The sequence below is a fragment of the Solibacillus sp. FSL W8-0372 genome (assembly GCF_037969735.1).
GTDB classification, from domain to species: domain Bacteria; phylum Bacillota; class Bacilli; order Bacillales_A; family Planococcaceae; genus Solibacillus; species Solibacillus faecavium.
Genome location: NZ_CP150204.1, coordinates 1,250,583 through 1,711,955, shown reverse-complemented (window position 1 = coordinate 1,711,955; position 461,373 = coordinate 1,250,583). Strand labels below are relative to the sequence as shown.

General features: G+C 36.9%; 468 protein-coding genes, 1 other RNA gene, 3 pseudogenes, 5 riboswitches and 3 other annotated features (2 of these 480 running past the window's edge). Of the genes and pseudogenes, 123 read left to right on the top strand and 349 right to left on the bottom strand.

All coding sequences use genetic code 11. From position 1 onward, the window contains the following. The 5 genes from MKY13_RS08435 to MKY13_RS08415 form a co-directional block, all read right to left on the bottom strand. On the bottom strand, positions 1 to 138 hold the beginning of the coding sequence (locus MKY13_RS08435; RefSeq protein ID WP_191699071.1) for a 5'-nucleotidase C-terminal domain-containing protein. Its footprint begins 2,028 nt before the window's first position; 138 of the gene's 2,166 nt are visible here — the first part of the coding sequence; it begins with the start codon at positions 136 to 138; its stop codon lies beyond the left edge, outside the window. A gap of 470 nt (positions 139 to 608) precedes the next feature. Further along, positions 609 to 3,305 carry an aconitate hydratase AcnA gene (acnA, locus tag MKY13_RS08430; RefSeq protein ID WP_191699072.1) on the bottom strand — a complete coding sequence of 899 codons (2,697 nt, stop codon included), beginning with the start codon at positions 3,303 to 3,305 and terminating at the stop codon, positions 609 to 611. 312 nt (positions 3,306 to 3,617) lie between these two features. Next, positions 3,618 to 4,448: a DUF2785 domain-containing protein gene (locus tag MKY13_RS08425; protein WP_318245184.1), complete on the bottom strand. Its 831-nt coding sequence runs from the start codon at positions 4,446 to 4,448 to the stop codon at positions 3,618 to 3,620. A gap of 127 nt (positions 4,449 to 4,575) precedes the next feature. Continuing rightward, positions 4,576 to 5,925, bottom strand: coding sequence for a VWA domain-containing protein (locus MKY13_RS08420; protein ID WP_191699074.1), 1,350 nt, complete (start codon positions 5,923 to 5,925; stop codon positions 4,576 to 4,578). 27 nt (positions 5,926 to 5,952) lie between these two features. Further along, positions 5,953 to 7,071, bottom strand: a complete 1,119-nt coding sequence (locus tag MKY13_RS08415; RefSeq protein ID WP_339216470.1) for an AAA family ATPase — start codon at positions 7,069 to 7,071, stop codon at positions 5,953 to 5,955. A gap of 278 nt (positions 7,072 to 7,349) precedes the next feature. On the opposite strand from MKY13_RS08415, the gene MKY13_RS08410 reads away from it, so the two are divergent. The 4 genes from MKY13_RS08410 (at position 7,350) to MKY13_RS08395 (ending at position 12,644) form a co-directional block, all read left to right on the top strand. Further along, complete coding sequence (locus tag MKY13_RS08410) at positions 7,350 to 9,284, top strand: right-handed parallel beta-helix repeat-containing protein (RefSeq protein WP_191699076.1); 1,935 nt, start codon at positions 7,350 to 7,352, stop codon at positions 9,282 to 9,284. Between the two features lie 161 nt (positions 9,285 to 9,445). Then, positions 9,446 to 10,561 carry a radical SAM/CxCxxxxC motif protein YfkAB gene (yfkAB, locus tag MKY13_RS08405; RefSeq protein WP_191699077.1) on the top strand — a complete coding sequence of 372 codons (1,116 nt, stop codon included), beginning with the start codon at positions 9,446 to 9,448 and terminating at the stop codon, positions 10,559 to 10,561. A gap of 219 nt (positions 10,562 to 10,780) precedes the next feature. Continuing rightward, a complete protein-coding gene (locus MKY13_RS08400) occupies positions 10,781 to 12,214 on the top strand; it encodes a SulP family inorganic anion transporter (protein ID WP_339216468.1) in 1,434 nt (477 codons plus the stop codon). 10 nt (positions 12,215 to 12,224) lie between these two features. Further along, positions 12,225 to 12,644, top strand: a complete 420-nt coding sequence (locus tag MKY13_RS08395) for a universal stress protein (RefSeq protein ID WP_191699079.1) — start codon at positions 12,225 to 12,227, stop codon at positions 12,642 to 12,644. 321 nt (positions 12,645 to 12,965) lie between these two features. Here the strand turns inward: MKY13_RS08395 and MKY13_RS08390 are convergent, their stop codons facing one another. Both MKY13_RS08390 and MKY13_RS08385 read right to left on the bottom strand, forming a co-directional pair. Then, positions 12,966 to 13,355, bottom strand: a complete 390-nt coding sequence (locus MKY13_RS08390) for a hypothetical protein (RefSeq protein ID WP_225231130.1) — start codon at positions 13,353 to 13,355, stop codon at positions 12,966 to 12,968. Beyond that, complete coding sequence (locus MKY13_RS08385) at positions 13,312 to 13,875, bottom strand: DNA-3-methyladenine glycosylase I (RefSeq protein ID WP_191699080.1); 564 nt, start codon at positions 13,873 to 13,875, stop codon at positions 13,312 to 13,314. The genes MKY13_RS08390 and MKY13_RS08385 overlap by 44 nt, the downstream gene beginning before the upstream one ends. A gap of 217 nt (positions 13,876 to 14,092) precedes the next feature. Here MKY13_RS08385 and MKY13_RS08380 point away from each other — a divergent pair, with 217 nt between their 5' ends. The 3 genes from MKY13_RS08380 (at position 14,093) to MKY13_RS08370 (ending at position 16,758) form a co-directional block, all read left to right on the top strand. Then, the gene (locus MKY13_RS08380) at positions 14,093 to 15,064 is read left to right on the top strand and encodes a TDT family transporter (RefSeq protein WP_339216465.1); all 972 of its coding nucleotides are present in this window, start codon (positions 14,093 to 14,095) and stop codon (positions 15,062 to 15,064) included. Between the two features lie 65 nt (positions 15,065 to 15,129). After that, on the top strand, positions 15,130 to 15,702 hold the full coding sequence (locus tag MKY13_RS08375) for a YdcF family protein (RefSeq protein WP_191699082.1): 573 nt from the start codon (positions 15,130 to 15,132) through the stop codon (positions 15,700 to 15,702). A gap of 60 nt (positions 15,703 to 15,762) precedes the next feature. After that, positions 15,763 to 16,758, top strand: a complete 996-nt coding sequence (locus MKY13_RS08370) for an LLM class flavin-dependent oxidoreductase (RefSeq protein WP_339216462.1) — start codon at positions 15,763 to 15,765, stop codon at positions 16,756 to 16,758. A 48-nt stretch (positions 16,759 to 16,806) separates the two neighbouring features. Here the strand turns inward: MKY13_RS08370 and MKY13_RS08365 are convergent, their stop codons facing one another. Both MKY13_RS08365 and guaC read right to left on the bottom strand, forming a co-directional pair. Further along, a complete protein-coding gene (locus tag MKY13_RS08365; protein ID WP_191699084.1) occupies positions 16,807 to 18,396 on the bottom strand; it encodes a 2-isopropylmalate synthase in 1,590 nt (529 codons plus the stop codon). 83 nt (positions 18,397 to 18,479) lie between these two features. Beyond that, positions 18,480 to 18,711: a binding site (T-box leader), on the bottom strand. Positions 18,712 to 18,780: 69 nt separating this feature from the next. Beyond that, complete coding sequence (gene guaC, locus MKY13_RS08360) at positions 18,781 to 19,764, bottom strand: GMP reductase (protein WP_339216460.1); 984 nt, start codon at positions 19,762 to 19,764, stop codon at positions 18,781 to 18,783. A gap of 347 nt (positions 19,765 to 20,111) precedes the next feature. Here guaC and MKY13_RS08355 point away from each other — a divergent pair, with 347 nt between their 5' ends. Next, positions 20,112 to 20,891: a class I SAM-dependent methyltransferase gene (locus tag MKY13_RS08355; protein ID WP_339216458.1), complete on the top strand. Its 780-nt coding sequence runs from the start codon at positions 20,112 to 20,114 to the stop codon at positions 20,889 to 20,891. A 280-nt stretch (positions 20,892 to 21,171) separates the two neighbouring features. On the opposite strand, the gene MKY13_RS08350 is transcribed toward MKY13_RS08355, so the two are convergent. The 19 genes from MKY13_RS08350 to MKY13_RS08260 all read right to left on the bottom strand — a co-directional run bounded on the left by MKY13_RS08350 (position 21,172) and on the right by MKY13_RS08260 (position 41,779). Next, positions 21,172 to 21,897 carry an NAD-dependent deacylase gene (locus tag MKY13_RS08350; protein ID WP_339216456.1) on the bottom strand — a complete coding sequence of 242 codons (726 nt, stop codon included), beginning with the start codon at positions 21,895 to 21,897 and terminating at the stop codon, positions 21,172 to 21,174. Then, positions 21,894 to 22,796, bottom strand: a complete 903-nt coding sequence (locus MKY13_RS08345) for an acetamidase/formamidase family protein (RefSeq protein WP_339216455.1) — start codon at positions 22,794 to 22,796, stop codon at positions 21,894 to 21,896. Before MKY13_RS08345 ends, MKY13_RS08350 begins: the two co-directional genes overlap by 4 nt. Before the next feature lie 109 nt (positions 22,797 to 22,905). Continuing rightward, complete coding sequence (locus MKY13_RS08340; RefSeq protein ID WP_339216453.1) at positions 22,906 to 24,033, bottom strand: M20 family metallopeptidase; 1,128 nt, start codon at positions 24,031 to 24,033, stop codon at positions 22,906 to 22,908. Positions 24,034 to 24,087: 54 nt separating this feature from the next. After that, the gene (locus MKY13_RS08335) at positions 24,088 to 24,999 is read right to left on the bottom strand and encodes an EamA family transporter (protein ID WP_339216451.1); all 912 of its coding nucleotides are present in this window, start codon (positions 24,997 to 24,999) and stop codon (positions 24,088 to 24,090) included. A gap of 74 nt (positions 25,000 to 25,073) precedes the next feature. Continuing rightward, a complete protein-coding gene (locus tag MKY13_RS08330; protein WP_191699091.1) occupies positions 25,074 to 25,370 on the bottom strand; it encodes a cytosine deaminase in 297 nt (98 codons plus the stop codon). 218 nt (positions 25,371 to 25,588) lie between these two features. Continuing rightward, positions 25,589 to 25,969 carry a hypothetical protein gene (locus MKY13_RS08325; protein WP_191699092.1) on the bottom strand — a complete coding sequence of 127 codons (381 nt, stop codon included), beginning with the start codon at positions 25,967 to 25,969 and terminating at the stop codon, positions 25,589 to 25,591. A 10-nt stretch (positions 25,970 to 25,979) separates the two neighbouring features. After that, on the bottom strand, positions 25,980 to 26,909 hold the full coding sequence (locus MKY13_RS08320) for an alpha/beta hydrolase (RefSeq protein ID WP_191699093.1): 930 nt from the start codon (positions 26,907 to 26,909) through the stop codon (positions 25,980 to 25,982). Positions 26,910 to 27,054: 145 nt separating this feature from the next. Continuing rightward, the gene (locus MKY13_RS08315; RefSeq protein WP_339216884.1) at positions 27,055 to 28,206 is read right to left on the bottom strand and encodes a toxic anion resistance protein; all 1,152 of its coding nucleotides are present in this window, start codon (positions 28,204 to 28,206) and stop codon (positions 27,055 to 27,057) included. Positions 28,207 to 28,482: 276 nt separating this feature from the next. Then, a complete protein-coding gene (locus MKY13_RS08310) occupies positions 28,483 to 30,102 on the bottom strand; it encodes an MFS transporter (protein WP_339216447.1) in 1,620 nt (539 codons plus the stop codon). An 80-nt stretch (positions 30,103 to 30,182) separates the two neighbouring features. Then, positions 30,183 to 31,148: an oligopeptide/dipeptide ABC transporter ATP-binding protein gene (locus MKY13_RS08305; protein WP_191699096.1), complete on the bottom strand. Its 966-nt coding sequence runs from the start codon at positions 31,146 to 31,148 to the stop codon at positions 30,183 to 30,185. Positions 31,149 to 31,308: 160 nt separating this feature from the next. Further along, positions 31,309 to 32,232, bottom strand: a complete 924-nt coding sequence (locus MKY13_RS08300; protein ID WP_339216444.1) for an LD-carboxypeptidase — start codon at positions 32,230 to 32,232, stop codon at positions 31,309 to 31,311. 120 nt (positions 32,233 to 32,352) lie between these two features. Continuing rightward, positions 32,353 to 33,999: a peptide ABC transporter substrate-binding protein gene (locus tag MKY13_RS08295; RefSeq protein WP_339216442.1), complete on the bottom strand. Its 1,647-nt coding sequence runs from the start codon at positions 33,997 to 33,999 to the stop codon at positions 32,353 to 32,355. Positions 34,000 to 34,073: 74 nt separating this feature from the next. Then, positions 34,074 to 35,054: an ABC transporter ATP-binding protein gene (locus MKY13_RS08290; protein WP_339216882.1), complete on the bottom strand. Its 981-nt coding sequence runs from the start codon at positions 35,052 to 35,054 to the stop codon at positions 34,074 to 34,076. A gap of 75 nt (positions 35,055 to 35,129) precedes the next feature. After that, the gene (locus MKY13_RS08285; RefSeq protein WP_191699099.1) at positions 35,130 to 36,059 is read right to left on the bottom strand and encodes an ABC transporter permease; all 930 of its coding nucleotides are present in this window, start codon (positions 36,057 to 36,059) and stop codon (positions 35,130 to 35,132) included. Next, positions 36,059 to 36,994: an ABC transporter permease gene (locus MKY13_RS08280; protein WP_191699100.1), complete on the bottom strand. Its 936-nt coding sequence runs from the start codon at positions 36,992 to 36,994 to the stop codon at positions 36,059 to 36,061. Before MKY13_RS08280 ends, MKY13_RS08285 begins: the two co-directional genes overlap by 1 nt. Positions 36,995 to 37,353: 359 nt before the next feature. Beyond that, positions 37,354 to 38,727: an argininosuccinate lyase gene (gene argH, locus MKY13_RS08275; protein ID WP_191699101.1), complete on the bottom strand. Its 1,374-nt coding sequence runs from the start codon at positions 38,725 to 38,727 to the stop codon at positions 37,354 to 37,356. 149 nt (positions 38,728 to 38,876) lie between these two features. Then, the gene (locus MKY13_RS08270) at positions 38,877 to 40,088 is read right to left on the bottom strand and encodes an argininosuccinate synthase (RefSeq protein ID WP_191699102.1); all 1,212 of its coding nucleotides are present in this window, start codon (positions 40,086 to 40,088) and stop codon (positions 38,877 to 38,879) included. A 443-nt stretch (positions 40,089 to 40,531) separates the two neighbouring features. Then, complete coding sequence (locus MKY13_RS08265) at positions 40,532 to 41,278, bottom strand: SDR family NAD(P)-dependent oxidoreductase (RefSeq protein WP_339216439.1); 747 nt, start codon at positions 41,276 to 41,278, stop codon at positions 40,532 to 40,534. Between the two features lie 51 nt (positions 41,279 to 41,329). Then, positions 41,330 to 41,779: an Rrf2 family transcriptional regulator gene (locus MKY13_RS08260; protein ID WP_339216437.1), complete on the bottom strand. Its 450-nt coding sequence runs from the start codon at positions 41,777 to 41,779 to the stop codon at positions 41,330 to 41,332. Between the two features lie 206 nt (positions 41,780 to 41,985). On the opposite strand from MKY13_RS08260, the gene hmpA reads away from it, so the two are divergent. Continuing rightward, positions 41,986 to 43,146, top strand: coding sequence for an NO-inducible flavohemoprotein (gene hmpA / locus MKY13_RS08255; protein ID WP_339216435.1), 1,161 nt, complete (start codon positions 41,986 to 41,988; stop codon positions 43,144 to 43,146). 642 nt (positions 43,147 to 43,788) lie between these two features. Here the strand turns inward: hmpA and MKY13_RS08250 are convergent. After that, a complete protein-coding gene (locus MKY13_RS08250) occupies positions 43,789 to 43,950 on the bottom strand; it encodes a hypothetical protein (protein WP_339216433.1) in 162 nt (53 codons plus the stop codon). A 516-nt stretch (positions 43,951 to 44,466) separates the two neighbouring features. On the opposite strand from MKY13_RS08250, the gene MKY13_RS08245 reads away from it, so the two are divergent. Both MKY13_RS08245 and MKY13_RS08240 read left to right on the top strand, forming a co-directional pair. Next, positions 44,467 to 44,610 (top strand): hypothetical protein, encoded by a 144-nt coding sequence (locus MKY13_RS08245; protein WP_339216431.1) that lies wholly within the window; start codon positions 44,467 to 44,469, stop codon positions 44,608 to 44,610. A gap of 563 nt (positions 44,611 to 45,173) precedes the next feature. Then, positions 45,174 to 46,229: an NERD domain-containing protein gene (locus MKY13_RS08240; protein ID WP_339216429.1), complete on the top strand. Its 1,056-nt coding sequence runs from the start codon at positions 45,174 to 45,176 to the stop codon at positions 46,227 to 46,229. 173 nt (positions 46,230 to 46,402) lie between these two features. Here MKY13_RS08240 and MKY13_RS08235 read toward each other — a convergent pair whose 3' ends face one another. The 5 genes and pseudogenes from MKY13_RS08235 to MKY13_RS08215 all read right to left on the bottom strand — a co-directional run bounded on the left by MKY13_RS08235 (position 46,403) and on the right by MKY13_RS08215 (position 51,700). Continuing rightward, complete coding sequence (locus tag MKY13_RS08235) at positions 46,403 to 46,714, bottom strand: YkgJ family cysteine cluster protein (RefSeq protein WP_191699429.1); 312 nt, start codon at positions 46,712 to 46,714, stop codon at positions 46,403 to 46,405. Next, the gene (locus MKY13_RS08230) at positions 46,714 to 48,072 is read right to left on the bottom strand and encodes a hypothetical protein (RefSeq protein ID WP_191699110.1); all 1,359 of its coding nucleotides are present in this window, start codon (positions 48,070 to 48,072) and stop codon (positions 46,714 to 46,716) included. The genes MKY13_RS08235 and MKY13_RS08230 overlap by 1 nt, the downstream gene beginning before the upstream one ends. Before the next feature lie 12 nt (positions 48,073 to 48,084). Further along, positions 48,085 to 49,095, bottom strand: a complete 1,011-nt coding sequence (locus tag MKY13_RS08225) for a hypothetical protein (RefSeq protein ID WP_191699111.1) — start codon at positions 49,093 to 49,095, stop codon at positions 48,085 to 48,087. Between the two features lie 426 nt (positions 49,096 to 49,521). After that, positions 49,522 to 50,234: pseudogene (locus MKY13_RS08220) on the bottom strand (EAL domain-containing protein). A gap of 524 nt (positions 50,235 to 50,758) precedes the next feature. Next, positions 50,759 to 51,700, bottom strand: a complete 942-nt coding sequence (locus MKY13_RS08215; RefSeq protein WP_191699113.1) for an MBL fold metallo-hydrolase — start codon at positions 51,698 to 51,700, stop codon at positions 50,759 to 50,761. A gap of 128 nt (positions 51,701 to 51,828) precedes the next feature. Then, positions 51,829 to 52,040, top strand: a binding site (T-box leader). Positions 52,041 to 52,130: 90 nt separating this feature from the next. Between MKY13_RS08215 and proC the strand changes: the two genes are divergently transcribed. Continuing rightward, positions 52,131 to 52,937, top strand: coding sequence for a pyrroline-5-carboxylate reductase (gene proC, locus MKY13_RS08210; protein ID WP_191699114.1), 807 nt, complete (start codon positions 52,131 to 52,133; stop codon positions 52,935 to 52,937). Between the two features lie 146 nt (positions 52,938 to 53,083). On the opposite strand, the gene MKY13_RS08205 is transcribed toward proC, so the two are convergent. Beyond that, positions 53,084 to 53,905: an SDR family oxidoreductase gene (locus MKY13_RS08205; RefSeq protein WP_191699115.1), complete on the bottom strand. Its 822-nt coding sequence runs from the start codon at positions 53,903 to 53,905 to the stop codon at positions 53,084 to 53,086. Positions 53,906 to 54,002: 97 nt separating this feature from the next. Between MKY13_RS08205 and MKY13_RS08200 the strand changes: the two genes are divergently transcribed. Beyond that, positions 54,003 to 54,509, top strand: a complete 507-nt coding sequence (locus tag MKY13_RS08200; RefSeq protein ID WP_191699116.1) for a TetR/AcrR family transcriptional regulator — start codon at positions 54,003 to 54,005, stop codon at positions 54,507 to 54,509. 119 nt (positions 54,510 to 54,628) lie between these two features. On the opposite strand, the gene MKY13_RS08195 is transcribed toward MKY13_RS08200, so the two are convergent. The 7 genes from MKY13_RS08195 to MKY13_RS08165 form a co-directional block, all read right to left on the bottom strand. Next, positions 54,629 to 54,859 (bottom strand): acyl-phosphate glycerol 3-phosphate acyltransferase, encoded by a 231-nt coding sequence (locus MKY13_RS08195; RefSeq protein ID WP_191699117.1) that lies wholly within the window; start codon positions 54,857 to 54,859, stop codon positions 54,629 to 54,631. 124 nt (positions 54,860 to 54,983) lie between these two features. Further along, positions 54,984 to 55,925 carry a ribonuclease Z gene (gene rnz / locus MKY13_RS08190; RefSeq protein ID WP_191699118.1) on the bottom strand — a complete coding sequence of 314 codons (942 nt, stop codon included), beginning with the start codon at positions 55,923 to 55,925 and terminating at the stop codon, positions 54,984 to 54,986. 351 nt (positions 55,926 to 56,276) lie between these two features. Further along, positions 56,277 to 56,738, bottom strand: coding sequence for a hypothetical protein (locus MKY13_RS08185; RefSeq protein WP_339216421.1), 462 nt, complete (start codon positions 56,736 to 56,738; stop codon positions 56,277 to 56,279). Between the two features lie 170 nt (positions 56,739 to 56,908). After that, the gene (locus MKY13_RS08180; RefSeq protein ID WP_339216419.1) at positions 56,909 to 57,514 is read right to left on the bottom strand and encodes an alpha/beta hydrolase; all 606 of its coding nucleotides are present in this window, start codon (positions 57,512 to 57,514) and stop codon (positions 56,909 to 56,911) included. Between the two features lie 29 nt (positions 57,515 to 57,543). Next, positions 57,544 to 58,527, bottom strand: a complete 984-nt coding sequence (locus MKY13_RS08175; protein WP_339216417.1) for a ring-cleaving dioxygenase — start codon at positions 58,525 to 58,527, stop codon at positions 57,544 to 57,546. Positions 58,528 to 58,568: 41 nt separating this feature from the next. After that, positions 58,569 to 59,003, bottom strand: coding sequence for a MarR family transcriptional regulator (locus MKY13_RS08170; protein ID WP_191699122.1), 435 nt, complete (start codon positions 59,001 to 59,003; stop codon positions 58,569 to 58,571). 475 nt (positions 59,004 to 59,478) lie between these two features. Continuing rightward, positions 59,479 to 60,036: a hypothetical protein gene (locus MKY13_RS08165; protein WP_339216415.1), complete on the bottom strand. Its 558-nt coding sequence runs from the start codon at positions 60,034 to 60,036 to the stop codon at positions 59,479 to 59,481. A 371-nt stretch (positions 60,037 to 60,407) separates the two neighbouring features. On the opposite strand from MKY13_RS08165, the gene MKY13_RS08160 reads away from it, so the two are divergent. Together MKY13_RS08160 and MKY13_RS08155 are read left to right on the top strand one after the other, a co-directional pair. Continuing rightward, positions 60,408 to 60,560 carry a YjcZ family sporulation protein gene (locus tag MKY13_RS08160; RefSeq protein WP_339216413.1) on the top strand — a complete coding sequence of 51 codons (153 nt, stop codon included), beginning with the start codon at positions 60,408 to 60,410 and terminating at the stop codon, positions 60,558 to 60,560. Positions 60,561 to 60,819: 259 nt separating this feature from the next. Continuing rightward, positions 60,820 to 61,137 carry a hydrolase gene (locus MKY13_RS08155; protein WP_339216411.1) on the top strand — a complete coding sequence of 106 codons (318 nt, stop codon included), beginning with the start codon at positions 60,820 to 60,822 and terminating at the stop codon, positions 61,135 to 61,137. A gap of 978 nt (positions 61,138 to 62,115) precedes the next feature. Here MKY13_RS08155 and MKY13_RS08150 read toward each other — a convergent pair. From MKY13_RS08150 to MKY13_RS08135, 4 genes are all read right to left on the bottom strand, one after another. Beyond that, positions 62,116 to 63,054 carry a methyltransferase domain-containing protein gene (locus MKY13_RS08150; RefSeq protein WP_191699126.1) on the bottom strand — a complete coding sequence of 313 codons (939 nt, stop codon included), beginning with the start codon at positions 63,052 to 63,054 and terminating at the stop codon, positions 62,116 to 62,118. Continuing rightward, complete coding sequence (locus tag MKY13_RS08145) at positions 63,055 to 63,504, bottom strand: protoporphyrinogen oxidase (protein ID WP_191699127.1); 450 nt, start codon at positions 63,502 to 63,504, stop codon at positions 63,055 to 63,057. Between the two features lie 122 nt (positions 63,505 to 63,626). Next, positions 63,627 to 65,111, bottom strand: coding sequence for an MFS transporter (locus MKY13_RS08140; RefSeq protein WP_339216408.1), 1,485 nt, complete (start codon positions 65,109 to 65,111; stop codon positions 63,627 to 63,629). Between the two features lie 487 nt (positions 65,112 to 65,598). Beyond that, on the bottom strand, positions 65,599 to 66,663 hold the full coding sequence (locus MKY13_RS08135) for an aldo/keto reductase (RefSeq protein ID WP_339216406.1): 1,065 nt from the start codon (positions 66,661 to 66,663) through the stop codon (positions 65,599 to 65,601). Positions 66,664 to 66,889: 226 nt separating this feature from the next. Here MKY13_RS08135 and MKY13_RS08130 point away from each other — a divergent pair, with 226 nt between their 5' ends. Beyond that, positions 66,890 to 67,408 carry a nucleoside-diphosphate sugar epimerase gene (locus tag MKY13_RS08130; protein ID WP_339216404.1) on the top strand — a complete coding sequence of 173 codons (519 nt, stop codon included), beginning with the start codon at positions 66,890 to 66,892 and terminating at the stop codon, positions 67,406 to 67,408. 250 nt (positions 67,409 to 67,658) lie between these two features. Here the strand turns inward: MKY13_RS08130 and MKY13_RS08125 are convergent, their stop codons facing one another. From MKY13_RS08125 to MKY13_RS08070, 12 genes are all read right to left on the bottom strand, one after another. Beyond that, the gene (locus tag MKY13_RS08125; protein ID WP_339216402.1) at positions 67,659 to 68,891 is read right to left on the bottom strand and encodes a DNA polymerase IV; all 1,233 of its coding nucleotides are present in this window, start codon (positions 68,889 to 68,891) and stop codon (positions 67,659 to 67,661) included. Between the two features lie 20 nt (positions 68,892 to 68,911). After that, the gene (locus MKY13_RS08120) at positions 68,912 to 71,725 is read right to left on the bottom strand and encodes an ATP-binding protein (protein WP_339216400.1); all 2,814 of its coding nucleotides are present in this window, start codon (positions 71,723 to 71,725) and stop codon (positions 68,912 to 68,914) included. Then, positions 71,718 to 72,080 (bottom strand): response regulator, encoded by a 363-nt coding sequence (locus MKY13_RS08115; protein WP_339216398.1) that lies wholly within the window; start codon positions 72,078 to 72,080, stop codon positions 71,718 to 71,720. The genes MKY13_RS08120 and MKY13_RS08115 overlap by 8 nt, the downstream gene beginning before the upstream one ends. Positions 72,081 to 72,092: 12 nt before the next feature. Beyond that, positions 72,093 to 73,733: a diguanylate cyclase gene (locus MKY13_RS08110; RefSeq protein ID WP_339216396.1), complete on the bottom strand. Its 1,641-nt coding sequence runs from the start codon at positions 73,731 to 73,733 to the stop codon at positions 72,093 to 72,095. A 266-nt stretch (positions 73,734 to 73,999) separates the two neighbouring features. Beyond that, positions 74,000 to 74,956 carry an NAD-dependent epimerase/dehydratase family protein gene (locus MKY13_RS08105; protein WP_339216394.1) on the bottom strand — a complete coding sequence of 319 codons (957 nt, stop codon included), beginning with the start codon at positions 74,954 to 74,956 and terminating at the stop codon, positions 74,000 to 74,002. Continuing rightward, positions 74,953 to 75,882 carry a bile acid:sodium symporter family protein gene (locus MKY13_RS08100; RefSeq protein WP_339216392.1) on the bottom strand — a complete coding sequence of 310 codons (930 nt, stop codon included), beginning with the start codon at positions 75,880 to 75,882 and terminating at the stop codon, positions 74,953 to 74,955. The genes MKY13_RS08105 and MKY13_RS08100 overlap by 4 nt, the downstream gene beginning before the upstream one ends. A gap of 3 nt (positions 75,883 to 75,885) precedes the next feature. Next, a complete protein-coding gene (locus MKY13_RS08095) occupies positions 75,886 to 77,640 on the bottom strand; it encodes a thiamine pyrophosphate-binding protein (RefSeq protein WP_339216390.1) in 1,755 nt (584 codons plus the stop codon). Further along, positions 77,637 to 78,776 carry an iron-containing alcohol dehydrogenase gene (locus tag MKY13_RS08090; protein ID WP_339216388.1) on the bottom strand — a complete coding sequence of 380 codons (1,140 nt, stop codon included), beginning with the start codon at positions 78,774 to 78,776 and terminating at the stop codon, positions 77,637 to 77,639. Before MKY13_RS08090 ends, MKY13_RS08095 begins: the two co-directional genes overlap by 4 nt. Then, a complete protein-coding gene (locus tag MKY13_RS08085; protein ID WP_339216386.1) occupies positions 78,776 to 79,504 on the bottom strand; it encodes a GntR family transcriptional regulator in 729 nt (242 codons plus the stop codon). The genes MKY13_RS08090 and MKY13_RS08085 overlap by 1 nt, the downstream gene beginning before the upstream one ends. A gap of 251 nt (positions 79,505 to 79,755) precedes the next feature. Continuing rightward, entirely contained in the window at positions 79,756 to 80,694 is a 939-nt protein-coding gene (locus MKY13_RS08080; protein WP_339216384.1) for an ABC transporter permease, read from the bottom strand. Beyond that, a complete protein-coding gene (locus tag MKY13_RS08075) occupies positions 80,681 to 81,586 on the bottom strand; it encodes an ABC transporter ATP-binding protein (protein WP_339216382.1) in 906 nt (301 codons plus the stop codon). Before MKY13_RS08075 ends, MKY13_RS08080 begins: the two co-directional genes overlap by 14 nt. Before the next feature lie 138 nt (positions 81,587 to 81,724). Further along, positions 81,725 to 82,276: a GNAT family protein gene (locus MKY13_RS08070; RefSeq protein ID WP_339216380.1), complete on the bottom strand. Its 552-nt coding sequence runs from the start codon at positions 82,274 to 82,276 to the stop codon at positions 81,725 to 81,727. 217 nt (positions 82,277 to 82,493) lie between these two features. On the opposite strand from MKY13_RS08070, the gene MKY13_RS08065 reads away from it, so the two are divergent. The 3 genes from MKY13_RS08065 to MKY13_RS08055 are packed head-to-tail and all read left to right on the top strand — an operon-like array spanning position 82,494 to position 85,156. Further along, complete coding sequence (locus tag MKY13_RS08065; protein WP_339216378.1) at positions 82,494 to 83,765, top strand: helix-turn-helix transcriptional regulator; 1,272 nt, start codon at positions 82,494 to 82,496, stop codon at positions 83,763 to 83,765. A gap of 12 nt (positions 83,766 to 83,777) precedes the next feature. Next, positions 83,778 to 84,986, top strand: coding sequence for an MFS transporter (locus tag MKY13_RS08060; RefSeq protein ID WP_339216376.1), 1,209 nt, complete (start codon positions 83,778 to 83,780; stop codon positions 84,984 to 84,986). Next, positions 84,983 to 85,156 carry a hypothetical protein gene (locus tag MKY13_RS08055; RefSeq protein WP_191699148.1) on the top strand — a complete coding sequence of 58 codons (174 nt, stop codon included), beginning with the start codon at positions 84,983 to 84,985 and terminating at the stop codon, positions 85,154 to 85,156. The genes MKY13_RS08060 and MKY13_RS08055 overlap by 4 nt, the downstream gene beginning before the upstream one ends. Before the next feature lie 190 nt (positions 85,157 to 85,346). Here the strand turns inward: MKY13_RS08055 and MKY13_RS08050 are convergent, their stop codons facing one another. Next, positions 85,347 to 86,684 carry an amino acid permease gene (locus MKY13_RS08050; RefSeq protein WP_339216373.1) on the bottom strand — a complete coding sequence of 446 codons (1,338 nt, stop codon included), beginning with the start codon at positions 86,682 to 86,684 and terminating at the stop codon, positions 85,347 to 85,349. Between the two features lie 159 nt (positions 86,685 to 86,843). Then, a riboswitch (glycine riboswitch) is annotated at positions 86,844 to 86,922 on the bottom strand. A 533-nt stretch (positions 86,923 to 87,455) separates the two neighbouring features. On the opposite strand from MKY13_RS08050, the gene MKY13_RS08045 reads away from it, so the two are divergent. Then, complete coding sequence (locus MKY13_RS08045; RefSeq protein WP_339216371.1) at positions 87,456 to 88,652, top strand: MFS transporter; 1,197 nt, start codon at positions 87,456 to 87,458, stop codon at positions 88,650 to 88,652. Between the two features lie 820 nt (positions 88,653 to 89,472). Further along, positions 89,473 to 89,859 (top strand): DUF3997 domain-containing protein, encoded by a 387-nt coding sequence (locus MKY13_RS08040; protein ID WP_339216369.1) that lies wholly within the window; start codon positions 89,473 to 89,475, stop codon positions 89,857 to 89,859. An 86-nt stretch (positions 89,860 to 89,945) separates the two neighbouring features. On the opposite strand, the gene MKY13_RS08035 is transcribed toward MKY13_RS08040, so the two are convergent. Continuing rightward, complete coding sequence (locus tag MKY13_RS08035; RefSeq protein WP_339216367.1) at positions 89,946 to 90,359, bottom strand: tetratricopeptide repeat protein; 414 nt, start codon at positions 90,357 to 90,359, stop codon at positions 89,946 to 89,948. 118 nt (positions 90,360 to 90,477) lie between these two features. Here MKY13_RS08035 and MKY13_RS08030 point away from each other — a divergent pair. Further along, positions 90,478 to 91,607, top strand: a protein-coding gene (locus MKY13_RS08030) for an IS3 family transposase (protein ID WP_339212252.1) whose coding sequence is annotated in 2 segments (ribosomal slippage) — positions 90,478 to 90,724 and positions 90,724 to 91,607 — 1,131 coding nt in all. Because the reading frame shifts where the segments join, the coding sequence is not laid out codon by codon here. Positions 91,608 to 91,880: 273 nt separating this feature from the next. Here the strand turns inward: MKY13_RS08030 and lepB are convergent. Next, the gene (gene lepB, locus MKY13_RS08025; RefSeq protein ID WP_339216365.1) at positions 91,881 to 92,561 is read right to left on the bottom strand and encodes a signal peptidase I; all 681 of its coding nucleotides are present in this window, start codon (positions 92,559 to 92,561) and stop codon (positions 91,881 to 91,883) included. Between the two features lie 62 nt (positions 92,562 to 92,623). Next, on the bottom strand, positions 92,624 to 92,803 hold the full coding sequence (locus MKY13_RS08020; protein WP_191699157.1) for a hypothetical protein: 180 nt from the start codon (positions 92,801 to 92,803) through the stop codon (positions 92,624 to 92,626). 169 nt (positions 92,804 to 92,972) lie between these two features. Here MKY13_RS08020 and MKY13_RS08015 point away from each other — a divergent pair, with 169 nt between their 5' ends. Together MKY13_RS08015 and MKY13_RS08010 are read left to right on the top strand one after the other, a co-directional pair. Continuing rightward, positions 92,973 to 93,422, top strand: coding sequence for a hypothetical protein (locus tag MKY13_RS08015; protein WP_191699158.1), 450 nt, complete (start codon positions 92,973 to 92,975; stop codon positions 93,420 to 93,422). 170 nt (positions 93,423 to 93,592) lie between these two features. Continuing rightward, positions 93,593 to 94,162 carry a hypothetical protein gene (locus MKY13_RS08010; protein ID WP_191699159.1) on the top strand — a complete coding sequence of 190 codons (570 nt, stop codon included), beginning with the start codon at positions 93,593 to 93,595 and terminating at the stop codon, positions 94,160 to 94,162. 519 nt (positions 94,163 to 94,681) lie between these two features. Here MKY13_RS08010 and MKY13_RS08005 read toward each other — a convergent pair. After that, entirely contained in the window at positions 94,682 to 95,026 is a 345-nt protein-coding gene (locus tag MKY13_RS08005) for an NIPSNAP family protein (protein ID WP_339216363.1), read from the bottom strand. Positions 95,027 to 95,095: 69 nt separating this feature from the next. Further along, positions 95,096 to 95,884, bottom strand: a complete 789-nt coding sequence (locus MKY13_RS08000; protein WP_339216361.1) for a lipid II flippase Amj family protein — start codon at positions 95,882 to 95,884, stop codon at positions 95,096 to 95,098. 407 nt (positions 95,885 to 96,291) lie between these two features. Between MKY13_RS08000 and MKY13_RS07995 the strand changes: the two genes are divergently transcribed. Both MKY13_RS07995 and MKY13_RS07990 read left to right on the top strand, forming a co-directional pair. Then, positions 96,292 to 96,768 (top strand): hypothetical protein, encoded by a 477-nt coding sequence (locus MKY13_RS07995; RefSeq protein WP_339216359.1) that lies wholly within the window; start codon positions 96,292 to 96,294, stop codon positions 96,766 to 96,768. A 2-nt stretch (positions 96,769 to 96,770) separates the two neighbouring features. Next, positions 96,771 to 97,304 (top strand): GrpB family protein, encoded by a 534-nt coding sequence (locus MKY13_RS07990; RefSeq protein ID WP_339216357.1) that lies wholly within the window; start codon positions 96,771 to 96,773, stop codon positions 97,302 to 97,304. Between the two features lie 87 nt (positions 97,305 to 97,391). Here MKY13_RS07990 and nadD read toward each other — a convergent pair whose 3' ends face one another. From nadD to MKY13_RS07960, 6 genes are all read right to left on the bottom strand, one after another. Further along, positions 97,392 to 98,027, bottom strand: coding sequence for a nicotinate (nicotinamide) nucleotide adenylyltransferase (gene nadD / locus MKY13_RS07985; RefSeq protein WP_339216355.1), 636 nt, complete (start codon positions 98,025 to 98,027; stop codon positions 97,392 to 97,394). Between the two features lie 55 nt (positions 98,028 to 98,082). After that, positions 98,083 to 99,546, bottom strand: coding sequence for a nicotinate phosphoribosyltransferase (locus MKY13_RS07980; protein WP_339216353.1), 1,464 nt, complete (start codon positions 99,544 to 99,546; stop codon positions 98,083 to 98,085). 54 nt (positions 99,547 to 99,600) lie between these two features. Beyond that, positions 99,601 to 100,509: a hypothetical protein gene (locus MKY13_RS07975; RefSeq protein WP_339216351.1), complete on the bottom strand. Its 909-nt coding sequence runs from the start codon at positions 100,507 to 100,509 to the stop codon at positions 99,601 to 99,603. Between the two features lie 112 nt (positions 100,510 to 100,621). After that, entirely contained in the window at positions 100,622 to 101,440 is an 819-nt protein-coding gene (locus MKY13_RS07970) for an NUDIX hydrolase (protein WP_339216349.1), read from the bottom strand. Positions 101,441 to 101,744: 304 nt separating this feature from the next. Further along, on the bottom strand, positions 101,745 to 102,215 hold the full coding sequence (locus MKY13_RS07965) for a hypothetical protein (protein WP_339216348.1): 471 nt from the start codon (positions 102,213 to 102,215) through the stop codon (positions 101,745 to 101,747). Between the two features lie 195 nt (positions 102,216 to 102,410). Beyond that, positions 102,411 to 102,935, bottom strand: a complete 525-nt coding sequence (locus MKY13_RS07960; RefSeq protein ID WP_339216346.1) for a dehydrogenase — start codon at positions 102,933 to 102,935, stop codon at positions 102,411 to 102,413. A gap of 222 nt (positions 102,936 to 103,157) precedes the next feature. Here MKY13_RS07960 and aspA point away from each other — a divergent pair, with 222 nt between their 5' ends. Then, positions 103,158 to 104,582 carry an aspartate ammonia-lyase gene (aspA, locus tag MKY13_RS07955; protein WP_339216344.1) on the top strand — a complete coding sequence of 475 codons (1,425 nt, stop codon included), beginning with the start codon at positions 103,158 to 103,160 and terminating at the stop codon, positions 104,580 to 104,582. A gap of 51 nt (positions 104,583 to 104,633) precedes the next feature. Here aspA and MKY13_RS07950 read toward each other — a convergent pair whose 3' ends face one another. From MKY13_RS07950 to MKY13_RS07940, 3 genes are read right to left on the bottom strand one after another with little or no spacing between them, the layout of a single operon-like run. Continuing rightward, positions 104,634 to 104,930, bottom strand: a complete 297-nt coding sequence (locus MKY13_RS07950; protein WP_339216342.1) for a DNA primase — start codon at positions 104,928 to 104,930, stop codon at positions 104,634 to 104,636. Further along, on the bottom strand, positions 104,927 to 105,613 hold the full coding sequence (locus MKY13_RS07945; protein ID WP_339216340.1) for a reverse transcriptase-like protein: 687 nt from the start codon (positions 105,611 to 105,613) through the stop codon (positions 104,927 to 104,929). The genes MKY13_RS07950 and MKY13_RS07945 overlap by 4 nt, the downstream gene beginning before the upstream one ends. Beyond that, on the bottom strand, positions 105,597 to 106,025 hold the full coding sequence (locus tag MKY13_RS07940; protein WP_339216338.1) for an ATPase: 429 nt from the start codon (positions 106,023 to 106,025) through the stop codon (positions 105,597 to 105,599). Before MKY13_RS07940 ends, MKY13_RS07945 begins: the two co-directional genes overlap by 17 nt. A gap of 88 nt (positions 106,026 to 106,113) precedes the next feature. Here MKY13_RS07940 and pgeF point away from each other — a divergent pair, with 88 nt between their 5' ends. Continuing rightward, entirely contained in the window at positions 106,114 to 106,875 is a 762-nt protein-coding gene (gene pgeF, locus MKY13_RS07935) for a peptidoglycan editing factor PgeF (protein ID WP_339216336.1), read from the top strand. A 127-nt stretch (positions 106,876 to 107,002) separates the two neighbouring features. Here the strand turns inward: pgeF and MKY13_RS07930 are convergent, their stop codons facing one another. From MKY13_RS07930 to MKY13_RS07915, 4 genes are read right to left on the bottom strand one after another with little or no spacing between them, the layout of a single operon-like run. Next, positions 107,003 to 108,157, bottom strand: coding sequence for a hypothetical protein (locus MKY13_RS07930; RefSeq protein ID WP_339216335.1), 1,155 nt, complete (start codon positions 108,155 to 108,157; stop codon positions 107,003 to 107,005). Beyond that, positions 108,154 to 109,026 (bottom strand): ABC transporter ATP-binding protein, encoded by an 873-nt coding sequence (locus MKY13_RS07925; RefSeq protein ID WP_339216334.1) that lies wholly within the window; start codon positions 109,024 to 109,026, stop codon positions 108,154 to 108,156. The genes MKY13_RS07930 and MKY13_RS07925 overlap by 4 nt, the downstream gene beginning before the upstream one ends. After that, positions 109,011 to 109,781: a hypothetical protein gene (locus tag MKY13_RS07920; RefSeq protein WP_339216332.1), complete on the bottom strand. Its 771-nt coding sequence runs from the start codon at positions 109,779 to 109,781 to the stop codon at positions 109,011 to 109,013. The genes MKY13_RS07925 and MKY13_RS07920 overlap by 16 nt, the downstream gene beginning before the upstream one ends. Then, the gene (locus MKY13_RS07915; protein WP_339216330.1) at positions 109,778 to 110,302 is read right to left on the bottom strand and encodes an RNA polymerase sigma factor; all 525 of its coding nucleotides are present in this window, start codon (positions 110,300 to 110,302) and stop codon (positions 109,778 to 109,780) included. Before MKY13_RS07915 ends, MKY13_RS07920 begins: the two co-directional genes overlap by 4 nt. A gap of 213 nt (positions 110,303 to 110,515) precedes the next feature. Between MKY13_RS07915 and MKY13_RS07910 the strand changes: the two genes are divergently transcribed. After that, a complete protein-coding gene (locus MKY13_RS07910; RefSeq protein ID WP_339216328.1) occupies positions 110,516 to 110,875 on the top strand; it encodes a hypothetical protein in 360 nt (119 codons plus the stop codon). Positions 110,876 to 111,156: 281 nt separating this feature from the next. On the opposite strand, the gene MKY13_RS07905 is transcribed toward MKY13_RS07910, so the two are convergent. The 49 genes from MKY13_RS07905 to MKY13_RS07665 form a co-directional block, all read right to left on the bottom strand. Continuing rightward, complete coding sequence (locus tag MKY13_RS07905; protein WP_339216326.1) at positions 111,157 to 111,963, bottom strand: aldo/keto reductase; 807 nt, start codon at positions 111,961 to 111,963, stop codon at positions 111,157 to 111,159. A gap of 159 nt (positions 111,964 to 112,122) precedes the next feature. Further along, entirely contained in the window at positions 112,123 to 113,121 is a 999-nt protein-coding gene (locus tag MKY13_RS07900; RefSeq protein ID WP_339216325.1) for an NAD(P)/FAD-dependent oxidoreductase, read from the bottom strand. Between the two features lie 197 nt (positions 113,122 to 113,318). Further along, complete coding sequence (locus MKY13_RS07895) at positions 113,319 to 115,712, bottom strand: heavy metal translocating P-type ATPase (protein ID WP_339216323.1); 2,394 nt, start codon at positions 115,710 to 115,712, stop codon at positions 113,319 to 113,321. Between the two features lie 84 nt (positions 115,713 to 115,796). Next, positions 115,797 to 116,003 carry a copper chaperone CopZ gene (copZ, locus tag MKY13_RS07890; protein WP_191699178.1) on the bottom strand — a complete coding sequence of 69 codons (207 nt, stop codon included), beginning with the start codon at positions 116,001 to 116,003 and terminating at the stop codon, positions 115,797 to 115,799. Positions 116,004 to 116,016: 13 nt separating this feature from the next. Continuing rightward, positions 116,017 to 116,343 carry a metal-sensitive transcriptional regulator gene (locus MKY13_RS07885; protein ID WP_339216320.1) on the bottom strand — a complete coding sequence of 109 codons (327 nt, stop codon included), beginning with the start codon at positions 116,341 to 116,343 and terminating at the stop codon, positions 116,017 to 116,019. 148 nt (positions 116,344 to 116,491) lie between these two features. After that, positions 116,492 to 117,277 carry a class I SAM-dependent methyltransferase gene (locus tag MKY13_RS07880; RefSeq protein WP_339216318.1) on the bottom strand — a complete coding sequence of 262 codons (786 nt, stop codon included), beginning with the start codon at positions 117,275 to 117,277 and terminating at the stop codon, positions 116,492 to 116,494. Then, on the bottom strand, positions 117,265 to 117,696 hold the full coding sequence (locus MKY13_RS07875; protein WP_339216316.1) for a BrxA/BrxB family bacilliredoxin: 432 nt from the start codon (positions 117,694 to 117,696) through the stop codon (positions 117,265 to 117,267). The genes MKY13_RS07880 and MKY13_RS07875 overlap by 13 nt, the downstream gene beginning before the upstream one ends. Positions 117,697 to 117,985: 289 nt before the next feature. Further along, on the bottom strand, positions 117,986 to 118,378 hold the full coding sequence (locus MKY13_RS07870; protein ID WP_339216314.1) for a hypothetical protein: 393 nt from the start codon (positions 118,376 to 118,378) through the stop codon (positions 117,986 to 117,988). Positions 118,379 to 118,410: 32 nt separating this feature from the next. Further along, positions 118,411 to 118,794, bottom strand: a complete 384-nt coding sequence (locus MKY13_RS07865; protein ID WP_339216312.1) for a hypothetical protein — start codon at positions 118,792 to 118,794, stop codon at positions 118,411 to 118,413. A 22-nt stretch (positions 118,795 to 118,816) separates the two neighbouring features. Next, positions 118,817 to 119,776: a hypothetical protein gene (locus MKY13_RS07860; protein WP_339216310.1), complete on the bottom strand. Its 960-nt coding sequence runs from the start codon at positions 119,774 to 119,776 to the stop codon at positions 118,817 to 118,819. Between the two features lie 269 nt (positions 119,777 to 120,045). Continuing rightward, complete coding sequence (locus MKY13_RS07855) at positions 120,046 to 120,855, bottom strand: N-acetylmuramoyl-L-alanine amidase (protein ID WP_339216308.1); 810 nt, start codon at positions 120,853 to 120,855, stop codon at positions 120,046 to 120,048. 105 nt (positions 120,856 to 120,960) lie between these two features. Beyond that, a complete protein-coding gene (locus MKY13_RS07850) occupies positions 120,961 to 121,419 on the bottom strand; it encodes a phage holin family protein (RefSeq protein WP_339216306.1) in 459 nt (152 codons plus the stop codon). A gap of 61 nt (positions 121,420 to 121,480) precedes the next feature. Then, complete coding sequence (locus MKY13_RS07845; RefSeq protein ID WP_339216304.1) at positions 121,481 to 121,705, bottom strand: hypothetical protein; 225 nt, start codon at positions 121,703 to 121,705, stop codon at positions 121,481 to 121,483. Between the two features lie 101 nt (positions 121,706 to 121,806). Then, the gene (locus MKY13_RS07840; RefSeq protein ID WP_339216880.1) at positions 121,807 to 121,944 is read right to left on the bottom strand and encodes an XkdX family protein; all 138 of its coding nucleotides are present in this window, start codon (positions 121,942 to 121,944) and stop codon (positions 121,807 to 121,809) included. Then, positions 121,944 to 122,159: a hypothetical protein gene (locus tag MKY13_RS07835; protein WP_339216302.1), complete on the bottom strand. Its 216-nt coding sequence runs from the start codon at positions 122,157 to 122,159 to the stop codon at positions 121,944 to 121,946. The genes MKY13_RS07840 and MKY13_RS07835 overlap by 1 nt, the downstream gene beginning before the upstream one ends. Further along, the gene (locus MKY13_RS07830; protein ID WP_339216301.1) at positions 122,159 to 124,051 is read right to left on the bottom strand and encodes an Ig-like domain-containing protein; all 1,893 of its coding nucleotides are present in this window, start codon (positions 124,049 to 124,051) and stop codon (positions 122,159 to 122,161) included. The genes MKY13_RS07835 and MKY13_RS07830 overlap by 1 nt, the downstream gene beginning before the upstream one ends. Positions 124,052 to 124,053: 2 nt before the next feature. Then, the gene (locus MKY13_RS07825; RefSeq protein WP_339216300.1) at positions 124,054 to 124,698 is read right to left on the bottom strand and encodes a hypothetical protein; all 645 of its coding nucleotides are present in this window, start codon (positions 124,696 to 124,698) and stop codon (positions 124,054 to 124,056) included. Then, complete coding sequence (locus tag MKY13_RS07820; protein WP_339216298.1) at positions 124,695 to 124,997, bottom strand: hypothetical protein; 303 nt, start codon at positions 124,995 to 124,997, stop codon at positions 124,695 to 124,697. Before MKY13_RS07820 ends, MKY13_RS07825 begins: the two co-directional genes overlap by 4 nt. Further along, the gene (locus tag MKY13_RS07815; protein WP_339216294.1) at positions 124,991 to 125,677 is read right to left on the bottom strand and encodes a phage tail protein I; all 687 of its coding nucleotides are present in this window, start codon (positions 125,675 to 125,677) and stop codon (positions 124,991 to 124,993) included. Before MKY13_RS07815 ends, MKY13_RS07820 begins: the two co-directional genes overlap by 7 nt. Next, positions 125,670 to 126,794 carry a baseplate J/gp47 family protein gene (locus MKY13_RS07810; protein ID WP_339216293.1) on the bottom strand — a complete coding sequence of 375 codons (1,125 nt, stop codon included), beginning with the start codon at positions 126,792 to 126,794 and terminating at the stop codon, positions 125,670 to 125,672. Before MKY13_RS07810 ends, MKY13_RS07815 begins: the two co-directional genes overlap by 8 nt. After that, the gene (locus MKY13_RS07805) at positions 126,778 to 127,092 is read right to left on the bottom strand and encodes a GPW/gp25 family protein (RefSeq protein WP_339216291.1); all 315 of its coding nucleotides are present in this window, start codon (positions 127,090 to 127,092) and stop codon (positions 126,778 to 126,780) included. Before MKY13_RS07805 ends, MKY13_RS07810 begins: the two co-directional genes overlap by 17 nt. 3 nt (positions 127,093 to 127,095) lie before the next feature. Beyond that, a complete protein-coding gene (locus MKY13_RS07800) occupies positions 127,096 to 127,728 on the bottom strand; it encodes a phage tail protein (RefSeq protein WP_339216878.1) in 633 nt (210 codons plus the stop codon). 23 nt (positions 127,729 to 127,751) lie between these two features. Then, a complete protein-coding gene (locus tag MKY13_RS07795) occupies positions 127,752 to 128,147 on the bottom strand; it encodes a phage baseplate assembly protein V (protein ID WP_339216289.1) in 396 nt (131 codons plus the stop codon). Then, positions 128,147 to 129,175 (bottom strand): contractile injection system protein, VgrG/Pvc8 family, encoded by a 1,029-nt coding sequence (locus MKY13_RS07790; protein WP_339216287.1) that lies wholly within the window; start codon positions 129,173 to 129,175, stop codon positions 128,147 to 128,149. The genes MKY13_RS07795 and MKY13_RS07790 overlap by 1 nt, the downstream gene beginning before the upstream one ends. Beyond that, a complete protein-coding gene (locus MKY13_RS07785) occupies positions 129,172 to 129,387 on the bottom strand; it encodes a tail protein X (protein ID WP_339216285.1) in 216 nt (71 codons plus the stop codon). Before MKY13_RS07785 ends, MKY13_RS07790 begins: the two co-directional genes overlap by 4 nt. Then, complete coding sequence (locus MKY13_RS07780) at positions 129,380 to 132,052, bottom strand: phage tail tape measure protein (RefSeq protein ID WP_339216284.1); 2,673 nt, start codon at positions 132,050 to 132,052, stop codon at positions 129,380 to 129,382. Before MKY13_RS07780 ends, MKY13_RS07785 begins: the two co-directional genes overlap by 8 nt. Continuing rightward, positions 132,052 to 132,210: a hypothetical protein gene (locus MKY13_RS07775; protein ID WP_339216282.1), complete on the bottom strand. Its 159-nt coding sequence runs from the start codon at positions 132,208 to 132,210 to the stop codon at positions 132,052 to 132,054. The genes MKY13_RS07780 and MKY13_RS07775 overlap by 1 nt, the downstream gene beginning before the upstream one ends. Beyond that, on the bottom strand, positions 132,204 to 132,518 hold the full coding sequence (locus MKY13_RS07770; RefSeq protein WP_339216280.1) for a phage tail assembly protein: 315 nt from the start codon (positions 132,516 to 132,518) through the stop codon (positions 132,204 to 132,206). The genes MKY13_RS07775 and MKY13_RS07770 overlap by 7 nt, the downstream gene beginning before the upstream one ends. An 18-nt stretch (positions 132,519 to 132,536) precedes the next feature. Next, a complete protein-coding gene (locus MKY13_RS07765; RefSeq protein ID WP_339216278.1) occupies positions 132,537 to 133,058 on the bottom strand; it encodes a phage major tail tube protein in 522 nt (173 codons plus the stop codon). A 19-nt stretch (positions 133,059 to 133,077) separates the two neighbouring features. Continuing rightward, the gene (locus MKY13_RS07760; protein ID WP_339216276.1) at positions 133,078 to 134,511 is read right to left on the bottom strand and encodes a phage tail sheath family protein; all 1,434 of its coding nucleotides are present in this window, start codon (positions 134,509 to 134,511) and stop codon (positions 133,078 to 133,080) included. Between the two features lie 2 nt (positions 134,512 to 134,513). Further along, the gene (locus MKY13_RS07755; protein WP_339216274.1) at positions 134,514 to 134,849 is read right to left on the bottom strand and encodes a hypothetical protein; all 336 of its coding nucleotides are present in this window, start codon (positions 134,847 to 134,849) and stop codon (positions 134,514 to 134,516) included. Further along, a complete protein-coding gene (locus MKY13_RS07750; RefSeq protein ID WP_339216272.1) occupies positions 134,836 to 135,333 on the bottom strand; it encodes a hypothetical protein in 498 nt (165 codons plus the stop codon). The genes MKY13_RS07755 and MKY13_RS07750 overlap by 14 nt, the downstream gene beginning before the upstream one ends. Beyond that, entirely contained in the window at positions 135,333 to 135,890 is a 558-nt protein-coding gene (locus MKY13_RS07745; RefSeq protein ID WP_339216270.1) for a phage tail protein, read from the bottom strand. Before MKY13_RS07745 ends, MKY13_RS07750 begins: the two co-directional genes overlap by 1 nt. A gap of 11 nt (positions 135,891 to 135,901) precedes the next feature. Further along, the gene (locus MKY13_RS07740) at positions 135,902 to 136,246 is read right to left on the bottom strand and encodes a hypothetical protein (protein WP_339216268.1); all 345 of its coding nucleotides are present in this window, start codon (positions 136,244 to 136,246) and stop codon (positions 135,902 to 135,904) included. Beyond that, positions 136,233 to 136,619, bottom strand: coding sequence for a hypothetical protein (locus MKY13_RS07735; RefSeq protein WP_339216266.1), 387 nt, complete (start codon positions 136,617 to 136,619; stop codon positions 136,233 to 136,235). Before MKY13_RS07735 ends, MKY13_RS07740 begins: the two co-directional genes overlap by 14 nt. A 12-nt stretch (positions 136,620 to 136,631) precedes the next feature. Continuing rightward, a complete protein-coding gene (locus tag MKY13_RS07730) occupies positions 136,632 to 137,657 on the bottom strand; it encodes a major capsid protein (protein WP_339216264.1) in 1,026 nt (341 codons plus the stop codon). A gap of 3 nt (positions 137,658 to 137,660) precedes the next feature. Further along, entirely contained in the window at positions 137,661 to 138,026 is a 366-nt protein-coding gene (locus MKY13_RS07725; RefSeq protein WP_339216262.1) for a head decoration protein, read from the bottom strand. A gap of 13 nt (positions 138,027 to 138,039) precedes the next feature. Beyond that, positions 138,040 to 139,104, bottom strand: coding sequence for a head maturation protease, ClpP-related (locus tag MKY13_RS07720; RefSeq protein WP_339216260.1), 1,065 nt, complete (start codon positions 139,102 to 139,104; stop codon positions 138,040 to 138,042). Next, a complete protein-coding gene (locus MKY13_RS07715; RefSeq protein ID WP_339216258.1) occupies positions 139,091 to 140,665 on the bottom strand; it encodes a phage portal protein in 1,575 nt (524 codons plus the stop codon). Before MKY13_RS07715 ends, MKY13_RS07720 begins: the two co-directional genes overlap by 14 nt. Positions 140,666 to 140,683: 18 nt before the next feature. Continuing rightward, positions 140,684 to 140,917: a DUF6148 family protein gene (locus MKY13_RS07710; RefSeq protein ID WP_339216256.1), complete on the bottom strand. Its 234-nt coding sequence runs from the start codon at positions 140,915 to 140,917 to the stop codon at positions 140,684 to 140,686. Positions 140,918 to 140,920: 3 nt separating this feature from the next. Further along, complete coding sequence (locus tag MKY13_RS07705) at positions 140,921 to 142,729, bottom strand: phage terminase large subunit family protein (protein WP_339216254.1); 1,809 nt, start codon at positions 142,727 to 142,729, stop codon at positions 140,921 to 140,923. Beyond that, positions 142,695 to 143,276 carry a hypothetical protein gene (locus MKY13_RS07700; RefSeq protein WP_339216252.1) on the bottom strand — a complete coding sequence of 194 codons (582 nt, stop codon included), beginning with the start codon at positions 143,274 to 143,276 and terminating at the stop codon, positions 142,695 to 142,697. Before MKY13_RS07700 ends, MKY13_RS07705 begins: the two co-directional genes overlap by 35 nt. A 293-nt stretch (positions 143,277 to 143,569) precedes the next feature. Then, positions 143,570 to 144,025: a hypothetical protein gene (locus MKY13_RS07695; protein WP_339216250.1), complete on the bottom strand. Its 456-nt coding sequence runs from the start codon at positions 144,023 to 144,025 to the stop codon at positions 143,570 to 143,572. Positions 144,026 to 144,353: 328 nt separating this feature from the next. After that, positions 144,354 to 144,914, bottom strand: a complete 561-nt coding sequence (locus MKY13_RS07690) for a hypothetical protein (RefSeq protein ID WP_339216248.1) — start codon at positions 144,912 to 144,914, stop codon at positions 144,354 to 144,356. A 196-nt stretch (positions 144,915 to 145,110) separates the two neighbouring features. Beyond that, positions 145,111 to 145,695, bottom strand: coding sequence for a site-specific integrase (locus tag MKY13_RS07685; RefSeq protein WP_339216247.1), 585 nt, complete (start codon positions 145,693 to 145,695; stop codon positions 145,111 to 145,113). Next, positions 145,692 to 146,138 carry an ArpU family phage packaging/lysis transcriptional regulator gene (locus MKY13_RS07680; protein ID WP_339216245.1) on the bottom strand — a complete coding sequence of 149 codons (447 nt, stop codon included), beginning with the start codon at positions 146,136 to 146,138 and terminating at the stop codon, positions 145,692 to 145,694. The genes MKY13_RS07685 and MKY13_RS07680 overlap by 4 nt, the downstream gene beginning before the upstream one ends. An 11-nt stretch (positions 146,139 to 146,149) precedes the next feature. Continuing rightward, positions 146,150 to 146,317: a hypothetical protein gene (locus tag MKY13_RS07675; RefSeq protein WP_339216243.1), complete on the bottom strand. Its 168-nt coding sequence runs from the start codon at positions 146,315 to 146,317 to the stop codon at positions 146,150 to 146,152. Positions 146,318 to 146,462: 145 nt separating this feature from the next. Continuing rightward, on the bottom strand, positions 146,463 to 146,642 hold the full coding sequence (locus MKY13_RS07670) for a hypothetical protein (protein ID WP_339216241.1): 180 nt from the start codon (positions 146,640 to 146,642) through the stop codon (positions 146,463 to 146,465). Positions 146,643 to 146,908: 266 nt separating this feature from the next. After that, complete coding sequence (locus MKY13_RS07665; protein WP_339216239.1) at positions 146,909 to 147,055, bottom strand: hypothetical protein; 147 nt, start codon at positions 147,053 to 147,055, stop codon at positions 146,909 to 146,911. A gap of 437 nt (positions 147,056 to 147,492) precedes the next feature. On the opposite strand from MKY13_RS07665, the gene MKY13_RS07660 reads away from it, so the two are divergent. Further along, positions 147,493 to 147,741 carry a hypothetical protein gene (locus tag MKY13_RS07660; RefSeq protein WP_339216237.1) on the top strand — a complete coding sequence of 83 codons (249 nt, stop codon included), beginning with the start codon at positions 147,493 to 147,495 and terminating at the stop codon, positions 147,739 to 147,741. 280 nt (positions 147,742 to 148,021) lie between these two features. Here the strand turns inward: MKY13_RS07660 and MKY13_RS07655 are convergent, their stop codons facing one another. The 12 genes from MKY13_RS07655 to MKY13_RS07600 all read right to left on the bottom strand — a co-directional run bounded on the left by MKY13_RS07655 (position 148,022) and on the right by MKY13_RS07600 (position 153,569). After that, on the bottom strand, positions 148,022 to 148,261 hold the full coding sequence (locus MKY13_RS07655; protein WP_339216235.1) for a hypothetical protein: 240 nt from the start codon (positions 148,259 to 148,261) through the stop codon (positions 148,022 to 148,024). Continuing rightward, the gene (locus MKY13_RS07650; RefSeq protein ID WP_339216233.1) at positions 148,258 to 148,503 is read right to left on the bottom strand and encodes a hypothetical protein; all 246 of its coding nucleotides are present in this window, start codon (positions 148,501 to 148,503) and stop codon (positions 148,258 to 148,260) included. Before MKY13_RS07650 ends, MKY13_RS07655 begins: the two co-directional genes overlap by 4 nt. 53 nt (positions 148,504 to 148,556) lie before the next feature. Beyond that, entirely contained in the window at positions 148,557 to 148,679 is a 123-nt protein-coding gene (locus MKY13_RS07645; protein ID WP_339216231.1) for a hypothetical protein, read from the bottom strand. Next, on the bottom strand, positions 148,672 to 149,169 hold the full coding sequence (locus tag MKY13_RS07640; RefSeq protein ID WP_339216229.1) for a hypothetical protein: 498 nt from the start codon (positions 149,167 to 149,169) through the stop codon (positions 148,672 to 148,674). Before MKY13_RS07640 ends, MKY13_RS07645 begins: the two co-directional genes overlap by 8 nt. Then, positions 149,166 to 150,446 (bottom strand): replicative DNA helicase, encoded by a 1,281-nt coding sequence (locus MKY13_RS07635; protein WP_339216227.1) that lies wholly within the window; start codon positions 150,444 to 150,446, stop codon positions 149,166 to 149,168. Before MKY13_RS07635 ends, MKY13_RS07640 begins: the two co-directional genes overlap by 4 nt. Further along, positions 150,443 to 151,231: a conserved phage C-terminal domain-containing protein gene (locus MKY13_RS07630; RefSeq protein ID WP_339216225.1), complete on the bottom strand. Its 789-nt coding sequence runs from the start codon at positions 151,229 to 151,231 to the stop codon at positions 150,443 to 150,445. Before MKY13_RS07630 ends, MKY13_RS07635 begins: the two co-directional genes overlap by 4 nt. Beyond that, positions 151,228 to 151,872, bottom strand: a complete 645-nt coding sequence (locus MKY13_RS07625) for an ORF6N domain-containing protein (protein ID WP_339216223.1) — start codon at positions 151,870 to 151,872, stop codon at positions 151,228 to 151,230. Before MKY13_RS07625 ends, MKY13_RS07630 begins: the two co-directional genes overlap by 4 nt. Positions 151,873 to 151,925: 53 nt before the next feature. Further along, complete coding sequence (locus tag MKY13_RS07620) at positions 151,926 to 152,096, bottom strand: hypothetical protein (protein ID WP_339216221.1); 171 nt, start codon at positions 152,094 to 152,096, stop codon at positions 151,926 to 151,928. Positions 152,097 to 152,184: 88 nt separating this feature from the next. After that, positions 152,185 to 152,565, bottom strand: a complete 381-nt coding sequence (locus MKY13_RS07615; protein ID WP_339216219.1) for a hypothetical protein — start codon at positions 152,563 to 152,565, stop codon at positions 152,185 to 152,187. A 15-nt stretch (positions 152,566 to 152,580) separates the two neighbouring features. Then, positions 152,581 to 152,859, bottom strand: coding sequence for a helix-turn-helix transcriptional regulator (locus tag MKY13_RS07610; protein ID WP_339216217.1), 279 nt, complete (start codon positions 152,857 to 152,859; stop codon positions 152,581 to 152,583). A gap of 156 nt (positions 152,860 to 153,015) precedes the next feature. Continuing rightward, complete coding sequence (locus MKY13_RS07605; protein ID WP_339216215.1) at positions 153,016 to 153,312, bottom strand: DNA-binding protein; 297 nt, start codon at positions 153,310 to 153,312, stop codon at positions 153,016 to 153,018. Positions 153,313 to 153,383: 71 nt separating this feature from the next. Next, on the bottom strand, positions 153,384 to 153,569 hold the full coding sequence (locus MKY13_RS07600) for a helix-turn-helix domain-containing protein (protein ID WP_339216213.1): 186 nt from the start codon (positions 153,567 to 153,569) through the stop codon (positions 153,384 to 153,386). A gap of 153 nt (positions 153,570 to 153,722) precedes the next feature. Here MKY13_RS07600 and MKY13_RS07595 point away from each other — a divergent pair, with 153 nt between their 5' ends. The 7 genes from MKY13_RS07595 to MKY13_RS07565 all read left to right on the top strand — a co-directional run bounded on the left by MKY13_RS07595 (position 153,723) and on the right by MKY13_RS07565 (position 159,522). Next, positions 153,723 to 154,079 carry a helix-turn-helix domain-containing protein gene (locus MKY13_RS07595; protein WP_339216211.1) on the top strand — a complete coding sequence of 119 codons (357 nt, stop codon included), beginning with the start codon at positions 153,723 to 153,725 and terminating at the stop codon, positions 154,077 to 154,079. A 292-nt stretch (positions 154,080 to 154,371) separates the two neighbouring features. Further along, positions 154,372 to 154,935: a hypothetical protein gene (locus tag MKY13_RS07590; protein ID WP_339216209.1), complete on the top strand. Its 564-nt coding sequence runs from the start codon at positions 154,372 to 154,374 to the stop codon at positions 154,933 to 154,935. Positions 154,936 to 155,132: 197 nt separating this feature from the next. Then, on the top strand, positions 155,133 to 157,112 hold the full coding sequence (locus MKY13_RS07585) for a DEAD/DEAH box helicase family protein (protein ID WP_339216207.1): 1,980 nt from the start codon (positions 155,133 to 155,135) through the stop codon (positions 157,110 to 157,112). Positions 157,113 to 157,116: 4 nt separating this feature from the next. Further along, positions 157,117 to 157,371: a hypothetical protein gene (locus MKY13_RS07580; protein ID WP_339216205.1), complete on the top strand. Its 255-nt coding sequence runs from the start codon at positions 157,117 to 157,119 to the stop codon at positions 157,369 to 157,371. 87 nt (positions 157,372 to 157,458) lie between these two features. Next, complete coding sequence (locus tag MKY13_RS07575; protein WP_339216203.1) at positions 157,459 to 157,962, top strand: ImmA/IrrE family metallo-endopeptidase; 504 nt, start codon at positions 157,459 to 157,461, stop codon at positions 157,960 to 157,962. Between the two features lie 41 nt (positions 157,963 to 158,003). Further along, positions 158,004 to 158,384: a helix-turn-helix transcriptional regulator gene (locus MKY13_RS07570; protein ID WP_339216201.1), complete on the top strand. Its 381-nt coding sequence runs from the start codon at positions 158,004 to 158,006 to the stop codon at positions 158,382 to 158,384. Further along, positions 158,374 to 159,522 carry a site-specific integrase gene (locus MKY13_RS07565; protein ID WP_339216199.1) on the top strand — a complete coding sequence of 383 codons (1,149 nt, stop codon included), beginning with the start codon at positions 158,374 to 158,376 and terminating at the stop codon, positions 159,520 to 159,522. The genes MKY13_RS07570 and MKY13_RS07565 overlap by 11 nt, the downstream gene beginning before the upstream one ends. 63 nt (positions 159,523 to 159,585) lie before the next feature. Here the strand turns inward: MKY13_RS07565 and MKY13_RS07560 are convergent, their stop codons facing one another. Further along, complete coding sequence (locus MKY13_RS07560) at positions 159,586 to 161,703, bottom strand: hypothetical protein (protein WP_339216197.1); 2,118 nt, start codon at positions 161,701 to 161,703, stop codon at positions 159,586 to 159,588. Between the two features lie 560 nt (positions 161,704 to 162,263). Here MKY13_RS07560 and MKY13_RS07555 point away from each other — a divergent pair. The 3 genes from MKY13_RS07555 to MKY13_RS07545 all read left to right on the top strand — a co-directional run bounded on the left by MKY13_RS07555 (position 162,264) and on the right by MKY13_RS07545 (position 165,202). Then, positions 162,264 to 162,431 carry an aspartyl-phosphate phosphatase Spo0E family protein gene (locus MKY13_RS07555; protein ID WP_339216195.1) on the top strand — a complete coding sequence of 56 codons (168 nt, stop codon included), beginning with the start codon at positions 162,264 to 162,266 and terminating at the stop codon, positions 162,429 to 162,431. 344 nt (positions 162,432 to 162,775) lie between these two features. Further along, positions 162,776 to 163,309 (top strand): GNAT family N-acetyltransferase, encoded by a 534-nt coding sequence (locus tag MKY13_RS07550; protein WP_339216193.1) that lies wholly within the window; start codon positions 162,776 to 162,778, stop codon positions 163,307 to 163,309. 375 nt (positions 163,310 to 163,684) lie between these two features. Beyond that, on the top strand, positions 163,685 to 165,202 hold the full coding sequence (locus MKY13_RS07545; protein ID WP_339216191.1) for an AbgT family transporter: 1,518 nt from the start codon (positions 163,685 to 163,687) through the stop codon (positions 165,200 to 165,202). 75 nt (positions 165,203 to 165,277) lie between these two features. On the opposite strand, the gene MKY13_RS07540 is transcribed toward MKY13_RS07545, so the two are convergent. The 8 genes from MKY13_RS07540 to MKY13_RS07505 form a co-directional block, all read right to left on the bottom strand. After that, positions 165,278 to 166,183 carry a cation diffusion facilitator family transporter gene (locus MKY13_RS07540; RefSeq protein ID WP_191699185.1) on the bottom strand — a complete coding sequence of 302 codons (906 nt, stop codon included), beginning with the start codon at positions 166,181 to 166,183 and terminating at the stop codon, positions 165,278 to 165,280. 135 nt (positions 166,184 to 166,318) lie between these two features. Beyond that, positions 166,319 to 167,044: a metallophosphoesterase family protein gene (locus MKY13_RS07535; RefSeq protein WP_339216189.1), complete on the bottom strand. Its 726-nt coding sequence runs from the start codon at positions 167,042 to 167,044 to the stop codon at positions 166,319 to 166,321. Between the two features lie 102 nt (positions 167,045 to 167,146). Next, a complete protein-coding gene (locus MKY13_RS07530; protein WP_339216187.1) occupies positions 167,147 to 167,701 on the bottom strand; it encodes a histidine phosphatase family protein in 555 nt (184 codons plus the stop codon). 58 nt (positions 167,702 to 167,759) lie between these two features. After that, complete coding sequence (locus MKY13_RS07525; RefSeq protein WP_339216185.1) at positions 167,760 to 168,647, bottom strand: alpha/beta hydrolase; 888 nt, start codon at positions 168,645 to 168,647, stop codon at positions 167,760 to 167,762. A 101-nt stretch (positions 168,648 to 168,748) separates the two neighbouring features. Then, positions 168,749 to 169,291: a membrane lipoprotein lipid attachment site-containing protein gene (locus tag MKY13_RS07520; protein WP_339216183.1), complete on the bottom strand. Its 543-nt coding sequence runs from the start codon at positions 169,289 to 169,291 to the stop codon at positions 168,749 to 168,751. 32 nt (positions 169,292 to 169,323) lie between these two features. Continuing rightward, positions 169,324 to 169,557, bottom strand: coding sequence for a hypothetical protein (locus tag MKY13_RS07515; RefSeq protein WP_339216181.1), 234 nt, complete (start codon positions 169,555 to 169,557; stop codon positions 169,324 to 169,326). 4 nt (positions 169,558 to 169,561) lie between these two features. Continuing rightward, a complete protein-coding gene (locus tag MKY13_RS07510) occupies positions 169,562 to 170,104 on the bottom strand; it encodes a DUF2812 domain-containing protein (RefSeq protein WP_191699191.1) in 543 nt (180 codons plus the stop codon). Between the two features lies 1 nt (position 170,105). Beyond that, entirely contained in the window at positions 170,106 to 170,417 is a 312-nt protein-coding gene (locus tag MKY13_RS07505; protein WP_191699192.1) for a PadR family transcriptional regulator, read from the bottom strand. Between the two features lie 215 nt (positions 170,418 to 170,632). Here MKY13_RS07505 and MKY13_RS07500 point away from each other — a divergent pair, with 215 nt between their 5' ends. From MKY13_RS07500 to nrdF, 6 genes and pseudogenes are all read left to right on the top strand, one after another. Beyond that, positions 170,633 to 170,956: an ATPase gene (locus MKY13_RS07500; protein WP_339216178.1), complete on the top strand. Its 324-nt coding sequence runs from the start codon at positions 170,633 to 170,635 to the stop codon at positions 170,954 to 170,956. Between the two features lie 173 nt (positions 170,957 to 171,129). Continuing rightward, positions 171,130 to 171,316, top strand: a riboswitch (cobalamin riboswitch). A 145-nt stretch (positions 171,317 to 171,461) separates the two neighbouring features. Further along, positions 171,462 to 171,686, top strand: coding sequence for a glutaredoxin (locus MKY13_RS07495; RefSeq protein ID WP_339216176.1), 225 nt, complete (start codon positions 171,462 to 171,464; stop codon positions 171,684 to 171,686). Continuing rightward, positions 171,683 to 172,045, top strand: a complete 363-nt coding sequence (gene nrdI, locus MKY13_RS07490) for a class Ib ribonucleoside-diphosphate reductase assembly flavoprotein NrdI (protein WP_339216174.1) — start codon at positions 171,683 to 171,685, stop codon at positions 172,043 to 172,045. Before MKY13_RS07495 ends, nrdI begins: the two co-directional genes overlap by 4 nt. Before the next feature lie 2 nt (positions 172,046 to 172,047). Next, a pseudogene (locus MKY13_RS07485) lies at positions 172,048 to 172,758 on the top strand (ribonucleotide reductase N-terminal alpha domain-containing protein); the annotation flags it as partial. A gap of 325 nt (positions 172,759 to 173,083) precedes the next feature. Next, complete coding sequence (locus MKY13_RS07480) at positions 173,084 to 174,469, top strand: ribonucleoside-diphosphate reductase subunit alpha (RefSeq protein WP_339216172.1); 1,386 nt, start codon at positions 173,084 to 173,086, stop codon at positions 174,467 to 174,469. Next, positions 174,457 to 175,419 carry a class 1b ribonucleoside-diphosphate reductase subunit beta gene (gene nrdF, locus MKY13_RS07475; protein WP_339216170.1) on the top strand — a complete coding sequence of 321 codons (963 nt, stop codon included), beginning with the start codon at positions 174,457 to 174,459 and terminating at the stop codon, positions 175,417 to 175,419. The genes MKY13_RS07480 and nrdF overlap by 13 nt, the downstream gene beginning before the upstream one ends. Positions 175,420 to 175,470: 51 nt before the next feature. On the opposite strand, the gene MKY13_RS07470 is transcribed toward nrdF, so the two are convergent. The 6 genes from MKY13_RS07470 to MKY13_RS07445 form a co-directional block, all read right to left on the bottom strand. Beyond that, positions 175,471 to 176,352, bottom strand: a complete 882-nt coding sequence (locus tag MKY13_RS07470) for an NAD(P)/FAD-dependent oxidoreductase (protein WP_339216168.1) — start codon at positions 176,350 to 176,352, stop codon at positions 175,471 to 175,473. Positions 176,353 to 176,394: 42 nt separating this feature from the next. After that, positions 176,395 to 176,931 carry a histidine phosphatase family protein gene (locus tag MKY13_RS07465; protein WP_339216166.1) on the bottom strand — a complete coding sequence of 179 codons (537 nt, stop codon included), beginning with the start codon at positions 176,929 to 176,931 and terminating at the stop codon, positions 176,395 to 176,397. Beyond that, on the bottom strand, positions 176,915 to 177,982 hold the full coding sequence (locus MKY13_RS07460) for an aminotransferase class I/II-fold pyridoxal phosphate-dependent enzyme (RefSeq protein ID WP_339216164.1): 1,068 nt from the start codon (positions 177,980 to 177,982) through the stop codon (positions 176,915 to 176,917). Before MKY13_RS07460 ends, MKY13_RS07465 begins: the two co-directional genes overlap by 17 nt. After that, on the bottom strand, positions 177,957 to 178,913 hold the full coding sequence (gene cbiB, locus MKY13_RS07455) for an adenosylcobinamide-phosphate synthase CbiB (RefSeq protein ID WP_339216162.1): 957 nt from the start codon (positions 178,911 to 178,913) through the stop codon (positions 177,957 to 177,959). Before cbiB ends, MKY13_RS07460 begins: the two co-directional genes overlap by 26 nt. 40 nt (positions 178,914 to 178,953) lie before the next feature. Next, complete coding sequence (locus tag MKY13_RS07450; protein ID WP_339216160.1) at positions 178,954 to 180,447, bottom strand: cobyric acid synthase; 1,494 nt, start codon at positions 180,445 to 180,447, stop codon at positions 178,954 to 178,956. Positions 180,448 to 180,604: 157 nt separating this feature from the next. Next, a riboswitch (cobalamin riboswitch) is annotated at positions 180,605 to 180,792 on the bottom strand. A 125-nt stretch (positions 180,793 to 180,917) separates the two neighbouring features. Beyond that, positions 180,918 to 181,124: a S16 family serine protease gene (locus tag MKY13_RS07445; RefSeq protein ID WP_339216876.1), complete on the bottom strand. Its 207-nt coding sequence runs from the start codon at positions 181,122 to 181,124 to the stop codon at positions 180,918 to 180,920. 151 nt (positions 181,125 to 181,275) lie between these two features. Here MKY13_RS07445 and MKY13_RS07440 point away from each other — a divergent pair, with 151 nt between their 5' ends. Continuing rightward, entirely contained in the window at positions 181,276 to 181,788 is a 513-nt protein-coding gene (locus tag MKY13_RS07440; protein WP_339216158.1) for a YusW family protein, read from the top strand. Positions 181,789 to 181,901: 113 nt separating this feature from the next. Here the strand turns inward: MKY13_RS07440 and MKY13_RS07435 are convergent, their stop codons facing one another. The 9 genes from MKY13_RS07435 to MKY13_RS07395 form a co-directional block, all read right to left on the bottom strand. Then, complete coding sequence (locus tag MKY13_RS07435) at positions 181,902 to 182,174, bottom strand: translation initiation factor 2 (protein ID WP_191699204.1); 273 nt, start codon at positions 182,172 to 182,174, stop codon at positions 181,902 to 181,904. A 244-nt stretch (positions 182,175 to 182,418) separates the two neighbouring features. Beyond that, positions 182,419 to 183,078, bottom strand: a complete 660-nt coding sequence (locus MKY13_RS07430; RefSeq protein ID WP_339216156.1) for a S16 family serine protease — start codon at positions 183,076 to 183,078, stop codon at positions 182,419 to 182,421. Between the two features lie 228 nt (positions 183,079 to 183,306). Continuing rightward, positions 183,307 to 184,095 (bottom strand): DUF2785 domain-containing protein, encoded by a 789-nt coding sequence (locus MKY13_RS07425; RefSeq protein ID WP_339216154.1) that lies wholly within the window; start codon positions 184,093 to 184,095, stop codon positions 183,307 to 183,309. 11 nt (positions 184,096 to 184,106) lie between these two features. Then, a complete protein-coding gene (locus MKY13_RS07420; protein WP_339216152.1) occupies positions 184,107 to 184,556 on the bottom strand; it encodes a GNAT family N-acetyltransferase in 450 nt (149 codons plus the stop codon). 18 nt (positions 184,557 to 184,574) lie between these two features. After that, entirely contained in the window at positions 184,575 to 184,982 is a 408-nt protein-coding gene (locus tag MKY13_RS07415) for a thioesterase family protein (RefSeq protein WP_339216150.1), read from the bottom strand. Positions 184,983 to 184,996: 14 nt separating this feature from the next. Continuing rightward, positions 184,997 to 185,800 carry a GNAT family N-acetyltransferase gene (locus tag MKY13_RS07410; protein ID WP_339216148.1) on the bottom strand — a complete coding sequence of 268 codons (804 nt, stop codon included), beginning with the start codon at positions 185,798 to 185,800 and terminating at the stop codon, positions 184,997 to 184,999. Between the two features lie 20 nt (positions 185,801 to 185,820). Continuing rightward, the gene (locus MKY13_RS07405) at positions 185,821 to 186,576 is read right to left on the bottom strand and encodes a class I SAM-dependent methyltransferase (protein ID WP_339216146.1); all 756 of its coding nucleotides are present in this window, start codon (positions 186,574 to 186,576) and stop codon (positions 185,821 to 185,823) included. A gap of 187 nt (positions 186,577 to 186,763) precedes the next feature. After that, positions 186,764 to 187,414, bottom strand: coding sequence for a hypothetical protein (locus tag MKY13_RS07400; protein WP_339216144.1), 651 nt, complete (start codon positions 187,412 to 187,414; stop codon positions 186,764 to 186,766). Positions 187,415 to 187,430: 16 nt separating this feature from the next. Then, complete coding sequence (locus MKY13_RS07395) at positions 187,431 to 187,871, bottom strand: GNAT family N-acetyltransferase (protein ID WP_339216142.1); 441 nt, start codon at positions 187,869 to 187,871, stop codon at positions 187,431 to 187,433. A 153-nt stretch (positions 187,872 to 188,024) separates the two neighbouring features. Between MKY13_RS07395 and MKY13_RS07390 the strand changes: the two genes are divergently transcribed. Then, complete coding sequence (locus tag MKY13_RS07390) at positions 188,025 to 188,588, top strand: DUF4256 domain-containing protein (protein ID WP_339216140.1); 564 nt, start codon at positions 188,025 to 188,027, stop codon at positions 188,586 to 188,588. Between the two features lie 210 nt (positions 188,589 to 188,798). On the opposite strand, the gene MKY13_RS07385 is transcribed toward MKY13_RS07390, so the two are convergent. The 21 genes from MKY13_RS07385 to MKY13_RS07285 all read right to left on the bottom strand — a co-directional run bounded on the left by MKY13_RS07385 (position 188,799) and on the right by MKY13_RS07285 (position 209,098). Further along, a complete protein-coding gene (locus tag MKY13_RS07385; protein WP_339216139.1) occupies positions 188,799 to 189,062 on the bottom strand; it encodes a hypothetical protein in 264 nt (87 codons plus the stop codon). A gap of 341 nt (positions 189,063 to 189,403) precedes the next feature. Beyond that, the gene (locus tag MKY13_RS07380; protein ID WP_339216137.1) at positions 189,404 to 190,189 is read right to left on the bottom strand and encodes an urease accessory protein UreD; all 786 of its coding nucleotides are present in this window, start codon (positions 190,187 to 190,189) and stop codon (positions 189,404 to 189,406) included. After that, positions 190,186 to 190,809 (bottom strand): urease accessory protein UreG, encoded by a 624-nt coding sequence (ureG, locus tag MKY13_RS07375; RefSeq protein WP_339216135.1) that lies wholly within the window; start codon positions 190,807 to 190,809, stop codon positions 190,186 to 190,188. Before ureG ends, MKY13_RS07380 begins: the two co-directional genes overlap by 4 nt. Before the next feature lie 12 nt (positions 190,810 to 190,821). Then, the gene (locus MKY13_RS07370; protein WP_339216133.1) at positions 190,822 to 191,502 is read right to left on the bottom strand and encodes an urease accessory protein UreF; all 681 of its coding nucleotides are present in this window, start codon (positions 191,500 to 191,502) and stop codon (positions 190,822 to 190,824) included. 1 nt (position 191,503) lies between these two features. Beyond that, a complete protein-coding gene (gene ureE, locus MKY13_RS07365) occupies positions 191,504 to 191,941 on the bottom strand; it encodes an urease accessory protein UreE (RefSeq protein WP_339216131.1) in 438 nt (145 codons plus the stop codon). A gap of 14 nt (positions 191,942 to 191,955) precedes the next feature. Beyond that, complete coding sequence (gene ureC / locus MKY13_RS07360) at positions 191,956 to 193,662, bottom strand: urease subunit alpha (protein ID WP_339216129.1); 1,707 nt, start codon at positions 193,660 to 193,662, stop codon at positions 191,956 to 191,958. After that, positions 193,662 to 193,979, bottom strand: a complete 318-nt coding sequence (locus tag MKY13_RS07355) for an urease subunit beta (RefSeq protein WP_339216127.1) — start codon at positions 193,977 to 193,979, stop codon at positions 193,662 to 193,664. The genes ureC and MKY13_RS07355 overlap by 1 nt, the downstream gene beginning before the upstream one ends. Before the next feature lie 12 nt (positions 193,980 to 193,991). After that, a complete protein-coding gene (locus tag MKY13_RS07350; RefSeq protein WP_339216125.1) occupies positions 193,992 to 194,294 on the bottom strand; it encodes an urease subunit gamma in 303 nt (100 codons plus the stop codon). Beyond that, entirely contained in the window at positions 194,278 to 194,682 is a 405-nt protein-coding gene (locus MKY13_RS07345; RefSeq protein WP_339216123.1) for a hypothetical protein, read from the bottom strand. Before MKY13_RS07345 ends, MKY13_RS07350 begins: the two co-directional genes overlap by 17 nt. After that, positions 194,675 to 196,234, bottom strand: coding sequence for an ABC transporter substrate-binding protein (locus tag MKY13_RS07340; RefSeq protein WP_339216121.1), 1,560 nt, complete (start codon positions 196,232 to 196,234; stop codon positions 194,675 to 194,677). The genes MKY13_RS07345 and MKY13_RS07340 overlap by 8 nt, the downstream gene beginning before the upstream one ends. Next, entirely contained in the window at positions 196,182 to 197,519 is a 1,338-nt protein-coding gene (locus MKY13_RS07335; protein ID WP_339216119.1) for an ATP-binding cassette domain-containing protein, read from the bottom strand. Before MKY13_RS07335 ends, MKY13_RS07340 begins: the two co-directional genes overlap by 53 nt. Then, positions 197,401 to 198,273, bottom strand: coding sequence for an ABC transporter permease (locus MKY13_RS07330; protein WP_339216116.1), 873 nt, complete (start codon positions 198,271 to 198,273; stop codon positions 197,401 to 197,403). Before MKY13_RS07330 ends, MKY13_RS07335 begins: the two co-directional genes overlap by 119 nt. A 7-nt stretch (positions 198,274 to 198,280) precedes the next feature. After that, positions 198,281 to 199,234, bottom strand: coding sequence for an ABC transporter permease (locus MKY13_RS07325; RefSeq protein WP_339216114.1), 954 nt, complete (start codon positions 199,232 to 199,234; stop codon positions 198,281 to 198,283). Positions 199,235 to 199,314: 80 nt separating this feature from the next. Continuing rightward, positions 199,315 to 200,016 (bottom strand): urea ABC transporter ATP-binding subunit UrtE, encoded by a 702-nt coding sequence (urtE, locus tag MKY13_RS07320; protein ID WP_339216112.1) that lies wholly within the window; start codon positions 200,014 to 200,016, stop codon positions 199,315 to 199,317. Continuing rightward, positions 200,009 to 200,764, bottom strand: coding sequence for an urea ABC transporter ATP-binding protein UrtD (gene urtD / locus MKY13_RS07315; protein ID WP_339216110.1), 756 nt, complete (start codon positions 200,762 to 200,764; stop codon positions 200,009 to 200,011). The genes urtE and urtD overlap by 8 nt, the downstream gene beginning before the upstream one ends. Beyond that, complete coding sequence (gene urtC, locus MKY13_RS07310; protein ID WP_339216108.1) at positions 200,739 to 201,815, bottom strand: urea ABC transporter permease subunit UrtC; 1,077 nt, start codon at positions 201,813 to 201,815, stop codon at positions 200,739 to 200,741. Before urtC ends, urtD begins: the two co-directional genes overlap by 26 nt. 12 nt (positions 201,816 to 201,827) lie before the next feature. Beyond that, a complete protein-coding gene (gene urtB, locus MKY13_RS07305; protein ID WP_339216106.1) occupies positions 201,828 to 202,730 on the bottom strand; it encodes an urea ABC transporter permease subunit UrtB in 903 nt (300 codons plus the stop codon). Positions 202,731 to 202,911: 181 nt separating this feature from the next. After that, positions 202,912 to 204,189, bottom strand: coding sequence for an urea ABC transporter substrate-binding protein (urtA, locus tag MKY13_RS07300; protein WP_339216104.1), 1,278 nt, complete (start codon positions 204,187 to 204,189; stop codon positions 202,912 to 202,914). Positions 204,190 to 204,692: 503 nt separating this feature from the next. After that, the gene (locus MKY13_RS07295; protein ID WP_339216102.1) at positions 204,693 to 205,559 is read right to left on the bottom strand and encodes an ABC transporter ATP-binding protein; all 867 of its coding nucleotides are present in this window, start codon (positions 205,557 to 205,559) and stop codon (positions 204,693 to 204,695) included. After that, positions 205,559 to 208,042, bottom strand: a complete 2,484-nt coding sequence (locus MKY13_RS07290) for a hypothetical protein (protein WP_339216100.1) — start codon at positions 208,040 to 208,042, stop codon at positions 205,559 to 205,561. The genes MKY13_RS07295 and MKY13_RS07290 overlap by 1 nt, the downstream gene beginning before the upstream one ends. Before the next feature lie 456 nt (positions 208,043 to 208,498). Beyond that, positions 208,499 to 209,098: a DedA family protein gene (locus MKY13_RS07285; RefSeq protein WP_191699434.1), complete on the bottom strand. Its 600-nt coding sequence runs from the start codon at positions 209,096 to 209,098 to the stop codon at positions 208,499 to 208,501. A 401-nt stretch (positions 209,099 to 209,499) separates the two neighbouring features. On the opposite strand from MKY13_RS07285, the gene MKY13_RS07280 reads away from it, so the two are divergent. Further along, a complete protein-coding gene (locus MKY13_RS07280) occupies positions 209,500 to 209,928 on the top strand; it encodes a hypothetical protein (RefSeq protein ID WP_339216098.1) in 429 nt (142 codons plus the stop codon). A 128-nt stretch (positions 209,929 to 210,056) separates the two neighbouring features. Here MKY13_RS07280 and MKY13_RS07275 read toward each other — a convergent pair whose 3' ends face one another. The 3 genes from MKY13_RS07275 to MKY13_RS07265 are packed head-to-tail and all read right to left on the bottom strand — an operon-like array spanning position 210,057 to position 213,060. Then, positions 210,057 to 210,866 (bottom strand): carbohydrate ABC transporter permease, encoded by an 810-nt coding sequence (locus tag MKY13_RS07275; RefSeq protein ID WP_191699220.1) that lies wholly within the window; start codon positions 210,864 to 210,866, stop codon positions 210,057 to 210,059. 11 nt (positions 210,867 to 210,877) lie between these two features. Next, on the bottom strand, positions 210,878 to 211,759 hold the full coding sequence (locus MKY13_RS07270) for a sugar ABC transporter permease (RefSeq protein WP_339216095.1): 882 nt from the start codon (positions 211,757 to 211,759) through the stop codon (positions 210,878 to 210,880). Positions 211,760 to 211,809: 50 nt separating this feature from the next. Then, positions 211,810 to 213,060, bottom strand: coding sequence for an ABC transporter substrate-binding protein (locus MKY13_RS07265; protein WP_339216093.1), 1,251 nt, complete (start codon positions 213,058 to 213,060; stop codon positions 211,810 to 211,812). A gap of 487 nt (positions 213,061 to 213,547) precedes the next feature. Here MKY13_RS07265 and MKY13_RS07260 point away from each other — a divergent pair, with 487 nt between their 5' ends. The 3 genes from MKY13_RS07260 to MKY13_RS07250 all read left to right on the top strand — a co-directional run bounded on the left by MKY13_RS07260 (position 213,548) and on the right by MKY13_RS07250 (position 216,432). Then, a complete protein-coding gene (locus tag MKY13_RS07260) occupies positions 213,548 to 214,492 on the top strand; it encodes a bile acid:sodium symporter family protein (protein WP_339216091.1) in 945 nt (314 codons plus the stop codon). A 628-nt stretch (positions 214,493 to 215,120) separates the two neighbouring features. Beyond that, a complete protein-coding gene (locus tag MKY13_RS07255; RefSeq protein WP_339216089.1) occupies positions 215,121 to 215,831 on the top strand; it encodes a hypothetical protein in 711 nt (236 codons plus the stop codon). Positions 215,832 to 215,904: 73 nt separating this feature from the next. Further along, positions 215,905 to 216,432: a hypothetical protein gene (locus MKY13_RS07250; RefSeq protein ID WP_339216087.1), complete on the top strand. Its 528-nt coding sequence runs from the start codon at positions 215,905 to 215,907 to the stop codon at positions 216,430 to 216,432. 371 nt (positions 216,433 to 216,803) lie between these two features. Here MKY13_RS07250 and MKY13_RS07245 read toward each other — a convergent pair whose 3' ends face one another. Next, positions 216,804 to 219,029 carry an S-layer homology domain-containing protein gene (locus MKY13_RS07245; RefSeq protein WP_339216085.1) on the bottom strand — a complete coding sequence of 742 codons (2,226 nt, stop codon included), beginning with the start codon at positions 219,027 to 219,029 and terminating at the stop codon, positions 216,804 to 216,806. Between the two features lie 187 nt (positions 219,030 to 219,216). After that, positions 219,217 to 220,446: a dicarboxylate/amino acid:cation symporter gene (locus MKY13_RS07240; protein ID WP_339216083.1), complete on the bottom strand. Its 1,230-nt coding sequence runs from the start codon at positions 220,444 to 220,446 to the stop codon at positions 219,217 to 219,219. Between the two features lie 701 nt (positions 220,447 to 221,147). Between MKY13_RS07240 and MKY13_RS07235 the strand changes: the two genes are divergently transcribed. The 5 genes from MKY13_RS07235 (at position 221,148) to MKY13_RS07215 (ending at position 224,739) form a co-directional block, all read left to right on the top strand. After that, complete coding sequence (locus MKY13_RS07235; RefSeq protein ID WP_339216080.1) at positions 221,148 to 221,930, top strand: helix-turn-helix domain-containing protein; 783 nt, start codon at positions 221,148 to 221,150, stop codon at positions 221,928 to 221,930. A gap of 161 nt (positions 221,931 to 222,091) precedes the next feature. Then, positions 222,092 to 222,544: a LytTR family DNA-binding domain-containing protein gene (locus MKY13_RS07230; RefSeq protein WP_339216078.1), complete on the top strand. Its 453-nt coding sequence runs from the start codon at positions 222,092 to 222,094 to the stop codon at positions 222,542 to 222,544. Beyond that, positions 222,541 to 222,951 carry a DUF3021 domain-containing protein gene (locus tag MKY13_RS07225; RefSeq protein WP_339216076.1) on the top strand — a complete coding sequence of 137 codons (411 nt, stop codon included), beginning with the start codon at positions 222,541 to 222,543 and terminating at the stop codon, positions 222,949 to 222,951. The genes MKY13_RS07230 and MKY13_RS07225 overlap by 4 nt, the downstream gene beginning before the upstream one ends. Positions 222,952 to 222,953: 2 nt before the next feature. Beyond that, complete coding sequence (locus tag MKY13_RS07220) at positions 222,954 to 223,883, top strand: ATP-binding cassette domain-containing protein (protein WP_339216074.1); 930 nt, start codon at positions 222,954 to 222,956, stop codon at positions 223,881 to 223,883. After that, positions 223,873 to 224,739, top strand: coding sequence for an ABC transporter permease (locus MKY13_RS07215; RefSeq protein ID WP_339216071.1), 867 nt, complete (start codon positions 223,873 to 223,875; stop codon positions 224,737 to 224,739). The genes MKY13_RS07220 and MKY13_RS07215 overlap by 11 nt, the downstream gene beginning before the upstream one ends. 41 nt (positions 224,740 to 224,780) lie before the next feature. On the opposite strand, the gene MKY13_RS07210 is transcribed toward MKY13_RS07215, so the two are convergent. The 4 genes from MKY13_RS07210 to MKY13_RS07195 form a co-directional block, all read right to left on the bottom strand. Continuing rightward, positions 224,781 to 225,326 carry a hypothetical protein gene (locus tag MKY13_RS07210; RefSeq protein ID WP_339216069.1) on the bottom strand — a complete coding sequence of 182 codons (546 nt, stop codon included), beginning with the start codon at positions 225,324 to 225,326 and terminating at the stop codon, positions 224,781 to 224,783. Positions 225,327 to 225,352: 26 nt separating this feature from the next. Beyond that, positions 225,353 to 226,009 (bottom strand): hypothetical protein, encoded by a 657-nt coding sequence (locus tag MKY13_RS07205; RefSeq protein ID WP_339216067.1) that lies wholly within the window; start codon positions 226,007 to 226,009, stop codon positions 225,353 to 225,355. Between the two features lie 581 nt (positions 226,010 to 226,590). Beyond that, positions 226,591 to 228,420: a hypothetical protein gene (locus MKY13_RS07200; RefSeq protein ID WP_339216065.1), complete on the bottom strand. Its 1,830-nt coding sequence runs from the start codon at positions 228,418 to 228,420 to the stop codon at positions 226,591 to 226,593. A 370-nt stretch (positions 228,421 to 228,790) separates the two neighbouring features. Next, positions 228,791 to 229,777, bottom strand: a complete 987-nt coding sequence (locus MKY13_RS07195) for an NADPH:quinone reductase (protein WP_339216063.1) — start codon at positions 229,775 to 229,777, stop codon at positions 228,791 to 228,793. Between the two features lie 294 nt (positions 229,778 to 230,071). Here MKY13_RS07195 and MKY13_RS07190 point away from each other — a divergent pair, with 294 nt between their 5' ends. Continuing rightward, a complete protein-coding gene (locus tag MKY13_RS07190) occupies positions 230,072 to 230,941 on the top strand; it encodes a cation diffusion facilitator family transporter (RefSeq protein WP_339216062.1) in 870 nt (289 codons plus the stop codon). A 170-nt stretch (positions 230,942 to 231,111) separates the two neighbouring features. Here MKY13_RS07190 and MKY13_RS07185 read toward each other — a convergent pair whose 3' ends face one another. The 4 genes from MKY13_RS07185 to MKY13_RS07170 all read right to left on the bottom strand — a co-directional run bounded on the left by MKY13_RS07185 (position 231,112) and on the right by MKY13_RS07170 (position 234,496). Beyond that, entirely contained in the window at positions 231,112 to 232,971 is a 1,860-nt protein-coding gene (locus MKY13_RS07185) for a hypothetical protein (RefSeq protein ID WP_339216060.1), read from the bottom strand. A 613-nt stretch (positions 232,972 to 233,584) separates the two neighbouring features. Then, positions 233,585 to 233,770 carry a hypothetical protein gene (locus MKY13_RS07180; protein WP_191699239.1) on the bottom strand — a complete coding sequence of 62 codons (186 nt, stop codon included), beginning with the start codon at positions 233,768 to 233,770 and terminating at the stop codon, positions 233,585 to 233,587. A gap of 14 nt (positions 233,771 to 233,784) precedes the next feature. Beyond that, on the bottom strand, positions 233,785 to 233,952 hold the full coding sequence (locus tag MKY13_RS07175) for a YvrJ family protein (RefSeq protein WP_191699240.1): 168 nt from the start codon (positions 233,950 to 233,952) through the stop codon (positions 233,785 to 233,787). Next, entirely contained in the window at positions 233,945 to 234,496 is a 552-nt protein-coding gene (locus MKY13_RS07170; RefSeq protein ID WP_191699241.1) for a sigma factor-like helix-turn-helix DNA-binding protein, read from the bottom strand. The genes MKY13_RS07175 and MKY13_RS07170 overlap by 8 nt, the downstream gene beginning before the upstream one ends. A gap of 488 nt (positions 234,497 to 234,984) precedes the next feature. On the opposite strand from MKY13_RS07170, the gene MKY13_RS07165 reads away from it, so the two are divergent. After that, a complete protein-coding gene (locus MKY13_RS07165; RefSeq protein WP_191699242.1) occupies positions 234,985 to 235,842 on the top strand; it encodes an XRE family transcriptional regulator in 858 nt (285 codons plus the stop codon). 59 nt (positions 235,843 to 235,901) lie between these two features. Here MKY13_RS07165 and MKY13_RS07160 read toward each other — a convergent pair whose 3' ends face one another. From MKY13_RS07160 to MKY13_RS07065, 20 genes are all read right to left on the bottom strand, one after another. Further along, the gene (locus MKY13_RS07160; protein ID WP_339216057.1) at positions 235,902 to 236,576 is read right to left on the bottom strand and encodes a metal-dependent hydrolase; all 675 of its coding nucleotides are present in this window, start codon (positions 236,574 to 236,576) and stop codon (positions 235,902 to 235,904) included. 606 nt (positions 236,577 to 237,182) lie between these two features. After that, positions 237,183 to 237,710, bottom strand: coding sequence for a TlpA disulfide reductase family protein (locus tag MKY13_RS07155; RefSeq protein ID WP_339216055.1), 528 nt, complete (start codon positions 237,708 to 237,710; stop codon positions 237,183 to 237,185). Continuing rightward, on the bottom strand, positions 237,707 to 238,396 hold the full coding sequence (locus tag MKY13_RS07150; protein WP_339216053.1) for an ABC transporter ATP-binding protein: 690 nt from the start codon (positions 238,394 to 238,396) through the stop codon (positions 237,707 to 237,709). The genes MKY13_RS07155 and MKY13_RS07150 overlap by 4 nt, the downstream gene beginning before the upstream one ends. A 7-nt stretch (positions 238,397 to 238,403) precedes the next feature. Beyond that, positions 238,404 to 239,222 carry an ABC transporter permease subunit gene (locus MKY13_RS07145; RefSeq protein WP_339216051.1) on the bottom strand — a complete coding sequence of 273 codons (819 nt, stop codon included), beginning with the start codon at positions 239,220 to 239,222 and terminating at the stop codon, positions 238,404 to 238,406. Then, positions 239,198 to 239,659: a nitrous oxide reductase accessory protein NosL gene (locus MKY13_RS07140; protein WP_339216049.1), complete on the bottom strand. Its 462-nt coding sequence runs from the start codon at positions 239,657 to 239,659 to the stop codon at positions 239,198 to 239,200. Before MKY13_RS07140 ends, MKY13_RS07145 begins: the two co-directional genes overlap by 25 nt. Further along, on the bottom strand, positions 239,656 to 240,930 hold the full coding sequence (locus tag MKY13_RS07135; protein ID WP_339216048.1) for a NosD domain-containing protein: 1,275 nt from the start codon (positions 240,928 to 240,930) through the stop codon (positions 239,656 to 239,658). The genes MKY13_RS07140 and MKY13_RS07135 overlap by 4 nt, the downstream gene beginning before the upstream one ends. 69 nt (positions 240,931 to 240,999) lie before the next feature. Further along, a complete protein-coding gene (locus MKY13_RS07130) occupies positions 241,000 to 241,620 on the bottom strand; it encodes a nitrous oxide reductase accessory protein NosL (protein WP_339216046.1) in 621 nt (206 codons plus the stop codon). Between the two features lie 253 nt (positions 241,621 to 241,873). Beyond that, positions 241,874 to 242,920, bottom strand: a complete 1,047-nt coding sequence (locus MKY13_RS07125; RefSeq protein WP_339216044.1) for a TlpA disulfide reductase family protein — start codon at positions 242,918 to 242,920, stop codon at positions 241,874 to 241,876. Between the two features lie 37 nt (positions 242,921 to 242,957). Next, positions 242,958 to 244,649: an FAD-dependent oxidoreductase gene (locus MKY13_RS07120; RefSeq protein WP_339216042.1), complete on the bottom strand. Its 1,692-nt coding sequence runs from the start codon at positions 244,647 to 244,649 to the stop codon at positions 242,958 to 242,960. A 327-nt stretch (positions 244,650 to 244,976) separates the two neighbouring features. Beyond that, the gene (locus MKY13_RS07115) at positions 244,977 to 246,515 is read right to left on the bottom strand and encodes an acyl-CoA carboxylase subunit beta (protein ID WP_339216040.1); all 1,539 of its coding nucleotides are present in this window, start codon (positions 246,513 to 246,515) and stop codon (positions 244,977 to 244,979) included. A 16-nt stretch (positions 246,516 to 246,531) separates the two neighbouring features. Next, complete coding sequence (locus MKY13_RS07110) at positions 246,532 to 247,311, bottom strand: enoyl-CoA hydratase (RefSeq protein ID WP_339216038.1); 780 nt, start codon at positions 247,309 to 247,311, stop codon at positions 246,532 to 246,534. Continuing rightward, positions 247,296 to 248,216, bottom strand: a complete 921-nt coding sequence (locus MKY13_RS07105; protein ID WP_339216036.1) for a hydroxymethylglutaryl-CoA lyase — start codon at positions 248,214 to 248,216, stop codon at positions 247,296 to 247,298. The genes MKY13_RS07110 and MKY13_RS07105 overlap by 16 nt, the downstream gene beginning before the upstream one ends. Positions 248,217 to 248,229: 13 nt before the next feature. Then, positions 248,230 to 248,442, bottom strand: a complete 213-nt coding sequence (locus MKY13_RS07100) for an acetyl-CoA carboxylase biotin carboxyl carrier protein subunit (RefSeq protein ID WP_191699255.1) — start codon at positions 248,440 to 248,442, stop codon at positions 248,230 to 248,232. A gap of 92 nt (positions 248,443 to 248,534) precedes the next feature. Beyond that, a complete protein-coding gene (locus MKY13_RS07095) occupies positions 248,535 to 249,896 on the bottom strand; it encodes an acetyl-CoA carboxylase biotin carboxylase subunit (RefSeq protein ID WP_339216033.1) in 1,362 nt (453 codons plus the stop codon). Positions 249,897 to 249,908: 12 nt separating this feature from the next. Beyond that, positions 249,909 to 251,552: an AMP-binding protein gene (locus MKY13_RS07090; RefSeq protein ID WP_339216031.1), complete on the bottom strand. Its 1,644-nt coding sequence runs from the start codon at positions 251,550 to 251,552 to the stop codon at positions 249,909 to 249,911. Positions 251,553 to 251,578: 26 nt separating this feature from the next. Continuing rightward, on the bottom strand, positions 251,579 to 252,721 hold the full coding sequence (locus MKY13_RS07085) for an acyl-CoA dehydrogenase family protein (RefSeq protein WP_339216029.1): 1,143 nt from the start codon (positions 252,719 to 252,721) through the stop codon (positions 251,579 to 251,581). Positions 252,722 to 252,818: 97 nt separating this feature from the next. Next, positions 252,819 to 253,430, bottom strand: a complete 612-nt coding sequence (locus tag MKY13_RS07080; protein ID WP_339216873.1) for a TetR/AcrR family transcriptional regulator — start codon at positions 253,428 to 253,430, stop codon at positions 252,819 to 252,821. Positions 253,431 to 253,602: 172 nt separating this feature from the next. Then, positions 253,603 to 254,253 carry a CoA transferase subunit B gene (locus tag MKY13_RS07075; protein WP_339216027.1) on the bottom strand — a complete coding sequence of 217 codons (651 nt, stop codon included), beginning with the start codon at positions 254,251 to 254,253 and terminating at the stop codon, positions 253,603 to 253,605. Then, positions 254,250 to 254,957 (bottom strand): CoA transferase subunit A, encoded by a 708-nt coding sequence (locus MKY13_RS07070; protein ID WP_339216025.1) that lies wholly within the window; start codon positions 254,955 to 254,957, stop codon positions 254,250 to 254,252. The genes MKY13_RS07075 and MKY13_RS07070 overlap by 4 nt, the downstream gene beginning before the upstream one ends. A 556-nt stretch (positions 254,958 to 255,513) precedes the next feature. Beyond that, the gene (locus MKY13_RS07065) at positions 255,514 to 256,686 is read right to left on the bottom strand and encodes an MFS transporter (protein ID WP_191703063.1); all 1,173 of its coding nucleotides are present in this window, start codon (positions 256,684 to 256,686) and stop codon (positions 255,514 to 255,516) included. Between the two features lie 150 nt (positions 256,687 to 256,836). On the opposite strand from MKY13_RS07065, the gene MKY13_RS07060 reads away from it, so the two are divergent. From MKY13_RS07060 to MKY13_RS07050, 3 genes are all read left to right on the top strand, one after another. Then, positions 256,837 to 258,084: an MFS transporter gene (locus MKY13_RS07060; RefSeq protein WP_191703062.1), complete on the top strand. Its 1,248-nt coding sequence runs from the start codon at positions 256,837 to 256,839 to the stop codon at positions 258,082 to 258,084. Positions 258,085 to 258,088: 4 nt separating this feature from the next. Then, positions 258,089 to 259,372: an alkaline phosphatase family protein gene (locus MKY13_RS07055; RefSeq protein ID WP_339216023.1), complete on the top strand. Its 1,284-nt coding sequence runs from the start codon at positions 258,089 to 258,091 to the stop codon at positions 259,370 to 259,372. Positions 259,373 to 259,447: 75 nt separating this feature from the next. Beyond that, positions 259,448 to 260,203, top strand: a complete 756-nt coding sequence (locus MKY13_RS07050) for a class I SAM-dependent methyltransferase (RefSeq protein WP_339216021.1) — start codon at positions 259,448 to 259,450, stop codon at positions 260,201 to 260,203. Between the two features lie 220 nt (positions 260,204 to 260,423). Here MKY13_RS07050 and MKY13_RS07045 read toward each other — a convergent pair whose 3' ends face one another. The 4 genes from MKY13_RS07045 to MKY13_RS07030 form a co-directional block, all read right to left on the bottom strand. Beyond that, the gene (locus MKY13_RS07045) at positions 260,424 to 260,858 is read right to left on the bottom strand and encodes a hypothetical protein (protein ID WP_191703059.1); all 435 of its coding nucleotides are present in this window, start codon (positions 260,856 to 260,858) and stop codon (positions 260,424 to 260,426) included. Positions 260,859 to 261,108: 250 nt separating this feature from the next. Next, positions 261,109 to 261,606, bottom strand: a complete 498-nt coding sequence (locus MKY13_RS07040) for a hypothetical protein (RefSeq protein WP_339216019.1) — start codon at positions 261,604 to 261,606, stop codon at positions 261,109 to 261,111. Positions 261,607 to 261,690: 84 nt separating this feature from the next. Further along, positions 261,691 to 262,107 carry a DUF6188 family protein gene (locus MKY13_RS07035; protein WP_191703056.1) on the bottom strand — a complete coding sequence of 139 codons (417 nt, stop codon included), beginning with the start codon at positions 262,105 to 262,107 and terminating at the stop codon, positions 261,691 to 261,693. A gap of 480 nt (positions 262,108 to 262,587) precedes the next feature. Continuing rightward, the gene (locus tag MKY13_RS07030) at positions 262,588 to 263,475 is read right to left on the bottom strand and encodes a LysR family transcriptional regulator (protein WP_191703055.1); all 888 of its coding nucleotides are present in this window, start codon (positions 263,473 to 263,475) and stop codon (positions 262,588 to 262,590) included. Between the two features lie 112 nt (positions 263,476 to 263,587). Here MKY13_RS07030 and MKY13_RS07025 point away from each other — a divergent pair, with 112 nt between their 5' ends. After that, entirely contained in the window at positions 263,588 to 264,601 is a 1,014-nt protein-coding gene (locus MKY13_RS07025) for a DUF2332 domain-containing protein (RefSeq protein WP_339216016.1), read from the top strand. 141 nt (positions 264,602 to 264,742) lie between these two features. Then, positions 264,743 to 265,288, top strand: coding sequence for a TetR/AcrR family transcriptional regulator (locus MKY13_RS07020; RefSeq protein ID WP_191703053.1), 546 nt, complete (start codon positions 264,743 to 264,745; stop codon positions 265,286 to 265,288). A 45-nt stretch (positions 265,289 to 265,333) separates the two neighbouring features. Here the strand turns inward: MKY13_RS07020 and MKY13_RS07015 are convergent, their stop codons facing one another. After that, positions 265,334 to 266,803 (bottom strand): AMP-binding protein, encoded by a 1,470-nt coding sequence (locus MKY13_RS07015; RefSeq protein WP_339216013.1) that lies wholly within the window; start codon positions 266,801 to 266,803, stop codon positions 265,334 to 265,336. Between the two features lie 17 nt (positions 266,804 to 266,820). Next, the gene (locus MKY13_RS07010; protein ID WP_339216011.1) at positions 266,821 to 268,386 is read right to left on the bottom strand and encodes an acyl-CoA dehydrogenase family protein; all 1,566 of its coding nucleotides are present in this window, start codon (positions 268,384 to 268,386) and stop codon (positions 266,821 to 266,823) included. 210 nt (positions 268,387 to 268,596) lie between these two features. On the opposite strand from MKY13_RS07010, the gene MKY13_RS07005 reads away from it, so the two are divergent. Further along, positions 268,597 to 269,475, top strand: a complete 879-nt coding sequence (locus MKY13_RS07005) for an AraC family transcriptional regulator (RefSeq protein WP_339216009.1) — start codon at positions 268,597 to 268,599, stop codon at positions 269,473 to 269,475. Positions 269,476 to 269,643: 168 nt separating this feature from the next. Here MKY13_RS07005 and MKY13_RS07000 read toward each other — a convergent pair whose 3' ends face one another. Then, positions 269,644 to 270,276, bottom strand: coding sequence for a hypothetical protein (locus MKY13_RS07000; RefSeq protein WP_339216007.1), 633 nt, complete (start codon positions 270,274 to 270,276; stop codon positions 269,644 to 269,646). Between the two features lie 337 nt (positions 270,277 to 270,613). Here MKY13_RS07000 and MKY13_RS06995 point away from each other — a divergent pair, with 337 nt between their 5' ends. Together MKY13_RS06995 and MKY13_RS06990 are read left to right on the top strand one after the other, a co-directional pair. Continuing rightward, positions 270,614 to 271,054, top strand: coding sequence for a DUF4275 family protein (locus MKY13_RS06995; protein WP_339216005.1), 441 nt, complete (start codon positions 270,614 to 270,616; stop codon positions 271,052 to 271,054). 67 nt (positions 271,055 to 271,121) lie between these two features. Further along, a complete protein-coding gene (locus MKY13_RS06990) occupies positions 271,122 to 271,583 on the top strand; it encodes a DUF2691 family protein (protein WP_191703047.1) in 462 nt (153 codons plus the stop codon). A gap of 85 nt (positions 271,584 to 271,668) precedes the next feature. Here the strand turns inward: MKY13_RS06990 and MKY13_RS06985 are convergent, their stop codons facing one another. Genes MKY13_RS06985 through MKY13_RS06975 form a run of 3 tightly spaced genes read right to left on the bottom strand, consistent with a single transcriptional unit; the run spans position 271,669 to position 275,139 of the window. Further along, the gene (locus MKY13_RS06985; RefSeq protein WP_339216002.1) at positions 271,669 to 273,690 is read right to left on the bottom strand and encodes a TRAP transporter permease; all 2,022 of its coding nucleotides are present in this window, start codon (positions 273,688 to 273,690) and stop codon (positions 271,669 to 271,671) included. Continuing rightward, positions 273,687 to 274,178 carry a DUF1850 domain-containing protein gene (locus MKY13_RS06980; protein ID WP_339216000.1) on the bottom strand — a complete coding sequence of 164 codons (492 nt, stop codon included), beginning with the start codon at positions 274,176 to 274,178 and terminating at the stop codon, positions 273,687 to 273,689. Before MKY13_RS06980 ends, MKY13_RS06985 begins: the two co-directional genes overlap by 4 nt. After that, the gene (locus MKY13_RS06975) at positions 274,159 to 275,139 is read right to left on the bottom strand and encodes a TAXI family TRAP transporter solute-binding subunit (RefSeq protein ID WP_339215998.1); all 981 of its coding nucleotides are present in this window, start codon (positions 275,137 to 275,139) and stop codon (positions 274,159 to 274,161) included. Before MKY13_RS06975 ends, MKY13_RS06980 begins: the two co-directional genes overlap by 20 nt. Positions 275,140 to 275,464: 325 nt before the next feature. Here MKY13_RS06975 and MKY13_RS06970 point away from each other — a divergent pair, with 325 nt between their 5' ends. Together MKY13_RS06970 and MKY13_RS06965 are read left to right on the top strand one after the other, a co-directional pair. Beyond that, positions 275,465 to 275,836, top strand: a complete 372-nt coding sequence (locus MKY13_RS06970) for a hypothetical protein (protein ID WP_339215996.1) — start codon at positions 275,465 to 275,467, stop codon at positions 275,834 to 275,836. A 172-nt stretch (positions 275,837 to 276,008) separates the two neighbouring features. Next, positions 276,009 to 276,542 carry a hypothetical protein gene (locus MKY13_RS06965; protein ID WP_339215994.1) on the top strand — a complete coding sequence of 178 codons (534 nt, stop codon included), beginning with the start codon at positions 276,009 to 276,011 and terminating at the stop codon, positions 276,540 to 276,542. Between the two features lie 220 nt (positions 276,543 to 276,762). Here the strand turns inward: MKY13_RS06965 and MKY13_RS06960 are convergent, their stop codons facing one another. The 4 genes from MKY13_RS06960 to MKY13_RS06945 are packed head-to-tail and all read right to left on the bottom strand — an operon-like array spanning position 276,763 to position 278,909. Further along, positions 276,763 to 277,035: a YfzA family protein gene (locus tag MKY13_RS06960; RefSeq protein ID WP_339215992.1), complete on the bottom strand. Its 273-nt coding sequence runs from the start codon at positions 277,033 to 277,035 to the stop codon at positions 276,763 to 276,765. A gap of 23 nt (positions 277,036 to 277,058) precedes the next feature. Continuing rightward, entirely contained in the window at positions 277,059 to 277,667 is a 609-nt protein-coding gene (locus tag MKY13_RS06955; protein WP_339215990.1) for an ABC-2 transporter permease, read from the bottom strand. Further along, positions 277,651 to 278,532 carry an ABC transporter ATP-binding protein gene (locus tag MKY13_RS06950; RefSeq protein WP_339215988.1) on the bottom strand — a complete coding sequence of 294 codons (882 nt, stop codon included), beginning with the start codon at positions 278,530 to 278,532 and terminating at the stop codon, positions 277,651 to 277,653. The genes MKY13_RS06955 and MKY13_RS06950 overlap by 17 nt, the downstream gene beginning before the upstream one ends. Further along, on the bottom strand, positions 278,532 to 278,909 hold the full coding sequence (locus MKY13_RS06945) for a GntR family transcriptional regulator (protein ID WP_191703040.1): 378 nt from the start codon (positions 278,907 to 278,909) through the stop codon (positions 278,532 to 278,534). Before MKY13_RS06945 ends, MKY13_RS06950 begins: the two co-directional genes overlap by 1 nt. Before the next feature lie 413 nt (positions 278,910 to 279,322). On the opposite strand from MKY13_RS06945, the gene MKY13_RS06940 reads away from it, so the two are divergent. Genes MKY13_RS06940 through MKY13_RS06930 form a run of 3 tightly spaced genes read left to right on the top strand, consistent with a single transcriptional unit; the run spans position 279,323 to position 282,369 of the window. Then, positions 279,323 to 280,210 carry a DoxX-like family protein gene (locus tag MKY13_RS06940; protein ID WP_339215984.1) on the top strand — a complete coding sequence of 296 codons (888 nt, stop codon included), beginning with the start codon at positions 279,323 to 279,325 and terminating at the stop codon, positions 280,208 to 280,210. Position 280,211: 1 nt separating this feature from the next. Then, complete coding sequence (locus tag MKY13_RS06935) at positions 280,212 to 280,820, top strand: DUF4166 domain-containing protein (protein WP_339215982.1); 609 nt, start codon at positions 280,212 to 280,214, stop codon at positions 280,818 to 280,820. Beyond that, positions 280,789 to 282,369: a YndJ family protein gene (locus MKY13_RS06930; RefSeq protein ID WP_339215980.1), complete on the top strand. Its 1,581-nt coding sequence runs from the start codon at positions 280,789 to 280,791 to the stop codon at positions 282,367 to 282,369. The genes MKY13_RS06935 and MKY13_RS06930 overlap by 32 nt, the downstream gene beginning before the upstream one ends. A 226-nt stretch (positions 282,370 to 282,595) precedes the next feature. Here the strand turns inward: MKY13_RS06930 and MKY13_RS06925 are convergent, their stop codons facing one another. Both MKY13_RS06925 and MKY13_RS06920 read right to left on the bottom strand, forming a co-directional pair. Beyond that, positions 282,596 to 283,651, bottom strand: coding sequence for a hypothetical protein (locus MKY13_RS06925; RefSeq protein WP_339215978.1), 1,056 nt, complete (start codon positions 283,649 to 283,651; stop codon positions 282,596 to 282,598). 868 nt (positions 283,652 to 284,519) lie between these two features. Then, positions 284,520 to 286,517: a catalase gene (locus tag MKY13_RS06920; RefSeq protein ID WP_339215976.1), complete on the bottom strand. Its 1,998-nt coding sequence runs from the start codon at positions 286,515 to 286,517 to the stop codon at positions 284,520 to 284,522. 673 nt (positions 286,518 to 287,190) lie between these two features. Here MKY13_RS06920 and MKY13_RS06915 point away from each other — a divergent pair. From MKY13_RS06915 to MKY13_RS06890, 6 genes are all read left to right on the top strand, one after another. Further along, complete coding sequence (locus MKY13_RS06915) at positions 287,191 to 287,907, top strand: ABC transporter ATP-binding protein (protein WP_339215974.1); 717 nt, start codon at positions 287,191 to 287,193, stop codon at positions 287,905 to 287,907. Beyond that, positions 287,904 to 288,662 (top strand): ABC transporter permease, encoded by a 759-nt coding sequence (locus tag MKY13_RS06910; RefSeq protein ID WP_339215973.1) that lies wholly within the window; start codon positions 287,904 to 287,906, stop codon positions 288,660 to 288,662. The genes MKY13_RS06915 and MKY13_RS06910 overlap by 4 nt, the downstream gene beginning before the upstream one ends. Positions 288,663 to 288,667: 5 nt before the next feature. Further along, positions 288,668 to 289,051: a group-specific protein gene (locus tag MKY13_RS06905; protein WP_339215971.1), complete on the top strand. Its 384-nt coding sequence runs from the start codon at positions 288,668 to 288,670 to the stop codon at positions 289,049 to 289,051. Then, complete coding sequence (locus MKY13_RS06900) at positions 289,035 to 289,574, top strand: RNA polymerase sigma factor (RefSeq protein WP_339215969.1); 540 nt, start codon at positions 289,035 to 289,037, stop codon at positions 289,572 to 289,574. The genes MKY13_RS06905 and MKY13_RS06900 overlap by 17 nt, the downstream gene beginning before the upstream one ends. After that, positions 289,558 to 289,806 carry a hypothetical protein gene (locus MKY13_RS06895; RefSeq protein WP_339215967.1) on the top strand — a complete coding sequence of 83 codons (249 nt, stop codon included), beginning with the start codon at positions 289,558 to 289,560 and terminating at the stop codon, positions 289,804 to 289,806. The genes MKY13_RS06900 and MKY13_RS06895 overlap by 17 nt, the downstream gene beginning before the upstream one ends. Before the next feature lie 448 nt (positions 289,807 to 290,254). Next, entirely contained in the window at positions 290,255 to 291,112 is an 858-nt protein-coding gene (locus MKY13_RS06890) for a manganese catalase family protein (RefSeq protein WP_339215965.1), read from the top strand. A 45-nt stretch (positions 291,113 to 291,157) separates the two neighbouring features. Here MKY13_RS06890 and MKY13_RS06885 read toward each other — a convergent pair whose 3' ends face one another. From MKY13_RS06885 to MKY13_RS06870, 4 genes are read right to left on the bottom strand one after another with little or no spacing between them, the layout of a single operon-like run. Further along, a complete protein-coding gene (locus tag MKY13_RS06885; RefSeq protein WP_339215963.1) occupies positions 291,158 to 292,015 on the bottom strand; it encodes an MBL fold metallo-hydrolase in 858 nt (285 codons plus the stop codon). A 21-nt stretch (positions 292,016 to 292,036) separates the two neighbouring features. Next, positions 292,037 to 293,071 carry a Ger(x)C family spore germination protein gene (locus tag MKY13_RS06880; RefSeq protein ID WP_339216871.1) on the bottom strand — a complete coding sequence of 345 codons (1,035 nt, stop codon included), beginning with the start codon at positions 293,069 to 293,071 and terminating at the stop codon, positions 292,037 to 292,039. Positions 293,072 to 293,073: 2 nt separating this feature from the next. Continuing rightward, positions 293,074 to 294,126: a GerAB/ArcD/ProY family transporter gene (locus MKY13_RS06875; RefSeq protein ID WP_339215961.1), complete on the bottom strand. Its 1,053-nt coding sequence runs from the start codon at positions 294,124 to 294,126 to the stop codon at positions 293,074 to 293,076. Further along, a complete protein-coding gene (locus MKY13_RS06870; RefSeq protein WP_339215959.1) occupies positions 294,123 to 295,643 on the bottom strand; it encodes a spore germination protein in 1,521 nt (506 codons plus the stop codon). Before MKY13_RS06870 ends, MKY13_RS06875 begins: the two co-directional genes overlap by 4 nt. A gap of 193 nt (positions 295,644 to 295,836) precedes the next feature. On the opposite strand from MKY13_RS06870, the gene MKY13_RS06865 reads away from it, so the two are divergent. Further along, positions 295,837 to 297,366 carry a BCCT family transporter gene (locus MKY13_RS06865; RefSeq protein ID WP_339215957.1) on the top strand — a complete coding sequence of 510 codons (1,530 nt, stop codon included), beginning with the start codon at positions 295,837 to 295,839 and terminating at the stop codon, positions 297,364 to 297,366. A gap of 71 nt (positions 297,367 to 297,437) precedes the next feature. Here the strand turns inward: MKY13_RS06865 and MKY13_RS06860 are convergent, their stop codons facing one another. The 3 genes from MKY13_RS06860 to MKY13_RS06850 form a co-directional block, all read right to left on the bottom strand. Next, positions 297,438 to 298,262, bottom strand: coding sequence for a cytochrome c oxidase assembly protein (locus tag MKY13_RS06860; RefSeq protein ID WP_339215956.1), 825 nt, complete (start codon positions 298,260 to 298,262; stop codon positions 297,438 to 297,440). Beyond that, positions 298,255 to 298,734, bottom strand: a complete 480-nt coding sequence (locus MKY13_RS06855) for a DUF2243 domain-containing protein (protein ID WP_339215954.1) — start codon at positions 298,732 to 298,734, stop codon at positions 298,255 to 298,257. The genes MKY13_RS06860 and MKY13_RS06855 overlap by 8 nt, the downstream gene beginning before the upstream one ends. 183 nt (positions 298,735 to 298,917) lie before the next feature. Further along, on the bottom strand, positions 298,918 to 300,243 hold the full coding sequence (locus MKY13_RS06850; protein ID WP_339215952.1) for an amidohydrolase family protein: 1,326 nt from the start codon (positions 300,241 to 300,243) through the stop codon (positions 298,918 to 298,920). Between the two features lie 465 nt (positions 300,244 to 300,708). On the opposite strand from MKY13_RS06850, the gene MKY13_RS06845 reads away from it, so the two are divergent. Further along, positions 300,709 to 301,206, top strand: a complete 498-nt coding sequence (locus MKY13_RS06845) for a GNAT family N-acetyltransferase (RefSeq protein WP_339215950.1) — start codon at positions 300,709 to 300,711, stop codon at positions 301,204 to 301,206. A gap of 71 nt (positions 301,207 to 301,277) precedes the next feature. Here the strand turns inward: MKY13_RS06845 and MKY13_RS06840 are convergent, their stop codons facing one another. From MKY13_RS06840 to MKY13_RS06830, 3 genes are all read right to left on the bottom strand, one after another. Next, positions 301,278 to 301,820: an NADPH-dependent FMN reductase gene (locus tag MKY13_RS06840; RefSeq protein WP_339215948.1), complete on the bottom strand. Its 543-nt coding sequence runs from the start codon at positions 301,818 to 301,820 to the stop codon at positions 301,278 to 301,280. Positions 301,821 to 301,923: 103 nt separating this feature from the next. Further along, positions 301,924 to 302,451, bottom strand: coding sequence for a YceI family protein (locus MKY13_RS06835; protein WP_339215946.1), 528 nt, complete (start codon positions 302,449 to 302,451; stop codon positions 301,924 to 301,926). Between the two features lie 211 nt (positions 302,452 to 302,662). Beyond that, on the bottom strand, positions 302,663 to 302,995 hold the full coding sequence (locus MKY13_RS06830) for a DUF2500 domain-containing protein (RefSeq protein ID WP_339215944.1): 333 nt from the start codon (positions 302,993 to 302,995) through the stop codon (positions 302,663 to 302,665). Between the two features lie 177 nt (positions 302,996 to 303,172). On the opposite strand from MKY13_RS06830, the gene MKY13_RS06825 reads away from it, so the two are divergent. After that, positions 303,173 to 303,880, top strand: a complete 708-nt coding sequence (locus MKY13_RS06825; RefSeq protein WP_339215942.1) for a metal-binding protein ZinT — start codon at positions 303,173 to 303,175, stop codon at positions 303,878 to 303,880. Between the two features lie 117 nt (positions 303,881 to 303,997). On the opposite strand, the gene MKY13_RS06820 is transcribed toward MKY13_RS06825, so the two are convergent. After that, entirely contained in the window at positions 303,998 to 304,522 is a 525-nt protein-coding gene (locus MKY13_RS06820) for an AAA family ATPase (protein WP_339215940.1), read from the bottom strand. A gap of 194 nt (positions 304,523 to 304,716) precedes the next feature. Between MKY13_RS06820 and MKY13_RS06815 the strand changes: the two genes are divergently transcribed. Continuing rightward, entirely contained in the window at positions 304,717 to 305,391 is a 675-nt protein-coding gene (locus MKY13_RS06815) for a VOC family protein (RefSeq protein ID WP_339215937.1), read from the top strand. 454 nt (positions 305,392 to 305,845) lie between these two features. On the opposite strand, the gene MKY13_RS06810 is transcribed toward MKY13_RS06815, so the two are convergent. The 8 genes and pseudogenes from MKY13_RS06810 to MKY13_RS06775 form a co-directional block, all read right to left on the bottom strand. Continuing rightward, entirely contained in the window at positions 305,846 to 307,027 is a 1,182-nt protein-coding gene (locus MKY13_RS06810; protein WP_339215935.1) for an MFS transporter, read from the bottom strand. A gap of 227 nt (positions 307,028 to 307,254) precedes the next feature. Then, positions 307,255 to 307,848, bottom strand: a complete 594-nt coding sequence (locus MKY13_RS06805; protein ID WP_339215933.1) for a hypothetical protein — start codon at positions 307,846 to 307,848, stop codon at positions 307,255 to 307,257. A gap of 266 nt (positions 307,849 to 308,114) precedes the next feature. Beyond that, the gene (locus MKY13_RS06800) at positions 308,115 to 309,464 is read right to left on the bottom strand and encodes an IS1182 family transposase (protein ID WP_191701905.1); all 1,350 of its coding nucleotides are present in this window, start codon (positions 309,462 to 309,464) and stop codon (positions 308,115 to 308,117) included. 500 nt (positions 309,465 to 309,964) lie between these two features. Beyond that, the gene (locus MKY13_RS06795; protein ID WP_339215931.1) at positions 309,965 to 310,558 is read right to left on the bottom strand and encodes an aspartyl-tRNA synthetase; all 594 of its coding nucleotides are present in this window, start codon (positions 310,556 to 310,558) and stop codon (positions 309,965 to 309,967) included. Positions 310,559 to 310,773: 215 nt separating this feature from the next. Next, positions 310,774 to 310,908 (bottom strand): hypothetical protein, encoded by a 135-nt coding sequence (locus MKY13_RS06790; RefSeq protein ID WP_339215929.1) that lies wholly within the window; start codon positions 310,906 to 310,908, stop codon positions 310,774 to 310,776. Between the two features lie 167 nt (positions 310,909 to 311,075). Further along, a complete protein-coding gene (locus tag MKY13_RS06785) occupies positions 311,076 to 311,510 on the bottom strand; it encodes a hypothetical protein (protein ID WP_339215927.1) in 435 nt (144 codons plus the stop codon). Between the two features lie 309 nt (positions 311,511 to 311,819). Next, a complete protein-coding gene (gene epsC / locus MKY13_RS06780; RefSeq protein ID WP_191699316.1) occupies positions 311,820 to 312,749 on the bottom strand; it encodes a serine O-acetyltransferase EpsC in 930 nt (309 codons plus the stop codon). 104 nt (positions 312,750 to 312,853) lie between these two features. Beyond that, positions 312,854 to 313,816 (bottom strand): annotated as a pseudogene (locus MKY13_RS06775) (arsenic resistance protein). Positions 313,817 to 313,951: 135 nt separating this feature from the next. On the opposite strand from MKY13_RS06775, the gene MKY13_RS06770 reads away from it, so the two are divergent. After that, positions 313,952 to 314,677 (top strand): MerR family transcriptional regulator, encoded by a 726-nt coding sequence (locus tag MKY13_RS06770; protein ID WP_339215925.1) that lies wholly within the window; start codon positions 313,952 to 313,954, stop codon positions 314,675 to 314,677. Between the two features lie 492 nt (positions 314,678 to 315,169). Here the strand turns inward: MKY13_RS06770 and MKY13_RS06765 are convergent, their stop codons facing one another. The 3 genes from MKY13_RS06765 to MKY13_RS06755 form a co-directional block, all read right to left on the bottom strand. Beyond that, positions 315,170 to 315,583, bottom strand: a complete 414-nt coding sequence (locus MKY13_RS06765) for a protein-disulfide isomerase (protein ID WP_339215923.1) — start codon at positions 315,581 to 315,583, stop codon at positions 315,170 to 315,172. Between the two features lie 83 nt (positions 315,584 to 315,666). Then, complete coding sequence (locus MKY13_RS06760) at positions 315,667 to 317,700, bottom strand: ATP-binding domain-containing protein (RefSeq protein ID WP_339215921.1); 2,034 nt, start codon at positions 317,698 to 317,700, stop codon at positions 315,667 to 315,669. Between the two features lie 346 nt (positions 317,701 to 318,046). Further along, positions 318,047 to 319,297 (bottom strand): helix-turn-helix transcriptional regulator, encoded by a 1,251-nt coding sequence (locus MKY13_RS06755; protein WP_339215919.1) that lies wholly within the window; start codon positions 319,295 to 319,297, stop codon positions 318,047 to 318,049. Positions 319,298 to 319,490: 193 nt separating this feature from the next. Between MKY13_RS06755 and MKY13_RS06750 the strand changes: the two genes are divergently transcribed. The 3 genes from MKY13_RS06750 to MKY13_RS06740 all read left to right on the top strand — a co-directional run bounded on the left by MKY13_RS06750 (position 319,491) and on the right by MKY13_RS06740 (position 322,726). Continuing rightward, positions 319,491 to 320,786, top strand: a complete 1,296-nt coding sequence (locus MKY13_RS06750) for an MFS transporter (protein WP_339215917.1) — start codon at positions 319,491 to 319,493, stop codon at positions 320,784 to 320,786. A gap of 199 nt (positions 320,787 to 320,985) precedes the next feature. After that, on the top strand, positions 320,986 to 321,561 hold the full coding sequence (locus MKY13_RS06745; RefSeq protein ID WP_191699323.1) for a hypothetical protein: 576 nt from the start codon (positions 320,986 to 320,988) through the stop codon (positions 321,559 to 321,561). Between the two features lies 1 nt (position 321,562). Beyond that, positions 321,563 to 322,726, top strand: coding sequence for a hypothetical protein (locus MKY13_RS06740; RefSeq protein WP_339215915.1), 1,164 nt, complete (start codon positions 321,563 to 321,565; stop codon positions 322,724 to 322,726). A gap of 411 nt (positions 322,727 to 323,137) precedes the next feature. Here MKY13_RS06740 and MKY13_RS06735 read toward each other — a convergent pair whose 3' ends face one another. From MKY13_RS06735 to MKY13_RS06725, 3 genes are all read right to left on the bottom strand, one after another. Beyond that, positions 323,138 to 323,347, bottom strand: a complete 210-nt coding sequence (locus MKY13_RS06735; protein ID WP_191699325.1) for a hypothetical protein — start codon at positions 323,345 to 323,347, stop codon at positions 323,138 to 323,140. 52 nt (positions 323,348 to 323,399) lie between these two features. After that, a complete protein-coding gene (locus MKY13_RS06730; protein WP_191699326.1) occupies positions 323,400 to 323,732 on the bottom strand; it encodes a redox protein in 333 nt (110 codons plus the stop codon). A gap of 318 nt (positions 323,733 to 324,050) precedes the next feature. Then, positions 324,051 to 324,623 (bottom strand): 3D domain-containing protein, encoded by a 573-nt coding sequence (locus tag MKY13_RS06725; protein WP_191699327.1) that lies wholly within the window; start codon positions 324,621 to 324,623, stop codon positions 324,051 to 324,053. Between the two features lie 427 nt (positions 324,624 to 325,050). Here MKY13_RS06725 and MKY13_RS06720 point away from each other — a divergent pair, with 427 nt between their 5' ends. Next, entirely contained in the window at positions 325,051 to 326,442 is a 1,392-nt protein-coding gene (locus tag MKY13_RS06720; RefSeq protein WP_191699328.1) for an MATE family efflux transporter, read from the top strand. Between the two features lie 111 nt (positions 326,443 to 326,553). On the opposite strand, the gene MKY13_RS06715 is transcribed toward MKY13_RS06720, so the two are convergent. Together MKY13_RS06715 and MKY13_RS06710 are read right to left on the bottom strand one after the other, a co-directional pair. Continuing rightward, positions 326,554 to 327,006 carry a homoserine dehydrogenase gene (locus MKY13_RS06715; protein WP_225231143.1) on the bottom strand — a complete coding sequence of 151 codons (453 nt, stop codon included), beginning with the start codon at positions 327,004 to 327,006 and terminating at the stop codon, positions 326,554 to 326,556. Between the two features lie 215 nt (positions 327,007 to 327,221). Beyond that, positions 327,222 to 329,444, bottom strand: a complete 2,223-nt coding sequence (locus MKY13_RS06710; RefSeq protein ID WP_191699329.1) for a YcdB/YcdC domain-containing protein — start codon at positions 329,442 to 329,444, stop codon at positions 327,222 to 327,224. Between the two features lie 161 nt (positions 329,445 to 329,605). Here MKY13_RS06710 and MKY13_RS06705 point away from each other — a divergent pair, with 161 nt between their 5' ends. Beyond that, positions 329,606 to 329,797, top strand: a complete 192-nt coding sequence (locus tag MKY13_RS06705; protein ID WP_191699330.1) for a hypothetical protein — start codon at positions 329,606 to 329,608, stop codon at positions 329,795 to 329,797. A gap of 39 nt (positions 329,798 to 329,836) precedes the next feature. Here the strand turns inward: MKY13_RS06705 and MKY13_RS06700 are convergent, their stop codons facing one another. From MKY13_RS06700 to MKY13_RS06670, 7 genes are all read right to left on the bottom strand, one after another. Further along, the gene (locus MKY13_RS06700; RefSeq protein WP_339215911.1) at positions 329,837 to 331,408 is read right to left on the bottom strand and encodes a Na/Pi symporter; all 1,572 of its coding nucleotides are present in this window, start codon (positions 331,406 to 331,408) and stop codon (positions 329,837 to 329,839) included. Between the two features lie 123 nt (positions 331,409 to 331,531). Beyond that, the gene (locus MKY13_RS06695; RefSeq protein ID WP_318245182.1) at positions 331,532 to 331,786 is read right to left on the bottom strand and encodes a hypothetical protein; all 255 of its coding nucleotides are present in this window, start codon (positions 331,784 to 331,786) and stop codon (positions 331,532 to 331,534) included. Between the two features lie 70 nt (positions 331,787 to 331,856). Then, on the bottom strand, positions 331,857 to 332,114 hold the full coding sequence (locus MKY13_RS06690) for a thymidylate synthase (RefSeq protein ID WP_191699333.1): 258 nt from the start codon (positions 332,112 to 332,114) through the stop codon (positions 331,857 to 331,859). Positions 332,115 to 332,126: 12 nt separating this feature from the next. Further along, entirely contained in the window at positions 332,127 to 332,657 is a 531-nt protein-coding gene (locus MKY13_RS06685; protein WP_191699334.1) for a peptide ABC transporter ATPase, read from the bottom strand. A gap of 10 nt (positions 332,658 to 332,667) precedes the next feature. After that, on the bottom strand, positions 332,668 to 334,446 hold the full coding sequence (locus MKY13_RS06680; protein WP_191699335.1) for a glycerophosphodiester phosphodiesterase: 1,779 nt from the start codon (positions 334,444 to 334,446) through the stop codon (positions 332,668 to 332,670). 102 nt (positions 334,447 to 334,548) lie between these two features. Next, positions 334,549 to 335,187 carry a DsbA family oxidoreductase gene (locus tag MKY13_RS06675; protein ID WP_191699336.1) on the bottom strand — a complete coding sequence of 213 codons (639 nt, stop codon included), beginning with the start codon at positions 335,185 to 335,187 and terminating at the stop codon, positions 334,549 to 334,551. Between the two features lie 95 nt (positions 335,188 to 335,282). Then, the gene (locus MKY13_RS06670; RefSeq protein ID WP_191699337.1) at positions 335,283 to 336,644 is read right to left on the bottom strand and encodes an aspartate kinase; all 1,362 of its coding nucleotides are present in this window, start codon (positions 336,642 to 336,644) and stop codon (positions 335,283 to 335,285) included. A 436-nt stretch (positions 336,645 to 337,080) separates the two neighbouring features. On the opposite strand from MKY13_RS06670, the gene MKY13_RS06665 reads away from it, so the two are divergent. Then, positions 337,081 to 339,261, top strand: coding sequence for a DNA topoisomerase III (locus tag MKY13_RS06665; RefSeq protein WP_191699338.1), 2,181 nt, complete (start codon positions 337,081 to 337,083; stop codon positions 339,259 to 339,261). 52 nt (positions 339,262 to 339,313) lie between these two features. Here the strand turns inward: MKY13_RS06665 and crcB are convergent, their stop codons facing one another. Further along, complete coding sequence (gene crcB, locus MKY13_RS06660) at positions 339,314 to 339,676, bottom strand: fluoride efflux transporter CrcB (RefSeq protein ID WP_191699440.1); 363 nt, start codon at positions 339,674 to 339,676, stop codon at positions 339,314 to 339,316. A gap of 9 nt (positions 339,677 to 339,685) precedes the next feature. Further along, positions 339,686 to 340,048, bottom strand: a complete 363-nt coding sequence (locus MKY13_RS06655; RefSeq protein ID WP_339215906.1) for a CrcB family protein — start codon at positions 340,046 to 340,048, stop codon at positions 339,686 to 339,688. Positions 340,049 to 340,825: 777 nt separating this feature from the next. Between MKY13_RS06655 and MKY13_RS06650 the strand changes: the two genes are divergently transcribed. Together MKY13_RS06650 and MKY13_RS06645 are read left to right on the top strand one after the other, a co-directional pair. Next, the gene (locus tag MKY13_RS06650) at positions 340,826 to 341,668 is read left to right on the top strand and encodes a DegV family protein (protein WP_191699340.1); all 843 of its coding nucleotides are present in this window, start codon (positions 340,826 to 340,828) and stop codon (positions 341,666 to 341,668) included. Between the two features lie 572 nt (positions 341,669 to 342,240). Then, positions 342,241 to 342,633 carry a glucosamine 6-phosphate synthetase gene (locus MKY13_RS06645; RefSeq protein WP_339215904.1) on the top strand — a complete coding sequence of 131 codons (393 nt, stop codon included), beginning with the start codon at positions 342,241 to 342,243 and terminating at the stop codon, positions 342,631 to 342,633. Between the two features lie 45 nt (positions 342,634 to 342,678). On the opposite strand, the gene MKY13_RS06640 is transcribed toward MKY13_RS06645, so the two are convergent. Beyond that, positions 342,679 to 343,161, bottom strand: coding sequence for a sigma-70 family RNA polymerase sigma factor (locus MKY13_RS06640; RefSeq protein ID WP_191699342.1), 483 nt, complete (start codon positions 343,159 to 343,161; stop codon positions 342,679 to 342,681). 507 nt (positions 343,162 to 343,668) lie between these two features. On the opposite strand from MKY13_RS06640, the gene proB reads away from it, so the two are divergent. From proB to MKY13_RS06625, 3 genes are read left to right on the top strand one after another with little or no spacing between them, the layout of a single operon-like run. Beyond that, the gene (gene proB, locus MKY13_RS06635) at positions 343,669 to 344,751 is read left to right on the top strand and encodes a glutamate 5-kinase (RefSeq protein WP_191699343.1); all 1,083 of its coding nucleotides are present in this window, start codon (positions 343,669 to 343,671) and stop codon (positions 344,749 to 344,751) included. 12 nt (positions 344,752 to 344,763) lie between these two features. After that, complete coding sequence (locus MKY13_RS06630) at positions 344,764 to 346,029, top strand: glutamate-5-semialdehyde dehydrogenase (protein WP_339215902.1); 1,266 nt, start codon at positions 344,764 to 344,766, stop codon at positions 346,027 to 346,029. Between the two features lie 30 nt (positions 346,030 to 346,059). After that, positions 346,060 to 346,950, top strand: coding sequence for a DMT family transporter (locus MKY13_RS06625; RefSeq protein WP_339215900.1), 891 nt, complete (start codon positions 346,060 to 346,062; stop codon positions 346,948 to 346,950). Between the two features lie 56 nt (positions 346,951 to 347,006). Here the strand turns inward: MKY13_RS06625 and MKY13_RS06620 are convergent, their stop codons facing one another. The 4 genes from MKY13_RS06620 to MKY13_RS06605 all read right to left on the bottom strand — a co-directional run bounded on the left by MKY13_RS06620 (position 347,007) and on the right by MKY13_RS06605 (position 352,051). Continuing rightward, entirely contained in the window at positions 347,007 to 348,203 is a 1,197-nt protein-coding gene (locus MKY13_RS06620; protein WP_339215899.1) for an aldehyde dehydrogenase, read from the bottom strand. 200 nt (positions 348,204 to 348,403) lie between these two features. After that, complete coding sequence (locus MKY13_RS06615; protein WP_339215897.1) at positions 348,404 to 349,525, bottom strand: virulence factor; 1,122 nt, start codon at positions 349,523 to 349,525, stop codon at positions 348,404 to 348,406. Positions 349,526 to 349,535: 10 nt separating this feature from the next. Next, complete coding sequence (locus MKY13_RS06610) at positions 349,536 to 351,422, bottom strand: ABC-F family ATP-binding cassette domain-containing protein (RefSeq protein WP_339215895.1); 1,887 nt, start codon at positions 351,420 to 351,422, stop codon at positions 349,536 to 349,538. Further along, the gene (locus MKY13_RS06605) at positions 351,419 to 352,051 is read right to left on the bottom strand and encodes an HD domain-containing protein (protein ID WP_339215893.1); all 633 of its coding nucleotides are present in this window, start codon (positions 352,049 to 352,051) and stop codon (positions 351,419 to 351,421) included. The genes MKY13_RS06610 and MKY13_RS06605 overlap by 4 nt, the downstream gene beginning before the upstream one ends. Positions 352,052 to 352,289: 238 nt before the next feature. Between MKY13_RS06605 and MKY13_RS06600 the strand changes: the two genes are divergently transcribed. Continuing rightward, the gene (locus tag MKY13_RS06600) at positions 352,290 to 352,442 is read left to right on the top strand and encodes a hypothetical protein (protein ID WP_191699349.1); all 153 of its coding nucleotides are present in this window, start codon (positions 352,290 to 352,292) and stop codon (positions 352,440 to 352,442) included. A 93-nt stretch (positions 352,443 to 352,535) separates the two neighbouring features. Here the strand turns inward: MKY13_RS06600 and MKY13_RS06595 are convergent, their stop codons facing one another. Continuing rightward, positions 352,536 to 354,215: a formate--tetrahydrofolate ligase gene (locus MKY13_RS06595; protein ID WP_339215890.1), complete on the bottom strand. Its 1,680-nt coding sequence runs from the start codon at positions 354,213 to 354,215 to the stop codon at positions 352,536 to 352,538. 191 nt (positions 354,216 to 354,406) lie between these two features. On the opposite strand from MKY13_RS06595, the gene MKY13_RS06590 reads away from it, so the two are divergent. Further along, positions 354,407 to 354,607, top strand: a complete 201-nt coding sequence (locus tag MKY13_RS06590) for a cold-shock protein (protein ID WP_191699351.1) — start codon at positions 354,407 to 354,409, stop codon at positions 354,605 to 354,607. A 45-nt stretch (positions 354,608 to 354,652) separates the two neighbouring features. Here the strand turns inward: MKY13_RS06590 and MKY13_RS06585 are convergent, their stop codons facing one another. The 3 genes from MKY13_RS06585 to MKY13_RS06575 form a co-directional block, all read right to left on the bottom strand. Further along, entirely contained in the window at positions 354,653 to 355,465 is an 813-nt protein-coding gene (locus MKY13_RS06585) for a VOC family protein (protein ID WP_339215888.1), read from the bottom strand. 81 nt (positions 355,466 to 355,546) lie between these two features. Further along, on the bottom strand, positions 355,547 to 356,209 hold the full coding sequence (locus MKY13_RS06580; RefSeq protein ID WP_191699353.1) for a phosphopantothenoylcysteine decarboxylase: 663 nt from the start codon (positions 356,207 to 356,209) through the stop codon (positions 355,547 to 355,549). Continuing rightward, positions 356,203 to 357,093 (bottom strand): LysR family transcriptional regulator, encoded by an 891-nt coding sequence (locus MKY13_RS06575; RefSeq protein ID WP_191699354.1) that lies wholly within the window; start codon positions 357,091 to 357,093, stop codon positions 356,203 to 356,205. The genes MKY13_RS06580 and MKY13_RS06575 overlap by 7 nt, the downstream gene beginning before the upstream one ends. A gap of 144 nt (positions 357,094 to 357,237) precedes the next feature. On the opposite strand from MKY13_RS06575, the gene MKY13_RS06570 reads away from it, so the two are divergent. After that, positions 357,238 to 358,137, top strand: coding sequence for a DMT family transporter (locus tag MKY13_RS06570; RefSeq protein WP_339215886.1), 900 nt, complete (start codon positions 357,238 to 357,240; stop codon positions 358,135 to 358,137). A gap of 223 nt (positions 358,138 to 358,360) precedes the next feature. After that, complete coding sequence (locus tag MKY13_RS06565; protein WP_339215884.1) at positions 358,361 to 359,344, top strand: SEC-C metal-binding domain-containing protein; 984 nt, start codon at positions 358,361 to 358,363, stop codon at positions 359,342 to 359,344. A gap of 710 nt (positions 359,345 to 360,054) precedes the next feature. Here the strand turns inward: MKY13_RS06565 and MKY13_RS06560 are convergent. Beyond that, positions 360,055 to 360,246, bottom strand: a complete 192-nt coding sequence (locus MKY13_RS06560) for a zinc-finger domain-containing protein (protein ID WP_191699357.1) — start codon at positions 360,244 to 360,246, stop codon at positions 360,055 to 360,057. Between the two features lie 113 nt (positions 360,247 to 360,359). On the opposite strand from MKY13_RS06560, the gene MKY13_RS06555 reads away from it, so the two are divergent. Further along, positions 360,360 to 360,755, top strand: a complete 396-nt coding sequence (locus MKY13_RS06555) for a ribonuclease HI family protein (RefSeq protein WP_191699358.1) — start codon at positions 360,360 to 360,362, stop codon at positions 360,753 to 360,755. 49 nt (positions 360,756 to 360,804) lie between these two features. Here MKY13_RS06555 and MKY13_RS06550 read toward each other — a convergent pair whose 3' ends face one another. The 26 genes from MKY13_RS06550 to MKY13_RS06425 form a co-directional block, all read right to left on the bottom strand. After that, on the bottom strand, positions 360,805 to 361,992 hold the full coding sequence (locus MKY13_RS06550) for an MFS transporter (RefSeq protein WP_191699359.1): 1,188 nt from the start codon (positions 361,990 to 361,992) through the stop codon (positions 360,805 to 360,807). 5 nt (positions 361,993 to 361,997) lie between these two features. Beyond that, on the bottom strand, positions 361,998 to 362,378 hold the full coding sequence (locus MKY13_RS06545; protein ID WP_339215879.1) for a MarR family transcriptional regulator: 381 nt from the start codon (positions 362,376 to 362,378) through the stop codon (positions 361,998 to 362,000). Positions 362,379 to 362,522: 144 nt separating this feature from the next. Then, positions 362,523 to 363,359: a type II pantothenate kinase gene (coaW, locus tag MKY13_RS06540; protein ID WP_191699361.1), complete on the bottom strand. Its 837-nt coding sequence runs from the start codon at positions 363,357 to 363,359 to the stop codon at positions 362,523 to 362,525. 103 nt (positions 363,360 to 363,462) lie between these two features. Beyond that, positions 363,463 to 364,533 (bottom strand): 3'-5' exonuclease, encoded by a 1,071-nt coding sequence (locus tag MKY13_RS06535; protein ID WP_339215877.1) that lies wholly within the window; start codon positions 364,531 to 364,533, stop codon positions 363,463 to 363,465. A 192-nt stretch (positions 364,534 to 364,725) separates the two neighbouring features. Next, positions 364,726 to 365,307: a GNAT family protein gene (locus MKY13_RS06530; RefSeq protein ID WP_191699363.1), complete on the bottom strand. Its 582-nt coding sequence runs from the start codon at positions 365,305 to 365,307 to the stop codon at positions 364,726 to 364,728. Between the two features lie 25 nt (positions 365,308 to 365,332). After that, on the bottom strand, positions 365,333 to 366,094 hold the full coding sequence (locus MKY13_RS06525; protein WP_191699364.1) for a hypothetical protein: 762 nt from the start codon (positions 366,092 to 366,094) through the stop codon (positions 365,333 to 365,335). 245 nt (positions 366,095 to 366,339) lie between these two features. After that, a complete protein-coding gene (argS, locus tag MKY13_RS06520) occupies positions 366,340 to 368,016 on the bottom strand; it encodes an arginine--tRNA ligase (RefSeq protein WP_191699365.1) in 1,677 nt (558 codons plus the stop codon). A 40-nt stretch (positions 368,017 to 368,056) separates the two neighbouring features. After that, positions 368,057 to 368,274, bottom strand: a binding site (T-box leader). Positions 368,275 to 368,345: 71 nt separating this feature from the next. Then, positions 368,346 to 368,639, bottom strand: a complete 294-nt coding sequence (locus MKY13_RS06515) for a hypothetical protein (RefSeq protein WP_191699366.1) — start codon at positions 368,637 to 368,639, stop codon at positions 368,346 to 368,348. Further along, complete coding sequence (locus MKY13_RS06510) at positions 368,621 to 369,610, bottom strand: anti-sigma factor (RefSeq protein WP_191699367.1); 990 nt, start codon at positions 369,608 to 369,610, stop codon at positions 368,621 to 368,623. Before MKY13_RS06510 ends, MKY13_RS06515 begins: the two co-directional genes overlap by 19 nt. After that, complete coding sequence (locus MKY13_RS06505; protein ID WP_191699368.1) at positions 369,603 to 370,091, bottom strand: sigma-70 family RNA polymerase sigma factor; 489 nt, start codon at positions 370,089 to 370,091, stop codon at positions 369,603 to 369,605. Before MKY13_RS06505 ends, MKY13_RS06510 begins: the two co-directional genes overlap by 8 nt. A 742-nt stretch (positions 370,092 to 370,833) precedes the next feature. Beyond that, on the bottom strand, positions 370,834 to 371,937 hold the full coding sequence (locus MKY13_RS06500; protein ID WP_339215872.1) for a CaiB/BaiF CoA-transferase family protein: 1,104 nt from the start codon (positions 371,935 to 371,937) through the stop codon (positions 370,834 to 370,836). Positions 371,938 to 372,038: 101 nt separating this feature from the next. Next, a complete protein-coding gene (locus MKY13_RS06495) occupies positions 372,039 to 372,833 on the bottom strand; it encodes an enoyl-CoA hydratase/isomerase family protein (protein ID WP_339215870.1) in 795 nt (264 codons plus the stop codon). 12 nt (positions 372,834 to 372,845) lie between these two features. Then, positions 372,846 to 373,607 (bottom strand): 3-hydroxyacyl-CoA dehydrogenase, encoded by a 762-nt coding sequence (locus MKY13_RS06490; protein ID WP_339215868.1) that lies wholly within the window; start codon positions 373,605 to 373,607, stop codon positions 372,846 to 372,848. 151 nt (positions 373,608 to 373,758) lie between these two features. Next, positions 373,759 to 375,282, bottom strand: coding sequence for a long-chain-fatty-acid--CoA ligase (locus MKY13_RS06485; RefSeq protein WP_339215867.1), 1,524 nt, complete (start codon positions 375,280 to 375,282; stop codon positions 373,759 to 373,761). 78 nt (positions 375,283 to 375,360) lie between these two features. Beyond that, positions 375,361 to 376,563, bottom strand: coding sequence for an iron-containing alcohol dehydrogenase (locus MKY13_RS06480; RefSeq protein WP_191699373.1), 1,203 nt, complete (start codon positions 376,561 to 376,563; stop codon positions 375,361 to 375,363). 50 nt (positions 376,564 to 376,613) lie between these two features. Further along, the gene (locus MKY13_RS06475; RefSeq protein WP_191699374.1) at positions 376,614 to 378,131 is read right to left on the bottom strand and encodes an aldehyde dehydrogenase family protein; all 1,518 of its coding nucleotides are present in this window, start codon (positions 378,129 to 378,131) and stop codon (positions 376,614 to 376,616) included. A gap of 57 nt (positions 378,132 to 378,188) precedes the next feature. Further along, entirely contained in the window at positions 378,189 to 379,073 is an 885-nt protein-coding gene (locus MKY13_RS06470) for a R2-like ligand-binding oxidase (RefSeq protein WP_191699375.1), read from the bottom strand. A gap of 147 nt (positions 379,074 to 379,220) precedes the next feature. Beyond that, on the bottom strand, positions 379,221 to 379,601 hold the full coding sequence (locus tag MKY13_RS06465) for a MaoC/PaaZ C-terminal domain-containing protein (RefSeq protein ID WP_339215863.1): 381 nt from the start codon (positions 379,599 to 379,601) through the stop codon (positions 379,221 to 379,223). A gap of 10 nt (positions 379,602 to 379,611) precedes the next feature. Beyond that, the gene (locus MKY13_RS06460) at positions 379,612 to 380,019 is read right to left on the bottom strand and encodes a MaoC family dehydratase N-terminal domain-containing protein (RefSeq protein WP_191699377.1); all 408 of its coding nucleotides are present in this window, start codon (positions 380,017 to 380,019) and stop codon (positions 379,612 to 379,614) included. Between the two features lie 46 nt (positions 380,020 to 380,065). After that, positions 380,066 to 381,241, bottom strand: coding sequence for an acyl-CoA dehydrogenase family protein (locus tag MKY13_RS06455; protein ID WP_191699378.1), 1,176 nt, complete (start codon positions 381,239 to 381,241; stop codon positions 380,066 to 380,068). Between the two features lie 35 nt (positions 381,242 to 381,276). Further along, the gene (locus MKY13_RS06450; RefSeq protein WP_339215860.1) at positions 381,277 to 382,167 is read right to left on the bottom strand and encodes an SDR family NAD(P)-dependent oxidoreductase; all 891 of its coding nucleotides are present in this window, start codon (positions 382,165 to 382,167) and stop codon (positions 381,277 to 381,279) included. Positions 382,168 to 382,231: 64 nt separating this feature from the next. Continuing rightward, a complete protein-coding gene (locus MKY13_RS06445) occupies positions 382,232 to 383,521 on the bottom strand; it encodes an acetyl-CoA hydrolase/transferase family protein (protein WP_191699380.1) in 1,290 nt (429 codons plus the stop codon). 21 nt (positions 383,522 to 383,542) lie between these two features. Next, positions 383,543 to 384,736 carry a thiolase family protein gene (locus MKY13_RS06440; RefSeq protein ID WP_191699381.1) on the bottom strand — a complete coding sequence of 398 codons (1,194 nt, stop codon included), beginning with the start codon at positions 384,734 to 384,736 and terminating at the stop codon, positions 383,543 to 383,545. Positions 384,737 to 384,774: 38 nt separating this feature from the next. Further along, entirely contained in the window at positions 384,775 to 385,950 is a 1,176-nt protein-coding gene (locus tag MKY13_RS06435; RefSeq protein ID WP_191699382.1) for an acyl-CoA dehydrogenase family protein, read from the bottom strand. A 133-nt stretch (positions 385,951 to 386,083) separates the two neighbouring features. Beyond that, positions 386,084 to 387,202 (bottom strand): thiolase family protein, encoded by a 1,119-nt coding sequence (locus MKY13_RS06430; protein ID WP_339215857.1) that lies wholly within the window; start codon positions 387,200 to 387,202, stop codon positions 386,084 to 386,086. 559 nt (positions 387,203 to 387,761) lie between these two features. Next, positions 387,762 to 388,202 carry an ASCH domain-containing protein gene (locus MKY13_RS06425; RefSeq protein ID WP_339215855.1) on the bottom strand — a complete coding sequence of 147 codons (441 nt, stop codon included), beginning with the start codon at positions 388,200 to 388,202 and terminating at the stop codon, positions 387,762 to 387,764. A gap of 154 nt (positions 388,203 to 388,356) precedes the next feature. On the opposite strand from MKY13_RS06425, the gene MKY13_RS06420 reads away from it, so the two are divergent. After that, positions 388,357 to 388,800 (top strand): NUDIX hydrolase, encoded by a 444-nt coding sequence (locus MKY13_RS06420; RefSeq protein WP_191699385.1) that lies wholly within the window; start codon positions 388,357 to 388,359, stop codon positions 388,798 to 388,800. Between the two features lie 25 nt (positions 388,801 to 388,825). Here the strand turns inward: MKY13_RS06420 and MKY13_RS06415 are convergent, their stop codons facing one another. Continuing rightward, positions 388,826 to 389,044 carry a hypothetical protein gene (locus tag MKY13_RS06415; protein WP_339215853.1) on the bottom strand — a complete coding sequence of 73 codons (219 nt, stop codon included), beginning with the start codon at positions 389,042 to 389,044 and terminating at the stop codon, positions 388,826 to 388,828. A gap of 62 nt (positions 389,045 to 389,106) precedes the next feature. Between MKY13_RS06415 and MKY13_RS06410 the strand changes: the two genes are divergently transcribed. Next, entirely contained in the window at positions 389,107 to 389,448 is a 342-nt protein-coding gene (locus MKY13_RS06410; RefSeq protein WP_339215851.1) for a hypothetical protein, read from the top strand. Between the two features lie 623 nt (positions 389,449 to 390,071). Then, entirely contained in the window at positions 390,072 to 390,893 is an 822-nt protein-coding gene (locus tag MKY13_RS06405; protein WP_191699386.1) for a phytoene/squalene synthase family protein, read from the top strand. Positions 390,894 to 391,495: 602 nt separating this feature from the next. On the opposite strand, the gene MKY13_RS06400 is transcribed toward MKY13_RS06405, so the two are convergent. Genes MKY13_RS06400 through MKY13_RS06390 form a run of 3 tightly spaced genes read right to left on the bottom strand, consistent with a single transcriptional unit; the run spans position 391,496 to position 393,649 of the window. Then, positions 391,496 to 391,846: a DUF4181 domain-containing protein gene (locus tag MKY13_RS06400; protein WP_191699387.1), complete on the bottom strand. Its 351-nt coding sequence runs from the start codon at positions 391,844 to 391,846 to the stop codon at positions 391,496 to 391,498. A gap of 14 nt (positions 391,847 to 391,860) precedes the next feature. Beyond that, positions 391,861 to 393,189 carry a D-serine ammonia-lyase gene (locus MKY13_RS06395; RefSeq protein ID WP_191699388.1) on the bottom strand — a complete coding sequence of 443 codons (1,329 nt, stop codon included), beginning with the start codon at positions 393,187 to 393,189 and terminating at the stop codon, positions 391,861 to 391,863. A gap of 4 nt (positions 393,190 to 393,193) precedes the next feature. Then, entirely contained in the window at positions 393,194 to 393,649 is a 456-nt protein-coding gene (locus MKY13_RS06390; protein WP_339216868.1) for a YaiI/YqxD family protein, read from the bottom strand. A gap of 171 nt (positions 393,650 to 393,820) precedes the next feature. Between MKY13_RS06390 and gdhA the strand changes: the two genes are divergently transcribed. After that, the gene (gdhA, locus tag MKY13_RS06385) at positions 393,821 to 395,188 is read left to right on the top strand and encodes an NADP-specific glutamate dehydrogenase (RefSeq protein ID WP_339215848.1); all 1,368 of its coding nucleotides are present in this window, start codon (positions 393,821 to 393,823) and stop codon (positions 395,186 to 395,188) included. Between the two features lie 49 nt (positions 395,189 to 395,237). On the opposite strand, the gene MKY13_RS06380 is transcribed toward gdhA, so the two are convergent. Then, complete coding sequence (locus MKY13_RS06380) at positions 395,238 to 395,660, bottom strand: universal stress protein (protein WP_339215847.1); 423 nt, start codon at positions 395,658 to 395,660, stop codon at positions 395,238 to 395,240. A gap of 178 nt (positions 395,661 to 395,838) precedes the next feature. Here MKY13_RS06380 and MKY13_RS06375 point away from each other — a divergent pair, with 178 nt between their 5' ends. The 4 genes from MKY13_RS06375 to MKY13_RS06360 all read left to right on the top strand — a co-directional run bounded on the left by MKY13_RS06375 (position 395,839) and on the right by MKY13_RS06360 (position 398,857). After that, positions 395,839 to 396,525: a phosphoribosylaminoimidazolesuccinocarboxamide synthase gene (locus MKY13_RS06375; protein WP_191699391.1), complete on the top strand. Its 687-nt coding sequence runs from the start codon at positions 395,839 to 395,841 to the stop codon at positions 396,523 to 396,525. A 138-nt stretch (positions 396,526 to 396,663) separates the two neighbouring features. After that, positions 396,664 to 398,040 (top strand): Na+/H+ antiporter NhaC, encoded by a 1,377-nt coding sequence (nhaC, locus tag MKY13_RS06370; protein WP_339215845.1) that lies wholly within the window; start codon positions 396,664 to 396,666, stop codon positions 398,038 to 398,040. 199 nt (positions 398,041 to 398,239) lie between these two features. Then, positions 398,240 to 398,440, top strand: a complete 201-nt coding sequence (locus MKY13_RS06365) for an alpha/beta-type small acid-soluble spore protein (protein ID WP_191699393.1) — start codon at positions 398,240 to 398,242, stop codon at positions 398,438 to 398,440. 210 nt (positions 398,441 to 398,650) lie between these two features. Beyond that, entirely contained in the window at positions 398,651 to 398,857 is a 207-nt protein-coding gene (locus tag MKY13_RS06360) for an alpha/beta-type small acid-soluble spore protein (RefSeq protein WP_339215843.1), read from the top strand. Positions 398,858 to 399,084: 227 nt separating this feature from the next. On the opposite strand, the gene MKY13_RS06355 is transcribed toward MKY13_RS06360, so the two are convergent. The 3 genes from MKY13_RS06355 to MKY13_RS06345 are packed head-to-tail and all read right to left on the bottom strand — an operon-like array spanning position 399,085 to position 401,245. Further along, positions 399,085 to 399,405 carry a hypothetical protein gene (locus MKY13_RS06355; RefSeq protein ID WP_339215841.1) on the bottom strand — a complete coding sequence of 107 codons (321 nt, stop codon included), beginning with the start codon at positions 399,403 to 399,405 and terminating at the stop codon, positions 399,085 to 399,087. 22 nt (positions 399,406 to 399,427) lie between these two features. After that, complete coding sequence (locus MKY13_RS06350; protein ID WP_339215840.1) at positions 399,428 to 400,351, bottom strand: phosphotransferase; 924 nt, start codon at positions 400,349 to 400,351, stop codon at positions 399,428 to 399,430. A 15-nt stretch (positions 400,352 to 400,366) separates the two neighbouring features. Beyond that, entirely contained in the window at positions 400,367 to 401,245 is an 879-nt protein-coding gene (locus MKY13_RS06345; RefSeq protein WP_339215838.1) for a patatin family protein, read from the bottom strand. 131 nt (positions 401,246 to 401,376) lie between these two features. Here MKY13_RS06345 and pepF point away from each other — a divergent pair, with 131 nt between their 5' ends. Next, on the top strand, positions 401,377 to 403,182 hold the full coding sequence (pepF, locus tag MKY13_RS06340; RefSeq protein WP_339215836.1) for an oligoendopeptidase F: 1,806 nt from the start codon (positions 401,377 to 401,379) through the stop codon (positions 403,180 to 403,182). A gap of 68 nt (positions 403,183 to 403,250) precedes the next feature. Here pepF and MKY13_RS06335 read toward each other — a convergent pair whose 3' ends face one another. Further along, positions 403,251 to 404,465, bottom strand: coding sequence for a malic enzyme-like NAD(P)-binding protein (locus tag MKY13_RS06335; RefSeq protein ID WP_339215834.1), 1,215 nt, complete (start codon positions 404,463 to 404,465; stop codon positions 403,251 to 403,253). Between the two features lie 389 nt (positions 404,466 to 404,854). On the opposite strand from MKY13_RS06335, the gene MKY13_RS06330 reads away from it, so the two are divergent. Beyond that, complete coding sequence (locus MKY13_RS06330; RefSeq protein ID WP_191699400.1) at positions 404,855 to 405,670, top strand: serine protease; 816 nt, start codon at positions 404,855 to 404,857, stop codon at positions 405,668 to 405,670. A gap of 273 nt (positions 405,671 to 405,943) precedes the next feature. Here the strand turns inward: MKY13_RS06330 and MKY13_RS06325 are convergent, their stop codons facing one another. The 5 genes from MKY13_RS06325 to MKY13_RS06305 all read right to left on the bottom strand — a co-directional run bounded on the left by MKY13_RS06325 (position 405,944) and on the right by MKY13_RS06305 (position 413,366). Further along, positions 405,944 to 406,960, bottom strand: coding sequence for an inorganic phosphate transporter (locus MKY13_RS06325; protein WP_191699401.1), 1,017 nt, complete (start codon positions 406,958 to 406,960; stop codon positions 405,944 to 405,946). An 18-nt stretch (positions 406,961 to 406,978) separates the two neighbouring features. Further along, the gene (locus MKY13_RS06320) at positions 406,979 to 407,599 is read right to left on the bottom strand and encodes a DUF47 family protein (protein WP_191699402.1); all 621 of its coding nucleotides are present in this window, start codon (positions 407,597 to 407,599) and stop codon (positions 406,979 to 406,981) included. Between the two features lie 378 nt (positions 407,600 to 407,977). Then, positions 407,978 to 408,751: an MBL fold metallo-hydrolase gene (locus tag MKY13_RS06315; protein WP_339215831.1), complete on the bottom strand. Its 774-nt coding sequence runs from the start codon at positions 408,749 to 408,751 to the stop codon at positions 407,978 to 407,980. Between the two features lie 186 nt (positions 408,752 to 408,937). Then, positions 408,938 to 409,741 (bottom strand): sulfurtransferase, encoded by an 804-nt coding sequence (locus MKY13_RS06310; protein WP_339215829.1) that lies wholly within the window; start codon positions 409,739 to 409,741, stop codon positions 408,938 to 408,940. Between the two features lie 13 nt (positions 409,742 to 409,754). Beyond that, positions 409,755 to 413,366, bottom strand: a complete 3,612-nt coding sequence (locus MKY13_RS06305; protein WP_191698092.1) for a dynamin family protein — start codon at positions 413,364 to 413,366, stop codon at positions 409,755 to 409,757. A gap of 448 nt (positions 413,367 to 413,814) precedes the next feature. Between MKY13_RS06305 and MKY13_RS06300 the strand changes: the two genes are divergently transcribed. The 6 genes from MKY13_RS06300 to MKY13_RS06275 all read left to right on the top strand — a co-directional run bounded on the left by MKY13_RS06300 (position 413,815) and on the right by MKY13_RS06275 (position 418,566). Then, the gene (locus MKY13_RS06300; protein WP_191698093.1) at positions 413,815 to 414,345 is read left to right on the top strand and encodes a PadR family transcriptional regulator; all 531 of its coding nucleotides are present in this window, start codon (positions 413,815 to 413,817) and stop codon (positions 414,343 to 414,345) included. Positions 414,346 to 414,433: 88 nt separating this feature from the next. Beyond that, entirely contained in the window at positions 414,434 to 415,183 is a 750-nt protein-coding gene (locus MKY13_RS06295; RefSeq protein WP_191698094.1) for a hypothetical protein, read from the top strand. A 97-nt stretch (positions 415,184 to 415,280) separates the two neighbouring features. Beyond that, the gene (locus MKY13_RS06290; protein WP_191698095.1) at positions 415,281 to 416,264 is read left to right on the top strand and encodes an alpha/beta hydrolase; all 984 of its coding nucleotides are present in this window, start codon (positions 415,281 to 415,283) and stop codon (positions 416,262 to 416,264) included. Between the two features lie 87 nt (positions 416,265 to 416,351). Beyond that, positions 416,352 to 416,810 carry a hypothetical protein gene (locus tag MKY13_RS06285; protein ID WP_339215824.1) on the top strand — a complete coding sequence of 153 codons (459 nt, stop codon included), beginning with the start codon at positions 416,352 to 416,354 and terminating at the stop codon, positions 416,808 to 416,810. Positions 416,811 to 416,881: 71 nt separating this feature from the next. Next, positions 416,882 to 417,349, top strand: coding sequence for a site-2 protease family protein (locus tag MKY13_RS06280; RefSeq protein ID WP_339215822.1), 468 nt, complete (start codon positions 416,882 to 416,884; stop codon positions 417,347 to 417,349). 23 nt (positions 417,350 to 417,372) lie between these two features. Then, complete coding sequence (locus MKY13_RS06275; protein WP_339215820.1) at positions 417,373 to 418,566, top strand: hypothetical protein; 1,194 nt, start codon at positions 417,373 to 417,375, stop codon at positions 418,564 to 418,566. 338 nt (positions 418,567 to 418,904) lie between these two features. Here the strand turns inward: MKY13_RS06275 and MKY13_RS06270 are convergent, their stop codons facing one another. Continuing rightward, complete coding sequence (locus MKY13_RS06270) at positions 418,905 to 419,129, bottom strand: sulfurtransferase TusA family protein (protein WP_191698098.1); 225 nt, start codon at positions 419,127 to 419,129, stop codon at positions 418,905 to 418,907. 13 nt (positions 419,130 to 419,142) lie between these two features. Continuing rightward, entirely contained in the window at positions 419,143 to 420,192 is a 1,050-nt protein-coding gene (locus MKY13_RS06265) for a YeeE/YedE family protein (protein ID WP_191698099.1), read from the bottom strand. A gap of 293 nt (positions 420,193 to 420,485) precedes the next feature. Between MKY13_RS06265 and MKY13_RS06260 the strand changes: the two genes are divergently transcribed. After that, positions 420,486 to 421,190 (top strand): class I SAM-dependent methyltransferase, encoded by a 705-nt coding sequence (locus MKY13_RS06260; RefSeq protein WP_191698100.1) that lies wholly within the window; start codon positions 420,486 to 420,488, stop codon positions 421,188 to 421,190. 187 nt (positions 421,191 to 421,377) lie between these two features. Here the strand turns inward: MKY13_RS06260 and MKY13_RS06255 are convergent, their stop codons facing one another. Then, positions 421,378 to 421,725 carry a DUF6176 family protein gene (locus tag MKY13_RS06255; RefSeq protein ID WP_191698101.1) on the bottom strand — a complete coding sequence of 116 codons (348 nt, stop codon included), beginning with the start codon at positions 421,723 to 421,725 and terminating at the stop codon, positions 421,378 to 421,380. Between the two features lie 13 nt (positions 421,726 to 421,738). After that, entirely contained in the window at positions 421,739 to 422,476 is a 738-nt protein-coding gene (locus MKY13_RS06250; RefSeq protein WP_318245170.1) for a DUF2087 domain-containing protein, read from the bottom strand. 227 nt (positions 422,477 to 422,703) lie between these two features. Next, positions 422,704 to 422,885: riboswitch (cobalamin riboswitch) on the top strand. Positions 422,886 to 423,042: 157 nt separating this feature from the next. On the opposite strand from MKY13_RS06250, the gene metE reads away from it, so the two are divergent. From metE to MKY13_RS06235, 3 genes are all read left to right on the top strand, one after another. Next, positions 423,043 to 425,331: a 5-methyltetrahydropteroyltriglutamate--homocysteine S-methyltransferase gene (gene metE, locus MKY13_RS06245; RefSeq protein ID WP_339215816.1), complete on the top strand. Its 2,289-nt coding sequence runs from the start codon at positions 423,043 to 423,045 to the stop codon at positions 425,329 to 425,331. A 333-nt stretch (positions 425,332 to 425,664) separates the two neighbouring features. Further along, positions 425,665 to 425,847, top strand: a riboswitch (cobalamin riboswitch). Between the two features lie 193 nt (positions 425,848 to 426,040). Next, complete coding sequence (locus MKY13_RS06240; RefSeq protein WP_339215814.1) at positions 426,041 to 426,406, top strand: hypothetical protein; 366 nt, start codon at positions 426,041 to 426,043, stop codon at positions 426,404 to 426,406. A gap of 202 nt (positions 426,407 to 426,608) precedes the next feature. Next, complete coding sequence (locus MKY13_RS06235) at positions 426,609 to 427,142, top strand: hypothetical protein (RefSeq protein ID WP_339215812.1); 534 nt, start codon at positions 426,609 to 426,611, stop codon at positions 427,140 to 427,142. 109 nt (positions 427,143 to 427,251) lie between these two features. Here the strand turns inward: MKY13_RS06235 and glsA are convergent, their stop codons facing one another. After that, positions 427,252 to 428,172, bottom strand: coding sequence for a glutaminase A (gene glsA / locus MKY13_RS06230; RefSeq protein WP_339215810.1), 921 nt, complete (start codon positions 428,170 to 428,172; stop codon positions 427,252 to 427,254). Between the two features lie 154 nt (positions 428,173 to 428,326). Here glsA and MKY13_RS06225 point away from each other — a divergent pair, with 154 nt between their 5' ends. Both MKY13_RS06225 and MKY13_RS06220 read left to right on the top strand, forming a co-directional pair. Further along, entirely contained in the window at positions 428,327 to 429,322 is a 996-nt protein-coding gene (locus MKY13_RS06225; protein WP_339216866.1) for a S66 peptidase family protein, read from the top strand. A 407-nt stretch (positions 429,323 to 429,729) separates the two neighbouring features. Then, positions 429,730 to 430,197 carry a chemotaxis protein CheX gene (locus tag MKY13_RS06220; protein WP_339215808.1) on the top strand — a complete coding sequence of 156 codons (468 nt, stop codon included), beginning with the start codon at positions 429,730 to 429,732 and terminating at the stop codon, positions 430,195 to 430,197. Between the two features lie 34 nt (positions 430,198 to 430,231). Here MKY13_RS06220 and MKY13_RS06215 read toward each other — a convergent pair whose 3' ends face one another. The 11 genes from MKY13_RS06215 to MKY13_RS06165 all read right to left on the bottom strand — a co-directional run bounded on the left by MKY13_RS06215 (position 430,232) and on the right by MKY13_RS06165 (position 442,177). Then, positions 430,232 to 431,143, bottom strand: coding sequence for a hypothetical protein (locus MKY13_RS06215; RefSeq protein ID WP_339215806.1), 912 nt, complete (start codon positions 431,141 to 431,143; stop codon positions 430,232 to 430,234). Then, the gene (locus MKY13_RS06210; protein WP_339215805.1) at positions 431,136 to 431,657 is read right to left on the bottom strand and encodes an RNA polymerase sigma factor; all 522 of its coding nucleotides are present in this window, start codon (positions 431,655 to 431,657) and stop codon (positions 431,136 to 431,138) included. The genes MKY13_RS06215 and MKY13_RS06210 overlap by 8 nt, the downstream gene beginning before the upstream one ends. 340 nt (positions 431,658 to 431,997) lie before the next feature. Continuing rightward, entirely contained in the window at positions 431,998 to 433,899 is a 1,902-nt protein-coding gene (locus tag MKY13_RS06205; protein ID WP_339215803.1) for an ATP-dependent DNA helicase, read from the bottom strand. 182 nt (positions 433,900 to 434,081) lie between these two features. Beyond that, positions 434,082 to 435,221, bottom strand: a complete 1,140-nt coding sequence (locus tag MKY13_RS06200) for a class I SAM-dependent RNA methyltransferase (RefSeq protein WP_339215802.1) — start codon at positions 435,219 to 435,221, stop codon at positions 434,082 to 434,084. A 4-nt stretch (positions 435,222 to 435,225) separates the two neighbouring features. Then, positions 435,226 to 436,968 (bottom strand): EAL domain-containing protein, encoded by a 1,743-nt coding sequence (locus tag MKY13_RS06195; protein ID WP_339215801.1) that lies wholly within the window; start codon positions 436,966 to 436,968, stop codon positions 435,226 to 435,228. Positions 436,969 to 437,169: 201 nt separating this feature from the next. Next, an RNA gene (gene rnpB / locus MKY13_RS06190) (RNase P RNA component class B) lies at positions 437,170 to 437,551 on the bottom strand. A gap of 63 nt (positions 437,552 to 437,614) precedes the next feature. Continuing rightward, entirely contained in the window at positions 437,615 to 437,917 is a 303-nt protein-coding gene (gene gpsB / locus MKY13_RS06185; RefSeq protein WP_191698114.1) for a cell division regulator GpsB, read from the bottom strand. Between the two features lie 97 nt (positions 437,918 to 438,014). Continuing rightward, the gene (locus MKY13_RS06180) at positions 438,015 to 439,286 is read right to left on the bottom strand and encodes a ribonuclease H-like domain-containing protein (protein ID WP_339215798.1); all 1,272 of its coding nucleotides are present in this window, start codon (positions 439,284 to 439,286) and stop codon (positions 438,015 to 438,017) included. 4 nt (positions 439,287 to 439,290) lie between these two features. Beyond that, a complete protein-coding gene (locus tag MKY13_RS06175; protein WP_339215796.1) occupies positions 439,291 to 441,567 on the bottom strand; it encodes a DEAD/DEAH box helicase in 2,277 nt (758 codons plus the stop codon). Beyond that, the gene (locus MKY13_RS06170) at positions 441,557 to 441,928 is read right to left on the bottom strand and encodes a YppE family protein (RefSeq protein WP_339215794.1); all 372 of its coding nucleotides are present in this window, start codon (positions 441,926 to 441,928) and stop codon (positions 441,557 to 441,559) included. Before MKY13_RS06170 ends, MKY13_RS06175 begins: the two co-directional genes overlap by 11 nt. Positions 441,929 to 441,964: 36 nt before the next feature. After that, positions 441,965 to 442,177 carry a molecular chaperone gene (locus tag MKY13_RS06165; protein ID WP_339215792.1) on the bottom strand — a complete coding sequence of 71 codons (213 nt, stop codon included), beginning with the start codon at positions 442,175 to 442,177 and terminating at the stop codon, positions 441,965 to 441,967. A 182-nt stretch (positions 442,178 to 442,359) separates the two neighbouring features. Between MKY13_RS06165 and recU the strand changes: the two genes are divergently transcribed. Both recU and MKY13_RS06155 read left to right on the top strand, forming a co-directional pair. Further along, positions 442,360 to 443,028, top strand: coding sequence for a Holliday junction resolvase RecU (gene recU / locus MKY13_RS06160; RefSeq protein ID WP_339215790.1), 669 nt, complete (start codon positions 442,360 to 442,362; stop codon positions 443,026 to 443,028). Position 443,029: 1 nt separating this feature from the next. Continuing rightward, complete coding sequence (locus MKY13_RS06155; protein ID WP_339215788.1) at positions 443,030 to 445,696, top strand: PBP1A family penicillin-binding protein; 2,667 nt, start codon at positions 443,030 to 443,032, stop codon at positions 445,694 to 445,696. 147 nt (positions 445,697 to 445,843) lie between these two features. On the opposite strand, the gene MKY13_RS06150 is transcribed toward MKY13_RS06155, so the two are convergent. The 15 genes from MKY13_RS06150 to MKY13_RS06080 form a co-directional block, all read right to left on the bottom strand. After that, positions 445,844 to 446,197: a YpoC family protein gene (locus tag MKY13_RS06150; RefSeq protein ID WP_339215786.1), complete on the bottom strand. Its 354-nt coding sequence runs from the start codon at positions 446,195 to 446,197 to the stop codon at positions 445,844 to 445,846. Further along, positions 446,194 to 446,853 carry an endonuclease III gene (nth, locus tag MKY13_RS06145; RefSeq protein ID WP_339215784.1) on the bottom strand — a complete coding sequence of 220 codons (660 nt, stop codon included), beginning with the start codon at positions 446,851 to 446,853 and terminating at the stop codon, positions 446,194 to 446,196. The genes MKY13_RS06150 and nth overlap by 4 nt, the downstream gene beginning before the upstream one ends. An 18-nt stretch (positions 446,854 to 446,871) precedes the next feature. After that, positions 446,872 to 447,600 carry a DnaD domain-containing protein gene (locus MKY13_RS06140; protein ID WP_339215782.1) on the bottom strand — a complete coding sequence of 243 codons (729 nt, stop codon included), beginning with the start codon at positions 447,598 to 447,600 and terminating at the stop codon, positions 446,872 to 446,874. An 85-nt stretch (positions 447,601 to 447,685) separates the two neighbouring features. After that, positions 447,686 to 448,981, bottom strand: a complete 1,296-nt coding sequence (gene asnS / locus MKY13_RS06135; protein WP_191698124.1) for an asparagine--tRNA ligase — start codon at positions 448,979 to 448,981, stop codon at positions 447,686 to 447,688. Positions 448,982 to 449,013: 32 nt separating this feature from the next. Then, positions 449,014 to 450,207: a pyridoxal phosphate-dependent aminotransferase gene (locus MKY13_RS06130; RefSeq protein ID WP_191698125.1), complete on the bottom strand. Its 1,194-nt coding sequence runs from the start codon at positions 450,205 to 450,207 to the stop codon at positions 449,014 to 449,016. A 13-nt stretch (positions 450,208 to 450,220) separates the two neighbouring features. After that, positions 450,221 to 450,703, bottom strand: coding sequence for a DUF5590 domain-containing protein (locus tag MKY13_RS06125; protein ID WP_191698126.1), 483 nt, complete (start codon positions 450,701 to 450,703; stop codon positions 450,221 to 450,223). A 97-nt stretch (positions 450,704 to 450,800) separates the two neighbouring features. After that, positions 450,801 to 453,587 carry an ATP-dependent DNA helicase DinG gene (gene dinG, locus MKY13_RS06120; protein WP_339215779.1) on the bottom strand — a complete coding sequence of 929 codons (2,787 nt, stop codon included), beginning with the start codon at positions 453,585 to 453,587 and terminating at the stop codon, positions 450,801 to 450,803. Between the two features lie 561 nt (positions 453,588 to 454,148). Next, on the bottom strand, positions 454,149 to 455,297 hold the full coding sequence (locus tag MKY13_RS06115; protein ID WP_191698128.1) for a cation:proton antiporter: 1,149 nt from the start codon (positions 455,295 to 455,297) through the stop codon (positions 454,149 to 454,151). Positions 455,298 to 455,450: 153 nt separating this feature from the next. Next, positions 455,451 to 455,789 (bottom strand): transketolase, encoded by a 339-nt coding sequence (locus MKY13_RS06110; protein WP_191698129.1) that lies wholly within the window; start codon positions 455,787 to 455,789, stop codon positions 455,451 to 455,453. A 111-nt stretch (positions 455,790 to 455,900) separates the two neighbouring features. Continuing rightward, positions 455,901 to 457,238, bottom strand: a complete 1,338-nt coding sequence (lpdA, locus tag MKY13_RS06105) for a dihydrolipoyl dehydrogenase (RefSeq protein ID WP_339215776.1) — start codon at positions 457,236 to 457,238, stop codon at positions 455,901 to 455,903. 209 nt (positions 457,239 to 457,447) lie between these two features. After that, positions 457,448 to 458,038, bottom strand: a complete 591-nt coding sequence (locus MKY13_RS06100; protein ID WP_339215774.1) for a 3D domain-containing protein — start codon at positions 458,036 to 458,038, stop codon at positions 457,448 to 457,450. A gap of 183 nt (positions 458,039 to 458,221) precedes the next feature. After that, complete coding sequence (gene panD / locus MKY13_RS06095) at positions 458,222 to 458,605, bottom strand: aspartate 1-decarboxylase (protein ID WP_339215772.1); 384 nt, start codon at positions 458,603 to 458,605, stop codon at positions 458,222 to 458,224. Next, a complete protein-coding gene (panC, locus tag MKY13_RS06090) occupies positions 458,598 to 459,461 on the bottom strand; it encodes a pantoate--beta-alanine ligase (RefSeq protein ID WP_339215770.1) in 864 nt (287 codons plus the stop codon). The genes panD and panC overlap by 8 nt, the downstream gene beginning before the upstream one ends. Next, positions 459,461 to 460,297, bottom strand: coding sequence for a 3-methyl-2-oxobutanoate hydroxymethyltransferase (gene panB, locus MKY13_RS06085; protein WP_339215768.1), 837 nt, complete (start codon positions 460,295 to 460,297; stop codon positions 459,461 to 459,463). Before panB ends, panC begins: the two co-directional genes overlap by 1 nt. A 281-nt stretch (positions 460,298 to 460,578) precedes the next feature. Further along, a protein-coding gene (locus tag MKY13_RS06080; protein ID WP_339215766.1) for a biotin--[acetyl-CoA-carboxylase] ligase crosses the window boundary here: on the bottom strand, positions 460,579 to 461,373 show its 3' portion. 189 nt of this gene lie beyond the right edge of the window; 795 of the gene's 984 nt are visible here — the last part of the coding sequence; the start codon falls outside the window, past its right edge; its stop codon occupies positions 460,579 to 460,581.

Sequence of the window (461,373 nt, the reverse complement as noted above, 5' to 3'; positions counted from 1 at the left end):
ATTAATTCCATCCGCATATGGATGGTTAGCACTTACATCTGTAAAAATTGCTTCTTCTGCTAAAACACCTGTTGCGCCAACAGCTACTGCAGTAAATGCTGCTAAAGCTGTTGCTGAATACATTCTCTTTTTCTTCATAAAAAAACCCCCAATAATATTTTTACCTACCTTTTTGATAGTAGCTGAATATTATAGAAATTTCCACATTTTCTGAAAAATTAATGTAAAATTAACAAAATATTGCGTTCTTTATGTATATTGAGGTTTGGGTTTATACGAACAAAATCGGATTATTTTAAGCGTTTATACGAATCTACTGATTCGAGAGAATTTTAATCAACGCTAGTATTTTTATCTTGAGAAATTTTATTCGACAATATTTTTTGATAATAGACACTTCATTCCATTTATTCGCCACTTTGCCAAACTTAATCGTCAATCCACTTAACATATTCGTCACTTGGCACCTTATTTTCGTCACTTCTATTTTTATTCGCCACTTAAGCGAACTTATTCGACAGTTTCTCTCCGATATTCGACACAACTTCAAACATAAAAAAAGTAGCACAAACCAAATACATGGTTTGTGCTACTTATGTTAAACAGTATTATTGTTGTGCAGCTTTAGCACGTAATACCATTTGTAGGATACCACCGTGACGGTAGTAGTCTACTTCTACTTCTGAGTCGAAACGAGCTAATGCTTTGAACTCAGTTACTTTACCTTCTGGAGAAGTTGCAGTAACTGTTAGGATATCACGTGGTTTAACATCATCAGTTAAGTTAACGTCGATTGTTTCGTCACCTTTTAATCCTAATGAATCAGCAGATTCGCCAGCCATAAATTGTAATGGTAATACGCCCATCATTACTAGGTTAGAACGGTGAATACGCTCATAAGATTGTGCGATTACAGTTTTAACGCCTAATAAGAATGTACCTTTAGCAGCCCAGTCACGAGATGAACCCATACCGTAGTCGTTACCAGCTAATACTACTAAGCCAGTACCTTGTTCTTGGTACTTCATGCAAGCATCGTAAATGTACTCAACTTCGCCTGTTGGCCAGTAAGTAGTGAAACCACCTTCTGTACCTGGAGCGATTTGGTTACGGATACGGATGTTCGCGAATGTACCACGCATCATTACTTCGTGGTTACCACGACGAGATCCGTAAGAGTTGAAGTCACGGATAGCAACACCGTTTTCGATTAAATACTTACCAGCTGGTGTATCTTTACCGATCGCACCTGCAGGAGAGATATGGTCAGTAGTGATAGAGTCACCGAACTTAGCCATTACACGCATTCCAGCTAATGTTTGGATAGCACCTGGCTCTTTAGAAAGACCAGTGAAGAATGGTGGGTTTTGGATGTAAGTTGATTTTTCATCGAAAGTATATAAGTTTTCAGTTGAAGTTTCGATTGCATTCCAAGCTTCGTTAGCAGTGAATACTGTTTCGTATTCTTTTTGGAATAATTCACGAGTAACAACTTTATTTAATACTTCATTAACTTCTTCAGTTGATGGCCAGATGTCAGCGAAGAATACATCTTTACCGTCTGGAGTTTGTGCGATAGCGTCTTTTTGTAAGTCGATATCTACAGTACCAGCTAAAGCGTAAGCAACAACTAATGGTGGTGAAGCTAAGAAGTTAGCTTTTACTAATGGGTGTACACGGCCTTCGAAGTTACGGTTACCTGATAATACAGAAGTTACGAATAAATCGTTTGATTTGATTGCTTCTTCTAATTCTGGTAATAACGGACCTGAGTTACCGATACATGTTGTACAACCGTAACCTACAGTGTTGAAACCGATTTGGTCGAAGTAGTCTTGTAAACCTGACTCTTCTAGGTAACCAGTTACTACTTTAGAACCTGGTGCTAAAGAAGTTTTAACCCACTTAGCAGGTTTGATTCCTAACTCAACCGCTTTTTTAGCAACTAAACCAGCAGCTAATAATACGTATGGGTTAGAAGTGTTTGTACAAGAAGTGATTGCAGCGATTGCTACAGCACCTGCTGGAATTTCTACGTCACCTTCTGCAAATTTAGCAGTAGATGTTTTAGAGAATTCTTCTTCAGTTAAACCGAAACCTTGAGTACCTTGTGGAGCTACTACTGATTCACGGTAAACACGTTTCATTTCAGTTAAAGGAATTAAATCTTGTGGACGTTTAGGACCAGAAAGGTTAGCTTCGATATCCCCAAGGTTAATTTCTAATACGTCTGTGTATACTGGCTCTAAGTCAGCATCAAAGAACATGTCGTTAGCTTTTAAGTAAGCTTCAACAACAGCAATGTGCTCTTCGTCACGGCCAGTTAAACGCATGTAGTTTAATGATTCTTCGTCAACTGCGAAGAAACCACAAGTAGCACCATATTCCGGAGCCATGTTAGAGATTGTTGCACGGTCAGCAAGTGGTAAAGCAGGTACGCCAGGTCCGAAGAACTCAACGAATTTGTTTACTACACCACGAGCACGTAATACTTGTGTTACTTTTAATGCTAAGTCAGTTGCAGTTGTACCGTTTGGTAATTCGCCAACTAATTTAACACCGATAACATCAGGAATTGGGAAGTAAGATGGTTGACCTAACATACCAGCTTCAGCTTCGATACCACCAACACCCCAACCTAGAACACCGATACCGTTGATCATAGTTGTGTGAGAGTCAGTACCTACTACTGAGTCAGGGAATGCGATTAAACCGTCTTCTGTTTCGTTAACGTGTACGATTGGAGCTAAATACTCTAAGTTAACTTGGTGTACGATACCTGTTGCAGGTGGTACAGCACGGAAGTTATCATAAGCAGTTTGAGCCCATTTTAAGAAGTTATAACGTTCAGCGTTACGTTCGAACTCTAAATCCATGTTCGCTTGTAAAGCTGCAGCGTTACCGTATTTGTCTACTTGTACTGAGTGGTCAATTACAAGGTCAACTGGGATAGCTGGGTTGATTTTAGCTGGGTCTCCACCCATTTCTTTCATTGCAGAACGTAATGAAGCTAAGTCAACTACTACTGGTACACCAGTGAAATCTTGTAATACAACGCGTGAAGGCTTGAATGGTACTTCAGCTTCTTTGTTGTGAGAACCGAATTTTGCTAATTCGTTTACGTGCTCTTCTTTAATTACATAGTTGTCATATTGACGTAATACTGATTCTAATAATACTTTAATTGAGTAAGGTAGGCGTGAAATTTTTGCGATACCAGCTTCTTCAAGAGCAGCTAAACGGTAGTAGTTGTAAGTCTTACCGTTCACTTCAAATGAAGCACGACTGTTGTGTAAGTTTGCCATTTTTGTGTTCCCCCTAGTTTTTTCATAATCGAAAAGGTTATAAAGCTCTTTTCTCCACATTCAATAATAACGCATTATTATACATAAGTAAATTGCATTATTATTATCTTTTACAATAAGTTTTAATTATGACCTATCGGAAATACATATTTATTCTACAATATTATTTAGAATTCCTACGTCGTTAAAAAGTTAGCCTCACACTATACTTACCAACAATTTCCTTATTCAAATTAAATGCTATTTAGATGGAGAGTTTTCATTGCTTCATAACATTTTTCCACAAAATTCATTATAGCAGTAAAACAAAAGTTAACCTAACTTTATCCACCGCTGTATGAATATTGATACGGTACTCCGTAACTTTTCATGTCGATTTGCAAATTTCAAATAGAAGTAAAGTGTTTTGCTTAAATTTAATTGATTAGTTCTTGCTTTATACCAAAGTGCACTATACCCCTGCGCGTAAGCAGATGCTTCTAGCTGGTCAAAAAGCTGTTCAAACCATTCAATGAATAAATCTTCCTCAATACCCTTTACTATCAAGGCGTTAATGACATTGCAAAAACGTTCGTCTTCATCATCAATGAATACATAGTCTTTCCATAGATTTGCACGGATCGCCTGCAAAATTTGGAAAGTAAAGCGAATTGAATACTCGGGGTGTTCGATAATTGCACATAAGAGCTCACACGCATTTGCAACACTATGCGCCCAACCGGATTGGATATTAACATAGCTGCGTAAATCCTGTTCCTTTGTTAATAAATCAATCGCATTTTGTGTAATCTGTTCCAATTGTTCCTTATTTAAATAGGAAAGTTGTCTATCAGCATTTACAATTGCCGCCAAATACAGGGCAGAATATGACCGTTGAAAAACCGCGCCTGTCCCACTTTCACCAATATTGGCAAGTAGACCTTTATCCGCAAAAAGATGATCGACAAATTGATTAATCACCATTTCGCTTAGCGCATTTTCCGTTAAAAGTTGGATAAACAAACGATAATTGTACTGGTCTCGAATGGCAGCATCTTCCTCGCCAACTCCGTCCAGTAAATTTTCCACAATGGTAGGATTCAACTGAATATAATGTTTTCGTTCATCTACCGACATTTCAAATAATTCATCATAATCTTCCACTAACAAAAAAACGCCCCCTAAATCATATACCCATTATTATCTATACCATTGTAAGAGACGGTAAGCTTTTTGACTAGGAGAACGTACGCAAAATTGGAAAGGGATGATTTTCAATACCAATTTGCACCTATAGAACGAACGCATCACCAGCTTCAAATAGTTCATTTACTTCAATGACACGATCTGAAAATTTCTGGACGACATTTAAATCAATTGCATTAAATAAATTTGTTAAAACAACAGCTGTACATTCGAATTGTTTTTTCTTTTTTAAGTGATTAAATTCTTCGACAAATCTTGTTGGCAAAAAACTCGAACCATCCGTAACAAACAATAGATCCGCTTTATTGAACTCACTTTTCAATAAAATATTTAACGATTCACGAAGAGGTAACTCGTAATTCGTACCGCCACCTAAGAAGCTATTGCTGAATTGGATTAAATCGTCGGTAGTCGCTTGACCTTTTCTAAAAAAGACAACTTCTCCTATATTTGTAGCAAATGGAACAATGGCAAAATCTCTCTTTTGCTTTTTAGCGATTGTTAACAGCGCAATACAAAATGCTTTGCTCTGCTCTTTTATCGCTGTCATGGAACTGCTTTCATCAATACAGACAATAATGGGTCCCTTCCCTTTACGTGCTTTCCCTTTCGTACCAAATACGAAGGTCTGCTGTTCACTTAGTCGTTTTAAAAAATCCAGCTTACTTGGCCTCATCATATAATTGGCTAATTCGAGTGGTAGTATTCGCGACACTTCATGCCCGGTTGAAATATTTCGAAATTCCATATTTCGCTGATTTTTCATCTTTTGTTTTTTCATGGCGATTTTTTTAAAACGACCAACTAAGTCTGCAATGCGTTGCAGTTCCTTTCTCTGACCGATGACTGAAGCGAGTTTAAATTGATCTGACAACGGAATATTTTCAATTTTTTTGCCATCCATTGTACCAACTGTTCGAACAGCTTTTTTCGTATTGCGGATTTTCTTTTTATTTTCTTGGAGCATCATACTAATTGAGGTTTCTCCAAGCTGTCGAATATGTGCTTTCATTTGTGCTGTACTGGCACCAAGTTCCTGACCGGAATTTACAGCATACGTATCATTATTTAACAGCTCTAAATTTTGAAGCAGCTGTTCCGCAATACTGATTGATGTAAGGACACTTAATAAATCATCGCCCTGTGTTAAGGAGTGCCATTGAACGTATTCCTCATTTTTCAGTAAATGACGGATAAATTCGTATTGTGTATCATCAACACGATTGATATTTCCTTTTAAGATTGGCTCGTTATGATAAAAGGCATACCAACAATCCCCAATTAAATTAGTAAAGCCGGCAACTTTTCTTTCTCCTGCTAAACAGCTGTCTTTTAACCTTGCCGCCATTTTTAAAAGCTCGTTGAAACGTTCTTTATAAGTCGCGCTGATGTCGAAAACAGATCGACTATAAAATACAAGTACGTTATCTCTCAAGCATCGTTCACCACCTTAAAGCATAATTTAAAACCCGATAACATCCGACGTAATCCGTAGCAACTGTTTATGCATTTCAGTTTTTAAACTTTGTAATTCGGGCCGATTAGGTATTTGGCGATTCATGTTTTGTACTTCCATAAACAATGATTTCCCCTGCATTAATAATTGGCTAAGTTCTGTTCGTGCTATAGGTGTCCTATGAAGTAATGTAGTTTGTGCAGTCAGCATAATCGTTTCGAATTCAGCTGTCGTACGGTGAATAAACGCATCTACTGTATCAAAGGCAATCTCATGAATAATTTCTTTCGCCGTGCTTTTTTGATCGCTTGTTTCCCATAAAACATTCGCCATAATCGCTAAATCTTCTCGGATAACTTCTGTTCTTCCAGCTAAGTAAGCTTTCGCCCTTAAGATGGACAGGGACTGTTTAAACCGGCGATCAGAAGGTCTTATTCCCTCGTCTTTTAGTGCTTGACGAATTTTAGCAATCATTTTAAGAATGCCGTCCGAAACGTCAATATTCGCTACTTGTTGCTGGTGTTCATAAAGCTCTTCCAGTGATATTTTTGTAACATTTTTTTCATTTTGATCCTTCAACATGGAGATGAAAGAGTCCTCATTACGAATATAATCGACTTCATAGCGAAGCAGGAATCGATCAAATAACGCTTCCAGACCTTCTCCTTCTTCTATATATTCATTGGAGGAGCCTACAATTGTTAAAAGCGGTGAAGGAATTGGAACTCCATTGTTATAATAAACACGCTCATTAATTAGTGTAAGCAACGAATTTAATATAGCTGAATTTGCTTTAAAAATTTCGTCGATAAATGCAAAATGCGCTTCCGGTAGCATATTGGTTACATTCCGTCTATAAATTCCCTGTTCCAAATCCTTCAATGACAGCACGCCAAATAACTCTTCAGGTGTACTGAAAGGTGTCAGCAAATGCTGAAAGTAACAGCTTCCATCGACAATGGAGCCAAGCATTGACGATAGCACACTCTTACCTGTACCCGCTGGACCTATAAATAACACATGTTGTTTAGATAAAAGTGCAATTAATAATGCCTCGACTTCTTCTTCCCGATCATAAAAACATTCATTTAATTGTTGTTGGACAATTTGTAGTTGTTTTACCATATTACACTCCCTTTTCTTCTACTAAGAAATCTGCAATGTATGGAATTTATGTATGATGTATTTCTCTTCCTATAAATTTTCACTTCCTAAGTGATTTTTAAACCTATTTCTTGTATTTGACAGGTCTTTCATTTAATTAGAGGAATAATTCAAGCCGTTTTATACTATTTTAAATAGTAGCAACTCAAAATTTTTTTATGTAATTTTTAAATTAAATGATTATTTTCATTATTTTACGTGAACATATTACATATAGCATGTTTTGCAGGAGGAATCGTATGGTGATAGTAAAAGTGTCTACTTCATTTTTTTCAACGGTGAAAACAATCAGCCGAGCTGTTCAAAAGGCAACAAATGACGACATAATCGTCGTAAATGCCGGCAAATATAAAGAGACGTTAGCTTTCCTAGATAGCAGAACAATCACTGCTAAAAATGCAGGAACCGTTGTCGTAGAAGGGGCGATACTTATCGCTAAATCGGCTGTTGTTACTTTTGAAAACATGACCATTCAACCTACGTCGCAAATTTTTGTGGAAGGTCAATTAATTTTAAAGAACTGTGTTATTCAGGGTGGTCTAACAAACGTCCTAATCGCTATGAAGGGCGGCTATGCACATTGTGAGAAAACTCATTTCAGAGATGCCCCGGATATTGGCATAACCCTCATTTCCAACAGTAAAGCACATTTCGAATACTGCCATTTTGAACAAAACAAAAAAGTGCATATACTCTTGGAAAACTCCACTGCCCATCTGGAAAATTGTGAGCTTTCAAAAGGAAATCAAGCTATATGGGCTAAAACGAATTCAAAGACCTATTTAAATAATGTAAAAGTCCATCACCATTCAGGTACACAAATAGTCATACAGGACCATTCGCTATTGGATATAAAAGAAAGTGAAATTAAGCAAGGCGAAGGTAACGGGATATATGCATCCGAAAATTCGATAATTCATCTCGCTCAAACTACAGTTCATCATCATACCCTTCCCCAATTATGGATTCAAAAAAGTTCCTTGAACATTAGCGAGTGTCAAATACAACATGGAAGTGAATCGGGTATTATGTTGCGGGAATATGCGGAAGCAACGATTTCCGATACGCTGCTTTCATTTCATAAAATAGCCAATGTGCAACTGACATTCGAATCTTTGTTGAATATGACAAATAGCGAAGTACTCAATAGTCAGGGAGTTGGAATTCAATTAAAGGAAAAATCAATTGCCAACTTTACCGATACGTTATTTGCACATAATGTCCTACCGCAACTTTTCATCACGGAAAATTCGATCTGTACATTAAAAAGTGTAACGATTGAGGATGGAAAGCAAATTGGAGTCTTTGCGGAGAAAGGGTCTTCTTGTTCCATTGTATCCAGTACGATTACAGGCCATAAAAATGCGGCACTTACGGTAATCGAAGCAGAAATGTTTCTGTTGAATACAACAATTCACCATAATAATGGGAATGGGTTATTTGCCGTTAATAATGCCAAGGCGACGTTGGATAACTGCCAATTTAATCATAACGATTTGGCGCATATTGCCGGGAAAAACGACAGCACGATTCATATTAGTCACAGTGAATTAACGGGTGGAAAAAGTATTTTTGTTATTGACCATTGCCAATTGGACATTATCGATTCTGTCATTAAGGATGGAACCGGAGCCCAAATAGAAATGATTGATCATATTAATGCCACTATCCAAAACTCCAAAATCATTGACGGGCAAACGAACGGAATAATAGCGATGAAAGATACATCGGTGAATATTATTGAAAGTCAAATTTCCTCGCATAAAATGCCACAGGTAATTGTCAATGATAGTTCGATTATTTTCAAAAATAGTGAACTGCTCGAAGGCGATCGGAATGGCTTTATTATTAAAAATCATGCCGAGGCATTGATTCAGGATTCATTCATTTCCAATCATGGTTATCCGCAAATATGGATTGACTCGGAATCTACCGTTGAACTGAAAGCAACACAACTAACTGAAGGTCGTGAATCGGATATTTATGTGCAAAACAACTCCGTATTGCATGCTTCAAACTGCATCATTCAAAATGCAAAGTTCAACTTTAATATTCAGGCAGTTAACTTTTCTAAAATTTATCTCGCTGAAACAATGGTAGACAATTCGTTTGGTTCGAAATTTTACAGTGAGAACAACAGTCAAATTACTTACAACATGGATGAGATAAGCTAAATATTATGCTACCTGTATGTTAATAAACGTCAGGTAGTTTTTTGTTGATGCTTTTTAGGTGCTCGATCTTTCAGAATAAATCCAAGTTAAATAAGGTTTTAGGTTGCATCTCAAATAATTTATGAGAAAATAAATTGTTGGAAAGGAAGTATCGAACTAAAATGACTACATTAGAAAAACAAAGTATTACGACAAGCTACGACCCATGGGAAGCCTATATGGATATCGAAAAACATGGTAAGTTGACTTTATCGAATATTGAATTCACTACCACTACATTATGCAACATGCGCTGTGCACACTGCGCAGTCGGCTATACATTGCAGACTAAAGATCCCGATGCTTTACCAATCGATTTAATTTTAAAGCGTTTAGATGAGATTCCTCATCTTCAAACAATCTCAATCACAGGCGGAGAACCAATGATGTCACGTAAATCTGTACGTGAGTATGTTTTACCGCTTTTAAAATATGCGCATAGCCGCGGTGTCCGTACACAAATGAACTCCAATTTAACCATTGATGGTGAGCGTTACCTGGAAATTGCACCATATCTGGATGTACTACATATTTCGCATAACTGGGGTACAATTGAGGAATTCGTTGAAACTGGCTTTGCCATGATGGAACGGAAACCAACATTTGATCAGCGTGCTGCTTTATTTCAGCGTATGATTGATAACTCTAAAATGCTTGCTGAAAATGGGGTCATGGTATCGGCTGAAACGATGTTGAACAAAAAAACATTGCCTTACTTAGACCATATCCACAAGCAAATTGTAGAGGAAATGAAATGTGCGCGTCATGAAATCCACCCAATGTATCCATCAGATTTCGCCAGTGCCTTAACTTCATTATCACTTGAGGAAACGCGTGAAGCGATTCATCATTTACTAGATATTCGCGATGAAAATACTTGGATGCTGTTTGGAACTCTTCCCTTTTACCCTTGCAGTAAAACCGAGGAAGACCAAAAATTACTGGACCGTTTACGCAACACTCCAAATGTAACAATGCGTAATGACCCGGACGGACGTTCTCGTTTAAATATTAATATTTTCACAGGTGACGTTATCGTAACAGACTTTGGAGATACACCGGCATTAGGCAATATTACGTCCGATTCGTTACCGGTAATTTTTGATAAATGGCTTGAAACAGATTTGGCGAAAAGCCTTAACTGCCACTGCCCTGCTGTAAAATGCCTCGGCCCTAATGTGCTCGTTAAAAACATGTATTATCAGGACGAACAATTTATTAGTGGTTCAGTAAAATAACAGAGTCGTAATTTAGATAAATATTTTATTGAATAGCGAAAGAACCCTTATATAAATCAATTTGGGATAAGCAGAAAACTATCTATTTCATCTTTCGGAAATAGATAGTTTTCGTTGTGTCCAAATACTTATTAACTTAGATGAACTTATAAAAGCTATCGCAACATCTTGGTCACATGATATTATAGTAGAAGATTATTTAAAGGAGCTATACCTTATATGGACAATTTACGTGAGCAATGGTTTGGAAATATACGTGCGGATGTACTAGCAGGTTTAGTTGTTGCATTGGCACTCATTCCAGAAGCAATTGCTTTTTCTATTTTAGCAGGAGTAGATCCGATGGTCGGATTGTATGCCTCCTTTGTTATCGCTGTCACAATCAGCTTTGTTGGCGGACGCCCAGCAATGATCTCTGCTGCAACGGGTGCGATGGCGCTTGTTATCGTGTCACTTGTAAAGGACCACGGATTACAGTATTTATTAGCCGCAACGATCCTAACAGGAATTATCCAAATTATTTTTGGCGCTTTAAAAATTGCTAGACTAATGAAGTTTATTCCGAATGCGGTCATGATTGGCTTTGTAAACTCACTAGCCATTTTAGTCTTTATCGCTCAAACGCCCCACTTTATTGGCGGAAGCCTCATGACATGGTTATTTTTACTTGGAACAATAGCGCTCATTTACTTAATTCCTCTTTTTATAAAAGGAATTCCGGCACCTTTAATTGCTGTTATCATCTTAACAGTAGTAGCCATTTATTCTGGTTTTAATTTAAACACAGTTGGAGATATGGGGACAATTACACAATCCCTACCTTCTTTTTTCATTCCTGATATTCCGTTTACTTTTGAAACATTGATGATTATTTTACCTTATTCTTTAGCTTTAGCTGTTGTCGGTTTGGTGGAATCTTTATTAACGGCTTCGATTCTGGATGATATGACCGTATCAGAAAGCGACAAAAATAAAGAGGCCCGTGGACAGGGAATTGCCAATGTCATCAATGGATTTTTCGGAGGTATGGCCGGCTGTGCCATGATTGGACAATCTGTCATTAATGTAAAGTCCGGTGCAAGAGGCCGTTTATCCACATTTGTGGCTGGTATATTTTTAATGTTTTTAATATTGGTTTTAGGGGATTATGTCGTGCAGATTCCAATGCCAGTACTCGCTGGTGTTATGGTTGTTGTGTGTATTACACAATTTGACTGGCATTCATTTAAATATGCGGCGACAGCACCAAAGAAGGATGTTTTTGTTATGCTGCTTACCATTGGTGTTGTACTGTATACGCACAATCTAGCACTCGGTGTTGTGGCAGGTATTGTTGTAAGTGCCCTATTCTTTGTGAATGAAATTTCCCGTGTTTCGATTTCTCAGCAAGGCACTACTTATTTCGTAAAAGGTCAATTATTCTTTGCTTCAACGGAAAGCTTTATGGACTATTTCAAATCAATTTCAATGGACCAATCTTCCATCCAAATTGACTTTGCACAATGTAAAGTATGGGATGATTCAGCAATTGGAGCTTTAATGAAGGTAAAAGACCAACTGAAGGCGAAAAACATAGTAGTAACATTCTTAAATATTGATGAATCGAGCAAAAAGCTCATGAAAAAATTAACAGGTACTACATTAACTGATTAGGAGTGGATTTATGTATCAACATATATTACTTGCCGCTGATGGTTCCGAAAACGCGTTTCGGGCAGCAAAGGAAGCTGTAAAAATAGCGAAGATAAATCCCGAAACAATGGTAACCATTATTTTTGTCATTGATATGGTCAAAGTGAAAACCGAAGTATTGCATGCGAGTTCCAATGAAGGTCTTTATATGGAACGTCGTCAAAAGATTGTACCGATTGAACAATTATTCCAAGATGAGCAAATCAAATGCAAGGTAGAAATGATTCACGGATCACCCGCTCCGGAGATTATTAAATATGCCAATACACAAAATATAGATTTAGTCGTAATCGGCAGCCGTGGCTTAAACAGTTTGCAGGAAATGGTTTTAGGAAGTGTATCGCATAAAGTGATGAAACGTGTTCAATGTCCGGCAATGATTGTCAAATAAAGCATAAGAGGCTGGGACAAAATCCCCCTCAAAAATAAAGCCGTTCAAACTTTACTCATCGTAAAATTTGAACAGCTTTATTTTTGTGTCTGCCCTGTAGCCGTTGTTCTCCGTTACAGCGGACGCTTTCCTGGGGGCACGGCTCGAGCCTGTAGTCTCTCCCACGTGCTCCTGCGATTACTCGTCGCAAAATAAATTTTGCTTGTCCCCAAGGAGTCGCCGCCTTCACTACGAACAACTAATTTTTCTTCTATATCAAAAAAATCTCTGCATAATTTCAAGCATGAAAAAGGACATTCTGTAAAAGAATGCTTGCAACTGCTATCTCTCCATAATATCTATTACTTTATGGTAGGAAGCCAAATTGATGGTATGATTTCCTTTTGTATATAATACGTTAGCCCCTTCTCGTTCTCCTTTTTTCCAACCATTTAATTTCAGAACAATTTCATAATCAAGTGGTATCCCATTTTCCTCGGAAGCCCTTGACCAATTATAACTTTTCACTCGTTCACTCTCTTGAACTAATTCCGCTTTTATTGGAATAGGGAAACCGTATAAATCTTCGGTTATTTCATAATTAAAATTAGAAGAAACTAAAATAATCCCTATTAAAATGACTATTATAGCAATTGCCCATCCAACTTTTTTCTTTATTGCACTCACCTCATCGTAAATTTTTATAACAATGGCAATTAACTGTATGATCATTTACCATCCCGACCGCCTGCATATAAGAATAGCAAATGATACTTCCGACAAACTTAAATCCATCTTTTTTTAACTGTTTACTCATTTGATCACTAATCTCTGTAGTGATCGGAACTTCGTGATGGCTTTCCCATGCATTTACTATCGGCTCTCCCCCTACAAAAGACCAAATATAATTTGAAAAAGAGCCATATTTCTTTTGAATCGCAAGGAAACTTTTCGCGTTTGTAACAACACTATTGATTTTCAGTTGATTGCGTATAATACGCTCGTCGTTTTTTAATGCCGTTAATTTGTCTTCGTCGTACTGTACGATCTTATTCGCATCAAATTGATCAAATGCTTTTATGTATCCTTCTCTGCGCTTTAAAATCGTCAGCCAGCTCAATCCTGCCTGTGCGCCTTCGAGACAGAGCATTTCAAACAATTTCCGGTCATCATAAACCGGTACTCCCCATTCCTCGTCATGGTATTTCACATACACCGGCTCATCCAACTTCACCCAACTACAACGCTCCATGTTATCACCGCAATCTTGTTTTATTTTCAACTGTAAGGGATTTTCGGAAACTATGTCAAATAAACGGTAAGCTCGAAGTATTATATTAATTTCGTCTATTGCTTTTGCGGTTGTAGGATTAAAAATTACGCAGTAAAATAGATTATACTGAACAAATGTGTATGATTTCCGTCAAATTTCATCGAGCGTACACACACATTTATATTGGAGGAACATCGTGAGAAATTTATTGCAGGTTATCCCTATTCCGATTAGCGGCCTTATGCTCGCTTTCATTTCATTGGGAAATTTATTATTAAGTATGAATCAGTCAGTAACTGGGCATTTTTTCTTTTTAATTGGCATACTACTGTTTATTTTAATCGTGGGGAAAATTCTTTTTGCTTTTTCTTCTGTAGTTAAGGAAATGCAAAACCCGATTATTGCATCTGTTTCCCCTACTTTTACAATGGGGACTTTATCAATTAGTAATGGGTTGCACTATTACGGTATTCCGGAAGCTGTAATACATCTTTTATGGAGTGCTGCTGCCGTTTTACAAATTGCTATTATTATATACTTCATCAAAACCTTTGTTTGGAAAAATAAAATCACGATCTCAAATATTTTTCCAAGCTGGCTCATTTTATTTGTAGGTACGGCTGTAATGCCTTTAACAGCAGGTAATTTATCAGGAATGTTCACGAAGAGTATTTTGATTTTTGCTGTTTGCGCATTTATTATTTTAGTGCCAATTATTATTTTACGTGGCTTTATTCGCAAAGATCTGCCTGAACCGACTATTCCGATGCTGACGATTTTAACTGCTCCGGTATCGCTTTGTTTGGCAGCCTACTTTAAGCAGTTTGAAGCGCAATTATTTATTGTCGTCACTTTCTATATTGTCGCTCAGCTTTTGTATCTTTTAGTATTAATGAAATTGCCAAGTGCTCTTAAGCTCCCATTTTATCCGAGCTATGCTGCATTCACATTCCCATTGGTCATTTCTGCAACAGCGACAAATGTCGTTATTCATTTCTTAGACCTAAGCGCAACAGCAAGTGTTTGGTTAACTGCCTATTTTTATTTCCAGCTAATCTTTTCATCTGTGATGGTGCTTTATGTTTTTGTACGCTATATTAATTATTTATCAGTACAGCTACGTCAAAAGCGGGCAATTGTTACTGATAAAAAAGAGGCAATTTCTTAATAATATTAAAATATTGAAACATTCCCCCTTTAGACGTCGTATTATACATAAAAGGGGGGATTTTTTTGAAAAGAGTCATTTTTGCACTTTTAATCATTATTTTAATATTAATACTCATTTATTTCTGGCTTGGTAAGGAAATGGATGCAGTACTAAAAAACGAGGCAGACGGTACCAATGAGTATGTCGTAATATTAGGCGCAAAAGTTAAACCCGGTGGTATCCCTTCCCTCTCTTTAAAAAACCGGTTGGATGTGGCATTGGACTATTTACGAAAACATCCTTCTGTTAAAGCAATTGTTACAGGGGGTCAAGGTGCAGATGAAGATCGAACCGAAGCATCTGTCATGGCCGCTTATTTAATAGAACACGGTATTGATCAAAATAGAATTATGCTGGAAGATCAGTCCACCTCTACCTACGAAAACTTATTATTTGCTAAAGAACTATTGCCTGAAGACGTAACAAACATTACGATCATCTCCAATGATTTCCACTTAAAACGAGCTGTCATACTTGCAAATAAAGTTGGCCTGCAAGCGGATGTTTTGGCAGCGCCTACGCCTAAATCAGTCAACACTAAATCTCGTATACGGGAGCGTTTAGCATTAATAAAAGCTTATGTAAAAGGTCAATAATTTTACATTCCGACTCTATTTCGTTATCGTAAATAGTAACGAATAGTAGAGGTGAACTAAATGAAACTTAGTATATTAGATCAAGTACCTATATCAAAAGGGATGTCTTCCACAGAAGCCCTAGCAAATGCCGTAAAACTTGCTCAGCTTGGCGATGAGCTAGGCTATGAGCGAATTTGGTTTGCTGAACATCACAATACAACATCGCTTGCAAGTTCTGCTCCTGAGGTAACAGCTGCATATGTGGCTGCCAAAACAGATCGTATTCGCGTTGGAACAGGCGGCATTATGATGATGCATTATTCACCTTTTAAGGTGGCAGAAGTGTTTAAAACATTGGCTGCTTTAGCTCCTGGCCGAATTGATTTTGGTGCAGGACGCGCACCTGGTGGGGATATGCCTGCTATGACTGCTCTTGCTAGCGGACGGAGACCAGATGTGACGGAGCAATATGATAAGCTTGAAATTATTTTACGCTTAATGAATGAACAACGGACTGGTGAAGTCATTTACGATAATGTTGTCGCCGTTCCATTTAAAGTAGAGCTTCCTCAAGGTTGGCTGCTCGGCTCCAGCGGACAAAGTGCAAGACAGGCCGGTGAAGCAGGAGTTGGCTATTCTTTTGCCCAGTTTTTCAATGGACAAATGTCTAAGTCTATTTTTGATGCTTATCGAAATAGTTTCCAACCTTCATATTTTATGGAGCAGCCGAAAATTATTACGACATATGCGGTAAGTGTTGCCGAAACAACAGAAGAAGCAGAATACTTATCGATGCCTATGCAAATTACGCGATTGAATTTAATGCGTGGTAAGCTTCTGAATGTACTGTCTCCTGAAGAAGCGAATGACTACCCATTAACGGAAATGGACAAAATGATTTTACAGCAAAACCGTCCGCTTATGTTAATCGGGTCAGCGAAGGAAGTTGTCAACCAGATGAAAGAGGAGCAGGAGTACTTCGGCTTTGATGAAGCGATGATTAACTGTAATCTCTATACAATTGACCAACGATTAAACAGCTATCGTCTATTGGCGGAAGAGCTTAATAAATAAAAAAAAGTGCTAACAACGTCGTGAATTTGAACGTTGTTAGCATTTTTTTTATACCGTCGCGATTGTCATTACAGGCTGCGGTGCTATTTTTGCTACGATGATACTATTAATCGCATTAATATAGGCTAATGCTGAGGCTTTTAGTATATCGGTATCTGCCGCTTTAGCAATGTATTTTTCATCATTGTGTTCGACAATGATTTTTACTTTTCCTAAAGCCTCCTGTCCACGGGAAACGGAGCTGATATTGTATTCAATAAGCTTTACTTTAATCCCTGTGACATCTGCGATTGCAGAGTACAGTGCATCAACCGGTCCTGAACCTACTGCGCTTGATTTAAATACATCTTCCCCACGGCGGATTTTTACGCTGGCAGATGGGAATGTCGAATTTGAAATAATCTGCAGATCTTCAATATCATAAAATTGATCTGAGAATGTTTCTTTACTTGGATTATTCTTTTCCGATTTCTCATAGTAATTTTCAACAATGACATATAAATCATGATCATACACTTCTTTTTTCGAGTCAGCCAGCTTTAGGAAATCAGCAAAAACCCCTTCAAATTCTTCGTCAGTAAAATCGTTAAACCCTAATTTGGAAAGTGAATTTTTAACTGCATGACGACCTGATCTAGCTGTTAGTATTAACTCCATATCTTCCAGCCCTACATCTTCCGGATGCACGATTTCATACGCATCACGGGATTTTAACAGCCCATCCTGGTGAATACCGGAAGAATGTGCAAATGCATTGTCTCCCGTAATTGCTTTGTTAACTTGCACATCAAGACCCATAAAGCTTGAAACTAGACGCGAAGTATTCATAATTTCTTTCGTATTAATATCGGTAAATACATCATAAACATCCCCGCGCGTTTTAATGGCCATTACGACTTCTTCCAGTGCCGCATTACCTGCGCGTTCCCCAATACCATTCATCGTTACTTCCACTTTATCCGCACCATTTTTAATAGCCGCTAATGTATTGGCTGTAGCCATCCCAAGGTCATTATGACAGTGAACAGAAAGCAATACCGAGTCGTCTAAATTTTTCATGCGGTAATTTAATTTCGCAATCATTTCACCCCATTGTTCCGGCTCTGCATAACCGACTGTATCGGGAACATTAATCATCGTCGCCCCAGCTTTCATGACGGCTTCAATCGTCTTCCAAAGGTATTCAAAATCCGAACGCGAAGCATCTTCTGTCGAATATTGAACTTGTGGTAAAAGTGTTTTCGCATATTTTACTGCATCTATTCCTATTTGCAGAATTTGATCTTTTGATTTACTGAATTTTTTTTCTACGTGAATATCCGATGTGCCAAGTACCATATGAATCATCGGATTATGTGCATATTTTACCGCATTATAAACTGAATCAATATCATCTTTTACAGCTCGTGCCAATGCCGTAATCATGATGTCTGAACTGTTTCCTACTTTTTTTGCAACTGCCTGCACTGCATCAAAATCTCCTTGTGAAGATGCAGGGAAACCGGCTTCAATAATATCAACACCAAGCTTTTTTAATTGCTGGGCAATCTCAACTTTTTCATATAAATTCAGTTTCGCCCCAGGCACTTGCTCGCCATCACGTAATGTCGTATCAAAAACCCAAATTTTTCTACTCATTTTCATTTCCCCTTTTCATCTTATATTCATTTCAATGCAACAAACAGGAGCTCAAAATAAAAAACCCCGCCTCTATCCACTACGATAGAGACGAGGTTGAACTCGCGGTACCACTCTAAATTGAACGCTCATTGCTGAAACGTTCCACTTAACGACAATTGATGTCTAGTCTTTTAACGGAGACTGCCGACTTCCCTACTTATTTTCAGGTCGTAGCTCATGGACGAGTTCAATAGTTGTATCTGCCAGTTTCCACCACACACTGGCTCTCTATAAGTATACAGGCTATTTACTATTTCCATTCATTGCTTAACTATTGTCTTGAAATGTAGTTTATCGACAATTTCCAAAGAAGTCAATAGTTATCTGAAAATTTAATTAATATTAAATGCGGTCGCCATTAAAAATAGAGTTTTTAACAACTGCATAATCAACTGTACGAATTGCGGCCAATGTTTTCCCACCTGAATAAGAGATGGAAGACTGCAGATCCTGCTCCATTTCTATTAATGTATCGAAAATAGACCCTTTAGAATCAACATACATTTTCTTGCCTTCTACATTTTTGCGCTCGCCTTTTTGGAACTCCGATGCAGAACCGAAATATTCTTTCATTTGCTTGCCATCAATTTCAACCGTTTGACCTGGTGATTCCTCGTGACCTGCAAACAGTGAACCAATCATAACCATTGATGCACCGAAACGTATCGATTTTGCGATATCACCATGTGTACGAATTCCGCCGTCAGCAATAATCGGTTTCGTAGCAGCTTTTGAACACCAACGAAGTGCAGCTAATTGCCAACCACCTGTACCAAATCCCGTTTTAATCTTTGTAATACAAACTTTACCTGGTCCAATACCTACCTTAGTTGCATCCGCGCCTGCATTTTCAAGCTCACGAACAGCTTCAGGCGTCCCAACATTCCCTGCAATAACAAAGCTATTCGGTAAATGCTTTTTAATATGACCGATCATTTCGATTACTTGATTTGAATGACCGTGGGCAATATCAATCGTAATGTATTCCGGAACAAGCTGGGCATCTTTCAATTCTTCAATAAATGTATATTCTTCATCTTTTACACCAACCGAAATCGAAGCAATATAGCCTTGCTTCTGCATGCGGCGAACAAATTCTGCACGCTTTTCCGGCTGGAAGCGGTGCATTATGTAAAAATAACCTTCAGCAGCAAGCTTCTCAGCTAATGATTCATCAATAATCGTCTGCATATTTGCAGGTACAACTGGAATTTTAAATGTATGATTTCCTAATGTAATAGCAGTATCACACTCTGTGCGACTTTTTACTATACACTTTGCTGGTATTAATTGAATATCCTCATAATCGAAAACTGTATCTACCATTTTCAACACTCCTAAACACGAACGTTTTTATTTTTTTTTACATAATCATTCGTCATTTGTTACTTTACAAAATAATGAAAGCGATGTCAACTAAAAACGAATTATTTTTTAATGTTTATCAGAATCGTTCGGCTTTATGTGTTTTTTCGCTGATTTTTTACTCACTTCAAATAATCATTGCTCCAATAGACAAGAAAATGATTTAATGAATAGAGGAAAAGGAGTCGATGAATTGATGGTAGTCAAGTTTATGAAAGTTACCGTACTTCAATATTGAGCTTTCAACTACTAGCTCAATATCATAAAAGATAATTGGAGCTGAAAAAATGGAACATATACTAAACTGCATGAAAATTATTGGAGACGATACAATTCAACGGACGCAATTAACACATCGTCTTGAACTTGTACGTGCTTTTCAATTGGAAAAAGGTATGAGGGTATTAGAAATCGGATGTGGTCAAGGGGATACAACCGTTGTACTGGCTGATGCTGTTGGACCTGCCGGGCAAGTTACAGCCATTGATATTGCAACTAAAGAATACGGTGCTCCTATTACATTAGGGGAAGCATCGGAAACGATTGCAAAATCTCCATTAGGGCAAATTATTGATTTTCATTACGAAACGGAATTTTTACAGTTTCCTATCGAGGAACCATTTGATGTCGTCGTGTTATCCCATTGTTCTTGGTATTTTCAAAATGCTGAACTATTGGAAGCTTACATGCAGAAAATACGGGCTGTAGCGAATCGAGTATGTTTTGCTGAGTGGGACATTGATTATACGCTGCCTAGTCAGCGCGCACATTTCTGCGCTGCTAATATTTTGGCATTATATACAGCGTTTATTGAAGATGATGGCAATATCCAGAATCTATTTCATAAATCACTTATCAAAAAAATACTAGAAAATACAGGGTTCACAATTACCAATGAACAAACGGTTGAGGCAAGCTACTTGCAAGATGGTCAATGGGAAGTGGATTATAGCAATTACCTACTCAATGAATTTCCGCAAGTTCCTGCAAAAATTCAAACATTAGTAGAAAGCTTTGCCTACTTAATGAATGAGCAGCAAGAAGCTGTATTATCATTAAATAGCTTTGTATTATGTGCAGATGCTTAATCTAATTTATTACAAAAAAATATAGAGGCTGGGACTAAAACCACCTCAATATTAAAAGCCGGTCATATTTTTCTTATCGTAAAATATGACCAGCTCTATTTTTGTGTCTACTTTGAATACGTTGTTCTCCGTTACGGCGGACGCTTTCCTGGGGGTACGGGTCGAGCCTATAGTCTCTCCCACGTACTTATCCCCTAGGAGTCGCCGCCTTCACTACAAACAACTAATTTCCCCTTCATTATCAATTAAATCTATAAAATAATTATATCAACTCTCTATTTTACCCCTTCGAATAACCTTCCAATGCTTCATCCAATTCCGCCAAAATATCTCCCGCTGTACCTTCAAGCACTAAATCAAACTGTCCACTGTCTGAGGATTGATCCAAGTTAATATACACAAGCCTTCCTTTAGCCATCTGTGGTAACTGATTAACAGGGTATACTTCTAAGCTTGTCCCGATTACAATGACTAGGTCGGCATTTTGAATTTCGTTTAATGAGCGATTCCATGCCTCCATCGGCAATGTTTCCCCAAACAACACGACATTCGGACGCAATTTATCTGAGCAATACGTGCAAATCGCGTTATTTAAAAACTGCTCTTTAACATGTGGCTTGTTGCACTTCTGGCAACGTGCCGTCATGATATTTCCGTGCAGTTCCGCTACTTTTTTACTCCCCGCTTGCTGATGGAGCTGGTCCACATTTTGTGTAGCGATGAGTGAAATAAGACCGCGCTTTTCTAAATCGGCTAAAATATGGTGTCCTTTATGCGGGGCACATTTTTTCAACGCCTGAATCCTCATTTGATAAAATTCCCGGAACATTGCGTAATTTTTTTGCAGACTGTCTGTAGTAGCAACTGTACGAGGATCAATATTTTGCCACCAGCCCGATTGCGAACGGAAATCCGGAATACCCGACTCCGTAGACATCCCCGCTCCAGTGAGCACAACCGTTGTTTTCGATTGCTTCATCCACTGCGCTAATAATTCAACCGTCATAGCCATTCCTCGGTGTTAAGCGCTGCTAAATAGCGGATAGGTAACTCCATACGAGCCGTTTTATTTGGATCCACAATTTGACTGATTTTTAAATTGCCTGCTAATGATAGTAAATGGATCGCTTCATCTTTTTTCAACGAAGTATAGGTTAAGACAGTCTTTACCATATTTTTTGTTGCATCGACTGTTGCTTCATCCAATGTAGGCTTCGATGCGATTGTCGATAAATGCCCGTCCCGAATTAAAAATGGTGTCGGAACTGGACAGTTTTTTAACACACGTACATGGACCGTTACTTCTGCCGGTACTTCTCCACCACAAACCGACACTTCTCCATCTCCCATCGCCGCATGACAGTCTCCAAGAGCTAACAATGCCCCCTCTACATTGACAGGTAAATACAGGGTCGTACCTTCCGTAATAGCGGTCGTATCCATATTCCCGCCATGTAAATCAGGAACACCGCAACTGATTGCTTCGCCAATAGGTGCTGTACCAATCACACCAATCATTTTGTTTAAAGGAATCTCAATGTTTTCTGAAAATTGAATTAGATTATTCTGAATTTTCGCTCGTTTAATCGATATTTCCGTTAGCTCATCACCTAAAACACCGAGTTCCGGACCCGTCATTAATGTAACGGTATCACCGATATCGATTTTTTCGATGAACACCTCCAGCACATCACCAGGCTTTGCGTCTTCTACATAGACGGGACCTGTTGCGGGATTAATTTGATTCCAGTCGAGTTTACTGACCGGCTGTTTTTCACTTCGGATTTGATTTGTAAAGCAGTCATATGTTTCAAACACGATACGGTCCCCACTGTTAACACTAGCAGCTGGCGTATTGTTTTTATCCATTGCATAAATTGCCTGTTCTTTTTTGATATAATGCATGAATATCCCCCTTTACTAAGTATAAAAAATGCAAAAGCCTATATTTTATAAACTTCTGCCTCTATTTATAGCTTATCAAATCCGCTTATTACAGACTACATATTTCCAGTTATTCATTTACTACTTCTAGTAAAGTGTTTGTTAACAATGCAAACCGTTCAACAATCTGATCCTTTAAAATGTGTTCATGCTCTGCGTGAATGCCGTCTCCAACAAGTCCAAGACCATCCAGAGTTGGGGTGTGAATAGATGTGAAATTCCCATCGCTGGCACCACCAACTTCTGCGTCTTCCACTTCAAATCCAAGCTCCTCTGCCTCGCCTTGCGCAATTTCAAAAAGCTCTTCACTTTCCTCATCCCGTTCCATTGGCGGACGGTTAATGCCCCCGTCGATGTCAATCTTTGTCCGGCTATTAAATGGCTTTAATTTTTCAAAATAATCATCTATTCGCTCTTGTTCGGTTTTTGTACCAGATCGAACATCCACTCCAAGATGTGCTTCATCTGGAATGACATTTAATTTCCCTCCACCTTGCACCATGCCGACATTTAATGTCGTTCCTTTTTCAAAATCATTTAAAGCCTCAATATTTAAAATTTGGCGTGCCGCTTCAGTAATGGCACTTACCCCATCACGAGGGTTGTTCCCGGCATGTGATGCAAGACCTTTAATGTTCAGTAAATATCTTGATGTTCCTTTACGTGCAATTTTTAACTCACCGGACACTGTAACTGCAGGCTCTAGAATAAATGCTGCGACAGACTTTTTTGCTTCCTCTTCAATTAAAGCTCTTGAAGTAGGGCTCCCAATTTCTTCATCACTATTCAGGAAAAATACGACACGACGCTTTAACGGAAGATTCATTTGTTGAACATATTTAAAAAACCAAATCGCACTTACTAAGCCTGATTTCATATCCAAAATCCCAGGTCCGAAAATTTTATTTTCTTCCTCACGATATGGTAAGGCTCCAGCATCCCATACCGTATCATAATGACCAATCATTAAAATTTGCTCTGTCCCTTCGCCCATTTCAAAGCGCAAATGATTCCCATTATGCTCCATTGCAAATTCAGTGGCTTTCCGATGAAAATAATCAAAAAATATCGATTGAATCACTTCCTTGTAAATATCCAAAAGCTCTTTATTTTGAGAGGGTGAATCAGCCAATACTAAGCGTTTAATATCATCCTTAATATCCTGTTCGTGCAGGCTAAAATAGTCCTTCGCTTCCATAAATACACCTCACATTTCCTTCCCTATACCCAAAAATGCCTAAGCGCTATACACTTAGACATTCGTGGAATTTGATTTTTTTGTCCCTGCAATGGATAAATAGGTAATAAATAGGAGCATCAATAAAATTCCAAAATACTGCCACTTATATAAAATAGAGCCAAGCCAGACAACGGAAATAGCCATCGTTGTTAAAGGTTCCAAACTGGATAAAATACTCGTTTCTACAGGCGTTATGTATTTTAGACTTGTTAAAAATAAAATATAGGCTAACGATCCAAAAATACTCATGGCAATAATCAGTAAGACGAGATTAGGATCCAATAATAAAACCCATTCATCACTTTTCCAAAGCTTTGCCTTTACGGTAAAAATTAGACCGCTCACTATCATTCCCCATCCAATAATGACAATAACGCCAACTTCAGCCATTAACCTCGCTGGATATAGTGTATAAAATGCATAAGTAAAACCTAAAAACAAGCCCCATATGAGCGCTTCCCCACTAACGAGCAAACTCGACACAGATCCGTTAGTAAGCAGTAAGAATAAGCCAAATAATGTACCCGCTATGCCGATTACCTGGCTACGTGCAGGAAGTGCTTTAAATATAATTGAGGTATACACAATAATGAAAATTGGGGCTAAAAATTGTAGCAACGTAGCAATAATCGCATTGCTCACTTCAATGGATTTGACGAAAGTATATTGTAGCCCCGCCATGCCTACTATACTGAAAATGATTAGCTGTGTTGACCAGTATTTACTTTTCCATATCGAAAAAATTGATTTTTTTTGCAAAGCTATGATACTTAAGATAAAAATGCCGGCTATTATTAACCGAATGGCCAGCATAAAATCAGCAGTCATGGCCGTTTCATCCAGCATCCATTCCATCATCGGACCTGTTGCTCCCCAAAACATTGATCCGAAAATAATCATAGCTATGCCTTTCAATCGTTCCAAAATAAAACCTTCTTTCCTTAAACCTTGCATAAGGAAATTTTATCATTATAAAAGTTATATGAATATAAGAATTATTATTTAATTAGCTCAATCCAGCCGCTTTCCTTGATTGTTACTCGGGGTGAATAGTATTTTGGGGGTTCATAGGAAAATACAGTTTTTTCATAATCATCTTTTACGACAAATACATTTAAAAATTGTATTTCATTTATCAATTTCCGAATATGCATCTTATCCGCTAACTCGGTTTTTTCGTTTAATAAAATTAGCAGTTCATTTTTTATACTTAATACGTCCCTCTCATTCGCTCTACGTATAACACTTTTTGGCATTTTTAGAAACTCGTCAATTTTCATTAAGTTTAATTCCATTTTCGTCTTCCTTTCCATCAAACCAATACTTACAGTTCTTTAAAATTTAGCAGTTCCACTTCTTACAGTATTGAGTATTTTATTATGTTATTTACCCAATTTCACCAAATTAACCCCTTATTAATCAAGTTCAGAAAATTAAAAAAGGGGTATGTCAAAGTTTCAAAAACCTTTCACATACCCTACGACAATTGAATAGTTACTTCATATCGTATCTATTAACTTTTAAAAATATATTTTTCAAAAATAATATGAATTCCACAAAATAAAGCAGCTCCGATTGCACCGATGATGGAGTAAAGGAACAGATCGGCTCCTTCAAAAAGATAAAGCGCATACGGCATGGAAAAAGCAGCTCCGACAACGATATAACTGAACCATTTCATTTTTAGTGAGCGGATAAACTTTTCAAAAACGAATGATGTCATTACACCAATGAGCAAAAACATCGGTGCACTTAACACGATAAAAGTAAGTAGTAGCGTACTAAATGATAACTTATTTTCTGCAGCTGTCATAAAATTGACAATCGTTAATGCAAAGCTGAATAAAAATGTTGTGATGAGTGCAACGGTAAATTTGCGACTTAAAGCTTGCACAGTATTCCCCCTATAAATCATTCAAAAAGGCTTCTATATGCTGAATTGTACTTTCAATTTCTTCATGAAAAACATGATTTTGTGTGAAATAGCTATGAACAATTCCTTCCATGACAATACTTTTCGTAGGTGTTCCCATTTCCGATAACTTTTCACCAAATAGTAGCGCTTCATCACGAAGAACATCATATTCAGCAGCCATAATTAAAGTCGGAGGAAAATTCGAAAACTCCTTTAATCGTAATGGTGCAGCCAGTGGATTTTGGGCATCATGAATGGTTGATATGTAATGACGGCTAAACCATTTCATCACATCTTTATCAAGACCAAATCCTTTCTCAAACAGTTTATAGGAGTTCGAATGAAAGCTCAAGTCAGTAACGGGATATAATAAAATTTGTGATTGGATAGGAGGAAGCTCGCCGTATTGGACAGCTAATTGACAAACAGCAATTGCTAAATTCCCCCCGGCACTATCCCCTGCCACCGAGATTTTCTGCGGATTGCCATTTAAAGATTCAGCATGCTGTACTGCCCATAAATAACTATCAAATGCATCATTAACTGGTATCGGGAATGGATGCTCAGGTGCTAATCGATATTCTATTGAAACGACAATGTGCCCGGTCGAAAAAGCTAAACGGGAACAACTTTCATGACACGTATCCAAGTCATTTAAAACCCATCCGCCGCCATGATAATACAAGATTATATTAAACGGTCCTTTTCCGTGTGGTGTATAAATACGTATGCCAATTTTTTCACCATCACGCATCGTTATGGAACGATCTTCAATTTTGGCTACATCGGCAAGTTGCACTTCTCTTTTTGGCAAATTCGCGCGCATTTCCCTTGCCTCTTTATACGTCATCGATGCTAAAGACGGTAATTCCTTCAGATGATTCAAATATTGTTTCGTATGTTCGTATAAAGCATTCATTTTCCCCATCCCCTTAAATACTTTTTATTCCTATAAGTTTACTATGTTATAAGAATAATCTAATTTCTAATATTTTGCAAATGGTGGCGATAAAAAAATCGGTTACTCTGCATGAAAGCAAAATAACCGATTTGTAAATGCACTACTAAATATTTTTTAAATTTTCATATTCAAGTTGCAGCTGCTCGATACGTTTGCGGCCTTCTTCACGATTACGAACAGTTTCTGCTTGAATTTGCTTCGTTTCTTCAATTCCTGCAATAATCGTACGCCATGTTGTTTCGATTGTTTCAACTTTAATGCTCGGGCTTCCGGCTTGTCTGGCAATGTTCACTGAATTTTGACGAACATTTTCCGCATTTCGAACGAGCATTTCGTTTGTACGGCGGTCTAATTCAGCCATCGAATCGGATACAAGCTTTTGGCGCTGCATTGTCACAGCATGGATAAGCCCTTGCTTAAAAATTGGAATCGTTGTGACGAACGCCGAGTTGATCTTACCGATAAGGTGATTGTTCCCTTGTTGCATAAGACGAATTTGCGGAGCTGATTGGAACGATACTTGCTGTGCCATTTCCAAATCATAGCCGCGCTGCTCTAATAGCTCTATACCGCGCGTAACTGTTTCTAACTCCATAATGGCTTCATGATCCCCTGCACCCGCTTTAGCCGATAAAGCAGGCACTTGCTGGCGTAAATCATTGACTTTAATATCAATAGCAGCAATATGCTCACTTAAAGAATGGAAATAATTCAGGTTTTCATCATACATTTGCTCAAGCTGAATCGTATTGCGCTTCATTTCAACTTCGTATTTTTGAATTTCGTTGTAGACAACATCCACTTCTTTATTCATCGTATCGTATTTCGATAGAATGCGTTCTAGTTGCTCTTTACTTTTTGAAAACAGTTTTTTTAGGAAGCCTTTTTTCTGTTCTTCCTGGAAATCCTGCGGGTCAAAGCGGTCCATAATTTTATTTAAATTATTCAGTAATGTCGTTGATTTTTCTAAATTACTTTGTTTAATCGTTGCAAGCATACGGTCCGAAAACTTAGAAATACCCTGTGCTGTTTCTTTCCCGAATTCCAACACTGCAATTTGATTTTTTACATCAATTTTTTGAGCTAGCTGTTGAACTTGCGGCTGTTGCTTTAAATGCTCCTGACGCTGGCGGATTTGTGAAAGCTCCTGTTCGGATACAAGCTGTTTTTGCGGTTGTTCAACTAAATCCGTTGTTTGCGTTGTGTCCTGCTCTGTACGCTTGTTTAAATCTTCAAATAATGGATTTTCGTTCATCATTAATTCCCCCGTTCTATGTACTATTAGTATTTACGTTAAAACAAGTGAAAAGTTTCATCCTCTTACTGGTAATTATAACTGAAACGAACTTTTATTATCTATAATATAGCAGCGATTTTAGCACCCCTACTTAAAATGACGAAAAAAATGCCCTTTTATACAAAAAGGACATTTTTTCAAGTCTACTATTGGGGGAGAGACTTCACACCCATACAGGCTTTGCATGAGTCTATAATTAAATTACCCCAAAGTCATTAATGTAAACCCATTATTTTAAAGTTGTAAAGATTTATTTCGTATCGGCTTTAAAATTAGACCCGTTACAAAAATACATATTGCAATGACAACGGCCGAATAAAACAGCCCACTATAACCGCTCTGCGCAGCCATTGTAGTCACTTCATTCACTGAGTTTAAAACCGCATTTTTTAAATTTGGATCCTGAATATTTTGTACAATGCCCATCATCTGCTGTTCAGAAAACTCTGCACCACCTGCAAACTGGCTGCCAATTTGCGCAAGTTCGGCTGTCGCTTCCTCGGTTAAATTAGCATCTTGAACATTATTTTGTAAAATCGACTGGAAATCGGATTTAAATATTGCTGGGGTTTCACTAAACCCACGGGCAATGAAGCCTGCATAAATCGTTGGAGCAATCGTCATCCCAATTGTTCGGATTAATGATAACGATGCCAGTGCAGTCCCCTTATTTGTTTGCAATTTCTCAGTCGCCAAAATATTTAAAGGTGCACCTAATAGAACCCCCATACCTACACCGCCTATGATCGATGCAATGACAAACTGCCACTTTGCATCAATCCATGCCGGGAACAGGAAGAACCCTATTGCGGCAACAATTCCTGAAAATAATACAGCTAAAATCGGACCGCGTTTATCGACTAATATACCTCCAACTGCCGCTCCAATACCTGCTGCTATTGCGAGTGGTGTCATCCAATAACCGGCATGCTCGGATTTAATGCCCATAACCTGCTCTGAGAATGCGGGAATGAAGATCATCGCAGCAAGCATTGCTCCTGATAAAAGCCCAAGTAATAATGTTAGTAAATACGTTGGCTGACGCATTAATGACACCGGTAATATCGGGTCGCCACCTTTTCGTTCCAAACGGGTTTCATAGAAATAAAGAATAATTAATAAAATAATTCCAGCTAATAAAAACGGATATACGTCTGTCGCCAATAACGATTTAAAGAAATTAAGCCCTGTAATATTTGTTAGCCCGTACATGATTCCTAAAATAGCAATCGATAATAATACAGTTCCAGTCATATCGAGTTTCCCTGGAGTTGGATCTTTTATTTCCTCCAACTTGGTCATTCCCATAAATACGAGGAAAATGGCAATCGGAACATTGATTAAAAATAACCAGTGCCAGCTGCCTGTTAAATCCAAAATAACACTTCCGATATTCGGTCCTAAAACGGCAGCAATACCATTCATTCCTCCAAGCATACCGAGTGCTTTCCCCTGTTTTTCAGCAGGCAATGTACTAACAACATAAGAGGTACCGATAATGAAAATACCACCGCCGCCCATAGCCTGAATAAATCGGGCAATTAAATAAAAAGTAAAGTTAGGACTAAGCGCTACAAGTAACGAACCGAGACCAAATAGTGCAATCTCCACGATAAATAACTTTTTCCGACCGTAACGATCTGAAAGCTTACCTACAATTGGTACACTAATTGCCAAGCCGAGTGTATATAGCGTTACCCCCCATGCTCCCCAGTTTGCTTCCACATTGAAAGACTGATTAATTGTCGTTAAAGCCGCACTAATTATTCCATTATCAAGTGCGGCCATAAAGACGCCTATGGCAAACAGTGTGATTGCCCAGGTTTGAGATGATTTAGAATTGGTCACTTTCATTTTCCTTTCTTGTTAAGATGACTAATATTATAGCTCAAAAAAAACCTACTTTCTAAAAAAAATTAAAGTAGGTTGAAAATCTAATTTGAATATAAATGACAAGCAACAAAATGCCCTTTTTCATACTCTTTCAATTGAGGTACTTGCTGAGAACAATGTGGCATTGCCTTTGGACAACGCGAATGGAACACACACCCTGTTGGTGGATTAATCGGACTCGGAATTTCACCTTCCAGTATAATACGCTTTCTGGATTCTTCAATATCCGGATCTGGTATTGGAATGGCAGATAATAAGGCTTCCGTATATGGATGAAGCGGCTTTTCATAAAGCGCCTCACTCGTTGTCAGTTCAACCATATTCCCTAAATACATTACTGCAATACGGCTTGAAATATACTTAACCATCGATAAATCATGTGCGATAAACAAATAGGTAAGCCCTTTTTCTTTTTGTAATTTTTGCAAAAGCATAACAACTGAAGCTTGAACAGAAACATCAAGTGCTGAAATCGGCTCATCTGCAATGATAAAATCAGGATCTAGCGCTAAAGCCCGCGCGATACCGATACGCTGTCTTTGCCCTCCTGAAAACTCGTGCGGGTAGCGGTTTGCATGATCTCTATTTAACCCCACACTTTCTAATAGTTCTATGACTCTATTACGTAATTGTGCTTTATCTTTATATATACCATGTACTTCTAAAGGTTCAGAAATAATTTCTAAAACGGTCGAACGTGGATTTAATGAAGCATATGGATCTTGGAAAATCATTTGCATACTTCGAATAATTGCCTCTTTTTCTTCACCCTTAGCGGTATGCACATTTTTCCCTTTAAATACTACTTCGCCTTCAGTTGCATTATACAACCCCATAATCGTACGGCCTGCTGTTGATTTGCCGCAACCTGATTCACCAACTAAACCGAAAGTTTCTCCTTTAAATATATCAAATGAAATACCGTCTACTGCTTTTAACGTTGTACCTTTACCTAAATCAAAATGGCGTTTTAGATTTTGAACAGATAATAGTTTTTCTTGCTGCATTATATAGCCCCCTTGATATAGTGTCTAATCTATATTATTTCTTTGTTTATATGATGAACCAACAATTTTTAAACATCATTTACTCTTTGTTAAAGCAGGTATCTTGTGCCACTTTAAAGCGATTAATTCAGGTGACTGACCAAGATGGATAATGTACCCTTTATTGCACCCCAGGCATAATACGTAAAGTCTTATCCTCAGTATTTAATGTGGCTTCTACACCTAATGGAATAGCAAAGTGCGGTTGACAATGCCCTATTTTAAAGCCCTTCATAACAGGATAAGGTTTTTTGCAAAAGTAATCATCAAATACCTCATCCAGCGTTAATGTAGGTTTATCACCAGTTGACGCAGCATCGGCAAAGTCGCCAATGACAACACCCGCGAGATGATCCAGTTTCTTCGCCTGACGTAACTGATTCAGCATACAATCAACACGGTAAGGCTCTTCGCCAATATCTTCAATAAATAATAGTTTTCCTGTAGTATCAATCTCAAATGCTGTACCAAGTGAATTTGTTAATAATGAAAGATTCCCACCGATAATTTCAGCAGTGGCTATACCTTCACAGAGAATATGTAGCTGACTGATTGATTCCTCGTATATAAGCTCTGTTGGCTCAAATAACTGCTCAAACATTTTCGCGGATAATGGTGCAAAATCCTCTCCTGCCACATCAGAAGCAAGCATTGGTCCGTGAAATGTTACTATGTTGTTTTTTTGACCGATTGCTGTATGTAAAAAAGTAATATCCGAATAGCCCCATAAAATTTTCGGGTTATTATTCAGTAATTCAAAGTCGATTTTGTCGGTTATACGTGCCGCACCATAACCGCCTCGAGCACAAATAATGCCAGCAATATCAGGATCCGAAAACATTGTATGTAAATCGCTTAGACGTTCTTCATCCGACCCTGCTAAATAACCCCACCTTTTGTCGCAATTTTCACCGAGTTTATAGTTCAGCCCTAGACTTTCCAAAAAGGGCAGTGCTTTTTCTAACTGACCGTCACGATAAGGTCCTGAAGGTGAAATAATGCCTACTGTATCCCCTTTTTTCAGCCGTTTTGGTTTTTGTCTCATTTATTATTTCCCCTTTCGTATTTTCACACATAAATGAATGCCATTCATTCACTTATGTGTGAAAACAAGATTCCTATAAAGGAATCGCGACGCCGTTATGACGTCGCAATTTCAATATTATTACTTTTTGTCTGCATATTTCAGTTCAATAGAACCTACTGCTGGACGAACGATATCTGTTACATTTGATTTTTGTAGTACAGAACCGTTATAGAAGTAAAGTGGTACTAATGGTGCGTCTTCAATTAAGATTTTTTCTGCATCTAATAAATAGTTCCAACGAGTTTGTGCATCAACTTCAGCACGTGCTTTTTTGATTAGCTCGTCGAATTGCGGATTTTTCCATCCTGTTCTGTTCATAGCGTCATTATCAGATGTAAAGTTTTCTAAAGCATTAATCGGGTCTGCGTAGTCATGACCAAAAGTAGAACGTGAGAATTGCAGATTTAATGCAACCTGCTCTTCACGGAATACTGCCCACTCAGAATTTTGAATCGATACATCGACACCTAATACTTGTTTTAACTGGCTTTGCATTGTTTCAGCGACTGATTTCAATACGTCACTCGTATTATATGAAAGCTCAACAGCAGGTAAAGTATCCCAGCCCTCTTCAGCCATACCTTCTTCTAATAATTGTTTTGCTTTATCAGCGTCAAAGCCAATTAAAGAACCTTGAGTTTCACGGAAGTCTTTACCGTCCGGACCTTTGAAGCCATAAGCAACAAAGCCATCAGCTACTTTATTTCCTGTTTTTACTACATAGTCTACGATTTCCTGTGCATTAATAGCATAAGAGAATGCTTGACGGATTTTTTTGTTTGTAAATGGTTCTTTTGTTACGTTGAATCGGTAGAAATGTGTGCCGGCCATGTCATAGACAATAGCTTCCGGATCATCTAGTAATGTATCCGCTAAATTTGACGGAATTCCTGTTACATCTAACTCACCTGTTTGGTACATTTGGTAAGATGTATTCGTATCATTAACCATTGCCCATTCAACACGGTCCAGTTTAACGGAATCTTTATCCCAGTAAGTGTCGTTTTTAACGAATGTCATTTTTTCTTCATGGCTCCACGTATCTAATTTAAATGGACCATTTCCTACAAATGTATCCGCATTAGCGAACCAGTCAGGTGTAGCTGTTGCTACTTTTTCATTTACAGGGAAGAAAGTAGGTAATGTAATCATCGCTAAGAAACCATCAAATGGTGAAATTAATTTCACTTCGAATGTCTTCTCATCAATAGCCTTAATGGCAACCCCTGAAGCATCACCAGTACCTTCGTTGTAAGCTTGAGCACCTTCAATATAACCTGTTCCTAAGAAAGCAGAATAAGAAGCTGTTTCTGGATTTAACATATGTAACCATCCATAAACAAAGTCTCCTGCCGTTACAGGATCACCATTCGTCCACTCAGCATCACGTAATGTGAATGTATACGTTAATCCATCTTCTGAAATCTCGTATTTTTCTGCCATTGCTTCCTTAGGTTCAAGATTTTTGTCCAGACGGACTAAACCTTCCATTAAGTTATTTAATGGATCCCAAGAAACGGAATCAAATCCGATTGACGGGTCAAATGATGTTGGTTCATTTGCATTATTTAAATAAAGTACTTTTTCTTCATCAGTAGACTCCGTGTCTGCGTTTTCAGCTGGTTTTTCTTCGGAATCTTTGCTTTCTGTTTCTTCATTTGCTGTACATGCTACTAAAACAATTGTTAGTAATGACAATAGCAATAGCGATAACCATTTTTTCATTAAAATCCCCCTCTGTTTATCTTTATCCTTTTTGTTGTGAAATGTTTATATAAAGCATTTTCATGCCATTCACCCTATTGTTTTACACGCGGATCCTGAAGCCAGCAGCTTACTTGATGAAATTCATTTATTACCGTTGTATCAGGTTCAACTTTATTACACACAATCATTGCTTTTGGACATCTTGCTGCAAACGCACATCCCGGCGGTGGTGCAAATAAATCAGGGGGTGTGCCATCAATTGGCTTAAGCTCCTCTTCCAGTAAATCAAGGCGAGGTACCGAATTTAATAATCCTTGTGTATATGGATGCTGAGGGTTATAAAAAATATCTCGTTTCGTACCGATTTCAATCACTTGACCTGCATACATAACCGCAATTCGGTCAGCAATTTTTGCTACAACACCAAGATCATGTGTAATTAAAATGATCGAAACACCAGTACGCTGCTGGATCTCAGCAAATAGTTCTAATATTTGGGCTTGAATGGTTACATCAAGTGCAGTTGTAGGTTCATCTGCTATTAGTAGTTCCGGTTCGCAAATTAAGGCGATCGCAATTACGATACGTTGTCGCATCCCACCTGAAAACTGATGGGGATATTGTTTTAACCGATCTTCCGGATTAGATAGCCCTACTAATTTCAGCATTTCAATTGCCTTTTTCTTTGCATCGGCGGAACTTATTTTTTTATGTGTCTTTAAACCTTCTGTTAGCTGCTCGCCAATTGTTAATGTTGGATTCAAAGCGGTCATCGGGTCCTGGAAAATCATTGAAATGTCTTTACCTTGAATTTCACGGAATTGCTTTTTTGTAAATGTCGATAAATCTTTATCTTTAAACATGATCTTCTCTGCTTTAACAGTACCGGGCGGATTTGGTATTAAGCCCATAATCGCATTCGACGTAACACTTTTACCACAGCCGGATTCTCCAACGATCGCTAATGTTTCCCCTTTAAATAGCTGAAATGAAGCACCACGTACGGCCTGAACCGATCCTCCGTATGTTTTAAATTCAACCTTTAAATTTTCGATAGTGAGAACTGCTTCCAGATCCTGTTCCATCACAATTGGATGGATATAAGTTTTTTCGGTCAGATTGTTGTCGATTGTTGCCTTCATGAATGTTTACCTCCTTAACTTTGGATCAAGAGCATCCTGTAATCCATCACCTAATGTGTTAAATGCAAACATCGTCAGTGAAATAAAAGCGGCTGGGAAAAATAATCTCCACCAATGCCCTGTTGAAATTACTGATAATGCATCGTTCGCCATTACTCCCCATGAAGCATAAGGAGCTGAAATTCCAAGTCCTAAAAAGCTTAAAAAGGCTTCAGCAAATATTGCGGTTGGAACAGTTAATGTCATTTGTACAATAATTGGTCCCATAGAGTTTGGTAGCAAATTTTTACGAATGATACGCATCGTGCCAGCACCAAACGATTTAGAAGCTGTTACAAATTCATAATTTTTCAGCTGTAAAACCTGCCCCCGAACAATACGCGCCATGCCAATCCAGCCCGTAACCGTAAGTGCGATAATAATTGTCGTCATCCCTGGACCCATAACGACCATTAATAAAATAACAACAATTAAATTCGGTAAGCCGTATAGTATCTCAACGAAACGCATCATAATTGAATCTGTTCGTCCGCCTTTATATCCAGCAATACCACCATAAATAACGCCAACTAAAAAGTCGATCGTCGCTGCAGCAATACCTACAAACAATGAAATACGAGCGCCGTACCATGTTCTAGTAAATACATCACGTCCTAGCTCATCCGTTCCAAACCAATGTGTAGCGTTCGGCGCTAAATTTTGATTTGGTAAGTTAATATCCGTTACGGAATGTGGTGAGATAATCGGGACTATGATGGCAAAAACCGATAATAAGAATAAAAATACAAGACTAAATAATGCTAAATAATTTTTACGTAAACGGCGCCATGCATCCGCCCAATAGGATAATGCAGGACGTACAACCTGTTCTTTGCTTTCCGCATCTTTTGGAGCAGGTGCAAACCATTCTTCTGGAATTACTTTTGTCTGTGCCATTAAGCATCCCCCTCCTTTTTATGTAACTTAATGCGGGGGTCTAAGAATCCATAAACAATATCTACTAAAAACAGCATAAACACTAAAAATGCACTGTAAAACACCGTTGTCCCCATGATGAGTGGATAATCTCGATTGTTAATACTTTCAACGAAGTATTTCCCCATGCCAGGAATTCCAAATATTTTCTCGATTACAAATGTACCAGTCAAAATTCCAGCTAACATTGTGCCTAAAATTGTAACAACTGGCATTAGTGCATTACGAAGTGCGTGTCTTACAACGATTCTCCAAGGTTTTAACCCTTTTGCACGTGCCATCTTAATATAATCCTGCGTTAATACTTCCAGCATACTGGCACGAGTTAAACGTGCGATAATGGCCATTGGACCAGTTGCCAAAGCAAGTATAGGGAGCACCATATGTTTCGTACTTGACCAAGTCGCAGCAGGTAGCCAGCCCAAATTTACAGCGAATACCTGAATAAGTAGTGTTGCTAAAATAAAGTTCGGTAAAGATATACCAATTACCGCAATCGTCATCGCAGTATAATCTATGACTCCATTATGTCTAAGGGCAGCTATTGTCCCAAGAAGAATCCCGGAAATAAGCGCGACGATTATCGTAGCTATACCAAGTTCAAACGATATCGGAAAGCCTCGTTCCAATAATCCATTGACCGTTTCAGTCGGTTTTTTAATGGAAGGTCCGAAATCGAAAGTAATGATCCGTTCTAAATATGTAAAATACTGAATATAGAGTGGTTTATCTAAGTTATAATAGCTTTCTAAGTTTGCTTGAATTGTCGGGTTAGTTGTGCGATCTGAATCGAACGGTGAACCAGGTATTTGGAACATTAAGAAAAATGTTAGTGATGCAATTATCAATATTGTCATTATCATCATAATAAAACGCTTTACTATATAACCTAACATGTTAGCAGTGCCCCCCTTTTCTAAGTTAGCCTTTTTCTCTTTGTCTAATGAGTACACTATTCGAATGGCATGATTCTATTAAATTGTTAATAGATATGTTCTTATAACTCACTTTAAAAAGAGTATTTTATATTTCTAGTTATTACCCCTTTCAAATATATCGACTGAATTGTCTAAATATTTTTTATTTTATTACAATTTATCATATATACATTTATTTGAAAAGATAGAATTTTCTTTTTAATAATACTGATATAATTTCACTCTATTTGGTTGAAATCTCTTAATATATAGTAAAAAAATTAGAAATAAAAAAAGATGCTCTGTAATAACTATGATTACAGAGCATCTTTTATGCATTATTTTAAGTGTGTTTTCGCAATTTCAATTTGATTTGCAACTTGCTCAAAGCCTGTGCCACCGAGGGAATTACGACGGCGTACTGCTGCTTCTGGAGCTAGCACTTCATAAATATCTTCATCTATTAAAGCGGATTCCTTTTGCATTTCAGTTAAAGGTAAATCTAATAGATAAATACCTTGTTGGATGCATGTAAATACTAGTTTCCCTGTTACTTCATGCGCTTCACGGAACGGCATTCCTTTTGTCGCTAAGTAATCAGCAAGCTCTGTCGCATTGGAGAAGTCTGAATGAACTGCACTATGAAGACGTGGTTTATTCACGACCATTGTGCGTACCATTCCTTCAAAGATTTTAAGAGAGCCAAGTACCGTTTCCATCGTATCAAACATGCCTTCTTTATCTTCCTGCATGTCTTTGTTATACGTTAATGGCGTGCCTTTTAAAACCGTTAAAAGACCTACTAAATTACCGAATGCACGGCCCGCTTTACCACGGATTAATTCTGCCATATCCGGGTTTTTCTTTTGAGGCATAATCGATGAACCTGTTGAAAATGCATCATCCAGTTCAATGAATTTAAATTCATCTGTCGACCAAATTATAATTTCCTCAGCAAAACGGGATAAGTGTGTCATTAATAATGCCGAATTTGATAAAAACTCCACGATGAAATCACGGTCACTTACCGCATCCATTGAGTTGGCATAAACTTGAGAAAAGCCTAGTAGTTCCGCTGATTTAAGCCGATCGATTGGGAAAGTTGTACCTGCCATCGCACCGGCACCTAATGGTAAAATATCAATGCGCTTCATCGATTCGATAAAGCGTTCTTTATCACGCTCTATTTGCCAGAAATATACCATTAAATGATGTGCAAAGCTTATTGGCTGTGCACGTTGTAAATGCGTATAACCTGGTGCAATTGTCTCGATATTGTCCTCTGCTTGCGCAATGATTGTTTTTTGGAAATTCTCTATTAACCCAACTACTTCAGGCACACGTTTCTTTAAGAATAAATGCATATCTGTTGCTACTTGATCATTTCGAGAACGTCCAGTATGTAGTTTTCCTCCTACTGGTCCGATTAAATCGATTAGCATTTTTTCCAAATTCAAATGAATATCTTCATTTGCAACTAAAAATTCCAACTCCCCAGCTTCCGCCTTAACCTTTAATTGCGCTAAGCCGTCTATAATTTTCGCTACATCTTCAGCTGGTAATATACTTTGTGCACCTAGCATTGTTACGTGTGCAACAGATCCTTCAATATCTTCCAATACTAATTGTTGATCAAAGCCAATTGATGCTCCGAATTCGTCGACCCAGCTTTCCGCTGATTTTTGGAAACGACCGCCCCATAATTTTGCCATAATGATTTCTCTCCTTATCCGTTTTGCCTCGGCAGCTTTGTGTCTGAAAGAGGCTTTAACTTCGATTAATGAGCATAACCGTACCTAATAATTGAAGTTAAAAGAAGAAGCGACTCGGGAACCGAATCGCTCACTTCACTATATTTTAATTATTTTACTGTTTGTTTCGTATTTTTTGCAATTTCAGAAGCAACAACAGTTGGCATACCCCATAGTTCGATGAAACCAACAGCTGATGCATGGTTGAACTTGTCATGCTTAGAATACGTAGCTAATTCTTCAGAGTATAAAGAATTTGCTGATTTACGGCCTTCTACAATCGCATGGCCTTTGTATAATTTCACACGTACTGTACCGTTTACATACTTTTGCGTTTCTTTTAAGAATGCTTCTAATGCAGTACGGATCGGGTTGAACCAAAGACCGTTATAGATGATCTCAGATAATTTATGCTCAATGATTGGTTTGAAATGTGCAAGCTCTTTCACTAATGTGATATCTTCCAATTCTTTATGCGCAGTAAGTAACACTTTCGCCCCTGGAATTTCGTATACTTCACGAGATTTAATACCAACTAAACGGTTTTCAACGTGGTCGATACGGCCAACACCATGTTTACCTGCTACTTTATTCAATTCTTCAATTAAATCTGCAAGTTTCATTTCATTACCATTAATAGAAACTGGTTTACCTTCAACGAACTCGATTTCCACATATTCAGCAGTATCCGGTGCATTTTCTACTGATACTGTTAAGCCATATGCTTCTTCAGGTGGTGCTACCCAAGGATCTTCCATTACGCCAGCTTCGTTCGCACGGCCCCATAAGTTTTGGTCGATTGAGAATGGTGAATCGATTGTTGCCGGGATTGGCACACCGTGTTTTGCAGCGTATTCGATTTCCTCATCACGGCTCCAGCCCCACTCACGTACAGGTGCTAACACTTCTAAATCAGGATTTAACGCTTTAATTGATACTTCAAAACGAACTTGGTCGTTCCCTTTACCTGTGCAACCGTGTGCAACAGCATCAGCGTTTGTTTCGTTTGCAATTTCAACTAATTTTTTTGAAATTAATGGACGAGATAATGCAGATACTAATGGATACTTTTGCTCGTACCATGTATGCCCTTGTAATGAGATAAGTGCATATTCTTCCGCAAATTCGTCTTTTGCATCGATCATATATGATTCAATGGCACCTACTTGAAGTGCCTTGTTTTTAATAAATTCAAGGTCTTTTCCTTCACCCACATCTAGACATACTGCAATTACGTCCCAACCTTGTTCTTTTAACCATGGAATTGCTACTGATGTATCAAGACCACCTGAATATGCTAATACGACTTTCTTATTTGCCATGTTAATTGCCCCCAAATGATGTATGTTTATACAATGTAATAAAAGTTTATACACGAATAGTACCATGTTATAAAAATAAACGCAACTGCATTTATATAAAATTTTAGAGTTTTTTGTACTATCTAAAAACATTTATTTTGATGGTTTCAGTACTTACTCGTTTTTGCATAAAAATGCTAATATTTGCATGAATTTAAAAATTGGCTAGAAAACGAAAAACCAATTTTCTCTGTGAAAAAATTGGTTTTTCTGCTCTACCAGAATTGATTTCCGTTACGGGGACGCTTTCCACGGGTGTGGCCTGAGCCTGTAGTCTCAGGCTCACGCTATTCCCGTTGGAGTCGCCCCTTCACTCCAATCAATTCATATACTTTCTGTTTTATAATATTGGTTAATCCGTTATACCATGAAATCTATATATAATATGTTCCTCAATAACTTCCTTATTTCTTATTAAAGAATCCTTTTCCTAAAAATTCGACCAGTACAGGTGCGACTGCATATAGTTTACTTGTCACACTCATAATACGAGGTAAGTTCACTTCACGCGGCTTCTTTTCGATAGCTCGTATTACTTCGGTTGCAACTTTTTCCGGTTGGATTAAAAACTTTCCGATAGCTTCTCGGTAAACGTTTGATGCATCCGCTTTACTTAAAAAAGGTGTATCGATGGGACCAGGATAAATTCCTGTTACAAAGATATTGTAATCGCTGAGCTCCATTCGAAGACCGTTTACAAAACCTGTTATGGCATGTTTACTCGCTGCATATACACTCGCTTTTTTTGTTGCGACCTTCCCTGCCTGTGAGCCAACGAAAATAAAATGACCACCATTTTTTGCAATCATTGCAGGAGCAAGCCTTTTCGTTAAATAAATCGGGGCACGAACATTTACATCCAGCATAGTATCGATTTCCTGATCGGATAAATTAACCGCGCTCTCAAAATAGCCGAGTCCCGCATTTAATATCGCGACATCAATTGGCGGTAATTGAGATACGACATCCTCTATATCAGCAGTTACTCGTAAATCCGCTTTAATGGCAATAGCACCAATACTTTTTAAATAGTTCAATGCACTTTCATTTCGTCCGGTTGCATAGACTGTATGCCCCGCCTTTACAAGCATTTCCGTTGTAATCCGTCCGATGCCGCTTGTAGCACCCGTGATAAAGATTGTTTTTTTCATAATTTCCCCTTTTTACCATTGTTTTTTTTATATTAAAAAACTAGTAAACAGTTATTTACTAGTTTCGTTTATACCAAATAATTCACTTAAAATGTCTGTCGATACGAGAACATCTGCCAATGTATAGGAATCAAGTACAGCTAAATAAGCTTTTAATGCTTCAGCCAATGCAAATTTTAGCCTGCACTCGGGTGATATTTTACAAAGATTGCTTTCAGGATTAAAACACTCAACTATGTGAAAATCCTCTTCCGTTTTACGGACTACCTCACCGATATTAATTTGTGTTGGATCTAGTGCCAGACGAATCCCGCCTCCACGTCCACGGATTGTTTCAATATATCCGTGCTGTCCTAAATCATAAGTGACTTTCATTAAATGATTTTTGGAAATTTGATACGCATTTGCGATTTCCTGGATTGTTACTAAATGTTCTCTACCACATACACCTAAATACATGAGCGTACGTAAAGAATAATCTGTATATACTGTTAAGCGCACGCTGTTCACCATCTTTCTTCCCTTTCAGTATAACATTTTCTAAGGTTTGGTCGACTAGAACGACTTAATTTTAAAAGATGTATTTTTGATATATGTTTGTGACAGATTTGTTAAAGATGTATTTTTCATATTGCTTTAAATTTTACTGAGCAGTATATTGAGTGTGCAAGAAATAATCTAACCAACTTTGAGGGGACGTGCAATATATGTTAGCACAACAAACAATTGATACAATTAAAGCTACGGTACCGGTATTAGAAGTACACGGACTAGCTATTACAAAAACTTTCTATTCAAACCTTTTTAAAGATAATCCGGCACTATTAAACATCTTTAATCATACAAACCAAAAGAAAGACCGCCAGCAAACGGCTTTAGCAAACACAGTGTATGCAGCAGCAGTTCATATCGACAAACTGGAGGCAATCGTTCCGGCTGTTGTTCAAATTGCGCATAAGCATGTAAGTTTAGGTATTTTACCAGAGCATTATCCGATTGTAGGTAAATATTTATTAGCAGCGATTAAAGAAGTACTTGGAGACGCAGCTACTGATGAAATTATCGATGCTTGGGGTAAAGCTTACGGCGTCATTGCGGATGTATTCATTTCAGTGGAAGAAGATTTATACAAAGCAGCAGAAAATGCTGGAGGCTGGCGCGCATTCAAGGAATTTACGATTGAAGAAGTGGTTGAAGAAAGCGAAGCAGTAAAATCATTCTATTTAAAACCTGCAGATGGAGCGAAATTACCTGCATTTAAAGCCGGTCAATTCATCACATTACGTACACAAGTACCTGGTGAAGAGTTCTTAATGAACCGTCAATACACAATAACAGACGGAACGGAAGACTATTTCCGCATTTCTGTTAAACGTGAAGATGATGTAACACCAAACGGCATTGTTTCAAACTTCCTGCACAACGCAGAAATCGGCACGAAAGTCGATGTTAGTGCTCCAGCAGGTGTGTTCACATTAGTGGAAAATGACAGCCCTGTTCTATTTATTAGCGGGGGTGTTGGTGTAACACCATTACAAGGCATGCTTAAAACTATGGAAGGCCGCCAAGCATCATTCATCCAATGTGCCCGAAACGAAAATGTAGCGGCGTTTAAAGAAACAATCGAACAAAATGTAGCCGCAACAGACGGCAAATACAAAGCAGTTTATTCAGATCTGGACGGCTATATAACAAAAGCCCAAATCGAGGAATTCCTAGTTCCAGGTATGGAAGTGTATGTATGTGGCCCAACTGCATTCATGGAAACTGTCATTCAATACTTAGTTGAGCTAGGTGTACCAGCTGAGAAGATTCATTATGAGTTCTTTGGTGCAGCGATGGCGTTGCAGATTAAGAAGACGGCTTAATTATTAGATTCAATTAAATAAGAAGAAAAACCAGTTTCCGGTTGTTTACCGGGGACTGGTTTTTTAAGTGGATTAGCAAAGTGTTATCAAGTTCACCTAATAATTTACGTTTGTTCAATGCTACTATAATAAATTTATCATTTTAAAAATTCCATAATCACTAATTTATTCCTATCTAAAACTCTTCATAAATGATAGTGATTTTTTGTATTTTTTACCTATTTTAAAATTGGTCACAAAATTAAAAACCATTGAGTGTACAAGGGTTTTAGAAATGATAGAAATCCGTTGTTTCTATAATATATTTAACTTAGTAGAAAAAAGATTCCGTAAGAAATTCATTTTTCTTTCGATTTCCATCAGTGTTCTGACTATTACTGAATCTATTAATGTCTGATACTTTGAGATCCTTATTAAAATTAATTAAATTGCCCTTTTTATATACCATTTTTAAACAATATATCAAAATTTGTACACCCATTGTTATCTGCTTTTCTCCATTAGAGTATTAATTATTTATTCGAGTAACTAGTTTTTGTTTATTACAAAATGACAAATAATCTTTCACATAACTGCATGTACAATTTTCAATGTATAAGAAAAGACACCCACGTAAATGAGTGCCTTGATGAGAATTTAAATTTAATGTGCACAGCCCTTGCCCTTAATACAATATGGCGGTTCTTTCCAACCACCGCCTCCTCCTACATCTTCATCCATAGCACTTGCTCCCGTACCAAATGACAAACTCATAAGCAGAAGAGCCCCAGCAACAACTGACCATAACGATTTTTTCTTTTTCATCAATAATCTCCTCCTCTATTCAATAATTCATCTTACAACCACTTAATTCTCCATTATTTGTTAAATACCCTTTTAATTACCAATTTTTTTAATTCTGTTGTATGATGAGTTTAGATGGACTAAAAGGGAAAACTTAAAAATAACCTTGCTAAATCCCATATATTAAGTTTTATATACAAAAAAGCACCCCAAATGAGTTGCTTTGAGATATTCTATCCTATGTTTTCGATTTTAAAAATTCCAACAAGTTTTCCTATTACCTGGAAACTTGTTCATTTAATTCTGTTATTTCTGCATCATTCAGTTTCTACACTATATATCTCTTTCATATTAATGAAAGTAAAATATTCTACTATTTATAGTCCAAGACGGTTTCACCTCTTTTTCTAGGGAAGAAGGTGTATTGAATCGACTTTTCTATGTCGAACATAGTTGTAAAAATATCCCTATTTTACCATTTATTAAACATTTATTACATGGTAGTATTTATTTAAACAATTAGAAAGGAGGAAGAATATGAAAAAAACTTTTAAAATTATCGTCTCCGCTCTATGTCTTTCAGCAATATTAGTAGGTGGAACTACATTATCTGCTAGTGCCAATGATAATGGCGGTGGTGGTGGTACTCCAGTTACTAAACCTCATCAAGAAAGACCTTAGTATTGTTTATATTTAATAACCAAGCAGTTCTGACAGCCAATGAAATTTTGGCTGTTTTTTCTATTAGTTAATAGAACATACACCCTTCGTCTTCCACAGTTAAATCATAGGAAGATGAACCAGAATCAGATAAAGAACTACGATCGTATGAACATGATGATGAACTGCCGTAAGAATTAGAATTTTATCTGTTGTATGAATTATCTACAGGTGAAGTAATCCATTTTCTTTGCGATGAAGCATCGAGTGGCAATATGGGCAAACAAGTATTAAATCTTTTATTGAATCTACGATATAGCCCTTTTTCATCTCACGAAGCGGCTTAAGAAGTAGCCGGGATATAATTATTTCAGTTAAGATAAAAAGTGAAAATGCACCATGCAATCCCCCTTTTTATCTATTTTTTTGAGAAATCTGTGAAGAGACCCTCCTCACCCTCCTGAAAACAGAGAAAGCCTTAAAATTTACTGTTGATTTCTATGCCCCTAATATAAATTGAATATTTGTGATAAAATGTAAATTATATACATTTTATCGTAGCAATAATAGGAGGTTTAAATTACATGGAATTCAAACAGGTTGGCTTTCTTAAAAGAATGGCAAATGCTTTAACAGACAAAGAAAAATTAAAAACACCTATCCTTGTCAAAGAATCGACAGAAAGTGTTCAGCTAATTGACCAATATAAAAGAGAATTAGAATATACACAAGATGTGAATATACAAAAAAGCATTAATGAAAAAATAAAGCTAATAGAATTAGGGTTAAAAGGTGAAAACAGTGTCCTTTTTGAATTACAAAATTCTTTTTTACCATTACATATACTGCACGATGTTCGAGTCTTTCATAATGATTTAAAAGCTCAAATTGACTTTGTAGTTCTTACAAGGAAGTTTCTATTGATAATTGAAGTGAAAAATTACTATGGCAATATTTTAGTCAATGAAAAAGATGAATTCATTCGCCAAGCTTATAAGGGCAACAAATTAACATTTCAGGAAGGATTCTATAGTCCCGTTCGCCAAGTGGAAAGACAAGTAGAAATATTTGAATCGTATATGAAGGATATGGGGGCAGTGAATCGAACACCGATTAAAAGTGTCGTTGTTTTTACAAATAACAGAACCGTTATTAATACAAAAAAAGCTAGTAAACATGTAAAGGATAAAATACTGCGCGTAGATGGCTTAGTTGAGTTTATAAAAAGAGAACTAAAAAAGCCTTCTCCAGTTCACTTTATGGATAACCGTATGGAAGAAATGAGCGAATATATTAAAGCCTCACATCTTAAATATACGACTAATGAGGAAGATATGGACACAGTGGAGCTCAGACTTTTAGAAGAAACAATAAATAATCCAAGTGAAAGTAGCGTAACAATTACACCTGTCGAACCAAATCATACAGAATTAGAAGAAGCCTTAAAAAAGTTCCGTATGAAATTAGCTACGGAAAAAAACATGAAAGCATTTCACATCTTTAATAATAAAACATTAGACGATTTATTACTAAAGCAACCAAGAAGCTTAGACGAATTAAAAACAGTTACCGGACTTGGTGAAATGAAAATAAATTCTTTTGGGGCGGGGATAATTGAAATTATACAAGACCATCAGTAACAAATTGAGTCCTGTGTATATCCAACAAAGGGGTCCTTTTCATATAGCACAAATCACCTTTCTATTGCTTATTTCTCGATAATACAAGTATAGAATAAAGAGTGATTTTGTGCTTTTTTAATTTTAAAATTGTTTGGATACCTCATATAGAACCATAATTTAAAAGCTTCGAATTAGATTAGTCTAATCGAAGCTTTCAGCGAATCAATATCAATTCTGAACTTTTTATCTATATTTTTGGCTACTTGAAGTTCGTTGCAAGCTAATGCGTTCGCTAAATAGTATGCCTCTCGCGTCATATTCTTTGAAAAAATCTCATCAAAAGCAGCGTCTACTCTGCACAGTAAAGGACGGCTCTCATAAATGGTACATCGATTATTTACTAAATTAACACATACACCATCCCGATTGTATTCAGTTAAAAACTCTATATTATTTATACTGCTGCAGCATGCACCACACTCGGTACAAGGGAATGAATACATCATAACTTTAAAATATCATCGCTGAGCATAAAGTCTGTAAATTCTTCCAACGTGTTGTACTCAAATTTTATGTTTAACCCGTCCGCTAACGCAATGATTGCTTTTTCAGTATAGGATTCATCTATGCCCGCCATATCAACAACGACTTTTAACTCTTTTAACGTTTGAGTATATTCATTATAGTAATTGACTAATAGCTGTTCCTCTTGCTTTACTTGTTCTATTACAGCTGCCGCCATCTGCTCGGCTAAAACTCTTGTCTCTTTCGCTAAAGCAAGGTCATTGTGTGCCGCTTGAAACACTTTATATAACTGTTTCATACCAATTAAAGCTACCGAACCTGCAACAGCGGCGCCAATCGGTCCGAATAATGCTGCACCTGCCGCTGTCATTAAAATACCGGAGAAACAGCTTACCGCGTTCGATCCAAGCCCTTGTACATAAGCATCAATAGAAATTTTACCCGATAAAAACTTATAAGTTAACTCTGTCATATTAACAGCTGAGCTCGCTAATGCAGAAGCAATATTACCGTTCATAATCGGGTTGTTTTTCCCTAGAAATTTAATTCCGTAAGACACGCCACCAATCACCGCACTTCGAGACCCGCTATTTAACGCAGCCTTTCCCGTTTCCTTCACGCTAAACTCTTTATTGTATCCATTGGCAACCATGCTTACTGTCCCACCAATAAATGCGCCCGCTAAAGCGCCACAAAGCATCGCATTAGAAGCACCTGAGATAAACTCCACACGGTTCAATTTTTTCGCAAACTGCTCTGTATTTTTGGCTGCTTCAAGCGATTGATCATATGTTGTACCACCACTTGTAATATTTTCATAGGAAGTTTTCCCAGTCACAACCCCTTGTGCATCCCTATAATCCTGCGCATAAATTCCGTTTGAATTCATACGCTTTTCTATTAATTCCTTCACGTGGCCTTCCTTTTCCACATTAACGAGACGTTCCATACCATTATATTTTGCATCTGCTACAGCCCTTGCCGTCGTTGCAATTGAATTATAGGATTTCGCCTGAATCTCCTTTAACACCTCGCCCTTTGCATCACGAATGAAAATATCCGCAGCAGCATGTGGCTCTCCTAACTGCTCCGTCGTAACCGCACGCAATAAACTCCCAGCTTTTGCTGCCGCTGCATTAAATTTTGTCGTTTCGATAATTTCAAACATACGCCCTTGCGTTATATTAGGAGCACAATTGATATACTGCTTGGCTACATCCTTTAAACGGTCCATTCCTGCAACAGTTTCAATTAATGCATTGCCCTGTTTCTCAATTGTTTCACTAACAACTTGTCCGGCTATAAAATCCATCTCAGTTTGCCTTAATGCAACCATCAGAGCGCCTCCTTATAATGCTTGAATTTTTCTTTTTTCTGTAGTAATCACCTGCTGTAAATTTGGCACTAAATCACCTTTATCCGTTAAAATCGAGATATTTAAAATATCACGTGTAATAACTGCTAGCTTGTAATTTTTATGAATTGTTTGCTGATCTTCCTTTGTGTATTTGCGGAAATCTAAGCCCTTTTCACTTAAAATGAGGTCCATACTTTTAATTTCACGGTCGAATACTTTCTTTACACCATCCGCTAAATCATACATATTTTTTGTAGCCATTTCAATTCTCGTTAATACTGCTGAAGCAGACGTTAACTTTTGCACCTCAGCATTTACTTCAGCTTTTTTCTCATACATTTTCTCAAGCTTCTTTTCAGTCGTCGCAGCGAAAATTAAGCTTCCTAGTGCTAAGGCTGGAGCTAACGCAATACCTCCAAGTACCATCGTTCCACCAGCAATGCCTAAGCCCCCTGTCGCAAGTGAGCCCCCTCCTAGGAATGCTAATGTAGCATTTTGTGCTGCAATTCCACTTAATGATGCGATAGCCGTACCCGTTGAAGCAGCAGCAAATGTAGTTGTCGCACCTACAGCTCCCATAGCTGCTAAGCCACCACCTGCTAACGATGCCACACCCGCAGTCAGTACTTGACCTGCCTTTACAACTTGCTTTTCAATCGTAACCACAAGTTGGTCTACATCTGCACTATTAACTAGGCTTTCAATTTCAGACTCATTTTTAAACTCAATATGTTTAATTTGTTTGAAAGATTTAATGAAATGCTTCATCGTTTCATTTAAAATATCCAGCTTTAGCTTTCCATAATGCTCGAATTGTTCATTCGTTTGTTCTTTCATGCTATCAAAGGCATCGTACGCAGTTGTATACTTTTTATGTAATTCCTCTGCTAGCTCCTTCGTTTCTTTCATATTTTTATAAGAATCGTATCCTTTTTTACTTGCTACAGCTGTCGAAGCCGCCACTGCACCTGCAATTACTAGCGGAATAAATGGTAATGGCATAATAAAACCTCCAATTTCTAATTACACTTAATATTACCAAATAATGTAACATAGTAGTATATTTTATATAATTTTATTTTACTAAGACACATAATTTTAAAATTTTCATTTATATCGAATGAATGATAGAAGTTTTAGTGATGGGTGGGAAATACTCTCCTATAACACAAAAAGATCGAAAACCCTTATTTATCTAGGGTTTCGATCTTTTTATATGGAGACGGCGGGATTTGAACCCGCGTCCAGAATGTCCATTCACAGCTTTCCTCATAATAAAACAAAGCGAATAAATTATTATCGTTTTTTGTAATAATTAATCCCATTCGCTACCCGATACACCAAATAATGGAATCACCCCGATGTCTCACTCAGTATCCTCCTAGGTAACCTGGCACTCCATCCCCTTTATTCTATTAATTCCACTATTTATCTTTTAGGCTCAATGCTAGGTTTTCCAAATAGGTACCCTTGGAATAGTTGATAACCACATTGCTTTAACCATTCAAAATCTTCTCTGCTTTCAATTCCCTCTGCTAATGGTGTAGCGCTAACTTCAATTGCTTTTTCTAAGAACATTTGAGCAATTTTTTGTTTTTCGTGATCGGCACTTACACCTTGTACATACTTCATATCCAATTTCATATAATGAGGTTGAATATCTTTTAGCATTTCCAAAGTGCTGTAACCTTCACCGACATCATCTAAAGCATACTGGAAACCTTTTTCTTTATAGTAATTTAAAATAGACTTTAAATGTTCTATGTCATCTACTTGCTCAGATTCAACTACTTCAAATACAAGTTGATTTGGATCAATTCCTAATGAATTAGCTAGTTTAACCGTTGACTGTAAGCAAAACTCAGGTGAGTAGATTGAAGTCGGAATAAAATTAATAAAAGTCTTTTTTTCAAAATTGCTGAGTAGCTAACAGCGGCCATTCGACATAAACGATCTAAAGCATATAAACGTCCACGGCTTTTGGCGGCAGTAAAAACTTCATTTGGATAGATAAGGGTTCCATCTTCACGTGTAAATCGAGATAACACCTCATATGCGTAAATTACCTCATTTGAATTGACAATAGGCTGCGAATAGCTAACAATGGATTTTCTATGTATTACCTCATCAATCCACTTCATGTCTAAAATGTTTTCTATTTCCTTAATAGGTTTCCAATCATTCTCCTCAAAACGAAAATAGAGATTTTCTATATCCATAAAGTGTTCACTAAAATCTAAAAGTTCTCTTACACCAGATTCATTAATGATTACCTGATTATCTTTGACTTTTATCATTAAATCTCTTCTTTGAAAGTGGTTGACTAATACAGGTATCATCGATAAATTTTTTGATTCCTTTAACAAAATATCAAACTGTAATTCCAAAACCAAACAACTTTTACAAGGCATTATTATTCCCCTTACACACAATATTTTTTAGTTTCGTTACATTTAGTCGCTATTTGATTTCTATCATTCGGAATCCAGCGATCACTAAGCATGAAGGGACATCCTTTCGATAAACTCGTAACTGAAGTGGCATTTAAGTAATGTAAGGAATTCGCTAATCAAGCTCATTTCACCTCTCTGAAGCGGTAGTCACCCCCGCGTCCAGAATGTCCATTCACAGCTTCCCTCATCATAAAAACAAAATAAATAAATTTTTAACGTTTTTTGTAATACTGAACCCCATCCTGCTCCTCAATCTCAACCATCCCTTGATCCACTAAATAATCAAATTGCCCCAATGTCTCTGATAGCGTCAGGCCTAATTGCTGTTGATAAATACGTTCGAATAATTGCGTTGTCATTTCAAAGTTGGTTTGCGGCTTATCTAGTAGACCGTAGACTTTAAATGCACGTTGTCTTTGTTTTTCCAAACGCTCATCGATAAGTGGTTCAATTTGTGTTAGTTCCCCGCCGTGACCTGAGTACACTTTTGAAATTCCTAAGTTTTTCAGGCGTTTTAGTGATTCATTATACTGCAAGAGTGATTTAGGTCGTTCCATCGATAAATCAATTGGTGGCTCTACTAATGGATTGGAAGATGTGCGTTCCAATAGTAAATCTCCGCCGATACATTCTCTCGTTTGCTCATTAACGAAAATTAAATGGCTTTGCGCATGACCTGGTGTTTCGTATACTTTCATCCCTGGGTGGCCTGGCACTTCATCGCCTTCTTTTAAATAACCCGTCAATGGAATCGTGCCGAATAGCTCGATTTCCCCTTTTACGTGTAAGATTCGGTTTACATATTTATCAGGTACACCTTGCTCTTTTAATAGCTTTTTAAAAAACTGCTCGTGATACTGTAGAAATGATGGTTCTTTTTTCATCCAGTAATCGACATATTCATGGCCTAACAATTCCGCACCTGGAAATGCATCGATCCACCCTGCATGATCCGGGTGATGATGAGTTAATACGACTTGTTCCACGTCTTTCAAATCATAACCTGCACTGCGCAGACCCCATTTGATCGCTTCATACGCTTCTTCCGTTTTCGGTCCTGCATCGAATAAAGTAAGTGCATCTCCTTTTACTAGAAAAGCATTTACATCTCCCACTGCATATGGTGTTGGTATAACAATTTTATGTACTTCCATGTTTTAATCCCCTTTGGCTTGCTCGTTCTGAATGACTATTCATTTATTTTAACTCTTTTTTTCTAATTCGTCACGTTAAAGGTTGACAGTATTTCAATACACCACTATAATTTTTGATAATTCTAAATTTACAGGCAATGAGAAAGCCAAGTACATTATTTTAAGGTTTTAGAGAGTGCCGTCTTTGCTGAAATCGGCATAACCCGCTGAAATAATCGAACCTCCTTTTGAGCCGTTATGACAACATAACCGTACCCTTTGCGATAAAAAGGCTGAAGCTGCACACATTATGTGTGAATAAAGGTGGTACCGCGGAAATCAATGCATTTTCGTCCTTACTGATTGTAGGGATGAAAATGCTTTTTTATGTTCTTAAAACAAAAATCTTAACATTAACAGGAATCGGAATTAAAAATCGGAGGGATAGAATATGCAAAAGATTATATTTATCGGCGCTGGGTCCATGGCAGAAGCGCTCATTCATGGGTGGATAAAAAAGAGTGTCGTTAACCCAAAGGCTTTGTTCATATCCAATCGGTCCAATAAAGAACGCTTACAGGAACTTGTTGAAGCCTATGATGTCAACCTAATGGGGGATACTTCGCAGTTGCACGATGCGGATCTGGTTATTTTAGCAATGAAGCCAAAAGATGCCCGCGCTGCAATGGAGGTAATTGCACCTCATTTAGGTACTGATACCGCGATTTTATCGGTACTGGCAGGTGTTAGCATTGAGACGATCGAGCAGTATCTTGGAAGCCGACCAATTGCCCGTGTCATGCCAAACACTTCCGCTACAATCGGGATGTCTGCTTCAGGTATTGCATTCAATAAACATGTAACAAAAGTTCAACATGCACTTTATATTCAAATGCTTGAAGCGGTTGGCACTGTCATTGAAGTCGAGGAGGAAAAACTCCATGCGGTAACAGCTCTATCCGGCAGTGGCCCTGCTTACTTATATTATTTAGTTGAAGCGTTTGAAAATGCCGGAGCTGAATTCGGTTTATCAAAGGAAGTCGTACGGGAGCTAATGGTTCAGACGATTGCAGGATCTGCGGAAATGCTGAAATCCGGTAATGTCGAGCCGCAAACACTGCGCAAAAAGGTAACGAGTCCAGGAGGAACGACAGAGGCTGGGATTAAAGCATTGGAATCCATGTCCTTTAACGAGACAATTGCAAACTGCGTCAGAAGCGCAGAAAACCGGTCCAGAGAACTGGCACGCGGGGAGTAAAAAACTTAATTCGACCGTTTGATAAATCACATGCTAAACAAAATCGTATCGGAAATGGCAAGTAATATAATAACAAATGAAAATAGTATGTATGCAAAAGAGCTTGGGGTATTTTTGCACCCAAGCTCTTCTATTAAGAAAATATATTATCGTTGGGCTGCTTGTACTTTACGTAAGTTTGGCACTGTTCCCCCATCTACACGTAAATCGATACCTGTAATGTAAGAAGCTGCATCGCTCAATAAGAATTCAACAGCCGTTGCAATTTCACGTGCTTCCCCTTCTCTTTTTAAAGGTGTAATCGCAAGTAATTGTGCCATTTGCTCAGACTGCTTTGCCTCTTGGCGACCCATTGATGTATTGATCGTCCCTGGAGAAAGTGAATTAATACGTGCGCCTTTTTCACCCCAATGCCAAGCCTGATCTTCAGCAATTACTTGTACAGCTAATTTAGAAAACGTATATGCCGCGCCAGAATTCCCTTGAGAAAATTGCTCTAGCGTTTCGACAGTATTTTCACCAAATGGATTGCGGATTACTTCCATATGAGGTCCTTGTGGGGGTACCATATAGCCACTCATAGATGAAATAATAACTGCAGATGTACCTTCAGTTGCTAGCGGATAAAATGCATTTAATACATTAATTGTTCCTGTTAGGTTAACATCTAAAATTTTCTTTGCATCACCCATAGTTGGAGAAATCCCTGCTGTATGTACTAAACCTTTTAATGTACCTAGTTGTTTCGTTTTTGCTGCTAAAGCATCTACATTTTCTTTAGAAGTAATATCAACTGTTTGATAATGAACGTCCGTAATCCCTTTTGTAGCTAACTCCTGTTTTGTTGCTTCTAAACGCTCCTCAGAAATATCTGCAAGTAATACTGTACCGTATTTCCCTACGAGTTCAGCAGTCGCTTTACCCATTCCACCAGAACCACCTGTAATCACATAAACTTGATTTGTCATTTGACATACCTCCAATATTTTTATAATTTAATTGTAACCGCATTCATTAAATATAATTCAGACATTTTGAATGAAAATGTCCGAGGAGTTGTCACATTTGAAATCATTAAAAAACGCGTTTCAGGAAGCTTATTTGCAACTCCTTCATCAACATCCACCTACCCAAGTATCAGTAAAACAAATTGTTCTAGTTGCTAATACATCACGCTCTTCCTTTTACACTCATTTCGCCAATCGAGAGCAGCTCCATTTGTATGTAAAACAGCAGATTCACAGGGAATTTTTCATGCATTATGAAATAAAAAATCCTCATGAATTCAGTAGTACAACTACGCTCAACCTGTGTCAACACATTATTAAATACCGCTCTTATTATCAACATGCATTGCAAAATACACTCGATTTTCATCATCTTGCCATTGAACTGAGCAACTATTTAATGTACGTTTATAACGATTTAGATTATGCCATTTTTGCAAGTTTCGGCACAATTGGCTTCTTAAAAAATTGGGTAGAACATGACTTCCTCATTAGTCCAAGTGAAGCTGCCGAAAAATTAATGAAAATCGGTTTCACAAATTGGGCTTCAAAAGTAAATATTTAATAGATTGACTCACCAGTTTAAGCTAAATATTAAAAACACTCAGTTTAAATAATGACTGAGTGTTTAGAAATATGATTAATAATTTAATTGTTTTCATTCCTTATGCGAACCGGAACCTTTTACAACATTCCATTCTTAATTCGCTTCACAATACTAAATGTCGTATACAAAGAAATCGGACCTAGTACTGCGGCTATAATCAGCCACATAGTTAAACTATCTGTTGCCTTTAACATATCTAGGTTGGTACGTATGTAGACGACTACTCCAAATAATAAAATATAGCTCATGACATTTGGAAAAATAACTAGCAATCGTAATAGTTTCGGTGAAATTGTCGGTTGCTGCATCATTCATCCCCCTTTTCTCCATTATAGCGAAAACTTTCTGCAAATGACTATATTTTTCTTAAATAAGTAAAGAGGGGTATAGTAAATATTCTAGCATTTACTATACTCCTCAATTTAAATTCGCTTATTCAATTTCAATCAATTCATTTTTCCGCCACTCATATTGGCTAAAATCATTCGTTAAATAGCTGTTTTCGAAAATCGCTTTAGCTTCTTCCAAAAACGGGATTAAATCATGTTTCAGGAAACGGGCGCTTATATGATTCAACAGCAGATGTTTTGCTTGTGCCTGTTTCGCAATTTGAGCTGCTTCTGTATTTGTCGCATGTCCATACTGGGCCGCAAGTTCGATTGTCGAATGGTCAAATGTTGCTTCATGTATCATAACATCCGCATTCTGTGCTAACTGGATACTGTTTTCGCAATACTTTGTATCCCCTAAAATCGCCACGGTAAATCCTGGCTGTGGGGGTGACGTCACATCACTGCTTTCCACAATCGTTCCATCCTCTAATTGTACAGAATGACCTGCTTTTAATCTTCCTAATAACGGTCCTTTTGGTACACCATACGCTAACGCCTTTTCAATTAACAGCTCGCCCTGCATTGGCTTTTGTTCAATCCGGTAGCCGAAGCATGGAACGACGTGCTGAAGCGGCATCGCATAGACAATAAACTTCTCATCTTCAAATACGATTCCCTCTGTTACTTCTACAAATTCGATTGGATAGGTTAAATGAGTTTTCGATAATTGTAATGTTTGTTCAATCCATTGTTTTAAACCAACTGGCCCGTAAATCGTTAATACACTCTCCCCACCTAAAAAGGATCGGGAACTTAAAAAACCAGGCAGTCCAAATATATGGTCACCGTGTAAATGCGTAATGAAGATTTTATCAATTTTCCGCGGTTTAATTGATGTATGCAAAATTTGGTGCTGTGTCGCTTCCCCACAGTCAAACAACCAAATTGATCCTCGTTCTTCCAAAAGTTTGAATGCAATGGAACTCGTATTGCGTTCTTTTGACGGCATTCCTGCACCAGTACCTAAAAACTGTATTTGCATGTCATTTCCTCCTAACACGAGTATAGTTTGCCTCATGTAGAAGCTTTTACTATCGTTGTTTTAATTATAGGTTGCAAATAAATTTATGCAAAGGATAAATTGGCGTCGCTAATAGATCAATCGAGCGTTCGGCAATAGAGGTAAAAATTCCGCTTATTTTGAAAATCACTAAAAAATCCGGCTAAATAGAGGGAGAATTTCCGCTTATTTCACTAAAAAGCAGCAAAATATCAGGGTTCACAGGCATATAAGCGGAATTTTTACCCTTATTTTCATGAAAATCTAAGAAATTCATATAATAAACGGAATTTCTCCGCTTATTAATTGGGTACTCCCCCTTTCTCTCTCTCGTCAATCATTTTTAAATTCTATATCTTTCGGTATTTTCAAAAACAAAATTCCTTCCTCCCAACTGTATAATTCTAATTTGAGAGTAGTGCCTAGGTTACCGGCGAATTGATTTTTAGTGAAAATCTCTTCAATACGTATCAGTTTTCCGTTCGGTTTATAATAAGGTATTGACTTTTGATAATACCAACCTCTATCTGAGAGTGATTTAGATATATTATTGCCCAAATAAAAAGCACCCTTACTAACATACCAATCAAAATCATTTTCAGTAGCGATTTTCATAAACTCGCGCTCAGAACCCTCTTCCTCTACAATACGAATAACCTCTTTTGCAGTGAGTGAATCGATCGGTGGAGATGGATAATGCCAGTAATTACTGAAAAAGATCCAAATAAAAATTAATAAACCAATAGCTAAAATAAATGCTTTTCTATCCTCAATTATTTTTAATTTCTTTTGCAATCGTTCATCCCCCCTGTTCCGTAAAACCGTTAGAAAAAACTTCCATCCTATTAAAATATAGTATAGATACCAAATTATGTAATTAAAATACCTTTTATTAATGGAATAAACATCTCCTACACAACAATTAAAACCCTTCCTGAAAAATCTATCAGAAAGGGTCCATAATTTTATCGGAAATTCGCTTCATACCAAGCTTTCGCCTTTTGTACTTCACCCATCGTAAGCTGATGCCCGTTTGATTCCCATTCCAACGTCACCTTTGCACCTGCACCCAACAAATAACGTTCTAAATCGGTTGCTTCCTGCTGTGGGCAAATTGGGTCATTAACACCAGCTGCGATAAAGACAGCTGTCCCTCCCTGTTTGGCAACCGTCGTTTCACGGTTTGGCACCATTGGATGATGCAGGATCGCACCTTTTAATGCATTTTTATATTCAAATAACAAGTTAGCAGCAATATTGGCACCGTTTGAATAACCGATTGCAATGATATTGTTGCGATCAAACTCGTATTCTACCGCTTTGTCATCTAAAAATTCATAGAGTTCCTTCGTACGCAGTGCTAAATCTTCCATATCAAAAACACCTTCTGCTAAACGGCGGAAAAATCGTGGCATTCCCTGTTCCAGCACATTGCCTCGTACACTTAAAACAGATGCTTCCGGATCAATGATTTCTGCCAGTGCAAGTAGGCTGTTTTCATCTCCTCCTGTGCCGTGCAGCAGTAACAATACAGGCTTATCACTTTTTCCTTTATTAAAAATATAGTTCATAGTCATTCTCCGTTCTTATATAGTAGAAACTATTCATATTCTTTTTCAATTGTTTTTGTTGAACGTACTGTATCAATTGGACGAACAACGCTTTCAATATATTCACGTTTGCTTTCTAAAAACGGTGGTAATGATAGCGATTCTCCCACTGTTTCATGTGGCTCATCTCCCATAAATCCTGGTCCGTCAGTAGCCCACTCAAATAGTATGCCAGGTGCTACACGGGCATAAAGCGACTCAAAGAAGAAACGATCAACATAACCTGATGTACCGAAACCAAAACCTTCCAAACGTTTTGTCCATTCATGCAGTACTTCCGTATTTTCTAATCGGAATGCCGCATGATGAACCGTACCAAAGCCTTGACGTCCCGGTGCTAGCTCTGTATTGTGCTCGACGATAACAGATGCCCCGTTGCCACCTTCACCAACTTCAAATAAGTGCAATGAACCGTCCTGCTGAACTTCACGCATCACCATTACTTTTTCAAGTACCTCTTTGAAATAATCAAATTGTGAAACGCGGATATGAATTGGTCCTAAGCCAGTGATTGCAAACTCCAATGGAATCGGCCCTTTTTGCCATGGCGTACCTGATGCAATGCCCTCATTATTTTCATCCGAAATAAGCATGTACTGCTGATCATCGAAATCAACAAATGATAATACTTGTTTGCCAAATAGCGTACTAATGCCTTCATGCTTTACGTTTAAACGGTCAAAGCGTTTCACCCAATAATCCAGTGCTGCATCATTTGGGACACGGAATGCTGTTTTGTATATTTCATCTGTACCATGTGTGCCTTTTGGGATTCCCGGGAAATCAAAAAATGTCATATCTGTTCCGGCAGAGCCTTTATCATCCGCGAAAAACAGGTGATATGTTTTAATATCATCCTGATTTACCGTTTTCTTCACAAGACGCATACCTAATGTATAAGTAAAGAATTCGTAATTTTTTTCTGCACTGCTTGTAATGGCTGTTACGTGGTGTATTCCTTTAATGTGGTTCATGTGTATTCCTCCGTTTTCTTTTTCAATATAAAAATTATCGTTTATAAAGTATTCGCATGATGACCGACCCGTTTTAAATAATCGGTTAACGCTAGTAATTCTTCCTCTGACAAAACGTCAAATATAGCCGCAATCTTTTTCTCATGCGTTGGAAATATGGATTCGATCATTGCAGATCCTTCGTCCGTCAGCGATACAAATGTCACACGGCGGTCAGTTGGACATGCAACTCGTTTGATTAGATTTTTCTTCTCCAATTTATCGACTACATACGTTATACTGCTGCTTGCAATTAATACCTTTTTTCCGATGACTTGGATAGGTTGATCACCTTTATGATAAAGCAGTTCCATTACAGCAAACTCCGTTAAATTTAAATCACTTTGCTGAATATCCTTCTTTGTTGCTTCATGTACGGCAGTCGTTGCTCGGTGTAATACAGTAAATGCTTTTAGCTGTTTATCAAATTCACTCATAAAGTTTCACTCCTTCTTTATCACGAATTCATTTATCTTTAATTCGAGATAAATATATCATTGATTCCTTACACTGTCAAACAATTGTATTTATCAATGTCCCCCTATTACTTAAATAAACCGGATAGTATTCTTACCCAACCAAAAATAGATGTCCATAATATGATGCTTAAAATTAAGCCGTTAAATAGTCCAATGAAAAAACGATTCTCCATCTTTACCACTCCTTAAATTAAAGGATTGGCAAATGGCAAATGAATTAAGCGCTGTTTTGTTTAATGAAAGTTTTACTTCTAATGGAATTATTTGTTGTATAAGGAGTAGCCCGCATCAGAACATACTCGCTATAATAGACTTGGGATTTGGGGGTAAAAATACTTTTTAATAATTAATTGGCAAATAAAAACGCACAGAAATAACTCTGAACGTTTTAAGTGCTTCTTTAACAATATTCCCCTCAAATTTTATTGTTAAATTAATATTTAATAGATAGACGGTAATTGATTCTTTCTACCATTTCGTGATCTTTATCGTGCATTGCATCATATGCGGATTGATAATCGTACCCAACAATATCTCTAAAATCCTTAGCAATGAAACGACTTGCCTGGAGAATTTGATATAAGTCGGCAGCTTCATCTTTTGTAAGTGGAAGTTCTTTGCCATAAAACGGTAGATTCCATTTTGCTTGTGATAATTCATTATGCCATTTTGAATGTATCGTTGTACTTTCTTCTGAATATATTAACGGATGATTATAAAAGAGGTTGTTTAATATAGTGTCTAGATCTCGGGAAAGTACGTCAATTACTTTTCCGTTTTCTTCGGTTATAGGCAGATTCAAATCATATTCCAGGAGTTGTTCAGCCGTTCTTTCCAATGAATCGAAGTCGTTTAAATAATGACGCCCAATTTGCTCTTCAAGAACACTGATTTTTGCTTCTAATTGAGCATTCGTAGGACGAATAAACCAAACTGCAGTACATAAAGCTATTACTATTAATAATCCAATAACATACTTCAACCAATTCACTCTATCACTCTCCAATATTTTTTGTACATCTAAGCTTCCATACTTCTTCTATAAGAGAATGCAGAATACTCCATTGCACAGTATAATATTAACATATAATTTCCATTTTTATTTATTTTATCCAAATTGCACATTAAACAATGACTAACAATTAGTGACACTATTCAGACTTTCCCTGTATCACAATTCATAGGGCAAATGAATGAAGCGCTGTTTTGTATGAAAGTTTTACAGCTAATGTAATTACTTGCTATATAATGAAGAGCCTGTTTAAGAGTCATAACTATATCTACACCACAAACTTATTCCTGTACTTTTGCCCTATTTTCTCATCCTTTTAAGAATAATATAAGACGGAAGGAGGGATTTTAATGGACTATTCAGGATATGGTAATTGCTATGGTGGTTATGGTGGATACAATAGTTATAGCAATAACAATAGTTTAACGTTCGTTTTAATCGTCGTACTTTTCATACTTTTAGTTCTTGTCGGTGCTACTTTCCTACCAAACAAAAAATGCTAACAAAAAGTAGTAAGTGTTAGGGATGAGAGTCAATTAAGAATAACTTGTCATCTTTTTAATGTATTTTTTAACTTGGATCACTTCCCCGCTACCCGAGAGTGATCCTTTTATCGTTCCACCCTCGCATACATATTTAGTTCGAACCTTACTAATGCATACTTTAGTTCTGTTACCTACTAATTCTTTATCAATTATTCTATATTCTCTGTAGTTGCGTTACCTAGCTCTTTTTATTTTCAAATCATAGTCTATTAATGTAATGCTAGCCTTACAAAAACAGACAAGAAAAGGGGTGTTACAAATGGGTTGTAATTGTAGTAAATGTAGAAGTGAATCAAGTTCTAGTAATAATAAAGGTCGTTGCAATGGTTGTATCTGTGACCTATTAAGAGAATTAAGAAAAGGTACAGAAGTTGACGTTTTCTTATCCGGAGGAAAAATATTAGAAGATGTCGTTTTTAAAAGATTTGATCATAATAATTGCTGTGCATTCTTTATTGATACAGCAATAGAACGTGGTTCAACTCTTATCGTAGACTGTCAAAAAATTGATGCTCTACGAATTGAAGTAGACTAAGTTTCAGTAGGCCACTTTCTTAAAAAAGTGGTCTTTCTTCTGATTGACACTTTAATTCTGATTACCTTATAAAAAAAAGGCAGTGTTATAAGTCTAACGGGTTCGGTTGATGGGGAAAAAAATGCTAATAACATTCTAATTAGCATCATACTATACCCGCAAATTGGCAATATAAACGAGGAGTAAAAACGCTCAGATTTCTGAGCGTTTTTTGATGTAATATTTAACTAACCTAATTGAACTAAAGCCCTCCGTTACTGTAAGTGTATTTCCTCACAATCTCTCTTTGTATCGGACAACATATGGCGAGAGTAAAAAACCGATCATTGCGATAAGAGCTGCTCCACAAATGGTTAAAAATATATTATCGGAAGGAATAAGAAAAAATTGAGCTATCAGAAATGGTAACATCGTCAGGAATGTAACCGTAAATCTCCCAAAAATGGTTATCTTATGTATAGTTCCACAATTGTCACATTCAAGTGGTTCATATGTCCACTTATAAGATTTAAAGATTTTTCTCCAACCAAATTGACTATTGCATTTTATACATTTTTGCAAAAACTACGCCCCCCTTTCCGCTATTGACCTAAACTGCCCAGTTTGATTAAGTACATTACTTCACAATATATAAATTCATTTTAGCATAAAATTTCCATTTCCCTTTCAAAAGAAAGAATTTCGTTCGATTTATGCGAACATTTAGCACAAGTTTTGACATCGATTTTAACAAGCCCACATAAATTTATGCGGTGTTGCTGATTATGTTGCGAATTGAGGTATTAAAGACATTCCCTGAAGATATAAACACTGATACAACAGCAAAAAAGGAAGTGCGAATTAGTTTGCTAATTGCACTTCCAAAACCATTGTTATTTACTGTTTTCTCCCCAATATCCGAACCCGGTATTATCAGTCCTTTGACTTTTAACACTGCCTTGTTCGTAATAAGTAAGGAAAGTAACGGCTCCTGCCTACTTATTCACATATTAAAACTTGGCGCTCGAACTTGCCTTTTTTCAATACAGCCCGGTCTTTAATCGTTAAATTGGCGTGATGAATTTTATCATCCATCGTTTCGATGGTTACGATGACGACGCGTTTTGCGATTCTACGTGCATTCGTAATTATGCTCTGCTGCAATTCACTCGATATATGTGTAAATAAATTGTACGGCATATCAATAATTGCGACGTCATAACCTTCATCCGCTTCTTCAATTGGTCCGATCTCTACATTCGGTTCATATCCAAAGTGGCGTAAATTAATACGTGAACCCCATACGACACGCTTATTCATATCTCGTCCTTCAATATGAATGCCCATGCTCATTGCCTCAACTAAGACAGTACCAATTCCGCAGCATGGATCAATAATTTTCAATCCATCCGGATATGGAGCTGCAATATTCACAATAGCCCGCGCATCACGCGTACTAAGCGCAGTGGAGTACATTTCGGGCTTTTGCATATGCTTCAGCCATACAGACTCCCCGGCAACAAGCTCCCCTAAATAAAAGGTACCATCATGAATAGCTAACCCCAGTACTATATCAGGCTGTTCTAAATCCGGTTCAGCTTCTATCGCATAGCTAAGCTGTAGCATATACTCATTTCGAATCGTACGGTTTAAAGCTGGCTCGATCGCATCTCTACTATTATTTAAACAATGAATTTTAAAAGTCCGTTCTCCTAACTGTAGCTGTTTAGCAGTTTCTACAAGTTGTTCAAATGTATTTCCTTCAAGTAGTATATCAAGTCTTAGTCGCATATAAGGGCTTCGACTTGGTTCTACTTTTTTCTGGCTCATTAAAACATTACCTTCTACATGAAAATTAAAAAATGTGCGCATTTCCAGTCGTGAAAGTTCATATTCATCTTTTTGCCAGGCAAAACTGTATAAATACATTTCTGTCATTTATTTTTCGACAGTCTTTATTAATTGCGCAACAAATTCATAAAGTAGTTCACATACTTGTTCAATTGATAACTGATCATTAAAGCCCTCTATACAATCCACTGCAATATTCAGTTCCCAAAGCCCTTCTTGACCGGAAAAGGCTGCACTGCTGCTACCTAAAGCAGATTTTACATGCTCCTTTAAATAGCTGCGGATTGCTTCACTATGCTTCTTTTGTAGTTTTAATCCGAACAAAGCCGTATATAAATTAAATGCATCATCAAATTCAAGTGCAACGGCATCGATACGGATTTCATTAAATTGTGCACATTCAACATAGATAAATTCGCCCTGATTTTCCTTCAAATATTGAATAGGCGTCGATGCAAATGCACTACTTTCTGCAGTAATTGTATCTTCTGTTTCTTTACTGCATCGTTCTAATACTTCTAAATTTAATTTCATCATGTTTTAAATCCTTTCAAATATAATTCGCTCGTAAATTTCACCTTGTTTAGTATACATGACTATCGAATAATGCGCATTAGAAAGTATTTAATCGAAATTTGACGTACTTTGGCGCATCAGCTTTATGATTGATGTAAATTTTCTTTACGGCTCACTTTCAGTAACGAGCTATTTGATTTAATTAATGAAATGATGATAACAAGACAGAACGTAAACAAAATCCCCCCTGTAAATACAAATCCGGGTGTCCCTACTAAATTAAGTGCACCTAGAACCGATGATCCGGCAACTACACCAATAGAGAAAAACGCATAAAAATAACCATAAGCTTTGCCGCGAATTTCCTGCGTCGTAGCTTCGATTAAAAGGGCATTAATGGAAGGGAATAAAAAGGCAAACCCGATTCCGTATAGTGCTAGAATGCCATAAAGCATTGTCATTTCAGATGTCAGTCCAATGCCAATTTGGGCAATCCCCATTAATAGAACACCGATTAACAAAGTGTATTGGGCATTAAAATAATCAAATATTTTGTTCGTTGGTAAAATAAAAATCAATACAGCTACGATACCGAATACACTCAGTAATGTCCCGGCTACTCTGGAGCCATACCCTAAATCCTGCACATAAATCGGCAATAAGTACGCCAGCACCCCTTGAGAAAACATGAGGAAAAAGGCTCCACCATATGCTTTTAGCAAATTACTGTTCCAATGCAGCGTTTCGGAAGTCTTTTTCTTTTCACGTTTAGGCAACTGTGTGTTACGTAAAAATAGAAGTAGGCCGATCAATAGTACAAGCCCATATAACGCAACAAGGCTAAATACATTCGCCACAGATATTTTACTTGCTAAAATACCGCTCGAAGCTGGTCCAACAATTGCGGCGATCCCAACAAACGAGCCCGTAAACGCACTCCCACTGCCTTGTTCATTTGCTGCCCGCATATTCGCAAGCAGTGTAAATGCGGCCGGTGTTATAAATCCGCTACTGAAACCGTGAACACAACGTACAATTAATAGTACCGTCGTATTATCGACAAGCTGGTAGCATAGCAGTGATGCTACAGAAACAAATAGTCCAAAGACCAAAATTCGAAATGCTCCAATTTTGTCCGTATAAATGCCTGAAAATATATTCCCGAACGTATTCATAAATGAGTACAGTCCCACAACTATCCCAGCAATAAACGTAGAGGCACCAACAGATAGAGCATATGTACTCATAATCGGCAGCTGTACGAACAGGTCAAAGAAAGAAAAGAAAATAATAGCATAAACAAGCCATTGCTTAGGAAATGGCTTTATATGTAATAACGGCTGCATTTTTTTTAATTTAGAATCGAAAACAAAATTACCAAAAGGTATAAATGCGACAAAAATGGCTAAAAAGGACCAGCCGATATTCCATTGAATGCGTAATTGAACAATAGCAATTGCTAGTAAATAAAGTATAAATATGCCACCATGAATACTGCCATTTATCGTCACGAACTGCGGTAAATCAGCAAAGTATTTTAATGGCATGGAAATAAATAATAACGTAATGAGCGATAAACCATCAAGTAAGCCCATTATTCGTAAAAAACGTATCGGATGTATTCCCATTATGTCCTCCTGAAGAATGAAATCCCTCCTATTATAACATGGGTATTTCGATGTTACCTAACTAAATGAAAATTATTCTCATATAAATGTCAAATTTTAGAATTTTATAGGATATACATATTTACAGTTATTTAAAATATAAAATAAACTTAGTAATCAGAAGTAGAGTTTCAATGAATTAGGTGACTATAAAAGATAAGGATTATTATTATCTGTCTACTTTGTAGCCGTTGTTCTCCGTTACGGCGGACGCTTTCCTGGGGCACGGCTCGAGCCTGTAGTCTCTCCCACGTGCTTATCCCCTGGGAGTCGCCGCCTTCACTCCGAACAACTAATTTTCTCTCGAAACCGTCAAGCACAAACCAATGCCCCCCCTCTTCAGATCGTTCATACTAATTTTTTCCCTTATGTACATAAATTTCAGTATTTTGAAAAACGAACAATCACGATATTTTAAGCAATTCGTGATTGTTCGTCTTAAATATTTTTAGATTTTGCTTTCAATTAACTTATGGAATTCTTCTAAATATACCTTTTCTGCATCAGAAGCTCTATCTAATGAATTGATTGCACGATGCCATAATGGATAAATCGGTTCAAGTGCTGAGACACTATTAATTTGTGAAATATCCTCGTTAGTTAATTTCAGACTGTAAGATGCAATGTTTTCATGCAACTGTTCTTTCGTTCTTGCCGACAAGACAATTGAATCAACATTTGGTCGATCACGTAACCATGCTAGAACAACTTGTGCTACTGTCGCCTTATGTTTTGAAGCCACATCTTGCAATACATCGATTAAATTATAAAATAAATCCGGGTTTTTAATATATGTTTCCGGCCAACCATTACCTTGCCTTGTAGCAAGTTCCGCTTTATTATTTCTTGTATATTTACCAGTGAGCAGCCCTTCACCTAGTGGAGATCTAATACTATTAGCAATCCCGAATTCTTTACCGGCCGGCAAAATTTCGTACTCTGCCTCACGTGATTCTGGTGTGTAATAGATTTGCTGTGCAATTGGCGGGATCATATTATTTTCTACTGCCCACGTATGTGTCTTCGCAAGCGCCCAGCCGCTATAGTTAGATACCCCCCAATGACGAATTTTCCCTTTCTTAATGAGGTCATTCATCATTTCGACAGTTTCGCTTACCGGTACTTGCCCATCCCAGGAATGTACATAATATAAATCCAGATAGTCCGTACCAAGTCTTTTTAAGAGTATATCAATAGATGAATCAACGTTCAGTATAGCGCCTGTATCCGTGGGTTTATCTATCAGTTGAAATCCTGTTTTACTGCTGATAATCATATCTTGGCGCTTATTTCTTATCGCATTGCCAAAAATAACCTCTGCATCACCCTTCGTGTACATATTCGCTGTATCGAAATGGTTGATGCCATGATCTAGTGCATAATCCACCATATAGTTTGCCGTTGCCTGATCCATCGCCCCTGCTTCTTCAAGTCCATTTGTACTGAACATTACCGTACCCAAAGCATATTTAGAAACATTCAAACCGGATTTGCCAAATAAATTATAATCCATCATCATCCCTCCTATGCATGGGTTTTTCCACGTTCCGCATTAAATAAAACATTCTCTCATCAAGAACTTTGCCTTTTCTTGAAATAAGTCAAAACATTCCTTATAAAAAGCCTCCTTGTCGTGTCAGGGAGGGAAAAAAGGTTGAATAGCACAATATTTCGGGTATGAAAATATAGGCGAGTTGCTGCACAATGGTGCAACACCGAATGAACATTAAAATCAATCGATGGAAGGAGTGTTTCAGATGAGTAAAAAGAAAGAAATTAAAAAATTAAAGGACCATGCATTTGCAGATCTTTACTTAGTTGAAAAGGAATTTCAGCAAGTTGTAAAAAATACTTCGAATCAATCAGGTACTTTTAAATGGGTGGAGCTATTAAGCAATTATGAATTGGACGAATTTTATGGAAGGCGCAGAGATCGAAAATATGCAACGCTCACAGTAGAGCTGTATTCATTAACTGAACAACTATTAAAAGACATTTATAAAGTTATTTTTAAACATAAATATAAAAATACATCCGATAAAAATATCATTCTTGATTTAGAAGAGAAATTGGGAGATCATTTAAATTTTAAAAATAATACAAAATTATTAGCAAATCTTAGAAGCTGTATTGTTCATGAAGAATTCTCTTTAAAATCCGCAAGAAAAAAAATCAATATTAAAAAGAAAAACCGCGTCTTATTCAAACAATTAATGAAAGATGTTGATCTGTATATAGAGAATATAAAGGTAAAATAACGGGGCTTTCTAATTTGAATTTGATTTTTCTCTATTTGAAATTGCCGAGGGGTTCTGTGTAATATGGGGTTATTAATTTCAATAAAATCAAGATGCAGAGACTTACTTGATGAAGAGGGAAAAATAGTTGTTCGTAGTGAAGGCGGCGACTCCCAGGGGACAAGCACGAGGGAGAGACTACAGGCTCGAGCCGTGCCCCCAGGAAAGCGTCCGCCGTAACGGAGAACAACGACTACAGACGGCAAAAATATCATTTCATATGATCATCCAAAAAGTCCTTGCTAAAGCTTGTTTTAGAGGCATAACTTTTGGATTTTACCCGGACACCGCGCTTAATTGCCCCTTTTCCGAATTTCGTTTCAATTAAATCGACTAATTGCACAATCGGCTCGTCTTTAATATGTTGCTCGAAATTGAACAAATTCAGCTGCTGTGTCAGTTCTGATTGATCCACCACATTCGAAACAGTAACACCCAATAAACGGACAGGTGTTTCATCCCAGTAATCTGTGAACAGCTTCCAGGCGATTTCAAAAATTTCATCTGCCTGATGAACTGCATTACGAACCGTTTTACTACGTGATGAATTTTGCCAATCATAATTCCGAATTTGAATCGTTATGGTTGTTCCTGCTAAATACTTTACCTTTAACCGTTCCGCAACACTCTTACTTAACTTCTCAAACGTTTCCTTTAAAATGTAATACTCACTTTCATCCCTCGGCAGTGTCGTTGAATTACCTACACTTTTCGTATCGAATATCGAGTTTGGATCGACCGCTCGATTATCAATCCCATTCGCCCGCTTAATCAGGCGTACACCATTTTTGCCAAGCTCACTGTATAAAGTCCGTTCATTGGCATTGGCTAAATCACCGATTGTGAAAATTTGAATGGAATTTAATTTTTTCGCTGTTTTCTCCCCGACTCCGTGCATTGATACAACAGGTAGCGGCCAGAGTAGCTCTTTTAATTCCCTAATTCTTAAAACCGTTATACCCATTGGCTTTTTCATATTCGAAGCCGTTTTCGCTAAAAATTTATTCGGAGCTATACCAATCGAACATGGTAAATCGAGCTCATGTAATATACGTTGCTGAATTTCCTCCGCTATTTGTAACGGGTGACGCGTTTTTGAAAGCTCCGTTACATCCATATAACCTTCATCAATGGATACCGGCTCGACTATTTCAGTATAGCTTCGTAATATCGAAAAAATCGCTGCACTGGCTGCTCGATACTTCGGAAAGTCCGGTGGTAATAATAGCAGCTCAGGACATAACCGTTTTGCTTCTGCTACATTCATCGTCGTATAAATGCCTTTTGCTCGCGCTTCATAAGAGCTTGTCACAATAATGCCGCGACGTTCTTTTACATTTCCGGCTACAGCTATTGGTTTTCCTTTTAAACTTGGATCATGCGCCTGTTCGACAGATGCGTAAAAGCTATTCATATCTAAATGAAAGATAATGTTGGCTGCCATTTTCCCACCTCCTATCCATTTTATTTTTCTTCGATTATAGTTAATAACAGTGTAGACAGTTCATCAGGTGGATATGGCTTTGTAAAGTATTTTTCCACGTTGTATTTTTCCACATCAACCATCGACTTATCTAATGCAGACGAAATAATAATCGGTATGTCTTTTGTCTTTTCATTCGTACGTAAAAACTCGACTAAATCCATTCCGCTTAGATTCTCTCCAAACTTCAAATCCATAACGATTCCTACTAACGGCACTTGCTGGGCATCGTCCATTGCTCGCTCGATATCTTCATGATATAAAATCGAAAATCCTTTGCTTTTTAGCTCCTCCGATAATAACAGCGCCTGGCTAAAATCATCCTCTACAATCATAACCGTTGGATTGGCACTTGACCTATGCCCAGATAAGTCCTCCCTATTTACAATATTGGCTTGTTCAAACAATGGTAATGTAAAGTACACCGTTGTGCCAACATTCTCCTGAGATTCTATCCAAATTTCCCCATTATGATTTAAAACGATTTCCTTACTTAAAGCGAGCCCTAATCCAGTACCCCCTATTTTCCGTCGGGAGCTATTATCGATGCGCTTAAATTTCTGGAACAATGTCGGAATTTCACTTTCCGGTATACCGATCCCACTATCCTGAATCGATACTTTGACACAGTTATCAATTTTCTCAGCACGAATAATAATATCGCCGCCATTAGGAGAAAACTTAACCGCATTCCCGATTAAATTGATTAATAACTGTACTAGACGCTCTTCATCTGCCTTCACAAATGAACTTTCGGATAAGTCCTCAAATTGAACTTTATATTGCGAATTAAAGTCGAATTTATTCAATACTTCTTGAACTACTTCATTAAACGCTACTTTCTCCATGACATACACTTGTCTTCCTGACTCCATACGTTGAAGATCCAAAAAGTCGTTAATTAAGTTCGTTAAACGTCTTGCTTCTTTATGAATCGTCTCGATATAACGTTTTTGGCGTTCTGGCTGCATTTCTTTCGTCAATAGTAGTTCCGTAAAGCCTAAAACACTCGATAGTGGTGTACGTAGTTCATGACTTACTGTACTCACAAGCTCTGACTTCATCTGATCCACTTCGTATTCACTCGTAATATCACGGTGAACAAACATTGTGCCTACCTTTTCATCACCTTCAAATACGCTTGTCGCATAAACCTCTATAAATGACGTGATGTCATCGTTTATCGAATATCGCATTGTTCTCGTATTCGTAAATTGTTCAATAATGGCATTCTTTAAGAAAGAAATCAGCTCTTCCGGTTCGCCCACCATCCTTTGGAAATGCTTCATCCAAACTTCCTGCGGGACTTTTTCCTTAATTCCATAATGCGGATAGCGAATAATATTAAAGAGCGCTTCGTTTAAAAGCAATACCTCTCCGTAAATCGAGACGAATTGAATTCCTTCATTTGTTGTATCGATAATGCTTTGGTTTAGTTTTCTTGCACGTTCTACTTCCTCATACATAAATATCCGTTCAAAGGCAATCGAGGCCTGATTCATATGACCATTGATATCTGAATAGTCTGTTGCAGTGAACTTTCTTCCCTCGCGTGTTGCCAATAGAATGGCGACTAACTTTTTTTCGGAATTTAGTATACATGAATATAAGTCGTATGCATAATAGGTTGCGTCCGCTATATGTTGATGAGAGGGATTTACTTCCCGACAAATGACAAACGTCTTTTCTTCTTCCAGTCTAGCAATTTTATCAATATCGAGACTTTTGATTAACCGTTCAGTCGTCTCCTTTGCCAGCCCTTTCGATACATATTCATCGCTCCCTACTAAATATAGGAGGCTCGTATCAAACCCGTAAATACTGCGCAAATAGGCATGCAAATCCTGGAGCAACTTACCTTTGTCCAATGTGAAAGTCAATACGTGATTCAGCTCACTATATTGCTGCAGCTGATTCAATGATTGTTTCAGCTGTTCCTGGTTCCCCTGAAGCTCATCCTGCTGTGCCATTAATTCTTCGTTTTGAGTCGTTAATACTTCTTCCTTATCCTGTATGGAAAGCGTCATATTATAAAAGGAAGTAGCCAATAAACCTAGCTCATCCTCTTTCTTCTTAAGTGGAGTTATATCTACATAGATGCCACTAGCAAAGGCATCTGTTGCCGTTGTTAACTTTTCAATCGGCGAGATTAAATTTTGAATAACCTTCCGCAATATGATTCCGATAATGACTACGACAATCATGCCAAATAAAATATATAAAACCGTCAAAAGCTGCACTTGCTCTAGTGTTCGATTAAATAAATCCCTTACGATTAAATCCGTTTCAGCAGTGTATGTTTTCGTATACGAAATGAAATTGTTTACCAAATCATTTGTTCCGCTACTCGACAATTCACGCAGCGCTTCGTAATTATCCTCCTCGACATAGCCCATTGCTTTTGGCAGAATTTCATTTCGGTAAACAATTATAAAGTCACTTAATTCCTCATATAAAAGTCTTTCTTCATTAGAAAGCGGCAAATTTCCAAACTCTTCTAGATGCAATTCAAACCTATTCATTTCATCGTAAAGAGCATTTAATTCATTGGTCGCTTTAAAGGCATAATATCCTCTTGAGCGAAAGAAAATCCCATTGAAGCTTTCATCCAACTTCCTGACGAGCTGAGCCTTTTCATTGATGTCGTCGCGTTCTTCTATCAATCTTTCATTCGTTAAGCTTGTGTAAACAAAAAATGCCCCCACAAATAATATAAATAAAAATAACATCGACAGAAGCATCCGAACAAACTGATTTCGGACACTCTTTTTTACTGTGGGAATTAATTTAGGCATTACTTAACTCCTCTACAAAGGAAATTAATTTTATCGGGCTGAATGGTTTTGAGATGAAATATTTAGCGCCCTTTTCCATTGCAATTTGACGGTCCGATTCCTGCGCTTTCGCAGTCAGCATCACAATCGGCGTATTTTCTTTATACTCCGGAGAAAGCTTTTCGATTACTTCTATACCGGTTAAATCCGGCATCATATAATCGAGAAAAACTAAATCATAGCTGTTTTGCTGCATCTTGTTCAATGCATCCAAGCCATTGTCCGCTTCATCAATGATAAAATTAAAATCTTCCAGCGTGTCGCAAATAAGCATTCTTAATATTTCTTCATCATCTACGATTAAAATTCTATTCACTATTCCCGCCCCCTATTGACGAACTTTTACAAATAACTGATTGGCCAACTGCAAAATCCGGTTCGAAACATCCGCTATATTAAAAGGCTTCACTATGAAGTCATCCGCGCCATTAGCGAATGCTTCCAGTACATATTCCTCGTCATTACGACCGGTTAACATTGAAACAATCACATCGTTTGAAGAATGCTTTTTACGGATTTCCTTTAATACTTCCAAACCATCCATATGCGGCATAATGCCATCTAGCAAAATAATATATTTCGTGTTTTTGTCGTACCAATTGGAGTTTAAAAACTTTACGCCGTCTTCAAATGTAATGATTTCCAGTATATAATCCTCCGGTAACTTAATCTCAGCGAAATGATTTGTAATAAATTTACGAATAATCGAAACATCGTCTATAACGATTAATGTCACCTTTTGGATAATGCTATATGTTTCCTCCTCTGTGAACACAACGGATTGATTACGACCTGATACTTTTGCTTTATATAGTGCTCGATCTGCCTGTTCCAGCAACATTTTTGGATGTTTATTAGTTTCATCAATTTCAGTTATTCCAAAGGAAGCAGTAATTTCAAATACATTTTCGTTGCCTATATAGTGCTGTTCACTGACTAATTTCCTCATCCGCTCTACAACCCTGTAAGCTGCTTCTTTTGTAGTATTTGGCATAATGAGGACAAATTCCTCTCCGCCGTAGCGACAGAAAATATCTTCATTGCGCTTTGCAGCCATCACGGTCTTAGCAAAACCTCTTAATACTTCATCACCTTTAATATGGCCGTATGTATCGTTGACCTTTTTGAAGTAGTCAATGTCTGCAATCGCGACAGAAAATCCTTTTCGATCTTTTTCATATTGCTCCGTTAACATACTTAATTGATAGTTCATATATTTCCGGTTAAATACTTGTGTCAACTCATCAGTAACGATGGAAAGTTCAAGTGCCTGTTTAAATGATAAGCGGTTTCTTACATAGGCAGCTAAAATATTTCCATCGAGTGGCTTTTTAATAAAGTCCATTGCACCTAAATCATAAGCCTTTATCCGATTTTCCTTACTGTCATCCACGCTCATTATCGTAACGAACATATGATTGGAGCTGACTTTGTTAATGTTTTCCAAAATAGAAAACCCATTAATATCCGGTAATTTGATATCTAAAAAGACAAGTGCCGGGTTTAGCTCATAGATCAGCTCCAAACCACGCTGACCATTATGTGCAACAATTACTATAAAGCCTTTCGACTCCAAAATGTTCTTAATAAACGAGACAAATACCATATCATCGTCGATCACTAATATAAAGTTTTTATTAAATTGTTCATTTATATAGCGGGTTTCATTTATATCTGCATTACTGCGTTGCAGGTTTGTGTCGAAGAAGCTTACAACTTCCTCAATCTGCACTGTTAAACCTTTCCAGTCTTCTTTAGTCCATGTTTTTTTACTATTTTCCTCTAGTAAATCAAGCTTCTGGCCGGAAATTTCCGATAAATCTTCCATACCGATTGAGCCCGCAGTACCTTTTAAATTATGTAGGAAAGTGTATAAATCATGCTCCTGGATCGTTGGTTGTTGTTCCCATGATTGTATTGTGGCATTAATTCGATCACACATCATGATTTGATATTTGTCTTTAATCATCTACTCATCCCCTAAAATAGATTACCATTTCTCAAGTATAAAGCTGCATTTTTAATTACTATATCATTTATCAATGTATCTTGTATAATTTGTAAAATTAACGAGACTTTTTTAAAAAATTTGTCGCAAAATGATATTTTAACCGACTTTTCGAACACCCCCTATTTACCATTATCCACAAACGACGAATTACACAGTCATAAAGACCTACAAATAAAATAAAAAAAACGGATTCGATAAATTACTCGAAAATCCGTTTTTCCCCATTATTTACTTTGCGCTTTCATACGACTCTTCATATAATATTCAAATACTTCGATGGAAGATTTTTTGGGGATATATTGAAAACTTTCCTTAAGCTTTTGATTACTAAGCACTGGCCGATAGCGTAGAAAATCAACTTGTTCCTCACCGTATTGGCTCAAATTCAGCCTTTTTAAAATAAACAAACTGCCCTTTATCACATTCGAAGGTATTTTGATCACTTTTTTATTCAATAAAGCCCCAATTTCATCGATTGTGACAGCACCATCGCCAGCTAAATTGAAAATGCCAGTTGTTTCACTATCAATAGCCTGTGCAAAACAAGCTACAACATCCTGATCCCAAATAAAGACAAACGGACTTTTGGATTTCGACACACCGACCAACATTTTTTGTTCAAATAAATTCGTAATTTGATTGCGTACATTTTCCCCTAATATCGTTCCGATTCTAAAAATTGTCTGTTCAAGCTCTGGGTGCTGTAATCGGTATTGCTCAAGCATTTCTTCTACTAACCGCTTATGGTAGGAGTATGCAAATGCTTCATTACCGCGAATCGGATCGGTTTCCTCAATCCAATCGGCATTATCCGCATAATACCCATACGAGGCACCACTTGATGAAACAATAATACGCTTCACATTCGTCTGCACACATGCCTCTAAAATATTTTTTGTTCCTAAAACATCAACTGAATATTCAAATTCACGATTACTTTTCTTTCCTGGCGTCACAATAGAAGCTAAATGAACGACTACATTGACATCATATTGTTCAAAGTACCTCTGTGCTTCGTTGGACCTTACATCCAAAACGATATAGTGCAGATTGTCGTGTGCTTCAAACGGTGATGTTTCCCTAATATCTGCAGCGATAATCGTATGGCTTGTCGTTTCTAATAAATGGTGGACGAGCTGCTGACCTAAATAGCCGCCCGCACCTGTTATGAGAACATTCATGTATGGACCTCCTGATGAACGATAACGGTATTATCTGGAGCACGTCTTGACCAGTAAGTCGCAATGATTAGTCCTGAAATGATGTGCCAAATACCCCAAAATGCTGCGACAAGAGCCATTCCACCAAGTCCTCCAAAAAAGTTAAAAATTAATACTAAGCCAAGACCTGAATTTTGAATACCAACTTCAATGGCAATGGCACGCCGATCCCGATCGACAACCTTTAATGCTCGTGATGCAAAGTAACCTATGCATATAGCTAGTGCATTTTGAATAATGACCACCCATACAACTGCACCTACATTATCAATAAATGCTTCGAAATTGTTCGCTACCATAACGATGACAAATAAAACGAAAATAACAATAGATAGCTTCATCATAATTTGATTGAATCGTGCCGCAAATTTTGGCATGATCTTTCGGATATACATCCCAACAATAAGAGGCAATCCCAACATAAAGAAAATGGTCGTAAACATATCCACTACATTAATACTGAACGATGTCATAATTTCCTTTGTCGGTCCGTACATCGATGCCCAAAACATCGTATTCAACGGTGTCATTACGATTGCAATTACCGTAGAAATAGCTGACATGCTTATTGAAAGGGGGGTATTACCCTTTGCGTAATGTGTTAAGAAATTCGATAAATTCCCGCCAGGACAAGATGCGACTAAAAACAGACCTAGCGCAATGCTTGGAATAGGCTGGATGATACTGACGAGCACAAATGTAATCGCCGGTAATAGGAAAAATTGACAAGCAAGGCCGATTAAAGCAGGCTTCGGTGTTTTTAACGATCTCTTAAAATCCGAAACTTGTAAATCAAGCGCTACGCCAAACATAATAAAACCAATCACGATATTCATAATTAATAACGCAGTTTCATTAAAGTTGATTTGAATAGAATCGATTCCCATACATTATTTTCCTTTCGGTTCGGCATGCATATCTTTGAAATAACGAAGTCCCGGTGCCCACATATGCTTAACAGGGTCAACTTCAGTGTGAATAACTGTACATTTCCCTACTGATATCGATGTGCGTAGTGCGTTCTCAAGCTGTTCAATACTATCTACAAATTCACCATGTGCCCCCATCGCTTCTGCGACTTTATCAAAACGTATTTCACCTAAATCTGCATTAATGCTTTCATGTGGATCGAGTGTTTTCTTCCACATTGTTTTTAACGGTCTTAATGCGAAGTGCTGATTCATCTTTACCATGCCCCATTGTTTATCACACAGTACGATGAAAACGACATGTAGATTATTGCGGATCGCCGTTTCGATTTCCTGCGGATGGAAGCCCATTGCGCCGTCACCGATAATACATAGCACCGGCTGTTCCGGCTTTGCGACTGCTGCCCCTAACGCCTGACCTAGCCCAGCACCGAGCATTCCAAATTTAAACGTGGATAATAACGGCATTTCATCATTTACTTCATAATAGAAATTCGTCCAAATTGCTGTATTACCGCCATCTATAACGAGCGGTGTATTTTTTGGGAATATTTTATTAGCTAAATGCGGAATTTGTGCTGGATTTAATGGGCTATTTTTATCCGCAATATGTTCATTTAATTTTTTACGATGCTGTTTTTTACTCTCCAGATGCTTTTCAATTAATTGTTGGCGGTTTGTATCGACCGGCTGATCAAAGTCATTATTATTAAGCGCTACTAAAAGGTCCTGTAAAAACGCTTTAATATCTGCCTGAATTAAAAGTTCGGCAGGCTTATTCGCTCCTAAAATGGACGGCTCTAAATCTACTTGGATAACCGTTTGATTGGCGTTCCAATACGGTGCTTTCCCCCACCAGTCCGTTTCGCCTAAGCGGGAACCTAATACGAGAACAACATCCGCATCGTTTCTTACATTATTATTCGCTTCAATATGCACCATTGGCATCATTAGCGGATTTTCCTCACTCATCGCTCCGCGCCCCGCCCAACTTGTCGTGACCATCGCCTGCAATTTTTCCGCTACTTCTGATAGCTCACTTTTTGCTCCTGCATGAATCACTCCGCTACCTGCATGAATAATCGGGAAAGTAGCAGATTTTAAAAGCTGTGCTGTACGTTCGATTTGATAATTCGAAGCTTTCGGCAGCTCCAGCATACGATACTCGGATGGCTCCCAAAAATGAATGTCACAATTTACTTTTGTGTTCATTATATTTTCCGGAATGTCCAGATGGACGACACCCGGGCGCCCTTCATAGCATTTACGTAAAGCCATCCGCAGCATTTCAGGAATACGGTCAAAAGAAGGCACCGCTTCACTCCATTTTGCAAACTGTTTAATCGTAGCCGTCTGATCGAAGCATTGATACGTTCCCCCACGATCCGGGTACATGATGCCTGTGCGTCTTGCGCTCGTAATACAAAGAACCCGATTTCCTTCTGCTTCTTCTACAACAAGACCCGGTAAAATATTCGCTACCCCTGGACCATTACTTGCCATACAAACACCTAGACGATTTGTCACTCGTGCATAGGCACCCGCCATATGAGCGGCACTCGTTTCATGACGCGGGGAAATTAGTTCGATACCGTGCTTCTGTAAATTTGAATAAAATCCAAAATACGTACCATCTATAATTCCGAATACGTTGTCTACCCCTTCTTTTGCCAACATTTTCGCTACAACTTCTCCACCCGTCATCAATACCATCATTCATTTCCCCCTTTATTTTGTAAACGCTTTCTTAACGCTTTAAATATAGACTCCACATCTTCTTTTGTTGGAACTTGTCGGTTTGTCACTATTCCGTTTCCAGTAAGAGCTTGGTTCGCTAAATATTCAATTACTTCATCGGTTAGTAATGGTGCTAAAAAATGTGCACTTTCCCAAACTTGTTGCTCTGTATTTAGTTTGTCTAAATACGTACTTAACTCCATTTGATCAGATAGACCAATTATTTTTGCAATATCCTTATAACGTTCGGATGCACTTTCCATTGAAAAATCAATTATGAACGGATGCATCAGTGCGACACATTGACCATGCGGCATATGGAATTTTGCACCTAATGCCCGACCTGTTGCATGCGCAAGATTAGTAGATGCATTGGAAAAGGCAATCCCTGCATAAAAGCTTCCGATGAGCAGCTCCTGACGTACATTAATATTAGTAGGCTCTTTGAATACTTTTTCTATATTTTTCAGTAGTCGAATAGCTTCTAATGCATACAAATCGCTCATGTCATTTGCCTTTGTCGAAACATAAGCTTCTATTGCATGTGTCATTGCATCCAAAGCCGTAAAGCTCGTAATGTGCTGCGGCAAATCCACCGTAAACGATGCATCTAAGATGACCACATCCGGGATTAAGCTTGGATGTGCAGGATTGAGCTTTGTTTGCAGTGTTTCATCAGTAATTACCGTTATTTTTGTTGCCTCAGAACCAGTACCTGCTGTTGTAGGCACTGCAATTAACGGGAGTCGGTTTAAGAAAGGCTTATTTGGAATATCAGTTAAGGCTAATGTCGGGTTTATCGTACATACAGCGACCGCTTTTGCTAAATCAATGACACTCCCACCACCAATTGCAATCACACAATCACTTTGCCCTCTGTTCAATTCATCGACGGCTCGCTTTAGTTCAGATTTGGTAGGTTCGCCTTTTGAGATTTCAAAAAAGCTTGCTTGCTTCCACTTTAGCTTCATCGTATCAAGCTGTTCAGAAAGCGCACTCGCACTATAGATGATAAAAGGGGCTACCCAATTTTTTTGTTCGGCAATGTGCTGCAGTTGCTTAAATGAGCCAATCCCACTTACGACATGCTTTGGTAAAAATAATTCATTATTCATTAGCCAACCCCCTGTACCGCTCGTTTCGTTTTCAGTTTTAACATATATAATTCCGGATGAAATAAGCTGCTGTAGTATTCAATTACTTCACCTTGTGCTCCTAAAAGTATTCTTTCTACACAGAGGACATTAATATTAGGCGGAAGGTTTAATAGTTTCGCATCTTCCAGACTTATAGGATGACATCTTACAGTTTGTTCCGCTTCAATAATGGCGATATTAAGTTCTTTCTCAAGAACATCATAAATTGTCGCCGTGTTTAAATCGTAGTCAGATATTTGCTGGCCTAAATGCGGATTATAGTAATGCCGTTCGATCGCAATGGGCTGGTCATCAGCAGTTCGTAATCGTGCAATTGAAAATAATGTAGAATGCTTCAGCAAATCTTTCAGCTCCGGGAAATTGTCGATCATCTTCGCATGCAGTAGCTTAGCGCCTGGCTTCATCCCCATATTTCGCACTGTATCTGTAAAGCTGTTCAATGTATTTAACCAGTCATGTACCGTTTTGTTTTTTGTAATATACGTGCCCTTCCCGTGTATTTTTTTCAAGACGCCTTCATTTACAAGATGACTTACTGCTTCTCTTACTGTCGAACGACTTATCGTAAAACGCTCCATTAATTCTCGTTCACTCGGTATTTTTTCAACATGCTTTCCATCAAAAATTTCAGTTTTTAACAAATCTTTCAGCTGAATATGTAATGGAATATGGCTCTCAAAGTTCATCCATCGTCCACCTCCATTGGTCCGAACATCATAACGTCCGTACCAGTTAACTTTGTTAAAACTGATTATATGGTTGAAACTGGATAATTACAATATATTTTTCTGAATATTCTGAAATACAATGTTAAAATAATATTGTAAACTATTATTTTGAAATTTTATCCAAATAAAAAACCTCATTCTTATTATCCTGATAGATAAAAGATGAGGTTTTTTTGTTTTATTACTATATGTTTTTTTCTAAAACTATTTTACGCAGTTACATCACGCTTTATAAAGTAAATGAATGTAATTGCCAAAAAGACGATGGCATATACGATATTTACGATTAATGAGAATGTAAATGTTAACCCTTCAATTAGCGGCATGCTGCCAGGTGCATAAAATGATAAATCATTTGCAAACCAAACATATTTAGCAAAGTCATATTTTGCAATAAACATCGTCGCTGTTGAGCCCATTAACAGGATGAACAATGATAAACTTACTGCCAATGTACTTGAACCGAATATTGTTCCAATCATAAATGCAAATAAAATTGTCATAAGGATTGAGCCAACTGAATATAAAATCATTTCCATAAACGGCGTATTAACTGTTTCCTCAATTACTTGACCGTTCATAACCGATAAAGTTACGGCTGAATCCGTATTAAATAATATAATACCTAGTATATAGGAGAAAATTAAGCCACTTGCCAATAATGTTGCTCCGTAAAGAATCGATGTAACTAGTTTGGATAATAAGATTTTCCAGCGTGATACAGGACGCGTTAAGAGCATTTTAATTGTCCCTGTCCCAAACTCAGAGGAAACAATACCAGCTGCAATTACCACGGTAAAAATACCGATGATCATAATTGTTATGGAAATCGACAATTCCATATGATCAGAAAAAGACATTGCATCAAACGAAGGTAAATCCTGTGCGATTCGATATTCAGTCATCGCGATTTCATCGTTGTAATATTGCTTATCTTCATCTGCTAAACCTTCTTCGTTTAACATTTCATTATAATGGGCTATCCATTTCTCATTCGCTTCAATACGGTCTTCTTTAGTAGCGGAATCAACGCTGTAATATTTGTTCATACCAGTAACAAATGCAAGCAATGCGAGTAAAATTCCTAGCATGATCCAAGCATTTTTTTGTGACCACATTTTGATCCATTCATTTTTAACGTATTGCATCGATTGCACCTCCACCTGTCATCTCGATAAATTGATCCTCAAGATTTTTTTGAATTGGTTGAATTGTGTATAGATCAATTCCGGATTCAACTAACTTGCGGACGAATGCAGGGACTTCTTCTTTTGTTAAATTAACAACGTAGCCACCGTTTACTTTATCCAATGGTTCCTCAAATAATCCAAGAAGCTGCTCTGGCTGTCCAACTTCAATATAATATTGCGCAGGAGCTTGTTGCTGAAGCTCGCGAATATCAATTAGCTCACCGTTTTGAATGATGGCGATACGGTCTACCATCAGTTCAATCTCCGATAAAAGGTGACTCGATACAACAATTGCGACATTATCTTCTGTAGCAATTTTCCGTAAATACATACGGAACTCTCGAATACCTGCCGGGTCCAAGCCATTTGTAGGCTCATCCAATATTAAAAATTTCGGACGATGCAGCATAGCCTGTGCCAACCCTAGTCGCTGACGCATCCCTAATGAATACGTCTTTACTTTCTCATGGATCCGATTTTGCAATCCTACTTGAACCACCACTTCATCGATACGCTCTTTCGTTACACCTTTATGCATGCGCGCAAAGTGCTGAAGGTTTTTGTAGCCGGACATAAATTTGTACATTTCCGGATTTTCAACGATAACACCTATTTTACTAATGGCCTTTTCATAGTCTTTCGATAATGTATGACCATCAATAATTACCTCACCTTCTGATGGGTACATTAAGCCTGTCATCATTCGAATCGTTGTCGTTTTACCTGCCCCGTTTGGACCTAAAAATCCTGTTATTTGCCCCGGATGAAAATCCAGGTTCAAGTTTTTAATAATATGCTTCCCTTTGATCTTTTTGTTCAAATTCTTAATTTCAACAATGGGTTTCGTCAATTGCCCACACCTGCTTTCCTCTTAACTATGTAAGTATTTATAAAAAAGATAACAGTTACTATACTTCTTAAATTCCAAATAAGTTTCATTTTTCCATAAAAAAAACCCCACCACATAAATGTTGAGGTCCCTTCTTCATTATTTATCCTCGCCTACCCAATCTTCTACCATCAAACCATACACTGCATGATCGACATAATGATCGTACAGCCATTCCGCCTGACGAATCGTTCCTTCATGCATAAAACTTAAACGTTCTGCAATGTGGCGGCTTTTCTTATTATCGACTGCCGCATGAATTTCTACCTTCTGAAGCTTATATTCATGGAAGGCAATATCAATAATACCTTTCACAGCGCGTGTCATAATGCCTTCACCTTGAAATCCTTCATCTAAAAAATAACCAATCTCGCATTTTTTTAGCGACCAGTTAATCGTATTTATTGAAATTTTCCCGACAAATTGCCCTTTATAAAAAATTGCTGTGTCCAGAGCTTCACGCTTTGCAAACTTTTCCAAATTCATTGCCGCAAAGGCACGCGTATCTTCCACAGTTTTTGTATTGTCTACCCAACCAAGCCACTCACGCAAATAATTGCGGGAACGGTCAATGAATGCAAAAATTTCCTCTGCATCATTTTGCGTAATTAACTTTAATTGTATTTCATTATCCACTTCATAATAAAACATACGATCGCTCCTATCTAATCTCCCAATAAAAAACAAAACTATCTTTTTTATTTCCTTATCATATAAGAGCAAGGTTATATTATGCAATTAAATTACGCATTATTTTACACAATTGTGTAAGTCGGACCATTTATTGTTGTTCACAATGAATATTAATCCAAAAATTCACAATATTTCGTAACGTTATTTTGATAAAATAGAGTAAGAGGTGTTCCATATGGAAAAACGACAACAATCATGGGGTAAGCTTTTAAAATACTACAGACAGAAAAAGAAACTAAAACAGGATGAAGTGGCTGCAGGATTATGTACACCTTCCTACTTAAGCCGCATTGAAAATGGCATTGTCATTGCAGAATATGCCTTGTATGAACAGTTATTTGCAAAATTAAACATAGATTTTTCTAGCCTTCAGCACGATATTTCCGAGCATACAGCCTTTATGGAATCTGTGTACGAAAAGCTTTTATCAAATGTTACTGTTGCAGAAAGTGACATAGAGCTATTAACAACGCTCATGCAAAATGAGTATTCCGTTGAACTTCAAGTCACTGCCAAGCTTATTTACAGTCGATATTTGTATTCCATAAAAGAAGATATTGATGCAAGAAAGCTTTTGGATGAAATCGAACCAGTTATCAGTTGGAAAAAAGATCGTATTACTGAATTATTTGTATCCATTACAACGTTTGGACATTTATCCTTTATGGAATTTGACCTTTTAGCTAAAAAAGAACAGCAGGAGCAGCATGTGCAATATTTATCCAACGCACATCCTTTTGAGCTTGCCAATTATCATTATCATATTGCCTTTGCGAACCACCGTAGTTATCAGTTTCAAAAGGCTCTGCAGCATATCGAGCTTGCAGTACACTATTACACACATCAGTTTAAACCATTATTTCAACTAAAGCTGTACTCGATGAAGGGCGTTATTTATAATGATCTCCACCGTTTCCGCGATGCATTACAGGAATATGAGGCAGGTATTGAGCTACTGAAAAATGTTGAATCGATTCAAACACCGATGCAGTGGAGCTCGCTTCATAATAATATTGCCTACTGTTACGAATGCCAACAGGATTTCCAACAAGCCAGTAAGCATTATGAGACCGCTAATGAGTATGATGAAGATCTGCATTCCGTTATTAACTGGATGCGCACCTGTTATCAACATAAAGATTTCTCGCAATTAGAAATGCTCTTCCACCGTTATGAGGACCAGCGGTTTTCAATCCAGCACCACATTTATCAGCGAAAGCTTTTACAGTATGCAGTTCAGCAGGAGCAAACCATTCACGGCTTAAAAGAGCTGGAAGAACAGGCTTTTTCGCATTTTAATGAAGAGCAGTACTATGCGTTAATCCTTTTTTATGCCCCTTTATGGGGACAGTTTTACGAACAGCTCCATGCCTATAAGCATGCTAGCCAATGCTATAAACAAGCTTTATTTGCAAGTGAAAAAGTACGACAACGAATGAGCAGCTAAGAGGGTGAATGTATGGAGTTAAGAAAAGAGTATTTTTATTTATGGTTTGGATTTGGTGTATCCAAGTTAGGGAGCTGGATTTATTTAATCGCACTTAATCTAACTGTATGGCATTTAACAGAGTCGCCTGCAGCCGTTGCAGGTATTTATATCATTGGTCCAATTGCCCGAATTATTTGCAGCTTTTTTGCCGGCTCTATTGTAGACCGGTCCAATAAAAGGACGATTCTTATATTTAGTGATTTATCCCGCGCAGGCATTGTTTGTTTGATGCCGCTGCTTACGGACATTTGGCTAATTTACTGCTTCATATTCCTCGCCAATATTGCAGTATGTTTCTCCAATCCGAGCACTACCTATATGATTACAAAGCTTGTACAACCAAATGACCGTCTACGCTTCAACTCTATTAATGCTATGCTAGGCTCCGGAAGTTTTATGGTTGGCCCTGCGTTAAGTGGAGCCATCATTGCCTTTAGCAGTACATCAACTGCGATGTGGGTAAACACATGCATGCTTCTTTTTAGTGCATGGATGATGTACTTACTGCCAAATGTTCAAGGCGAAATGACGAAACTGTCAAAGACGATTACCCCTGCCATGATTCGGGATGACTTTTATGTCGTCTGGAAATTTATTCGTGAGAAAAAAGCAATTTTATACTTTTTTGTTTTATATTCAACTGCTCTCATGATCTGTTATTCACTTGATTCACAGGAAATGTCGTTTTTAAAGGATTTTCATAAAGTGTCGGATACTGCATACGGCATCATTGTTGGATTGACTGGAATTGGTGCCATCGTTGGTGGATTTATGGCTGCTAAATATGTAGAAAAATTATCGCTCATTTCATATATTGGAGCAGGGTTTTCTTTAACTTTAGTATGCTATTTTGTATTTTACTTTTCATCGAATCTAATTTTGGCCATCACTTCGTTTATTTTGCTTGGGCTGTTCATGGCGTTTAGTAATGCGGGCTATGCAACTTTTTATCAGCAGACGATTCCTACTGAAATTATGGGCCGGTTTGGCAGTACGTTAGGGTTAATCGAAAGTGTGATGCAAATCGTGTTGACACTGCTCATTGGTGTTTTAGCCGAAATCTATTCCATACAGTTGATTACGAGCCTATTTGCTTTTATCGGTGTCCTCATCGCCTGCCTTGTATATGTTTATTTACTAAGAAATTCAATGTTATTCTTACAGGAGGAATTAAAATGATTACTTATGAAGCGGTTTGTTTTTGCTGTAAACAGCCTTTTTTATTGGTGGAAGGGACAACAAAATACCAAAAGTATAAACGGAATATGCGTGGCAAGTTTTCCTGTGATAGCTGCGACGATAAAATCCATATGGAGGCACGGAAAAATTTATTGGGGAAACTGCGGTAGGTGAGATATTAGCCAGTTTTATTGGGTTATTCGCCACTTTTATGCAGATAATCGTCACTTCTGATTATATATTCGTCACTTTTTCTGTCTTAATCGTCACTCTTCATTTGATATTCGCCACTTTGACCCCGATATTCGTCAATTAATATAAAAGAAGGCGCCTCGCACATGCGGAGCGCCTTCCTTATATTTACTTTTTCCGAACTGCATATAAAACAAATAGCATAATAAACCATAATGGCGTCAGCATAAGAGCTGTTCTTGTAGCCTCTGAAATCGCCATAATAATTAATAGAAACACGAAAAATGCTAAAACCGCATAGTTCACAAACGGCGTTAATGGTGCTTTAAATATCGATTTCGCATGCAAATCTGGGTGGCGCTTTTTGTAAATGATATGCGAGATTAAAATAATGCTCCACACCCAAATAAAGCAAATCGCGCTGATTGTTGTTACAATACTAAAGGCATCATCCGGCATCAGGTAGCTGAGCAGTGCACCGATCGATACGATGATTGCAGAAAATAATAACCCGTTTTGCGGAACGGCATTTTTATTTAGTTTACCGAACGATTTAGGCGCCTGTTCCCCTTTACTTAAACTAAACAGCATCCGGCTCGTTGAGAACATCCCACTATTTCCTGCTGATGCAGCTGATGTTAATACGACAAAATTAATAAGCCCTGCCGCAATCGGAATACCGACTAAAGCAAATACTTGAACGAACGGTGAGCTTGTCGCACTTAACGTATCCCAAGGGTTAATCGTTAAAATAACAAATAGCGCACCTACGTAAAACAGTAATATACGGATCGGTATTTTATTAATGGCTGATGGTATATTTTTTTGCGGATTTTCCGTTTCAGCAGCTGCTACCCCGACTAATTCCACTCCAACAAATGCAAAGACAACCATTTGGAAAGCCATAAGGAAGCCAAATGCTCCGTTCGGGAATAAACCGCCATGCTCCCAAAGATTAGATACGGCAACCTTCCCGGCATCTGTTTCAAATCCAATGATGAGTAATACAAGCCCGATTGCAATAAGTGCAATGATCGTAATAATTTTTATAAGAGCAAACCAAAATTCCAGTTCACCGAATAATTTTACAGTCAGTAAATTTAAGATAAGTAAGACTACTAAACAGGCAATGGCCGGCACCCATTGAGGGATATCAAACCAATATTGGGTATACATCCCGACCGCTATAATATCTGCCATAGCCGTCATAATCCAGCAGAACCAATATGTCCAGCCAGTAACGTACCCTGCCCAATCTCCTAAATATTCTGTAGCGAACTCTGTAAATGAAGCATAGCCCCCTTTTGATAATAGGAGCTCTCCAAGTGCCCGCATGACGAAAAATAAAGCTATCCCTACGATTAAATACCCGATGATTATTGATGGTCCTGCAAGTGAGATCGCTTTTCCTGACCCTAAAAATAGCCCTGTACCGATTGTTCCGCCAATCGCAATTAGTTGTACATGCCGATTTTTAAGATCGCGCTTGAGTTCATGTTGTTCCAAAACGAATTCCTCCATAGGATAAGTATTTTGTCTGCCACAAGGACAGCGCAAAATAATAGGTAAATGTTCGCGGTTCATCCAATCATGTTTTCTGAAAATTAAAAAAGGAACTGATAATTCACCAGTTCCTGTAGATAAGAATAATAACGTCCCTTATTATTCCTGTCTTCTGTCCTTTTGCCTGAGATAATGAACCCTTCGGCGACGCGGTACACGCGCTCTCTCCAGAAACTGCTCCCGTCAGTAGTGCTATCCACGACGATCTTCGCTTGATATGTATGTAATTAATCCCTATTTGTTGTCGGCAACCTCCAACTCCAAACAGGTCGCTCACGATACTATTATTGTACAATAATTAATACTAACAACTATTTTGCATGGACACAATGGTTAGAAAATAAAAGTAAATCGAAACAAGCAATTTATCAATGTTTCCACTAATATGTAAACCTGTTGCAGAATTTTCATTCTAAAAAAAGTATCCCACTGAAGATAATGAATATTTCATTTTCAGTGGGATACTTTTAGGATTTGTAGCTCTAAAATGTAAAAAAACCACTCTACTAATCGATTTAAATAGTCGATTAGTAGAGTGGTTTAACTTATTATAATAGGAATATACGTTCTATTTATAGTGCTCGTGAAATAAAAGTAGTATTTACTCGTTTTTCATATTATTAGTATATCAAATTTTTTAATTAAAGTCTATATTTTCCATATTTTTAAATCTAAAATAAACCCATCGGCCGAAATAAATCAATGAGGTATTGTATGTATAAAAAAAATATATGGACACGCAATTTAAAGGTACGACTTTGTGGAGAAACAATCTTTAATTTATTTTATTGGATGTATTTCCCCTTCATTGCGATTTACTTTAGTCAATCATTGGGATTGGCTTTGGCAGGTGCACTGATGATGGTTCCACCAGTTCTCAGCCTAATTACCGGACTCATAGGAGGTTCATTTGCAGATAGATTTGGACGAAAAAGAGTAATGCTCTGGGGTGTTGGTATTCAGTTTACTATGTTTATTCTATTTGCTACGTCTAGTATAATTTGGCTCGATTATTTTGCTTTTTTAGGAATTACAATAGGAAAGGGTCTATATAAACCGGCAAGTGATGCCATGGTTGCAGATACAGTTTCAGCAGAATATAGAAAAGAAGTATTTGCCACATTTTTAACAGGAAGTAATTTAGGGGCAGTTATAGGACCTATCTTAGGTGCATGGTTATTTTTTGATTACCGTGATTTGCTGCTATGGAGCTGCGCTATTGTACTGATGATTTTCTTTTTATTTATCTATTTTTGGTTAGAAGAAACGCTAACTTGGACTTCAAATGAAGGTTTATTTTCACCAATAAAACAATTAAAAGACTACATTATCATACTAAAGGACAATAAATTTGCTTATTATTTATTGGCAGGAATTTTCTCTGTTATTGCGATTATGCAATTAGATTTATACTTATCCGTTTATATTTACGATTACGTACCAAATCAGACAATCGTTTCATTTATAAACTTCGAGCTTTCCAGTAAAGACGTATTAGGTTATATGTTAGGACTGAATGGTATTTTATTTGTACTATTTGTTCTACCTATTACCAAATGGTTAAAAGGTTGGAGCGATAAGCATGTGTTTATTTTAAGCTGTCTATTAGCAGGCTTTGGTATGTTTGCAGTTGGTTTTACAACAAATATATGGATGTTGTTATTTCTAACGATTATATTTACTTTTGGTGAAATTGTAAGAGCGCCTGTTCTATACAATTTTGTGAGTGAATATGCCCCCGAAAATGCAAGAGGACAGTATATGGCTGCATCTAACATGCAATTTACAATTGGACGTTTGTTGGCACCATTCACAGTTATTTTAGCAGCCTTTTTTGGACCACTAATAATTTTCAGTATTATTTTACTATGTGCGTTTATTAGTCTAGTTTTTTATATCAAGCTTTATTGAAGAGAGAGATTAACAATCCCTTTGAAATATTGATGTGTTATTCTTTTGGGAGTTATACTTTTAAATTAATTATAAAGAAATGAGATTTGGATAAGATTTTCACCCATAGAAAAAAAACTCTCACCTAACGAAATAAAATTCATTTCCTCTCAAATTTTTGTTTTTATATTAATATTTAGTTTAATCGCCATAACATAGGGTTGATTTTCTAATAATTTTCCAATTGATTCGTGGGCTATGAAAAGACAGTGCTAAAGCCGCGTAACGCGTTTATTGCCGTATGTGAGGCCTATCAATCCGGAAAATTTAATCTTGAAGCGTCCGTCCAACTTCGAGTTAAGTGCCTTATTTAAAATTTTCAGTGCCCCCCTAAAATAAGGGTAAATTTTTCCCTTATTTAAAGTATATAGCTCATTTAGGGGTAAATAAGGGAACGTTTTACCGTTATTTTAAATAAAATTCTGAAATTTCATGTTTTTTAAGTCAATAACGGACTTTTTTCCCTTATTTTTACTATTTTTTATGTCATTTTCGAAATAACGGAAATTCCTTCCGCTATTTATCTCATTACGCAATTCAATTTACAAAAGCTTTGTAGTCACGTCGCCCGGAATGTAGTACAACGGACAGCTTCAACGCGTTTTCACGTAGCAAATCTTATTTTTTCAATTTTGTCATCCCCAACTTATGGTGATTTAACTTATTTATTTGGGGTAGGATGAAAATTTTAGCGATTTCTTCAAGTTTTACGGAAGGAACTTATTCCCATTTTATACGTATTAAAATAAAGGACGAAACGCTTTTTAATGGAGGGACAACTTTGAAACAATTAATTTTATTGATCGGATCTTGTTTGATTTTATCAGGATGCGCAGGATTAGCAGATTATACAATTTCATTGGAGAATGGTTATCGAATTGATAGACTTTCAGCTCATCAAATTCAAATATACGGAGAAGAACCAGTAAATGATGGAAAGGAAAATACAATAAACTATTTGTATGTACCAGCTGAAGTGACTGCTGTATGGTGTAATGAACAGTATATTATCGCAAAACAATTGCACTTAAAGTCAAACGGACGAGGGATAGAAGAACCTCCAAAAAAACCTAGTGATGCCGAGTATTCTTATTGGATAATTGAAATGAATAAAAACGAAGTAAAGGGTCCCCTATCATTAAAAGAATTGAAAGGGAACAATAATTAAATAAGATTGTGAACAACCGACTGAAATTTTTATTATTCTAGAGCTTTATTTAAGCACGCTTTTGTATAAGTACAAATTTTTACAACCTATTTCCATATTTCATCTAATTTATCAGCATAGAAATTGATAGCTTTTTTATAACTCAGTATTTCAGAGTCTGCAGTGGTATCTAGCAGGCATTTCAATAAAATTTCCATCGCTTTTCTATGATCGTTTAAATTATACAGAGTCATAGAATAAAACACTTGAATTGCTCTGTTATTTGGAAATAATTCGATTCCTTTTAGAAATGTATTTTTTGATTTTTCGTATTCCCCTAATGTTCTATATGTACTTCCAAGTCCCAATATTGCTCCTTCTAGATCTTTACCAGATAACCCTAACTTAATAGCCCTTTCATAAAAGGGAACTGCTTTTGATTCTTCTCCTAAAATATCAAAACTCCAAGCACATTGATAGTTAACCAATGCATTATCAGGGTATTCCTCAACTATTTTCAAAAGTAATTGATTAGATTCTTTCTTTTTATTATCTTTTCGTTGAATAGGCTACACTAAGTTGGACAGATAAAATAAGGGATTGTAAACTTAGACTATCAATTAAAGGGAGCGTGCTATTATGACACGTCAACGTCGAACATTTACACCCGAATTTAAACTGCAATTAGTGAAGCTTTATGAAAACGGTAAGTCTCGTGCAGACATTGCCCGAGAATATGATATTACGCCTTCTGCGTTAGATCGCTGGATTAAGAATCACCAGGAAACAGGTTCGTTTTCAGCGAAGGATAATCGAACAGAAGAAGAAAATGAAATGGCTCGATTACGCAAGGAAAACCAACGTTTATTAATGGAGAACGATATTTTAAAGCAAGCGGCGCTGATCATGGGACGAAAATAAATGTGATTCGTAATAACACTCACAAGTATTCGGTATCAGCAATGTGTGCCGTCCTAGATATTCCAACAAGCACGTATTATTACCATGCCGACCTTTCTGGGAAGCGTGAAAAGAAAGTTGAAGAAATAGCACTTACAAAGGAAATCGCAAGTATCTTTAAAGAAAGCCGCAATAATTACGGTACACGTAAAATCAAGAAAGAATTAATGAGATTATCTAAACCAAAACAGGTTTCCCGTCGTCGAATTGGACGGATTATGAATGAACTAGGGCTTGTTTCAAACTATACTGTAGCTCAATTTAAGCCATATAAATCAAGCTGTAACGAAGCACCTGTTAAGAACGAATTGAAACGCGAATTCAATCAAGAAGAACAGTTAGCTGTCATTGTCAGCGATTTAACATATGTCCGTGTCGGAAAAAAGTGGCACTATGTATGCCTATTTGTCGACCTGTTTAATCGTGAAATCATAGGTTACAGTGCTGGTAAAAATAAATCAGCAGAGCTTGTATATCAAGCAATCTCGAGCATTCAGGCCAACCTGCATGACGTCAAAATGTTTCATACGGATCGTGGAAAAGAGTTCGATAACAAACTAATTTCAGAGGCACTTGAAACGTTTGGAATCCAGCGATCACTGAGCATGAAGGGATGTCCTTATGATAACGCCGTGGCTGAAGCAACATTCAAGGTATTTAAAACAGAATTCGCTAATCAAGCCCACTTCACCTCTCTTGAACAGCTCGCTCTTGAACTTGGAGATTACGTCCATTGGTTTAACAACTTACGAATTCACGGAACACTTGGCTATTTAACGCCTGTGGAATTCAAGCTGCAACCCTTATAATTTTTGTCCAGTTTAGTGTTGACATTCCACGTAATTCAAGTGCTCTTATAAGCTTTTCTTCTTTCAATGTAAATAACCTCTTTTCATACTTCTTTCACTAAAACTAAACTACACAGTTATTAGAATTATAACCTTCCCATAGCCTCATTGGGTACTTACTGTTCATAAGCAACCAACACACCCCCTATTCTATTGAACGGGGGGTGTTGGTTTCCTAACTTTTCATTTGGGAAAGTTATTTAATATTAAGATTTATCTATTCAATTTTAGAATTTACTTTTTATAGCCTAACACTTTACCTTGAATATTTTCTTCGGGTAATAAACCGAAATCTTTACTGTCCGTTCCTCTCCACCACATATCAACTAACACAAAAACAGTATTTTCCTTAACCTTAATTGGTTCCATTGATGTATTAAAGTAGTGCTCCATTTCTTCTTTGTTAATATTCTTTAAATCAACTGTTTCAAAATATTCTTCTTTTGTTAATCCTAAGCTCATTGCCACACCATAGAAAGTATCTAATTTTTCGTCATTAATATAAACTTGCCCACCTTTAATCTTTACGATTTCATTGGGCAATCCGACAACTCTTCCTAAATACATTTTTGGGAGATTCTCATTCTTTTCAAGTTCGGAATCAAGCATCTGATAATAAATGACATCACCTCTTTGCAGTTTTTCACTGTAAGGCTCCACAACAAGTTCAGAATGTGACATTGTATTAAAGTCGTGATTTCCTCTATCCATAGCATCCAAATTCCATTCAACTAATAATTGTGATTCTTGAGGTGTCACAGTTCCCAATACTTCAGAAGTATTCTTATCAGTAATTGTATTTGTAGTTGCCACATTTCCTTGACTACAACCAACTAAAATAAAGATTGGTAATAGCACAGTTAAAAGTCTTATCTTAAGCACTCCTTCTTTGAAAGTGTTATTTAAATTATTCACTAAAACTGCCTATATCTTTTTTAACTTTAAACATTCCCAAAGCGATTTTGAAGTCACCCCTATTAGTTAGACGCATTTTTATCTCTACGACTTAATCCAAAAACTGCACATGCATAAATGAAGATGCCACTACATAACCACATCATTAATCCATCATATTCACCGTTTAAAAAAGTTACGTTTATTAATATAAATAACTGCATTAAACAAATTGAAATAAATAAATATAAAGAATTTTTCATACTAGGTACCTCCAAATTAATTTTATTTTAATTATGCCTGCAAATGTCTAAATATTTCCTGTCCCTAATATAACGTTAATAAATGACCAAGTTTTACTGAATGGAGACTTTTAGTTGATTTATAATTTAATTTAACCATATAATTACATAAATTGCAGGGGGTGTAATTTTGAAAAGGAAACACATTTTAATAGTTATTATCGTTATTTTAGTCGGTGTTTTGGGGTTGAAATTTATGATTGATAACAAAACATATTCAGCTAATAAAATTTTAGGAAATCCTGACTTTAGTGCAGTTAATCGAGAGATGGAAGTTATAAAAATTAAACATAATCCCCTTGAATTAATAACTATAGAAATTCCAGCAGAACAGCAAAAATTGCTTATTGAAAGCTTTAAAAATCTATCATTTAAAAAAAATAAAGATTCTCAAATAGAATACCATTATCGTATTAATTTCTCTTTAAACTCAAATTTTGCTTTTTATATAGATGTAGATAAGGGGATAATAGTGCTTTCTGATAAAAACCAAAAATTTGGGATTATAAATGATGTAAATTTCTTAGAAAATTTTAAAGAAATAATAGAAAATGAAAAAGAAGTAATTAATAGTAATTGAATCTTTGTATTTATGAAGCCAGTCATTTTCCTTCAGGGTGATGACTGGCTTTCTCTTATATTGTCACATAAGATTTAAGATAACTTTAAATTAACATATTTTACCTATAATTAACGTTTCCATCCCCCCTTCGAACTAATTTGGTATTATTAATCGAAGGGGGATGAGCTATGAAGAAAGCAAGTTTAGGCTTTGCACTAATAGTTATATGTATCGTCTTTTTTATTTTTGGTGGATATCGATTTACACCTTTGGCAGCCGCAAAAGCAAATTCATTTGTAACGAAGAATTTTGAACTTATTGGCGAATATAAAAATGACTCAAATAGTTTTTATTTATTTAAAAGCGACAGTAAACAACAATATAGAACCGTTTATGTGAATCAAAACAACTTAATTTACCATAGCAATAGTTCAACAGTAATTCCTTATAGTAAAGATAGTTTACAGACCATTGGTGGAATGAGTATTCAGTATGAAGACGAAACAGCGACGATCTTTATAGTTCATTCTCTTGATGAGAAAGTGGCTTCAATTAGCTTAGATACAGAATTTGGAATTGAAAGTAAAAAAATTACGAAGGATGAAATCGTATATTTTCTATTACCCTTTACAAAGCAAATTGACCAGCTCAATGCAGTAGCTTTAGATAAAAACGGCAATAAATTATATGAATACGGATACGAAAGTGATAACTTAATCAATGATTTAAAGTGGAATTACAGTACCCGCCTAAAATAAGGGTAAATTTTTCCGTTATTTAAAGGATGAAGCGTATTTTGGGGAAAATAAGGGAACGATTTACCGTTATTTTATATAAAAACCTGAAATTTCATGTTTTTTAAGTCAATAACGGAAATTTCTTCCCTTATTTCGTCTATTTTTTATGTCATTTTCAAAATAGCGGAAATTCCTTCCGCTATTTATATCATTACGCAATACAATTTACAAAAGCTTTGTAGTCACGTCGCCCGGAATGTAGTACAACGGACAGCTTCAACGCGTTTCTCCGTAGCAATTCTTATTTTTTCAATTTTGTCATCCCCAACTTATGGTGATGAACTATAATTCATCCCTGGCAATGGTTTGAGGATATTTTTGGAATACTGTGTCATTTTAATCGCCATTTATCTAGAGAGTTTACTGTCTAAATATAATGCTGCTTAGCGTGTCATTTACACTGTTTTTAATAAGGGTCTTTTCCTTATCCGTTTCTAATTTTCAAGGGAGTTTTATCTTAATCGTTATAAGTAGTAATCATCAAGACATAGTTACCGTAGAAATCAATTCTTCATTTTTAACTTGTAATATGTATTTCGATAAAACGTGATCTCTCCCACCATTTTCTTCATACCATTTTTTTATTTTATTTACGTGATTGAGATCTGCTTTTATTTTGGTTTCAATTTCAATATAAGCCTCATAGTTATCATATTCCCAAATAGCAAAAATTTCTTTAGTATGATCATCATTCGGTTTCATCCACCTGCCAATTAGCCGACTACCATGGCTCAATTGATTAGGTAAATTGGTTTCATTAAAGTGATGATAAAATCGGTCTACAAATTCATTTTTTACAACGTAATATTTTCTACGATAGAACATTTTTATAACCTCCATCTAAAAATTAAATTTAACCCCATTTTTTCTTAAAAGCGTTTCTATTTGAAAAAACTATGCAATGAATTTTGCAAACCAGGCAACATAATGTGCTCCTGGAATAAATAAAATTTGGGCTAATAATGTTCCTAAAAATCTTGAGCTCATCATCATAACAGAAGCTCTTTTTAATTCAGAATAATTTCCTTTTTTATTAATTACATCATCAGCCAAAATAGATATTTTAGGATCAATAAATATAATTAATAACATTGTGGCTATACCATTTATCAAACCCGAAGCCATAATTGCAGTTGTTTGGTATTCAGGAACCAATAAGCTAGCATACAAGGCCGATAACACCCCTATTGTATAAACAGCAGTAATAACAATATTAATGATAAATAGCTTTATTGGAATATCACGTATCCCTATTCCTCGTAAATATGACAGGCTTGGCTTGTGTAAATGTTTGAATCCCCTACTTATATAGTCGAATGTAAAACCTTTTTTCAATAAAGCTGGGATTGAACCCCTTTCATCAGCTAAATGAATAATCGCTCTAGAAAAAATGGCTACAAAGGTCGGTAAACAAATAATACCAAGCAACGTACCGAGTGAAGCTGAGGCTATAAGAAATCGGAATTGATGCTCGACAAATTGTAAAGCATGATCGGCAGGTGCATTATCGATCAAGCTCCCTGTAAATGGCTGCTGCATCATGTTAGATAATCTTGAAACCATCACCATTACATTAAAAAGTGATAAAGCTGATGCTAATAAGCGAACACGAGAGCCAGAAAGTCGCACTGCGTACGCTAATGTTTCTATTGAGTGAATGATTAATATAAATAAAGCAATCATTATGAGTTTTTCTGTTAAAAGTTCTATTGCCCCCACCTACCATATCCTAATTTTTACATTTCGACGTTTTAATTGTAAACTAGTTGCATCGCTTTCATACATTCGCATTTAGAAAGAGAGGATTAAATTGTAGAAATATATCAATAAAGAAAATGAAGTACAGTTTTATTATTCATTTATTTATATTGGCTTTTTTCAAGCGCTTCTTACAGGAATTGTAGTCATTCGCTATATTAGTTTCTTCTCGGCAGGTTTAGTTACATCAATATGGATAGGAATTAACTCATTAATTAAATACAAAAAGAAAAAATTTGAATGATCCACCGACACAGTGGTAACTTTTCAGATGATTTACACTAGTATTAAAGTTAGAATAATAGATAGTCACCTGGGATGGAGGGGAATTTATGCGTGTTTTCTTTATAATCAGTGTTTTCTTGTCAGGCTTAGTTACACTTGGCGCAATATGGACTGTGCATCAAATGACTGCAAATTTCAATCCTGATGGTAGTAATCCAATGTGGAGTAATGGAAATCCTGGTTTGTTTTTTATGCTGTGGCCTATGCCGTTTGTTTTCTATTTTTTATTTACAATGCTATTCGTATTTGAGGAGTTTCATAATAAATATAAAGCGAAAAAGAAACGTTTTATTACGGGCTATACATTACTATTTATAGCTCTCGTTAGTTTCACTTTATATCAAATAATAGATTTTAATAGAGTGGCTCAACCTTATTTTGAATATGAAATCGGCTACCTTAATCCATATACAAATAATTTATTTTTCAATGTATGGACGTTATTAGCGGCACTATGTATTCCGGCTATCTTATCTTTTTATTTAGAAGGGCGTAATAAAAATATTATGGATGCGAGGGGTTAAGTATGAAGTTAGGCTTGAAAAATAACGAGGTGGTCATTGTTCCGTATGCTCCTGAATGGAAAGATGAATTTAACAAAGCAAAAACGGAAATTCTTCAAATTACTCATTTAAAACCGAACCAAATTGAGCACATTGGAAGTACTTCTATCGAGGGGATTCGGGCTAAGCCGATTATTGATCTTTTAATAGGTGTCGAAAGTCTGGCAGCACTTGATAAAACATTTTTCAAAAACCTTCAAAATGCAGGATTTTACAGGTTGCAGGTGGAAAGACCAAACGAAATTGTTTGTGCCAAGTTTACAGATGATACATTTGAAACAAAAACACACTTTATTCATATTGTTGAGATAGAGAAGGAAAAATGGAATCAAATGCTATTCTTCAGAGATTATTTAAATACTCATCAAGATATTAAAAAGCAGTATGAAAATCTAAAAGAATCCTTCTTTAGTACAGAACTAAAAGGCATTCAATCCTATACAGATTATAAAGAGCAATTTGTACAATCTGTCTTTGAGAAGATGAAAAGTAAGTAACTCCAATATAAAAGCATTAATCCAGAATCACTTGAATTAATGCTTATTGTAGGATATGATTTCCTACAAACACTATTCGTGATATGGTTAATCCTTTTCCGGAACGAATCCGTATAATTGATGTTCTTCGATGTATTTGTACACTTTTTCAGGCATATAGAATTTTGGATGATGCCCGATTTCAAACTCATCACGAATATAAGAAGAACTGATATTGTTGTCTACTTGCCAATAAATGAAGTCAAAGTGGTCTTCGTATTTTCGAAGTAGTTTATCTTTCGCAATGGTTTCATGCATATCAATGTTTTCTCTTCGAATCACAACGAATTTATTTTCTTTTAAAAGGTCCTCTTTGTGTGACCACTTTTCGCCACTCGCAATGTCGCGAAGCAAGTCTGCTCCCATTAAGAAATACAAGTCATGTCCTTTGTATTTTTCCATTTCTCGTAATTTTCGCATTGTGTTATATGTTTGTATATCCCACGGAGGTTGGTGCAATTCGATATCTTCGATTTCAAACTTGCTATGTCCCTCGATGGCTAATTTAAGCATATTTACACGATGTTCATCGCTGACGTGCATATCTTTATCTTTTCGGTGATTATTCGAAGGCATTAAAAAGATTTTATCAAACCCTTTTCGTTCCAACATTTCTTGAATAGTATTTAAATGCCCTGTTGTAATAGGGTCAAATGCACTTCCTAAAAATCCATATTTCGCCATGTCTTTTCCTCTTTTCTTTTTTAAAAAACTTGGAAGGAGGGTTATCCCCCCTTAGTTAATCAATCATTTCTTGCACTTTCGCTTTAACTTCTTCGATTTTTTTCATTTTGTTATCCCAACATTTTTGACTTAAATCAACAGGGTATTCTTCTGGATGTAATGTTCGTGTGTACTCATCCCAAAGTAATGTAAGGTTTTCTTTTGCATACACTTTGATTTTTTCAATGTTAGGGATTGCGTATACAAGTTCTCCCGCAACGAAGATATCTTCGTGGAGTTTTTTTGCTTTAAAACCCGTTACGAATTTTGAAATATAGGTATGAACGGGATGGAACATTTTTAATCGTTCTTCTTGTTCTGGGTTTTCTGTATCGAGCGCGATATAATCACCTTCGCTTTTCCCACTTGCTACATTAATAATGCGATAAGGTGTTTTTAATCCCGGTGTTGATACTTTTTCAGGGTTTCCTGAAATTTTAATAGTATCTTCAAATTCCCCTTGGTCATTTTCAATCGCAACCATTTTGTACACCGCGCCAAGTGCGGGTTGGTCATAAGCTGTAATTAATTTTGTTCCAATTCCCCATGTATCAATTTTAGCCCCTTGTGCTTTTAAGTTGATGATTGTATATTCATCTAAATCGTTTGAAGCGGTGATTTTTGCCTTTTTGTAACCCGCTTTATCCAACATTTTTCTTGCTTCTTTTGATAAGTAAGCTAGGTCTCCGCTATCTAAGCGAATTCCAACGAAATTGATTTTATCGCCCATTTCTTTAGCTACACGAATAGCATTTGGTACACCTGAACGAAGCGTGTCATACGTATCCACTAAGAACACACAATTTTTATGTGTTTCCGCATACTTTTTGAATGAAGTATAATCATCTTGATAAGTTTGTACCAATGCATGGGCGTGAGTGCCAACAGCAGGAATGCCGAACTTTTTACTTGCGCGAACATTACTCGTACCTTCAAACCCGCCTATATAAGCTGCTCTTGTACCCCAAATAGCCGCATCTAATTCTTGCGCTCTACGTGTACCGAATTCGAACGCAACGTCTTCACCAACCACTTGTTTAATACGAGCCGCTTTTGTCGCAATGAGTGTTTGATAATTGACAATGTTCAAAATTGCTGTTTCGATGATTTGAGCTTGAGCAAGTGGCGCTTCTACTCGAATTAGTGGTTCGTTCGCAAAAGCCAATTCCCCTTCTTTCATCGCACGGATATCCCCTGTAAAACGCATGTTTGCTAGATAGTCTAAAAATTCTTTATCATAACCACCTTCTTCACGAAGATAGTCGATATCGCTTTCTGAGAATTTAAACCCCTTTAAGTATTGAATTACACGTTCTAAGCCCGCAAAAATTGTATAACCATTTCCGAACGGTAATTTTCTGAAATACACTTCAAAGATTGCCTTTTTTTCTGCAATACCGTCTTTAAAGTATGTTTCCGCCATGTTAATTTGGTAAAGGTCTGTGTGAAGCGTTAAGCTATCGTCTTGATATTTTTTCATTATAATTTCCTCCTAAGGTTTGTAATCATTAGGAGCGAGAAAACCCGCCCCCTGTTAAAGTGTCACTTCCGTAGATAACACACGTTGAATGCCATATTTTTTTTCTAATTCTTGAAATGCTTGTTCAGTTGTTTCTTCATATCCAGCAATAGGACTCGTACAGTCTTCTAATAAATAGATATTTTTCGTAAGTTCTTTGTTATGGTCATAAAATTCAACGATTTGACGAACCGATTCTAATACACAATGCGATTTCGCTTCTCCTGCGATAAAGATTTTATCGTAATTTTTAAGAGATAATAAGAACTCAGTATTTTCGCCTTCTGCATAAAGAGAATATTCCGGTTTGATAATACCGTACATTTCGCTTAACGGGTCTTTTCCTTTGGTTATTTTTTGAACCGGTGTTTTTCGTGCAATCGAATGGAAATGGATCATATTTGAGAATTGCCCTTCTAAAGCTGCACCGAATGTACCTTCAATACAGTGATATGTCCAAATACATAATTGCTTTTTACCGATTTTTTCAAGGTTCTCTACGTAATCAGCACTTGCTTTTTCGTAATTAATAGCTTTCCATTTACCGGTTTTTACATTTTCTGCTGTGATAATCGTAAATGGATTTGGGTGATTCCCCTGTTCATCCACCCACCAGCAAGGATGGAAAATTTGGTGTAATTCATGCGTATCAAGAGATACTGCAATGTCGGTGATTTTTTCTAAATTCCGATAGAGGAAATGTGTTGTATTTTCAATATCCTTATGGGAATTTGGTACACCGAGTTCTCCGTTTTCCATGAAATCGTTTTGAAAATCGATACCGATAAATAACACCTTTTCCTTATCTTCAACAGAAGGTTTGAATTTTTCTTGTTTTGCTGATGTTAGCAAATCGTTAAGCTTCGCTGTATTCGCTTTTCCTATTTCCTCAATATGAACAATCTTTTCAAAATTTGTTTTCATATAATCCACTCCTTTTTTATTAATAACAATTCAGCAATTGTTAATTATTTTTTATAAAAAATAATCGTTTTTAAATGCTAAAAATTGAAATTTGAAATTTTTGTCATCGAACTTAATTCCAAATGGACGGTACAGGCTCAACTTCTTCGAATTTGTACAATTTTGAAGGTCGTTTATTTTTACCTGTTGGTTCGGTTACTTTCGGATTCCCTTGTACGTCTTTTGCTTCTTCAATGAAATCAAGTGATGGTGCTTTTCGGAAAAAGGCAGATTTTGTGTTTACCACGTTGTCATCAATCACCGCTAATAATACTTGTCGTAATTCTTCTAACTTGAATTCTTCTGGTAAGAAGTTTTTTGCTACTGTTGTTTGTTGCATATCTTTTTTAACTGATGAAATTGCATCTTCGATAATTTGACGATGGTCGAAAGCAATGTCCAATTTAAACACTTCATCAATCGTGAATAATTGCACTTCCGCTGCATCATCTGCTGCTCTTCGGTCTTGTATATGTTGTTCAGGTACAATCGCATAATGAGCGTTTGAAATAATCCAACCTCTCTTATCACGACCAAATGTATCGTACACGCCGAAATGTTTAATATGAACACCTTTAATACTTGTTTCTTCTAATAACTCTCTTTTCGCTGATTCAAATGCACTCCCCTTATCCCCTTCGATTTGTGTGAAGCCGCCGGGTAATGCCCACTTGTTGCCTTCAATATTCGGTTCGCCCTCTGCGTCAAGTTCAGCTCGTTTAATCAACATTAAAGCTAAGCAATATCTCGAACTTTTTTCATCTTTTGCTGTGTAATGTTCGTTTGGTAAAAGTGTAAAGATGGCGATATCTGATGTGTAACCATCGGGTGTGCGGTATTTACTTGTGTCATAATTTTTTAATGCTTCTTTTTCTGAATGATACTTTGCCATTTTAATTCCTCCTAAGTGAGAATATTCATACTTGATATTACAAATCCGTTCTAAAGAATAAGAATAAGTGTATGTTTTTTATTAACAATTAACAATTTGTTAATTTAAATATATACGATGATTTAATGAATTGCAAGAAAAAAATAAAGTTTTTTCTTATGGGTACATTTAAGGAGTGAAAATATGGAAAACAATAATCGTTTTTACTTCAGAGATGTTCCATTTATTATTTGTAGTGCTCATCAAAATTCCCCCTAAATAAAAAATCATTGTGTTTATTTATGTATCGATAGTTGAAGAATACTCAATCCTCCACTACTTCAATCAAATCCGAATAGATCTCAACAAAATATGTTTCCAATAACTCTCGCAACTCATCATTAAGCTTGTAATAATCATCTGTCGCTTTTTCCACAATACTATAAAATTCGTCTTCTTCAATTTCATCATTTTCTAAGGCAACGTACAAGCTCCATAACTTTTTACCATACTGCTTCTCAATCAACGCATAATTGTGAGCACCGATTTCTTCAAGGGCGCCAATTAGTTTATTCAAGTAATTCTCTATTCCCATCTCATTAATTTCCTGCCCAAACCATCTGAATAAACTTTCATGGCCTCCACTTTCGAGTTCAGAATAGTAATGATAGACAATGGTTGCATTATTTAAAATAGGGTCTTCTGATGACAAACTTGATTCACTTAAAACAGCCATTACAGCATTCGTGATATCTGTCTTACTCAATAAATCTTTTCTTTGTATTTTTGGTTTCATAGCATTCCCTCCAATTGATCTTGTACAAGTTCAATGTTGCCTTAAATGTTGCCTTAATTGAAGTATACCTTTCCAAACGATAATTTGTTAACTTATCCCCCGTACAATTCTGCTCCCAAACTTCAAGGGGCACTTCAATTTGTGCTTACGTTATAGATTCGCACAATACTGAAGAACCCCCGAAACAAACGCATTCTATTGCAATTTTTCCTGTATGATCGCATCATCTTCATGAATGGTACGGTTAATATCAATTAATTTTCCTTTTGTCGTGTTCGTCTTTTCCATCTTTATGACATACGTATTTGGTAGTGCGATTTCCGTACATACAATATCTTTTTCTTTACGAATATCTTCAGGGTAATTTAACTTTAAAATTAATGATTCCCCTTCTTTTTTAACACTCTCGAATACTCTGCCACAGCCATTTGAATAGGCCGTTACAAAAAGAACTTCCTCTGAATCAAAGTCTATTGCATGGACTGGATCAAACTCGAATATTTCAGCCCATTTTAAATATAGTTTTTCTTCCTGTACGATTGAAATGCTTGAACCGATTTCTGGAGGCATGTAGTCTAAATGGTGCAGCAATTCGAAGTCAATATTATCTTTCGCTGCGTCTTCCCCACTGTTTTCACCCGAATTCCCTGTCTGCTCACCTGTATTACAGGCAGCCAATAACATAATTAGTACAAACATGTATGGTAACCATTTTTTCATTGTATTCCACCTCATTTCTTTCTTAATTAGTCGCATGAAGCAGAAAAAAGTTTCGTAATTAACTAGAATGCATTTATACTGAACTTCGGCAATAGCTTTTTAAAGTTCACATGAACACGTCAAATAATCTAATTATTCAGCAAGTAAGCTTTTAAGTTTTTTTGACGTATAATGTAATTGTTTATCCAACTATTACACCATTCTCTTGGAGGGTTCGTACAAATGAGTACACGTATTGAAAAAGACTTTTTAGGCACATTAGAAATTCCAAAGGACGCATATTACGGCGTTCAGACAACTCGTGCAATAGAAAACTTCCCCATCACAAAAATGACTATGCATCCGGAATTGATCCGTGCATTTGCCATTGTGAAAAAAAGCTCAGCACTTGCGAATGCAGCGATCGGTAAATTAGACGCAACAATTGCTAATGCGATTGCGCAAGCATCTGATGACATTATTAAAGGGCATTTACACGATCAATTCGTTGTAGATCCAATTCAAGGCGGCGCAGGTACTTCAATGAACATGAATGCCAATGAAGTCATTGCTAACCGTGCGTTAGAAATATTAGGGGAAGAAAAAGGTACTTATTCAATCATCAGTCCTAACAGCCATGTCAATATGGCTCAATCAACAAATGATGCATTCCCATCTGCTATTCATATCGCAACAGTAGCAACTTTAGATAAGTTAATTATGGCGATGGAAGTAATGCGTGACAGTTTCATTCAAAAATCAGTAGAATTTGATTCCATTGTAAAAATGGGTCGTACTCATTTACAAGATGCAGTACCAATCCGTTTAGGTCAAGAATTTGGTGCATACGCGGCAGTAGTAGCACGTGATATTGCCCGTATTAAAAAAGCTCAGCAAACAATGCTGCAAATCAATATCGGTGCAACTGCTATCGGTACTGGTTTAAATGCAGATACACAATATATGAAATTAGCTGTAGAAAACATTGCTGCTTATAGTGGATTCCCATTCATTAAAGTAGATAATTTAATCGATGGTACACAAAATACAGATACGTATGCAGAAGTTTCATCAATGTTAAAAATCGCGATGATGAATATGTCGAAAATCGCTAATGATTTACGCTTAATGGCATCAGGTCCAAAAGCCGGTTTTGCAGAAATCCGTTTACCGGAACGCCAGCCGGGTTCATCGATTATGCCTGGTAAAGTCAATCCAGTTATGCCTGAAGTGATTAACCAAATTGCCTTCCAAGTAATCGGGAATGATGTCACAATCTCTCTTGCTTCTGAAGCAGGACAATTCGAATTGAATGTAATGGAACCGGTATTAGTATTCAACCTGTTACAATCAATTGAAATTATGACAAACGGTTTTACAGTATTCACTAAGTACTGCTTAGATCATATCGAAGCAAATGAAGCACGTTTACATGATTTTGTAGAACAATCAATCGGTGTCGTAACAGCTTTAGCTCCTCATTTAGGGTATGAGCGTTCAAGCCAAATTGCCCGTGAAGCACTTCACAGTGGTAAATCTGTACGTGAACTTTGCCTACAATATAATTATTTCACAATCGAACAATTGGATATTATTTTAAATCCATTTGAATTAACACAACCAGGTATTGCTGGGGAACGTGCTTTTGAGAAAAAAGTAATTCTATAATTATTAAAGAAAGCTCCACTGAGAAAATTTATTTCACAGTGGAGCTATTTTTTAACTAAATAATGTTTCCTTTGCTAAAGAAATAGCACGTTTACTTACTTCCAAACGATCCCCATCTGCATTTTTCTTAACGACATCATTTATTTCGTCAAAAATGGATTTTAGCTGTGCTTTCGGTTTTACACCAACCATTATAGGTGCTTGTTCAGTATCTACAGTACGCAGTTTTTCCTGCTTTTGTTCGATACCTTGATCTTCCCCAATTTTCGGGAAGGCTGTAGTTTGTTGATTTCTTGGACGAGTCTGGTTCGTTAAACTTGAGCTACCCGTACCAACAGATCGAATCATGAAAGATCACCCTTCTTTTTCCTACTTTTTTGTACATCAATATCCGCGTATATTTCGATTTCCTGAAGTGCCTGATTAGCGAGTTGATCCGCTTCACCATTTAATTTGCGGTCAATATATTCATAATGAGGTCGAATGCCAAGCTTTTGGAGCTTCGCATCAATTTTATCCGCCCATGTTGTGAGGACACTATCCGTTACTGCCCATTCGCCGTTCATTTCATTTATGACGACTTGTGAATCACCGTAAATTCTCACTTTTTGATGGTGGACCCCCATTTCCTCAAGCTGTTCAACAGCAAGATTCAGTGCCGCATATTCCGCTTCATTGTTTGATGTTAAATACTCCGCCAGTCGGTTCGTTCGCAAACGATAGTTTTTCCCATTCTGTTTATAATAGACGACTATCCCTAAACCAGCCAGCTTTTCTTCCCTATGAAAACCGCCATCGAAATACACCTCTACTTCAGAAGGTTCTGTTTCGAGTGATTTTAAATATTTTTTCAGTTCTTTTAATGTCCATGTACTGTCATGCTCATCTGTCATCACAATGTTTTTTGTCCGACCCGTATTTTCCATATCGAGTACGAGCGTATAGGCATGTGCAGCAGGAATTGCCTCACTTCGCCATGTGATTTCCTGCTTGGACTTTGTAATATATTGCCATTCAATCGTCAATTCCAATCGGCTCTCCCCTTCCATCTGTCAGTTGCTGTAATTTTTCATTAAAGAACCAGTTAATACACAGTGTACTAACCATTATGCCAACTATAAACGGTGGTGATACAAAAAGTAAAAAATCCGCACTGCCGATCGGTACTTTTAGAACCGTTCCGAAAACGATTGGCTGAAGCACACAAAAAACAAGACTTGTGTATAAAAGAGCACGTTTGCTGTAACGCTTGCGCATGATGTACAACACATAATACCAAGGGATGACGACAAAGAAGTAAATCGGCAAAACATAAACAATTATGGACACGGCCGTACCGAATGTAATTGCTTCATTCGCATAAGGTATTGCAACCGCTATAAAAACAATAACCGCCATTACATAAGGTAAAAAACCTGTTAAAATGATTTGCCAACTTTTCATCCGATTCCCCCTATTTTCCATCATTATATCAAACCCCATTTGCCTATACAAAATTTGTTTTTGAGGGTATAGTACAGGGGGTGATAAAATGAAAGTAAAATTTTATGAAAATAATGAAAAACGAGTAATGGGTATTACACTCAAAGATTCAGCATTTGCCGAGGATAATAATATGGCCCTGCATGTTTGCAAAAACGAAGCCAATATTATCGAAAACCGCCAGCAGCTCGCATCACTGCTGCAAACTGATTTATCAAGGTTTGTGTGCGCCAACCAAACACATAGTGCCAACTTCTTCCGCGTTGAGAAATCAGAAATTGGCAAAGGGACAATAGATAATTCTACAGCCATTTCCGATACCGATGCCCTCTATACGTATGAACCGAATGTCGTGATCTCAAGCTTTACTGCCGATTGTGTACCAGTCTTATTTTATAATGAAAAAACTAAATTAGTCGGTGCCGTTCATTCTGGCTGGCAAGGTACGATTAAAGAGATTACTTTAAAGCTGCTCCAGCATTTAAAAACAGAGGAAAATTGTGATTTGAGTGATTTAAAAGTATTAATCGGACCTGCAATTAGCCAGGAAAAATTTGAAGTGGATGCAGATGTGCAGGAGAAATTCAAAGCGCTCGGCTATGCGGATGATTTTATGTACTGGAATGAAGATACAGGTAAATTCCATATCGATAATCAGTTAACCGTGAAAAAGCAATGTATGCTCGCAGGAGTTCCTGAAGAGAATATTACAATTGACCGCATGTGCACGTTTATGGATGATGAAGGATTTTCCCATCGCCAAGACCGCGGTACAGGGAGACATTTGAGTTTTGTTATGCGGAGAGAATAGATTCTTGTGTCTGTAAATTATTTCTTGATAGGTGGATTTAATGGTTATTTAATATTCCCTATACTATCTATGAAAAAGCCTAGTTCCTAGATAAAGGTTGAGGAATTAGGCTTTTCTGATTTTATATTTATATCTGATGATTTTTAAAAGACTTATATGTCAAAGCAGTTAGCAAAATAGATATAATGACAGCAGTAAAAATCATCATGATGGGTTGCACTACAGAAAAACCAAAAAGGTTATAAAACACGCCAAGTTCAAAGTGTTCTGCAGCATTCATCATATTTATAGGGAACAAACCAAGTAAAATATGTGCCGTATAAGAAATCTCCGATACATCTATTTTAGGAATGTACAGGACTGCAGCAGATAAAATAACAGTTATAAATGGATTTTTTGCTTTGGAAGATATGAACAAAGTGATTGCTGCCATAAATACCAGTCCTATCAAACTTAAACCCATTGAAAACAGATTTAATTTTAAAAAGGTAAAATTATAAGGAGATTGATAATACCAGCTATGAAGCTGTATATTAGCATTCCCCCCATCTAACCCGTAAATTGCTGCATGAAGAATAAAATTTACCGTTGCAAAGAATAAATAAACGACTAGTGTGAAAATAAATGAACTTATTAACTTTGCTACGATCACTTTATTTTTTCCATACTTTGTCGTTAAAATAATTGCATCTGTTTTTTGACTGTATTCGTCCGAAAAAACAGGAGATAAACTGATAACAATGATCGCACTTACAACTAAAGCTAAGAATATTGAAAAACTTGAACTCATTCTTTCCCAACCATCGTAATAGTCGAAATAGAAAGGTACTTGAACTTGCTCATACATGTTTAGTAGTTGATCCACTTGACTACTCGTACCAACAGGCCTTGCCTTATCTGTTGCAGGCCCCTTTAGTATATTGTCATAGATACCATCCAAATTACCCGAATTTAAGTCCGATATTATATTAGGCAACCGCTCTTCTTGCACACCTATAACTGGTAAAATACCCCAATATTCAGGTTTTTTTTGAGCAGCTTCAATGTTTATTTGGTTAATATAATCCTCATTGAGGTAGCCACTTAATTGTCCCTGACGATTTCTTTCATTTTCAATGGCTTGAAAACCCTTTATTTTTTCTGTTTCTGTAATGTAGGAGGTTTCAGTCATTGCGCCAAAGAAAATTGAAGTTAGACTTATTATGAGTGCTGTAATTATTATTAAGATTGTACTGCGCTTTCGGATAATTTTTCTGAGCTCAAACGAAATAAGTCCCCTCATTTCATTTCACCTTCCTCAAAATAATGAAGATACAGATCTTCAAGATTAGAGACGCTATTAATTGCATGATTAAAGGGCTTTTTTTCAGAAACAATTCTAATATAGACCATGTCATTTTCATGTTTTAAATTACTGATAGTAAATTTTTGTCCTAATTCATTTGCTTCATCTTTTGTTACTATACCTTCCCATACATAGCCTTCTATACTACGTGTAATTTCCTTAACGCTTCCCTTGTGTAAAAGCTTCCCTGTTTTCATCACAATGATTTCATCTGCAATATACTCAACATCAGAAACTATATGTGTGGATAAAATAATAATTCTATCATTGCTTAACGAACTGATAAGATTTCTAAAGCGAACTCTTTCCTTTGGATCGAGGCCTGCAGTCGGTTCATCCAATATTAATATTTTCGGGTCATTTAGCATTGCTTGAGCAATTCCTAATCGTTGCCGCATTCCACCCGAAAATGTTTTTATTTTTTTGTCTTTTTCATCAATTAGACCTACTAAGTCCATCAATTCTAAACTTTTTTGCTTCGCTTTGAAATGAGGAATTCCTTTTAAAGAAGCAATATACATAAGAAAATCAAATGCTTTAAAATCGGGATAGTAGCCAAAGTTTTGAGGGAGGTACCCCAATATGTCCCGATAATCTTCACCGAGCTTATTTATTTCTGTTTCATTGTATTTTATTTTGCCAGCTGTCGGTTTTAATATGCCAGTGACTAACTTCAATAGTGTTGTTTTTCCCGCCCCATTCGCACCAAGTAATCCATAAACCCCTGCATTAAATTTAGTTGTAAATGCGTCAACAGCAGTCTTATTTTCATATTTTTTACAAATTTTTTCTATTGATAGTTCCATAACATTTCCCCTCCACCTTGAGTTGCTTTAATTAACTTAATTATTTCAATGAATAAAGTACCTACTGAAAAAACCAACAAAATAATCCACATAAATGTTGATGTAAGTAAATACCATACATTAAACACAGAAAGGGATCCCAGTACAATTGCAATAATTAAACTAGCAATTAAACAACTGATAACAACTTGTTTCCCATGAAATTTTCTAAGTAAAAACAAATAGATACTATTTGCGAAATTAAACGGAACAAGTAAATACAGCACACCATTTACAAAACTAATTTCATAAAAAATACTAGTCGTAGCTATTAGTATCGTTATAATCAATAAGTCGATTAGTCCTATTATCATTAGGCGTATAGCAATTAACTTTTGGAGATTAAACTTGCTAGTAGATTCGATTTCCCACATATTATAGCTAAAACTTTTTGCGAGTTCGGGTATTGCAACTACTGCAATAATCGGAGCTACGATAGAAAGTATCGTAATAATTGTTTGATGATCATCGATACCATGGGTTGAGAGTGACATGGATAATAAAATGAGTAAAAGGAGTATCGCTTGAACAATCCATATGTAAGAAGAAATATATTTTATCTGCCCTATAAATAATTCTCTAAATGGCATTTTGTAACGAATAGGCGTTTTTTCAAATTCCCGTTTGGCAAGCTGTACCGTTTTATCAACCATTAAATTAGGTATTTGAGGAACCTGATAATTTTTTAATGTATCTTTTATCTTTTTATTCTTCAAAATACGTCCTCCCTATTTAAGATTTTTTTCAATTTATCCAGCCCTTGTTTTAATCTTGATTTCGTAGTGGCAAGAGAAGCTCCTGTTATTTCGGATATCTCCTTTAGTTTCATATCATGATAAAAGCGTAGAATAATCACATCTTTTTGAATATCTGGCAAACTTCCTAATGCCTTTATAATAATCTCTGATTGTTCTAATCTTTTGAAATTACTATCACGATCTGGAACATCCAATAAATCTATGTCTTCAACAACAGCTCCCTTCTTTTTGTAATAATCATGGCATATGTTTCTCGCTATAATAAAAAGGTAATTTCTAAATTTACCTTTATGAACATAGTTATGTATATACTTTGCAAGCCTCAAAAACACTTCTTGCGTTAAATCGGCAGCAACAGAAGTATTTGCTGTTTTTCTAAAACAATAGCTGTATATATCGTTATAGTATTTCCTGATTATTGTATCGAGCGCATCACTATTACCTTGCTGTATTTGCCTTATAAGTCTTTTATCCTCCAACCCGTATCACCACCCAAACATTTACATTTTTCTTGTATATTTAGTTTAACTATTAAATACATAAAAAGGATTTAATATTCATCTACTTTTTTATTTGATACTGGTAAAAAGACCGGAAATCCATGCTAAAATTACTTAAATATTGCGAAATGGTAATTATCAACTAACTGGCAGGTTGGTAGGTGATGAAGACGGTGGAAAGAAGGCGGTTAAATGGAGGTAAATAAAAGAAGGAAGATCATAGGAAAAGGGAAAATAATAATAATCTTGAGCGTGCTATTATTTATTTTTCTTTATTATTACTATGTCTCAATTATATATTTTGGAACAATTGAAATTAGAGAATTAAAACAAGATAATAATGACTTTGTTGTAGTTGTAGAAGGAGACTTTGGTGTTAAAGAAGCTATTCTTAATGAGAAAGATTCATTTAACATAATTGAAAATGAACAGCGCAGAGAAGGGAATATTGCCGAGATATGGAATGACTTATCAGAAGATGATTATTTCATGAGAATAAAGGTTTATAAAAATCGTAATGACTTTGAGTTAGAAGAAATCTACCTTGATTAAAACATTTTACTATTAAGGGATTCAAGGGAAAACAGGGATTTTTTATTAGAACATTTTGATTAGATATTAGAAACTCCGGGCTGAATATTAGAAGATTTTCGGGCGATATTTGCACATTTCAACAGCTTATTAGCACATCGTACGGATATATTAAAAACTGAAATTTTTTTAGCACATTTTCCACGATATTAGAAAATCCAACCCGGTTATTAGAAAATGAAAACCAAACTACTAAACTAGATAAAACAAGCGTCTCCAAACTAGGAGACGCTTCTTCACATTTATAGACTTTCAATTCTCTCTACATCTGCTGCAGTTAATTCGAAATCGAAAAGATCTAGATTCGCTGCTTGATTTTCATGGTTGTGTGATTTGGGAATAACGATTACACCACGCGCAATTTGATATTTTAGTAATACTTGTGCGCCAGTTTTTCCATACGCTTTACCGATTTCATCCAACACCTCATTTTGATGAGCTTCCGTTTTCATCGGTCCCCATGCAACAGGTGTAATGCCCTCTTCTTCTAATAAGGCAAGAAGTTCATTGTTCTTCTCTTTCAAATTAATTTGTATTTGGTTAACTGCTGGCTTCACCTTCGCGAATTCTTTCAATTCATCTAGCTGGCTTTTTCCAAAGTTCGAAACGCCGATTGCTTTTAGTTTACCTGCCTCGTAATATTCTTCAAAGACTTTCCAAGTATTTTTTAACTGTTCCTTGTCTTCAATAGGGAAATGAATTAGAAGCAAGTCCAGATAATCTGTTTGGAAATTTTTTAAACTAGAATCGATAGCTGCTCTAGTCGCTTCCTTTGAAGAAATATATTCTTCATTCGCCGGAACTTTTGTCGTAATAAATAACTCTTCTCGAGGCACATTACTTTCTGCTAAAACTCTTCCGACAAGCTCTTCGTTGTTATACATAATAGCACCGTCTATTGATCGATATCCCAACTCAAGTGCTGATACGAGTTCAGGAATTTCATTTTTTAATGCTCCTTTAAATTCGTTATTTTCTTTTCCATACGTATTTGTACCGGTACCAACAATCGGCATTTTTACTCCATTATTAAGTGTGATGTATTCCATAGTTTAAGCACTCCCTTGAATATCTGATTATTTTTCCTGCTTCATATATCATAACGAAAAATGGAATTTTCAGAAAGTAATAGGTAAAGGTCTCCTCTTTTCCTGATGAATAAAAAAAGAGACACAAATCAAAATTGTGTCTCTTCTCCCCTGTCTATACTATTTTTTACTAAAAAGGTCCGTGCTGTGCGGTACATGTTTTTTTGCTGTTGGATCAATAAACAATCGTGCCGCATTGATTGCAACCGGCGCTTCACCGAATCCAGTTGCAATCAATTTCACTTTCCCATCGTATGTTGTAACGTCACCAACAGCATAGATTCCTTCGATATTTGTTTCCATTTTAGAGTTGACGATAATGGAATTTTTCTCAATTTCCAAACCCCATTCTTTGATTGGACCTAATGAGGATTTAAATCCATAGTTTACGATGATGTCATCAACTTCGAGTGTTTCTTTTTCGCCATCTGCATTGACAATGACGATTTGTTTAATACCGTTTTCATCGCCAAACAACTCATTAGGCATATAAGGTGTTTTAATGTCTACACTTGACTTGAACAGATTTTCAACACTGTGCTCATGTGCTCGGAATTGATTTCGTCTATGAACAATCGTAACTTTTTTAGCAATTGGCTCAAGCATAAGCGACCAGTCGATAGCTGAGTCACCTCCGCCGAAAATGACTACATTCTTTCCTTTAAATTCATTTATATCGTTGATGAAATAATGAAGGTTTTTACCCTCGTAATATTCCGCACCTTCAACTTCCAACTGTCTTGGCTGGAATGCACCAAGACCTGCTGTAATAATGATTGTTTTTGAATAATGGATTTCTTCGTTCGTTGTCAGCTTAAATGTACCATCCTCCAACTTAGTAATTCCTTCAACACTTTGTCCAGTTACGATCGCTTGGTCAAAAGCTGACATTTGTTCTTTTAGATTATTTACAAGTTCCTGCGCTCGCACCTTCGGAAATCCTGCGATATCATAAATATATTTATCTGGATAAAGAGCAGCAAGCTGTCCACCTAATTGGGATAGACTTTCAATTAACTTAACTTCAAGCTGGCGCATGCCTCCGTAGAATGCCGTAAACATACCTGCAGGGCCTCCACCGATAATCGTGACATCATATACCTTTGAATCTTCCTTCATATTGATGGCTCCTATCATTATTGGTTTATTTTTAAAAAAGATGGAGTGAGAAATTAGAGTGCTATTCTGTTATATCCATTTAACACTTCGATAGTAAGATTCCACTACAATCATTTTCAAAACCTATACTGCTTTTTATAATAGATATATTGTTATTTATGAATCATTAGCCTTCTTTATTCAGGAAGTGGGAATTTTTACAGTTTCACGCGTTGCAGTCTTAATGCGTTTAACACAACGGATACAGAACTGAATGCCATCGCTGCACCTGCTACCCATGGAGCGAGGAAACCAAATGCAGCAATCGGTATTCCGATCACATTATAGGCAAATGCCCAAAATAGATTTTGCTTAATATTCGTCATCGTTTTACGACTCATTAATATCGCATCTGCAATACTGTTTAAATCCCCGCGGATCAATGTAATATCGGCCGCTTCCATTGCGACGTCTGTTCCTGTGCCAATCGCCATACCAATATGTGCGACAGCAAGAGCTGGGGCATCGTTAATTCCGTCACCAACCATCGCTACTTTAAGACCTTGCTGCTGTAAATTTTCGATTTGCTGTGCCTTTTGCTCTGGAAGTACTTCTGCGATGACTTCATCAATACCCACTTCAGCTGCAATCGCTTGAGCCGTACGTTCATTATCACCCGTAAGCATAATGACTTTCAGACCTAGCGCATGTAAACGGTTTACCGCTTCTGCAGATGTTTCCTTTACGGTATCCGCAACGGCAACGATCGCCGCTAATTGATGATTTATAGCCACTAGCATAGCTGTTTTTCCATGTTGCTCAAACGAAACCATCTGCGTTTCAATTTGATCATTCATATCAATTTGTCGTTGACGTAATAGTTTTCTCGTCCCAACAACTACTTCACTGTCATTCACTTGTGCTTCAATACCGAGCCCCGGAAGCGCCTGAAAGCTTGAAACTGTCGGCAACTCAATACCGCGCTGTAATACTCCCTCTACTATTGCTTCTGCTAGAGGATGCTCTGATTGTTTTTCTGCTGCTGCAACAATGCTTAGCACATCATTTTCATTAAAGCCATTGAACATAACCACATCCGTTAAAACAGGCTTACCGTTTGTAACCGTTCCTGTTTTATCCACGACAACAGTATCGACAAAACCGGTTTGTTCCAGATGTTCGCCACCTTTGAACAAGATGCCGAATTGCGCTGCACGCCCTGAGCCGGCCATGATTGAAGTCGGTGTTGCCAATCCTAGTGCACATGGACAAGCGATAACGAGTACGGCAATCGTCGCTTCGAATGCCTGGATAAATTCTCCGCCGATTAACCACCATGCTATAAACGTTAATGCAGCAATTCCAATAACTACCGGTACAAAAATACTTGATATTTTATCCGCAAGTCGTTGAATCGGTGCTTTGGAGCCTTGTGCAGATTCGACGATTTTAATGATTTGCGCAAGTGCTGTTTCATGACCTACCTTTAACGCTTTCATCTCAATTGAACCATTTTTATTAAGGGTTGCACCATATACAAGATGCCCCTCACTTTTTTCAATCGGTAAGCTTTCGCCTGTCAGCATAGATTCATCAACAGCCGAGATCCCGGATATTACTTCCCCGTCGACAGGGATTTTTTCACCAGGCTTGACTCTGATGTGATCGCCTATTCGTACTTCTTCTAGTGGAACTAACTGTTCAACTCCATCGCGAATCACAAGAGCCGATTTTGCCTGCATGCCCATTAATTGTTTAATAGCTTGTGAAGATTTCCCCTTTGCACGAGCTTCAAATAATTTACCTAATAAAATTAACGTAATTAGTACAGCGCTCGTTTCAAAATATAAATGCGGCATATGGCCACTTGGATGTGCCAGCATTTGATAAATACTATAAAAATACGCTGCACTCGTCCCCATGGCAACAAGCACATCCATATTGGCCGAACCATTTCGTAGCGATTTATAGGCACCCTCGTAAAATTGCCAGCCGATTATAAATTGGACTGGTGTAGCTAAACTAAGCTGTATCCACGGATTCATTAAAAGATCCGGAACATATAAAAAGCTTGTAAACGAAAAGTGAGCTACCATCGTCCATAAAAGTGGTAATGACAGTATGGCTGCTGCTATGAATTTAATAGTTTGATGCTGGATTGCCTTCTCCCGATGATCGACCGGGTTTCCTTCAACTACTGGCTGTGCACCAAAACCAATTTTTTCAATGCGTGCAATAATATCTGTAACGGAAACTTCGGAAGGGTTAAACTCTACTGTCGCTTTTTCCAATGCCAGATTCACATTTGCATTTGAAATACCATCAAGTTTTCCAAGAACTTTCTCAATTCTTGCCGAACACGCAGCGCATGTCATCCCCTCGATTGTAAAATCGACTTTTTCCTTTACAACATCATAACCAAGAGCCTGTATTTTTTTCTCGATTTCCAGTGGCTTCAGTACCGTTTCATCATACTGGACAGCCGCTTTTTCAATAGCTAGATTGACATTGGCAGATTTGACACCATCCATTCGGTTTAAGCCTTTTTCAATGCGCGTTGCACAAGCTGCACATGTCATGCCCGTCACTTGTACAGTCAGTTCCTTTGTCATACTTCCACCTCACCTATACCTATTGGGGGTATAAAACTTTTAAAAAGAGAGGTTCTCTACTATTAATATAGAGAACCTTACCATTTAAACTACATCGTATCCTTGTTCATCAATTGTTTCTTTAATTTGCTCCACAGTCACAGTATCTTCGTTATATGCAACTGCTACCTTTTTTTCAGCCAGGTCAACTTTTACTTCCTGTACACCAGCTAATGCGCCAACACTTGTTTCTACAGCTTTTACACAATGCCCGCATGTCATACCATTTACATTTAAAATTACGTTTTCCATTCTCGAACACTCCTTATTTTTTCATCATTTTTTGAATTGTAACGACTAGCTCGTCTAATACTTCCGTATCGCCTTCATTTAAACGATCGACTACACAGCCTTTTAGATGACCTTCCAGCAAAATCTTTGCGACACTATTTAAAGCCGATTGAGTGGCCGATAATTGTGTAATGACATCATCACAGTAAATGTCTTTCTCAATCATACCTTTAATCCCACGAATTTGCCCTTCTATACGATTTAACCTTGTCGTCAAATCTTTTTTGATTGGTTCAGGATGATGACTTTTACGACAGCTCACTTCAAGAGTGTCCAATATTTCATTGTTTTCATGAATCATGCAATCAATCCCCCTTACTTATTTTTACATTATCATACCTATAAGGGGTATGTAAAGTATGAAGATGTTCTTATTTATATGCAACTTCCACCCACATATACATGCAAAAAAAAAGCGCTGAAGCTCTTCTAAAGGAACTTCAACGCATTTATTTTATATAAACACCATAATGGAATTTTGCAGTTAATCGGACATCCCGTTTAAATTGATACCGTTCAAACCAATCCGATTTATAATGTGCTTTTAAAACAACTCTTCTTTTAGCAACCCGCTTTGCTTCTGTCACCCATTCGTCCGTTAACGGTATATGGTCACCTGCAAAGCGTAATGCTTCGAAATTTGTCGATTCCTCGATGACTTCCTCGAACATTGGATCCATGTATACAACATCAAAGCTGGCATCTTCCTGCTTTTTTAAAAATTCTAGCGCTGTAGAATGTATGACTTCGATATTTCGCATACAGCCAGTTAACGGAAGTTCGGTCGTATCGTATGTTTGCATTCCTGTTTTCACAATAAACGCTACATTTTTATCTATTTCCAAACCCGTCACTTTACCTGTTTCACCTACTGCAAATGCTGCTAATAAGCTGTCAGATCCGATTCCGAGCGTACAATCTAAAAAAGTATCGCCTTTTTGTAAAGCAGACGCTGTAAGTAATGGCTCTTCTTCACCACGAGCGACACGTTTTAATCGAAAGGCAGCTGAATTCGGATGAAAAAAGAAAGGCGCCTCGGCACCTTTCGCATAGTATTCATAACGATTTTTACCCGCAACGATTACGTTCGCATCATAAATTTCAGCAAGTTTACGTACAGAACGTTTTTGTCTTGGTATAATTTCTGCATTTAGTTCCTGACTTGCCAATTCAGCTAATTTTAGCGATTGCTCGTCTGGTCTACCTGCAGTCGTGACGATTGTTAATCGGCGCATACTTGCTTTAACACATCTACTAAATGATCACGAATTTGCTCCATTGGGAAGCCTTCGATTTGTTCACGTGGAATGAAATATGCTAATTGACCGCCTTTTAAAATGGCCATAGAAGGCGAACTTGGTGGCACTTCATCAAAATAGCCGCGCATCGCTGCTGTTGCTTCAGGGTCTTGACCAGCAAAAACCGTTACTAATTGGTCCGGTTTTACCTCCGCCACTGCTTCACGGGCAGCCGGGCGTGCTAAACCTGCCGCACAACCACATACTGAGTTAATGACAACAAGAGCTGTCCCCTTCGTTTCTGCCATGAATTCATGTACGCTATCTGCCGTTGTTAATTGTGTGAAGCCCGAATTTTCAAGCTCTGTACGCATTGGCTGTGTTACTTGACGCATGTATTCATCGTAAGCATTCATATTTTTACCCTCTTTCATATCTATTCACAATGCCCATTATAACAAGGTTTTTCCGAGTTGTACAAAGATTGGTTTTTCATCTTTTTTCGGATTGTTTCGGAATTTATGTTGCTTTTTTGTTGCTTTTTTTGAAACACGCACAGCAAAGATTTTTTTACCGATTTTTGCTAAGTTTCTAAATTGGTTGAATTTTATACACTTTGTTTATTGTTATACATTAACACAAAAAGCCCGTCACCACTGGGTTTATTCAGTAGTAACGGGCTTGTAAAATTAATTTCATATTTAATTATAAAGTTGGGGGATTTTGAATAAATTGCGCCCATTTTGTATACGTTTCAATAAGGGCAGGTGAACTATTTATACCATCAATAATACTTTTCGAACCCTCTAACATTCTTTTAATCACTGATTGTTTAGGTTTATCAGCTTCACTTTCAGCTTGAGCAGTTTCCACTAACTCTTTCAATTCTTCCTTAGCATTTTGCTCCAACTCTGAAGCATCAATTTCTTTTAATAAAGTCTTTAATATATCTTCAGAAATACCATTATTAGTAACAGTACTATTGGCATAATCACCAGTACTAATAGCAGAATTTTTAACATCAGTAAATGTATATTGTCTGTTATCACTATTAACCATAACGAAAATTGATCTCCCTTCATCTTTTAATAAACCCATGGAAATGAGTTCATTAATTGTCTTAACTTCTTTTATACCATCATGTATTCTCTTCCGATTTGGCTCTTTTTTTTTTGAACATCTTTTAAATAGTCTTCTGTAAATGAAAAAACAAGAATAAAATTTTCTGGCTCAAAGTCATTTTCACTACATGAATAACAATCAAAGTAGTCTTCTTCAACAGGTTCATCTAATAAAAACTCATCACATTTATGGTTATTAGGGCAAAGTAAAATCTTCTTTGCTATTAACTCAAACTCATTTTTGCTCATTAAATACTTAAATACTTGATTATAATAGGTATCATCTAACTCCAGGGCATCAAGTATATTTTCTACAGTAAAATCCACAATAGAAGGAGAGTTGGAAGCCCATCGACTTAGAATATTATTAATTTCAAAATACGATAAACCCATATATCTCCCTCCCATGATTTTACTACGCTTCTGTTGCTGCGACTTCCGGTATTATTGTATTGCTAGCATTAACTACAACCAATGTATCTAATACATGATCGACCACTGCCTCAGGCACTGCAGAAGTAAATTTAAAATAGCTTGATTTAATGTTAACCTCAAACTTTACTTCTATAACTATATTGGTTTTTGGATCAGTATATGAATAAAAACAATTCACATCCATGGTATCATCTGTTGGTAAGCCCAAACCTTCAATTGCTGTAGTTATGGATTTAAATGCCTCATCTATCTCTAAATCTATACTCTTTTTCGCATTAAATTTCAAGCTTCCTACATTAGTAGGCAATGCAATATGCTTAGATGCAATACCTGCAGCAAGAAGTTTACATAGTTGTTCTGCAGCGGCCCTTGTTAACTTAGGTACCATAAACCATTTATATGGTGTAGCAAAACCCATTAAATTCATTATATACTCCATATATTTTTTCGCTTCTCTGGCTGAACATCTGAGTTCAATTAATTCTTCCTCACCGAAATGAATAACTAAAGAAGTTAAGTGGGCGTATGATGAAGTTGCAGATCCATACCCCGATCTTCTAGAACTAACCTTTTCTTCAACCAATTTGATGTAAACGGAGTTCCCTTCATGTTTAATTGCACAAATTTTAATTTCAGGTGTATATTGAGGTTGCCACTCAGAATTTACTTGTGAAATATGAATAATTCTCTCTGTAATTAATGTTTCTATAAAATTTTCCGGAGTATTCGATTTATCTGGAAAATTAGATTCTACTTTACAAATAGACAAGTAATTCGCAGGGAATTTAAATTGTTCATTTAAATAAATCAGTTCATCTTCCTTACCTTTATTCAACAACTCTTCCTCAATATCCTCTGGAGATTTCGATTTATATACAACACTATTTACCTTTGCAAACTGATTTAAATATTTCTTTGGAATGTTATCATATTTCGCCATTATATCCTACCCTTCTTTTAAACGGGTGGCCATAGAATCGACAATTCAATAAAATTATGTTATTATTTTCTTAGTTTATTATTTCTATAGCAACACCAAGATACATTTTCCAGGATGTATCTTTTTTTGTAACATTTTACCTTACAATATCACATTTTAACTAATTGTTCCATTTTTTAAGACAAAATACCTTAAACCCGCTACTATAAAAGTAACGGGTTTTAATTTTTTTTAAGTTTCTAATCCCATTGAAATATTTAATAGGTTAATTAGAAAGTACGGTTAATAATGGCTGCCTGGTAACTGAGTAATTGTTTATCGGTATATTGATTAATTTTGGCATCTGTGTGTACAGTAGGATTGATTAAAGGCTCGCTCTTGCCATTGACCGTAAACGTTAGTTTGCGTGCTTTTTTTAATAAATCGCGTATTTCATTACGTCCTGTTTCTGTTAACATGATTTCTCCACTCTCCTCTTTAAGGTCTGTTGTTTGTTCAGGCTTTAATGTTGGGGTTGAGGTAATCGGCTTTGCTTTTACCCCTAAATAGCTATTGATACCCTTAAAAGTTAATTGCGCTTGCTTATCGATTTCAAAAGCAATAATTTTTTCATCCTCAATATTACTGATGAAGCCGTATTCGATTAACAACGCCGGCATACTCGTTAAGCGTAAAACTGCAAAGTTAGCGCGTTTCAATCCACGGTCACGTAGTCCAATACCGTTTATAATAGCTTTATGCACGTGCTGTTGAAGTTTAATTGAGTTTGTACTAACGTTCTCCCCATTGTAAATAAACGTTTCAAAGCCGGTCGCCGTTTTGTTTACAGCGCTATTGTCATGTAGAGAAATGAATATGTCTGCTCCCCACGCATCCGCTAAGTCTGCGCGTTGTTTAAGTGTCAGATAAGTATCTGTACGTCTCGAAAGCTTCACTTGATGCCCTTGTGCCTTTAACTTCTTTTCAAGCGCTAAAGCAACTTTAAGAACGTTTTCGGCTTCTATTGATTTCGCCCCGATTGCTCCTGGATCATGCCCACCATGCCCGGGATCGATAAAGATCTTCAGTTTTTTACTCATCTGTAAACACCTCATTTTCAGGTGCATGGTAGCATTCTTTACACATTGGCTCACCGTTGTACTTTTCTAATGGTTCAATCTCTTTTTCGCATATTACGCATTCCATCATTTATCACCATCCTTCAATTTCTTGTCCACATTACTTCCTACTAGTTCATCCAATACTTCTGTGGCCAGACTTTCTTTTTCATGCTTAGTGGATTCGATTACCTTTAATTTTTCCGCCAAATTTTGGGGGACTAACACCTCTAATTCCGCCATATTTTCCGTGATGGATAATGCTTCATTTGCAATATAAAAAAGCACTGTCGCAAAGGTTAATGTGCCCCCCAACGACAATACTTGGTCAATAATATTTGCAACTATGATTACAATTAAAACTAGAATTTTTCTGGCATACCCGAATAAACTTTTCCGGCTCCACAGGTTTCCGTTTTTAAGAGCTTTAAAAATTCCTGTGATGATGTCTAACCCCATTAATAATAATAATAAATGTAAAAATTTAACCCCGCCAAACAAATATAAATGTGCAACGTCTAAAAATCCCAATTCAATTCCTCCCATACATATCAAGCTCCTTTTTTCGCAAATTAAAAAGCACCCTCGCAAGAGAATGCTTAAATTTCTAATCTTCTTTTTTAAATATTTCATTCATAGCTGATGAACTTTCAGAAGGTAATCCTTTGTCTAAACGATTAATCATGTCGTCAAATATCTTTTCGATTTTTTCGACTCTAGTTGCGCTATATGCACCTGAACCTACTTTCTCGTAGACATCGCCATCTTTTATTAGTCTCAATTGATAACGGATTTCTGCAATTTCATGAGCAAATTCTGTAGACACACTCATCCATACCACCTCCTATATGTCTATCATAAGGGAGGTAGCACGTTAGGGCTATAACAACTTTTCCTTGCCATAAAAAATAACGCTATGCAGCTGCACGCGTCTTAAAAATCTTGTTTTGTAATTTCATTATATTCTTCAGGCGAGATTTCGCCAAATGGATTGCTTTCCGTCATAACGGCTAAACGCAACTGCTCAGCTGTTACCCATTTTAAGTTAAAAGCCATTTTCCAAAATGCCATCATTCCCCACCTCCCTTCAATTGCATCATTTCAATTTTTAACATGGCGACTTGTGCACCAAGACCGTTAATAACAGCATCTTTTTGCATGCTATTAATTTTCTCTTGAGCAAGTTGAAAGCCTAATGCTGCCAACTGCTCTTCGGTAGTGGGATCTGAACCGATATTCTCGAGTTCTCCGAATGTACCATCTGGTAAACGCTTGCGACGTATCATTATTCAAGCACCCCCGAAATTAGATGTATTTTTTTATTAACGGAAATATTAGGACGAGATGTTGATAGTTTTAGGATAATATGACTTTTCGGCTCGTCGGCTTCAAAATAAAATTCATCCTCTATGATCCCTTCGCTTACTGGTGCCGTATTATCAGCTGTAAGCGCCACATATTTTTCCTGCTCCCCAGCCAACGTCATGGATAATTCAACCTTTAACTCCGTCAAATCCTCATCTCTCTGAAGGTATAATAAAACGCCTTTTGCAGTTCCTCTTGGTGGCTCAATTTTATATCGGGCTACAGAGTGCAAAATAGGCGTCTTCACTTCATTTTTATTTAATTTAATGGTCTTGGAAACTTTGAAATTATAATTATCCATGAGCTCTATGACGATTGTATTTTCCCCCAACGCAAGTTGAAAGAGTGCTATTTCAAATTCCCAGCGATCTTCGTTAACTTCTAACGTGATGCTGTTTCCACCGTTAATCCGGTAAGAAGCCACTACTGGGTTGCCGTCTGGATCACCTGCAGTACCACTAATCTTAAATTTATCAGTGTTTATAATGCCGCTTGGTACCACTGTATCAACGGTTAAGATTGGTGGACGGTTAGGAACCACATAAAAAGCGCGTTCATTAATCACTGATTGAGCGCCATCACCATCTTGTGCCCAAACTTTTAGAGTATGAGCAAGGCCATCTGTTAAATTACCAGTGACTGGTGTTTCACCGTCATATAATTGGCCACCTTTAAATTTAAGCGACTTGTTAAACGTAACAGGCACATTACTTAAACCAACACCTAATACAATCCGTTGTTCATTATTAATTTGCGCATATACTGTAACGGATTGGTTTGCATCCACATCTGCAGCTTGGCCAGATAAATTAAATAAATCATTTTCATAAAGCGTCATATTCGCAGACGGTGCCGTAACCGCTACTGTAGGTACACTGTTTGTAACCGTTAATGTAAAGGATTGGGAAGCTGTAGCCTTTGAGTCACTAGCAGTTACTGAGATAAGTGCTGTACCAATTGATACGCCAGTAATCGTTAATGTATTTCCGGAAACTGAAACTGTAGCAACGTTTGTATTTGCTGAAGAAGCTGTAAATGTTAGCGCATCGTTATCAATATCACTGAAATAATTTACTAAATTGACTGTAACCGTTGAACTTTTCTTTGTCGTCTGATTCGGTATTGTGGTACCGACTGGCCCTGTATTAGCCACAGTTACGCTAAACGTTGTATTAGTTGATAAACTACCGTCATTTGCTGAAACAGTTATAGTTACCGTCCCAATAGATTTACCGGTAATCGTTAAAGTACTCCCAGAAACACTAACAGTTGCCACACCTGTGTTACTAGACGACGTCGTATATGATAATGCGTTACCGTCTAAATCACTTGCATAACTATTTAGGTTAACAGTTGCTGTAGTGTTCCTACGCACAGTCTGTGTAGGTATTACATTCCATATAGGCGCCCTGTTAACAATGGCGCCCCTCAAATACCAAAAACCGTCCGAATGTCTGCGGTCCGTTGGGTATGTGCCGTTTTCCGCAACAATATTTGATTGTGCTAACGATCCGCGACTATTTACTACGGTAGTTGCAACGGCCCCTGTGGAATATTCTGTTCGCGTATAGCCAGAAAAATAGTATCTATGAATTTTACTTCTATCATGGTTATACACTTGGTAAAGCGTTTTTCCTATAGGTCTATTATAAGGATCGTGTGTTTCGTATGCCCCGGTTGTATACAGTAAACCGTCTTTAATTTCATAACCCGGGTGACCATCCGAAGCGCCCGCCGTATCCCTATATGTCCATACTACCGAATAATTGTTTGTTGCAATGTTGTTGTATTTATTGTAAAAGTATAAAACCATAATTAAACCACCTCCCCTAATTCGACGGAATAAGTCAGCCAATCGCCAACACTCATTTCAGTATTAACCGTGTCAATAACAACATTACTACGCGTAATTTTTGCGCCTTTTTTATAACTTTTCGATAACGCTTGAACAGTTATGGTATTCGTTCCAATCTCTGAAATAAACACATCCTCACTCGATACATCATCAAAAATCGTTACTTGCGAAAATGGAACAAATGCATTTACGTTTGCGACGGATAAAACGGTTGTTCCCGCGCTAACATTTTCTTTAATTTCAGTAGTCGTTGTATCCAGTGTAATTTTATTTGTGCTGCCATCTAACGTATCCGCAAAAGTACCTGCGTTACCAGGAACTCGACCATCAAGCTCCATTTGTATTTGCATACGGCGAACCATCGACGCCAAATCAAGGATTATTTCATGAGCCATATAAATTCCGTTATCCATATGATTCAGGTGTTTAGCAGCAACACGTGTGCCATCTTCAATTGTTTCGTATTCAGGCTGTCCTGTTATTGGATTCGTGATAATTTGATTGTTTTCATCACGTTTGGGAATTAGTTTGCCATCATGTCCGATTTTCCAAATACGATCTTTCCAATTGAGCAGTGTATAATCATTTTTAAATGTAAGACTCACTGCTGTACAACTCCCTTCAATGATACGGTCAATGTAAATACAACCATTATGCCGTCTTCTCCTTGTTCAATATGTGTTGTATATTTGTCCAGCTCAATATCATGCTCATCTACCAATTTGGCTTCAGTCAAGAGTCCGTAACCATCATCCAAATAGACATACACTTTAATTGTGTTACCTTCAATTGTTTTAGAATGAAACGCCTTTTCTTTAGGTTGGCCATCAATCATAATAACCGCTTTTTTGGGCATATTCATCAAAAACTCAAGGGTACGATCCATTACAATACGTGCTACCATTCATTCATCACCTCGTTTGGATAGATTTCTCCTGCTACTGGCAAATGCACCGGATATGCATAATTAATTTTGTTTAATTCGACAGTTGCTTCGTTCTCTTTACCTGGCAAACCATCGCAATGAAAGGTACCGCAAACGGGCAAGTAGACCGGATAATGCCAATGAGCACTTTCTAGTTCAATTTGTTTGGATTGAGGTAATTTTATTGCTACATACTCTAGCCATGATCGCTTATTTTTAGTGGCTTCAATCATAGCCCTTAAACGTTTCATATCTTTACTAGCAATAAAAGGCTCATCTACTTCAACTTTAAAACGATACGCTTCCCCATCATATTCAAACCACTCTTGAATCTTAGCGTTTGGATAAACAATTGAAACAACTCTTTCTACTGCCCATCTCGTCCCTTTTTTTCTGTGCCAGCTAATGGACGATTTTATAAGTTCCCTTTTTTGAACGATTGTTAGATGATTATCATAAAAGTCCACATGCTTTTCATAAGCGATTAAATCCAGCATAGATTCAGGTAATTGATCTACCTTTTTTACATCTGCCAAAGCATGCGCATCTTCATAAGCTTCGTGAAGTTGTATAGACACAGCTTCATACATTGCGACAACAACTGGATCTTTTTTTAAAGAATAAGGAAGTAATTGAAGAGACTGCTTTAAGCTATTCATCTGCAATTCCTCCAAAACTAAGTTCAGAAGTTGGTGACTCAATTGCTACTTGATTTTTTGCCACTTCAATAAACATTTCTGAATTTACAGCAACACGTGATGCGCCTTTTGATTTTAATCGAGCTATCAACTCTGACATATCCACATCTCGGCCCATTTTAGACCGCTGCCATTTTATATATTCCTGATACTCATTTTCTACTTGCTTTTGAATAATAGAAGTAACCGTTTCATTTGACTTGGAAATCCAATAGGTTGCTATAGCCTCATAAGATACTTGTTCAGGTCCACTTACTGACACTAAGTCCGTTAATGGTCTAACTTGTGAATCATTGATAATTCCGTTCACTTCTTGAATCTCAACACTTGTAGGCAATCGGCCATCTTGCATTAAGATATACACATCTACATGGCCCTCTTTAGGGGATTCGGCTTTGACATCGGCAATCTCGGTACTTGCGGTTTTAACCCAATAAACATATGCAAGCTCCGGTCCCGCTGTAGAAAAACTTTCCGGTGCCAGTCGAATGCGTTCTGCGTATGCATCATCACTTTCTTGCTCAGCTCCACCACTCGATACCGTTGTATTTTGTACAGAATTTATATAAGCTTTTGGTCGAACTAATGTTGAAATTTCTCCAACTAAATAATCATTGCCTACCTCACCAGACTCTGTGCAAGTCGCTCCTACAACTCCAATTGATTGTCCTGGGGGAATCACCAATACTTCGTCTGTTGCAAAATATACTTCTCCAACACTGATCAATTCACCAGCATCAATTACATAAGCTTCAAGTGGACGTTCTGCCTCTAGTACGAATGCCATAATCGTTTGAGCAGCCTTCGATTCAATTCGTTCAGTCGACATTTCAATTCCCATATGGTCAAGGGAATTATCCTCCGCATAAGCAAGTCGATTTTGCCTCAGGGCATGTTCCATTCGATTTCGTTCAATCGAAACAAAAGTAGCCAATGATTGTAAGAACTTCCGACGTGGATCTGCACGCATTAAGGTAAGTCCTGTTTTATCGGATACATGCTGTAGCATTTCAGCCTCAATTTGCTCAGGTGCTTTTTCTAAAAAATCAATATCAGGTAAATTAAAGCGATTCGCCATCTACACTCACCCTCACTTTCGGTCTTAACTTACCATTAAGAACATCCGATTCTTCAAATGTTACGTTCTCGACAATAGCCCGTGGTTCAAATTTCTGAATAGCATCTGTTACCTGATAGGTATAACGTGCTTTCCTTAAATGAATAGGATCATCAATACCTGCATCCCATCCAAATGCGCGATCTAACGGGCAACTCATAAGGGGCGTAGACAAAATAAAAGCAACATTTTGTAGCACTTCCTCTACTCCTGTTGCTCCGAAATTAATATTTCTAATTGGTGATACCTCATAAATCAATTGTTACGCCCCCTTAAAACTGGAATATGCGCTATTAGCCGAAATATATTTTCCTCCACCTAGCGCATACCAACCGTTTTTTTTACCAGTTACTTTTAATTTATCATTTTTCATGGCATAGCCCAGTACTTTGTTATTAACACCTGGACCACTGCGAATATGCACAGACTTAACAGTGATTGTGATAGTTCCTAATTGTTTTGATGCTTTAGCAGTGGACGCCTTTTTTACTGAGGAAGTCGTTTTCTTTTTGGTTTCATCTTCAGTTTCCCTTGGGTATTCCATCAAATTTAAATCGACTTCCATTGTTAGAATATTACCTTGGTTATCAATGACTTTATGCACTTCAACTGCTCTTTTGATAACCCAATAATTTGCTGAAATTGGTTTATTGCCTCTGATGAATAATGCTTTTTTACCTTTCCTTGCAAACTCACGTATTTTAGCCATTTGCTTTTCAGGATTAATACCTAATTCTGCGCGTAGCAAAATTTTGAAGGAGATATCATCGGTGCCTGCTCCTACAAATTCTAATTCTGGTTTGTCATGTAAAACTTTGTGTTCAAACCACCGGGGTTCTGTAGTACGCTGAAATTCATTGTAGGTCAATGTTTTATTCTCTGAAACTTCAAAAATTATATCTCCGAAAGCTTGCGATTTTACCCATTCGAATCACCTCCTGAAGTAATGGTGCCCCTACAATTAATATTCCCATTTATGTTTATATTTTCGCAGATTACGTTTAATTCATGTGTTTTAGTATCGTATTCAAATGAAGCTCCATCTTCAAATTGAAAAAAGTGTTTATGTGCTTCTGTGATTGGTGGCGCATCTACTTCACTAAAAATAGCACCCAATACATAGCCCACCGATCCTGTACCGAATATACACACAACCTGCTCGCCAATTGATGGCATGCTGTATTCTTTGTTCTTTAAGGTCCCACGAAAAATGACAGGAAGCTCACCTGATATAACACCCGATTGTTCTTTTTGGACTTTAACAGTAGCACGTTCGGGAAAAACAGAAATAACTGTCCCTTCTTCGATATGCATTAATATCCCTCCAAACATCGCCGTAAATCAATTGATTGCGAATTGGGTTTTACTTTGTATTTCGTTACTATATACTTGCCATTTAAAGTACCGAATCCTTTTAGATTAAAAGTCATTCCAGCGTCGATGTGCATGCATGTGTAAATTTCTAAGCTAATGGTTGTAGCATTTTTGTTAGCTTCTCTAAGCTTTTTCTTTGCCAACCGGAGAGCTTCAGCTTGCGACTTCACTTCCTCCTTAACAACAAGCGTGCGATCCACTTTTTTTGCTTTCGGTGCAGTAAATGTAGCTGCAATCCGTTTTTTCTTTTTGCTGTCATAATGCTCAACACGACACGCTTTATAAGTACCTGTGGCGCTTGTATTAAAGGAATAATTTAGAATCTTTATTTTATCCGTTGATAAGCTTAGTCGCCTAATGTCAGTATTCGCTGCTTGTTTTTCATAATCCGATTCATCCAACACAACAATGGTGTTATTGGCCAACTTCAAACAATAGCCATTATCCTTGCATAAACGATAGATAAATTTCAAATCAGTTTCGTTTTCTTGCTCGATTCGATCTTTTTTAGGGTTTTCAGTCACCTGCCACACAAGCTTCATCTTATTGCGCTTTGCAACATCATTAAGAACTGTTTTTACTGTGACCTTTTCCCACGCTCGATTTTTTTCTTCACCGCGCAAAGAAGAATTATCAGATGCCGCCAAGGCACCGATTGAAATAGTAGTGCCAAATCCTTTACCTTTTATTTCATCAATTTCGAACTTACCTAAACGGGTAATGATTGCTTTTTCGTCCCAGTTATTCAGAATAATTATAGGGGCGATTAGAGATCCCTTTGAAGGAAACCATTTACCTGTCCAGAGCATATCCTTATCAATTAAATCAAAATCAAAAGTATCAATTTCTCCTGAAAGATTGTCGGTAAACGTCCAGTCTAGTAAGTATTTATGCAATTCCTCCGTAATATCGTGCTGGTTGTACTGTAATTTAAGCGTTGTACTCCGTACCGTAGTTACTTCGCTCACAACTCATCCTCCTCATCTAACCATACGGGACGTGGTGTATATTCTGATGTATCTATATCCGGTACATTTAGTTCAATACCACCATCAAAAATCACTACATTACGATAACTAGAATTGGCTTCTAATATTAATGGAAATAGATACTCACTTCCCCACAGCTTATAGGCAATCAAATCCCATGTATCTCCTTGAATGGTTTTGTATTTATTCATACGCTACTCTCCTAGAAGATGCACTATTTGGTAAATCAATTGCATTAATTCGTTGTTCGAGTGTAGCTAAAGCAGTTATAACACGTTGTGCAGCGGGCTGAATTCCACTTAAAGAGGCGATCCACCCGGATGCTTGACCTACATAAGACGTTAAAAGATGAATGTTGTTGTTAAGCATTGCCGTCTTACTCTGTAGCTCTGAAAAGGTTGCTTTAGTATCCGTAGTAGCTGTTCCAAAATAAGAGCTTAAAGCTGTGACATTGGTATTGAGTGTAACAAGACTTTGGTTGATGGCTGTAGTATTTTGAGTAGTCGCGTCTGATATTGGTGAAGGTTTTTGCGCAACAGCTGCGTTTCCAGAAGCATTGGATGATAATGCACCTCCTGCTTTGCCACCTAACCATGATGCACCTAAGGAACCAGCCAACCCACCAATCGCTCCACCAATCGCTGTACCTATTCCTGGAGCTATTATTGTCCCAACTGCCGCACCTAGTTTAGCGACACTTAATCCGCCTACAATACCACCTATAGCGCTTCCTGTTGCTTCTGCCTTATTATTTGAAGTAGCCACTCCTATTAAACTGCCAGTAACTGCAAGTGGCACGGTTGCTTTTCCGGCAACCTTTGCTACATTCCCCATCGTCCCAATGGAACTTTGGGATATTTTCGGGGGTTTTGCGGCTGCATTTTTTCCTTTAAATCGCTTTGCTGTTGAGGAATTTGAAGTTGTATCACTTTTAGGACTTGGAGGAGGAGAAGATGCTGCAGTACCTTTTCCTTTACGATTGGATAACATTTCTTTCCCTTTACCCAATGCCCACTTCCCACCAGCTAGACCGCCTGAAAGTAACAATCCACCGGTCATTGCATTAGCAGCTGCTCCCATCGCAAGAGCTCCTGCTACATTACCGTCAGCTAATTCACCCACTGCCCCTTTTGCGGATGTTTTAAATGCACTTATCCAAGCTTTACCTGCAATTGTGCCAACCTCAGTAAATAGGCTTTCCATGGCCTCTCCGCCAGAACCGCCTATCCATTTCTCAATGGTATCAACGGCTTCATCAAGCATATAATTCACTTTATCGCTACCGCTCATTTTTTTGAACAGTTCGTATTTTTCTAAATCTGTTGCATATTTACTCATCGCTTGCTCTACATAATCCGGGTCCATATGAGGTTCTATAGAGGGGCGAACGGGTTCTGTCATAGCAATTGGTGCAGTAATCTTTTGAATTACCCCTGCTACTTTTCCACCCATTTCTTCTATATTATCCATATTATCTGATATGATATTTCCAACACCGTTCATTACGTCTTTCATTACGGGTAAAATAGGTGTAGCAAATGCAATTTGTCCTGTTTCAAATGCACCCATCATTTCTTCTTTTGCACCAGCGTAGTTATCTAACATGATTTTAGAAGCTTTTGCTGCTGCACCGCCTGAATTTTCAAGTGCCTTCGTCATGTCATCTAATGCATCGGGACCAGTTTTCACCAATGATAAAAAAGCCGAAACAGCTTCAGTTCCAACTAATTTTGCTAAAATTGCTGTTTGCTCTGATTCGGACATACCTTTAAGTGATTTTTGTAATTCTCGAATAATATCACTCATAGAAAGTAATTCATCGTTAGAATCATGTATAACCATTCCATATTTGTCCATCACTTTTTGTTGCGATTTGACAGGATTATTTAAAGCCAATAAACCTGATCGTAAGGCTGTACCTGCTGTAGATCCATCAATACCTTTATCAGTAATCAATGCAACAGCAGCTGCTGTTTCTTCTAAAGACTTCCCTAAAGATGCAGCTGGAGCACCGGCATATTTAAATGCGTATCGCATATCATCAACACTTGCAGCAGAACGGTTAGCAGCTTCTGCTAATATATCCGATACATGGGATGCCTTTTCGGCCTTTAATCCCCAAATGCTTAAAGCAGAGGATACAGTGGACGAAACTAAAGATAAATCCTCACCAGAAGCTTCTGCCCCAGCAATAATCCCCGGCATGGCCGCAATAATCGAATTAACGTTCATACCGCCTGCAGCTAACTCATCCATTGCTAAAGCTGTTTCAGGAGCTGATAAACTTGTACTAGCTCCAAGCTCTAATGCTGTTTGACGTAATGCAAGCATTTCTTCTTTGGATGCTTCCGCTTTGGCTGCTACCTTAGATAATTGTGCTTCAAAATCTGCCGCAACGTTTATGGACTGCACAGCAGTGGCAGTTGCTGCAGCTGCTGTACCAACCCCAACAATTGTAGCTGCTGTTTTAGCTCTCCCTACAGCATTACCAACACCCGCTTGCAAATCTGTCATTAATGCTTTGTTTCGTGCTTTTGCTGCAAGTGCCTGTTCCTCCATCTGCTTTTTAGCAGCTGCTGTTTCTTGAGCAAAACGTTTTTGAGCAGATGTGGCATCTTTCATCTCTCTTTCAAGAGTTTTTAATTCAGAACCAAGTTTTTGCGTTTCTTCAGTGTACTGACTTTGATGGATTTTACCTTGTCGGAAATCTTGCCCTAACCGATCTAGCTCTCGTTGTACTGCACGGGCTTCGCCTTTCAAGTCAACAAGACCATGATTGGCTTTGCGGAAGGCTTCAGTAAAGGTACTGCCTATTGCGCCTTTTATTTCAACGGTTGTTTCAAACGTTTTAGACATTATTCCTCATCTCCTTCATCTTTCCGCATTGCCTCACTCCAAAGTTTTAATTCAGCAAACGACATAGCCCTCCATTCGTTCATGCTTGTAAAAGTATTAGAAGATAGAGATAAAAAAATTTGACGGAACAATTTTGCTCCGCCACTATCTCCTACCATCCTACGAAAAAATTTCGTGTCTGGAACGTCACTTCCATATAATCACCTGCATGCAATTTCTTAATATCTTCAGGCAGCATTTTTGCAGCACGAGCAGCCAATTTAAGTACAGCATTTTGATTCCAAATTGTATCAAATCCATATGGATACCCTTCCTCCCGTAACTCTTTATCAACCTTCATCACATCGACTCCGGTCATATTATTAAAATCTAATACGATTTTGGTAACTTCATGCCCATCAAAAGTTTTCGGTACCTTTAATTTAACTTCCTTAACGTTTGTATTTTCTACAGTTTCGTTTGCCATGCAAAATTCCTCCTATTCTTACAATCCTAATGCTTCACGTAATTTTTCAGTGTAGTCTACTCCACCAACACGGTAAATATAGTTAATGCGATCTACTTCAATTAATACTTCGCCATCACACTCAAGGCGCATGTGCAGTACCTCAAGTTCAGTGCTACCCTCATACGGACTGCCTTTTTGCACTTTCCCTAAATCGTTTTTGACTGGAATGCCTCGCACATATAAACGATTAGCAGTGAAATTATGCTTGCCTAGCTGTTCATTGTATTCTTGATTGGCCATGCGACAATCAATTTCCATTGCTTCAGGACGGAAAAAGGAAAGGAGTTCTTTACTCGTCACTCGCCAATTTAAAACCAATTTCATGCTTGATAAATGACCGAAAGCCGGAGATTCATATTCCCCAAGAATCCCCGCTCCATTAATAGCTTCTGTCATATGTTCTAGGCTCGGCAATTGAATATCCGAAACCCCTTTATAATCTGGATTTCCTGGCTCATATACCCGGAAATCATTTAACTTTTCTGGAATGATTGACATCATGCAATCTCCTTTCTAATTAAAATAACGAATCATAGTATCCCGGATCGAACTCAAGTAAATTTTCAATATCTTGAGCCGGAACCGGTTCTGCAGTAAAGTAACGTAAACGTAATTTCCCTGCTAATAAACTTGTTTTTGGATTGTCTTCTGGTCGGAACTCAACTCGACCTCCCAATACAACATTTCGGTTGTGTAAACCATTAAACCAGTTGTTCATTGTGTCCATCACGTTATTAATTAAACTACGGTTTGTTGGCTTGTCTACTTTTGACCATGTTGTTAATACAATCGAGTTAGCAATCCAGTTATGTGTAATGCGTACCGGAATAAACATATCTTTTACATCCGTGTTACCCGGGTATGCTCCGGTACAGTTCCCCCACAGCACCCAGCCATTCATCATATTAAGGGCTGTTACAATGCCCTGTGAGTTCAATAAATTTGCTTGATCTGGCCCCAAATCCACTTTTGTCCCGTCTTTCAATACTAATTTATTCATTGATAAATTTTTATTGGATGGGGACTCATATGGAGCTCCACCATTGGCATTTGCTACCTTCATTACTAAGCAAGCTGCTTGAGTAGACACGTGATAGATTTTGTCATCCAAAGCTACCATCGGCCAACCTGGTGCTTCATTAGTACCCACATAGTTATTCATATTCTTCCACTCATTAGCTTTTTGGTAATGAGTGACTTCTGTAGTATCAATATCGTCCCAAGCAAATGCACGGAAATAGCTATTTATTGCTGATGCTTTCGCTTTCATTACCGCAGCAATACTTGGCTTCGTTGAAAATTTGGGCGCTAATACTTGAGCAGGGACCAAACGGAAGTTCGGGAAAATTGCATTTAATAGCTCTAGTCCTTTGCGTTTGCCTGTTTCAATGTTATATCCACCTATCACATCATCTTCATTAATGATTTCCGGCGTCAGCTTATTGAATTCAATGTAAAGAGACTCAACATTAGTGTTTGTTATCAATGCAACGACAAATTTACCCTCCCCATTAAAAGAAGCAATATAATCTACATCTTTTTGTAGTGGTGTAGATGCCGATTCATTCAATTTAACTTTTACCGACTCATTTAAAATTCCATCTGTTACAGCTACGGCCTTTCCTTTAAACACTTCTATTGTTTCATTGCCAGACGTTTTATGCACTTCTGGATCTAATACGTTAACGAAAACAACTGGCGCCACATTAAACTGACGAAAAGCTGCATCCATCATTTCGCATAATGTGTAGTTCTCCCAATCATCTGAATAACCTAATGCCGATACTGCTTCTTCCCATGAATAAGCAATAAATGGCTCATTCACATATTCAGTTGTGGCAGCTAAGTGAATTGGGGCCGTACCAAATACAACAGGTAATGTTGCAGCTGCCTCTACAGGAACTGAAATGCTAGTGGGAACTTCGGTTACACGTGAACCATGTTGAAACATCGTTATTTCACCTCACTTAATTTGACGAAGTACTCGTCTGTTTTTTTATAGAACATGGCAAGGACAGAATTACCATCAGCAAGTTGCAATTGCACATCTGCGACATTAGCAGGAGGCACAAATAACGCTTTTAAAGCTGGGCACTTTTCTAAATGGTCCTTTAAAAAAGAAGGCAATCCACCTTCATAAATCGTGAATTTTGGTAACAACTTTGTCGGAGGACCAACATACATAAACTTTTCAGGCTTAATAGTACCCGGGAATTTTTCTTCAACAACTGATTCAATTGCATCTCCTACTAACTCAGGAGATGTTTCTGGTGCTTTAATAGAAGCCATCTGGCGTCAACTCCTTACTTTTTTCTTGAATTTGAGGTATTTCATATTCAACAACCATGTAACCGTGATAACTTGGTTTACGTTGTTCTTCAAATAAACGTGTTTCAATTTTCCCAACCAAGTTAGCAGCTCCGATAATTTGCTGTTGACGTAATAATGATTTAATGCGAATCATCAAACCCAAATTTTCGCGCCAACCATGCTGTTCGTCATCGCTGTATGTCGCAACAATGATTCTGTACGCTACGCGATTGGATACGTACATTTCATCATCGTCATCTAAATAACGGACAATAATAAATGGATATTCCTCTTGTAAAGGAGTATCCTCGTTAAGTCCTGCGCGATTATTTTGTTTAGGTGGCAAATATCCGTCGTACACTTTTGGTGGCACTTCATTACCGTTTTCAGTTTGTAATAAAAAATCCTGCAAATTATCATGTAAAAATTGGACTAGATTATCCAAAACATCTAAAGCATGCATTAGAACTGCCCCCTTAATAATCTTTCAAGCTCATGATCCAAACGGTCATTAAGAACTGTCTGCGTACGATTTAAAATGTCATCCATTATATCTTCGCGACCGATCATTTGAGGTACAGACGGACCATATAAAACTTTTAAAGGATAGCGAGATGTGCCTACCCTTGTAAAAACATGCACCTTTCCGGAACTACTTGGCCGCGCTACAAAGGCATTGCTTATATTTTTCTTACCACCAGCCTTGGAAACGCGAGTACGGACAGCAGCAGGTGATGGCTCTTGTGGTGTCGTATCAAAATCAATAAGTGGAATAACACTACCAACAGATCGAAAATTTGCAGATAGAGTAGCTGAACTCTTTTTTGATATTTTGATTGTTTTTTTTACATCGTTTGCGCTAACCATGTAATTTTTGCGCACATTCATACTGGCCCGTGTCCTACCTGCAGTAGCAGCACGAGTAATCGCACGCCACATAACAATTTGCGCTTGTCGTGGCGTAGCATCAAACAATTCCATAATGTCTTGAGCTCGTTTAATATCAACTTTAACGCTCATAATATGATCACCTAACTTTCATTCGCTGAAAGCACAATTTTTATAATGCCTTGCTGATCGGATGAGTCTTCAACAAAAAATTTCCGGCCATCAAGCGTCAATTCCACTCCCACTTTTGGTAGATAAAATTGTTCTGACCGTACATAAACAGTTTTTACAAAGCTATAAACTTCCTGCGACACATGAAATTGTTCACGGGCTAAACCTGTACGGCTATTATTTAAATTTACTTCTGTTACTACAATGGGGAGAATCTCGCCATCCAGCTCATGCTCTTCGCCCATCTCTTCCAAATTAAAAAAGACATTTAAATCTTCATGAATGAAGTCTTTAAATGTCTTCTTATTCGTCATCATTTTTCCCGTCTGGATCATTATCATCTTCGAGTAGCTCGTCTGCTTTCCCTTGATTGATAATGGCAGCGATAACATCTGGTTTACGAGTTATATTCGTTAAATCGACACCAACATCAATAGCTGCTTTCTTTAGCTCTTCGGCATTGTATAAATCATCTAAATCTTTGCTAAGTTCTTCAAATCGCTCAGGTGGAATTTCTGTAAAGCTATTTTCTACCTTTTGCTTTTGAAGCTCCTCTTGGGGAGTAATAACAAATTCAGCAGCTTTCAATTTAACCAGGCGCTCATTTTCTTTTTTTGTTAACCCTTCAATGATTGCACCTTTTTTATAGGAAACACCATCATGAAGGATATTATGTTTTGCTCTAATCATCCATTTCCCTCCTTAGAGTACTTTCGCTACATACCAGCTATTCACTTCTTTTGGAATCGGCAGTGGTTTTGAGCTCATTTGTAAAATTTTTCGTGCAGGACGTTTTTCTGTCCAAGAATCCGGCACACGATCTGCTTCATAGGTTACTAAATCATCGTCTTTAGCGATTGTAATTGCAGCATAACCCATACCAAAATCTGCTTCACTAGCGATTACAGCTAAGTGACCAGCAGGAACCATTGGCTTTGCTGTTTTGCTTTCTTCATCGTAATACGAAGCTGCATACTCATAAATTGCTCCAACACCTGCCAATGTACCAATATAAGTAGCACCGCTAGGTAAATTCGTAGGGCGTAATTCACCGATATTTAAATTACGAATATCTAGTAATTTTTTGATTGTTTCGTCTGCTAATAAAGCATCTGTAACATCTGGTGAAATAATAACAATATCAGGATTTACAAACCCGGTATCTTGTACTGCACGAACCCAACGTTTAAGGTCTGCATATTTTTGAGATGTAGCAGCACTCCAGAGATTAGCACCAGATAAAGCTTCACGGTTTGTATGGTTAAAGTCAATGACATATTCTACCCCGTCCCCTTTTACTTCTACTTCACCATTAAAAATCGCCTCAGCGCACATTACTTCTTCGCGACGTGTAATCATTTCATCCAACATTTTTAAATCACTTACAAGTTTTTCAGCTGCGCGCTCATCTGGTGTGCGTGTAGAATAAAGATTTTCTCCCATCACTCGGTTTTGCAGGTCTGCTGCTGTCGTGATAGTAGTGGGTGCTACTAATGGCGGTTCAAATGTTTGTGTGTGGAAGCCACTGTTTTCGACTACTTTCCCACCGATTTTTTCACTTACATAAGGTGCAACTTTTGCCTGTCCTTTGCGAATATCTACATCTAACTTCGCCGTAGGGGAAAGCTCTCTTCCTTTAAAGATCGTGTCACGCAAAAATGTAGTAACACGTGGCATACGTTCCGAAAATTTTAACATTGTACGAGTTTCAAATAAATTTACTGGCATTGATTATTCCTCCCCCTGTGGCACTGCTGCGATTGTATCGCGCAATGTAATTCCGATATTACTTAATGATTTTTTGTAAGCTACTGCATCGCCATCAGACGGCAAAATAATTTTACGTAAATTAAATTCCCCTCGCTTGTAACAAACAGCTGCCTTTGTTTCACCTGCAGCAGTCGCTATTGCATCTGCCATAATTCCATATACTTCTGTAGCAGTACTTGCGCTTGTCATTGCGACAGCTTCACCCTCAGCATTTAATGCAATAACTTGGCCAACCGATAATTCTTGTTCAGCAGCTACAGTAATGGGCTCTGTAACAACATTATCCTGAAATCCAGCTAATATATTTTCAAATTCAAATACACTCATATTGATTGCCTCCTTATCCTAATACCTTGTTAACAAGGTTATCGACTTCAGCATCTTTGTTATTATTTGCTGGAGCTTCTGGGGCTGCAATTTGATTTAAAGGTGCAGCATCCGTCATACGATTTTGTATTTGCTTTTGTGTTTGATCTTTTTGAGCTTTTAACACTTCTACTGCAAATTGTTCTGCAGTAACACCTGTTTCAAATTTAGCTTTGTTCGCCAATTCTTCCATGCCAGGTGGTGTAATGTTATCAATTTCTTTTACACGATTACGCTCAGCTGCAATTGCATCTGCATTCCCTTCATTTTTAATTTGCTCTACTAACTCAGGGTGTTTTGCTTTCAATTCGTTTAAATCCATAATTTCCATATCTCCTTTCGCTTCCGGCCCTTGTTCCGGTTCTTTCGGAACGCCTGTCGAAGCACTGTTTTTCACTAAAATATTTGGATCATTTGCTAATAGATTACGCATTTTATCGATGACTTCTTTTGGCAACAATCCATTGGCATTTACATCTGTTCCTGATGCAGTGATTGGAATATCTTCGGCAAACATAATTTCATCTACAAAACCATGTTCGAGCGCTTGCTGAGCATTCATCCACGTTTCATCATTCATCATTTGCGTTAATTCCTCTACAGTTTTCCCGGTTTTTGTGACATAAGTTTGCATAATCGCTTGATTTGTCTGAATAAGTAGCTGTTTCATTGCTTCCATTTCGCGATAATCACCCTGTGCAACCACTGATGCATTATGAATCATAACCGCGCCTACTGGGGCAATAACAGTTCGTTTTGTTCCTGTCATAATAATAGATGCAGCACTTGCACATACCCCTGTAATTTCAGATACAGAATCGCCAGGGAATTTCTTAATATGGGCATAAATTTCAGACGCCGCATATACAGATCCACCGGGACTATTAATGTTAACAATAAGGTCTTTGTCATGATTAGCTGTAGCCCGTTCTATTTGTTGCATAATTCTTTTTGGACTAACAGCAGGAATACCATACCAATCATAAATCCACTGTTCCCCATCAGGAACAATTGCGCCACGTATATCAATCTTCGCCATTTTCTTCATTCACCTCCTCTCCCAGCACTTTCATAGCTTCTAAATATGGGATGTCTAACCCAGCTGCACGTCTAGCCTCTTCCTCACGTACCCGCTGAGCATGGTTCCGCCAGAAGTCCCCACCCGTTAATTCCACAGTTTCTTTTGCTCGCGTGCTAAATCCTTCATCTACTCTTTTAATTGCTGCATTCACTTCTTTTAGCGGGTCAAGTTGACCTTGTGATGGACCATTCCATTCTGACTGTGAATATGCTTTTCGGATTAATGGATCTTCTAAAAATCCAGGAGCATGAATCCGACCAATTAAAATAGCCTCTGTTAGCCATTCTTCATAAATAGGCTGACAGAAGCGCTTCGCCATAAATGTACGGCGCATTTTAAACATTTTCCAAGCTTCCAGTAAAGCCGCGCGAGAAGCTGAATAACTTGAAGTGAAATGTTTAACGAGAACTTCATAAGGGATTTCTAAAGCCGCCCCGATTTGTCGCATAATCGCTGTAACGAACGGATCAAAGGATGTATTATTTCGAGCAGGATTAGATGTTGTCGCTTTTTCTCCTGGGTTTAAAGCAATTACGGAACCGGGAGCAAGCTCAACGGTTGTTTCATCAGCTTGATCTACTTGTTCCTCTTCTGCGATTCCTTCACCAACTACTGGACCGCTACCATCGTCATCTTCAGTAGTTTCAATGAAAACAGTCATTAAAGAAGATACCAATGCAGCCATTAATTCGGCTTCACTGTATCGGTCTAGTTGTTTTAAACTTTCGATAACTGGTGCTAGCAAAGGAACACCGCGCCGTTGATCTGGTCGTTCGGACTCCATTAAATGCAACAAATTTTGCCGTCCGGATTCTTTGCCGAATTTCTCCACCCGAACCCACTCTTTTTTACCACTACCGCTTGATAACGGATGCATATTGCAAATATGATAAGCAACAACTTCGCCATAATTTCCAAGTTCCACACCGCTTAAAATATTATTGGATGCACCAGATGGGTTTGAAACACGGTCACTTTCAATTAGCTGCACCCGTAAACCGTAGCAATGCTCCTTATGATTCCGATATGGCAAAGCAACAAAATTTTCGCCACTTGCTAAAAACGAAAGAAAGGCAATTTGCTGAAGCTCGTAAAAATTATGCATTTGCAACGCATCCGCCATTAACGAATCGGCCCATAAGCTAAATTCTCGCTCGACTTGAGTTTCCCATGCATCTGCTTCATCTTCTGCCAATCCCAAAAATTCATAATCAATTTGGCTATTCAATACAAGTCCATAACCGATAGCATTTGTCCGAATCGTTTTTAATGCACCGGTAGCTAATGGTGTATTCATATAAAGATCGCGTGAACGCTGTCTTAAAGTATCTAAATTTTCTTCAATATCTTCTTTAGTAGATCCACCACGAAATAACCATCCACGCAAAGACTTCTTTTGCTTACTTGCCCCGCTATTGGAATAGCCTGTATTCATTAGACCTAAAGTTTTTCGCGCTACCTGACGCTTTACAGCATGAGCAGGAGATACAACATCTATTGCACGGTCAATCATGTTCATTTTCGTCAACCTCCTTCCTTATAAATCTCTCGGTACAATTCGCATCGTCCTACGTCGACTGCGTCCATTTGCAGTTGCTTCGGCTTTTGTTAATTCCCTTTGCCAAAATTTTATTTGCTCTCGGACTTGTGCTAAATTTGCACGCTCCAAACGACGATTATCAATCATATAGCTTTGTCCACTAGCGATAGCAGCTTCTGCTTCTAACCAGATTTCAAGTCGTTCAATACATTGAATGACGGTAAAAACCATAGCCTACACTCCTTTCGATAAAACACCTCGACGACGTTTTTTCTTACGTTTAGTCGCCTGATTAAAAACATTTCCGGTTAGATTATTCTCAGCCAAATAATTTAAATCAGGGTTTAAAATACGAAATGCAGCCAGTGCGTAATTTCGTAAATCCAGAGGTTCGTTTCTTATATTTGAACTCCTCTTTACCCATTCATGCTTTGGCTGACCGCCTATCCATCTAACGCGCTTATATTCCCCGGTCAAACCAACAAAATAAGCCTCATCATAGCCCTTCTCCTGTTCAACAGGGAAAAAGCAATAACCAGGCTTATCCTCAAATTCATTTCTTAAATTAGCGTAGATGGTATCTTTTCCTTCGTTAACGCCTAATGTAAATAAATGCACATTCTGACGCCCGACTTTTGATGGCTTATTAATGAAAGGAACACCATTACCACCCTTACCTTTAATAGCAAATACACGGCGATGTTCTCGTTCCTTACAAAAATCGTACACCTCGCTCGTATAGTGGCCACCAGAGTCTACACAAACAGAAGAGAGGATTAAGCGTACACCGTCATTTCGGATAAATTCTTTTTGCAGAAAGGAATCTAATTGATTCCATACAGCTGTTTGTCCAGGGTCACCATAGAAAATCTTGTAGCTAATTCCCCATGTAACATCGTTCAAGCCCCAACCCACAACCTCTACTTCTAAACGGTCGTCCTGAACGTCTACACCTGCAGTTAAAACCAATACATTTAATGGTACTTCACATTCGTAACGAATCCGTCTGGACTTTAACTTTTCATGTTGCTGATCATCTGCTCGTTCCTCAAATGATTCACCTAACGTGGTATTTACCCATGTCTTTAAAGTTTCTAGCCCTTTTGCCTTCGCCGTCCTAAATTCTTCAATTATACGTCCCCATTTTTCCCACGGAGAAGCCAGTGCATTAAGATGAAACCCTCTTTTTTTTCGCTCTGGATGACGAGCAATCCATTTACCGGGGCGCGCTTTCCATTCCGTTTCTTTATGTTGCTCTTTACAGCTAACACATTCCATCGTAACGGACTCAAAGCGAATCTGTGGCCAACTATAGGGCTGAAACACGCCGCAACTTGGACAAGATACACTCCATTGCTCCATTGTACTTTCTTCATACTCTGACTCAATACGAGATGCGCCTTTTATAGTAGGTGTAGAAACAGAGATCCATTTGTAATTCCAAAAAGTTTTTGTACGCTTTTGAGCTAGGTTTAAGGGATCTCCCTCGGTACCAGCTGACACTGGGAAACGGTCTACCTCATCTGCTAATATAATTCGAACTGGACGTGAAGCTAAAGAAGCTGGAGAATTAGCACCAACTAGCGTCAGGTGCCCTCCAGGAAATTTCTTTTGCAAAATTGTATTATTACCATCCTTTGCTTTCGGGTCATTAACCTTTTTAGCCAAATTTGGCGTGTCTCGAATCATCGTTGCAATACGATCCTTCGAATAAGCTTCAGCCATTTCTAAAGTCGGTTGCATTAAAAGCATTGGATAGGGATCATAGTCAATATGATAACCTATGATATTATTGATAATTTCTGACTTACCTACCTGTGCAGAAGACATGACAACGACTTCATCTGTATCAGGGTCGTTAATCGAATCCATAATTTCCCGCTGATATGGCGCCCGGTCTGTATTCCATTTACCATGCTCAGCTGATGATTCTTTTGAAAGAACTCGATGTGCGTCTGCCCATTCTGAAACTGTTAACTTTGGAGGAGGCGCAACTAATGAAGCGATTCTACTCAGCAGCCGCATCGTTTGTTTCTGTACCAACACCCTCACCTACAATTTCAATTTCTTCTTCATGATCTTCACTAAAGAACATCGATGGATCATACTCTGAAAGTTCTTTAAGTGCCAGATATATGTCACGTTCAAGTAATTCTTCAATTTGATTAGCATCATCCAATGTGGTTAACTGTAAAGCAACTTTCGATGGCAGTGACAACATTTTGGAACGAAATGCCATCACCATATGATTGAGCACATTCTCGACCTCATCGGACTTATGCATTTCTTTCTTTATATGGGCCAGTTCAATCTCTGCCTTTTCGCGTTTTGCTTTTTCATGCAACCATTTTTCGTATTCCAACGACTCCTCAACAGCTGCCCCATCCATTTCATTAGATGCCATTTTTAAAAAAGTAATGTATCGGCTAACTGAATCGATTAAATCATAACGACCATGACCAACACGGGCGATAATTTCTTCTTCTACTAAGTAACGCACATTTCGTTCAGTCATATTAAACATTTTGGCGAGAGCTTTGGTATTTACAATGGTTCGCTCATCTAATTTCGTCTTTCCAGCATTAGACATCTACTCACCTCATTTCTAAAATATAACTTTGATTTTGCCGAAAGGATGGAAGGAACACCTTTTTTTGAATTATATCTAGCCCTTTTCTGGGGTTCGCGAGACCCGCAGGCTTTTTAAATCTCGCCAGAAGGACCCACTTTTACTTTTATACAATAATAACTACAACAAAAAAGACGACGCAGCATGAGCCACATCGCCTATCGTTATGTTGTTAGAAAGATATAACATACTAACATAATAGCATGTTCATTTTGAAAAATCCTGCCAACTTTCTGCCAAAAGTCTGCCACTTGTTATTTAAATAGTTCTAATAAGTATGTAGAATGAGAAATTTTCTTTTGTTCCGTATAATAGGAATATGTAAAAAATAATATTACTGCTATATTTAGAATAATAAAAACCAAATAATTCAAATTTGAAAGTTCGTTATCAGATAAATTAACTCCCCAGTGATTACTTAAAAAGTCTGCAATATTTAACATCTGTAAGAGTATAAAGCTGTTAAGAACTGTAAATATCCCCGTAATCAAAACGCTTATCATAGGTAATGGTGTACTGTAGGTTTTGATTAAATTTAACCTTGCTAAAAGTACCCTTTTTTTATTCTCACTTAATTCCTCAATTCGATTAGTATTTTCTAAAAAGTAAAGACTATCTACTTCTTTAGGATTATACATTTCCATTAATTCCTTTAAAAACTTTCTATTGCTACTAATCGAGATTACATTTTCTAATTTAGTTCTTTTCACCAACAACCCCCCCTAATTTATTCCATTATAATATAAATGTACACATTAACATATCTTATATTCTGTTAATCTCTGCAGCCCCTTACAATTGTAGATATACCAAGGCTTTAAGTTACTGTTCATTTTTGAGCTTTACATGTTCTCATTGAGTTAATGTTATTCGCACACTAAAGTGTAAAAGTTCCTTGACATCCCCTGCACTTCCTAAAAACACCAAAATAAAAGCATCCCATATTATTAGGATGCTTCACATATTTTCCCCATATTCACTTGTTATTTTTCTGTATATAGGAAACGCTATAGATAAAATGATTTTAATAAATTCTTCTTACTCATATGCTGTAAGTATACTTAGAGGTTCGACTAATAGTTTGTGTTTTTTATTTATAATGCTCCGAGCAATAATTTTAAACTGTAGTCTTCCTCTCTCCAAGGATATTATTTCATCTTTAAAAAGTGATTCCGTATATTCATCTTTTTTTACCTTCCATTCTAATTCCAATGTTACTATACTTGACGCTGGTAAATTAAATGATGAAATATTTTGGCTTGTATTTGCTGAATTGACTTTTATTTTTACATTAGAATAGACAACCATTTTCTTATTAACGAGATTTTCCACACCTATGTCTTTAATTGCGGCATTTCCTTTACCAGTATTATAGACATCCAGTTGTAGAGATACTTTATAGTAATCACCTAGTAGTGGATTAGTTGGCTTAATTATCGTCTGTAAATACTTATCTTCTTCCATACGAAAATAGTTAAATTCACCCATTTTCATATCCATTTTAATCTTCGGTTTATTTTGTATCCACTCTTTAAGTGTAGATAATAAAAATCCAATAATAACTCCAATTATTGATACGAAAGGAATTAATAAATCCATATATTTCCTCCTAAACTTCTTAATATTTTTTCTACACCATTAATAATGTTTTCATAATCTCCATAATAATACTAACAGAGTTACCCAATTAAAAACATCTCTCCTTAAAGTCATTAAAGAAAGATGTTTAATCAAAAATTTGATGAGAATAACAAACCTTATTACAAATAATCTACTTTTTATAGAATTTTATCAACTATATCCTCAAATTATTGAGCGCTTCATATGCTTCCTGTATAACATCTTGGTTTACTCCAATATACTTGAGCGTAATGTAAGGAGCACTGTGATTGAAGATATCCTGTAGCAATGCAACATCTTTGTCATTTTGATAAACAAGGTAGCCGAAAGTTTTTCGTAACGTATGTGTACCTATTTCTTTTAAGCCGCAATGATTTGCTGCCTCTCGCAAAATATCATAGGCACGAACACGAGTGATTGGCCTGTTCTTTCCTTGTCTGCTTTTAAAAAGATAATCTGTTTGCTTCATATTGTCGCAGTAGCTAGTAATTAATTTTCGGAGCTTTGCTATTAATGGAACTCGTTTGCGTACTGTATACTTTTTGCTACGTTGTTTTGCCTTTTTTGTTTTCTGTTCAATGATAAAGAAGTGATCCTTGCCCAGCACATCGTTCACTTTCACCGTTAAAATATCACTTATGCGTAATCCTGTATAAATTCCAAAGCAGAATAATAATTCATCTCTTTTATTCTTGCTAGCCAAGAATGAACGTACTTCCGATATTTTTACTAGGTCACGTATTGGCTGTACATAGTTCATGAAGACTTCACTCCATCCTCATCTTTATAAACGGCTACCCTCAATGCAATGGCCAATGTATAAAGCGCCTGTGCTTTAATACGATAAAATGTGCGCTCACTTACACAAAGTTCTTGGGCAATTTGATAATTGATCATCGGTACTTCCTCTAAATAGGACATTACAATAAGCTGACGTTCTTTTTTGGACAATTTATAAAAGCCTCGGTTAAAACGCGCGAAGAATCTTTCAGCCTGACAATAATGCTCGACATTATTTATTGCTGAGCTTTCTACCTTAGAGTGTACACCGCCACCAAATGATGGCATCTCCAATGTATATCTTGGTGTAATTGTAGGCAATAATTCCTCTGGTGTCGTTAGCTGATAAGTGCGATACTGCCGTAATTCTCTTTCGATTGCCTCTTGGGTTGCTTTCCCATCAAGATTGTTTAACACATCCATACTATCTTCTCCTATCGTTGGCGAAATGCCCCATTTTTTTTCTTAAATGTATCTCTTCTAACGCCCATTAACTCCTCAATATCCCATTGGCTCAATTGCTCTGTTGGCTTCTTTTGAGGTGCTGCTTTTGTTTTTTTCTTTAATCCCGTACGAGACATTTCAGATTGCATCGTGCGCATCATAGCTCCCCCTTTTTCAATTCCTGATTGGAATTTTCTAAATATTTGTTTCTTGGTAAAATAAATGGGTAAATGAAAAAGGACAACAAAGGAAAGCAGCCGTTACTGCCTCCAATGTCGTCCTCCGGTATTTTCCGTAAAAGACTTATTTAGTTTTAATTCTTCGACGTTGACTTTCACTGATTTCAAAAACCGAGCCGTGTTGCCAATTAATGATATCTTGCCCGTAATCTTTCGGTAACAGAATATCTACTATTTTACCGCCCTGAACAATGTGTACACCATCTTGTAGTTGATTAGATTTTTCGTTTATTGTTTTACACATCTTAGCACCCCTCTGATATAATAAATATAGTAAAGATCAAAAGGCTGTTATTGATTCAAGCTGCGGTTGCACCCGTAGCTTTTTTATTTACTATTATACCAAATCAATTACAATTTACGAACATACGTGCTATAATAATCACGTATAGTTTTGCTGACTTGAGACTAGAATCTCAGGTCTTTTTTATGTTCATTTTGAATTTGTATATAATGGTTAAATTTAGTTTAAACTTCTCTTACACAGCATGAGAGATGTAGTAGGCTGCTTTAGTAGCCTGCCTTTTCTTTTTCTCTTTTAATACGTTTTGCATTTAACTTTTTCTGAATGGCCCTTCGCATTCGCTCTGACTGTTCAGCGCTTCTCCAGCACTTTTCTTTATGCGCTTTTTCTTCACAAATTCCGCATAATCTCAATACATGTCCTTTCCTTTTTTCTCAAAGTGCTTAGTAAACATCTTCTTTTAAGTGTTTTCATTTCGTTTCATCTAAATAAGCATGAAGGTGAAATTTCCTCTGTTTTAAATAATCTTTTGTTACAACATAAGCAGTAAACATATTTACTTTCTGTATCTGTCAAGCAATCGTACATATCGTCATTTTCTGCCTCGCTACCATCAAAATTAAAACGTGTAATACCCTTACCACGATATGTGTTATTAGTGTAATACCCTTCATCTGAATGACAGTGAGGGCATTCATTAATAGGTGCTACTCTCATATTTACTCTCCTTTCAGTTACTCAACATTTGGTTCAACTACTAAATTTGTTAGAAGTGTCATATAAACAAGTTGTAAAGAATTCAATTATGCGATAATATTAAATAAAATTAAATATTTCAAGGAGGATGCTTATGAAAAATAAATTAACAAAGAGACATAAGATGGCTGCATTTGTACTGAATAAAGAGTTTGGTTATACTCAAAATGAAATTGGAACTTTAATGAAGGTTAATCAATCCTCTATAAGTAATGCCATTAAGGAAATTGGTTACGAAAAAGAAATATACGATTTAAAGATGGAGCTTGAAGAGGCTCGTATCGAAATAAGTAAAACACTACCCCCAGCAAAGCCACTTATTCTAAATATGGTAAAAGATTAAACTTCTTAGAAGGTCAATAACTGTTGGCCTTCTTTTACAATTGGTATATTGTTATTAATAACTAGCATTTTCTCCATCCCTCCTACACATTTTGGTTCAATTACTTAATAATCCAATCCACCACATAAACTAGCCAATCTATAAAAATCCGAAGCTTTTTCATTGCACATCACAATCACTTTTTTGAAAATTGGTCAATTGCTTAGCTACTAATTTTGTTAAATTTCTTCTCGTCGATTGATATTTCTTCCAAATTTTCTTTGCCATAAAAGCACCCCTTTCATTTTGCAATTTTTGCTTGGTAGCCCGATTTCCCATGCTCTTTGAAATCCGATACAAATGTGAAGGGATGATTAGCTACCGGCACGTTCACAAGCTCATGAAGCAAATTTCCTATGTTACGCATTTCCTGCAAAACTTCTTCAGCTTTTGCAGAATCGATTTCAGTTTTTAATTGCGCCGATAATACATCCAATCGCTTAAGCAATAAATGACGTTGTTGCTGCAACATCTTTTTCATACTGTCACCTGCTTTACAATAATGTCGCTTACATGGCGATAGCAGCTGATTAACGTTTTAAAAGGCGTGTGCTCCAATTCATTTTCAATTTCATAAAATTTATGACGGCGAATCTGGATGCCATCGATTTCTATGACATCGCCTGTTTGGAGATTCGCCATTTTTTGATAAACAGGATCTGTTTCAACGCCAAGTTCTTCAAATAGATTCATATTCAACATTTCCATTCCACCTTTCGGCATCTCATAGAGTTGACTCCTCAAAAGAGAAAATTTTACATTTAATTCTAAAAAAATTAAGCTTCTCGCTCGTACATTTCTAATAACACTTCATCTGTACAACTATCCAAAAATTCTAAGGAATAATTTCTACGCATCATCAGAACAGTAATAATTTCTTCACGTTGGGCTTTAGACAACTTGATTCATTCCTTTCTGTTGCTGATCTAAACGGTACAATTTATGGTCGTTTGCTTTGGCATGTCCTAGGTAGGCCGGAAACTGCAGTAACTCTTTTCGATAGTCGATTAACATCATTTGCTTATCGATGTCGACCAAATACATGTATTTATATAGCAATCGCTCTGCATCAACAATGCTCGTAGCTTTTTGGAAAAATAAACGACTATGGTATGCGCTAGCTTCCAGGGCGTTGCGTGCAAAGTAGAATGCGAATAAATCTACCTTTACTTTCACAACGTAAAGTTTAATTTGTCCCATACCTAACGTATTTTGTTGAACAAGCTGACTAATGTGTTCGCGATCAAATGGCAGGCCCAATAACTTTTGCGAATCATCCGTCATCGTAATCCCCTGTGTTGTCATGCTCCAATAAATTGTATGAGCCAGCACACGGTGCTCCCCTTCAATGGCATATTCCAACAGCTCTTTCACCGTAATGACTGTCATTTCGGTTGCTTCCAATCAAGGTTTAATAAGCGTCCTGTCTCTTTTACATAGGCAATTGGTACAGTTCCAGTTGGGCCGTTTCGATGTTTCGCAATAATGATTTCTAGCAAATTCTTAGACTCGGATTCTTTGTCGTAGTAATCATCACGGTAAAGGAAGGCAATTACATCGGCATCTTGTTCAATATTTCCTGAGTCCCGTATATCACTCATTACCGGGCGCTTGTCCTGGCGTTGCTCCACGCTACGATTCAGCTGTGACAGACATACAACCGGACAATTAAACTCGCGTGCCATTTGCTTTAAGTCACGGCTAATCTGCCCTACTTGCTGCGTTTGATTGTCCTTTGGATTATTGGCCCGAATGATTTGCAAGTAGTCGATTAAAATTAACGGCTTTCGATTCGGAAACTGCTTTAAGAGTTTCCGTGCTGTAGCTCGTATTTGTGGAACGGTCATTGCTGGGCGATCATCAATTTGAATCTTTGCGTTATTCAGCAATCCGATAGCCTGAGTCCACTTCGCTTTTTGCGCATCCGACATTGTTGCATATGGATCGCGCAAATTTAATCGGTTAATATTGCCTGTAGTCGCAATCATACGGTCAATAAGCGATTCCTTTTTCATCTCCAGTGAAAAGATAATAGGCAAGTACCCTTGGAATCCTGCATGGACTGCAAAGTGGTTCATGGTGTCAGTTTTCCCCATCGATGGACGTGCAGCAAGAATGAACAAGTCGCCATCCTGAAAGCCGTTTGTCATCCGGTCAAAATCCCTCAACTCGGAATTAATGCCTGTCTTGGCGCTCGCCGGTTCATACGGACGGTTGGCAGCCTCCACAAGTGCATTTGTAATGCTTGTCTCCTGCAAGTTATCACTATCGGTAATCGCATCAAGCTGGGTTTGAATCTGTTCAATCGGCCAATTCTCTTGCTGAGCTTGGGCCAAGATTTGTTGCTTAGTCACGTGCTGCCAATGCGCAAATAGTATATCTGCATATTCGTTAAATTTCGTGGGATTGGCATAATTTTTTAAGTCAACAATGTAATTTGCTCCCCCAAGTTCGATTGGCTCTCGAACGCTCAATAACGTGATGTAATCCACACTTTTATTGGCTCTCGCTAATTCCTGCATCGCGTTATAAATTGCCTGGTGCTGTGTTGAACTAAAATGTTCTAGCTTCACAGTGCTATCTAATATCAGGTAATTTTCTGCAAGCATGGAACCTAGAATACTTTTTTCTGGTAGCTCCAAGCTGATTGTTTGTTCTGTGATCATCCGAAGTTTTCCCCCTTGCTAAAGTCTAATTGTGGTGGCTGATATGTGCTCTTTACTGGCTGCTGTTGTTTGGTTGGCAATTCGTTCACGTACCCTTCAAATTTATCTGGTCTAAACAATGTATCTGGTTTAAGATATTTGCTCATATGCGGGTCATTTAGCCATTGGGAAACTTTCAAATCGATAACCTGCTTAAACTGTTCGAAACTATATCCTTCTGCTAGCCGTCCATTGATGTAGCGTTTAGTAGCAGCAGTTGACGCTTTGAAATTTTTGTTAGTCTTTGAATTTAAGTAATTTACAATTTCAATCACAATGTCGAGCTTCTCGACTTTATTCTTTTGTTTAGTCTCTGTGTATTCTCTGGTATTGGTTACCTCATTTTGGCTAAATTCATTTACTCGATTTGGATAAATGATTTTATTCATTTTGACTAATTGCATTTGTTCATTTTGACTAAATGCAGAATATAAGCGTTCGTCATCGTAATTTATCGAATACCATTTCGTACGATCCATTGCTTTTTTGTTAAAATTACCTACGAAAAGCAAATTATCATTCTCAAGATCATCAATAATTCGCGTTAATGTACTACGAGACCAAAATGGGAACTGTTCTAGCCATTCTGTTACGGAATTGTATATCCATCGCTTGTCCTCGTAGAAATGCTCTGAACGTAATAGCCAGTAATGCATTTGTTGAATAACGATTGCTTTATTAAGCCCGATACGAACAGCCAAGCTGGGTAATACTTGTAACGGAGGCTCATTGATTAATAGATTCATGTTGTTTGTATACCTCCCCAATTCTGAACAAATAGTAATGTATCTTGCAGCTGGCACTGTGGTACATCGCGATAAGAGTCCACATGATACCTTTTTTTAATAGCCCGGTATAACTCGCTGAAATAAGCTGGTCGACGCGCTTTCGCATCACAAAGTTCATACACACGTTCACTAATGGCTCGTTGCAACCGTTTTTGTTCTCCTGAGTGAATTGTGACTAGCTGCAGCTGTGCCTCAATTTCCCTAACACGATGCTCCAGTGCTAAAAAGCGCTCTGGATCATATGGCAATGCTTGTACTTCACTCGGCTGCTTCGATAACTTGTAATACTGGCTTGTTAGCAATGAATATGCTGCCCATGCTTTATCAGAGCTAAGTGATTTTGCTAGCATAAACGCTCCTTGCTCAGTCCACAAATACAATACAGAGGCGAATTTGAGGTTGACGTCATTTTGTCGCTCGCCTTTAAACTGCTTTAAAGCATCACCAGTCAAAGCCATGAAATGAACGCCTTCCGAGAAATGCTCTTTATTGCGCTGAAAGTTTCGCATTAACGATTTCGATTCAATTTCGTAAGCTGTTGCTACTTGGGCTGTTGTTAAAACACGTTGACCTTCACGCTCGATTACTTGTAAATCCATGAATATGCCCCTTTCTGAAAGGTGGCGACAAGTTGTCGCACACCTTCAATTAATTATTTTAAAAGCTCAATAACATCACGAATCGCTCCTACACGCGCCGATTGCATCGACCACAAAGCAGCAGCTCTCGCATACTCCTTGTTGTCTTCCGTGTTTTCCATATCCAACAGGAAGTCTGCTAATACTTCCTGCTCTTCTACTAAAAACTGTTGTAATTGTTCCATTTCTATTCCTCCATGTGCTATAATGGAAGAACATATTATTTACTGAACGCTCCGCCAAAAGTATTCAGTCCACCGCTCAAGTGATTCATTAAATCGCTTGGGCTTTTTTATGTTCTTCATTCGGTGATTTTATTGCTTTTAAATACAGATTACCGATTGTGATTGAGTAGATATAAAATGTGTCGCCTTCTTTTATAAATGGTTTCATCATGCAATCATCTAAATCTATAAAACTGCAGAAATTATCAAAATCTAAAAGAACGACATACTCCGAATCCTCAAAAAACGGCTTACCCACGGAAATTATTCCAATGCGTCTTGCACATCGACGCAATTCTTGCTGCAATTCAATAATTTCATCTGACAAAGAATGTGAATAAAGCTTAGAATGCTCGGCTACTTGTGCAAGCTCTGCAATTACTTTCTTATTCTTTTGAACGAACGCTTTAATTTCATCTAATTTGTTCACCTAATACACTTCCTCTCAAAATATTCTGACTGACCAAGCCGCGATCATTCCAACGATCGGCAGCAACTGCTGTAGAATTGTTAACCCATCTACGCCATATAAAAATGCGATTGCTACTTCTGGGCTGTTCGTTTGTCGAAACCATTCAGCAAAGGTATTCGCATCAGGCACTTTGTGGTCGTTTTCGAATTTCGAAATACAAGCTTGCGTACGGTTCATTTGATGAGCAAGTTCTTCCTGAGAAAGTTTTGCTCTTTCCCGGCAAGCCTTCATTAAAGTTCCTAATTTCACCATTGTCCCCACCTCCCTTCAATTCCAAGGTGGAATACCTTTAGACGATTAAACCGGTTAAAATTAACTTATGAAGATAAGCCAAAACCTCTAGAAAATTCCTCGATAGATAAGCCTCTTTTGTATCCATTAGGGTAACGACCATTTGACGCTACCCTATTAACCCACTTTAAAAGGCTTGGTATTCTTTTGAATCCATTGCGTATTGTCTTCAACCCAGCGCATTAATAAATGAGTAGGAATTAACACACCTGCTTCACGTAACACTGGAAAATCAGCTCTACTAAGTAATTCAGAAGCTTTTGTATCTCCTATGCGAAGAAAGTCTTTCAACTCGTCACGTGTAAGCATTGCTGGAAGCTCTTGGATCGTTACTGGCTTTTGCTCCTTAGCGGCATTCATCTCTTCACGAATAATTTTACGGAATGCTTCAGCATCGAACTGAACGTTTAACATAAGCACACCACCTTTCAATTTTGACACTGCAACAAATATCTTAAGTAAAATAAAGGTAACGTTTTGTTACGTTAAGATTCAAAAAAAATTTCATCAATTGTACTTGAATAATAGTTTGCAATTTTTTTAGCAACTTCTAATGATGGAGTCCTAATATTACTTTCGATTGCACTTAACATTTGTCTTGTAATACCAATATCCTTAGCAACTTCAGTAACGGTTCTTTTACCTCGGAGTTTAATTAAATTTTCTCTCATTTTTCACCTCTCCTTAGCAACATTTAGTTACCTTGTAAATTCATAATAACGCAACGTTTAGTTGCTGTCAACATAAAATGCAACTTTGTGTTGCAACAAAGTAACTTAAAGTTGCGCTATAATATAATTAGATAATTAAAGTGAGGTATTGCTATGTTCTCAAAAACATTAAAATCTTTAAGAGTTCAGCAAAAAAAAACTCAACAGGATGTTGCTGATTTTTTAGGTATTACTAGACAAGGTTATGCAAAATATGAGAATGACCTAGGTGAGCCTGATAATTCAACACTCACTAAATTAGCTGATTACTTTGAAGTTAGCACTGACTATCTTCTTGGTCGCACTAACACCCCTGCAATGACATCACAAGAACAAGACGAGGCTGATTTCCAGGCATTTGCAACTAATCCTGAATTAAGCGTCTTTTATAAGGAATTACCCAAATCAGATGAAGAAGCTGTTGATCGCTTACGTAAGATTTGGGAAATTATTAAACATGAAAAAAATTAGGCATACCAGTCAACTGGCTGCCTTATTTTTATAAGCATATATGTAATTTTTTATCATATATGTCTTATTTTTTATTTTCTACATAGTTCTTATTACACAAGTAAATATAACTAAAAATTTAGCTTGTATTGTGTTATATGGATATATAGCCATATCGTAACCAAACTATCAGAGGAACGGATAATCAATACATTGATAATCTTTTAGTATTATCCCTAATGGGCTTCAGGAAATTAGTAACACTATTTTCCTTACCATAAATAATCCAAAAAACATAAAAGGGTGGTAAAAAATGAGGAAATTTTTAGTGTATTTAACTACACTGATGATGGTACTTGTGCTTGCAGCATGTAGTTCAGGAAATGACAATACTCAAGAAACAGATAATGATAAAGAAGACGAGGTAATTGAGACGAGTGCCGACACAAATACTGATTCATTAGAAAAGGAGGCTGAAGTGCTAGCATATGTTGAAGAAGTTAGACTAGCTTATCAAGAATTAGCTGAACTTGGAGCTCACTGGGATGAGTTAAGGCAGTCGTCTGCTAACGGGGAAATTAGTGATTATGATTTGGCTGTAGTCATATGGGAAGATATCCTTCCAGTAAATAATGATTTGGTAACTAATGTTGAAAGCATTCTTCCACCAACAGACGAGACGGTTGAAGTTAATGAAATTTTAATTGACGCCGTAAGCAAGCAACATCTTGCGTTTTCAGAAATCGTTGCTGCTATAGATACTGGAGATACATCAAAAATTACTTCAGCAAATGAGATTTTAAATGAAGTTAGAAAACTAGATAGAGAATTTGCCAGAAAAATGGAGTCTTTAATCACAAAATACGGTATCAATTAAAAGTGATTTCAATATTTATTTGCAATATCTACATCGAAAAGAAAAAATTGAAAACAAAATAGGCATACCAGTCAGCTGGCTGCCTATTTTTTAAAATCGTATATGGAATTTTATATTATTTTTGTATCAATTTAGAACCAACATTTCATCTTTACAATACCTGACAGCTTACTATTAAAATTTAGGAGTGATTATTTATGTTTGAATCTTCTTACGCGAAAATTATTGGCAACTCTAACCTATACCCCGCTCAAATTGATGCTTACCAAGCCGTTGTTTCTCACTATCAAGAATTTAAAGACAACCCAAAATATAGAGAAACACTTGTAGTAATGCCAACAGGTTCTGGTAAATCCGGTGTTATGGCTTTATTACCTTATGGTTTATCTAGTAAGCGCGTATTAATTATTACCCCTGGTAAAACTGTACGATCAGAAGTTTATAAGCATTTCAATACAGCCGAGAATCCTGAAAAAACTTTTTGGATAAAACATAATGTTATATATGATTATGCGAAATTACCTAAGTCTTACAAGTACGAAGGATTTAATGCTGAGAAGGAAGGAATTAAGGATGTTATTTTATCCTTGTTAGAACAAGCAGACCTAGTTATAACTAATGTCCATAAAATTGTTGGAAGTTCTGAGGAGATTAATTTAAAAAACATACTTCCTAAAGATTTTTTTGATTTAATTATTGTTGATGAAGCCCACCATGTAGCGGCAGATATGTGGCAAGAATCTCTAAATCATTTTAATACTGCTAAAGTAATTAAATTAACTGCTACTCCCTTTAGAAGTGATAATTTAAGTATAATCACTCATGAATTAGATCCCATTTACGAATATACATTAGGGCAAGCAATAGAGGATGGATTATTAAAGGAAGTTGTAAAAGAGGAAGCTATTCCAAATCACGTAACCTTTACTAAAAATGATGGTAAAGAACTAACTTTAGAAGAAGCAAGACTTTTATTAGGTAGTGATGCAGTTAGTACAAGTATTGCCATGTCTGAAGAAAGTTCTAAAGATGTAATTAATTTTACAAAAAAAGCATATATTACAAAACAAAGGAATAGTAAACAAAATCATCAAATACTTGCTGTTGCGTGTAATGATCAACATGCCCAAAATCTTTGTCAATGGTTTAATGATGCCGGTCTCTCAGCAACATATGTGAGTACTAGATCATTGTCTCCTATTCAAAATGATCAAAGAATCGCAGCTTTTACTAAAGGCGACTATAAAGTTATGGTAAGCATACAATTACTTGGTGAAGGTTATGACAATCCTAATATTTCAATCATATCTATATTCAGACCGTATCGTACTCTTGGACCATACGCCCAAGCCATTGGACGAGGATTACGAAAAATATATAATGGCAATGATTTTGATAATATTTGTAATGTAATTTATCATCGTGAACTCCAACTTGATAAACTATGGGAGTATTATAAAAACCAGAGGGAATCGGCTGCTGCATTAAAAAAACAATTAACTAACTTATATGAGCAACTTACATTACCGTTTGATGAATTAGGTTTTGTTGAAAAAAGAAGTTTTGGTTCTAAACCCTCAGAAAAGGAATTCACTGAAAATGATTTTAAAGAGCTTACAATATCGGTTGTTCAGCATTCCGCTACTACTACGGGAAATATAGATAGTTATTCAACTAAAGGGATAGAAACTTATTTAAGAGAAAAAGCTAAAATTGAACAAGAAATTGAAGAAACTTTTAATTTAAAAATTGCTCAATATAGAAAATTAAAAGAAGCAGGAACCATATCTGAAGAAGATTATGCAATTTTGGTACAAAAACAACGGGAAGAAGTTCAGCAAGTTATTGTAAATAACAACGATACCTTCCACGATCAAATACTTGCTATGAGTTTAAGATCAGATTTTACTACTTGGATAAATCAACAAGTTGAAGCAACCTTTGAAAAAACAACTATAGATAAAGAAGGTTACGAGTTATGTAATACTCATGTTGGCCCTCAGATAGTAGACAATATTAACAATATAAGTTATATTGTTAAAAATATTAGGGTTAGCCTGTCCAATGAATTTAAAAAACCTATAGATTTGTACACCCTAAAAGACTATGCTGATGCAAAAATATTTGTAGGTAGTAAATTGAACAGCCTAATTCAACGCTTTTCAAAGGAGGGGTAATACTGTGCAAACTTTATCTGCCGAAAAAATCCATGCTACAAATCATTATTTAGATGTTATTGCTAAATTGAATGGTCAAGGGAGTGAAATTTTGTTATTGACTATGGAAGAAAAAAATAATCAAAATATCATTCATTTCCAACATAAATTTTCTCATTCCTCATTAATTTTTGATGAGGTTATGATATATGAAATGAATACAGAAAATCTACTGAGCTGGAAAACATCAAATATATATGGTTCAGTAAATATTGTATAATAAATTCCCCACTACCAAATAGTGGGGTTTTATTATACAATCAAAAAGAACACTTGTTCCTATTTTCTTTTATTGGAGATGATTTACTTGAAAAGATTTTGGACCTACACCGAGTGCTATGTAAAGGAACTATATGAACAATTGCAAATTTTTTCACCAGAGCAATTAGATATGAAAATCATTGCTAAAAAATTAGACGTTAAAATCTTCTACTGGGAGGAAAAGAGTCAAGGCATTATCTATGACAATATGTGTGCGATCTTTATTGATTTTCGAAATTCGATTGAGCATCAATGGCAGGATTTTTGTCATGAGCTTGCACATGTCCTGCTGCATATTGGCATTCAGGATAAGCTTCCCAAAATGTACATTGAATACCAAGAGCATAAGGCTAACCAATTCATGTATCATGCTGCCATTCCTACCTTTATGTTAGATCGCTTAAGTATTTTCGATTGCTCGAAACATAACATCCGTCTCGTCCAACAGATCTTCCACGTTGAAGAGAACTTTGCAATAAAACGACTAAATCAATACATACAGCGCCGTCAAAGTATTCTGAATTGGAATAGCCTTATAGCTTTAGATTAAATACATTCAAAACATAACATATGCGTTTCGAGGTGAGGAAATTGAAGTTACAAAATTTATTAATCAAATTACGTGGGGAGGAATCTATCCCCACTGCTGCTAAGCGGATGGGTATATCGCCTAGTTACTATCGAAACATTGAAAAAGGCCACGATCCACAACGGGGAACAAAAGTCACTCCCTCCCCTGCTACATTAGAAAAAATCGCAAAAGCATACAAAGTGGGTTATATGAGATTAGTAAAGGCTGCTGGATACGAAAATGACCCTAAGTATAATCCGGAAGTTTTAATACACCCTTTTGTCGAATATCCAACTTTGCAAAAATGGTATGAATCTTTACCAAATGAAGATATTGAAACCGTAGCTAAACTTTATTCTATTTGGACTATCATGAAGGGAAACGGTAAAAATGTACTTTGAGCAAATCAATAAAAACTTATGGAGATGCGTAGCTGAAGCACCGCGCCACCCAGTCACTGGTAAGCGTAGGCAAGTGAGCCGACGAGGAAAAAGTAAAACAGAGGCTAAAAAGCGCGTTGAAGAGGCAATCAAACAAATGCAGGAGTCGATTGAGTACAATACTAAAATTACTTTTGAGGAATTTGCTGCTGAATGGCTAAACCTTTACCGTTTAAAAGGGAACAAAGAAACGACAATTAAGCATCGGGAGCACTGCATTACGATTGTTAATCGACATATTGCTAAAGCAAAAATCGTAAAAATCACTGCAAAGCAGCTGCAAGATGTATTGAACATCCTTTTTGAAGAAAAGACCGCCTACAACACTTTAAGAGGCACACATAACACATTGAAACAATTATTTAAACACGCTGCAGATACTCAGTTAATCGCCTCTTCCCCTGCCGAAGCACTCTTTATACCGAAAGCAAAGGCAAAAATGGTAGAGGACGTTACAAAAGAGACTGAACAGCTTTATTTAGAATCATGGGAGTTAAAAAAGCTATTGGATGAAGCTGAGTCCCACCAGAACGTTTTATTTAGAACGGTAATGTACACACTAGCTTTTACTGGCATGCGCCCTGGTGAAGCATTAGCTTTAAAAATCAAGGATGTTGATTTAAAAAAGAAAACGATTAGCATCACAAAAACAATGTACGCTAAGGATGGAAAAAAAGGCGACTTTGAATTAACGCCACCTAAAACAAAAAATGCCATTCGTACAATCGATATTGATGATATTGTCGTGAATAAATTTAAGTATTTACTGGATTTCAAAAAGAAAAAGGATTGGCTACCATCTGAATTTTTATTTAGCGACGCTACAGGAACGCCCCCTACCGTTAAAACGATTAATCAGTATGTAAGGCAACGTGGCATTAAAGCGAAGTTAAATAAAAGATGCCGTTCTTATATTTTACGTCATACGCATATTAGCTTGTTAGCAGAAGCTGGTGTGGATTTGCAATATATAATGAAGCGAGTTGGCCATATGAACTCGAATACAACGACACGGATTTATTTGCATGTTACTGAGGGGATGCGAGAGAATGCAGCTAGTATGATGCATAAGAAATTTTCGGAGTTATTGCTAAAATAATAGGTTGTAAAAAGACAGTGGGGTAACTCCATGTTATCCACTATCTTTTTTACAATTATTAAATTATCTAGAACCTATTAATGCTTTCATTTTTTCTTCATTTGGATATAAATCCTTATACTTATAGCTATCTTCATCTAATCGATCTATAGAAGGATAAACATGTATAAATCCACTAGGCATTTTCATAATATTTTGTTGATAAAACATTGGAGCATAACATCCATCGAGGCCATAAAAATAAGGTTTATCTAAATAATTTATCAAAGCTTTAGAATCCATTACGTCTTTTCTTAAAGGAATCTTCACTAAAATTTCTTTTTTAGAATGTATTGACAAATAACCATCATCAATATATTTCTCCAAACTATTATAATCAACAACTTGAATACCTTCATATTTTTCTCCAGATTTATAGTATCCACTCATTATAATGAAAGGTACTATCTCCATTTTATTTAATTCAGATATAGTTATACCGATTTTTCTACAAAATTCATCTGGCTTTTCTTCTATATAATTAATAATTTTTTTAATTTGAGTAGCTGCCTTCTTTAATACTTTATTTGCTCCTCTATAATCATTTGGCTCTAAAGGATCTAAATGATTTTTTGCTTCAGCAATAAATAAAAAGTCTTCATCCCATGCAATTACATCTATATCGCCGTCAATAGGTTTACTCTTTTTTGAAGGATAATAACTAAATTTATAATCTTCATTATATACTTTTAAATTTGACTTACTAAATAAATCTCTGTTTTCTTTTTCAAAAATTGTTCCTTTTGATGACATATCAAATTCTAACAATTGTAAGTGTTTAATAAAAGTCATATAAATATTGTTCATTAAGAAAAGGCTCGGTAATATTACAACTGAACCATTATTGTTTATAATTGGCTTATAGTATAAATCAAAAATCTCATCTGTACCAAATGTAAAGAACTCAATCCAAGTTTTAAAATCATTTAGAGTTAACTCTCGATTAAATATTTTTGATAAAGGAAGGTTGTATTGATAAAATAAACTCTCGACTGAAACACTTAAAAATGGAGCTTTAGGATGCTTTCCATACTTTTCAATAAAATATTCAGTTGCCCTATAGTATATCTCAGCATTATTTCTTAAACAAAAATAGAACATAAATATTTCCTGAAAATTAGTATTATCTTTATATTTTATCTCAGATAAATTAAAAATTCTCAATATTCGAGCCATCTTTATGCTTTCATTCTGTCCAACTCTAATTGAATTCATCAAAAACTCATATGTATCAATCACTTCTAGTTTCAAACGAAAATGGTCGCCATTTCCTTTAAGTTCCATTGCTTTTTCAATATCAATCTCATTTATAGTTGCATCATTAATTAACATTTCAACTGTATACTTATGACTAAGAAAGCTTTCTCTTATGAAGGGTAACCTATGTCTCATGTATTCATTTATATCAATGTATTTAAATAACAATACATCATTTTCATCATTTTCATCATTTTCATCATTTTCATCATTTTCAAAATTAATCTCCATATTATTAAGTGTAATTTCATCAATTAACCAATATAAAAACTTTAAACCTAGTAAATTTATCCATCTATTCTCATCTATTGATAAGGGCTTTAATTTTAGAATCTCTTTTTCTTTTGTATTTTTTTTCTTAAATTGTCCTCTATTTTGATACCAACTATATAAAACAATATTTAAAGATTCTACTCCGCTCTCATATAACGATTCTTTTTCTGTGCTTATATATTTAAAAATTGAAAATGGTTTTTCATTTTTTTTATTTAGAATTTTATGATTATAATTTTCAAATGAATTTAATATTTTATATAATGCCATTGTTTGATTATTATTCTTAAGTTCATCCATAATATTATCTAATTCTCCATTAAGTATTTCAAATTGAGAATTAATATAATAACATTGTGCAAGGTAATGTTCAAAACCATCAATATTTTTTTGTCTTAGATAATCTATAGTTTGCTTACAAAATATTTGATTTATTTTTCTATCACTTGTTAAGTTCAATAATATCTTCTTACCCTTAATTTCCTTTAGGAAGGTTTCATTTGAAAAATTATTCTTACTTAAATTTTCATCAATATATTTTTTGTACTCATTTAATGCCACTTGATATTTCTTGGTATTTAGTAACTTTTGTATAAACTCATAAATATTCATAAAATATTCTCCTTTTATTTAAAGAGCTGATGGTATTCCCTATAATACACAATTTTACACATTTAACCAAGTTAACTCTAACTCCCCTATTATCTCTTAAAAAGAAAAATGTTGCCTTTAGGTGATTTTTCCACTCAAAAAACAACATTTCCTACCTTCTAATCATTGATATATCAAAGTTACCGAAAAAAACAAATGCATATATTCATCATAAGCATTTGTCATTTTTCATAACCTCTTTCTGTTTCTTATCTATTCACAATGCCCATTATATCAATGATTTTCCGAGATGTACAAAGATTGGATTGTGTGGATATTCGGATTTCTAAATCATTTTCCGTTCTAAAATTAATTTACATAGTTAGGATGAATTTTATTACAAGTCAAGTTTGAACAATAGTTTGTCGAATGAATCTCCAATATTTGTTACAAATTTATGAAATGTACTTCCTCAAACACAATTCGACACTTGGGAAAATTTGAATAAGATACCATATAAATGTCATAATCTTATTTCAGCCACAAGTCGCAGATTACTAATAATATCGATTGGAGAGTTTATGTTGAAGATTTACTTGTTAAAAAAATTGTTAAAACTAAGAATTGAGTTGAAAAGAAAATATATGTATAGAAAAGCAAAAGATTTAGGTTTCACACATCCACAGGTAGTCAATTGCAGTCAGGAGTTAGATGAATTACTTAATAAGTATTCTGATGTAGCTGCTTAAATTTACAATGTTTTATAAAGAAATAAGATGAGACCGTTCCCCTCACCACAACCGTAACTTTACGACGATGTGTGCAAGGATTTCAATTTCACTTACTTATTCCCGCGGCGAAAAACCTGGAAAAGCGAATTAGCAATCCATGTGTATAAGCTTTAAATTTAAGGACAGTTCTTTCTTATAAGTCTAAGCAGTAGGCTGCTTAAACTATATGGAGAGGCTGTCCTTCTTTGTGTTACGAGAGCGAATAATTAATAGAGAAAAATACACGAACTATAACCATTCCTTACAATACACAATTAATATGTTAAAATAATAAAAATAATAATATATAAGGTAGGAACATTATGAATATAGTCCCGTACGAAACAAAGTATGCAGCACAAATTGCAGCATTATTAAATAATTATTTACCATTTGAAATAGAAACGGCCAACACAATTAAATTGGCTGGTGGCATTCGTTTTTTAGCGATTAATGAGCTTGATGAGGTAATTGGCTATATTGCCGGATATGAAATTACTGATTTCGATAAAGACTTCCCTTATTTCCAGGATAAACTCCAGTTTTTAAAAGATCGTGTGACAACAGGCATTACCTTTTATACAAGTCACTTTGTCGTTCATCCAAACGAACGGAAAAAAGGAATTGGGAAAGGACTTTTGCTTGCTTACCTCAAATCAGTTGAACCAATAGCACAATCGATTATAACGGTTGGCTGGGTTCAGTCTGATACAAAACGCTGGGCAGCTGAGCGGCAATTTGTAGAACAAGGCTTTGAATCGGTCATATATATGCCACGCTATTTTGAGCCATACAAAGTCGAATGTCCAAGCTGTAAAGGATTTTGCTACTGCGATGCCCATATTTTTATAAAATAAGCAATGCCTAAAGCGGGATGTTAATAAACTGCTTTAGGTTTTTTTTTGCTGTAATTTGCATTATTCCCTCTCGATGTACACCCTACTCATACAATTGCTCCCCTTAAACATACATACAAATTTCCATCTGTCACATTTTAGACACATCCATATATTTCCATAACCAGTTAATGTAAACGACAATTTTATTGTCTAATCTACAAATTTTCGGGAATAAAAAAGATTTATAGACATGTAATTTTCTTCTAAGAAAAAAACAACCGAATCTAATAGAATTTTCACTTTCAAGAGATAATTCTGAATTTTTTATAAAAACGGTTTTCAAGTAATTTCTTACTATACTTAAAAAGTTATTTTAAAATTGGAGGAGAGACGATGGAGAAAAAACAAAAAAAATCCTTAATCGATCGGTTTTTAAATGGAATCGAAATTGCGGGTAATAAGTTGCCTGATCCGATTTCTATTTTTGCAATTTTAGCAGGGATTGTTTTGCTTGCATCATGGTTACTAAATAAAATCGGACTAACTGCAGAAAACCCTACTTCCGGTGAAACGTTGGAAGTTGTAAATTTACTTTCTAAAGAAGGCCTACAACAAATTGTTACGAATATGGTGTCAAATTTCACCGGCTTCGCACCACTTGGAATCGTAATTGTAGCAATGATTGGTATTGGTGTAGCAGAGCATAGCGGACTAATAACTGCGATGATGAAGAAAACAGTATTGTCAGCTCCAAAAAACATGATTGTACCGGTTTTAATCTTCACAGCAATTCTTGGTAGTGTCGCAACAGATGCAGCATACATCATTCTACCACCTATTGCGGCAATGATTTTCATGAGCGTTGGTCGTCATCCATTAGTTGGTATGGTTGCGGCGTATGCAGCCATTGCTGGTGGATTTAGTGCAAATATTATTATTACGTCACTGGATGTATTACTTGTTGGTATTACGGAGGAAGCTGCACTATTAGTGGACCCAGAATATAAAGGGCTTGCCACTATGAACTACTACTTTATGGCTGTATCGACTGTATTATTAATTATCGTTGCATCATGGGTAACAGTAAAAATAGTCGAGCCTCGCTTCGGTAAATATGATGGTAAAATGGAAGTATTAGAAAAAGTAACTCCTCAAGAAATTAAAGGGCTTATTTGGGCCATTATTTCTGCCCTAATTTATATTGGAGTGCTTTTAGTAACAATCGTTCCAGAAAACGGTATTCTACGTGGTGAGAACGGTTCGTTTTTAGATTCACCATTCATGTCAGGCATCGTTCCGTTAATGCTATTCCTATTCTTAATTCCAGGGATTGTCTACGGTATAGTTGTCGGCACAATCAAATCTGACCGCGACGTTGCGGGAATGATGTTTAAATCAATGGCAGACCTTGCATCATTTATCGTATTATCATTTGTTGCGGCACAAATGATTGCATTCTTCAGCTGGAGTAATATCGGCACAATCCTAGCTATTAAAGGTGCTGAAACACTTCAAACATTCAATATTAGTGGTGTCCCAATGTTCATCGGATTCATTTTCATTGCGGCATTAGTCAACTTATTAATGTCATCCGCTTCAGCGAAATGGGTACTGCTCGCACCAATCTTTGTACCGATGTTTATGTATTTAAATTACTCGCCTGCTGTTACACAAATGGCTTACCGCGTAGGTGATTCTATTACAAACCCAATCACACCGCTGCTTGCCTACTTTGCGATGCTACTTGCCTTCGCACGGAAGTATGATAAAAACATTAAGATGGGGACATTAATTTCAGCATTAATTCCTTATTCTATTTTCTTCGCAATTATGTGGGTGATATTATTCAGCCTTTGGTTATTATTAGGATTACCAATGGGTCCTGGTGAAAGCATACACATAAATAATTAATGCTACTAAAAAGCAGTTCAAAATTTACGTTTCGTAAAATTTGAACTGCTTTCTTCAATTTCCCGTGAAAAATTCTTAGAAATGAAAATCATCCTCGCAAATAACAAGTTCTTTCGGGTCGTATGGTTCAATATGAACAAGAGTTGTCGTATATTTACTCAATTGTTCCACTGCTGATTCAATTTGTTCGGTGATAGCATGCGAGTCTCTGACATTTAGATTTGGATTCACACGTACCGTAACATCGACTAAAATTAAGCTCCCATGTTGTCTTCCACGTACATCGACCACTTCGCGCACACGAGGAATTTGTGCTACACGTTCCTCTATTGATGAGATTAATTCCGTGTCAAATCCATCCGTTAAAGAGAATACCGCTTCTTTAAAAATTTCTATTGCCGTTTTAATAATAATCAATCCAATAATAAACGCTGTAATAGTATCGACTACCGGAAATCCTAGAATTGCTGCACTAATCCCTATCGCTGTACCTATACTGACTAAAGCATCCGAACGATTATCGTAGGCTGCAGCTTTTACGGCTGAACTATTAATTTTTGTAGCTAATTTTAAATTATATTTATACACTGCAAACATTACTACCGCGCTAAAGATAGCGACAATAATCGTGATGGCAGATGGTTCTTGATTAATAGGATTAACTATTTTCTCTCCTGCCGATAAAAGAACTTCAATGCCGACATAAATCATAATAAACGAGGCAACAAGTGAAGCGATTGTTTCTGCACGAAAATGTCCGTAACGGTGATCATCATCTGCCGGGCGCTGTGAAATTCGCAGACCGATTAATACTGCAATCGATGCAATGATATCAGTCGTATTATTTAAACCGTCTGCTTTTAATGCTTCTGAACCTCCTATAAATCCTACAGTAAGCTTCAGTACACTTAAAAATATGTAGGCAACAATGGATAAGTAGGCCCCTTTTTCACCAGCCCGTAAATTTGTATATTGCTCCAAAATGTTTCCTCCTTGAAAAACTTCTTTAAACACGAAAGAGGTTACCCCTTTTCTAAAAATCAGAAAAGGAAGTAACCTCCAAAAATGCAGTTTAGAACATTATATCAAAAATATATTGAGCTGACTAATTTATTTTTAATTATTAGGTGGATCTATTACAGATTTATAAATATTTAAAATCTCTCCAGCTTCTGATATATGTAATGCATTGAGTTGACCGGTCATGTAGCAGCCACCGTCAATACCTATATATTTGGCATCTTCACTTACCCATACATCACTTGAATCATGAATTAAGTGCACAGGTGTATGACCAAACACATTGATATAGGGTGTGCGGTTTTGAGTCAAATAATGCTTACGAATCCAAAGAAAGTCTTCGGCACTTGTATTATCAATTGTTTCAAAATTTGAATCAAATCCGGCATGTGTAAACAAAACATTTCCAATAATCACAAAAAGTTTGCTTGTTGTGATCATCGAAATTTCTCTCGCATACCTTTCCTTAATCATTTCAACTTGCATGACTGGATTTACTGTCATGAAATCATTCGGAAGTTGAGCTTGAAAATTTCGGATTGTGTCCAGACCCCCGTTTTTAAAAAATCGGTCTTGTTTTATATCCGGAAAGTTTAAATAATCGATAAACATGTCTTCATGATTGCCTAGGCAAACGATTACTTGATCACCGAATTCGTCTTTTAATGCCAGCACTTTTTGTATAACCTGTAAAGACTGTGGTCCACGGTCGATTAAATCTCCTAAAATCACTAATGTATCTTTTTTGTCCCAAAATGAAAGTACTTGAACAAATTGATCATAATGGCCGTGAATATCGCTTACAACAAAGATATTTTTCATAAGTCACCCACTTTTCAACCTGTTTCATTTTTTTATGTAGAAATTTCTTACATTTCCCTTATATATATATTTCCCCCATATTTTTATTTAAACTATGATTGCTTAAATAAATTCAATTTCATTTCCCCATATCCGATTTGCCTTAATGTCTTTACTATTAAAATCAATTTCATATACATCCGGATTGGATAGTTGTTTCCATTCATGAAATCCAAAAGCACCATTATAGTGATTGATTAATAATGACATAATATTCCCGTGCGTAACAATTGCCACAGACGAATTATTACCTTGTCGCAATTCATTTACTAATTCAATCATTCGATTAACGGCCTCATTACTCGATTCACCGCCATCAAATTTTAAATCTTGATCGATATAGGTTTGCTGTAATTTTTCAAGCCAATCAACAAGATTTTCACTACTCAATATCCTTTCCTTTAATCGTTCATCCACTTTAAAGGGACTACCGTTGTCCTGGACGAAGGTTTCTATTGTCTGTATGGCTCTTTTATATGGACTGGAAATGACTTGCTCTATTTGATAAGGAATTAAAAAACTCGCAAGACGCTTTCGTGCTTCCATTCCCGCTGCCGTCAGCATTGCCTCGGGAGCTTGCCCCTCTGCTTCACAATGTCGAATGATATATAGTTTCATGAAATGACATCCCCCTTATATTATAAAAAAACGCATCAAAAAGTTGACGCGTTAACAGTTAATTATTGATAATTTGCACTAATGTATTGAAAGCTTTCTTCGCTTCGGGAATTGGAAATACCGGAAATACATGATTCATATTCGGGTATTCGTAATAATGGATGGCTACATTTTGTTCTTTTGCTTTACTTCGCAGCATTCTTGCATCGACAAGTAAAAGCTCGCCCGTTCCAACAAAAACCGTTATTTGACCAATATCCTTTATCTCTCCATGTAAAGGGCTTACTTTATAATGTGTTAAATCCAGTCCGTTTGCCCACATACGACCGAGTTCCTGTGCCCCTAATACGCCAAGCATCGGATCTAGTTTTTCCAGCGCTTTATACTGAGGATCCTCTCCTCTCACATCCAGCCATGCCGAATGAAGTACAATATGCTGCGGCTGCTTTTTCGACAAGTGCTTTACATCTTGCGCGAATGCTAACGCTAACCCGCCACCAGCAGAATCCCCCATAAATATAAACGGTACGTTATAATCTTTTACTAATTGATCATACAAGCTATGAATTGCATCAAATGCTTCCTTAACTGTATTCCGGGGAAGTTTCGGATAAATCGGTACGACAATTGTAAAATTCGTTGCTTCAGCGAGCTTAACTAAATAGCGCCAATGGAAAATGAGCGGGTCATTAATATAAGCTCCCCCGTGAAAATAATAAATTACTTTTTTCGGAGAAGGCTGGTCATTAATTGTGTAATAGAGCATCCCGGCTATCTCATTTTTTCTGATCGAGTGCTTTTGCTGAAATTTCTCATCTAATACATAGGGCCGTTCATTGTATTTGCTTGCAATAAAATTTTCCATTAGCCGTGCATCCAAAAATTTCTTTTTCGTTCCCCTAATCAATAAAAACCTTTCAAACAACACACTTTGCCAACTTCGCATCCACAGACCTCCATTTACTCAGTAAATTGTGCCATATAGCGTATGTAAAGAATTTGTAGATTATAATCGCAACTTACCACCGATCAACGCTCCAGCTTACTTTAATAATTCCGCTCCTGTCTTTCGGAACTATGAAATAGCTCGACCAACTTTTCAAATACTTCATCCTCCTGATTGACCACTTTATAAGCGTTTGGCATAAGACCCTCCCCACTTACACTTAATATTTTATGATCCAAATCTACTGCGACCGTAGGACCGTCTAAATAATAATATTGGGGACGAATAATCCAAAAATCATAATCTTCATCTTTTTGATAAAAATCTTCTTTATAAAGCTTCACTTCAATCGATTTTATATAATTCAACAAATCTTCTTGTTTTTCCTCTGATAATGTATAATCCGTTTGTGGATAAACATCCTCTTCTAAATTCTCATAATATGTAGCAAAAGCGATTTCACGATCATCAAACTGACCTTGGAAAATATTTTCAAGCTTGTTTGTGTTCTTTTTCATTTCCGCCTCCACTCGTTCAACTAGTGGTGCTTCTGTATCGATGACTCCTTGGCCCTCCATTTCATTTTGCTCACTACACCCAGTTAAGACGAACATGGTGAATAGGAATGGTAGTATCTTTTTCATAACAAGCTCCTTTCTATCTATGCTTACTATATTTACTCATTCGTAGATTCTGGTACACCTTTTCTCATGAGTTGCTCATATTTTTTTGTTTTGTACTTTTTTAAAATAAAGGAACCAATTACTCCGATATATAACGAGAATAAAAACACAATTTTATAATCTTGAACTTGCTGGCGATAAATATCAAATGCAGCTAAAATTAACGGGATAATTCCAAATAGTGACATGACAAAGAATATATTATCGAGTGTTTTCAAATGTTTCATCTCATTACCTCCCATGTTGTAATTGACGTACTTTTTTATGAAATTTGTATAAACCATAGCTATACCATATAACTACTGGTATCCCCATAATAATAAGAGCATTTAACCAATCGTAATCAAAATAAAATGTTGCAATATATGCGCCAATTACTGCAGCAGTAAATCCAATTACATAAATAGACATTATATTACGACGTCTTCGTTCACGGTCAATGAGTGATAATTGATCTGAATAAATATCCTTTCCCTCAATTGAGATGAAAATATGTTTCATATAATAATGATTTTTTGCAATTAGCTCCCAGCCAGCTTCATGGAAAAGCTCCTTATAATCATCAAACTCTTCTTTATCTTTTAAACTTCTGAAATCAATTTTGTATCGCATATTTACAGCATCTAAATCAACTTGAAATACATAATAGTTTTCACCGATTTCTTTTTTATCGTAATCTACAAGGCGCCAACCGCTTTGGGCGAGCTCGTTTAACCATTGTTCTTCAGCTTCAAATGAATTAAATCTTTTATTCAATGTTCGTGTAATTGCCATCTTATCCCTCACCACTTAATTTGTATGTAAATGATAATAGCTTTTCATAACGTCGTTGTTCATCGATTAGCGCCTCTTTTCCTGCATCTGTAATGGCATAAATCTTTTTCTTTCGGTTGTCTAAATCAACACCAACGACTTCAATTAACTTTTGTTTTTCAATATTCTTTAACACACCATAAAGCGTTCCAGGTGCAATTTCATACTGCCCTTCGCTTACCTCTGAAATTGTTTTAATAATGCCATAGCCGTGCGTCGGTTCTTTTATTAATGCTAATAAAATTAAATACGTTGGTTCTGATAAAGGAATCATAAGCCCTCCATATATTGACTGTCGATATATCGATACACATATTTTAAAATGTATATATATCGAGTGTCAAGATATAAAATAGAATATATTGGTAATTTGTCTTCTAAACCACTTTAGAAATTAAGTAAAAATTAGGTAACTACACCTAATTAATGAAATGCCTTTCTCTCTCCGATATAATGGATTTATAGAACCATAAAATAAGGAGGGCTACAGTGACTTTTCTAAACCTAATTGCATTGAGTCTCGTCATCCCTATTGTCGTCTCTTTTATTACTTTGCTTGGCTTTTACCTTTATTACAGAAAAAAACCGAAAGTTGATAAAGGCTTTAAGTTCGCTTATTATGCACTTTCATACCGCCGGAAATTTTGGCGTACTGTCTATTCGATGCCAATATGTATAATTTCAATCGGAGTCATATATTTAACGCTAGGATTTTCTAAGTTGTTTATTTTCATAACATTTTTCATCACCATTTTATTTGCTATACAAGCAACCTATAATTACGTCATGTGGCAAAGAGAATTAAAGCAATAATATGGCACATTGTTCATTCGAAATATTGAGCAATGTGTTTTTTAGTTCCTTTTTGATTTGTATAGGTATAAGTTCTGTCAACTTTCTCTTAAAAAAGTACAATAGATGATCAACTTATATTTCTTTCCTTTACTTTTACTTTGGAACGGCTTATACTCAATTCACAACCATATATTGTGTTTTTTTATCACGGTACTACTAAATGTAGTTTAAAAGGGAAGTTTGGTGCAAATCCAACGCTGTCCCCGCAACTGTAAATGCTGACTGAAGACTAAAATTGCCACTGTGCCACGTGCATGGGAAGGTATGTCTGACGGATGACGCAAAGCCAGGAGACCTGCCATGTTAAAACTACGTACATTTCTTCGGGGAATAGGAAATGGAGGCGCAATTTTTCCATTTACGTTTCCATTTCAGGCTATCCTTTTTTCCCGGGATAGCCTTTTTTATATTTTCTTTAGAACGTACAGCACAGTAAATATCAATATAGCGAGGGATTCTATTAATGAAACTTTATACGAAAACTATTTGTCCAAAATGCCTATGGGTAAAATCTGAGCTTGATGCTGCCAATTTGGAAGTCGAAGTCATCAACATTGACCAGGATGAAAAAGCTAAGCAGAAAGTAATCGATGCAGGTTTTCTTTCCGTACCTTTATTTGAAATAAATGGTGAATTTATTGCAGAGCCCACTTCCATTATTAACCGAATTTCTGAAATAACTGCATGATCATTTATGCTTCACGAACTGGCAATGTACGATACATCGTGCAAAAACTTGGCTTACCTGCGAAGGATATAGCCGATGTGGATAAAATCGATGCGCCGTATCTTTTATTTACATATACGGATGGATTAGGCTCTGTCCCCCCTATCGTCGACCAGTTCATGACTGCGAACTACAATCAATGCAAAGGAATTATCGTAAGCGGGAACCGTAATTTCGGTCATGCCTTTTTTGGACGTGCAGGCGATTTATTAGCTGCACAATATGGCATTCCGTTAATTGAAAAACTAGAATTACGTGGGACTCAATCCAACTACTTAACCATTAAAAATTACTATTATTCCATTTGGAAAGAGGTTTAATGATGAAACAATATTTAAAATTAAACAATGACATATTAAATCGTTACCGCGCTACCGGTGAACTGGATTTAGCAAAAGATAAAGAAGCAACACGCCGCTATTTCCTGGAAGACGTCAATGTCCGTTTACGCTACTTTATCGATATTGAGGAAAAAGTACGCTATTTAATTGATGAAGGCTATTATGAAAAGGAATTTCTTGAAATGTACTCTATGGATTTTATTAAACGGATGTATAAAAAAGCATATTCATACAAATTCCGTTTCCCCTCGTTTATGAGTGCTTCGAAATTTTACGATAGCTATGCGATGAAAAGCAGAGACGGGAAAGAAATTCTTGAAAAATATGAAGACCGAATCGTTATTATTGCCCTTTATTTAGCACAAGGTGATGAAGCATTGGCGGAAAAGGCCATTGAAGCGGTCATGACTGCCTATCAGCCGGCAACACCAACTGCTCTTAACAGCGGGAAAAAAGCGCGTGGCGAACTAGTATCATGCTTTAAGCTGACGATGGACGACACAATGAACTCGATTTCCGAAAATATCGGCTATTGCCTAGAGCTTTCCCGATTAGGAGGCGGTGTCGGAGTAAACTTAACCGATCTGCGTCCATTAGGTGATCCAATTAAAGGGATATTAAACCGTGCGAGTGGAGTTATGCCAGTTGCGAAACTGCTGGAAAACTCGTTCTCTTATTCGAATCAATTGGGTTAATCATTGGCCCAATTAAAACGTGGTCAATTGCGGGAACGTCTGAGTATATCAAGGTAGGATTCTACAGAGCAATCTGGTAGCGAACCCTAAAAATCCAAGATTGCAGACAATCCGCAGCCAAGCAACCTAGTACGGTTGAAGGTTCAACGACTAAGAGGTTATTATAGTAATATTTTAACCCGAACCACGCCTTTGCCAATAGAGTTGGGTTTCACAACTGTTAACTTTTTTGGCAAAGTGAAGATATAGTCTGATCTCTATGGCGACATAGAGAGCTAGGCAGAAATGACCTAGCCCCACTTCATTAAAGTGGAGTAACAAAATGCAACGTAACGGCTCCGGTGTCGTATTTTTGAATATTTTTCATGGTGATATCGAAAGTTTTATTTCAAGTAAGAAACCAAACTCTGACGACAAAATCCGTCTTGCTACACTCTCAACAGGGATTATTCTTCCGGATATTTTCTTTGAACTGATGCGCCGCGATAAAGATATCGTCTTGTTCAGTTCTTATGACATTTATAAAGAATACGGAAAACGCATGTCGGAAATTTCGATTACGGAAATGTACTACGAGCTATTGGATAATCCGAACATCCGTAAACTGAAACGATTAAATGCACGGAAATTATATACGGAAATCAAAAAAGCGCAATTTGAATCGGGTTATCCGTTCGAGATATTTGATGATAATGTTAATAACGCTCATCCGTTAAAGGAAATCGGTCGTGTAAAGATGTCCAATCTCTGTACCGAAATACTTCAGTACCAGCAAACAAGTATCGTTACCGATCAAAATGAGCCGAATGAATATGGCCTCGATGTTTCTTGTAACCTAGGTTCAATCGACATTCATGAAGCAACGAAAGTTCAAGATTTCGGTCAGCTTGTCGATACAGCGATGCGTCTTTTGACGAATGTTTCAACGATGACCGATATCGTCAACGTCCCTTCTGTGTCCAAAGCCAACAAAGTGATGCACTCTGTCGGATTGGGCGTTATGAACTTGCATGGACACCTTGTACAAAGCGGAATCCGTTATGGTTCCGAAGAGTCGATTGAATTTATTGATGCGTTTATGGAAGCATTGAATTATTATTCATTAAAAGCATCAATGGAAATCGCGAAGGAAAAGAACGAAACGTTTTATCGATTTGAGGAAAGTGATTATGCGAGCGGTGTTTATTTTGAAAGCTATATAAACAAAGGAGAAAAAGAACTTGCACCAGAAGTGATTAAAGCACTTGGGGCTACACCGATTATTACTCAAAATATGTGGCGGCAGTTGAAGTCTGACGTATTGGAGCATGGATTATTCCATTCTTATCGACTGGCAATCGCTCCAACAGGCAGTATCTCCTACATTCGCAGCTGTACGGCTTCTATCTCCCCTGTTACGGAACGTGTGGAAGTACGTGACTATGCGGACAGCCGTACAATTTATCCGATGCCATTTTTAACAAATGACAATGAAGAACTTTATACCGAAGCCTATGATGTAAATCCGTATGAACTGATCGACCTTTACGCAGCCGCGCAAAAGCATGTTGACCAAGGCATTTCCATGACGCTTTACGTAACGGACCAGTGGAACACAGAGCAATTAGCAAAAGCCTACATTTATGCGTGGACGCGTGGTATTAAAACCGTTTATTACGTACGCCAACGTTTACTTACAATTGAGGAGTGTGTCGCATGTCAAATTTAACGTATAAAGCGGTCAACTGGAATACCCCGACAAGTGAGCTCGCACGCATTTTTTGGGATCAGCAATGGAAGCAAATCTGGTTTCCAGAAGAAATTGCGGTCAGTAAAGACATAAAACAATGGAAAGAATTCGAGCACCAGGATACGTACAAAAAAGTTTTTGGCGGCCTGACATTGCTTGATACGGTACAAACGAACATCGGGATGAATGAAATCGCTAAGTATACACCTGATTTTCAGGAAAAAGCGGTATTAACAGTTTTTGGATCGTTTGAAGCGATTCACGCAAAGTCTTATTCATATATTTTCACAACACTTTGTACAAATACGGAAATTGATGAAGTGTTCGAATGGGTGCAAAAAAACGAGTTTCTTCAATATAAAGCAAACCGTATTGGCGAAGTATACACCGCTATAAAAGAAGATGACCCGGAAAGCTTATGGAAAGCAATGTTCGCTTCGGTTATGTTGGAAAGCTTCCTATTCTATTCCGGCTTCTTCTACCCTCTTTATTTAGGAGGACAAGGTGTTTTAAGAAATAGTGCGGAAGTGATTAGTTTAATCTTGCGCGACGAATCAATCCACGGAGTAGCGGTCGGCTTTTTCGCCCAGAACATTTTCAAAACGTTCACAGCGGAAAAACAGCAGGAACTTACTTTGTGGGGTTATGAGTATTTACTCGATTTATATCAAAATGAAATGAAGTATACCGATGATTTATATGCAGAAACTGGACTTTCTCCGGAAGTGAAAAAATACGTGCGATACAATGCGAATAAAGCACTCATGAACTTGGGGCTAGATACGATGTTCCCTGACGAGGAAGTAAACCCGATTGTCATGAACGGGATTTCCAATACAGGATCAACGTATGATTTCTTCAGTCAAAAAGGATCTACTTATGCCGTTGCTAAAGTGGCCCCTATAACTGATGATACGTTTAAATTCTAAAAGAAACGCTATACCTAAGACTGGTATAGCGTTTCTTCTTATTTAATAAGTTCATTTTAGCCATTCTTTAAAAATCGGGTCATGTGTTGAAACTATCGGTTGGTAAGTCGCGCCTTCATGTATATATTGAAAGGCCGCATTTACTGCTTGCATTGCGTCATGTGTTGCCCCGTGGATAAGTTTCAGTTTACCTTGCTCATAGCGGGCATCCCCTGCTACAAAATACCCGCGACAATTCGTTAAACCATTATCTCTTGGCGCTATGCGTCCGTTGAATTCAATGGTACGTTTTTTTGAACCAATATGGCAAAAGACAGCCTCATATGCCCAATCATTAAACTCCGAGAATTTATAAATTGGAATGTTATTGTTGGCAAGCCCGTCCATTAAAATAGGCTGTAAATTCAGCTCTTTGTCGGTATATAATGTAACCGCATTTCCATACCCCCTTAACTGAATTGCCCAATCTGCTGCCATCGGTGTATGTCCGATCACTGCAATTGGTCCCTCATATTGTTTAAAAGCTGGCTGATCATACTGTATTTTTTTAGAAATTTGCGCATGTTCGATTCTTTTTGCTTCACTAAATCCATTGCCGGTTGCAGCTATGATAGTTTTAGCTAGTATGGTTTGCTGTGTTGTCGTTACATAAAACAACTCGTCACTATTTTCAATTTTCTCAACGATTTCTCCAAGTAACAAATTAGACCTACTTACTTTTAACTGTTCAATCAGCGCTCGTTTATAATCACGCGCTAAAACGCCAAACTGACCAGGGATATCATAAATTTCATAGTCTGAAAATAAATTAAGTCGACCACCTAGTTCATGATTGCCTTCAATTAATACTGTGTTCATCCTTCTAGATGCACTATAAAATGCACTGAACATCCCGGCAGGACCACCACCGATTACACAAACATCGTAAATCATTGCTCTCCCCCATTATTACTGTACAAGAATATCTTTATGTATTTATTCACTATTCCCTTCTATTGAAAAACAAGCAGCACCATCCAACAAATAACCCCATAGCTGGTTGTATGGCTGTTTATGAAACGCGGTAATCAAACAGGCAATGGCAACACCGTGAGAAACGACTGCAATTCGCTCATACGGTAACTGTACCAAATACTCGTGAAATGCGAGCATTCGGTTCGTTACGTCACCAAAAGATTCCTGTGTCTTATTCATAAATAAATGCGGTGTATTCAAATAGCAATAATACTGTTCATCTTGTTGAAGATCCTTTATAGAGTTCCCTTGCCAATGCCCTAAGTTAATTTCACGCAAATTTTCAGTTTGGTGAATGGTCTGGTTAGGAAACATGAGGTGCGCTGTTTGCACTGCACGATTCAGGTCACTGGAGAATACAATTTCCGGGTTCCAGTTAACGGACATCGCCTGTTCGATCCCTTTTGTCGTTAAATTCGAGTCAAGCCACCCTTGCAGACGCCCTTCTTTATTCCATACAGTTTCTCCATGACGGTAGTAGTTAATAATTTTTGACATAATCCATTATTTCATCCTTGCATTTAGTCCAGATTTCTTCACTTTTGACAGCGATTCGAAACCATGCGCCGTCCAAGCCGACATAGTTTTTTGTATGGCGTAATACGATACCCCGTTCTAATAAATATGTAAAAAAATCATCCGGATTATATTGTTTTGGTAATTGGAACAATAAGAAATTCGCTGCACTGTTTGACACTTTACAACTAATTAATTTTAAGTCCACCACCATCTGACTCCGTAATCTGCTGCTCTTTTCACGAGATTCCTTCACAATATCCTTGTCCTGTAAACAGAGACAGCCGATTTCATTTGCAATCGCGCTCACATTCCAATGCGGCAAATAATGACGGATTTCTTCTGCCTGTTGCCCGATGACATAACCGAGACGAATTCCTGCCAGCGCATACATTTTCGTCATGGATCGTACAACAAATAAATTAGGATAACTGTTCACTAATGGAATGACGCTCTCCGATTCATCGGTCCAGTCCATAAACGCTTCATCGACAACAAAATTACAATGAGGGTACTTTTTAACCAACTGTTCAATCCAATTTTTTTTCATTAATACGCCTGTTGGATTATTCGGATTGCAAATATAGCAGGCATGGACATCTTTCAGCTGTTTCTCCAATATTTCCTCATTAAATCGATATGTTTCAATATCGTCAGCTAAAATAGAATGAATAACACAATTCTGCTGTTTTAGTGTTCTCGCATATTCCGAAAACGAAGGCTGTAACAGAGCTACTTCATATCCTTTAAAAAGCTGCGCCAAAGCCATTAACCCTTCTGCTGCACCGTTCGTAACGACAACGTGTTGTGCCGCCACTTCGTGTACATCGGCTGCTTGCGATCGAAATGGTTCTGCTTGTTCATCCGGGTAGCCAGTAATTTTTTCTAACAGGTTTGGCCACTGTTGCTCTACTAGCTTCGGTACCCCCAGATGATTGACATTTTCGCTCACATCGATGACTTGATCCGGCATTTTTAAATTCATCGCTTTATATAATACTGCCGCATTAGCCCCATGTGCAGGCAATTGCATACAATATTCCCCCTGTTATCACAACACACCATGTACAAACATACATGTGCCGGATCGCTTTTTTAATATGTATTCTTTGCATCGTTTCGTACGGTTCACCCATATAAGCACGGAAGGATTCCACCCCGCCATAGCGATTAAACCCGCCTAAACGAATTCCTAACTGAACAGCAGTAGCTGCCTCCAAATATCCACTATTCGGGCTTGGATGTTTTTTAGCATCCTTTAGCCAGTTTTTATAGCGGTGTTTGAAAGGTTTTGCCGTATCACATTTTGTAAATATTATAAGGAACCACCCGGAAATTCTGCTAGGCACATAATTCGCAACATCATCCAATTTTGCTGCAGCAAATCCGAAATCTGCATACCGTTCATTTTTATAGCTGATCATCGAGTCCAACGTATTAATAGCTTTATAGCACCATGCACCGGTTGCCCCGAAACATAGCGCATACATAAGCGGAGCCGTCACGCCGTCACTCGTATTTTCCGAGACGGTTTCAATGACACCTCTTACAATTTCAGGTTCATCCAAATGATTCGTATCACGGCCCACAATCCAGCTTAAATATTTCCTTGCTTCGGATAAATCATTCGCTTCCAAAGAATCGTAAACGAGCATCGCCGCTTCTTTTAATGATTTCTGGGCTAGTGCTAAACTAATCAAAAAGATTTCGACTACTAGCCAAATGAGAAGATGTACTTTCAGTGCAAGAATGATAATAAAAAAAACAGAGCCCGTTGTAATAGTTACCGTGAGAAAAACTGTTAGATAGCCATTGATCCGTCTTCTATTGTCACTCCCGCTATTCCATTTCCTCTCAAAAAACGAAATCACGTTGCCAATATAAATGACAGGATGCGTCCATTTTTTTGGATCCCCTACAATGCAATCGATGAGTACTGCGATTACACAAATAATAAAATACATCGTGTCCATTCCCCTTTTTTATAAATATCTACCTATCCATTCACTTCATTTCAATCTTACTTTCCGAAATAAACGAATAAATCCTCTCCATATTTAAGTGAGAACGAACATGGTGATCCAGCATTTCATACGCTTGTTCACGGCGTTCAAAATCGGATAAAACATCACCTAAAATAGGCTCCATCCCTTTTTGCCTACGGATTGTATTAAAATAATCGCGAGTGAACGGACGGTTTTGGAAAATCCCGTGAACATATGTACCAAATACTTGCTCCGTAAAGACACCATCTGTCCGGCCGTCATAAAATTGAATGAAAGGCTTCAACGGTTTTGTTGCTACACTGCGCCCTAAATGAATTTCATACCCTTCAATCTCATGACCTGTACAGCTCCTTCCGGAAACTTGCACTGTTTGCTTACTATTAATAAATGTTGTTTCAATCGGCAGCAAACCTAAAGTTAAATATGTGCCTCCCGTGCTTTCAACCGCCTGCTCATCACGGATAATTTCACCTAGCATCTGGTAACCTCCACAAATACCGATAATGCGGACATTTTGATGCGCTAACTGTAAAATCCCTTGCATTAACCCGGTTTGCTGAAGCCATAAAAAATCTTCCACCGTATTTTTTGTCCCCGGTAAAATCACGACATCTGGATTTTTCAAATCATTAAGTGCCGTAACAAAGCGCACACCTACATCCGGCTCTTCAATAAGCGGATCTATGTCGGTAAAATTCGAAATATGCGGAAACCGGATAACTGCGACGTCAATCGCAAATTCATGGTGCTGCGGTTTTTTAAAACGCAGGCTGGATAAAGCGAGCGAATCTTCTGCTTCAATTTGAACATCAAAGTATGGAATTACGCCAAGCACAGGAATACCTGTATAATCCTCCAGCCAATCGATCCCATCATTAAGCAATTCTTTCATACCTCGAAACTTATTAATAACAATTCCTTTGACACGGGACCTTTCCGTATCATCTAATAACATTAACGTCCCGACAATTGAAGCAAATACACCACCCCGGTCAATATCGGCAACTAAAATTACAGCAGCATCAGTTTCATGGGCCATCCGCATATTGGCAATATCCCGGTTCTTTAAGTTAATTTCCGCCGGACTTCCCGCACCTTCCAAAACAAGAACATCATAGCTCTCCGACAAACGGGCAAGTGATGAACGAACTTCAGGCATCACTGCTTCAACAATATTTTCACGATAACTAAGCGCATCTATATTGGCATAATGTTTACCGTGTAGAATCACTTCCGATACCATTTCCCCTTTAGGCTTAAGTAAAATCGGGTTCATATCCGTTGTTGCGTCAATTTTTGCGGCTTCTGCCTGAACCCCCTGTGCACGCCCGATTTCTCCACCGTCTTTTGTAATATACGAATTAAGTGCCATATTTTGTGACTTAAATGGAGCCACACGATAACCGTCATTTGCAAAAATGCGGCAAAGTGCTGTACATAGTACACTTTTCCCCACATCGGATGCTGTACCTTGAATCATAATTGCCTGCACTTAAATTTCCTCCTTACTGTAAATATCTCCAAATAAAATTAAAAATGCCTGTACCTCTCATCGAAAAAGAGGTACAGGCATGTGAAATTAATTATAGGATAGTGTTTAAATACACAAAAACAATGACTAGTTTCGCCTATACTTTTCCCTCCGAAAAGTAAGTATCGTTTGAATAAGCAGGTTTCCTGGCTTAAGCTTCCTTTTACTTTCACCTCTTCCCATCATTCCGACAGTGATTTGTTGTGAGTTCATCAGCTATTACAGTAGCGGGGGCTGCATTAGTCTTTCACTAATTTCCCTTTTACCTTACAAAAATCTGTAAGCACTTAATCAATTGCAAATTATTAAATTATTATAAAAATAACACAGTCTGTTAAAAAATGATAGGACTATTCCCGATACCGGTTAGTCGTTATTGAGCCTAATTATTTCCTTTACAGCATTTTCTAAAGAAGCCACCGTAATAATGTTTATATTAAGCTGCTCATCTTTTTTACTTCCTTCTCCTCTTTTTCATTTTCCACAGGTAAGAAAATATGCGAAAAACAGCTTTTTTCAGCAATGAGAATTTTAGCTTTCATTGAGCCAATTTCCTTCACATTTCCTTCACCGTCAATCGCACCTGTTACGTCAATCGGTACGTTATTATTAAAGCTGCCGTTTTCGCTAAGACCAATTAATACAGCGGCAAGTCCAGCACTGTACCTTCAATAAGGGAAATTTTTAATTTCAGTAGAAATGGATAGCTTATTTTAATTTGGGAATACTTTTATTAAAAATTAGAGGCTTAAATTAAGTTATCAAGCCACTTTTAAAGGAGAGAATAAAATGAAATTATTTAAATTATTACTTACAATGCCCTTATTGTTGGGGTTATTGTACGCATGTAACAACGATGATACAAAGACAAATAAGGATGTTACAGGTAACAATAGTACTGTTGATGAATCAGCGAATAACAAAAATACCACTAATAACTCTGAAAATGAAAATGAACGTACTGGAATTAAGGTCGCAGATGTAAATTATGCTTTTACTGAATTTGATTTAGACGTAGAATATGCGAATCGCAATTCATATGATGTTGAATATGAGAACGATGGAAACAATATTTATGCAGAACTAGATGATGAAATTAAAGGTATCGAGTATAAAGGTGATCAAGCGTACGAAAATTTTGTCGATGCGTTAAAACAGTTAACATTTGACGAAACTACAAGTGATGACGATGTTCGTAAAGAAGTACTAAAAGCATTTGCTCTCGATGAAAACTATAAGTCCTTTGAGCTTGAAGTAAAATTCAAAAACGGGGAAATAAAACATTATCATCATAATAAATAATAGTGGGTAAAGAGAGGTTAAATCTTCTCTAAAACTTCTACCATAATGCACAAAAAATCGATTAGCATGATGCTTTTCGATTTTTTTTGTGAACTAAAACTATTTTCTTCTTCTTAACTTAACATCTTTTTAATTTGTTTTAGTTCCTTTATTAAATAATCAATTTGCTTTTGTGTAGAATCCATCTGTTTTGATTGATCATATTGAGGTTGTGTACTTTGATTGTTCGATTTTTCCAATTCTTGTAGAGCAAGACCTGCAGCCAATGCTGCTAAACCATCTCCAAGTGTTGTAATGGTTGCTGCAATAAATGCAAGTCTAGCAATCTGAATATCTGTTGAATCAGAGGGTTGGTTGGATTTATTTCCATGATTATTAATCGGCATATCCTCCCTATATTAACGGTTGTAAAGTCACTTTAATTACAATATATGCATAGGATAAACGAAATTCACTAAATAAAAGATTCTTATTCAATTTGCCGTTCGATCTGTATGAACAAGTCGTTCAAAATCCATATCTTCACCTCACTTGACTATATAACGATTGTACATGCACTTTGGCTTTAAATTTATCCATTTATTTAAAATATAAGAACGCTATGGAAAAACACCATAGCGCTCTAAAGACTTACGTATTTAGCTTCTCTATTTCTATTACAGCACGATCAACCGTTGCCACTTCAATAATTTCGATGTTAAGTTGGTGTATGTCCTTTACTTCTCTCGCCTCTTTTGCATTTTCTACAGGTAAAAAAATATGCGAAAAGCCGCTTTTTTCGGCAATCAGAATTTTAGCTTTCATCGAGCCAATCTCCTTCACATTTCCTTCCCCGTCAATCGCACCTGTTACGGCAATCGGTACGTTATTGGTGAAGCTGCCTTTTTCTGCGAGTCCGCTTAATACAGTGGCCAGTCCTGCACTATCGCCTTCAAAATCTTCTCTATTTAAAAAATCTTCAATAGCAGAAGAGGTTCCCGACAAATAAGCCACTACATTTTCCCTCATCGTTTCAAAATGCTTCTCCGCGGGTCGTATATAACTTAATAACTCATCATTTTTCGAAGTATAACGAATTTTATTTGTTACCATTTCCGCTTCCAATACTTCTTTATCATTTGATAATTCTAGCGTCTTTATTAAGTAATCCAAATCATCAATATAGGCCGCTTCGAAGATATCCACTGACAGTATATGTATACCTGAATCTTCAACAATTTCAAAAGGTTCATTATATGACGTTACGAAATAAGTATAGATTTCATAATTAATCAAACGAGATTCAAACATACATATTAGACATATTACAAAAAAACTCCCAGCAAAAATCTGCCTCTGCCTATTATTGTGCCGGTAAAGATAAAATCCTAAAAGTGCCATTCCTAAGCCTATTATTATCAAAATAAAAAACAGATAAATATTAATCTTATTGAAATAATAAAGCAGTAACCCCAATATGTATAAAATGAACGGCAAAACTATTAGTGTAGTTCGTTTCAACCTTTCATCTCCCTTCTGCTAAGCCTCAATAATCCAATTGGTTGTAAGTACACATTTATTTGTTTTTAATAAATGGCGTAATAATGTGCCCTCAAACTTCTTCACATTCCATTCATACCGGTATTTCGTATGCCAATCCTCTACTTCAATTTCGTTTAAATCCTTTACCCACGCTAACAACTGTTCGTCTGTCAATCTTTTGTCTAGTAAAGCGTCAATTACCGGTAGCATGCGTTCTTCCTCATCGTCTATAAAAGCATAGTCCGTGTGCAAGCAGCTTTTTAAACTTTGCAATGCTTTATGACACAAATGTCTATCCTTCATAAGCGGATGTGCAATGGCTTCAGCTAATAAGTCACTACCATGTGCAACCGCATGTGCCCAGCCTTTTTCATGGACGAACCCCCGGTAATCCTTCTCAAGCTTTAAATAATCAACGCTACGTTGAATCGCCTCTAGAATAGGTGCTTCAGGCAATTTTCTGTTTTGACGATCTTTACCTAAAATAAGCGCGATGACAAGGGCTGAGAATGACCGTGTAAATACATCATCTGAAGGACAGTTGTGCGTAATATTTAAGTAAAGATGCTTGTCATCCATGCATGTATTTAATAGTACAATTAATTGTTCCACCGTTAGTTTTTCATTCAGAATTAATTCGCCAGACCCCCTATAAATTAGGTCATCACGCAAATAAGCATCTAGATTCCCGATATTTTGCATCATGAATTGGAGCAGTTCGTCCATATTAATTAGGTTTAAATTTATTTCTTCTTTTTTCACGATAGATACAAGAGTTTCTTTCATACTTTCTCCTTTCAATAGGGCACCTCATCAAGTTGAACCGGTGTTATTTTGCCGGTTTTCCAGTCTTCATAAATAGCGGCATACAGCACACTATCAAAAACAGTTCCACCTTCATTCGTATACGCTTCAATACGAATTTTCCCTTTTTCTCCAAATAAATAGTTTTGCAGCCAGCGTAAAGTTTGCGTACCAGCTCCCTTTCCTCTTGGTTGAGGTGTTAACCGGATATCGAATAATGGAATCGAATCGTCAATATCATCGATGATTAAAAGTCCAACCTTTTCATGATCGACTAGAATCCAAAATGTTTCGCGACCATCTTCATAATAACCATTCGCTACTTTTTCTTTTATTTCAGTAGGATTCACTATAGGGTTCGCAAAAAACGGCCATTCATTGTTAGTAAGAAAATCCGTTAACTCCTGAATTTCTGAATTAAATCGCTGAATTTTTATAGTCATCTATTACAATCTCCTAAACTATTTACTGCTTGTTTCAAAAAGCTTTTTCAATGGCTCCGGTATTTTCGCAACCTTTTTCTTTTCTAAATGATAGAAGCAGCCGGATTGTTTGCCGGTGCAATGGATATGTTTTTCTGTAGTAATTTCCAGTTCCATCTCCCAACTGGATTGCCCGATTTTCACCATCCAGCAACGTCCGACCGGTTTATCAAAAATCGTTAAAGGGGCTTTGTATTCTATTTCTGTTTTCATTAGAATTGGTGAAATTTGCACTGCCATCATTTCTGCTAGTGGATAATGCTCATTTAAAAAGGCCATGCGTAAATCCTCAAACCATCGTACGTACACAATATTACTGACAATGCCCATTGCATCGATATCATAGGCATTGATTTGAATTGGTTGTTCTGCTAATAAAGTTCTCACAATTTTTGTCCCCCTTATTTTTCCTCTTCATAACGAATCATTGACCAAAAACCGATATCCTCAAATCCAATTCGCTTATAAATGCGCCCTGCAGCCGGATTATCATAAAACAAACAAATCGATTTTCCTTCAGCAAGCAAGTCTCGACAAAGCTTTAACATACAGTGTGTCGCATACCCTTTTTTTGCGTAACCCGGTCTCGTTCCAACCCCTACAATCATGGCAGACTGGGAATTTTCAGCCGTTGTCGATGCAGAGGACACCATTACACCTTGTTCATCTCGGATAATATATGTACGTCCTGTTTTAAACTTTTCCGCACGTTCTCTTCCTTCAATACTAAATGTCCCTGTTGAAAACTCAGGAATAGACTTGAGCATTTCAATATTTTCTTCATATTCATGCGGCTGTAAATACGTCACATTTGAAAAGTCCAAATCTGAAATCGGAACCGTCAATTTTGTACATTTTGCATAATACGTTTCACTATCCCGACGAATCCCTCGATTAATCCATTTACGTAATGGTGCGACTAAATGTTGCAACCCCGAAATTTCAATAGGACCTTTGTTTTTATTAATAATTTCTGCGAACCCTGCTGCATCATAGTCCCCTTCGCTATAGGGAATATAGTTTTGATCATAACGCAGTAAAACCGCCATCAGCTGATCATCTTCAAATTGTCCCCACAACTCCTGAATATCCGATTCCATTCCATAAGCCTCGATATCACCAATAATAAATAAGTTTTCTGCCGGCTTTTTTTCTACTAGTGCCATCGTTTGTTCGCGGTCATTATTTGTTAATTTTCTAATCATTCTAATTACCCCCTATTCGATTAACTGCGTTTTCTAGCCTTTATAATAAACGTTGTAGGAAAGTGACTGGCTTTATGCAGTGAATAATATCTCTCGGAATACATTACTTCTTCAGTTTTTGCGTGTTCAGGTATATCACTTTCAACAATCTCCACAAGTTCAAAGTTCGCTCGTAACAGTGCATTAATAAAGGTCGCCATTTTATATTTGGGAATTTGCATTGGCGCATCTTCCCCTTTAAATGTCGTCGTTTCAATATATCCTTCACGCTGGTAAGAATCGGTTAATAAAAACTGATGATCCCGACATTTAATTTGACTATAAAAAGGGTGCTCCCAACTGAAAACAAACTCGCCCCCATCTTTTAAGTAGCTATGTATGAGCTGAAACGTTGCTGACAAATCACTCGACCAGCCGATTGCATAAATCGAATACACGAGATCAAAATAGTTTTTCGGCAAGCCAATTTCCTGTTCCATTGGCGCTGTATGTAAGTTCGCCTCAATGCCATTTAACGTCGTTTGCGCCAGTTCTTTTTGTGCACTCGAGAAATCAACACCCCAAAGCTCCTTAGCTCCATTGTGATTCATATATAAAAGAGAGTGGCCACTGCCAAATCCGATTTCCAGCACCTTCTTCCCTGCAACAGACCCGATTAAATGCAGCTCTTCCTCTGTTTGAGCTAAAGGCCCGTAGCTCGGCAACGCGTCTCCCCCTGCAAAATGCTTCGCTACGATATCCCAGCTTTTTTTGTTGTTATCGATAATTGAATTCAAACAAAGTCAACCCTTTCCACAGGAATTTTATCAGTGAACTATATGAAACATTATAAATGTTATTTAGCCAATTAAACCATTTTATTCCATACGTTACAATCCAACCATTTTTCTAATTTGCTGTAGTATATAGGATAAATAAACAACCCCTGTTCTAGTTGAAGAACAGAGGTATCTCTATCTTAATTTATTTTAAATTAATCATAATTTCGGTAGTTTCCAATCCCAAACGATTTCTTAATTCTTCCGTTACCGTAAATGAAATAGTTGAATCTTTTTCAACATTTTCATATTTATGATGTACAGCAGTCACAACCGTGCCATCTGTGACATAGGTTTCAGAGGGATTTGAATTTACTTTTATATGATCTATATAATCCCCACTAATTTGTCCTTGCATAAAAATTTTCTGTGGCAAAATCGGATATTCTGTTTGTCTTTCTATCAAAGAAATTTCAATCGACTGATCTTGAATATCAACTAAACCATTCACTGGAACCGGTACCCCGTTAATTTGCAATTCGTAATCCCATAAATTTAGTGCTAAATCTTTTAATTGGGCATCACTATAATCTTTAATAAGGTCGTCAATCACTTGTTTATAATACGCCGCTTCCTCTTCTTTATAGCTAAAATCCGTTTGAAGATTATCTAAAGTAGCCTGCAATTCTTCGTTTTGTAGTTCTAATTTGTCGATTTGGGCGGTGTGATCTTCCAAAAGCTGAGTTGAAGCATTTACTTCTTCTACTTTGTCACTATTTGGAGAGTTTTCCTCATTCTTATTTGAACAGCCAACGAGCATAAACATAAAACTTAAGCCTATTAATATTCTTTTCAATTATTTACACCCCCATCTATGATTTAAGATTTTTGCTTAAGAAGACAAGACGTTCAATTTCTTCAAACCCGTTTTTCTTATAAAATGCTTCAGCTGGAATCCCTCTGTCAGTTAGAAGTGTAATGTTGCTTATCTTATTTTCTAGAGAGGTGATTAAATAATCCAGCAATGCTTTACCAATTCCCCTATTTTGATGTTCGGAGTCCACACACATTTCATGGATATAAAATTCATCCCCGCTCCACCATTTTCTTTGTACTCCCAATATAAAGCCAATTACTTCTTCATTTTCTATTGCGATAACCCCTAAAAATCCAGGTGTATGATAAAAATCGAACAAGTACTTTTGAGCATTCGGAAATGTCCATTCATCATTCCATGGCTCATCATTAAACACTTTTATAAAAGTATCAGTACATTTAACTAGATCGGTTTCTTCTAAAATTTTATATTCCAACGTAAATACCCCTTCTCGGTGACTTATTTTGTGAATACCACCTTTTATCAAATTTTACCATTATTACGGCACCGTTAGCTGTAAATATTTACATTTTTCTCATATGTACAGTATCATTAACTCAATCAACTACTTAACGAGGTGTTCTCTTTTATGGCAACTAAAAAATCGTTACCAAACGAACAACAAATTCAATTAATTGCAACTTTGAAAGCACGCTTTGAGCAGCATATGGAAAGGCATCCGAATATGGCTTGGGAAAATGTGCAGGAAAAACTGGAGGCAAATTCTGAAAAGCTTTGGTCTCTTCATGAAATGGATCGTACAGAGGGAGAGCCTGATGTCGTTGCCTATCATTATGAAACGGACACGTATACTTTTATGGACTGCTCACCTGAAAGCCCTAAAGGTCGCAGAAGTATTTGTTATGACCAGGAGGCATTGGATGCGAGAAAGAAAAACAAACCGGAAGACAGTGCAATGAATATGGCGGCAACGATGGGAATCGAAATTTTATCAGAAGTCGAATATCGCTCATTACAACAGCTTGGAAAATTTGATTTGAAAACTTCCAGCTGGGTTTTGACACCACCAGAAATACGTAAACTTGGAGGAGCGATTTTCTGCGATCGTCGATATGATACGGTCTTCATGTATCATAATGGTGCAGACTCTTACTATAGTGCGCGAGGATTCAGAGGGTCGTTAACAATTTAGTCTTTTATTGTTGATAAAAATTTTAAACGCAGCACTCCAATAGTACCCTCAAATCATTACCAAAACTGCCTTTTATGAAAAATGCATATAACTATGATAAGCAATATGCCGATAGAAAAGGACAGAAATATTGATTTAACAACATTTCTGCCCTTTTCGCTTTTTGTCAAACTTGCATTTGGGAACGTTATTTAAGTTTATTATGTATGTTTAATTCATTTGTTCAGCTAAAAAGTTATCTCCAAAAGGTGTTAACTTGGCTTTGCTTAGGTCAACAGAGTGTACTCTTTCTTCATAATATTCATCATCATCGCCAAACCAGTAGATAGTAACTCCTGTAATGTATTTTATATCATCCAAGTATTCGATGAAATCTGCCCACATATCTAAGGTTAAATTGTATGAGGTATGAACAGGTGTAATGCCATTCTGAATTTCATTTAAAATGCTAAGTATTATTTCTTCGTTTTCCAAATTAAATACTCTCCTTTCAAAATGTATGAGGATAATATAACATTCCCAAAGCGTCGTTTGGTCACTTTCATTCAGATTCTATTTAATTATTATAGCCATTCAGAAAAAGTTACTCGAACAGTCCTCTTTTCACAGCGACTCAGATCGTTATTTTTTTAATAAAAACAGCGACCACCACTTTTAATCAGTGGTGGTCGCTGTTTGAAATGTTACCAAGCTTTGATTGAACTGCACCCCATTTGTTAGACATGGTGCTGCACCCACATCTAACAAGGAGGTGCGTTTTTTTTTATGGCTAAAATGCCTGAAATTTGTTCATTTGGTTATTCAATCACGAATTATTAGTATTTACGTAGTCGCAATGGCTGCTCCTGTTTTGTCAGCTTTAATAAATCATCGATTCGTTGGAACACATTTTCGATATGCTGTGTTTCCTTTGCTGCAATTTTAAGTACGAAACCTTCTTTACCGAGCTCGGAGTAGCCGATTTCGCAGTCCGGATGGGTAATAAAGTGCAGTTCATCATAAAATGTATCTGCTAGTTTATCGACGCAAACAAAAGAGCCGTAGTGTGTATAGTCACCAAGTTGCAGAAGCTGCTGTTGCCCTTTTTCCCAGCATAATCGGTCGATATAAAATAATTTTCCGTCTCGTCTAATGGCTAGTTCGGTATAAAGTTCCTTATACGTAAACAGCTCTTTTGTCGGTGACCAACCAGACGTCATGATTTCGCTATAATACAATGTACTTGTTTTGGCTAACTCAATAGTAGTTAATTGATGAAATGTTGCATCCTCATATAAAATAAGCGGGTCCTGCAGCAAAGATAAATGGCTATCTTCACCAAGCTTTATACTCGTTGATACTACAGCAGGTGTCGTTCCTTTATACACTTTTGTCGCTGCCTGTGTCGTTAAGTAGAGCCGCGTATTGTCTAACAGCTCAATTTGCTGTGTATATGTATCACCGCTTACATAACCACCACCGACATGCAGTAAGTAATAGAGTGGAATACCGTTGCGCCATACAGGCTTTCCGAGCTTAAAGGCACCGCGCGCATAGCTCTCCTCAAAGAGCATGCGCCCATTTACATTTTTTAATCGTAAACGCAGCTCTCCTGTATTCATACTGGCGAAAGCCCTTCAAAAAACACTTCGCGCTTAATCCAGTTCACGACATCCTCCAAGCCTTCCTCATCCTTTAAGTTTGTAAAGAAGAAGTCCTTTTGCCCGCGTGTTGCAAGTGTATCCTCTTTCATCACCTCTAAGCTTGCCCCAACATATGGTGCTAAATCGGTTTTATTGATAATGAACAGGTCGGATTTAATCATTCCTTGTCCACCTTTACGAGGAATTTTTTCACCCTGGGCTACGTCAATAATATAAATCGAGAAATCGGCAAGCTCTGGGCTAAATGTTGCCGCTAAATTGTCGCCACCGCTTTCTACAAAGATTAAATCTAAATTCGGATGCGCGGCATTTAGCTCATCAATCGCTGCAAAGTTCATGGATGCATCCTCCCGAATTGCTGTATGTGGACAGCCACCCGTTTCCACACCAATAATGCGGTCCTCCGGTAAAATCCCGTTTCGTATTAAAAATTTTGCATCCTCTTTTGTATAAATATCATTTGTAACAACAGCCATCTCATACATCCCATGCATAGCACGCGTTAATTTTTCAACAAGCATTGTTTTCCCTGCCCCTACAGGACCTCCAACACCGATTCTTACTGGATTTTTTTTCATACTACTTCCTCCTCAGCTCATAAATAATCGTACATGTAAGTGCTCATGCTGCATTTGTTTTATTTCAAGCATTGGTGATGTGCACCCTACATGCTTTTCTGTTAATTGTATAATCGTCGTGATACTTTCGGTACACTTTTCCACTGCAAGCTGAAACATTTTTTGACCGTCTGTTTGCCCGAGTGGAATGGCGCGTACCGCATTTTGAATAATGGTAGAGCAAGCTGTATACATAATCGTTTGCACGGCAATCTCTAATGGAAACTTTAGTTCGAATAGTAAAATTGCCTGACATATACTGCTATGGCCGTACGCCTTCTTTTGTTGTATTGCTGCTGCATAGTCATTTAATCGTGTCTCAGGATAGAGCGCCCGGTACAGGCGTAGCATTTGCTGACCGATACGCTGTGCACCAAGTCTAGATTCTGTTGCACTTGCAGAACAATATAACATTTCATCAAGTGCAAGCACCTTGTCCCATGCACCGTCCGACAAATAACCGTACACTAGCCTTGCACTCAAGCCATCTGTATAGCAAAGCTGCTCAATGTAGCCTTCTAAAAATGACTGGAAATGCGCACTGTCCTTTATATGTTCCTGTTGCACAAACGTTTCCATCCCAAAGGAATGTGAAAACGCGCCTGAAGGGAAATTTGAATCTGTTAGCTGCATGAGCAGCAAGAAGTTATGCATATTAATGCCCAATATGACGGAATGCTTTTTTCATTTTACGTTCCTCCCGCTTAAACGGGATGCCTAACTGTATAAGCAACTCTTCTACTAAGTAATCGTACTGTACAAACATTTCTTCCCCTTCAAACTGCGCTGGTAAGTGGCGATTGCCTAGTTGATGTGCGATATCTCCCATTTCTAGCATAGACCGTGGCTGAATCGAAATGACATCATCCTTATTCGTATAAATCACAATCATATTTTTTTCGTCCTTATACAAAACATCCCCATCCTCTAAATCGCTATGTCCTGCAAGGCGGATGCCAATTTCTTTTCCATGGTCTGTTTTCACACGCATAATACGCTTCACTAAATCCTCACTGTTTAAATAAATTTTCTCTACATGTCCACTACGTAAATCATCCTTATAAATGTTGCCTAGTACTTTTTCGATAATCATATTTTTTCCTCCTCTTAAAATAAAAAGTAGCGCTGTGCCATTGGAAGGCTCTCGGCTGGTTCACATGTAATTAACTCCCCGTCTATCATTACTTCATAAGTTTGCGGGTCTACATCGATCAAAGGTGTTTCATTATTTAGCTGTAAATCACTTTTTCGTAGCTGTCGAATGTTAGAAACTGCTGTCACCTTTTTTTGAAGGCCAAGCTTTTGAGGGAGCTGCTGCTCAATCGCCACTTTTGACATAAAGGTGATCGCTGTGTCATGTACTGCCTTGCCGTATGCTCCAAACATTTGCCGGTAAAGTGCTGGCTGCGGAGTTGGGATAGAGGCATTTGGGTCACCCATAATGCTCGCAGCAATCATGCCACCTTTAACGATAATTTCTGGCTTAATACCAAAAAACGCAGGTTCCCATAGCACTAAATCAGCAAGCTTCCCTTCTTCAATCGAGCCAACCTCATGGCTAATTCCATGTGTTATCGCCGGATTAATCGTATATTTTGCGATGTAACGCTTCACGCGGAAGTTATCAGCCGTCGTCGTTTCTTGTGGTAATGCCCCGCGCTGCTCCTTCATTTTGTGCGCAGTTTGCCACGTGCGTATAATCACCTCTCCGACACGTCCCATTGCCTGCGAATCCGAGCTAATCATCGAAAACACACCGATATCATGTAAAATATCCTCAGCGGCAATCGTTTCCTTACGAATTCGAGAATCTGCAAAGGCAATATCCTCTGGAATGGCTGGATCTAAATGGTGACACACCATTAACATATCTAAGTGCTCTTCTAATGTATTAATCGTATACGGGCGAGTCGGATTCGTAGAGGATGGTAATACATTCGGGAAGCTCGCCATTTTAATAATATCCGGCGCATGCCCACCACCCGCACCTTCTGTATGATACGTATGAATGACACGGTCTCCAATTGCTGCAATTGTATCCTCTACAAAGCCTGCCTCATTTAATGTGTCAGAGTGAATCGCTATTTGCACATCAAATTGGTCTGCTACCTTTAAGCTTGTATCAATTGCAGCAGGTGTTGTTCCCCAATCTTCATGAAGCTTCAGTCCAATTGCACCCGCCTCAATTTGCTCAATGAGTGGCGCTTCACTTGAAGCATTTCCTTTACCTAAAAAACCAAAGTTCATCGGAAATTGTTCGACAGCCTTCAGCATTTTATGTAAATAAAAACTTCCGGGTGTACATGTTGTAGCATTCGTACCGGTAGATGGACCTGTCCCACCACCAATCATTGTCGTCACGCCACTATGCAGCGCAGTTTCGATTTGGTCTACACATATAAAATGAATATGCGCATCAATCCCTCCTGCTGTGACAATCTTCCCCTCTGCTGCAATAATGTCTGTAGAGGCACCGATTGTCATTGTGACACCGTCCATTAAAAGTGAGTTGCCCGCCTTTCCGATATTGGCAATGCGCCCGTTTTTTACACCGATATCTGCTTTATAAATGCCGGTATAGTCAATAACAACAGCATTTGTCAGCACCAAATCCATACAATCTGCCTCTACAGCAAGCGGATGCTGGCCCATACCATCCCGAATAACCTTACCGCCGCCAAATTTTACTTCATCACCATACGTTGTATAGTCTTTTTCAATTTCTATCCAAAGGTTTGTGTCAGCTAAACGAATTTGATCACCTGTTGTCGGTCCAAACATATCAGCATATTGTTCACGCGGTATACGCAGCATTATATTCCCTCCTTCATCGAACCATTTGTTTTATTATTTAATCCATAAGCTTCTTGTTTGCCGCCGAACGTTACAAGCTCGACTGTTTTTTTATCACCCGGCTCAAAGCGTAGTGCTGTGCCTGCCGGAATATTTAAGTGATAGCCAAATGCCTCCGCTCGATTAAAATCGAGCTGTGCATTAACCTCATAAAAATGAAAATGTGAGCCGATCTGTACGGGCCGGTCTCCGTTATTTACAACCGCTAAGCTTTTTACACTACGGTTTACATTTGCTACAATATCGCCTTGTGCCAATTTAATTTCTCCTGGTATCATAAAAAATTCCTCCTATTGAATTGGATGATGTACTGTGACAAGCTTTGTACCGTCTGGGAAGGTTGCTTCTACTTGGATGTCATGAATCATTTGTGCAACACCTTCCATTACATCCTCCTGGCGTAAAATATGACGGCCACTATCCATGAGCTCTGCTACGGTCTTACCGTCTCGTGCTCCTTCTAATATTTCATACGTAATAATAGCGATTGCTTCGGGATAATTTAGCTTCAAGCCGCGCGCTTTGCGACGATAGGCTAAATCAGCAGCCACGACAATCATTAATTTTTCTTGTTCTCTATTCGTTAATTTCACATTTATCGCTCCCCTTTGAATGAATGGTAATTGGATAGAGCAACGGGTCATTTTCCATGATTCCAATACGCTCTGTTGCCATTTCCAATATAAAGTGCATACTAATTGTTTGATAATCAGTAAATACCGTTGTAAAAGCCTTGATGCTGCCCCAGTACTCACAGCGCTTTATAATCTCGCTAAATCGTGATTCCAACGCTTCTTTTGATAATTGAATGGAGGCATATACGACATCCTTTTCATCTAAATGATTTATTAATGTTTCTCTGACGATGCTTCGGATGGCATGGGACCTATTTTGAAATCCCTTTTGAAGAACAAAATCATCGAGCTGTTTTAATAATGTCGGCTCCATAGATACACCAAATCTTTTTAACGTATCACACATCTAAATCCTCCCATCTCCAATCCTCAATATTCCACATGATGCCAAAACCGTTGTGCCCTAGTATTCTATTACTTGTACCGACCAGCTTGTCTGACATCGCATAAATACCATCTACATAGACTAAAAAGCTAAACACCATTTCATCCGCTAAATGCTGCTGGAACGTAGCATAATTCTCAATACGCTGCTCCCTTGTCCCGCCTTTTGCGTTCTCTAACGCCTCATCGATCTCGGGATTATTAACCAATGCATAGTTATAGCCTACGGGTGCATGCTCCGTACTATGGAACACTCGATACGTATGGGTATCCGGATCGTCTTCACTGCCCCAGCCAATCATAAATGTATCCTCAGCTTCAATCGTAATATTTGACCAATCCTTTGTTTGCAGGATCGCATTGACACCATTTGCTTGTAGTTGCTCGACAATGACCGTTGCTAAAGACACACGAACAGCATCCGTAATCGGTGCAACGACATTAAACTGTAGATCCTCATCTTCATTCTCAAAATATTTCGTCTCTTTTTTATAGCCTGCTTCTTCTAAAAGCTTCGTTGCTTGTGCGACATCTAATTGGTACACATCAGCATCTGTACGTGCAAAGCTACGCTGCAATGGTCCAAATGCTTGCTCACCTGTACCATGTAAAACAAGCTGTATTAATTGGTCCCGATCAATCAAATGATTAATCGCCTTTCGGACACGTTCATCTGCTAATTGTGGGTGTTGCTGATTAAATTGCAGCGCCCGATAATCAGCTGTTTGTAAAGTTTTCACCACCACATGTTCATACGCTTCTACCGCTTTCTTTTGCTGTGGTGTAATTTGTGCGATATGTAAATCCCCTGATTTTAAACGTAATAGCTTGGCGTTTTCATCTAGTTTTGTGAAAACAATAATTCGCTCAATCTCAGGCGTTGTACCGTAAAAGTTTTCATTTGCTTCAAATTTCAATACATCATCAGCACTCCAATCCTTTAGTACATATGGTCCGTTTCCTACAGGTGCTGTATTTTGTGGGGCAGTTAATATATTTTGCCCTTCATAAATATGCTGTGGGAGTAATCCAACCTTTAGCTTATGTAATAAAGTAGGCGTCGGCTCATTCACGATAATTTGTACGGTTTGTTCATCCATAACTTGTACATCTGTAACTGTATGAAAATCACTAAAATACGGTGATGCTACTTCAGGTGTTCTGATTTGATCGAGTGTAAATTTCACATCATTTGCCGTAATTGGCTGACCGTCATGCCAAGTTGCTTCATGTAACAAAAATGTATAGGTTAATTCATCTTCAGAAATAGTAAAGCTTTTTGCTACATCACCTACCACATCGTTAGTTTCTGTTTGTTTCATTAAGCCCCTATACACGAGAGATTGAAGTTCACTATGACCTTCTTCTGTTAAGATGGGGTTTAAATGTTCGATTGATTTCGTAATACCATAGCGTAGTTCATTTTCTGGTGATTGTGTGTTTACCGTTTTGGTAGCTGTGTTACACGCTGTTAGCATGAGGCACATAATGATTAGTACTATGACTTTTTTCAAGATAATGCTCCTTTACGATCTGACGTTCTACAATGTATTGTTTGGTTGCGTAAGTTCTTAACCAAGCCTCATCATGGCTGACTGCTACAATCGTTAAGCCTCTCTTAACAAATTGAAGTAAAATGTCCGTAATTGCCTCTGTTGTCTGCTCATCTAAACTAGCAAAAGCTTCATCTAATAGTAGTAGCTTTGGACGCTTAAGTAACACGCGGAACAATGCAAGCTTTTGACATTGCCCTCCTGATAATGTAGATACCTTTTGTTTTAAAAGCGTAGGCTGTATCTGTAGTTGCTCAAGTAGACTGATACACTCCTCTTTAGTGCAGTCGGCTGCTTCCTGCGCTTCCCGTATAACTTGGGCTACAGTCCATTTAGCAGGGAGACTATCTGTATAGCTTTGTGGTACATATTGTATACGCGGTCGTACTGCCTCCCCTGTAAATACAAGCTGTGATAACAGCACATGTAGAAAGGTCGTCTTCCCACTTCCACTTGCACCACAAATACCGACAATTTCACCTTGCTGACAAGTAAATTGTTCAATCTTTAATACTTGTGTTAAACGCTTCCGCCAAAAGCCGCCTGTTTGTCGATAGGCAATCCCGTCCAGCCTGCAGCATAATAAGCCTTTTTGCTGGAATTTCAGTGGTTTAACATGAGGCATAGGCTGTTCGAGAAAAGTTATGAGTTTCTGATTCTCAAGCTTTAAAAACTGAGTTGCAAATTCACTGTACCGCTTTACTTGATGGGTGATAACGAGAATAGCCATCCCGGCTGCGCATGACTCCTCCCAAAAGGATAAAATTTTGGAGATAAATGCCTCATTTAATGCAGCGGTCGGCTCATCGGCTATTAATAGCTTCGGCTGTTGACAGTGCGCTAAAATAAGCTGAATTCGCTGTAGCATACCTCCAGAGCATTCGTATGGGTAGTAGCGTAAACAAGAAGTTGGTAACTCAAATAAGTCAAAATAATCAGTAATTTCAGTCCAGAATTGCTCTTTTTCGATGCCTTTTGAAAGACGAATATCTTCAAAATGCGCTCTTATTTTTTGTAGAGGGTTAAAGCTTTGCTCAGCATGCTGCGGTAAAAGGACGATATCCTTTTTTGTAATTTCGGTTACTACTTCATCGCCACCTTCGTAAAGCGCTTTGGCTAGGATCGTTTTACCAATCCCACTTTTCCCTGTAAGGACTATTTTGTCGCCCGCCTTGATGTGAAGTGTTGCGTCTTTTACGATGCAATTTCCTTCGCAAAAAACGGAAAGTCCCGTTACGTGCAGCATCTTTTCCACCTCCTTCAAAATGTTTCTTTTTTAGATGTAGCAAGTACAACGTAATAGCGGCTATAAATAGTCCCGGAAATAAAATATTCCACCAGGCACCAAGTAAAAAGTAACTTTGCGCATCCATAAGTAAATTACCGAGCGTCGGAGTATTCACTGCGAGTCCAAAGCCTAAAAAGCTAATTGTAGCTTCTGCAAATAACACATGAATCGCCTCATGAATGACCGTTATACCTAAAATAGGATAGATAGCAGGGATATAATAGCGCTTTAAACGATGCCACCTCGTTGTTTCAATTTGCTTTGCCATAAGGATATATGGCTGCTGCTTCTCTTGTAGTAATTGCATACGTACTTGTCGGGCAAGCGTCATCCAGCTACATAAGCCAATAATGATTGGAATTGTCCATAGTGTAGGCTTTACGAGTGAGGCGACAAGCAAAATATAGACAATGGACGGCAAGCTGTTCATAAAATCAAGGACAACAATAATTTTATCTCCAAGCCATTTTGGAGCGAGGCTGCTCAAGACACCTACGCTCACTCCAATAACTAAAACGACGCTTATCGCAATTACTATCATTAAAATAGAATAGCCTGCACCAGCTATCGTTCGACTAAATACATCTCGTCCAAATGCATCTGTACCAAAGAAATGTGTGATGGACGGTGCTACATTATTTTCTCCTATATACATTTCATATGGATTTCCCTTTAATACCATTAGCACTACAATCATAATGATCAATAACATGAGTTACTCAGTCCTTTAAACTTCTATATACTCTCGGATCAATCCAGCAGCTACACAAATCAATCAGTAATTGCACTACCAGAATAACAGCTAAGCTTACTAAAATAATCATCAATAACGTTGGATAATCATGCAGTTTGGTCGCTTCAACTGTGAGCTTTCCGATGCCTGGAATCGAAAAAACTGTTTCAACAGCGATCGTCCCTCCGATAAACGCTGTTACAAAATAACCGTTAAGTTGCAAATAAACTAAACCTACATGCGGAAAGGTATGCCTTGCCAATCGGCTCCTCGAAATCCCACGCCTCTGAAGCTGAATCATAAACGGTTGCTGCTTCAGCCCGGCAAATTGGTCCTCTAATAATTTCACCCCGTAATATACTGCCGGTAACGCAAGGGCTATACTTGGCAATATTGCGTGGTATATGAGTGCCCCCATACTGCCATCCCCTACACCATAGATCGGAAACCAGCCAAGCATAACACCACATAGCCACAGTAAAAAGAAGCTAAGCCAAAAACCAGGCACAACCATAGCCCCTAGTAGAAGCCCCCCTAAAATAGAGCGCAACAGTTTATGACGTAATCGCTGCAAGAGGTAAAACCACAGAGTCATTAGGATATTTGTAAAAACTAATGCAAGCGTAACAACTATTGCTGTATAGAGTGATTGTTCCATTATTAAAGTTAGTACGTTTTGTTGTTTACTAAAGGAAAATCCCCAATCACCCCGAAAAATATCTCCTATCCAATGGATGTATTGCATAATCAACGACTCATTTCCAAGCAGTGCTTGTTCAATTCTTACTTGCTCTTCCTCTGTTAGACGCTGGGCATTAGCCCCGTAAATACTGTAAGCTGCACTTCCCGGGAGCTGGCGAATTAGTATAAAGCATATAAATGAACAAATAATTAATGCTAGCGCACTTTTCCCAAATCGCTTGCTGACATATTTCCACATTCATAACACCTATCTTTCTATTCGTGACACGATGTTTCCAAAAATATAAAGAGCAGCAAGTGCTCCATATATTTAAAACATTACACAACTAAATGCCTTTCGATATCTTGTATGTTGAGTTTATTCGTTTCACCTTCTACGACCATATGACCATGATCCATTACATAAATGAAATCTGCCGTTTCCATAGCCAAATCCAAATCATGCTCCACAAGCACAACACCGATATTTTTTTCGCGGGCAATTTTCATAATAACTTGTTGAATCAGTTGCACGATGGATGGCTGGATTCCTTCCATTGGTTCATCCAGAAGTAAAATATCCGGCTGTCCGACGTAAGCGCGGGCAATCGCGAGCTGCTGCTGCTGACCACCTGACAAGTCGCCACCTTTACGATGAAGCATTTCTTTTAAAACAGGGAACCACTCAAAAACTTCATCAGGTATTTTTTTATTTTTCCCTGCTTTGCCCATCATCTCAAAACCTAGTAATATATTTTCCTCAACCGTTAGTGACGGGAAAATTTCACGTCCTTGAGGTACGTATCCGATACCAAGTCGTGCTCTTTTATCGATCGGCAGCTTTTTTAAGCCTTGCTCATGAAAATGGATGTCACCTTCTTTTAAAGGGACTAACCCTATAATGGATTTTAATAATGTCGATTTCCCCACACCATTTCGTCCTAAAACTCCAACAATTTGTCCTTTTTGTGCTTGGAAGGTTAGATCATTTAACACCATGCTGCCGTCATAACCTGCCAAGATTCCTTTGACATTAAGCATGTGTTTTCCCCCTCCCTAAATACACTTCAATAACACGCTCGTCATTTTGTACCGTATTCATATCCCCCTCACAAAGTACCTTGCCTTCGTGCATCACCGTTACTTGCTTGGAGAAATTACGTACAAACTCCATATCATGCTCAACAATTAGTACTGAGCATTCCTTTGACACATCGTGAATGAGGCGACCTGTTTTTTCACGTTCCTGTCCGGACATGCCGGCGATTGGTTCATCAAGCAGAAGCAGCTGCGGATCTTGAATGAGCTGCATCCCAATTTCCAGCCACTGCTTTTGACCATGTGCCAAAAAGCCAGCCAAACGATTACGTTCCTGTGTTAAATTAATTTTTTCAAGCGTATACTCAATCTTTTCCTTTGTCGGATCGTCCATTTTGGCAAACAGCATATGCCACAATGTTTTCTTTTGTTTCATCGCAAGCTCTAAATTTTCTAACACAGTTAACTGCGGGAAAATTGACGGTGCCTGGAATTTACGAGCGATCCCAGCAAGCGCAATTTTATGCTCTTCTAGCTTATGAATAGAGCCCTCCATTTCCTGAAAAAATACAGAGCCTTCAGTTGCTCGTGTTTTCCCGCAAATCACATCCAACAAGGTTGTTTTACCAGCGCCATTCGGTCCGATTAAAAAACGAACTTCCTGTTGCTCCACTTGTAAATCCACACCCTTCAAAGCGAAAAAACCATCAAAATCCACTTTCACATCATTGCAAGTTAGTATTTGGGTCATAGGACGTTCCCCCTGCTTTTTTAGACGTTTTGAATCTAAACCATTTTGCATAAAGCGACTGCGCCACACCGACTAAACCATTCGGCATCACGAGTACGACTAAAATGAATAAGCTTCCTAATAAGAACAACCACATATCCGGGTATGATTCACTGAAAAATGTTTTTGCACTATTTGTTAACACTGCACCAATTACCGCACCAAAAATCGAATAACGTCCACCAACGGCTACCCATAGCACCATCTCAATTGAAGGAATAATCCCCATCATTTCTGGTGATATCATACCGACCTGCAGGACAAATAATCCGCCCGCAATCCCGGCAAACGCTGCCGATACGCAGTATATAAATACTTTAAACGTTGTAGGGTTGAAACCAAGGAAGCGTACACGGTTTTCCCCTTCCCTAATCGCAATCAATAGCTTCCCTGCACGACTTTGTGTTAGCCATAAGCTAATGAGAACTATTAAGAGTAATATTAAAATCGTGATATAATACAGCACCTTTTGTACGACTGGATGCGTCAAATACACCCCGAAACCTGTCGTAAAATTCGTCAAACCATTCGTACCGCCCGTAAGATCCTGTGTACCGATAAATAGCGTTACAAACACAACAACTAATGCTTGTGAAATCAAAGAGAAGTAAACCCCTTTAATTCGGTTGTGGAATGTAAAGAACCCAATAATAAATGCCAAGGCAACGGGCAACCCAATCATCATAAACAATGCAAAGACTGGATTAGCAAAAGGCTTCCATAAAAGTGGTAGCTCACTTACACCTGACCATTGCATGAAGTCTGGAATCCCACCTGGTGACGCTTGAATTTTCAAATACATTCCTACTGCATAGGCACCCAATCCAAAAAATACACCATGCCCTAAACTTAAAATCCCTGTAGAACCCCAAATTAAGCTAATCCCTACCGCAATAATTGCAAAACATAAAAATTTTGCTAATAAAGAGATACGGAAATCAGACATAAGAAGTGGTGCTAGTGCAAGAATTAAAAATAATATTGAAAAACTAACTTTCGTACTTTTGGCCATATCGTTCCCCCCTTAGTCCAGCACTCGTGTTCTAGTTGAAATCAGTCCTGATGGCTTCCATTGAAGGAAGATAATGATGAAAGCAAACACAACTACCTTTGCAATCGTGGCACTTGTACCGTATTCAGTAAATGTACTTAATAAGCCTATACATAGGGCACCAAGCACCGTGCCTTTAATTTTGCCGACACCGCCTAAAATAACAATCATAAATGCATCGATAATGTAATTAGTCCCTACAGTTGGACCGACTGGACCTAGTAAAGTAAGTGCACATCCTGCCACTCCACCTAAACCAGAGCCTAATGCAAAGGCTGTAGCATCTACTTTCCGTGTATTAATACCTAAGCTTGCTGCCATTGGTCGATTAAGTGTTACGGCATTCATTCGTCTACCCGCAGTCGTTTTAATTAAATAATAATAAAGCCCCAGCACACACAAGCATACAAGTACAAGAATAAATAATCGTTTATATGGCAACACCACCGAAGCAATTTCCACACTGCCATTCAACCAAGAAGGTGCTGTTACGGCAACGTTTGGAGCCCCAAAAATCATACGGGCAATTTGCTGAAAAATTAAGCTCAATCCCCAAGTAGCTAATAAACTATCGAGTGGTCGGGCATATAAAAATCGAATTAAACTTTTTTCAACTAACAAGCCGATTAAAGCTGTTACAATAAACGCAATAGGAATAGAGAGAATAAAATAATAATCAAATAAAGACTCAGGTACCATACTGACAAAAATTAATTGAACAGAGTAGGTAACATATGCGCCGATCATAATCATGTCACCATGTGCCATATTCATAACACGCATTAAGCCAAAAGTAATCGAAAGACCTAACGCAATCAGTAATAAAAACGAGCTATAGCTTAAACCATTAAATAGCTGTGTCAACAAAATCTCCATCATAGACCTCCTCGATTGAAAAGTTTGCCCCTACTTGATGTAGGAGCGTACTTTTTCAATTATTCAGGTTCATCACCATAATTGGGGATGTCAAAATATAGCATTTTCGCTGTCTTGCCGCAGCCCACCAATCAAGTAAAATTTAATTAGAAAATCTTCCCCATGTTATGATGGTTAGCCATTATTCACCTGGTTTTACAGATGCTGCCCAATCATAGTTTTCTAAGTATGGATCTGGCTTCACAGCCTCACCTGAATTCCAAAGTTCATCAATTAAACCGTCTTCACGGATTTCACCGATACGAACGACTTTGTAAGTATGTTGGTTATCTCCATCGATTTTTACGGTACCACCTGGAGCAGACACCTCAATACCTTTTGCAGCTTCTTTCACAGCATCTACATCAAACGAACCGGCTTTTTCTGCTGCTGCAGCCCATAAATAAACTGCAAAGTAGGCCGCTTCAATTGGATCATCTGTTACAACTTCATCTCCGTACTTTGCTTTGAAGTTCGCTACCCATTCGTTATTTTCTGCTGTATCAAGAGTCTGGTAATAGTTCCAAGAAGTATAATGGCCAGCTACAACATCACCACCAATACCGCGAATTTCTTCTTCAGCAATAGATACTGAAAGTACAGGTAGTTCTTCAGCTGTAATACCTACATCTTTTAATTGTTTAAAGAATGCGACGTTACTATCGCCATTTAATGTGTTAAACACAACATCCGGCTTTGCCGCCTTAATTTTTGAAATTAATGTCGAGTAGTCAGTGTGGCCAAGGGCAGTATATTCTTCACCCACTAGTTCGCCACCTTTTGCCTTTAATTGGGCTTTTATAATATTATTAGCAGTACGTGGGAATACATAGTCTGAACCTATTAAGAACATCTTCTTCCCTTTGTTTTCTAATAGCCAGTCCACTGCTGGAACAATCTGTTGATTAGTAGTTGCACCTGTGTACATAATGTTCGGCGAAGATTCCATTCCTTCATATTGCACTGGGTACCAAAGTAAGCCATTGTTTTGTTCAAATACAGGAAGCATTGCTTTACGTGATGCGGAAGTCCAACCACCGAATACTGTGGCTACTTGATCACTTTGAAGCAATTTTTTTGCTTTTTCAGCAAATGTTGGCCAATCCGAAGCACCATCTTCAATAATTGGTTCAATTTGTTTGCCTAAAACACCGCCAGCGGCATTGATTTCTTCGATTGCCATCATTTCGGCATTTCTTAGTGATACCTCACTGATTGCCATCGTGCCACTCAATGAGTGTAAAATCCCTACTTTTACAGTATCACCCTCTGGCTTTTCTGTTTTAGTAGCTGTACCATCTGATGTTGATTCTGCTCCCGTTTTTGCTGGTTCTTCGGCATTATCACCGACACATGCTGTTAATACAACAAGCACAAGTGTCAACATTGCCATAAACCATATATTTTTCAGCTTTTTCATTCACTAACCCCCTTCAAACTATTACGTAAGGATTTTTTGATGTAAGATTTCCTTACACGTGAAATTCTATAGAATAACTTAATTGGTATCAATTCCATTTTCAGAACATTCTTATCTCAATATAAGAAGTATGACGAATCCATATTTTGGTTATCAATTACTTTTCCTTCTAATTATGGTTAATAAAATTATGTAAATATAGTTCTTAAATTGCAAAATTTCTTTTATTTGAACTTCTTATTAAGTTTGGTATACAAGCTTATTGCCTCAATGTTAACCCACAAATTCCTTGGTATGATGTAGCACGGTAAAATGTAGTTTATTTCAGTTTCAATGTTAATTAATATCACATAACTTTCTTTGTATTGTGGTTTTTTAGGGGAGGCTAAAGAGGACTTATCGAGGATTTAATTGAAGTTTTTGGTTTCAGAAGCTTCATTTCACAATAAATTAAGCCGTTGTCGCAATATACGACAACGGCTTTTTATAATTTACTATATTAACTACACATCATAAAACTCTCGATACAACTCTTCCAAATTACGTTTTAACGGATTTACCGACTGAATTTGTATATTCTGCTTAAGTAGCCATTGCAGATAGATTTCAATCGAGTATGACGCATCTGTAATAAGTCGATTTTCATTTATTTGAAACGGAAGTTCACTACCTTGCATTATTTGAGCAAGGTCATGATTAGGATCACACTTAATTTCATAAGGTACATCGATCTTTGACTCGAGCTGATTTGTATGAAGCCTTCCCTCTTTAATAAACCAGATTGTATCAGTCAAATCCTCCAGTATATCGAGGTTATGTGTGGAGATGACGATGCTGATTCCCTGTCCATGCAGTGTGCGGATCAATTGTTTTAATTCAATAGTGCTTGTTGGGTCCAATCCGTTAAACGGTTCGTCCATTAAAATAATGAGCGGCTTTGTCAAAATACTTACCGCAATAAACAAATGTTGGCGCATCCCGTAAGAATAGGATTTCACAGGCTGATTCACATAGGAGCGAATTCCGACTAGATCTATAATATCCTCGATATCATTAGGGGGAATTTTATAGACATTGGCAATAAACGACAGATGATCATAACCTGTTAGTTGCATATACAAGTAATTATCACTCGGTAAAAAAGAGATATATTTAAAAAATTCAGGGCTATTATGAGAAATGTTATTTATTTGAACTGAGCCGCTATTTATTTCTTCCAGCCCTAATACCGAGCGCATTAACGTTGATTTCCCTGCCCCATTTGGTCCTACAAGGCCGATAATTTCCCCGCCTCCAATCGAAAAATTAATATTTTCGAGAACCGATTTATTTTTATACTTTTTTTCGAGCTGATGTACGTGCAATACCATTAAGATGCCACCCTCCTTCTAAATAAAAAACCGATAACGAACAAGAAGCTTCCGCTAATAAGTAATATGACTGTGCCACTTATAAAGTTCACTCGCCCGTTGTTTGCTTCAATAGATTTCCAGCCATCTATCACATTCCAAGTATCAAAATAGACAAACGGATTATAAAAACTGCTCGTTAATTCAATATAATAGTTTCCAGCAGTATAGCCTGCAATGACAATCAAGAACGTCACAATAATAGCTGTGTAATGGTTTTTCATCACTTTTCCTATGAAACTAAACAGGCTATTCAAAAAGTAAATTTGAGCGATAATAAGAATTCCACTTTTCACAAGAAGTGCAGCCAGGCTTTCAAAGTAAAAATACGCATTATCGGCTGTTGAAAGGAAAAAATGTTCCTCTATCCTTTCCTTCGCATAAATCAAAATCGGATAATTCGCTTCACCCAAGCCCCCAATAAGTATGGCAACGAGGAAAACGATCGTACTGCTAATAAGGAGTAAACTACAGGCAATCACAAAATTATAGAGCCATTTCGTTATATAAACAGAAGTAATTCGAATCGGCTTCGTTACTAAAAAGTTAATCGTTGGATTAGGACTGCGCTCCTCAGCCATCGTTGTCCATAACAGTAATACAAATAGAAGCAATACAAACAGCATCATATTCCAATCCATAAATTTGTAGACAGCGAACAAACTGCTGTTGTCATATTTAGTATTTTGTTCCTGGAAAAGCTTTAACCTTTTAAAATGGTCATTATCAACAGCACGACTCGGATCATGAAAATTGGAAACCCATTTATGTCCAAGTGGCCATGGGGTAATCCCCTTGTCTTCCAGAATCATTTGCTGCTCTTCAGATGCCATATCTGTCAAAGTGCTTGTGCTTTCGCTGTCTTTATATGAACCTGGCTCCAGCGACTTCATAACTTTACGAAAAGTTTCGGAAAAGTCAGGGGAATGAATCTCGCCTTTTAAACTTTCCACTGCATCATACCGATTTTCCAATTGTTTTATCATCAATTGGAACGGGTTTTCATCCAGTATTTCCATTTCTTCTCCGGCTTGCTCCGCCATTTGCTGTTGCAATGCCTGTTCGAGTTCAAATTCTTCCGCGACCATTTTCCAATGTGCCTGATCTTGAATAATTTGATTTTGATAACTTTCAATCGCTTTTAATGCTTTGTCAGGGAATGTTTGATACTGCTCATTCACTGCAATAACGACGCCGCCAATCATTCCGAATAATAAAATGATAGTAAAAAGAATATGTCCTTTGCGCTTCTTTTTTAAATGCTCGAATTGCAGAAGCTTAAACTTCTGTGTTGATCGATACTGCTTTTTTGTTGTATTTAGTTGAGGTACTGTAAACTTGATATTTTTTGTTCGAATAATAACATACGCAATGATACTACTAAAAATGAGCAGCAATAGCATGCCAAGTAAATACAGAACAAAACGATTTGAAGTCAACAAGTGCGGTTCATATGAAGCAATTAAGTGAATCGGGTTGCCTATTTGGAATCCAGTCTTTAATGAAATCATGTAGCTGATGAAAACCGGCATACTAATGATAGAGAACAAGACGCCTAAATTGGCTTGCTGCTTGAACAGACAAATTGTTATAAGCAATAGAAATGAAATGAAAATCCCCCAGCCAATCGGAATAAAAACTAGCCACTTCCATACAGGTACCAAAATCATTTCTGAACCGACGGCTACTTCCAGCGGGTAAAAGATTGTATTGACATTCCCAGTTAATAACGGAGGTAAAAATGATAGAATACTTGCTATTAAAATATACATAAATACTATACTTAGCAGTGGAACTAAGTATCCGTAATAAATGGATGTATTGGATAATGAGTTTATTTTAAAGAAATCAAATAGCCGTTTTTCTTTGTCAGCCATATATTTAAAACAAAATACAAGCAGGAGCATAAATATAGTAATTGGGCTAAAAAAAATCTGGAATAACTGCTTTGTAAAGAGGGTCGTTTTATAGGGAGTGATCTGCTCTGTATACGGGAGATCATATTCAAGTAAATGTTCGGCCATAAGTCGCTCAAGCTTTAATGTATCTTGATTTAGGTAAGGTATAAATTTGGTTGTGGCGGTATATGTTTCGTACTCATTTATATAGGCAAGCTGTTGTTGTGCAATCTGGAGATCCCCTTCACTAATCTTTGCCAATATCTCTTTTATATGCTCTTCTTTCAACAAAAGAATGTCCAACGATTCCCGTTCATCAGGTGTAAGACCAATAACGCGGTCTTTCGTAAGCATACTGGAAATTAAAAGACGAACAGTTTCTTCACGATTGTCGAATGTTTCCTGCAACTCGTTCTTCGTTGCACCCGACTGCGTACTATTAATGCCAAGCAGTATACAAACAAGAAGCCCCATTGCAATCGGAAACAGGAAAATATACTTACTTTTTAGCCATCCCTTCATAAGAAAATGGATTATTTCTTTCATATATCTCCCTCCACTCATAATTTTGCAACTACTAAATTTAAATCTTAAGCTATTGTTCTTTTTTCATTTTACCATTTAAAATCCAAAATATGTATAAAGTGGTTAAATACCTTTCCGTAAGTTGGGGGTGACAAAATTGAAATAATAAGATTTTCTATTGAAGCCTGTCCTGCTTAGACATAATATGAATTTCTGCAAAAACGAAGAGAGATACTAGATAATTCCGCTCTCCGCCGCCTCGCGATAGCGCAAGCGGCTTGAGTGGGGTTATTTACTTCACTTTATAACAAGGGCAAAATTTTATGATTGGTGGGCCTCGCAAACGGCAATAAAGGCAGTGATAAAGACATGTATCACGTGGCTTAAGCGCTGTCTTGCCGTAGCCCACCAATCAATTAAGAGAGAGTTTATGGAAATAAAAAAGGTAGCCCTTTAACGAGGCTACCTTTTCAAAAACTATTTCTTATTTGGTAAATTCATTTTACGCTCTAATAACTTAATGCGGTATTTATAAATCGCATAAATTACTGCTAAAATTATAATGAGAATAACAAATGGTTGTAGGTATTGCTTAAACAGCTCTCCTGCCTGTTCCCAATTTTCACCTAGCTTAATACCTAAATACACATAAAGCGCGGTAATCGGAAACATTGCTAAAAACGTGTAAATTGAAAACTTCCATACATTCATTTTTGTCATCCCGCACGGAACGGAAATCGCTGTACGGACGATTGGCATAAAGCGCCCGAAAAAGGCTACACCAGCACCATATTTTGCGAAAAACTTGTCCGCTGCATTTACTTGCTTTTCATTAATCAAGAAGAACTTCCCATACTTCAGTACAATCGGACGACCACCATAGCGACCTACCGCGTATAATGTCAATGGCCCAATTGTTCCACCTACAGTACCTGCAAGCACCATTAGCCAATATTTATATTCTCCCTGAGATATCCAAAACCCGGCCATCGGTAAGATGACTTCTGCCGGAATAAATTCGAAGCAGAGTGCTAATAATACACCCAAATAGCCTAACCCTTTAAAAAACTCAATCATTGGTAAAATGATTGTATCTAACAACAAAAACAACTCCAATCATTTGCAATCTTCAAAGTCGAAATCGACAGAAACCGATTTTATCCCTTTAGTCCACTTCTACATTCATATAGCATACAAAAACTTGGAACGTTTCACAATAGAAATTCCGAAAACCTACCACTTTTATGTATGTTCTCCTTTATAATAGAACGCCGTCCCGCCAATAATGTTGCCTTATTCATGATATTGCCCTATTAGAGTAGTGTATGTATATGCAAAAAGCGATATGTCATCACCACTTTGACATTTTCCTTTTCTTAACGGGCTAGAGTATTAGAGAGAAAACAGTAAAATTCAGGAAACTTTAGATATCCTTTTAACGTATATATTATTAGTCTTACATATATTGGAGGTTTCAAATGAATAATCAACCTACGTTAAGAAAATTTTTTATGCCTATTATTTATTTAGCTGAATGGTTTCTTTTCTTATTTGTTGCTCTTTGCATTGCTACTTTAAATATGATTAATTTAGTGAATATTATTACTGTCGACATGCCTTGGGAAGAACCGATTATTTTTACATCATCATTTATTTCTTCTTTGTCCTTTGTAATAGGACTAGCAATCATTTGCTTTTTTTACAACAAGTTTTTAATGGGAAGTAAAGCGTATCAAAAATTTAAAAAGACTATATGGGGTATTCTTTTTGGATTGAACACAATTAGTTGTGTACTTTGTGGGATCCTTATTTATGGTTTCAATTTCTTTCATTCTGATGGAATACTACTGCTAATAATTACTTTATTAAGTGCTATAATAACAAAAATATTTATTTCTAAAAATTAGTATCATAGAAATTATAACTATTCTACATATAAATCCATACAAAATTTACTCTCCTATAAAATTAAAACGGATCTGGAAAACGATTAATTTTCCAAATCCGCTTATATATTCGGCTATAATACAATTAATTATCCTTTAACAGAACCCGCTGTAATCCCTGCAATGAAGTAGCGTTGCAGGAATAAATATGCAAGAATCATAGGAGCTGATGCTATTAAGACTCCAGTAAATAATAGTGGATAGTTCGTCGCATATTCTCCTTGGAATTCCAGCAATGCAAGAGGAAGCGTTTTATAATCATTATTCGTAATAAATAATAATGGATACAATAAATCGTTCCAGTGCATTACGCATAAGAAAATGGCTGTCGCTGCAATTGAAGGCAATGATAAAGGCAAGGCAATCTTATAATACATTTTAAATTCACTGGCTCCGTCAATTGTAGCTGCTTCAAATAATGATTTAGGGATAGATTTCATAAATCCAGTTATTATAAATATAGCAACGGGCATTGTGACAGCAATATTTACTAAAATTAAACCTAGCAAACTATTTGTTAAGCCTAAGTTATATACTAGCTGATAAAGCGGTATCATATTTACTTGAGCAGGCACCATCATTCCCAGCGTAAATAACGAAAAGATAATGACCCCAATCCATCCAAACATTCTCGTTACACTATATGCAATCAAAGTTGCAAACAATAGAGTAAGCGTTACAGAAAAAAACGTAACAATTACACTGTTCATGAAATAACGGGACATTGGTTGTTCCGTAAAAATGGATACGTAGTTTTTAAAACTAAGGCTGCTCGGTAATCCTAATATATTTGAAAATACCTCTGATGTAGATTTAAATGTTGTAAGAACGACAATCATCATAGGTATAATGACGACTAAAGCAAATAATGTTAAAAGTATGAACCTTATAAAACGCATGTCACTTCCCCCTATTCCTGTACCTTACTAGCTCTCAACATTCTAAATTGCAGTACTGTGATAATAGCAATAATAATCATGAATAAGACTGATTCAGCTGAAGCATATCCGAACTCAAAGCTTCTAAATGCAGTCGTATAAATGAGCGTTGCCAAAATTTCCGTTGAATAATTAGGGCCACCACGCGTCATTGCGAAAATCAAGTCGAAAGCTTTAAAGGACTGAATGGTCGTATATGCCATAACAATAGTCGCTGATGGTGCAATCATCGGCCAAGTAACATACCTAAAACGCTGCCAACGACTTGCGCCTTCTATATTAGCCACCTCATATAAATCTTCAGGAATCGCTTGTAATCCTGCTACAAAAATGACTAACATTTGACCTGTATGGAACCAAACTTGTGTTACAGCAACTGAATAAATAGCTATATTTTGATTACCTAACCAACTTTGCTGTAAAAACTCAAGATTTAAATAACCTAGAATCGTGTTTAATATGCCGATATTTGGGTCATAAACAAATGACCAAATAAACGCTACAGAAACTGAACTTAAAATTGTCGGGAAAAAATATAATGCACGTAAAAATACATTTGTTTTTGTATTTTTAATTAAAAACAGTGCAAACAGCAATGAAAAGCCCGTTTGGAAAATCAAGACAAATAGCATAAATTTCAAGTTATTGCCCATAGCCTTCAAGAATATAGAATCATTTGTAAGTATATTTATGTAGTTATCAAATCCAACTATGTTAAAGTCTGGCGAAAGTCCGTCCCAATCTGTAAAAGAGTATATTACAGCATTAATAGTAGGAATGATAAAGAAAGTAGAATATAAAATTAAACCTGGAATTAAAAATAATAGTAAGACCTTATTCCTTTTTAAGTTCATCCAATCATCCCTTTACATTAAATAGAGTGGGGGAAAAAATCCCCCTTCTATCAAATATTTTGATCTACAATTTTTTGAGAGTCTTCAGCTGCTTTTACCGGATCCGTTCCATTTAATACAGCTTGGATTGAAGCAATAACAGCTTTTTCTACATCAGCATTTGGAATTAAATAACGTGGTTGGAAGCGGGTATTTTTTTCAAACCATTCTTCTGCTGATTTTAATTCTTCAGATGTATACTCAACATCGTTAACTGTTACGTGCTGACTTGTTTTGTTTGCGTATTCCTCGGCATTTTCTTTTTCAGATAAGAAAGATACAAACTTTTTAGCTGCTTCTTTTTTACTCGATTTCGCATTTACTGCAAGCATGAATGTAGTTGTATGAATCCCTTCCCACACAGCTTCACTTTCTGAAACTGTAATTGGTGCAAGTAAACCTAATTCAATATCTGGATTAATCTCTTTAATGCCGGCTACTGCAAATGAACCAGTTGCAAGCATAGCTGCATCACCGTTTGCAATCATGGCAATAGCACCTGGATGATTTGTTCCTAGAGCACCATTTCCTAAATAGCCCTTGTCGTTTAACTCTTTAAATTGTGTAAGTGTTTTTACCCACCATTCATCTGTAAGCTTAGCTTCCCCAGCTATTAGCTTGTCAAAAATATCTTCTTTAGGAGCATTGTTCATCATCATAGAATTCATGAACTGTCCCGGACCAATATCTGCACCTGGGAAGGCAATCGGAGTATGTCCTGCATCGGCTATCGCTTGGCAAAGGGCTAAAAATTCTTCCCAGCTTTTAGGGTTTGGATCTAATCCTAATTCTTCAAATAATGTAGCGTTGTATACAGGCTGATTAAATACAAGTTGCAATGGTACTGCATATTGCTTGTCATCTGCCTGACCAGCTAAAATTAATCGTTCATTATAGTTTTCAAGAAAATCTTCATTGGATAAATCCTCAAATAAACCTGCCTGTTTAATGATCTCAAAATGAGAACCCGGGTAGCTTGTAAAGACATCCCCTGTTGAGCCGTCACGTAATAACGTTTGCGCTGTAGATTGATATTGTTCTGATGGATAAATTGTCATGTCGACTTCAATGTCTTGATTTTGTTCTTCGAAATCAGCTATTAGACTATCAAAAGCCGCTTTATCTTCGCCTCGCCAATGAATGAAGCTAATTTTCGTTTTACCATCGCCTGTTCCACTATCAGAATTACTACTTGTACTTCCTACACAACCAGATAAAACAACTGACAATATTAAAATACTAATTAAAAACATCCTTTTCATACTTAAAGTCCCCCTTTTTCTTCCATTATTCAATTAAATTTTACATGACAACAAAATCGGTTCACTATGTAACATGCAGTTATAGCTATCTTTTTAATGTTCGTTTAAGAACTTATTAAATGACTGCATAATAAAAAGAATATTATTTATTCAACTCTCACTCCTACTCTTTATTTATTATTTTTCAGTTTACTAATGGTGGTTGTAACAGGATTGCACTTAAAATTGGAGATGTTACACATGGGGAAATTTACTGGCTGAGACAAAACCAATAATTTTATATACCACTATAAAAAGTTAAGTAAACCTATTTTTGTAATATTTTTGATTATTTAAAAATTACGAAATTGATATGTTTTGGAGCATATACTAATTTTTAATCATAATTTTCAATATTGATAAACAAAATTTTCTGAATTTTATTGCAATTAAAAATTTAATATATTACAATAACTAGAATTCAATAGAAAGCTGAGGTCACATCATTATGGGAGTTTTACAGAAAATAGGTAAGTTTGCGGGGAATACATTTGCGATTTGGGTACTCGTTGCGGCTGGATTAGCAATTTGGATGCCTGAATATTTCACGTGGATTGGCAGTTACATTACTATTTTATTAGGGATTGTCATGTTCGGTATGGGAATGACATTGATATTAGATGATTTTAAATTAATTTTACAGTACCCGAAAGGTGTTATTATTGGGGTTGTTTCTCAATTTGTTATTATGCCGTTGCTAGCATTTGCGTTAGCCAAGATTTTTAACTTACCACCGGAAATTGCGGTTGGTGTTATTTTAGTAGGTTGTTGTCCAGGGGGCACTTCATCAAACGTTATGACATTTTTGGCAAAAGGAAATACAGCTTTATCCGTTACGATTACATCATTTACGACATTAATGGCTCCGTTTGCGACGCCGGCTCTTATATACTTATTAGCAAGTGAATGGTTACCCGTTTCTTTTATGGCGATGTTTATGTCAGTGATCAAAGTAGTATTAATTCCGATTATTTTAGGAATTCTTGCTCAGTTCTTATTTAAGCCAATCGTCGAGAAAAGTATTGATATTCTTCCTACCGTATCTGTTGTTGCGATTGTTATGATTGTTGCAGCTGTAGTAAGTGGAAGCCGTGATAAGATTTTGGAAACTGGGTTAATTATTTTTGCAATTGTCATTTTACATAATGGGTTAGGATACTTGTTTGGTTTCTTATTAGCAAAACTATTTAAACTTCAGTACGATGATCAAAAAGCTGTCTCAATTGAAGTCGGTATGCAAAATTCAGGCTTAGGCGCACAATTAGCAATGGCCCACTTCGATCCAGTATCAGCCGTTCCGAGTGCCATCTTCAGTTTCTGGCACAATATTTCCGGACCAATTCTTGCGACGTATTGGGGTTCGAAAGCGGATAAAATAGCTAAAAACAGATAGATACTCAAGCTAAACAACGTAAAAAGTGGTACGAATTTATACTCGTACCACTTTTTTATTTCGGTAATTTCGGGAGAGTCTCATGAATACTACAAAGCCTTATCCGCATACAATCATACACTTCCGAAATTAACGAATCGTATGTGTCCATGGAAAACACTTACAAAAGCTCATTCATTTTAGAATAGCATAGGGTATACTGTTTCTGTAATAATTACATTCATCACCATAAGTTGGGGATGACAAAATTAAAAAATAAGATTTTCTAATGAATTGCGTTCTGCTGCGCTACGGGGAAAACGCGTTGAAGTAAGTTTTTGGACGGCTCACCCTTCGCTCCACGTCACTCTGCTTTGGCATAAAGTGAATTTCTGCAAAAATAAAGATTATAAAACATAGCATTTCCGCTCTCTGCCGCCTTGCGATAGCGCAAGCGGCTTGATTGGGTGTTTTTTAATTCACTTTATAACGAGGGCAAAATTTTCGGATTGGTGGGCCTCACAAACGGCAATAAAGACAGTGATAAAGACACGTATCACGTGGCTTTAGCGCTGTCTTGCCGTAGCCCACCAATCAAGAGGAATTTTATTAGATTTACTATCTTAGAGGGTCTAGTTAGGAGAATTAAATGAAAAAATTATTACTGATACTTGTCATAGTTGGTGTTATACAAATAACGAGTACGCTTTACTATGATGCAAAGATGCTGGATGAGCCGATTCCTGTGGCCGGTACGATTGATTTTGCAAACAAAACGATTAAATTTTCATATATAACGAATTCAATAGATCCGCATGAATTTCAATCGATAGAATTTAACGGGCACCATTATTACCCTGAACAGCCATTTTCGATGTTTAACGCGCAGCCACAGACTACGCTTGAAACATATGTTAAATATACGTATTACAGTATGATTTCACCGGTTATATGGCTATATGAAAATGAAGATTTAACTCCTTTAGATGGCGTTACAAAAGGGACAATTCATTTTAAGGATAGGATGACAACACCGATCTCACTTACAACTTATGAGTATGAGGAGATCCCGCAGCTAGAGTTCTTATCTAGTTCTGTCGGGACAGATGGCACATCCGGTTTTTATAAAGTATTAGAACCTTTTACGTTAAAACAAATAAATGTCGTAGATAATCGGGTTAACCTGCTAAATTTCAAAATAAATGGGAAGGTTGTACAGCTTCCACTAACTGCCCCACTTCAATTAAACAACGAAGATAAACTATATTTAGAAACGACAGACGGCGAGGCACAATATGAAATGGAACTGTTTAAACTGGAACTACATATTGTGGATAATGCAGAAAAGATAAGATTTTGACATTAACCCAATTTTTAAATACGAGACCAAGTGAGGACTGGGTAAACAGTATAGTGAAGGAGCGTGGCGAGCTATGAACTTTCACAAACTTATTATAATCGGGGTTTTGTTTCAGTTTTTTGACATCAATTTTGGCAATTTTGATATTTTTCCGGATTTTATCGGCTTCATTATTATTGTTTATGCGTTTTCAAAAGTGGAGGCCCAGTATGCCAAACTAGGTAATCTCTGTGCTACGGTACTTGCCGTAACGTCATTAATGGGAATATGGCTGCCTGAGATGTTCGTGCCATCTGCAAATTTAGCGCTTCAAATCGTTGCTATATTAAATGGACTTCTTACAATTCTCTATCTTGCCTGTATTTTTTCTGTATCAAATGAAATTTTACGTGGTGAAGAGAGTATGTTCCCGACGCTCTATATTAACTTACAATTAATCTTTCTGCTGTTTAGTTCTGTCGGCATGCACTTTCCAGTGGAAGTTTACGAGATCCTTGGCCTTTCAAGTGCTGCATTGTTATTTGTCTTCTATATTTATTTCATTATATTTTTATGGAAGCGTAAAAATAAGGAATACGCACTTTTGGATGAGGTAATATAGTTTAGAACTATTGAAAACAGGCTTTCCCAGCTGCGTGGTTCTAAAGCTTTGTAGATTGAAATGCGTAGTCAGATAAATAGAGGAATGAATTTCCGTTATTTTTAAAAAAACTTAAAAAACAATAAAAATAAAGGAAGAAATTTCCGTTATTGACCTAAAAAAGATGAAATTACACGGTTTTATTTAAAATAACGGTAAAACGTTCCCTTATTTATCCTAAAATTGAGCTCCATCATTCAAATAACGGTAAAATATACCCTTATTTTGTGTGGGCACTGAAAATAGCGAGCAACTGTATCTAAAAAAGACAAATGCTATTATATACAGCACTTGTCTTTTTTTAATTTATTTTTGATTTGAACAGTCACTCATTAATAGTTTCTAATCTCATATTCGTTCATTTTATGAGCTAAACGAATAGTTGCTTGTGCTAATTGCGCATACGTTACTTCACTATTTGGCTTTAACTGATTATTTTCCGCCTCAAGTAGTCCTAATCCATGAGCTAATGCTACATGGCCACGTAGTTCCTGGCTAACTTGTGCTGCATCACTGTATTTCAGTTCATATATATCGCTAAGCTGCGCTGGTTTATCAAGCTTCAACATACCGATTACCCATTTTGCCAGTTCCTGATTTGAAAGAGTTCCAGTCGGATTAAACGTTTTAGAAGACGTATCAAGCATCCCCATACTTAAGGCATGTGTTACAAATGAATATAATGGATGATCAGACGTTATATCGTTAAACGATTGATTTGACGTTTCATATTCATTATATCTAGAGCTGTAATACATATAGGTTACAGATTTCAGTAATACTTTTAACGCTTCCTCTTTAGTAACGGATGCATCTGGATTAAATGTTCCATCTACCTCTAAAATCCCTGCATGAATTAAATAATTTAATTCCTCTGCAGCTGTTGGATGCTTGATTTTCGGCTTGTTTGAACTAGCCATACCATAAACATCTAACCATTCCCCTGTTTTTGCATCAATGGTAGCAGACGAACCTTCTTTGAAGACCGGTTGATATGCTAAGCTATAATGCTGATCATTTTCCACATTTGAATGATTTACATATTGCAGCTTCAGTTTCAACTCATTTTTCAACAGCTTTGTTGCTTCCTGCTCTGTTAAAACTTCTGTTGCGGCAGGCCACTCTACATCATCAAATCCGTTTACACGCAAGCTTACTAAAGCGCCTGTTTTGGCATCGACATTAACTGAGATATTATCACCTACAACCATTAACCCATTTACAATACGTGGGAACGTAAAATAATAACTATCATTATAACTTTCGTGCTGTCCCTCATCTACTGGTAATGCATACTGGTGAGCATAAGATGGTACCCATTCTTTCACATATGCAATCGCCTTATCTAATGTCTGTTGCTTCGTGAATTTTACTTCCGTATCATTATCTTCATCTTCTAATTCAAGGCTATTTTTGATATCACTATAATTAATTACCTCTCCTGTAGCTTTATCAATTGTAAGTGTAGTGCCTGTCCCACTGTTTCTATAGTGATACATATAATGAATGCTATATACTTCCTTACCAGCCTCTGTTATTTCTTCAACTGACTCAACCGTTAATTTAACACCTTTTTGATCTGTTGCGAGCAACTTTTGCGCCATCGCCTGCGCCTGTTCTGATGTTAAGTTCGGCTGTTTTGCTGCTAATGGTGCCGTCACAATTGGTGTAATCGCTTGAGCTGATAACGTTGAGGATAGCCCATCCGTTGTAAGCCATTCTCCACTTTGAGCATGTACACCTGAAACCACCTGGCTATTCGGTTGATAAACTAGCTTTACTTTGTAATCACCTGTAGAATAATCTGTGACAATTTTATATGACAACTGTGCCTTTAATGCATCCTGTAAACGGTTGGCAATGACCGATTCACTTTGTTTTTTGGAAGGATCATCAAACGTAAAATTATTTTTTTCACTTGTTGTTCTATAAAAAGAGGATACTGTGCCATCTCCTAACACCCTAATATTGATCGATTGGTCTAAAATCGGAATACCTGATTTTTTCTTTGCATACATAAACGAGTATTGAACGGGTTCAGTCAAAATAGAAGATGAATAATAATCATATTCATTTGGTACTAGTTCATACCCTTCACCTTCATTGAACTTTTCAAGAAACGTATTCGCTACTTTTTGCGCTTCCTCTTTAGAATACTTCGCTGGGAATAATACATCCTTAGAGTTTACTGGTTGATAATAAAATTGTTCTAACTCTAATGCTTCTCCTACAAAAGTAAAATATCCACTCACATGTTGATTATCAATTTGCTTCATAAAGCGAAGTTCATAACGCAACGTGGAATCTTTAGGATGTGAGAAACCCGATCCCATACGAAAATCTTTTTCGGTTACATTCGGAAACTCATTTGGAAATAATTCTCGAAAACGCTTCATTAAATCCTCTTTTGTTACCGTTGTATTCATTTGTGCGACTTGAATTGGCAATGTATCCATACGTTCATTTCCTAACGTTGAAGCGCTTGCCATTGGTGCTAATAAACCTACAGATAGCGCTGTTGCAGATAACATTGCTCCTGCCTTTTTAAAAGTTACCATTCTTCATCCCCCTATCTCTTTGCGTAAACATTTGTTTACACTTACATTATACTTTACAAACAACTATAAAGTTTCAGATATTCAATTATTTACCAATAAAAAGTGTAGTTTCTATTTTAGAGATGAAGACAAATAAAAAGACACCGAGTGATATTAAACTCGATGCCTTAAATTATTATTTATACTATTATTCAGCTACTGCTGTCTTTTCTTTATCCTTTTCACTTTCTGTGATATAAAGGGCACATGTTAAATCGCCAAAACAGTTGACCATTGTACGTGTCATATCCAGTAAGCGGTCAATACCAATAATTAATGCAATACCTTCTACCGGTAAACCTACTGATTCCAATACCATCGCAAGCATGATCATACCTGCACCTGGAACTGCTGCTGTACCGATAGATGCTAATACGGCTGTCATAACAACAATTATCATTTGAGAAAACGATAAGTCGATCCCATACACTTGTGCAATGAAAATCGTTGCAACACCTTGCATGATAGCTGTACCGTCCATATTGATTGTGGCACCAAGTGGCTGTACGAAACTACTAATCCCTTTTGGTACATTTAATTTATTTTGTGCAATTTCCATCGAAATAGGTAGTGTAGCACTACTGCTTGATGTACTAAATGCAACAGTCATTGCAGGAAGATAAGCTTTAATAACATCGATTGGATTACGTTTTGCTAATACTTTTAACGCACTTCCATAAATCAGTAAGAAATGTATAAATAAAGCCAATAATACGACCATCATATACCAGAACATCGCCTGTAATGCATCAAACCCTTGCTTACCTACCGCTGATGCAATCAATCCAAACGTTCCGTACGGTGCAAATTTCATAACTAATGTTACAAGGAACATCATAAGGTCATTTCCCTGTTCCATAAAGCGTTTTACTAAATCTACTTTTGAAGCTAAATAACTTATACCTAATCCAATAAAGATCGCAAAGAATATAATTTGCAGCATATCGCCACTTGCCATTGCATCAATCGGGTTCGCCGGAATAATTCCAAGCAACGTTTCAGATACAGGTGGTGCTTCTGCAGCCTCATAGCTTGCTTCCTGTACATCGAATTGACCTTTATTACCTGGTTGGAAAATCACCGCTAAAGCAATACCAATTGTAATAGCAATAGCTGTCGTTGTTAAGAAGAACAGCATCGCTTTACTTCCCATTCGACCTAATGCTTTCGGATCACCTATATTTGCAACCCCTACTACAATGGAGAAAAACACTAACGGTACGATAAGCATTTTAATTAAGTTTAAAAAGATCGTCCCTAATGGTGTGAAGAAAAATCGGTCTGCTTCAGTAAAGAATGAAGGCGCTGCAAGGTTTAATCCTATACCTACAATTGCCCCTAACCCTAACGCCCATAAAATTTTCGTTGCTAGTTTCATAAACTCACTTCCTCTTACTTAGATAATTTTTACGTATTTTAGAATAATAGATACTTATTGTAGAACAGAATTGAAATCCGAACCACAAAACTAGCTTTTTCTGTTTGATTTTTGACATTATTCTAAAAAAAATAAAGCATGACCTACAATTTTTATTAAAAATAAAATTTCACTTGAGTATTAGGAAGCCAACATTTTAGTATAAATCTCTTAAGCTGTTTTTGGTTTGCCGAACTCAACTTTCCTATCTCTTTACCCAAATTATTCATAAAAATAAAACTACTATGAAAAAAACTTTTTATTGGGGTTCATCAACATGAGTTTGGGGATGACAAATTTGAATAAATTTGGGGGCTTGGCACAAGGATTTGGGGTTTTTCCCACTCGAAGTTGGACGGCCCCGAGTGTAATGAGATAAATAGAGGAATGAATTTCCCTTATTTCATAAATAAAATAAAAAATGTAAAAATAAGGTAATGAATTTCCGTTATTGACCTAAAAAACGTGATATTTCAGGTTTTTATTTAAAATAACGGTAAAACATTCCCTTATTTATCCTAAAAATGAGCTACATCATTCAATTAACGGTAAAATCTCCCCTTATTTTAGAATGGAATAACCTAAATTCAAAAAATAATCAAAAAAGATGTCCCTTACTTCTTTCATTTTTGACATATGTATGATGAAGGGAGATGCAAATAATGGTATTCGAATATTTAAAAACATATCAAACATTTAACTCAATTAAAGAAATGGACGAGGCAGTAGCGGCTCACCTAGCTGAACATGAATTAACCGAAAGTGAGCGCAATGTCATTTTACGTATTGCACAGTCTGCACTTGCCTATCCTGGCGCCGCGCATTTAAAGGCAAAAACAATTGCCGATAGTATCGGGATTAGCACGAAAACAGTGTATCGTGCTGTAAAAAAAGCAGCAGATCTTGGGATTTTATGTGTAGTAGCAAGCACGAAACTAAATGGAATTAAAGGAGCTAACATTTATAAAATTTTACATGTCCCATCGGAAATGTCCGATCGGGTCTCAGCTAAAGAAGTGCATGAAATTGAGGATAGCGAAGATTTTTCGTGTAACGAAACTATTTCTTTTAATCTTTTTAAAACAAGCTCTTTAAAAGAAATATATAATAATACGCTCACACAGATGAATGAATGGCAAAAAACATTGTATGAGTTTTTAATGAGCCTGCCGTTAAATGATGAATTAAAGGACGGGCTACGATCAGCTATTTTAGCAACACCGATTCAAAATATGCGGGAGTTTACGATTGCGAAAGATGCAATGTGGCGAATAATTCAAGACATTCATGATGGGAAATTAACTATTCGAACAACTTTACGTGCAATTTATAAAGGAGCGTATGACAAGGCAGTAGCACGCCCTGTTTTACCGGAGAGCAAAGAGCAGCAACAATATCCAAAAACAAGACCTGTCCCTTTTTATGACTGGCTGACAGAGCGTTGAAAGAAAACCTCTTCAACTATTCATTTTCGAAGTACAATAAGATAAGAGTCCTTCTTCATACGCTTAAAATTACCTGTCAACGCGTTTTTTCTACCTGTTACTGGCAAAATCAAGTATATAAAAATTCCAATGCTACAATGAAATCATGAAAGGAGCAGTGTATGAAAGTCCACTTACATATTGAAAATGACCGCACAGAAATCGAAGTTCATATCCATGCACCAAAATTTGATGAAACAGTCGAACAATTAATGAAAAAAATTAATAGCTCAACACCTGAAAGTATTGCCGGCTATTCCAATGGAGACATTCATTTACTAAAATCTCGTGAAATTTATTCGATTTTTACCGAAAATGGAAAAGTATTTTTACAAACAGATGAAGAAGAATTTGAAGCAAAGAATAAACTTTATGAATTAGAAGAACGTTTTCATTCTAGCTTTATCCGAGTCAATAAATCCATGCTCGTAAACATCGATAAAATTGTTTCCATCCAATCAAAAGTGCTTGGCAACCCCCAAGTCATTTTAGCAAATGATACAGTTGTTCCTGTCAGCCGTAATTATTTCAAACTACTAAAGGAAGCGCTCGGGTTAGGAGGTGCTGGCAAGTGAAAAACTTTTTAATTAGCTGCTTTGTCAGTGTTTTTATGTCTTATTTCATCATCGCACTCATTACGTACAATGACACGTCTATTACCTGGTCTGGTGCAGAGTTGTTAAATCAATTTTTATTAGCCCTTTCATTAGGGGTCATCATTGGTTGTGCAAACAGTTTATTTTTAATTAAACATTGGCCTTATATAGCGGTTTTAACACTTCATTATGGGATAGTTCTATGCTCTGTATTTACAGTCGGACTTTTTGGGAATTGGTTTTCTTTTGATGAACCGTCTACATTCATCCTTTTATTTATTCAGTCAACGTCCATTTATATTATCGTTTGGTGCTTTATTTTCTTTTCGATTAAACGCGATATTAAACGAATGAATGATGTTTTAAAACAAAATCGAGGTGAATAACATTGACTTATGCCATTGAAGTCTCGAACTTAAAAAAGCATTTTGGTTCGATCGAAGCAGTAAAAGGGATTGATTTCCAAGTAAAAAAAGGCTCTTTATTCGCATTTTTAGGTAGTAACGGAGCCGGTAAATCGACGACGATTGAAATATTATGTACATTGCTTGAAAAAACTAGCGGGGATGTAACGATTAATGGGCACCGACTTGGAACGATGAAGGATAATGATCGGATCAGGCAATCAATTGGGATTGTTTTTCAGCAAAGCCTGCTTGATAAAGAACTGACTGTGAAGGAAAATATTATCCATCGTGGTCGCTTTTATCAATTAACGAAAGCACAGTTAATAGAGAATTATCGTTTCGTTTGGCAATATTTAAAGCTTGGTGAAATAGAGAATAAAAAATATGGCCAATTGTCTGGTGGCCAGCGTAGACGAGCCGATATTGCCCGCGCAATAATCCATAAGCCTTCGATTTTATTTCTAGACGAACCGACTACTGGACTCGATCCTCACACCCGAAAATTCGTATGGGAAACGGTTGAACGACTAAGGAAAGAGATTGGTATGACGATATTTTTAACAACCCATTACATGGAGGAAGCAACAAATGCGGATCAAATAGTTGTCATTAAAAAAGGGGAAATTGTCGCTCAAGGCACACCAAATGAATTGAAAGAACGCTTTGCATCTGATCAACTGGTGCTTTCCTTTAAAAAAGAGACGGATATTGAACTTATTTCCGAAAAAATTGGCTGTGAAATGGTGCAATTCGGTGATGTTTATAAAGTGAATATCCCCTCTACTTTACATGCGATTCCGATTATCGAACGGATTCAACCTTCCCTTGCATCATTTGAGGTGATTAAAGGCTCGATTGATCAAGTATTTATTCAGATTAATGAGGAAGTAGGTGACATGAATGCTTCTTAGTTTAGTCAGCCGAAATAACAAAGTATTCCTCAGAAATAAATTGCTCGTTTTCTTCTCTTTGCTTTCGGTCCTTATTTTAATTGGTCTTTACGCTATTTTTTTGCAGAATCTTCAGGTTAACTCCATCGCGGAATATGTTGCTGTCACACCTGAAATTGAAGTATTGGTCAGTGAATGGATGGTCGCTGGACTTTTATCAATAATCGCCATGTCGGCAACTCTCGGGGTATTTGGGATTTATATAAAAGATTTAGAATCAAAAACGACAGCAGATTTTTTAGTAACTGCTGCATCGCGCTATAAAATACAGTTAAGTTATGTAATCAGTTCTTTTATTATTGGGTTTTCCATGACTTTTATCGGCTTTATTTGCTGTGAAATTTTCATCGTTTCCATTGGCGGTGAATGGCTTTCTCCCATCGCAATGTTAAAAGCAATCGGTATTTTAATTTTAGCGGTGGTCATGAGTAGTATGATCAATTTATTTATCGTGTTATTTATTAATACGGAAACGGCATTTTCTACAGTGAGCACAATTAGTGGAACATTATTAGGGTTTCTATGCGGTATATACGTTCCGATGGCAGTATTGCCAAGTGCCGTCCAATCTGTCATCCACTTCTTCCCGGTAAGCCATATAACTGTATTACTACGCGATGTATTTACTGCACAATCCGTTGAAAAAGTATTTGCCGGAAATGACGTTTATGCTAGAACGTACAAAGTTGATTATGGTGTCATGTATGAAATAAACGGCTCCATTCTTTCAAGTATGACGAGTTTACTATTTGTACTTAGTACGATTATTGTGCTTGGTACTTTGTCCACTTTATTGTTTAGAAGGAAGTATAAATAGCAAAAAAAGAGTATTGCACCCTTCTCCGCAATACTCTTTTTTTAATTTACTTCAACCACTACAACATTAACAACCGGATAACGTTCGTATGCTTCGATGAACTCTTTTTTCTCTTCAACAGATAAATTTAAAGGCTCTGTGTAGGTTGTTGAATCTTCTTCAGACAATGAACCATACATGCCAATTCGGTATTGCCCTTTTTTTGTTATCACATCATTTTCTGCCGCTTTAAAAATTACGCCCCATTCAGACGTTTCCACGAACATTTTTTTAGATACGGCATGATTCTTATCTTGAATCGCTCCTACTAAAAACAACTCCGCTGAATTTTCTGCTCTAAACATAGAAAACTGAACTTTGCCGTTCCCTTCAAAGTTGTTGCCAAAATATATTTCTCTATCACCCATAAATTGACCGTTTTCATAAACTTCTACAAACATTGTGACACTATGTTCTTCTTTCAGATCAAATGCTTGTTGAAGGTTAAACTCAGCGGCACTCGATAAGATGTCTTCACCTTTTTCAGCTTCATCCGAACATCCTACTAGTGATAGACATAATAATATTACTAGTAATAATCTTTTCATCTGTAGCAACACCCCTATAGTGGTATTTATAGATTTCTTGAACGCTGCCCTTCTGTAAGTTTTATATGGATATTAGACGAACTTCCACCATCAATATGCTTAGGAATACCTGTCACATCCAATAATTCATTGAATTGAATCGACTCTTTTCTGTTTGCTTCGATTGTCACATGAAATGGTCCGGCAACATTCATCAGAGACTGCATTCTAATTCCGTCCTCGTCATAGAAATGTGAATCTATAAACTCCAGTTGAAAAGATACTGTTTCATTACTCCGATTATGTAGTACAAGACTACATTCGCCATTTAATAAGTCCTCACTCATATATTCAAAATTGCAATTGCCGTTACCATCATACTTGATCGCATAAATACCATCTGCAAATGTTTCTTGGAATATTGTAATAAGCGCCAATGGTAGTAAGGCAAAAGACAATATTACCAATACCAATGTTCTAAAATGATACTTTTTCAATCCAATTTGCAATATAACTAGCGAAGTAACGAATAACACTGAAGTGAAAATCCCAAGAAATACATAGCCTTCTTCATTTCGTATAGGAAACGTCATAAATGTTGACCGGGCTTTTATCATTTCGTTATTTGGAAACGGAAAATAAATAGACATACAAATCACTAAAAGAATGAAGGAAATAGCTATTGCTAATTTATTTTTAATCATACTTTCCCTCCTTGTGCTCATACTCGAAAAGAAATCTGTTAAATCATCAAAGCTCTATGATAGTATTACCATATACTAATTTTTTTGGGAAATTAATTTCCACCAAGATTTCAGGAGATGTTATTATGACTGAAGACAAATTTTTTAGCAAACCGATGATTTTTTTATATTGTATAGCTTTAATACTTTGGAGCTATTTACTAACCTATTTGGAAGTAAATATATATTTTATCATACTTAATCCAATAAATTTCGCATTATTCTTTAATATTGTGTATGGAATCATGCATCAGAAAAAAATCAAATCAGCTTCTTCCTTGTAAGAGGTAATTAAATAAGCGGAGCATTTACCGTTATTTACATGAGCATGCTAGTTTCATGAGGAAATAAGGGGAGATTTTCCCCTTAAGTACGAAAAAACGACCTCATACCGTGTAATTTTGGAGAATAAGCGGAATTTCTCCCTTATTTTGGCTGTTTTTTACTCCCAGTTCCAAATAGACGGAATTTCTCCCCTTATTTTAGCCCTGGTGGTAGTATAAAAAGCCGAAACCCGATATCTAGGCTTCGACTTTCTAGGCTTATGCCAGCAACTGCTTAGCAATTTCTTTAACATCTTTATCTTTCGCTTCTTTTGCATAACGTAAAGCAAGCTGTTCAATCTCCGTACCTTGCCAAGAAGATTTATTATATCTACATAATGTTTGCATCGCAATATATTGCAGGTGGTAGTCAGCCGTTTTTAAAGTTTTAATTAAAAATTTTAAACCAGCTCCGTCATACTGATCCAATTCCTCCAACAGGACTAATACGACCATTTTTTGATTCTCTGTTAGGTCATTGAAATCCCCAAATGAATCTGTAAATTTAATAAGCTGTTCGATAATTTGTTCATTTTCAGAAGTGAATAATGCCATGTAATACTTATAGTTTTCCGGGTTAGCCTTTATTTTCTCGAACATTATATTAGTAATATCAGCGTGATAGTATTGTGCTGTTGCGATTGCATAATCCTCATCTTCTACCCCATTATTTAATGTATCAATTGCCTGTTGCAAATACTCCGGATTTTTTGCTATATCCTCTATATTTTCTTCTACTGCTCGTTTTTCATGGGGCTTCCAGTTTGTTGAGAAACGATCACTCCATGTTTCTTCATCATATTGTAAATATTCATGAATTTGCGTTAGTATATAAAACTGCTTAAGTGTGCGGCAATGTTTTTTTGCATGATATGTGTAGCGCATCAGAACTTGACCTGCATATTCATAATCATCCATTGTTTGATAAGAACCTTCATATAGCAATGCTAAAATAATGGTACCGGCACCTTGAAATACTTTTTCAGAAATGGCAGACTCATGCAATTCGATATCAAGCTTTCCTTTATTTGCACATATTAAAGCAGACGCATTGCCTGGAACTGTATCCTTTAATCCTTCAAGTAGTATCCACTGACGGATGTCCTCATTAGTTGCATCTAAAAAGTTCAACGCCTCTAACTTACCCCATCCTGTTACATTTTTTGCAATATACCAAACCGTTTCATTGCTGCTTGTCGTTCCGTTTGTTAAGGCGAAAAGAGCTACCCCTGTAAATTCTTCGTGAAGTGCGATTATTTTAAGACGCTCTTTCAGTTCTTCGCAATTTCCTGTCCCTAAAATAACAAGCGCAAATTTCACCACTTCTCGATGTGCAGCGTGCTCAAGTAACCAAATTGCTTCTTCCTTTACCCGACTTTCCTCTTTTTCGATTCCAGAAAACTGTTCTAAAAACTCATAATAATAACTAATTACTTTTTCATCTTTTATTTTTTCGTAAGTAGCTTTCCGAGTTTCATCAGTTGGATTGTTTATCTGTTCTAAAAACAGTTTGATCAGCTTTTTAGTATAAAATGGCGTTACTTCTTCTGTATGAAGCTGATCTGCAAATCCAGGTGCATGTTTTGGATGAAATTCATCATATAAAAACGCATCATCCGGTAAATCTTTTGTTATTAATTTTTGGTTTGCATGAAATTGCTGTTCAATATATGGCAAGATAAATTCCTTATTGGACCAGGGTAAAAATTGTAGTTTCATCGCATCATGTAAAAGCTCTTTTCCGTCTACTTTGACCGTTACGTTCAGTTTTACAAATCCGCCTATTTTGACAAATACTTTATGTTTCTTCCCGCTACTAGAATGAAACGTCCCTTTCAATGTTGAAAACGGCAAAATATGTGACCAGATGGATTTCCGAACATTTTGGGCAATAATCTCACCATCAATCTTTAATACTTCCTCCAACATCTCATTAATAATCTCTATTTTATGTCCTTCAAAATCGAGGACCCAATATTTTTCAACCTCTTTTGCTACATCATTTTGTATATTGCGCATTTCTCGCTTAAACTCTTCTTTAAATCCCATTGTTACGCTCCTAATTTCTTATATATTACCCGTATATCATAACAATTTTTTCTATTTTTTTTAGTAAATAGCACTAAACAGACAAAATAATAGCAAAAGTATTCGAATTTCTTCACTTTAATGTCAATATTTCCAAAATTAAACATAAAAAAATTCATCACCATAAGTTGGGGATGCCAAAATGCCGCCTCGCGATAGCGCAAGCGGCTTTATTGGATGTTTTTAACTTCACTTTATAACGAAGGCAAAATTTTAGGATGGGTGGGCCTCGCAAACGGCAATAAAATGGAATTTTATTAGAAAAGCAACCCCATGTTATCGTGATAAGCCATAAAAAAAGGACTAGCATATTTACTAGTCCAAAATTTCACTATTGTGTTCGTACAACGACTTTTCCGTTATGCTCACCATTAATAACTGCATCAAATGCAATGCTCGCCTCTTCTAAAGGATAGCTATAACCGACTACTGGTTTAAGTTGCTGTTTTTCAAGCAATTTTGCTACTTCTTGAATAAGCTGCTGATGTTCTTCGGCCGTAACATTAAATAATACCATGCCTCGCACATCACACTCTTTTTGCATCATAAGACGGGGATTAATATTAATTTCCCCACGGTTTCCTACAATAACGATGACACCTTGCTTTGCAATTATTTGCAAATCTGTTTGTAAATTCTCATTTGCCAAAAATTCAATAATCACATTTGGTCCTTTTCCATCTGTTTGCTCTAATACGGTATCAATCGTTTGCTCCGTAATATGATCAAGAACAATATCTGCTCCTGCCTCTTTTACAAGCTGTTTTCCGGATTCCCGACTTGCTGTTCCAATTACTTTTGCTCCTAATGCTTTAGCAATTTGAACAGCCTGTAAACCAACTGCGCCACTTGCACCGTGAATGAACACAGTTTGCCCTGCCTGAACATTCGCTCTGCCTACTACTGCCCGATATGCTGTTAAAGCTGGAATACCTAGCGCCGCGCCTTCTTCAAATGAAATATGTGCTGGTATCGGATGAACGAAGCGGCTTTCACAAACAATTTTTTCCGCAATCGTTCCAGTCGCTTGGCCATTTGGTAAACTTGCAATAAATACTCGATCTCCCACTTTTACATTTGTTACTTGCTTCCCAACCTCTTCCACAATACCTGCACCATCTAACCCTGGTGTATATGGTAATTGAGGTTTTATCGCATATGTACCTGTTGATGTATAGACATCACTTGGGTTTACTCCAGCTGCATAAAGGTTTATAAGCACTTCATTTTCAGTTGGCCCCTGTATTTCGGTTTGCTCTACCAATAAGTTTTCTGATGTACCAAATTGATTGATTCGTATCGCTTTCAATAGCCTCACCTCGAAATATATAGTATTTTAAGAATATTAGAAATTTTACTTTTTGTATAGCGATTGCCACTTAAAAAAATTGCTCTGTTGTTTAGTAAGAGAAATATAGATTTATAACAAGAAGGAGTATACACAATTTTATGCAAGATAGAGAATACCGGTATTTGTATAGATCTAAAACATTGTCAATGAAGCTTAGCTTTTACACTTGTATACTAATCAATGATATGCACAGCGCCTGAAATAAAGGATTTATAAATGGTTAAAATGGACATAATTGAATGAGGAAGGGGTATTCAAATTATGGAGCATTATAATAATCATGGGCAACACCAAGGCGAAAATAACAATCGAAAAGTAATCATGTGGACGTTTTTACTCATTACATCATTTATGATTGTAGAAGTTATTGGCGGGTTTATGACAAATAGCCTTGCACTTTTATCAGATGCAGGGCATATGCTGAGTGATTCTGCGGCTTTAGGGCTTAGCTATGTAGCACTTATTGTTGGTCAACGTGCTGTATCAGGGCAAAAAACATTTGGATACCGACGCTTTGAAATATTTGCAGCGTTTATAAATGGATTAACGTTAATTGGAATTTCTGTCTATATTTTTTATGAAGCTGTAAAACGTTTTTCAGCACCTCCAAATGTTGCGAGTACAGGCATGCTAATAGTAGCTGTTCTCGGTCTAGTAGTAAATATTGTGGCAGCATTTATTTTAAATCGTGGTGATAATGACAATTTAAATGTAAAGAGTGCATTTTTACATGTTATTGGTGATATTCTTGGCTCTATTGGTGCTATTACAGCTGCATTACTTATTTTATTTTTCCAATGGAATATAGCCGATCCAATTGCTAGTATCATTGTGGCTGTTTTAATTATTTTTAGTGGATATCGCGTAACGCGCGACTCTTTTCATATTTTGATGGAAGGTGCTCCAAATCATTTAAATACAGAAATAATTGAAGAAAAAATATTATCTGTAAAAGAAGTAATAAAAGTAACGGATCTTCATATTTGGTCTATTACATCAGATTTCCCATCATTAACATGTCATGTAAGCGTTGGACAAGATGTAGATGAACAGGTCGTATTGCGTAAAATTCAAACATTACTTCATGATGAATTTAACGTGCATCATATGACAATTCAAATTGTAAAGTAGTGGAAAACTCCCTAATTTGCGAACAAAATTTATTTTATTCAATCTGACCGTAAAATTCGAAGCCATATCTAATTAACATTTTTCAACATCAACCTTTAACAGAACCAATAAAATAAAAGTAGCACAAACCATTTTGTTGGTCTGTGCTACTTTTTAAGTGTATATTACTCTTATTTTAGGAAGTTTAAAAAGTTAGAGAATGATGTTACTAAGTTTTGATAGTAGCCAATCACTTTGTCTTTTAATGCGATTTTATCAACTTGCTTTTGGTCTGTATCTACACTAATTTCTTCCGTTTCAGTTGGTACCGTTTCTTCCACTGGTTCAGATACGATATTCTCCACTTCTTCAGTTTCTTGCTCAGGAGCTTCAACAGTAGAAGGTTGTTCTTCATCTTCTACAACAGCCGGAGTTTCCAGGTTTTCATCAGTCTCAGCTGGTAGTTCTGTATTATCAACAGCATCATCTTGAGATGCATCTTCCTCTAAAGTTGTATCTGTTGTATCTGTTGTATCTGTTTCATCAGCATCTGCTGAATCATCAGTTACATCATCAACTTCTGGAACATTTTCAGTTTCTTCGTTTGTTTGATCAGATTCTAAGTCACTTAAATATTGCTCAATATGAATTTGGTAGTAGCTAATTAAGCTTTGATAACTATTATCGATAAATTGATAAGATTCATCTAACCAATTAATAAAGTCATCTTCTACTACACCTTCTTCAGTTGGTTCCTCTTCAGAAACTGGTGTTTCCGGCTCTTCTACTACCTCTTCTTCAGCTGGTTCTTCTTCTGTTACCGGTGTTTCCGACTCTTCAGCTCCATCTTCTTCTACTGGTTCTTCTTCTGACACTGGTGTTTCCGGCTCTTCTACCACTACTTCGTCTTCAACTGGTTCCTCTTCAGACACTGGCGTTTCTGGCTCTTCAGCTCCATCTTCTTCAACTGGTTCTTCTTCCGATACCGGTGTTTCCGGTTCAACAACTACCTCTTCTTCAGCTGGTTCTTCTTCTGTTACTGGTGTTTCTGATTCTTCAGTGCTACCTTCTTCAGTTGGTTCCTCTTCAGACACTGGTGCTTCCGGCTCTTCTACTACCTCTTCTTCAGCTGGTTCTTCTTCCAATACTGGTGTTTCTGGTTCTTCAGCTCCATCTTCTTCAACTGGTTCTTCTTCCGATACCGGTGTTTCTGATTCTTCAGTGCCATCTTCTTCAGTTGGTTCCTCACCAGACACTGGTGTTTCTGGCTCTTCAGCTCCATCTTCTTCAACTGGTTCTTCTTCCGATACCGGTGTTTCCGGTTCAACAACTACCTCTTCTTCAACTGGTTCTTCTTCTGTTACCGGTGTTTCTGATTCTTCAGTGCCATCTTCTTCAGTTGGTTCCTCACCAGACACTGGTGTTTCTGGCTCTTCAGCTCCATCTTCTTCAACTGGTTCTTCTTCCGATACCGGTGTTTCCGGTTCAACAACTACCTCTTCTTCAACTGGTTCTTCTTCTGTTACCGGTGTTTCTGGCTCTTCAGCTCCATCTTCTTCAACTGGTTCTTCTTCCGATACCGGTGTTTTCGGTTCTTCTACTACTTCATCTTCAACTGGTTCTTCTTCCGATACCGGTGTTTCCGGTTCAACAACTACATCTTCATTTTGGTCGTCTTCAGTTACCGGTGTCTCCGGTACTTCCGTTGCACCTTCGTCTATACCATCATTATTTGTTTCATCTATATTATCGTTATCATCTAATTCATTATTAGCTTTTTCGGCGTTAGTTTGAGCTACCTGACTAACGAGCTCCCCTTTTTCAGGAGATCCTGGCAAGCTTTTTGCGTATGCCGATACTTTCTGTCCATGATTTTTTGCGTGTTCAATAATTTCCGGATTTACATCTTTTGAATCTAGCTCAGATGCAGAAATAGGTGCTCCAGCCGCTAAAAATGATGCAGCTATAAATGATGTTGACATCACTAGTGGCGCTACTTTCTTAGATAAATTTTTATTTGCTGTTTTTGAGTCCATTTGTTTTTTAATCATTACTTGATCGCTCCTAATTCGTATTTTTTCTACTGATAGGATGGATTTTTCATTTGTTCCGGTATTTATCGTTTCACCTCTGATCAAATCGAGTAAATAACTACTCTAATTTTTTGGCAGCACCATCTACTGCCTGTTTAGAATATACCAAAATTATATTACAATACTGTTTTACTCAGGTTAAAAGAATTGAGGCTACCATTACGAATTCCTCGGATTTTGCAATATACGAAATAATAAAAACAACCCAACTCATACCATTTCCCAAAGATTGATTGCGCTTTCATATTGTCTCTCTATGATCTTTCATGAGATTTCCTTAATACTATTCTGGGGGAAATTATTTTACATATATAACGTTACAGTAAAAATTGTCTAAACATAAAAAGTCATTTTATCCGCTATTATTACCGAATTAAAGTTAAAAAAATTATATAATGCCCCTAAGTGTTGATTTATCTGGTGTTAGACGTTATTTATTATGTATCATGCATTATTACATCGTTGAAATACAAAGGACTTCTTGAATTGGAAACATATTAAAAGAGACATTTTAATAATCCAAAGGTGCAACTACTCCTTAGATATCAAAATGCCTCATCGACTATTATATTCATTTAAACAATCCTTTTGGTTGTACAAAAACCGTATTTTTTAAAGTCTTAATAGTAACTTCATAAAGGTGCTGCTTTAGGTCATCCCGATTTTCTATCCTAGTTTGCCGTGATGAATATGAAATGACAGGTTCAATCCTTTTTAATAATTGAACAATTTCATTTGGATCAAGATGCTCGACCATAGTTAACCTCCCCCCTATTTTTTACTCCTTTCATGGTTCACTTTAGTGAGGTCGTTTGATAATACGTCAATAGAACTTCGTAAAGAATCAATTTTGCCCTCGAATCTCATTAATAAATAAATCGCAATGGTTATCGGAAACCCGAAATTCCCCAATATTTGAAACAGCTGCCCCTCAATCATTCTCTTCCCTCCCTTCTCTTAATATATTTATTGATCTATGAATCATCTTAGAAATAGCCTGTTGTGATACGTTGTAAATCATCGCAATTTCTTTCTCAGTTAACTCGTTTACATACCGGTAATACAAAACTTGCTTTTGCTTAGTATTTAAACGTTTTAATAAGGTAATTAACAATTCATCACTCAACAAGCTTTCTAAGTCATTCTCAAAAATGTTTTCAAATTGGAGAAAAGAATTTTCATCTTGAACAGTATCTACCATTGCAAGGCTTTCATTAATTGGTGCATCCAAATTTAATTCATACTTTCTATTGTGCTCTCTTAACATTGAATCAAATTTTCTGGACTCATATATAACTGCTTTTTTTATATAGGCGATACGTATGATCTGTTTTTCAAAATACTTAAAATGTTCATTTAAGGTATCAGCATTCGTACTATTCGGATCTTCTAAATAGGCAGTGTACAGTTTGTTATACTCTTCTATCTCTAAAAATCTTTTAAATACATTACTATTCACAACATCAGGATTTAAAGTCTTCATTCGTCATACCCCTTATCTTTTTAGTCATAAAACATGAACTTCCGTTCGTTTTTACTTAAAAAGACCGAATAGAACTTTTGCTTACCTTCTTACTATATATAGGGGAATTTCTATCGAAAAATACAACCAAAAACGATTAATTATAATAATATTTTAATATTTTTATTTGTTTTATATAAATATTAGTATATTATTACTATTCTTTACCTTCGACTATGTAAAGCGGTAGCTCTATGAGCGTATTAGATATACAAGATAGGCGCCAGTCGTATTTTTCAGAGACTTTAATACTACTGGCGCCAACCTTTTAATGCACCTAAAGTAACTTCATTAAAAAATTATTAACCTCCCCCAATTCCTATTAGCCATAAATCTAGAGCGATAATAATCATATCCATCATCTTCTCACCCCCCCTTTTTTACTTATTTTACATAAATTACACTATTTTATCTTATAATATTAGTAAAAGAATAAATTGGAGGATCTTATGAATAATTATGGAGAAACAGTAAAAAAAATAAGAGTCGGCAAAGGGTTTTCGCAAAAATATGTATCATCCAACATCTGTACTCAAGGTAATTTCTCCAAATTTGAGCTGGGGGAAAATAAAGATATTAAACATTCTACTCTTAGTGAATTTCTGGTCCGTATCGAAACTTCTTATGACGAATTTAAATATATAAATAATGGCTATTCAATGCCTTTAAGAGATGAAATTATTAACAACTTTTATAATCAATCGTATAATAATTCGGATGATTTATTGCAATTACAGCAAAGTTGTATTTCATATTTAAAAGAATGTCCTGAAGACAAACTGATTAATAAAATAAATATCATTATAAAAAGCCTATCAATATTAGCCAATACGAACGATATTCATCATGCAAAATTACTTGCTGAGCCCATTTGGACAGAATTATCTCGAAGGGACAATTTATACTTATCCGATATCTTTTTATTAAATGCTATCCTTTATATTTTTCCGGTTGAAACGGCTGAAGAAATGAAAAAATTCGCTTTCCGCCATATTGAAAAGTATAAAAATTTCCAAAATATAAATCGTATTAAGATTAACTTTTTAATTAATCTGTCCTTGTTATATTTAAAAAATAGTGATTATAATATGGCATTAAATCAATTAGAAAGCTCCATCGAATTATGTAAATTAGAAAAGCAATTTATTAACCTATCAATATGTTATATAAGGAAAGGCGTTTGTTTAAGTAATTCGGGTACATGCGGATTATTTTGGATTAATAAAGGGATGAATATGTTGGAAGTTTTAGACCAGTTCGATTTGCTATCTATATTAAAAGCAGAAGTTAAAAAATACTCGATTTAATGCAGTTTTAAAAGGACTTCTAACAGCTTAAATAAACTGTTGGAAGTCCTTCTTCAAATTTATATGCGTATTTTAAACACTTTGCTTGTAATGGGAGAAAGAAATCTAACTCCTTTTATCGTCATCATATCTCCTATAATATGAGAAAGGTATGCCATAGTTGAAATGATCGCTAAATGTTCTGTCCCCGTGCTCATTTCCAACAGATAAGACATATAGCCCCAATAAATTACTGCCCAAATCGTATGGGTTTGCCCTCTATGTGGGAACCATCCTGCTGCCCCAATGTACAGAGCGAACATAACGAGCCACGACAGCTCATCCGTAATGGCATAGTACAGTAGGAATAAGCCTAAAATGCTCATCAAAATATTTTTCAACGTTTCCTGGCTTCTCATGGACAATGCAATAATAATTGCGCCCAACCCTAAAAACAGAAGTTTATTTTGTTGGGTAAGCCATTCGTCCTCTAAAAAAGGCAGGAAATTAATATTAAATATGTAGGCGAATAATGACAGAACAATCAACGCCACACCGACAAATTGTCCGCCCTTTTTTATTTGTTTCGCCGTCTTTGTTACATGCTTGTTTAACAGATTATTTCCGTCTAAATCTGGAGCAAGGGAAGCCACCGCGGATACAACTAAAACGATAGGAATCATTTCAGGTGTTTGGCTGACAGACGCCACTGCCCCAATACCTAACCCTATTGTTAAATGTGTTCGACCTTTCATGTTGCCACCTCTTTGTTGTGATGTCTCTTACTTAACGGCATTTCCGTTCACCGATGAATTTGTAGCTGAGTTTCCATCTTCACTTCTAAAAAAAACGATTACCTTCTATTAGAATATGGTTTCACGGGTTTCCCTATCACTAGTTATGTATTCAAAGATTTCATTGTACTGAAACTAATTTGATTAATCAAGTTTTACTAATTGTAAAAAGACGTAAGATATTCGAAGTGTGATTCTGAAGCGAAGGGAGGAATAGGCAAAGAAATAAGGGGAGATTTTACCGTTATTTAAATGATGTTACTCATTTTGGGGTTAAATAAGGGAACGTTTTACCGTTATTTTAAATAAAATACCTGAATTTCATGTTTTTCAGGTCAATAACGGAAATTCCTACCCTTATTTTTACTATTTTTTATGTTATTTTCGAAATAAGGGAAATTCATTCCTCTATTTACTCAATACGCAATTCAAGGTGCCACACCATAATCGCAAAGAAGGCACCTTCCATTCAATTCCGAATAGAAAGTGCCTTACGTCATAAAATTATAGGTTTTTCAGCGCCATTCTTTAAGGCACCGCGTCTTTTTCATTCGTATAAAATGAAAGTCACAATGATAAAAGGTCAATTATAAATGATTCTTCCATAGGACCAGCAAATTCATGGATAATATTGCCTTTCTCGTCGATAAAAATTGTAGTTGGAATAGTAAAGGCACCATACGTCATACTAACGTCTCCCTGCTCATCCAACAAAACCGGAAAGGTCAGCCCGTACTCATTAACAAACTTTTGCACATCGTCCTGCCTGTCTTTCGTTGTCATGTTCACGGCCAATATTTCAAGCTGGTCATTATATTCCTCATACAAACGTTGCAAATGAGGTGCCTCCATTTTACAAGGTTCACACCACGAAGCCCAAAAGTTCACAATCGTCCATTTCCCTTGAGAATCCGACAGTGAGTATTGTTGCTGATCCAGTGCTTGCAATGTGAAATCAGCTGCTTTTACAACACGTACACCTTCTTCATTAGTAGTAATAGTTGATGGTATCTTTTCATTGCTTGCCCTGCTACTTTCCCATATTAAAATTCCGATTAGTATTGTGATCATTACAAGTCCAATATATTTCTTCACTGGACATTCTCCATCGATGTTAAAGTTAACCACAGTTGTTCTAACGTTTGACAATGGTAAGTAGTTAGAAGTGTACTTATATTCCCTTTTGCAATTACTTCACCTTCATGAAGCATAATCACTTGGTCCGCAATTTCTTCAGCAAAGGAAAGTAAATGGGTAGAAAACAATACATGAGTCCCTTTTTCCTTTTCATCTACAAGCATTTTTTTCAATGTCGCAATCCAAAAGGGGTCTAAGCCATTCGTCGGTTCATCTAATATATATAAATCCCCATCGCCTATTAAACTTTGAGCTAAATTTAAACGTTGGCGCATCCCTTTAGAATACTCCGATACCCGTAGATGACCTTTTTTAGCTAATCCTACCTGCTCCAGAAGTTTTGGGATTTTATCGGAGGGCACTTTTTTCAAATTGGCTAATAAGGCTAATATTTCAGCAGCCGTTAATGTATCCGGAAAATTTAAATCATCCGGCATATATCGAAGTGCCTCTTTTGAAAAACCAATTATTTCCCCTTCATTTTGTACGAGTTGCCCGGTTAACAATTTTATAATAGTACTTTTCCCTGCGCCATTTGCTCCGACAAGTGCCGTAATTTCACCAGCATCAATTTTTACCTCAATATTGTGCACGCCCCGGTTTTTCTTATATGTTTTCGTAATGTTCAACAATTCCACGGTCATAAATTTATCACCTTCTTTTTAATAAATATGTAGCTAATAAAAGTGGGCTAACTCCCCATAGTGCTGTAAATAAGCTGTAATAAAATAGTCCGACTGTTGAATCATAAAATTTCACCAGCTCATAGAAGGCCGGTCCTAAAACAGCTGACTGATCCGTAAATACAAAATAACTAAAACGCATCCATTCAAGTGGATTAATATGGATGGATAACGAAATGAAAGTTTTCAATAAATTTTCCGAAATAATGGTTCCTACCGCCATTAACACATACGATAAAATCAGTGTAATCATTGACCAAACACCTAAAGCAAGTGCCAGTGCGTGTAGCCTGTTTTTTGCTATCACACCTACGAAAATACTAAGTGATGTGAAAAGTAACAGCAAAATAAGAATAAATACGATGAACGGACCATTTAGTGAAATGCCGCCAAAAAAGCTCCCCATCATATAAGAAAGTGTAACTGCTAATAGTGTAATGAATAAGAATACATTAAATAAGCCGATCCACTTCGTAAAAATATACTTACCATTGGACATTGGATAGGTTTTCAGTAAATTTAACCATCCTGATTCACGGTCGGCCGCCAGACTCATTGAACCAATTGTCAATATAAATAATGGGAGTAAAAATAATAATACGTTCAACATTGCTGCTGATTGACGCGTAAACCCTTCTGCATCAGGCATTGCAATTTGTTGAATCATTAACACGGATGTAAAGGTAACAACAAATAATATGGTAACGATTTGAAGCCATTTACTACGGATTAATTGCTTCATCTCAAGTTGAATAAACTTTATCATTCGTGCGTATGGATTCCCCATTCAAAAGTTAATAAATCATCATATTTAAGCTGTTTACCTTGTCCATTTTCATTCATATAAGCATCCACACTTTCCTGTGATGCAAATGCAAGTACGCCGTAGTTCATAGGTGTCCAATAGTTTGCTTCGTAAATGTACACGGCCTCTTTTACATTAATCCATTCATTAGTTGATTCATCTTTAATGTATGCCGCCCCAATCTCGCTCTCGCCATTAGCGATAACGTATTCCATCAAACAGCCTAAATCATCAAAAACGAGATGATCATTATTTTTAAACACTATTTGACCCGCGTAATCCATATGCGAAATTGTCATATTACAAATTTCACAAACATCTGTTTCTGCAGAAACCTCTTTCGGCTTGTATTCTTTATTGCCACAGCCTGCTAATAACATCATTGCAATAATAGTACTTATAACTAATAGCCGTTTCATCTTAATTTCCTCCAAATACTAAATAATACGAATAAACTTGCCGTACTTCCCAATAGATGTAGCCAGTTCAGTTGAATGCTTTGTTCTTTTTTCTCCGTCGTCATAAGCGGATTTTTATCAACTAAGACCATATTTTGTGTATCGGAGAGTTGCTGATCCAATTTATTAAGTAATGTGACACTAGGGGATTCTACATAATACTGATACACGGGCTTACGCACCATCCATTGTCCAAAACTTGTGAATGAATGGTAGTCTGTATCGCCTAATCCATCAGCATTGAAATCATAGCCGTTATAATCGTCATAATGGTTACGATTTAACACAAAGCCAATTTCGTCTGACCGAGCCGTTAATATATTACCTTGAAACTCATTTTCAGTAACTGTTACGGTTGGTGACCTTCTACTGTGAATGACCGTTCCATTTGACTGAAACATATTCTTGCTAAATGCTGTATTCTTTACTTGATTCCAAATCGTCGCAGTCGTATTTTCCTTAAATATATTATTCGTGATTTGCGCTTCTTCAATATCATATAAATACATGCCGTTACTGTTTAATTGAAGCTGTCTCTCGATTTGGTTATGGGCAATATAAGCATTTTCAACGACCATAATCGTCATGCCCGATACATTATTCTTAACCGTATTGTGTTGCAGCTGTATATTAGTACCATACATGAAATGCAATCCATACCGCCCATCTTCAACTATCGTATGTTGGACGTCTACATTTTTTGTTTTCTCAAAGTACATGCCATCCTGAATGTTTTTAGCAAACAGATTTTTGACAATAACTTGATCCCCTTCAAATAGACTCACCGCGTTTGGCTTTTTAGAAAAGTGGCCTTCTTTTTTTCCCTCTATTTTCAAAGAGGAAAGAGTAACATTTTGAACACGGTAAAACTCCACACCTTTTTCATCAATATCTAGGTTCAAACTTTTAAAAACAATAGCTTTACTGTCTTCAACAAGAATAGGCGTTTGTTTCGTTTCAAATTGGAGTGATTGAAGCGTAATATTATTTGTTTCCTTAATTTTAATTCCTGTAGTTAATGATGTGATTTTTGTTTTTTTATCGCCAATAATTGTAATAGGTTTTGTAATGGTAACTGGTCCTTCGTACGTTTGGTTTTTTAAATAAAGCGTACTATTTGGACTTGTTTCGTCTATTAACTGCTGTAAACTTTCTGCTGCTACGCTATGTGAAACGAGGGGTAAGAAAGTTAATAGCAGCGTAAAAACAACCCATCTCATCAAATTTTTCATAAGCCCAAAGCACCTCTATTAACGATGTATTTACAGAGATTAGTCGCTTTCAGACAAATCATCTGCTCATTAATCGCCATCATTGTGCTGTTGTTCTTCCCCTTCATGATGCACATGACCGTCTTCAGGATCATGCTTATTCACATTCTCTCCCGCTTTCATTTTTGCTTTACGGCGTTCTAAAGCTTGTTGACGTACTTTTGTATAGGAAGTCAATTCCGAGCCTTCATTTTCATCGATATACGCTTTTGCATCATCTTCATATTTAAAGAAAATATATCCCCAGTTCATCGGTGATTTTAGCTTTGTTTTGACAATATAAGCTTGCTCTACGTTAAACCAATTCAATGTATTGTAATCACGTACAAATTTTTCGTTTACTTCTACATTGGCAAATTCAGCATTCAGTAAACAACCGATTTCATCATAAAATGCAATGGAACCGTCCGCTTTAATTGCTTGAGCTGAAAAGACGCCCATCTCTTGATCTTTTGTATAAACTTTCATATTACACATCGCACAAACCGTATCTTCTGTAGGCTCTTGCAAACGTGCATCCTGCGTCCAATCCTTCTCGGCAATTTGTTCAACTTCCTGCTGCTGTGCAGATTCTTCGTTTGAAACTGTTGGCTCATTCTTCTCTTCAGTTTGGTTGCAAGCTGATAATAACATTGTGATTATTCCTGCCAATAATATTTTTTTAAACACGTACATCACTCCATTTCTTATATTTCGCTTACTATGATAACACTTGGTTAGAATATTATATTTGACAAAGTAATCACAATATTTTGTGCTAATTGTGAAATTTTTATAATACCCATGTAGGTATAAAAAATCCCATAAATAAAAGCCGCTAAATTTCGCGGCTTTAAATGACTATTTTTTGTTTGTTATATCAATATATTTATCTACCTTTAATTCTCGAGATAATCGTCATCAATTATTCACTCAATAATGATTCATATTTTTTGATTAATTGGCGCAATCCTTCTTCACTTACCGGCCCTACAATCCGTTCAAGCTCTTCATCCTGTGCATTGAGCAATACCGTCGTAGGAATGGATTTTACTTGGAAAGCTTTTCCTACTGCATCATCCTCATCCCTTAAGATTGGATATGTTACGCTGTATGTTTCCATAAAATCTGTGAGTGCTTCTTCCCCGTTGTCACGTGCCGTTAAATTAATACCGATTAAAGCAACCCCCATAGGTAAGTTATCAGCAAAACTTTGCAAATGGGGCATCTCCGCTTTACATGGAGGGCACCACGTTGCAAAAAAATTAACAACCGTTAAAGATTGTTCCTGGTCAGACAGGCGATATTGTTCACCTGTCGTAGCTGGTAAATCAATCGCTGCACGGGTCGTTGTCGTTATGTTTTCTTCAACATCCATTAGCATAATTGCAACTAAGCTTAAAAGTCCTGCACCTGCTATATATTGAGCATGCTTCGTTCTAAAATAAACTGTTAGTAATACGGCGACATGAAAAAGCGTAAAGCTAGAAATAAAGCCGTCTAACCACATGAGCAGGAAAAATTGAACGAGCAAAACATGCTGACTTTTTATTCGTTCAATTAAAATAAGGGTAAAAATCCACAAACCTGCAACAAACCACTGTTCCTGAAAACTGAAAAAAATAAGCTGATAAATGGCGACAAGTCTTACCCAATACATCCAGCCAACTTCCCAATCAAACAATTCCCGTTTTCTATACAATAGGAAAGCAACAACTGCCAGTGCTAACAGATGGCCTTTTAAACCACCATCAAAATAAATTAGTGATAATGGTGCTTGAAAGAAATCTGAGCTTGAAAAAAGAATATAACTGAACTTCCAAATGAAAATATAAGTATAAAGCAAATGTACAATTAGTTTAGTTGTTGCTCCATCCGAATGGCGACTACGAAAATCGCTATAAAGGATGGCAATGATCAATGCGAGCCATGCAATCGGAATATTTACTTGTCCCAATGTTAAATATGTCATGTTTCATGTCCTTTCCAATCGCAGAGCTCCCAAAACGTTACTTAAAGTTATAAGCTGTGACAATTGGTTCACGATTGTTCACTTGATCTTGATAGTATTCATATAAGGAAATACCTAAAAATGAACCCGAGATATTCGCTACATTTGTATAGCCACTATTATTAAGTGCCATTACTGCATTATAGCTACGCTGTGATGAACGGCAATGTACATAAACAGGAACATCTGTCGGAATTTCTTCCATACGCTCACGTAATTCGCTCAGTGGAATATTTACAGCCCCTTTTAACGCCCCTTGCGCAAACTCATTTGCTTCACGCACATCGACAATAAAAGCATCTTCTTCTACTAAACGGCGTACATCGCTCACACGCACTTGCTTGAAGCGACCCGCCATTAAATTTGTTGCCACTAAAGCCGCTAAATTCACAACATCTTTTGCTGTACTAAACATAGGCGAATAAGAAAGCTCCAACTCTTTTAAGTCCTCAATTGTCCCGTTCATTGTAATCAATGTCGCAATAACATCAATTCGCTTATCTGCATTACCTTTTCCGATTGCTTGCGCACCGACAATACGACCCGTAGGCAACTCATAAACTAACTTGAAATGAAGGGGGTTACTTGAAGGCATTAAACCGACTTTATCCGGTGCAATAATATATACGGCCTCCACTAATAAACCCATTTCCTTTGCAGTACGCTCATTTAATCCCGTAGACGCTGCTGCATAGTCAAAAACTTGAATGCTTGATGATCCGATGACACCTTTATTTAAGACCGGAATTCCATACATATGATCTGCTACCGCACGTGCCTGACGTTGAGCAGGACCAGCAAGAGCTAAACGCGTTTGTTTGTTCATCAGACGGTGATACACCTCGATGGCATCGCCAACTGCATAAATATTCGGGTCGCTTGTTTGGTAATTTTGATTAACTTTAATTGCACCCGTTTCTCCAATTTCTAAGCCTGCTTCTGTAGCTAAAGTAGTTTCCGGGCGTACACCAATTGCTAAAACGACAATGTCAGCAGCGACTTCTTTACCTGAATTTAACTTAATCAAATTCGGCGTGATTTCTGCTAAGCCATCACCGACGATTAACTCGACACCTTGATCAACCATTTCTTTGTGTAAAATTTGCGCCATGTCGTCATCAAACGGTGTTAAAATTTGTGGTGCAAATTCGACAAGCGATACATTTCTACCTGCTAAACGTAGATTTTCCGCTACTTCCACTCCGATAAATCCTCCACCAATTACCGCAATGTTTTGGGCGTCATTTTCTACAATTGCATTATGTAAACGCTCAATATCCACAACATTTCTTACGGTAAATACATGAGGCAGGTCGTTACCCGGCAATTTCGGTACGATTGGACTCGCCCCCGGAGATAACACTAATTGATCGTAGCTTTCTGTTGTTCGTTCGCCTGTAACGGTATTTTTTACTGTCACCATCTTGTCTGCACGATTAATAGCAATAACCTCACTATTAATGCGGGCATCAATGTTATGCTTAGCTTCAAATGAATCCGGTGTCATCATTAACAGCTTCTTGCTATCTGCAACAACTCCACTTAAATAAAACGGTAATGAACAATTCGAAAATGATACATGTGGTCCTTTTTCAAACATCACAATTTCTGCCTGCTCGTCTAAACGACGAATCCTTGCTGCTGCAGAAGCACCGCCTGCAACCCCACCAATAATGACTACTTTTTTCATCTTGAACCCTCCCATAAATTACACTAACTATGTTTTTTCTTCTTATCTACATATTATACCCCTATAGGTATAATGTCAATTTTTTTATGACGAATATTACCTTACCTGTAGCTTTTTTATAGATGTTCCAATCACACACCTAAATAAAAAGACGACCGACAAGTTGATTGTCGATCGTCCAAACTAATCCGTAAATAATAACCGTATAGACAATGACGATATTTTAGTAAATATAAGGTAATTTATTTTTTCTTAATTTTTAAAAATATAAAAGGCTAACATTGCTATTAACAAGCGAAGCTAGCCCTTTTTTGTTCTGTTATAGGATTATACTGGACTAACACCATGCTTGCGTTCTGTGAATGTCAGTTCTTTTGATTTGTATGCATCGAGACGAATCTCCAATGTCTTGCGCAGTTCGTTCGGTTCAATCACATCATCAATGATTAATTCCGATGCCAGACGATACACATCGATTTCTTCCTGGTACTCTTCCCGCTTCTGATTGATAAAGGCGGCCTGCACTTCTTTTGGCAAAGATGCAATTTTATTTGCATATACCGCATTGATAGCTGCCTCCGGTCCCATTACAGCGATTTGTGCACCTGTTAAAGCAATACATACATCTGGTTCAAATGCTGGACCCGCCATTGCATAAAGTCCAGCACCATAAGCCTTGCGGACAATAACCGTGATTTTCGGTACTGTCGCTTCACTCATCGCATAAATCATTTTCGCGCCATGACGAATAATTCCCATCTTCTCAACATTTGTACCAATCATAAATCCAGGCACGTCTGCTAGGAAAATTAACGGAATGTGGAATGCATCACATAAGTTGATGAATTTTGCAGCTTTATCAGCTGAATCATGGAATAACACGCCACCTTTAACGCGCGGTTGATTGGCGATAATACCGACAGATTGGCCATTAATACGCCCAAAGCCTGTAATGATTTCAGGAGCAAATAGCTTTTTCACCTCACAGAATGAGCCTTCGTCAATAATACGGTCAATTAAATCATACATATTGAACGGTGCATTTTGGTTTGCAGGGATGATTTCCTCAATCGACTTTTCAAACGTTTTCGGCAATTTTGGCTCTTCCACATTCGGCTTGTTTTTAAAGTTATCTGGGAAATAGCTGATGTATTGTCTTGCGTAAGCAATTGCCTCTTCCTCTGTTTTCGCTAGTACATCACCACAACCTGAAACTGAACAGTGCATTATTGCCCCACCCATCGTTTCAAGATCGACCTTTTCCCCTATGACCATCTCCGCCATACGCGGTGATCCTAAGTACATGGAAGCATTCCCTTCCACCATAACTACTACATCACAGAATGCGGGAATATACGCACCACCTGCTGCTGAAGGTCCGAATAATAGACAAATTTGCGGAATACGGCCAGATAATTTGACCTGATTGTAAAAGATGCGGCCTGCTCCTCGGCGGCCGGGGAACATCTCCAGTTGATCCGTAATACGGGCACCTGATGAGTCTACTAAATAAAGTAGCGGGACATTAAGCTTTTCAGCCGTCTCCTGAATACGGATAATTTTCTCAACCGTTAGCTTTCCCCAAGAGCCCGCTTTTACTGTTGAGTCATTTGCCATTACACATACAGTTCGCCCATGAATTTTCCCGATCCCTGTGACAACGCCGTCTGAAGGTAGGTCACCTGCAAGTACATTAGCAAACGTTCCATCCTCTGCCTGTAACCCTTCATCAAAGAGCAGCTCCAAACGCTCACGAACAAATAATTTCCCCTGTTCCTTATTTTTTCCGTGATACTTTTCATGGCCGCCCTTTAACACGTTATCCTTCATTTCTTGATGTTTGTTTCCAACTGTCAATTTTGTCATTTCTTCCATCCTCCTTTTATTTGCCAATGTAAGCCGGTGACCGTTTTTCCTGGAAAGCCTTCAATCCTTCTAGCCGGTCTTCCGTATGCAGTAATCGGCTATATGCCAATGATTCGATTTGGAGTCCGGTAGAAATATCTGTCTGCATCCCCTGATTGATCGCCGTTTTTGCCTGTATGAGTGAAAGTGGTGCATTTTTAGCGATTTCGTACGCAAGCTCCTTGGCCTGTTCAAGCAATTTTTCTGGCTGGATAATGTGCTCAATCATCCCGTACTGATACGCTTCCTCCGCTGTCAGACGACGGGCAGTGTAAATTAGCTCTTTTGCCTTTCCTATACCAATTAGACGAGGAAGACGCTGTGTCCCGCCTGCTCCTGGAATAATGCCAAGTGCTGTTTCAGTCAAGCCCATTTTTGCCGTATTGCTAGCTATACGAATATCACATGCAAGTGCTAGCTCCAGACCTCCTCCAAACGCAACACCATTAATAGCAGCGATAACTGGCTGGGCAAGCGCTTCAAAATGATTCATCGTCTTTCCAATTAGTGCAATGGTTTTTCGAGTTTCTCCCTCATTCATCCCTTTACGTTCCTTTAGGTCGGCTCCAGCACAGAAGGCCTTTTCTCCGTCCCCGGTAACAATAACAACACGGATAGAACGATCCTCGTGAATTGCTTCTAGTGCCTCATTGATTTCATGTAACATTTGAACAGATAGCGCATTAGCGGCCTCCGCTCTCATAAACGTGACCACTGCTACCCCGTCTTGCACCTCTACTTTTACGAAATTTGGCATAATTTCCCCTCCTCTCTTGCAATAGCAACTAGTTTTGAAGATAGTGTTTTGCCGATTATTCCCTCGACATAAAGGGCTGTTTGCTGGATTTTTTCCAAGCTGACACCTGTTTCGATGCCCATCTCATGCAAGAAATACAATAAATCTTCAGTTGCTACATTGCCTGATGCCCCCTTAGCATACGGACATCCGCCAAGCCCACCAATTGCACTATCAAATTTCGTAATTCCATGTGCAAGACTTGTCATGACATTAGCGATGGCCGTGCCACGTGTATCATGAAAATGCATCGCTAGCTTTTCAGCTTTGAAGTGACGCAGCATTTCATGAAGTAGCGCATCTACCTGTGTCGGTACACCCACACCTGTCGTATCTCCAAGCGATAGTTCTGAAATGCCCATATCAAACAATTTTTCTGCCACATTTACGACCTGCTCCGGCTTTGTATAGCCGTCATAGGGGCATGCAATGACCGTAGAGATATACCCTCGTACGGTCTTTCCTGCTGCTAGTGCACCATCCACAACTTCCTTTAATATAGGAAACGTCTCATCAATGGATTTGTTTATATTCGATTTGTTGTGGCCCTCACTTGCTGACATAAAAATACTTACTTCATCGACACCGACGTCGAGTGCTCGTGCTAGCCCTTTACTGTTCGGCACAAGTGCAGCATACGTAATAGCGCTATTTCGCTTAATTTCTTTTAGAACCTCTACAGCGTCTGCCAACTGTGGAATCCATTTCGGATGTACGAAACTCGTGACTTCGATGTAATTGAGCCCGGACTCGCTTAAACGATTAACGAGCTGGATTTTCTCTTCCGTCGGTATAAAAGTCGTTTCATTTTGTAACCCATCGCGTGGCCCTACTTCTTTTATTTGCACTTGCTTCGGCAGTTGCATAGACTACACTCCCTTATCCGATTTCAACTAAATCGTTTGCTTCATCGATAAAATCGCCTTCAGCTACAATGATTCGCTTCACTGTCCCTGCTTCTTCAGTTACAATAGGAATCTCCATTTTCATAGATTCCAAAATAGCAACATCTTGACCTGCTGTTACTTGTTCGCCTTCTTTCACTAAAATCTTCCATACTGTTCCTGCCATACTCGCTTTTACTATTGTCATATATTATTCCTCCATTTAATATAAAGTGTAGAGAAGTGGCACGCAGTAGATACGATCTCGCCAAAGTTCAATCTTTTGCGCCTCTTCTCCTCTTATTTACCGACTGCTTTTGTTTTTGGTAAATAGTATTCCTCCACAAACTTAGTTGTAGTGCTACCTGCTAAAAATTGCTCATGTGTGACAGTTTCAAGCAGCATCGGTATATTCGTTTGAATACCTTCCACTACATAACTGCGCAATGCATCGGCTAACCTTACACATGCTTCCTCTCGTGTTGAACCAAACACAACAAGCTTTCCAATCATTGGATCATAAAAAGGAGTTACCTCGCTTCCTGTTTCCACAGCTACCTCATGTCGAATCCCTTCTCCTTCAGGTAATACTAGTTTCGTAATTTTCCCTGGTGACGGGAAGAAGGTTACGGGATGTTCCGCATAAATACGCACCTCAATCGCGTGCCCTTTTTGCTGAATATCCTCTCTTGTAAAGGCAAGCTTTTCGCCATTTGCTATCTTCAACTGCTGCTCAACAAGATCCAGTCCTGTAATCTCTTCTGTTACCGGATGTTCCACCTGTAAGCGGGTATTCATCTCTAGGAAGTAGAAGTTTTGATCACAGTCCACTAAAAACTCAATCGTGCCAGCATTTGTGTAGCCAATATGCTTTGCTGCATTCACTGCGGCATCTAACATTTTCTTACGTGTCTCTTCTGATATGAACGGAGAAGGAGCTTCCTCTACCACTTTCTGATTGCGACGCTGTATAGAACATTCACGCTCATAGACGGGAATAACGTTGCCAAATGCATCAGCTAGCACCTGCACTTCAATATGATGGGGTTCTGCAATGAATTTTTCGATAAACATCGTCCCGTCACCAAAGAAGCTTTGCGCACGTTTTTGATTTCCTTCGAATGCCTTACGCAGCTCCTGTTCATTGTTGACCAGCTGCATACCGATTCCACCGCCACCTGCAGATGCTTTTAACATGACCGGATACCCAATGTCCTCTGCAATTTTTGCAGCTTCATCTGTATCAGCGATTGGTTCATTAACCCCCTGTACAATGGGCACTCCGGCTTGCTGCATCGTTTTTCGTGCCTCTATTTTGCTGCCCATTGATTGAATGACCTCAAATTTTGGTCCGATAAACGTTAATCCTGCCTCCTCTACACGTTCGGCAAATGTTGCATTTTCAGATAATAAGCCATAGCCTGGATGAATGGCATCAGCACCTGTTTGCTTTGCCACATCTAAAATGGAATCTATATTTAAATAGCTTTGTGTTACTGGTGGTTTACCAATACAGAAGCTTTCTGTTGCCTCTTTTACATGAAGACTGTTCGCATCAGCCTCCGAATAAATTGCCACCGTTTCGATGTCTAATCGTTTACACGTCCTAATAATGCGGCGCGCGATTTCGCCTCGATTGGCAATGAGTACCTTTTTGAACATATTTCAACCTCCCTAATGCATTGTTTTCACTAAACTTGCAAACTGTTCACGAATTTTGAACTTCTGTATTTTTCCTGACGCGGTCATTGGGTAACTGTCGACAAAAAAGATATAGCGCGGTATTTTATGCCTCGATATTTTCCCATTGCAGAATTCCCTTATTTCTTCTTCCACCGCTGTCTGCCCTTCTTTCAGGATAATCCATGCAGCTACTTCCTCGCCGTACTTCTCATCCGGCACGCCGGTCACTTGTACATCTAGCACTTTTGGATGTTGATAAAGGAATTCTTCTATTTCACGAGGATACACGTTCTCTCCACCTCTAATAATCATATCCTTCAATCGTCCTGTAACGCGGACATAGCCATTTTCATCCATCGTTCCTAGGTCGCCCGTGTGCAGCCAGTTATCGGTGTCGATCGCTTCTTTTGTCGCATCCGGATTATTGTAATAACCTTTCATGACGACATAGCCCCGAGCACAAATTTCTCCTTGCTCCCCTCGAGGAACCTCTTCATTTGTACCTGGCTTCATAATTTTCACTTCCACATTTGGTAAAGCACGACCAACTGTTTCTACTTTCAGATTCAGTGGATCATCTACTCGTGTTTGTGTTAACACTGGTGAAGACTCGGTCTGACCGTAGCAAATCGTCACATCTTCCATACCAAGTGTCTTGATGACGTCTCTCATTACTTCAATAGGGCAATTCGAGCCTGCCATGACGCCCGTGCGCAACGACGAGACATCAAAACTCGAAATATTCGGTAAATTTAACTCGCTAATAAACATCGTCGGTACGCCATGGAGCGCCGTACATTGCTCCTTTTCAACTGTTCGAAGTACTTCCTCAGGATGGAATTCCTGTACCGGTACCATCGTTCCGCCCACTGAAACGATCGCCAGTGTACCAATTACACAGCCGAAGCAATGGAAAAATGGTACGGGGATACATAGTCGGTCTTCATGTGTCAGCTTCATGCATTCTGCAATATTGATGGCGTTATTAATCAGATTGGAATGCCGGAGCATCACACCTTTTGGAAAGCCCGTCGTTCCCGATGTGTATTGAATATTGATGACATCATCATAAGTTAAGGATTGTTTGCGCTGTTCAAGTTGTTCATCCGATATTTGGCTACCTTTCGCCAAAAATTCCTCGTAGCTGAACGTCCCAGGATATTTTTTATCACTAATTACAACAACGCTTTTTAAAAGTGGTAGACGGCTACTTTGTAATTTGCCAGGCTCACATTCTTTCAACTCTGGACATAAGTCATATAAAGTATCAATGAATGCATGGTCTCGGTAGTTGTCAATTAAAATAATGGCCCTCGTATCTGATTGCTTAAGTAAATATTCTAACTCGCTTGCCCGGTAACTCGTATTCACGGTGACTAGCGGTGCGCCCATCTTCCCTGACCCAAATTGAAGCCCCGGCCACTGCGGAACATTTGTCGTCCAAACCGAGAAATGATGTCCTTTTTCAAGTTCAATTGCCATTAACGCTTTTGCAACTAAATCACTGTGTTTGTTAAACTGGGCATATGTCATGCGATAATCTCGGTCTGAATAAACTAATGCCTCCCGATTAGGGTATTGTGCAGCCTTTTCTTCCAGTAGCTCGCCAATCGTTTGATAAACAAGTTCTGCCATACGCATTCCTCCCTTTTGTCAAAAAACTAACAACCTAACACTCGTGAAATAACTACCCGTTGAATTTCAGATGTACCTTCTCCGATTTCCATCAATTTGATGTCACGCAAATGTCGTTCTACATCGTACTCAGCCATATAACCGTAACCACCATGGATTTGAATCGCCTGATTACATGTGCGGAAGCCCATTTCCGACGCAAATAATTTTGCGAATGCGGCTTCTTTTTTAAATGGCTTTCCTTCATCTTTCAGCCACGCTGCCTTCATTACCATATTGCGTGCCAATTCAATTTCCATCGCCATATCCGCTAATTTAAACTGAATTGCCTGTAATTTAGAGATCGATTTTCCAAACTGTACACGTTCCTTAGAATATTGAAGTGCTTTTTCAAATGCGGACTGCGCAATTCCGACCGATAGTGCAGCGATAGAAATACGACCGCCATCTAGCGTATTTAAAAATTGACCAAATCCCTTTTTTTCGTCCCCCAACACGTTTTCTTTTGGCACGCGAACGTTTTCCAAAACAATTTCACATGTATTTGATGCACGCACACCCATTTTTTGATATTCAGAACGGATCGTTACGCCTGGTGTGTCAGTTGGAACAATGATTGCAGTTATAATATTCTTCCCACGCTCATCTTTTCCCGTAACAGCCGTCACTACAATTTGACGGGCATAACTGGCATTCGTAATCCAACATTTCTCCCCGTTAATGACCCACTCATTTCCTTCGAGATAAGCATTTGTACGAGTACCCGCTGCATCAGATCCCGCATTTGGCTCCGTCAGTCCAAACGAACCGAACGTCTTTCCTTGCGCCATTGGAACGAGGTATTCTAGCTTTTGCTCCTCTGTACCAAAGTTATAAAAAGGGGTTGCGCCTAAGCTGACAGCGGCTGCATAGCTTAAGCCTGTTCCTCCACATGCACGACCAATTTCTTCTACGGCTAATGCAAAGGAAATAGTGTCTCCACCTGAACCGCCATATTCCTCTGGAAATGGAATCCCGAATAATCCAAGTTCCCCCATTTTATCGAAACTTTCTTTTCTAAACTGATGCTTCTCATCCAGCTCACGTGCATGTGGAGCAATTTCAGCTTGCGCAAACTCACGTACCATATCACGAATCATTTCTTGTTCTTTAGATAATTCAAAATTCATTTTTAAAGCCCCCTTAGTTTTTGGATTAAAGACCGACTAGTCGGTTTGTATTATTTTTAAAAAAACCAGACTTTTAATTGCCTGACTGTTACTAAATTTACATAATGTACTTTTTCGCTTTCGCTTCCTCAAGACCTTGCTCTGTCAGAACACCTCGGAGAATCAAATCATTGAAATGATGTGTAATCTGCTCCATCGTTAAGCTACCGTTCTGCCGGTACCATTTATATGTCCAGTTCACCAATCCTATGATCGCCATTGTCGTAATTGTAGTAGAAATCTCGGGTCGAAAATGCCCACCTTTTTTCCCCTCCTCTATCACCTGCTCAATCAACCTTTGGTATTCCGTCCGCTTTTCTTTGATGATATTTTTATATTCTGGAGGTAAATAAGCGCTTTCATTATAGAAAACCGTAATATGACGCTGATACACATCAAATACATTTGTAAATGCAAACAACATAGCACTCACTTTATCGATTGGCGTATCATTTTCTTCAAAGGCTTTTTTTGTTTCTTTTAATACGTGGGAGATGAACAAATCATGTATCTCATATAACAAGGCATCCTTCGATTTAAATTTATGATAAAACCCGCCCTTAGATGTTCCAGCTGTTTCTACAATTTCATCCACTGACACACCGTGGTAGCCCTTGTGCCTAAAAAGATCAAGTGCTGTTTCAATAATCCGTTCTTTCAGCGATTTCACAACCAACTCCTCGCCTCCCATCTATCACCCATTACAATTAAGTTAATTTTTCTAGCGAAAATACTCATATTTTCTGTTAATCGTCTTATTTTCGTATGATTATAGCACTCTTCGATTTTAGTGTCTATTATTTATCCACAAAAAATTATCGAAAATACCTTTTTTATCTACCTCATGTATAATTTATTAGATTTTCAGAAACTAAGAAGTCAGCTTCCGTTTTCTCTCTAATCTCCTCTACAGAAACGCCGGATGCTAATTCTATCAGAACCATTCCTTTTTCGGTAAAATCAAAGACAGCCAATTCCGTTATGAGACGATGAACAACTTTTTTCCCAGTCAGTGGCAACGTACATTCCTTCTTAATCTTTGATTCTCCGTATTTCGATACATGCTCCATAATAACGATAACTCGCTTCGCTCCTTGCACAAGATCCATAGCTCCACCCATACCCTTGACCATTTTCCCTGGAATCATCCAGTTCGCCAAATCACCTTTTTCAGACACTTCCATGCCTCCAAGGATAGCGACGTCGATATGTCCACCACGAATCATGGCGAAACTTTCTGCGCTATCGAAGAAGGATGCGCCTGGTACCGCTGTTACAGTCTCTTTTCCTGCATTGATTAAATCAGGATCTACCTCGCTTTCATCAGGATATGGCCCAATACCTAACAGTCCGTTTTCTGATTGCAACAGCACTTGAAAATCACTTGGAATTTCATTTGCAACTAAAGTCGGCATACCAATACCGAGGTTGACGTTCATGCCGTTTTTTATTTCCTTTACTGCTCTTTTGACAATCCTCTCTTTTACAGTCATCCAATAGCCTCCTCTGCTTTTATTGTGCGTTTTTCAATTTTCTTTTCATAGCCTTCACCTAAAATTACATGTTGAATGAATACAGCTGGCGTATGGATTTCATCAGGGTTCAGTTCCCCAACTTCAACGATTTCCTCAACTTCAGCAATCGTAATTTTCCCTGCCGTAGCAATGATTGGATTGAAATTGCGGGCCGTTTTGCGATAGACAAGATTCCCTAGTTTGTCAGCCTTCCATGCTTTTATAAAGGCATAATCCCCTACAATTGCACGTTCCTCAATATACTCTTTGCCGTCAAATTCCTTAGCCGGCTTTCCTTCAGCAATCGGTGTTCCCACGCCGGTAGCCGTATAAAACGCCGGGATTCCAGCACCGCCTGCCCGTATACGCTCTGCTAATGTCCCTTGAGGAGTCAGTTCGACTTCTAGCTCCCCGCTTAAAAATTGCTGCTCAAAAGTCTTATTTTCCCCTACATAAGATGCAATCATTTTTTTGATTTGCTTGTTCGTTAGTAATAATCCAAGCCCCCAATCGTCAACACCGCAATTATTGCTGACAACCGTCAAATCTTTAATGCCTTTTTGACGAATAGCCTCGATTGCTAGTTCAGGAATACCACAAAGTCCGAATCCACCGACTAATATGGTTGCACCATCTTGTACTTCTCCAACAATTTCATGTATATTTTTCTCTACTTTATGCACAATATTCCTCCTTTAAGTAAAATTAACATCATTATAAACAGGTTATTTTAGAATAGCAAATTTAAATTCTGAATTTTCAAATTGAAGAGTGCTAGTTTAAAGGCAGCCATGTTTATTAACAGCAAGCTCTAACATTTCTCTCTTTTTTACTTAAGTCACTAAAAAACCTCGTCAATCAACATTGATTAACGAGGTTGGAGATTGTGGACAAAAGATCCCGAGACTTCTTGTATTTTTAATATAAATTTCAACTTGATGGTTAGCCGGAACAATTTTCATTAGAGAAATCGTATCTCACTTTATGTAAAGCGATGAATAAGTTGATTGGAGTGGAGGGACCGTGACTCCACCGGGATTAGCGCGCGCGGAAGATCCACTAAATTGTGCCTGCCGTTGTAGGCACAATTTAGTTAGCTGGAGCCGTGCCCGGGGAAAGCATCGGTCCTGGAATGAAAATCAACGGTTCAATGTTAATGTATTTCTTAAACAATCATTTTTTAACGAGGTTGGATACTATTAATTACGCAGCATGTTAATTGAACTAAAAATGTTAAATTTAAGTCAGCCTCTGCGCACGGTTATATATAAAAATACTACATAACATGATTAAGGAAATAATTGCAAACATATAATTAATAGAAGCCGTTAATAACCAGCCCCCTAGTATCGGTCCGATAAAGCCGCCAATATTTTTAAACTGGGAAGCCCCAAGATATGTTCCCTTTTGATCTTCCGGTGCAATCTCCTCTATCACTGCATTCATCATCGGAAAACAGAAAATTTCACCGACCGAAAACACAATCATACTCACGATAAACATCCACGCACTATCGGAAACACCAAACAGAAATAACCCAATTGCAAAGATGACTACGCCTATTTTTAGCGAAGAATAGATCGAGATTTTCTCACTTACTACGGTTAAAGGGAGTTGAAATGCTAATACCGTTATGGAGTTTGCAACGATCACATAAGAAAAGAGCTTCACTCCATCTTCCACAGTCATGTTAATAAATTGTGGCAATGTCGAGTTAAACTGGGAATAACCAATTGTAATTAAAATGCCTCCCGCGATAAACAGCAATAGCTTTTGATCATGGAAAACCGCGCTCAAAATCGTTCGTATTTGATGCTTCGAACTAAGTCTTTTTTGCTTCATTTCATAGCGGTTTAATACGACAAGTAAAAAGACGCCATACAGCGCATACATAAATCCTGTAATCATAAACGGTGTCGCCGGACTTGATAAGCTTGCGACCCATACCCCAAGTAATGGACCCATAACAGCCGCAATATTAATTGCCGTATAGCGGACGGAAAAAAGGCGCCTTTTTTTAGCATCCTCCGTAAAATCAATCATTAATGCTTGTGTACCTGGTTCAAAAAATGAGCGGCATAATCCATTTACTGCATTCAACAAAACGAAATAAACAGCAGAAGGAGCCCAAGCAAAACCAACGAATGTGAGGCTCCATATAAAGACAGTAATAATAATGACCGCTTTTCGTCCAAAACGATCGGTTAAATACCCGCCGATTAAGCCACCAAACGTTGAAAATAATGGGGCAATTCCAATTGTCACACCGATTAACAAAGGAGAGGCCTGAAGTTCATTATGTAAGTATAAAGCCAAAAACGGGATAGCCATAAAACTGGCTGTTCGAACAAAAATTGTTCCACTTAGTATGATCCATACGAGTGGATGGAAATATTGAAAAATTCTTTGCATAAAATGTCTCCTCTAGTTTTCAATGTGTTTCCTATTATACATCCTTATGTAAATTATATTTTAGTAATGTGAATTTTCTGTTATTTTTACTTCATATTTCCAGTAAAATGGTATAATTGCAGAAAATAATAGGTTAGGAGGGAAATTCAAGTGAAGCTTACGAAAGAAGAGAAATCGTGGATATTGTACGATTGTGGGAATTCAGCTTATTCAATAGCTATTACTACTGCCCTGTTTCCAATTGTCTTTGGTATGTTTAATGGGGTCAATAATATGGACTTGGGGTACTTTAATTCACTTGCCAGTATATTTGTTGCTGTACTTAGCCCCATTTTAGGAGCATTTGCAGATTACAAAGATAAGAAAAAACGTTTCTTCACATTTTTTGCATTAGTCGGTATTATTTCTACTCTTTCCTTTACATTTATTTCACCTGAAAGTGGACAATGGCAGCTATTAATCGTCATGTACATTTTATCCTGCATTGGTTTTGCCGGAGCAAATATTTTCTATGATTCTTTCTTAGTTGATGTTACGACGGATGAAAAGATGGATAAAGTATCCTCATCCGGTTTTGCATTCGGCTATATTTCAAGTGTAATCCCTTTTGGAATTAGTTTAGCCGTTATTTTCGTAATGGGAATGGATGAAGCGATTGGCTATCAAATTGGGTTTTGTATTACGGCATTATGGTGGGGATTACTGACAATCCCGATGATTCGTGATGTAAGGCAGCGTCATTATATCGAACCAGAACCAAATCCGGTTGGCCAAAGCTTTAAACGATTAGGTCAGACGTTTTTAAACATTAAAGATTATAAAATCGTATTCTTATTTTTAATCGCCTATTTCTGCTATATCGATGGTGTCGATACAATTATTAAAATGGTTGTACCTTATGCAACGAGCGTTTTAGGACCAGATAGTTTAAATACATTTATGCTATTAGGCATTTTACTCGTTATTCAAATTGTTGCTTTTCCGTTTGCCCTGCTTTATGGTTCCCTTGCTAAAAAATATTCGACACGCTCGATGATTATCGCTGGTATTACGACATATATGGTTGTATGTATTGCAGCATTTTTTATATCTGAAATGTGGCATATCTTTGTACTGGGGATTATGATTGGCTCTGCACAAGGCGGAATTCAGGCCCTTAGCCGTTCGTACTATGGAAAAATTATACCGAAGGAACGCTCGAACGAATTTTTCGGCTTTTATAATATTTTCGGAAAGTTCGCAGCGATTATCGGTCCCTTTTTAATGGCATTGACAACTACATTAACAGGTGAAGCAAGATATAGTATTTTATCAATTATTCCATTATTCATTATCGGTCTCATCGTGTTCCTCATGCTTCCAAAAGATGTAGGTCAACAAACAAGAACAGTAAGGTGATTATATGACGCAAAAAAATAAATATGTCATCGTCGTTTCGTATGACGCTTTTTCCATCGATAACTGGGAAAGTGCAAAGTCGAAACCGAATTTAGCAAAGTTAATTGAAAATGGTGCTTCCACAAATTTAGTGAAAAGTGTGTATCCAACCCTCACCTATGTTATTCACAGTTCGTATGTGACAGGTATGTATCCAGATAAACACGGTGTATTTCATAATAATCCGTTCCAGCCTTTCGTGCCTGAAAGCGAACAAAACTGGCATTGGTTCCGGAAGGATATTCAAGCGCCAACTGTGTATGAGGCCGCTCATAAAAAGGGTCTTACAACAGCAGGATTATTATGGCCAGTAACAGGAAAAGCACAAATCGATTACAATATTCCTGAAATTAAAGCAGTCAAAAATGAAAACCAGGCATTGAAAATTTTAAAAAGCGGAAGTAAATTATTCACGCTCCAGATGGAATTAAAATACGGCAAAATCAGACAAGGAATCAACCAGCCTTATTTGGATGATTTCACAACAGTTTGTGCAGTCGATACGATTAAAAAGAAAAAGCCAAATTTACTGCTTATGCATTTAATCGATTTGGATGATTCGAAGCACTTGCACGGTACACAAGGAGCACATATTGAAGAAGTTATTGATCGTATGGATCGGCGTATTGGTGATTTAGTTCAGGCGACCAAGGATGCCGGCATTTATGATGAAACGACTTTTATAATTGTTGGGGATCATAGCCAGTTGGATGTTCAATATAAAGTGTATTTAAATCGATTATTTTATGACGAGGGTCTAATTTATGAGCAGCATGGAGCATGGCATTGGCGAGCTTATGTGCAAGGTGCTGGTGGCGCAGCCTATTTGCATGTGCAACCAGGAGATTCCGAGGCAGAAAGAATTGCTCTTTCCATTTTACATGATGCAAAGCAACATGAATCCTATGGCATAGAAGCCATTTTAAGTACACAAGAGCTGAACGAACTTCACGTAAATAATCAATTCCGTTATATGATTGAAGCAAAGGAAGGCTACTCTTTTGAGGATGACCATTTACAGGAAGCGGTCGTTGATTTACATGCACAAGGTAAAAAATACGCCACACATGGTTATTTACCATCTAAAGCGAATTATACAAGTAATTTAATTATTTCAGGTAATCAGGTCATTGCCGGCACTGATATTGGTGAAGTAAGTGTTGTCGACATTGGCCCTACAATTGCACATATATTAAATCTTGATTTACCTAATACAGATGGCCGGGCGTTAACCGATATATTTAAGTGATGACTTCTTTAAGCCCGTTTGTCATTTTAATGATAGACGGCTTTTCAACTTAACCAAAATTGCGAGGTAACTTATATGTTAATAAATGAATTCAGTGATAATCTCTCTAAATACAAACTACCGGAAGAATATGACGAGACTTATAAAAATTACACAGCAGATTTAGATTTTATCGACGCTCATTTAGGAGAAAACAAAAGCTCCATCATTGAACTTGCTTGTGGAACAGGACGCTTGGCCATCCCATTAGCTAAAAAAGGTCATACGGTTTATGGTGTTGATATTGATCAAGGTATGCTGGATTTTGCACGGAAAAAGGCCCTTAGCGAAGATGTTGACATTCAGTTAAGTGTACAAGACTGCACACAATTGAACTTACCAATTAAATCAAATTTTATTTATATGACCGGTAATTCATTTCAACATTTCCTAACGAACGAAAGCCAGGATGCTCTTTTTAAATCAGTCAAAAAGCATTTAAATCCAGGTGGAGAATTTCTATTCGATACGCGAAATCCGATTCTTCATGAACTTGCGAAAGATGAAATTTCTGAGGAATCTATAGTGAAAAATGGTGAAACATTCCACGTCGTCAACAAGGAAAAATATGATCCTTTAACACAAATATTGCATTGTACTTCCACCTATACATCTACACAAAATGAATATAGAGATAGTATTAATTTAAGATATACATATCCATTAGAAATGAAACGGCTTCTAGAACAGCATGGATTTGAACTAATTCATATTTATGGTTCCTGGACAAAAGCAGTCTTTGATGCAAATAGTATTTCGATGGTGATTCATGCAAGGGTAAAGGAAGTTTAATACGGGTGCCTTAAGATTTCCCCCCTTCTATATTAGAAGGGGCTTTTTAATTGGTGCTATTAAAAATTCGAATTATATTTTTCTCAAATAAAATTTAATAAGTAGGACTCACAAAGACTATTGCATCTGACTTTAATCTCCCCGGGAATTATTTAAGCGATGATTCTACAATTAATAGCATCCTCTACGTGTTTAGGAATCTCTATACGTCTGCTGTTCTCTAAATATCAGAGCGCAAATTAATTTTTACAGCCATCTCAATAATAGGTGGAGTAAACGTTTCGGGAATCATTGGAGAAGTCAAACTTCCAGTATGATTTGTTAAACCGAATGACGCATCATCTATGTCAATCCAATCTAATTCTCTAACATTAGGGATTTCGCCAATAAAATGATAATCTGCTACATAATAATAGGTACCGTCATCATTTTTGCAAGCTCTCCATACTTCAGCTTCTTTCCTAGGATCTAAGCCGAATTGTTCAAAAAACTGTTGGATTGCTGGAGTGGTATGAACAATTGCTTTTGCATAGTAAGCACAATCTGAACAACCACAATGTTCTTTTTCAGAAACTAAAGGAAGTTCCTTATATAAATCTTTTGTCTTCTGAACATCCACATTCACAATTTGTCCATTTAGAATAAATTGTTCCATCTTGTCCTCACCTCCCTTTACCGATTATCAAACCAGTAAACCACTCCTGTAAACGCATCGACAAATTGAATATGTGCCCCAGTTGGTAAGGTTGGATAAAAATGAAAGCTTCTTCGTGTCGACTACGTCACCATAAAACGTACCCGAACACAACTTTCCTTCATCATGATCCATGTGCATCATAATATTAACGTATCTCTACTTCTGCTCGTTCTGTTTTGACTGACCTATGATAAATGGTTCAATAATTTTACTCATAAAGATCCTTCTTACTGTTAATCAAAAAAATCGCCGCCTGTCCGTCATAATCTGCGAATATAATTTCCACCGTTTCACTCGTCGTCGTGACGTGATAGCCTTTATACGTTAGACTTGGCTCATTCGTTAACGCAAAAAACAAATTTTGCTCGGCAACATAGAAAAACTCCTCCAACGCATGCTCGAGCATTTCTTCATTTTCGATTTGCAGGACAAATGCGGGTAAGTACTCCCGGTGAAAGCCTTTCGTTGAGAAACGAATAATTTTTTTAATCGTTGCCATTTCTTTGACTGGGTAAGGCGCGTTCAAAATCTCATCTTTTTCAAACGAATACGATCCAAAATAAAGCGTCATCGGGAACGTCCAACGACTATGTGCGAACGTTTGCATAACAATCGGTGTTTGCTGTTCGCTCACGATTTCGTAAGCGGAAAAGCTGTCGTCTAATTTCAAAGATCGTACGTTATTTTTATACGGAACAAACTTCATACTGGCAACCCTTCCCTTTCACTTGAATGCAATCGCAAACTTGGTCATCCGACGTGCTCTATGCTACGACTTGATGGCAGCTTTTTATTCAAATAACGACAATTGCTCACCAGGTCCTGCAACGATTAATACAACATCATCGTCCACTTGCGCCTGTAATTGCCAGCCCTCAAATTGATCATTATCTCCAATCACTTCTAGCTGCATTCCTGATACAAATTGAAGGCAAAGATTGTTCGGTAGTAGTAATTGAACTAACGAAATTTTCTGACGAGCGAGTGCAGTCAAATACAATAATTTATCTTTCGCCTCTCGTTTCACAACGGTTGTCTCACCATTTTGCGTCAACTTAAACGTTCCCTCAATTCGAAGTGTCACTTCATCATAGCGACTATTGCTTGTTGAAAGCTGTATGGCAGGTCCCCAAAAATGAAGACTATCGATTGTTTCATGTAGAACGCATTTTTCCATTAAATGCTGTATGTGTATATGTTCCGTCATGTTCAGTCTCCTTTAAAACAAAATGCGTTCATCACCATAACGTATAGTGCCCGCCTAAAATAAGGGAAGATTTTACCGTTATTCGAAGGATGTAGCTCATTTCGGGATAAATAAGGGAACGTTTTTCCGTTATTTCAAATAAAATCCCGATATTTCACGTCTTTTAGGTCAATAGCGGAATTTTCTTCCCTTATTTCGACTATTTTTTATGTCATTTTCGAAATAACGGAAATTCCTTCCGCTATTTATCTCCTTACGCAATTCAATTTACAAAAGATAAAAATTATTTATAAGTATAGCATTATTAGGGGGGCACATGATCTAAGCGAGCGCTGCTGCCCTAAAATTTAAATGCTTTAATAAACTAAACAAATCAAGATAAATGTATTCAATCCGATATTGGCGCATGCCTGTCCAGTGACCTAACATTTATCCACTAAATACTGAAAACAAACTTTAAAGGCTTTTTAATTGGTGCTGTTAAAAATTCGAATTATATTTTTTTCTAATAAAGTTTAATAAAGGCAATAATTGCTCGCTCTCTCGAACGTGCTTCATATAAATTTCTACAGGAAACAAATGCATATGCGGTTTTAATTCTAAAATTTTTAATCTCCCCTCTGCCAGTTCTTCTTCTATGAGAAACTTAGGTAAAAACCCAATTCCTAAACCGCCTAATACTAGTTGTTTCACGATATTGCTTTCTTTTATTGTATTTTTCCGGGCAATTTTGTGCTCTTGTTCAATTAGTGTTAATAGCGGCTCTATTCCCTCCAAATAGCCTACAAACATTGGATAACCCTTTAATAGTTCTGACAAGATAATAGATATTTTTTTATCTTCATCTTTGAATGAAGGTGAGTAAGCTAAAACAAGTGGACTTGTTTGTAATTTTTCTGCATGAATATCTTTAAACTTACTGTTGCTTGTACCTATCGCAAGGTGAACCGTTTGTAAGCGAATTAAAACATCTATATCATGTGATTCTTCTATTACGATATCAAGCTCGTAGTTTGTAAAATGGGACATAAATTCATACAAAATTTCTGGTAGTTTTGTTGTTACCAATATTGGAGACAGCGCAATGGATAATTGGATCTTTTCAGAATTTGAATACGTTAATAATAACTTTTTATTTTCATTAACCTTCTCTAAAATCTCTTTCGCTAAAGGATAAAAATAATCTCCTTCTCTTGTAAGTTGAATTTGTGTATGATTTCTCACAAAGAGAGGTACCTTTAAATCTTCTTCCAATAATTTTATATGTACGGAAATGCTTGGTTGCGAAATAAATAACTTTTCAGCAGCTACCCTAAAATTGCCGCACTCATAAACTGTCACGAAAGTTTTCAACCATTTTAACTCCATGATTCACCTTCTTCTAATTAATAATATTAATCAATTTTATTAATTTTTATTAATTCAGTTAATTTAACTTTTATTATACGATAAAGTCACTTAAAAGAAAGAAGGTATGAACATGGGAAAAAATCAAAATATCTCAACTTTTAAACGCTTTGCAGAAATGGAAGCAAAAGATAACAGCCCTCTATATGAATTTTGGTGCCATCGCATCGTTCAGGATGATTTTCTGCTGGATTTAATCGAGCATATTCCCAAGACACAACCGAAACCAAATCTCTTTTTTGCTTCGGTGCAATATTTAGCATTAAGATCAAGACGACCATTAGCTCACTGTTTTCTTCACCTGGAAGAAACCGAATTCGAAACGAACTTTCATTTATTAAAGGATTTCTGTAAGGAAAATAAACACGAGTTAATTCAATTATTCCAAACGAAAAAAGTGCAAACAAATGAGGTTCAACGAGCAGCCTACCTGTACCCCATTTTCCATGAAGTTTTTAAACGAAGTAACAAACCATTAACACTTATTGAGATTGGAACAAGTGCAGGATTATTATTAAACCTTGATTATTATCAATATGAAATTCATCAATCTGATCCTATTCATTATGGAGCTAAAGGAAGTTCCCTTCAGATACACGCGAAGAATTTAGGAGATACTTTAATCGGGATAGATACGTTTGAAATTAAAAACCGCTTAGGAATTGACTTAAACATTATCGACTTAAAAGAGGAAGACGACTATTATTGGCTCCAATGCTTAATTTGGCCAGAGCAACAGCAACGAAAAGAAAATTTAAAAAAGGCGCGCGAAATCCATTTAAACTGTGAGAAAACTTTATTAGAAGGTGATTTCAGAAAGTTGATTCCACAGTATATTGGCGAACTAAATGAAGAAACACAAATTGTCATTTTTCATACGCATGTTGCTAATCAGTTCCCTTTAGAATTAAAGGAAGACTTATTATCAATGATCAATAATTTAAGCAGCAAAACACCGATTTACCATGTTTATAATAATATGTACGATCAACATTTACATGTGGATTATATCAATTCGAATGAGACAACTAACTTAAAAGTATTGAAAAATACGGATGGGCATGGGCTTTATTTTTATTGGAATTAAAAAATCGTTCTAATTACTGATGCGATTGACCCTTTTGGCTATTTCGAATGAAAAGGACTCCAAGATCTTCTCACCCCCTTTAGATATTCGATATTAATCGATATAATGAATTTATTAACTATTATTCCTAAAGGAGAAAATATGAAGACAAAAGGTGAACTTACAAAACAAAATATATTAAAAGAGTCCATAAAATTATTTAGTAAGCAATCCTTCAAAAATGTAACAATCCGTCAAATTGCAAAAGCTGCCGGCATTTCACCAGCATCTATTTATAAATATTACGATACCCAGGAAGATTTATATTATGCTGCAATGCAGTCTGCAAGTCAGGAGCTAATAAATGTATTACAAACTGCCGAAACATTGGAAGCATTGGTCAAAACATATTTACATCACATGTTAATTTCTGAAGTATTATTTGAAATTATGACCTATTTTTCATTAGATAAAGAGAACGAAAAAAATATATTGCCGATTTCAAATGAAATTAATTATTTCCTGGATTTACTCGAAAATATGATAGCAGGGGAAAACGCAAAAATCGAAGCACAATTATTATTTTCTACATTAAACGGTTTAATTATTTCATATAAGAAAATACCAGATCGAAATGATGAAACTAATTTTGATGCTATCCAAAGGCTCGCTGACTATTATATTATGCAATTAAAAAAAAGATTATAAAACAAGGTGATAGTGGCTTAATACCCTATCACCCTATAAAAAAAATTAAACTGGATTTGCTACTTTTAAATGGTTTTTAAGAATTTTCCCAACTGCATTCCGAGGTAATTGCTCTATAAAACTTACTTCTTTTACACATTTATAAGAGGCAAGCCTTTCTTTACAGAATTCAATGATTTCATCTTCTGTTACAGAATGATTTTCTTTTAAGACAACGTATGCACGAGGAACTTCACCCCAACGCTCATTAGGAACACCTACTACAGCTACTTCAAGTACTGCCTCATGCTGTGCTAATGTCAATTCGAGCTCTGCAGAATAAATGTTTTCACCACCGCTGATAATCATATCTTTTAAGCGATCCACTACATATAAGAAACCGTCCTCATCAAAATAACCTACATCCCCTGTGAACAGTTCGCCATTCCGAACGGTTTGATTGTAACTCTCAATGTTTTTGTAATAACCAACAAACACTTGTGGACCACTCAGAACTATTTCCCCGATTGTTCCAGTAGACACTGGTTCCTTTGTTTCAATATCAACAATGCGAATACCACATTGCATCACTGGTTTTCCCATTGACGTAAATTTCTCTTTATTCTGTGTCTCCTTCCAGAACGACACACCACCTGTAAACTCTGTTACACCGTACACTTGCTGAATCGGTACACCTAGCTGCCTAAAACCTAGAATAAGCGATGTCGGAACAACTGATGCCCCACAAGAAATATTACGTAATGAAGATACATCCGGCTTTACCATCGGATAGGTTTGTAGCATGAATGACAACATCGCGGGAACAGTCATCATTGTTGTAATTCGATGTTTTTGAATTGCATTCCATGCGTCAACTGGATGGAAATCTTCCATTAAAATCATAGTGGCCCCTACATGAATATTAGTTACCAAAGGCGCAAAGCCTCCTATATGGAAGAAAGGCGCTACCATTAAGAAACGGTCTTGCTCCCACCAATCAATTGTATGGCTAAGACCAATTGAAGCAGCCTGTAAATTAATATGAGAAAGTAAAGCACCTTTTGGTTTTCCTGTAGTACCTGACGTATACATTATTAAAATCGGTTCATGATCAGCTGTTACATATAAAGGCTCTTGTGCTGTTATCTTATAAAGCTTCTGAAGCTCATCTGTACCAATTGCCGTCACCTCTAATTGAGAAGTAACTTCTTTAAACACTTCATCATGAATGAGTAATTTTGTATCGCTATGCTCTACAATATACTGAAGTTCTGCTGCTTGTAATCGATAATTTAAAATTACTGTTACAATGCCTAATTTTGCAGCTCCAAAAAATGCTGTAATAACATGCTCATTATTTTTACAAAGTAACGCAATCTTATCCCCTGCTTTAAAACCTTCTTGTTGTAAAAATTGTGAAAAACTATTTGCTCGCATATTCATTTCTGCAAAAGTAATCTGCTTCTCATTATGAATAAATCCTACTTTTTCTCCTAATAATGCTGCACGACTTGCTAAAACTTGTCCAATATTCATAATCCCATCCCCTTAAATTATAAGATTGGTAAATCCTCAAATGGCTTTGTAACATATTCTTGATATGAAACAAATAATTCTTCCCACAATGCTTCCCATCTACGAGCAGCTTTCATATTTTCTGAATTCGGAAAATCCACTAAATTAATCGAAGCTATCTCCTTTATTTCATCTGAACATTCAGTTATTTCACCCTTTGAAAGTTGCGGAAACATCTGCTTTAACACATCTTCTATCGACCACTGCGACTTTAGTAAATCTCGGTACATTTGAGCTAATAACACATTACGAGGTCCTTCCCATAATTCATTTACTAAGCTATCTCGAAATAATCTGGCGATATCATTGAAATCCTCAATAGCCCCATTACCACCAAATATAGAAATTGCCAATCGTAATTTATCAACTGTTTCTTTGGAGGTATAGATTTTTTGTAGTAATATAAGCTCGCGCATTGCGAAAGCTTCTAATTCTGTAGCATTCTGTAATTGTTCAAATCTCTTATAAACCTCGAAAGCTGTTGCAACGGTCCTTTTTGCTGCATATTCTAAATCGGCTAACTGTGCAGCTGCCATTGGAAACTGTTCAATTTTTCTACCAAACACATCTCTAAACGATGCATATAATTTCGCTTCCCGTGCAGCACGCATTAAGAACCCACCGCTTCCAAAGCCAATATCTAATCGCGATCTCGTTAATACTAAACTTACTGCGAGAGCAACACCTTTATTTTCTGGTCCTATTTTGTAAGCAAGTGCTCCGTCGTATTGTATTTCTCCTGATGGTAATTCACTTGTGCCAATTTTCCATTTCAAGCGATTAATTTCATAATGATTACGAGTTTCTTTTTCTTTATTACCTGGTAACCATGAAGGAACGATAAATGTCGCAACATGATCCGTAGATTCAATTCTTGCTGTGACCACCGCGTAATCCGAATGAACAGCAGAACAAAAGAATTTATGCCCGTATAATCTGTACATATCTCCTTCGGGGACCGCTTTTAAAACATTTGCCGGTATGTCAGAGCCCCCTTGCATTTCGGTCATATATTGAGCACCGATGCCAAAATCCCCATCAATACCTTCTTTCACATGTTGATGAATGTATTTCACCTCTTCTGGCACCTCATCATAAAAAGCCTCTATTAAAGCAATCAGTCCATCAGTACATACAAGAGGACATGAAATCGCCGCTTCTCCATTGCTATGCAATAAATAGCGCTTAATAATTCCTGCATATCCTACGTTTTGTTCAGAAAACATAGCCTCACTAAAAATTTCCTTTGTTACTTGCACGGCCTCTTGCGGTCGAATTATTCTATCAATTCGATTATTAAAAGCATCGAAATGGCGGATCTTCGGATGATTTTCAGGACGGGCATATTCAGAAATAGCTTTTCTCCAATCATTCGATACTTTTTCACTAAAAGGGGTTATCGTGTTAATTAGATCTTCAAATCCGGAGCCAGTGAAATTTTGTAACACCTTTTGGAGAAATGGATTGTCTAAATCATTCAATGCTGTTCGCTTATTCAAAAAATCTCCAAATGAATATTTCACGTTATTATCTATTTCAATCATTAAATATCCTCCTTTTAACTAAAATTCTATCTGATAAAAACCGAAAAGTAAACATCGTTTACTTTAATTACAATTAAATATTTTATAATTTTTTTATATGTACCACTACGTTACATACTGAATCCATTTTGAGCGAAAAAACCCGTACCGCAATAATTATCAAAAAAATCAATCATTTCTCCGTTATACTAATTCTAGAGGTGGACAGCAATGTATAGTTTAATCGTGCAGGATATCATTACTACACTAGAGGATCATCTTTTGGAACATTGGCAGCTAGAAGATTATGCAAAGAAAATCGGCTATTCTAAGTTTCATTTAACAAGAAGTTTTAAAAAGGAAACGGGCTTAACGATCGGAGAGTATATTCGGAAAAGGCGTCTTGCAATGGCTTCTCTATTCCTGCTTCATTCCGATTTAAGTATTATGGAAATTTCGCTTGAATGCCATTTCCAGTCTCAAGAAGCATTTACTAGAGCATTCAAAGAGCTATACAATATGCCCCCTGGAAAATACCGCAATCTAATGAAATCAATTATCCGAACGGAGGAACAGGAAATGACGACAACAAACGAAGTAAAGGGCTGGCTTTTAAGCGGGACTAATCCTGCAGCGTACACGATGAAAGCAGATACTGAAGTATTTCATACCGGAACAAAATCCGGTTATCTAGGTTGCACTGAAGCTATGGATGAGGGGCAATTTGGCACAATGATGCAATCTTTTTCGGCAAAAAATTGGGTCGGCAAACGCTTCAAAATGTCTTGCTTTATTAAAACAAAGGAAGCGATGAAATGTGGTGCGTGGTGCCGTATTGATTCTAAAAACGGTGATTTACTCCAATTTGATAATATGGACAACCGCGCTATCCATGGTACGACAGATTGGAATTACTACTCGATTGTACTGGATGTACCCGAAGATAGTGCTTCTATTCATTTTGGACTTTTACTCTCTGGAGCAGGAGAAGCATGGATTGATGGGATTAAATTTGAAGAAGTGGAGAAATCCGTACCCACTACAAATATGATTGGTTCTGATGGAGACCTGCCGTTAGAGCCGGTAAATTTAGGATTTGATGATTTCTAAATAGGCCATTTTTTGCTTGAAACTAAATTCCAGATTAAAGGCTTACTCCTTGTATCTGGAATTTAGTTTAATATTATCTCGCTCTAGAAATACGATTTTGCCATCATTTGGAGCTCGCACCAAATGCATGCCAACGAATTTCCCTAAAGCAACATTACATTCAATTTGTCATAAAGTAGCTACATCACGAGCTATTCCTATAAGATACCAGTCTCCATCTCTTTCTTGGTAAATGAACCGCAGCGATTGGAACAAATGCTCAGTTTCTCCAGGCGAATAGTATTCTACGTATTTAGCATCCGGATAATAATCATGGATGGTATTAAAAACACCTGCAAAATTCTCTGCTGGTTCATTGAATGTAATAATACTATAATCTACTTCTCTTCTTCCCCAGCTTCGTAAGAGGAACTGTTGAACATATTCATCTAAGGACATTTCAAATTCTTTATCTGATTCATCTGCTCCCCATAAATACTTTGTATCATTACTTTTACTTATCTCCTGCTTTGTTAAGTTTACATATTCTCCTCCATAGCCTTCGGGATTCCCAAAATCCGCATAGAATGCAAAAGTAACTCCATGTTCTGAATCAACCTTTTCAGCTACTTTTTCGTAGTTAGACTCCTTCAACAGCGAAAATATCTCTTCAGTCAATGCTAATAATTCTTTTTCAGTTTCTTTGTCTAGACTAATTTCTTCAGTGTTGGTAGTAGAAACCGGTTGCTTTTCATCCTCATTACATCCAGAAAGCATAAGCAAACTTATGACTAAAATTAAAAGCCCTCTAATATTTTTCATTTTTCCTCCTGTTACCATTTTCTTGTTATTTGAAATTACCCTAATTAGTATAAATTGATTCCAGTAGATAATTCCCACTCTTCTCTTTCCAAACAAATGTAAACTCGTAAAATCGTATTATGCTCTTTATTAAGTTTTACTGTAGGGGCAAGAATTCCTTCTAAATATTCATAATCCTTGTTTATCATTGCACTTATTGCCCGTAATCATGCTGTGCTTCACTCAAATCACGGTTTTCTCCATATCCTATTCTGGAGTAACCAAATTTCCGCCCTGGCTAGCCAGTTGATTTTCAGGTTTAATGGTAGTAACATATATCAAATCATTGGAGGTATATATGGATCAATTAATCAAGCAGCTTGAAAAAAATAATATCAAATTTAAAGAATATCTCTACTTTGCCCCCTATTTCCGTAAATGCTGGGAAGATGCTTTCGTTCACCATTTAAATGAAAGTGAAAAAGAAAAATTATATCTTTACGGAGATCGTTATTACTGTGGCTATTTATGGCATGTTTTTAGCAATGAACGAAAATCCCATTTTGTAAAAACAGCCGCTAACAAAGCCTTTGATATGAAAACGAAACCAAAGTGCTACGTGTTTCATCAACGATTACCAGAAGTTTTGTTAATTGAACGAGCAAACACACTAAAAGCGACTTATTTTGAACAGGAAGAAGATGTCTATATTGTAGACGAGCATTTTACTTGGACATACGTAGTAACACATGAAAGTGACTTTGGCCCTTACTATAGTGAGGCAGACTACTTGAACTGAGGAGATAAAATTATGCATCATACCATTGCCGTGATGTTAGAAGATTGGGAAGGAGGAAGAATTTCAGATGAGAGGACTATCTTTTGAGATTCCAAACAGATACGGACAATACTTGCTAGACATATTAAATGCTTTCGATTTCAAAAATTATTTTTGGAAGACTGGTGGTGAGGAGGCTTATTATATTGAAAATGATCAATTAGGTAGCCCCCTATTCCCGAAACCACATGTATATACAGGAGACGCTTTTTATAAAAGAATTTCTGAAAGCGATTATTATGTACTATTTGCGGACTTAAAAGCTTTTCCTGATCCTCTTCATGTGAGAGATTTTACTACTTATGAAGATTTTTTGAACAGCCAATGTGAATTTGTACTTTTACTTGTCGATTGTTCCTATGTAACCATTTATGCAAAAGATCCGCAAGTCCTTACACTATTGTACGAACAGGCGATAGCTTCGAAATATGAAAATGTAGCCTATATTACAGATGATAATGACAGCCGAACTACTTTTGAAATCTTTTAAATTTGAAATAAAAAAGGAAAATGCTAGAGTTTCGCATTTTCCTTTTATTATTTTGAAAATTGGAGAATCTTACGTTTTCTTTATATTATTCAACGACTTCTTTTGCTAGGTTTTCTTCTCTAGTGTTTTGTAACGTATTAAATACAAAAATGCCCACTACAATTAAACCACCAACTACATCCGTATAGAACTCAGGGACTATGAGTAATAATGCACCTGCTGCTAAAATGATACGGGTGATTACGTTCATATAGGTTTTGAAATACCCCTCGAGTGCCGCACCAATCCCCACTACACCCAAAATTGATGAAACGGTTACTGATAAAATGTCGGGTATCGATGCCCACGGAAATTCAGTTGCGTTCATTGGTAGTCCTGTCGGATCAATTAAGAGCATCGCAGGAGCGTATACGAATAAATACGGGACAATAAATCCTGCGAGTGCTAAGCGAACGGACACGGCGCCAGTTTTCATAGGACTTCCTCCCGAAAGCCCTGCTGCAGCAAATGAAGCAAGTGCGACAGGTGGTGTGATATTGGCAAAAATACCGAAATAGAACACAAACATATGCGCCACTAAAAGCGGAACTCCAAAATCCGCAAGTGCAGGTGCGACCATCGTTGCTGTAATAATATATGCTGGAATACTTGGAAGCCCCATTCCGAGAATAATTGAAGCAATCATCGTAAGGAATAATGTCAAAAATAAGCTACCTGAACCAAGTGTAGTAATGGCAGACGTTAAAGTTGAGCCAAAGCTTGTCAAATTCACTACACCGATAATAATACCAACGACACCACAGGCAATAACGGTTGAAAGGGATTGACGTGCTCCGTCTTCTAACGCGAACAAAATATCTTTAAACGACATACGTGTATGCTTCCGCACAGCTGCCACAACAACCGTTAAAACAATCGTCCAAAAGGCAGCATGTGCAACTGGCATTCCTGAACCGAGTAGTGCCACAAGCGCCACAAGCGGAATGATTAAATGACCTTTGTCTAGTAATACTTCCTTTACACGCGGGAGGTCTGGCTTTGGAATCCCTTTTAATCCATCACGACCTGCTCGAAAGTGTACTTGCATGATTACACCTAAAAAGTATAAAAGTGCTGGGATGATGGCAGCAAGTGCAATCGTACCGTAACTGATACCTGTAGTTTCCGCCATAATGAAGGCACTCGCTCCCATAACAGGCGGCAGGATTTGTCCACCAATGGAGGCACTTGCCTCAACGGCTCCAGCGAAATCTTTTTTATAGCCAATTTTTTTCATTAAAGGAATAGTAAATGCTCCTGTTCCGACAACATTCGCAACGGCGGATCCATTAATACTCCCCATAAATGCACTAGAGATAACCGATACTTTGGCAGGTCCTCCTTGTTTATGTCCTGCTAAAGCAAGTGCTAAATCGTTAAAGAATTGACCCATTCCGGATTTAGATAAAAAAGCACCAAACAAAATAAATAGGAAGATGAATTGCACGGAAGCTCCAATGGCTGTTGAAAATAATCCTTCCGTTTTTAAGAACAATTGACCGAAAATATCACCTAAGTCAAACTCTCGTGTCATCATCATTCGTGGCAACCATCCTTGGTGACTAAAGAATGGATAACTTAGGAATACCAAGGCCAAGATCGGTAAAATCCATCCTGTTACACGCCTTGCCGTTTCCAGTACCAATAGTACAGCCATAATGGCAACGATAATATCTACCGTGTTCGGAATACCGCCTCGTGTTGAAACAATATCCTGATATTCTACAAATAAGTAGCCACAAGCTCCAATACTTAAAGCAAATAATATCCAGTCATAAAAAGGAATTTTGTCTCTTCGTTGTTTGTTGAAGGTTGGATAGATTAAAAACACAAGACCCATAGCAAAAAGCAAATGAACTGAACGCAATAACAGGGTCGGAATCGGATTAAACGTAATATACAAATGGAATAGTGAATACAGAATGCCTAAAACACTCAGCAGGATGACTAAATTTTTGTTACTGTATTTCCGTACTTTGGAATCAGTATCGTATTTTTCGAGTACTTCTTGCACTTTTTCACTCGAAATTTCTTCAGCTAACACCTTTTCTTTTTTTTCTTCTGTCATAACTTTACCCCCTTAAATACCATATCCCATAAAGAGAGTTTCGTTACGGAAATGGTAACGACTTCATAATTTTTTGTCAGCTTATATAATGGAATTTCCTTTTCTTCTAACACAAGAGTGCTTTGTACGTTTTCAGATACAACTAATTGCAGAGATTGGAACATTCTGTTGATGTCCATCGTCACATAGCCGTTTTCAAGCACCGTATTTTTCCCGTCATTCGGTGTGCTGGGGACCCCCGCTCCGAACGTTTTAAATGACGTGTGGGTTAAAAGAAGTTGATCATTTTTTAATTCATAAAACTCCACCCATTCCTCTTTTTCTACCGAATGGATCCATGCCAGTCCAAAAGTATCTTGCCAAGTCCAGTACATCTGATTATCCGCTTCAACAGTTACTGCTGAAAATTTAAAGAAAAAAGAAGCGAAAAGGAGGGCGATTACTACCGCTCCTCCGATTGTAAAGCTCTTACTTCTTTTGCTCATCATAATAACGTTGTGCACCTGGGTGAATTGGTGCCACAACGCTTTCTTGTGCAGCATCTAATGTAATATCATTTGCAGCTTGATGTGAATTTTGAAGAGTAGGAATACTTTCAAAGAATTTCTTCGTTAAATCATACACATCATCTTCACTCATATCCGTACGAACAACCAATGCGTTTGGTACAGCCGCTGTAGTAATCGCTTCTTCATTTTTGTACGTATCTACTGCGATATCATACGAAATAAAGTACGGATGTTCTTTTGCAATTTCTGCTACTTTTTCAGCGTTTACGGATACTAATTGGATTCCTGTTGTTTCAGCTAACTCCATGACAGAAGCATTTGGTAAGCCACTCGTTAAAAAGGCTGCATCAATTGTTCCAGCTTTTAAGCCATCCGCTGCTTCCGCATACCCTAAGTAATCCACTTTCACATCCTCATATGTAATCCCGTGCCCATTCAGTAATACCCGGGCATTAATTTCTACACCTGAGTTTTGATCTCCAACAGCTATGCGTTTTCCTTTTAAATCTTCAATTGTTTTAATTCCCGATCCTTCTTTCGTAATAATCTGTACGACGTTTGGATACAATGTTGCGATTTGAGATACATTTTTAATAGGTTCTTTAAAACTCACTTCTCCATTAATTGCTTGCGACAAAGCGTCACTCATGACAAATGCCATTTCAGCTTTCCCTTGCTCCAATAAATTAATATTTTCCACAGAAGCGCCCGTTGTTTGCGTACGAGAGTTTACATCAAACTCTTTCACGTATTGATCAGCAAGCGTTGTACCAATGATATTATAAGGACCACTCGCGCCCCCTGTGGCAATTGTTACGATGTTTGTTTCCAAACCTTCAGTTGCGTCAGTTCCCCCATTTTCTTTGTCATCACTCCCATTACAAGCAGCAAGTGCCAATGATAATGATAAAGCAGAAACTAAAAATAATTTTTTCTTCATGAAATTCCTCCTTGTTTTTTTATACTATATTGCTAGTTTAGCTATTCAGAACAAAAAAGGAAACCCTTACATTACAATTTATTCTAAAAATTACGAGTAAATGCTAAACTTCACGCATATCTCCTATTTATTAAAAATTCTAATTTCTCTAACGTGATATCTGGATATTGGGGAGAAAACAGTAATTATAGGATTTAAAAAGTCGAAACTACAAATGTTATCAAACGTCGGTTTAGTACTTGTTTTACTTGTATTCAATAATCGGGGGATGCAACCTTTTATTGTAAAATAAGTCAGATTACACAATCAGGTATTGTGATAGGGAGTGTTCATCATTGGAATTTCATTAATATTTTTAATGGTTGTGGGCATTATTGCATTTTTAACGTTTTTCATTCCTGTATTTATAGCTGTTAGAAAAGTTCAAAAAGGAAACCCACCTCGAAAATTTTCTTATGTAATAGTAGGACTGTTGGTTTTTCATTGGGTATTTTACTTAGTTAGTGGTTACGCTCTTTTACCAACAAATATTGCGAATGCTGTGTTTATACCAGTATGGTTAGTATTATGCGTCGCAGGTGCAATTACCGCAATCTATGAATTTAAAAACAATAAAGTTTTTGCTATTCCAGTTGCCGGCTTAACCATTATCAGTTTATTACTTTGTATTTTTATCTATGGAATATCAAAGATGTAAATTAGCAATCGAGCTCGATTTTTTAATAAGCATCGTTTTTCTTATTAAACTAACGAGCTTTAGGTGCAATAAGCATTTTGAAATTCGCCCAAAATTTGCTTTGGGAATGTTCTAAAGGTATTTTAAATAACAAATCGAATATAGATTAAATAACTATTATTGGGGGTGTCATATGAAGAAATGGATATTCTTAATAGCCTTTTTTGTTTTGGGGGGAGTAATTTTTTCTATTTGGAGTGAGCAAAACAAAGGGAATTACATAGGGGGAATATTAAATAACATTTCCTTAGTCGATTTAATCATCGTAAAAGATAGCGAAACAGAGAAACAAATATACGAATATACTCAGAACGATGATTTTTTTAACGATATGGTTAATATATATGACCAGCCCTTTTTTGAATTAAAAAAATCTGAAAAAAAATTATTAAATAAGGAACCCACATATGTTATCGAGTATTTAAATGATAATACAATTCAATATAAAGTGAATATATACAAAGTAGAAGATAGTACAGAGGTATTCGGTAATAAGGAATATGCCACAGAAATTAAAGAATTCGACTATATTTTTTCACCTGAAAGCACAAATCAGAGTTATGTTTTTGTAACGGAGAAATACCATAATTTATTAGGTTTGAATGATGGGTTGAAACAGATTGTAGATGAAATTTTAAACTTGAGTATTCATAACCGTTCAAAATAACATCCCAAAATGCTACTTTCAATCTGTCTAGCTAATGGGGAGTATATCATAGTATTGTACGAACAGGCGATAACTTCAAAATATGAAAATGTCGCCTATATTACCGATGAAAATGACAGCCGAACTACTTTTGATCTCTTTTAAATTCGAAATAAAAAAGGAAAATGCGCTGTATTAGGCATTTTCCTTTATAAATGGTTTGGAAGCTTGATTAACTGTATTAAAAAACCTTCACCTTTTTGAATAATAAACTGACTATGATATTTATAATAACGAGCACTCCAAAAAAGACGGTGAACAGGTTAAAGAACGGTGTATCGTAAAAGTTAAACCACTCTTTAAACAGCGGGGTATCTGTAATGGTACCAAATAAATTCCCGTCAATTTCTCTTAAACGAGGAATCCAGCCTGTAAACTCCATTAATACAAAAACCACTTGTAACAATAAAAAAGCAAAAATAGGAAATAACCACTGTTTTTTAATTAGTTTCATAAAAACTCCTCCAAAAGGGATTTTTAAAACACTTTCTTTTCAAAAATTCGAATCGATAATAACCAGGATAAACTGTACGTAATAACCAAAATAACGCCTGTATATAAAATCAGCTGCGATTCACCTAAATTCATTATTTTGGCGAAAGTTTCCCGAATTCGATCATTTAAATTATGGATAAAAAATTTCACTATTACCAAATAAATTGCGAGGCATACGAAAAATGCAATGTTTAAATATCTACTTGCAAATTTATAGGAAACTGGGTAAATGAAAGCAACGATAAACAACGATCCAATTGCAATCATTAATAAATGGAGCCCATTTGGCAATGCTTGTTGAAATAATAAGCTACCACCAGTTATCATTAATATGATTAATAAAATAAACAGTATTGCTGAAATGTATTTTGAACTTACAATTTCTTTACGCGTAAATGGTAATGAGCTTAATAACATTTGTGCAGGTCGCTTTTCATCCGTCGAAAATATATTCAGTGCAAACGTCCAGGAAAATATGAGCCCTATAAAAATAATCTGCACATCCACATACATATAAGCCAGCAAAACCAGAAACATACCCATCAGCATTTTTTTATGAATGATTAAATCTTTCTTAACTAATTGATACACCCTTCTCTCCGCCTTTCTTTGTATAGAACATAATATCTTCCAATGATGCTGTTTCGTATAAAGCTAAGTCCCCAAATAATTGCATGACTCGCCCCTTATTAGATGACAATCCTTCAAATCCCAGTTCGGTTTTTCGAATTGCAATAAATTCTTTCTCAGTGTCCGGATCAAGTAAATCCAAACCGCCTTTAACGAGCACATATTTTTCTGCAATCGTATAAAATTCATGCATAAATATTAGTTTCCCATTGTGCAGGAAAACGATATAATCTGCAATCCGATCTAAATCTGATGTTATATGTGTCGAGAAGAAAATCGTTTTTTCTCCATCCTGTACAATTTCATGCAATAAATTTAAAAACTCACGTCTGAACACCGGATCCAGTCCTGCTGTCGGTTCATCCATAATTATTAGTTCTGCGTGATGAGACAAAGCAATTGCTAGTGATGCTTTCATCATCATCCCTTTAGAAAAGGTTTTTAACTTTTTCTTTTTTAAAGGTAATTGAAATTGTTCAACATATTTATAAAAGAGTTCGTCGTCCCATTGATTATAAATAGGCTGAATTAGATTCTTCATTTCCTGCAATGTGAGATGATCATAAAACACATGATCATCATAGACGAAACCAATCTTCTGTTTAATTTCTTTTTCATGCGTTTTATAATTTAAACCGAAAACTTTAACTTCCCCACTGTCAGGCTGTAGTAAATTCATAAGCAGCTTAATCGCCGTAGATTTCCCTGTGCCATTTGCCCCTACAAAACCTGTAACAAATCCTTTTTTAACTTCAAAGGTAAGATTCTTAATCGCAAAATCATTGAATGCTTTATTCACATTTGTAAATTGAATAATTGATTCCATTAATCCATCTCCTCATATAACAGTGTCATAATTTCTTTTAGTTCATCTAAACTTAATCCGATTTCCTTGCTGTTTTTTATGGCCTGACTCAGCTGTTCTTCAATTACTTTCTGTTTTCTTTCAATAATCATTTCGATGTTTTGTTCTGAAACAAACGAGCCCTTCCCGACAACAGAGTAAATTAATCCGGCCTTTTCCAATTCCTCATAAGCACGTTTGGTCGTAATCACACTGACCTCTAAATCTTTTGCCATATTGCGCATAGAAGGTAACGCATATCCCGCTGGAAGTTCGTTTGCCAAAATACTTTTCTTAATTTGATGAAAGATTTGCTCGTAAATCGGTTCTTTCGAATTATGAGCGATTAAAATTTGCATGCTTTATCCTCAATTCATATTGTATATATACTTTATATACAATATATATAATAACCCCATTTATTGTCAATAAAATTATTAATTTATTTTTCATAAGAAATAAACGAAAAAAACCCGCTCAATTTTATGAACGGGTCTTCTCGGTTGGAATTATCTTACTGGAAGTTAATATCAGACATTAATTGGTTTCGTTTCAAAATAAAGTCCATTGCTTTCCCCCTATAATTCGGTTATTCAATCGATCCATAGCCTATAAAACTTCATATTGTGTAAAATATCAGTATTCATTCTATTAAAAAAATTTCTATTATTTCTGTCTAATCAGGATGGTTAAATTAATGTATGATGAATGAAAAGAATACATTTTTTATTTTAATAAAGGAGCTGAGCCTCTTGAAAAAAAGCCGATTTATGTGGAAACTGTAATAGACAGCTCGATTGAAGAAGTATGGCACTATACACAGCAGCCCGACCTACATGAACAGTGGGATTTGCGATTTACTTCGATCACCTATATTGAAAAACAGCATGAGGATGCTCCTCAAACATTTACATATACAACCAAAGTGATGCCGGGTCTATCGGTGACTGGTTGGGGGGAAAGTAAAGGAACACACGAAAAAGCAAGTGGTGTTAAAACGTCTTCTCTCCATTTTGGGACACCGCAACGGATATCCCCAATTAAGGAAGGTCGCGGCTATTGGCAATATATACCGAATGGTGACCATGTAACTTTTCTCACCCAGTATGACTATGACGTGCGATTCGGTCAACTCGGTCAATTATTCGATCAGCTGTTCCGCCCTGTAATCGGTTGGGCTACCGCACTTAGTTTTAATGTACTCGCTAGGTGGATTGAATCCGGAGAAAAGCCGGCCACACAATACCGGCGATTTTTCAGTTATTATTTGCTCTGCTTTCTATTTAGTTTTACGTGGATGTACCAAGGTCTCATACCGAAAGTGCTGATGAAGCATCCGCTTGAGATTGATATGCTGATGAAACTGTCACCGCTATCATTGGGCCAAGCGTCCACAGCAATTATTTGGGTTGGCGTTTTGGAAATGATGATTGGAATCCTTTTTTTGGTACCCAAATTGCAACAGCTGCTGCTAAAGGCACAAATTGTGTTGTTCCCTTTGCTGACATTAAGTGCAATCATTGCGGCACCAACAGTTGCAACGGCTCCATTTAATGTCGTCACACTGAATATTGGATTATGGATTGCTTCCATCATTGCTTTACTACTAACAAAAGAATTACCAACTGCAAGATTTTGCAAACGAAAAAGAGGTGCTTAATATGATTTATGAAACATTGCTGGCAAATGACTTTAACAGGCTTCATCCAAAACTGCAGGAAAGATACCACCTTCCATTAGACCAGCCTTTTTATGCACAAGGAACAATGCAAGTCATTCATTCCGGACCACGTTTTTTTCGTCCGATGTATCTTTTGTTTACGAAAACCGATTTCCTTTTTCCCGAGTACGGCAAGGAAATTCCTTTTACAATAACGAATACAGCGAGAATGAACAATGAAAAAGAAGCCGAAGTTTATTGGGAACGTACTTTTTTCTTTAATCAGTCAACACGCAAGTTCAATGCGACAATGACAGTCGATTTGGAGCGGAATATCGTAAAAGATTATTTAGGGGATCCGGCATTGTTCTACTCGGATTTAAAAATGGATGTGACGAAGGACGGTTTCTTAATGATCCGCTCCGCTGACCAACGTGCTGTAATTGGCCAGACAGAGGTTGCTTTGCCAAGGAAACTGACAGGTCGCGTAGTGGTGACAGAAGGATTTAATGATGTGCTGGATGTATATACGATTCATGTCTCCATTTACAATGATTTAATTGGAAGGATGATGATGTATGCTGGTCAGTTTACGCCGTGTTCTCAGTAGACCTTTAACAATCATCGGTCTTACTTGTATGGCTGCCCTACTGTTATTTAATGAGCCAACATCAATTTACTATTATTTAACATTAGCACAACTGATCTTTGTACCGGTCATTCTGGAACAGTTAGTTTTGCTGAAAAATTGGCAAAAGCTGATAATTGTAATCGGCCAATTTGCTGTAACAATGCTGTATTTCACGCAACAGGATTTCCTCATCCTACTTTGTGTGCTGGCTTATTTGCTAAGTACACTTGTCATTGCTTCCCATGGGGTCAACCGATTTTTGAGACGGGGATTTACGAACACGGCTGAAATAATGATTGATATCGGACTGATTTATATTGTAATGGGTGGACTATGGTTTTTGGCATTCCATTTGCAGTTGAATACAGGATTTAGTCCGTTTATCACATGGCTAACTGCTATTCACTTTCATTATTCCGCCTTTTTACTATGTATTACAGTCGGATTGATTGGGCGTCTTCATATGACCCGATACTATAAATTTTGCAGTGCCGTTATTGCCGCAGGACCAATGCTCGTAGCTGTCGGGATTACCTTTTCAAGGTTCATTGAAATTATTTCAGTCATTTTGTATGTACTCGCTATTTTCAGTATTTGCTTTTTGGTCATGAAATGGCCGTTGCCACGTGTGCAAAGCTTATTCATCCGCCTGGCATTTCTAACATTATGTTTTACAATAATTTGGTCATTTTTATACGCTTACAGTAATTTAACTGGAACAAATATTGTTGATATTCCGGATATGCTGGGCTTTCATGGATTATTCAATTGTTTTGGGTTTGGTTTAGCTGTTGTAATCACTTGGAGTCTATATATTCCGCCGACAATGCATAACGATTACTCATTCCCCGTAAGCAAAATCCGGGGGCGATTCTCTCCAACAAACAAACCAGCACGTGGATTGATCGATGATATGGCATATTATCTTAATAAAGAGAAAATCCCTGTTTTAATCGTTGAGTTTTATGAACGAACAATGCAGTTTGAATTAAAAGCGTCTGTTCAATGGGAAACATGGTTTAAACCCTTTGCTTTTGTGTATCAGTTTATTAGCCGGAAAATGGGACAGCTGAATTTACCGTTCTCTTCAAAAACAGTTGTGATGGACGGTGAAATTCTGGAAGTCGATCCGCAAAATGACGGACGAGAAAAACCGCGCGTCTGGCAACGATCGATTAATGGCAAACCCGTATTTAATGCCATTTATTCGCAGCATACCGATGCAACCAATACCTTTATGAATATCGCCCTGCCTTTGCCCTTTTCTTCGATGCACGGTATCTTACAGCTTTCCGCAAAAGACGGCATACTGTACTTAACGAGTGATGGACAAGGCGATGCCGGTACGTATTTGGCGATCGGTTCCTATGTATTCAAACTACCGCTACATGAGTATTTTATTATAAAGGAACACAAAGAAATGCTTACCTCAACCCATGAAATGAAACTGTTTGGAATGAAGTTTTTACATATCGATTATCAAATTGAGAAAAAACTAATAGATGAAGTACAGAAAAAAAGATGCTGAGACAAAATAAAAATACAATTATTCTCCAAGGAGAATAATTGTACTTTTTTTGATACGCAGAAAATTGGTTTCCGTTACGGGTACGCTTTCCGCGGGAGTCGACCCTTCACTCCAACCAATTTTAATAAAGTTTATTTTTATTATATAAATTCCGTTCATTTAAAAAGTTTTCTACTTATGTCCCGACCTCTTTTGATTTAAATGCTTTATTCGTTCTTCTTATAAATTATCGTACTTCTTGTCTCTTAATAATAAACGGAGCCGCCACTAACACTACAATCAGGATAATTCCCAAATAACCAATTAGAGGATAAAAATAACTAACTAGCCCAGTAAATCCTACATAACTTGCTAAATAGCCAACAGTCATTGTAATGATGAAGAATATTTTAAATTTCTGTGTTCCTGATTCTGCAAATCGAGCTGAGAAAGAAAAGAACATTCCTACCGCTGTATTATAAATCATCCCAAAGATAACTAATGACATGACAATACCTAATGTTGGCGATAAATTACTAACTATCCCCAGCATTGGCATATCCAATGTTCCAACTTCTTCAATTTTCGAGAAAATAGCTAAATGAATTAAGAGAATTAGTATTCCTAAAACAAACCCACCAATTAATCCACCAATTGCTGCAGTTTTTGGATTTTTTTCAGCCCCGCCCATAACAATTGACATCGAAGCTCCAACAGCGATATTAAATGAAACGTAATTAATACTGGAAATAAACCAGTTTGGCAGAGTAGTCGGTGTGGCTTGAGCTATGTCGTTTAACGATGTAAAAGTTCCATTCATTGTTAGAAAACTATAAATCGCAATAAATATAATAAAAATAATGAGAATCGGCGTAATGCTTCCAATAATGGAAACGACTCGATTTACCTTTAAAAAACCTGTCAATAATACGAGTATCGTCATAAGAGTTGTACCTACAAAGATCGGTAATCCAAACTGTTGGTTTAAGTTTGAACCTGCCCCGGCTAGCATAACGACACCTACACCAAACAACGTAAAGATAAGAATTAAATCGATGACAGTTCCAAGGTAACGCCCGCTAATTCTGTAAATAACATCTTTATGTGATGTCGTTTTTGTATAACTGCCTAGCCATACTAAAAGCATACCAATGCCTGAAAACAGTACAGTTGATAAAATTGCTCCGAATATCCCGAGTGTTCCGAAGCTCGTAAAGTATTGCAGTATTTCTTGTCCAGAAGCGAACCCTGCACCCACAATCACGCCAATAAATGCGCTTCCAATTTTTAATATATTTTTCAAAAGCCTCACTCCCCTTTTTTGTTTAACTCCGGTTCAGTATGTATAAGAAAGATAAATTAGGTTATTCCTCACATAAGATTTTTCAGAATCCATATTAACATGATTCATTCATTAAAATGCTATCCTATGATAATATTTAAATAACCGTTCTGCCTTGGTAATAATGACCTCAGCTCTAATATCAATTATAGTTTCCATTCTAGTTACTGCATAAATTCCCCCTTTCCTTTTATTCATATAAGCTCTTGTTAATGTCCAAATAATTCGACAACTCTCTTTGTCATGGAAATTTCATATTGGCTTTTATACCCATTCATAATATCATACTCTAGTAAACTAGCAATTTCACAGCAAAAAGTAAGATGATGTTTTCTGCATTTAAAATTACTTGAAAATAATATTTTATGTACAACAAAAAAAATCAGCGCAGCCTGTAGACAATCTCTTAAAAAGTGTCTATTTTAAAATTAAATTTAACATTGAACCGTTGATTTCCATTCCGGGACCGATGCTTTCCCCGGGCACGGCTCCAGCTAACTAAATTGCGCCTACAACGGTAGGCACAATTTAGTGGATCTTCCGCGCGTGCGGTTCCCGGTGGAGTCACGGTCCCTCCACTCCAATCAACTTATTAATCTCTTTAAATAATGTGAGATATGATAAGCAATCAAATCAATGAACGTGGACAACTTGAAATAGGAATGATCTAATAACTTGTTTTGACTAAACATCTAGTTAAAATTTCTAATAAAAAGACAAAAGGTCTCGAGAGACAAACTCTCGAGACCTTTTGTCGATAAACTGACATTTTTCTAATAGAGAGAAATGCCCTTTTGAACTTTATACTGCTTATTTAATTATATAAAAATCATCCCGTTGCATCTGTACGGTCAAAATGGCGGCCCATTTTTAAAGCATTGATAAATTCATCAGGCGCTGTTACAACACCTGGTGCATTTGCATACAATTTATCCATACTTTCAAATGCAATATAGCCTAGTGTTTTATAATGATTGAATATTTCATCTGCAAATCTTTGCATTTTACGGTTTTGTACTACATCTGTAAAGCTTGCTGCTATAAATAGCCCATCGTAAAGAACAGGGTCTGCCGTATCTAAAGTATGGTCAATTTCACGATTATTGATCATGCCTTGTTTATCACTGATTAACTCAACAATAACCCCTTCTTTTTCCAAACTTTGAATAAGATCATCCACATTACTGTTTGTGTCAACAATAATACCGACTTTTCTTGTCTTTAAAATCGGCACTTGGTTCTTTAATATACTCACAGCATCTGATGGTGGCAAGTCCGCTACCTGCTCGATTGACGCATCCGGTGCGGATACACCAATTCGCTGTGCAATTTGTTCAGCCATCGCACGGTCCACTCGCGCAAACATATCCACTGCAGCTTTACGGATTCCAATTGTTTCTACTTTTCCTAATTCAAAACAGAAGGCATCAATAATATGTTGCTGTTCAACAGGCGTTTGGCTTAACCAGAATTGACGGGCCTGCGAATAATGATCTTCAAATGATAGGCTTCGCGCGCGTACTTTGCGTCCTTCAATTTTTTCTTGGTAATGAGCATAGCCACCGTCTTTTTGATCAACTACATGCGGTGTATCGTTTTGTAAACCATTTCTTCCATAAGCAACACGACCTTTATTGATCGTCATACGACCGTAACCATCACGCTGATTGTTATGGAATGGGCATACTGGACGGTTTATCGGCAACTCATGGAAGTTTGGTCCACCCAAACGGATAAGCTGTGTATCTGTATAAGAGAATAAACGCCCTTGTAACAATGGATCATTTGAAAAATCAATTCCCGGAACAACATGACCTACATGGAATGCAATTTGTTCAGTTTCAGCAAAGAAGTTATCAACATTGCGATTTAACGTCATTTTCCCAAGCTTTCGAAGAGGAACAAGCTCTTCTGGCCAAATTTTTGTTGGATCCAAAATGTCAAAATCAAATTTAAACTCGTCTTCCTGTGGAATTAACTGTACTGCTAGCTCATATTCAGGGTAGTTACCTGCTTCGATTTGGTCAAACAAGTCACGACGGTGGAAATCAGGATCTTTACCTGCAATTTTTTGCGCTTCATCCCACACTAAAGATTCCATACCTTGTACAGGCTTCCAATGGAATTTTACGAAATGAGCTTCTCCATTGTCATTAACAAAACGGAATGTGTTTACACCAAAGCCTTCCATTTGGCGGTAGCTCTTCGGTATTGCACGGTCAGACATATGCCACATTGTCATATGCGCCGTTTCCTCATTATTTACGACAAAATCCCAAAACGTATCATGGGCACTTTGCGCTTGAGGAATTTCATTATGTGGCTCCGGTTTGACAGCATGGACGAAATCAGGGAATTTAATCGCATCCTGAATGAAGAAAACGGGAATATTATTTCCGACTAAATCATAATTTCCTTCTTCTGTATAAAATTTCGTTGCAAAACCTCGTACATCACGAACTGTTTCTGCTGAACCCCTTGATCCTGCTACTGTCGAGAAACGTACAAATACAGGTGTTTGTCGACCTTTCTCTCCTAAGAAATGAGCCATTGTAATATCTGAGGCATCGCCATAGCTTTCAAATACACCATGTGCACCTGATCCCCTCGCATGTACGACACGCTCTGGAATACGCTCATGGTCAAAATGCGTCATTTTTTCACGAAAATGAAAGTCTTCCATTATTGTTGGACCGCGCTCACCAATTGTTAATGAATGCTCGTCATTCGTTAACTTCAGTCCATGGTTCGTAGTTAGTGGCTTACCCTCATCTTTCGCTGTAAACTGCTGCAATTGTTCGACTTTTTTATTGTTATTGTTTTCCACGTAAAATCCTCCTCATACAAAATAGCAAATTTCATAAGATAGGTAACTCTCAACCTCTCTACTAATTTTGTACCCTGTTTATAAAAATATAATCTTATGAAATATAAACGTAACATTTGAAATATTAGTAAAAAGTGTGCGGCAAATTCGAAAATCCTTATAACTATATACAAAAACAGCGTCCCCCTATGAGGTCGCTATTTTTTCTTCATAATATTTTCAAGCATAAGAATGTAACCCAGCAATGACTAAGTTAACAAATACCTGATTAAAGCCGATAATTCTAAATCCAAATATGGTGGTTGGGAGTGGAGGCGGCAGATTAATTTCAGAATGAGATAAATAGAGGAGTGAATTTCCGTTATTTTTAAAATCACATGAAAAATAGTCAAAATAAGGGAAGTAATTTCCGTTATTGACCTAAAAGACATGAAATTTCAGGATTTTTTTAAAATAACGGTAAAACGTTCCCTTATTTCCCTCGAAAATGAGCTCCCCCCCAAATAACGGTAAAATCTCCCCTTATTTTAGAAGGCATTTTAAGATTGGTTGGCCTCGCTAAAGCCAATAAAGGCAGTTCATAAAAAACTTGTAAATATTTCAAATAAAAAATGAACTTTCCCCTTTCCCCATTTGTATAGTTAGTGAAAAGAAATATAAAGGGGGCTTCACCTTGTTAATTTTAGATAAAGTTCAAAAATCCTATCAGAACCACTATGTTTTAAATGGAATATCATCAACATTTCAGTATGGCCATTGCTACCTGTTACTCGGTGATAATGGTGCTGGGAAATCGACATTGTTAAAATGCATTGCTGGGGATGAAAAAGTCGATCATGGGTCTATCAGTGGAAACGAGCATGAAGATATCTCAAATTTAGTCGCACTACAATATCAATTTTTTGAAAGTTACTCTTTCTTAAAGGTGAAGGAAGTGATCCAACTTTTCACAAAACTGATTGCAAATCCTTCAAACATGGAAGATCTTTATGAAATTTTGGATATTGCCCAATATGAAAAAACATTAATTAAAAATACTTCGGGTGGACAACGAAAAGCCCTATCCCTGTACTTAGCATTTTTAATGAACAAACCAATTGTCCTTTTAGATGAACCATTTGCAGATTTGGATTTAAAAAAGAAAAAGCAACTATTCGGTTTTCTGCAAAATCAAGTACAAAACAAAAATAAATGCCTGCTTATTATTAGCCACGAAATTAAAGGGCTGGAGTCTTTATTTGATTTCGTCTATATAATGCAAGATGGACAATTTATCGAACACGGTACAACAGAGGAGCTTGTGGAAAAATATAAAAATCCCACGTTTTCAGGTTTAGAAGCTGTGTATTTTGAAGTGACAGGACAATTATTAGGAGGTCGGATCAAATGATTATACAAGTAGCAAAAAGCTTTATATTAGAATCCATTCGCAACATGGGCGTCTTTCTTGGTAATTTACTTCCTGCCTTTATATTTATCATTTGTTCATGGATATGTACGATCAGTATAAAAAGTAGTCCGGAAACGTTGGATTTTATGATTAAAGGTCAGTTTTTCCCGATCTCCATTATGCTTTTAGTGTTTGCCTTTGCATTCTCAAGTGCCACTATCTATTTGGCAGATTTAAAGGCAAATAATACAATTCATCTACTCAATCGAACAAATATTTCACCGGCTAAATATTTTCTTGGGATTGGTTTAGGGGTTTTTCTATTAATGAATTTTGTATTATTACTTTTATTAGCAGGCTATTCCTTCATTATTTCCTTATCGATAACTGCTCTTATTTCCATCATCTTCATTTGTAATTTTGTTTTACTCGCGATTTATCCACTATGCTTTATCGTAGCGGGTATTGTAAAAAACGGGAAAGTTGCACAAAGTTTGCTTGTCCCTATTATGCTTATATTTATGTTCTCCATTACGATGACATCCTTATTTTTAACGCTTAACGAGCAACAACCGCAGGATTATTATATTTACTTAATTTGGAATCCGATGCTATATTTAAGTGATACATTGCAGTTCCAGTTAAATTTAAATAACCATACATGGTTACCCCTTTATCAATATAGTATTATACTAACGATTCTTTGTATGGTACTAAGTATATTTGCAAAACAAATTTATATTAGACAGGACTGAGTAAAATGGGTATTGGATTTATTATTTCTCTTATCGTGGCTGCTATCTGGATCGTTATTTTTCTTGGTATCATGATTCCTTACCACAAAAAATATGTCATTAAAGAAAACGGCAAAATTAACTATAAAAAAACAAAAATTTATTTACGCTGGAATGTATTTGATACGCTTACCCTTATACTGGCGATATACACTATCTTTTGTGTTCAAGCATTAAATATGCTGCTTACTTTCGGTGGTGAAACCGTTGAAAACCCATACGTTCAATTTTTTACAAATCAGGCGCAAGCGTGGGTCATTGTAACGATTTCCTATTTAGTAACAAGAATTTCTTCTACATTAAAAAGTATTAAAGCTCAAATCGGTGATATTCATGACATTGACGAATGAAGAACTGATGCAGCAGGTTCAGACGGGTAATATAGAGGCATTAGGTGTGTTATACGAACGACTTCATGAGCCTCTATACTGCTTTTTATTCCGCTATACGAAAGAAGAACAAATTAGTATCGATACGGTTCATGATGCATTTGAGATTTTGCAAAAGAAGCATCAGCAGTACAATGCATCGTTAGGCACTGTGAAATCGTTTTTATTTCAGATCGCCTATCGTCATTTAATTAATAAGTTAAATAGAAGAAAACGGTGGCAAACGCTGTTACCTTTTTTAGTTCCTATTCCTAAAAAAGCACTGCAATCGGATGATAAACTCATGATTCAGCAGGCGATTGCAAAACTCCCGGATAAACAACGTGCGGTGATTTTACTTGCCTATTATGAAGATTTACCATTAGAAGAAATTGCCCTTATTTTAAGTATTCCAACAGGTACAGTTAAATCCCGTTTACACAAAGCTATTCAAGTCTTGAAAATTGAGTTAAAGGAGGCGTTCCAACATGAAAGAGGACTTTAAAAACGAAGAAAAACTCACAAACTTGTTGGACACTTACAAAGTAGATGTACCAACCAAAAAGCTTTCTGTTAAACAATCACCTTTCAATCGTTTTATTCGTTATTTAGGCTCTCCTGCTAAGGATCCTTTAGAAAAGTTGTCGGACAGTAACAATGGGTACCTATTTTTAAAGCTATTTCCCATAGCCTGCGGAATATTCCTGGCGATCGTTCAAATATTATTTCTTTACTAAGCAACAATATTTTCAATTTCCCGTTAAATTGAAAATATTGTTTTTTTAGTTCATCTCCATAAGGTGGTGACAACAAACTTAAAAGCTCCCGCTCCACGTCACTATACTTTGGTATATAGTGAATTTTTGCAAAATTGAAGATATAAATGATAGCATTTCCGCTCTCCGCCGCCTCGCGATAGCGCAAGCGGCTTGATTGGGTGTTTTTTACTTCACTTTATAACGAGGGCAAAATTTTGGGATTGGTGGGCCTCGCAAACGGCAATAAAGGCAGTGATAAAGACACGTCACGTGGCTTTAGCGCTGTCTTGCCGTAGCCCACCAATTAATCAAGTGAAATTTTATTAGAAAAACAACCTATCGACGATTATATTAATGCATGCCTTCCTTTTATTTGACCATAATATTTATAGCAAAGTAAGAAAATATTTTTGAATCGAGGGGAATTATGTATTACTACAAAGAAGAATTAATCAATATTATTAAGCCTGATAAACCAGACCCGGAAGCTGCCCGTGTATTGCAGGAAATTTTAGGCGGACATTATGGCGAAATGCGTACAATGATGCAATTTTTCTTCCAAAGCTCCAATTTCAGAGGAAAAGAAACACAGTTCCGGGATTTACTTCGCGGTATTTTTTTAGAGGAAATCGCCCATGTGGAACTTGTTCAAAATACAATTAATCAATTATTGAATGGTTCAGGAGAGTCGAGTGCCCCAGGTAATAATGGTATGGATAAATCGCCATTAGATGATGCAGTCCGTCATGCTAATCCCCATCACTACATTATCGGTGCACAGGCATCATTACCAGTAGATGCTGCCGGTAATCCATGGAACGGCTCATGGGTATACTCGCACGGTAACCTCGCAGCAGATTTACTGAATAACCTTGTATTGGAATCAACAGGTGTCCTGCAGAAAACGCGTATTTACGAAATGAGCTCAAACCAGACGTTCCGTGAGACCCTGGCATTTTTAATCGTGCGTGATAATGCACATCAAAATGCTTTTGCAAAAGCTCTCGAAACTTTAGGCGTGGATTGGGGAAAACTATTCCCGATACCAAATTATGATATCAACAAGTATCCGGAATGCCGAAAATTTGTTGATATGGGCTATCATAATACCCAATTCAACTTTAGGCTGGACCCGACGCGAATCGGCGAAATCCTCCAAGGGACTTCTCCTAGCCGAAATGGTGGAACATATCAAGTAACACCACCACCAGAAGGCTTCCCTGTGCCTATACTTCCAGATATGCCAAATGAACATAGCCCTGGTTTATATGATTTAAATAATTAATGTGCAATAAACAGCGTGTCCGAAAAATATCGGACACGCCTTTTTTCATTCATTTTCTTTATTGACATACTTTCCTTTATTCGGTATTGCTATTTCTTCAAAATTATCTGCAAGCCTTTTTAAGTTTTGCGTTAATTCTTCACCGCTCATCGGTAAGCCGTGACCTGTTATAGCAATGGTAGGTTTTAAAGCTGCTAATTTTTTGACGGAATCAAATGCAAGAGCCCAGTCTGTCGTAAAATACTTTGGCGGACCGTTTATTTCCTTTTCCTGTGTAAATACTTTATAAAGTGATTCTTGCTTCACCGTCACAAAGGCATCACCTACGATTAATGCCCCATCACGTTCCCTAAATAACGATACATGTCCCGGAGAATGACCCGGTGTATGAATCCATTGAAACCCTTCCATATATGGAACCGTTCCATCAAGTGGCAGCTCCTCAATATAACCTGTTAGATTAACCGCCTCATTTGGAAATATTGGCGACATTTTCGCTACAAGCCCACTATCTGAACTCGGATCTGCTTCAGGGTAATCGATTTCCCCTGTTAAATAAGGTAATTCTAAAGTATGGGCATAAACCGGTACTTTCCAATGTCTTACTAATTCGATGACGGCACCTACATGATCGAAATGGCCGTGTGTCAGAATAATCGCTTTCGGTCTTGCATTTTCACCAAACCTTTTTTCAGCAGCTGTGATGATAGCATCTGCACTGCTCGGCATGCCCGCATCAATTAATACGAAATCATCGCTATTTGGGCAGCTATAAAAGACGATATTTACGATCTGTATTGTGTGTACATACAAGTCAGGTAATACCTCTATGCTTATACCACTCTGTTTCGAAGTCGCAGGAATGAATTTATAATCATCACCATAGCTCATATCTTTGTCCATTAATATACCCTCCTTAATCCTTTAATCTAATATACCTGTTTTTAAAATTTCTACACTTAATTTAACGGCGATATCCATATTTGAGAATTGCTCATTCCAGTCTTTCTTAAACAATTTCGGATGAAAAGCACGTACATTACGGCCAAGTCCTAGAGCATCACTCTGTGCTTCTTGTAATTTTTTTATTACCTCATTCATATCATGTTCAATTTTTTCTGTCAGAAACTGTTCCAGTTCCTTTCTTGAGCTGGCTTTATTAACATGGTCCTGCGGAAATTCTGAAAGAATAAAGCCCAGTTTAATTGCAATTTCAATTTTATCTTCAGATATGTTAAGTTTTCTTTTTAATTTATTTATTCTGACGGTAACGGGACTTTCTTGAAATAAATAAGTAATTCGTGCCGAAAAACCAAGTGAGTCATTTAATATATTTAACAATAATCCTTCGTCTGAATTTAAAGTTATACCCGTAAAGGATTTACCTGAAAACAGCGCAATCCCTTCTGAAATGGGACGATTATCCTCACCCATTTTTAAATATGGCAAGGCCAGATCTTGGGCATCTTCAAAAAGGACAGTAGCTGCTGTTTGCAACGTATAAGGGATGACTAAAGAGTTTTCTTCGAGACTTGTAATAAAGCGGTTATAATATTCCCCGGCAGTACTTTGCTTGTCTTGACTCAGCTCAAAAAATGGCTTTAATTCTCCCTGAATAATCGCAACTTTTGGAGTAATTGGACTGTTCGCATCACGAAAATAAACATCCAAATATTTATAAATATCATCTTCTGCGGTTCCCTCGGAAATAAGTATTGTTGACAGTACAGATAAATCCATTGTTTGTTCAACTTTTACTTCTGCATCCTGCCGTACATCCCGCGGAGAAACACCATTTCCGGTAATTAGTATGGTATTCATTTCTGTTGTTGTCGCTTCCGGATAAGCATAATACGCAGTTAAATCTCCTATTTCACCTTCAAATCCAGTAAGAGATACGACGGATGAATTTTTATAAAGCCTCTCATCCCAACAACCTGCAAGTAATAGTGGTGTTATTATTAAGATGATTTTTGGGAATCGGATTCGGATACAGTTCGCCCCCTCATTTTATTTACAAGGATAATCATTGTAGGTAACAAAAATGTGAAAACAATCATCAAATAAACTAAATTATGTTTTAAAAAATCAAGTACAGAAAACCGTATAAGAAAATCAGTAATTACTGCAACAATTGCAAAAAATATTAATAACTGCAATTTGGGTGACTTACGCTTTTTTTCAAAATAGACGAGTCGGATTACAAGTACATAATTAACAATGGTAACAAGAGACCATGAAAGCCAAATATACACAAAAAATAAATCTAGTCGTTTTACAAAAGTAACTTCTACAGAATGCAGAATATATAAAATCGGTTCAGGAACTATTTTTATTTCATCCAATGAAAAATACATCAATGTAAATGCTAAAGAAAATAAGTAAAAACCAGTCAATAATATAAAGTACAAGGTCAATGCCTTTTTAGTCATTTTGTCGTTCTTTATTAAATACTTACGGAGTATGACATACATTTCTGCCCCACCAAATGCGTACACGCAATATATAAATCCCTTAAACCACGTATCAGATCGCTCATAAAATAGAGGAAGTAAATTGGTAGCATTTAAATTCGGAATGGTTAAAAACATAAATAGTAAAAATAAAAAGAACATTGGAATGAGCACGACTCCAATATTGACAGCCGTTTCAGGTCTGCTAACACTCGCATAAAAGCAAACCGATAAAAATATGGCAATAAGGACAATCGTAGGTGTGTTAGGAAATACCCAGGTCGTTAATACATACGTAATATAAATAACGAATCCAATAATATATAGAAACCAGTAAATTAAATAGATCGCTTTTGTTAATCCATTTAATACGAAATACTTATGAGTTCGTTCAAAAAATAATAATTGCAAAAAAAAGATAACTGCAACGATGATAAATTGAATCGTCGCATCCCTCTGTCCATGCTCGATTATCAAGTTTTGAACCGATGTGTACACAAAGCCGGTTTGCATAACAAACATCAAAAGAAACAATTGAACCTTCGTCAACTGAATTGTCATGCTTTATCATCCTTTTTCGGCGAAAAGCTTGTTGCCTGTTTTGTTGGCCCATAATAAGGTCCCCGGAAAAAAATTTTTCTTACTTCTATAGGATCAAACGGAATAATTGGTGAAAGGTATGGACGTTTTAACGAGCTTAAATTCAATAAATGAACTACTAATAAAAACGTTCCAATCACAATCCCAAAAAATCCAAACAATGAAGCTAAGAACATGAATGGAAAACGCAGCATTCGAATGGATGTATTGAGCTCAACAGATGGCACTACAAAACTGGAAATAGCCGTAAACGCTACGACGATGACCATCAAATTGGATACAAGCCCCGCGCTTACAATAGCATCGCCAATAACAAGTCCTCCGACAATACCGATTGTTTGTCCAATAGATTTCGGTAGCCGAACACTCGCCTCACGTATGAGTTCAATCGTTATTTCCATTATCATTGCCTCAATAAGAGGTCGATACGGAATTTGATTTATATCTGATTTAACTTTATTAGCAAGTTCAAGCGGAAGCACTTCAAAATGAAAGCTTACAATAGCAATATAAAATGCAGGCAAAAAAATGGCAGAAAGAATACTAAATAATCGCATCAACCGATAAAATGTTCCGACAAATACGCGTGAGTTAAAATCATCCGGTGTTTGATAAAATGAAAAAAATGTAACCGGACCAATAAGTGCTGTCGGCGATAAATCGCTCATTATCGCAACCTTACCTTCTAGAATATTCGCTACAACGCGATCCGGACGTTCTGTATTTAATAGTTGAGGAAATGGAGACCATACTTGATCATCTAAATAATCGTTAATCTGACCAAGACTATATATCGTATCTGTATCAATTGCATTTAACCTAGTTTCGACTGTTTCAAGTGCCCCTTTATCCACTACATTCTCTACATAAAAATAGTAAACATTTGTTTTAGTCTCTTTTCCGAGTACTATTTGTTTTACAACAAGATTATTATTTTTTATACGTTTCCGAATCAGTTGAACATTCACTTCAAAATTTTCTACAAATCCTTCGTGCGAACCTCTTAGTATTTGTTCATTTTCCGGCTCTTCAGGCGTTTTGTGTGCAAACTCAGCGTTGTTCAAACGAATTAATTCGTTTGACTGCAAGAAGATGATTAACGTTTCACCATTACAGACATAGTCCACTAGTCTTTGCTGATCATATTTTTCTTTAGTTATGGTAATGGTATCGTCTTTGGACAATTGTTTTTGTTCTACACTTTTTTCATTGAATTCGTCTTTTTCTGTTTCACTCGATTTTGTATTGTCAGTATTTTGATTTTTATCCTCGTTTGTTGGTGAGGCAGATAGATTCAACTGTTTTAGGTTCAAAAGGTTCTTTTCGAGATCTGTTTTATTCACCAGTGATGAATAATAGCAAATAATGACGTTCTCCTCTTTACCTAGCATAATTTCTTTTGCAACGAAATCTGACGAATGAAGGAATTGCTTATTTAGACGATTAATTTCTTGCTTAATTTCCGTTGTTTGTGTCAATACAACTCCCCCCCTTTTTTGACAAGTATAGGATTTTTACAAAAGAGTTATTCACTTTTGTTAAAGTCAGGAAGATATGATTTATTGAAGTAATTTCAAGAAATAATCGTTTTAAATTACAAAGTTTTGAATAAATATGTTTATTTTTCTGTAACAAGGTAATACATTTATTAGTTGGTTAGGGGGTCAATATATGAAAAATAGAGGCATTGTTTTTTGGAGTTCAATAACGCTTACATTAATAGCCGTATTAGTAGGCGTTTTAGCCCCAAATTTATTGGAGAATATAACGAGCAACATCCAGAATTTACTTACGAACACTTTTGGCTGGTACTATTTATTAGTTGTAGCAATTATAATTGCTTTTTGCGTATTTTTAATTTTAAGTCCAGTGGGTGCAATCCGGCTTGGTAAATCAACGGATAGACCCGATTATAGTAATGTCTCCTGGTTTGCTATGCTCTTTAGCGCAGGTATGGGAATTGGATTAGTATTCTGGGGTGCAGCTGAGCCGTTATCGCATTTTGCGATTAATTCACCAATAGCTCCCGAAGGCTCTCAACAAGCATTGAAAGATTCCTTCCGTTTCACTTTCTTCCATTGGGGTATTTCAGCATGGGCAATTTATGGGGTTGTAGCTTTAGCATTGGCCTATTCAAACTTCCGAAAAGGGGCGCCTGGGCTTATTAGTTCTACTTTATTCCCTATCTTCGGTGAAAAAACAAAGGGTCCAGTAGGTCATATAATTGATATTATTGCTGTATTCGCTACGGTAATCGGTGTTGCGACAACACTCGGTTTAGGTGCCCAGCAAATTAATGGCGGACTTTCCTTTTTATTTGATATTCCAATTAGCTTTACAGTCCAATTAATTATTATTGTTATTGTAACGATTTTATTTATCGTTTCAGCATCTACCGGGCTCGATAAAGGGATTCAACTGTTAAGTAACTGGAACATTTATTTAGCAGCCGCCTTGTTATTATTAACATTATTTATTGGTCCAACAGTAAAAATAATGAATGATTTCACGTCAGGACTAGGTAGCTATTTACAGAATTTTGTGCATATGAGCCTACGTACTGAACCCGGAAATGCAGATAGTCGTGCTTGGATTGATGGATGGACTATTTTCTATTGGGCATGGTGGATGTCTTGGTCACCATTCGTCGGGATATTTATTGCACGTATTTCGAGAGGGCGAACAATTCGGGAGTTTTTAATGGGCGTGATTTTAGCGCCAACGCTTGTCAGTCTTTTCTGGTTCGCTACTTTTGGGACAACCGCGATTGAAACATATATTTCTAAAGATCAAAGCATTATCGATTTACCAACAGAACAGCTATTATTCGGAGTTTTCGACCATATGCCCTTCGGATTTATATTATCGATTATCGCATTAATATTAGTTGCCTTTTTCTTTATTACTTCAGCGGATTCCGCCACATTCGTCCTCGGTATGCAAACAACATTCGGTTCGATGAATCCAACATTCCGAATCAAATTAATCTGGGGTATTTTACAAGCTGCCATCGCCGCTAGTTTACTGTTTTCTGGAGGTTTAGCCGCACTTCAAAATGCCGCCATTATTGTAGCCTTTCCATTCTCATTTATCATTTTACTTATGATGCTTTCTTTATATAAATCGTTAATGGAAGAACGGCAAAAATTAGGTCTTTACATTCGACCTAAAAAACAACCGCCCTCAAATCAAAAGAAATAAGGTGTGCAAAATAAAAAGCGATGAAAATTTTAACTTCCTAAAATTTTCATCGCTTTATTTTTATATTATTTCTATACCTTAAGCTCAACACCTGAAGTTCTACGAGGTTTTGCTGATTTGTACCATTGCCAGCAGAATATTATAATGAGCACTATTTCAATCCAATCCCCTGCATAATACATAACCATACTCCCCATTTCTGCCTCTTGCCGAGAAACTCCAGCCGGCGGGTTTGCATACATATATTTTGCCAAAATATCATGCCCGGCTATTGCAGCAATTAATACGATTGCCCGAAATAGGTAGGAATACTGATGATGGACAGGATCGAAATAAATAATTGAAATTGTAAATACATAGCCAGCTATAAAGAAATGCAAATGAACAAATAAGGCAAAAAATGCATTTTCATGCATAAGCATATATAAGTCTGTTGTATATAAAAGCCATAGACCGCCTACATTTAATATTGCGGCAGTTATAGGATGAGAGACAAATTGGATCACCCGGCTTTTTAAAATATCCGTTATCTTACGCCCCAATGACGTACTCACCGCTCTAAGCAATAAAGTCATCGGTTTGGCGATCGCCATAAAAATCGGTGCAACCATGCCTATTAATAAATGACTCACCATATGTGCCGTAAAATTAGTATGTGCGCTGTTTGCCAACGGTCCGACAACTGAAATAAGTGCAATCAACATCGCCAACACCCAAAAAGCGGTACGAGAAATTGGCCATTGTTTATAGCGCTTATTCGTCATTATGGCTACGATAATATATGCCGCGCCCAATAATACAAAAAATAAGCCCAGCAAATATTGAAGGTTCATTCCCGGTAATGATTGACTATGTGTAGCATGCCCATGACTATGAAGCAAATATAGACTATTCATTTGCAGTCTTCTCTTTTAAAGTACTGTTTTTTGAAGAGCGGAACAATAGAAAAAGACCGATTAGTAAAATGATTAGCGCACTGACATTCCATACAATATCGTAGACGATGACATTGTCGACATAGCGAATTTGGTGAATTCTCATCCACTTATGCTGAATAATGCCGTCATACAACTGGAATACACCTATCCCTAATAACACACCGCCTAGCCACCGTTGAAAGATCAAGTCTTTTCTACGACGTAAATCTGCAAAAAGAAATAAACCCGCAATTGTTGCAAACCAGCTGAAAGCATGGAAAATGCCATCGGAAATTAAGCCAATATCGGTAGTTGATTTATCATAGAAATGATGCCATCTTAATAACTGGTGAAATACTGTTTCATCAACAAAGGCAATGAGACCGACGCCAAATAAAATTCCTGACCACATATTCCGGCGAGAAATTCCTTTCCCGTTGTTATTTTTCATGTCACTTTAGAGCCCCTTTCCGTGAAATTCGTTACATGTAATCTCTCCAAATTCACAACAACATATTCGATAGTAGAAATTCCCCTATTGCTCGATTGACTAAACCTCAATAAACTAAATTAAGCAGGTGTAACCTTTTAAATGGTTACACCTGCTTTTCTCTTTAATATAAATAAATTTTTATTACTCTACTTTTAACCCTAATTTCTCAAATTCTTTTATTAGATCATTATTATAGATCGTCATTTCTTCTTCTGATGGAATTGCCTCTAGCAGCTGTTTTGTCGAATAAACAGCCCCTCCTTTTACTAGACAATCTATTTTCATTGTATTTTCAATTTGACGTAAAGGATCCTCATCCAATATTAAAATGTCAGCAATATAATCTTCCTTTATTTCACCTAAATTGTTTATTTTTAAAGCCTTCGCTGCATTCATTGTTGCTTGTTGAAGGGCCTCCAGCGGTGTAAATCCTGCGTCAACAAATAGTTGCAGTTCACGGTGCAATGCTAAACCGGGGTATGTAAATATCCCCGCCGGTGTATCTGTTCCAGTCACTACAGTGCCGCCCATTTTAAAGTAAATATAGGCAATTTTTTGGATCATTTTTGTTTGAATTCCAAATGATGACTGACCCGATTTTGTTTGTGCGCCAGGCAGCCAATGCTTAAACAAATAGTCCATTTCTTCTATGTGCTGTACAATTTCATGATTTGTCGTCCAATAGTCTTCTGCCAATCTCATTTGATCATACAAGACCATTGTTGGACAAAGTTTAACATCCTTCTCCAGCAACTGTTTACAGACGTTCGTTAATTTTTCTTCATCTGGGTTGTCCCACGGTATTGAATCCCATACCTCTTTAGGGGAATTCCAAGTCCATTCCGGATACATTGCCTGAATTATTCCAGAACTATGCTCAAGCCAGTCGATCCCCATATTTGCAGCATCTATTGCGTTTACCTTTTTGGAGTGCAAAATATCACTGCTTACTTCCAATTCATGTTTCTTCGCCTCTTGAACGACAACCTCCATGAACTCGGCATCAAGCCATCCGTATACTTTAATAAAATGTGCACCAAGCTGAACTTGTCGATCAACCTCTTGTTTAGCAAGTAAAACGTTATCCACATTAATATTGTAAGCTGTATCATCACCCCATAAGCCAGGCGGTCCATCAATCATGCGATCTGCCGATATAATACGAGGCTCATAGTCTTTTCCATCCGCATCAATAAACGGCTTTAATTCGATTATGCTCCCAGCTGTATTTCGAACAGTTGTAATACCTGCCGCTGTAAAATAATTAGCAAAGTGCTTTTTTATATGGACATGCATATCAATGAGTCCTGGGATTAACCATTTTCCAGTACAATCAACTATTTTTGCACCTTCTATATGTAGATTTGAATCAATTTTTTTAATGATATTTTGTTCAATGTAAATATCCTGTATTTCATAATTGCCGGTTTCCATATTTAATAAAAAACCATTTTTTAATAGTAACACTGTCATCAGCCTCCCTGTTTTTTAAATTTTAGTTTACTTCCAATATTTTGTAAATAATAGAAATTCCTATAGTAAATGGGTTATCACTGTAACATGGGGAGGATTATCAAATAAAAATTTTTTCAGTGCCTCCCTAAAATAAGGGTAGATTTTACCGTTATTTTAATGGTGTAGTTCATTTTTAGAATAAATAAGGGAACGTTTTACCGTTATTTAAAATAAAATCGTGAAATTTCATGTTTTTTAGGGCAATAACGGAAATTGCTTCCCTTATTTTCACTATTTTTTATGTTTTTTTTGAAAATAACGGAAATTCATTCCTCTATTTACCTCCCGCATTCCCATCTCCCTCTACCCCTTTTGCGCTAGAGAATTGTTTGGAGGACTCAATTTTTTCTCCCAAAAAACTGTTAAACTAATAAAAGGAAAAGCAATAAAAGCAGACACTATTTTTAAAGGAGCGATATGATGCTAATAAGACAGGCAGTTGAAAGTGATGCACCGAAACTTATTCCAGTTATGAAGGATGCTGAAGAATCTGGTTTTATGCTGTATGGACCTGGGGAAAGACAAATGAAGGAAGAGCCTTTAATTAAATTTATAAACACACTGAATAATGCACCTAAATCGGGCTTCTTTGTCGCAGAAGATAACGATGAGATTTTAGGTTATCTTCTTCTCAAAGCAGAAAACTTATCAAGAACTTCCCACCGTGCCATGATTGCAATTGGTGTACATAGTAATAGCCGCGGAAAAGGTGTTGGCTCAAAACTGTTCGAACATATTATAAACTGGGGAAAACAGGTGCAGCTCCACCGATTAGAATTAACCGTCATCGAAACGAATGAACACGCAATTAAGCTTTATCAGAAAATGGGGTTTGAGATAGAGGGGATTAAGAAAGACTCCTTACTAATTGATGGACAATATGTAAATGAAATATATATGGCCAAATTGCTTTAACCACGTATTTTTTGAATGCTGAATAAAAATTGAACTAGCATGCGCAATAAGCACATGCTAGTAATTGGTAATTATCGGATTGTTTTTAAAGCTGTTGCCCAAGGAATTACTTGGTCTAACATTTGATTTACGGAATCCACTTGAACATCTTTCGGTTTGAAAGTAGTGCCATTTTCAAAATCCGTGAACAATGATAATGCCGGGTGTACGCGTACATCTGCAACTGATAATTCGCCTAAAATACCACGTAAATGTTCGGCAGCACGAGCACCACCAACAGAACCGTAAGATACAATACCTGCTGATTTATTGTTCCATTCCACGCGTAAATAGTCTAATGCATTTTTAAGTGCCCCCGTGATCGAATGGTTATATTCTTGAACAATAAATACAAATCCATCTTGTTTTGCAACCGCTTCAGACCATGCTGCTGCACCTGATGCGTCTTTGCCCGGTTCACCTAGTAATGGTAAATTAAAGTCCGCAATATCAATAATTGTATAATTTGCGTCCCCACGTTTATCTCCAAGCTCTTTTACCCATGCACCTACTTGTGGACTAACACGACCTTCACGAGTTGATCCTAAAATAATGCCAATATTTAATTTTTCCAATTTATTTCTCCTCCACTCTGTTGTCTAGCTACCAACAAATTTTGTTATTCAATACCCGTAACGATTATAAATATTCCCTTATTAACTAATAAATATTCTACGTTTAAGCTGCAGGGTTTAATTCAAGCTCGACCTTAATTTTGATGTCTTTTCCTACTAATACGCCACCTGTTTCTAAAGCTGCATTCCACGTTAGACCGAAATCTTCTCGGTTAATTTTTGTTTCGGCTTCAAAGCCATAAACTTCAACACCCCAAGGATTTACACCTTTACCCCCAAATTCAACGTCGAATGTTACTGTGTTTGTAATCCCCTTAATTGTTAAATCTCCTGTTACCTTATAATCGTCTCCGGCTTTAGAGATATTTGTAGAATTAAAAAGAATTTCTGGATATTCGTCTGTACTAAAGAAGTCTGGTGATTTTAAATGATTATCACGGTCTTCATTATTCGTGCTAATACTCGTTACATTAATTCCAAATTGAATCGATGCTGTTGTTAAATCCGTTAAATCTGCTGCCTCTACATCTGCAGTATAGCTATTAAAGTGCCCCTTCACTTTAGATACCATCATATGTTTTACTTCAAATCCAATTGTTGAATGTGATTGATCGACTGACCATTTTGTCATTTTATATTCTCCTCCATTTTATCTCGATTTCAAGATATATACTTAAAATAAAATTCCGAAATCTAATATCTCGAACTTGAGATAAATATAACAAATGCTTTTTAAATCGTCAAGTACTTATTTTTAAAATAATCAAAAAATGCTCAGACGCTCTTTTATCGAGATCAGCCTGAGCAATTTTATTCTTTTCTATTACACTAAAAAACCAACATTATCCTTGGCGTTCAAAAGAAATATAGCGTGTACCTTGAAATGATAATAAACCAAGATCTTGCTCCACTAGCATTCCATACTCATTACCCTTAACTTTTAATTCCATTCGGTCTCCGCTCTGTACTTCAAAAGTTACATAATAAGTAGTGCGCGAATGATCGCCTTGAACATGAATCCGCTTTGAGGCAACTTCGGCTGGCACCGTAAGAAGTGGAGAATTATTATTTTTAAGCCCCTCTTTAATATTCGAAATTAGGATGAAAATAATAACAATAAATATAATGCCAAAAAATATCGGGAAAATCGAAAACATAATATCTCCAAAAAACATATGAACACTTCCTTTCTATTTTTTATACGTTCATAGCCTAAAAGAGTTTCAATAATTTCAGCATTTTCATAAACACCTTCCACAAATAGTAACGATTACTATTTGTGTTGACAACAGTTAATATTGCATCTATAATCAATAATCGTAATCATTACTATTTAGAAAAGAGGCAGGAAAATGAAAAGTATAGCATTAAAAGGGTTAAGTGTTTTACTCCTAAGTTCGTTGTTAGCAGGATGTCAGTCTACTGAAACTAAGGAAGTCGAAAATAGACCCGAAGCAGAAACGAAGGCAGTCAATAATGAATCATCTAAAAGCGAGCATAATCATGCGCATGATGAAGACGCAGAAAAAATTTACGCTGGGTATTTTGAAGATAGTCAAGTACAAGATCGCGCACTTTCCGATTGGGAGGGTGATTGGCAATCTGTGTACCCTTATTTACTAGATGGCACACTAGATGAAGTATTTGAACATAAAGCACAACAGAATGGTGATAAAACAGCCGAGGAATATAAAGCGTATTATGACATCGGCTACAAAACAAATACAGAACGTATCGTAATCGAAGGAAACAATGTCACATTTTATGAAAATGGAAAAGCTTTCACTGGAGAATATGAAGCAGATGGTTATGAAATTCTAAATTATGAAGCTGGAAATCGTGGCGTACGGTTTATATTTAAACTAACAGAACCGGCAGACAAATTACCACAGTATATTCAATTCAGTGATCATAGTATTTCTCCTACAAAAGCGGATCATTACCATATATATTGGGGAGACGATCGAAAAGCATTATTGGAGGAAGTAACAAATTGGCCTACATATTTCCCTAGCGATATGGACGGACATACAATAGCACATGATATGATTGTACATTAATTTTATAGAGCAGCAATAAAAGGAAACCTTCGAAAGTTGGTTTCCTTTTATTTTTCCAATTATGATTTATAAATACATTGGGGGTTGATAATGCACACATCAAGCCCCTTCTCTTTTTTAACTATTAATGTAATTAAGCACATCATCTATATATGTATGTAATGGATTATCTGTTTTCACGGTAAGGCATGATAGATTAGCAGGTTTTTTACTATTTTTTATCGTAGTATAGAAAAGATCTTTATTTTCCACCTGTGCAATTTGGCTGATTTTTTTCATTCTATTTTTTAAACGATTATTAATTTCATCAAAATCGGCTAAATAACATTCAATATACTTATATTTCGCATTATAGGTACGGGATATTGCCATTGCCTTTTCAATCATCTCATCGTATAGGCATGGGCTATCAAGAATGACATTTTTCCCTTGTGACAAATAAAAATCAACTAATAAAAAATCGATATTATATGAAATTTTCCCTGCCAGCTTCCCATCCAGTTGACTATCATTTACCGAATTCAGCAATGCAGATTTAACAATATCATGATCGACAATGACACAATCTATTCTATTTGCAATTTCCAGTGCTAATGTAGATTTCCCCGAGCCTGGGAACCCGGACATTTGTATAAAAAACATTACTACCCCTCACCTTTTTGGAATTTTTTATTGTAACTATAACAAGCACATATTTGTTTGTAAATTCCTCTTTAAAATTCCAAAAGATTAAATTAAAGCAGCATAAAATTAGTCCCTTCAATCAAAAGCCGTATTTCTTTTTGGATATACTACATGTAAGATAATCTTCAAATAAGGGAAGAAGGTGCATTACTTTGAAATTTAAAAAGGTATCACTTCAAACAAATGATTTAGAAGTAATGAAAGATTTTTATAAAAATAATTTGGGCTGTACATTGGAAAATGAACTTGCAGACAGCTTTGAAGTGACATTTGGCTATACAACGATTGAGTTTAATAATCGCAATGTTAAAGGAAATCCATTTTATCATTTTGCGTTCGATATTCCGTCCAATCAATTTCTAGAAGCAAAAGAATGGGCTATTAAGCGAGTAACTCTATCTACTGAAGATGGTGAAGATGACGTTTATTTTGAAAATATTATGGCTCATTCTCTTTATTTCGAGGACCCTGCAGGCAATATTTTGGAATTCATCTCAAGAACCAAAGATAATCCAACAAGTGAAACCCCTTTTTCTATAGACAATATTATACAAATGTCGGAAATGAGTTTAGTCGTTGAAGATAAAGTCATCGTAGCAGAAGAATTGAAAAAAGCAGGCATTATTGAACGTAATGGGGAGAAAATTAATCACACTGGTTTGAATTTTATGAGCGATAAAAATGGAGCAGTCTTTTTACTGCTTGTCTCACCAAATAGAAGATGGTATTTCTCTGAAAAGGATGCTGTTATTTTTCCAATGACAATTACTTTGGAAAATGACGTAAAGCTGGGTATTGATGAAAACGCTCAATTTTTCTTAATTTGAATGTTTAAACAAAAATACAGCGAGCAAAAGTCATGTCCTTCATCTCGTAACGGGTTTGGTTGATGGGGATAAAAACATTAAAAAAAAGAAAGGACACGCTAATTAGCATATATTTAGACAGTAAACTCTCTATATAAATAGCGATTAAAAACGCTCAGATTATTTCTGAGCGTTTTTTAATGAAATATTTTAACTCTAATTGGAATTACTTCGAAAAATGCGAATTTACAACGATAAGGATATGCATGATTTATACAAGAAAAAAATGACGCAACATTCCCCAAAATACGCTCAAACCATTTACAATAATGACTTTTAGTAAAAGTGTATAAAACAACGCATAAACAATGTACCAATAGGAAAAGCAGGAACGTTGATTTAACAACATTTCTGCCCTATTCGCTTTTTACCAAACTTGCATTTAGGAACGTTTTTTTTATATTTAATGTATGATTTATACAAATCTTTTTTGCACATAACCAAAATAAATAGTGGACAGTAGTAAAATTAGCCCCGAACCAATGAAAAGCCACTGAACAGAAAAGATAGTTGCTAACGCCCCTGCAAGCAATGTTGATAAACCAAATAATAAAGATGTTAATACACCTTGGGCACTATAAACTTTCACGAGTTGTTCATCCGTTGCTTTTAATTGTAGCCACGTACCAAGTAGAATGCCTTTGAACTGATCAAAAACTCCGAAAAATAGACTTAATATTAGTGCTACTATTGCAATTTGGTTTAATCCAAACGATAACATCACAATAGCAACAGCAACTGATGAAAACAATACGATATTTTTTAAATTCCTCTCGAAAAATTGGTCAAATTTAGTGAAAATAAAACCACCAATAATCAATCCAATGAAGAAGGTTGTATTAATATAACCCCACCATGCCTCAGATACATGTAGTACATCAGCCACAAAAAGATACATAATGGCTGCGACCCAAACGACATTTGCAATGGATTCAAGGATAATCATTACATGAATCGTACGGAAGGAATGATTATCCCAAATAAGTTTAAAGCCCTCTGTTAGTTCCTGTTTTTTAGCAACATTTAATTTTCTTTCGAATGGCGTATTGTCTGTAACGAACAAAATAAAAAATGTAGAGAGAATAAAAAGGATTAATGTCATCCAAATCACTATTCCCCCACTAGTTGCTGCCACAAGTATCCCGCCAAGTGCCCAACCACCAAGCCGTGTTGATTCATCAAGCATTGATAAAATTCCATTTGCACGTAGAAGCTGTGAATTTTCTACGATTCGAGGAATAAGCGCAGTACTAGCTGGTTGTGCAAACCCATCTAAAAAAGCGACTGCAAAAATGATTATTAGCATAAAGGATAATGACAGTGTATAAAGCGAACCTACTGCCAAAATCAACAATAAAATCGTTTTTAATGCTTGCGAAATAACAAGTAATTGTTTTAAACGGTAACGATTAAACAGTAGAGGCGCAAAACTGCTACTAATCATGCGACCAGCCATATTTAAAAATGGTAATAGTGCCATAAAGAATGGTGACTCACTTGCTTGATATAAAATAGAAATTAACCCGACGATATAAAAAACGTCACCTAAGTTGGCAAATAATTGACTAATCCATAAATAATGAAACGATTTTTTCATCTTCACTACCCTTTCTTGTGTTAAAAATTCAAAAGGTAGTTAAAGTTACACTCGTATCTCCTCCAATTCACTCCGATACACCACTAGCTAACATTTAAATATAAGAACAAAAAAGAACTGTAATTATCCATTTTTGGCAGGAAGATGAAATGTTTATTTTAATTATAACGTAAAAATTATGCATTTAAAACAAGTTCCCAAACCGTCGTTTGGGAACCTTATCGTGGTTAAAACCAATCTTCAATACATGTAATGGATTTTTCAATTGTATTAAGTTGAACTTTCTTACCAATCGCTAATGGAAACATTGGATGCGTATGTGAACAGTCCACATCCGCTAAAACCGGAATTTTTCTCCCATCCAATTGTTCCAATAAAAAGTCTAAAGGTTGCTTGCCGGTACCAGCATCATCGTATTGCTCATGTTTTCCGAGTATGATGCCACCTACAAGGTCTAAAATGCCATGTAATTTCAGCATCGCGATATTTTTTTCGATAACGGAAGGGTGTTTGATTGTATCCTCAATCAGCAGGATATCACCGTGTTTAATTTTAGGAAAGTAGGGTGTACCAATAAAGCCATACATTGCATTATTATTCCCACCAATTAATCGTCCTTCTATAATGTCAGGATTCAGACCTATCCAATCGTTCGGATACAGCTTTTTTGGTCTCTCAAAATTTAACCAGTTCACCATTTCATCGGACCAAAATGAAGGACGTTCAATTTTGTAGGGAGCTTGCGGCGAACAAAAATAGTGTTCACAGTATGTATACGTATTTTCTTGATTTAAATGTTTAAACAAAAATACAACGAACAAAAGTAATGTCCTTCATCTCGTAACGGGTTTGGTTGATGGGGATAAAAATATTAAAACAATGTAAAGGACACGCTAATTAGCATATATTTAGACAGTAAACTCTCTATATAAATAGCGATTAAAAACGCTCAGATTATTTCTGAGCGTTCAGGTTGTCGACAAAAGGCATCGAGAGCTCGTCTCTCGATGCCTTTTGTCATTTCTTTTATCAAATTAGGCTCCGAAGTTCTGTAAAAGGGCTCCTCTTCGAGGGAAGATGCCCTCATCTAAGCTCCTTGCCAAGTCCATGTGGCAAGTTTCTTCAAGTTCATGGCAGCAAAAGTAAGCATCGCCTGCATGGACAATTTTTTAAGGCCTCTTAGCGTTGTCCATCGCATACCATGCTTCTCTTTCGCATCCGCAAAGACACGCTCAACCGTCTCTTTTCGTTTTGCATAAATGGATTTAATTTCATGATGATGACGAAGATGTTCGGCTTCTTCTAGATAATCTGCCCAAATATGTCGCTGAATCATTTTCGTATGATTTTTACTTTCCGTACATTGTGCTAGAAATGGGCAATCTGCACAAACCGCTGGATTCGATTTGTATTGGCGATAGCCTTCTTTCGTCGTCGTTGTATAGCGCAACATCTGGTCATTCGGGCAAATATAGCAATTATAGTGCTCATCATAGACATACTCATGTTTACGGAAGAAGCCATCTTTCGTTTTCGGTCTTGTATAAGGAAGAACAGGCAACATTTGATTTTCTAATAAAAAGTTCGTAATCGCAGGTGTTTTATAAGCCGCATCCGCAGCAACAGCCACAGGCTTTTTCACACGATGAATGACCTTTTCAACAAGCGGTTGCAGCATATGACTATCATGGATATTGCCCGGTGTCACAATCGTACCTAATACAAAGCCACGTTCATCTGTCGCTGCATGAAATGAATAGGCAAATTGTTTTGTCCGTTCGTCCTTCACATAGTAACCACTTTCAGGGTCCGTTGTGCTCTCTTTGATTTCTTTCCATTCTTCCTTTTCAAACTTCTCCGGTGGAAACGGCTTTTTCCCGTTCTTTTCACGGTCTATGTTTAACTCTTCTTGTAGCTTTTCTTCATAAGCACGTGTCTCTTTTCGAACCATCTTCTTATCAAATTTTCGTTTATTCGCACTTGCCTTAACATGCGTAGAATCAATAAAGATATGGTCAGCTGATAATAAACCCGCATCCACAATTTCTTTCAAGATGCGATAGAAAATCTGTTCAAATACATCTGTATCCTCAAAACGCCGTGTATAATTTTTGCCAAACGTTGAGAAGTGAGGCACTTCTGTATGAAAACCGAAGCCTAAAAACCAGCGATACGCTACATTCGTTTCAATTTCCTTAATCGTTTGACGCATCGAACGAATACCAAAAACGTATTGAATCATTGTCATTTTAAATAAGACAACAGGATCAATACTTGGTCTACCGAAAGGTGAATATAAGTTTTCAACTAATGGATATACAAACGAAAAGTCAATGGCTGCCTCTAATTTACGTACGAGATGATTTTCTGGGACAAGTTGTTCAATCGTCAACATTTCTAATTGATTACGTTCATTCATTTGGTTTTTAGTCATCATATCGGGACACCTCTTTGATTTAGATAAACTATATTAGAAAGAATAGATCAAGTTGATTGGAATGGAAGGGGCGACTTCTGCGGGAATAGCGGGACTGCCGATACACCGCAGGAGCGTAGCGACGAGGAGGATTGGCACCCGCCCGCGAAACGCGTCCCCTGGAATGGAAATCAACGGTTTTCATCATTTAAATTTATTTTAAAACAAAAAAGACTGTAGGCAAACTCGAATTTCTTCGAGTTTGTCTACAGTCTGAACGCTCAGATTATTTCTGAGCGTTTTTTAATAAAACATTTAACTCTAATTGGAATTACTTTGAAAAATACAGATTTACAACGATAAGGATATACATGATTTTATGCAAGAAAAACAATGACGCAACATTCCCCAAAATACGCTCAAACCATTGTCAATATTGACTTTTAGTAACAACATTTCTGCCCTTTTCGCTTTTTGCCAAACTTGCATTCGGGAATATTTTTTAGGTTTGTTTTTATATGCTATAAATCAATTTCCTCTATCACTTCCTCGGTCGTGTTATTAATTAGTCTGATTTTACCTTCTTCTAAAGCAGTATCGATTTCAAAGTACCAAATGTATAATCCTGCTAATTGATATTCTTCAACAACTTCAGTAGGTAACATTTCTAAATTTAAGATTTTAGCACTTTTATCACCAAGTTGAATCAATAAGTCATCACTATCTTTAATTAATCCGAAAATTAGATTTTCACCATGTCCTTGGTAACCGTTTAAATTTTCATAATTTCTTTCATAATCCATAGGACTCCATGAAAGAAACTCTGCTTTCCATCCGAAAAGCCCTTTTCGTACATATGTAGCTCCTAGATTATTCTTGTCTTTTATGAAAAAGAAAAGTGCATTTCTATTTATTTTATAAGCTGGAATTAACACTAAATCATTTTCAACAGCAAATATAGCTTCTTGAGGTTTTGAATAGGAGTTAGATTTTCCGGAAATTATCCAAATAACAGTAATGAAAATTGCTATCACGGTAAATGCGTTTACTGCTTTTTTAAAAGAGCCTTGTTTCATTTGAACACCTCGTTTACTTATTTTACCATGAAAATCCATTTCTTTAAGAGTCTATTTATACGTTACAGCCATTCAGGAAGTGAATCGAACAGTCCTAATTTCTCACAACGTCTCAGAGTGTTATTTACTTAAAAAAACAGCGACAAACACTGTTTTAAGTGCTATCAAACTTCATTTGGGAACATTAATTAGATTCTTTTTGTATTCTCATAAATCATTAAACATTGATTAAGGATACTATTTAATGAATGTCTTTATTTTTTTTGATTTATTTCTTTGAGTAAAGCAATAATTTCTTTATCACGTTTACCATTTTCTCTTAATTTTGCATCAATAGATAAACAAGAAATGGCTATAATGACAACCCCTATAGTGATAATAATTTCCAATGTTCTAAACACCTACCTCTACACCAAATAGTTTTAACTTACTTTACCAATTTATAAAAGTTTTGAATAGAAGTAGAACTATTTATGGTTTCATTGAAAAACGCACCAAAAGCATTGTTTCGGAATGTTTCGTATACCTCTATATAAGTATGACACTCTTTGAATAACTAAATATCAGAACGTAAATTAATTTTTACAATCATCTCAATAATAGGTGGGGTGAACGTTTCTGGAATCATTGATGAAGGCAAACTCCCAGTATGATTTGTTAAACCGAATGACGCACCCTCTATGTCAATCCAATCTAATTCTCTAACATTGGGGATTTCGCCAATAAAATGATAATCTGCTACATAATAATAGGTACCGTCATTATTTTCACAAGCTCGCCATACTTCGGCTTCTTTCCTCGGGTCAATGCCAAACTGTTTAAAAAACTGTTGAATTGCTGGAGTTGTATGAACAATTGATTTAGCATAGAAAGCACAATCTGAACAGCCACAATGTTCTTTTTCAGAAACTAGAGGAAGTTCCTTATATAATGCTTTTGTTTTCTGAATATCTACATTCACAATTTGCCCATTTAAAATAAATTGTTCCATCTTGAACGCACCTTCCTTCTTTTAAAAATCCACTTTATTGTACTAATTATAGAACATTCTCAAACCAACCTTTAATTTCCAATGGCAGTGCAGGTGTTTTCATGGTTCCGTTAAATTTAAAGGCGTAATCCAATTAGCACCTGTATTTATGCGTTCTTGCTAAAAAGGGTATTAAAAGTTATGTTAAATCTAGTTTGATTTAATTATAAAAGTTAATATAACAACAAAAAGAAAGACACAAATTCATATGCGAATTGTGTCTCTAATTACTATATACGAACTCGTTTTTCAGCTCGTTGTTTTTTACTATTAAATTTCGTACTCTATCGCTACTTTTTTACTGTTACTAATGTTTGGCGATGGCTGAGAATTGTATACACGTGAATATGGTGGTACAGAATGAGTCATCCATATATTACTTCCTAAAACCGTGTCATGGCCAATAGTCGTTTTTCCGCCTAATATCGTTGCACCGGCATAAATTACGACATTATCCTCAATGTTTGGATGACGTTTAATCCCTTTAATCGGGTTACCGTTCTCATCCATAGGAAAACTTAATGCACCCAATGTAACCCCTTGATAAATCTTCACGTTATTACCGATTGTGCACGTTTCTCCAATAACAACCCCTGTTCCATGATCAATGAAAAACGAATGCCCAATTGTTGCGCCTGGATGAATATCAATTCCCGTTAACTGATGCGCATATTCAGACATTATTCGTGGAACAATGGTAACATTCATTTTGTAAATTTCATGTGCGATACGGTGAATAAAAACGGCCCGTACAGATGGATAGCTCAGCATAATTTCTTCTGTTGATGTAGCGGCCGGATCTCCGTTATAGGCAGCCTGAATATCTGTTTGAATCGTCTCGCGAATAACTGGGAAAGAATCGATTAAATTCATAACTACTCGATCAGCTTTCTCCCGGCATTGACCATCACAATTATCAAAGTTTTGGTAAATTAGCACTGTCTCAATAATGTCCCGTAAATCTAAAGCTGATTTTCGCAAACTATTATTTACACTCATTAAAGTACGTGCTTCATCTACAACACCTTGGTTATTAATAGCCGGGAAAAAAATCTCATAAAAATTATCTAAAATTTCATGGATTTTATCTCGTCCAGTAAAGCCAATAGATTTTTCTATTTCTATATGTTTTTTGTTATATTCAATAAGCTTAGTAGCAATTAATGATGTTTCATTATTTAACCATTCTTCAATTTTCATCTTTTTGAACCCCTTATCCTTTTTATCATACATCTTATATGCGATTATACTACACACATTTAAAAGTGGTCGAACTTTCTATACTTTTAAGTAAAAGACTGTTTTTAATCCGGCATTACCACATTCGGGATAACTTTTATATAAATTAGTTCGCCAACTATTTCAACAATGGTTTGAGTAATTATGATTGCAGCGACTAGTATGCTTACTTCGTTTGGCAATGCAAAAGCTAATGGTAATACAACTAGTGAATTACGTGTAGATCCGCTAAAAATTAACGCACGGGTAGTCGGCACATCCAAGTCCATCCATTTTCCAACTATTTTCGAAATAAACGGCATAATAATCATAAACGCGATATAAATTGGGATCACTTTTCCAATCCAGTAAAATTAGCCCGATAGCTTACTAATTTGTGAAGCAACAACAACGAAAAGCGTTATGGCCATAAAAGGCACGGGTAACCATCCTGACAAATGAATTAACCTACTACCAACTTTCGCGCTATACCCCCATTTCTGAATGGCAACCGCTACTATTAACGGCAGCATAATTAACCCGAAAAATGCTTCAGCAAATGGTGTAACTTCTACTAGACTAGTTGCTTCCCTTCCTATAAATAACCATAAGTATAAAGGTAAAAGAAGCATTTGTGAAATGAAAAGAAACGGTGTCGCAGTTAAAATTGCTTTTTCATTTCCTCGGCCAATCGCTGTAAAAACAATCACATAATCAATGCACGGCGTTAACAAAACTAGGTACAGACCTAATAATAGCGGTGGATAATCTGGTACTAATTGAGATAACAACCACACAACGATTGGCACGGCTATGTAATTTACAATACAAAGCGCAAGCATAAATCGCCGGTTTAATAATGACCCCTTCAAAGAATGAAACGGAATTTGCGAAAACATACTATACATTAATATGTCAATAATAATAAAAATCGTACTATCTAACTGAGTTGCTATATTTGGAGCGGTTAGTCCAAATGTTATGGCAACAACTAAAATAAATAAATATAGGAACACTTGATTTGCTTCCAATTTTTCTCTTGAAATCATATTTTAAGCCCCTCTAATTTCAACCCTTTTTACCGGTATAAGTTCTATTTACCGCTTACACTAATCATATCATTATCATTATTATTTGATAAAATAAAGGAAGAGAATTTTGATTACACAGAAGGAAGTTATAGCATGTTAACAAATGAAATTGCAAAAAAAGCGAATGTTCACCCTAATACCGTGCGACTGTATGAAAAGTGGGGCTATATATCTCCTGTTTTTAGAAAACAAAATGGCTATAGAATCTATACTGAAATACATTTGAAGCAAATGTATATTGCCCGGCTGGCATTCAATCAGGAATTTATTCAAAATAATTTACGCAAAATGGCGACAAACATTGTACGGCTTAGTGGACAAGGCAATTTTAAGGAAAGTCGGAAAGCAGCACTTACTTATCTCCAGTTTTTACAGTCAGAGTATGATTACGCTAAAAAGGCTATTCAAATTTCTACTAATATTATGCAAAGTAATACTAGCTCTCCCTTAATTTTTACACATAAAATGGTGGCAAATCATCTTCAGTTAACCGAAGAAACGATTCGGAATTGGGAGCGCAACGGCTTATTCAAAGTGAATCGCGATACACAAAACCGCCGACAATACACGGAAGAAGATGTACAAAAGCTGCTCATTATTCGAACACTTCGAAGTGCTCACTTTTCATTAACGAGTATTCTCCACTTATTTCAGGAAATTGAAGCACTGGAACACGGGGCTGATATTCATACGCTTTTAAACACACCTAAATTTAAAAATGAGTTTTATCATGTTACCGATGAGTTAGAGCTCAATTTAAAACAAGCGATGAAGGATGTGTGCAGCATTATTCACATACTGGATCAGTTACAAACTTGACGCGCATTTTAAAAGCAAAAAAACAGCATCTTGAATCAAAACTGAATCAAGGTGCTGTTTTAAGATACATATATAACTTATATTTCAGACTGTAGCAAATTCTTAAATAGTGTTTGTTTAAAAATTAAATTAACATTGAACCGTTGATTTCCATTCCGGGACCGATGCTTTCCCCGGGCACGGCTCCAGCTAACTAAATTGTGCCTACAACGGCAGGCACAATTTAGTGGATCTTCCGCGCGTGCTTTTCCCGGTGGAGTCACGGTCCCTCCACTCCAATCAACTTATTAATCACTTTAAATATAGTGAGATACAATATCTACGATGACTAGTAATCAAATCAATGAACCTGAACAACTTGAAATAGGATGAGTAAAAAACTTGTTCCTGCTAAGCATCTAGTTAAATTTAATAAAAAGACAAAAGATCTCTGGAGACCTTTTGTCGACAATTTGACTTATATTTATAAGTATGTGTTTTCAGTTATCATTGCTAAATTTCTAATTTATTTCGAATATATTCCATGTTTTCAGAATCGACTATTATATGGTCTTTAAATTTTGTAAATTCTAGTGTAAAATCATCCACTATTATCGTAAATTTATTGTCATTTGTTGTCACTTCTACATTCTCATACTCTTCCATTACCGTACCACCAAGTTCTACACCTTTATTTAAATAAATTTCATCAAGTACACTTTTTTTATCTTTTCCAATTTCTCTACCAATAATCATCATTTTATCGTCTTTAAAATATAGTTGATATCGTCCACTATCAAAAAAATAGCCGTCTAGATCCCTTTCATGAGCATCTAAATCTGATGCATAGTTATTTTCTTCTGAACATCCAACAGCTAGTAATACACACATAATTATTAAACTAAAAAATGAAACACTCTTCTTCATTAATCACACCACCTAATTTTTACTTTTTTATACGTATTTTCCATATAAAAAGTTTCAATTTAAGGCTATATACTAAATTTCCCCTAAGCTCTATCGCTTCTCAGCAATTTTGAAGGATTAGAATGATCTATTAGCATCGTTAATTCATGCATTGCTCTTGTAGTCGCAATATATAAAAGTCCTTGGTCAAAGTCCGTTGCATATCGCCCGGCATCGACCAATGGCACAATAACATAATCAAATTCCAGACCTTTCGCATACTGAATCGTCGTTAAAAGGACACCTGTTTCAAACTTCTCTGTATGCCCATCCAAAATATAAAATGGCACGGTCATCCGTTCTTTTATAAATTGTAAATCCGCCTCTGTTTTGCAAATAATCGCTGTTGTTCTCCAATGATTTGTTAGCTTTTCCTGCAAAATCCCCATCATGTCATCAATTGAACGATAGATGATTTCCTCTGGCTCTTTTCCATGTCTTGCAATCGGATCAAGTTCCCCGGTACGCATAAATTTTTTCGCATACATGCCAATCTCATAGGAAGAACGATACGTTGTTGTCAGTTCCACATACTCTAATTTTGGTAGTATCTCCTGAAATGCTTCTTTTGAAATTGTTTCGTATGGGAGTAACGCCTGGCTAAAGTCGCCAATAATTGTTCGCTTACATTCAAAGACCTTAGCCAACACCGCATATTGAATCGGGGTATAATCTTGCATTTCATCCAATACGAAATGCTGTACTAATTCGTATGTTTTGATCCCTTTAAAATAAAGCTGAACATAAAGATAAGGATATACATCATTAAATTCAAAGTTTTTCTTGGCAAACTTAAATGCGTTTTCGTCTAATGCTTTAATAAACACTTTATAAATTTCAAATGGATTTTTATACAAAAGTCGTTTTGTTAATCGATTTTTAATTTCACTTTTACTTGGTAACTTTCCTTCCCCGCCTCTTTTAGACTTTAACACTTGAATAATATCATCGACCATTAACTCAATCCTCGTAACAACGGGCTCATTGCGATACTGATTGAAGCGCTGCTGTAAATAGTCGGCTTCAAATATAACATCAGCAATGGAAATTGCTTCATTTTTTAAGAGCCTGCTATTTAAATCCGATAAAAAATTCTGAAGTCGCTTAACAAATGCATAATTGGCTTTTTGCTTTGCCCGCTGTGCTAATGGTCCAGTCGGGTTTGATAGTATTTCCTTCATTTCAGTTTCAAAAGGTGTAAAAGTTACTGCTGCAGGTAATAAATTCACCGTTAACTCATCAATCGTAAATGAGCGAATCGGCTGTTCGCCAAGCTCTGGTAAGACAGAAGAAATATAGTCACCAAACACTTTATTCGGTGACAAGATAAATATTCGTTCTGCTCTTAATGTATCGCGGTACTTATATAAATAATAGGCGATACGGTGAAGAGCAACAGCCGTTTTCCCTGAACCAGCAACCCCTTGAATAATCATGTTATAGGCCGATTCGTTACGGACAATTTTGTTCTGCTCACGCTGGATAGAAGTGACAATTGTTTTCATCTTGTCGTTTGCCTGCTCATTTAACGTTTGCTGTAATACTTCATCTTGAATTGTTAATGAGCTGTCGATTACATACTGAATTTGTGAGTTTTCAATTTTGATTTGACGTTTATTTATTATATTCCCATCAAAACGTCGCTCCATTGCTTCATAGTATGCTAGTCCTAGTTCAAACTCATAGTACATATTGCAAACCGGTGCGCGCCAATCATAAATTAAATTCGTTCCTTCTTCATCCCTAAAACCATATCGTCCAATATAAAACGGTTCGGCATCTTCTAAGGACTCCCCTTCATATACAAAGTCAAAGCGTCCAAAATATGGTGAATAAATTAGCTTCTTTACTTGCTCGAGCTCCATAACTTGAGCATAACCTTGCTTATCAATCATGCTCAATGTTTGTTGATAGTCGTACACTTCAAATTTATCAAGTTCACTTTTATAATCAATCATATATTTTTGTAAATCTTTATAGCTTTTATCTTGTACCTTTACTTCATTATTTAACTTTTGGTAAGCTTTTTTTAAGCTGGATAATGTATCATTAAAATACGGCAGTTCTTTTTCTTTCATTAGCAATACCCCCATTTTTCACACAGTGCCATCTAGTATATCAACATATTTTTGGCTGGTGTTTAAGTGGAGGGTTTATAATTATAAAAGATTTCTGCACTTGATTATCAGCTGCTGAAAAGTGCTAATATATTTTCTGTTTTCTAATAAACTTGTGCGAAGTGCTAATAAACTGCTGAAATGTTCAAATATCACTCAGAAATGTGCTAATATCCAGACCAAAGTTTCTAATATCAGAGTTAAATATTCTAATAAAACCTCGGATGGTGAGCACCCTTCACTTATAGAGACTTGAAAACGAAAAAAGAAGGCTGTCCGAAATCGAATTTCAGGTAGCCTCCTTGTTCTATTCCATTATTGTTTTATGCGCATCAAGTATAAATTGAATTTCTTTCGTTATTTTAAAATCCTTTACACCATCCGTTGCGTATAAAATATCACGTTTTGCATTTTCCTTGTCACCAAGCATAAATTGGCACAGCGCACGCACTGCAAACGAACGATACATAATAGCCAAATCGATAGGATGCTGATTCCTACCAAGAATTTTGATATCCTTTAAATAAGTTAATGCTTCTTTATAACGACCGAGCATGTAATTAGCATACGCGTATTCCCCATTAAAGAAGAAATCTGCATCATAATAAATGTCTTCTAGTATATCAACTCGTTCGAATCGGGTTGCGATTGTTTTTTCATAATCCTTTTCAATTTGATTTGTATAGGTCAGCGTAAGAATCTGCTCCATCACGGTCTCAGCTGGCTCTTCCATGATCTCGACAAAGGCGCGCATCTTTTTCAAATAATAAAATGCCTTTTCTCCTTCTTCTTTTGAACAGTGAATAAAAAATAAAAATCGGTAAAATTCATTTAACCGGTAAAAGATTTTTTTCTCTTTAGAAAGAATAAAGGCCTTTTCAATATAGTGCTCAACCTGCGCATCATCATTTATCGCTGCAGACATCACCGTTATATTATAGTATAAATCTAATTTTTCTATGTCATCAATTAAATCCCCGTATTTATCAATATACTTCTCCCCTTCAAATAAATAGTGAAGAGCTTCCATATAATTCCGGTCCAAAAACTTAATACCTGCCATTCGATCAAATATCGTTAAAATTTTTGAATAAGCATGTACTTGTTCATACATTTGTACCAATTTTACAAAAGGCTTTTCAGATAAATCTATCTTTGCATGGTATCGCATTGATAAATAAGCATCATAAATACGAACTTCCTCAAAGGTCGTCCCCTTTAAACTGCCATTATCAACAAATGGCAAAATCGTATCATACAATTCGATTACTTTTTCGTTAAATTTCTTTTCATTATATTCTTTAAAAAGAGCTAAGCGCTTTTTTTCAACATCCTGATAAAGTTCTTTAATTTGGTGATGATTCTCTGTTTGCATAAGCTCTGACACGTCAATATTTAGCTGCTTTGCAATATGTTGCAGACTTTCCATGGACGGTTGGGCTTTCCCATTTTCAATTAAGCTTAGCATCCCTTTTGTAATTCGGTCCCCTGCTACTTGTGCAAGTGTCATTTTCCGCTCTTTTCGAAGTTCTTTTATTTTAGCTCCAATATTTAACACAACCTCACCTCATACAATACATTTTAACAAACCATATAACAAAATGAAAATAATTTAAATAAAATTAAACAAACTCAACATATAATCAAAAAATTATTTTTATTTTTTTAAATTAAATTAAACTTTTATTTTGCAAAAAGAAAATCCATCTCATATAATAAGTTTAATAAAATTAAACAAAGGGGTTTTGAAAATGACGGAGCAATTAAAATTAAAAAAAGCAACCTATAATTTATACACTTTTTTTATTAGTAAAATGATTGGTTCACTTGGAGGAAGTGTTTACAGCTTTGGATTAAGTATGTATATCTTATCGTTAACTGGATCTTCATTAAGCTTTGCGACAGTAATTGTTTTGAGTTTTTTGCCACGCATCATTTTATCACCGGTTGCGGGCGTTCTTGGAGATCGCCTACCACGAAAATGGCTCGTACTTGGGGGGCAAGCTGGTGTCATTTTGACAATAAGTACTTTGTTGCTTTACACACATGAATTTGGATTATCATTACCGGCCATTTATATTACGACTTTCTTTAACGGGATTTTCCTGACATTTTCAAGTGTTTCATTTTCTGCATCCATTGCGAATATGGTTGATGAGGCTAGACTTCAAAGGGCGATGAGCTTTAACCAATTATCCTTCTCAATTTCCGGCATTGCTGGTCCAATTTTAGGTGGCGTATTATTCGGGTTTGTTTCAATGGAAATGTTTTTAATGATCTTTATTGGTGCAGCTATTATTACACTAACTTTGGAATCGACAATGAATTTTACTCTTTATAAGAAAGAGCGTACGACGACAGAAGAATCACCAAAAGAATCGATGTTGGAAAGTTTGAAATCAGGCTTCCGATATGTAAACAAAAAACCGATTATTAAAGCAATTTTATGGACAGCACTTTGGCTAAATTTATTTTTCACAGCAATTAACGTTGGTGGAGATTTCATTTTATTAACAATCCTTCATTTAGATCCAAAGTTAATCGGTCTGACAGAAGCAGGCGCAGCAGTAGGTGTATTCGTTACATCGATCTATTTTGCTTCTCGCTCAAATGTTAAATTCCCTTTATTAATCGTTAAACGCTCAACTTTTGCAATGTCGGTTGTCGTAATTGCAGCAGCATTACCGCTTATTATTCAGTTTTCAACTATGATGAATTTCATTTATTATTTCATCATTATGCTCTTTTTTGGTTCACTTGGGGTAATTACAAACACTCCAATTGGTGTTATTATGCAAACTTCAATTGATGAGGAATATCGAGGACGTGTATTTGGCATTATCGAGATGATGGCTACTGCCGCTATGCCAATCGGTACACTTGGATTTGGAATATTATATGACATCATTCCAGCACAATATATTTTACTATTCAGCGGAACTGTTTTAATAGCAATTGTTTTAATTCTATTACGACGCTCAATTATTGAAATGGCCCATCCTGAGTTAAAAGCAGAAAGAGTAGAAGTGGAAGCAGTACCAGAGTAAGAACTAAATTAATGATAAAATAAGATTATTTTATTATTGCTTACTATAATCAAATAATAATTTTATAAAATTAGAGCTACTTTTTTAAGTAGTTCTTTTTATATTTTTGCTAAAAAATATAAAAATTTGATATTTTTATGTTTAATCTGTATAATATTACCATGAATTGATTCATTTTTTTAAGGAGCTGAGTTTAAACATGAAAATTACTAGTTATTATGTTGCTAGCATTACTAAAAAAAATGAATTTCAGGAATTACTGTTAAACAACAAATTTTTAGCTGTGCAATTGGAAGATTATAAACACGGGTATGCTTTTTATTATCAGTTGGTTTTTAATTTATATACTTTTTTAACGACGGATAGTGAAAAGTTATTAATGGATGATACTATTCGTTTAGACTATCCCTTTCAATCTTATATACATGAATTAATGATTAAGCAAACTGAACTTCTTAAGGTCAAACAGATAAAAAGTAATAATCATTTAATCTGTTTATTAATCGCTATTAACATTAAAAATAATTTAAAATCTGATCTACATAAAATTTCAAATGATATGGGTCTACAGTCTGAGTTGCCCCTTGAAATCATTAACTTTTATGTAAACACTCTTAATGACACACCAGAAGAACATACGGTCAATCAGATTCATAGACAATTTTTAAATCGATTAAAGGAACATGTTTTAGTCAGTACTTATTTCAATAAAATTATTAAAGATTCTATAGATTATTCAAAACGTTATTACAATCTACTGTTAAAGGAGTTTTAACATGTATAACTCTACCAATTCAATATTGGAAAATAACGAATATTTGTCTATCGAGTATTCTTTAAAGACGAGTATAAAACAATTCAAAACGTATTATGCTAAAAAGCAATTTGATGAAGCCTTTGAACAACTTCAGTTTATATTATCCATCATTGAAAGATGCGATAATCCAGTGCTTATTACAGAAGCATTAATTTGCTGCGTTAAATTTGCCTCTATTATATCGACCATTCCGCAAAGCGACATATTTATTCAATCTATTATTGCTTCTATAAATCCAGATAACAATCCTCAAAATCTATCGATGTGCTACTATTTATTAAGTATCCGGTCTCTTGAAGTCAAAAATGTTACTGAAGCTATTCAATATGCTAAAAGTGCATATTTCCATTCATTGGAAATCCCTGGTGACCGTCTATTTTATGAATGTAATGCACAGTTGCAACTTGTTACCTCTTTATTGGAAAATGATGACATTACCCATGCCGAAAAATATATTGAACAATTTAACTGGTATATAGAAAATTGTAAAAATGATGCCGATATTGTTTTTGTCCACTCAATACAAGCAAGCAAAAATTTTTTACAACAAAATTTTGAAATGGCTGTTTTCTCAATGATGTCCTTATTAAAAAAATTTAATGAATCCAATGAAGTTATGTACACATCATTTTTAGCACGGCATTTTTACCGTATTATTAGCAAACATCCCGATTCGAAAATACTTTTTAAAGATTTGATCATTCTTTGTGAGAAAATAATTAATCGCCAAAATCAATTTTTGCCTATGGATTTAAATATCACCCAGCATGTTGTTATATATAATTCCAAGCAGTTTTACGGACGCGCGATTGAAATTGTTGATTTGCATGTGGATCAAACGGCCACTATTGTCATGTCAAAGTATAAACTAAAAAGTGGAATGAATTTAAATAGATTGTTAAATATCATAAATTTTGAAACAAGAGGAAATCAACTGATTATCTATCCATATTGCGATGAAAAATTTCTACTGATCACAACGGAATCCTTTAAAAAGCAACTTGAAACGAATATGCTTTCAAAAAATAATGTTTCACTTATTGCTTCTGTTGCGAATACTCCAAAAAATAATTTTTATGAAATGTATAATGAACTTAACTTAAAAATAATAAGCCAAACGTAATCCCTACTAAAAACCGCCTAATCGCATTGATAGGCGGTTTTTAGTAGGGATTAGCAGGAAAAAGTTGTTCATGTTCATTGATTTGAATTGATGACTAGTCATCGTAAATATCCTATCTCACTTTATTTAAAGCGATGAATAAGTTGATTGTAATAGAGGGACCGTGACTCCACCGGGAAAAGCGCGTGCGGAAGATCCACTAAATTGTGCCTGCCGTTGTAGGCACAATTTAGTTAGCTGGAGCCGTGCCCGGGGAAAGCTTCGGTCCCGGAATGGAGATCAACGGTGTTCATTAGTTAACTTTATTTTAATAAAAAAGACTGTAGGCAATCCCGAATTTCTTCGAGTTTATCTACAGTTTGAAACCGCCTATCGTATTAATAGGCGGTTTTTTACAGGCAATTTATTCTATTAGCGAGATTCCTTTGGTGGTTGGCATACTTCGCATTTTTGCTGTTTGTTTTCTTTAAACTTTTTCCATGGCTTTTGGAACGTGTTCCCGCAAGCGCACTCGAAATCTAGCTTTTGTGAAAACCCTTGGAATTCTGTTGATAATAATTTTGTATCTGTATTCTTTTCTACGTATTCACGAATTGAATGGATTGTCCATTTCTTTGACATTATTTACACCTCCACAAGCTCTTTATTATAGCATGAAAGTATCCGTTTGCCTTTAATTAAATAGCCAATCGAAGACAAATCCAATACCTTTAAAGGCAAAATATAAAAAAAGTATGCCCAATACAACAAAGCCTAAGCAGCTAAATATCCCAGAGAATAAAAACAACTTAATATTTGGCCCTTTACGATTTCCCCATTCCTCTTTCTTATCACTCATCACATAATTGATTGTGTCACAGTGAGGACATTTTTTTATATATGTCCGTTTTCGTTGCTTCTTACCATTAAATATTTGAATTTCGGACGAAAATTGATCCGTTGCAAAATCAATGATAAACGGTTCATGACAATTGCTACAATTAACATTAACCTTTTTAGCCTCCATTTTAACAACTCCTTACGTTACCTTTTTCCATTCTACCTTGTCTGCTGAGCTAGAAAAGTTAATCCCGATTAAATAAATACTTTCTTGAATCTGCTTCTATGCGACGTTCGCAATCATCGCAGGAAAACTTCCTTCGGCGATTTTCTTTATATTGTTGGTATTTTTTAGTACCTTCCACTAATTTATATAATTTACCGCAATAACGGCAAGTTGTTTCATAATAAAACATATCGAACTCATTCCTTTCAATAAAATCACACTTTTTATTATAGTTCAAAACAAAAAACCTATTGCGGTATTTTCGCAATAGGTTTCAATTTATGATTTCAAGACTTTTACAGTGACTTTTTTACGGCCCCATTGGTTAGCATTCGATTTCTTATTCATAAAGAGATCGATTTTGTTTCCTTTAATTGCTCCGCCAATGTCACCCGCAACAGCAATTCCATAACCTTCAACCCATACTTTAGAACCGAGTGGAATGATTTTTGGATCTACGGCAATAACTTTTAAGCCTGGATTTTTACGTAAATTCAAACCTGTTTTAGTTATACCTGAACAGCCTTTACAGTATGCTGTGTAAGCAGTAGCTGTCATTCTAATTGTCTTTTTAACATTACCTGGGTCTGTTGCTGATTTTTTAGTATCCTTTTTTACAGCAGTTTTATTTTGAATATGGCTAGGTAGCTTAATGACTTGCTTTATTTGAATTTTAGTTGTCTCTAAATCGTTTAGCTTCATCAGCTCTTTTACCGTAGTATCATATTTCTTGGCAAGCACTGTTAAGTTCTCGCCTTTTTTAATTGTATGTGTAGCAGCCTGTGACGTTCCAACAAAAATAAATGTACTTGCGATCATAACCGCAAATAATGATAAAACTTTCTTGATCATACTTGAATATTTCCCTCCAGATAGTTGTCGTGAATAATCTTTTTGAATCAACTTTACTAGCATAACCGCGAAATATTTCACTGAGATGACATCTCGGCACCACAGACATTACAATTTGATTACAGGGAGTCGATTTTTGTCGACTAATTATTACGAATAACTGAATAAATCAATTTTTTAATATCCACCAGTAATTTTATTTATCTGTAAAAAAATAGACACAATTTAAACGAGGCAATATTTGCTCGATTTAATATTTTCAATCTCGAAACGCCATAATTTTTCTATAATTTGCCTTTATCAATTAAAGAGATGATAAAAAGTTACCAATATCACTAAATTAATCTAGTTATTCAAACTACCTTACCTAATTCTTTTGTGCTAAGATATTTTTTGTTTTGATAATCTATATGAAAGAGTGAAGTTTTTGTCACATAATACAAAAGATTTAAGTTTATTCAAGTTAACTTGGCCATTATTTTTAGAGTTGTTTCTATTTATGCTCATGGGTTTGGCTGATACGTTCATGTTAAGTGCTGTATCTGATGATGCGGTAGCCGGGGTAGGAACAGCTAATCAATATATTCAAATTGCCATCCTTTTATTAGGTGTGATCGGTACGGGGGCTTCCATTGTCGTTTCTCAATATTTAGGCTCTCGCTTACTGGCTGAAGCATCAAAAATTGCTGCTTTATCTGTATCACTTAATTTAATTGTTGGGCTTATAATAAGTGGATTGTTTATATTGTTTTCAGATGCAATTATGAAAATGATGAATTTACAAGGTGCCGTATTGGAAGCAGCACAAAACTATTTAGTAATTGTTGGGGGCTTTATATTTGTTCAAGCATTAATTACTTCCATGTCGTCCATCATTCGCGTTCAAGGCTGGACGAAACAAACGATGTATGTCTCTCTTGGAATGAATGTAGTGCACGTAATTTTAAACTATATTTTGATTTTCGGTAAATTCGGTATACCAGAGCTTGGTGTAGAAGGTGCCGCTATTTCTTCGGTTATCAGTCGTGTATTAGCAGCAATCGTATTTTTCTGGCTTTTATATCAGGCATTAGAAGTCCGCATTGAACTAGCTGACTACTATCGTCTGTCCAAGAACTATATTTCGAAAATATTAAAAATCGGTATTCCATCTGCCCTTGAGCAGGTTCTTTATCAAACAAACCAAATAGTCCTCCTCTTTTTCGTGACTTTTTTAGGTGCAGAGGCATTGTCAGCGCGTCAATATGCCGTCAATATTTCCATGTTCACCTATCTTTTCGCATTAGCGATTGGTATGGGGACGGCCATTATCGTTGGACGTTCTGTAGGTGCAGGTGAAAAAGATCTTGCTTATAAAAATGTTTGGTTTAGTGTCAAATCTGCGCTAATTTTCACTTTAGCAATGGTAGCGATTATCACAGTTTTTAGAGAACCTCTCATGCGTATCTTTACAGATAACGAAGAGATTGTACGTATAGGAGCGAGCGTCTTACTATTAAGTGTCTTATTGGAAACAGGGCGTTCAATAAATATTACTATTATTAACTCTTTACGTGCTTCAGGTGATGCTTCTTACCCAGTTCGAGTAGGATTTATTTCAATGATCGTGATCGGTTTATCGCTTGGCTATTTCTTTGTATTCGTACTGGATTTAGGACTTGTCGGTGTATGGCTTGCGATTGCCTGTGATGAATGGATTCGTGCCATTTTAATGATTTTCCGTTGGCGCAGTCGAAAATGGGAACGCTACGCCATAGTGGAACAACAATACGATGTGCCTCAACCCATTACAAAGCCTGAAGCAGTTCAAACTTCATAAGAGGATACCACCTCACCACATTTTTTAATAAAACAAAAAAGAGAAATTGCACCGTTGAAGTGCAATTTCTCTTTTTACGTGAACTGGAACTACTCATGCTCCAGCTTTTATCTATTTTGCTGTTTCTTCTGTTGTTTCTTCTGTTGTTTCTTCTGTTGTTTCTACTGCTGTTTTATCTTCTTGCTCTTCTTGACCTTCTAGTAGTTCTGCCGCTTCTTTTTCAGCTGCTTCTTCCGCAGCACGACGTTTCGATTCTTCAGCTGCTTTTTTTGCAGCTTCTTCGATCGGTTTATTGACAACTCCTAGGCACCATACAAATTCTTCCCAAGCCATGTTCCAGCCTTTGAATACTTCTTCCGAGTCATCCCATTTTACAGAATAAGCTATACCGTCTTCTGTTTTAATAATGGACAACGTTAAATCCGCTCCAACGCGGTCGCTTACTAGTTTGATTTTTCCTTCTTCATCAAATCGTTCGTCGATATTATCCTTCTCTGTAAATGCACGGCTTTGAGCAATTTCAAGTAATGTATTGCTATGAACTCGATATTTGTTTTTTTGCATGTATTTTCCCAACTTCCATCTTTTAATTCTTTACTTTAACTATATTACAACGTTTCTAAAAAATTATCGCGATTTTTTTCAGAATAAGCGCTTTTTATTATATTATCACAAAATCCTATGCTTAAACACTATTGATTACATAAAACAGAACGTATATTCCTATATTAATCTAAAAACCCCGTGAAGTGTTTAAACTTCACGGGATAAAGGATTATTTAATAATAATACATGCCGCTATTTCTTTTTTCAGCTATTTCATAGGCTAGCTGGATAATGGATTTCGATAATTCGGCATATGTGACTTCTTTTTTCGGCAAGAACATCGATTGATCTGACTTTTGTAGGCCAAGTGCATTGGAAAGTGCAACATATCCAATTTTATCTGGATCAACATCAGCAGCATCTTTTATCGGTAATTGATAAATATCGCGATGCTTAGCTGCCTGTTCAAGTCCTAGTGTACGAATAAACCATACAGCTAGTTGCTCATTTGTTACCTTTTGATCAATGTTCAGTTCATCTTCATTAGGATTTAAAATACCGATACGAGTCGCATTTTCCACTACTTTATAGTATGGATGATCCGCATCAATTTGTTCAAATGATACAGGAGGCTGCTCCTGGCGATACATATAATAGTCTTCATAGAAATAAGTTATCGATTTAGTAATCATATTTAATGCTTGTCCTTGTGTAATTGCAACATCAGCATTAAATGTTTTCGCATCCTTCACCTCAATAGCACCTGCTTGAATTAAATAATTTAATTCTCTTTCGGCTGTCGGATGACTAACTTTCTCTTTTTCCAATTGTTCATACTGATTAATAATTTGTCCGCTGTTTGCATCGAGCTGATAGTATTCTTGCCCTTTTACTGTCGGGAAATAGACAAGCTCATATTTCCCATCTTCATTTTGCAGGCGGTTATACACTAACTTAACGTCCAATGCTTCCGTGAATATCTTTTTCGCTTCATCATTCGAAATTTTTGCTTCAGCACTTGGCCATTCTTCAATATTTAATGGGTAACGGTAGAAGGATTTTAATTTTCCTTCGTCATCAATAGCTACTGATACGTTATCTCCATTTACAATCAAACCATTTTTAATGCGTGGGAAACTTACATGATGCACTTGTGATTCTTTATCGTATGAAGGATCGGTATTTGCCTTCGCATACTCATGTACAGTAGTTGGAGCAAGTTCCTTCACATATTTTTCTGCTAATTCCATTACTTTCTCTTTACTCAATTTCGGTGTCGTATTTTTTGGTGCCTCTTCTTCATCAAACGGAATTGGACCAAAGAAATCAGAGTACGAAACTAGTTCACCTGTATTTTTATTAAACTCTATCGATGAACCATGTGAACCGTTTCTATATCGATACGAGTATGAAACACTGATCACTGCCTGATCATTTGATTCATATTCATATGCGTGATCGATCGTAAATTTAGTAGTGTTTTCCTGTTGATCAACTAATTGTTTTGCAATTGCTTTCGCCTCTTCAAGCGTAATCGGTGAAGGAGTCTTTAATTGGTTTGGTGCAAGTGGCTGCAATGTAGCATTACTCTGTAGTGAATCAACCTTACCTGAATACGTTGCCCACTGATTCGAAGTTGCATGTAGCCCAATCACATTCGGTGCCGGTAAATAAACCAATTTCACAGAAGGCTTTGATGAATACGGTAAATATTCAATTGTATACTGAAGGCTTAAATTTAATTGCTCCTTCATTTTGTTAATAGCCGCTTCTTTAGAAATAATATTTTTTGATTCTTCAAATGACATTCTCTTTGGCATTGAATTTTGGTAGAAAGATTGAATTTTGCCGTCACCTAAAACACTTACCATCATAGATTGGTCCGGAATTGGTATATTATTTTCGTTTGGAGTAAAAGAAAATGAGTACGTAATTGGCTCTGTAATTAATCTGCTGCCGTAATAATAGCTAGGCACATTATTCGATAAACTGTAATTGCCCGAAGCAGAAACCTTTTTAACGAAATCTTCAGCTATTTTACGCGCTTGATCTTCCGTTATTTTCCCAGGAAATAACGCATCTTTCAAATTGGCAGGATTGAAATAAAAATGTTCTATTTCAAGGTTGTCCCCTTTGAAAGTTACACTTCCACCCTCTGTTTGTTTATTTACTTTTTTATTGAACATTAGCTCATAGCGGATTGTTAAATCGTCTGCATAATGGTGACTCATCGATGACATTTGAAAATCATTGTTAGAGTATGTACTAAACATCTCCGGCAATTTCGTTTTCAAAATTTGAATAAGCTGCTCTTTCGTTACCTGTTCATCAGTCACGGCCACATAAATTGGCACACGTTCCTCTTGTGTTCCGACAGAAGCTTCTGTAATGCCCGGACTAGCAAGTAATCCTAGTGATACAATTGACATACTTAACGCGGTTGTCCATTTTTTCATTTAAAATTCCTCCTTTGTTTTTCTCTATATTATACGCTTAAAATATGGGAATAGTTTCAATATATTGAATAAATTATAAATTCCATCTTTTATCCTATCGTATAATCTATGCCATTGTATTCCTTAATAAGTCATGTTAGAATTTTTCAGAGGTGAATTACGTGAGTATTGTTACAGCTGGATTGTTAATATCTTTTTCTGGCATTATTGTCGTATGTTTAGGTCTATTTGATGTAATTCCCAATTCCACACAAACTTTGAATTATGTATTTATAGGAATCGGCTGGGTATTTATTTTATTAGGGATTGTAGTACGGATTGTTGGAATGAAGCTAGAGAAAAAAATAAAGTGAAAAATTCCGAGTACCAATAATCATGTACTCGGGATTTTTTTATTCGTCATTCACCAATTGGTATTCGGCCATACGAGCGGTTGCACGCCAGTAATGATATATCAGACGGTCAATCCATAGTAAAGCATCAACCTTTGACACTGCTAAATCCAATTGAGTTTCATTTGCTACCGAGCGTTCAAAATATAGAATGCGTTTTTCACGACGTTCTTGCGCTACTTTTTGAGATGTCTCCTCTAAAATGATTGAAATATCCATCAGCTTTTCGTCTTCGCTTAGCCTGTTATTGATAATGGACAGCATTTCCTGCCAATCTAGCATCAATTTTTCTTGTAAATAAAATGCTTCTACATTTTGCTTTTCACGCAAAACTTTTATTAAACGGTGTAAATGATCGAGTGTATGTAAAATTGAGATTAGCTTTAAATGTTCACGTTTTGAGGTGACAAGAATGCTGTCAAGAAACTTCCGGGTAATTTCGAGAGCTTCTTCAACTTTTAGTATTTTTTTTTCATATTCCATCGTCACTTTTTTGGAATCCATTAATAATTGCTGTGCAGTTGTTAGTTCTACCATGATATCACGCATCGTTTTAAACGATACTTCTATTGCTACAGACGGCATTTCTTTTAAACTATCATCCAAATCCTGCGTCAATACGTTTTCACGCTCGGGTACCAACTTTATTAATAAATTGGCAAAGGGCTGAATTAGCGGAATAAAGATCAATGCGCCCAATAAACTGAATAGCGTATGGAAAATCGCAATACCTAATGTTTGGTCAAATTCTCCTGAAATAAGAACAGTCAGCCATTTCGTAAATTGAACAAAATAATTAAATATAATAGTTACAAAGAATGCAGTAATCACGTTAAACAATAAATGTGTAATGGCTGTACGCTTGGCAGAAACAGAAGCTCCTATTGCTGCGAATAAAGCCGTAGCTGTTGTTCCAATGTTTTGCCCAATAACTAAATATGCAGCCTGTTCAAAGTCAATCGCACCTGCAAATAAGGCCGTTAAAGTAGCCGCCATCGCCGCGCTTGATGCTTGCATAATAACGGTCATGACAATACCAATTATGATGAGCAGAAAAATGGATATGAACGAATCTGCCGGAATCGAGTCAAAGGCAATTAAATCCTGGGCAGAACCCATCCCTTGCTGAAGTGTATCAATTCCTAAAAACAGTAAACCAAAACCAGCAACAACATTCCCGAACCGCTTCACATCCTGAGGTGCGATTAATGACATAAATACACCGATGCCGATAATTGGTAAGGCCATCGTTTGCAAACTAATTTTAAAACCGATAAGCGAAATTAGCCAACCGGTACTCGTACTTCCTATATTAGCCCCTATTATGACACCAATTGATTGAATGAACGTCAGCAACCCGGCACTTACAAATCCAATCGTCAATAATGTTGTAGCCGTCGAGGATTGAATGAGCATAGTCATGACTGCACCGGACACTACTGCACTAATACGGCCCTTTGTAAATGTATTAAGCCATCTTTTTAAAGCATCCCCAGCAATTTCCTTCAGTCCGTTGGTTAGCATTGTCATTCCGAGTAAAAATAAACCGACACCGCCAAAAATCGTAAGCATTCTATCACCACCAAATTGAAGTCCTCATTAAAAAGTAATCGTAACACTTAATACCCGAAATATTAAGAATAATTTTACAATTTAGATGGAAACAGTTTTATGAAAGTGTAAATTTAATGAACTTTAATATAGTTCCTGCTCAAGTAAATAATATTTTTCCCCGTAAATCGTTACCTCATATGTTATTGCGCCATTTTCGCTAATTTGAATATTTGTTATTTCGCCACCTTTATTTATTATATGCGGTTCATAGTACTTTCGATAATGGTGTGTCTCACTATCAATGTGTTCTTCTATCAGTTTTACCTTTACATGATCCATAAGCTGAAACTTTAGCTCATATTGTTCCTGCTCAACTTCAAATAAATTTAACTGCACCAAAAAAATCACCTGCCACAATGTACTAAAAAATACATTCGACAGATGATTTCCATTTCCTTTATTATTTTTAAATATTTATATCAAGTGGTTTCGGCAGGACCGTTTCGTTCTTTTTTTGCTCTGGTTTTAAATAAATTACAAGCTCCTGCTGGTAAGTCCCATCTTCCAGCAAATAATGGTCGAGTGTATGGCTGTCATATTGATATATGCCAAATGGAAATGATACACTGTCTCCTTTTACTGCCGCAAGTAGACCAGCAATATCATTACTTACCATTTGCAGCACTTCTTCAGCCGTCTCTGTTAATACAAACACTACATTCATCTTTCTACTCTCCTATACACCAATAAACAATGTCGCTTGAGCTATCGCGATATAAAAAGCGACATTTTGGATAGGTGCCTCATCTGAAAGCTCAAACGTCATGTTGAATTGATCTTTTTCTTCATTATAAACCGCGACCCATCTAGCCACGACTGTTTCATTGACGATAAAGTTTGACCAATCTTCCATTTCTTTATCGATTTTCATTTTGAAGTCTTTACTTGAAATGAATAATTCCGGTACACCAATTCGCCAGTTTTCATAATTGATTATATACTTTTCATCTGAAAGTAAGTCTTTCCCTTCAAACCATACTTTCCCGCGACGAAAAATTTTTTTCACTTCAAATACTGTCTGACCGCTATTATTGTGTATAGCATACTTTAAAAAATAACGATGATCAAAATAACCATCCAACAGTTTTTTTAAGCCATTATCATAAATCCGTTGAACAAAGTATATTTGTTCGCCTGACTCATTGTAAATGGGCTTTTGTACAGTAGATTTAATATCGCCATCTACTTCATACGTAATAATTTGCATATCTTTCCCCTTAGTAAATAATCGTAATTTTATTTAGAATACGTCGTATAAAATGCTTTTCTTCGTTGAATTCCTGACGTATTGAGAGTGCTTCATCAGGTTGATCGGTAATGATTCCGTCTACATTTTGCTCATAGAACTGCTGCATATCACTCTTATCATTTATCGTCCAAACAAACAGTTCCTTATGTTGCTCTTGTACTTGTTTCTGAATATTACCTGTTCCAAAGGACTGTTCTACAGAAATAAAATCAGACTCGTTTACAGGTAACTTACCGTATGCAATAGAGTATATATAACCCGTATGAATACGTGGCTCCATCTCTTCCAAAAGATCCATTACTGGTATATCCGGAGACTGTACATAATGTAAATCGAGCGCATCATACTTATCAAGCAATGCTACAAATCTTTCCAAAAAGTCATCTGTCTCAAATCCATGTGTCTTCATCTCAATAAGTAATTTTATATTTAATGTACGACTTATTTCAAGTACTTCCTCGAAAGAAGCAATTGTATCAGAATAACCATTTGCGAGTATAGTCGTTTCCGTTAATTCATCCAATGTAAGGTCATATGTTTTTGTAACTTCATTCGATAAACGTGAAAGGGTTTTGTCATGAAATACAACAAACTCCCCATCCTTTGTTTGTTGAATATCGATTTCCACCATATCTGCCCCGGCTTTTTTAGCAGCTTCAATTGCAGTAACTGTATTTTCAACACCTTCATCCATAAACCCTCGATGCGCAATTACAGTTGTGTCCGGTGTATAAATATTTTTTTCCAAATTAACAATATTAATGGCACTTACTAGGAAAAATGTATAAACCGCGATTATAAAAGTCCACTGTTTAATTGTTTGTTTAAACGATTCTTCCTGAACAATCAGTGGCTTTTGGCGTGTATGCTGGAAAGCTACCATGACGAGAAGCTGCGAAAATACAATTTGTAAAATAGAAAAGAAAATCAGGATCGCACCCTGTGCAAGTGTCAACGTAAACCCTGCTGCTACTAACCCCCAGCTTGGCTTAACCATTTCAATAATAAACAAAGGAATGAAGATAACGATTAAAGTGAGAATTAAAAGGGTTATATGTATGATTACCATTAGCCCTAACATACCGATCGTTTCAATCAGTTTTCGTTTTGAAAATTGCCAGCTCTTTTTTAATGCTCCATAAATCGAAAGTTCCTGGTGAACCGTAAAGAATGGCCAAGTAAAAATAAACCGTAGTCCGATAAAACCTAAAACTAGCAACAAAACAATATATAATAGCGTTCCTTTTGTAGAATTTAGTAATTCATCTACTATAAAATTTGGAATATGTAAATTTTGTAATAGTGAAATCGGTAAAATCGCCGATACAAGAGGTATTAATAAAGCGGTATAAACAACTATTAATAATGTTTGTAAGCTAATAAAATATACTACTTTTTTGCTGAGTCTTTTTAAAAGCCCTTTCCACGTATAGGGTATGGATCGCTGCTGATGATAAGCAAGCAGCATTAAAAAACCAATTTCAAAATATATGAAAATTATACCGATAAATAAAATAAATGCTATGCCAAATATAGCAAATGGGTGCGTTAATAAATAAGGAATACTATCTTCAGTTACCACCTGCACCCCGGTAATATCCATAATAATAGCGATCATTAGTGAAATGAACGGTAATACGATAAACGCCTGAACTATACGCAAAATCGCAAAGTTCCGTATATAGTCCACCCTATAATAATATAAATTTCGAAATATTAATTGAATAACTCTTTTTACTCTATCCAAAAGACTTCCCCCGACTGTAAAATTGTTTGTTCTATCGTTATATTAAGATAACAAATGTCCTTCTTAATTTTTTCATTCCCTTTTCTAGATTCCATTTAAACATTATTCTTTCAATGCTTTTGCTTGAAGTAGTGTTTTCGTGAACACTTCTAGAGGTTCAACCCCTTGTATCCCGTATCTGTTTTCAAATACGAAAAAGGGTATACTTGTTATTTGAAGTTGCTGTGCTTCATAACGATCCATTGCCAATTGTTCCGAATATTGCTCATACTCCATCACATTATGCGCTTCATTACGATCTAACCCTATTTCTTCACAAATTGCCAAAAGCTCTTCTTCATCATTTAAATTAAGACCTTCTGTAAAATAACGATCCATCACTATTTCTACAAATTCATTTTCCTTGCTGTACGTTTTCGCTAATTTACTTAAGCGATGAGCACTTTTTGTATTCGCAAGTTTTACTTTTTGGAAGTTAAAAGTAACGCCTACCTCATTTCCATGCATTGTAATCGACTCCATTATTTCATCTACCTTTTGCCGATTATTATTTTTCTTTTCAATTAATGTTTCAACATAAGGGAATGCTGTCGTTTTTGATGCTTGAGGATTTAATTCATAGGCTTTATATTCAATGACCACTTCTTCTGTTAAGTTTAGCTGTTCGATTGCCTGGAATAATTTCTTTTTGGCAATATAACAAAATGGACAGGAAAAATCCGAAAAAACTTCAATTTGCATAAAAACTCCTCCAATCAATTACACTTAATACAACAATACCCCAAAACCAATAAAAAAAGCCGAACCCGTTAAGGATTCGACTATTTAATATACTTTCAAGCTGTAGGAATGGCTGCGAAGAATTCCTCGTAAAGCCCTTTTAAAATTTGATCTTCAAATTCTGAACGAACGCCAAATACTAAGCTTACTTCCGATGAACCTTGATTAATCATTTCGATATTTGCCCCTGTACCTGAGATGGCTGCTGCTGCACGCGCTGCCAAGCCCGTGTTATGGCGCATACCTTCTCCGACAATGACAATCATCGAAAAGTTATGACTAAAGTGTACATCGTCTGCACACAATTCATTTTTCACACGTTGAATAATGCGTTTTTCAATTTCCGGAGAAAGTTGACTTGATCGCATAATAACAGAAATATCATCTAACCCTGATGGTGTATGCTCATAGGAGATATTCTCTTCTTCTATTATTTGAAGAAGCTTGCGACCAAATCCAACTTCTCGATTCATTAAATATTTTGATACGTATAATATTGAAAAGCCACTGTCTGCTGAAATACCTGTAACAGGACGATTCGATTGTGTTCTTGTTGGTAAAATGCGTGTTCCTGGTGCAGTTGGATTATTTGTATTTTTAATATTGACTGGGATACCTTGTTTATACACTGGCATTAATGCTTCATCATGAAATACCGAAAAACCTGCATATGATAGCTCACGCATTTCGCGATATGAAATTTCCTTAATGTCCACTGGATCATTGACAACCTTTGGGTTAGCAGCAAATACACAATCTACATCAGTAAAGTTTTCGTAAAGATCCGCCCCAACAGCTGACGCTAAAATAGAGCCTGTAATATCAGACCCACCACGATCAAAAGTACGTAAAATACCTTCTTTTGTATAGCCAAAGAAACCTGGGAAAACCACAATTTCTTCCGTATCTTTTAAAACACTTAAGTTTTCATATGCTTCCGGCAATGCGTATGTGCGTTCCGGAATATCATTTAAAATTAACTTATCTTTTGGACTAACATATTGAGCAGGCATTCCAATTGCATTAAAATAGCTGGCAATTAGTTTAGCGTTGTTATCTTCGCCACTTGCCTTTATATTATCAAGAAATATATCTTTATTTGTGTATTCTTCCGCGACACGGCCACGTATATCTTGTTCAATAATATCGGAAATTAGATTGTCTAAACCAAGTTCATCTGCAATATCACGATAACGATTAACTACAGCTCTAATTTTCTCTTCCACATTACCTTTCATCATTACGGTGTTGGCTAAGTCTATTAATAAATCTGTCACCTTAATATCATCGCTTGAACGCTTACCAGGCGCAGAAACCGCGACAATCTTTCTTTCAGGATTAGATTTCACAATGTTTGCTACTTTTTTGATTTGTTCTGCACTTGCGACAGATGTGCCGCCAAATTTACATACTATCATCTCATCAGATCCTTACTTTAAAAATTGATGTTTGTACTCACCGAAAAAACATTTGACTTTACACAGTGTACAAATTTATTCCATTCCAGTCAAGACTATTCAGTAAATTCATTAATCTATTTAGTCAAAATACGGATATTTCGAGGTTTTGTCAATATATAATATGAGATTTTTATAAATAATTGATGATATTCGTTTATTTCGTGTCAATTTTACTCCTAAAAACATAAAAATAGCATTATTATTACTACAATTACTTTTGCACTCTAGTATGAAGGTTCAAAGGGTCGAAATGTATGGATGTAGGTCAGGCATTTCATAGGACTAAAAATAGACAGATTGTGATATTATTACAGGTGATTATTTACATAAGGCAACAGTAACAAAGAGTGCTATTGTCTAAGATTTATCCCATTGTCACTTAGGAGGTTTTAATATGGGGCAATTTTTAATAATAGCTGAAAAACCAGATCAGGCAGCAAAATTGGCTGCTCCCTTTTCATCTACGAAGAAAGCCGGTTATTTCGAAGTAAAACCCAACACATACTTTCCGGATGGTGCACTCATCACATGGGCGATAGGACATCTATGTGAATTAAAAGCCCCTGAAGAATATAATCCATCATGGAAAAAATGGACGTTGGAAGCATTACCAATCATTCCGGACCGATTTGAATATAAAGTGACAAAATTAAAGTATAAACAATTTAATATAATTAAAGCTTTAGTAAATAGAGCGGATATTCAGGAAATTATTATTGGCGGGGATGCTGGACGTGAAGGTGAATTAATTATCCGGACTATATTAAAGTTATGCAGAGCCAATAAACCAATGAAACGATTATGGATATCATCTTTAACTGAAAACGCTGTGAAAAATGGTTTTGCAAACTTATTACCAGAAGAAAAAACGAGAAATATTTATTACGAAGCATTAAGTCGATCTTGTGCAGACTGGCTAATAGGCATCAATACATCTCGTTTATATACCGTCCTTCTAAAGCAAAAAGGCGTAAAGGATGTTTTTTCAATTGGTAGAGTACAGACACCTACACTAGCATTAATCGTTAAACGAGAGCACGAAATCGCCAATTTTAAGCCTGAGCCTTTTTGGGAAGTAGAAGCGGAGTTTAATTTTGAAGGAAAAAAATTAAAAGCTAAATGGCATAAGGAGAATAACTCGAGAGTGCTGGAGGAACGGCAAGCTATTGCCATTGCAAATTTCTGCATGAATAAACAGGTTGAAATTACGAGTATTAAAGAAGAAACAAAGGAATTCGCTCCCCCATTGTTATTTAACCTTTCTACATTGCAGGCAACAGCCAATAAAGCTTTTAAACTTTCACCTCAGCATACACTTGATATTTTGCAAAAACTTTATTTGAAAGGTTTAGTTTCCTATCCCCGATCTGATTCACAATTTTTGACGAACGAGGAAGCAAAAACATTGCCGAACATTCTGGAGAATTTAAGTAAAATTGATCAATACAAAAATCTCCTTCCACCACCTGTAAAATCTATTTTGACGAGTAAAAGGTTTGTGAATCCCCAAAAAGTTACGGATCACCATGCCATCATTATTACAGAACAGTTGCCGAATTTATCAAAGCTCAGCTCGGAGGAATTTAAAATATACGACCTCGTTGTGAGACAAGTTATTGCGGCTCACTACAATAATGCTATTTATTCATATACAACGATTCATTCTCTTGTAGAAAAACGGGCTGAATTCATTTCAAAGGGAAAAGTGCAAATTGAAGAAGGTTGGCGTAAAGTAATTTTCCACTCTAATACCAATTCACCAGCAGACAAAGATGAATTGCTTCCATTGCTTCGTGAAAATGAGCAAGGTATTGTAACGAAAGCAAAGGAAAGAAAGAGCGAGACACAGCCTCCAAATAGATATTCTGAAGGTAACTTAATTACTTTAATGAAAACTGCAGGAAAGCACCTGGAAGATACGGAATTGGAAAAGGTACTATCCAAAACTGAAGGATTAGGTACTGAGGCAACACGCGCCGGAATTATTGGTACGCTAAAAGATCGTCAATATATTGAGATCAGGAAAAACCAAGTATTTGCTACAACGAAGGGAATGCTGTTAATTGAGGCACTAGGGGAAAGCATTTTAACGTCCCCTTCCATGACAGCCAAATGGGAGCAAAGACTGTCTGAAATCGGTGAAGGGACCGCTTCCCCAAACGCCTTTATGGAACAAGTTAAAAAGCTTTCCTACAAACTGATAACAGATGCGAATGAACGAGAAAAGGAATGGGCTTTCAATCAAAGTGCAGTAGAGAAAATCACAGCCAATAATCCTTACAATAAAAAATATAAACGAGAAAAAACAGTTGTCGGAAAATGCATGCTTTGCGATGGATCCATTATTGATCATGGAACTTTTTACGGCTGCTCCAATTATAAAGCCTCTAACTGCAAATTTTCCGTTTCTAAGAAAATTTTAAGAAAATCGATTACGCAGCCTAACATAAAAAAACTACTTGCTACTGGCGAAACCGCGTTAATTAAAGGCTTTAAAAAAGGCGCGAAGACTTTTGATGCACATCTTATATGGGACAATAACGCACAAAAAGTAACCTTTAAATTCGATAAATAGCAAAGTAATTAAACAAACAGTGGATTTCATTTTTTGAAATCACACTGTTTTTTTAATAACTGCCAATCAAATAACCGAAATAAGCAAATATTATCCCCAGTCCATAGGTCAATGCAGTGTAAAGCAACAATTTCCTTTTATTTTTATGTACGTACATTTCGGTCATTTCAAACTTTAACGTAGAGAAAGTTGTAAACGCTCCCATAAATCCTGTTCCAAATAGAAGCACAAACATGACATCGGCTTTTGCTCCAATCAAAATTCCTAAAAGAAATGAACCAAGCAAATTAACAGTAAGTGTACCGATTGGAATTGGATATTTTGTTTTATTGTTTAAATATTTACTTATTGAAAATCTGGCTATTGCTCCAAAGAAACCCCCAATTCCAACGAGTAATAAGTTCGTAATTGCCATCATTTCAGTTCACTCCCTGCTCCTTTGAAATCCTAGGCTACTCATTAAGAGTCCCCCACTAAAACTTATAAATACATAAAGGACAGCCAACAACACATTACCCGATTGAAACATGGTGACTGTCTCTACACTAACAGCCGAAAATGTAGTAAAGGAACCTACTAAACCTGTACTAACAGCAGTCCTTATCATTGGCGAAAATGAAAAACGTTTAAATAAACTTGTTGTGAACCAAGCTAGCAAAAAACAGCCAATTAAATTTACAATTAATGTTGTTATTGGAAATGAGCTATTCGTAAAAAATAAAATACCTACTGCATATCTTAAAACCGCGCCAATTGCTCCCGCAGTGCCAACTAAAAAGTAGATCATGCGAAGTTAAAACCTCCTCCTATGTAAAATTCTTTGATTCATCACCAAAAGTTGGGCGTGACAAAATTTTCTATGAAGTCCGTTCGAGAGGTGTGGCTCCAAAACTTTTGTAATGAGATAAATAGAGGCATGAATTTCCGTTATTTTTAAAATAACATAAAAAATAGTGAAAATAAGGGAAGGAATATCCGCTATTGACCTGAAATACATGAAATTTCACGGTTTTATTTAAAGTAACGGTAAAACGTTCCCTTATTTAACCTATAAATGAACTACCTCATTCAAATAACGGAAAAATCTTCCCTTATTTTAGATGGACACTGAAAAACTTCACGTATCACGTGGTTTTAGCGCTGTCTTGCCGTAATTATTTTGAAAGCCAATTTTTTTTTACTAAAGTGTATAAAAAATAATAATCGACCTATACTATTAAAGATTTCACTTCCAATCCAACTGACTAGGAGGGTTAACCCGATGAGTGCGAATGATCGTCTCTAAAGGTTCTTCAAAAAAACTGATTACAGCTTAAGCACAAATTTTCTTTTGAAAATTAAAGTGAAAGCGAGGCAGCGTGTCATGGAGGATGAAAAGTAGTAATCACAAGACCTGGAATTTATATTCCAGGTCTCTTTTTGCATATAGTGATGGCTGAACGTTTATTAGGATAACCAATAAAATATTCGATATGATCCGTAATTAGTTCTAATTGTACAATCCTTACGTAAATATTAAATAAAGATTATTTTTGTTCTATTATTACTTGAAGGAGTGTAATACATGAAAACTGCCATTGTGACAGACAGCACAGTCTATTTACCGACTGAAGAACTTAAACAGCACAATATACATGTTGTTCCTATAAATGTTCATTTTAATCATGCTACTTTTGAAGAGGAACTCACACTCAGCGTAGAACAATTTTACGGAATTGTACATACTACTAAGCAATTTCCTAAAACTTCACAACCCTCTATCGGAAAATTTGTTGAACTTTATGAAAGACTTGGAAAAGAATATGATGAAATCTTGGCAATCCATATTTCAAGCGGTGTGAGTGGCACATATGAATGTTCGCTGCAGGCTGCCCAATTGGTCGACAATGTGAAAGTCTATGTATTCGATTCGGAGGTTGCTGCCGGTCCATTGGCGTCATATGTTATTGAAGCCTCTAAATTAGTTGAAAATGGTGCATCTGCCCCACAAATTATAGAACGGCTGAAGGATTTACAAAAAACGTTGGAGGCTTATTTTATTGTGGATGATTTAATCCATTTACAAAGGAGCGGACGGTTATCTGTCGCATCATCCGTCATCGGCAGCTTACTGCAAATCAAGCCTATTTTGCACATAAAGGATAAAAAAATAGCTGTGTTTGAAAAAGTTCGGACGAAAAGAAAAGCAGTTTTGCGAGTAAGAGACTTACTACAACAGGCAGTTGAAACCTATGGGGAATTGCAGGCTGTCATTATGCACGCCAATTGTGAGCAGCAAGGCCGCACATGGATGGAAAAGCTGCAAACCACGTTTCCGACTGTCCATTTCAAACTCGCCTACTTCGGCCCATCACTCGTAACACATATGGGCGAAGGAACCCTTGCCATTTCATGGATGAAAAAATAAAAAATAGATAAAGCTGAAACAAAGCTCATCTTTAAAATTAAACGAGCCTGGACAAAACGAAAAACATCCATTTTTTCAAGAAAAAATGGATGTTTTTCTGCTTCTGCCAGAATTAATTTCCGTTACGGGGACGCTTTCCGGGGGCACGAGGTCAACAGGATGTTGATCACAAAAGCGTTGCCACAGGACGTGGCGTTTTTAGCTTTTGTTCCTTACTTCTCTCCCACCTGCTCCTGCGATTACTCGTCGCAAAATAAATTTTGCTTGTCCCCTGGGAGTCGCCGCCTTCACTCCGAACAACTAATTTCCCATCTATATCAAGTAAATCTTTGCATAATTCCAGGTAATAAAAAGAGATACCCTTTTTATAAACTTAAGTACCCATAAGACTAAAGTGAATAAATAAATCAACTTTACGATAAAACGTGAAAATGATGAAAGAATCACACGGTTGCCTTATAGCACCCACCTTTAAAGAAAAATCTAATATTAACGAGTTATATATTATCCCAATGTAGAAAATCATAACTTTCAAATGTTATACTACTAATAGAAAAAGGGGGTTTTGTTATATGGAAAAAAGAAAGCGAACAATTTTTTGGATTATACCAATTGGAGTTATTGGTGTCTTCTTTTACTTTTTTGGTCCGCAAAAAGCAGTTACTGATAATGACTATATTACATACATAAAAGCAACTCCAGTCACAGAGAATAGCACTATTAATACTGGAGATGCCTTTACAAATTATTGTGAAAAAAGCCGCTGGGAATATTTCCAGACGAAAATGATGGAACATGTCGTTGAATTTAAAGGTGAATGTGAATATGAAAATTCGGTTCAGCCAATCAATTTACAATACGTTGTTGAAAAAGGACAAACAGATTACCGCTTAGGTGCTATGTTAGTCAATGGAGAGCAGCAAACTGAAGAACAACGAACGACTTTTTTAAATTTATTGCAATAATAGGTCAAGTGGATGCGAAATAGCCTCCACTTTTTATTATGCCTCCTATTTTCTCTGATTCACCATCGTCCTAATTTTTGTAAATAGACGCTGTCGCCTCTTTTTCAGTGCCTCATAAGGAAGATCATATTTTTCCGCAATTTCCTTCAAATTTAAGTTTTCAAGAAACAGGGCTTTTAGTAAAAACTGTTCCTCTTCTTTTAAATTATTGAACCATTCCGGCCATTCAAGACAAGGCTGGACAATTGACTGTTCCTCTATATTGGAAAACACCTCATCCTCCACAGCAATCTCATTTTGACTCACATCATTTGATTTAGATAGTTCACGGGCAATTGCAAACTTGACTGTCATATAGGCAAACATAGCAAAATCCCCTTTCGTTTTATCGAAGTTTTTAACCGCCTTCCATAAAGCGATTCGACCTACTTGCATATACTCATCAAAATCACGATAAATTTTCAGCTTAAAAATCGCCTTTTTTATTAGCTCTTCATGATCAAGAATAATTTGCTCGATTTCCTGCACAATTTCCAATCCTTTAAGCTGTGCACAACCAATATTCCTAGGTAGTACAAACTTAAAAAATTTCGAGCAAATGGGCAAAATGCAGTTTTTAAAGGAAAACACACAAAATAAATATTAAATTGGCCAAAAATGCAGTTTTCTTCTAATAAAACCTTCTAAAATTATAATTTCGGCACATTTTTAAATTTGATAATCTGCGATGGTATTGACAAAAAACTACCTATCATGCATGATGCTATTAGAAAAAGTAAAAGCATATTGAAGACGAGTAAGTGGCACTTGGCTAAAAAAGAGAGCACATTCCAAAGGCTGAAAGAATGGCATAGCAAAACCTACCGAACCTACTTCAACAAGCTCCTAAAAAATAGGCGCCGACTCAGCGTTATGAGATTAAGTGGGATGTATGACTATACATTCAATTTAGGTGGTACCACGGAAACTGCACTTTTCGTCCTAATTTCTAGGATGAAAAGTGTTTTTTATTTGTATGTTATTGGAGGCGCTTTTATGGAAAGAAAACGTATTGTTGTAAAAATTGGAAGCAGCTCATTAACGAACAATAAAGGTGAGCTCGATTATGAAAAATTTCAGGATCATGTAGCGGCACTCGCAGCATTAAAACATGCCGGTCATGAAGTGATATTAGTATCTTCCGGGGCAGTCGCTGCCGGATTCAGAAAGCTTGGCTATTCCTCTAGACCTGTCACATTAAAAGGTAAGCAGGCAGCTGCGGCAGTTGGCCAAAGTGTGTTAATTCAAGCTTACTCAGATGAATTCGACACGTATAAGGTAACACCAGCACAAATATTATTAACGCACTCTGACTTTAGCGATAAACAGCGCTATAAAAATGCGTATGAAACTTTAACAGAGCTATTGGAACGTTCCATTATTCCGATCATTAATGAAAATGATACCGTTTCTGTTGCTGAGTTGACTTTTGGTGATAATGATATGCTATCTGCTTTAGTAAGTGGGTTAATTCATGCAGATCAATTAGTAATTCTGACGGATGTCAACGGTTTGTATACAGCCAATCCCCTAACAAACCCGAATGCTATACGAATAGATCTGATTGAGGAAATTACGGATGAAATGTTAGGATTTGCTTCCGGTTCTGGCTCAAAGGTTGGAACAGGTGGTATGCAATCAAAGCTGGCGGCAGCAAAATTTGCTACTAATGCCGGTGTAGATGTGTTTATCGGTACGGGATGCGGATCTGAAAAATTAATTGAAATTTTAGAAAATAAAGGTGATGGCACTTATTTTAAATGTAATGAAAAAGCCATCCCTACGAATAAACAATGGGTAACGCTAACAAAATCCTCGGGTAAGCTTTTTATCGATGAAGGTGCTGTACAGGCGTTACAACATGGAGGAAAAAGTTTATTGCCAGCTGGTGTATATGCATTTGAGGGCCAGTTTGAAAAAGGTGATGTTGTAGAAGTTTTTGACCGCCATACATGCATTGGACGCGGCGAAGTAATGTATTCATCATCTGAATTGGAGCTCGCGATGGGTAAACGTACCGCTGAACTTATGCATGTACCAATCGAGGTCATTCACCGGAACCAATGGGTAAAAATATAGGGAGGTAGGAATATGACACAAATAATGGAAAACGAAGTAGTAGCAAAAGGAAAGCGCGCAAAAAAGGCGAGCTATGAGACAAATGTAAAAAGTACTTCCGAAAAAAATAAAGCGTTGGAAAGTATAGCACATCAGCTATTAACAGATATGGACATCATTCTATCTGAAAATAATAAAGATATCATTTCCGGGAAAGAAAACGGCTTAGATGATGCCACATTAGATCGTATTCTATTAAACGAAACGCGTATTAAAGCGATGAGCGATGCCATCATCCAGCTCATTCAACTGGAAGATCCAGTCGGTGAAGTACTAGAGGAAATTATGAAAGAAAATGGACTTCGCATTATTAAAAAACGTGTACCACTCGGTGTTATCGGCATGATTTATGAAGCAAGACCGAATGTTACAGTCGATGCTGCTACCCTTTCACTAAAGACAGGTAATTCGGTTCTTTTACGCGGAAGCTCATCAGCGAAATATTCGAATATTGCACTAGTCGCATCCATTCACCGCGCTTTAGAAGCAGTGAGCTACCCGACAGACGCTGTTTTACTCATTGAAGATACGAGTCGCGAAACTGCAAAAGCACTATTTACATTAAACGATTATTTAGACGTACTCATTCCACGAGGCGGTAAAAAATTGATTGACTTAGTCGTTCGCGAATCAACTGTCCCGGTTTTGGAAACAGGTGCAGGTAACTGCCATATTTATTTGGATGTTGCAGCTAATATTGAGATGGCAAAGTCCATAGTAAAAAATGCAAAAACACAGCGACTTTCTGTATGTAATACCGCGGAAAGCCTGCTTATTCATCAAGATTTTTTCAATATTTACGGGAAAGATTTTTTACATTTCCTGCATCATGAGCTTGGCATTAAAGTCTATGGCGACAAGCATGTGTGTGAAATATTGGATAGCGCGATTCCTGCTGAGGATGAGCACTATGCCGAGGAGTTTCTTGACCTGACATTAAGTATAAAAGTCGTCGAAGATGTTTTCGAGGCCATCCATCATATAAATCATTACGGAACAAATCATTCAGAAGCCATCATTACCGATAATATACAAAATGCTAACATCTTTTTAAATTCTGTTGATTCTGCTGCCGTTTACCATAATGCTTCTACCCGCTTTACGGACGGTTTTGAATTTGGATATGGGGCGGAAATCGGTATTTCAACCCAGAAATTGCATGCACGAGGACCTATGGGACTACCTGCATTAACTTCTACTAAATATTTCATTCATGGTAACGGTCAAATTCGACAATAATGGCTGTTTACAGAAAGTAGGTTCCCCACTATGAATGTCGGCTCAATGATTAAGCTCACTATTTCTATGGCTATTTTCGGTTCCATTGGATTTTTCACTACTCAGACAGGCTTACCTCCTGTGGAGCTCGTGTTTGTCCGTTGCATTTGCGCAACAATCTTTTTAGGAGGACTTTGGCTTCTAACTGGTGGACATAAAACAGAAGTATGGGAAAGAAAAGAAGTATTAAAGACTGTATTATGCGGTGTATTTATCGTCCTGAATTGGGTGTTTTTATTTAAGGCATTTGAAGTCATGTCTATATCGATTGCGATTTCCATCTATAATCTGGCACCTATATTTGTGTTAATGTTAGGTTCCGTCTTTTTGGCGGAAAAGATGGGAATACGGTCGATTTGTGCAACAGTTATTTGTTTTTTAGGAAGCATTCTTATTGTTGGCATTGATAGCTTTACGAGTATCGCCCAATTTATGAATTCCGGGTTTGTATGGGCGCTGCTATCAGCGATATGCTATGCATTAACGATGTTTACGAGTAAAACGATTCAAGGTATGTCTTCCTATGCATTAACCTTCGTCCAAACAATGGTAGGGATCGTCTTACTGTTTCCATTAAGCGACTTTAATGCATTTACTAATTTAACGAATACGAATTGGCTCTATATACTCGGTACAGGATTTATCCATACTGGCTTTGTCTATTATTTGTTTTTTGACAGTATACGAGATTTACCTACTGTAATTGTATCTGTACTCGTTTTTGTAGATCCTGTTGTAGCTATTTTACTCGATGCCATCTTCCTGTCATTCCGACCAAGCTTTTTGCAAGTAGCTGGTATTATACTGATTTTCGGCAGTATTTTATATACTGTTTTTTATCCACCACAACAAGCTGAAGCAGTGAAATCAAATAGTTCCTAAAAATAAAACTCTAATTAGTAAGGTGCACATTCCCCATACTAATTAGAGTTTTATTGTTAACTGAATTGAGCCAATTGTTTTGGGACTAATATTTTATCTGCAAACCAAATATTTTGCAGCTTCGATTTATCCCCAATATAAATAACAACAATTTCAATCATTTTCTGTTGTTTATACTGTGTAACAGCTACCCGCCATTCTTCTTCCTGCGGGAAATTTTCAAATAACAGTTCATTACATAACAAATAAACTTTTCCGCCACTGCTATGTGTTAGCCCAAGTTTTAGTAACGTAAAGGCATAATTGATTACACTTTTAAAATCAACTGGATTCATTTTACTATCGAAACTATTATTAAATCCAACATAATCATTAAAGTCTATCTTCCCATTTAAGGCTATCATTTCTTTGTCGATATTCTCTGCAAAAGGCACATAAACAAAATTATGTTCATTTTTTTTCGAGAATTCTGCCACGGCAAGTGCCAATGCTGTTTGTAAGTTAAAGCTTCTTTTCATTGAGATATCTTTTTGGACGCAAAACACATATGTACTATTGGGATCCAGACCAATTTTCAAAAATTGCTCCGACTGAAATTTCGATTTCCAAAATAACACTTCTGTAAAATGTTTCGCTTCCAGAAAGTTCATCATATTCTCGAGATTATCATTACTTATTGTATCCCATACTTCTTCGCCAAACAATTGTTCAACCGCTTTCGTTTCTTCTAATATTTCTTCAATAATTCGATCATACACTTTGTTAAATTTGTATAGATTTATGTACCAATTACTTTGGACTTTCAGCAGTACTTCCTGCTGAAATGCATGCTCCCCGGTTATAGCAATATCAACGTTCGATGAGTATTCCTTTTTTATCGTTCTCAGCTTCAGAGTTTTACCGAGTACTGTAAAATAATCTTTTGCAATTTTTTTTACTATATAGAGAGAAATAAGAAATTTCTTGACCGAAGAATTAGTTAAATATTCAAATTGCATTTTTTCCAAATTTCGCGATGCAAAATACTCCAGTATAAATATTCTCCAATCCTTTAATCTCACATTTTCTTTAACAATATTCTGCTTATACGTTTGGCCAATTTCGAAAAGCGACCATAAATCATGGAAATATAAATAAAAATCTTTGCTTTTTAAAAAAATACGATCTTCAAAGTTAGTGGAATACAGTAATTTTAGTAGTGCTTCCTTTCGCTCATTCTCTAAACCGCTTGGATTTTCCAGTAATAATTCCATATAGCATATATCACCTTCCATTTTTTATAATATTAAATATATAACAAATACTCAAAAATTTCCATTTTATCTATAAAAAAACATCGTATCAATTTAACTAATACCTACAAATATACTATGAAAGACACTTCAGCGGGCTAAATTACAGTGTGTTAAAAACAAAAAAGCGCCGCAACAGTGCGACGCTCAATTATTGGATACTATGCTTTTCGACTCTCCGTCATTTGTTTCCAGACAGAACCTTTTGCCTCTTCCCCGCCTTCAATACGGGCTAAAGCCATTTTTGCCTGTAACTTTACTTCAAATTCCTTATCCTCACTCGCTATTTTTAACGCTGCAATTGCCTGCTCTGTGCCGACTTCATATAAATACATTGCAGCACGCCAGCGTACAAGTTTATTTTTGTCACCAAGCGCTGCGATCATTGCCTGTTCAAATTCAGGCAATCCTAAATCACTCATACAGTCACCTGCTGTACGGCGAACCGCTGCACTTTTATCATTCAGTGCTTTCGTTAATGCCGGTACAACCGCTATATCTTCAATCATTCCTAAATAAACAGTAGCAAGACGGCGAACAGACATCTGTTCATCTTCCAATGCCTTTTCCAATAACGGAATATCCTTCACTTCTGGATCCGGGAGTTGATCAAGCAGCTGGAAGCGTTGTTGCCAATCTTCCACTTTCTCATATTGCGCCAATGTCACTTCTTTACGCTCTTGTGCGGCTGTCACGACCTGTTCATTAGCCGACTGGACGATTGACTCAACACGATCTTGCGGATAAAGTGCATCAACTTCTTTTAGCACTTCTTGTGCCACTTGTTCTTTGTCTCCGTAGCGAACGCCGAAATCAACCCATTTCCGTTCAAAAATATAGTTTTCATCAGTTACGCTAAACTGCAAACGTTTGAATGCCGTTGTAAAACGATCGCCTGCACTTATTCGGACTTCTCCTTCTCCGTCAAATGCTTTAATTTGTAATGGAATCGCTTTATACATTTGTACATGCACGTTCACTTCTCCATAATGCTCATTGATTTCATACTCAGTGCTTTCCGTAGCCTGTCCACCAATTGCACGTCGAATATCAGCCAATATATTTTCCCACGCATATTTAGCGTTACGTTCTACCGCCAAAAAGTTTGATACATGGTAAATCCCCTTTACACCTTCTACGGCAAAAATAGCCTGTAGTTCAGGTGAAGCGTTCGAAATATTATCTTTCGTATAATTAAAGCTTTTGCCAAATGGTAAATCCTGATCAATTACTACTTTCATTGTATTTGGACTTGGCGTCGGTTCAATTGATAAAATTTTCATAGTTAGGCTCCTATCCATTTACGATTTCGTCTAAATAGCTCCATCGCTCAATTAATTGTTCGTATTCTAAATTATATTTTTCCAAATCTGACGTCAATTGCTGAAGTTTTGTAAAATCAGAGCCAGCAGTCGAAATCTCTTCTTCTAACTGCATTATCTTCTCTTCCATTTGTGCAATGGATTCAGCTATTGTTTCCCACTCTTTTTGTTCTTTAAACGATAACTTTTTCTTATCATTTTTTTGCTTTTCTACTTTCGGTTTTTCCTGCTTCAATTCCTTAGCTTCCTGCTGTAGCTCGGACTCTCTTTTCGCTAGATAATCAGTATACACATCCAGACTTTCCGATACACCGCCCTTGCCATCTAAAATCCAAAGTTTTTTGGCAATCCGGTCTAAAAAGAATCGGTCGTGACTAATTGTAATAACGACTCCCGGGAAGTTTTCGATAAAATCTTCCAGTACGCCTAATGTTTCGATATCCAAATCATTTGTTGGCTCATCTAATAGCAATACGTTCGGCTGCTCCATCAATAGGCGCAATAAATGCAGACGTTTTCGCTCCCCACCTGATAATTTGCTTATCGGTGTCCCGTGAGAATTAAGGGGAAACAAGAACCGCTCCAGCATTTGAGAGGCAGAATAGCGTACACCTTCAGAATCTGTGATGTCATTGGAAGCTTCACGGATATAATCAATCATTCGCGCATTTTCATTCATTGGTGGCAATGCTTGCTTAAAGTGAAGAAGCTTTACTGTAGAGCCTACAATAACTTCACCTGTATCAGGTGTAACTTCGCCTGCAAGCATATTCAACAGTGTAGATTTCCCATAGCCATTTGCTCCAATTATTCCTATTCGATCACCATGCTGCAATAAAAACTGGAAGTCTTTAATAATGACACGATCTCCGTAAGCTTTGGAAATTCCGTCAGATTCCAATACTTTCTTTCCTAAACGGGTTGTCGCCAGTCCTAACTCTAAATCGGTTTGGTCATTTGAACGGTCAATCGATTCGTCCAACGCTTCAAATCGCTGAATACGGGCTTTCTGTTTTGTCGTACGCGCTTTTGCACCACGTCGAATCCATTTAAGTTCGGCACGATAACGATTTTGCATTTTTGCCTGTGATGCAGCATTCATCTCTTCACGAATTGCTCGTGCTTCGAGGAAATCCCCATATGAACCAGTATGGCGATATAATGTTTTATCTGCTAGTTCGTATATATGAGTAGCCGTTTCATCTAGGAAATAACGATCATGGGTAATAAATATAACCGCCCCTTTTAATCGAGACACCATATCCTGCAACCATTCTGTAGAAGCAACATCTAGATGGTTTGTTGGCTCATCCAATAAATAAAGATCTGCTGGTTCAATTAATACTTTAGCTAGTGCAACACGCTTTTGCTGACCACCGGAAAGTTCCGTTACATTTTTATCAAACATATCGATGCCAAGCTTTGTTAACGCCTGCTTTGCTAATGCGTTCACATCCCATGCATTTTCAGTGTCCATTTGTTGCTGAAGACGAAATAGTTCATTTTGCAATTTTTCGGATTGCGGATTTTGTGATAATGCAGTAACCGCATCTTCATACGCACGGTTTAATTGCAAAATGGGAGAATCCCCATCAAAAACCGCCTGTAATACTGTTATATCATTTGAAAACTGAGGATCTTGCTCCAAATAAGCTATGCGGTATTTATTCGGATGGTCAAAGTCCACTGTATCCGCATCCTGCTTTTTAGCCAAGATGGATAATAATGTAGATTTCCCTGTTCCATTAATACCAATTAAGCCTGCACGTTCCCCTTCATAAATAGTGCATTCAATATTTTGAAATAGCGTTTTATCGCCTACTGTTTTTGTTAAATTTGATACGATTAAATGACTCATAAAATCCCGTCTCTTTCTTTTTTTAACTGATCTAAAAATTGTACCATATAGTTGTGACGCTCTTCAGCCATTTCGCACCCTTTTGCTGTTACCATTAAATCTTTTAATAATAATAGTTTTTCATAAAAATGTGTCACACTAGCCGTTGATTGACTACGATACTGTTCTTCAGTCATTTGAAAACGCACTTCTTCTGAATCATCATACAACTTGCGCCCTTTTGCACCACCATAAGCAAAAGTACGTGCAATTCCCACAGCACCTATAGCATCCAAGCGATCTGCATCCCGTACAATTTTAGACTCTATCGTTGTCGCTGGTAACTCATTGCCCCCGTTAAAAGACACTTCCGCAATAACTGTTTGAATATGTTTTCTCTCATCTGCAGTTAAATCCAGTTCATTTAATATCCGTTCTTCATTTGATTTGTCTGTCGTGTATTTTGAATCACTTACATCATGCAGCAGTACAGATAAGCAAACTATTTTTTCATTTGCTGAAGGTTCGGTTTTTAAAATTGCCAAAGCGTTATTATAGACGCGCTCAATATGCTGGAAATCATGACTTGCATCCATTGATTCATATATCCCTTTAACGAGCTTTTCACAATGCTGTATCTGTTCTCTCATAATATCATTCACCATTTTCAATTAGATTCTTTTACCTTTTCATTTTAACATGTTACACAATCGGTACAGAAGTTATTAGCATGCCATTCTATAGTTCCACGTTAAAACTCGTTTTCGCAAATATAGGACTTCATGAAACTTTTTGTCAAAAGTGTGAACATTTCTATTGAATTATACAAAAATTAAACATATAATAGCATTACAGAAACATAAAACAGAAGAAAAGGATGTGTTATTTATGGAAAGAATAATGCAAGCGGTTACACCAAATATGAATGATAATCAACGAAAAGGTCTAATCGTCATTTCTCCAATACTAATCGGGTCAGTAGCCTATGGTGCAAGCGCAACTTTTATGATTGTGACTAACCTATTCCAAATTATGTTTTAAAGGACTAAAGCCATTGAATACTAATAATTTTCAAAACAAAAGAAACGCATTCGCATAATATATACGAATACGTTTCTTTTTTAGGATTTTTAATTAGAAAAGACCTACAGCACTGCCATCTTCCGCAACATCCATTCTTAATGCTGCTGGCTGTTTAGGTAAGCCCGGCATTGTCATAATATCTCCTGTTAGACATACTAAGAAGCCTGCACCAAGCTTTGGTATTATTTCACGAATTGTCACAACAAAATCTGTTGGGCGCCCTAGTAAGCCTGGCTGATCAGATAATGAATACTGTGTTTTTGCCATACAGATCGGCAAGTTATCCCAGCCGTTTTTCTCAATAGCAGCCAATTGTCTTTTCGCCACTTCTGTTAATTGTACTCCTGCTCCACCATATACTTGCTGTACAATTTTCACTAACTTTTGTTCCACTGTTTCCTGAAGCTCATATAAAGGCTTATAAGTGCTTGGCTGATTGATTACTTCCAGCACGTGTTGAGCAAGTTCAATTCCACCTTTTCCGCCTTCTTCCCATACATTCGTACGAGCGATTCGAACTTCATTAGCTTCTGCCCATTGTAAAACAACTTGCAGTTCTTTTTCGGTATCTGTAATGAAGCGGTTTAATGCAATGACTGGCTCAAGCCCGAAATTACGGATATTCGCAACATGCTGCGCTAAATTGGCAATACCATCCTGTAAAGCCGCTACATTCTCTTCTACTAAATTCGCCTTTGCCACACCACCATGCATTTTTAGGGCACGAATTGTTGCAACAATTACAACAGCACTCGGCTCAAAGCCTGCTTCGCGTGCTTTAATATTTAAAAACTTCTCTGCCCCAAGATCTGAACCAAATCCAGCTTCCGTTACAACGATATCCGCAAGTTTACGTGCTGTTTGTGTCGCAATAATCGAGTTACATCCATGGGCGATATTTGCGAAGGGACCTCCGTGTATTAAAGCAGGAGTACCTTCAATTGTTTGAACTAAGTTTGGATTCATTGCTTCTTTTAAAATTAAAGTTAAGGCACCTTCTACTTTTAAATCTCCTACTGTCACAGGCTCACGGTCATATGTATAACCAATGACGATACGTGCCAGGCGCTGTTTTAAATCTTTTATACTTGTCGCTAAACAGAAAATCGCCATAATTTCCGATGCTACCGTAATATCAAAACCATCTTCACGAGGTACCCCTTGTAGTGGTCCGCCTAAACCGACTGTAACATGACGTAATGCGCGATCATTTAAATCAACAACACGTTTCCAAATAATGCGGCGAGGATCAATATGAAGTTCATTCCCTTGGTGGATATGATTGTCAATTAATGCCGATAACGCATTGTTCGCAGTAGTTATCGCATGGAAATCACCGTTAAAATGAAGGTTAATTTGTTCCATCGGTAAAACTTGTGCATAGCCGCCACCTGTCGCGCCACCTTTGACACCCATTACCGGTCCTAATGACGGTTCGCGTAAAGCAACCATTACACGCTGATTCAATTGTTGAAGAGCATCTGCCAAGCCTACTGTTACTGTAGATTTTCCTTCTCCGGCTGGTGTAGGACTAATCGCTGTAACAAGCACCACTTTTGCATTGGCCGTTCCACTAATTTTACTCGTATCAATCTTTGCTTTGAAGCGACCATATTGTTCCACTGCATCTAAAGGTATTTTTGCATTTTCAGCTATTTCTACGATTGGTTTCATCGTTGCCTCATTTGCTATTTCGATGTCTGATTTCGGTTTTTTCGTAGTTGTTGACATATCTCGCCCTGCTTTCATTTATATAGTCTTTCTTATTATAGTCTGTTTTATCAGAATCGATAAATAAATTTAAACGCATAAATCGACAAATTATTGACATTCCTTGTTGGTTTAGTATATAGTTTATTCGTAATATTCTGTACTCTTAATGTTTCATCAATTGAATTTGACAGTATCGGAGGAGAAAGCGGATGCACCAAGGCACTGTAAAATGGTTTGATAATGAAAAAGGTTACGGATTTATAGAAAGTAATAATGGTGAAGATGTTTTTGTACACTTTACTGGCATAAGAGAAGAAGGATTTCGTTCACTTGATGAAGGACAAGTCGTTGAATTTGATGTAATTGATGGCATTCGTGGTCTTCAGGCATCGAATGTTATTAAAAAATAGAAAAAGCTGTAAACGAATTGCGAAAACATCGTTTACAGCTTCTTTTTATTTTGCAGCTTTCAAAATTTCGTATCGTGCACCGTCAATTGTAATCGTTTTATCCTCCAACGCACCGGAAAGTACAGCCTTTTTTATGCCATAGCCATTTTCTATCATATAATTCCAAGCTATACCTTCACCGATCGGCTTTACAAAAATGAGCTTTACGTCTCCTAACACAACAGTCCTATATTCAGCATTTTGTTCTAAATCTTTCTTCTTTACAATTTCCGCATCGCAAAGTTTAGCTATTTGCTCTACATCATCAAAGTTCGGAACGACGAAATGGACGGCATCGAGCTTTAAATTCCCTAACGGATGCTGTGCTAATATACCACGCTCTGTTAGTTCCTCACGGCGAATCGAATCCTCCTCATCCCATTGAATGAAAAATGGCAGCTCAATTTTGGCATTTGGGTGGCCAATATACAACAATTTCCAGCCTACTATCGAACCGTCATCGCGCTTTCTTGTAAAATGTTCAGGACCAGAAACTTCCAAGCCTGCTTGTTTAAACTTTTTCGCATCTTCTTCAATCGTTTGTGTACGAATCGCGAATCGTGTCAAGCCGTCTTTACGTCGATTTTGTTCATAGCTAGCATGTAATGTATATTTCTGTTTAGCCGCTTCTTTGTATTTCTCTTCATTTTCTATACCGATTAATTCAATGTAGGATAAATCAAAATAACTCAACGTATTATATGTACCCCATGCTTCATGGCTTCCACCAGGAACAACATGGAACCCTTCCTGCTGAAGTATTTGCAACGTTTTTTCTGGTTGTTCCACAAAATGAACTAGGTGATCGAATTGATACATATTTAAACCTCTTTTCAATTTCAAATAGCTAGAATATTCTAATTATAACATTGTCCTTGAAATTGAAATAGATAAAATCATCTATGAGAATAAATCGATTAGAGCTGTAGCGGCTGCTTGTTTACCATCTACCTTTACGACCTTACCTGAACGGTGAATAATATAATGCGGCTCCATCGCACCGTATAGTGATTTCGAGCTATTCGCGACCATATAATCCGCTTTTGCCGTTTCCATTCGTAATGTTGCTCGATCCATTAAAAACTGTTCGTCATCGGTTGCTTCCAGTTTAAACCCTACTAGCGTTGTATCCGGTGACCAGTTTTTTATTTGCGCCAGTATTTTTGGTGCCTTTTTGAAATGGATAATCGGCGGTTCATCAGACGGCATCTTCCCTTTTTCAGTCAGCTCGTTTCCACTTTGGTCAAACACTTTATCTATTAGCCAATCAGATCCGGCTACCGCCATAATGACATAATCAATTTGCTCTGATTGCAATAAATGTTTCAGCTTTTCCCCTAAATCTTCAATGCCTTCAAATTTAATAAGCTGCATTTCATCTTTATGCTCTGGCAGCTGTGTAAAGACACCATGCATGTACGTAATGTCCGCACCTTTTTCATATGCGGCTTCTGCTAAATAGCTGCCCATTGTCCCTTTAGATAAGTTCGTATGACCACGCACATTATCCCACTTTTCAAATGTGCCACCACTTGTTATTAAAACCTTTTTTCCTTTTAACATAGTTGTTCCCCTTTTGATTCTACATTTACTAGCCAATTTTTTAGAATTTCCACGAATTTTTTTGAGGCAGGTGAAAGCTTTTGCTTAGTTGATAAACCGATTGTCCGGAAACTTTCCTGAGCGAGCGGCAATGCTTTAACATTATCCGGTAACATGGAAATCGCCATTTCCGGTAAAATGCTTATGCCCACATTATGCTCCACCATTGATACAATCGCCTTCTCATCATACAGTTCAAAGCGAATATTCGGTTGCACACCGTATTTCTCGAATGTGGTCATTACATCATTTGTTCCTTTATAATAAGGCATAATTATTGGTGTATCCCCTATCTCCAATAAATCTATCTCTGTTCTATCATATAGTGGACTATGTGACGACACAATACATAATAACGGATCCCGTTTTAAAGGCATAAAGTCAAATTGTTTGGAGCTTGTACGATTCAAAAATCCACAGTCTACTTCTCCTTTTAACAACCACTGTTCAATTTCATAGTAATCCCCTTCACGTAGTTCGATGCGAATACCTGGATACTCGGAATCCATAATATGAATAATATTGGGCATCCAGTGGGTAGAAATTGTAGAAATCAGTCCAATACGCACCGTACCTTTACTTACCCCTAAAATATTGGAGGCTGCTTGCTGTAAATGTTCCTGTGCCGATAGAACTTTCCGCATTTCATACAGCATTTGCATGCCATCCTCCGTTAATGTTACCCCGGTCCGATTCCGATGTATTAAATTAAATCCAAATTCTTTTTCCAAACTAGATATCGCATGGCTTACAGCAGATTGCGTTAACCCTAAACTTGTAGCCGCTTTAGTAAAACTGTGCACTTCTGCTACTTTATTTAAAATTTCATATTTAACTAGACTCATTATATTTCACTCCACAAACACGATTTCATCATGAATTTTTTTCATAATTACCATTATAAACATTCGTTTTACTAATAACAATATCCTGTTTTATACTGTTTTATAACAGTGATATATTTATACTTTGGAAATGTGGTGACATCAGTGAGTTTACAAGGAAAAGCAAATATTTTGATGGTAATAGTTACAATGTTCTGGGGCATCTCCTATACCTTTATGGTAATGGGATTGGAAGTTTTGGAAGCATATAATGTTGTAGCATTACGTTGTTTAATTGCATTTATAATCGCAGGGTTAATCTTTTTACCGAAAATGTTACGTGTGAATATAAAAACGATTCTGTACGCATCCATCCAAGGATTTTTATTATTTTCAGTTTTCGCTTTATCATTATATGGATTAAAAACAACATCCGCTGGAAATGCAGGCTTTATATTGAGCCTAACTGTCGTATTAGTACCGATTATTACTAGCTTAATGGAAAGACGCCTACCATCACGAGCTGTTAGTTTTGCTGTTGTAGCAACAATGATCGGCATTACAATACTGACATTTAATCCGTCTCTCACTTTTCAGATTGGTGATATTTTAGTTGCGATTGCGGCCTTATGTTATTCCATTTACATAATCTTGAATAGCAGATTTACAAAAAATGTGGAGTCAATCTCATATGGAGTCTATCAATTAGGTGTTGCAGGTTTGTTTGGAGCATTCTTTACGATGATGTTTGAATCTCCTAAACTCCCTTCTACTTCATCAGGATGGTTCGCTATTTTAGGATTAGGTATTATATGTACAGCATTTTGCTTTATTGCACAAGCTGTTGTACAACAATATACTTCTCCGACACATACTGGACTGATTTTTTCACTGGAGCCGATTTTCGCTGCAATTTTTGCATTGATTTTCCTTGGTGAAGGGTTAACTTCCCAGCTTGTTATAGGCGGTGCCTTTATCTTAATCGGAAATACTGTTGCTCAACTTGAACAATTTATATTTATGAAAAAGTTATCTACAGCACCACACTCTGAAACAATGATATAATATGAAGAGACATAGCAAGAATGCTTGCTTTTGTCTCTTTTTTTTATAATCTATCTATTATTGTTCTATTTTTGCATATAATTTAATATAATCTAAAATGCAACAATCTTTCTGATAGTTCAAAAAAGATAATCAGTTTCAATAATAACAATCTGACGTTATTATTAATAGTAGCAATACTGCGGTATTAGTATTTAAAAGTTGTATTAAAGGAAGTGTTACAATGATTGGACGTAATGACCCATGCCTATGTGGTAGTGGAAAAAAATACAAGAAATGTTGTGAAGGTAAAAATCAAGTAACTTCGCAAAACGTTTTCCAGGAAGAGATCGAAAACGTATTACAAACTTTCTATAGTAATTACCCAGAACGAAAAGATATCCGTGAATTTATGGAGCTAGTTCGAAAATGGGCACCGAAACTTGAAAAAAAATTACACAAAGAGTTAGTAGAAGCTGTTGCATTGGATGAATATTTTTTCCATCAACGACCTGATATTTGGCAAAACTTTTTAGCAAAAACAATGAAAAAGACGCTTCGCCCATCAATGATTGAACTGTTAAAATCATGGGAACAGCCAATTTTCTTCATCGGGACTGTTGAGGAAGTAGAAAACGAGTACTTTACAGCTGTTTCTGCATTAGATGGTACGACTTATCAAATTCAACGAGAAAGCCATAAATCGATTCCATTAGGTATGCGCGTATTCGCATTTTTATTACCGGATGGCTCGAACGAAAAGAATCACGTACTAGCTGTATCAACATTGATTTTCTTCCACAAAGAACATGCAATATCATTTGAACAGTTTACAAATGCATTTAAAGCTAGTAAGTTAACTGTCGAACAATTTGCAAAAGAAAACCATCTATTATTATGGGAAGGTTTAGTGGAGAATGGCTATGAAGGCGAAGAGTTTACACCTTTCGAACAGGAAGTAGTGGAACTGCTTAAAGAATTTATGGTGGACAAGGGCATTAACAATGATGACTTTGTAATGGTTGTAGAAGATTATTTAATCGAAAAACAGCCTTCTGCACGTAAAGCCGGCGCGATCGCTGCCGGTGCTGTACGATTCGGTCAGGAACATGACCTATTTGAACAGAAATTCACTGTTAAAGAAATCGGTGAGAGCTTCAGCATATCACCATCTTCTTTAAATAAATATTATCAAGAGTTAACAGTTTTCTATAAAGAAAAAAAATAATGTAAAAAAGCTACTTTCGAGACGTCGGAAGTAGCTTTTATTTTGCTTTGAATTATACCCTGCTTCCGGGCGGCGTGGCTCAAAAGCATTTGTATATTGAATTGCGTAATGAGAAAAATAGAGGTATGAATTTCCGTTATTTTTAAAATAACATGAGAAATAGTAAAAATAAGGGAATGAATTTCCGTTATTGACCTAAAAAACATGAAATTTCAAGGTTTTATTTAAAATAACGGTAAAACGTTCCCTTATTTAACCTGAAAATGAGCTACCCCCTTCAAATAGCGGTAAAATATTCCCTTATTTTTAGGAAGGCACTAAAGAATGTACTTAATCACGTGGCCTTAGCGCTGTCTTGCCGTAGCCCACCAATCAATTAAGAAAAAGAAAGCAACCCCACGAAATGGTGATAAGTCCAACATTTTCATAATAACCTTATTTTTTAAATATAAGGGTAAAATTACTATTTAAATATAATAAAAAAACAATTTGCAAATAGGCTGTTATGCGCAGCTTATTGCAAATTGTTCCTTTCCCTTTTTCATAAAAGGGATAAAAATGAAGAGACTTTTCAACGGAAACCACTCCGTTGATTGGCTTTACCTACTTTGCATAAATCTGTACCAGAGATTTATAATAGGTAAATAAGAAATACTTATTCATTATATCAAAAAAACATTATCATTCAATAGTACGATAGCAACAAAATGTTATTTTTCATAAATTTTCATCATTTCTTGCCCTAGAAATTGAAGTTGTTCCCCAACTGTACAAGACTCGATACAAAAACGATGTGCACCGTGTTTTCCACGTTCCTTACGAAGGTCACGAATGACTAGACAGTCTGAACAATAAGTATCCATTAATTCATCAATGTCTTTCATCACATCCACTTTATTCAATTCATGTACCTCCTTTTAAATATGATTTTCTATTGTACGCTATTTTTAATTATTCTCCAACTTTCAAGTGTTTTGCTATACTAAATATAAGCAAATTAAAAAGGAGCGGTTTTATGCTGGAAGTATATATTGATGGTGCAAGTGCCGGTAATCCTGGACCAAGCGGGATTGGCATTTTTATCAAAGGTGAAGGTCATCATATAAAAATAAGTGAACCAATAGGTATGACGAATAATCACATAGCTGAATTTACTGCGCTAATAAGAGGATTGGAAGAAGCGCTGAAAATTGGTGCTACCTTCGTATCAATGCGCTCGGATTCAAAGATTGTAGTGAGCTCCATTGAAAAAGAATATGTTAAAAATGAAGAATTTAAACCGTTTTTATTGGAAGCACTGTCACTTATTGAACAGTTTGAGCTTTATTTTATAAAATGGATTCCTGATAAAGAAAATAAAGCCGCAGACGCCCTTGCACGTGAAGCAATATTAAAAAATACAGACCAATAATAAAACGATTCATTTATCCAGCTAAGGTGTAAATGAATCGTTTTTTGTACTATTCCGATTGATCTTGAAGTTTTCTATGTGTCATCATATAAATCACTAATACAAAGAAAACTAAAGCCGCTGAACTCATATAAACGGTCTTATAGCCTGCAGCTACTGCTACAACCCCAAAAACATACGAGCCAACTGCTATCCCTATATCGAACAACGTAAAGTACGTAGCTGTTGCATATCCGCTTCGCATAGGTGAAGTAGACTGGATGCATAAAGATTGAAAACTCGTTGTTAATGTCCCATATCCGATCCCTATAAAGATGGCAGACAATAAAAAAGGTATTGCCTGCTGAGCATTGGCAAGTATTACTAAACCAATACTAAAAAGGAAGAACGATGGAATTATAACGTATTTTGCTCCAAATGTATCATAGATTCTCCCTGTAAACGGCCGAACTGCAATCATCGCAACTGCAAACACAGCATAGAAATAACTCGCTACTGTAAGTAAATTTCGTTCTTCTGCATATAACGATAAAAATGACAAAATGCTGGCATACGAAAATGCGATTAAACACGCTATGGCAGCAGTCGGCAATGCTCTTTTTTCAAATAAATCATTAAATGAAAATTTGAATTTACTCCCCTGTACGGGTGTTACATAATTTTCTTCTACCGGTAATGTTAATGCCAGCAAACCGCCAGCCGCAACAAAAGCAGATAACACAATAAACAGCACATTGAAGCTTGCGTATTGGATAATAAGTAACCCGATAAATGGCCCGAATACTACTGCCAAATTCGTTGACATTGTAAAATAGCCTAAGCCTGTTCCTTTACGTTTAGCAGGAATAATATCTGCTGCCAACGAGCCCGATGCTGTTGTAGCAATACTAAACCATATTCCTTGGAAAAATCTTAGTGCCAGCAATAAAATAAATGGCTTAAAGAAAATATATAGTATAGTGCACGCTAAATAAAAAGCTAGACTGACTATAAGCAGCCTCTTCTTCCCAAACACTTCTAGTAATTTCCCGCAAAACGGTCTGACAATTATTGCCGAGATTAAAAATACTGTAACGAGTAATCCTGAATCATCATCCGATTTCCCCAGCACGCCGATTGCATATAGCGGCAAAGTCGTAATTAAACCGTAAAATACAAAGAATACCGCCATATTCGTAAAAAATAAGCTAATAAATTGTTTAGTAAAAATTTTGTTCTGTTGATTTTGTTGCTCCATTTCCATTAACCTTCTATCTTTTTAAGTATTCCCTTTAGGAGTTCCTGATCTTCGTATGTTAACTTTTTCTCTATTTCCTGTTCAAACGATCGAACAGACGCTTCAATGGGCGGAAACTGTTCCAATCCTTTCTTTGTTAAGAAAATCATTTTTTCGCGCTTATCCATCGCATACAGTCTTTCAACCCAGCCTAGAGATTCCAAACGATTAACCGTTCTTGTCACAGTTGGTGCTTCCACATTTAAATATTTCCAGATTGAAGTGAGTGACATTGGTCCATTTTGGTGCAGCAAATAGAGGATTGACCATTGTGAACTATAAAGACCATGTGGTTTTAATACTTCATTTAATTTATTGACTAAATAACGATTTTGTTGAAAAAACATGTGAAATAACTCATTCAATATATTTACCCCCGATTTATTTACCTAATTAAATAGTTTACTCATATGTTACGCCTATGTAAACATTATGTAAAGTAAGATTAAAAAAAAGCATTTAAACTATTTTACTAGCTTAAATGCTTCAAATTATATTTTATGGTGCTCACGAATATTTATTAGTGCACCAATAGCACCTGAAAATCCGCAATCTTGTAAAAATATCGGTTTATGCTTTTTTAAAATAGTATAATGCTCTATTACCTTTTTTAGCTGTATGTTGTCTATTAATGTCGAACCAATATATACAATATGATCCGTATTATGTTGCTCTGCTAGCTGTATGCTTAAAGTTGAAATTACTTCGCCAATCAGTCCTTGAGTTGTTGCCAAAACATCATTTTGGTCAAATTCACGTTGCTCTGTAATACCAACTTTACCGAAGTTGCTAGCTGTTAAATTTCCGTCGATCGGTGTATCCATTCCTTGGTATATATCCTTCACAAGTAAATCGATTCCATCACGGCTACCTTCAAAAGCATTAGATTTAATCTCATCAAAATCAGAAATACCTGTCATAATTGTGGCAAGTCCAATTAACGTACCCCCACCTACACCAGTACCTCCAACACGCTGATGGGAATTCCCATCCATATAATGAATTGATGTCCCCGTACCGATATTGGTAATAATACTTTGAGAGATGGAATGACCTTCTTTTTCCAGTAAATAGCGCACACCTTTTAATGTTGCTTCAAACTCTACAATATATTGAATCGATTTCATCGTTTTTAAAACATCTCGTAATTGCTCAGTACGGCCTCCTGTCAAGCCGATTTCTTCTACTTGAGGATGTTTTTCCAACCATTCTCTAACTAAATGCATTTCATTAGATGGAAAGACTGTCAATGTAAGCTCCTGCTGATCATTCATATAGGCAAGCTTTGTCAACGTACCCCCTGTATCAATTCCAATCCATGTTGACATAAAATAATCTCCTTTATCATTCCAACGAGTAATTCGTACTACCCTATCATAACTTAATGGACTTCTGCAATAAAGAAAAATTCTCCTACTATCGGAGAATTTATTATACTTGAATTATATCCTTTTCGATTAAAGCACGTTTATGAAACTCTTCAACAAATACATGTTCATACTTGCGCAATAAGCGTAAAATTTTTGCCTCGTAGGAATGCGTAGATTCTTCTACTAAATGGAATTTAGCGATAATCTCTTCTTTTTTCAATAGATTTGTTAAGGTCATCACTTCTGTTTTTGGTAATGCCACATTGTGCAGCTTTAAAATTTTGGACATAGACCTAAGTGGTGTACGTGAAATTAATATTTTGCCCATTGCATCTTGTGAAATTTGCTGCAACAGCTGTTTTGCCTGCTCATTTGGCTTAATACTGATTCTTTCTATTGTTGTAACTTCCCCATCTTCATTTTGTTGTTCCACTGTATAAACTGTAAAAGGAAGTTCATCTCGAAATGTTTGCATGGATTGTATATGTACTTGCTCGTCCTCTACTTTGCAATATGTAGTCGAAATCACTAATTCATATGTTGTTTCAAGCATGCGTAAATTCGTTAATACTAATAAAAAATCGTCTGTTTGCTGCTGTTCAATCAATTTTTCCCCGTCGACTTCCATAAAGATTGAAAGAAGACTAGCTGCATCTGCTAAAGCGCGATGCTGTGTTTCATTTTCCAAACCGAGCTCTGCCATTAATCCACCTAATGACGGTTGCTCTTTTATACCTTTAGCAATCATATACTTTTGTTGAAAATCAATCATTGGATATAGACAATCATTTTTTATGTAATTGCGTGAAAGCTCCTCTTCTAGCACTTTCCGATCAAATTCCCCGAATGTCAAAAATATATAATCCTGTTTACACCAGCGTTTGAATTTATAAAACGCTTCTTTAAATGACGGCGCATCCAGTAATTGTTCTGTTGTAATACCCGTTAATTTTTGAATATGTACATTTAGCCTTTTAAACTTGTATGGTTGGATTAACTGTGTAAAAGTTTCGGTCGTACCATCAGGCAACCATTTAACTGCACCTATTTCGATAATATATTGCTTCCCTCGAATCAGGGCGGCTTCTATATCTATACTTATATATGTTTTTGTTCTTCCCAAATTTTTCACCTACTATTTTAATAACCGATCCTATTCAAAAGAAAATAATGCTCTTTCTATTGTATATGAAAAAACAGCGTCTGACACGGTATGTTCGTATATTCTGCATTAATAATGCTAAAAGATAAAAAACATGTATTTTATGTTGGTAGATTATCTATCTCCCATAATAAAATTTCTTCTATATTAATAGATTTCGTCTCACGGATTTAATAATTCCTGAGTAAACTTTGCCTTCACCTTTTCCCACTCTTCTGCAACTATGCTATACATGACAGTATGGCGAATTGTCCCTTCTTTTCGAATCATATGATTGCGCAAAATCCCTTCTTTCACTGCGCCAATTCGTTCAATTGCTTGTTGTGAACGAATATTTTCATGACCTGTTTTAATCTGAATTCGGTTCAACTGGAGTTCCTCAAAGCCGTACTGAAGCAATAAAAACTTACAATTTGTATTAATTGCTGAACGCCACACACTTGGTTGGTACCATGTTGAACCTATTTCCACTCGTTTATGAGGGAGTGATATATCAAGAAAAGACGTACAGCCAACGATCCTATTCGTTTTCTTTTCTATTACAACAAAAGTATAGGTAATACCTTTTTCACGATCTGCGATAGCATTTTTTACATAGCTTTCCACCGACGCAAGATCAAGTAAACTAACCGACATATGCTCCCAAATCCGCTCATCGTTAGCGGCTTTACTTATGCCTTCGATATCCCCGATTTCAATAGGTCTTAATAAGACAATGTCATTTTCTAAAAGAATATTTTTCATAGGATCTACCTTCCTTTTCGGGGATCTAGATTTCTGCAATTTTAAACAATTGCTCATCAAAATCGAATATTTCATTTTTCTGTATCGTGTCTTTAAATAACTGTGTAACTAACTTGGCAGCTGCCATAATGTCGGAGCTGTCTGTTGTTGACGGATAGCTCCTCTTTAGTTGTTTTACAAAGTCTTCTTCTAACGTATGATATGCCTTAAATTGATGTAACTTCTTTTGTTCATTTAATATTTGGACAGTTAAAGTAAGCTCTCGCAGCATCTCCAGCATTTTCATAGCAAAGATGTCATTTCCACGCTGAAGCTCAATGCGCAACTTTCTTAAATAATAGGCAAACTCAAAAGCTATATCGAATTTTTTTATATAAGGCTGTTCTAGCTTCTGAAAATTTTCGTGTTCCTCTAGCATTTTCGGCAGTACTTCCCCGTTACGATCAAATATTAACTTCCATAAAGGTGATTTTACGTTTAAAAATGAAGTTGGTAATACTGAAATATTCATCTCTAAACCGTTTTCGTAAAAAGGAATGAGCAAAAAAATTTGATCACTGAACTTGCCTTCTTTAATGAAAAATGACCCCAAATTTTGTAGCTCGGTCTTAATTAAATCTTTAGCTACATCCACTTGTTCTGTAGTTGCTACCATTAAATCAATATCGGAAAATTGATCACTGTAGCCTATCGTTCCTGAACCTAGTTGAATAATTCCTTCTACCTCATTAATCGCCTGTATTTTTATAATAACGTCTTGAAAATACCGCTCTCTATCAGTTTCCATATACATATAGCTGTACTTCTATTTTAATTTTCAATTTCAACTATTTGGAACGCCCTGAAAAATTTCCCGAACAAATTCGGCGAACTTTTCATCTACCTCAATACAAGAGCCTTTAATTTTAAATATTCAAATAAATTTTCGCACAGAAAGCTTACTTACACAATGTTAATTGAAAAAATACCCATTCCCCCTTTTTAAATCCTAATAAAATGGCCCCAGCAAATTTGAACTGGGTGCCTTTTTCTTTACATATTTTCCGGAGATTGCACCCCTAACAGTCTCATACCATCCTTCAAAACTGTTGCCACAGCAAAGCATAATACTAAACGGCTTTCCAACTTTTCATCTTCAACTAATATTTTTGTATGAGCATAATATTTATTAAATACTCGTGCTAATTGCAGTACATATTTCGCCACTATGGAAGGATCCGCCTGCTCAAGGCTATCTGAAATAACCTGTGGATATTGCTGGAGCAGCAAAACGATTCCCCAAGCTGATTCCTCCAGCTCCTTTACCGTTACTTCTTCATTAAGCGTTAATTGAACTTTCTTTAAAATGGAACAAATACGAGCATGCGTATATTGCACATATGGCCCTGTTTCCCCTTCAAAATTCAACATTTGCTGTAATGAAAACTCAATATCATTTAAACGATAATTTTTTAAATCATTAAATATAACTGCACCAATTCCAACCTGCTCGGCAATCTCCTGCTTATTTCGTAAACTCGGATTTTTCTCTTCAATATTTTTAGAGGCCGTTTCCACTGCTTCCTTTAATACATCTTTTAGAAGAATCACTCTACCTTTACGTGTAGACATCTTTTTGCCGTCTTTAAGCATCATGCCAAATGGGACGTGCTGTAAATTTTTTGACCATGAATAGCCCATTTTCTCAATAACATTAAATACTTGTTTAAAATGTAGTGTTTGTTCATTTCCTACTACATAAAAGATTTTTGATGGCTTATAGTTTGCCTGTCTATAAAAGGCAGCTGCTAAATCCCGTGTTGCATATAATGTGGCCCCATCTTGCTTCGTAATTAAGCAAGGAGGCATATCTTCTAGAAGGACGACATTCGCACCATCCGATTGTGTTAGTAACTGCTTATCTTTTAATTCATCGACAATTGCCTGCATTTTGTCATTATAAAAAGCTTCTCCTTCATATGCATCAAATCGAATATTAAGTTGGTCATAAATTTGCATAAACTCCTGTAAAGAAGCGTGTTTAAACCAATTCCATAATTCTAATGCGCTTTGTTCATTTTCTTCCAGTGCTTTAAAGGCGGCTCTTGCTTGATCATTTAATTCTTCATGTATTTCCGCTTCGTCATGGAACTTTACATATAACTTTAAAAGTTCCTCAATCGGTGCAGCTTCCACTTGTTCTTTTTTGCCCCATAGTCGGTATGCGACAATTAACTTTCCGAATTGTGTTCCCCAATCACCTAAATGATTGACACGTATCACTTCATAGCCATTTTTCTCCGCTATGTTTGCAAGTGCATTCCCAATTACGGTAGAACGTAAATGTCCCATTGAAAATGGCTTGGCAATGTTAGGTGATGAAAAATCGATTACAATATTTTCATTATTACCTTGTTTTTGACCATACGTTTCCTTTACTAATGTAATTTCTCCTAATACCTCTTTTGTTATTTCTAGTTTATTTACAAATAAATTAATATAGCCGCCAACAACTTGAACCTTTTGAATAAACGGATCGTTAATGTTGCTGCCTATTCCTTCTGCAATGACATTCGGTGATTTTTTGAATTTCTTTGCCAATGTAAAGCATGGAAACGCGACATCTCCTAGCTGTTCATACTTCGGTTTTTCTAATAACGTTTCGATTTCAATTAATGTGAAATCATGTTCTACTGCCTGCAATAAAATTTCTGCAATTTTTCTGTTCATCAGCTATTCCCCACCAATATAAAAAGCCCTCGTCTCCAATATTAGAGACGAGAGCGAGGAATCCCGTGGTACCACTCTAGTTGCCACAAAATTGTGACCACTTTCCATTGCTAACGAGGTGACTCCCCGGCTTCCGTACTTCATTTCAGGTTGCTTCTCCAAAGTGCGTTTCATTTACATATTTTGCACCAGGCTTTCACCTTCCCTGGCTCGCTAATCAAAATTTATGTAAATTACTGTCTTTTTCATCGAATTTAATTTATAGAATTATATCCATTAACTCAATGCGGTGTCAATCTAAATTTGTACTATTCAGATTAATATACACCTCAAGGGAATGGTACAATGATCCACCCAAGTAAAAATATACTAAAGAAGAATATTGTTAAAAACAGAATAATCCCTAATGCCCATACACCTAAAAAACGTGATTTCTTTGAAAAGATGGCCGGCCAAGCAAATATAAAGCCAATTCCTAAAATAAGGCTGAAATACTCAAATAAAATAGAATCATTTGTTAGCATACTTATATTTAGTAATAATAATGTGAAAAGCCCACTAGCAACCGAAATCCATCCTGCAATTACCGGTATTTGCAGCTTCTTTAATTTGTCCAGTTCCATAATTTCACCTCACCTAACTTAATTTTACGGATTAAGTTTATATCCTCTAGTTTTTCAATTTCATTTTTGGGTCCTGTTACAACTACCCCATAGGTTTTAATCCCGTTTTTATTAATGTAGTCAATTCGCTCAGCCAGTTCTAAATTTTTATGGCTCGATACCTTTGTAGCTAAGTCCTCATATTGCACAATATAGTTTAATATATCAATAAACACCTGCTCATTACTGTAAGCATCTCTAAAAGGTGACCAAGTCGTATTATCGACCTGTACGGGATAACCGATTGGTGATACGACATCGCCATCTTTACTCAGATTTTTCTCCTCTACACCCGTATCAACTGCCGCCCAAACAACATCTACATTCCGAAAGCTGCTTCGGATTTCATCGACTGTATGCAAATCATGGAAGGAAATATAAGCCTCCACAACCGTTTCATCCGGCAAACCTCTTAAAACTTCCCACTCCCTCCACGTATCTACCTCAGATTGATTTTTAGGATGTGTGAGCCACGGACTTGTTTCATTTGGGTTTTTCCTTTGGACACGCTCCAATTGGGAACTCACTTCTTTTTTCGTTAAATTCCCTAGTGTATAGCGCATATCGTAATTATTAACTTTATAATCTTCCTTCCCTATACGCTTATACTGGTCAAACTGCAGCTGCATCGAAAATGGGAAAAATTCCATATCAAATTCTATTTCCTCAAGCGATGTATTCGGCTCCGTCACATATAAAGTTTGACTCGTGACATCCATTAAAGTTGTCGATTTTGTACCAAATGCATAATAAAGAAAAGTAAAAATATAGCTGACAGGAAGAATCATTAAAATAATGGTAATGGTTCCTACCATCAAATTCATTTTAGAAAGTGAAACAGAACGTCTCATCTGTTGATTTAGCTTTTGTTGCTGCGAATCGGACAATTGCTGTTTTTTTGAGTTCGCAATTAATTTTTCATACTCATCCATTTTTAATGCCCCCCTTTTCGATAATAGATCTCATTTTTTTTCGCCCTCTTAACAAATGACTTTTTAGCGTATTAAGCTTCAAGTCCAAAATTTCTGCTGCCTGTTCATTCGTACAATCCTGTACATCACATAACAAAATCGCCTGCTTTTCAATTGGTGTCAGTTGGTCCAATAAATTTAAAAGAGTTGTAAAACTGTCCTCCTGCATATAAATCGTCTCAGGTGTTGCATGATCGATGCGTACAATCTCCTCATACGGCTCACTACGTTTTTCTTTGCGGCAATAATCGATATACGTGTAATATGCGACTTTAAAGAGCCAAGGCTTGAGTTCTTTAATCGGCTGAGCAAGTAATGTTACATGGGCTTTATAAAATGTATCCTGCAATAAATCCTCAGCCGTCTGCGTATGGCGGCAAAGAGAGAATAAATAATTGTATAAATCTTTTACATACAACGAATAGATTTGTTCCAGCTTCATTACTTCCCACCTTTCACTCTATCCTCGATTAATTGCACAATAAAGTTGCAGTTTATTGTAAAATATTTCTATTAATTTGCCTCATCACCATAACATGGGGTTGCTTTTCTAATAAAATCCCACTTGATTGGTGGGCTACGGCAAAACAGCTCTAAAGCCACGTGACGTGTCTTTATCACTGCCTTTATTGCCGTTTGCGAGGCCCACCAATCCCAAAATTTTGCCCTCGTTATAAAGTGAAGTAAAAAACACCTAATCAAGCCGCTTGCGCTATCGCGAGGCGGCATTTTGTCATCCCCAACTTATGGTGATGAATCATTAATTCAATTAACCAGTAAATATAAACAAAAATGGAATAAAGAACCCCTCATCTTTGATAATAACAAATTTTCCTCAATGCGAAAGGACGCCTTCATAAAAGAAGGCACCCTCAAATTGTCAACAAAAAGTCTCGAGAGTTTGCCTCTCGAGACCTTTTATCTTTTTATTATAGCTGCTTGGAGGGCGAGTGTAGCTGATGGCTAACACCTTTCGCTACAAGCAACGCTTCCTGCGGGAACAGCAAAATTTATTTTGCGACGAGTAATCGCAGGAGCAATTATTTATGCGACGAGTAATCGCAGGAGCACCGCGTGGAAGATCCACTAAATGGCGCCTGCCGTTGTAGGCACCATTTAGTTAGCTCGAGCCGTGCCCGAGGAAAGCAACGATCCCGGAATGGAAATCAACGGTTTAATATTCTCTATCTATTTAATGGAATCCCCAGTATCTCCTCATTATGTGTCCCTGACTTCACACCGATTGCTGTATAAGTTGCTTTAAAAATATCGGACTTAATCGGGCAGGCCATTTGCTTTTGTGTAGTACCATCCGGCTTTTCCACATCTACAAACATTTCGCGTTCTACGAAAAGTGGATGGTTTACTGCTTCTTCAAATCTTAAAACCGGCTCTACACAAGCATCTACTTGCGTGAAAATCGTTTGCCATTCATTAAACGTTTTCTGTAAAATTACTTGTTGCAGCTGCTCTTTTAACTTCCCATCATCAGCTGGCTTAAAACTCATCGCCAATGGAAGCAAATCCGGACGGTCAATCGCTTCGCATAACTGCTTTCTGAATTTCGGCTCGAGACTGCCAACAGAAATGTGGCGGCCATCCATCGTTTCATAATAGCCATAAAACGAGCCACCGTTTAACAACAGTTCTTCACGCTGAAGTGGTTTTCCTTGTACTAAGTAATCCTGTGCAAATAACGCATTTAACGTTAAAGTACAATCCGTCATGCTAATATCAAGATGTTGCCCGATTCCAGTACGGTTCCGGTAAATGACAGACGATAAAATGCCGATTACAGCATGCAATGACCCACCTGCCAAATCAGCCACCTGAATGCCTAAATTTGCAGGGCCACCTTCTTTTGTCCCCGAATAGCCTTGGATACCCGACATCGACACATAGTTAATATCATGTCCAGCCCGATCGCGGTATGGACCTGTCTGGCCGTAACCGGTAATGGAACAATAAATTAACCGTGGATTCACTTCTTTAAGCACTTCGTAACCTAGACCAAGGCGTGTCATAACACCTGGTCGGAATTGTTCAACGACAATATCGTATTCCTTTACAAGTTCTTTTAACGAAGCGATTATTTCCGGGGATTTCAAATCAACAGCTATTGATTTTTTAGAACGCTGTAAATAATCATCTTTGTCCCATTGCTTTCCGTCTTCTGCAGGTTTTGTGACATGCAAAACTTCTGCTCCGAGATCCGCTAACATCATTGTTGCAAACGGACCAGGTAGCATTGTGGAGAAATCCAATATTTTCAATCCTTGTAAAAGCATCGTACTATCATCCTTTCATTATCCGAGTCATTTTGAGTTCCACTAAAAAGCAGGGCCGTAATGAAAGATAAACTTTCAAAACGGCCGCACATTTGTCAGAGCTATTGATTTGTTACTGGCTTCAAAAAATTGGCAGGGCGTTTTTCAAAGAATGCACGGATGCCTTCTTCTACCTCACCAGTTGTAAATGTTTTTGCAAAAGCTTCCCGTTCAACTACTAATCCTTGTTCTAACGGTAATTCCTCTGCAGCTAAAATACTTTCTTTTATTAGCCCAATTGCCCCTACTGCACTTTGAGCTAAAGTTGTCGCTAATGAGATTGCTTTTTCTTCTACCTCTTCAGGTGATACCGCTTCTGTAATTAAGCCAATCGCTGCCGCTTGTTCCGCCTTTAAACGTTTACTTAAATACATTAACTCCCGCGCTTTCGCTCCACCTACTAATCTCGTCATACGTTGCGTCCCACCAGCACCCGGCAACAGACCTAACGACGCTTCTGTTAATCCAATTGTGCCTTGACCCATTATACGAAAATCACAAGCTAGCACGAATTCACAGCCACCACCTAAAGCATGGCCATTAATAGCCGCAATGGTTGGTACTCTCAATGCTTCTAAACGATTGAAAATATCCTGCACATGTTTTGAGCTTTCTGCAATATTCGCGCTTCCTTCTGTGGCTCCCATTGAACCTAAATCGGCACCTGCAATAAAGATTTTCGGATTCGCTGATTTAAACACCATCGCACGGATTGCCTGATTATTTTCAACTTCTTCTAGCAGTTGCAGTAAATCACGTTGAATTCCTGCACTTAATGTATTGGCTGGCGGATTATTAATCGTTACGACATGTACACCATAGTCCAACTCTTCTACCGTCATTGTTTCAAGATTCATCTATATTCCTCCTTACCTCGGAGCCATACGAATTGCTCCATCGAGTCGAATCGTTTCACCGTTTAACATTGGATTTTCAAAAATAGCTTTTACTAAATGAGCAAATTCAGTAGCATCACCTAAACGTTGTGGGAAAGGAACTTGCTTGCCTAAAGCATCTTTTAGTTCCTGTGGTGCCCTCCCCATTAATGGTGTATTGAAAATCCCCGGTGCAATCGTCATGACACGAATACCATAGCTTGCTAAATCCCTTGCTATCGGTAAAGTCATCCCTACAATCCCGCTTTTCGACGCAGAATAAGCAGCCTGGCCGATCTGCCCATCGAATGCAGCTACAGAAGCAGTGTTAACAATGACACCGCGCTCTCCATCATCATTCGTTTCATTTGTCATCATGGCAGCCGCTGCTAAACGAATCACATTAAATGTGCCAACTAAATTAACTTGTATAATATAGTTAAATTCATCTAACGGAAATACACCTTTTTTGCCAACGACACGTGTTGACGTACCTAGACCTGCACAATTGACAACACCTTGAATTGATCCATATTTTTCTACAGCACCATTAATCGCCTGTTGTACATCATCTTCGTTCACAACGTTCGTTTTGAAAAATAGGCCATTCAATTCGTTTGCGATTGCTTGACCCTTTTCTTCATTTAAGTCCAATATAACAGGATAACCACCTGCAGCTGCAACCGTGCGTGCAGTAGCTTCACCTAATCCCGATCCACCACCGGTAATAATAATTGCCTTTTGGTCAAAATTCATTTTTTATCCACTCCTCGTTCCTGTTCAATAATTAACCCATTTGTCATTGCTTGGCCCACGCTAATCGCGATTAGTCCATAACGACATTATCTGCGTTCTAGTTCATGTACTGAAGCTGTAGCTAAACTATATGAACCCCAACCAAGTAGTTTTAATTAGGCAGTACATTTTTATCTAAATCTTTTAAAGCCGTTTTCAGAATTTTACCTGTTCCGGATTTCGGGATTTCTTCGATAAAGCTTACATAATCCGGTACTTTGTATTCGGCTAACTTTTCTTTGCAGTAGTCTCGAACTGCTTCTTCTGTTAGCTCGGCGTCCTTCGATACGACATAGGCAACCGTTTTTTCACCGAATACCGGGTCGGGCCTTCCGATGACAGAGCATTCTACTATAGCCGGGTGCTGATATAAAAGCTCTTCTAGTTCCCTAGGGTAAATATTAAATCCGCCTCGAATAATAATGTCTTTTTTACGGTCTACAATGAAGTGATATCCTTCCTCATCACGGTACGCCAAGTCACCTGTATACAACCAGCCATCTTTAATCGCATTCGCTGTCTCATCCGGTTTTTTGTAGTAGCCTTTCATCATGTTCGGACCTCTAAATAGGATTTCTCCTACTTCATGGTTTTCAACCTCATTACCTTCAGGATCAACCAACTTCAAATCAATTCCCGGTAACGGCATACCGACAGAATTTACTTTCTTCGGTAAGCTTCGATGCGTTGTCATAAGCATCACCGTGCTTTCTGTTAAACCGTACCCTTCAGAAATACTTACACCGAAAGATTCATTCGTTTTATGCAATAGCTCTGCTGGTAAGCTTGCTCCACCAGAACCGGCAGTACGTAGTTTTGAGAAATCCAGTTGCTCCACTACTTGAGGAACTTGGGCAAAAAACGCATACATTGTTGGAACACCTAGGAATATCGTAATTTCATATTCGGCAATCGCTTTTAACGTTTCAACAGGATGGAAGCGTTCCTCTAAATAGATCGTACAGCCATGAGCGATAGGCGCCAAGAAACCTTGAAGCTTTGCATACGCATGGAATAATGGCAATACACAAAGAACCCGATCACTTGGCACAAACTGATTGTAGACAGCAGCAGTAATAGCCATCCAGTTTAAGTTCCCATGGGTAATCATGGCACCTTTCGGATTACCGGTTGTACCAGACGTATAAATAATTTGTGCTACATCAGATTCATGAAGTGGGGTGATTTCGGAAATAGGGGAAGATGTCTCCAGTTGATGCCATGATAAAAATCGGTCATCTTCTGTATCGCTGTAATTAATAATCTTTCCGACTGTTTTGAATTGGGCCATTGCGTTTTCTACTACTGGCTTGGATGCGTCTTCTATAATCAATAGTTCAACATCGGCGTCATTTACGATATAGGTCACTTCTTGTTCCTTGAAGGTGGGATTGATCGGAACAACCGTAGCCCCATTTGCTAAAATAGCAAAATACGTAATGATGTACTCAGGACGGTTTGTCATCATTAGCGCAACATTCGTCCCTTTTTTGACACCTTGATCTTTTAAACCGCCTGCAATATTGTAAACTTTATCTTGTAATTCTTTATAAGTAAGTCGAGCTCTTTTGAAGTGGATAACAGGTTGATTTGGCAAACGAGAAGTTGTTGAAGTAAGCAATTCAACAATGTTCATAATGTAACCTCCTACTTTCAATTTATAAATCATAGGAAAGGAGGAATCCCCCCTCTCCTTAAGAGCGCTTTCTTTAAATTAAATACTTACCTTAGAACTAATCACTTCTTGAGACACGTTTACAATGACATCTTCCGGAATTCGGAAGCTTAGTGAAGACGGGTCGTTTTGAACAGCCGGTACAAGATGCGGAATCTCAGCTGCATCGATATTAAACTCGTCAAAGCTTGCAGGTAAATTGACAGCATTTCGTAATTCAACAATTACATTAATGCACTCATCCAATGTTTCCTGAGGATTTGCCTCATTCGGAACTACACCTAACGCAGGGGCAAATGCATTAATTTTCGGTAAATACACGCCAGACAGGTTTTTCATCACACTTGGCATTAACACAGCATTTGCTAAACCGTGTGGAATGCCGTATCTCGCACCATACGTATGCGCTATATTGTGGATCGGAATATTAGCCATTGCCGATTGGAAACTTGTGATTGCCATTGCACTTGCCTGAAGCATATTCGCACGGGCTGCAACGTTTTTCCCTTCATGCACTGCTGTTGTTAAATTTGCGACAATGATTTTAGCAGCATGCAGGGCAAACGCATCCGAAAAATTCGTCGCTTTTGTTGAGAAAAATCCTTCCACTGCATGTGTTAATGCATCCATACCAGTAAAAGCGGTTACTCTTGGCGGTAAACCAACCGTTAAATCCGGATCTAAAACGGCAATATCAGAAGTTAAATACGGATTCATTAAATTGCATTTTAAGTTCAGCATTTCATTGAATACTACTGAAATGCTAGAGATTTCAGCACCCGTTCCGGCAGTTGTCGGAATCGAAATATGCGGAATCCCTAACGGCTTGGCATTTGGCCAAACTTCCAAAACATTCCCCGTCAGCACATATTCCACCTGATTCACCTTATTATAGAGGGCCCATTTCACTGTTTTAGCTGTATCTAAAACACTTCCCCCGCCAATCGCAATAATGGAGTCACCATTACATTCTTTGAAATACTTTAAGCCTCTATTAATATTGCTCGATTTAGCATCTTGCTGAATATCATCAAATACACCAGCAAGCTTTATGCCTGGAACCATATCAAATAAGCTCTTAATTTTTTGCGTTAAGCCTGCATCTGTTAACCCTTTGTCAGAAAATAATACAGGACGCTTTCCGCCTAACCCTTGAATTAAATCCGGCACTAAAACGTGTGAACCTGCGCCGCTTCGGATTTCAGGGCGATGAGTGAATTCAAAATAGGAAGTTGTTTTCATCGTATCTCTCCATTCTTTTTGTTAATCTATTTCGCCTTGGCGTAATCAGATTAGAAAATTAAACCTAAAGCCGGGCGCTGCGAATTTTCTGTCGTTAATGACGTACAAATATTTTTCAGCTCTGTGTAATCGTCAAATACTTGTGCTCCTTGCTCACGACCAACTCCACTTTGCTTATAGCCACCAAATGGAGCATCTGTACGGAAAATATGCCAGTCATTAATCCAAATTGTTCCGGCCTTAATTTTCGTCGCAATTTCATTTGCTTTTGTCACATCACGTCCCCAAACGCCGCCTGTTAATCCGTATTCTGTATCATTTGCGATAGCAATTGCTTCTTCTTCTGTTGAATATTTAATGACAGAAAGAACTGGACCGAAAATTTCTTCTCGTGCAATTTTCATATCATTCGTAACATCCGCAAAGATTGTCGGTTCGATAAAGAAACCATTCTCCAGTCCCGGCTCTGTTGCACGTTTACCGCCACATACAAGTCTTGCTCCCTCATCGATGCCTGATTGAATATAATCAAGAATTTTATTCATTTGTGATTCAGAAATGACTGGTCCCATTCCTGTAGCCATATCAAGCGGTTGACCGAGTTTAATCTTCTTGCTCGTTTCAGCTAGCTGATGAACGACGATATCATAAATGGACTCATGGACAATTAAACGTGTACTCGCTTCACATACCTGACCTGAATGGAAAAATACTCCGAGCAGAATTCCTGGAATCGCAACCTCAAGATCAACATCTGGAAGCACAATTGCAGGAGCCTTGCCTCCAAGTTCAAGCGTAACTTTCTTCACTGTACCTGCAGCCTGCGCCATAATTTTCCGACCTACTTCTGTAGATCCTGTAAACGCCACCTTGGATACATCCGGATGTGTTACAAGTGCATCACCTACTTCAGCCCCTGGACCTGTTACGACATTGATAACCCCCGGTGGAATACCCGCTTCAACTGCTAGCTGGGCAAGCTTTAATGTACCTAATGGTGTATTTGAAGCCGGCTTAATAATGATAGAGTTCCCCATTGCAATGGCCGGTGCAATTTTCCACATTGCTAATACTAATGGGAAGTTAAATGGCGTAATAGCCGCAACTACCCCTAGTGGCTCGCGAACAAGCAAACTGCGATTTGCCCCTAATTGTTCATTAACTGGCAGTGCAGTTACCGCTTCATATTTCAGAGATAAATCCGCCGTCTGTGTAAGAGACAGTATTAACTGACGGATATCCGCCCCTCCTAGTTTACGCAGAGTCGCTCCGGTACTAATGCCTTCCAAAAAGATGATTTCCTGTGCGTGCTGTCTTACCTTCCCCGCAAATTGCATCATAATTTGGGCACGTTCTGCCTGAGTTTTCCCTGACCAAACACCGGATTCAAACACTTCTTTCGCATTTTGAACTGCCATGTTCACATCGTCGGCATTTCCTTTTGAAACTTTCGCTACTACTTCTGATGTCGCCGGATTGATTACATCAAAGAATTCACCTGAAGCTGATGGTGTCCATTCACCATTAATAAACTGTGGAAAAATCTTTACTTGTACTTCTGTCGTCATCTTTCATCCCCCTTTAAATAAAAAACGATATTCAGTAATGCCTCTTGCCTGAATTTTTTACACTTCTTCAAAAATAACTTCTGTATCGTAGATTTCTTCCAATGTTTTTCCTTTTGCACGTGAAAGAACCATTAATCGCGCCTGTAATTGTTTCATCGCAAACTCCATTGATTTTCCTGCTTCAATTCCAAGGCTTGTTACTGTTTCGCCTTCTTTTCGTTCTGTTAGCATCATCGCAATCGGTAACAATTCCTGAAGTCTTTGCTGTACACGTTCAAACAAATCCAGTTCAGGATTTTCACTAATCAAACGCTGAATAAGGAAAGTACCAAAGCCGATATGGCGTCCTTCGTCACGCTTTACATTTCGAATTCCTGAAATAAATCCTGGGAACAGATTGACCTTTGATAATGCTTCATGGAAGAACCAGTAACCTGTTTCAGCTAATACGCCTTCTGCAAAAATATTGTAAGTAACCGCTGCATCTACCATCGCTTCAGGTGATTGATCGTCAATTAATTTCCCCATAACATCCGGCAACGTTTCATCAAATAACTTGCGATAGCCTGGAGATAGTAAATGCGTCAAATCTTCGGTAACACCGATTTCTTCCAAGAACAGACTGAAAAACTCAGCATGCTTTGCTTCTTCAAAAAGGAATGTCGTTAAATAAGACTCTTCTTCAAACCAGCCCTTTTTGGAAACTGCCATAATCATTGGCAGGATATCTTGTGTTACCGCTTCTTCGCCACCAATGAATTGAGCAAATTGCGTCAAAACCTCTAATTGTTGCTCTTCCGATAGCTTCTTCCAGTCTTCCTTATCTTGGCTAAAATCGATATCTACCGGATTCCAAATACCGAATTTCTTCGCCTTTTGATACAAATTATACGGAAGTGAATTTTTGTTAATTTGCTGTTTTGTCGTAACATATTCTCTCATTGCTTTGTCCCCCTTAAATTTATGTTTTGATGCATTCTATTAAAAACGCATAAAAAATAGAGATTTTCACTGTAAATTAGTAGTTACCACAACAACTTTTACGAAATGAATCTCTCTTGTCTGTCTAAGAAGCCTAAATTAAAGCCTTTATTTCTTAATCTCGAAAAATGCTTTTACTTTTACTTCTGCCTCTTCATTTATTGCTTCAGCCTCACAAATCCAGCGATCATCCTTTTCATCGACAACCCGGCCTTGCACCGTTATTTTCTCACCTGGTCTTGTCATCGCTTTAAATCGTGCTGTAAATTTTCTCAGATCCTTCGCCTCAAACCATTGTCCAATTGCCTGACCGACGAAGCCCATAACTAACATGCCATGTGCAATGACCCCACCTAAACCAGCTGCTTCCCCATAAGGTACAACGGTATGGATTTGGTTGAAATCTCCGGATGCGCCTGCATATCGAACAAGCTGTGTATGCGTTATTTCTTCCTTTTGTAAAGGTTCAAGTGTATAGCCGATCTCCATAGAATCCCTCCTAGTGCCTTTCAATAATTGTAGAACGACTAATTAGTATCGTTTCACCCTGTTCGTCCAAATAGTCCTTACGTAAGACAAAAAAGTTCATGGAGGCTTTCGTATATGCTTTTTCAATAACGCCATGTACAGTGATATTTTCATCAGGTATGATTTCCCTGAAATATTCATACTCCTGCTCACCGTGCAGTACCTTCTTCATATTTAAATTTAAAAGTTCAGATGAGGAGGAATCCCCGCCCCAAAAATCAATGACTGTTGGGAAGGTAGGTGGGACAGCTTCACCATTCAAATACTCTTCCTTCAAATCTCCAATCGCTAATGCTAGTTCTCTGATTTTTCCTTTTTCTACTCTAAAGGTATAGGACTCTATTTTCATACCAACTTTTTCCTCAAGCTCTGTACTCAAGTAAACTCACCTCCTTAAAAGTTATTAATAGGTAAATGGAGTTCCATTATTTGATGTGTGCTGGCGATGCCGTTTTCATATATTCTTTATGAATTTGAGCAGCAATAATATTTTTCTGAATTTCGGATGTGCCTTCATAAATTTTGGTAATACGTGCATCACGATAATATCGTTCAATCGGGAAATCTTTCATATAGCCTATACCACCATGGATTTGGACAGCTTTATCCGCTATGCGGTTATAAATTTCTGACCCGAGAAGTTTTGCCATCGCTGCCTCTTTGATGACATTCATATCCTGATCCACCATCCAAGCTACCCGATACGTAAAGGCTCTTAATGTTTCAATATCCATTGCCATTTCTGCCAAGTAGTGTTGAATGATCTGCTGCTCAAAGATCGGTTTACCAAACTGTTCACGCTCATGCGCATATTTGACGGATAACTCAAATAGCTTTTGCGATGAGCCCAAATTCCTTGCAGCTAGTCCTGCACGGCCATTTGCCAAAATTTTCAGGGCATTGACGTAGCCTAAGCCTTCTACGCCCAGCACATTTTCGACCGGTACTTCACAATCCTCAAAAAAGATTTCAGAAGAATGTGATCCACGAAGACCCATCTTTTCTTCTGTTTTTCCTATGATAAAACCTGGAGAGTTTCTATCTACAAGGAAGGAAGTAATTCCTTTTGCGCCTTTACTTGGGTCCGTGACAGCCATTACCGTAAAGAGATCTGCAATGGATGCATTCGTAATATAATGCTTTGAGCCATTAAGAATATATTTATCACCTTTGCGAACGGCAGCCGTTTTTAACGCCACCGCATTGGAACCTGCACTCGGTTCAGTTAAAGCAAATGCACCAATAATGTCACCCGACGCCATGCCCGGTAAATATCTTCGCTTCTGCTCTTCCGTTCCCATATCTACAATTCCGACCGTTCCAATACCTGTATGTGCACCGATTACAGTTGTGTATCCGTTGGACGTACGCCCAATTTCTTCATAGATACCGCATTTGCCGACCATATCAATGCCTGTACCACCATATTCTGCAGGGATACTTAGGCCAAATAATCCAATATCCTGCGTCATTTTCATAATATGTTCCGGAATGTGATCATCTCGATCAATTTGTCCAGCAAGTGGATCCACTACATTGTCTATGAAATCTCTAATGGATTTTTTCATTTCCATTAAATCCGGCGATAGCTGAAAGTCCATTTTTCTCCCCCTTTTCAATTTTGCTGTTAATTCTTTTACACTAATGGTTCATATGGGAAAACGTCTGCACTGACTTCAAGAGGTGTAAAACTTGATTGAAGTGAACCTTTAATTGCACTTAAACTGTCGACGGACCAACCGTCTGCATTGAATACCGAACGGACGGGACGCGGCTGCGAAAATACCATAATTTCCTTCCCTCGTACACCAAAAATTTGTCCGGAAACATCGGCTGCCTCATCCGAACTTAAAAAACCAACTAATGGGGCAATATGGGCTGGCGAAAGCTGTTTAAGCCTTTCAACTCTTAGTTTTTCATCATCTGTTTCTGCAGGAATTGTCCCAATTAAGCGGCTCCATGCAAATGGGGCTATCGCATTAGACGTTACATTATAGCGAGCCATATCCAACGCTGTACTTTTACTCAACCCGACAATTCCTAACTTGGCAGCTGAATAATTCGCCTGGCCAACATTTCCGATTAAACCTGAAGTGGAAGTAAAATGAATAAAGCGCCCACTTTTTTGCTCTTTAAAGTATGGGGCTGCAGCTCGGGTCATATTAAACGATCCTTTTAAATGGACTGCAATGACCGCATCCCATTCTGCCTCACTCATTTTAAAGAGCATCCGGTCCCTTAAAATACCTGCATTGTTTACAACGATATCCAATCGTCCAAATCTTGATAAAGCTGTATCAATAATATTTGAAGCAGATTCATAGTCAGCAACAGAATCATAGTTGGCAACAGCTTCTCCGCCCAGCTCCAGTATTTCCTGAACTACTTCATCTGCAATTTTTGAATCATTTCCTTTACCGTCTGATCCCCCACCTAAATCATTGATTACAACTTTTGCTCCTTCTTTTGCTAGAAGGAGAGCAATATCTCGTCCAATCCCTCGGCCAGAACCTGTGACAATTGCCACCTTATCCTTTAAGTTAGCCAAAATAACACCCTTTCTCGTTTAAAAATTAGTAGGTTAAAGAATTCTACCGTTGCAATTGTTCTAACTCCTCGTATAGAGCAGTTCGGAATTTTGGGTGAGCAATGGCAATTAAGTTTTTTGCTCTCTCTTTTAGGGATTTCCCAAACAATTTTGCAATGCCATACTCTGTGACAACGTAGTCAACTTCAGACTTTAACGATGTCACATACTGTGTATGCACCTTTATACGCGATACCGTCCCGTTTTGTGCAGTAGAGGGCAGAGCAATAATTGCTCTGCCACCAGGAGAAAGTTTTGATGCCCGGATAAAATCCATTTGTCCGCCAACTCCTGCTACTACATGGCTTTCATCAAATTGTTCTGCATTTATTTGACCCGATAAACTGACTTCCAGCGCCGAGTTGATAGAATAGAAATTGCTAATTTTCGATATTATGGCTGCATTGTGTGTGTAATTTATCGGGTAAAGTTCAATATGTTCGTTCTGGTGACAAAAATCATACAACTCATTCGTCCCAGTAAGGGTTGTACAGACGGTTCGATTACGGTTGATTTCTTTCCGCTCGTTTGTAACGACACCGACCTTTATCAAATCCACAATATCGTCAGTAAGAGAACCGGAATGCACACCTAAACCTACTTTCGAATGAAGTGATTGAACAATCCCGGCAGCAATTTTGCCAACACCGACTTGGATCGTTGCATAATCAGGTATGAGTGTTGCAACGTACCGGCCAATTTCTAAGTCCTCCTCAGAAGTCCGGCTATTACGAATTGTAAGTAAAGGCCGGTCGGAAGGAACAAAATAACTAATGTTTGATACATGAACGAGCGTTTCCCCGGCTGTTTCAGGAAGATTGCTATTTACTTCTGCAATTACAATCCTCGCCTCTTTTATCAATGTCTGCACTACATCTACAGAAATTCCGAGATTACAAAACCCACTTTCATTAGGTGGTGAAACCTGGATGAGAGCAACATCGATGTTCTCTTCATTGATCCACCGAGGAATTTCAGAGAAGTTCACCGGAAGATAATCACATATGTTATTTTCATAAGCCTTTTGCAGTAAAGGTGAACTTAAAAATGTCCGAATGCTAAAGTGAGGATGACAGGCTACATCCGCATATTTACATGGGCTGCCTAAAACGATGGAATATAGTGAAATCCCTTGCAAACGCGCCTTTTGACGTATTAACTCTTCAACAAGTGCTTGAGGTTCATTGCACATTGGCGCCAAAAAAATCGTTTGAAAGGACTCAATTTGATGGATTGCTTTCTCTGTGGTGGTACACTTTTCTTTATAGGTTTGTTTCCAATCTGATTGGACCATCTTGATCAACTCCGGCTCGTTCTACAACTGCATATTTTCAATAATTGTCGTAATACCTAGACCGCCGCCAATGCAGAATGTTGCTAAACCATACTTTTCTCCGCGTCTTTCCATTTCATGAAGCAGCTTTGTCATTAAAACTCCGCCCGTGCCGCCAATTGGATGACCGAGGGCGATCGCTCCACCATTTACATTAACGCGGTTCATATCCAGACCAAGTTCTTTAATAACCGCTAAAGATTGTGCAGCAAAGGCTTCATTCAATTCCACCAACCCGATTTGATCCAGTGTTAAGCCCGCCATCTTTAACGCTTTTCTCGTTGCTGGTGCAGGGCCAATCCCCATAATTTCCGGTGAAACTCCTGCCACAGCCTGCGCAATAATTTTCGCTTTAGGCTTTTTATCATACCGAGCAGCCGCTTCTTCTGACATTAGCATGATAACACCCGCGCCATCATTTCGACCGCTAGTATTACCAGCAGTAACGGTGCCGTTTTCTTTAAAGACAGGCTTTAACTGGGCTAACTTTTGATAAGTTGTTTCTCTAGGATGCTCGTCTACTTTAAATTCGACTGTTCCTTTTTTCGTCTTGACTTCGAAAGGTACAATTTGCTGCGTAAACAAACCTGATTCAATAGCTCTTTTCGCATTTTCCTGGCTTCTTAAAGCAAACTCATCCTGTTCAGAACGAGAAATGGAGTACTTTTCAGCTAAATTTTCCGCTGTCATCCCCATCGTTAATGCTCCGTACGTTTCAATAGGTTGTGCCCGGGGCTGACTTTCCGTGTTTGAATCCAGAATTTCACCGTTTCCTGCACCGTAACCGTAGCGGGCATTTCGCAAATAGTACGGTGCTGTGCTCATACTTTCAGCTCCACCAGCAATAATGATGTCCGATAAACCACACATAATTTGCTGTGCACCGCTATTCATTGCCTGCAGACCTGAGCCACATTGCCGATGAACTGTGTATCCTGTAATCTCAATCGGAAAGCCGGCACGTAAAAGCGCCAAGCGAGCTAAATTTGGCGAGTCTGTACTTTGCTTCGCCTGCCCGAGAATGACTTCATCGATTTCACTTTTACTAATACCGGTACGGACGACGATTTCATCCAACACTTTTGCCGCGAGATAATCAACCTCTACATTTTTCAATGTCTCTCCCATCCGGCCAACTGCTGTACGAACAGAATCTATTATTACGGCATTTTTCATTTTCATCTCACCTCGCAAATTCTTACTCTTTGGTACTATTACAGCCCCATATTTTTAGCAATAATAACTTTCATAATCTCGTTGGAACCTGCGAAAATCGGTGTAACAGCAATATCTCTAAATCGTCTCGCAATCTTGTATTCTTCCATATAGCCGTAGCCGCCATGTAATTGCATACACTCTGCAGAAATTTTCCGGGCCATATCCGTCACCCACCACTTGGCCATCGATACTTCCGTCACAATTTCCTGTCCGGCTAAATGGCGCACAATTAAATCATCCACAAATGTTTGACCGATTTGTACTTGCGTCGCAATTTCAGCTAATACAAACTGTGTATTTTGGAATTTGCCAATTGGTTTACCAAACGCCTCTCGCTCTTTAACATATTGTAAAGTGAGATCCAACATATCCTTAGCAGCCGTAATAGCGCCCACTGCAGTAAGTAGTCGTTCTTGTTGTAATTTTTGCATTAAATACAAGAAACCTTTTCCTTCTTCTCCAAGCAAGTTTTCTGCAGGAACTCTAACATTCTCGAATATTAATTCCGCTGTATCTTGGCTATGCATACCAACCTTGTCTAATTTTCTGCCGCGTGAAAATCCTTCCATCCCTCGTTCAATAATCATTAAGCTTACCCCGTTATGGGCAGGTACCGCTTTTGGATCAGTTTTGCAGGCGATGATGATCACATCTGAAAGAATTCCGTTTGTGATGAAGGTTTTTGTACCATTAACAATATAGTCAGAACCATCTTTAATCGCTGTAGTAGTAATTTTCTGCAAATCGGATCCCGCACCAGGCTCTGTCATTGCAATAGCAGAAATCCATTCACCACTAACAAACTTCGGCAAGTACTTCATCTTCTGCTCTTCTGTACCAAATGACGTGATATAAGGTGTTACAACATTACTATGCAAACCAATGCCACTTAAGCCGCCGCCAACTTTAGACAGCTCTTCTGATAGAACTACATCAAAAATAAAGTCTAGCCCTGTTCCACCATACTTTTCCTCAACGCTTGGACATAAAAATCCTTGACTGCCTAGCTTTGTCCATAATTCACGGGGAACAATGCGATCTTCTTCCCATTGTGTAAAATAAGGTTCAATTTCTTTTTCTATAAATTTTTTAAGAGATTCCCTAAACATAATATGTTCGTCATTCAAGAACGTCCGTGATTCTTTTCTTGATTTCGTCATTGTTTTATTCATATTCTTCACACTCTCTTCTTCATGTTATTTTTTATAGTTTTATCTATTTGAAAGCGATTACATAACTTATGGATATTCTATTAACTATGAAATTAATTCTTATATTATTCCTAATTTTATTAATACTTTTGATCTATATTTTTTCTATAATTGTGGCATTCGCCATACCCATTCCTTCGCAAATCGCAAGTAAGCCATAGCGTTGGTTATTGCGCTCCATCCGATAAAGCATCGAAGTTAATAGCTTTGTCCCTGTTGCGCCAAGTGGGTGACCAAGTGCAATCGCACCGCCATCTGGATTTAATTTGTCCAAATCTGCTCCAAGCTCTTTTGCCCAAACAATCGGCACAGGGGCAAATGCTTCATTTACTTCATAAGTATCCATATCTTCAATCGTTAAATTCGCTTTTTCAAGTACACGTTTTGTCGCTTCAATCGGACCAGTTAGCATAAGTGTAGGATCAGAGCCTACGACTGTGCGTGCAATGATTTTTGCCATCGGTTTCACACCAAGTTCCTTCGCTTTTTCACTGGACATTATGAGTACAGCTGATGCCCCATCACTCATTTGTGAAGAAGTTCCCGCAGAAATTAATCCGCCTTCCTTAAATACCTTTTTCAAGCCTTGCAGTACCTCAACTGTTGTTCCTGATCTCGGTCCTTCGTCGGTATCCACGTACCCAACAGGTACGATTTCGTCTTTGAAATTACCCGATTTAATCGCATTGATGGCCCGTTCTTGGCTGAGCACAGAGTATTCGTTAATTTCCTGTTCTGTTAACTCCCATTGTTCTGCAATCCGCTCTGCTGATAACCCTTGATTAATAAGCTCGTATTTTTTTATACGTTCGCTTTTGCCTCTCCCTTGAACATTCGATCCCATCGGTATACGGCTCATGCTTTCAATCCCACCTGCAATGACAATATCCATATCACCTGCTAAAATCGCCTGTGCTGCAAAATGAACTGCTTGCAAACTCGATCCGCATTGCCGGTCTATCGTCACACCCGGCACCTCAATTGGAAAGCCAGCCATCAGTGCTGCTACACGTGCAATATTTCCACCCTGCTCTAGTGTTTGTGTCACACAGCCAAAAATAACATCCTCCACAAGCGCCTTTTCAATTCCCGCTCGTTTAACTACATCCTCTAGTACATCTGCTGCTAAGTCATCTGCTCTTACCTCTGCTAATACTCCATTTCTTCTACCAACTGGTGTGCGCGTTGCAGCTACAATTACCGCTTCTCTCATACACTCATTCCTCCTTTGAAATTAATTGGCTGATACTGGTTTCGTTCTATCTCGTTGTTTAAAATGGTCGAACCCTTTACTCCAAATTCACTATATGTTGCATAAACTAAAAAATTACAACATACTAAATTAATATTTAAAAGTATATTTAAAAGTACTCTTATCTTATATATATAAATTCCGCTTAAATTATTCTAAATATAGAATATTTTTAAATAATAAATTCCCTAAAACTTCAGCAATTATTATTGAAACAATAACATCATGAAGAATACATCGAAATGTTAATATAATATTTACAGCATTTCTTGAAACTGATTTTAATTATTGCGGAAGTTAAAGAACACGTTAGAAACAAGAATAGAATGAACACCAATAGAATTTACTTGAACATATTCCTCATGAATATTTCCCTTTCTAATACTTTCAATACAATAGGAACTTATAACCACTTCCACATACATTGAAAAGTTTTTTCTTCGTTTAGATTTTTTGGCATTTTAATTTAAAGCAAACAAAAAGCAAGTACTCCGTATTACACGAAATACTTGCTCCTTATCTACTTTGGATATACTTTTTCAAATCTGTCACACACGGTTAGCATTTCTTCTGTAAACGTTAACTCATATTCAGGCAGTATTCGGCCAAAGAAAGCGATATGCGCTTCTTTCCATTCTTCATACGACCCTTCTCCTTCAGCTAATGCGAAATCAACAGGCACTTCGTTGAATGGATAAACTTCTATTGAATAGGTTTTTATAATGGCAACCGGTTCATCCTGACTATTTAATACAATTTGATAGTCACCTACTTTTGGTAATGGCTCCCCTTCCAATTCGTACAATGGAAAGCTTGAACAAGTCGCCGTTTTAGTGCCTGCAACAACAAGGCTAGCTAACCAATCCGCTTTCGCTCCAAATTGAAATGCTTCCGTGTAGCGGATATTTGATAAGCCTTCCATCTCACAATACTGATGCCAATATGTATCAATCTTATTCACCTTTTCAACTCCCTCTTTCAATCATATAATTTCTAAGTATTTCCTATAAAAACTTAAAATACCTATTTAAACAAATTTAACATATATCATTACTTACCAATACTAAATATGTGTTAGGATTTAGTTAATTGCGATAAAGGAGTGTGAAACTACTATGGATTACATTGAAACTTTACGACAATACGTTGGAGAAAGACCTATCATTGCACCTGGATCTGCCGTAATTATTTTTAATGATAACAACGAGTTATTGTTACAATTACGGGAAGATACTAATGATTGGGGTCTACCCGGTGGTGGCATGGAACTTGGTGACAGCTTTGAAGAAACTGCCCAAAAAGAATTACATGAAGAGACTGGTTTAAACGCCGAGGAATTGAAATTAATTGGCATAGCCTCCGGTAAAGAAACCTATTACAAATATCCAAATGGCGATGAAATTTATAATGCAACCGCTATATATGAAGCAGTAAAAATTACTGGGAAACTTAAGGAAAAGGAAGAAACGAAGGACCTGCAATATTTCCCTTTAGATAACCTTCCACATTTGAATTACATTTCTAAAATCTTTCTCAAAAAAGTTGGATATATTTCATAAGAATAAAGTTGACGGAAACGCTGCACTATTTGCGTTTCCGTTTTTTTAAAATCATACTTACGCCTCGTTCATTTATTTGCAGCACTGTTTTAAGATAAAATTTTAAAGCATCTAGCTGACCTTGTGTATTTGCTTTCTCTTTTCCAACGAGGAGTGTTTCCAGTAAGAATCCGTCCACATTAATCATAAGAGTAGCAATCGTATATAGCGGCTGTATAGGTTGAAAAGATAGAGAGATATTCATTTTAAATGGAACTATTTACCAAATAATACGTCAAACTTAAAAATGATAAAGGGAGCGGTTTAATGTTCATCTTGTTTCTGATTGTTGCAATTCTTTGTATATTCCCTATAGTAATTCTTTATTACTGGGGAAGTGATTCAGGAAAACCATCAAAATTAAGTATCATTTTCTTAGGTTTAACTGCTGCTATTTGGACCAGCTTTTTGACAGGAGTTTTCACACTTTTCCCTGAGAGACTGACAAATGTATTATGGGAAGGTAGCTGGATTGGAATACTGATTTTAGGTTCCATAACGTTTTTATATGAATTTAAAAAGAATAAGGCATACGCATTTTCCTCGTTAATTATTTGCTTTATTAATGGTAGTTTTTATATGCTTGCAAGATTATTTTCGAGTATGTAAGTTAATGCTGATAATTTCTATGTTAAGGCAGGATCGGTTTATATTAGATGGGAACTTTCTACTTTCCTGGCGGAGGGTTCTACTTTTCCCTATAATCTTCCTACTTCCGCCACTCCCGTTCTACTTTCAGAACGAGTTGTTCTAATACTTCGCCCCTGTTCTACTTTAGGCCGGAAACGTTCTACTTTTTAGGTGAAACGTTCTACTTTTGCCCACACTCATTCTACTTTCCGCCGCTCCCGTTCTACTTTCAGGGCGAGACTTTCTAATTCTTCGCCCCTGTTCCACTTTAGGCCGGGAACATTCTACTTTCCTGGAGGAGGATTCTACTTTTGCCCAGAATCATTCTACTTTCCGCGGCACCCGTTCTACTTTCAGGACGAGATCTTCTAATTCTTCGGACCTGTTCAACATTCATGCTGAAAACTTCTCCTTTTCAAGTGGAGCATACTACTTCCCCCTACAACCTTTCTACTTTCCACTACCTCCGTTCCACTTTTAAACTAAATCTTTATAATTGCCTGCTCATGTTTCATTTTGGGACAGAACTTTTATTTTCCCTTTTCACAAATTTGCGTTACGATAAGAGGTGGATGCAATTTAGATTGGAGGATGTCTTCCTTATGACAACGAAACAATTACAAAAAGATGCGATGCGCGTTCTAAAAGAGACGAGCCGTACATTTTATATCCCCATTACCTTTTTAGAAAAAGAATTAAAACTAACGGTTGCAGCAGCATACTTAGCGATGCGTGCCATTGACGAGATTGAAGATCATGAAGAAGTATCAAATGAAGTAAAACATGCAACACTTTTAAAGGTTGCAGACCTATTAAAGGCCCCTTCTTTCGATAATAATGCTTATTTAGATGCATTGGCTCCTGTAAAGGAAAAAATGCCGGAAGTGACACTTCGTTTAGCAGACTGGCTACAAGTATGTCCACAAGGTGCATTACCGATTGTAACGTCTGCAACAAGTGAAATGGCTGAAGGTATGGCGAAATGGGCATTGGCAAACTGGCAAGTACATACAAAAGAGGATTTAGATGACTATACGTATTACGTAGCTGGGTTAGTCGGTGTTATGCTTTCAGAGCTTTGGGAATGGAGTGCAGGTACGAAAACAGACCGTGAGCTTGCGATTGGCTATGGTCGGGGATTACAGGCAGTCAATATTTTACGAAACGAGCAAGAGGATTTAGATGAGCGTGGTGTAAGCTTCGTTCCAGACGGCTGGACTCGTACCGAACTATTTGCTTATGCAGAGGAAAACCTGGCAAAAGCCGATCTTTATATGAAAGATTTAGACAAACGTTCGATTAAACTATTCTGTAAATTACCTTTAGCATTAGCGCATAAAACATTACAAGCAATGCGTGATGGCCGCGATAAAATGTCACGTGCAGAGGTAGAAGCAACCGTTGAAGAAGTACAGGCAGACTAAAAATATAGCTGGAACATAATTTTTTTTAGCTCTCGTAAAAAGGAGAAATTGCACATTGCAATTTCTCCTTTTTACATTTCATCATGAAAATATATGGTACAAAGTAATTCCCTCACACCTTATCCCCCTCTTTCAATAGCAACCTTCAAGAGAATATCATTTTTATGTAACCTTCTTTCTAAATCTAGGGGAAAATAAGTTGATTCACTCATAACCATCAAACAAATTTCACAGATGCTGCGCTTTGTAAATGTTCCCCTTAGATGGAATGGAAAATAGTTGTTCGGAGTGAAGGCGGCGACTCCCAGGGGACAAGCAAAATTTATTTTGCGACGAGTAATCGCAGGAGCAATTATTTATGCGACGAGTAACCGCAGGAGCAGGTGGGAGAGACGTAAGGAACAAAAGCTAAAAACGCCACGTCCTGTGGCAACGCTTTTGTGACCAACATCCTGTTGGCCTCGTGCCCCCAGGAAAGCGTCCGCCGTAACGGAGAACAACGGCTTGGATGTAGACACAAAATAAAGTCTTTCAAATTTTACTCATCGTAAAATTTGAAAGACTTTTGATTTTAAGGCGATTTTTGTCCCAGCCTCTTCTTTTTACAAAATCAATGCAATTGCAACACTGATTATTGCACAAAGCCCAACATATGTGAACGAAATAATATGTCGTCGCTTTTCTCTTCTAAACCAAAACTCCAAAAGACCACGAACCATAAATAGCAGCATAATAAATGCAAATAATAGCGAATATAGCGTAATTTGATCAAATAAGTTTACTGTAACGAATGATAAAAATAAGAAGCAAAGTACAATTTCTAATAGGAAATGCCAAATACCGACGTACTGATCCATAAATTTTTCATTTTTTTCGATATTAAATTTTTTACGTAAGTTTAAATCCAGCAAACCTGCTCCTATAAATGCTACGATGATTATTACAATTAGCACAAGCGACTTCCCCTCTATATCTCTGTTTGTAAATAATGCTGGCGTGATTCTTCAGGTACTAAATCGCCACCCGTTGACCAAATGATATGTGTTGCATTCTCCATTTTATCTGCAAGCCCATGCTTTTTAATATACGAAGTACCTTGCATCATCAATTCAATCGGTCCATAAACACCGGCATGTGCTGACGGTTCCATAAAAATATTTTCCGTTTCAAACATGCCTTTTAAACTTCTAAATAAAAAGCTATCATCCACAGTATAGCATCCACTAATTACGGATTCCATCAATGTCCCGACAAAACGTGAAGGACGACCTACCGCCAACCCGTCCGCTTCTGTCTGATTTGTTAAACCGATATCATTCACACTAATGTTGTCATGCAAGCCTGTCATCATACCTAAGAGCATACTTGGAGACGCAAAGGGCTCTGCAAAGAAAATATGAACATAATCTCCGTATATTTGCTTTAGGCAGTATGCAATACCTCCCGGAGCACCTCCGACACCACAAGGTAAATAAACGAATAACGGATGACCTGCATCCACTTTAATTTTTGCCTGCTTAAGTTGTTCTTCCAGGCGCAGACCCGCTACAGCATAGCCTAAAAATAAATCCATTGAATTTTCATCATCTATAAAGTGGCAAGTTTCATCCTGCTCTGCAGCTTTCCGCCCATTTTCAACTGCTGACGTGTAATCTGATTCATATTCAATTACTTCAACGCCTTTTTCTCTCAGCAAATCTTTTTTCCATTCTTTCGCCTCGCTGGACATATGCACAGTTACTTGAAAACCGAGCTCTGCACTAATAATACCTATACTTAACCCTAAATTACCGGTAGATCCAACTGCTACTTTATAACGACTGAAAAATTGACTGAATTCTTCACTATGGAACTTTTCGTAATTGTCATCTTCTGTAATGAGACCGGCTTCTAATGCCAGTTTTTCGGCATGGCTTAGCACTTCATAAATTCCACCGCGCGCTTTAATCGAACCGGCAATCGGTAACGCATGATCACATTTTAAATATAATGTACCCGGTATGTTAAAACCACGTCGACCTTCAATCAGCTTTTTCATCGCTGCAATTTCTTTTAATTCGGATTCGATAATACCCTTTGAAAACTTTGTTATTGGAAATGCAGCCTGTATATAAGAAGAAAAGCGCTGTAGTCTTTTTTCCGCATCACGTATCATATCCATTGTAATGTTTTCGTTCTCTTGTTTTTTACTCGTCAATTTTTCATTTTCCCAGAATACATATTGTTCTGTCTGTAGTTTTTCAATAAGTGGAAATTGCATTAATAATTCACTTATATTTAACTTTTGATTGTTCATTTAATTATTCCTCCCTATGAAAAATTGCTCGTTCACAAATTTGTCGAAATTTATGTTCAAACTCTAAATTATTTTCTTCTGTACGTTTTTTAGGCCCTTTCGTACGACCCCCTGCACGTCTTATTTTCGCACTTTCAAAGCGATATGCCAACAGTTGATCGATATTGTCAGACGTCAGTTCTTTGCCGTTATGATTAACAACAATCCCGCCCTTTGCAATACACATCGCAGCAAGCCCATAATCCCCCGTAATGACAATATCTCCTCGTTTTAATACACTTAAAAGCTTAAAGTCGACTGAATCAGGTCCTTTGTCGACAATAATTGTTTTTATATTTTCACGTTCTATACGATGTGATGTATCGCAGAACAAGATTGGTTCAATCTCATATTGAGATGAAATAAATAGCGCCAAATCAACAACGGGACACGCATCTGCATCAATTAATAGGTGTAAAATAATTTTTCATCCTTTCAGAAATTGGTTAAAATAAATTATTCTAATATAGTATTTTTGTAACATTTATTCTTTCTAACATCATTATAACAAGGTCATGTCACATAAAATGTAATTGAATTGTCCGACAATTCGTACTAATGTATACTTATTATTTCATTTGGAGGTTACACAATGACGACAATTTCAACTAAGACAAATGCACAGCAATATGTTGGTGGTGTATTTTTAAAATTAAAAGAGAAGAACGCTCATCAAATAGAATTCATCCAAGCAGCAGAGGAAATTTTTATTTCATTAGTACCTGTATTCGAGCAACATCCTGAATACATTCAACATAACATTTTAGAACGAATTATAGAGCCTGATCGCATTATATCATTCCGCGTAGCATGGCAAGATGATCAAAACCAAGTACAAGTAAACCGTGGCTACCGTGTACAATACAATAACGTAATCGGACCGTATAAAGGCGGCTTACGTTTCCACCCAACAGTAAACGAATCTATTATGAAATTTTTAGCGTTCGAACAAATATTCAAAAATGCTTTAACTGGTCAGGCAATCGGTGGTGGTAAAGGTGGTTCGGACTTTAATCCTAAAGGAAAATCCGATGCAGAGATTATGCGTTTCTGCCAAGCATTTATGACAGAATTATACCGCTATGTTGGTCCAGATGTCGATGTTCCGGCTGGGGATATTGGTGTTGGCGCGCGTGAAATCGGCTATTTATGGGGCCAATACAAGCGTATTCGAGGTGCATATGAAGCAGGTGTTTTAACAGGCAAAAAACCTGGCTATGGTGGTTCTTTAGGTCGTAAGGAAGCTACAGGTTATGGGTTAGTCTATTTTGTTGAAGAGATGTTGCGAGAGGCAAAACAATCCTTCATAAACCAAAAAGTCGTTGTTTCCGGTTCAGGAAACGTGGCAATTTATGCAATTGAAAAAGCGCAGCATTTCGGTGCAAAAGTCGTTGCTTGCTCAGACTCTTCAGGATATATTTACGATCCAGAAGGTATTGATCTAAAAATTGTAAAAGAATTAAAAGAAGTCCAAGGTAAGCGTATTAAAGAATATGTTACACATCGTCCAAACGCAACTTATACAGAAGGATGCAACGGGATTTGGTCAATTCCATGTGATATTGCCCTACCTTGTGCTACACAAAATGAAATTAACGGCGAACAGGCACGAACGTTAATTGCAAATGGTGTGAAAGTAGTAGCAGAAGGTGCCAATATGCCATCTAACTTAGATGCTATTAATGAATTTTTAGCTAGCGATGTATTATTCGGACCTGGTAAAGCTGCAAATGCAGGCGGCGTTGCGGTATCTGCACTAGAAATGGCTCAAAATTCAGGACGTAATTATTGGTCTGAACAAGAAGTAGACAGCAAATTGCATGACATTATGAAGTCAATTTTCAATGAAAGCTCTGAAGCTGCAAAGAAATACGGCTATGCAGGAAATTTAGTTGTAGGATCAAACATTGCCGGCTTTATTAAAGTAGCAAACGGAATGCTTGTAGAAGGCGTATATTAAATAGCAAAAACCCGCAAAATGCATTTATTTTGCGGGTTTACTATTTTAATTAACGTACGACTAATACATCACAATTAGCATTGCGAACAACGCTTTCTGAAACAGAACCAAGTAAGAAACGCTCTGCACGGTTAAGTCCCGTTGCCCCAACAATAATTAAATCTGCTGTAGTTAAGCTAGTTAATACATTTTTAGGAGAGCCTTCTTCGACTACAATCTGAACGTTTGCTACGCCGGATTGTTCTGCTTGAATTTTAAATTCATTTAAATGATCAATTGCTTTATCCTTTAGAGCTTTTGCATATTTCAAATCGTAAGCCTCTACTGATCCGAAAGAATGTGTATCAATAACACATATTAAATTTAACGTAGCATCTGTCAATTTTGCAATGCGTACTCCGCGCTCAAAGGCGATTTGTGCTTTTTCCGAAAAATCTACAGCAACAACTACATTTTTATACGTTTCAACCATTTTGATCACTCCTTTGTCTTAAAAGTAGTATAACAAATGTTACCACCACTTTTAAACTAAACCCCTATAAACGAAAAGAAGTTAGACATCCTTCTTTAAAATACGAACGTTATTTTATATTTACGCTTTAAATATTCGTGTTATAATTTAATGGAATACATATTGGAGGTTTTAAGACGTGGAATTAATGTATAAAGGCAAAACAAAAGATGTTTACAAACTTGAAAATGAACTATATTTATTAAAGTTCAAAGATGATGTAACCGGAGAAAACGGCGTATTCGATCCAGGTGCAAACACGGTCGGTTTAACAATCGATGGAGCCGGTTTAGCTGGACTGAAATTAACATCTTTCTTCTATTCAAAACTAAATGAATTGAATGTACCGACTCATTATGTAGAAGCAAACTTTGAAGAAGCAACATTGACAGTAAAACCTGCCACTGTTTTCGGTAAAGGACTTGAAGTAATTTGCCGCTTTAAAGCAGTAGGATCTTTCTTACGACGCTATGGTGCTTATGCACAAGAAGGTCAAGATTTGAATGCATTTGTAGAGGTTACAATTAAGGATGATGAGCGTCTTGACCCTCCTATTTCAGAAGATGCTCTAGCAATGCTGAATATTTTAACACATGAAGAATATGCCGTTTTAAAGGAGCGTACAATTGAGATTTCAAAATTCGTCGCTTCCGAATTAGAGAAAAAAGGGTTAACACTTTATGATATTAAGCTAGAATTCGGCCGCGATTCAAAAACAGGTGAAATTTTATTGATTGATGAGATTTCAGGTGGAAATATGCGTGCCTATAAAGGTGATACATATATCGAGCCTTTAGAGTTAGAGCGTATTATGTTAGCTGAATAATTTCATTCTAGGTACAAATCGATATTAAGATTTGTACCTTTTGTTATGTTCCTCTTCCCTTTTTTTGTTTAAAATGATACACTTACTTTCGTACTTCGACGCGTTGAAGTACGAAACTATGTAGCGAGGTATTTCATCATGAATTCAAAGCAACATGTAAAACCGCATTTACTGGAAGCTCTTATTCTTATCATTTTCATAATTGCACTAATATCTTATTCCATTATGAAGCTTGACAGTGTGCCACATATACCGATTTTAATATCGATTGTTGTACTTTTTGGTTATGGTGCGATAAAAAAGGTACCTTACCGTACGATGGAACAAAGTATGATTACATCTGTTTCAACAAGTATTAGCGCGATTTATATCTTTCTATTAATCGGCGTTTTAATTAGTAGCTGGCTAATAAGTGGAACGATTCCTACATTGTTATATTTAGGTATTTCAATTATTTCTGCTAGCTTTTTTTATGCGATTGTCTTTATTGTTACAAGTATTATCGGTACAGCAATTGGCAGTTCCCTTACGACAGTTGCAACGGTAGGAGTAGCGATGCTGGGGGTAGCTAGTTCGATCGATGCTTCAATTGCTCTTACAGCAGGTGCCATTGTTTCAGGAGCCTTTTTTGGGGATAAAATGTCACCGCTGTCCGACACAACCAACTTGGCAGCGACCGTCGCGGGTATTGATTTATTTACTCATATTAAAAATATGATGTACACAACAATACCAGCTTTCATCATTTCACTTATTATTTACGCGGTGCTGTCACCAAGCAGTCAGCATATGGATACGACTTTAATTACAAGTTATAAAGAAACTCTAATAGCGACAAATTTAATTCATTGGTACTCCGTGCTGCCGTTAGTTATATTGATTGTTTGTACATTCTTCAAAATACCGAGCCTTGCAACATTAGCCATTAGTGCCATTTCCGGAATTGTTTTATCGTATTTACACAGCACGATTCCGCTTAATGAGCTCTTTGCAATTTTATACAACGGCTATTCAATGGAAACAGGTATAGCAGCAATTGATTCTTTATTGTCTCGCGGCGGTATGAACAGTATGCTGTTTACGATTATTTTAATCGTACTGTCTCTTTCAATGGGAGGTTTACTGTTTGCACTCGGCATTATACAAACATTACTTGAGGCTTTGCAAAATCAGTTGAAATCAATTGGGTCAGTTATTAGCGGGGCGGCATTAACTGCAATTGGCATTAACTTTACGGTTGGCGAACAGTATTTATCTATCCTATTAACTGGAGAGGCTTTCAAAGAGAAATTCAAATCGCTTAACTTACATCCAAAAAACTTGGCCCGCACAATTGAAGATGCAGGTACAGTAATCAATCCGCTCGTTCCATGGAGTGTCTGCGGTCTATTTATTGCAACTACTCTTAACGTTTCTGTAATAGACTATGTACCGTTTGCGTTTTTCTGTTTACTCAGCCCCGTCTTGACGATTTTGTTTGGCTGGTTGAACATTACGATTACAAAGGCAAGCTAATTTTAATTACTGCTTTTTCGATTAAAGTTTGAATTATATTCCCAAAAAGTATGTTACTTATTTTAGCCCTCCTTCGTAAATCACAAAAATTACCCATTTAAGAAACCGACTACCTAATTAAACTTTAAATTACCTATTTTCTCTCAGGTATTAAATTCGTCTCCTTGTACATTCTAATGTCACAAGGAGGTGAGCACACATGGCAAACAACAATAGTTCTTCAAACAAGTTACGTGTACCTGGTGCACAACAAGCGCTTGACCAAATGAAATACGAAATTGCACAAGAGTTTGGTGTTCAATTAGGAGCAGAAGCATCTTCTCGTGCAAACGGATCTGTAGGCGGAGAGATTACGAAACGCCTAGTTCAGATGGCTGAGCAACAATTAAAATCAAAATAATTAAAAAAGGAAACGTTACAGTAAAATGTAGCGTTTCTTTTTATTTTGTTCTTCTTAATCTCATTTGATTCAAAGTTACAATATATCCATATTATAAAATTTCACCATTTTGAAAATGGCTACCTAATTAAACTTTAAATTACCTATTTTCGATGTAGTATGATACTTGCTTCCTTGCGCATTCTAATGTTATAAGGAGGCGAGTAATAGATGGCAAACAAAAACAGCTCAAATAAATTACGTGTACCTGGTGCACAACAAGCGGTTGACCAAATGAAATACGAAATTGCACAAGAATTTAATGTGCAATTAGGATCTGAAGCAGCATCTCGTGCAAACGGATCTGTAGGCGGAGAGATTACGAAGCGCCTAGTTCAGATGGCACAACAGCAAATGAGCGGAAAATCAAATCAGTAATAATAAAAGGAAACGTTACACTTAAAAGTAGCGTTTCCTTTTTAATGTGGTCCTCTTTGAACAAAGTTATGTCATCCATATGTTCTTAAATTTCAATTCCCGCTATTCCATTTCATCATATCGTAAAATATACCCATTAATGATTAATTGATTTATATTTCACTTCTGCAAAAAAGCACAAACCAGAGCTCCGGTTTGCACTAATAATGTAAATATATTCTTAATGACTAACTTGAAGAACTACCCTCTGTCCTGCTATAAATTTCATAGGCAAAATACCCGACTAACATCCCTATTCCACCGCCTATACTAACCGTATTTAACATAGACATCGGGAAAATAAAACTAATTATCCCCCCGATAAACATACCTAAAAATGTTCCCCAAGGTATTAAACTATCCAATAAAAATTGAGCACCTTGTGTTTTTTTCTTTCCTAGTTGATTCTTTTTATGTTTATTTTTGAGTCTTAAAATGACAAATATGCTTATTGCGCCTACGATAATTAACGGAAATACAATACGCATTATTTCTGCCAAACTTTCCATAGTATTGCCACCCTTCAACTTTTTAAATTAGTCTATAGTCAGCACTATCAATTACAACTCGCATTAAGCTATTAAACAGTTTTTGCTGGGCAGGGTTTTGCCAGTCCTCTTCATATTCAGCCATTAACCACATGACTTCATCAAGAAAAACATGCTGCTTCGCCTTATCCCAGTATTGATTTTCCTGATCGGTTAAAGCATTGTATTCTTTATATCCCGATAAAAACAGTTTCCATTCATCTACTGTAAAAACCCTGTCCGGAGCATTTTCATGTTCATTATGAAAGAGCAGTAAGACAAGTGCCAGATCAAAGATTCTTGGTATCCAAGTCGCATTATCCGGATCAATCAAGTACGGTTCCGGGGTTAAAACAAGGTTATTTGCTTTAAAATCGTGAGGTGTAGCAACATGTGGTAAACCCGCTCCGTTAAGTTCCTGCTGAACTGCAACACTTTCCAGTAATTTCGTTTTTAATGTTGAATCAATTTCAATCCCAGCTTTGTGAGCATGCAAAATAATGGCTTCCATACTCTCTTTTACTTCCTGTTTGTTAAAATCGTAAACATCATAGTTAAGAAGATCGTAAGCATTTGTATTTGGTGAAAGACTATGTATGTGACCTAACATCTTTCCGGCTTCAAAGATTTCATTTTCTTGACCAGAATATTTCGTGCCTTCTATAAATGGATAAACAACAAAATTTGTCCCCTCAAAATTTTGCGGATTATCTACATGAAGCTTAACTGGTGTTACAACATTTACCCCTTTACTCTTCAACATATTCGTATAAGACATCACATTCTCTGCTCTTTTTTGTGTACGTTTTACTACAACATCCTTATCGCCGTATTTCACCCGGTAGACGGGTGAATACGGGTAAATACTTACAGGCTCTTCTTTAGTTTCAAATCCAAATATCGCTAAAATTTCTTTTCCATTTGTCATTTATTTAATCTCCTTTCACAGAGGGAGGGGTGTACCTTTTTGGATTCCTAAAAACTCTTTCAACTCAGGCATTTGCTTTAATGCCTGTTCATAACCGACTTCATAATTAGCTTTCATTTGATCAACTTTACTTTCGAAGCTCTTTATTGCACGGTCCGGCTTGAAAATAAAAGCTTCATTATTTTGCTCTAATTCTCCAATATATTGCATCGTAGTATTGTACATTGAAGCACGCTGATTCATTGCTGCTGCTAGTCTAGGGTAGCGCTTTTGAAAGAGCTTAGTTGCCCATTTGTTTGTCTTTGACGGTTGTTTAATATAGCCCGGTTCTCGTGTCAGGACGAGTAAATGTTTGGAATACCCTTTTTCAATCGCACGTTTCACGGGAATGGAATCCGATAATCCCCCATCATAATAAGGGATATTATCAATTTTAATCTCCGGAAATAACACTGGAATCGCACATGTAGCCTGCAGTATATCACATGTTCTCGTCATCGTATGTGCACTCTTATATTCCACCTTACCGGTATAAGCATTTGTCAGACCAAATTCTACTTCGCCTGGATAGTTGTAATATGTATCCCAATCAAATAGGTCGAGCTGATTTGGTACAATATTGTAGGCAAAGTCTAAACCAAAAAGGCTTTTCTCCTTCAAAAAGTTCCGCGCACCCATATATCGGGGATCATTACGATACGTTGTCAATACCCGCATTGTTCGTTCAGGCTGATTTGACATATACGAAACCGCATTTATCGCCCCAGCCGAAATTGCCGCAATATATGGCATAACTATTTGCTGCTCCATTAGGGCATCCAGTACACCAGCTGTAAAAACGGTTCTAAATGTGCCCCCTTCTAAAATTAAACTGCAGTCCTTTACTTCATGCATCTACATCACACTCTTTCCGTCATATACACGTCTTCTATTTTATTATACGTTTTAAATCTCAAGCATACTTCCTAAATTTTCAGAAATATGTTATTATTTATTTCGAATATCGTAATATTAGGAGGTAACTAATGTCAATGTTGAAACGTAATGAAGTACCAGTTGAGGAAACATGGAATTTAAATGATTTATTTTCTTCAGAAGAAGCTTACTTAGAAGCAATTGAGGAAGTGAAACAGCTTGTTGAGATAAGCGCCAAGCAATTGCCAGGCACAATTACAGATGCAAAGGGTGCCATCGCAGCTATAGAAGCGACTGAAAAAATCCAACTTAAATTAGTACCAATCGGAACGTATGCTAGTCTTTCACACAGTGTAGATCAAACGAATACAGAAAATCAAATGCGTTCAGCTCAATTTGGATCATTAGCTGCGAGCATCGCTACAAAGCTTTCTTTTGTAAAAAGTGATTTATTGGCATTAGACGAAGCAATTTTAAAAGAAGCTCAACTATTAAATCCATCATATGAAAACTATATTAATAAACTGCTTATTCAAAAACCGCACCAACTACATCCTGAAGCGGAAAAAGCATTGGCTGCTTTCGGTGCAACATTTAATGCACCATATGAACTTTACAATACAACAAAGTTAGTAGATATGAATTTCCCTAATTTTGAAGTAGATGGTGAGCAATTCCCTCTTAGCTACAATCTATTTGAAGGTGACTGGGAATTAGAAACAGATACGAAAAAACGCCGAGCAGCATTTGATGCATTCTCTTCAAAACTGCGTGAGTATCAGCATACAACAGCGAAAACGTATAATACACATTTAAAAATTGAAAAAACCGATGCAGATTTGCGTGGTTATGAAACAATTTACGATGCGCTACTTGAATCTCAGGAAGTAGATCGTTCTATGTATGACCGTCAAATCGACTTAATTATGAATGAACTAGCACCGCATATGCGTCGCTATGCAAAATTACTACAAAAAACGCATGAACTGGATAAAATGACTTTTGCAGATCTTAAAATTTCATTGGATCCTTCATACGAACCTACTATTACTGTAGAAGAATCCCGTCAATATATGAAAGACGGTCTATCCATTATGGGAGAAGACTATATTAAAATGATTGACCGGTCATTCGATGAGCGATGGATTGACTTTGCCCAAAATGCCGGTAAATCAACAGGTGCATTCTGTTCAAGTCCATACGGTGTACACCCATATGTATTAATTTCATGGACTAGCCGTATGAATGAAGTATTTGTCCTTGCTCATGAATTAGGTCATGCTGGTCACTTCTATTTAGCAAATGACGCTCAAAATATTTATAATGCACGCCCATCTTTATACTTTATTGAAGCACCATCTACAATGAATGAAATGCTTATGGCCAACTACTTATTACAAAATTCAACGGATGCCCGTTTCAAACGTTGGGTTATTTCATCCATTATTAGCCGTACGTATTACCATAACTTCGTGACACATTTATTAGAAGCAGCCTACCAGCGCAAAGTGTACGATATTATCGATGTGGGTGGTAATGTGAATGCTCCGAAACTAAATGAATTAAAACGCGAAGTACTGGAGCAATTCTGGGGAGATACAGTTGAAATCACAGAAGGTGCTGAGCTTACTTGGATGCGTCAGCCTCACTACTATATGGGCTTATATCCATATACTTATTCAGCGGGTCTAACAATTTCAACACAAGTATCACAACGTATTTTGAATGGTGATGAATCAGCTGTTGGTGAATGGATAGAAGTGCTAAAAGCTGGTGGTACGAAAACACCTGTTGAGCTTTCAAAAATGGCTGGTGTTGATATTACGACAGAGCAACCATTGCGTGACACGATCGCCTTTATCGGAAATTTAGTTACACAACTGGAGCAATTGACAGAAGAACTACAAACAGTTTAAAAAACTTGGATGTGCAGAAATTATTTTGCACATCCTTTTAGTTTTTTAGTTACAGCTTCTTGCAACATTTAAATCGCAATCGATTGCTTAACAACATCTACTTGCTGGAATAAGTCGGATACTCCAGATTCAATTGCAGCTGACCCAACTGCCTTCGCAACTACCCCTGCAACACGTTCATCCATCGAGCTAGGAATAATAAAGTCTTCATGAAGCTCCTTTTCAGTTACAAGAGAAGCGATTGCCTCAACCGCCGCCAGCTTCATGGCCTCATTAATATCTCTTGCGCGCACATCCAGCGTGCCGCGGAAAATACCCGGAAATGCCAGCATATTATTAATTTGGTTCGCATGGTCGGAGCGCCCTGTCCCAATAATTTTAACACCCCATTTTTTTGCATTCTCTGGGGTAACTTCCGGATCAGGATTCGCCAATGCAAATACGATTGGATCTTTCGCCATTGATTTAATATGAGCTTCATTTAAAATATTCGCTGCTGATACACCAATAAATACATCAGCTCCCACTAAAGCATCATCCAAACTTCCACGCAGTTGATATGGGTTTGTTAAATTAGCGACTTGATCTTTTACTGGATTCATTCCTTCAGGGCGACCTTCGTAAATAATCCCTTTCGTATCACACATAACTACATTTGTGTATCCCATTTGAATTAGTATACGTAAAATGGCAATACCCGCAGCCCCTGCTCCATTAATGACAACCTTCATTTGCGCAACTTCTTTATTCACAAGCTTTACGGCATTAATCATCCCTGCACCAACAACGATTGCGGTACCATGCTGATCATCATGAAATACAGGAATTGAACATTCTGCACGCAGCCGATCTTCAATTTCAAAGCAACGTGGTGCTGAAATATCCTCTAAATTGATCGCCCCATATGTAGGAGAGATTGCTTTCACTACGTTAACAATTTCATCAACATCTTTTGTATTTAAACAAACAGGTACAGCATCAACATTCGCAAATCGCTTTAACAATAAAGCTTTCCCCTCCATTACCGGTAAAGCTGCTTCCGGACCAATATCCCCTAAACCGAGCACAGCAGTACCATCTGTAATAACTGCTACTAAATTTCCTTTCATCGTATAGTCATATACAGTCGAAGGATTTTGTTCAATTGCTAAACAAGGAGCTGCTACACCAGGTGAATACGCCAAACTTAAATCATATTTATCCTGTACCGGTACTTTTGCACGAATTTCCATCTTCCCCCCAAAGTTTTCATGCATCTCTAACGACTTCTTCATTAAATCCATTTTTACCAACCCTTTCTAATTTTAGGAATTTTCTTTATATTTACGTATGTTATTCCTTTTAATTTCTTTTGTCAATGATAATATTTAATTTTATTTGAAAATTCAAATAATTATCGATAAACATTGATATATCAACACTTTAAGAGGTTAAATACGAATATTCAACATTGTGAATTCATACACAATCTATTATATAAATAAAATTAATGTAAGGGCTGTCATTTTGAAAACGGCGCTTTATCAGCCTAAAGTATGTGATAGATTGCACGAAGTATTTTCTAATGCTTAATATGAAACTTTTCACAAACTTACATAAAAAAAATGTCACAAAGCTTTTCACCGCAAATTTTTCACATTTTTGTTAAACTTAATTTATCGGAGGGGTGAAAATGACAGATAAAAACACCGAGCAACTGACTGAAGAGGAATTTTTAGAGCTTGTTTTAGAAGAACAGGAAAAGGCACTGGCAAAAGAGCGGGAGGCACGTCTAAATCCACAGCCTAAAAAACCAAAAAGGCAAAAGCCTGTTGTGCGGATTATCGTATGGTTGATGGCATTGACACTTGTTTTTAATACTTTTGCAGTAATTTTCAATATTTATTCCATTCCGGCAATTGAATTTTTAAAAGTATCAACGAAACTTTCAAGTCAGGAAAATATTCAAACATATAAGCAATCGATCGTCACAATAAATACTGACTCCGGAAAAGGAACAGGATTTGCTGTAACGGAAAATGGTTACATATTAACAAATGAACATGTGATTGATGATGCTTTAACGATTACCGTAGTATTTCCGGATGATTCACTTTATAAAGCGGAAGTTATAGAAGCATATGAGGAATATGATTTGGCACTATTAAAAGTTGATGCGGGGAACTTACCGTATTTAACACTAGCAGAAACAAGCGAATTCCGTCAAAATGAGCCTGTTTATTTTATCGGTAATCCACTTGCATTTAGCGGTATTGCAAATGAAGGAAAAGTAATAGGCTATACGAATGCTGTCGATATTCAAACAGAAATTATTATGATGAACGCCCCTGTTTATCGAGGGAATAGCGGAAGCCCGGTGATCAATGAGCAAGGACAAGTAATAGGTGTTGTCTTTGCAACCGGTACACGTGAAGATCATGGAAAAGTCGGTTTATTTATTCCGATAGAAAATGTCCATGAGCAATTTCAGGAATATTTAGCGCAATGATTTTCAGATTTAACTTATTAGAATAGTTGTCGGGGATATTAGAAGAGTAGGCTACTATTTTAGAACATTTACGTAGTTTATTAGCATATTACACATCTATTTTAGAACAAATGTTCCCTATATTAGATAACATAAATTTTATTAGAAACTCTTCAACCGTTATTAGAACATTTTATTTTTTATTAGAAAAAGTGACCACCGATAGCATAAACCAACTCCGAATATACAAAAAAACGGCTGCCCAAACATAAACATTGAGCGCCGTTTTTTATATTAGAATAGTAGACTAAATAATAAGTAGAATACACCAGCCATTACTGCTGAAATCGGTAAAGTGATGAACCAAGTAATAACGATTTTACGCGCCATTCCCCATTTAACACCTTTCACACGCTGTGCTGCACCTACACCCATAATGGCAGATGAAATAACGTGCGTAGTCGATACTGGTAATGCGATCACTGTCGCACCAAAAATAATCGATGCAGAAGTTAAGTCTGCCGCTACACCATTAACTGGACGGATTTTCATAATTTTGCCGCCCACTGTTTTAATAATTTTGTATCCACCAACAGATGTTCCTAGACCCATCGCCAATGCGCAGGCAAAACGTACCCAGTCTTGTACTTCATCTGTCGATTGCCAGTTCGCTGCGATTAAAGCCATTGTAATAATACCCATCGCTTTTTGCGCATCGTTCGTACCATGAGTAAACGATTGTAAAGCTGCCGTACCGATTTGCGTTAATCGGAATGCTCTCGTTGTACTGTATAATGGTGAACGCTTGAATATAAATTTGAATAACTTCATTACAATAAATCCTAGCGTTAAGGCTAAAATTGGTGAAATAATTAATGCCTGTAAAATTTTAAAGAAACCTTCATAATTTAAAATATCCATACCGGCTGAGGCTACTGCTGCCCCTGCAATTGAGCCGATTAATGTATGTGAAGAACTTGATGGTATACCGAAATACCAAGTTAACAAGTTCCAAGTAATCGCCGAGCTTAATGCCGCCAAAATAACAACAGATCCAGTCACATCACCTTCGAATGCATTTAACGAGAAAGGATCCACAATTCCCGATGCAACTGCTTTTGCTACGCCTACAAAAGTCATCGCACCAACGAAGTTCATCACTGCAGCCATTAAAACAGCTACTCGCGGCTTTAACGCACGCGTTGAAACAGATGTTGCTATAGCATTGGCTGTATCATGGAAGCCATTAATAAAATCAAATGCTAACGCAAAAATAACAACGAGTACGGTAATGATTAATAACGTTTCCATAGTCTACTCCTTTTTCAATTATGCATTACGCATAATAATTGTTTCAATTGTATTCGCTACATTTTGGCAATAGTCGGCAATTTCTTCTAATTGCTCGTACAAATCTTTAAAAATAATTAAGCGAATTGGATCTTTTTCAACTTGGAATAGTTCTGTAATAGACTTACGGAAAATCTCATCACATTCGCGCTCATAATCTTTTATTAAAATGGCGTGTTGACGCATGCCAATTAAATCTTTTTTATTTAATAATTCCATTGCCTTTACTGCTTCATCAGATGATTTAGCGATAAAGTCAACAAAGTCTCTCATATACTGATTCACTTCTGTAAATGCATACATTTCAAAATGGGCAATCGTATTTTCAATACCATCTAAAATATCATCTAATTTAATTGCCAATGCTAAAATATCTTCACGTTCAATTGGTGTCATAAAGGACTCATTTAATTTCACGATCAAATCATGAATTAATTTATCACCAGCTGTTTCATAAGACTTCATTTTAATTTGAATTTGTTTTAAGTCCGATACTGTAGAAATTGTTGATTCTTTTGCATAATTGGCACCATTTTGTACATTTTTTGCAATATCTAATAATCCTTCAAAAAATGGATCTGGTTTTTTTGAGCTGAACATGGAATAAAATCCCCCTAAAATGAAGTATGTAAATCAAAACCTAGGTTATCATAACACCTATTTTTCATTTTCTTCAACATTAATTTAAGTTATTTACAAAACCTTTACAATCGAAAAATAAGTATACGTTATAATTTTGCATCAAGTCACCTGATTATATAACGAAATTTTCAGAATCCACTAAAATTCTCTTGTAAATAAGCCTTTTTCGATAGGTAGGAAAGAAAATCTTATAGTAATTCCCTTTTATCGCATTTTTAAACCGCTTAAATTATTAAGCAATTGTAAATTTAATATTACAAACCATTTTTAATATGTGAGACTATTTTCTATGACAAAATAATAAAAACTGCCTAGCAAGTTCCCCTCGCTAAGCAGTTAGTTGTTGTATATTCTATTTTTTAATACGGATGTTACGATATGAGCTGCATCCCATTCCCCTAATGATAACTTTGTTATTGGATATTTCTTATCAAAAAGCTGTTTCGTTATCTCAGAGGGTGTCATTCCTTTTTCAGCCATCAGTTCTATTTTGCCGCTTAATTCTTTTAAGTTATTCAACTTACGTTGTAAAGCTTCCTTTCCATTTTCTATATACCCTGCATGGTTGCAGTACATTTCCTGGAAATCAAGGGAAAGTGATAGCTCCAATGAACTGATAATTTGCGGAATACTTTCTTCACGCAACACGACTTTAGTTTTAGGTGTAACATACAAGTCCCCCGTAAAGAGTTGCCCTGTCTCTTCATTTAGAAAAGATGAATGGTCATTCGTATGTCCGGGGGTCGGAATCACTTTCCAGCGACCAGTCCTCGAAGTAAAATTATTTTCCAAAGGCTGCGCTTCAAAGGGTTTTCTCGCCCCCCAAAATAGCTTCCTATATAAAGGATAGTTTGCTTTGTATTTACATTCCTCTATTCTTGTTTCATTCATAAATATAGGTAAATTGTATGCTGTCTGCAAAAAATGCGCCCCACCGGTATGATCTTCGTGATAGTGGGTTAACATCACCTGATCAACATCCATCGTATTGAAAAACGGTTTAAATTCCTCAAGGAGCGAGGCCGCGCCAGTATCTATTAAAACACCATCAACCTCAAAGCAATATACATTCAAACGCACCGATTGAAATTTGACAAAGCCATTAATCATTTTTACACCGGATTTTTCGCTTATTTCCGATTTCTTCTCAAAGAACACACCTATTACCTCCTTTACTCTATATTTTTCTACAATATCACTTTAACATAATTTTTGGAAATTAACTCCTAAAAATAGTTGAATCGATAAAGTAAAAACCGTTATGCAAAAATCTCACATAACGGCTTGTTTTATTTTTTAGTTAGACGTTGCGACTGGGTGATGGTTTACCCAATCACTGTACCCAGCCATATAAATTTGGACATTTTCATAACCTGCTTCTTTTAAAACTGTGTAAATAGGCGTTGCTGTGACACCTGAACCACAGTAAACAACAATATCTTCATCCTTTGATACTTTGTCTAGAAGAGAAGATGTAATGACCAAGTTAGAACCTTCACGCAGCTGTTCCCAGTCGTAATTTTGGGCTGTCGGAATATGTCCGGCTAATTTATCAAACGGCTCAAATTCACCATTATAGCGAGCTGCTGAACGGGCATCCAATAAAGTAGCTTTTGTTTTTCCTTCCACAATATTTACAATATCCTGGCGCTTCAGTAAAATTTCATCATTCCATTGAAGCTGTAAATTAGTTTTTGGAAATGTCGGTACTTCAGTAGTAATTGGCAAACCTACATCTTTTAAAGCCTGGTAACCACCATTAACAACATAGGCATGCTTAAACCCTGCATAGTTTAAAATCCACCATGCGCGTGTAGCATATGGTGAAGCACCTTGATCGTACACGTAAATAGCATCATTAAGATCTAATCCATGCTTTTCAAATAATGCTTGAAGCTGCTCTTTATCTGGTAGCGGGTGGCGTCCTTCACCTTTCGCTAAATCCGATAAATCTGTATTTAAATCCCAATATACAGCCCCTTTTACATGCTCTTCTTCATAAAGAGCTTTGCCTAGTTCTACATTTGTCATATCAAATCTAGCATCGATAAAGCGTCCTGTCGGCTCAATTTTATCGGCTGTTACAAAAATATTAGTCATAAAAAGATCCTCCTTATGATTGTAGTTGTGCGAAAATATCTTTCCAAACAGCTAAGTGGCTTTCTTCCTGCAGCAATAGGCGCTCTGTTTCAACTTGCTCAATTGCCTGTTCAAGCATGTGCTGGCGTAATTCTTCCGCCTCAATTGCTATAAAGCCTGCTGCCCATTCAAGAATTTTCGCTTTTTCTATTTCTAAATATTTTTGGGCGTTTGGTTTTGTTAACTGTTCTAATGCATCGCGTAATTGCTCTTTTTCATTTTTTTCAAAGAAGGACTTCACATTTTTAAAGTGTGATTTTACACCTTCATAAGGAGCAGTTTCAGCAAAAGGTCCTGTAAAGTCCAATAGCTGCGGCTCTTTCGATTCATAAGCTAAAAATGCAAAGCTTGGATTTAACTCTTTCAATTCCCGGGCTGCATCTTTAAAATGCGCTTTCATCTTCTTTTCTACAAATTGCGCTAAACGGAAATTCGTTACGCGCATTTCCTGTGCAAAGTCAAAGCTTAGTGCTTGAAGCACTTCTTTCAAAGCTGTCTGTAATGCTTGCTGCGGAGGCATTTGAGCAAAAGTAGACGGATTATAACTTTCACGGAAGAAATCAGGATAACGATAGTACACACGTTGTAATACGTAGTACAGTAACTCATCCAGTTCCTGCTTCGCTTCACTTTCAATCATGGCTGTTTGGGTTGTTTGATATTTTGAACGTACAAGCTTTTCCAGATTAGTAAGCTCTTCTAGTCGTTCATCTTTACGCTTTAAGTTTTCTTCCGTTTGCGTAATTAAATCATGTAGTCGTGCCTCGGTTTTTTCCACTTCTTCTTTTAGCGCCTGTACCGCAATACTCATTAATTCATCATTCAGGAAATGATGGAATGCATCTTCAAATGGTGCCATCCCTGACTGAAGATCATTCTGGTTTTCCTTTTCCTTCAGCGCCAGCAAACTTGATACCCCGTAAAGGCGTGGGAAACGAATACCGAAGCGTTGTAGCTCTGAACGAACATAACTCTTTACTTCTTCCTCTTCATCCATTGTAGAGGCTAAATCAATTGCATTCACAATAAAGAACATTTTATCTAATTCAAAAGCATCCTTTACACGGCCTAACTGAATTAAGAATTCGCGGTCCGCTTTGGCAAATGCATGGTTGTAGTATGTGATGAACAAAATGGCATCTGCATTTCGAATATAATCAAATGCTACTCCAGTATGACGGGCGTTAATTGAATCCGCACCTGGTGTATCTACTAATGTTACACCCATGCGAGTAAGCGGCGAATCAAAGTAAAAATCGATATTATCGACAAAGCAAGAACGATTTTCCTGCGCAACGTACTTTTCAAAATCATGGCGATTAACACGCAATGTCGTACCTAGCTTCGGCACAAACGTTTCATAGCCTTCTGAATAGGCACGAATAAACGACTTATGGACATTTAATCGCTCGTCGGATAATTTAACAGCCAAGCCTTCTGCTGCACGGTCATAAGCTTCTTTTAGCGAATTTACTTGTAAGCCGATTGCTTCATACGAGCCTTGAATATCTTCTAATAGCTGTTCTTCATTTTTCAAATGAACATCTGCTGTTTCATGAGGATGTTCAGGTGATACTGGACGGATTTTATTAATTGCTGCTGTTGTCGGGTTAGGTGAAACCGGCAGAACGCGCTCACCCATTAATGCATTGGAGAAGCTTGATTTCCCGGCACTGAATGCACCGAATAAAGCAATTGTAAAGTCACGCTTTTGCAAACGCTCTACTTTTTTTGTTAAGAAACTTGAAACTTCCTTAAAGCCTTGAACATCCTTAATAATGTTGGCTGTCTTTAATGCCTTTTCAATAACTGCTTCCGCATTTAAGCCTGACCCTACTGTTTCCTGTACATGATCATCAACAAGTTCCGTATCCTTCGCCGTCAACTGTAACATCGACTCATTAAATGGTCGTACATCTTTCAATGCCTGTTCATGCTCACGTTTCCAGTTTTCAAGGTGAATTTTCGACTCCGCACGTATCTCATTGGATACTTGCTTCATTAATGTATTGCTGAATGCCTCGAACTTCTCAATTTGCAGTATTTGTTGCAGTGCCTGTACTTTTTCGGACATCGCATTGATCTTCAGTTTTACCGGTGCTGCTGCTTCTTGCGCTACTTGCTCCAATGTATCTTTTTGCTCGATCTTCCAAGCATCTGTTGTTTGGATAAAGTAACGTTTTGTCGCCTCGGAAACACGGTTCGCAAAGTTTAATACTGCATCACCTGTAATTACACCGCTTCTTTGTACTTGTTCTTCAATAATTGAAAACGGGAAATTAAATTCCTTTTGATCAATTCCTGCTGCACGCTCATCATTTAATGCACCAACATCTTTCAGCGCTTGCTTCATTAGTGCTTTCATATGACCAGTAATTTGAGATTGTACGACATGATTAAAGCTTGCATATGCCTCTTCTTGACGTCGCGTTTTCTCTTCAGCCGTTTTCTTTTTCGCGGTAAATAGCCCCCCCACTTTGAAGTCCTCTTGCTGGCTTTCCAAATAGGCGCGTAATTTTTCTCGCACATCCGCCGGCATGATGGCAGCATTTGCAAGTAAATCTTTACGTTTTTCATCAAATTGTTTGTCAAATACATCAAACGAGAATAGCTCTGTTTGACGAGTCAATTTCTCGTATTGTTCTAAAATATCATCACGGTGCTGCCAATCATCCTCTGACACGATTTCCGCATAGGTTTCAAAGCGATCTTGTTTTTCTTCTTTTAAATATGCTTCATGCTCATGTTGTAGTTTTTTCAATGTATTTTCAGCTGTTAAAATTAATTGCTCCTGCCAATCATTCATTGAATCCATAACGATTTTTTTCACTTGATCAAAATCATTGTTCGGTAACTCTTTTTCGCGTAATGAAGTAAAGAAAATATTCTTTGGATATACACCCCAGGCCGCAAATGAGTTATGCACCGATTGTTTGAAATCTTCAAATGACAGTTCCGTTTCACGGTGTTTATCAATTTGATTGACGATTAAATAAACATTTGGATTATATTTCATTAACTGCTTTGTAAATTGGAAATTCAGCTCTGATTGTACATGGTTATAGTCCATTGTATAAAACACCATGTCCGCTATATGTAGTGCCGATTCTGTACTCATTGCATGCGCATCATCAGTCGAGTCAACACCTGGAGTATCCATAACAGTAACCCCTTCAGGTAAGCTTGACGTGCTATGCCCAATTTCAATTTGTGAAACTAATTCACCGTTTTTGCTTAGTTCTTTCACTTGTTTAATATCATAGCCTGCTTCAAACTTTACCGGCTTTTCATTATGCAAATAAAGAATAGCAAAATCTTCATCCGATTTATGCACTTTTACAATGTTTGCACTCGTCGGGATTGGACTTGTCGCCAAAATGTTTTCCCCCGAAAGTGCATTGATCATACTTGATTTACCGGCAGAAAAGTGACCGGCAAAACCGATGACAAATTCCTTCTGCAAAAGCTTGCGTGCAAATAAATGAAGCTTTTCAATTCGTTCTGAATCCTCATTCTCCTTGTAGATTATGTATTGTAATGCCGATTGCTGTAACAATCGTTGAATTTTATCGTCAAACAACGTCATATTTCTTACCCCTTATCTTCATTCACATTGATCAATTATCTTATTAAAAGCTAAAAGCTAATGTATGCTCGTTTTTTTGTAATTACCCAGGCTTTGAATACTCTAAATTTTAGAGCTTAATTGTCATTCTTAATTTGTCGAAACAGATAGATTTTTGCCTTAAATTCTTCATACTTTCTATAGTACCATGGTTAGTCAAGAAAATCGGCTAGAATTTTTTAAAATTATCGCGAATAATGCATTTTTTAAGCTATTAGACGAATTATAGACGTCCCCCCATAATAATCGCTATTTTCAAATAATTGAACAAGCATCATATTCACTTGTTAATTTTATGGTCATGAATTTTAACTCGAAGGAATTGTAAATACATGTAAAAAAATAATTGACTTCCAATGTTTATAAAAAGTAAAATACTCAACATAGAGTATTATCTGGAGGTATTATATTGACTCAACTCCTTGTACTAGGTGCACTAAATATGCAACCGATGTCTGGCTATGATATACAAATCATGCTACAAGAGAACGAAGCCGAAAGATGGTCAGGTGTACTAGTTGGGTCCATCTACCATGCTTTAAAAAAATTGGAACAAAATCATTTTATAGAAATAGATCATATCGAACATAGCGGTAATCGCCAAAAATCTATTTATCGAATTACTGATTTAGGAAGAGCGCATTTAAAAGAGCTTGTTTATAACTCTATTATTTCTTCTAATGTACCCTACCCTCTCTCTTTATACGCTGGTTTATCTATGATTGATCAATTAGAAGAAGAAAGAGCAAAAGAAGCATTAAAACATCATTTAAAAATGCTTGAAAATGAACTCCTTTTAGTCGAAAGCGGTTTATCAATAAAAGAACAACATTTACCGAACGGATTTTCACCAATGATGTCTATTGTAGCTAAAAACATGGTGGATATTTTAGAACAGCAAATTAACTTTGTGAAGGATTTATTAAATAGTTATAAATAGAATTTAATCGTTCCTCTTATTAAGAGAGGAACAAAAAAATAACCACATACTCAACGTTGAGTATATAAACTTTAAGGAGTGATCCATTATGAAACTTGACCATCTCGTAATAAATGTAGCTGCAAATTACCAGCAAGAAAGTGAGGAAGTTCAACAAATTAAAAAAGCTGGCCTTCCCTATAATATAAAAAAGGGTAAAGGTACTAAAGGTTTTAAAGCAACTAATATTTGGACTGGAAATGAATACTTTGAATTAATCACTATTAAAAATAACGATGGTGGCGGATGGAAGCCTGAATGGGTTCATGCCTATAATTCGGGACATAGAGGATTAATTTGCCTGATGATTGACGTAAATAATATTGATGCTCATGTTCAGCGCTTTCAAAAAGAAGGAATTTTCATTTCCAATCCTGAAAGAATTAAGATTGAATTTTTCTTTAAGTTATTTTCAAAAACAATGCCATGGCAAAATAGCTTTTTGAATTTCTTTGAAAAAATCCCTCTTCAAATTGGTTTTCAACAAATGGATAGTGAAAAAATCCGAAAAGGGTTTGAAAAGTATATGGTTCCTAATTCTAAAGAGAATAACATATCTGGCATTGCAAAAATTCATATTTCAGGCGACTTCACTATTTCCGACTATCAAATGTTAAGAACTGTTTTTGAGAAAACAATTGATAATGAAAACCAACTAATCGTCCAGTTAGAAAATTCCCAAGAAATTATTTTTGAAAAAGCTAAAGACTATTCTGTAAAGGCCCTATTAAAAAACGATAATAGTTCTTTTAGTAGGAAGACATGCGAAATTGAAAACATCCTTATAAATATAGACTAACTCACAAACAATGCATTGCAATTGAACAGGATACGCTCTATTCAATTCAGTTAGAGGAAAAGGAAATTGCTATTTCACTACAGTTGGAGGGAAATGTGTGAAATTTAACTCTAGAAATTTAGCATACAATGACACAGAAATTTATTGGAAAGAGTATCAACGATTTTTCCCTGAAGAATTGAGAATAAATGAAAATAATCTGCCAACTGAAGAATGGTGGGATTGGAATGATTGTTCAATCCATTTGGACCGAATGTCTGTTTCGGGATCAAAAATTAAAGTTATTTTAATTCACGGCGCAGGCGGAAACGGTAGACTATTGGCTCCATATGCACGAATGCTACAATTAAATGGATACGATGTGGTATCCCCAGACCTCCCCCCTTATGGTCTAAGTTACAGTTACACTGAGTCATTGAGTTCCATGGATTACCGCGATTGGATAAACATAATTAAGGACTTCATGGAACAGGAATATAAGCGAGACGGTAAACAAATTGTACTATTAGGAGCCAGCATTGGAGGCATGCTTGCATATCACGCGGCAAGTATGAGCAAACACGTTAAAGGTTTGATTGTTACGACCTTTGTAGATACAAGTAATCAGAATGTTCGTGATCAAATTGCCCCAAACAAGCTGATTAGCCGCTTAGGAAAATTTGCGATGGATAGTCTTCCATTTGCATTGGATTCATTTCGGATTCCCGTTTCGAAAGTTTCGAGAATGAAGTTAATTACAAATAACTTTGAACTGACAAGACTAATTATGAATGATCCTCGAGCGGCAGGAACAAAAATTCCATTACGATTTCTAAGAACCTTCTTAAATATGAAAACAATTATTGAACCTGAATCCTTTAACGTCTGTCCTATATTACTTATCCATCCCGAAGTAGATCCAATGACCCCATTTAACTTAAGTGAATCTTTCTTTAATCGACTAACATGTAAAAAAAGATGTGTAATTTTAGAAGGAGCTGGCCATTTTCCGATAGAACAACCAGGTATCGAACAGATGAAAACAGCTGTACTAGATTTTTTAATTGAGATAGAAAATAACGTTGTATCTAAAAAAGACTAGTGTTTCGTATTAGTTTTGCTTTCAATCACTGAATACTTATTAAATTACTATAAAAAATGAGGTAGCAAAATGTTTTTCAAACCGAAATTGATTAAAAATGAAAAAAAATATAGTGCTAAATTGTTATTTGAAGATGTGTCATCTGAGACATGGGATAAGGATAATTTGACGAAAGCTAATTTAGATTTTTCAATAGATAGCGTTCGTCGCGTTAATGAATACGCTGATCGATTAATCCACACAGAATTTGGCCAGCAGCTATTAAAAGAACATCATGATAATTTGATAACACGCATCGGTGCCTATTTAGGGGAAGTAATTAAAAATCACAAAGACGGCCAATATCGCTGGTTTGATTTTAACTCTATAAGAGAAAATACCATGCATTTAGATGAATATTCAATAAGTGTACAAGATGAGTCTGTACTTTATTCTAAAAAGATGGATGATGTATTATGTCCTATCTATGAAGTGAAGCAATATTTTGATGGACAATCGAAATATACCAATTTTTTGGAATATGTAGAAGTTGCTATTAAAGAATAGGTTTATACTATAGTTAATTAGAGTGGTAGTTTACCATTTTTGTCTTATTCGTCTTTGGGGAGAGGGATTGAATGCAAGAACAATTAATTAACTTTTTGATGTATATACTTTATATACCAATAGTATTTATCATTCATGAATTAGGGCATGCATTATTTGTTGTTTTGTTTGGAAAGGAAGTTAGAGAAGTACAACTTGGATTCGGGAAAGACTTATTTAGAATAAAAAAATTCGTTGTAAAAAGAAGCATGGGATGGAACGGTGGTTATTGCTCATGGGAAAATATTGATTCCTTGGCGTGGTATAAAAAGATCGTAATATTTTTAGGTGGTATTATTTTAAATTTAGTCACAGCAACTTTAGTGTGGATATTTGGTGACGTCCAGTATGCAGATTGGTATAGATCATTTATTATTCTATCTTACTTTATAGCAGTAATTAATCTACTCCCGTTCAAATTCAAAAGTAATATTACAAAAATAGAATCAGACGGATTACAATGTATTAAGCTAATGAATTCTTTGAAGCAAGGGAAGTAGCATTTTGATAATAGGAGAATTATATGAAAAAGCTTATAGACACAGTCTTAAACAACATATCAAATGAGCGATTTGAGAATTACTGGGAAGGATTTCAAACTGTTGCCTTCGCAATTTTTGATGATAAAGATGTCTTTTTATTTAACCATCCCAAATATAATGAGGAACGGTACATCAAACTTGTTAAAACTGATGAATTCCACGCTTGTACCTGTATATTATTTGAAGAAGTACCAACAGCTATTGTAGATATTACTCTTTATGATTCCTTTGAAGTCATATATTCTTTAATCGTACATGAGTCGTTTCATGTATTCCAACATTTATCCGAAGAAAGCCGATATCCAAATGAACTGTTAGGATTTAACTATCCAATTGATTTTAATAACATTCAACTACGTATTTTAGAAAGAAAAAGACTCTTTGAAGCCTTCTCATCGTCTGACTTATTTGAAAGACAGAAAAAAATAAACGAATTTATCACAGTCAGAGATAAGAGAACCGAATTATTTCCTGATTATGTCGAATATGAAAATTCTGTTGAAACGATTGAAGGACCTGCATTTTATGTTGAATATCAAGCGTTAACTGATAAGAGTTACCATAAAAAAGTAATAATTAATCAATATGCTGAGCAACTATTAGATAACAACAGATCGCACATACATATACGAAGTAGTTGCTATTATTCCGGTCTATTTCTCTGTTTATTACTAGATGACATTTCAAAGGACTGGAAATTAAAATTTACAAAATCAAATTTAGACTTATATCACTTTTTTAAAAATGCCTATACAAACTATACTTCTGTAGAATTAACTATTCCTGATAATACGAAGGAAGTTTCTTGGATTCTAGACAATGCTATATCAGATAAACTAAGAGCATTCGACCACTTTAATAAATCTGAAGGCATAAAACTAATTATTTCTGGAGCGATTAAACTAGTAAGTTTCGATCCGATGAATATTACTCAATTAGATAGGCAATCATTACATCATAATTTTTTAAGTATTAAAATCAAGGAACACAGCTATTTTATTCAACAGCCTGTTTCTACTACATTTAAAAATAATTTTAAAGATGTTCATTTAATAGAACTTTATTTGAATCAACGACCTTTACATATAGGAAATCGACTTATCATTGATAATTTTGGTGAAATTGAAGGTAGTGTTATTTCAGAAGAAAGTAACTCTATTCATATAACAGTTTAGAATGAAATATCGGCTTTTTCTGGACAAAGCGAAATGTCCTTAGAAGCCTTTTTACTGCTTCTAAATTTTATTAATAATATTCGGACTCTGTCGTTGTTGATTTTCTAATATCGTTTGAAATCTTCTAATATAATTTTATTTGTTCTAATAAAACTCCGATTTGCTAATATACTTTTAAGATGTGCTAATATGGGGGCAATTTGTTCTAATATCACGTTTCAATCTGCTAATATCACTTCAAGTTTTTCTAATAACTCTCTCAATTGTTCTAATAAAATACCAACGCCTTAAACCCCGACAAAAAACAGCACCTCAAAATTCGAGATGCTGTTAATTCATTATTTTTTCTTAATCGTAATTGTCCAAGATGCTTCGCCTAATTGCTCATAGTTTGTCACTTCATGGCCGTCTTCAGCTGCCCAACGTGGAATGGATTCTGTACCTTGTGTACAGTCAAATTGTACTTCCAGCTCATCACCTGTGTTTAAGTCTTTGATTGCTTCTTTTGCTTCAATTAACGGGAATGGACAAACCATTCCTAATACTTCTAATGTTTTCTTCATATAAAATCTCTCCTTATGCACGCGCTGCTGCACGTTGTTTTGATGGACGCACAAATACGAAGTAAGATGCTGTCCATGTTCCCAGAATCATAAATGTTAAAGCCGTCCAGCCTGACCAAGTCATCATAGAAGTCATAACTAAACCATTACCAATCGAACAGCCGCCTGCAAGACTAGCACCAAATCCCATTAAAATACCGCCACTAGAGCTTCGTACAACTGTTTTTGTATCAGGTGTCCGTAAACGGAATTCACCGCTCATTTTTGCTGCGAAATATGAGCCGAAGAAAATACCTAATACAAGGAACACACCCCAGTTAATAATATCTAAATCTCCTGTTACTAAAAACTGGAGAAGGTTTGCTGAAGGTGTTGTAATACCTAGACCGAAAATACGTCCTGATGCCGCACTTAACGGCCACGCTAATGTCGCAATTAAACCGATTAAAACCGCAGTCACATATGGATTCCAGCGTTTTTCAAATAAAATATGCGCTAAGCCTGTTTTCTTTGGCTTTAAGCTTGGAATCTTCACACGAGGTTTACGTAATTCACGGTAAACAACGAATGCCACCAAGGCTACAAACGGAATGACTAAAAACCAAACATTAATGCCGAATGTTTCTGCAATTGAATCTGTACCGACTACCGGAGTACGTGCATCCACTGTAAATTGTGCCAATGGACCAGACTTCATGATTGCTGCCATTAACATATAAAACGCCAATGCGATCCAGCTCCCGATTAAACCTTCCCCTGCGCGATACCAAGTACCTGTGGCACAACCACCTGCAAAAATAATCCCTATACCAAAAATAAACGCGCCTCCTATTGTTGCCCACAATGGAAACTGCCCTACTGTATACTCAAACGCACCTGCGCCGATAAGTGCAAACACACCTACTGCCTGTATGGCAATCGCAACAAGTAACGCATAAAACATGCGATTATCTTTTGCGATGTACATATCGCGGAAGCCACCTGTTAAACAAAAGCGTCCACGCTGCATCACAAAACCTAAAAGAGCACCACAAAGGATACCCGTTAATGCCATCTGTAACATAATTATTCCCCCAAATTTTATTACCTAGTTTATCTATAGGAATATAATATAATAGTTTTCCACTATAATTCAAGCATTTTGATTAAATATTTGTTAACTTATTAATTTAGTTGGTTTTAATATTAGATAAATACCGTTTTCTTCGCCTCCCCATCAGAAAAGAACCATCACTTTTTACTGACATATGATACAAAGAAATATTTCGTTCACATCGCGGCTTGTTTTAATAGGTGTTATCCCTTCTAGAAACGGGCAAATCGTGTGAATTATTTCATCATCAAAATTTAAAGTAGGTGAAACATATAAAAAATTCCTATTTAGAGCTTCTCGCAGAACTTGGAATTGGTGGTGCACACCCTGGCGGAATTCATCTAACAGAAGAAATATTAAAAAATGAAAATATTAATAGTAGTTATCACGTTTTAGATGCTGGCTGTGGTACTGGTCAAACAGCAGCTTACATTTCACAAACATTCCAAGCGAAAGTGACAGCGCTTGATTTTAATCCGACAATGGTTGCAAAGGCCAGACATAGAATGAAGATTAATAATTTGCCAGTAGAAATATTGGAAGGCTCTATTGAAGATATCCCTTTACCAAATGATCATTTTAATTTTATTATTTCTGAATCCGTCCTTTCATTTGTTAATAAACAAAAAGCAGTGAGTGAGATTTATCGCATATTGAAAAGTGGTGGACGGTTCATTGCTGTAGAACCAACGTTGAACGAACGACTTGACGATGCCCAAGAACAAGAAATCATGCAGTTTTATGGTCTTGATTCCCTACTCTTGGAAACAGACTGGGCAGATTTATTAAAACAGACTGGCTTTGAAAATATTCAAATAAAGCATCATACTACAATTGAATCCGAACCCGATTTTCATTACTCCAATGAAATTGACCCCGCGCTTTACGACGTCATGAGAAAACATTTGGACATTATCACCAAATATCAGGAAACTTTTAATTATCGAGTCTATACTTGCTCAAAATAAATATCCTGCTATAATCACGCTTATAAAAAAGGACCGTACCATTTCATAAGAGAGGTACGGTCTTACTAAAATTATAAAAGTATTGCATACCGAATTTTTTAAGGAGTTGATGGAATAATTGGTTATACCGATATTGGTTTATGTACTATATCTTGTTCACTACATTCATTTTTAGCAACCTGATTCCTTAAAGATCCATACTAGCACGGACTTTTTCCGGAATCATCACAACTTTTGTATTTAAATCTACAGAACCAAAACTTTCATCAATGCATTCATCCCAATACTCAAGATGTCTTTTATCTATCCAGTGATCGGAATCATCCACATCCACACCGCCTTCTCCACGAACCGAATACCAATATAAATATTCTTCGCCATTCAGTATTTCATGAAATATTGTTTCCACATACATTTTTTCACCTTCCAACGTTACAAGTACATCATCCATATGTTCATTCAAAAACTTTAGCCATTCCTCCACTTTAAAGGATTTACCGGGTCTTACCCGATAGCGAGTTAATTCCACATTCACGATTTAAAACCCCCTATTGTTTCAGCCAATATTCCGAACCGTCATTATTGCGCTCCATAAACCCATATTCGATTAAATGACGACGAAGCGATACAAAATCTGCATTGACCGTTTTTAAAATTTCATTCACTTCCTTTTCATGATAATGCTTCCCCTCTTCAAAACGCTTTAAAATATGCTGTAAAATGATAAGCTTTTTCTTTTCCTTACTTGGAATTATTTCAATGCCACCGTCTAGTCCATTTCTGAAATATGTTGTTAGTACTTTCTCGCGTTCTTGTTGTTCAATACTATAGCGTTCGTCCACTTGTTTCGCCCCCTTATGAATTGTATAGTGCTCCGGGTTTTTCATGAGCTGCATTAATGCAATAAAAATTTTCGCCTGCTTTTCCTTCTCGCGTAATTTGAAACGATGCTGACGAACTGTTGATACACTTGTTAAACTGCTTTTTTCGACTATTTCCTGATCTGACTTGCCTTCAAAAAAGTACTGTAGCATTTCAATTTGTACATCCGATAAACCTGTTACCTTTTTATCAAGTGACAGCAATGCATGAAACGACGATTTATGTATTTGTCTGATATGCAGCTTCATCATACCTTCTGCTGTAAATAACCGTCCCTCATGTGGAAAGACTTCATGAAGCCCAAAGCTTGCCCCGCAAAATAAGCATTCGTAATGGTCTTCTTGAAGTTCATATCCATTTACCAATGTATCTATCGAAATATTTTGAATATCCAAAACAACCACCTCTACAAACATTTATAATCTATGTCCTTTATTTTGTAAACAAATTTATAATTCGTTTATCATTAAAAATTTATTGAATATACGCCCTATCCATCCTATATATAACTTTAAAAGTTGTTAAAAAGCTGTCTTACGTCTTTCTTTTTACCATTTTTACTGAAAATTCTATATTTTTAGCGACCGAGGTATACAATTATGGTTCCTTTTATGCTATAGTTTGTACAATTACATAACGTGTAAGAAAAGGTACGCATTTGTTGTGCGTTTAAAAGGGAAGTTTGGTGCGAATCCAACACTGTCCCGCAACTGTATTTCGGAGCAACTCTTAAAAAGCCACTGTAATTTAACGGGAAGGTAAGAGGCGCGTTGATGTTAAGTCAGGAGACCTGCCTTTTTCTAGTACACACCCGATACCTACGTGGAAATAGGTGGTGTTCTGTGCGAATAAAGCGTCAATTATAGACGTTTATTTTACTATGCATAGATAAGTCCTAAGCTGTTTCCAAGTCACATTGGAAACAGCTTTTTTATTTGGGTTATGTAAATACATTAAGGAGGCTTATCAAATGAATATTATTAGTAATGTTATCGGTTACCCTTATATCGGGGCTACCCGCGAATGGAAACAAACTTTAGAGAAATTTTGGAAAAAAGAGATAGAAGAAGATGTATTCGAAGAACAGCTAAAAACCATTCGCCTGAATCGTTTAAAACGCCAACAGGATTTAGGACTACAGTTAATTACTATCGGGGATTTCACAAAATACGATCGGGTACTGGATTTAGCGGTGATGTTTAACATCATTCCTAAACGCTATGATGTGCTACCAAATGCTTCTTCGTTAACTACATACTATGCAATGGCACGTGGTACTGACGAAGTAATAGCATGCGAAATGACAAAATGGTTTAATACAAACTACCATTACATTGTTCCGAAATATGAAAATCAGGAGTTATTCTTAACAAATAACTATATTCTCCAACAATTTGAAGAAGCTAAAAATGAACTAGGTATTATCGGAAAGCCAACAATTATCGGTCCATATACTTTCGTTGATTTAGCAAAGGGATATGACGAAAAAAGCCGTGCAGCCTTCTTTTTAAAGTTAATTCCGCTATATGCACAGGTAATCCAGCAGCTTGTAGATGCAGGTGCTGATTGGATTCAAATTGAAGAACCTTCTTTCACTAAAAACCTCGAGGAAGATGAGATTTTATTAATTGAAGAAGTTTATAAACAATTAACTGAAGCCCTACCACACGCAAAAATACTAGTTCAAACTTATTTTGAAGCACTAACTTCATTTGAGCGCTTAAGTAATCTACCTGTTGCAGGAATTGGCTTAGATTTCGTACATGGTAAAACAGAAAATATGAAATCGCTTCTACAGCATGGTTTTCCTAAAAATAAAACATTAAGCATCGGCATAATTAATGGTCGGGATATTTGGTCAGCTAACTTAGCTGAAGCTGTTTCTACAATAAGTACAGTTAAGCAACTAAGTGGTGTTAATGATTTATGGATTAGTTCTTCCTGCAGTCTACAGCACGTCCCTGTTACAAAAAAATCAGAACAAAATCTTCCACATGAATTATACGATGCGCTTGCTTTTGCTGACGAAAAAATTCGGGAAATTGCACATTTAACAAATTATATTCAGCATGGAACGTGGGCTAAAGAAGGTATCGTCGCAAATAGTATTAAAGCAATTGAATCTTTAGCGACACACCCTATACGAAAAAATGAGCAAGTTAAAAATTTAGTTAAGGGAATTAAGGATACAGATTTCACACGTACTGTTCCATTCAAAGAACGTCAAGTACTGCAAAAGAAATCGTTAAACTTACCCGACTACCCTACCACAACAATCGGCAGCTTTCCTCAATCTCAGCTAGTAAAGAAAACACGGGCGGCATGGCGTAAGAAAGAAATTACTGACGAACAGTACGAGGCATTTGTAAAGGAAGAAACAGCACGTTGGATTCAAATTCAAGAAGAAATTGGATTGGATGTATTAGTACACGGAGAATTTGAACGAACAGATATGGTGGAATACTTTGGAGAACATTTAACTGGATTTGCCTTTACGAAAAATGCTTGGGTTGTATCATACGGCTCTCGTTGCGTAAAACCACCAATCATTTACGGTGATGTTGAATGGACACACGCGATGACTGTTAAAGAGGTAGTTGAGGCACAAAAGCTTACTTCTAAATATGTAAAAGGCATGCTTACTGGACCTATCACTATTTTAAATTGGTCATTCGTTCGCGATGATATCTCAAGAAAAGAAGTAGCATTCCAGCTTGGTTTAGCAATTCAGCAGGAAGTAAAGGCACTAGAAGATGCGGGCATAAAAATTATCCAAATTGATGAACCTGCACTTCGGGAAGGACTTCCTTTACGTAAGGAAAATTGGGCTGAATATTTACAATGGGCGGTGGATTCGTTTAAGCTGGCAACATCAAAAGTGGCGATAGATACACAGATTCATACCCATATGTGTTATTGCGAATTCAATGATTTTATAGATCCAATCCGCGCTTTGGATGCAGATGTAATTTCATTGGAAACTTCCAGAAGCCATGGAGAGCTAATTGATTCATTAAAAGTACATCCATATGAACTTGGAATCGGTTTAGGTGTTTATGATATTCATAGCCCCCGTGTTCCAAGCATCTCAGAGATAAGTTCTATATTAGAAGAAAGTCTCGCTGTTATTCCAAAAGATCAATTTTGGATTAACCCTGACTGTGGTTTAAAAACACGCCATGAGTCCGAGACGATTGCTTCATTAACGAATATGGTAGAAGCCGCTAAGCTACTACGCGCTCAAGTACTATCTGTCTGATTTCAAAAAAATACAGTAAATCACTAAACACTTAAATATTAGTGGTTTACTGTTATTAAAATTTTGTCAGACGATAAGCTATGGAATTAATAAACGGAGGAATTCCGCTTATCACATTCCAAAATAGGAAAACAAGTGTTTTTTTAATATATAACCGGAAAACCTCCCTTTATTTACATCTAAAACTGAGGTCTTTCAACATATAAGCGGAAAACTTCCTCTTATTTTCCTTAACTTAAATTCATATAGATGAAAAATTTATATTTAGTCATTGTAGGATAGCTATTTGTATGACTCTCCCCTTATTGTTTACAAATAGCTATCTAAGAATAACTAAATTTTACTGGAAAAGGTTTAAATTTAACATTTAATTAAAAGGGAAGAACGGTGTGAATCCGTCGCTGTCCCGCAACTGTGATTCGGAGCCACTCACAATAAACCACTATTACTAAAATGGGAAGGTGTGAGAAGCGTTGATGATAAGCCAGGAGACCTGCCTTTTCAAGTACAAACCAGTAACCTACGCGGATAGGAGGTTTAGAGTATGAAAGTAAATGTTCTTCATGCTCATAGTGCGACAATTATACAAAGGTTTTCATTGCGAAAAAGAAAACTTCTCTTGTATTCCTTGTCACTTTATGAAGCGACCATTTAGCAACAACTTCAAATTACGATGTTGCTATTTTTTGGACTATAGGAGGAATATAATATGCAATTGAACAAAGTACTTCAATATAAGCAATTGATTAATGAAGTAATTTCAACATATCAAACAGAGGTAAATGCAAACGCTATTAAAAATATTGCGCAACAATTCATAGCACAATCACCAAATGATTATAAAGAAATTACGGCTGCCTGTTTTCAAAAGACAACCGACTTTTATATTAACCAATTAAAAGAATTCATCTTATTTAATAATCTGCATGAAGCTTCAGAAAGTATAAGAAAATATGCGGATCAACTAATCAATCAATCTCCTGAAGAATATAAAGAGATCAATTATGCCTATTTACATGTAAAATACGAATTAATTGGTCAGCCTTTGATAACAGCAAATAAAGTTATAAAATGAAAAATCATTAAAAAAAATAATAGAAAAAAGGAAAATCCACTTTACATAGACGAAAGTGGTTTTTCCACTCTATATGAGTTCCATTTTCCAAATAATTGAAACATTCTTCTTTCTATGTTATATTACCAGTAATTAATTTCCGAGCAATTATACTTAGCCGTTGGTACACTATGCAATCCTACATAGAAAAGAGGAAGTTTATTTGAAGTGTTCAATTCCCAAAATTATATTAATAAGTCTATTGAGTATATGTATTAGTGGCTGCGTAAAACAAAATTTTTCAGGATCTGAACAAGCCTTCTATGAACAAGTTGCATCAGGAGTACATAACCTAACCAACCCTACTGAGAATAAATCTTTACAGGAAATTATTGCGATTAAGAAAAAAACTTTTCGAATCGAAGAGGAAAATGACTTAGAAAAAAGATTGACCTTTCAATTCCAAGTTAGAAATTTAACCGATCAGCATATAAATATTGCCTACATCGGCTATTTCCCTAAAGAATTGAACTCATATTATTTAAGCAGAGAGTTTGTAGAATTTAGAAGCTGGCAATTGAAGCCTCTGCAAACAATAGAAGCGACTCAATCTATGGTTGTACAACATGAAGATAATCTGCCATTAGAGACAAGGGAGTTTCTAAAAGAGAATGGCCATATTATTTATTTTGAATTCTTAATTGATGAACAGCCGCATTATATAGCGGTAGATATTGAAGCTATTGATGCTGATTAATTAAAATCACCTTGGTCCATCAATAACAAGACGTCAACTATCATTTTTTTATTAAGTAAATAAATCAAGGAACAGTTTCTCATTCATTATTAAAAACTGTTCCTTTTCTTTATAAACAAAACAGGTCGAATTCCTTTGATAACTCTGTTAAAAAGGCGATGCCAGCAACACTATTGCCGACTTGATCGATTGCAGGACCATAAATTCCTATTCCAATTGGGCCTTGTAGGTGCTCAATTGCCCCATTTTTCACAACTGCGATTATCGCTCCGGACACACCGCTTTTTGCCGGTAATCCAATGAATGCCGCGAACTTCCCTGATGCATTGTACATCCCGCAAGTGAACATTAATGCTTTAGCAATATGAATCACTTCTTTACTGCAAATGGCGGCACTATTTTCACCATTGGTTGCAAAATAAAGAGCCATTTTCGCTAAATCCTCTACATTGACCGATATGGAGCAGAGCTGTAAATATACTTGCAATGCTTCCTCTACGTCTGATTTTAAAAAGCCATTTGCCTGCAAAATATAGGCAATCGCGCGGTTATAATCGGCTGCATGATATTCTGATAAATATACTTCGTTGTCGATGTGTACTTTCTTCCCTATTATTTTCTCTAAAAATAATGTTACTGATTTCACCTTTTCATACATTGTTTCTCCTGGTAATAAAGAGGCTACTGTAATTGCACCTGCATTAATCATCGGGTTAAATGGCTTATTATTGTGGCTTTCTAAACGGACGATAGAATCAAAGGAATCACCTGTAGGTTCAACATCAACATAACGCATAATTTCCTTGGACCCGTAGTGATTCATTGCCACCATAAAACTAAATACCTTTACTAAACTTTGAAGTGTAAAAATTTGAGTACATTCCCCAAAAACGACCTTTTCTTCCATTGATACTAAACTGACAGCAAAAGCATTCGGATCGGCCGTAGCAAGAGCCGGGATATATGTCGCAACCTTCCCTTTAGCCGTCATCTGTGCAGCATGTTCATAAATTCCCTGTAGTTTTTCCATTGAAGCTAATCGTGAAAACTAGCTGCTCACCTCTCTATTCTTAAATACCTATTACCAAAAATATTAATTATTCTTTCCCATTTTGTCGGTTATTATATTGTATAATTTTAACAAATAAAGTTAGATATCTTAAAAATACTAGGAAAATTAGGTGATTACCATGTTCCGACCGCTAAAATCAGGAGATACAATTGGTATTTTTTCTCCGTCCGCTCCAGCGACTGCTACAGCGAAACAACGCTACATTCGTGGAAAAGAATTTTTACAATCAAAAGGATTTCATATTATTGAGGGGAATCTAACAGGAAAACAACATGGCTATCGTTCAGGTACTCCAAAAGAACGGGCAGAAGAATTGAATATATTACTGCGGGATTCTTCCATTAAAATGGTCATGTCCTCTATTGGGGGAACTAATTCAAATAGTCTTCTCCCCTATATAGATTATGAAGCATTTAAGAATAATCCAAAAATAGTCGTTGGTTACTCTGATACAACTGCAATATTATTGGCTCTTTATGCAAAAACGAATATTCCAACATATTATGGACCTGCGCTTATCCCCTCTTTTGGAGAATTTGAGCCACTCGTAAATGATACATACAGCTATTTCGAGCGTTATTTTTGTCAGCCTAGTATTCCATATTCTATCCCAATGCCAAAAGTATGGTCAGATGAAATGATTAACTGGTTAGAATTTGAAAAGCCAAAACAACTTTATCAAAATAATTGGATAGGAATTCATGAAGATGTTGTAGAAGGGCGTTTAATCGGCGGCAATAATAATACTATGTATGGTTTTATAGGGACACCTTATTTTCCAGTGATAGAAAAAGGAGATATTTTATTAATCGAGGATTCGTTAAAGGGGGCAGCTACGGTGGAAAAAAACTTTGCGATGTTAAAACTTCATGGTATTTTCGATAAAGTAGGCGGTATTATACTCGGAAAGCATGAGCTCTTTGATGATGAAGGGACAGGCAAAAAGCCCATTGACTTACTGTTAGAACAACTCGATGGTAGAGCAATGCCCATATTAGCAGATGTCGATTGTGCCCACACGCATCCAATGTTTCCTTTGACAATAGGGAAGAAAATCCGTCTTAATACATTGAAAAAATCGATTACCTGTATTGAACCATGGATTTAGCCGCATTCTTATAAAAAATTTAGTTAAAATCAACGTGGGGCTGTCATTTAAAGACACGCCCCATAAATCGCAGTTACTTTTAAAAGCCCTTCTTTGTTTAACAACGAAAAAAGCGCTTTGTCAAGATGACATTGCGCTGAAAAATTACTATTTTAACAAAAGCTTTTATGCTTTATTTTGCGACATTTTTTAAAACATAGTTTCCTACCGATAAATAAATAATTACTGTTGCTCCAACTAACGCATACAACATTTTACACACCGCCTTAACAATTGATAATAATTATCAATTTCATTATAAATCGTTTCTATTTTAGCGTCAATGCCTTTTCTTTTGGGATTTCTGTATACATACACTAAAGTAACATGTTAATATGTAGTAAAAGTCATGGTAAGGGGGAATTCATTTGAGTACTTCTAAGCATATTCAAACCATTTTGAATGGTACAATCCATTCATTAAAATCCATTATACCTGTGAATATAGATGTAAAATCTCCTTCGATTGCAACAGAACCTTATGAACAAAAAGAGATGGGTGTACTGATAGGGTTAGTCGGTGATTTAAAAGGTCGTGTAATTATAGATGGATCGCCTGAAATTTTTGGTTCAATTGGCTCAGCAATGTTTGGAATGCCTTTAGAAGGCCCGATGCTTGAGTCATTTACTGGTGAGCTTGGAAATATGATTGCTGGTAATTTATGTACATATGCAGGACAATATGAATTGGAACTTGATATCACTCCTCCTACAGTGATGGTAGGTCATACGAAATTATATGGGTTCCAGCAAGCATTCCAAATACCTGCATCAATTGAAGGTATTGGAGATATCATTATTCTTTATACAATTGATGATGAAGATGAGGAAGTATAATAGACCTATCCACTGAAATGAGTGGATAGGTTTTTTAGATAAACAATACAAACAGAATCACATTTACCATAAAAATTCTTTGTATATCATGTTTCCAATTTAGTTCTTGTTTTTTTATTAAAATGTGTAAATAAACAGTAGCTGAAATAAAAAAAGTAAATATTAATAACAACATCAGCAAATGATTTACACCAAGCCATTCATTCATTTGGTAGATACTAATCAATGTAAGTACTAAGCAAGTTAAATTAATTATCGGTGAGTTTTTTTCCTTTATTCCTCTATTTTTTGATTTAATCGCTACATAAACAAATATTAATAATAAAATTGTCAGTAACCCAATTTTCCAAGGCGGAAAATCATTTTTCCCCATATAAATATGCATCCAGTAGTACTCAAATTGTACATGGTTTTCCTGCGATAATTTAATTTGCATCATAGTATTCGGATTAATGAAAAATGAGTTCCCGTCGGCATTAATTTCTTTTAAATATATGCTTTCCCCGTTCTCTAATTGAAATAAATAGTTTGTTGAATTTGTATACTTCGTTAAATTCCCATTAAACGGTGACATTTCACTATTTTTAAAAAACAGCTCAAATTCATTTAATATAGCAGGATCAGTGGTAGATAATTTATCAGTATAAAAGGGTGAAGTTAAGTTGTACATTCGATCAGCACGTTTACTGTAAAGGTAGTAAGCTTTCGTTACTTCCCCAAGCTCAAAATTTGTTGATTGCTGCGACTGTATTGGTTTAGGGGCCTCTGTAATTGTTTGAGAAAATACAAATAATAATAATCCAAAGAGCACGAGTGTTACACTATACGTAAACTTTTGCTTTTTCATGTAATCTTTATTTCGCATATTTAATGTTAGAAGTTGGCTATTCTTTGTTTCTTCATCAAGGGTTTTTCTCTCTAATGATTTTAATTTTGAATCAAGCATCTCGCTCCCCTCCTAGCAGCTCATTCATTTTTTTCATCCCGCGCTCTGTGGCATTTTTCACTTTTGCTTCATTCCATCCTAATATTTCGGCACTTTCTTTAATCGAAAACTGTTCAATTTTACGTAATACAATTGCTTCACGGTAATGGTGAGGGAGCTTCCCTAATGCTTCATAAAGCTCATACTGTTCATTTTTCGCTTGCAGCCATTGTTCTGGTGAATATGTATAATCGATTTGTTCATGCTCATGTAGAAACGGGATAAATTTTAATAATCTTTTACGGCGAAAATGGTCATAAACGAGATTGCGCGCTATTTTTGTGAGCCACGTTTTTTCGCTTGATTGACCACGAAATTGGGGGTTGCTATTGATTGCCTTTAGAAAGGTTTCCTGTGTTAAATCTTTTGCCAGCTCATCATCGCCAACTAAAAAATAAATAAATTGATAAATGCTTTCACTATAAGTGACGTACATACGTTCAATCGGCAATTCGTTTCCCACCTCCTTATACATATAGACGGATGAAGATTCAATTTGACTCACTTTATTTTAACAAAATTATAATTTATTACAGTTCCCGAAAAGTCGGGTTACGCAAATTAAAAATAAGCAGAAGATTTACCCTTATTTTAAAAATTGCCCCTACTTTCAAGGAGAATAAAGGGAGATTTTCCGTTTATGTAGAGAAAATTTAATCATTATATGTACTTTTAAGCTTAATAAGCGGAAGTTCTACCTCTATTTGGGCTGTTTTTCAATCTAAAATTAAAATAAGGGAAATTTCTCCGTCTATTTTCATCCTTTATATACACATACAAAAAACCCGCTCGAATACTCGAACGGGTTAAAAATATTATTGTGGCTCTACTGCCAAAATGTCTACAAAGTCTGATTTCACTTTTACTTCTTCATCATTTAATAAAATATGAATGTCACCATGGTCATTCGACGTACGAATTAAACGGCCCATTCCTTGTTGAAGACGAAGCTGCATGAATGGCAACTCAACTTCTTCAAAAGGATTTTGCGCAAATGAACGTTTCGCATCGAATAACGGGTCATGCGGCGGGAATGGTAAATCGAAAATAATAACGCGTGTCAACGCTTCTTCCGGTAAATCCAAACCTTCCCATAAATGATACGAACATAATGCCTGAATTTCACCGTTCTGGAATTCACGTACAATTGCAGATAGTTCACGGTCGCCTTCGAATGCAATATTCAGTCGTGTCATTAAACCGACATTAGCTTTAAACTGGTTCATCGCCTGTTTTGATTTAAACAAGATTAGCGTTTGCTTTTCATCTTTAAGAAGCTGCTCTACTTTTGTAACTTTGTCGGTTTGAGAAAGTTCATGCAAGTAAATTTTCATTACTTCTTCATAATCAAACGGTGATGGTACACTAAAGCTCTGATATTTTTCGATTCCTAAACTCGCCGCAATATAACTGAAATCCTTTTTCACTGATAACGTTGCAGACGAGAATACAATCGGCATTTTTTTCGAGAATAATGTTTCAGATAGAACATCTGTAATAAGGCGTGGCATAATTACTAACGTTTCTTCCCCATCAGTATCCTCAAGCCAATCTACGGCATCACCCTGTGCAACGAAAATACGCATTGCTGCTACATAATGCTCTAAAAATTCTTCAGCCATGTTGAGCTCATATTCTGGAATCATGTAAAGCTCTGATTCAAATACTAACTCTTCAAGCAGTTGGTCAACATCTGCTATAACACGCTCACCTAATTGAATTAGGCGCTCTGATTTAACAATCCGTTTTCTGTCTTCCTCTGACTTAATTACATCCTCACGCAATTGGTCAAAAAACAGCTCGTGATGGTCCTGTAAATGCTCCATCGCATATAATGTACGCTCACGCACACCATCTACCATTAAGCGCTCTAGTAATTCTACAATTGTATAAGCCTGAACTTTATATGTTAATGCTTTTTGGGCAGCATATTCCAGTAAATGTCCTTCATCAAGTACCATCATCGACACTTCCGGCAATAAAGGAAGTTGCCCTTCACGTTCACGGGATTCCTTCGTCGCTAAATGCTCCATTAAAAAATCTTGGGAACAAATAATTAGGTCTGTTGATTTACGGTAATGGGCACGGTGCAATGTTTGACCGCAACGATTGCGTAAATCACAAACAGCACATTGCATAATGGAATTGTAATTCACTTTTTGCCAATCTTCGTCCGTCACTAACGGGTAATCCGAACGCTCTCCATAAGGCTGTACTGCAATCATACTTCCTTGTGCATACACGCCATCCGGAATTGAAAAAGCGATATCATCAATCCAGTCTTCTGTTTCATTTTTTTCCGCTTCTTCAAAGCGCTTTAAACATAAATACTGATCGCGTGATTTTGCAAGACGGACATCAATTTCAAGCTCCAAAACATCGCGAAGTTTATGAATATCGCCACCTTCTTTTACTAGCTGATCGATTAATGTTTCATCTGCACACGCGATTAAAGCCGGTTTCCCGGTATAGCGTGCGTATGAGACAGCAGGTAATAAATAGGCAATTGTCTTCCCTGTCCCTACACCTGCTTCAGCAAATAATACGTTCTTTTCTTTTAATGCTTGTTCTATTTGGTAAGCCATAAATATTTGTTCGTCACGGCATTCAAAGCCTCGTTCTGGTAGCTCATCATATAATACGTCACCGAGCCAATCACCTAACGAATCAAAGAAAGTTTTTTCTCTTGATAGTTCAAAAGGTAAAGATTTTCTCAAATGGATGTTCCCCCTCAATATGAAGCGGAAGGAATGATCACCCATTCCTTCCGCAAAAACACTCTTTATAATTATAGTCAACAAAAAAAAACTTTACTCATCATTATACATCTAAATACATAAAAAAAATACTAATATGCAACAAAAAACTACATTAGTTTAGCACCAATGTAGCTTTCATATTAATTTTCACGCTTAGATTTTTGACCCCAATATTGATACAGATCTGTACGAATAAATCCGTTAAACAACTTACGCTTTTTCGTCGCTTTTTTACCGTAATGCACTTCAAATTCTTCCATTGATGACAGCATATAAACTGACCATGTTGGATAATTTTGCATCACTTGACCAAATTGGCGGAGCATTTTCTCGATTTCTTCCACTTCACCAATACGCTCTCCATAAGGTGGATTCGTTACGATAACCCCATCCGTTAGCCTCGTAGTAAAATCTGTTGCCTGCATTTGTTTGAAAGTCAACAAGTCGCCAAAGCCTGCTTCAAGAGCGTTTTCCTGAGCAATTGCTACCATTTTATGATCGATATCCGTACCGATAATATTAAGTTCCTGATCATAATTCGCTAAATTATCAGCCTCATCACGGGCCATATCCCAAATATCCTGTTTCATCCATGGCCAAGACTCCGAAATAAATTCTCGGTTATAGCCTGGGGCAATATTTTGACCAATCATTGCTGCTTCCAGAGCAATTGTTCCTGAACCACAGAATGGGTCTACAAACGGACGACTTGGCGACCATTTCGAAATTTTTACCAATGCAGCTGCAAGCGTCTCTTTTAAAGGCGCTTCCCCTTGCGTCGTTCTGTAACCGCGTTTATGCAAACCGACACCCGATGTATCAATCGTTAGTGTTGCTACATCTTTTAAAATCGAAATTTCAATTTTGAATGTTGGGCCTGATTCATCTAAAAATCCTAATCGTTTGTAGGCTAATTTCAGTCGTTCAACTATTGCTTTTTTCGTAATGGCCTGACAGTCAGGTACACTAAACAACGTCGACTTAACTGACTTACCGGAAACCGGGAAACTTGCATCCACTGGTAAATATTTTTCCCACTGAACGGATTTTACCCCTTCAAATAATTGGTCGAATGTTCTTGCCGGAAATTGTGCAACGACGATTTTCACACGGTCTGCAACACGCAACCATAAATTCGTGCGGGCAATCGCCATCTCGTCTCCTTCAAAATACACTTTACCGTTTTCTACCTGTGTTTCATATCCTAATTCACGTACTTCTTCTGCTACGATTGCTTCCAAGCCCATCGCTGCTGTTGCTACTAATTTAAATTTTGTCATGCGTTTAAATCCTTCCTTGATGCTCGACTTCCCAAAAATGAATGAAGTCAATTAATTCTTCCATTGGCAATGGTCTGCTGTAGTAATACCCTTGAATAAAATCACAGCCCATTGACTTTAATAGCTCGACTTGTTGGCTCGTTTCAACGCCTTCTGCAACGACTTTCATTTGCAGGCGGTGAGCCATTTGAATAATTGCATCGACAATAGCCTGTTTGTCATCCAGTGAGCAAATATGCTGAATGAAGCTGCGGTCGATTTTTAAAACATCTAACGGGAAACGCACTAAATAACTTAATGAAGAATAGCCTGTCCCAAAATCGTCAATTGATAGCTTAAACCCTAATTGTTTCAGCTTGACTAATTTACTAACCGTCTCCTGTGCACTATTCATAACTGTGCGCTCAGTCACTTCGATTTCGAAGCATTGAGCAGATGTATTATTTCTTTCTAAAATTGTCTGGACCGATTCTAAAAAGCTTTGTTGCTGGAAATGGATGCTTGATACATTAATTGCAATCGGAATTTTAGGATATCCTGCTGCAACTAATTTTTGGTACCCTTCACATGCCAAATCAAAAATAATTTCACTTAAAGGAATGATTAAACCCGATTCTTCGGCATGTTCAATGAATTCTGCAGGTGAAACGAAGCCGAGTTTTTCACTATTCCAACGCACTAGGGCTTCTATGCCGACAATATCATTTGTTATTGTATTAATTTTCGGCTGGTAGGCGAGTGTAAATTCACGGTTTTCAATTGCTTTGCGTAATTCACTATCCAACATCAATACTCGGTTTGAATCAGTTTTTAATTCTTCAAAGTAAAAGGAGAAACAATTTCGCCCATTTTCCTTAGAGTAAGACATCGCACGGTCAGCACGATTTAATAGTTGCTCTGTTGTCATACCGTCCTCAGGATAAATACTGATACCCATACTTGTTGAAACATAGATATCCTGATCGTGGATTTTAATCGGTATCTCGAAAGCCCTGATCACCTGTTCAGCAAATTTCGCCGCTTCTCTCGGATGTTGAATGTTAGCCAAAGTAATGACAAACTCATCCCCGCCAAAACGAGCTAAAACATCCTTGTTTTTAAGCAAGCTATTTACACGTCTCGCGACTTCCACTAATAGTTGATCTCCAATAGCATGTCCAAGTGTATCGTTAACTTGCTTAAAGCGATCCAAATCCATGAAAAGAACAGCATGTTGTATCGGCTGTACTTTTTTTGAGGACATTTCCAGCAGAACTTTCATTCGTTCGATAAATGCGAAACGATTACATACATCTGTCAATGAATCATGCAGCGCTCTTTTTTCAAGCTCATCTTCAACAATTTTCCGTTCCGATAAATCCGTAAAAATACCACAATAATTTGTAACTTCACCAAATTCATCTTTAATTTCTATTATTGTCAGCCATTCAGGGTATAATTCACCTGTTTTGCGTCTGTTCCAAATTTCGCCTTGCCAAATGCCGTCTCTCTCAATCTGGTCCCACATATCAATATAAAAAATTCTGTCATGTACACCGGATTGTAAAATTGAAGGTTTTTCCCCTTGGACTTCTTCTAATTTATATCCCGTTACAAATTCGAATGCAGCATTAATCGATAAAATCTTTTTAAACTTGTCAGTTATCATTATACCTTCAGCAATATTTTCAAAAACCTTTTCGATTAATTCCTTTGAAAAATGAGACAATAATAGCTCTTGTACATTTGGTTTATTTGATTCGTTCAATACAACTCACCCTTATTTTCTTATAGAACAATAATTCATTTATCCTGTATAGACTTCAATGTATGTACTAAGTTTGAAGTAATCACTTCTAACTTTTGGTGTTGAATCTTCATTTTGCCAATTTTACTGATTTTATCTACTAAGAAAGGCTCTCCAAAAGAAATGGAGAGCCTTATTACATGTTTAAGAAAAGCATCAATAATCAATAAGCCATGTTTTGTTCCTAAGTACTCAAACAGCTTTCGCCTCGTACGACTAGGTAGTAATCATCTATCTACGGCCAAAATGACCGTCCCTCCATCCGTTCAATTCCTTCTGGAGAGTGCCCCTACCATAATTTGGGTTTCTCACTCATGGGGTTTACCTCGTTCCACCTTACAGCTTTCACTGTAAGCTCCGTCACTGTGGCACTTTCAGGAAGTTTCGTCCATATCTAAAAGACTTAGGAGTTCCTTCCGCCGTCAAGAGAAGCTCTCTTGCCTTACCTTATTTTTTCAGTAAGCACGAACACTACGGGCATCTCAGCACCGTGTGAGCATGGACTTTCCTCTACGATATGAAATCGCAGCGATTACTCGAATATTGATGTATGCCTAAATTATACTTTATACTTTTAAAAAATACAATATTGCTATGAATAGTTTAACTATTCGTATAGTTTGCTTCCAAAAACATGCTTTTCTAAATTAGAAAGGCGTTTTAAAATATCAAAATTTGTACTATTAGCTGTAGGTGGTGGTGCAACCACAGATGATTTACGTGTAGAGTTAGTCAACTCCTGCTTCAAACGTTCATTTTCCTCTGTTAATGAAGCAATTTTGGCTGTAAATGAATCATAATCTTCACGAATCAAATCTAAAAATTGATCTACCTCGTCCACATTATAGCCTTTCATGCTTTTTTTGAATTCTTTTTCTAATATATAGTCAGCTGTTAATTTAATATCCATTATTCATCGTCCTTCCGTCACGCAACTTCTTTATCTTATTATAGCATAGGTCAGACGTTTCTTACGAATACATGTTTTAAACAAAATGAAAATTTTTTCAGCGTTTGTTCACATTATTTTTGTTCATTTTATAATCTAATCGGCCGAGCCTTTTTTGCCAATTTCTCTGCTTGTTTAATAGCTGTGTTTCTTTTCGGAACGGAATTTGCTGTAACAGTTCAAGCCCTTTTTCCGAAAAGACGATTGCTTGTTCATAATCTTTTAGCTGATGTTCATATAAAATTGCCAACTGCTCATACGCCTGCAGCTTTTTTTCACGGGGAATTGTCGGCAATGCCGAGTGGAAAGATTCAATTGCTAAATTAATTTCTCCAACTCGCTTTAATTCATAAGCTAAATAAAAATGAGCATAGCCTGTTTCTTCGGTATTGAAGTGTTTTGTCACCGCCTGCAATATTTCCGCACTTGTTTGTCGTTTTTTTAAGTCGCCAAACCACTTTCCGATGTTCGTATACGTAGTAGCAGATTCGGTCGAAATCGCATCAAACAACAAATTAGTCGAATGAATGTACAAAGTTATAAGAGAAAGTAAATCCCATTCATTATGCAACAGAACTTTCATAAGTGTTTCGGCATTGCCGCTTTTTATCGCATCAAAATAAATGATCGGCGCTAAATGACCAGGAATATCGCCTTTACGGTAAAATCCAAGCTTATCCTGCTCTACTTGTGTGAGCTTCATTCGCGCTAAGTCATCTTTCCAAAGTCGCTTCGTACTATGCAATAAGTCAATTTGACGCTGTGTTTTTAACGGTGGCAAATGCTGTTTGTTTAACGTCCAACGCACTTGCAGTTGCGGCCAATCAAAGCTTTTCCCATTATAAGATACAACCGTCATATTTTTCTGCCATAATTTCGATTCAAATAGGAAAGCTACTTCGTTTGATGGGTCTGACAATACGTATTGAGTAAGAGTAAATTGTTCCTCTTCCTCATCAAATTGTAGAAAACCTAATAAAAAGATATGTGTACCAGCCCCTTTAAGACCGGTCGTTTCCGTATCGAAAAATACGATCGTCTCCTGTTCATCAATCGCAAAAGGATGGTCATCAGCTTCATATTTCCACCGTTTCAGTGCCTTAAAAAGTTCGCCAAGTCTATAATCACCGTGCTTATAATCAAGGGGATAGTGTACTTCTCTTTTAAAAAGCATACCAAATTCATTTTCTACCAACTGAAGTCCGGCCTGCTGCCACTGTTCACTATAAAATGGTGGGTCTGGTTTTATGAAGGCAGGCTTTTCTTGTTTTTGCCCTGTATTTTTACTAAGCAGCTTTTTCATTTGTAGGAGCTTATTTTCATACGACATGTCTTCACATCATTTCACTTATTAAAATATCTAACACTTTTAAAACTTGTTTTTTGCTTTCTCCTAAACTATCTTGTGCCCCGATACACGATGGACAACCTTGCTGACATGGACAGTTCGTCACATGTTGGGCAGTTCGTTCAAGTAAGGAAAGCAATATATCATAAACACGTTCACTTAAACCGATACCCCCTGGATAGCTATCATAAATAAACAACGTCGGCTTTTCATTGTGTACTGCCTTTACTTGAGGGACGACGGATACATCCGATCGGTCACAATGAATGAAGAGCGGGATAAAACTCCCCATCGCATAGGCTGCACCGGTTAAAGCATCCGTTAACTGCTCCTCAGTCCAATTATTAGGCAATTCAAAGCTCATCCATGTTGCATTTGTATGCATTTCCATTGGTGGAATCGATATCGGTCCTGAGCCGATATTATCATGTGTATTAAATCGAATTTTTTTGAAAATGGTTGGAATCGCTAAAATGCTGACATCACCAAAGCTGACAGTAGCGTTTTTAAAAGGCGCAGATTTATCTTCACTTAATACTTTTAACTCGACAGCTAAATTAGCATCTGTGAAGTAATCGACATCCACTTCACGCACAAATGCTTTTTTCTCTTCCCAATCCAATTTTTCGACTTGGAACTGAATGCCTTGATGTATATAAATCGCTTCTTCGTGCAAAAGTGTCATTGCACTATACGTATCCATTTCCCCGATGACCTTTGTATTTGCCGGTGTTGAAATATCAATAATAACGACATTTTCTTGTGCCGCTGAGCGTAATGATATTTCATGGGCCGGAAATCTGTCACTCATCCAATGCCATTTCGTACTTGTACGCACGAGTACACCTTCGTCTTCTAAATAGGCGAGTAATTCCTGTACTTCAAATTCTCCATAACTATCATTCATTGAAAAAGGAAGTTCAAATGCAGCACATTTCAAATGCTCCATCAATATAAGAATGTTCTCCGGATTAATACGCGCTTCTTCAGGGGAACTCCCGAGTAAATAGCTAGGATTTTGTACGACATACTGATCCAATGCTGTAGATTGGGCAACATAGACAATAAGTGCCTCATCCTGACGTCTCCCTGCCCGTCCTGCTTGCTGCCATGCACTGGCAATGTTGCCGGGGTATCCTGTCATTATGCAAGCTTGCAATTGACCTATATCTACACCGAGTTCAAGTGCATTTGTGCTGACAACCATTTGAATCGATCCGGATCGCAAACCTTTTTCTATTTCACGTCGCTCGCTCGGTAAATAGCCTCCACGGTATCCTTGAATGGACTCATCCATTATTTTTTTCGATGTTAGCGATTTTAAATAGGTTACAAGCATTTCGACACGAACTCTTGATTTGGCAAATATAATCGTTTGAATACCTGCTTCAAACAAACGCTTGGAAATGTCACGTACCTCCAATACCGCGCTACGTCGAACTCCAAATGTCGGATGTACGATTGGTGGATTATAAAAAATAAAAGTTTTCTTTCCTACAGGTGCTCCTGATTTTTCTATAAGTTCATGCTCACTATTAGTCAAACTTTCTGCAAGTTCTTTCGGGTTTTTTATTGTCGCACTTGTACAAATAAAAATCGGCTTACTTCCATAAAATTCGCAAATACGCAGAAGCCTTCTTATAACGTGTGCAACATGTGAACCGAAAACGCCTTTGTACGTATGTAATTCATCAATAACAATGTACTTTAAGTTTTCAAAAAGCGAAACCCATTTCGTATGATGCGGTAAAATACCCGAATGCAGCATATCTGGATTGGTCATCACAATATGCCCGGCTTTTCTTATTTTTTGTCGTATACCGGGTGCAGTATCTCCATCGTATGTGTAGCTTAAAATATCTTCTTCCATTAATTCAATCAGTTCATTTAAATCCGATTTTTGATCCTGGGCAAGCGCTTTTGTCGGGAACAAATAGATTGCTCGGCTCGATGGATCTTCCAAAATCTTCTGGAGAACAGGTAAATGATAACAGTATGACTTCCCTGAAGCTGTCGGTGTAATAGCAGTAAAATTCTTTTGTTGTTCGGCATAGTCAAAGGCCTGGCGTTGATGTAAATAAAGCTGATGAATACCGCGTCCATGCAGAGCCTTTACGATTGACGGATGTAAGTTTGATGGAAATTCCGCATACTGAGCCTGTTTTTCTTCAATTGTATGCATTGCGACAATATTTTGTTTCATTTCCTCATCATATTGCCATTCCTCAACAAGCTGAGTAATCGTTTTTTTCTTACTGAACATCGTCGTCTTCACCTTCCTCAATCTTGGAAACGAGAAGCTTTAATGTATATTGTGCAGATTGGATCGACTGGATAAAGCGTTTTTTGCTTGTCCCTTTATAAAAAGACTGTACAACAAATTGCTCCATCGCATCTGCTGCGTGGTCAATTTGCTGTACATATAAATTTTTAGGATACGTGCTTTTTATCCAATGTGCCGCAAGTTGCTGCCATTCCTGAATACGTGTATGGACGATATCGACATGGGGTTTGACGTCATTAAAGAAGTCAGGCTCCATGTCCAAACGCCGCATTTCCTGAAAACGTTGTAAACACGCTTCACATTCATCTATTAATATATAAGTTTCTTCTAATAATCGCATAAAAAGCACCTCAAATAATTTCGTCTGTATTATCGTTTAGTGTATCAAATTCTCATCGATAGTACTACTTATATGCGAACACGTATTCTTTACTTGACTCTTGATTTCTGCTAAGCTAACTTTTTGAGAAACCGAAATTAAATTTGTTAAGTGATCGATCTTCATCCTTAATTGTTCACGTTCCATTTGCAATGTTAATAACGTTTCTGCCATTTCAACTTGTTCTATTAAGCGTGATAATTTCGACATATAATGCCCCCTTTTCACAATGATTCTTGCTTTTTTTGTAGAATCCTTGTCATGTGGCAAAAATAGTGTTCATTCGGCAAAAGATGTTATAATTTGCATAGTTTTTTTAAAAATTATTAACGAGTACACTGTTTATGATACACTATTAAAGTATTATTTCTGCTAGGAAAGAAGGTGATTCCATGGTCATTCGTTATCCAAATGGAAAGCTCTATCAAAGTGCGCCTAAGTTGGAAAGTACACAAGACCCTGCTGAACATTCAACGGTTGCCAAAGAAGCAAAAAAAAGGGCCGTTTCCTACAGTAACCGTGGAAAAAGCTTAGAAGATGATCTAAATGAAACAAATTTGTTTTATTTACAAAGGAAATTGGCAAATATACACAAGAAACCTGTTCCGATTCAAATCGTCAAAGTAGATTATCCGGCAAGAAGTGCTGCGGTTATTAAAGAAGCTTACTTCCGCACCCCTTCCACAACGGATTATAATGGCGTCTGGAATGGTTATTATATCGACTTTGAAGCAAAGGAAACTGATAATAAAACATCCTTCCCATTAAAAAACATCCACCCTCACCAAATGACTCATATGGAATCGGTGACAAATCAACGAGGAATTGCATTTTTCATCATACGGTTTAGTTCATTAAATCGGAATTTTGTCATGCCTTATAATGTTGTAGCCAATGTATTTAAAAAAATGCATGAGGGTGGCAGAAAATCAATACCATTAACCGTTTTCGAGCAACAGGCTATCGAAATTAACGAAGGCTATTTACCAAGGCTCGATTATTTAGATGCGGTTAAAAAGTTAATCGCAAACGGGAATGTTTGTGAAAGTGAGGAGAACTAACGTGACGGAAAAAAGAAAAACGCGCGAGGAAATTAAACGCGAACGTCAAAAAAATAACAGATCGAAAAAATCAAAATCAAAAACATCGGCTGGCAACTGGGTTAAACGTATTGTAATGGCAATCGTTCTAATCGGTGCTTTAGGCTTTTTAAGCGGTGCCGCACTATTTGGCTATTATGTAAGTAAGGCACCTGAATTAGACGAAGAATTACTGAAAGATCCTATTTCATCTGAATTTTACGATATAAATGGTGAATTATTCGCTACAATCGGTGCAGAAAAACGTAATTTTGTAAAATACGAAGATATCCCTCAGCAAATGATTGATGCGATAATCGCAACAGAAGATGCAAGATTCTTTGAACACTTCGGAATCGATTTCTGGCGTTTAGGTGGTGCTGTCATTGCCAACGTCCGGGACGGATTCGGGGCTCAGGGTGCCAGTACGATTACACAGCAAGTTGTAAAAAACTCATTTTTTACAAATGAGAAAAAGCTGGAACGTAAAGCACAGGAAGCTTGGCTTGCGATTCAATTAGAGCGTAAATATAGTAAAGAAGAAATTTTTGAAATGTACTTTAATAAAGTACTAATGTCCGGCAGAATTCATGGTTTCGGTACAGCGGCTAAAGAATTTTACGGAAAAGAATTAAGTGAATTGACGCTAGCAGAGACTGCTCAATTAGCAGGTATGCCGCAAAGCCCGAACAATTTCAACCCATACAAAAAGCCGGACCGTGCTAAAAAACGCCGTAATATCGTGCTATCACTGATGGTTCAGCACGGTAAAATTTCCGAAGCAGAGGCGAAGGAAGCAATAGCGGCTCCTGTAACAGGAGGTTTAATTCCTGAGGAAGATCGTGTCGCAAACAGCACAACAAAATATCCTGCCTTTTTGGATGTCGTTATGTCTGAAATAGAAAAAAACGGCGATGGTGAACTGCTTTCAGAAGGAATTAAAGTATATACAACACTAGACCCAAAAGCACAATCAATTGTAGAGGATTTAATGAACAATGACAGTAACTTCCCTACTGAAGAAATCGAGGCGGGCGTTGCAGTTATTGATACACAAACAGGTGAAGTTCGCGCGATCGGTGGAGGTCGTCATTATACAGGGTTTAACTTTAACTACGCAGATGATTTACAAGATCGTCAGCCTGGTTCGACATTAAAGCCTTTAATCGATTACGGTCCAGCCTTTGAATATTTAAAATGGTCAACAGGTCAAACAACGGTCGATGAAAAAATGACTTACAGCGGTTCAGAACAAGTGATAGGAAACTGGGACGGGAAATACTTAGGAACAATGACTGTACGTGAAGCACTTTATACGTCACGTAATATTCCAGCCATTAAGACATTCCGCGAAGTTGGTCCCGAACGTGCACAGCAATTTTTATCAAATTTAGGCATTCAGTCAAAAGGACTAACGGAATCAGAGGCAATTGGCGGTGGTCGTATAACTATTTCGCCGATTCAACTGGCCGCTTCCTATGCCGCATTCGGTAATAATGGTATTTACAATAGTGCACATTCAATTAATAAAATCGTATTCCGTGATGGTAAAACATCAAAATCTTATAAACCTGAATCTAAACCTGCTATGAGCGATTATACAGCTTATATGGTAACTGATATTTTACGGGACGTAGTAAGCAACAAAAGAAATGCATCTGCTCCACGCGCGATGGTTTCCGGCGTTGACATTGCAGGTAAAACAGGTACGACAAACTACGATTCCGATGAATTCAAAAAATATAATCTGAAAAGCAGTTCCGTACCGGATACATGGTTTGCCGGCTATACAACAAACTATTCAATCGCCATTTGGGGCGGTTATTCAAAACGTAAAGATGCTATTACGACATGGGAAGAGCGATGGTTGCCACAAACTTTGTTTAAATCAATCATGACAGATTTAAATCAGCATAATCCATCATCAAAATTTAAACAGCCAAGTTCTGTTGTGTCGGCTTCGATAGTAATTGGGTCCAACCCATTAAAACTGGCCAATGAATATACACCTGCAAATCAGCGTACTACAGAGTTATTTGTCAAAGGAACAGAGCCTACTGAATATACAGAGGAATTTGTGCCTCAAACATTGGAAGCACCTACTGGCTTACAGGCGACATTTAACGATGTGGCTCAGCTTGCTGATGTAACTTGGTCACACCCGTCACAAAGTGCTGAAGATGGGGACACGCAAGATCCAGTCACATATGAAGTATCAATGGCAGTAGATGGCGGTTCTGCAACTGTTCTATCAGTTTCAGGCGCAACTTCTATACAAGTACCAAATATTGAACGTGGGAAAGAATATCTATTTACAGTCACAGCCATTTCTGGTGATCTACGAAGTGAACCTGCTGCTGTAAAACTATTCGTCCCAGGATCCCCAGAGCCGGAAGAGCCTGAGGAGCCAAATGATGAAGTAGAAAATCCAGGTAGACCTGAAAACCCTACACAGCCAAACAATGGGAATGGGAACAATAACGGCAATCAGAATCCAGGCAATGGTAATGGAAATAACGGTAATGGGAACGGAAACGGCAATACTGTAGAGCCAGAGTCCCCAAATCCTGAAACATCACCACCAAATCAGCCTACCCCTCCTCAACCAGGCGGCGGCGAAACGAATCCTGAAGATTCAGATGACGATTAAGCATTAAATTATAAGAGCCACCAATTATTTTTGTTTAATAATTGGCGGCTCTTTTTTATAGTGTACGGTATTCAATCAATTTTAAAAGGTAGTGTCATTTGACGAAACAATATGACACTACCTCTAAATTTAAATTTTTCTAAGTCGTTATTTCTTTTTCACTCTCAGTCGGGCACAGCGCTTTTTCGTTTCTTTAAAAAGCTCATCCAGCTGTCTATAACATGCATATTGACCAGGACGCATTTTAACAAACTGCAGGCGTTCCATGCCATTAATCGGCATAAGCTCATACACATTTTGCTGAGAGAATACTGTATCTTCCGTTATTGAACTATTCATAAGAAATCCTTCAAAAAGTTCGATCCCTTTTTGCATAAATTGTATAGCCGAACCGTCACGACGTTCATGGGCGTTATGAATATCTTCACGTATCACTTCCCACTCTTCATACCAGCGATCAACTATTTCTTTTGAAATGGCTTCTGTATTAACTAATATCATACTTTCACCAAACCTTTTTTCAAGCGCTTTTGTCCTTCACGACAATCATCCAGCAGTGGACATGTCCCACAACCCGGATTTTGCGCTTTACAATGATAGCGTCCAAAGAATATGATTTGATGATGAGCACGGCTCCATCGGTCCATCGGTGTTTTTTTCATTATCATTTCTTCAACTTCTAGCACACTGTCTTTCCAACGGCAAAGACCTAATCGTTTAGAAACACGCTCTACATGTGTGTCAACTGCCAATGCGGGAATATCAAATGCAACGGATAACACAACATTTGCCGTTTTACGTCCGACACCAGGCAATGTAACAAGCTCTTCACGCGTAGCCGGCACTTCACCACCATATTCATTTAAAAGACGTGCACACAACAATTGAATATTCTTTGCTTTATTTCGATATAGTCCGATTGAGCGAATATCATTTTGAAGTTCCTCTAATGGGACATTTAAATAATCTTGAGGTGTTTTATATTTTTGAAATAATTGTTTCGTCACTTTATTGACGAGGACATCGGTACATTGCGCAGATAATAATGTAGCGATTGTCAGCTCAAATGGATTGTCATGCACTAATTCACAATGCGCATCTGGATACATTCGGTCCATCTCGTCTAAGAAGTGATTCCATTTCACTTTTGTTAACATAGTAAATTAAGCGCCCTCCTATTCTCGCTCCTCTAACCAATTATAAAATGAGACTTTTTTCGATTGCTGAGTTTCCTGTTGTTTTAACGGATGGGTCGATGATGGTTGCATCGTATTTTTACGGTATTGCTCACTATGCTTTTCAATTTGTGCTAGCGTCTTTATATTACGCTTTTTCCATTCGATTAAAATACGATCAATATAACGCAAATTAACTTTATCTGCGAGTACCGCTTCCTTTAAAGCTGCTTTAATAATTTCCGGACTGTGTTGGTCTAAGTCCATCCACATACCGATCGTTTCAATTTCCATCGGTGAAAGTAAACGACCCAACTCCTGCTCAAACAACTGGAAAATTTTCGCCTCGTCCAATTTATTGGCAGTTGTATGCTGTTGTTGCTCTTTAGATTGCAGTAAATCCAATAGCCGCTCCCATAATGGATAGATGGAATATTTTTCAGTAATTCGTCCGGATTCATCCGTACTTTGGGAAATTTCGACACAGCCTTTTTGCATTAGGCGCTGCAAAATTTGGGAAATGGCCGTTAACTGAAAATTGGTCCTTTGCATTAAATCATTTGGCGTCGGAAAATCGATTCCCTCTTGTTCAAAGCTTAGTAAATGTAGAACAATCAATGCTTCATCATCTTGGATGTTCAACTCGCTATAATGTTTAAAAAATAATTGTGGAATAGTAACTTGTAATTGCTCCGTCCAAACGCGGATTCGATTAAAATTTGTTGCCATTGTTTGAATCCCCCTTTGTTCGCTCGTAACGACAAAACGCCCGGTTATATTCCGGACGCTTTCTCATAGATAAGATATAAATTGTTTATGGATATAAACGGTTTAATAAACGTGGGAATGGAATCGCTTCACGGATATGTTCAGTTCCGGAAATCCATGCTACTGTACGCTCTAAACCTAAGCCGAAGCCTGAGTGAGGTACTGCACCTTGTTTACATAAATCTAAATACCATGCATACGCATCCAATGATAAGTTATGTTCTTCCAAACGGGATTTCATTAACTCATAATCGTAAATACGTTCAGAACCACCGATAATTTCACCATAGCCTTCAGGAGCGATTAAGTCTGCACATAATACGACATCATCACGTTCTGGGTGTGGCTGCATGTAGAATGGTTTAATACCGATTGGGTAGCAAGTGATAAATACTGGTTTGTCAAAATGGTTGGCAATTGCTGTTTCGTGTGGTGCACCGAAATCATCACCCCACTGAATATCATCAAAGCCTTGCTCATGTAAAAACTCAATTGCTTCGTCATATGAAATACGTGGGAATGGCGCTTTCACATTTTCCAATTTCGAAGTATCACGTCCTAGACGCTCTAAATCAAGCTTACAGTTTTTCAGAACAGATTGTACGATATGTGACACGTATTGCTCTTGTACTTCCAAACTTTCATCATGCTCAACAAATGCCATTTCAGGCTCAATCATCCAGAACTCGATTAAGTGACGACGTGTTTTTGACTTTTCTGCACGGAATGTCGGACCGAACGAGAATACTTTTCCTAATGCCATTGCAGCAGCTTCCATATAAAGCTGACCTGATTGAGATAGGAATGCATCTTCATCGAAATATTTCGTATGGAACAGCTCTGACGTTCCTTCTGGTGAAGAACCAGTTAAAATTGGCGGATCCATTTTTGTAAAGCCATTTTCATTAAAGAATTCATATGTTGCACGAATAATTTCATTACGTACTTTCATAATGGCATGCTGCTTACGAGAACGTAACCATAAGTGACGGTTGTCCATTAAAAATTCTGTTCCGTGCTCTTTTGGTGTAATCGGATAGTCATTTGCTGCACTAATAACTTCAATACCTGTGACATTCAATTCTGCACCGAAAGATGAACGTTCATCTGCCTTAACTTCACCAATAATGTACAGTGATGTTTCTTGTGTCATACCCTTCGCTACTGCGAATAGTTCTTCGCCAACTTCCGCTTTCACGACAACCCCTTGTGCAAAGCCTGAGCCATCACGTAATTGTAAGAAAGCTAATTTACCGCTTGAACGTTTGTTTGCTAGCCAAGCACCGATTTTTACTGTTTCGCCAATATTATTTGGCATATCTTTAATCATGATTTTCTTCATAAAGTCCTCCAAAAGTTAAGCTACAGCTGTTTTTAATCTTGCCACTTTGCTTTTACAAAGGCTTCGATTCGACGAACTGCTTCTTCTAATAATTCTAAAGATGTTGCGTAAGATAGACGTATTGTCGCAGGTGATCCAAAGCCTGAACCTGGAATAACTGCAACATTTGCTTCCGTTAATAGTGCCGATACAAAATCGTCCACAGATGCATAGCCTGTTTTTTCTGCTGTTTCCGAAACATCAGGTAATAAGTAAAATGCCCCTTGTGGCTTTAATACTTTTACTCCAGGAATTGCTGCAATTTTTGGGAATATCACTTGTAAACGTGATTCAAAAGCTTGTCTCATCTCTTCTACTGTTTCTTGGGATCCGTTGTATGCTTCAATTGTTGCGTATTGGGCTGTTGTCGTTGCATTTGAAGTTGAATGGGAAGCTAAGTCGGTCATCGCCTTAATAATAGACGCATCACCTGCTGCATAACCAATTCGCCAGCCTGTCATTGAATGTGATTTTGCCACACCATTCACAACAATTGTACGTGCCTTAATGGCATCCGAAATTTGTGCAATCGAATAATGCTCTATTCCATTGTAAACAAGCTTTTCATAAATTTCATCTGAAACGATTAAAATATCTTTTTCTTCCGCTACTTTCGCAAGCTCTGCCAACTCTTCCTTCGTATAGATCATGCCAGAAGGATTTGATGGTGAATTAATTATGACCGCTTTTGTTTTTTCTGTAATAGCATCACGCAATTGCTGTGCTGTAATTTTATAGCTTTGCTCCTGAGTTCCTTCTACATAAACAGGAACACCACCAGCCAGCTTCACTTGTTCCGGATAGGAAACCCAATAAGGGATTGGTATGATTACTTCATCCCCTTCATTCAATATAACTTGGAACAATGTATACAGAACGTGTTTAGCTCCAACACCAACAATAATTTCATTAGCTTTATATGTAAGGCTGTTGTCGCGTGCCAGTTTATCGATGATTGCCTTTTTTAATGCCGGTAAGCCTCCAGCTGGCGTATACTTTGTATATCCTGCATCCATCGATTGTTTAGCAGCAATTAAAATATTTTCCGGTGTATTAAAGTCAGGCTCCCCCGCTCCTAAACCGATGACATCAATCCCTTGCTCTTTTAACTCCTTCGCTTTAGCTGTAATGGCCAAAGTTGTTGATGGTGTTAAAGTTTTTACACGATTTGCTAACAATTGTTTCATGTTGCTCTCTCCTCTACAAATTCAATATGCGCTTCCACCATTGTCCGTCTTCAAACAGAAGATAAACATAATTTAAGGTGCCAGATTCACTTTTGTATGTTATTTCCCAAACTGGACCCGGCTCCTCAAATCCTAACTTCATATGAAGAATTTCTTTTGCATCTGTATCATTTTTAAAGACAGACATTGCCTGTTCTTCTGTAATACCATCCGCTAAAAATACTTCTTGCATTGAATTCTCTTCTAAACTCATCGGGACGAATACTGCTTTTTCCTTCCCATACTCATCCACTCCAAATACAGTGACATAGGGCTTATTCCCATTGTATACATAGGAATTCTCAACAACAGCAAGTGCTTTCGTATCCAGCACAAAACTTTCCGCTTTTTCTTTAATTTCATTGAACGGAGCATTGGCTTTCCAAAATACGAACACTGTAATGACAAGTGACAACGATAAAATAAAGACAACCGAAAATAAAATCCAGTTTTTCATGACTGCACCTTGGAATTCGATTTCTTTGTTCGTACATTATATTTACTTGTACGTCGTTTAAAATTTTGTTTCATGATTGTCGACCTGCTTTCCTTCCTCATCGTTTTTCATTATACCAATTTCCCAAGCTTTGTACCATACTGTGAAGTGGCAGTTTTTGTATAGAAACCGGCGGTAATGACTCGATAAATTGCTGTCCGTATGATTTTGTTTCTATACGGCGATCTAAAACAATAAATACCCCTTTGTCATGGCTTGAACGTATTAAGCGGCCAAATCCTTGCTTGAATCGAATAATAGCTTCCGGTAGTGCAAGTTCAGTAAACGAATTACGTCCTTGCTGTGTAATATAATTTGCACGCGCCTTAAATGAAGGGTCTTCCGGTGAAGAAAAAGGCAGTCGTACGACAATTACCGCAGCCAGCCCATCACCTGGAACATCTACACCTTCCCAAAAGCTATTTGTCCCGAATAATACGGAATGATTAAATTTTTGGAACGATTTTAATAAGCGCATCCGGCTGCCTGATGTGACACCTTGAGCAAAAATCATATAATCATTCAATAATTCACTTTCATGAATAAGGTCAACCGTTTTCCGCAACATGTCCTGCGACGTAAATAATACGAAGCATCTGCCATCTGTCATCCGCACAGCATTTGTCACTGCATGCGCTACTTCCTCGATATAGTCGGATTGGGAAACCGCTTGAATATCTGGCATGTCATTTACAATATATACTTCGGCCCCATCATAGTAGCTCGAATCTGCATGTAATTTTTCTATGGAAATAGAAGAATCGATTCCAAGTTGATTTGTAATGAACCGTTCATTGCTTGGTACAGTCAATGTTCCAGATGTCCAAATAATCGCGCTTTTGCTGCGAATTGGATCAAAAAGCTTCCCAATCGTTGCTGTAACATCGATTGGCTTCTTATAAAGCTGTATGCTTCCTGGGACACTTCGTCTATCCAGCTCAAGCCAACATGAATAATTTAAATCGTTTTGAAGAAACACTTCATCCCACTCTGACATTTTTATCATAAGTTCCCCAATAATATACTGCCATTGTTCAATTAAATACTCATGCTCGGGTGCCATCTCGTCTACTCCCGAACTAAATTGCTGTATAAGTGCCCTTGCATCATCAATCCACCGTTGCACGGTTAAAGATACTTTCAAAAAGACTTCGTGCGGCAATTGCAGATCGCTGATAAATAGTTCGATTTTTTGAAGCGGCTTAAACTGTCTGCCGACAACTACCTTGACTTCACGAATTAATGCTGCCATCGCCGTATCAAATGTCTGAACCATATGGATGTATCGCTTCTCCAGCTGGTCGAGCGTTTGAATATTCAGCAATTGTTTTTTTAATGCGACACGGCGAATTTTATAAAATAGCTGTTCATCTTCATTTATTCCAATTTGTCCAAATAAATATTTCCAATTCATGTACGTAAATATTTTTTCATCTTGATTGATTGCTGCCTGGATAAATTGGTGGGCCTCATCAATAATCCAGCCCCCTAATGAATCGAAAATCTGCTCATTGCGGACTAAATCACTTAATAGCATGGCATGGTTCGTTATTATAATATCGGCTTGGCGACTATTTTGAATCGCACGGGAATAAAAGTCGTAAAGCGGCATCGTCGTTTTCGGTAATGTAGTTTTACGTATTTTATCGAGCAGAAGCTGTCCGCCACCTGAAACGTTTAACTCATTTAAATCACCTGTTTCTGTTTTGGCAAGCCAAATAAGTGTTTGTAATAGCGTAAACGTTTGATCGTATGAATCATCGGGTGTTTTCAATTGCTTCTCGAACTTCTCTATATCGATATAATTGCCCATCCCTTTTAAGAGTGCAATTTTAATTGGCTGGTCAAGTGCTTGCTCCAATACGGGAATTTCATTTTGCAGAAGCTGATCTAGCAAATGTGATGTATATGTGCTGATTCCAATTTTTTGCTTCGTTTTCTTGGCATAATAGATGGCTGGTACTAAGTAACCTAACGTTTTCCCAATACCTGTCGAAGCTTCAATGACATGTTCGGCTTTATTATTAAGTGTCTTCCAAATACTATCCATCATCTGAAATTGCTGCGGACGCACTTCGAAATTGGAAATCCCCTTTAATAATAGGGCTAATTTTTCATCTGTTGATTGAGGATATTCCAACTCGTCGTCATATCCTTTTGGGGTCGGTGCCATTTTACGAATCGCAATTTTATTAAAATAAACATGCGCATCATCTGTTAACGTTTTACTACGCTTTATCACAAGCGCATCAAAAAATAGCTGTGCCAAATTTGTTTTTAAACGAAACGAGCGTTTATGCAGCTGTTCCAATGTAACTAATGGCAATGTTAAAAGTTCATGCCAGCAATACTTCAGTAAATAGGCTGTAGCAAGTGCATCATCATCAGCGCGGTGAGCACTTTGTAGAGGAATATTCAAATCACTCGCTAAATCAGCCAATTTATAGCTTAAGGACATTGGAAAAAGAATTTTCGACAGTTCAACCGTATCGATTTTTTTCCCGTACCATTTCGGTAAGCCGGCCCGATTAAATTCTGCCTGCAAAAATGATAAGTCAAAATCCGTATTATGCGCTACAAATACAGCATCCTCCAATAGTTCATAAATATAATCCGCATGTGCTTCAAATGGTAATGCCTCCTTGACATGCTCATCCGTAATATTCGTCAAATCTTGTATAAACAACGGTATCGGTTTCCCGGGATGTATAAAAGTTGAATATTTTTTTGTAATGTTCCAGTCTTGCATAATGACGATGGCAATTTGAATCATGCGATCACCGCTTGCAGGTGAATGACCGGTCGTTTCAATGTCAACGATTGCATATTTTTGACTTTCATTCATTTTCTTCAGCTCACAGTTCAAGTAATATAAGCGCATTTTATCATATTAAAGGTGATGAGGTCATGTAAATGGATAGAAATGCTGTTGGAGCCATATGAAGTGGCATTGTTGCGCTGCTGCTCTAAACCTTTATAGAAACGTTTAAAAAATGCTAATATATTTTGAAATCTTCTAATAAAAATTTATTTGTTCTAAAAAAACGCGATATTCTAAAATATCCGCTAACTGTTCTAACATGCGTAAGCATTTTTCAAATATGTATAACAGGTTTTCAAATATCTGCGTCTCTTATTCTAATATATCCTCAATTGTTCTAATAAATTGAAGCACCTGATGCTAAATTGCGTCTTTAACATAAAAAAACCTAGTACCGTCTCGAGGACAATACTAGGTTAATACGCTATGTAAGGGTGTGCAGGGGCTCATCTCCCTGCACAATTCAAAAGTCTCCCAGCAAATCCGTGCTGTTGGTGGAGTCTTTTGTTGTGAAGACTAAATCTTCACAGAGGTTTTGGCACCTAAATAACAGATTACAATAAAATAGGGACTCATTCAACCTTTTTATTTTATATGATGTGAACGATTGCCGAAAATCCCTTTAAGCATAGGTGGCGTTACTAATGTAGTAATAATAATGACGATTACCATTGGTGTGTAATCCTCAGCCGGTAAAAGGCCGCTTGATAAGCCCATTCCTGCAAGGATTAACGCCACTTCTCCACGGGAAACCATTCCAGCCCCTATGCCTACAGAAGATCTCCAGTTGAACCCTGCCAACTTCGCACCAATACCTGATCCGATAAGTTTTGATAAAATTGCCACGATTGAGAAGATAACTAAAAACCAAATATTTTCTGTAATGCCAACAAACGTTACAGATAATCCGATACTTACGAAGAAAAATGGTACAAAGATACCGCTCGCTATCGGCTCTACTTTATGCTCGACCGCCTCTTTAAATGGCGTACGCCCAATTGCGATTCCGATAAAGAATGCTCCGATAATTGTTGCAATACCGAAGTAATGCTCTCCGACATAAGCTAAAGCAAAACAAGCTATAAGAGCACCAGATAATGTTGCTTCTGTAACACGCAATTTACTGAACGCCTTTATGAATGGCGGAATTACCCATTTCATTACGACAAATAATAAAACAAAGAAGAATACCTTTCCACCGATCAATGCCGGAATAGAAACATCATCACCTACAAGGAAGCTCATGGCTATTGCTATAAGGACAACTACGATAATGTCATCCAGCACAGCAGCCCCTAATAATGCTGAACCTTCTTTACTTTTCAGCCAGCCTATTTCACTTAATGTTTGTACAGAAATACTTACAGATGTCGCTGCCAAAGTTAAACCGATAAAAATAGCCTGCCCTTGCGTTAAGCCAAAAGCAAGAGCTAAAGGATAACTCATGGCGATCGGTAAAATAACTCCGCCGATTGCTACGAAAATAGCACCTTTCATATTTGCATTTAAGTCTTCCAAATCTGTTTCAAGCCCAGCTAGGAACATTAATAGAATGACACCGATTTGGCTAAATGTTTGCATAACTTCACTGTCCGTTATCCATCCAAGCATTGCAGGACCAATAATAATACCGATTAAAATTTTCCCTAATACTGAAGGCTGCCCAAGACGTACGGTAAAATGTCCTGCTATTTTTGTTGCCAACAAAACAATAACAATTTGAAAAATAAACATCATAATCCCCCTATTTCACAAAAAAAGGCATGGGGGTGCCAGTTAACTGACTCCACCATGCCTACTTTATTTACTAGACACTACTTATTTTATAGAAAAGAAATATAAATTGCAACGGGAAAAAAATAATAATCTGAAAATTATTTTAATTCATTAGAAAAAGCCTGGTAATACTTCACGTTGGAAATATTGATTTTTACGTAACCATACATTTAATATTTGCCGATGAGTAAGAAGCTTTCTGCGCGAAACATGTCTTCTTTGCGCCTCTTGCAAGCTTTCGAGCAATATACGCGTTTCTGTTAGGCATTTACCTGGTTCGGTAATAACTTGTAATGTAGGGCTAATCAGCTTATGTTGCTGTAGTAGTGCAAGTACTTTGGCAAAAATTTGCCCCATTGTAATATAATCTTCTTCTATTTTTAAATCAATACATTGATATAATGTTTCTTCAACTTCTTTTTCGACAAGCTCCATTGGCTGTATTTCCATATGTCACCTCTATTAGGTTTGTATATATCTAGTATATAAAAACTAGTAGAAATAACAAAGAAATTGGATTTTAAAAGGATTGAGGGAATATCCCTCTGTTGTTATTGGAAGTTACTTCGCGTGAATGGCTTTGCCGAAAACAGATCTAGCTGCATCCCCAACATGCTCACTTACTGTTGGATGAGGGAAAATCATCCGGGCTAAGTCTTTAACAGATCCACCAAGTACTTTTGCAGCAAGCATGGAATTAATCATTTCAGTCGCGCCATCACCTACAACACATGCCCCGTAAATATCGCCTTCAGGACTGGCGACAAACTTCATAAAGCCTTGTATATTACCTTCCAACAGCGCTTTAGGGTTGGTCGGTAAATACATTTTCGTCACAATCGAATCTGCCGGTGCTTCATGCTCAAGCATGCCAAATGTGGCAATCTCAGGATGTGTATAGACACACCGCGGTATTTCCTGCTGATTAATCACTTTCGGATGTTTTCCTAAAATGAAGTCCACCGCATGCACACCTTCTGCACTGGCAGAGTGTGCAAGTTGGAAGCCACCTACTAAATCCCCAATGGCGAAAATCCCAGGAATGCTAGTTTCATAATGATTATTTACTTTAATTAAACGACCATCCATTTGCATTTCCAACGCCTCAGCGATTTCAGTATTTGGACGGCGCCCTGTTGCAAATAATAAATTTTCGTAAGTGAAATTTCCGATTGATGTTTGCACATAATCTGCATGTATTTCTTCAAATGTAAAATCCGTAATAAGCTCAATGTCCAACTCGCTCATTTTATGTTTAATAATTGGTCGGGCATCCGGTTCTTCAGTTTGCAGAATATCTTTACTATGATTGAGTACAGTCACTTTAGTACCCATAGGCCCTAAAGCAAATGCCATTTCAATTGCAATTACACCACCACCGATAATCGTCAGTTGCTTTGGAAGCTCCTGAATGGAAAAGAAAGTATCCGTTGTATAGTAATTTGCAGTTTCAATTCCTTTAAACGGAGGAACAAATGGGCGACTGCCTGTTGCTAAAATTACATTATTGGCCGTGAATGCTTCATCTCCAACTATCACTTTTCGCTCTGCCGTTACGATTGCTTTTCCTCTAAACATTGTAATTTGCGCACTATCAATAAAAGTTTCAATATTTGATAGTAATTCTGCTACAACCTTATCTTTTCGTTGCATTAACTTCGGAAAATCGATATTAATTGTAGGAACAGTAACTCCCCAATCTGTCCCGCGTCGAATTTCCTGCACCAATTTACTATGCTCGAGCATAATTTTCGAAGGAATACAGCCTACGTTATAACAAGCCCCTCCAACTTTGTCCTTTTCGACAAGCGCTACTTTCAATCCGCTTTTTGCTGCATGAATCGCGGCAACATACCCGCCTGGTCCTGCTCCTATTACAGCTAAATCAAAGTTTTCCATTTAACCACCTCAATTTTCACATTATCATGACAATTTATGGAATGCAACCTAGCCCCTTTACTTTGTATTCATTAATAGGTGATTCTAGTTATTGCACACTACAAAATAGCCAATTAACGTATTTAATCTAAACTATACTTTTACCGTTTTTTTATTCCTAAAAACAAAAAACCAGCAATTATGTTTAGTAATTACTGATTGTGTGAGGATTATTTCAATATTTTAATTTCAACTTTTTTACGCCCCCAGTTAAGGGCAGTTTTTTTCGTTTTGACAAACACATCAATTTTACTGCCTTTTATCGAGCCGCCAGTATCCCCAGCAACAGCAATACCGTAGCCTTCTACCCAAACTTTTGTTCCTAGTGGGATTATTTTAGGGTCAACTGCAATTAATTTAACATCGGGATTTTTCTTTAAATTGATGCCGGATGCCGTTTTTCCTGAACAGCCTTTGCAGGAAGCTGTGAATGCACTTGCTTCAACAGTCAATGTTTTAACCACTTCAAAATCATCTAGTTTTTCATTTTTTTCTTTCTTTTCTTTCTTTTCTTTAACTTTCTTTTGATTATTTTTAATATGATCAGGTAGCTGTAGGACATAGCCTGTCACCGCTTGCTTTTTGTCTTCAAGCTCGTTTATTTCCAATAATGTATGTACAGACGTATTATAACGCTCTGCAATTTTATCTAATTCTTCCCCTTTTTTAATTGTATGTGTAGCTGCACTAATGGCATTGGAAAAGAATAAAGATGTAAAAATAATGAAGGCAAAGCTACATAATAGTCTTTTATGAAACATATTAGTCATTTCCCCCTGTATCATTTGTAATGAAACTAAATTCAGTGTACACATTTAATGTTTCAAAAATATTACAGGGACGTAATATAATAATTACAAAATTATGCCTTCAATAACTTTTTGTTACAAATGAAAAAAACTGTAATAAAAGTCAAATTGACTCTTATCACAGTTTTTTTACTGCTACATGATCGTTGCTTCAGGTTCATAATGGATCATTTCTTTAATTCTATTGTTATCCCCCATAATAGCGACTGTTGGATAGTGATCCGCTACTTCTTTATTGTCCACATATACATACGAAATAATAATGACGATATCCCCTTTTTGTACAAGACGTGCAGCTGCTCCGTTTACACAAATAACGCCTGAACCGCGCTCGCCTGCAATTATATATGTTTCAAAACGTGCACCATTATTGTTATTTACGATATGCACCTTTTCGTTCGGCAACATCCCTACCGCATCCAAAATATCCTGATCGATTGTTATCGAACCTACATAATTTAAATCCGCCTGTGTGACTTGAGCACGATGGATTTTACTGTTCATCATCATTCTAAGCATGAATACGTTCCCCTTTTAATGAAAGAATTAAATTATCAATTAAACGTGTTTTTCCAATATAGACTGCTGCAGCTAAAAGTATTTGATCTGAGTTTTCATCGACTTCTTTCAAATCTGGATACGTTAAAATGCTCAAATAATCGATTTTACCGGCAGTGTTATCTTCAATAATTTTTGTTGCCTGTGCCAATGCGTGATCAACATCTCCTGAATCCATTAACTCTAGTTTCGCTATTTGTAGCGCTTGTTGAATAACCGGTGCCTGCATTCTCTCAATCGAAGACAAATAAACATTCCGGCTAGATTTTGCTAAGCCGTCACCTTCTCGTACAACCGGAACTACACGTAATTCCACAGGGAAATTATAATCACGGACCATTGTTTGAATAATGGCAACTTGCTGTGCATCCTTTTGCCCGAAGTAGGCACGGTCTGGCTGTACTAAATTAAAGAGCTTTGCAACAACTTGCAATACCCCATCAAAGTGACTTGGCCGACTTGCACCACACAAAGTTTGCGCCTGTCGTCCGGCACGGATGTATATACCGCCATCATGTGGATACATTTCCTCAACGGATGGTGCAAAAATATAATCAACACCAACTGATGCTGCAAGCTTTGTGTCACGCTCTAAATCACGCGGATATGATTCAAAATCTTCATTCGGACCAAACTGTGTCGGGTTTACAAAAATACTCATAACAACGACATCATTTTCTTCACGGGCATTTTTTGCTAATGTTAAGTGACCTTCATGTAAATAGCCCATTGTTGGAACAAGACCGATTGATTGCTTGCTACTTTTGGCGTTAACTACAGCTTTTCGAAGCTCAGCAATTGTCGATAGGATGATCATTATTTTACGCCTCCATAAAGCTCTATTAATTCGTCTTCTTTCATCGTGAAACTTTGCTGTAATGTAGGGAACGTTCCTGCTTTAACCGCTTGTGTGTAAGTAATGATTCCACGTTCAACTTCATCGCCTACGTGTGCAAAACTTTCAACAAATTTCGGAATATGGTGATTTCCATATTGCAGTAAATCATGGAATACCAATACTTGACCGTCCGCCTTAGCACCTGCACCAATTCCTATTGTCGGGATCGTCAACTTTTCGGATACAATCTCAGTTAGCTGGTGTGGAATACATTCAAGCACTACAGCACACGCTCCTGCTTGTTCGACAAGTAATGCATCATTAATTAATTTTTCAGCCTGCTCAGAAGTCTTACCTTGGACTTTATAGCCCCCCAGAACACCTGCAGACTGTGGTAATAAGCCTAAATGTGCAACTACCGGAATGCCGGCATCGGTTAGTTTCTTAATAACAGGAATTACATCATCCGCGCCTTCCACTTTGAGTGCATTGGCATTTGTAAGCTGCATCATCTGGACCGCAGTTTTAAGTGTTTCGTTCACATCGCCATGGTAAGAGCCAAAAGGCATATCTACGACGATAAACGTATCGGGTGCTCCGCGACGAACTGCTTTACTATGATGAATCATATCGTCGACAGTAACCCGCATTGTAGATTCATAGCCTAATACAACCATCCCTAATGAATCCCCAACTAAAATCATGTCAATTCCTGCTGCCTCGGAAAATTTAGCACCGGGATAATCGTATGCCGTAATCATGACAATCTTTTCACCCTGCTCCTTCATTTTTAAAAACTGAGCTGTTGTTTTCATGTTTCTCCTCCTCAAATGGAAAGAAAACAAAAAATACCCTTCTATCCATAATTAGACAGAAAGGTAGTGTCGTAAGTAAATGAAATACATTTCATACTTAATTTTAAATAAAGAGAATGAAATGATTTTAATTTACAGCGCGTGTGTTTTCTTCCGTCTCTGTCTTGTGTAGATCAAAGCAGATAATTTTATAGTAGACTAGCAAAATAGGTACAGTTCTTAGTTGATACTGTCCTAGAGCTACTATAACAATTTTGAAAGAAAACGTACAGCATATTTAATTACAATATTTCGATATCAGCAGAGTATATACCTTTAACTTCACCGTTTGCCTGACGGATTTCAAGCACACCGTTTTCAGTTATACTGATTGCCTCTCCTTCAACAACTTCCCGTAAAGTCGTTGCTTTTACTCTTTTTCCTATCGTACCGGAAGACTCTTCCCAAAGTGTTTTAATGAAACCGAAGCCGTTTTTCACATACATATCACTATAGTGCTCTAAAAAATCAAGGACATTTGCAACTAGATGTACACGCTCAATCGGCTCACCTTCTTCAATTGCAATTGAAGTTGCAATCGGCTGTAGAGCCTCTGGAAAATCATCCATTTGTTGATTTACATTGATCCCGATACCAATTAACAAGGCCTGAATCCGATCTGCTTCTGCAACCATCTCGGTTAAAATCCCCGTCGTTTTTTTACCTTTAATTAAAATATCATTAGGCCATTTAATTTCAGGAGTAAAATTCTTAAACATAGCTTTCATGGCGTTTACAACTGCTACCGCTGTAACAAGTGTAAACTGCGGGGCTTGATGGGGGGCAATTTCAGGGCGAATGATAATCGTCATCCAGATACCTTTCCCTTCCGATGATTCCCATTCACGCATCATGCGTCCACGTCCTGCTGTTTGATGCTCTGCAATTATAACCGTGCCATCAGGTGCACCTTCTCTTACAAGCTCATGGGCAACTAGCTGTGTTGATTCTACACTTTCAAAATAATGCACCTGTCGACCATAACGGGTTGTTTTTAAAAATTGTTGTAATTGACCCATATCGACTTTATCCGGTAC

Excerpts from the sequence above, each read along its gene's own strand:
- acnA (WP_191699072.1), bottom strand. The coding sequence starts at position 3,305 with ATGGCAAACTTACACAACAGTCGTGCTTCATTTGAAGTGAACGGTAAG.
- MKY13_RS08415 (WP_339216470.1), bottom strand. The coding sequence starts at position 7,071 with ATGGTAAAACAACTACAAATTGTCCAACAACAATTAAATGAATGTTTT.
- MKY13_RS08410 (WP_191699076.1), top strand. The coding sequence starts at position 7,350 with ATGGTGATAGTAAAAGTGTCTACTTCATTTTTTTCAACGGTGAAAACA.
- yfkAB (WP_191699077.1), top strand. The coding sequence starts at position 9,446 with ATGACTACATTAGAAAAACAAAGTATTACGACAAGCTACGACCCATGG.
- MKY13_RS08400 (WP_339216468.1), top strand. The coding sequence starts at position 10,781 with ATGGACAATTTACGTGAGCAATGGTTTGGAAATATACGTGCGGATGTA.
- MKY13_RS08395 (WP_191699079.1), top strand. The coding sequence starts at position 12,225 with ATGTATCAACATATATTACTTGCCGCTGATGGTTCCGAAAACGCGTTT.
- MKY13_RS08390 (WP_225231130.1), bottom strand. The coding sequence starts at position 13,355 with ATGATCATACAGTTAATTGCCATTGTTATAAAAATTTACGATGAGGTG.
- MKY13_RS08385 (WP_191699080.1), bottom strand. The coding sequence starts at position 13,875 with ATGGAGCGTTGTAGTTGGGTGAAGTTGGATGAGCCGGTGTATGTGAAA.
- MKY13_RS08370 (WP_339216462.1), top strand. The coding sequence starts at position 15,763 with ATGAAACTTAGTATATTAGATCAAGTACCTATATCAAAAGGGATGTCT.
- MKY13_RS08365 (WP_191699084.1), bottom strand. The coding sequence starts at position 18,396 with ATGAGTAGAAAAATTTGGGTTTTTGATACGACATTACGTGATGGCGAG.
- guaC (WP_339216460.1), bottom strand. The coding sequence starts at position 19,764 with ATGGTAGATACAGTTTTCGATTATGAGGATATTCAATTAATACCAGCA.
- MKY13_RS08355 (WP_339216458.1), top strand. The coding sequence starts at position 20,112 with ATGAAAATTATTGGAGACGATACAATTCAACGGACGCAATTAACACAT.
- MKY13_RS08350 (WP_339216456.1), bottom strand. The coding sequence starts at position 21,897 with ATGACGGTTGAATTATTAGCGCAGTGGATGAAGCAATCGAAAACAACG.
- MKY13_RS08345 (WP_339216455.1), bottom strand. The coding sequence starts at position 22,796 with ATGCATTATATCAAAAAAGAACAGGCAATTTATGCAATGGATAAAAAC.
- MKY13_RS08340 (WP_339216453.1), bottom strand. The coding sequence starts at position 24,033 with ATGGAAGCGAAGGACTATTTTAGCCTGCACGAACAGGATATTAAGGAT.
- MKY13_RS08330 (WP_191699091.1), bottom strand. The coding sequence starts at position 25,370 with ATGGAATTAAACTTAATGAAAATTGACGAGTTTCTAAAAATGCCAAAA.
- MKY13_RS08320 (WP_191699093.1), bottom strand. The coding sequence starts at position 26,909 with ATGAATGCTTTATACGAACATACGAAACAATATTTGAATCATCTGAAG.
- MKY13_RS08315 (WP_339216884.1), bottom strand. The coding sequence starts at position 28,206 with ATGAACGAAAATCCATTATTTGAAGATTTAAACAAGCGTACAGAGCAG.
- MKY13_RS08310 (WP_339216447.1), bottom strand. The coding sequence starts at position 30,102 with ATGAAAGTGACCAATTCTAAATCATCTCAAACCTGGGCAATCACACTG.
- MKY13_RS08305 (WP_191699096.1), bottom strand. The coding sequence starts at position 31,148 with ATGCAGCAAGAAAAACTATTATCTGTTCAAAATCTAAAACGCCATTTT.
- MKY13_RS08300 (WP_339216444.1), bottom strand. The coding sequence starts at position 32,232 with ATGAGACAAAAACCAAAACGGCTGAAAAAAGGGGATACAGTAGGCATT.
- MKY13_RS08295 (WP_339216442.1), bottom strand. The coding sequence starts at position 33,999 with ATGAAAAAATGGTTATCGCTATTGCTATTGTCATTACTAACAATTGTT.
- MKY13_RS08285 (WP_191699099.1), bottom strand. The coding sequence starts at position 36,059 with ATGGCACAGACAAAAGTAATTCCAGAAGAATGGTTTGCACCTGCTCCA.
- MKY13_RS08280 (WP_191699100.1), bottom strand. The coding sequence starts at position 36,994 with ATGTTAGGTTATATAGTAAAGCGTTTTATTATGATGATAATGACAATA.
- argH (WP_191699101.1), bottom strand. The coding sequence starts at position 38,727 with ATGGCAAAATTATGGGGCGGTCGTTTCCAAAAATCAGCGGAAAGCTGG.
- MKY13_RS08270 (WP_191699102.1), bottom strand. The coding sequence starts at position 40,088 with ATGGCAAATAAGAAAGTCGTATTAGCATATTCAGGTGGTCTTGATACA.
- MKY13_RS08265 (WP_339216439.1), bottom strand. The coding sequence starts at position 41,278 with ATGAAAAAAACAATCTTTATCACGGGTGCTACAAGCGGCATCGGACGG.
- hmpA (WP_339216435.1), top strand. The coding sequence starts at position 41,986 with ATGTTAGCACAACAAACAATTGATACAATTAAAGCTACGGTACCGGTA.
- MKY13_RS08250 (WP_339216433.1), bottom strand. The coding sequence starts at position 43,950 with ATGAAAAAGAAAAAATCGTTATGGTCAGTTGTTGCTGGGGCTCTTCTG.
- MKY13_RS08245 (WP_339216431.1), top strand. The coding sequence starts at position 44,467 with ATGAAAAAAACTTTTAAAATTATCGTCTCCGCTCTATGTCTTTCAGCA.
- MKY13_RS08240 (WP_339216429.1), top strand. The coding sequence starts at position 45,174 with ATGGAATTCAAACAGGTTGGCTTTCTTAAAAGAATGGCAAATGCTTTA.
- MKY13_RS08235 (WP_191699429.1), bottom strand. The coding sequence starts at position 46,714 with ATGTATTCATTCCCTTGTACCGAGTGTGGTGCATGCTGCAGCAGTATA.
- MKY13_RS08230 (WP_191699110.1), bottom strand. The coding sequence starts at position 48,072 with ATGGTTGCATTAAGGCAAACTGAGATGGATTTTATAGCCGGACAAGTT.
- MKY13_RS08225 (WP_191699111.1), bottom strand. The coding sequence starts at position 49,095 with ATGCCATTACCATTTATTCCGCTAGTAATTGCAGGTGCAGTGGCGGCT.
- MKY13_RS08215 (WP_191699113.1), bottom strand. The coding sequence starts at position 51,700 with ATGGAAGTACATAAAATTGTTATACCAACACCATATGCAGTGGGAGAT.
- proC (WP_191699114.1), top strand. The coding sequence starts at position 52,131 with ATGCAAAAGATTATATTTATCGGCGCTGGGTCCATGGCAGAAGCGCTC.
- MKY13_RS08205 (WP_191699115.1), bottom strand. The coding sequence starts at position 53,905 with ATGACAAATCAAGTTTATGTGATTACAGGTGGTTCTGGTGGAATGGGT.
- MKY13_RS08195 (WP_191699117.1), bottom strand. The coding sequence starts at position 54,859 with ATGCAGCAACCGACAATTTCACCGAAACTATTACGATTGCTAGTTATT.
- rnz (WP_191699118.1), bottom strand. The coding sequence starts at position 55,925 with ATGCAAATACAGTTTTTAGGTACTGGTGCAGGAATGCCGTCAAAAGAA.
- MKY13_RS08180 (WP_339216419.1), bottom strand. The coding sequence starts at position 57,514 with ATGAACTATATTTTTAATAAAGGAAAAAGTGATAAGCCTGTATTGTTA.
- MKY13_RS08175 (WP_339216417.1), bottom strand. The coding sequence starts at position 58,527 with ATGAACCACATTAAAGGAATACACCACGTAACAGCCATTACAAGCAGT.
- MKY13_RS08170 (WP_191699122.1), bottom strand. The coding sequence starts at position 59,003 with ATGAGTGAATTTGATAAACAGCTAAAAGCATTTACTGTATTACACCGA.
- MKY13_RS08160 (WP_339216413.1), top strand. The coding sequence starts at position 60,408 with ATGGACTATTCAGGATATGGTAATTGCTATGGTGGTTATGGTGGATAC.
- MKY13_RS08155 (WP_339216411.1), top strand. The coding sequence starts at position 60,820 with ATGCTAGCCTTACAAAAACAGACAAGAAAAGGGGTGTTACAAATGGGT.
- MKY13_RS08150 (WP_191699126.1), bottom strand. The coding sequence starts at position 63,054 with ATGACAGAAATGTATTTATACAGTTTTGCCTGGCAAAAAGATGAATAT.
- MKY13_RS08145 (WP_191699127.1), bottom strand. The coding sequence starts at position 63,504 with ATGATGAAATTAAATTTAGAAGTATTAGAACGATGCAGTAAAGAAACA.
- MKY13_RS08140 (WP_339216408.1), bottom strand. The coding sequence starts at position 65,111 with ATGGGAATACATCCGATACGTTTTTTACGAATAATGGGCTTACTTGAT.
- MKY13_RS08135 (WP_339216406.1), bottom strand. The coding sequence starts at position 66,663 with ATGGATTATAATTTATTTGGCAAATCCGGTTTGAATGTTTCTAAATAT.
- MKY13_RS08130 (WP_339216404.1), top strand. The coding sequence starts at position 66,890 with ATGGAAGGAGTGTTTCAGATGAGTAAAAAGAAAGAAATTAAAAAATTA.
- MKY13_RS08125 (WP_339216402.1), bottom strand. The coding sequence starts at position 68,891 with ATGGCAGCCAACATTATCTTTCATTTAGATATGAATAGCTTTTACGCA.
- MKY13_RS08120 (WP_339216400.1), bottom strand. The coding sequence starts at position 71,725 with ATGCCTAAATTAATTCCCACAGTAAAAAAGAGTGTCCGAAATCAGTTT.
- MKY13_RS08110 (WP_339216396.1), bottom strand. The coding sequence starts at position 73,733 with ATGATTAAAGACAAATATCAAATCATGATGTGTGATCGAATTAATGCC.
- MKY13_RS08105 (WP_339216394.1), bottom strand. The coding sequence starts at position 74,956 with ATGAATGTTCTCATAACAGGTGCGGGCGGCTATTTAGGTCAGCAGCTC.
- MKY13_RS08100 (WP_339216392.1), bottom strand. The coding sequence starts at position 75,882 with ATGGGAATCGATTCTATTCAAATCAACTTTAATGAAACTGCGTTATTA.
- MKY13_RS08095 (WP_339216390.1), bottom strand. The coding sequence starts at position 77,640 with ATGATGGTATTGATGACGGGTGGAGAAGTTGTAGCGAAAATGTTGGCA.
- MKY13_RS08090 (WP_339216388.1), bottom strand. The coding sequence starts at position 78,776 with ATGAATAATGAATTATTTTTACCAAAGCATGTCGTAAGTGGGATTGGC.
- MKY13_RS08085 (WP_339216386.1), bottom strand. The coding sequence starts at position 79,504 with ATGAACTTTGAGAGCCATATTCCATTACATATTCAGCTGAAAGATTTG.
- MKY13_RS08080 (WP_339216384.1), bottom strand. The coding sequence starts at position 80,694 with ATGCAATACGTTAAAAATGAATGGATCAAAATGTGGTCACAAAAAAAT.
- MKY13_RS08070 (WP_339216380.1), bottom strand. The coding sequence starts at position 82,276 with ATGTTTTATTATGAAGTGGATAATGAAATACAATTAAAGTTAATTACG.
- MKY13_RS08065 (WP_339216378.1), top strand. The coding sequence starts at position 82,494 with ATGGAAAAACGACAACAATCATGGGGTAAGCTTTTAAAATACTACAGA.
- MKY13_RS08060 (WP_339216376.1), top strand. The coding sequence starts at position 83,778 with ATGGAGTTAAGAAAAGAGTATTTTTATTTATGGTTTGGATTTGGTGTA.
- MKY13_RS08055 (WP_191699148.1), top strand. The coding sequence starts at position 84,983 with ATGATTACTTATGAAGCGGTTTGTTTTTGCTGTAAACAGCCTTTTTTA.
- MKY13_RS08045 (WP_339216371.1), top strand. The coding sequence starts at position 87,456 with ATGTATAAAAAAAATATATGGACACGCAATTTAAAGGTACGACTTTGT.
- MKY13_RS08020 (WP_191699157.1), bottom strand. The coding sequence starts at position 92,803 with ATGAAAAATTCTTTATATTTATTTATTTCAATTTGTTTAATGCAGTTA.
- MKY13_RS08010 (WP_191699159.1), top strand. The coding sequence starts at position 93,593 with ATGAAGAAAGCAAGTTTAGGCTTTGCACTAATAGTTATATGTATCGTC.
- MKY13_RS08005 (WP_339216363.1), bottom strand. The coding sequence starts at position 95,026 with ATGTTCTATCGTAGAAAATATTACGTTGTAAAAAATGAATTTGTAGAC.
- MKY13_RS08000 (WP_339216361.1), bottom strand. The coding sequence starts at position 95,884 with ATGATTGCTTTATTTATATTAATCATTCACTCAATAGAAACATTAGCG.
- MKY13_RS07995 (WP_339216359.1), top strand. The coding sequence starts at position 96,292 with ATGCGTGTTTTCTTTATAATCAGTGTTTTCTTGTCAGGCTTAGTTACA.
- MKY13_RS07990 (WP_339216357.1), top strand. The coding sequence starts at position 96,771 with ATGAAGTTAGGCTTGAAAAATAACGAGGTGGTCATTGTTCCGTATGCT.
- nadD (WP_339216355.1), bottom strand. The coding sequence starts at position 98,027 with ATGGCGAAATATGGATTTTTAGGAAGTGCATTTGACCCTATTACAACA.
- MKY13_RS07980 (WP_339216353.1), bottom strand. The coding sequence starts at position 99,546 with ATGAAAAAATATCAAGACGATAGCTTAACGCTTCACACAGACCTTTAC.
- MKY13_RS07975 (WP_339216351.1), bottom strand. The coding sequence starts at position 100,509 with ATGAAAACAAATTTTGAAAAGATTGTTCATATTGAGGAAATAGGAAAA.
- MKY13_RS07970 (WP_339216349.1), bottom strand. The coding sequence starts at position 101,440 with ATGGCAAAGTATCATTCAGAAAAAGAAGCATTAAAAAATTATGACACA.
- MKY13_RS07965 (WP_339216348.1), bottom strand. The coding sequence starts at position 102,215 with ATGAAACCAAAAATACAAAGAAAAGATTTATTGAGTAAGACAGATATC.
- MKY13_RS07960 (WP_339216346.1), bottom strand. The coding sequence starts at position 102,935 with ATGAAAAAATGGTTACCATACATGTTTGTACTAATTATGTTATTGGCT.
- aspA (WP_339216344.1), top strand. The coding sequence starts at position 103,158 with ATGAGTACACGTATTGAAAAAGACTTTTTAGGCACATTAGAAATTCCA.
- MKY13_RS07950 (WP_339216342.1), bottom strand. The coding sequence starts at position 104,930 with ATGATTCGATCTGTTGGTACGGGTAGCTCAAGTTTAACGAACCAGACT.
- MKY13_RS07940 (WP_339216338.1), bottom strand. The coding sequence starts at position 106,025 with ATGAAAAGTTGGCAAATCATTTTAACAGGTTTTTTACCTTATGTAATG.
- pgeF (WP_339216336.1), top strand. The coding sequence starts at position 106,114 with ATGAAAGTAAAATTTTATGAAAATAATGAAAAACGAGTAATGGGTATT.
- MKY13_RS07930 (WP_339216335.1), bottom strand. The coding sequence starts at position 108,157 with ATGAGGGGACTTATTTCGTTTGAGCTCAGAAAAATTATCCGAAAGCGC.
- MKY13_RS07925 (WP_339216334.1), bottom strand. The coding sequence starts at position 109,026 with ATGGAACTATCAATAGAAAAAATTTGTAAAAAATATGAAAATAAGACT.
- MKY13_RS07910 (WP_339216328.1), top strand. The coding sequence starts at position 110,516 with ATGGAGGTAAATAAAAGAAGGAAGATCATAGGAAAAGGGAAAATAATA.
- MKY13_RS07905 (WP_339216326.1), bottom strand. The coding sequence starts at position 111,963 with ATGGAATACATCACACTTAATAATGGAGTAAAAATGCCGATTGTTGGT.
- MKY13_RS07900 (WP_339216325.1), bottom strand. The coding sequence starts at position 113,121 with ATGAAGGAAGATTCAAAGGTATATGATGTCACGATTATCGGTGGAGGC.
- MKY13_RS07895 (WP_339216323.1), bottom strand. The coding sequence starts at position 115,712 with ATGACAAAGGAACTGACTGTACAAGTGACGGGCATGACATGTGCAGCT.
- copZ (WP_191699178.1), bottom strand. The coding sequence starts at position 116,003 with ATGGAAAACGTAATTTTAAATGTAAATGGTATGACATGCGGGCATTGT.
- MKY13_RS07885 (WP_339216320.1), bottom strand. The coding sequence starts at position 116,343 with ATGATTCATGAAAACAATGAAATATTGGACACTCTTGAAGTGAGCTGT.
- MKY13_RS07880 (WP_339216318.1), bottom strand. The coding sequence starts at position 117,277 with ATGCGCCGATTAACAATCGTCACGACTGCAGGTAGACCAGACGAGCAA.
- MKY13_RS07875 (WP_339216316.1), bottom strand. The coding sequence starts at position 117,696 with ATGAATGCTTACGATGAATACATGCGTCAAGTAACACAGCCAATGCGT.
- MKY13_RS07870 (WP_339216314.1), bottom strand. The coding sequence starts at position 118,378 with ATGGGTTTATTAAAAGATGAAGGGAGATCAATTTTCGTTATGGTTAAT.
- MKY13_RS07865 (WP_339216312.1), bottom strand. The coding sequence starts at position 118,794 with ATGGGTTTATCGTATTTTGAAATTAATAATATTCTAAGTCGATGGGCT.
- MKY13_RS07860 (WP_339216310.1), bottom strand. The coding sequence starts at position 119,776 with ATGGCGAAATATGATAACATTCCAAAGAAATATTTAAATCAGTTTGCA.
- MKY13_RS07855 (WP_339216308.1), bottom strand. The coding sequence starts at position 120,855 with ATGAGTAAAAAACTGAAGATCTTTATCGATCCCGGGCATGGTGGGCAT.
- MKY13_RS07850 (WP_339216306.1), bottom strand. The coding sequence starts at position 121,419 with ATGGGAGGAATTGAATTGGGATTTTTAGACGTTGCACATTTATATTTG.
- MKY13_RS07845 (WP_339216304.1), bottom strand. The coding sequence starts at position 121,705 with ATGAGTGTGTCTACAGAATTTGCTCATGAAATTGCAGAAATCCGTTAT.
- MKY13_RS07840 (WP_339216880.1), bottom strand. The coding sequence starts at position 121,944 with ATGGCATTTTGGAAAATGGCTTTTAACTTAAAATGGGTAACAGCTGAG.
- MKY13_RS07835 (WP_339216302.1), bottom strand. The coding sequence starts at position 122,159 with ATGATACGTCGCAAGCGTTTACCAGATGGTACATTCGGAGAACTCGAG.
- MKY13_RS07830 (WP_339216301.1), bottom strand. The coding sequence starts at position 124,051 with ATGGTTTTATACTTTTACAATAAATACAACAACATTGCAACAAACAAT.
- MKY13_RS07820 (WP_339216298.1), bottom strand. The coding sequence starts at position 124,997 with ATGGTAGCACGTATTGTAATGGATCGTACCCTTGAGTTTTTGATGAAT.
- MKY13_RS07815 (WP_339216294.1), bottom strand. The coding sequence starts at position 125,677 with ATGAATAGCTTAAAGCAGTCTCTTCAATTACTTCCTTATTCTTTAAAA.
- MKY13_RS07810 (WP_339216293.1), bottom strand. The coding sequence starts at position 126,794 with ATGGCGAATCGCTTTAATTTACCTGATATTGATTTTTTAGAAAAAGCA.
- MKY13_RS07795 (WP_339216289.1), bottom strand. The coding sequence starts at position 128,147 with ATGCATATCGAAGAAGGGACAGTTATTTCTGTTTTTCCCGAACGTGCT.
- MKY13_RS07785 (WP_339216285.1), bottom strand. The coding sequence starts at position 129,387 with ATGAATAAATACAAAACCATTCAAGGAGATACATGGGATTTGATTGCC.
- MKY13_RS07780 (WP_339216284.1), bottom strand. The coding sequence starts at position 132,052 with ATGTCTAAAACGTTTGAAACAACCGTTGAAATAAAAGGCGCAATAGGC.
- MKY13_RS07775 (WP_339216282.1), bottom strand. The coding sequence starts at position 132,210 with ATGGTAGGAGATAGTGGCGGAGCAAAATTGTTCCGTCAAATTTTTTTA.
- MKY13_RS07770 (WP_339216280.1), bottom strand. The coding sequence starts at position 132,518 with ATGGCAAACGAAACTGTAGAAAATACAAACGTTAAGGAAGTTAAATTA.
- MKY13_RS07765 (WP_339216278.1), bottom strand. The coding sequence starts at position 133,058 with ATGTCAATCATTCCAGAAAAGTTAAATGATTTCCGGGTATATGAGCCA.
- MKY13_RS07760 (WP_339216276.1), bottom strand. The coding sequence starts at position 134,511 with ATGTTTCAACATGGTTCACGTGTAACCGAAGTTCCCACTAGCATTTCA.
- MKY13_RS07755 (WP_339216274.1), bottom strand. The coding sequence starts at position 134,849 with ATGGCTTCTATTAAAGCACCAGAAACATCTCCTGAGTTAGTAGGAGAT.
- MKY13_RS07750 (WP_339216272.1), bottom strand. The coding sequence starts at position 135,333 with ATGCATGCTTTAGATGTTTTGGATAATCTAGTCCAATTTTTACATGAT.
- MKY13_RS07745 (WP_339216270.1), bottom strand. The coding sequence starts at position 135,890 with ATGAGCGTTAAAGTTGATATTAAACGAGCTCAAGACATTATGGAATTG.
- MKY13_RS07740 (WP_339216268.1), bottom strand. The coding sequence starts at position 136,246 with ATGATGACGAATAAGAAGACATTTAAAGACTTCATTCATGAAGATTTA.
- MKY13_RS07735 (WP_339216266.1), bottom strand. The coding sequence starts at position 136,619 with ATGATTAGAGCAAAACATAATATCCTTCATGATGGTGTTTCCTATAAA.
- MKY13_RS07730 (WP_339216264.1), bottom strand. The coding sequence starts at position 137,657 with ATGCCAGTAAATTTATTTGAAACTCGTACAATGTTAAAATTTTCGGAA.
- MKY13_RS07725 (WP_339216262.1), bottom strand. The coding sequence starts at position 138,026 with ATGAGTGTATTTGAATTTGAAAATATATTAGCTGGATTTCAGGATAAT.
- MKY13_RS07720 (WP_339216260.1), bottom strand. The coding sequence starts at position 139,104 with ATGGCGAAGATTGATATACGTGGCGCAATTGTTCCTGATGGGGAACAG.
- MKY13_RS07715 (WP_339216258.1), bottom strand. The coding sequence starts at position 140,665 with ATGAACATGATTGACCGTGCAATAGATGTTGTATCTCCTGCTCATGCT.
- MKY13_RS07710 (WP_339216256.1), bottom strand. The coding sequence starts at position 140,917 with ATGGTTTTTACCGTCATTCAATGTATTGAACGACTTGAAATCTGGTTA.
- MKY13_RS07700 (WP_339216252.1), bottom strand. The coding sequence starts at position 143,276 with ATGTCTAATGCTGGAAAGACGAAATTAGATGAGCGAACCATTGTAAAT.
- MKY13_RS07690 (WP_339216248.1), bottom strand. The coding sequence starts at position 144,914 with ATGGATTTATTAATTCCTTTCGTATCAATAATTGGAGTTATTATTGGA.
- MKY13_RS07685 (WP_339216247.1), bottom strand. The coding sequence starts at position 145,695 with ATGAACTATGTACAGCCAATACGTGACCTAGTAAAAATATCGGAAGTA.
- MKY13_RS07680 (WP_339216245.1), bottom strand. The coding sequence starts at position 146,138 with ATGGATGTGTTAAACAATCTTGATGGGAAAGCAACCCAAGAGGCAATC.
- MKY13_RS07675 (WP_339216243.1), bottom strand. The coding sequence starts at position 146,317 with ATGCGCACGATGCAATCTGAAATGTCTCGTACGGGATTAAAGAAAAAA.
- MKY13_RS07670 (WP_339216241.1), bottom strand. The coding sequence starts at position 146,642 with ATGTGTAAAACAATAAACGAAAAATCTAATCAACTACAAGATGGTGTA.
- MKY13_RS07660 (WP_339216237.1), top strand. The coding sequence starts at position 147,493 with ATGAAAAATAAATTAACAAAGAGACATAAGATGGCTGCATTTGTACTG.
- MKY13_RS07655 (WP_339216235.1), bottom strand. The coding sequence starts at position 148,261 with ATGAAAAAGATGTTGCAGCAACAACGTCATTTATTGCTTAAGCGATTG.
- MKY13_RS07650 (WP_339216233.1), bottom strand. The coding sequence starts at position 148,503 with ATGCCGAAAGGTGGAATGGAAATGTTGAATATGAATCTATTTGAAGAA.
- MKY13_RS07640 (WP_339216229.1), bottom strand. The coding sequence starts at position 149,169 with ATGACAGTCATTACGGTGAAAGAGCTGTTGGAATATGCCATTGAAGGG.
- MKY13_RS07635 (WP_339216227.1), bottom strand. The coding sequence starts at position 150,446 with ATGATCACAGAACAAACAATCAGCTTGGAGCTACCAGAAAAAAGTATT.
- MKY13_RS07630 (WP_339216225.1), bottom strand. The coding sequence starts at position 151,231 with ATGAATCTATTAATCAATGAGCCTCCGTTACAAGTATTACCCAGCTTG.
- MKY13_RS07625 (WP_339216223.1), bottom strand. The coding sequence starts at position 151,872 with ATGGATTTACAAGTAATCGAGCGTGAAGGTCAACGTGTTTTAACAACA.
- MKY13_RS07620 (WP_339216221.1), bottom strand. The coding sequence starts at position 152,096 with ATGGAACAATTACAACAGTTTTTAGTAGAAGAGCAGGAAGTATTAGCA.
- MKY13_RS07610 (WP_339216217.1), bottom strand. The coding sequence starts at position 152,859 with ATGGTGAAATTAGGAACTTTAATGAAGGCTTGCCGGGAAAGAGCAAAA.
- MKY13_RS07605 (WP_339216215.1), bottom strand. The coding sequence starts at position 153,312 with ATGTTAAACGTTCAGTTCGATGCTGAAGCATTCCGTAAAATTATTCGT.
- MKY13_RS07600 (WP_339216213.1), bottom strand. The coding sequence starts at position 153,569 with ATGAGAGAAAATTTAATTAAACTCCGAGGTAAAAGAACCGTTACTGAA.
- MKY13_RS07595 (WP_339216211.1), top strand. The coding sequence starts at position 153,723 with ATGTTCTCAAAAACATTAAAATCTTTAAGAGTTCAGCAAAAAAAAACT.
- MKY13_RS07590 (WP_339216209.1), top strand. The coding sequence starts at position 154,372 with ATGAGGAAATTTTTAGTGTATTTAACTACACTGATGATGGTACTTGTG.
- MKY13_RS07585 (WP_339216207.1), top strand. The coding sequence starts at position 155,133 with ATGTTTGAATCTTCTTACGCGAAAATTATTGGCAACTCTAACCTATAC.
- MKY13_RS07565 (WP_339216199.1), top strand. The coding sequence starts at position 158,374 with ATGTACTTTGAGCAAATCAATAAAAACTTATGGAGATGCGTAGCTGAA.
- MKY13_RS07560 (WP_339216197.1), bottom strand. The coding sequence starts at position 161,703 with ATGAATATTTATGAGTTTATACAAAAGTTACTAAATACCAAGAAATAT.
- MKY13_RS07555 (WP_339216195.1), top strand. The coding sequence starts at position 162,264 with ATGTTGAAGATTTACTTGTTAAAAAAATTGTTAAAACTAAGAATTGAG.
- MKY13_RS07550 (WP_339216193.1), top strand. The coding sequence starts at position 162,776 with ATGAATATAGTCCCGTACGAAACAAAGTATGCAGCACAAATTGCAGCA.
- MKY13_RS07545 (WP_339216191.1), top strand. The coding sequence starts at position 163,685 with ATGGAGAAAAAACAAAAAAAATCCTTAATCGATCGGTTTTTAAATGGA.
- MKY13_RS07535 (WP_339216189.1), bottom strand. The coding sequence starts at position 167,044 with ATGAAAAATATCTTTGTTGTAAGCGATATTCACGGCCATTATGATCAA.
- MKY13_RS07530 (WP_339216187.1), bottom strand. The coding sequence starts at position 167,701 with ATGAAACTATATATCATTCGACATTGTGAAGCAGAGGGGCAAGCTCCC.
- MKY13_RS07525 (WP_339216185.1), bottom strand. The coding sequence starts at position 168,647 with ATGCGAAGTTGGCAAAGTGTGTTGTTTGAAAGGTTTTTATTGATTAGG.
- MKY13_RS07520 (WP_339216183.1), bottom strand. The coding sequence starts at position 169,291 with ATGAAAAAGATACTACCATTCCTATTCACCATGTTCGTCTTAACTGGG.
- MKY13_RS07515 (WP_339216181.1), bottom strand. The coding sequence starts at position 169,557 with ATGAAACATTTGAAAACACTCGATAATATATTCTTTGTCATGTCACTA.
- MKY13_RS07510 (WP_191699191.1), bottom strand. The coding sequence starts at position 170,104 with ATGGCAATTACACGAACATTGAATAAAAGATTTAATTCATTTGAAGCT.
- MKY13_RS07505 (WP_191699192.1), bottom strand. The coding sequence starts at position 170,417 with ATGATTCCTTTATCAGAACCAACGTATTTAATTTTATTAGCATTAATA.
- MKY13_RS07495 (WP_339216176.1), top strand. The coding sequence starts at position 171,462 with ATGAAACTTTATACGAAAACTATTTGTCCAAAATGCCTATGGGTAAAA.
- nrdI (WP_339216174.1), top strand. The coding sequence starts at position 171,683 with ATGATCATTTATGCTTCACGAACTGGCAATGTACGATACATCGTGCAA.
- MKY13_RS07480 (WP_339216172.1), top strand. The coding sequence starts at position 173,084 with ATGCAACGTAACGGCTCCGGTGTCGTATTTTTGAATATTTTTCATGGT.
- nrdF (WP_339216170.1), top strand. The coding sequence starts at position 174,457 with ATGTCAAATTTAACGTATAAAGCGGTCAACTGGAATACCCCGACAAGT.
- MKY13_RS07470 (WP_339216168.1), bottom strand. The coding sequence starts at position 176,352 with ATGATTTACGATGTTTGTGTAATCGGTGGTGGTCCTGCCGGGATGTTC.
- MKY13_RS07465 (WP_339216166.1), bottom strand. The coding sequence starts at position 176,931 with ATGTCAAAAATTATTAACTACTACCGTCATGGAGAAACTGTATGGAAT.
- MKY13_RS07460 (WP_339216164.1), bottom strand. The coding sequence starts at position 177,982 with ATGCAATTGCCTGCACATGGGGCTAATGCGGCAGTATTATATAAAGCG.
- cbiB (WP_339216162.1), bottom strand. The coding sequence starts at position 178,913 with ATGTATTTTATTATTTGTGTAATCGCAGTACTCATCGATTGCATTGTA.
- MKY13_RS07440 (WP_339216158.1), top strand. The coding sequence starts at position 181,276 with ATGAAATTATTTAAATTATTACTTACAATGCCCTTATTGTTGGGGTTA.
- MKY13_RS07435 (WP_191699204.1), bottom strand. The coding sequence starts at position 182,174 with ATGCCGATTAATAATCATGGAAATAAATCCAACCAACCCTCTGATTCA.
- MKY13_RS07430 (WP_339216156.1), bottom strand. The coding sequence starts at position 183,078 with ATGTTTGAATCTCGTTTGATTAATTATGAAATCTATACTTATTTCGTA.
- MKY13_RS07425 (WP_339216154.1), bottom strand. The coding sequence starts at position 184,095 with ATGAAAGAAACTCTTGTATCTATCGTGAAAAAAGAAGAAATAAATTTA.
- MKY13_RS07420 (WP_339216152.1), bottom strand. The coding sequence starts at position 184,556 with ATGACTATAAAAATTCAGCGATTTAATTCAGAAATTCAGGAGTTAACG.
- MKY13_RS07410 (WP_339216148.1), bottom strand. The coding sequence starts at position 185,800 with ATGATTAGAAAATTAACAAATAATGACCGCGAACAAACGATGGCACTA.
- MKY13_RS07390 (WP_339216140.1), top strand. The coding sequence starts at position 188,025 with ATGGCAACTAAAAAATCGTTACCAAACGAACAACAAATTCAATTAATT.
- MKY13_RS07380 (WP_339216137.1), bottom strand. The coding sequence starts at position 190,189 with ATGAATACAGGAGAGCTGCGTTTACGATTAAAAAATGTAAATGGGCGC.
- ureG (WP_339216135.1), bottom strand. The coding sequence starts at position 190,809 with ATGAAAAAAAATCCAGTAAGAATCGGTGTTGGAGGTCCTGTAGGGGCA.
- MKY13_RS07370 (WP_339216133.1), bottom strand. The coding sequence starts at position 191,502 with ATGCATAACTTCTTGCTGCTCATGCAGCTAACAGATTCAAATTTCCCT.
- ureE (WP_339216131.1), bottom strand. The coding sequence starts at position 191,941 with ATGATTATCGAAAAAGTACTAGGCAACATTTATAAGGATGATTTACGT.
- ureC (WP_339216129.1), bottom strand. The coding sequence starts at position 193,662 with ATGCTGCGTATACCGCGTGAACAATATGCTGATATGTTTGGACCGACA.
- MKY13_RS07355 (WP_339216127.1), bottom strand. The coding sequence starts at position 193,979 with ATGATACCAGGAGAAATTAAATTGGCACAAGGCGATATTGTAGCAAAT.
- MKY13_RS07345 (WP_339216123.1), bottom strand. The coding sequence starts at position 194,682 with ATGTGTGATACGTTAAAAAGATTTGGTGTATCTATGGAGCCGACATTA.
- MKY13_RS07335 (WP_339216119.1), bottom strand. The coding sequence starts at position 197,519 with ATGCTGCACGTAACGGGACTTTCCGTTTTTTGCGAAGGAAATTGCATC.
- MKY13_RS07330 (WP_339216116.1), bottom strand. The coding sequence starts at position 198,273 with ATGTTATTGATCATTATGATTGTAGTGCTAATGGTATTAAAGGGAAAT.
- MKY13_RS07325 (WP_339216114.1), bottom strand. The coding sequence starts at position 199,234 with ATGTGGAAATATGTCAGCAAGCGATTTGGGAAAAGTGCGCTAGCATTA.
- urtE (WP_339216112.1), bottom strand. The coding sequence starts at position 200,016 with ATGCTTAATGTCAAAGGAATCTTGGCAGGTTATGACGGCAGCATGGTG.
- urtD (WP_339216110.1), bottom strand. The coding sequence starts at position 200,764 with ATGACCCAAATACTAACTTGCAATGATGTGAAAGTGGATTTTGATGGT.
- urtC (WP_339216108.1), bottom strand. The coding sequence starts at position 201,815 with ATGGCCAAAAGTACGAAAGTTAGTTTTTCAATATTATTTTTAATTCTT.
- urtB (WP_339216106.1), bottom strand. The coding sequence starts at position 202,730 with ATGGAGATTTTGTTGACACAGCTATTTAATGGTTTAAGCTATAGCTCG.
- urtA (WP_339216104.1), bottom strand. The coding sequence starts at position 204,189 with ATGAAAAAGCTGAAAAATATATGGTTTATGGCAATGTTGACACTTGTG.
- MKY13_RS07295 (WP_339216102.1), bottom strand. The coding sequence starts at position 205,559 with ATGGTATTGCACGTACATCAGCTCGAAAAAAAGTATAAAAATAAATCG.
- MKY13_RS07290 (WP_339216100.1), bottom strand. The coding sequence starts at position 208,042 with ATGAAAGAAATAATCCATTTTCTTATGAAGGGATGGCTAAAAAGTAAG.
- MKY13_RS07285 (WP_191699434.1), bottom strand. The coding sequence starts at position 209,098 with ATGATTGAGTTTTTTAAAGGGTTAGGCTATTTGGGTGTATTATTAGCA.
- MKY13_RS07280 (WP_339216098.1), top strand. The coding sequence starts at position 209,500 with ATGAATAATCAACCTACGTTAAGAAAATTTTTTATGCCTATTATTTAT.
- MKY13_RS07275 (WP_191699220.1), bottom strand. The coding sequence starts at position 210,866 with ATGCGTTTTATAAGGTTCATACTTTTAACATTATTTGCTTTAGTCGTC.
- MKY13_RS07270 (WP_339216095.1), bottom strand. The coding sequence starts at position 211,759 with ATGAACTTAAAAAGGAATAAGGTCTTACTATTATTTTTAATTCCAGGT.
- MKY13_RS07265 (WP_339216093.1), bottom strand. The coding sequence starts at position 213,060 with ATGAAAAGGATGTTTTTAATTAGTATTTTAATATTGTCAGTTGTTTTA.
- MKY13_RS07260 (WP_339216091.1), top strand. The coding sequence starts at position 213,548 with ATGGGAGTTTTACAGAAAATAGGTAAGTTTGCGGGGAATACATTTGCG.
- MKY13_RS07255 (WP_339216089.1), top strand. The coding sequence starts at position 215,121 with ATGAAAAAATTATTACTGATACTTGTCATAGTTGGTGTTATACAAATA.
- MKY13_RS07250 (WP_339216087.1), top strand. The coding sequence starts at position 215,905 with ATGAACTTTCACAAACTTATTATAATCGGGGTTTTGTTTCAGTTTTTT.
- MKY13_RS07245 (WP_339216085.1), bottom strand. The coding sequence starts at position 219,029 with ATGGTAACTTTTAAAAAGGCAGGAGCAATGTTATCTGCAACAGCGCTA.
- MKY13_RS07240 (WP_339216083.1), bottom strand. The coding sequence starts at position 220,446 with ATGAAACTAGCAACGAAAATTTTATGGGCGTTAGGGTTAGGGGCAATT.
- MKY13_RS07235 (WP_339216080.1), top strand. The coding sequence starts at position 221,148 with ATGGTATTCGAATATTTAAAAACATATCAAACATTTAACTCAATTAAA.
- MKY13_RS07230 (WP_339216078.1), top strand. The coding sequence starts at position 222,092 with ATGAAAGTCCACTTACATATTGAAAATGACCGCACAGAAATCGAAGTT.
- MKY13_RS07215 (WP_339216071.1), top strand. The coding sequence starts at position 223,873 with ATGCTTCTTAGTTTAGTCAGCCGAAATAACAAAGTATTCCTCAGAAAT.
- MKY13_RS07210 (WP_339216069.1), bottom strand. The coding sequence starts at position 225,326 with ATGAAAAGATTATTACTAGTAATATTATTATGTCTATCACTAGTAGGA.
- MKY13_RS07205 (WP_339216067.1), bottom strand. The coding sequence starts at position 226,009 with ATGATTAAAAATAAATTAGCAATAGCTATTTCCTTCATTCTTTTAGTG.
- MKY13_RS07200 (WP_339216065.1), bottom strand. The coding sequence starts at position 228,420 with ATGGGATTTAAAGAAGAGTTTAAGCGAGAAATGCGCAATATACAAAAT.
- MKY13_RS07190 (WP_339216062.1), top strand. The coding sequence starts at position 230,072 with ATGGAGCATTATAATAATCATGGGCAACACCAAGGCGAAAATAACAAT.
- MKY13_RS07185 (WP_339216060.1), bottom strand. The coding sequence starts at position 232,971 with ATGATTAAAAAACAAATGGACTCAAAAACAGCAAATAAAAATTTATCT.
- MKY13_RS07180 (WP_191699239.1), bottom strand. The coding sequence starts at position 233,770 with ATGGTCGAGCATCTTGATCCAAATGAAATTGTTCAATTATTAAAAAGG.
- MKY13_RS07175 (WP_191699240.1), bottom strand. The coding sequence starts at position 233,952 with ATGATTGAGGGGCAGCTGTTTCAAATATTGGGGAATTTCGGGTTTCCG.
- MKY13_RS07170 (WP_191699241.1), bottom strand. The coding sequence starts at position 234,496 with ATGAAGACTTTAAATCCTGATGTTGTGAATAGTAATGTATTTAAAAGA.
- MKY13_RS07165 (WP_191699242.1), top strand. The coding sequence starts at position 234,985 with ATGAATAATTATGGAGAAACAGTAAAAAAAATAAGAGTCGGCAAAGGG.
- MKY13_RS07160 (WP_339216057.1), bottom strand. The coding sequence starts at position 236,576 with ATGAAAGGTCGAACACATTTAACAATAGGGTTAGGTATTGGGGCAGTG.
- MKY13_RS07150 (WP_339216053.1), bottom strand. The coding sequence starts at position 238,396 with ATGACCGTGGAATTGTTGAACATTACGAAAACATATAAGAAAAACCGG.
- MKY13_RS07145 (WP_339216051.1), bottom strand. The coding sequence starts at position 239,222 with ATGGGGAATCCATACGCACGAATGATAAAGTTTATTCAACTTGAGATG.
- MKY13_RS07140 (WP_339216049.1), bottom strand. The coding sequence starts at position 239,659 with ATGAAACGGCTATTAGTTATAAGTACTATTATTGCAATGATGTTATTA.
- MKY13_RS07135 (WP_339216048.1), bottom strand. The coding sequence starts at position 240,930 with ATGAAAAATTTGATGAGATGGGTTGTTTTTACGCTGCTATTAACTTTC.
- MKY13_RS07125 (WP_339216044.1), bottom strand. The coding sequence starts at position 242,920 with ATGACATATTTAACATTGGGACAAGTAAATATTCCGATTGCATGGCTC.
- MKY13_RS07120 (WP_339216042.1), bottom strand. The coding sequence starts at position 244,649 with ATGAAAAAAGTAGTCATTATTGGTGGGGTTGCAGGCGGTGCTTCTGCA.
- MKY13_RS07115 (WP_339216040.1), bottom strand. The coding sequence starts at position 246,515 with ATGACAAAATTGACAGTTGGAAACAAACATCAAGAAATGAAGGATAAC.
- MKY13_RS07110 (WP_339216038.1), bottom strand. The coding sequence starts at position 247,311 with ATGCCAAATTTCGTAAAAGTAGAGGTGCAAGACGGGGTAGCAGTGGTC.
- MKY13_RS07105 (WP_339216036.1), bottom strand. The coding sequence starts at position 248,216 with ATGCAACTGCCGAAGCAAGTGCAAATAAAAGAAGTAGGGCCACGCGAT.
- MKY13_RS07100 (WP_191699255.1), bottom strand. The coding sequence starts at position 248,442 with ATGACAATAGTAAAAGCGAGTATGGCAGGAACAGTATGGAAGATTTTA.
- MKY13_RS07095 (WP_339216033.1), bottom strand. The coding sequence starts at position 249,896 with ATGTTCAAAAAGGTACTCATTGCCAATCGAGGCGAAATCGCGCGCCGC.
- MKY13_RS07090 (WP_339216031.1), bottom strand. The coding sequence starts at position 251,552 with ATGGCAGAACTTGTTTATCAAACGATTGGCGAGCTACTGGAAGAAAAG.
- MKY13_RS07085 (WP_339216029.1), bottom strand. The coding sequence starts at position 252,721 with ATGAATTTTGAATTATCTAAAGAACAAGAAATGATTCGTGATATGGTA.
- MKY13_RS07075 (WP_339216027.1), bottom strand. The coding sequence starts at position 254,253 with ATGACTGTAAAAGAGAGGATTGTCAAAAGAGCAGTAAAGGAAATAAAA.
- MKY13_RS07065 (WP_191703063.1), bottom strand. The coding sequence starts at position 256,686 with ATGCAAAGAATTTTTCAATATTTCCATCCACTCGTATGGATCATACTA.
- MKY13_RS07055 (WP_339216023.1), top strand. The coding sequence starts at position 258,089 with ATGACGCAAAAAAATAAATATGTCATCGTCGTTTCGTATGACGCTTTT.
- MKY13_RS07050 (WP_339216021.1), top strand. The coding sequence starts at position 259,448 with ATGTTAATAAATGAATTCAGTGATAATCTCTCTAAATACAAACTACCG.
- MKY13_RS07045 (WP_191703059.1), bottom strand. The coding sequence starts at position 260,858 with ATGGAACAATTTATTCTAAATGGACAAATTGTGAATGTGGATGTTCAG.
- MKY13_RS07040 (WP_339216019.1), bottom strand. The coding sequence starts at position 261,606 with ATGAAGTTTGTTCCGTATAAAAATAACGTACGATCTTTGAAATTAGAC.
- MKY13_RS07035 (WP_191703056.1), bottom strand. The coding sequence starts at position 262,107 with ATGACGGAACATATACACATACAGCATTTAATGGAAAAATGCGTTCTA.
- MKY13_RS07030 (WP_191703055.1), bottom strand. The coding sequence starts at position 263,475 with ATGGAGTTAAAATGGTTGAAAACTTTCGTGACAGTTTATGAGTGCGGC.
- MKY13_RS07025 (WP_339216016.1), top strand. The coding sequence starts at position 263,588 with ATGGGAAAAAATCAAAATATCTCAACTTTTAAACGCTTTGCAGAAATG.
- MKY13_RS07020 (WP_191703053.1), top strand. The coding sequence starts at position 264,743 with ATGAAGACAAAAGGTGAACTTACAAAACAAAATATATTAAAAGAGTCC.
- MKY13_RS07015 (WP_339216013.1), bottom strand. The coding sequence starts at position 266,803 with ATGAATATTGGACAAGTTTTAGCAAGTCGTGCAGCATTATTAGGAGAA.
- MKY13_RS07010 (WP_339216011.1), bottom strand. The coding sequence starts at position 268,386 with ATGATTGAAATAGATAATAACGTGAAATATTCATTTGGAGATTTTTTG.
- MKY13_RS07005 (WP_339216009.1), top strand. The coding sequence starts at position 268,597 with ATGTATAGTTTAATCGTGCAGGATATCATTACTACACTAGAGGATCAT.
- MKY13_RS07000 (WP_339216007.1), bottom strand. The coding sequence starts at position 270,276 with ATGAAAAATATTAGAGGGCTTTTAATTTTAGTCATAAGTTTGCTTATG.
- MKY13_RS06995 (WP_339216005.1), top strand. The coding sequence starts at position 270,614 with ATGGATCAATTAATCAAGCAGCTTGAAAAAAATAATATCAAATTTAAA.
- MKY13_RS06990 (WP_191703047.1), top strand. The coding sequence starts at position 271,122 with ATGAGAGGACTATCTTTTGAGATTCCAAACAGATACGGACAATACTTG.
- MKY13_RS06985 (WP_339216002.1), bottom strand. The coding sequence starts at position 273,690 with ATGACAGAAGAAAAAAAAGAAAAGGTGTTAGCTGAAGAAATTTCGAGT.
- MKY13_RS06980 (WP_339216000.1), bottom strand. The coding sequence starts at position 274,178 with ATGATGAGCAAAAGAAGTAAGAGCTTTACAATCGGAGGAGCGGTAGTA.
- MKY13_RS06975 (WP_339215998.1), bottom strand. The coding sequence starts at position 275,139 with ATGAAGAAAAAATTATTTTTAGTTTCTGCTTTATCATTATCATTGGCA.
- MKY13_RS06965 (WP_339215994.1), top strand. The coding sequence starts at position 276,009 with ATGAAGAAATGGATATTCTTAATAGCCTTTTTTGTTTTGGGGGGAGTA.
- MKY13_RS06960 (WP_339215992.1), bottom strand. The coding sequence starts at position 277,035 with ATGAAACTAATTAAAAAACAGTGGTTATTTCCTATTTTTGCTTTTTTA.
- MKY13_RS06950 (WP_339215988.1), bottom strand. The coding sequence starts at position 278,532 with ATGGAATCAATTATTCAATTTACAAATGTGAATAAAGCATTCAATGAT.
- MKY13_RS06945 (WP_191703040.1), bottom strand. The coding sequence starts at position 278,909 with ATGCAAATTTTAATCGCTCATAATTCGAAAGAACCGATTTACGAGCAA.
- MKY13_RS06935 (WP_339215982.1), top strand. The coding sequence starts at position 280,212 with ATGATTTATGAAACATTGCTGGCAAATGACTTTAACAGGCTTCATCCA.
- MKY13_RS06930 (WP_339215980.1), top strand. The coding sequence starts at position 280,789 with ATGCTGGTCAGTTTACGCCGTGTTCTCAGTAGACCTTTAACAATCATC.
- MKY13_RS06910 (WP_339215973.1), top strand. The coding sequence starts at position 287,904 with ATGATTATACAAGTAGCAAAAAGCTTTATATTAGAATCCATTCGCAAC.
- MKY13_RS06905 (WP_339215971.1), top strand. The coding sequence starts at position 288,668 with ATGGGTATTGGATTTATTATTTCTCTTATCGTGGCTGCTATCTGGATC.
- MKY13_RS06900 (WP_339215969.1), top strand. The coding sequence starts at position 289,035 with ATGACATTGACGAATGAAGAACTGATGCAGCAGGTTCAGACGGGTAAT.
- MKY13_RS06895 (WP_339215967.1), top strand. The coding sequence starts at position 289,558 with ATGAAAGAGGACTTTAAAAACGAAGAAAAACTCACAAACTTGTTGGAC.
- MKY13_RS06890 (WP_339215965.1), top strand. The coding sequence starts at position 290,255 with ATGTATTACTACAAAGAAGAATTAATCAATATTATTAAGCCTGATAAA.
- MKY13_RS06885 (WP_339215963.1), bottom strand. The coding sequence starts at position 292,015 with ATGGACAAAGATATGAGCTATGGTGATGATTATAAATTCATTCCTGCG.
- MKY13_RS06875 (WP_339215961.1), bottom strand. The coding sequence starts at position 294,126 with ATGACAATTCAGTTGACGAAGGTTCAATTGTTTCTTTTGATGTTTGTT.
- MKY13_RS06865 (WP_339215957.1), top strand. The coding sequence starts at position 295,837 with ATGAAAAATAGAGGCATTGTTTTTTGGAGTTCAATAACGCTTACATTA.
- MKY13_RS06860 (WP_339215956.1), bottom strand. The coding sequence starts at position 298,262 with ATGAATAGTCTATATTTGCTTCATAGTCATGGGCATGCTACACATAGT.
- MKY13_RS06855 (WP_339215954.1), bottom strand. The coding sequence starts at position 298,734 with ATGAAAAATAACAACGGGAAAGGAATTTCTCGCCGGAATATGTGGTCA.
- MKY13_RS06845 (WP_339215950.1), top strand. The coding sequence starts at position 300,709 with ATGATGCTAATAAGACAGGCAGTTGAAAGTGATGCACCGAAACTTATT.
- MKY13_RS06835 (WP_339215946.1), bottom strand. The coding sequence starts at position 302,451 with ATGACAAAATGGTCAGTCGATCAATCACATTCAACAATTGGATTTGAA.
- MKY13_RS06830 (WP_339215944.1), bottom strand. The coding sequence starts at position 302,995 with ATGTTTTTTGGAGATATTATGTTTTCGATTTTCCCGATATTTTTTGGC.
- MKY13_RS06825 (WP_339215942.1), top strand. The coding sequence starts at position 303,173 with ATGAAAAGTATAGCATTAAAAGGGTTAAGTGTTTTACTCCTAAGTTCG.
- MKY13_RS06820 (WP_339215940.1), bottom strand. The coding sequence starts at position 304,522 with ATGTTTTTTATACAAATGTCCGGGTTCCCAGGCTCGGGGAAATCTACA.
- MKY13_RS06810 (WP_339215935.1), bottom strand. The coding sequence starts at position 307,027 with ATGAAAAAATCGTTTCATTATTTATGGATTAGTCAATTATTTGCCAAC.
- MKY13_RS06800 (WP_191701905.1), bottom strand. The coding sequence starts at position 309,464 with ATGATGACTAAAAACCAAATGAATGAACGTAATCAATTAGAAATGTTG.
- MKY13_RS06795 (WP_339215931.1), bottom strand. The coding sequence starts at position 310,558 with ATGGATTTTCATGGTAAAATAAGTAAACGAGGTGTTCAAATGAAACAA.
- MKY13_RS06785 (WP_339215927.1), bottom strand. The coding sequence starts at position 311,510 with ATGGAACAATTTATTTTAAATGGGCAAATTGTGAATGTAGATATTCAG.
- epsC (WP_191699316.1), bottom strand. The coding sequence starts at position 312,749 with ATGAAAATTGAAGAATGGTTAAATAATGAAACATCATTAATTGCTACT.
- MKY13_RS06770 (WP_339215925.1), top strand. The coding sequence starts at position 313,952 with ATGTTAACAAATGAAATTGCAAAAAAAGCGAATGTTCACCCTAATACC.
- MKY13_RS06765 (WP_339215923.1), bottom strand. The coding sequence starts at position 315,583 with ATGAAGAAGAGTGTTTCATTTTTTAGTTTAATAATTATGTGTGTATTA.
- MKY13_RS06760 (WP_339215921.1), bottom strand. The coding sequence starts at position 317,700 with ATGAAAGAAAAAGAACTGCCGTATTTTAATGATACATTATCCAGCTTA.
- MKY13_RS06750 (WP_339215917.1), top strand. The coding sequence starts at position 319,491 with ATGACGGAGCAATTAAAATTAAAAAAAGCAACCTATAATTTATACACT.
- MKY13_RS06745 (WP_191699323.1), top strand. The coding sequence starts at position 320,986 with ATGAAAATTACTAGTTATTATGTTGCTAGCATTACTAAAAAAAATGAA.
- MKY13_RS06740 (WP_339215915.1), top strand. The coding sequence starts at position 321,563 with ATGTATAACTCTACCAATTCAATATTGGAAAATAACGAATATTTGTCT.
- MKY13_RS06735 (WP_191699325.1), bottom strand. The coding sequence starts at position 323,347 with ATGTCAAAGAAATGGACAATCCATTCAATTCGTGAATACGTAGAAAAG.
- MKY13_RS06730 (WP_191699326.1), bottom strand. The coding sequence starts at position 323,732 with ATGGAGGCTAAAAAGGTTAATGTTAATTGTAGCAATTGTCATGAACCG.
- MKY13_RS06725 (WP_191699327.1), bottom strand. The coding sequence starts at position 324,623 with ATGATCAAGAAAGTTTTATCATTATTTGCGGTTATGATCGCAAGTACA.
- MKY13_RS06715 (WP_225231143.1), bottom strand. The coding sequence starts at position 327,006 with ATGCAAAAAAACAAATATCGAGTTCATAGCAATACATTACTTGAAATT.
- MKY13_RS06710 (WP_191699329.1), bottom strand. The coding sequence starts at position 329,444 with ATGAAAAAATGGACAACCGCGTTAAGTATGTCAATTGTATCACTAGGA.
- MKY13_RS06700 (WP_339215911.1), bottom strand. The coding sequence starts at position 331,408 with ATGCTTACGATTTTTGGCGGTGTCGGTTTATTTTTACTCGGAATGACA.
- MKY13_RS06690 (WP_191699333.1), bottom strand. The coding sequence starts at position 332,114 with ATGAATGTAGTGTTTGTATTAACAGAGACGGCTGAAGAAGTGCTGCAA.
- MKY13_RS06685 (WP_191699334.1), bottom strand. The coding sequence starts at position 332,657 with ATGCAAATTATTACGTATGAAGTAGATGGCGATATTAAATCTACTGTA.
- MKY13_RS06675 (WP_191699336.1), bottom strand. The coding sequence starts at position 335,187 with ATGCAAATTGAAGTTTTTTCGGATTTTTCCTGTCCATTTTGTTATATT.
- MKY13_RS06670 (WP_191699337.1), bottom strand. The coding sequence starts at position 336,644 with ATGATAGTATGTAAATTTGGCGGCACATCTGTCGCAAGTGCAGAACAA.
- MKY13_RS06665 (WP_191699338.1), top strand. The coding sequence starts at position 337,081 with ATGGGGCAATTTTTAATAATAGCTGAAAAACCAGATCAGGCAGCAAAA.
- crcB (WP_191699440.1), bottom strand. The coding sequence starts at position 339,676 with ATGGCAATTACGAACTTATTACTCGTTGGAATTGGGGGTTTCTTTGGA.
- MKY13_RS06655 (WP_339215906.1), bottom strand. The coding sequence starts at position 340,048 with ATGATCTACTTTTTAGTTGGCACTGCGGGAGCAATTGGCGCGGTTTTA.
- MKY13_RS06650 (WP_191699340.1), top strand. The coding sequence starts at position 340,826 with ATGAAAACTGCCATTGTGACAGACAGCACAGTCTATTTACCGACTGAA.
- MKY13_RS06645 (WP_339215904.1), top strand. The coding sequence starts at position 342,241 with ATGGAAAAAAGAAAGCGAACAATTTTTTGGATTATACCAATTGGAGTT.
- proB (WP_191699343.1), top strand. The coding sequence starts at position 343,669 with ATGGAAAGAAAACGTATTGTTGTAAAAATTGGAAGCAGCTCATTAACG.
- MKY13_RS06630 (WP_339215902.1), top strand. The coding sequence starts at position 344,764 with ATGACACAAATAATGGAAAACGAAGTAGTAGCAAAAGGAAAGCGCGCA.
- MKY13_RS06625 (WP_339215900.1), top strand. The coding sequence starts at position 346,060 with ATGAATGTCGGCTCAATGATTAAGCTCACTATTTCTATGGCTATTTTC.
- MKY13_RS06620 (WP_339215899.1), bottom strand. The coding sequence starts at position 348,203 with ATGGAATTATTACTGGAAAATCCAAGCGGTTTAGAGAATGAGCGAAAG.
- MKY13_RS06615 (WP_339215897.1), bottom strand. The coding sequence starts at position 349,525 with ATGAAAATTTTATCAATTGAACCGACGCCAAGTCCAAATACAATGAAA.
- MKY13_RS06610 (WP_339215895.1), bottom strand. The coding sequence starts at position 351,422 with ATGAGTCATTTAATCGTATCAAATTTAACAAAAACAGTAGGCGATAAA.
- MKY13_RS06605 (WP_339215893.1), bottom strand. The coding sequence starts at position 352,051 with ATGAGAGAACAGATACAGCATTGTGAAAAGCTCGTTAAAGGGATATAT.
- MKY13_RS06600 (WP_191699349.1), top strand. The coding sequence starts at position 352,290 with ATGGAAAGAATAATGCAAGCGGTTACACCAAATATGAATGATAATCAA.
- MKY13_RS06595 (WP_339215890.1), bottom strand. The coding sequence starts at position 354,215 with ATGTCAACAACTACGAAAAAACCGAAATCAGACATCGAAATAGCAAAT.
- MKY13_RS06590 (WP_191699351.1), top strand. The coding sequence starts at position 354,407 with ATGCACCAAGGCACTGTAAAATGGTTTGATAATGAAAAAGGTTACGGA.
- MKY13_RS06585 (WP_339215888.1), bottom strand. The coding sequence starts at position 355,465 with ATGTATCAATTCGATCACCTAGTTCATTTTGTGGAACAACCAGAAAAA.
- MKY13_RS06580 (WP_191699353.1), bottom strand. The coding sequence starts at position 356,209 with ATGTTAAAAGGAAAAAAGGTTTTAATAACAAGTGGTGGCACATTTGAA.
- MKY13_RS06575 (WP_191699354.1), bottom strand. The coding sequence starts at position 357,093 with ATGAGTCTAGTTAAATATGAAATTTTAAATAAAGTAGCAGAAGTGCAC.
- MKY13_RS06565 (WP_339215884.1), top strand. The coding sequence starts at position 358,361 with ATGATTGGACGTAATGACCCATGCCTATGTGGTAGTGGAAAAAAATAC.
- MKY13_RS06555 (WP_191699358.1), top strand. The coding sequence starts at position 360,360 with ATGCTGGAAGTATATATTGATGGTGCAAGTGCCGGTAATCCTGGACCA.
- MKY13_RS06550 (WP_191699359.1), bottom strand. The coding sequence starts at position 361,992 with ATGGAGCAACAAAATCAACAGAACAAAATTTTTACTAAACAATTTATT.
- MKY13_RS06545 (WP_339215879.1), bottom strand. The coding sequence starts at position 362,378 with ATGTTTTTTCAACAAAATCGTTATTTAGTCAATAAATTAAATGAAGTA.
- coaW (WP_191699361.1), bottom strand. The coding sequence starts at position 363,359 with ATGTCAACATGGATTGGAATTGATACAGGGGGTACGTTGACAAAGCTT.
- MKY13_RS06530 (WP_191699363.1), bottom strand. The coding sequence starts at position 365,307 with ATGAAAAATATTCTTTTAGAAAATGACATTGTCTTATTAAGACCTATT.
- MKY13_RS06525 (WP_191699364.1), bottom strand. The coding sequence starts at position 366,094 with ATGGAAACTGATAGAGAGCGGTATTTTCAAGACGTTATTATAAAAATA.
- argS (WP_191699365.1), bottom strand. The coding sequence starts at position 368,016 with ATGAACAGAAAAATTGCAGAAATTTTATTGCAGGCAGTAGAACATGAT.
- MKY13_RS06515 (WP_191699366.1), bottom strand. The coding sequence starts at position 368,639 with ATGGAACTGGACAAATTAAAGAAGCTGCAAATACCGGTAATTGCAGGA.
- MKY13_RS06510 (WP_191699367.1), bottom strand. The coding sequence starts at position 369,610 with ATGGATGAGTATGAAAAATTAATTGCGAACTCAAAAAAACAGCAATTG.
- MKY13_RS06505 (WP_191699368.1), bottom strand. The coding sequence starts at position 370,091 with ATGAAGCTGGAACAAATCTATTCGTTGTATGTAAAAGATTTATACAAT.
- MKY13_RS06500 (WP_339215872.1), bottom strand. The coding sequence starts at position 371,937 with ATGCTTTTACAAGGATTGAAAATATTGGATTTCTCCACAATGCTACCT.
- MKY13_RS06495 (WP_339215870.1), bottom strand. The coding sequence starts at position 372,833 with ATGAATCTTGAAACAATGACGGTAGAAGAGTTGGACTATGGTGTACAT.
- MKY13_RS06490 (WP_339215868.1), bottom strand. The coding sequence starts at position 373,607 with ATGAATTTTGACCAAAAGGCAATTATTATTACCGGTGGTGGATCGGGA.
- MKY13_RS06485 (WP_339215867.1), bottom strand. The coding sequence starts at position 375,282 with ATGAACATTGTTGAATTGCTTACTTCAACAACTTCTCGTTTGCCAAAT.
- MKY13_RS06480 (WP_191699373.1), bottom strand. The coding sequence starts at position 376,563 with ATGAAAACAACTTCCTATTTTGAATTCACTCATCGCCCTGAAATCCGA.
- MKY13_RS06475 (WP_191699374.1), bottom strand. The coding sequence starts at position 378,131 with ATGACGACAGAAGTACAAGTAAAGATTTTTCCACAGTTTATTAATGGT.
- MKY13_RS06470 (WP_191699375.1), bottom strand. The coding sequence starts at position 379,073 with ATGAGAGAATATGTTACGACAAAACAGCAAATTAACAAAAATTCACTT.
- MKY13_RS06465 (WP_339215863.1), bottom strand. The coding sequence starts at position 379,601 with ATGGAGATCGGCTATACACTTGAACCTTTACAAAAGGAAGAAATAACG.
- MKY13_RS06455 (WP_191699378.1), bottom strand. The coding sequence starts at position 381,241 with ATGGACTTTCAGCTATCGCCGGATTTAATGGAAATGAAAAAATCCATT.
- MKY13_RS06445 (WP_191699380.1), bottom strand. The coding sequence starts at position 383,521 with ATGGTCCAATCAGATTGGAAACAAACCTATAAAGAAAAGTGTACCACC.
- MKY13_RS06440 (WP_191699381.1), bottom strand. The coding sequence starts at position 384,736 with ATGAAAAATGCCGTAATAATAGATTCTGTTCGTACAGCAGTTGGCCGG.
- MKY13_RS06435 (WP_191699382.1), bottom strand. The coding sequence starts at position 385,950 with ATGAATAAAACAATGACGAAATCAAGAAAAGAATCACGGACGTTCTTG.
- MKY13_RS06430 (WP_339215857.1), bottom strand. The coding sequence starts at position 387,202 with ATGAGAGAAGCGGTAATTGTAGCTGCAACGCGCACACCAGTTGGTAGA.
- MKY13_RS06420 (WP_191699385.1), top strand. The coding sequence starts at position 388,357 with ATGGATTACATTGAAACTTTACGACAATACGTTGGAGAAAGACCTATC.
- MKY13_RS06415 (WP_339215853.1), bottom strand. The coding sequence starts at position 389,044 with ATGAATATCTCTCTATCTTTTCAACCTATACAGCCGCTATATACGATT.
- MKY13_RS06410 (WP_339215851.1), top strand. The coding sequence starts at position 389,107 with ATGTTCATCTTGTTTCTGATTGTTGCAATTCTTTGTATATTCCCTATA.
- MKY13_RS06405 (WP_191699386.1), top strand. The coding sequence starts at position 390,072 with ATGACAACGAAACAATTACAAAAAGATGCGATGCGCGTTCTAAAAGAG.
- MKY13_RS06395 (WP_191699388.1), bottom strand. The coding sequence starts at position 393,189 with ATGAACAATCAAAAGTTAAATATAAGTGAATTATTAATGCAATTTCCA.
- gdhA (WP_339215848.1), top strand. The coding sequence starts at position 393,821 with ATGACGACAATTTCAACTAAGACAAATGCACAGCAATATGTTGGTGGT.
- MKY13_RS06380 (WP_339215847.1), bottom strand. The coding sequence starts at position 395,660 with ATGGTTGAAACGTATAAAAATGTAGTTGTTGCTGTAGATTTTTCGGAA.
- nhaC (WP_339215845.1), top strand. The coding sequence starts at position 396,664 with ATGAATTCAAAGCAACATGTAAAACCGCATTTACTGGAAGCTCTTATT.
- MKY13_RS06365 (WP_191699393.1), top strand. The coding sequence starts at position 398,240 with ATGGCAAACAACAATAGTTCTTCAAACAAGTTACGTGTACCTGGTGCA.
- MKY13_RS06360 (WP_339215843.1), top strand. The coding sequence starts at position 398,651 with ATGGCAAACAAAAACAGCTCAAATAAATTACGTGTACCTGGTGCACAA.
- MKY13_RS06355 (WP_339215841.1), bottom strand. The coding sequence starts at position 399,405 with ATGGAAAGTTTGGCAGAAATAATGCGTATTGTATTTCCGTTAATTATC.
- MKY13_RS06350 (WP_339215840.1), bottom strand. The coding sequence starts at position 400,351 with ATGACAAATGGAAAAGAAATTTTAGCGATATTTGGATTTGAAACTAAA.
- MKY13_RS06345 (WP_339215838.1), bottom strand. The coding sequence starts at position 401,245 with ATGCATGAAGTAAAGGACTGCAGTTTAATTTTAGAAGGGGGCACATTT.
- pepF (WP_339215836.1), top strand. The coding sequence starts at position 401,377 with ATGTCAATGTTGAAACGTAATGAAGTACCAGTTGAGGAAACATGGAAT.
- MKY13_RS06335 (WP_339215834.1), bottom strand. The coding sequence starts at position 404,465 with ATGGATTTAATGAAGAAGTCGTTAGAGATGCATGAAAACTTTGGGGGG.
- MKY13_RS06330 (WP_191699400.1), top strand. The coding sequence starts at position 404,855 with ATGACAGATAAAAACACCGAGCAACTGACTGAAGAGGAATTTTTAGAG.
- MKY13_RS06325 (WP_191699401.1), bottom strand. The coding sequence starts at position 406,960 with ATGGAAACGTTATTAATCATTACCGTACTCGTTGTTATTTTTGCGTTA.
- MKY13_RS06320 (WP_191699402.1), bottom strand. The coding sequence starts at position 407,599 with ATGTTCAGCTCAAAAAAACCAGATCCATTTTTTGAAGGATTATTAGAT.
- MKY13_RS06315 (WP_339215831.1), bottom strand. The coding sequence starts at position 408,751 with ATGATTAATGGCTTTGTCAAATTTCAATCGGTGCGTTTGAATGTATAT.
- MKY13_RS06310 (WP_339215829.1), bottom strand. The coding sequence starts at position 409,741 with ATGACTAATATTTTTGTAACAGCCGATAAAATTGAGCCGACAGGACGC.
- MKY13_RS06305 (WP_191698092.1), bottom strand. The coding sequence starts at position 413,366 with ATGACGTTGTTTGACGATAAAATTCAACGATTGTTACAGCAATCGGCA.
- MKY13_RS06295 (WP_191698094.1), top strand. The coding sequence starts at position 414,434 with ATGAAACTTGACCATCTCGTAATAAATGTAGCTGCAAATTACCAGCAA.
- MKY13_RS06280 (WP_339215822.1), top strand. The coding sequence starts at position 416,882 with ATGCAAGAACAATTAATTAACTTTTTGATGTATATACTTTATATACCA.
- MKY13_RS06275 (WP_339215820.1), top strand. The coding sequence starts at position 417,373 with ATGAAAAAGCTTATAGACACAGTCTTAAACAACATATCAAATGAGCGA.
- MKY13_RS06270 (WP_191698098.1), bottom strand. The coding sequence starts at position 419,129 with ATGAAGAAAACATTAGAAGTATTAGGAATGGTTTGTCCATTCCCGTTA.
- MKY13_RS06265 (WP_191698099.1), bottom strand. The coding sequence starts at position 420,192 with ATGTTACAGATGGCATTAACGGGTATCCTTTGTGGTGCTCTTTTAGGT.
- metE (WP_339215816.1), top strand. The coding sequence starts at position 423,043 with ATGAATATTATTAGTAATGTTATCGGTTACCCTTATATCGGGGCTACC.
- MKY13_RS06240 (WP_339215814.1), top strand. The coding sequence starts at position 426,041 with ATGCAATTGAACAAAGTACTTCAATATAAGCAATTGATTAATGAAGTA.
- glsA (WP_339215810.1), bottom strand. The coding sequence starts at position 428,172 with ATGGAAAAACTACAGGGAATTTATGAACATGCTGCACAGATGACGGCT.
- MKY13_RS06215 (WP_339215806.1), bottom strand. The coding sequence starts at position 431,143 with ATGCTTGATTCAAAATTAAAATCATTAGAGAGAAAAACCCTTGATGAA.
- MKY13_RS06210 (WP_339215805.1), bottom strand. The coding sequence starts at position 431,657 with ATGTATAAGGAGGTGGGAAACGAATTGCCGATTGAACGTATGTACGTC.
- MKY13_RS06200 (WP_339215802.1), bottom strand. The coding sequence starts at position 435,221 with ATGACAAAATTTAAATTAGTAGCAACAGCAGCGATGGGCTTGGAAGCA.
- gpsB (WP_191698114.1), bottom strand. The coding sequence starts at position 437,917 with ATGGATATTAAATTAACAGCTGACTATATATTAGAAAAAGAATTCAAA.
- MKY13_RS06180 (WP_339215798.1), bottom strand. The coding sequence starts at position 439,286 with ATGTCGTATGAAAATAAGCTCCTACAAATGAAAAAGCTGCTTAGTAAA.
- MKY13_RS06175 (WP_339215796.1), bottom strand. The coding sequence starts at position 441,567 with ATGTTCAGTAAGAAAAAAACGATTACTCAGCTTGTTGAGGAATGGCAA.
- MKY13_RS06170 (WP_339215794.1), bottom strand. The coding sequence starts at position 441,928 with ATGCGATTATTAGAAGAAACTTATATATTAATAGATGAATGTGAAGCG.
- MKY13_RS06165 (WP_339215792.1), bottom strand. The coding sequence starts at position 442,177 with ATGTCGAAATTATCACGCTTAATAGAACAAGTTGAAATGGCAGAAACG.
- recU (WP_339215790.1), top strand. The coding sequence starts at position 442,360 with ATGGTCATTCGTTATCCAAATGGAAAGCTCTATCAAAGTGCGCCTAAG.
- MKY13_RS06150 (WP_339215786.1), bottom strand. The coding sequence starts at position 446,197 with ATGATATTAGTTAATACAGAAGCCATTTCAAAAGAAATAGTTGATCGC.
- nth (WP_339215784.1), bottom strand. The coding sequence starts at position 446,853 with ATGTTAACAAAAGTGAAATGGAATCACTTCTTAGACGAGATGGACCGA.
- MKY13_RS06140 (WP_339215782.1), bottom strand. The coding sequence starts at position 447,600 with ATGGCAACAAATTTTAATCGAATCCGCGTTTGGACGGAGCAATTACAA.
- asnS (WP_191698124.1), bottom strand. The coding sequence starts at position 448,981 with ATGAAGAAAATCATGATTAAAGATATGCCAAATAATATTGGCGAAACA.
- MKY13_RS06130 (WP_191698125.1), bottom strand. The coding sequence starts at position 450,207 with ATGAAACAATTGTTAGCAAATCGTGTAAAAACTTTAACACCATCAACA.
- MKY13_RS06125 (WP_191698126.1), bottom strand. The coding sequence starts at position 450,703 with ATGAAAAACTGGATTTTATTTTCGGTTGTCTTTATTTTATCGTTGTCA.
- dinG (WP_339215779.1), bottom strand. The coding sequence starts at position 453,587 with ATGAATGAAAGTCAAAAATATGCAATCGTTGACATTGAAACGACCGGT.
- MKY13_RS06115 (WP_191698128.1), bottom strand. The coding sequence starts at position 455,297 with ATGTTTATTTTTCAAATTGTTATTGTTTTGTTGGCAACAAAAATAGCA.
- MKY13_RS06110 (WP_191698129.1), bottom strand. The coding sequence starts at position 455,789 with ATGGAAATACAGCCAATGGAGCTTGTCGAAAAAGAAGTTGAAGAAACA.
- lpdA (WP_339215776.1), bottom strand. The coding sequence starts at position 457,238 with ATGGAAAACTTTGATTTAGCTGTAATAGGAGCAGGACCAGGCGGGTAT.
- MKY13_RS06100 (WP_339215774.1), bottom strand. The coding sequence starts at position 458,038 with ATGTTTCATAAAAGACTATTATGTAGCTTTGCCTTCATTATTTTTACA.
- panD (WP_339215772.1), bottom strand. The coding sequence starts at position 458,605 with ATGCTTAGAATGATGATGAACAGTAAAATCCATCGTGCTCAAGTCACA.
- panC (WP_339215770.1), bottom strand. The coding sequence starts at position 459,461 with ATGATCATCCTATCGACAATTGCTGAGCTTCGAAAAGCTGTAGTTAAC.
- panB (WP_339215768.1), bottom strand. The coding sequence starts at position 460,297 with ATGAAAACAACAGCTCAGTTTTTAAAAATGAAGGAGCAGGGTGAAAAG.